Origin of the sequence: Nocardia sp. CA-129566 (genome assembly GCF_050956075.1) — a bacterium.
Lineage (GTDB): Bacteria > Actinomycetota > Actinomycetes > Mycobacteriales > Mycobacteriaceae > Nocardia.
Genome location: NZ_CP192085.1, coordinates 1 through 461,373, shown reverse-complemented (window position 1 = coordinate 461,373; position 461,373 = coordinate 1). Strand labels below are relative to the sequence as shown.

Sequence of the window (461,373 nt, the reverse complement as noted above, 5' to 3'; positions counted from 1 at the left end):
GCATCGGCACCTTGGTGACGCCGGTGAAGTTGGTGCGATGCCAGAAGCCGCGGCCGTCGGGCAGATCGTCACCGGTGAAGATCTCCCGCCACGGATCGTTGGGCCAGCGCGAACCGCGCTCCAGCACGGTATTGGCGATACCGGCCTCGGCCAGGCGCAGCGCGGTGACCGCGGCGCCGAAGCCGGAGCCGATCACGATCGCGGGCGAATGCGCGGGCGGATCGGGAAGTGGCGCAAAGATTTCCGGGACCCACATGCGAAAAAGGGTGTCCCACATGGGATCTACGGCACCGGATGGGCCCGCACCCATTGCAGCACCCGCGGCACCCAACATCGCGGCCGTACCTGCTGCCTTGAAAAAGGCACGTCTGTGCACCCGGCCACCTCCCTCGTCACGCATGGCCGAGCGCAGACTACCGGGATTCCGGTGTGCTGAACAGTGCCGGCAATGATCTTGGTCGACCGAAGGGATGCGCGGGCGGCGGCCGTGGTTTTCGGGGCGAGCACCCCGAAACCGCGCGGCCTGTTCAGTCGACGAAAGGCGCCCTATCCGCCTTGCAGGTCGCACCGGGTGCGGGGAGTTGCAGGTCGACAAGATAATGCTCCTGGAGACGACCGGCGCAGTCGCTGACTACCTCGTGGCCATAGCCGCCCTCTATGACCACAAGCCTGGCGTTGACCAATTCCTGCTGGGCCCGGCGGGCGGCCGTCAGCGGGGTGACCGGATCGAATCGGTTGTTGAACAGCAGGGCCGGCTTATCCGAGCGCAGGATCCACGGACCGGTGATGCGCTGCGGATAGCCCTTGGCGGCTGCGGGCCAGGCCCCACAGGCCTGGCGCAGATACAGCCACATGGCACCGTAATGCGGCGCGGTGTTCGCGAGTTCGGTTGCCAGCGTTGGCCATTGCTCGGGTTCGTGACCGAAGCTGTTGTCCGCGCAGCTGATCGCGGTGAAGGCGTCGAGGAAGTCTTCGGTGAAACCGCCCGCGGCCAGAATCTGTTGTACGACATCGGGATCGCCCGCCGAGCCGCGCTCGAGTTCGGTGAGCAGCTCGGCCAGCGCGGGCCAGCCCTGCTTCGGGTCGTAGAGCATGGTGGCGTGAGCGGGCAGCACCTCGGTCAGGGTCACCGCGCGGGCGCGCTCACCCTGTCCGACCTCGATCGGGCCCTGACGCAGCCGGTCGAGCACGGCATCGTTGCGGGTGCGCAGTGCGGCGGCGTCGGTCTTGGCCGGGCCCGCGAAGGCACACCGCGGCTGCCCCGCTTCGGCACACAGCCGCAGGAATTCCGTGAGCACCTCCTCGGTGCCCGCCGCGGAATCGGCGATCTGGGCGCGCGAATCGTTGGTGTAGGCGTCCGGGTCGATCATCGAACCGAGTTGCAGTGCGCGGACCCGGTCGCCGAAGAGGGCGCCGTAGACCTCGCCCAGATAACTCGCGTAGGACCCGCCCTCGTAGGTCATCGTCGCGTCGCCGACCGCGCGACGCAGCAGATCCAGATCGCGGGCGGCATCGACGGTAGTGAGATGCGGCAGTAGCTCCGGACTGTTCGCCGCGCATGCGGCGGCCAGCTGACGGGCGTTGCGCGCGGCGATGCCCTCCTGTTCGGCATTGGTCGGCGGCAGCAGGAACTCGGACCAGAACCGGTGCTGCTCTTCGGCATTCGGGAAGCAGCGCACCTGCCCGCTGCGGCCGATGCCGCGCTGGTCGAAGGTGATCACATCGAATCGGCGGGCCACCTCACCGGAGAACAGCTCGCCGTGCCCGGCCCATTTGAAGCCCGAACCGCCCGGTCCGCCGACCGCGGTGAACAGGGTGCCGATGCGCCGTTCCTTTTCGGCGGCGGGCTGTTTGATGATCGCGAGGGTCAGCGTCGGGCCGCTGGGCTGGGCATAGTCGATCGGAACCGCCGCGGTGGCGCACTGGTACCTGCTCAACTCGGGGTCGGCGCACTGCGCCCAATCGAGTTTCGGGGTCGGCGCCGCATCGGCCTGTGCGACGAGTTCGGCGATCTGCGATACCGCCTCGCTCTGCCGGGTACACGCGACCAATGACGGCACCAACACGATCAGTGCCAACCCGACGATCTTCCACCCGCGCATACCGATCATCCTGCGTTGCGAACCCGGCCCACGTCGTCCTCCTTTGGGACCAATCCCGCTCCGCCGCAAGTGCGTCCGCACTAGGGGCTGCACATCTCGAGTGCCATGTACTTCCTCCACCTCAGGTCGGATTCGCCGGTCGACAAGACTATTGCCGCTCGGCCCTCGAGCCCACCACCGCGCCGCTCGGTGCTAGGCCATCAGCAATCGGACGACGGCGATGCTGCCGACCACCACGATCACCCCGCGCAGGACATTGGGCGGCATCCGCCTGCCCATCTTCGCGCCCAACTGCCCGCCGATGATCGAGCCGACGGCGATCAGCGCCGCCACCCGCCAGTCGACATGGGCGATCAGCGTGAAGATCACCGCGGAGACCGCGTTGACCAGCAGTCCGAGCACATTCTTCACGCCGTTGAGGCGCTGGATGTCGTCGTGTACGAATACCCCGAGCAGGCCGATCAGCAGCACGCCCTGCGCCGCGCCGAAATAGCCGCCGTAGATGCCGCACGCGAAGACCGCGAGGAACAGGATCAGGCCACCGTGTTCGGGTTGCGGACCGGTATCGGCCTCGCGGCGCTGTTTCACCCAGCGCGCCAGCCGCGGCTGCACCACGACCAGGATCAGCGCCGCGATGATCAGCAGCGGGACGATGGCCTTGAAGGCCGACGCGGGAAGCGTGAGCAGCAGAATCGCGCCGGTGGTGCCGCCGAGCAGGGACGCGGTGCCGAGCCGGACCAGCCTGGCGCGCTGTCCGGCGAGTTCGCGCCGGTAGCCGTGCGCGCCGCTGATTCCGCCCGGGACCAGACCGATGGTGTTCGACACATTCGCCGTGACCGGCGGGATCCCGAAAGCGAGCAGCACCGGGAAGGTAATGAGGGTGCCCGATCCCACAATGGTGTTGATGCCGCCCGCCGCGATACCCGCGCCGAAAACGGCCAGTTGCTCCAGCCAAGTCATCTGCACTACCTCTTACGTCCCGTCGGAGCCTGTGGTTGATGTCACAGGGATCCGTACCGGCGTTCACCAGCCGGTCGGAACGCTAATCGTTACGTCGGATGACCGGACGATGGGGACCGGCCTTTCATCGGCGCATTGCCGCACTGTAAACTCGCCGACATCATGCAGCGGGCACTTCTTCTCGGCCGCCGCGGCGGGGTCTGATCGGACCGGCTTCCCGTCGCGGGGTTCTGCGGCGCCGGTCGACCCCATAACTGGGATCCACCACACCCTGGAGAAATCGCATGTCCCCCGCTGACGCTTTCGTATCCGGCACGCGCACCATCACACCGCCGGCCAAGCCCGCGCCCGCCGACCAGCCCGCCTGGAACCGGCAGCAGAACTCGTCCATGCCGACCTTCCGCTACCGGCCCTTCGCCGAGGAGGTCGAGCCGATCACGCTGCCCGAGCGCACCTGGCCGGACAAGATCATCGACCGCGCCCCCGGCTGGTGCGCCGTCGACCTGCGCGATGGCAACCAGGCGCTGATCGATCCGATGAGCCCCGCCCGCAAGCGCCGCATGTTCGACCTGCTGGTGCGGATGGGCTACAAGGAGATCGAGGTCGGCTTCCCGTCGGCCAGCCAGACCGATTTCGACTTCGTCCGCGAGATCATCGAGGACGGGGCCATTCCCGAGGACGTCAGCATCCAGGTGCTGACGCAGTGTCGCGCCGAGCTGATCGAGCGCACCTTCGAGGCGTGTGCCGGTGCGGCCAATGTGATCGTCCACTTCTACAACTCGACCTCGGTGCTGCAGCGGCGTGTGGTGTTCCGCGCGGACCAGGCGGCGGTGAAGAAGATCGCGACCGATGCCGCGAAGCTGTGCCTGGAGATCGAAAAGAAGTATCCGGACACCAACTGGCGCTACGAGTACAGCCCGGAGTCCTACACCGGCACCGAGCTGTCCTACGCCAAGGAGGTCTGCGACGCGGTCACCGAGATCATCGCGCCGACCCCGGCCAAGCCGATGATCATCAACCTGCCCGCGACCGTCGAGATGGCAACCCCGAATGTGTACGCCGATTCGATCGAATGGATGAGCCGCAATCTGGCCCGCCGCGATTCGATCGTGCTGTCGCTGCACCCGCACAATGACCGCGGCACCGCGGTGGCCGCCGCCGAACTGGGTTACCAGGCCGGCGCCGATCGCATCGAGGGCTGCCTGTTCGGCAACGGTGAGCGCACCGGCAATGTCTGCCTGGTGACGCTGGGGATGAATCTGTTCTCCCGCGGCGTGGATCCGCAGATCAACTTCTCCGATATCGACGAGATCCGCCGCACCGTCGAATACTGCAACCAGCTGCCGGTGCACGAACGCCACCCGTACGGCGGCGATCTGGTCTACACCGCGTTCTCCGGATCGCACCAGGACGCGATCAACAAGGGTCTGGATGCGATGAAGGCGGCGGCCGACGCGGCCGATTCGGATGTCGACGACATCGTCTGGGAGGTGCCCTACCTGCCGATCGACCCGAAGGACGTCGGGCGCACCTACGAGGCCGTCATCCGGGTCAACTCGCAGTCCGGCAAGGGCGGCGTCGCCTACATCATGAAGACCGACCACGGGCTGGTGCTGCCGCGCCGGCTGCAGATCGAGTTCTCCCAGGCGATCCAGAAGATCACTGACGGTGAGGGCGGCGAGGTCTCGCCCAAGGAGATGTGGGACGTCTTCGCCGAGGAGTACCTGAGCCCGATCCGCCCACTGGAGCGGATGCGCCAGAAGGTCACCGCCTCGGAAACCGACGGTGGCGTCGACGCGATCGCCGCGGTGGTGAAGGTCGACGGCGTGGAGCAGGAGATCACCGGCGCGGGCAATGGACCGCTCGCCGCCTTCGTCGACGCGATCGCGACGGTCGGCTTCGATGTGCGGGTGCTGGATTACTCCGAGCACGCGATGTCGGCTGGTGATGACGCACAGGCCGCGGCGTATGTGGAATGCGCGATCGGCGACAAGGTGGTTTGGGGTGTGGGTATCGCCACGTCCATTACGACCGCGTCGCTGCGGGCTGTCGTGTCGGCGGTCAATCGGGCGCACTGAGGCGGGACCTCGCCGCGCTGAAGCGCTGGGCAACGCCGAGAATGCCAGCGGCGGAACCACTTTCCGATTTCGGCCCGGGCCTTTATTCGTAGGGCTCAGGCCGAAATCGCTGCTGGACCTGGCGTCGACAGCCTCGTGGTTACGAGGTGGTCACCACCCCACGGGTCCGAGGCGGTCGACGAAAATCCCGGTCGGCCCGTCCGCGTCGATCATCGCAAGTTCGACGATCGAGTCAGTGCCCTCGGTGACCGTCAGCTGACCGGTGTGATTGTTCATATCGGTGGCGGCGAAGGTGTGGTTGGCGACTTCTCCGGGGGTCGCGACATTGAACTTGATCTGCGGGAGAGCCTGGGCGTAGCGAACGGTGATCATGTTCAGCGCCGCTTTCGACGAGGTGTAGGCGAGTTCGTGCATTTTCGAGACGGGCTGCTCGGGATCGGTCACGACCGCGAAGGAACCGACGGCGCTGGACACCATCACCACTCGCGGATTGTCGGCCTTTTGCAGCAGGGGCAGGAACGCGTGCGTGACCCTGATCGGGCCGTAGACGTTGGTGTCGTAGACGGAATGAATTTCGTCGACCGTCGCGTCCACGGGCGCAATAACCCTCCCGGGCGCGCCTGCGTTGTTGATCAGCACATCCAGCCGGTCGGTGTGCGCGCGAACGAGTCGTACCGCGTCGGCCACCGACTCGTCCGAGGTCACATCCAGCGGCACCAGGACCACGTTCGCGCCGCCGGCGGTCAGCGTCTCGGCCGCCGCCCGTCCGCGGGCTTCGTCACGCGATCCGAGGAAGATCGCCCAACCCCGTTCCCCCAGCCGCCGGGCCGCCTCGAGTCCGAGGCCCTTGTTGGCCCCGGTGATCAGCACCGAGGTCTGTTCTGTGTTCGTCATGTCCACAAGACGCCGGGTTCCGCTCGGCTGTGACGTCATGTGAGCGCCCTCATAACCTCGTTGGGGCGCGGATTCGACGCAGGTACAGCTTGTGTTTTCGGGGGTGCGGATTGACGAGTGACGAGGTACAGCGGCCGGTCTGCCCGGGTGCGGGCGTGCTCGACGTAGCGTTGACGGTCAGCTATCCGCGTCATCCGAGTTGCGGACACTCCGAATACCCGAGAACCGGATATCGGGCATTCGCGCGAAGGCGGCACGTCGAGCCATCATCCGGCCGCCGTGTTCCAACCGCGAGCACGGCGGCCGCCGCTGCGGCGTACCCGCTGTGCCGGTCACGGCGTCAGCGAATCCGGATGCGCTGCCTGCGTATTCGCTGGAACGAGCCAGTGTCGAAACCCCCAGGCGTCTTCACCGCCCCATCCTGGAGTCTTTGCGGGTGTTTCTGCTGCTTTGCGATCGGCCCTGCCTTCCTAGGCGACCACATGCGGCCCACGCTCTGCTCACCTTTCTCGGGCGGTACCGACCGAGCTTGCGCGAGCTGCGCTCATGGAGCTGGGCTTTGTTGGGGCCGTGCTCGTTCGGGCCGGGTCCGAGCGATCCGGCACCTCGGCTGAGACCGGGGAGTACGGTGAGAACAGGATGTCCATTGGTGACGATATGTTGCCGATTCGGGCGTCCGAGTCTCGAATTCGCTGTTGGATCAGCGTTTTCGAGACACCTGCTGGCAGTGGTTAGTGGCGGCGTGTCACTCGGCGCGTCTGCTGTATACACCACGGGGCGGGGGCATGAACCCCGTGCTAGCGTTGATTCGCATTCAAGCGCCGAGCTCTCTGCTCGAATTCCGAGCAGATGGGGGAACAGTGACAACTAACGACCACAACCCGACTTCTCCGCCCTGGCTGCAGAGTCATTCGGTGGATACGGCCGAGGTCACCACCGACTCCTCGGGTCAGCACGCGGCGCAGGACGAGGCGGCCGAATCCGCAACCGTCGACGCGGCACCCGAGCACGCAGGCGACGAACACGAGACCGCCGAGGCCACCGACCAGCACGAGTCCTTGCAGCCCGACGAGCCCGCACAGCCGGAGCCCGGGCAGTTCGCCGCATACCCCGCGGGGCCGATGGATCAGACCACGACCTACCCGCAGGCCGGAATGCCGCAGCAGTACGGACCGCCCGACGGCTTCGCGCCGCCCGGTGCGCCGGAGCCGTACGGGCCTTACAGCACTAGCCAATTCGCGCAGCCGGGTCCTGGACACAGTGGTAGCCACCCGGTGCAGCCCGAGCCGTCCTATGGTGAGTTCCGGCAGGAGATCGGGCCCGACGGGCTGGTCCGGCGGGTGCCGCAGGACGGTCAGGGCGATCCGCATGGTCAGGGTGATCCGCAGAGCGGGCCGATCTACAGTTGGGCGCCGCCACCACCGGTGCAGCAGCCGCCGATGTATCAGCAACCGCATATGGGGCAACCGCATATCGGGCAACCGCCCATGGGGCAACCTCCGATGGGGCAACCACCCATGGGTCAGCCGCACGCCGGGCAGCTGCCCTATGCGGAACAGGGCCCACCGGGCTATGTGGATCAGGGGCCGAATACCGGTCAGATGCCGTATGCCGAGCAGGGACCGCCACCCGGATGGCAAGGCGGACCGCCGAATCCGTATCAGCAGCAGCCGTTCCAGCCGCAGCATGTGCCGCAACCTGGGCAGCCAGGGCATTCGGTCAATGATCTGAACCTGCTCAAGCGGGCCAGGAAGGCGCCGCGCAGTGGCTGGCGCCGGGCCGTGCACAAGGCCTCCGGCGGCATGATCAATCCGGGTGAGTCCGCGGCGGATATCGTCTACCGCGATCTCGTCGACCGGGTGAATCAGCCGGTGCGCGGGGACTATCGGATCGCGATCCTCTCGCTCAAGGGTGGTGTCGGCAAGACCACGACCACGGTCGGGCTCGGATCGACGTTCTCCTCGTTGCGCGGCGACCGGGTCATCGCGATCGACGCCAATCCCGACCTCGGCACACTCGCGCACCGGGTGCCGCGGCAGACCCGCTCCACCGTGCGCAACCTGCTCGAGGACCACCACATCACCAGGTACTCCGATGTCCGGGCGCATACCTCCCAGGCACCGAGCCGCCTGGAAGTGCTTGCCAGTGAACAGGATCCAGCGGTTTCCGAGGCCTTCAGCGAGGCCGACTACCGCCAAGCCATCGGCATCCTGCAGTCGTTCTACAACATCATCCTCACCGACTGCGGCACCGGCCTGATGCACTCGGCAATGGCCGGTGTACTGGATATGGCCAGCTCGCTGGTGCTGGTGACCTCGCCAGCCATCGACGGCGCCCGCAGCGCCTCCGCCACCCTGGACTGGCTCGACCACCACGGCTACGGCAAGTTGGTCGAACGAACCGTTGTGGTGGTCAACGCCTCTCGCCGCGGCGCCTCCACCGTCGACCTGGACCAGCTACGCAAACTCTTCCTCGACCGCACCCGAGCAGTCCAGGTGGTCCCCTTCGACGACCACCTCGCCGAGGGCGCCGAAATCGACCTCGAACTGGTCAGCAAACCGACCCGCCGAGCCCTCCTCGAACTAGCCGCGATGGTCGCCGACGACTTCAGCTACATCGGCTCCCAGCAATACCGCCCAACCCCACCCCGCCACCACTAACCCCTCGAACCACGCCGCTACCCCCTGGTTCCGGCACTGGCGCATAACATTTGGCTACCTCGCATAGAGCGCACACTGTGCGAGATAGTCAGCCGCTGTGCGACAGAGGTTGTTGGCACCGACAGGGCCATGCCGCTGCGGATGGTCGCGAGGCCAGCGTCAGCAGCGAGTGCTCGCTTGATGGGTGGCGATGCCGGAAGGGTCCACGACGATCACTCGGTTGCCAATTGATTTGCGGCAATGGCCTTTTGGCGCCAACCGGGAGGGACAAGAACGTACGAGCGACCGCTCGACCACGGCCACTCGGCTACCACCTACTGCGCGGCAGTAGCCGTTTGCCACCAACTAGAACCATGCCCCCAAGAAACAACCTGGACGGGCGATCTCCATGCGGTGATGCAGGTAAACGTCGAGAGCGATGCTGCTTCAGCGCATCTCGATGGAGTGGGAGGCTTGGGGGTGGGGGGCGGTGGTCGCTATTCGGCTGTTACCTGGTGGGCGGCGGTTTGGAAGGCTTTTAGGACTGTGGCTATGGCGGGGCGGGTGGAGGTGTGGGGGCGGGTGGCCAGTTCGTAGAGGCGGGCGGCGCGGACGCCGGACAGGCGTAGGACTGCGAGGTTGGGGTGGGTTACGGCCCAGCGGGGCATGAGGGCTACGCCGTAGTCGGCGGCGACCAGGGTTTCGATGACGCGGAAGTCGTTGAGGCGCTGGGCGATACGGGGTTGGACGCCGGTCATGGTGGCGATGGAGCGCAGGACGTCGTCGACCGGGAAGCCGCCGCGGACGCTGAGCCAGGTTTCCTCTGCGAGTTCGGCGGGCGTCACCTCGGCGCGGCCCGCGAGCGGATGTTCAAGTGCGACAACGACATCGGTGGGTTCGCGCATGATGGTGGTGGTGCTGACGCGTGGGCCCGCGATACCGGGTGAGCGTTCGTCGCGGTGGGTGAGGACGATGTCGTAGTCGGCGAGCAGGCGCGGCACTTCGCTCGGCGGAACATCTTCGTCGCGGGCGATGACCTCGACGCCACCGTCGGCGAGGGCGGGCAGCACTCGCGGCAGCAGTAGTGCGGCGCCGGAGGGAAACAGCGCGACCCGGACGCGACCGCGGGCAGAGCCGCGATAGTGGGCCATCTCGGCCACGGCGCGGTCCATTGCGGCGAGCACCTCGTCGGCGCGGACGACGAGGGCGTGCCCCGCATCGGTGAGGCGCACCCGCCGACCATCGGGCTCGAGCAAGGCGACACCCGCCTCCTTACCGAGCACCTTGAGCTGCTGCGACACCGCAGACGGCGTCATCGAAAGAGCCTCGGCGACAGCCGCGATCGTCCCGCGATCCGCGAATTCGCGCAGCACACGCAGCCGCTCAACCGCCATCGGCGGCCCAAAACGCACGTTCTCCGACACCGCGGCACGCACCGCTCCTGCGGCCGGAAGTGACGCTGCCGTCTCTGATGTTCCAGCGCGTGATGCCGACGCTCGGCCCGCCGACCCCACACCCAATGGCGGCGACCCTGCACCCGATGCAGACAGCGAAGCAGAAGGTGAAGACGACACCTCGGCTGAGGGCGACGCTGTTCCCGATGGAGGCACTGCACCCGATGCAGACAGCGAAACCGAAGGTGAAGACAACACCTCGGCTGAGGGCGACGCTGTTCCCGATGGAGGCACTGCACCCGATGCAGACAGCGAAACCGAAGGCGAAGACAACACCTCGGCTGATGCCAGCACCGCATCCGATGCCGACGCTATGCACGTAGGCGACGCTGAGGCCGATATCGAAGCGGTTGCAAATGCCGCCGCCACAGCTGGCGGCGACACCGTGACCCGGGGCGCGGTTGCGGCCGATGGCGAGGCGATCGCCGGTGTCGACGCGCTGGTCTGAGACGTAGCTGGGGCCGGTGCCGACATCACACACGACGGCGGCCCTGTGCCCGACGGAGACGCTGCGCGTGAAGACGACCCCGCGTCCGACGGCGACAGCGCCAGAGTGGGGGCGGGCGAGGGCGACCCTATGCCGGACTGCGACACAGCATCTGAGGAGGGCGCCACAATGCCCGAGGGCGACGCAGCAGGCGATGACGCACTGGTCTGGGGCGTGGCTGGGACCGACGCAGCAGCCGATGGAGACACTGCGGCCGTCGGCGCGTCCGATGCCGACGCTATGGCCGACGGCGAGAACGCGACCGATGCTGACGGCGACGCTTTGCCCGATGCTGACCCCGCTGCATCCGACGACGATGTGCGCGACAGCGACACTGCGGCCGAGGGCAATGCGGCGGCGGATGCTGATGCCGTGGCCTGGGGGGTCGCCGGTGGTGCGGCGGTTGTAGGGCCGGTGGTCTCGTGCGCCGGTCGCGGGGTGGGCGGGTGATGCGGGTTAGCGACCATTAAGTGATGCTACATTGATAGTGCATATTTATTCGATTGTTCTTATTTGTTTTATTACTCACGATAAAGAACGTGACGAATCGTGATCGACTGCTCGGGCTTGCTGTTGTGGTGCTCTGGGGGCTGAACTTCATTGCCATTCGGGTGGGGCTGGACCACTTTCCGCCCTTCTTTTTCGCTGCGCTGCGGTTCGTGGTGATCGCGGTGCCGGTGGTGATGTTCGTTCCGCGCCCGGAAGTGCCGCTGCGGTGGTTTCTGCTGTACGGCATCGGATTCGGGATTCTGCAGTTCGCGTTCCTGTTCACGGCGATGCGGGCGGGGATGCCGACCGGGTTGTCCTCGCTGGTGCTGCAATCCTCGGCGCCGTTCACGGTTGTGCTGGGTGCGCTGTTGCTCCGGGAGCGGTTGCGGGGGACGCAGTTGTTCGGCATTGCCGTCGCGGTGGCGGGCATCGTGGTGATCGGGGTCGATCGGGCACAGCACGCCGCACTGCTGCCGGTGGTGCTGACACTGGCGGGCGGGCTCGGGTGGGCCTTCGGCAATATCGGGTCCCGGCTGGCCACCGCATCAGGCGGCGTCAACCCGCTGCACCTCACGCTGTGGATGACGGTCGTGCCGCCGATCCCGCTGTTCGCATTGTCCGCACTCACCGAGGGACCGACCACCGGCCTGCGCGCATTGACCGACGCCACCTCGCCCAGCGGCTGGCACGCACTGCTCGGCCTCGCGTATATCGTCGCGCTCGGCACCATCGCGGGCTCCGGTCTGTGGACCTACCTGATGAGCCGCTACCCGGCCAGCACTGTCGCGCCGATATCCCTGCTCGTCCCGGTGGTCGGCATCCTCGCCGCCTGGGCCGCATTCGGTGAGGACCCGACCCCGCTGTCGCTGCTCGGCGGAGCCATCGTGATCGCTGGCGCGTTCGCGGCAACGAAGGCCGGTCGCCGCGATGAGCCCGCGGCAGCGGAATCGGTTGCAACCGTCCCGGAAGCGGAGTCATCGGATCGCCCCCTCGGTAGGCAGCCCCAATTTGTCGAGGCCTGACCCACCAGCGACAACGGACCCGGCCATCACGCCCGGGTCCGTTCCGCTTGCCGATGCAACCACGGCACCCTCGAGCGGCGCACCGCGATGAGCGCCGTGCAAATGCGATCTGTCGCGGCGGTCTCGCCGAAATAGCCACCGAAGGAACCGAATTCGGACACCGACGCGGCGTCAGCATACGGTGGCGGGATGCGCAACAGCGCGCGATCACCTGGCGACGGGATTGCCGCGCTTCGTCACACCAGGGCGAACCGGTTGCGCCGACCAACACCCGACACAGCCTGCGACAACCTCGCCGCCAAGCGAACTACCTGGCGCTTCTGCCAGACCCGGCAGCCCCGGCCACCGAGAAGGCGTCAGCCTTATCGCGGCGGAGACGCGCAGCAGCGCGCCACCTGGCGACAGGATTGCCCCGCGCTTCGTCACACCAGAGCGAACCGGGTGCGCCGAGCCATCGCCATAGCAGGAGTGGCAGGCAGCGCACACCATTAGCCCCGCAACAGCGTTGCCACATCTCGTCACCACAGGACGAACCGGGTGCACCGAACCGTCGGCATGGTCGCGGCGGCGATGGAGGACGAGACACCGCCATCACCCCGCAACAGCATTGCCACATCTCGTCACCACAGGACGAACCGGGTGCACCGAACCGTCGGCATAGTCGCGGCGGCGATGGAGGACGAGACACCGCCATCACCCCGCAACAGCATTGCCACATCTCGTCACCACAGGACGAACCGGGTGCACCGAACCGTCGCCATGGTCGCGGCGGCGATGGAGGACGAGACACCGCCATCACCCCGCAACAGCGTTGCCGCGTCTCGTCACGCCAGAACGAACCGGCTGCACCCTCGACACAGCCTGCGATAAGCAGGCAGCTTCCGCTGCGAGCGAGCTACCTGGCGCTTCCTCCGAACCACGGCAGCAGCGACCGCCGCAACGCCCCGACCTGCGAAGGTTGCGTACAACCTCGGTTCAAGGAAGTAACTCGGGCCGCTCGCACAGCCCGGTAATGTCTGCCCCGCTGTATTCGCGAGCCGGTTGAAAGTAAGACCGATCGGGGGTTCGGGTGGCGGCGTAAGGGGTGGGTCGGGGTGCCCGCCAGTTGTCGCTTTACAGTGTTTGCGGCGGTAGAGGTCAAGTCCCGAGGCTAGGCACAAAGAAGCGCATGGCAGATCAACAGTGGGCGGTTTCGCGGCGAGCAATGCTGCGCGGGACGGTCGCGATGGGGGTAGCGACGGCGGGGGCACTGACGGCCGGTGCGCTGACACCGGTGCCTGCCGCGGGCAGTCCCGGCGGCAGGCGGGTCGCGGTACTCGGCGGTGGGGTCGCGGGTTTGACCGCGGCGCACGAATTGGCCGAGCGTGGATTCCAGGTCACCGTGTACGAGAGACGTGCGCTCGGCGGCAAGGCGCGCAGCATTCCGGTGCCGGGCACCGGGTCTGGGGGACGGCCGGACTTGCCCGGTGAGCACGGCTTCCGATTCTTTCCCGGCTTCTACCAACACATTCCGGATACGATGCGGCGAATTCCGTTCGCGGGCAATCCGAATGGCGTCTGGAACAATCTGATCGGCGTGCCCGAGGCACGTTTCGCGCGACGCGACGGCGACGATTTCCGGCTGCCGCTCGGCCCGAAGGCCCGCACGAGTTTCACTCCGGAGTCGTTCCGCGAAACCGTGGGCGCGACGATTTCGACGGCGCTGAAAATGCCCGCCGATGAGGGTGCCTACTTCGCCGACCGGCTACTGGTCTTCAACTCCAGTTGCGATGCCCGCCGCTACGGCCAGTGGGAATACACGTCGTGGCGTGATTTTGTCGGCGGGCACGAGCGCTCCCACGAATTCCGCGCACTGCTCTCGCGCACGCTGACCAGCATCATGGTGGCCGCGAAGGAGGATGTCGCCAGCGTCCGGACCATCGGCACTATGGGCGAACAGTTCCTTGGCAACCCCTTCGAAATCGGCAACGACGGCGCATTGGACCGGGTATTGAACGGCCCGACCAATTCGGTCTGGATCGATCCGTGGGTGCAGCGGTTGCGTGAACTCGGCGTGCAATTCGCGCTCGGCACCGAGGTGCGCGGGCTGGACGTGCGCGATCGGCGCATCGCCGCGGCCCGCGTCGTCGACGAGACCGGTACCACACGCGGTGTCGACGCCGACTATTTCGTGGTGGCGCTGCCCGCTGAACAGGCCCGCGCACTGTGGTCGCCCGACGTCCTCGCGGTGCGTCCGGAACTGGCCGCGATGGATCGGCTGTTCGTCGACTGGATGAACGGCATCCAGTTCTATCTGCGCAGGCCGATGGACATTTCGCGCGGTCATACCGCCTATATCGATGCGCCGTGGTCGCTCACCTCGATCACCCAGAATCAGCTCTGGACGCGCAAACTCACCGAATTCGGCGACGGCACCGTGCAGGACTGTCTTTCGGTCGATATCTCCGACTGGAACACCCCCGGAATGCTCTACGGCAAACCCGCCAAGGAATGCACGCACGAGGAGATCGCCCGCGAGGTATGGGCCCAGCTCACCGCGCATCTCAATGATCGCGGTGAGCTGCTGCGCGATAACGATCTGCACTCCTGGTTCCTCGATACGGGCATCAGCTGGCAGGAATCCCAGCGGCGCAATGCCAATGCCGACCCGCTGCTGATCAATACCGCCGGTTCCTGGGATTGCCGACCGGAGCCCCACGGCGCGCTCGAAAACCTGTTCCTGGCAGGCGATTACGTGCGCACCAATGTCGACCTCGCGACCATGGAGGGCGCCAACGAATCCGCGCGCGACGCGGTCAACGCCATTCTCGAGGTATCCGGCTCGAATGCCGAACGCTGCCGCAAGTTCACCCTCTACCGGGTCCCTGAGTTGGAACCACTGCGCCGCATCGATGCAGACCGCTACGCGGCAGGTCAGCCGAACCTGTTCGACGTGCGTCTCTAACCCCTGGACTCGCCGCGCAGATCCCCCTAGAGTGCCAACGTAATCACTGATTTCGTGAGCACATGGGTAACTCGTCGGGTACGCCCAAGAGTCGTTCGGCACACATCCGGCGGCCCGGAACGAGAGTCGCCACGTGGTCGACGACCGGCAAAAGTTCCGGGGAGGCGGGGGAGCATGGGCGAAATCACGGGCACTACTGAGATCACTGATCCGGCCGATCTGCGGCAGCTGCTCGGGGCGGTGATGCCGCGAGCGGCGACCAAGGAGCGCGTCGCACTGCATCCGCGCGACCGCGAGTGGATCGCCGCCACCCCGTTCATCGCCCTGAGCACTAGTGATGCCGCGGGCAACTGCGATACCTCGCCGAAGGGCGATCCGCCCGGATTCGTCAAGGTGCTCGACGACACCACCATCGCCATTCCGGAACGCCCCGGCAACCGCAGGGCCGACGGCTATCTGAATATCCTCAGCAATCCGCACGTCGGCCTGCTGTTCGTGATTCCGGGCCGCCGCGAGACGCTGCGCATCAACGGCCGGGCTCGGCTGGTCCGTGACGCCGCGTACTTCGATGACATGGTGGTGCAGGGCCACCGCCCGATCCTGGCCATCGAGGTCGATATCGAGCAGATCTTCTTCCACTGCGCGAAGGCGTTCATCCGCAGTCACCTGTGGGAACCGGAGCTGTGGCCGCAGGACAACCTGCCCAGTGCGGCATGCCTGGTCAAGGAGGTCCAGACCAATGTGACGGAGTCGGTGGAGGAACTGGAGCGCTACTACTCGCCGGAGAATTACAACGCCAAGCTGTACCGAGAGTGAGCGCCGTCACTACCGGTCGGCGAGCGGCCCGCAGCGAGTGCGTCGGCGAGCAGAACACATAGACTCGCGGCGTGGCAGACATAACGGTGCGCGGGCGGCTCGCCCTGCGGGCAGCGGCGGCGGCGTCGTGGGCCTCGCAGAAGGCGGGACGCGGCAAGGGATCGATGATCGGCGGGCTCATCGCGCTGCAGATCGATAAGACGATCATGGATCAGCTCGGCCGCGGGCGGCGCACCGTGCTGGTGACCGGCACCAATGGCAAGTCGACCACCACCAGGATGACGACCGCCGCACTGAGCACACTCGGCAAGGTCGCCACCCAGGCCGACGGCGCGAATATGGACGCGGGCATCGTGGCCGCGCTGAGCGCACACCGCGGCACGCCGTTGGCCGCGATCGAGGTGGACGAACTGCATCTGCCGCATGTCACCGATTCGCTGAACCCGTCGGTGGTGGTCCTGCTGAACCTCAGCCGCGACCAGCTGGACCGGGTCGGCGAGATCAATATGATCGAGCGCAGGCTGCGCACGGGGCTGGCGCGGCATCCGCAGACCGTGGTGATCGCCAACTGTGACGATGTCCTGGTCACCTCCATTGCCTACGACCATCCGAATGTCGTGTGGGTCGCGGCGGGCAGCGGCTGGTCGATGGATGCGACGAGCTGTCCGCGCAGTGGCGAGCCGATCGTCTGGGAGGGTGCGCACTGGCGTAGCACCGGCACGGATTTCGAACGGCCCGAACCGAATTGGTGGCTCGATGGCGATGAGCTGGTCGGGCCCAACGGTATCCGACTGCCACTGAAGTTGGCGCTGCCCGGGCGGGCCAATAAGGGCAATGCCGCACAGGCGGTCGCCGCGGCGGTCGCACTCGGTGCGGATCCGGCGGCGGCGGCGACCGCGGCGGGTACGGTGCGCGAGATCGCGGGCCGATACCGGACCGTGCAGGTCGGCGAGCATGCCGCCCGGCTGCTGCTGGCGAAGAATCCGGCGGGCTGGCAGGAGGCGCTGTCGATGATCGAGCCCGATTCGGCCGGTCTGGTGATCGCGGTCAACGGGCAGGTGCCCGATGGCGAGGATCTGTCCTGGCTGTGGGATGTCCGGTTCGAGCATTTCGAGGGCGTGCAGGTGGTGGCCGCGGGTGAGCGGGCCACCGATCTCGCGGTGCGCCTCACCTATGCCGGAGTCGAGCACACCACGGTGCCGGATCCGTTGCGCGCCATCGCATCCTGTCCGGCGGGACGGGTCGAGGTGCTGGCGAACTACACCGCGTTCCGCGATCTCAACCGCGATCTGGAGGAGCAAGTATGAGCGCATCGCGCAGCGATTCCGGCCGGGTGACGGGCGGGACCGAATCGACCGTGCGTATCGGCTTGGTGTTGCCCGATGTGATGGGCACCTACGGCGATGGCGGCAATGCGTTGGTCTTGCGGCAGCGGCTGCGCATGCGCGGCCACGACGCGGAGATCGTCGAAATCACCCTCGCCGATCCGGTTCCCGAATCACTGGACATCTACACCCTTGGCGGAGCGGAGGATTCGGCGCAGCGGCTGGCCACCCGGCATCTGCAGCGCCATCCCGGCCTCCAGCGGGCCGCCGCGAAAGGCGCTCCGGTACTTGCCATCTGCGCCGCCATCCAGGTGCTCGGCCACTGGTACGAGACCTCCTCCGGCGAGCGCGTCGACGGCGTCGGCCTCATCGACGTCACCACCTCCCCGCAGGCGAAGCGCGCAATCGGCGAGGTGACCACCACCCCGCTGCTCCCCGGCCTCACCGCCGCCCTCACCGGATTCGAAAACCACCGCGGCGGAACCAAACTCGGCGGTGACGCGACCGGGCTCGCGCACGTCACCCGCGGCGTGGGCAATGGTGTCGGCGACGGCCTCGAAGGTGTGGTCCAGGGCTCCACCATCGGCACCTACATGCACGGTCCAGCCTTGGCCCGCAACCCCGAACTCGCCGATCTGCTTCTGTGTCGCGTACTGGGTGTCGACGAACTCCCGCCCCTGCACCTGCCAGAGGTCGACCAACTGCGCCGCGAACGCCTGCGCGCCTGATCGCCGATGCGGGGCCGATCGTGAGTGATCGCCCGCGCGCGCAGCGGGATAGCCTGCGTGACAGGGTGGTCGCGCGGTGTGCTATGGGTGCAACACAACGCACGTTTCGCCTAGGGCTTCAGCGGATTACCGAGTAATGCGCGATACGCTCCCGCTATGGCGACGATCACATCAGCGAGATCGGATCGGCTCGAGGAGCATTCGGCACCGGAGGACTACCAACCGTCCGTGGTGACCCGACTACGGGCATGGCGGCCGCGTCCGCTACATGCCTCGGCGATAGTCACCGGCATCGTCGCACTGACGTCATTCGAAATGTCGTTTGCCGCATTGCACGACCTATCGGTACGAAACCTGGTGGCTCCGGCGCTCGCCGCGAATGTGCCGATCGCCATCGACGGACTGGTCATCGGTTCGATCATCGCCACCGCCACCTTCCGACGGGGAAGTTCGGCATGGTGGTACGCGACCGGACTGTTCGTTGTCTGGACGCTGGTTTCAGTTGCCGGAAATATCGAGTACGCGCGCGAAATCGGGGGTAGCCCCGTGTCTTTGTCGCTGTACGCGGGCATGCCGCTGACGATGCTGTTCGCGGTGCACCTCACCCTGATGCTGTTCGGGCGAGGACGCGAGCGCATCCGCGCCGCGAATCCCGCCCCAGTGCCGCAGAAGGATCGCGATCCAGCACCGCACGAGGAGTACGCCCGAGCGCCGCAACAGGATCACAACCGAGCGCCGCAACAGAACCACACCCGAGCACCAGAACAGAACCACACCCGAGCACCACAACAGAACCACGCCCAAGCGCCGCAAAAGGATCACGCCCAAGCGCCGCAAAAGGATCACACCCGAGCACCGCAACAGATCCACCCCCAAGCGCCGCTGCCGGATGAAGCCGTAGCGGCGAAAGAGGATTGGGGCCCAGCCGCAAAAGAGGATTGGGACCCAGCGGCGGAGGAAGAGGATTGGGCCTCAGGGGCGGAGGAAGAGGATTGGGCCTCAGCGGCGGAAGAAGATTGGGACACCCAGGACGATTCGGACTCGACACCGCCGCCCGAGCGCGTCGTGCCGACGCGGATTCCCGTGATCCTGGAGAATACCGATCCGCTGCCCGTCGCTCCCAAGATGATGCTGACCAGTGCACTGTCCGGGACCGACTTCTCGGGGGCGCCGCGAATCATTGCGACGTTCGCGACCGCCGGACCGAACGGCCAGACAAAGATCGACCCCTTCTAGAACGGGTGAGAGCGGACCGCTCGTCTGGGCGGTAAGCCGCGCCTGAGGTGCTCACCCTGCTCGAACTGCTTCAGCCACAATCGGACACGTCGATGGAGAAACGATGGCTTTCAACGTTTGGCAAGACCAGGGCATAGATCAGTTCCGGGAGATCGCGGGCCGACTCGCGTCGGTGATCCAGAGCGGTATCGATCGATCGGGCGCCTTGAACCAGTTCGCCGAATCGGTCAACAACGGGGAGGCATTCACCGAACTGATGATCGAATACTCCTCCCGGTGGTTCACCGAAACCGGCGGACGCTCCATCTTGATCGGGCCGGAGCTGTTCTGGCTGCTGTCGGAGCCGAGCCCGCGCCGGGCGTCGGGCACCAGCCTGCGAGCCCAGGAATCCTATTTGGATACCGAATTGACGGCCGGACAGCGGGCCCGGATTCTGCTGCTCGTCTGCGTGTACGAGGCGCTGGCGCAAAACCAGTGGGCACCGGAAGGCATTGCGGAACACATGATCGCGACCAATGGGGTCGGCTAGATAGCGCAGCACGGCATAGCACCGCGCGTACCAACGGGTGCGCGCGGTCAGCGGGGGTCGGCGGTGGCGCACAGGTCGTGCACCAGCCGCATTTTCTCCAGCACCGGGTCGGGCAGGACGAAGGGGTAGAGATCGTCGTGGCCCATGGAGCGGTTGACCATATTGAGCGACCAGGCCAGGGGAAGCCAGAGGTCGATGATGCGGTCGAAACCGGCGCGGCCCACCTGGGGGCGGTCCAGGGTGGCCCCCGCCGGAGCGAAGCCGAAAGCGGCCGCGGTATCGAGGGTGTCGCGGATGTGCAGGTAGTGGGCGAAGGTTTCGGCCCAGTCCTCGGCGGCGTGCATGCTGGCGTAGGACGAGACGTAGTTGGTCTCCCAGCCCGCTGGCGCGCCCTCGGCGTAGTGGCGGTCCAGTGCCGCTTGGTAGTCCGCGTTCGGATCGCCGAACAGGTTCCGGAAGCGTTGCCTGGCATCGTCATCGGCGATCAGCACGTCGAAGTAGTAGTGGCCGATCTCGTGGCGGAAGTGGCCGAGCAGGGTGCGGTAGGGCTCGTCCATTTCGATGCGCAACTGTTCGCGATGGGGGTCGTTGGCCTCGGCCAGATCCACCGTGATCACGCCGTTCTTATGGCCGGTGATGACATGGTCGGTGGCGCTGGAGAGCAGATCGAAGGCCAGACCGGCCTGCGGATTCTTATCGCGACCGACGATCGGCAGACCCAGTTCGACCAGTTCCATGATCAATCGCCGCTTGGCCGCCTCGGCTTCGGCGAAGGCCTGCATGCCCGTGGCGTCGAGATCATTGGGCCGGGTCCGGGTCAGGCGGCAGGACTCGCAGAGCCGCGGTCCGCCGGTGTCATTCGATGCCGGCGTGCCCGTGCTCGGCCGGGCATCGTCTGCCGCGCCGGATTCGGCCGCCCCGGGCGGCGGCACGACAGCACCGGCCGCGATGCCCGACTGTCCCGGTAACGGCACCAGCCAATTGCACTCCGCCACATGCAGGTTGTCGCAGAGGCGGAAGCGCTCGCGGTCGACGACGCCGGCCGACCGGTCCACCGCCGCGTCACCGGGCGGATCGCCGATCACCACCAGCGCACGCTCGGCGAGACTGAAGCCCAGTGGACTGAAACAGGACAGGCATACGGAGTTCTCGAAGGCCAACTGCTGTCCACAGTTCGGGCAGGTGAAATCGCGCATTTCGCTACACCTCCACCGGCGCCACGTCGACGGATACGGTGATGGAGCTCTCCTTGGCGTCGGTATAGATGATGCCACGCAACGGCGGCACGTCGGCGTAATCGCGGCCCCAGGCGACGGTTACGTACCGCTCATCGGCCAACTGGTCATTGGTCGGGTCGAAGCCGATCCAGTGACCGGTCCGGTCGTGCGCGGTATCACCGGGCATCCACACCGCCGACCAGGCGTGCGTCGCATCCGCGCCGATCATGCGCTCCTTGCCGGGCGGCGGATCGGTTGCCAGATAGCCGGAGACATAGCGCGCAGCGAGACCGTGTGAGCGCAGGCAGGCGACACCGATCCTGGCGAAGTCCTGGCAGACGCCCGCGCGGGCCGCGAAGACATCGGCGACCTTGGTGGATACCGTCGTCGAGCCGGACTTGTAGGTGAAGTCCTGGTAGATGCGGGTATTGAGTTCGGTCACCGCCGCCAGCAGCGGCCGACCGGGGGTCAGGGATCGGGCGGCGTACGCGGTGACCTCGGCGGTGATTTCCGGCGGATGCAGGTCGAGGGTGAATTCGACCGCCAATGGGCCGTTCGCGGTGCTCGGACGCGCCTGCTCCCACGGTTGGTCGGTCGCGCTGATCGCGGTCCGGTCCTGCGCCTGCACCTCGACCGTCGAGGCACCGATGACCACCAGCTTCGTATGTTCGGCCGTGACATGGAAATACGAGGTGGTGTTGCCGTACACGTCGGTGCCGATGGACCGGTCCGATGGCATCGGATCGATATGGATCTCATGCGCGAGCAGGCGCTGCCCCGGAAACTCCCGCGGCGTCAGATACGCGCGACCGTAGGAGCTGCTGACCTCATCGGAATATTTGTACGTAGTGCGATGCTCGACCCGATAGCGCCGGGCCGCGTCATTGGGCGCCATCATCCAACAACCCTCGTACTACCCCACAGCGGCTGGATACCAACCGGCAGTGCCAGTTTCGTCGTCTCGAACGATTCGGAGATCTTGCGCAACCGCAAGTGCACACCCTCCAGCAGCTCGGCCAGTTCGGTGCGCCTGCCCTCGGCATCGGTCATATCCAGATCGGCCGGGTCGACGCGGCTCAGCATGCGCTGTGCGTCGGCCAGTAATCGTTGCGGGCGAGCCGATCCCGACGCACCGGGCAGTGCCTGGAAGTCGGCTTCGAGTCGATCGAGTTGATAGGCCAGCGAACGCGGGTTGCTCGCATCGAACAGCAGCAGTCCGGCCATGGCCGATATCCGCACCGAATCCCGGTACCGCCGACGGTAACTCACCGACGATTCGGTCGCCTCCAGCACCGTTTCGGTGACCACGCGCTCGGCCGCCGCCGGATAGGCCTTCGTCAGCGCGGCCGCGAGCAATGCGGTCAGCGACAGTCCCCGTTCGATGCGCTTGCCGATATCCATGACATACCAACCGGTATCGCGCACCAGCGATTCGGCACCGATTCCGGACAGTGACAGCAGCGCCGCCAGTGACAGCGAATGCACCGCCGATAGTGCCGACTCCTGATCGTCGCCGGTGTACCGATATTCGGCCAGCGCACGTTCCATCGCGCCCAGGATCATCCAGGTATCGGCCGACAACTGATCACGCACGGCGCGCGCCGCGGACCCGTACCGATCGATGGCGAAGGCCATCGACCCCGGCATGTACCGATCGACCGTCAACTCCACCAGATAGTCGTGCCCCTCTCGGCCCGCCCCCGGCACCACCTGCTCAGCGGTAGCAGCCTGCTCCGAAGCCGCATCCGCCCCCGCGGCAACGTCATTCGGCGCGGCTGAATCGGACTCATCAGCATCGGGCTCGGGCTCCGGCTCCGCGGTGGATTCCGGCTTCGCGGCGGACTCGGGCTTCACGCTGGACTCCGGCTTCGCGGCGGACTCGGGCTTCGCGGCGGACTCCGGCTTCACGCTGGACTCCGGCTTCGCGGCGGACTCCGGCTTCGCGGCGGACTCCGGCTTCACGCTGGACTCCGGCTTCACACTGGACTCCGGCTTCACACTGGACTCCGGCTTCACACTGGACTCCGGCTTCACACTGGACTCCGGCTTCACACTGGACTCCGGCTTCACACTGGACTCCAGCTTCACACTGGACTCCAGCTCCGCACCGGACCCCGGCTTCACACTGGACTCCGGCTCCGCACCGGACCCCGGCTTCACACCGGACCCCGGCTCCGCACCGGACCCCGGCTCCGCACCGGACCCCGGCTCCGCACCGGACTCGGGCCTGGCGGCGGACTCCGGTTCATCCCCGGACGCCGAAGTAGGTTCCGCACCGGGCGCGCCCGACTCCGCGCTGCTCGGGCCCGGTCCCGCCGCCTGTGACTGCGCCTGTGACTGCGCCGCACCCGAACCAGGCACTCCCACAGCGGAATTCGGCTCGATCTTCGCCACCACGCCCGGCCCGTGCACACCGCCCGGCAGCACACTCAGCGGAGCCAGAGTGCCGGTGGTGCGGGCCAGGGCGGCCATGAGTGCGGGCAGCGCGTCGGCGCCTTCCAGCCACGGCCGGTAACGGTAGTCCTGATAGCGGACGTGGGTCGCGATCAGCAGGCGCACAACGGCTTCGGCGCGTTCGCTGTAGCGGCCCATCCAGAACAGGTCATTGAGTACGCGGGGTGAGCTGACGGGTTCGAGTGCGGGAGCGCGGCGTTCGCGTTCCTCATGCGCGGGTTCGGTGCTGATGGCGGTGACGGCGGTGGGGGCCGCGCGGACCCAAATGTCCTTGGCGCCGACCTTGATGACCACCCGCTCCGGCGACAACCGCTGACGCAGCTGACCCAGACCGCCCTCCATCGCGGTATAGCCGCCGCGCCGGGCCAGCGAGAACAGCCGCATACCGACCGGAGCCGAGGCCAGCCCGCCATAGCCCTGGACGGCCGGCGCGACCGAGAACTGCGCCGGCTCCTGCCCGACCCACTGCCAGCCGCTGTCCTCGATCCGGGCGGCGAGTTCGGCGCGCTCGGTACTGGACAGCTCCGGCCCGAACAGCGTCGCCCCGTCGACCGCCGAACGGATGATCAGCCGATCCAGATTGGCGATCAGATGCGAACGTTCGCTGTCGTGGCCGCCCCAGTAGGTCGGCGCGCTCTCCAGCGCCAACTCCTCGCCGAGCAGGGCCCGCGATATCCGGGGCAGGAATCCCGCCAGCGCCGGATTCTCCAGCAGTCCGCTGCCGAGGGTATTGACCACGGTCACCGCGCCGCGGCGCAACACCTCCACCAAGCCGACCACGCCGAGCCGCGAATCCGGCCGCAGATCCAGCGGATCGGAGAATTCGGCGTCCACCCGGCGCAGCACCACATCGACCCGCTTCAAGGTGCCGAGCGAGCGCATCCACAGCGCGCCATCGCGCACCACCAGATCCGCGCTCTCCACCAGCGGAAAACCCAGTGTCGAGGCCAGATGAGCCTGATCGAAGGCGGTTTCGGAGTGCACACCCGGACTCAGCACCACCACGACCGGATCCTCGTCATCGGCCATCGGCGCGGATTCGATCAGCATCAACCGCATGGCCCTGGCGAACGGAGTCAACGGCCGCGGATTGGAGTGCTCGAAGGCCTCCGGAATCGCCGTCGACACCACCCGGCGGTCGGCCAGCGCGTAGCCGGCCCCCGATGGGGCCTGCGCCCAGTCCGCGATCACCCGGAACTGTCCGTCACTCCACCGGCTCAGATCGCAGGCGTGCAGGAACAGCTGATGTCGTCCGGGAATCGTGATGCCGTGCGCGGCCCGCACGTATCCGCGGTTGCCGAATACCAATTCCGGCGGCAGCAGGCCGGTGGTGATGGTGCGGCGCGCACCGTAGATATCGGTGAGCACCTCGTCGAGCACCCGCGAGCGCTGCACCAGTCCGGCCTCGAGGCGGGTCCAGTCGTCCGCGGAGACCAGCAGCGGAATGGGATCGAGGCGCCAGGCGGTCGGCAGGGCCGATTCACCCGCCGCGCCCACCTCGGTGTAGTAGATGCCGTCGTCATCGATCAGCCTGCGCACCCGGCTGTCCAGCCGCCCGAGTCCGGTCGTGCCCAACTCGACGAAGTCGGCCGAAAGCTCCGACCACATATTCCGCACACCGCCGTCGGCATCGACCAATTCGTCGTAGTAGCCGCCCATCGGCCGACCGCATTCGTCAAAGGCTCCGCTATCGACGCCCTCGGCGCGGTATATGGCGAACTGTTCGGCGATCTGCTGACTCACGCTGAGCCGTCCGGCATTCGGCGGTGTCGCCTCCCCCCGCGCGCCGGATTCCCGGACGTCCGAGCCTCGCGCCTCGTCGCGCATAGTCACCGCGCCGACCTCGCTTCCCCTGTCAGACGTTGTCCCGTGCGCCGCGGACACTTGTCCGACCTCGCCTTACCGATCGCTGACCAGTCCCCACACCGTGCGCGCCCGGCGCAGATCGAGAATGCCCGGCGCTCCGATATCGGTGGACTGTGCTGTCATCTTCGCACGTAGTTCCCCCAGGTCGACCCGGGCCGTGGTGTGCCCGGCCGCCTCGAACCTGCGGTTGCGGCGCGATTGCGCGACCACGGCATTGACCGGCGGCTCGTCGAATGCCATGCCGCCCGGATGGGAGACGTGATAGGTGCAGCCGCCGCGGGACAGCCCGGTCTCGGCATCGACGAGATCGAAGACGAGCGGCGCGTCGACGGTGATCGACGGGTGCAGCGAGTTGGGCGGCTGCCACGCGCGATAGCGCACCCCCGCCACCTGGACATCGGCCTTATCGGTGGCCAGCAGCGGCACCGGCATCCCATTGCAGGTCACCACGAAGCGGTCCCGGTCCGCGCCGACCACCCGCACCTGCAGCCGCTCCACCGAGGAGTCGACATAGCGGGCGGTACCGGTCGCCGCGGTCTGCTCGCCGAGGGTGTTCCACGGCTCGATCGCGCCGCGCAGTTCGAGTTCGACATCGCCGAGCACCACGGTGCCGATGCGCGGGAAGCGGAATTCGGTGAACGGGTCGAGCCAGGAGGTGTCGAACTCGATGCCGTGCGCGCGCAGGTCGGCGGCGACATCGGCGATATCGGTCATCAGGAAATGCGGCAGCAGATAGCGGCCGTGCAGATTCGCGCCGTGTCGAACCAGCTTGGCGCGCAACGGTTCGGACCAGAAACGCGCGACCAGGCCGCGCACCAGCAGCGACTGCACCATGGCCATCTGGAAATGCGGCGGCATCTCGAAACCGCGCAGCTCGACCAATCCCAGCCTGCCCCGCGCCGTGTCCGGGCTGTAGAGCTTGTCGACGCAGAATTCGGCGCGGTGGGTATTGCCGGTGAGATCGGTGAGCAGATGCCGCAGCGCGCGATCGATATGCCATGGCGCGGATCGACCGTCCGAATGCTTGCTCAGCCGTGCGATTTCGGCGAAGGCGATCTCGAGTTCGTACAGTGCGTCCTCGCGGCCCTCGTCCACCCGAGGGGCCTGTGAGGTCGGCCCGACGAACCGACCGGCGAACAGGTAGGACAGCGACGGATGCCGCTGCCAGTAGGTGAGCATCGACACCAGCAGATCGGGACGGCGCAGCAGCGGCGACCGCGCGGGGGTCACCCCGCCGAGGGTGATGTGATTGCCGCCGCCGGTCCCGCCGTGCGTGCCGTCCAGATCGAAGGATTCGGTGCTGAGCCGGGCCAGCCTTGCCTGCTCGTACAGCGTCGAGAGCAGGTCGGACTGTTCGGCGAAGGACGCGCTCGGCTGCACATTGACCTCGATGACGCCGGGGTCCGGCGTCACCGAAAGGGTGCGCAGCCTGGCATCGACCGGCGGGGCGTAGCCCTCGAGTACGACCGGCTGTCCCAGCGCGACCGTCGCGTCCTCGACGCGCCCGATCAGATCGAGGAAGTCGTCGAGTTGCTCCAGCGGCGGCAGGAAGACGTGCAACCTGCCATTGCGCACCTCGCCGACGAGTGCGGTGGTCGGCTCCCAGTCCGCGTCCGCCACCACCGCGGTCGGTTCGGTCCGTTGCACCCGCAGCGGCCCCATGAACAGCGGGTCGCTGTCGGGCCGTGGCCGCGGCGGCTGCCAGGAAATGGCATCCAGCGGCAGCCGCAGTCCGGCCGGAGAATCGCCGTCCGACAATACGATTCGGCCCTCCGGCTGATCGGGCGACTTGCCGCGCCGCATCCGCCAGTCGGCGCTGGCCCATCCGGATCCGTCCTCATGCCGATACAGCGGGAGCACATACGCGATGGGCGCGGTCACCGGATCGTCGAGCCGCGCCAATAGCTCCTTGCGGGCCTGCGCCGAATCGCGGCCCGGTTCCAGATCATCGCTGGGATCCACCGGATCCCCTTGCGGCGCACGGACACTGCCCGCCAGCCGGGCCAGCGGATCTTCGAAGGCGGGGCGCACCTGGGTATCCGGGAGGCCGAGACCCGCGGCGACATGTGCGATCAATGCGCGCGCCGACTCCGCATCGGCGCGCATCGGCCACTGCGTGCGCCGGACCGCCGCACCGTCCGCGGTCACCGCACCGTCCGCAGTCACCGCACCGTCCGCGGTCACCGCACCGTCCGCAGTCACCGCACCGTCCGCAGTCACCGCACCGTCCGCGGTCACCGCGCCTTCTGCGGTCACCGCGCCTTCTGCGGTCACCGCGCCGTTGCCGCCGCTATCCTTTCCGGCCGACGTTGTGGACGAATCCGAACGGCACTGTGCCCCAGTAGAATCCGCGACACCAGCGGCCGAATCGCCGACATCCGATCGTTGCTGGGCCGCGCGTGCCGAATGCTCGGCCATCGGCTCGACGCTGACGCCGTGCCCCACCGGCACCACGGCGACCAGCTCGGGTGGCGTCCACGGATCGGTGAGCAGATCCTGACGCGTCCAGACCGGCTCGCCATCGGCACGCCAGGCAACCGCGATCTCCCAGCGCGGCAGCGGTTCTCCCGGATACCACTTGCCCTGCCGGTATTGGACGATCCCGGTCGGCGCGTAGATGCGGCGCAAGCGATCGGCGAGATCGACGGCTCGCTCCCGTTTGTGCGTACCGTCGGCTTCGGTGGTCCATTCCGGACCGGTCTGGTCATCGATCGAGACGAAGGTCGGCTCACCGCCGATGGTCAGTCCGATATCCATCGCGGCCATGCGCTCGTCCACCACCGCACCGGCCGCGGTGATCCGCTCCCACTGGGATGCGGTATAGGGCAACGTGGTTCGCGGATCCTCGTGCACTCGGCGCACTGTATTGGCGAAATCCATGGTCGCCTCGGTGCGCCCGGTCGCCCCGGTGATCGGGGCCGACGAGCTCGGATGCGGTGTCGCGGCCAACGGTATGTGGCCCTCCCCCGCGAACAGGCCCGAGGTCGGGTCCATCCCGACCCAACCGGCACCGGGCAGATAGACCTCGGTCCAAGCATGCAGATCGGTGAAGTCGGCGGGCGGACCCGATGGCCCGTCGAGCGAGGGCACGTCCTGGGCCAACTGCACCAGATATCCGGAGACGAACCGCGCCGCCAACCCGAATTCCCGCAGGATCGACACCAGCAACCAGGCCGAGTCGCGGCACGACCCGATCGCGGCACGCAGCGTATGGTCCGGCGATTGCACGCCCGGCTCCATCCGAATCGTATAGCCGACGTCATTGCGCAGCGCGTGATCGACCGCGACCAGGAAGTCGATGGTGCGCGGCCGATCGGTCGGCGTATGCGCGCGCACCCAATCGCGAACCAGTGCACCGGGACCGGAACCGGGTTCGGATTCATCCACCGGCCGCAGATACGGCTCCAGATCCGCGACCAGTTCCCGGCCGTAGACGAATGGGAAATGCTCGGCGTAGTCCTCGACGAAGAAGTCGAACGGGTTGATCGCCTCGAGATCCGCGATCAGCCCAACGGTGATCGACAGCTCCCGCGCGGGATTCGGAAAGACCAGCCGGGCAAGGAAATTACCGAATGCGTCCTGCTGCCAATTGCAGAAGTGATCGCCCGGGGTGACCCGCATCGAGTAGGCCTCGATCCTGGTCCGCGAATGCGGCGCCGGTCGCAGTCGCACCACGTGGGGATGGACCTCCACCAGCCGGTCGAAGGTGTAGGTCGTCCGGTGTTCGAGCGACACCTTGATGCCCATGCAGCAAGTTCACCACACCCTGGCCGGGTGTGGTGCGGCATGAGCAGTCGGTTTCCGGACAGCCGCCGTCCCGATGCCGTCGCGCGACACGCGCCCCACCTCCCACCGGCCCGCGCGCATGGGTGCTATGACCGATTCACGAACCGATCTCGTCTGGAGGTCATATGCGTGCGCCGAATTGTCCGTCCTGCGAATCCGCCATCGACCACTGCCACGGCACTCTGATCGTCCACCCCGCCCGGATCGCCGAATGCACCGATGCGGATTGCATCGATGTCGATCACGCCAGGCACGCCTTTGTCATCGATTGCGCCGACGTTGCCGGAGGCTGCGCCTGCACCGCACCAACCCGGGATATCGCAAGCACCGCCTGAACCGCACCCGGCTGCGCCGGACTTGCTGCGATCGCGCCCCCGTAGTCTGGGCTGGTGAGTTACGACCACGTCTTGTTGCCGTCCGGTGTCGCCACGACGATCGCGCAGGTCGACGCGTATCTGGCCACCCAGCAGGGTAGACCCGAGACGGAAGCGGTCGCGGCGATGGCCGCCGAGCTGAACAGACGCAATGCCGAGCTACCCGAACAGGACGGTTTCCTGAGCACGGTTCCGATCGGCGGCGCGGCGACCGGTGCCGTGCTGCCCGTTCCGTGTCCGTACGACGCGATCGGATTCGTCCGGCATCTGCTGTTCGAGATCGCGACGCCGCTGAACTACGCCGTCTACGATCCGCAGCTGGCCTGGTTGATCGATCCGGCCGGACATGTGCCCGCACTGGTCACCCACGGTGGCGCCGGTGAATTCCCCTATGTGACGAAGGCGCTGGCCGATCAGTGGGTCGCCGAACTGGCCCCGCCGAATCCCTATCTGGTCGTCGAGCGCGACGAGCAGATCTACATCCAGACCTACCGCGACAAGTCCGGGACCTTCACCCTCGAATATCGAGATGGCGCCCCGGACAAGCACTTCGGCGTAACCGTCACCGACCCGCAGATCGTGGCGGAGCTGATCTGGGATTGGGCCATCGACGACCGCACCCGCCTGCAAACCCTGCCCTGGAGCCGCATCACCCTGTGACGGTCACTGGTTCTGCACGGCCAGTCGACCGGCGAGGGCGATGAAGGAGGCCCCGAAGATCCGGCGCATCCACGTGACCACCACGGGTCGCGATATCACGTGGTTGCGCACGGCGGCCGCGCACGCGCCGTACACCGCGAACACCACGAAGGTGGCGAGCATGAACAGCCCACTCAGTTCGAGCATGCGCGCCAGTGCATTCGGCGCACCGTTCGGCACGAACTGGGGCAGGAAGGCGAAGAAGAAGATCGTCAGCTTCGGGTTGAGGATATTGAGCAGCACCGCCGAGGTGATCACCTGCCGCGCCGAGGGCGCACCATGCGTTGTGGTCTGCTCCTCCGGTACCGCGAGCGCCCCCTTGTCCCGGAAGGTGTTCCACGCCATGTACAGCAGGTAGGCGACACCGAGGTATTTCAGTGTCTGAAAGGCGACGGCACTCGCGTTGAGCAGTGCGGCCAGTCCGGTCACGGCCGCGATCATGTGCGGAATGATGCCGAGCGTGCAGCCGAAGGCCGCGATCACGCTGGCCCTTGTCCCCCGGGACAGTCCGGCCGCCAGCGTGAACAGCACGCCGGTTCCGGGGGTGGCGACGATGACGAGCGTGGTCAACAAGAACTCGATGCTCATCCCCGACACAGTAACCCGTGTTCCTTCGAGCGCAACCCCCGAATTACAGCGTGCGCCGACCCGATAGCGCGCGGCCGAGGGTGAGCTCGTCGGCGAATTCGAGATCGCCGCCCATCGGCAGCCCGGAAGCCAATCGCGTCACCGAAAGACCCGGAAAATCGCGGAGCATCCGCACCAGATAGGTGGCCGTCGCCTCGCCCTCGGTATTCGGATCGGTCGCGATGATCACCTCGGCGACATCGACGCCGTCCTCCTGATTGCCGATGCGCGCCAACAGTTCTCGAATGCGCAGCTGGTCCGGTCCGATGCCGCTGAGCGGGTCGAGCGCGCCGCCGAGCACGTGATAGCGGCCGCGGAATTCCCGGGTGCGCTCGATGGCCTGCACATCCTTGGGCTCCTCGACCACACAGATCATGGTGCGGTCGCGACGCGGATCCGAACAGATGCGGCACATTTCGTTATCCGAGACCGTGCCGCAGACAATGCAGAACTGCACGCCGTCGCGCACCTTCTGCAAAGCGGCCTGCAGCCGGTCGATTTCGGGCGGCTCCACCTGGAGCAGATGAAATGCGATGCGCTGCGCGCTCTTCGGACCGACGCCGGGCAGTTTTCCCAACTCGTCGATCAGATCCTGGACCGGGCCCTCGTACAAAGACGTCCTCGGATCAGAAGTCGGGCAGACCCGGCAGCGATCCGCCACCGGCCAGCGGACCGAGCCGCTCGGCGGCCAACTGCTGCGCATTGGACATGGCGTCGTTGACCGCGCCGATCACCAGATCCTGCAGGCCCTCGACATCGTCGGGATCGACGATCTTCGGGTCGATGGCCAGCGCGACCACCTCACCGGTCGCCTTGATCGTGACCTTGACCAGGCCGCCACCGGCCTGACCCTCCACTTCGGTCGCCGCGATCTCGGCCTGGGCCTGCATCACCGCCTGCTGCATCTGCTGCGCCTGGGCGAGTAACTGCTGCATATCGAACTGACCACCGGGCTGCACGGCTTGTCCTCTCTGCGGAAAGTGTCGCCGTCCAGCGTAGTGGGCGCGGCCGCGGGCCGTCCGTCCGGAGCCCGGTGCCCAGCGACGACCGGGTAACGATTGGATCTTCAACCAATGCGGCACATGGCGACCGGCATACCATCGATCTGGGTCGGGTGTGGTGATTTCCGGAGACAGCAATGAACGCGAACCGAGTTCTTTTCAAAACGACCCTGGTGCTTTCCTTGGGCTTCCCCAGTGTGTTCCTCGGGGTCGCGAGCCCCGCCGCCGCCGACTCGGGTGTCCCCGATTCCGATGTCGTCGATTCCGATGTCGTCGACGCGGCCCTGGACTACGGCGACGGATGCGTGCTCTACCCCGACAACCCGACGGCCACCATCGATTCACTCCGATTCCGCTGCTCGGCCGTGCAGCAGGACGCGATCTTCCACGACGCCCCGCGCGGCAATGTGCCGAGCGGCGTGACCAACGGCTGGGTGACCCGACCACCGGTCATGCAGGCGATCGCCCCGTCACTGTGGATCGGTAAGACCTTCTTCACCGGCCCCGACGGCGGCTTTCTGGTGAACCGGGTCACCCCCGCGGGCCTGGAGGCCTGGCAGGCCGACGTCTACACCGCCCCCGCGCTCTCCGATGGCGGACCGACCTGGGCGCTGAACTACGACCCCTCACCGACACCACAGGTCTATGACGAGATCCGCGAGATCACGCCCGATGTGTGGTTCGGCTACTCCTGGTGGCGCGGCTATTTCCAGACGACGCTGCTGTTGACCTTCGCGCTGACCTACTAGCGCCATTGCTTGACTCTCCCCTCACTGGAGGGTGTTCGCTGGAGGCATGACAGCGACAGTCTCCATCGGGGAGTTCGCCCGGCTGACCTACCTCAGCGTGAAGACGCTGCGGTACTACCACGAGGTCGAACTGCTCGAACCCGTCGCGATCGACGCCGGATCCGGATATCGGCGCTATTCGATCGATCAGGTCGCGCAGGCCCATCTGATCCGGCGGCTGCGCGGACTGGATATGCCGCTGCCCGACATCAAGGCGGTGCTGGCCGCCTCGGATACCGAATCCCGGGACGCGGCACTGCGCGCACATCTGGCGCGCATGGAAGCGGAGTTGCAGCGCACACAGTCGGTGGTGGCATCGCTGCGGTCGCTGCTGACACCGTCCGCGCCGATCACCGTCGAATACCGATCGATCTCGGCCTTCGCGGCGCTCGCCCGCGTCGAATCGGTCACCAGGGACGCGCTCGGGGACTGGTGCGCGGCCACGTATGCGCTGCTGCACGAGACGTTGGCCGCGACGAATATCGCGCCCACCGGTGTCGACGGCGCAACCTATTCGATGGAATTCTTCGCCGACGACGAGGGGGAGGTCGCCGCCTTCGTCCCGATCCCCGCCGCGGCCGACATCGCGGTGCCGGAGCAACTCTCGATCATCGAACTGCCCGCGCGCCGCTTCGCGGTCACCGTGCACTCGGGCCCCTTCGACGATTTCGACCGCACCTACGGCGCCCTCGGCAGCCACGTCGCCGAACACGACACCGCACTGGCCGAACCCGTCCGGGAGCTCTACGTTCTCGGCCCCGGTGAAATCGACGATCCCACCGCCTACCGCACCGAAGTCTGCTGGCCCATCGGTCGGCTCTGAAAGAGGGAGAACCACAATGACACTCACCATCGGGCACATCACCTTCGACTGCGCCGATGCCGCCACGCTGGCCGGTTTCTGGTCCGAGCTATTGGATCGGCCGCTGGACGCGAACGCGAGCGCCGAGTTCGCCACCGTCGGTATGGCCGAGGGGATTTCGCCGGTGCTGATGTTCATCCAGGTGCCGGACAAGACGCCCGGCAAGAATGTGATCCACCTGGACCTGAAGGCCGACGACCGGCGCACGCAGATCGATCGCGCGATCGGCCTGGGCGCCAAGCACATCGGCGATTTCGACGAGTACGGCGTGCAGTGGACAACGCTGGCCGATCCGGAGGGCAATCTGTTCGATATCGCGGCCAGCTGATCGTCGGATATCGACATCCAGCGGCCGCCCTGGTGTCGTCGGTCCGGATGCCGACTACCGCCCGGAACGAATGATTTCTTCGATATTGCGCTCGGCCAGCGCGCTGATCGTCAGCGATGGGTTCACTGTTCCGGTGCTGCCGGGCACGGCCGCCCCGTCCATCACGTACAGGCCGCGGTGACCGGACACCCGACCGTACCGGTCTGTCGCGCGTCCGATCACCGCGCCGCCCAACGGATGTGGGCTGAACGAGGCATCCGCGTCCCAGGGCGTTCGGGTGATGGGCGTGCCGGGGGAGGCCGCCCGGTCGTTGACTTCGCGCGCCCGCGTGAGGTATTCGGCCGCGCCGTTGTCCGGCCACTGCAGGTTCACGCGCCCGTCGGTCGGGTTGTAGACGAACCGGCCGCGGGTGTCGTCGAGCACCATGCCCAGCGATCCGATAATGCCGATATCGAGGGGCGTCACACCGGGGACGAACCAGTTCTCCAGTGATACGGGTGTGCCCGCCTCGTCCAGAATCCGGCTCGCGGACGCGGCGCCCTGGGTACCCAGCACGGGCGAGCTGGCCGAGCGCGCCAACGCGACGTCGCCGTTGCCGCCCCAGCCTTCGCCGATGTGCTCGTTCAGGTGCGCCAGCGCACCGGTCTCCCGCGCGCGCACCAGCAGCTCGGAGGTGCCGACGGAGCCCGCGGCGAGGAACAGCATGTCGCAGGTCAGCGTTCGGGTGCGCAGCACCTCGCCGGTAGGTGCGAGTTTGGTGACGGTGACGGCGTAGCGACCCGACGCGCCCGGTTCCTCGGCGATGGCATCCACGCGATGGCCGGGATAGATCCGGGCACACCCGGTTTCCTCGGCATAGCGCAGGTAGTTCTGGTTCAGATCGAATTTCGCGCCATTGGAATTGCCGAGGTTCGAACAGCCGATCGTCGCCGACGGCATCGATCGTCCGCCCAGCTCGTCCCGGATGACGTTCCAATTCCAATTGCTGTCGATGCGCTCCGGCGCATACCCGACCGCGCGGACCTGCTCGTCCCAGGCGCGCGAGTGCGCGAACGCCCAAGAATCATAGATGTCGTTGGGTATCGGGCTCAGCCGCAACATCTTTCGAACTTTGGGGTAGTAGACCTCATGCATCTCGCCGTAGTCGACCACACCGCGGAAGACATGGTCGAAGAACCGCTGCTCGGGCTCGATCATCACCCCGGTGAACACCACCGAGCCACCGCCGACGCACGCACCGCGCCACACGTCCATGCCCGGGTAGCTGGAAACGTCGAGGACCCCGCCGAACGCATCGAACTGCACCGGAATCCGGTTCGGACCGGTAAAGGTGGTGCGATGCCAGAAACCGCGGCCATCGGGAATCGTGTCGGCGGTGAAGATGTCGCGCCACGGATCATTCGGCCAACGCGATCCGCGCTCGAGCACCGCGACCTGGACTCCGGACTCCGCCAGCCGCAGCGCAGTGATCGCGCCCCCGAACCCCGATCCGATGACGATCGCGGGCACATGATCGGCCGGATCCGGCAATGGCGCGAAGATCTCCGGCACCAGCATCTGGTACACCGGAGTTCGCGGGCTCGGGCTGAAGTCTTCGGCCGTTGCCGCGGACGCGGCAAGCATGCCTCCACCCGCGAGACCCATTGTCGCAGCCAGGCCGGTGTCCCTGATGAAACTGATGAAACCGCGCCTGTCCATGGTGCCCCTCACCTGATCCGAACGTCGCTCCATCACCTTCGGCGCCCAGAAATCCATCCTCTTCGTGAGCGCTCGAAACCACAGTTACCGGCAGGCGAGTCGTCGAGACACGGCAGCCGGGACGACAAGCAATGACCTTCAACCATAGCGGCTATCTATCATGGGGAACAGGTTCTGACTGGGAGGTGCCAACGTGCTGATCCGCGCATGGATTCGGTGGCTGCTGATGCACGGCCTGCCACGGTTCGTTCTCCTGTTGGCGGCGCACCTGGGCAATCCCCTCGGGCAACTCGCGATCGGTCCCGATCGTCTGCTCGGCTCGTCGCGGTACCTCGAACAGATCCGGCAGCGGGGCCGGATCCCCACGATGTGGGGGGCGCGCGTAACCGTGGACTACGAGCTGTGCCGACTCATCCTGCGGGACCGTCGCTTCGTCGTGGTCACGCCCAGCCATCGAGCCCTTCCGAAGCCGGTCCGATGGGTGATGACCAAGACTGATCCGGGGCTGCCCAACCTCTCGGAACCGCCCTCGATGCTGGTGACCGATCCACCGGAACACACCCGATACCGTCGCCTGGTCGGGCAGGCATTCACTCCGAAGGCGATCGCCGAACTGCGCGAGCGGGTTGTCGAAGTCACCGATGACCTGCTCGACGGCCTGCAATCGAAGCCGCGGCCGGATCTGATCGTCGACTTCTGCCAGCAGTTGCCCGTCGCGATCATCGCCGAGATCCTCGGGTTGCCCGCCGAAATGCATGCGACCCTGCTGAAGTGGGGCGACAGCGGTGCGCCGCTGCTCGAACGCGGTCTGAGCTGGGCCACCTACCGCCACGCCATCGAAGACCTGGCCGAGGTCGAGCGGTACTTCGACCAACACTTCGACCGGCTCACCGCTGCACCGGGCGACGACGTGCTCAGCATGCTGGTGACAGGTGGCGAGCTCACCCGCCGCGAGCAGATGGCCAATGCGGCGCTGCTGCTGGACGCCGGATTCTTGACCACGGTGAATATGCTCGGCAACGGAATCGAACTGCTGACAAGCCATCCGGACCAGCTGGAACTGCTGGCAGCACAGCCCCAGCTGTGGCCGCGCGCGGTCGAGGAAATCCTGCGCTACGACGGTCCGGTGCGGATGACGGGCCGGGTCGCGAGCTGTGACGTCGACATCGCCGATCAGCGCGTCAGATCCGGTTCCCTGGTGCTGCTGTCGTTGGCGGGCGCCAACTACGACCCCACCGTCTTCCCCGATCCCGAACGATTCGACGTGACCAGGGCCAATGCCGCGGATCATCTCTCGTTCGGCAACGGGGTGCACGGCTGCCTGGGGGCGACGCTGGCCCGATTGGAGGGCTCCGTCGGGCTGCGAGCCCTCTTCGAGCGGTACCCGGATCTGCGCCTGGACGGCCCGCCGATCCCGCATCCCCTGCGGAACCTGCACGCCTACCGCTCCATGCCCGCCAAACTAACTGCCGCGTGATCGAAAAAGCCCGGCACGCGTGTGGTGCCGGGCTTTCGGTTGTCTCAGGCGAGTTCGCGCGCCAGATTCGCGAGCACCTCGGCCTGAATCTTCTTCAGCCCCAACGGTGCGAAAATGCCCTCGAAGATGCCGGCGACACCGCCCGCGCCCTTCCACGAGGTGCGCAGGGTGACCTGCGAACCCGAACCGTGCGGCGTCACCGTCCAGGTGTTCACCAGCGTCGAATTCGAATCCCGCTCGGTCACGATGGAATCGGAGACCGAAACGACCGCATGCACATTGCGGGAACGCTTCTCGGTGGCCTGCAGGGTCCATTCGGCGACGGTGCCCGCACCCTTGCCGCCCTCCACCACCTTGTAATCGCGGTAGTGCGAGGAGAGAATGCGCGGACGCACCGCCTCGTAATCCGCGATGGCCTCGAGTGTGCGCTGCGGATCCGCCGCGACGGCGATCGAACTGCTGGCGCTGACCTGTCCCACAATGAGCTCCTTGTCCGGCTGCGTCTTCTGGTCGCTCCGCGGGCTCCCCGCGGTTCGGTCGCTCCGCGGCTCCGCTCCCGCGGTTTCCCCCTTATCCTGCCCTGTCCGCGGCGCTTCGTGGCGTCGAGGTCGGTCCGCGCGGCGCGATGTTGATCACCGCGCGCGGACCGGTGCGCACTGTTAGGCTCCGATCAGATTGCGCCGGAGGGGATCCATGCAATACATCGTGCGAAACGGCTGCTCGACGCGGGAGCGGAGCCCGCGCGACGAGCAGCGGACACAGCCCGGATCACCACTGCGCTGATACGGCGAGTCCTTGATATTCCCGATGCAACGGATCCGTGACATTTATCCCTCGTCTAGGTCATGGCTGTGGCTCGGTGCACCGGTGCGTACTAGCGTCGAGGAGTGGCAGTGAGTCTGTTGGGGAAGGCCGGACCCGCATCGGCCGCACACGAATCGGGTTTCGCCGCGCATCGAGCGGGTGTGGACCGACTGTTGGCGAGCTATCGCGCGATACCCACCGATGCCAACGTCCGGCTGGCGAAGAAGACCTCGAATCTGTTCCGGGCCAGGGCCAAGAACACCGCACCCGGCCTGGACGTCTCCGGACTCGCCAAGGTCATCGCGGTCGATGCCGAGGCCAAGACCGCCGAGGTGGCCGGGATGACCACCTACGAGGATCTGGTCGCCGCCACCCTGCCCTACGGACTGGCCCCGCTGGTGGTGCCGCAGCTCAAGACGATCACCCTCGGCGGCGCGGTCACCGGCCTCGGCATCGAGTCCACCTCGTTCCGCAATGGCCTGCCGCACGAATCGGTGCTGGAGATGGACGTGCTGACCGGCGCGGGCGAGATCATCACCGCGACACCGAATGGCGAGCACGCCGACCTGTTCCGCGGCTTCCCGAACTCATACGGCACCCTCGGCTACTCGGTCCGCCTGAAGATCGAACTGGAGGCCGTGCGGCCCTACGTGGCGCTGCGCCACATCCGCTGCCACGATCTGCGCGAACTCGAATCCACCCTGGCCCAGATCGTTACCGATAGGACCTACGACGGTGAACCCGTCGACTACCTCGACGGCGTGGTCTTCAGCACCGACGAGAGCTACCTGACGCTGGGCCGCCAGACCGACGAGCCCGGCCCGGTCAGCGACTACACCGGTATGGACATCTACTACCGGTCCATTCAGCACGACTCCGCACAACCCAAGCGTGACCGGCTGACCATCCACGACTATCTGTGGCGCTGGGACACCGACTGGTTCTGGTGCTCGCGCGCGTTCGGCACGCAGAATCCGAAGATCCGCCGGTTCTGGCCGAAGCGCTACCGCCGCAGCAGTTTCTACTGGAAGCTCATCGCGCTGGATCACAAGTACCACATCGGCGACAGACTGGAGGCCCGCCAGGGCAACCTGCCGCGCGAGCGGGTGGTGCAGGACATCGAGGTGCCGGTCAAGCGGACCGCGGACTTCGTCGAGTGGTTCCTGCGCGAAATTCCGATCGAACCGCTCTGGCTGTGCCCGCTGCGGCTGCGGGAAACAGCGAGGGCGACCAGCGCACGCCCGTGGCCGCTGTATCCGTTGGCGCCCAACCGGACCTACGTCAATGTCGGATTCTGGTCCGCGGTCCCGACCGTCGCCGGTCAGCAGGAGGGCACGGCCAACCGCGCCATCGAGCGGACGGTGACCGAATTCGACGGTCACAAATCCCTGTACTCGGATTCCTATTACGGCGAAGATGAATTCGCGGCCCTGTACGGCGGCGAGACCTACACCGAATTGAAGAAGCGCTACGACCCGGACCAGCGATTGCTGGATTTGTATTCGAAGGCGGTGCAACGCAAATGACTACATTCAAGGACCGTTCCGATGTCTTCGCGGACCTCGGGACAAAACTCAGCATTGCCGAGATCTTCGAGACCCTGATCGACGGCGATGTCCCGATCCGGCTGACCGCCTACGACGGCAGCACGACCGGACCGGAGGATTCGGAATACAGCCTGGAGATCAAGACCCCGCGCGGCATCAACTACCTGGCGACCGCGCCGGGTGACCTCGGCATGGCCCGCGCCTACATATCCGGTGATCTGAGCGCCACCGGCGTCCATCCCGGCGATCCGTACGACATCCTGAAGGCGATGGACGGGTTGAAGTTCCGTCGTCCCTCGGCGCTGGCGCTGGTCACCATCGCCCGCTCGCTCGGATGGGAGCGGCTCAAGCCGATCGCACCGCCCCCGCAGGAGACGCTGCCACGGTGGCGCCGGATCGCACTGGAAGGCCTGCGGCACTCCAAGACTCGCGACGCCGAGGCCATCCACCACCACTACGACGTCTCGAACACCTTCTACGAATACGTCCTCGGCCCCTCGATGACCTACACCTGCGCGGTCTACGAGGACGAGAACTGGACGCTGGAACAGGCCCAGGAGAACAAGTACCGCCTGGTCTTCGACAAGCTGCGGCTGAAGGAAGGCGACCGCCTGCTCGATATCGGCTGCGGCTGGGGCGGCATGGTGCGCTATGCGGCCAAGCGCGGCGTCAAGGTCATCGGCGCGACACTTTCCGCGGAACAGGCGGAGTGGGCCCAGCAGCGGATCGCCGAACAGGGACTGTCGGAGCTGGCCGAAGTGCGGCACTCCGATTACCGCGATATTCCGGAGGTCGGCTTCGACGCCGTTTCCTCCATCGGGTTGACCGAACACATCGGTGTGCACAACTACCCGTTCTACTTCGACTACATCAAGAGCAAGCTGCGCGAGGGCGGCCTGTTCCTGAACCACTCCATCACCAGGCCGGACAACACCCGGACCACCAAGGCCGGTGACTTCATCGACCGCTATGTCTTCCCGGACGGTGAGCTGATCGGCTCGGGCCGGATCATCTCCGAGATCCAGAATGTCGGCCTCGAGGTGATGCACGAGGAGAACCTGCGCGAGCACTACGCGCTCACCCTGCACGAATGGTGTAAGAATCTGGTCGCCAACTGGGATGCCTGTGTCGAAGAGGTCGGCGAGGGCACCGCGAAGGTGTGGGGCCTGTACATGGCCGGTTGCCGACTCGGCTTCCAGCGCAATGTGGTTCAGCTGCACCAGGTGCTCGGCGTCAAACTCGGCCCGAACGGCGAATCCGGTCTGCCGCTGCGGCCCTGGTGGCAGCCGTAACCATTACCCCGAAACTGCCCGTCCTAGCCGAGGAGTTCATCCAGGAATAGGGCGGGCAGTGTGGTATCTCCGGTTTGTCCCGGTGTGCCGCGCATTTCGGTGCGCAGCACCCCCAGGATGGAGAGCACACCGGGGCCCGCGTCCAGCAGCGGCATGGTCCAACCGTGTTCGGCACAGGTGGCCGCCGCGGGCAGCAGCAGACCGGTGGCCTCGCCGACCCAGCCGGAGGCGGCCAGACATTCGGCCAAGAGCAGTGCGGTATCCAACTCCGCACGGGGACGCTGCTGTTCGACCATCCGGCCGTGCAGCGCGCGCGCCCGGCGCACCGCACGATCATCGGACCGCAGCTGACGTTCGGCCAGCAGCGCCCGGATAGCGGCGATCTCCTCGGCCTCCGCCGCCAGCGCCGCCGCGCCCGTCATTCGATGTGCCTGGTGAATGGTTCCGGAGATATCCGATTCATATCCGGTCGCGGCGTCGGCGACCCGCCGGGCCGCGGTATCGGTCAGCAGACCGAGGCGCAGGCGCTCGGCGCGAATATGCGCGGCGAGCCGAGTCAGCCGGTTATCGGCGGCGATTCGATCGCCCTCGTCGAGCCGGGCGGTGGCCGTGTAGAGATCGCCGAGCGCGGCCTTGACCCGGGCGCCGATCACGAAAGTGGAGATCAGGAAGTCGACCGGACCGACCCGGGTGACCAATTCGTGGCTGTCGTCGAGCAGCCGATCGGCGGTATCGAGTTCGCCTCGGCGGTAATTCATCTCACCGAGCAGCGCGGCGGCCACCCGCACCGCATGCGAACGCGGCCCCGACCGCTCCCGCGCGGTCTCCCAGGCCTGCTGGAAACAGCTTGTGGCGGTGGCGATATCGAGTTGTTCATAGGCCGCGGCACCCTGTCCGCACAGGCCGAATACCGCGCCGAGCGGATCCTTGGACCGGGCGTGATACGGCGCGGCCCATTCCTGGATTTCGCGGGCGCCGTCGAAATCGAATTCGCACAGTCGCACGAACGAGATCAGATTCGCCGCGGTCGATACGGTCCACGCGGGTAATTCTTCGGGCTTTTCCAGGCAGTCGGCCACCCGGTCCAGCACACCCTCGGTGTGATCGCGGGCGATCTGATCCGAGGCCGCGAGCACCGCCGCCTCACAGCGCTGCCGGACCACATCGTCATCGCTGGCGGATCCGCGCGCCAGCACATTGGACAACCGCCCCAAAGCCGTCCGAGCCGCACTGGACTGCTGCAGATTCACATTCGCCCTGGCCACCGCCATCAGCAGTTTGGATCGCGAAGCCACCTGCTGCACCGGCAGTTTCGATACCGTGCCCAGCAGCGTCGCGAGCCGGGACTTGTCGATGAGGTCCATGCCGCCGCTCTCGAGCAGGTCGAGGGCCATCTTCAGATCCGTCGCCGCCAGTGCGTGATCGACCGACTTGCGCAATAGCTGGTGTTCGGCGTACCAGCGGGATGCCTTGCGGTGCAATGCCCGCAGCTCGGCCGGATCGGAACGCTCCAACCGCGCCCGCAGATGTTCGGCGAACAGCGGCTGCACCCGGAACCACTCGGGATCGTGGGCAATGCGCCGCACGAACAACTCTCGCTGTTCGGCCTGCTCCAGCAGCTGTTCACCGTCCGGATCCTCCGATAGCGCCGAGGCCAGCGAACCGCTGACGCGCTCGGTGATCGAGATCGAGGTCAGGAAGTCGAGCATCCTGGGTTCGAGGGTGTCCAGCACGTTCTCGGCCAAATACTCGCGGATGCCGTGACTGCCCTCGGCGAGATTGGCGATCAACCGATCCGGATCGATATTGCCGCGCAATGACAGACTCACCAGCTGAATGGCGGCGGGCCAGCCGTCGGTGGCCGCATGGATCTGCTCCACCTGGTTGTCGGTGAGTGCGAAACCATTGCGCCGCACCAGAATATCCTTGGTCTCCGCCGCGGTCAGGCGCAGCGCCGATGAGCCGATCTCGACCAGTTCATCGTGCACCCGCATCCGGCTGGTCGGCAGGCCCGACTGCTCGCGGCTGGTCACCACGAAGCGCAGATGGTGACATCCATTGTCCAGCAACGTATCCATCGCCCGATGCACGCCGGCATCGCCGACCCGGTGCCAGTCGTCGACGACCACCACGACGGTGGAGCCGCTGGCATGGATCTCGTCGATCAGGGTGGAGATGACGAAGGCGGCCGCATCGGCGGGCCGCTCCTCGAGCACCTGGTCCAAACCCTCGCCGATATCCGGGCGCACCCGGCGGATCGCCTGGATGAGGTGGGCCAGGAACCAGATCTCGTTATCGTCGTCCTGATCCACGCCGAGCCAGGCCACCGCGACCCCGCCCTCGGACAGTTCGGTGCGCCATTGCGCGGCCAGCGTGCTCTTGCCGAATCCGGCCGGTGCGTGGATCACCGCGAGCCTGCGACGACCACCGGCGCGCAGTGTATCCAGCAGGCGCGGGCGCGGCACCGGGTCGCGGGTCGGGGTCGGCGGGCGGAATTTCGTCGTCGCCGTCGGCGGCAGGGTCGGCACGCTCGAGGTCGAGCTGACCGGATGCTGAGATACCGCGGGGCGCAATGTCAATGGCCAACTGCGGCGCGCGGTCACCGCGGGTCGCGTCGACGTGGATTCGCCCACCTCCGCTTGGTCCGCCCCATCCAGAACCACCGCGGTATCCAATAGCGCCATCTCATCGGGCATCTGGTCGTGCGCGCCCTGCACCGCGCGCAGCTGCTCACCGAATTCGAATGCCGAGGCGGGCCGCCCACTCGGATCGGTGTGCATCGCGTGCTGGATGACCTCGGCGACATCATCGGGGATGTCGTGGCCGTGCAGATCCGGCACCGGCTGGGTGGTGATCCGCAGGAATTGCGCGATCACCTTCTCCCCCGACTGCCGCTCGAACGCGGCATGTCCGGTCAGCAATGCGAACAGCGTCGACCCGAGCCCGTACACATCGGACAGGACCGTCGGCTCATCACCCTTGAGCACCTCGGGGGCGGTGAAGGCGGGCGAGCCGGTGATCAATCGGCTCGAGGTGCGGAAGCCCCCCGGAATCCTGGCAATGCCGAAATCGGTCAGCTGTGGTTCGCCGTAGGCGCTGAGCAGCACATTCGCCGGTTTGACATCCCGGTGCAGGATCCCGGCACGATGTGCGCTCTCGATCGCACCCGCCAGCTTCACCCCGGCACGCAGGGAATCCGCCCAGGTGAGCGGCCCCTGTTCGCGAATGACCTGTTCCAGCGAACCACGGGTGCAATAGGGCATGACAATGAACGGCTGGCCGGTCGGGGTGACATCGACCTGGAGAATGTCGACGATATTCGGATGCCCGGACAGCCGACCCATCGCCTGTTCTTCGCGCAGGAATCGTTCGCGGCTCTCGGCGTCGATCTCCTCGGACAGCACCTTCACGGCGACCACCCGGTTCAGTGCGTATTGGATACAGCGGTACACCACCCCGAACCCGCCCCGGCCGATCTCGATGGCACTCGACAGGCCCATGGCATCCAGCTCGTCGGCCATCTCGATGGGCGTCTGTCGCTGAGTGTCCGATTCGGCCGGAGTCGATTCGGGGCTTGCCTTGCCCGAACGCATCTGTGGATTCACGTGACCACCTCGAACTCATATCGAATCGGCGTCACCGGCGATCGAGAAACACACCGACATCGGACATCGCGAAACGATCTCGCGATGCCCGACATGTCTGCGCATACTCCAACGTAGCGCGGTATCAACCGGAGTGCGTGGCTTTCGAAACAGCGTGGCCCAACCGCGCAGGTGATGCCAACCGCTCAGCGCTCCGCGGCGGGCCGCGTCGCCGGGAGGGTGATGGCGCAGGCGGCGAGAATGCGGGAAACGAAGCGGCGGCGGTTGCGTGGCCTGCGCTCTGGGGCATTCGTGACGGTGGCGTTCATGACAGGGTCCTTCTGACGAAACCTGCAGGGGGAGTTCAGCGTTCGGCTGACGGGCGGGCGGCGGGGGTGAACAGGTAGGTGATGCGTTCCATGAGCTTGTTGCGCTTGGTGTTCTGGAAGGCGGCGATCAGCCAGCGGCCGTCGCGGCGGACCAGGGTGTAGGTCTGGGTCTTGGTGAGCTGATCGGCGCGCTTGGGCTTGCCCTTGTAGGTGTCACCATGGCTGTTGACCACGGCGGTGTCCGGTCCGTAGAAGCGGATGTCGACGACGTCGTCGGCGAGCCGGGTGCCCTTCAGGACGCTGCCGAACAGCGCACGGTGCGAGGCGGCGATATCGGCGCGACCGCGGTAGAGCGTGCCGAGAAAGCTTGTGTAGGTGGCGTCTTCGGTGAAGACCGCGCCGTAGGCATCGGCGTCGCCGCGCCCCCATGCCTCGATCAATTCCGTGAGCACGCCCTGGATGGCCTGGGTGTCCACATTGGTGTCGGTGCCGCGCATGATGATCCTCCGTGTTAGATTTCTTCTTGTAAGAGCTTTCTTCATTGAAGAAGTCTCTTCGTTGAAGAAGAGATTAGAAGATGGAGGTATCCGTGTCAACACCACCGATGCGCCCCGACGCGAGCGAGGTCTACCGCCGCTATCTGAGCGCGGTCATGCTGCACGGACAGGCGGGCGCCCGAGCCGTCGACCTGGGCGCGACCGACCTCTACGCGCTCAACATCCTGGAACTCAACGGCGCCATGACCCCCGGCGAACTCGGCGCCCGCAGCGGACTGACCACCGGCCCGACCACCCGTCTCATCGATCGCCTGGAGGACGCGGGCTATGTGCGCCGCGTGCCGGTGCCCGGCGACCGTCGCAAGGTCATCGTCGAATTGATCGACAAGCCAGCCGATCTCGATGAGATCCTGGCCCCCGCGCGCCGCCGCATCGGCGAGATCATCGGCGGTTATTCCGCCGAACAGCGTGAGGTGCTGTTCGACTATTTCACCCGGGCCGCCGACGCGTACTACGAGGCCGCCGAGGATCTGCGCCCCAGCTGAAGCACGAAGCTACCGAAGGGCCAGCGCCACGATCTGGGTGAGCTGTTTGTCGGAGAAGTTGTTATCGCTGACCAGGATCAGGGTTCGCGCACCCGACGACAGGCGCGGACCCCAGGTCATGCCCTCGATATTGTCGATGGGATCGAGGCCGAGATCGGCGAGGTCGACCAGTAGGCGCTTGGCGACCGGACGGGCGCCGTCGAGCGGCGCATCGAGGATATTGGTCGCGCCATCGGTATCGGCCTCGTAGATGCGAATCCTATTGCCGACGCCGACCACGAAAGAGCGTTCCAGGACAAGGAATTTCGTTGGATCGAGCGGATCGGCGGCCAGGATCGAGGCAATGCCGTTCATGCCCTGGCCGGGATCGGGCTGTGACTGCGCGAAGACGGGCTCCATCGGGTACGCGTACTGAGTCAGCAGCGGACCGAAACGGGCTTGAACCGTAATCCGCGAGGTGGCACCGGTTGTCACCGTGGCTACGGGACCGTCCTGCAGCAGCGGGCCTTCGACGGAGGTGACGAACAGCGCGCCGCCCGCCGCGAAGGTCGCGCCTTCCAGGGCGAGATTCTGACGCGGGCCGGTGCTCGGGCGCATTCGCTCGTTCTCCGGGATCGGGAGTTCGGCGACGAAAGTGCCGTCCGGGTGGGTGATTCGCACCGAGGGGTCGGCCAACACGGTATCGGTGCGCTCACCTTCCTGCGTCCAGTAGTAGTCACCGGTCCACGGGTCGACGCGAATCTCCTCGGGATCCAATGACTTCGGCGGATACAGGGAGCCGTCCGAGGTGCGCAGCGGGTGGGTACCCGTGAACGTGACCGGCCCCACGCCGCCCTCGTCCACACCGAATCGCGCGGTGTAGAAGCGTCCCGGATCCCGTTCCGACCTGTCATCGCTGATCAGCACGTATTCACCGGTCTTGGGCTGGAAGTCGATGCCGGACAGGCCACCGATGGTGGTGCCTTGGAAGTCGATGTCGAAGGGAATGATCTGCTGGCCGAGCAGCCGCACCGCAGCGGCATCCGGCGCGACAGGCACGGGCGCGCCAGGTGCGATGGGCTGGGGCGTAATGGGCAGGGGCGTAATGGGCTGGGGCACGGCATTGGCCACCGGGGCAACAGCACACGCGACCGCGAAGCTCGCTACGAGAAGGGATCGGCTAGCTCTGACCACAATCGCCAACGGTATCGACCATCTCGATCACGCGGGTTAACGGCACCCGAAAATCGCTGCCCGAAAACGGCCGAAGCCCGCCACCGCGAAAGGCGGTGGCGGGCTTCGGCGTTGCGAGTTTCCGCGAGACTACTTGCGCAGCGAGGCCGGAACCTCGAAACGCTCGCCGTAGGTCTTGGCGAGGTAGTCGGCACGCTCGACGAAGGCCGCCTGGCCACCCGGGTAGCCGACGATGAACTGGTGCACACCACCGGTCCAGGCCGGGAAGCCGATGCCGAAGATCGAGCCGATGTTGGCGTCGGCGGTGGTGATCAGCACACCCTCGTCGAAGCACTTCTGGGTCTCGATCGCCTCGATGAACAGCATGCGGTCGATCAGATCCTGCAGCGGCACACCGAAACCGGCGGTGGTCTTGAAGTGCTCGCGCAGACCGGCCCACAGACCGAGGCGCTTGCCGTCCTCGTCGTACTCGTAGAAACCGGCCTTGCCCAGGCGACCCGGGCGACCCTGCTCGACCAGGTAGTCGATGACGTTCTGCGCCGGGTGGCGCTTGACGCCCAGGGTGGCGTCGCCCTGCTGCGCGGCCTCGAGGGTCTCCTTGGCGATCTTCTGCATCAGCGTCAGGTTCAGCTCGTCCGACAGCTGCAGCGGCGCGGCCGGGTAGCCCGCCTGCAGACCCGCCTGCTCGATGGTCGCGGGCTCGATGCCCTCGTTGAGCATGGCGATCGCCTCGTTGACGAAGGTGCCGATCACGCGCGAGGTGAAGAAGCCACGGCTGTCGTTGACCACGATCGGGGTCTTCTTGATCGCGAGGGTGTAGTCGAACACCCGGGCCAGCGCCTCGTCGGAGGTCTTCTCACCCTTGATGATCTCCACCAGCGGCATCTTGTCGACCGGCGAGAAGAAGTGGATGCCGATGAAGTCCTCCTGGCGCTTCACGCCGGTCGCGAGACCGGTGATCGGCAGGGTGGAGGTGTTCGAGCCGAGCAGCGCGTCCGGGGTGACGATGTCCTCGATCTCCTGGAACACCTTGTGCTTGAGCTCGGTGTTCTCGAAGACGGCCTCGATGACGAAGTCGACACCGGCGAAGTCGGCCGCATCCGCGGTCGGCGTGATCCGGTCCAGCAGCGCCTTGGACTTCTCCTCGGTGGTCTTACCGCGCGAGAGCGCCTTGGCCTCGATCTTCTCGGAGTAGTTCTTGCCGCGCTCGGCCGCCTCGATGGTGACGTCCTTGAGCACGACCTCGTAGCCCGCCTTGGCCGAGACGTAGGCGATACCCGCGCCCATCATGCCCGCGCCGAGCACGCCGACCTTGCGGATCTCCTTCTTCGGGACATCCTTGGGCCGCGAACCACCGTTGTTGATCGACTGCAGGTCGAAGAAGAACGCCTGGATCATGTTCTTCGCGACCGGGCCGGTCAGCAGCGAGACGAAGTAGCGGGATTCGATCAGCGACGCGTTGTCGATATCGACCTGCGAACCCTCGACCGCGGCCGACATGATGGCGCGCGGTGCGGGCATGTTGGCGCCCTTGAGCTGCTTGCGCAGGTTGGCCGGGAAGGCCGGGAGATTGGCGGCAAATGCGGGCGTAGACGGGGTGCCGCCCGGAATCTTGAAGCCCTTCTTGTCCCAGGGCTGCACGCCGCCCTCGGGGTTGGCCTTGATCCACGCCTTGGCGGCGGGCACCAGCTCCTCGATCGAGCCGACGACCTCGTTGATCAGACCGATCTCCTTGGCCTTGCCCGGGCGGTACTTGTTGCCCTGCAGCAGGAACTGCATCAGCGCACCCTGCAGGCCGAACATGCGCACGGTGCGGATGACACCGCCACCGGCGGGCAGCAGGCCCAGAGTCACCTCGGGCAGACCGAGCTGCACGCCCGGCACGTCGGCCGCGATGCGGTAGTGGGTGGCCAGGGTGATCTCCAGGCCGCCACCGAGGGCCGCGCCGTTGATCGCGGAAACGACCGGCTTGCCGAGGGTCTCCAGCCGACGCAGCGCCGACTTGATGGTGCCCAGCTCTTCCATGAGGGCCTGGCCGTCTTCCGGACCGACCTTCATCATGTTCTTCAGGTCGCCACCGGCGAAGAAGGTCTTCTTGGCCGAGGTCAGCACCACACCGGTGATGTTGTCCTTCTCGGCCTCGAGCCGGTCCACGGTCGCGGTCATGGACGTCTTGTACAGCTCGTTCATCGTGTTGGCGCCCTGGTTCGGGTCGTCCATCGTCAGCACGACGATGCCGTCCGAATCCTGCTCCCAACCGATCATGTTGGTCTCGCTCACAGCTCTGTGTCTCCTGTGTCTAATTGGCGGCGTTCGCGGTCCCTACGTGGTTACGCAAGCTACCGCCTCCGGGCCTGCGCGAACGCCGCCGTGAATTCTGTGCTGTCGGTTGGGGTTAGACGCGCTCGATGATGGTCGCGACGCCCATGCCGCCGCCGATGCACAGGGTGATCAGCGCGTAGCGGCCGTTGCGGCGCTCCAGCTCGTCGACCATGGTGCCGGTGATCATCGCGCCGGTGGCGCCGAGCGGGTGGCCCATCGCGATGGCGCCGCCGTTGACGTTCAGCTTCTCGTCCGGGATCTGCAGGTCCTTCTGGAACTTCAGCACCACCGAGGCGAAGGCCTCGTTGATCTCGAACAGGTCGATGTCATCGAGCGACAGACCGGCCTTGGCCAGCGCCTTCTGCGCGGCCGGGGTCGGGCCGGTGAGCATGATGGTGGAGTCGGCGCCGCTGGTGGCGGTGGCGACGATGCGCGCACGCGGGGTCAGGCCCGAGGCCTTGCCCGCCTCTTCCGAACCGACCAGCACCAGCGCGGCGCCGTCGACGATGCCCGAGCTGTTGCCGCCGTGGTGGACGTGGTTGATCTTCTCGACGAAGTGGAACTTCTGCAGCGCGACCGCGTCGAAGCCGCCCATCTCACCGACCACGGCGAAGGACGGGTTCAGCTTGGCCAGATCCTCGGCGGTGGTGCCGGCGCGGCGGTGCTCGTCGTTGTCGAGCACGATGATGCCGTTCTGGTCCTTGACCGCAACCACGGACTTGGCGAAGTAGCCGCCGGTCCACGCCTTATCGGCGAGGTTCTGCGAGCGCACCGCGTAGGCGTCGACGTCATCGCGGCTGAAGCCCTCGATGGTGGCGATGAGGTCGGCCGAAACACCCTGCGGCACAAAGTAGGTGTCGTAGTTGGTGGCCGGGTCCAGCGCCCAGGCGCCACCGTCGGAGCCCATCGGCACCCGGGACATGGACTCGACGCCACCCGCGATGACCAGGTCGTCGAAGCCCGAGCGGACCTTCTGCGCGGCCAGGTTCACGGCCTCGAGGCCGGAGGCGCAGAAGCGGTTGATCTGGAAGCCGCCGACGGTGTCCGGCAGACCGGCAACGGTGACCGCGGTGCGGGCGATGTCCATGCCCTGGTCGCCCACCGGGCTGACGACGCCGAGGATGATGTCGGAGATCCGGTCCTCGTCGAGGTTGGGGAAGCGAACGCGCAGCTCCTGGATCAGACCAACAGTCAGATCAATCGGCTTCACCGAGTGCAGCGAACCGGTCTTCTTGCCGCGGCCACGTGGAGTGCGGATGGCCTCGTAAATGTAGGCCTCTGTGGTCATATCGGAGTGTTTCCTTCCTTGGGGTGCAGCGGGGGCGAACATGCGTCCATCCACGCTCTATGCAGCGTCCGAACGTCATCAGTTCGAGCGCGTTGTGCAGCGACACCACGTTTGCGGCGTGGCCGCGGGGGACCTCGCCGACCGGGCCGGAACCCGGTCGTCCTAACGCTGTACAAAAGCCGACAAGCAGCGGTGATCACGAGTCCTACCGCCCAGTAGCCCTGGGCATACGATAGAACGTCGCGATACCGCAGTTCGCGGCCACCCGTTCATACTACCGTCGTGTGCGAACTCCGGTTAACTTAACGTCGTGTGAACGCCGGTTGTCAACCATCGAGTCGTGTGGCACCCAGCTCACTTTTGAGCAACTCCAAGGCGACCTCGTCCGGGTCGCGTCGATCCCCCGGCGCCACCGGGGTCTGCGATTCGGCCAGCATCTCCTGCTCCTCCTCCGGTGTGGAGGGCGGTGGGACGCCGTCGATCGGCGGGTAATCCATCGGGCCCGGGTCATCCGGTAGATCGGGGTAGTCGGGCGGCGGAATATCGTCGTCGCCGCGATACTGCCGCGCTTCGCCGCCCGGTGCGGGCCGCTGCGCACCGCCGGTCGCGGTATCGGCGGCCGCGGCCCTGGCCTGACTCGGTCGGGAGAAACGCGGCGGCGCGGGCGCATCCGAACCGCGGGCAGCCGCGTCGCCGGATTCACGTCCCGGCGCACTCCCGGCCTGCTGCCCGGCCTGGCCACGCCCCCGACCAGCCTTCTGCGGCGCGGCGGTGGGCCGCGGCGCGGCGCCACCGGCCTCCCAGCGCACCGGATGATCACTGCCGAGCACGGCCCGCACCGCCGACCGCACCGCCTCCACATTCCGCGGATCCGACAGCCGCTGCGCCAATGGCGCGTGCTGATGCGCGAAAACGATCACATCCCCCTCGATCCGCGCCACCGAGGCCCCCGACAACAACGCCTGCACGGTAGGCCCGAACTCCCGAACCTTCGCCCGAATATCCGCCCAGGCCCCCTCCACTGCCCGCAACAGATCCGCGTCCCCCTGCACACCACCCTGCTGCCCCCCAACATCACTCGCACCAACTTGATCCGCCGCACCCCCTTCCTGCGCCACGCCCCTTTGCTGCGCCACGCCCCTTTGCTGCGCCGCGCCTCCTTGTTGCGCCGCGCCTCCTTGTTGCGCCGCGCCTCCTTGTTGCGCCGCGCCTCCTTGTTGCGCCGCGCCTCCTTGCTGCGCCACGCCCCCTTCCTGCGCCGCGCCCCCTTCCTGCGCCACGCCCTTTTGCTGCGCCGCGCCCCCTTCCTGCGTGACGCCCCTTTGCTGCGCCGCGCCTCCTTGTTGCGCCGCTCCCCCGTGCTGCGGCGCGACACCCTGCTGCACGGGGGCAGCGCCCGCACCGGTCGTAGGCGCGCTCGCTTGCGCCGATGCCCCGGCCGAGGATGCCACCCGATCTGCGGCAGCTCGGTCGGACCGTTGAGCCGACAATGGCGCTGCACCGGCACCTGTGGCCTCTGCGTAGTCGCGCCCTGTCGGAGTGGTTGCCTCGGAGGCCTGCGTCCGTTCGGATTCCGGCAATCCGACAGCGGCCGACGAACCCGCCCTACCAGCAGACTCGCCCCCGGTCGGATCGGTCGCGACAACTCGGTCACCGGACTCGGCCGCCAACGGCGGCGCGGCCACCTCCGGTCCAGCCGTATCGACCGGCACGAAGGCGAACTCCGGTCCGGCATCCCCCCGCTCGGAGTCCGACTGCCGCCCAGCGGCGGCGCGCTGTTCGTCGGCGACAGCTTGCCCAGCGGCCTCCTCAACCGGCTCCGCCACGACAGCGTCCACACCGACGACCTCGTCCGGGACGGCACCGCGCCCGACGCCCGAGTTCCGTTCAACAGCCGCGGCGCGCTCTGCGGGCAGGCTCGGCCCCGGAGCAGCAGCCTGCGTCGGAGCAGCAGCCTGCGTCGGAGCAGCAGCCTGCGTCGGAGCAGCAGCCTGCGTCGGAGCAGCAGCCTGCGTCGGAGCAGCAGCCTGCGTCGGAGCAGCAGCCTGCGTCGGAGCAGCAGCCTGCGTCGGAGCAGCAGCCTGCGTCGGAGCAGCAGCCTGCGTCGGAGCAGCAGCCTGCGTCGGAGCAGCAGCCTGCGTCGGAGCAGCAGCCTGCGTCGGAGCAGCAGCCTGCGGGGCGCTCGCTGGGCTCGCGCCCGCGCGGGTCGCGTCCTTTTCGCGGCGCGCGGCGGCGAGGAGTTCGGCGCCGCGGCGGCGTGGGGGCTCGTTGGCGGCACGCGGCGGTGCCGACTGGGGCGGGGCGGTCTGGGGTGCGGCAGACGATGTGTCGGCGGCTGGGGCCGGGGCGGCGCCGGGGGCGATCGCGCCGGTCGCTATGCCGCGTTCGAGGCGCTCCAGGCGTTGCAAGGTGGCCGATTCGGCGTCGGAGACCGAGGGCAGCAGCATGCGGGCGCTAACGATTTCCAACAGGAGGCGCGGGGCAGTGGCGCCACGCATTTCGCCGAGACCCTCGTGCAGGAGTTCGGCGTGGCGGGCCAAGGTGGCCGGGCCGGTGCGTTCGGCCTGTTCGCGCATGCGGTCCAGAACATCGCCGGGACCGGAGACCAGGCCGCGGTCGGCGGCATCGGGGACGGCCTGCAGCAGGATGAGATCGCGCAGGCGCTCCAGGAGGTCGACGGCGAAGCGGCGTGGATCGTGGCCCGCCTCCATGACGCGATCGATGGTGCCGAAGAGGGCGGCGCCATCGCTGCCGGCGAGCGCGTCGATCGCATCATCGATCAGCGCGACATCGGTGACGCCGAGCAGCGAGACGGCCCGCGCGTAGGTGACTCCCTCGGGGCCCGCGCCCGCGAGCAGCTGGTCGAGCACGCTCAAGCTGTCGCGCGGCGACCCGCCGCCCGCGCGAATCACCAACGGGTACACCGCTTCCTCGACCGGCACATGCTCCTGCTCACAGATCTTGCCGAGGAGTCCGCGCATGGTCGCGGGCGGCAGCAGCCGGAACGGGTAGTGGTGCGTGCGGGAGCGGATGGTGGGCAGCACCTTGTCCGGCTCGGTGGTGGCGAAGATGAAGATCAGGTGGGCCGGCGGCTCCTCGACGATCTTGAGCAACGCATTGAAGCCCGCGGTGGTGACCATATGCGCCTCATCGACGATGAACACCCGATAGCGCGACTCCGCGGGCGCGTAGAAGGCCCGATCACGCAGTTCGCGGGTGTCGTCGACACCACCGTGACTGGCGGCGTCCAGCTCGATCACATCGAGATTGCCCGGACCTCCCGGCCCCAGCGCCACACACGACGGGCAGACGCCACACGGCGTCGAGGTCGGACCCTGCACACAGTTCAACGAGCGCGCGAGGATGCGCGCCGAGGAGGTCTTGCCACAGCCCCGGGGGCCGGAGAACAGATAGGCATGACTGATGCGACCGGTGTCCAGCGCGGTACTCAGCGGGTCGGTGACGTGCTCCTGACCCACCACTTCAGCGACCGTTGCCGGTCGGTACTTCCGGTACAGAGCCACGGCCAGAGGTTACCGGCGCCCACCGACAATGCCCATTCCCGTCGGCCGACAGGCCGGGCGCGGCGTGCTGTCGGGCGTTTCGCAACGGATATGTGACGCAGATCACAAGATGCGCAAACCTTCGTTAGCCCCCACTGATCAGCGCCGAAGGCGGCAACGCCGGAGCTAACGAAGATCAAGAACGGACCAGCACATTAATTTGCCGCCCGCCCAGTGGCATTTACGTCGATTAGTTGAACTCAGGCCCTGGTTCACGGCCGATTTGCAGAGATAACGAATCCGTCAACCGGGATGACATCTACGCAATTGTCTGGCTACCGTGGTTAGCGGCAACTTCGGTAGCCAAACCTTCATCAGGTTGGTGGTCCCGGCCGGTCCCTCATCCCGACCGGGACACAACCTGGCTCCTCATGATCCAGGGCGCTTTCCGCCGAATTCACACCGCTTCCACCGGAGGAAACTTCCACCGTGACGTCGTGTGACGACATCGCCGCCGCCTGGCTTTCGAGCACTGATTTCGCCGACGACCATGCCGCCGTCGACCTGCTCAGCCGGGCGATCAGCCCGCAGGACTTCGCGATCAAGCGCGATTCGCTGCCGGTGGCCGCCGCCGCCGATCCGTCGACCGCCGCGGCCATCCTCGAGCTATTGGAGCGCGGCCAGGTGCCGACCATGGCCGCGATCCGTACCCTCACGGCCCAGAACGAGATGCGCCGCGAGGCCGAGCGCATCGAGCGCCTCGGTCGCCGAGCCCAGCGCAGCATCGACGACTTCGGCCGGGTGCTGGCCCGCCTGGCCGAGGACCATTGGCTCGCGCACGGCACCGGCCCCACCCGCCGCGACGTGCTGCAGTCCGAACCGGTGATGACGCTGATCCGGGAGCGGATCGACGATATCCCGCCGACCGCGGTCAAACACCTCTGGTTGATCGAACGGGCGCAGCGGGCCGGCTGGATCGCCTCCAATGCCAACCCCGGATCCCTGTGTGCCGCAAGGCGTTTCTATTCCGCCAGATACGGCAACCGGGTCTCGCTGCGGCCGGTCAATGCGATCGGCACGATCGTGGCGAGCTACCTCAACGACTACCTGGCCGAATACGGGCGCCCACCGCGCTGGTCCACCCTCGCCCGCGAACTGCGCGACGATCGCGGCCGCCGGATGTTCCACGACACCGCGGACGCGCGCATCCAACAGCGGTGGCTCACCACGGCCGAATGGATGGCCGTGCGCGATGACCTTCCGGTGCCCGGTCGTCGGGGTCTGCGGGCGATTGCCAAGAAGTCGCGGCGCTGAGCTGTCTGGGCCGTATCCCCTAGCGGTGCTCAGGGCCGCTGTGAGCATTCGGTAATTTCTTCGCAACGCATGCACGCGTGGAAGGAGTTACCCCGTGTCCTCAACCATCGATCCCGCGGCCACCGCCTGGCTGCTCATCAGCACGGCCATGGTGCTGCTGATGACGCCTGCGCTGGCGATTTTCTACGGCGGGATGGTGCGCTCGACCGGCGTACTCAACATGCTGATGATGAACTTCATCGCGATTCCACTGGTGACCGTGGTCTGGTTGCTCGCCGGTTACAGCCTCGCGTTCAGCGAGGATGCGGGCGGCGGTCTGATCGGTAATCTCGACCACTTCGGTATGGCCGGCATCGACCCGAATACCGTCCACGGCACGATTCCGGAACTGCTGTTCGCCACCTTCCAGCTGACCTTCGCGATCCTGACCGCGGCACTGGTCAGCGGCGCGATCGCCGATCGCGCGAAATTCTCCGGCTGGATGGTCTTCGTGCCGCTGTGGGCGCTGGTGGTCTACGTGCCGATCGCGCACTGGGTATGGGGTCCGCACGGCTGGCTGGCCTCCTTCGGCGCGCTCGACTACTCGGGCGGCATGGTCGTCGAGATCGCCTCCGGCGCGTCCGCGCTGGCGCTGGCGCTCGTGCTCGGCCCGCGCATCGGCTTCAAGACCGATGCGATGCGTCCGCACAACCTGCCGTTCGTGCTGCTGGGCGCGGGTCTGCTGTGGTTCGGCTGGTTCGGATTCAATGCCGGATCCGCGCTGACCGCGAACGGCGTTGCGGCGGCGGTATTCCTGAACACCTTGGTGGCCGGCTGTCTGGGCATGCTCGGCTGGCTCGCGGTCGAGCAGATCCGCGACGGTCGGCCGACCACCTTCGGTGCGGCCTCCGGCGTGGTGGCCGGACTGGTCGCGATTACGCCGTCATGCGGTTCGGTGAACACCCTCGGCGCGCTCATCGTCGGCCTCGCGGCCGGTGTGGTGTGTTCATTCGCGGTGGGCTGGAAGTTCAAGGCGGGCTATGACGATTCGCTCGACGTGGTCGGCGTGCACTTCGTCGGCGGCATTGTCGGCACGCTGCTGATCGGCCTGCTGGCGAATCAGGTGATGACCGGTGGCGTCGAGGGCCTGTTCTACGGCGGCGGATTCGCACAGCTCGGCAAACAGCTGGTCGGCGTGCTGGTGAGCGCGGCCTACGCGTTCACCGTCACCTTCGCACTCGGCAAGGGCATCGACCGGTTCGTCGGATTCCGGGTCAGCAAGGAAGACGAGACCGCGGGCATCGACTTCGCCCTGCATGCCGAGACCGCGTATGCCGAAGGCGTGCACGGACATTCGCCGCGGCGCTTCGGCGAGGGGCACTTCGGTCACCCGCACGGCGGCGATCACTGATCGACGTAGCAATAGCGCCACGACGCCTGGCTGACGTCACCACTGAATCGGTACGGACCGGCAAGATTCAGTAGGGCGAGAGCCAGGCGTTGCTGTTTCGGTTATCGACCTCCACTCGAAAGTGGTTGCTACGAAACCTCGCCCGAAGGAGCCTTCCAAGTGTTGCACTGGAACGTCCTGTCGTACTTGTGCCCCTGCGTGAACCAGTTGGCCTGGTTCTGCCCGGTGCCGTGATCGCGCGCGTCACCTTGCCGGTCGCCACGCCCGACCTGGTCCTGCGTGGCGCGAGTCAACTGTGCCGCGGTGAAGACGCCGTCGTACGTCGATGTGCCGACGTACATTCCGGAAAAGCAGTCCGCCTCCAGCTCGAAGCGGCGCGACAACTCCAGTCCCTGCGCACTGCGGGTGCCCGCCTCATTGCGCTCGGTATTCATCCGCTGCGATATCCCGGAGAGCGCCTGCACGTGATGACCATATTCGTGGGCGAAAACCGACAGATAGATCACCACGTCGTCGCCATACTTCTCGACCTGGATCTTGTCCAGGGGCATGTAGATCGTGTGGTTCGTCGAACAATAGAACGCCGCGAAACTGCTACTGGCCGTGGTACACGGGGATGTCGCGTCCGACGCTCGAGCGGGCACGCTCAGACCCGGACTGGAGAACGGGAGATTCGCGCCCTGCAAGGTGGGCCGCCACTTTTTGTCCAGGCAGTCGGCTGCGGCCTGGAAGAACCGGGTGGCCGCGGCGGTCGTCGCGGCCCAGGCCGGGTAGTCGCAGTCGACGTTGATCAGCCCACTGTTGTCGTCGCTGAACAGCGGATTCTCGCCGAGCTTGGCAACCGGTTGCGGCCCAGCGGGTTTCGTCGTGGTCGGCGCTGCCGCTCCCGTTGTGGACGGCGACGCGGCGCGCGATGTCGGGCTGGGTGATGAGGTCGTCGCCGACGTCGGCGGCGTGTAGGTGTAGCTGGGCGTCGGCGGGGGGTAGGCCGACGGACGGTGTCTGTTCTTCTCGTTATTCGCCGAAATCGCCGATGCGGCGAACAGTCCGACGACCACGACGATGACCGTCAGCACACCGAGCAGTGCACTGAGTCCCGCACCCGAACTCCGCCGCCGCGGCGGGTACGGACGCGGCGGATAACCGGGCCGCTGGTACGGCATCGGTGGACCGTACGGCGTCGCATTCGGTGCACCATAGGCGAGCGGATAACCAGGTGGCGGGCCATATCCCGGCTGAGGACCCGGCGGTGGCTGGTATCCGGGGGCGGGTTGATATCCGGGCGGCGGCTGATAGCCCGGTGCGGGTTGATATCCGGGCGGCTGAGGTCCGGGCGGCGGACCATAGCCGTAGGGCGGCTGCGTCATCCGCTCACGACACCGAACCGGCCGACGCGGTGAACGTATTGCACTGTGCCGCACGGTCCTTGTCCACGCCGATCTCGAACCAGGCCCCGCCGTTGGCCGCGGTGCCGTGATCACGCATATCGCCGCGCTGATCGCCGCGGCCGTGGGCATCGCGTCGGGCGAGGGTGATCTGCGATGTGGTCAGCGAACCGCCATTGGCCGAGGAGCCGAGGTACATTCCGTCGAAGCAGTTGGCCTGCAACTCGATTCGGCGCGACAACTCCAGACCCCTCTCACTGCGCACACCCGCGTCGACCCGATCACTATTGGCCTTGCGCAGGATTCCGGCCATCGCCTGCACATGATGGCCGTATTCGTGGGCGAAGACCGACAGGTAGACGATCCAGTTGTCCTTGAACAGGTCGGTCTGCAACTGGCTGATCGGCATGTAGATGGTCTTGTTCGCCGGGCAGTAGAACGCGGCGAAATTACTCGTCGAGCCGGTGCACGGCGTGGTGATGCCGTCGGTATTCGCGCTGACATTCAGCGTCGGCGATTGGAACGGCAGGTTCTTTTGCGCCAATATGGGTTTCCACGCCGACTCCAGGCAGTTCGCGGCCGTTTCGAAGAACTTGCGCGCGGTATCCACCTGCGTACCCCACGGCGCATAGGAGCACTTCGCCGGAATCAAGGTGGTGTTCGGATCGGTCAGCAGTGGATTGGTCCCGGTCTCCGATACGCCACCGCCGGAGTCCGGGGTGTAGGTCACGCTGGGGCCGGGACCCGATGCGGTGTTGCTGACCTTGCCGTGTGTGATCGCAATGCGCACCAGTCCGCCCGCCACCACGAAGACGACGATCAACAGCATGGCCACCCAGCCGCCACCGCCCTTGCGGCGCTGGGGTGGGCGTCCCGGCGGACCGTAGGGCGTCGGGGGCGGCATCGGCGCGCGCTGTCCGTATCCGGTCGCCGGATAACCGGGCTGCTGACCATAGCCCGGCGAACCATAGCCCGGCTGCTGGCCGTACCCGGGCGAATACCCTGGCTGCTGGCCATATCCGGGCTGCTGGCCGTAACCCGGCTGACCGGGCGCGGGACGATAGCCCGGCTGAGCATATGGCGAACCCGGCCCTGGACGCGGCGGAAGCGGTTGCCCACCAGGCGGAACCGGTCCATAACCGTACGGCGGTTGTGTCACTCCCCCGTACCCCCTCGTCTCAATCATCGCCGACAGTGTTGGCCTTGCGTCGCTCCCAGGTCCGTTCGTGGGTACGCCGCGCTGCCGCCTGCGGGCTCGTCGCTCGCGCCGGGCTGCTGACGCAGAATAGCAACTTGTCTAGAGTAGGCAGCCATGCTGACTTTTCGGGGGGGCGCCGCGAGCGCGCTACTTCTCGCCGCTGCGGGAATGCTGGCGGCCGCACCGGTTGCCCACACGGAGCCCGCAACCGATGGTGTGAATATCGTCGCCGATCTGAAACTGAGCCGGGACGGCGTGCTCGAGGTCACCGAGAAGGTGGTCGTGCCCGCCGCGGGCGGGTTCAAGATGACGCTGCCGCTGCGGCTGAAGGTGGGCCAGGACGTGGAACGCGTCTTCAAGGTCACCGATGTCGATACCACCGGCGCTGGCACCGCGACCGTGGCGAACGATCTGTTCACCATCGATGCCAAGCCCGGCGAGTCCACCTTCACCTACGCGATCCACAACACCGTCAGTGACGCGCCGGGCAGCCAGGTCTTCCGCTGGCTCGGCACGATCAATGCCGATGTCGCCTCGATCGACGCCTCCCTGATCAGCCCGAGCTACGAAATGGGCGTGGTGGACTGCAAACTCGGCCCGCCCGGAAATCTGCGGAAATGCTCCGATCTGCAGATCGAGGCGGACGGGGTGCTCTACTGGCAGCAGAGCGACCTGCACAAGGGCGACAATATCGACCTGACCCTGCAACTACCGCCCGGCACGGTGCCCGCCAACGCCGATATCCGCGACAACAGCGAAGCGGGTGCCTTCTCCTTCACGACTCCGGTGCTGGTCGCGTTCGGGGTACTGCTGCTCGCGCTGGCCGGACTAGCCGCCTACGTGCTCAAGGCTCGGCGGGAAAACGCCGCCGCCACAGCGGGTTCCGAGACGATCGACCCACTGCTGCGCGCTGGCAACCAGGTCCAGTTCACCTCCCCCGATGGCATTCTGCCCGGCGAGGCGGGCGTATTGCTCGACGAACATGTCGATCCTGGCGATATCGCGGCCACGGTGATCGACCTCGCGGTGCGCCGGTACCTCTGGATCACACCCATCGGCGACAGCGATTGGCGCATCAACCGGGTGAACGCACCCGATGATCAATTGCGCGATTACGAAAAGTCGGTCTACCGAACGCTATTGCCGGAGGGCACCGATTCGGTGACCGTCGGCGAATTGCGCGCGCCCGGCCGCGTGCAGGCCCAACCGGTGCGCGCCGCCATGCTCGCCGACGCGGTCGAGCGCGGCGCCTTCATCGATCGGGCCCGCATCGGTTTGCCGGTCCTGTTGGGTGCGGCGCTGATCGTCGGCGGTATCGCCGCGACCATTGCCCTGGCGCTCCTCTCGGGCAGCGCGCTGGTCGGTATCGCCATCCTGCTCGGTGGCATCGCGACCGCACTGCTGCCGCGATTCCTGCCGGTCCGCACGGCCCAGGGCCGCGAACTCGTCGGCCACGTCCGCGCACTGCAGCGTGGCCTCGATTCGACCAGCCGCGACCAGATCCCGCCCGCCGACCAGGAATTGGTCTTCTCCAGGGCGCTGCCGTTCATGGTGATCGGCGGCCGCGCCGACAACTGGATCCGCGCCTTCCGCGAGCTGAACCCCGCCGCCGACTCCCAACCCGGCCTCTACTGGTTCGGCAGCTTCGAACGCGACCGCAACCTCCAGCGCTTCGCAGGCCACTTCCCGTACTTCATCACCGCACTCGAGGGACTGTTCGCGAGCGGCCGCTGAACATCCAGCGCGCCAAGCCATTTCATCGCCCATCAGCCCAGCGAAGGCGGGCGGCTCGCATTCCGGTGTGATTGCATTGCTCCTGGCCGCCCGTGTACGTGTCCGGATGGGAGAGTGCGATGGAGTCGGAACTGCCGACCGTCGATCTGAACAAGACATTCGCGCAACGGTTTTTCGCTCCGCTCGGCATCGTGCTGGTGACGGTGACCGCCGCCGGGATCGGCTGGCTCGTCGTCGGCGGACTCGACCGCGGCCAGCGCGCGCTGTTCGTCACCGGACCCGCATATGCCCTGTGGCGCATGATGATCGGGATCACCGTCGCGGTCGCGGTCGCCGGAACCGTCTTCATCATGCCCGTGCTGCGTGAACTGCGCGCCCGATATCCGAGTGCGAGCCTATCGGCGCTGACCGCACTGTATCTGATCGCGATCGCGGGCACCGCCGCGGTGCCCCGGCTGTTCTGGGGTCGGATCGAACCGAGCACGGTGCGAATCGGCATCGCGCTGGTGCTGGTCGCCGTCGCGATGTGGCCTGCGGTCGCCGTCATTTGGGTTGTGCGTGCACGGGTTCGGTTCCTCGCGCAGCAGCCGGTGGACTCACTCGTGGCAACGACCGCATACCGGATCGAAGAAATCAGATCGTTGCGCGCTGCCCTGATCACGGCGCTGACGATCCTGGCAATGGTCGTGTCGATCAGCGTGCTCAATACCGGTCAGCTACGCAATGCGCGGATCGCCGCCGGTACAGCAGCGGATATACCACCCACCTATGCACTGCTGTACGGAGCCGTGCTCGCCGGGCTGCTGGCGGTCCTCTTTGTTCCGGTCCATCTGTCATGGCAGGCGGCCGGTACCCGGATACTCGACGCGTCGTATCCCATCGTCCGCACCGATGCCGCGGGTGATCCGCGATTGCCCGATGACGAGTGGAGAGCGGGACGCGATCGACTCACCGAGTTGATGGGCTTGGCCAATACCGCAACAGCACAGTTCCGCGCGGCCTTCACGACATTGGCGCCATTTCTGACAGGTCTTCTCGCCTACTTTCTGAAGTAGGCGAGAAGACCTGATGTGGAACTGTCAGTCGCTCAGTGCGGTACGGCGGATCGCCGCGAGCGGGTCGGCGTAGAGGACGCTGAGCGAGGTGACGACGGCCGCGAATTCCTGGACCTTGCCGCCGAATCCGCTGATGCGGATATCGGTGGGTGGGAGTTGGGAGGACTGGGCGAAGGCGCGGGCCACGTGCGCGACTGCGGGGCGGTAGCCGGTGAAGGCCTGGCCGCCGAGGATTACGCGGTCCGGGTTGAGCATGTCGCGGACCATCGCGACGGTGTGTCCGAGGATGGTCGCGCGCTCGGCGAGCAGTTCCCGCGCACCCTCGGCACCCGACTCGGCGGCGCGATACAGGTCGGCGATGGTGGTGCCGCCGGTGCCCTTGTGCGCCGGAATGATTCCGCGCCCAACGGCTCTGGCGTGCAGCGACCGATCGCCGACGGTCACCTCCAAGCAGCCGCGGCGGCCGCAGGTGCATTCGACATCGGAGCCGGTCGGCAAGTGCGCGACCGAACCGGGACCGCTACTCGGGGTGTGTACCCGGCCATCCAAAGTCACTGCGACACCGGCGGTTTCACGGACATAGAAGTACAGACTGCTACCCGGACCGCCGGTGCGCACACCATTGCGATCCGCATCCTTCGGTTCGCCGGTCGGCAACAGCAGCTCCGAGGCCGCCATGGCCTCGACGTGCGGGGCCACCGAGACCGGCAGTTCCAGCACCTCGCCGAGCACCGAACCGACCTGCGCACCCTGCCAGCCCAGCTTGGGATGGTCGACGACACCGGTCAGCGGATCGACCCGCCCACCGATCGCCACTCCGGCCCACAGTGGTTTGCGCCGATGCCAGCGCTGCAAGAACGCCTTTGCGCTGCGCGCGACGGTCATGGTCGCGAAGTCCTGACCGGTCTGCGGGGTGGCGATCGCCAGGCCGCCGAGAATTCGTCCGCGCAGGTCGGCCGCGACGATCTTGGTGACCGCGGCGCCGATATGGATGCCGAGGGTCAGATAGGCCTCGTGGTCGATTTCGAACGGAACCCGCGGACGTCCGACCGCACCCGACGCGGTCAGGTCGGGGCGCTCGCGTAGCAGACCGGCGGCCAACAGTGCCGACACCTGACGGTTGACCGTCGCGATGCTCAAACCCGTTGTGCGCGCGGCATTGTCACGGGAGATCGGGCCGCCGGTCGCGGTGCGCAGCACGGCCGCCGCCGGATTGTCGGCGATGCGCAGTTCCGGCGCGACGACGGGACGCTGAACACGGACACGACCGGTGACGACCCTGGAGGCGGATCGATCAAGGGTGGGGAGAGACATATGAAGGTTCCTTGCTGAAGTCCCGTATGACGGGACATGCCTACGCGTGCGGCGGCTGGGCAGCGCACGAGCCGAAAGAACGGCTCAGCTGCAGCAGGAACAACACAATTCGCGAGTCAACGGCAGTCGCAGACCCAGTGCGGCGGTCACATAGGTGACCCGCAGTGCGGTCGGACGGCTCGAAGACATGGGATCAAAGTTAACACCGAAATCGCGGTGTACCAAGCCCTGCCAGTGGCACGCGACCTCGCCCAATGCGTGTTTCGCATCGAAATCCTTGCCGCGCATCATGTTCCGATCATACTGTGGCCCAGCGCACCATATGTCCGAAAACGCCGAATGGGGGTCGCCATGTGGCGACCCCCATGGGGTGACTGGCTCGCCCGGTTACGGGCCGTTCGCTCGCTACGATCAGACCGCTTCGGCGACCAACTGACGACGGGCCAGCAGTGCGGTGGCCGAGGCGATCAGTCCGACCAGCGCGACGACGGTGACCAGGTACAGTCCGGGCCGGTACTGCGCGATGCTGGTGGCGGCGCCACCGCTGATCAGACCGGTGACCACGGCCAGCACGACCGCCCCACCGATCTGGCCCGAGGTCTGCACCAGCCCCGAGGCCAATCCCTGCTCGTGGTCGGCGATGCCCTCGGTGGCCTGCACCATCACCGAGGAGAACCCGAGCGCGAAGCCGAGGCCGAGCAGCAGGAATGCGGGCAGGTAGTCCAGCACGTAGTTCGGGTCGGCGCTGCCGCCGAAGGAGATGAACCAGACGTAGCCGATCACGAACGAGGTCATCGAGGCGATGATCATCGGCGTGGTGCCGTAGCGGTCGATCAGCTTGCCCGCGACCGGCGAAAGGATCGCCACGATGATGCCCGTCGGCGCCAGGGCGAGCGCCATTTTCAGCGGCTCCCACCCCAGGGTGTTCTGCAGGTAGAGCGACACGATCGTCTGGAAGCTGATGTAGGAGCCGAAGATGGCCAGCGCGGCCAGGTTGGCCCGGACGATCGACCTGACCTTGAAGATGCTCAGCCGAACCAGCGGGTGGGCGACCTTGTTCTCCACCACGAAGAACGCGCTCAGCAGGGCGATGGCGATAACCGCGGTGGCGACAACGCTTGCGGTCAGGCCCTTTTCGGGTGCGGTGACGATGGTGTAGACGGCGGCCAGCATGCCACCGGTCAGCAGTGCGGCGCCCGCGAAGTCGATGCGGCCCTGCTCCTTCTCGATATTGCGCGGCACCACGAAGTAGGCGGTGAGCACGACGGCCGCGACGACCAGCACCGGGACGTAGAAGGTCAGTCGCCAGTCGATGCCGGTGAGCAGGCCGGAGACGATCAGACCGGAGGCGTATCCGGTGGCGCCGAAGACCGTGAAGATCGACAGCGCGCGGTTGCGGTCGTGGCCTTCCTTGAAGGTGGTGGTGATGATCGAGAGCGCGGCCGGTGCGGTGAACGCGGCGGCGATGCCCTTGATGATGCGGCTGGCGATCAGCAGCGCACCGTCATCGACCAGGCCGCCCGCGAGTGAGGCGAGTCCGAAAACCACCAGGGCGGTGAGGAATACCTGCCGACGACCGAGCAGATCGGCGGCTCGTCCACCCAGCAGCAGCAGGCCGCCGTAGCCGAGGATGTAGCCGTTGACGATCCACTGCAGGCTCTCGGTGTTCAGGCCGAGTTCGGATCCGATGGACGGGAGGGCGACACCGACCATGGAGACGTCGAGTGCGTCGAGGAACATCGCCAGTCCGGCGACGAACAGCACGGCCCACAGCGTCGGGCCCCAACGCCCGGGGGTGTGCTCGGTAGATGCGGCGGTCCGGGTCTCGGATGCGGTAGCTGTCATAGTCACGTCGAGTAATTTAGATGCGTATGCATTAAATGTCAACGCAAGTAATGCGCGCACATAAAAGACCTGGTCATGATCTTGCCGGGAGCACGGCGGAGGCCCCTTACCGCACGGAAAGGCCCCGCCCAGTCGAGAGGTACTGGGCGGGGCCTGTTTCCGTGGCGACGGTGGGAGCCACGGATGCCGTGACCGGCGGATTCGACCTACTTGGCGGGGGCGAACGGCTGGTTGATCGTGGCGAAGTATTGGATCGCCGCACCGATTGCGACCGGAGCCGTGATCAGGATCTGACCGGCCAGGGTGCCCAGCGCACCGACGGCGATGATGCCGCCGAGGCAGCCGATGGCGGCGGCCGGAATGAACGGACCGAACAGGCCGACGATGGTGGCCGAGGCGACCGTCGCACCGGCGATACCACCGAGCACGCAGCCGACCGCACCACCCGCGAGACCACCGACCAGCGTGCCGATCGTGGCGCCCGCCGAGATGGTGCTCGTCAGCCGGGTCCAGGCCGCGACCTCACGGTCGTACGGGGTCTTCCACGGCGCCTGGTCCTCGTAAGGCAGCGCGACCGGCTTGTAGACCGCGTGCTCGCGGTCGATCTGCGGGGTCAATGTCGCGGTGCGATCGGAAATCTGTGCGGCGATCGGGAATTCGAAGTCGTCGATGCTGAACTTCAGCGGGGTCCCCGCGAGTACGGCGCCATTGGCCGCCTTGATTTTGAAGACCCCATCCTCGACAGCCAGCGAACCCGCGTCGGTCTTGATGATCGATGAATCGTTGACCGCCTCGGCGGTGAAATTGATTGCGCCATTGTCGCTTTCGGACGCGTCCGGGGCAGCCCCGGAGGTACCCGCGGCGACTCCGGTCGCCACGGTCACCAGCGCCGCGACGACGGCGAGCTTCCTCATCCTCATGTACTGCATTCCCTCATCTAGGTGTTGCTCTCGAGGGAAAGCATCGATGAGAAATCAATCGGGCACGAGGGAAAAATGCAGGCAGATTCCAATAGGGCAAATCCGGAGCGACCTCAGGACTTCTTGGCGGCGGCCTTCATCTGCTTCTTGAATGCCCGCACTTCCAACAGCGATTCGCCGTCGACGATATCGGCGGCCGAGCGACGAGAACCCTGCTCGGAGTAGGCGCCTGCCGCCGTCTCCCAACCCTTCGGCCGCACGCCGAGCTGCTTGCCGAGCAGGGCGAGGAAGATCCTGGCCTTCTGATCGCCATAGCCGGGAAGGTCCTTCAGTCGGCGCAGCACCTCTTTGCCATCCGGATCGCCCTGCGTCCAGATCTGTTCGGTCTTGCCGTCGTAGTTCTCGACCACGTACCGAGCGAGCTCCTGGGTCCGGCGGGCCATGGACCGGCCGTAGCGGTGGATGGCGGGCGGCGTGGCGCACAGCTCCTCGAACGCCTCGGTATCGGCGTCGGCGATCCGCTGGACATCGAAGCCGTCCATCCGGTCCGCGATCTTCTTCGGCCCGCGGAAGGCGTGTTCGAGCGGGAACTGCTGATCCAGCAGCATGCCCGTCAGCAGCGCGAAGGGATCCTCGGAAAGGAGTTTGTCGGCCTCCGGTTCCTGCGCGAGACACAGCTTGACAGTCGCGGACTTCGCTTTGGCCACGGGACTTCCTTTCGCTGGTGCAGCGCCGGCGACTGCTTGCGGGTCGCTCGAAAAGGTCGGCCTCCCGATCATCTCACTCGACGCCGCTGGCGACTGCTCGCAGGTCGCCGGAAAAAGGTCGGTCATGTGGCCCACCCCACCCGGATGGGTGGTATGACCTAATCGTGATGGAGATCACAGATCTACCGTGCGGGGCGCTCGACCCCCAAGTAGGCTCTGCGCATGCCTCAGACGACGGCAATACCTAGAGACGGAATCGGGCCCATGAATATGCAGGGGTTGCGCCCGGATCGCTTCGACAGCGCGGGCCAGGATCAATTGGTGGACGTGCGCGATCTACAGGCCGCGCTGCCCGGCATTCGGCGGCTGCGCACGTGGGCACATGAAGCATTGGCGCTGCAGCCCGGCGAGAGTGCGGTCGATATCGGATCGGGCACCGGTTCGGAGGTCATGGCGTTCGCGGACGCGGTCGGCCCGACCGGCGCGGCGATCGGTGTCGAACCCGATCCACAACTGCTCGCATCCGCCGAACGCCGGGCCGAACAGGCCGGGTCGACGGCCAAATTCCACTCCGGCGACGCCTACGGGCTGCCCTTCGGCGCGGATACCTTCGACACCGCACTGTGCGAGCGGGTATTCCAGCATCTGACCGCACCCAATCGCGCGGCCAATGAGATCGCGCGGGTGCTCCGGCCCGGCGGTCGGGTTGTGGTGGTGGACAGCGACTGGGGCACCGCGATCGTGCACCCGGGCGACCGCCGGGTGGTTCGCGAGGTCGTCGACACACTGATCGACGCGACCACCAACCCGTTCTCCGGCCGCCGACTGCCCGGACTGCTGACCAAGGCGGGCCTGGTGGTCGACGACATCGGCTCGCACGCTCTGGTACAGGATCGGACGGTCGGCGCCGGCTCGCTGGTCAACCGGATCTCGGCCATGGCGGTGGCGCGCGGATCCATTACCGAGGCGCAGCGCGATCAGCTGATCGCGGATCTGGAGCGGGGCGCCGAAAGCGGCGATATCCACCTATCGGTCACCATGTTCGCCGTGCTGGCCCATAAACCCCGCTGAATCGCGGCCGTCGAACGAGGTAGTCCAGGCGGACCTGATCCGGTTCCGAAATGCGATGGGCGCGTACCGATCCGGTACGCGCCCATCGCATTCTTCGACTAGTTTCCGAGCAGCTTCTCGGTGGCCGCCAAGAGCACACAGGTGGCCAGACCGTCCATCGCCTTCTCCAGTTCCGGCAGCTGCGGGAAGCTGGGGGCGATGCGAATGTTCTTGTCCTCCGGATCATTCCGGTACGGGAAGGCCGAACCCGCCGCGGTGAGCGCGATTCCGGCGTCCTTGGCCAGCGCGATCACCCGGGCCGCGGTGCCTTCCAGCACATCGAGGCTGATGAAGTAGCCGCCCTTCGGCTCGGTCCAGGACGCCACCTTGGATGCGCCGAGCCGGTCCTCCAGGATCTTCAGCACCAGTGCGAATTTCGGCTCCAGGATGGCGCGGTGCTTCTGCATATGCGCGCGCACGCCGTCGGCATTCTCGAAGAAACGCAGGTGGCGCAGTTGGTTGATCTTGTCCGGCCCGATGCTCTTCTTCGCAGCGTGGCCGAGGTACCAGTTCAGGTTCGGCGTGGACGCAGCGAGGAAACTGACGCCCGCGCCAGCGAAGGTGATCTTCGAGGTGGACGCGAAGACTATGGGCCGGTTCGGATTTCCGGCCGCGGCCGCCATGCCCAGCACATCCAGGACCGGCGCGGCGGTATCGGTCAGCGGGTGCACCGCGTAGGCGTTATCCCAGAACAGCCGGAAGTCCGGCGCCGCGGTCGGCATCGAAACCAGTTCCCGGACAACGTCCTCGGAGAAGATGACACCGGTCGGGTTGGAGTAGTTCGGCACCGCCCACAGTCCCTTGATCTGTGGATCGTTCGCCACCAGCTCGGCGATGGCGTGCACATCCGGACCGTCGTGACGGATCGGAATCGGAATCATCTCGAAGCCGAGGGCCTCGGTAATGGCGAAGTGCCGGTCATAGCCCGGACTGGGACACAGGAACTTCAAGGTGGGCTCGGCCACCCAGCGCCGCTCCGAGTCCGGGGTGCCGTACAGCAGTGCGTAGGTGATCACATCGTGCATCAGCTCGAGGCTGGCGTTATTGCCCGCGATCAGGTTCTCGACCGGAATGCCGAGCAGCTCACCGAAGATCGCGCGCAGCTCCGGGAGACCGTGCAGCCCACCGTAGTTGCGGCAGTCGGTGCCGGTGCCGTCCTTGAAGTCGCCCGCACCGGGCAGCGAAAGCAGTTCGGCGGAGAGGTCGAGTTGTTCCGGCGAAGGTTTTCCCCGGGTGAGGTCCAGCGTGAGCTTCTCGGTCTTGAGCCTCGCGTAATTCGCGGTCTGGATCTCGTGTTCGGACACGAGCTCCGGATTGCTCATCAAACCGATCTGCGTTTGCCGGGGCATCCTGGGCAGCCTTTCGAAGGAGCTAAGGGGTGATTGACGTCCGAACCGATGTGCCGCGGTCGGACCGCTGATCCGGCCGAGCGCGTTGGACGTCCGGCGGACCGTGTTCACGTTACCCGGCGGTTGCTCCGAATTGGAGTGAAAATAGGGGACCCCGCGCACCCGGCAGAGCCCGTTGACCCTTGCTGCCTTCCGGCCCTGGGGGAGTTCACAGGATGCGCGCCGCGCGGGATCCGTTAGCAAGTGTAGCGGGCAGATCCGACAACGATCACCACCGGGTGGACCGCACCCGGTCGAAACGGGGCCGAACTGGGACTTCCCCGCCCCGACCAGCCCCAATTTGGTGACCGGCCGGGTGTACCCGGTATGCTGCTGCACGGAGGATTCGCCTAGTGGCCTATGGCGCTCGCCTGGAACGCGGGTTGGGTTAACGCCCTCAGGGGTTCAAATCCCCTATCCTCCGCCACAAACAGCAGGTCAGGACAATTTTCATTGTCCTGACCTGCTGTTTTTCGTTGACGGGCAATGAGATCCTGGCCGCGCTGCCTGCAAACCGTCACCCGTTCTCGGAACCGAGGCCGTGCTGCCGCTCGGCGCAAGACATAGGGCCCCCGGGATTCAGCTCCGACTGCCCGGCAAGTCCGACCGAGTCATGTTCATTCTTGCGGCGTGGCTGGTCGACGGTGGACATGCGCACCCACGATCCAGGGTGCTCAACAGCCCGGAATGTCCTGGTGAGGGCCTTGATTCGGACCTGTCACGGCGTGCTCGGCCATCCAAGACGCCCCGTGATCCGAATGCGAATCAACAAGGTCTCTGCACGGTGAAAGGTAATAGATGGGCACAGCCAAGCACAGGAAAGTCAGTCCGCGGCAACAGAAGGTGGGGTCGATGGTGGTGGCGGGAGCGGTTCCCGTTGTTCTCACTCTGGTGGGTAGCAGCGGAACCGCGAACGCCGAGCCCGGCCGGCACGCACCGGTCAGCCAGACCGAACACGGCGGCCACGTTGCCTTCGTGGCCGACGACACGGATTCCGGCGAGGAGTCCCCCGCCGTGCAGCTAGAGCAGACGGAGCAGTCCCAGGACTGGCCCGACGCCTACGTGCCGAATGTGCGCCCGTACCGGGGAATGCGAATCCCGGACAACACGCGCAGTTCGCTGCAGTGGGCGCGGCCGGTACCGAAATACGAATATCTGTCGCCGGTCGAGTCCCTGCACGGCCCGATCCCGGTCGCGCCGGTGCCGCCGATCGCGCCGCCGCCGGGCATGTTGCGTTTCGGCAACGTGCAGGTCGAGGCGCCGGATTGGCTGCCGCGGGAGCCCGCCATCCAACTCAACGACGCCGCGGCGGTCACCGAGGCCGATCTCGCAACGTTCTTCGACTCGGTCGGTATGGAACGCACTCGCTCCGATCGTGTTGCGAGTCAGACCGTCGGCTCCGCGGCGCTCGGTGCTGCCGCAGGAGCGGTGGTGGCGAGCCCGTTCGCACTGATCGGCGCCGGTGTCGGCGGTGCACTCGGTATGGCGATCGGCTTGCCGTTCGCACCGATCGGGCTCGCCGCGGGGCCCATCGGCGCCGCATACGGTGCGGCCATCATGGCGGCACCGCTCGCCGCCATCGGCGCGGGAATCGGCGGAGGTCTCGGCGCAATGCAGGCCCTCACCGCACCCCCGCGAGCCCTCGGCCCAGCCGATGCCGCCACAGCCGAAGCCGCGACCGATTGACAGACGTTCCACTTTGTCGAACAGGTCGCGACACCGGCTGAAATGCACCGGCAGATATATCGGCTCCGGCACGCGGCCCCTTTGGCCTGTCGATTTGTGACAAGTCAAAGGGGCCGAGGGTGCCGCCGCATCGGCACAGCGACACCGGAGCCATCGACTCGGCGCGGCGGTTCGCGCGCATATCGGGTGGATTCAGGTGTCGGGACGCTGGTGGCGACCGGCGCCACGCGCCTAGGATCAGGTGCGTCGGGGGATGGACAGCTCGACGAATCGGCGAGTCGGACCCGCGCGATGAACTCGCCGGAAGAAGGCACGATGGTTACCACAAAGACCGCCGCCGATACCGGTCGGCGGCTCGCGGCGGTCGCGCTGGTCGGGGCTGCGATGACGATTCCGATGGTGTCGGTTCCGGCCATGGCGGCACCGGCGCCCGCACCCGGTGTAGTGCGCACCGATCACGATGGCTTTGACGACCGCTACGACCTTCGAGACATCGATCGCTGGCAGGGTGATCGGTGGGACAGCGACAAGTGCAAAGGCTGGGACTCGAAACATCTCTTCCCGCCAGGTTGGGGCTTCTTCCCGCCGGGCTGGGGCATCCCTCCGGGCTGGGGCTCGAACAATTTCTTCCCCGGCTGGTTCGGCAGTAGCTGACCGAACGGATCCGCACGTCGCGCTGCCGGAAACGAGTCCACTCGGCGATGTCGACCGAGGCGGCCTCATCGCCGGGTGCATGCCCGGACACTGCCCTCGGGTCCTCGACCTTTGATATGGAAGCCGAGCGCCCGCGTCCGCGACTGCGAGCCGAAGGCGCGCAGCCGGGCTGTCAAGGGGTGAACCAGCGCCGAATTCGGGTGGCGGCGAATTCGGCCTTCTCCCTGGCGAGTTCGACAGAGGGCCCGATGAACGGTGCGACCGGCCTTGGCCCGGAGAGGAAGTCGGCGTCGACCTTGCCGACGAGGCCGCCCCCGAATTCGATATAGCAGGAGCCTTGGCCGAGATACTTTCCGGGCGCGGGCGTTTCGCGCAACTGCGCGACAATGTGCGCCGCGACCGTGCGGGCGGCGTTCTCGGCGAACACCCCGGCCCGCGGCACCGGTGCGTCCGCGCAGTCACCAACGGCATAGACACCCGGATACGGCGTGGCGAGCGTTCGCGGGTCGACGTGGATCCAGCCATCGCTGCCGTCGACGGTCAGCCCGGAGGCCGCGACCACGGGCGGGGCACAGTGCGTCGGGATGCCGATGAACAGGTCATATGCGAGATCGCCCGCGCGAGTGGTCGCGATATGTTTCTCCGGATCGAGGGCGCGGACGCGCCGCCCCGGCGAGTATTCGATCCCCCGTTGCGCGAGGGCCTCGACGAGCGCGGCGGAGGTGTCCGCGGAAACGGGGATCGGTGAGTCCATCGGGGAGAGCACGTGCATGCGGGTGCGGTCGCGGATGCCACGGCGGCTCAGCAGTTCGTGCAGCAGCATCGCGCCCTCGTAGGGTGCGGGCGGGCATTTGAACGGCACGCTCAACACCGCGATCAGAATGGTTCCGCCGTCGAATCGGGCCAGCCGATCGCGCAGTCGGCACGCTCCGTCGATCGAGTAGTACTCGTGACCGTCCTCGACAAAGCCGGGAGTGGCAGCCGGATCGTATGCGGCGCCCAACGCGACCACGAGGAAATCCGGTTCGTAGTCGGCGGCGTCGGTGACGACGTGCCGGGTGCGCGGATCGATCGATACGACCTTTTCCTGCCGGAACTCGACCCCGGGCCGGGCGAGCTCGTCGTAACGGATGCGTACGGATTCCGGCGTCCGGCCGCGAAACAGGATCTCCAGTTTCGCGAAACCGAAGGTGAAACCGTCATTCCGGTCGATGAGCAGCACCCGGACCGCACCGGGCAATGACTCGGACAGGCAGGCGGCCAGCTCCAGCCCGCCGAACCCGGCCCCCAGAATGAGCACCATCGGCGTTCGCATGTTGTTGGCGGTGGACATCGCACGCTCCTCACCGGTTGCGGTCAATGCCTGGTCGAATATTCAGTTGTAGGTTCGTGACCAGCCGCTGGATTCGACGGAATGTCGAGCTGGTTTCGGAGAGTCGCAGCAGGCCCGACCGCGCTTCGGGGCGTGCCGACGGCGAAGCGGTGAACAGGTCATGATCGGGTTCTTTCTCGAACCGTGCTGGCGGCGAGGCTCACCGATAGTCCGTCGTTCAAGAGCGGTATTGGTTGCCCATCCATTGTGCGCGCCGGGGTGGCGGGATGGAACCCGGCTGGTGCCCCGCCAACCTGACCCGGTACCGCCGCTCGGATCCGATCACCGCGCCGAGGCCGACACCACCGCGGCACCGTCGCCGTGCTGGCCGGAGCAGTGCCCAGGGGCCGCGGCGCATGCCGCCACCGAAGGGTCCGTGGACGGTCATGGCCAGCCGGGAGATCGATGCCTTCCCAGGGCGGGCTCAGCCCGATGTCTGTCTCGCACAGTCGAATACCTCGTCCAGCGCGTCACGCAACAGCTCGGTATAGGTATCGATGTCCGGCACGGCGGCAGCGTCGGCATGGACCGAGACGGTGACGGTGTCACCTAGGCCGTGGACACCATGGGTCAGCTGCATCACCGACCCGATCGCCGGAAAACCGCCGGTGAAGCGGACACGAGCGCCACCGAAGGTCAGATCGGCGGGGCCGCGATGAACGCTCGAGACCACGGTGTTTCCGGCTATCGAATCGGGGACGGTATCGATCGGATAGCGATCGACATCGCGACGCAGCAGCGGAGCGGGAGTGACGGCGGTGACGCGGTCCTGCGCGGTCAGCAGTGGATGGTCGGCACGGATGCGGCGAGCGGCGAGCGCGGCGGCGATCTTGTTCGCGCGGACCAATGGGTCCGGCTCATCGATGAACAGGTCGACGCCGAGGCTGCGGTAGTTATTGCGGGCCGCAATCCGATTGCCGGACAATGCCATGGGCACCTGGGCTCCGAGTCGGTCCACTGGTTCGCCCCGCGCCGTCAGGTAGCGATCGAGCGCGATCGAGACGGCGGTCAGCACGACCACGGTCACGGTGTGACCCGCGCCCCGCATCCGCTCGGCATCGCAGACGATCATCCGTACCCGATGGCCGTCGGCATCGCTGTGCAGCGTGCCCGTCCGGTTCACCAAACTCGGCGTGAAACCGGGCCCCGGCTCCGGAATCCTTCCCGCAGTGGTCAATTCGGCCAGCTCCCGCTGCGCCCGGAAAGCCCGATAGCCCAGGACGACCGTGCGAACGAAGCGCAGCGGCATCCGCACCAGCGCCAACGCCGAATGCAGATGTATGGCATCCACCGACGCCAATTCCATTGCCGCAGTACCGATTCCTCGACCACCAAGGCCTGGCGCACCGGCAACCGAATCGCTCGCCGCGGCAACCGGCTCGACCGGATCGGATTCGGCGAACAACGCCCTGGCGATCGCGGCCCCGCGCCGCCCATCGGCCAGCGCATGCGATAGCTGCAGCACGACCACCATCGCCGATCCCGACCCGCCCCACGGCGCACCGTCGATCCCACGGAACACGTGCAGCCGCCACGGCCGCACCGCCGCGTCCACACCGGTACCGAGCAGTTTGCCGAGGGCCGTGCACACACCCGGCCAATTCGCTTCCGAAAGGAAATGTTCCACAAATTGCTCGGCACGGAAATCGCACCGAACCCATGACGGATAGTCCACATCTCCCGGCAGCTCGCGCAGCCGGACGCGCAGATCGGCAATGCGCGCACTGCGGCGCGCCACGAACTCGCGCAGTTCCGCGCTCGGACGCCCGGAATCATCGAAGCAATAGAGCAAGAACAGGTCATTACGAGTGCGACTGGACAGCCAGTACATCGTCGCGTCCTGGGCCGCCAACGTACTCACGACACGACGATATGGCACCCCCTAGCGGGGGCAACGGGCGGCACCGGCAAGAACTGAAAGATCTTGTTCCACATTGCCGTCGCGAAAGCTATCGATTCCGGCCCGAACCCTTGCTACCGTCTGTAGTAGAAGACAATCCACCACTCACCCAGTGCGGGGGTGTCGGCCATGGCTATTGACGTAGGTCGGATGGCAAGCGAACAAGCCAATGCCTTCGACGAGCGATATCGGGCCGCGGCGTTCGTCAAGCGGTCGATCAATAAGGTGTTCCCGACCCACTGGTCGTTCCTACTCGGCGAGATCGCGCTCTACAGCTTCATCATCCTGGTGCTGTCCGGCACCTTTCTGACGCTGTACTTCGATCCATCGATGGCCGAAGTCACCTACAACGGCGCCTACCAGCCGCTGCGCGGTGTAGGTATGACTCGCGCCTACGAGACGGCGCTGAACATCTCCTTCGAGGTCCGCGGCGGACTGTTCGTGCGCCAAGTACACCATTGGGCAGCACTGCTCTTCGCGGCCTCGATCATCGTGCACCTGTTCCGGATCTTCTTCACCGGCGCGTTTCGCAAGCCGCGCGAGGCGAACTGGGTGCTCGGCTCGCTTTTGCTGATCCTGGCCATGTTCGAGGGGTACTTCGGCTACTCGCTGCCCGACGACCTGCTCTCGGGCACCGGCCTGCGGGCGGCGTTCTCCTCCATCACGCTCAGCATTCCGATCATCGGCACCTGGATGCACTGGTTGATGTTCGGCGGCGACTACCCGGGCGAGATCATCATTCCGCGCCTGTTCATCGCGCACGTGCTGCTGTTCCCCGGCATCATGCTCGCGCTGATCGCCGCGCATATCGCGCTGGTCTGGTATCAGAAGCACACTCAGTTCCCGGGCCCCGGCCGCACCGAACGCAATGTGATCGGCACCCGCATCGTGCCGGTGTTCTCCCTGGATCAGGGCGCTTTCTTCGCGTTCACGCTCGCTGTCGTCGCGCTGCTCGGCGGCCTACTGCAGATCAACCCGATCTGGGCCTTCGGCCCCTACAAGGCGTCGCAGGTCTCCGCGGGCACCCAGCCGGACTTCTACATGATGTGGACCGACGGCATGATGCGCCTGATCCCGCCATGGGAGCTCTATCCGGGCCGCTATACCGTGCCCGCACCGTTCTGGGGTGCGGTGATCATGGGTCTGGTGTTCACGGTCCTGATCGCCTATCCGTGGATCGAACGCCGCCTGACCAGGGACACCGTGCACCACAATCTGCTGCAGCGCCCGCGCGACGTACCGGTCCGGACCGCGATCGGCGCAATGGCGATCACTTTCTACGTGGTACTGACGCTGTCCTGCGTGAACGACATCATCGCCTACAAATTCGAGGTCTCGCTGAACGCGACCACCTGGGTCGGCCGGATCGGCATTCTGACCCTGCCGGCGGTGGCCTACTACGCCGCCTATCGCATCTGCCTCGGCCTGCAGCGCAGTGACCGCGCGGTGCTGGAGCACGGCATCGAGACCGGCATCATCAGGCGACTGCCGGACGGGGAATACATCGAGATCCACCAGCCACTGGGTCCGGTCGACGAGCACGGTCACCCGATTCCGTTGGAGTACCAGGGCGCACCGGTACCGAAGAAGATGAACCAGCTCGGTTCGGCGGGTCAGCCGGGCACCGGCGGATTCTTCCGCGCCGATCCATGGCAGGAGTCCCGGCAGCACAGGGAAACCGAGCACGAGGAGGAGCGCAAGCAGCTCGCCGTCCTACGCGCGGTCCAGGACCAGGCCAACGGCGACGGACAGGCCCACTGAAAACAACAGGGCCACAACGGAAAAGGCCCCTGACGGAAAAGACCCCTGATAACCCGCGAAGGCCCCGAGTCCGTGCCGACCCGGGGCCCGTGCTGATTGGTTCAGACGTGACTGTTGATCAGGCGCGTCCGAACTCCCCCTCTGACACCCCGGTTAGGAATGCGTCCCACTCACCTGGCGTGAACGCCAACAACGGACCATAGCCGTTGTCCTTGGTGTCGCGAACCGCCACTTTGCCGTCAACGAGAAAAGCCACTTCCACGCAGTTCCCGTCGGGGCCACTGTATGTGCTCTTGCGCCACACAGCTCCCGTCAAGTCAACCTCCACGGCACTAGCTCCTTTGCTGCGTCGAGAACGAGAATATTCTTCTGACATCGTTCTAACTAGCACCGGCATCCGGCGCGGAACGCCGAATCCCGCGGTGCGCCTTGCCAAAGCGCGCGACTTTCACGGTGCGTCGTGATCGCACTGCACTTCGAGGCGATTTATCCTCGCGGGGTCGCCCCCGCGCGCTAAACCCTAGCAGGTTCAACGGGAATTTGCCGATCTCTTGCCCATTCCATCATCGCATTTGCCAATCTTGCGAAGATGAAGTGTTGCGGAGACATTGCCGGTAGATGACATTCATTCCCATATTTGCTGGGCAGCAAACATTTTGCGGATGTGATTGCTCCGTGATCCGTCAATAAATCCAGGTCGACCCGATCCGTGTGGACGCCTCCGGCAGCGGCCGTGGATGATGGGCCTCATGGTCGAACGCCCCCGCGACGAGGCAGGTCGCGCCCGCAATCCTCGCCCGCGCGACCGATTCGGGCGGCCGCTGCCGGTCGGCAGCGTCGGGGTGCCGCGAATTCCGGATGATCTGAATCTGCCACCCCAGCAAACCCTTTCGTACGCCCAGCAACTGCTGGATGACGGCCTGGCATTCAACGCACACGAGGTATTGGAGGCCGCATGGAAGAACGGACCGTTCGCCGAAAGGATGCTGTGGCAGGGTCTCGCACAATACGCGGTCGGTCTCACCCACATCCAGCGGGACAATCCCAAGGGCGCGCGCACGCTGCTCACCCGTGCGGTGACGCGACTGCGCGCTTACGCGCCGGATTCGAGCACCCCGCTGCCATATGGCATCGATAGCGCCGGTCTGATCGCGCACGCCGAGACACTGCTGGCCGCGCTGGAGCGCGGCACCCCGATCCCCGCGGACCGACTCATGCCGCACCTGCGGATCCGGTGATCCGGCCCGCAGCCCTACCATGGCAAACGTGCCCGCAACCACCCGTACTCCGGCAGGTAGGTACGCGCCGAGCCCATCCGGCGATCTGCACCTCGGAAATCTGCGCACGGCCGTGCTGGCCTGGCTGTTCGCCCGGTCGACCGGACGACGCTTCGTGATCCGGATCGATGATCTGGATCGGGTGCGGCCGGGGGCCGAGCAGCGCCAGTTGGCCGATCTCGCGGCGATCGGATTGGACTGGGACGGTCCGATCGTTCGGCAGAGCGACCGACTGTCCCACTACGCCTCGGCCATCGATCGGCTCACCGCCGCCGGACTCACCTACGAGTGCTATTGCACCCGAAGGGAAATCCAGCAGGCCGCGACCGCACCGCACGGACCGGTCGGCCACTACCCCGGCACCTGCCGCGACCTGACCGAGGCCCAGCGAGCCGCACACCGCACCGACGGCCGTCCGGCCGCGCTGCGCCTGCGTGCGCAGGCAGGCGAATTCGAGTTCGTCGACGAATTGCACGGGCGCTACCACGGTCCGGTCGACGATGTCGTGTTGCGGCGCGGCGATGGAGTTCCGGCATACAACCTGGCCGTCGTCGTCGACGATGCCGAACAGGGCATCGATCAGGTGGTCCGCGGCGACGATCTGCTGCCGTCGACGCCGCGCCAGGCCTACCTCGCCACCCTGCTCGAACTCCCGGTTCCGCGGTACGCGCACGTGCCGCTGGTATTGAACGCGCAGGGCAAGCGACTGGCCAAACGCGACGGCGCGGTAACACTCGGCGACCAACTCGCCCTTGGGAACACACCCGATCAGGTGGCGGCGGCGCTGGCCTGTTCGCTCGGCTATCCCCCGGTGTCGCCCGCCGAGCTGCTCGACGGATTCGACCCGGCCCTTCTGCCCGACGAACCGTGGATACTCGACGAGAATGGGTTGTTGCAACCCGCGCGATGTCCGTAACGTACGCAATCGACCGATCTCCTGATCACTGACGAGGACACACATATGACAAGCGGTGGGTACGACCCCAACCAATATCCACAAGGCGGGCAGCCGTACGGCCAGCAGTACCCGCAGGGCGGCCAGCAGTACCCGGGCGGCCAGCAGTACCCGCAGGGGCAGCCACCCCAATACGGCCAGCAGCCGCCGCAATACGGCCAGCAGCCGCAATACGGACAACAACCCCAATACGGCCAGCAGCCGCAAGATCCCTACGGCCAGCAGCCCTACCCGCAGCAGTACGGTGAGTACGGCCAGCAGGGCTTCGGCGCGGGCCAGCCGGGTGACCTGCTGCCCCGGTTCGGCGCCAGGTTCATCGACGGGCTGATCGTCGGTATCCCGGCGTACATCATCGACCTCATCCTGTCGAAGATCGGCATCATCGGCTCGATCCTCGGCTTCATCGTGATCGTCGCGGCCCCCATCGCCTACTTCGTGCTGATGGAGACCAATATGGGGACCACGCTGGGCAAGAAGATCCTCGGCCTGCGCGTCGTCGCACCCGGTGGCGCCGCCAAGATCACCCCGGAAGTTTCGCTGAAGCGCAACCTCTACCTGGTCGCCAACATCATTCCGTGCCTGGGGAACCTGGTCGCGATCGGCATGGCGATCTACATCGCGGTGACCATCGAGCAGGACCCGAACAAGCAGGGTTGGCACGATAAGTTCGCCGGCGGCACCCAGGTCGTCAAGGCCTGATCCGCCACAACGCGAAAACAGGGGCGCTCCCGGTTCGGGAGCGCCCCTGTTCTATTGCGGCACAGATGTTTTCGACGGCCGTCAGGTCGAGGACAGCGCGATATTGAATACCAGCCAGACGATGCCGAGCACGATGCCGCCGGCACCGATCCAGATACCGGCCAGCGCGAGACCGCGGCCCTCCTGCCCGCGTTCCTTGATCTGATTCAGCGCGATGATGCCGAGCACGATCCCGACGATCGAGCCGATGCAGGTGCACAGCCCGACCAGTGAGGCGACCAGCGAACCGATCGCGAGCCCGTTGGTGCCCTGCCCCTGCTGCGGGTATCCGTACGGCTGATACGCGTTCGGGTAGGCCGGAGTCTGCGGATACGGCTGCTGCGCACCGGCGACCGGCTGCTGCGGGTAGCTCGGATACTGCTGCTGGGGCGGCGGCGTCGGCTGCGGTGCTGGCTGCTGCGGGTACTGCGGCGCGGACGGGTACTGTGGAACCGATCCGGGCGGCGGAGCCGCCGGATACTGCGGTACCGACCCCTGGGCGCCACCCTCCGGCGACACACCTTCGCCACCGTACTGCTTCCACCACTCGTCGGAAGAATCGCCGGGATTCGTCATTGGTACAGCCTATTCCACAACCTGGTTGGATGAAGCGCGTGAGTGAGTCCAAAACAGTTGAAGAACACCCAGGATCTGGGGGCCCCGCGGCGGCCCACGCGGCATTCGCCGTCGCCTCGCGGGGCTATTACACCCCCGTCGTCGCTCTGTTCACCGCGACGCTGATCATCTCGAATATCTGCGCAACCAAGGGCGTCCAGTTCCTCACCGACCATTCGGTGAAGCTCGGGCCCATCGAGATCCTGCCGATCTCCACCGATGGTGCGTGGTTCCTGTTCCCCTTGGCCTACATCATCGGCGATGTGCTCAGTGAGGTGTACGGCTTCAAGGCCGCCCGCCGGGCCATCTACTACGGTTTCGCCATCCTGCTGCTCGCGGTCGTCTGCTTCAAGATCGCCATCGAGCTGCCCCCGGCGACGTTCTACGACAATCAGGAAGCCTTCCGGTCCGTTATCGGCACCACACCGCAGCTGGTTGCCGCCGGATTGTCCGGCTACTTCGTCGGCGAGATGCTCAATTCCGCGACGCTGGTGCTGATCAAGGAGAAGACCAAGGAGAAGCATCTGTGGGCCCGATTGATCGGCTCCACGGTGGTCGGCGAATTCGGTGACACGCTGATCTTCTGCTCGATCGCGGCCACCGCCATCGGCATCGATAGCTGGGGACAGTTCGTCAACTACGTGATCGTCGGATTCATCTGGAAGACGCTGGCCGAGGTCATCGTGCTGCCGATCACCTACCGGGTGATCGCCTTCCTGAAGAAGCACGAGCCGAGCTACGCACCCCGGGAAACCACCGCACTGTTGAGCTGAAAGTTGTTGTGCGCATTCGGATCTACGGGGTCCGAATGCGCCCTTTCCAGCGGCCCAGCGTTTCGGCTTTGTACTCGTCGAAGTAACCGCCCTCGATGCTCTCGCGGATCCGGTCGACGAGCCGAATCGTGTAGCGCTCGTTGTGGATCGTGCACAGCGTGGAGGCGAGCATCTCCTTGGCCTTGAACAGGTGGTGGATATAGGCCCTGGTGTAGTTGGCGCAGGTATAGCAGTCGCAGGTTTCGTCGATCGGGGTGAAGTCGCGGCGGAATCGGGCGGTATTGATATTGAATCTGCCTTCGGCGACATAGATCGCCGCATTGCGGGCGACCCGGGACGGGTTCACGCAGTCGAAGGTGTCGGCACCGTTCTCCACCGCGACAAAGATGTCCTCGGGCTCGCTGATGCCGAGCATATGGCGCGGCTTGTCCTCGGGCAGTTCGTCACAGCACCAGCCGACGATGGTGCCGAGGTTGTGCTTCTCCAGTGCTCCGCCGATGCCGTAGCCGTCGAAACCCGTTCCGGCAGCGCCCCGGATCGATTCCAGTTCCCGGCATGCCTTGCGGCGCAGGTCTTCGTACTGCGCGCCCTGGATCACCGCGAACAGGGCCTGGTACGGGCGGTGCGTGCGCGCGGCGGTCAACTGTTCGTGTTCGTCGATGCAGCGCTGCGCCCATTCGTGCGTGCGCTGTAGTGATTTCTCCTGGTAGGCGCGGGTATTGAGCAGCGTGGTCAGCTCGTCGAAGGCGAATATGATGTCCGCGCCGAGCCGATGCTGGATGCCCATCGAAACCTCGGGCGTGAACCGGTGTTTCGAACCGTCCAGATGCGAGCGGAAGGTGACACCATCGTCGTCGACGACGGCCAGGCGCTCCTTGCCCGCGGCGATCACATCGTCGCTTCGGACATCGACCGCCTCCATGGCCAGCACCTTCTTGAAACCGACGCCGAGCGACATCACCTGGAAGCCGCCGCTATCGGTGAAGGTCGGGCCCGGCCAGTTCATGAACTTGCTCAGCCCACCCGCCTCGTCCACGATGTCCGAACCCGGCTGCAGGTAGAGGTGGTAGGCGTTGGCCAGCAGCGCCTGAGCGCCGAGTTCCCGCATGGTCTCCGGCAGCACCGCCTTCACCGTCGCCTTGGTGCCGACCGGGATGAACGCGGGCGTGGCGATATCGCCGTGCGGTGTGCTGATCACACCCGATCGACCGTGCCGCCCCGCGAGACGGGTACCAACGGCAAACGAGAAGGCTTCGGGATCGGACACCCCGCCATCCTCCCAAAACGACGATCGGCCGGATGCGGCAGGCAGCACCGCGACCGGTCAGGCGTCGGCCGCCGCGGCCGCGAACTGGGCGTTGTAGAGGCGGTAGTACGCGCCGCGCTCCTCCAGCAGCCGCTCGTGCGTGCCGTGCTCGACGATGCGGCCCGCCTCCATGACGACGATCAGATCCGCATCGCGGATGGTGGAGAGTCGGTGCGCGATCACGAAGCTGGTGCGATCGCGGCGCAGGGCCGCGGTGGCGTGCTGGACCAGCGCCTCGGTGCGGGTGTCGACCGAACTGGTCGCCTCGTCGAGGACCAGGATGGACGGCTTGGCCAGGAAGGCGCGGGCAATGGTGATCAGCTGCTTCTCGCCCGCGCTGACGCCCGAACCCTCCTCGTCGATGATCGTGTCGTAACCGTGCGGCAGCGCGTGGACGAAGCGGTCGACGTAGGCGGCGCGAGCGGCGTCGAGAATATCGGCCTCGCTCGCATTCGGATTGCCGTAGGCGATGTTGTCCCGGATGGTGCCCTTGAACAGCCAGGTGTCCTGCAGCACCATGCCGATCCTGGACCGCAGGTGATCGCGGGTGATCTCGGTGATATCGACACCGTCGATGGTGATGGTGCCCGCGTCGAGTTCGTAGAACCGCAGCAGCAGATTCACCAGCGTGGTCTTGCCCGCACCGGTCGGGCCGACAATGGCGACCACATGCCCCGGCTCGGCGACCAGCGCGAGCCGCTCGATGACCGGCGTCTCGGTTTCGTAGCGGAAAGAGACCGCCTCGAATTCGACCCGGCCGCGATCGACCGGACGGGTGTTCTCCATGACCGGATCCGGTGACTGCTCCTCGGCGTCGAGGATCTCGAAGATCCGCTCGGCCGAGGCGACACCGGACTGCAGCAGATTGGCCATGGCGCCGATCTGGGTCAGCGGCTGACTGAACTGCCGGGAGTACTGGATGAAGGCCTGCACCTCGCCCAGTGACAGATTGCCCGTCGCCACCCGCAGGCCGCCGACCAGCGCCACCAGCACGAAGTTCACATTCCCGAGGAACATGATCGCGGGCATGATCAGCCCGGAGATGAACTGCGCCTTGAAGCTCGATTCGTAGAGATCGTTGTTGCGCTTGTCGAATTCCTCGCCGACCTCGCGGTTACGGCCGAATGCGGTGACCACCTCATGTCCGGTGAAGGCCTCCTCGACCTGGGCGTTCACCATGCCCGTGTACTTCCACTGGTTCACGAAGTGCGGTTTGGAGCGCTTGGCGATCTGCGCGGTGACCACGATGGCGGCGGGCACGGTGAGCAGGGCGATCAGCGCCAGCAACGGCGAGATCCAGATCATCATGACCAGGATGCCGATTACCGAGAAGACCGAGAGGAGCAGCTGGCTCATGGTCTGCTGCAGGCTCTGCGAGACATTGTCGACATCGTTGGTGACGCGACTGAGCAGATCACCGCGCGGCGTGGAATCGAAGTAGCGCAGAGGAAGTCGGTGGATCTTGTCCTCGACATCGCTGCGCAGCCGCTTCACCGTGCGGTTGATGACGATATTGAGCAGAAACGACTGCAGCCAGCTGAACACCGATGCGCCGACATAGAGCAGCAATACCAGCATCAGAATCCGGCCGACCGCGCCGAAGTCGACACCGATACCCGGGGTGACGTCCATCGCGCCGAGCATGTCGGCGAAGGTGTTGTTGCCAGCGGTGCGCGCCCGCTCGATCGCCTCCTCCTTGGTGATGCCGCTGTGCAGCTGTTGGCCGACCACGCCGTCGAAGACCAGGTTGGTGGCCTTGCCGAGGATGTAGGGGCCCAGCGTATTCAGCACCACCGAGACGATCGCCAGCCCGACGATCGCACCGACATACATGCGCTCGGGTGCCAGCCTGCGCAACAGCCGCTTCAGCGACGGACCGAAGGACTTCGCCTTCGCATCCGGCGCACCGGGATTGACCGCTCCGGGCCTCATCGGCTCTCCTCCCGCCGAGCCCGATGCCCGTCCCCGCTCGGATCGGGCGGCGATCCGTTGCGCTTGGCGAGGGCGACTGCGGCGACTTCATCGGCGCCGAGCTGCGAGGCGACGATCTCCTGGTACTCCGCGCACTCGCGCATCAACTGGTCATGGGTGCCGATCCCGGCCATCGCACCGTCCTCGAGCACCACGATCTGATCGGCCTCGCGGATGGTGGTAATGCGTTGCGCCACAATGATTACCGAGGCGTCTCTGGTCTCGGGCCGCAGGGCCTCGCGCAGTCGGGCGTCGGTCGCGACGTCGAGTGCGGAGAACGAGTCGTCGAACAGGTAGACCCGCGGCTTCTTCACCAGCGCCCGAGCGATGGCCAACCGCTGGCGCTGCCCACCCGATACGGTGGTGCCGCCCTGCGCGACCGGAGTCTCGAGGCCCTGCGGCATATCGCGCACGAAGTCGGCGGCCTGCGCGATCTCCAGACAGCGCCACAGTTCCTCGTCGGTCGCGTGCGGATTGCCATAGCGCAGATTGCTCGCCACCGTTCCGGAGAACAGGTAAGCCTTCTGCGGCACCAGGCCGATCTGTTCGCGCAGCAGTTCGAGGTCGATATGGCGGACATCGGTGCCGCCGACATAGATCGCCCCATCGGTGACATCGATGAGCCGGGGAATCAGATTGAGCAGCGTCGTCTTGCCCGCACCGGTGGAGCCGACAATAGCCGTGGTTGTGCCCGGCTCGACCTGGAACCGAATGGCCGAGAGCACCGGTTTCTCCGCACCGGGGAAGGCGAATTCGGCGAATTGCAGATCGACCAGCGCCGGATCGCCCTCGAGCGGCTGCGGCAGCCGCGGCGGCAGCACCGATGTCTCGGTGTCGAGCACCTCACCGATCCGGTCGGCCGAGACGGCCGCGCGCGGTGCCATCATGGCCAGGAACGAGGCCATCATGACGGCCATCAGGATCTGCATGATGTAGGACAGCATCGCGGTGAGCGAGCCGATCTGCATCTGGCCGTCGTTGATCAAATGCCCGCCGAACCAGATCACCGCGACGGCGGTGACATTGCTGATCAGCATTACCAGCGGAAACATCAGCGCCATCAACCGGCCGACCCGCAGTGCGGCATCGGTGAGTTCGGAGTTGGCCAGTCCGAAGCGCCAGGTCTCCTGGCGCTCGCGCACGAATGCGCGCACCACCCGGATACCGGTGATCTGTTCGCGCAGTACGCGATTGACCTCATCGATCCGGTACTGCATATCGCGGAAGCCGGGCACCATCTTGGCCACGATGGCACCCATCGAGATGGCCAGTGCGGGCACCGCGATCAACAGCAGCCAGGACAGCCCGAGGTCCTCGCGCAGCGACATGAAGATGCCGCCGATGCACATGATCGGCGCCATCACCAGGATGGTCGCCGACATCACGATGAGCAGCTGAACCTGCTGAATATCGTTGGTATTGCGGGTGATAAGCGATGGCGCGCCGAACATGCCGACCTCGCGCGCGGAAAAGGTGCCGACGCGGTGCAACACCGCCCCCCGCAGATCCCGGCCCGCGCCCATGGCGGCCTGCGCACCGAGGTAGACCGAGCAGGCCGATGCGATGATCTGCACGCCGGTGACCGCGAGCATCCACAGTCCGGTGCTCCAGATGTAGCCGATATCGCCCTTGGTGACGCCTTTATCGATCAGGTGGGCGTTCAAGGTCGGCAGGTACAGCATCGCGATAACGGCGATCAGTTGTAGGCCGACGACCCCCGCCAATTGGGCCCGATAGGGGGCCAGATACGTGCGAAGCAGTCTGATCAGCATGATGAAAAGGAGGCTACCGGGAAACCGACATACACGTCGCGCGGTTTCCTGACCAGCACCGATGCCACGGATTGCGGCCTCTTACCTGCCGCGGGAAACCGCAACTGCCCGCGAACCTTTCGGCGCGCGTGACCCGGTTCGAATTACCGCCGCGCCCAGGCACCGGGATCCTCTGTCAGCGCCTCGATGAATCCAGGGAGCCGATCGCGCGCGATGTCGTCGATGGAGACGTCCTCCAGTACCGCGCGAATATTCACCCGCAGCGCGATCCACACCCGCTGCAATGGTTCGGCCGCGCCCGGATAGCGCACATCCTCCGGACGTTCACCGCGCACCGAGGCCAGTGGACCCTCGATCGCGCGGATCACATCGGCGATGGAGATCTGCGCGGCCGGGCGGGCCAGCCAATAGCCGCCATCCGGGCCGCGCCTACTGGTCACCAGATCCGCTCGGCGCAATTCGGCGAGTACGGTCTCGAGCACCTTGGGCGGGATATGCTGCGCGGTCGAAATCGCCTCGGCCTTCACCACCGGCGCGACCTGCACCGCGGTCGCGCCGACCACGGCATTGTCGGTCTTCGGTGCGCGGGCGATTTCCAACAAGGTCCGCACCGCGTAATCGACCTTCGCGGTGATGTGCACTGCGGCTACTCCCTGGCCTACTAGGTGTCCGAACGAATCTACGCGGTGTGACAGCCGGTCAGCACACAGGTGGCCGCGTCCAGCAGTGTGCGCTCCACCACCGAATCCGCAACGCCCGGCACGAGTTCGGTGGACAGCAGCGCGACGCCGAGCACCTCCAGCGCCGCACTGGCGCGCAGCTTGGCCACCTCGTCGGCATCGGGTCCGGCCAGCCATTCGCGCAGCACCCGACTGGAATCCATCAGATCCGGGTAACGGTCGGCCATCACATTGATGATCGCGACGGTATCGCGGACGCACAGCGCACCGGCGTCGCGATGGCGAATCATGCCGCGCAAATAGGTGCGCAGGACGGCCCGCACCCCTTCGGCATCGTGTGGGACCGCATCGATATCCTCGGTCACCGCGCGCATGTGATCGATGATCGGATCTACGATCGCCAGTAGTAGATCGAGCTTCGAGGCGTAGTGATAGTAGAGCGAAGCCTTTGTGATTCCTACCGCATCCGCGACCTCGCGCAGGCTCGTCTGCTCGAATCCCTTGGCGCCGAAGAGCTTCACCGCGGCATCACGAATTGCCAGTTTAGTGCCGCCACCTGCGACAACAGTGTCGCCCGCGTCACGAACGGTCATGGGATGGTCCTCTCATCACTTCTGCGCTGAGCTAACGTTGCCACCAGAATTGAGGTTGTACCTCCGCTTAGCTCCTAGGTAGTCTACCTACCGCACGGTAGGCAGAAAGCGTCAATTGGAGGCGGGGTACAGCAGGGCAACCCCGCGTGTGCTGTCTACGCGCCGCGAACCAGCACGTACCCAGGCACCGCTAGGAGAACCCCTCGTGTCCGTTTATCTGTATAGGTGGGGAAAGTTCGCTTTCCGAAGAAAATGGATAGTGCTTCCGGTCTGGCTTGTCCTCTTCCTACTGCTCGGCGGCCTCGGCGCGCAGCTGAAGGAGCCGATGACCAACGACTTCAGCATGCCGGAGCTGCCATCCGCGCGTGCCAACGACATTCTGGACAAGCACTTTCCGGGCGCCTCCGACGCCTTCAAATTCGATGCCGTCACCGGCACCTATGTCATTGCCGCGCCCGAAGGGCAGAAGCTGACCGATCCGGCGAACCGTGCGTCGCTCGAGGCGTTCATCACCAAACTCGGCACGCTCGACATCGTCGACCACAGCAAGCCGGTGATGAATCCCATTGAGACCGCGGAGAAGTCGGGTTGCCTAGCCGATCCGGACCCGTCCAAGTGCAGTGGCGCACCGCTGAACGTGCTGAGCAAGACCGATCCGGACTCGGTCGCCTTCTTCAGCGTCCCGTTCACCATCAAGAAGTTCACCGACGTCACCGACGCGCAGCGCGAAGCGGCTTACAACATCGCCAGCGACGCCCGCAACGCCGGGCTCCAGGTGGAGATGAGCGGCTCGATCGCGCAGAAGAACGAGGGGCCCAGCGGTAAGTCCGAGCAGATCGGCATGGGCATCGCGCTGATCGTCATGATCATCGCCTTCGGCGCCATCGTGGCCGCCTTCGTGCCGATCATCACCGCGATCATCGGCCTCGGCGCGGCCACCTCGCTGATCTTCCTCGGTACCTCGATCATCGAGGTGCCCAGCTTCACGACCTTCCTCGCGTCCATGATCGGCATCGCCCTGTCGATCGACTACGCGCTGTTCATCGTGTCGCGCTACAAACATGAACTGGCAGTGCAGGATTCGCCGGAAGAGGCGGCGGGTACCGCACTCGGCACGGCGGGTTCGGCGGTGGTGTTCGCCGGTCTCACCGTCATCATCGCGCTCGGCGGGCTCAGCATCGTCGGCGTGCAGTTCATGACGTTCATGGGCCTGGGTGGCGCGATCGCCGCCGCATTCGCGGTGCTCACCGCCATCACCCTGATGCCGGCGCTGCTCGGCGCGTTCGGGCGGCTCCTGTTCAAGCCGAAGCTGCCGATCGTCGCCCAGCACGATCCCGAGGACGACAAGTCGGTCACCAATGGCATGCGCTTCGCCCGTCTGATCGGCCGGGCGCCCGCGGTGACCCTGCTGCTCAGCGTGGTCGTGCTCGGTCTGCTCGCCGCACCGGCCGCCGGCCTGAACCTGGGTCTGCCCGGTGACGACAGCCAGCCCAAGACCTCCACCGTGCGCAAGGCCTACGAGTTGCGCACCGAGGGCTTCGGCGAGGGCAGCAACGGCGTGCTCAACGTTGCGGTCGACCTCACCAAGGTGCCCGCCGAGCGCCGCGAGGCCGCCGTGAACGCGCTGCGGTCCAAGCTCGCGTCCTACTCGGGCATGGATTACGTGACCGAACCCAAGTGGAGTGGTGAGGACAAGGCGGGTGCGCTGCTCGACGGTGTGCCGAAGTCGGGTCCGAACAACCAGGCCACCAAGGATCTGGTCAGCGACGCCCGCGACGCCGAAGCGCAGATGCAGAGCGAATACGGCATCGAGTACGGCATCACCGGCACCACGGCGATCTTCGCCGATGTCGACCACGTGCTGCTCAGCAAGATCGTGCCGTATCTGGCGATCGTGGCCGGTGCCGCATTCCTGCTGCTGATCCTGGTGTTCCGATCGATCCTGGTGCCGCTCACCGCGGCGCTCGGATTCCTGCTGTCCATGGCGGCCACTTTCGGTGCCACGGTGCTGATCTTCCAGCAGGGCAAACTCGGACTGATCGAGGATCCGCATCCGCTGGTCAGCTTCCTGCCGATCATGCTGATCGGTCTGGTGTTCGGCCTGGCCATGGATTACCAGGTGTTCCTGGTGACCCGGATGCGCGAGGAGTTCGTCAACGGCAAGTCGCCGAAGGATGCGATGGTGTCCGGTTATCACCACGGCGCCCGGGTCGTCACCTCGGCCGCGGTCATCATGATCTCGGTGTTCGGCTCCTTCCTGCTGGAATCCGACGTCACGGCGAAGTCGTTCGGCTTCGCGCTGGCGGCGGGCGTGCTGATCGACGCGTTCATCGTCCGGATGGTCGTGATCCCGTCGCTGCTCGTGCTGATGGGCAAGTGGTCCTGGTGGATTCCGAAGTGGCTGGACCGGATCCTGCCGAATATCGACGTCGAGGGCGCGAAGCTGCGTGAGCTGCAGCAGCGGTCCGCGGAGACGGTGAAGGTGCCGGTCGGCGTCAGCTGATCGGAGCCCACGGCTCGGCCCCGCACCCGGATCGGGTGCGGGGCCGACTGCGTTTCGGGACGCCGCGTCTGTCACCGCCGCCGCGATCATCATGATCTCGATCTTCGGTTCATTCCTGCTCGAACCCGATGTGGACACCACGCCACCGACGAAATTCGGGCCTGGTCCCGAATTCCGTTGGGAGCGGATCTATTTCATCACTGGCTCGGTGCAGGCAGATTGCACTCAGTTATCTTCGGGTTAACGCCCATATAGTTCAGCGGGCCGGCCAGTGCCGTCACCGCGATGGTGCCGAGGCCAGCGCAGTCGATCGGAGGATTGTCGAAGTTGTGACGCTGTCCGGCGGCGATCATGCCGATCACCAGCCAGGCCATGAGCAGCAGTCCGATGAGTCGCGTACCGGTGGGGTGCGCAGGCCTCCGTTGGGTTACACGCTCGCGCATCGTAATCGCTTCCTTTCGTACTCGCGTAGCGGCGGAGTACCCGGTTGCGGAGCGTTAACTCTAGCCTGGTGCCCGAGGCTTGGCTAGGGGGTTTATGGGCTGGGCTGCGGCACGTTGCAGTCGGCGATTTTCGGATTCACGCCCATATAGTTGAGCGGACCTGCGAGGACCGTGAGGGCGATCGTGCCGAATCCGGCGCAATTGATCGGACCGCTGTCGAAGTAATGCCGCTGGCCGGCGGCGACAACGCCGATGACCAACCAGAGCACGATCAGCACGGTGCCAAGTTTCATCGAGGGCTCGCTCATCTGTTCTCCCGCGGATCACGCTCGCGCGGTTGGTGATGCGGCGAATTATCGCATCGCGCCGGGCCCGCACTCAGGCATTCGGTACATACCGGGCGCACGCACGGGCGCGCCCTACCGCACGGCATGTCGCCGCCCGGCAGAGCACGCCCTGAGCGCGCGGGGACGGCCAGATCCTCGGCGCTCAGCCGTGGCCGCTACGGACTGGGTTGCGGCACATTGCAATCCGCGATCTTCGGATTCACCCCCATGTAGTTGAGCGGACCGGCCAGGGTGGTCACCGCGATCGTGCCGAAGCCGGCGCAATTGATCGGACCGCTGTCGAAGTAATGCCGCTGGCCCGCGGCGACCACACCGATCACCAGCCAGATCAGGACCAGCAGACTGCCGAATCGGAAATAGGGCTCTCTCATGTAACTCTCGCGCATCTATCCCGCACGGCTCGTCTCGCGACGCCATCGTCACACCGCATCCTCGCCGTGCTCGCTTAATTGGCGTATACCCGCGAACGGCCTACTTACCCAGGAACTCCCACCACACCGGATTCGTTTGTACGACATGAGGATCCGCTGAGTTGGAGAAACGCATGGAACTCGACCACCGCAATTCGATATCCATGCTCCGCGACGACCAGGACCAAGCGCTCCCCCACACATCGGCATCGACCTGAACCGCAGAGCTGTCATCCTGCGCGCCGAGATCCCGAGCTCCTCTGAACGAATTCGACCACTGCTGGCACCGTAGGGAGTCTGCGCGGACGCAATGACCTGGATCACGGGGGCGCCGGGCGCATGTGGGCACGGTCGCTGATGAACCCGCTGTGACCAAAGAGAAAGCCCCTCACCTGAAGATTCAGGTGAGGGGCTTTGGCGGTGGCGGAGGGATTTGAACCCTCCCGGGGGTGCTGGTCAGGGCCCCGAACCCGGGTCTACCAGCGAAAACACATAACGGTAATTCTCGCTCAATCACGTCGATTCATGGGCAATTGTGGGCAGATTGTGGGCACAAGGGGCGCCCCGCCAAGGGGCGGCGAAGCGGGGTGTCCCTCACGTATCCGAGCGGACTGTCAGTCGTGCTCTTTGGCCGCATCGTCGTCTTCCTCCGGTCCCGGTCCAGCGACCGGCCCTGTCGGTCCGTACATGGCGTTCTCACCCCCTCTCAGCCTCTCGGGGTGCATCTCCCAGTAGTGGGCAATGACACCGTCGATTTCGGCTTGTAGGCGTGGAGGGCCGTCCACCGTTTGCGCTCGCAGTTCGGCGGCCACACGGCCCCAGGTCTCGGGGTCGGCGCGACTCGCCTCCCGCAGGATCGCCTGCACTTCCGCGAAATGGTTGGCGTCCAGCTGTGCCCGTCCTGGCAGCATTCGGCGAAACCGGTCATTCATAGCGGCCCCCCGCACGTGCGGCACGATGCAGCAGCCCGGCCGCTTTCAAAGTGCACAATGCCGCTTCTCGCTGCCTGCACCGCACCGACTCGTTGTGCAGGTGGATCTGAAACAACCTGTGTGCCTGTTCATTTGAGAGCGGCCCGGGATCGAAGGCGCAATGGTCGTAGTACGCGTAGTCGTTCGGATCATCCGAGCCGTTCTCGAAGCGGACTGCCACACGCACCGTCTCGTAGTCGACGTTCACGAGGTCACCCCGAGGATGCTCGGGGCTGTGAAGCCAGACGGAATGGCGAACCCTGGGAACGGGTTCACACTGAGTCGGTACATGACCCGCTCCCCGGTGAACGCCGACCGGCCGTGCAACCAACGGTGGTTGTGCAGCACGTACCCTTGCCCCGGCTCCAGGACGAATGTGGTGGTGTGGCGCTCGATCGCATCACTCAGCGCCGGAAGCCACCGCGCCAGCTCCGGCGAGAACCGCGCCAGCTCATCGCGGCGGTAGCGAACTCGAATCCGGCCGTCCGGAGTGTGCTCGAATATTGAGCCGAGGTGTCCGGCGGCACCACCGAACAGCACCGTTCGTGGCTGCGAAAGTGCTTGTGTCGCTTCTGGATTCGTAAGCATCATCTCGACATAGACGGCATACCCGTCGATTGCGACGCACCCACCACCTGAGCTGCCTTTGCGCCCACATGCCACCAACAGCAGGGCAGGCGGTTCCGGCATGCCGGACCGGTCTGTGTGCGGAGGTAATGCGCCCTTGCCGAAGCCCTCGAAACCGGCTCGTCCGGCGAAACCGCCACGATGCATCAAGGTCGTCACACCATCGGGACCGCTATCCCTGTGCGGGACAATGTGTCCGAGCGAGGCCCCCAAGGTCACCAGTTGCGCCCGGGTGCGGATTCCTTCGATCAGGGCCAGCCCATCCGCAGCCAGCTGCGCGGCTATCCCTGCTGCCCATTTCTGCTGTAAGTCCACGAACATGCCCCCAACCGTGCGCGCCCCGCTATCAGCGCGTCCACTGACAGACTGTCAACCTCCAACCAGCCATCTTGCGTGGTCAGCGGTGCTAGCGTCGCGGATATGACTGCCTCCAGTTACGTGCCGCACATGTACTCGATCTCGGTGAAGGGCGTTGTAGTCCGTGACGGACAGGTGCTCCTGTTGAAGAACGAGCGCGACGAGTGGGAATTGCCCGGCGGCAGAATCGAACCCGACGAGACGCCCGAAGAGTGCGTGGCCCGCGAGATCAGCGAAGAGACGCAGTGGCCCGTAACCACCGGTCCGATTCTCGATTCCTGGATCTACTACATCAATGCCGTTGAACGGCACGTGTTCATCGTGACTTATGGCTGCTACCCGGACACCGACGCCGAGCCCGTGCTCTCGCACGAGCACAAGGAAGTTGGGCTGTTCCGGGAAGACCAGATAGCGGGCTTGAAGATGCCAGAGGGCTACAAGCGGTCCGTGATGACCTGGTTCGCGCAGCTCCGGGCAGCGGAGAACGTCTAGGGGAAGCCGTGAGCGGTAGCAGGTGTCAGGCGTGCGGCGTCATGATCGGCCGCTACGCGAGCGAGCCGGTATGCCCCACCTGCGCCGCCAACAACAGCACTGAACAAGTCCAGGTGCACGCCGCGCCGATAGCCTCCGCAATCTGGCTGTGGGCGACTCCGGAGGCGGCTCCGGCCATTGCGACCCGAGACCTGCCGACGATCCTGCGCGCTTACCGCCGGATCAACGGGCTCAATCAGATAGCGCTTGCCGAACTCCTCGGATACGACAAGTCGTATGTCTCGATGCTCGAGACCGGCCGCCGCGCGATCGCCGATGTTCCCTCGCGTCGGCATATCGCCGCCCGGCTCGGACTGCCCACGCACATCCTCGGCGTTACCGGCACCGACGATGCCGAATACCGGGCAATGCTCCAGTTCGGGGACTCGACTGTTCGCCTGGCTGAGATCGCACGCCAGGCGGGGCACGCAGTTGAAGCAGTCAACGAGTTATGGCCGCTCGTAGCGCGATTGGAGGCGCGCGCAGCCGAAGGGCGCCTGGAGCGAGACAGTCTCGTTCTCCTGGCTCAGGCACGGGTAGCGCTCGGGGTATCGCTGGGGACAGTCCTGCCCGAAGAACGGCTGTCCTCGGCGGCCCGTTGGACAGGGCTCGCCGTCGCCGTGGCGGCTCGACTCGATGATCCAACGTTCTACGCTCACACGCTCCGAATGCACGGCAACGAGCTACGCAAGGCCGGACACGTCGGCGCCGCCGTTGCACGCCTCGAGCAGTCGTTAGAGCTGTCGACTCAGCCAGCCGACCAGGGCGGCACTCTTGCCTTTCTCTGCCGCGCTACAGGTGAACTTGGGGACGCGGAACGATTCGACACCGCCTTGCTGGAGTACCGGCGACTGCTGGACCGAAACACAGGCAGCGGCTTACTGTTTCAGCCGTTCACGCTGCGAGAAATTGAACTGCGCGGACTCCTCGGTACTGGGCGAGTGATAGAAGCGGGCCGACTCGTGAGCGTCACGGTGGGAACACCTTCGGCCCCACAGTGGCGAATCATCGAGCGCGTGACGACGGGCGAAGTGCTGGCAGCGATCAACGAACGAGCCGCCGCAGAAAACGCGTTCGCCGACGCAATTGGGTCGGCCGAGCATCATCGTTTACCGCACCAGATCCAGCGAGCGATCCGCGCCACCGTCAAGACCGATATGGCTGGCCTGACTCTCGAAGCCGAATCGGCTCTGCAACGTATTCGCTCCTTGCTTGCACCGCAGCCAGCCAGTAGCGAGTGAGCAACGTGCCGACAGCGGCGTGTAAACAATTCAAGTGCCCCGGCGCCTGACTCGGCGCGGCAGTCAGGAAATTTCTCTCCCGCACGAGCAGAACCACGGGGGCGATGACCTCTCAGGGCATCGGCTGAATGGTGGTCGGTCCGCTCAGTTTCGGGATCGGTGTAAAAATCCCTGACTCACCCCTGTCGAGTCAGGGACCGGGAGGTTCGAATCTTCTCGGGGGTGGGGGTATGGAAAGCGGTCCAGCACCAGGCGAAGGGGGAGTTGGTGCCGGGCGCAGCGGCGACAGTAGCGCCCGGCTTGAGCCGTTCGACGGGGCCAGGTTTGTCGCCATTGAACCTCCAGGGCTCGCATGCCGCCACCAGGACGGGAGGCAAACAGAACAGCTCGCGGCCCGCGCCGCGACTAGGTCTAAGGTGTCGCGATGGAGGCTGCCGGAAAGTGGCTCGAGTTGAGCGGGACGCTCTTAACCATGTATGGGCTGTGGTTCGCCTGGAATAGGAACTCCAACCGAAGACTTCGCTTGGCTATTTCTCGATGGACAGCCTTCGTCTCCAACAAAACCCGGCATGCTACCGCGACTGTCTTTCCCTGCTTGCGACGTAGCGCCACGGTTATCGTGCCCGCCGCCGACGCCTGGGCTTTCGCCGTATCGGCGACCGTCACTGTTCGGTCCGGAGTTGATCCGGGCCAGGCGCTCACGATCCAAGTCCAAGTATTGGCTGGTCAGATCGAAGCGATGGCCAATGACCTTCAGGCTCTTCGCCAGCGTATCGAGAAGAACGAAGTCGCTCAGAAGACACTGGCGAATAATGCTGACAGAGCAGCGGATTCGGCAGTGACTGCGCTGCGAGAAAGCGGTCGACTCGAAGCTTTTACCGACCTCAGCGTCGCTCTCGCAGGAATATTCATCACCGCTGTAGGTATCGTCCTCGGCATGGTCGCCGACGGCCGGTTCTCCTGGCTCCCTTGGTAGCCGGGCAAAATCCGGGAAGAAGTGCACGCATGCCGTGAAGTGCTATGCCTACCGCCGACCACGAACGGCTGACGGGATACACCCCCCACCGCCCACCCATGGTGCGGCGGTGGGCATAGCGGCTCTGGCTCTGTACGGGATTGGGGATTCACCGAACCGCGTGACGTTCGACGCCGGAACACAACCCACGGAAGCGCAACATCGGCGGGCCCCCCTTATCCGTTGAGTTGAGCGCAGGTGGCTCGAGCCACCGAGGCGTGGTCCGGCAACGGCGTCCATCAGATGGACACCCCCTACCCCCGGTCACGGTTCGCCCCGTTGTTCGCGCCACGCTTTCAGTGCGGCATGGGCGCGGGTGCTGCCCCATCTCAGCCGGTCTTTCACGTCGTCTTTGGAGGTGGGCGGTGGGTCAAGGGTGTCGATCGCGGCGAGATCCTCAGCGAGGCTGTCAGCGTCTCTTCCGTTGATACCGAATGACTTTGGTGGTTTGTCGCCGGGCCGGGGTGCGCGGATGACGGGCTCGAGAATGCCGTCACCGAACGAACTCCTAGGTTCATCCTCACCCAACTAGCCACGCACGTCTTGGGGCGCGAGCCAGATGCCTTGGTGTTCCCGCATCCCGACGACCCAACCAAGTACCTACCCCGACCGAAGACGGTCGACGGCTGGTTTACCGGTGCCGTGAAGCGCGCCAAGGTGCAGCCGATTACGCCTCACGACCTACGCGACACCTGCGCATCGCTGGCGGTATCGGCGGGCGCGAACGTGCTGGCGCTCGCTCGGCTGCTCGGCCACAAGGACGCCAAGGAGACGCTGAACACCTACGCGGACCTGTTCGACGACGATCTCGACAAGCTCGCGAACGCCATGGATAAGGCGTACGCGCCGCCTAAGTGTGGGCAAGATGTGGGCACGGACGCCGATCGCGAGTTCTGTGGGGAAGAAAGAAGCCCCTCACCTGGCATTTCAGGTGAAGGGCTTAAGCGGTGGCGGAGGGATTTGAACCCTCGGAGGGGGGTTACCCCTCACACGCTTTCGAGGCGTGCTCCTTAGGCCGCTCGGACACGCCACCGCCGACAACCATACCGGACGGGGAGCGGATCGCTAAATCGGCTGTAGGGGCGGGCGGAGGGGGTGCTCGGCAGGCGGTCGGGGGGTGGTGCGCGCCTCAGCGCTGGGCCCGGAAGAATTCGTCCAGTAGCGCGACGCATTCGGCTTCCAGTACGCCGCCGCGCACTTCTGGGCGGTGGTTGAGGCGGCGGTCGCGGACCACGTCCCAGAGGGAGCCGACGGCACCGGTTTTCGGTTCCCAGGCACCGAAGACCAGGCGGCCGATGCGGGCGAGCACCAGGGCACCGGCGCACATGGTGCACGGCTCCAGGGTTACCGCGAGCGTGGTGTTCTCCAGGCGCCAGCCATCGCCGACGACCGCGGCGGCACGACGCAGGGCGAGGATCTCCGCGTGGGCGGTCGGATCGCCCAGGGCCTCCCTGGCATTGGCCGCGCGGGCGAGTTCACGTCCGGTGGCATCGAAGACGACGGCACCGACCGGTACGTCGCGAGCACCCGCATCGGCCGCTGCGGCGATCGCGGCGCGGACCATGTCGGTGTCGGAAAGTCCGTCGGCGAGCAGGCCCACGTCAGCGGGGCAGCTTGTCCAGCACCGCCGAGAGTTCATTGGCGAAGCCGAGCCGCTGGGCGATCATGCCGAGCTGCTCATCCGGATACAGGTCGGTTTCGGCGAGGATCACGCTCAGCACCGGTTCGGGCAGGCCGAGATCGGCGAGCACGCCGAGGTCGCCCTCCTCCCACGGCTCGATATCGTCGAGTTCGTCCGGGTCGATATCGGGAATTTCGACATTGAGGGCCTCGAGCACGTCGGCCGCGATGTCGTAATCGATCGCGGCGGTCGCATCCGAGACCAGCATCCGGGTGCCGCTCGGTGCGGGCCGGAGCACGATGAAGAATTCGTCATCGATATCGAGCAATCCGAACACGGCTCCAGAACTACGCAATGCCTTGAGTTCTGTTTCCGCCGCGGCCAAATCGGTGAGCGCGGCCGGACTCAACGGACTACACCGCCACTGTCCTTCTTCGCGGACAACCGCCACTGCGAACCCCTCCACGTCGTCGAAATCATCCGACGCAGCCTTGTTCGTGCCCGAGCGCTGTGCTGCCATGGCCGCAACGGTAGTCGGCTCGAGCCGAAATGTTGAAGTCGTATGCGAATCTGTTCCGATGACTCCTGACCAGAAAGCACCGGTGTGTGTCCTCGGGACGGGCTTGATCGGCGGATCGCTGCTGCGCGCGGCCGTCGGCGCGGGCTACGACGCCTGGGGTTACAACAGGTCAGAGGGGGGTGCGCAGGCCGCGCGCGCCGATGGCTTCGATGTCACGGGCGATCTGCTGGGAACGCTGACACGGGCCGCCGATACCGATGCGCTGATCGTCGTCGCGGTGCCGATGCCCGCGGTGGACCACATCCTCGCCGAGGTGGCGAGCTACGCGCCGCAGTGTCCGCTCACCGATGTGGTGAGCGTCAAGGCGCCGGTGGCCGCGGCGGTGCGCCGGCACGGGCTCGCGGCCCGTTACGTCGGCGGGCATCCGATGGCCGGCACCTCCGAATCGGGTTGGGCGGCTACCCATTCCGGCTTGTTCCAGAATGCGGTGTGGGCCGTCGGGGTGGATGAGGGCACCCACCCCGAGCCGTGGCGGCGGGTGGTGCGGCTGGCGCTGGCCTGTGGCGCGGTGGTCACCCCGGTGGTCGCGGACGAGCACGACCGCGCGGTGGCCCGGATCTCGCATCTGCCGCATGTGCTCGCCGAGGCACTGGCCGTATCCGGCGCGGCGGGCGGCGACCTGGCGCTCGGACTCGCCGCTGGTTCGTTCCGCGACGGCACCCGCGTCGCCGCCACCGCCCCCGACCTGGTCCGCGCCATCTGCGAGCCCAATGCCACGGCCCTGCTGGACGTACTGGAGGAGACGCTCACCATCCTCAGCGCGGCCCGCGACAGCCTGCGCGCGGAAGGCACCCTCGTCGACCTCGTCGAAGCCGGACACGACGCCCGCGAACGCTACGAAACCACGCAGCGCTGGGAGATCACCGACATCAACCCCGGCGACCACAACTGGCTCGAGCAACTGCGCGAGGCAGGCCAGCGTGGCGGGGTGATCACCGAGCTGGACTGATCCCGGCGCACGACACTGGGCGCGACGACGGGATGCTGGCGATCTCACCGAGCTGGCTACGGCGCGGACGATGATCAGTGGCGGTAGTCAGATGCGTTCGGCGAGGCCGGGGTAGTCGAGGAGGAAGCCGTCGGCGTCGACGGTGACGGTGGCACTGGAGACCGGGGACAGGACACTGATGCCGGTGGCGCCGCTGCTGTAGGTGAGGCTGGCTTCCTGGACGAGCAGGTCGGGAAGGCGGACGTAGACGACCGGGACCTGGATGTCGTCGACGGCGTTCTGCAGGCCGAAGCGGCGGATGGGGAGGGTGTTGAAGAACGGGCTGAGCACGACGTCGACATCGAGGGCGCCCGCGAAAGTAGAGCGGACATGGCCGCCGCCCGCGTCGACGAGCCAGTAGTTCTCCTCGTCCCTGGCGATGGAGGCCTGGCGTTCACCGGCGGCGGTGGTGCTGCGCAGGGATAGGCGCTTGGTGACGCCGTTTTCGTCGGTGACCAGGTCATAGGAGGCGCTGAACGCGGGATGTTCGGCGCACGCGCCGCCGATCATGCGACCGGCGGCGCGGATGCGGTTGCCATTGAGGGTCACGCGGACCGACTCCATCCGCGCCCCGTTGTGCGCGCGCCAGGTGAGGACCGCCGGCCACCGGGATGCCGCCGGTTGGCTGTCGGGGCCGAGGGCTGGATTCGTCACGTATCTACCGTAAGCGACGCGGGCAATGCACCGGCATTACACCAGCGACTCGCGCCATGCGGCGTGCAGGCTGGCGAACCGGCCGGCGCCCGCGATGAGCTCGCCCGGCGCGCCGTCCTCGACGATCCGGCCGGATTCCAGCACCAGAACCCGGTCGGCGATCGCGACCGTGGACAGCCGGTGCGCGATGATCACGGCGGTGCGATCGCGCAGCACCGTTTCCAGTGCCCGCTGGATCAGCCGCTCGCTGGGAATGTCCAGACTCGAGGTCGCCTCGTCCAGCACGATCACCGCGGGATCGGCGAGGAACACCCTGGCGAAGGCCACCAGCTGACGCTGACCCGCCGACAAGCGCCCGCCGCGCTTGCGCACATCGGTGTCGAAACCCTCCGGCAGTGCGCTGACGAAGTCGTAGAGGCCGACCGCGCGCGCCGCGGCGAACACCTCCGCATCGCTGGCCTCCGGCCGCCCGAGCCGAATATTGTCGGCCACCGACCCGGAGAACAGATACGACTCCTGGGTAACCATCACGACATTGCGCCGCAGATCCACATCGGAGAGCCGACGCAGGTCGATGCCATCCAAACTCACCGTGCCGCCGGAGGGGTCATAGAACCGCGCCAGCAGCTTGGCCAGCGTGGACTTGCCCGCACCGGTGGCACCGACGAGCGCGATCACCTGCCCCGCTGGAATGTCCAGCGAGAACTCCGGCAACACCGGACGTGCCCGACCACGCTGCTCGGCTTGCGGCACAACGCCTTCGAGCTCCGCCACCGCGGCGTCACCCGGTCCAGCCGCACTCGACTGCACCACACCAGGGCGCGCCGACACCGCTCCCGCAACAGCACGCCCAGCCGAATCCGACAGTTCGAGATCGACCAGCCCTCCGCCACCGGACATCGCCCCAGCCACACCGGGCTCCGCCGCGCCAAGGCTCACCGCAACAGCACGCCCAGCCGAATCCGACTGTTCGAGCACGGCATCGGAATCCGGTGGCGCCTGCGGGCCACCGGCCGGTGATCCGTAGCCGAACCACACGTGGTCCATGCGCACGGCGCCGGTTGCCTTGGTCAGGGTGACCGGCTCGCTCGGTTCCTCGACCGAGGGTTGCTCCTCCAGCACGCCGGAGATCTTTTCCAGGGCCGCGGCCGCGGATTGGTAGGCGTTGAAGACCTGGGCCAGTTCGTCGAGGGGGCCGTAGAAGTCGTTGAGGTACAGCAGGTATGCGGCGAGGACGCCGACGGCGAGGTTGCCCTCGATGACCTGCCAGGCGCCGACCACGATGACGATCAGCGTGGTCAGATTGCCGAGCAGGCGGGTGAGTCCGGCGTAGTCGCCCATACCGCGCATGGCGGCGGTGGTCGCCTGGAAGTATTCGGCGTCCTCGGCGGCCAGCACCGATTCATTGCGGGCCTCGCGCCGGAAGGCCTGCACCGCGCGCATGCCGCCCATCGACTCGACGAACTGCACGACCACCTTGGCGATGGCGCCGCGGGTGCGCCGGTATCCGGCCCGCTGCCGACGCTGGGCCCAGCGAGTGACCAGCGCCAATGGCACGAATCCGAGCAGCACGATGGCGGCGAGGGTCTGATCGAGGTAGATCAGCAGCACCGCGATGGTCAGCACCGAAAGGATGGCGCTCAGCGCCTGATTCAGCGCACTCTCCAGCAGCTGCTGCAGCGTTTCGATATCGCCGGTCAGCCGGGCCACGACCTTGCCGGAGGTGTACTGCTCGTGGAAGGCGACGCTGAGCCGCTGCATATGCGCGAACAACCGGACCCGCAGATCGAAAAGCACACTCTGGCTGAGCTTTCCGGAGATCCGCAGGAATACGAAGGTGGTGCAGACGCCGAGCCCGATCGCACCCAGATATCCGGCGACGGTGAGCGCCAATGGCGCCCAGTTCCCCTCGGCCCCCTTGGCGATGCCGGTGTCGAGCCCGTGCGCGACGAACAGCGGCGCCGAGACCATCGCGGTGTTGTCGAGCACGATCAGCACCATGGCCAGGATCGCGAGCTTGCGATAGGGCCGGACCAGGCTCAGCAGTAGCCGCCGGGATCGACCGGCCAGCACGAGATTTCCGGTCTCGGTCACCTCCTTGTCCTCATTGGCGATACCGCGCCAGTCGGCGACCTCGTCGCGCTGGGCCGAATCGTCGGCGGGGACAGCGGTTTCGGTTGTGGTCATGATTCACCTCCCATCAGTTCGCGGTAGCGACTGCTGGTCTGGAGCAGTTGATCGTGGGCGCCCTCGGCGATGATCCGCCCATCGGCGAGCAGCGCCACCCGGTCGGCGAGTGCGGCGGTCGAGGGCCGGTGCGCCACGAGAAGAGTGGTGGCACCGGCCAGCACCGTGCGCAGGCGTTCCTGCACGCGCTCCTCGGTCTCCACATCGAGTGCGGAGAGCGGGTCGTCGAGCACCATGATGCGAGTCCGCTCGCCCGTACCCGCCCGCGCGAGTACCGCCCGGGCCAGGGCCAGCCGCTGGCGCTGACCGCCGGACAGACTCAGCCCCTGCTCACCGATCCTGGTGTCCAGGCCCCACGGCAGGTCCTGCACGAAATCGGTGGCCTGGGCGACATCGAGCGCGCGCCACACATCGTCGTCACCGGCCTCCGGATCGCCGAGCGCGACGTTTTCCCGCACACTCGCCGAAAAGAGCACCGGTTCCTCGAATGCCACCGAGACCAGCGAGCGCAGATCGGCGACCCGCATCGACGCGATATCGATGCCGTCGATGGTGATAGCGCCGCCGGTCACGTCGTAGAGCCGCGGAATCAGATTGAGCAGTGCCGTCTTTCCGCTGCCGGTCGCACCGACGAGCGCCACCGTCTCACCGGGCCGCACCTTCAGCGAAATATCCCGCAGTACTTCATCTTTCGCTTCAGGAAAGGCGAAACGCACACCGTGCAGCGCCAATTCGCCCACGACTCGCTCGGGCAGCGCGACCGGATCCGCGGGATCGGTGATATCGACCGGGGTGTCGATGATCTCCCAGAACCGGTCGGCCGCGGTGCGTGCGTCGTTCCATTCGGCGAGCAGGAAGCCGGTCCAGATGATCGGCCACTGCAGGAACGTCGCCAGGGTGATGGCGGCGACCAGGGTGCCCAGTGTCATGGTGTGGTGCGCGACGGCATAGCCGCCGTAGCCGAGCGCGAAGGCGATGGCCAACTGCGGCAGGCTCACCATCGCCGACCAGAGCGTGGCGTCCAGCCGCACCTTGAACAGTTCGGTCTGTTGCAGCGCACGCGACTGTGCGGTGAACCGCCCGCCGAAGAACGCACCGCGACCGAACGCCTTGAGCACTCGGACGCCCTGCGCGGACTCCTCGGCGGTGGTGGCCAGATCGCCGGACTGATCTTGGGAGCGCCGCGAGGCCACCGCGTAGCGGCGCTCGAACCGCAGGCAGACATATGTCAGCGGCAGCGCGACGATCGCGAACATCAGCCCGATCTGCCAGCTCAGCGCGAACAGCACGAGCAGACCGACCGGGATGACAATGCAGTGGATGATCAGGAACGGCCCCGCGAACGCGACGAACCGCTTCATGGTGCTCATATCGTCGATCGCGCGCGACAGCAGCTGACCGGACTCCCACGCATCGTGGCGTCCGATCGACAAGGTCTGCAGCTTGCGGAAGATCTTGGCGCGCATGGCGATCTCGAACTGGGCCGCCGGTTTCGCAATGAGCCACCGACGTCCCCACACCCCGAACGCCTCGATCAGACCGAGCAGCAGCACCGCCAGCACCGGCAGCACGACACCCGCGAAATCGCGCCGCTGAATCGGACCGTCGATGATCCGCGCGATGACCAGCGGGATCATGATCGCGGTCAGGGTGGCGGCCACCGCGAGCCCGGTCGCGCCGAGCAGCGCGGCCCGATGCGGGCGCAGATACGGCAGGAACCGGCGTAGCGAATGCGGGCGACCCGACGACGCGGCGGCAGGTCGCTCCGGTCTGTCGACCTCCGTATCGGCCGACCGCGTATCGAGCGTGACGGACAAAGCTCCCCCTCGTAGTCCCGTGGTTTGGCTGGTGTCGCGAACGGATCTCCCGCTGATGTTCGCACCGGGGTCCGACATTTCAGGGTGGCATCAGTCCCGGGATCGGCCAACCGATTTTCCGCCACGCCAACAGCCAACAACCTCGAGTAACCTCGAGGTCAAGACCCCCGGCAACCCCCGATCAGCACCACCCGCAGACGACATCGGCGCCCGGATACCGGGCGCCGATATTCGCTACTTCGATTGCACGAACGGAAGTCACCACGCTCAGACGCTCGCGTGCTCCATCGCGTCGGGGAAGTCCTGCTGCTGATAACCCCCACGCAGCGTGCCCTCCAAGTACGCGGCGCGGCAGGCCCGTCGGGCGATCTTGCCGCTGGAGGTGCGCGGAATCGAACCGGCCGGGACCAGCAGGATATCGCGCACGGTCACGCCGTGGCGCTGCGCGATGGCCCCGCGCACGATATCCACGATCGGCTCCGGATCCAGTTTCGCCGCACCGGTGCCGCGCTCGGCCACGATGACCAACTGCTCCGAGGTGTCATCGGCATCGAAGGTGAGCCCCGAACGACTGCCCTGTTCGAAGACCAACGGGGGCAACTGATTCGCGGGCACCGAGAACGCCGCGACGAATCCGGGCCGCAGCGAGGTGCTGGCTTCCTGGGCCGAGGATTCCAGATCCTGCGGATAGTGGTTGCGTCCGTCGACGATCACCAGATCCTTCACGCGGCCGGTGATGTACAGCTCACCATCGAGGTAGACGCCGAAATCGCCGGTGCGCATCCACTGGGCGTCCGGATCGGTGCCCTGCGCGTGACTGCCCTGCGGCAGTCGCCGGGCGAGGATGTTCTGAAAGGTCGCCGCGGTCTCCTCAGGCCGACCCCAATACCCGATGCCCATATTGTCGCCGTGCAGCCAGATCTCGCCGACCGCACCGTTATCGCGCTCGATACCGGTCTCCGGATCGACGATCACCGCCCACTGCGATAACGCGACAAAGCCGCACGACACCTGCGCGATCGAATTCTCGGTGCCCTTGGGCACTTCGACCATGCGGCCCGCGTTGAGCTCATGGCGATCGACATAGACGACCTTGGCCTGATCCTCGGCCTTGGTCGCCGAGACGAACAGCGTCGCCTCCGCCATGCCGTAGCAGGGCTTCAGCGCGGTCGCGGGCAGACCGTACGGCGCGAACGCCTCATTGAACTTCTGCATCGACGACACCGACACCGGCTCACTGCCGTTGATCAACCCGATCACATTCGAAAGGTCGAGTTCCTCACCGGGTTTCGGCTTACCGCGGGCGGCGGCATGCTCGTATGCGAAATTCGGTGCGGCGGCGAAGGTTCCGGCGCCATCGGAGGCGGCGGCCAATTCCCTGATCCAGCGATAGGGACGCCGTACGAACGCACTCGGCGACATGATGGTGATGAATCCACCGCCGATGGTCGGCAGGATCACCGACAGCAGACCCATATCGTGAAATAGCGGCAGCCAGGTGACACCGCGTGAATTCTCTTGTACACCAATGGCATCGATCATTTGCAAGAGATTGGTGCCGACCGCGCGGTGGGTGATCTCGACACCGGCCGGTGTCCGCGTCGATCCCGAGGTGTACTGCAGGTAAGCGACACTATCGATATTGACCTCCGGCCGCACCCAGCTCGATCCGACACTATCCGGAATGGCGTCGACGGCGATGATGCGCGGCCGCTTTGCCGCCGGGAGATGCCGGAAGAAGTTCCGCACGCCCTTCGCGGCCGAGCCGACGGTCAGAATGGCCGCCGGCGTGCAGTCACCGAGCACCGCGCGCAGTCGATCGGTATGGCCCTGCTCCTCCGGATCGAACAGCGGAACGGCGATATTGCCCGCGTAGACCGCCGCGAAGATCGAGACGACGTAGTCCAGCCCCTGCGGGGCGAGAATGGCCACCCGATCGCCCGGCCGCGTCACCTGCTGCAGCCGGGCCGCGACGGCACGCAAACGAATGCCGAATTCGTGCCAGGTGAGATCGACGTACTCGCCATCGCGTTCCCGCGAGTAGTCGATATAGCGGTAGGCGAGTCCGTCGCCGTTCTCCGCGCTGTGCTTGTCGACGAAGTCGATCAGCGTCTTGTCGCCGCGGATCTTGATATTGCCCTGATCGTCCAAATAGTCGTCGAAGGTCTCGTCGATCATCGCCTTATCCTTTTGTCAACGCAGGCACTCAGGCCATGCGATTACACCGAACACAGGTCGACAACGAAGCGTCGGGAAGGCTAGCAGGTGCGCCGACCCGCGCTGCTCAATACCGTCCGAAGGCAATCGCGACGTTATGCCCGCCGAAACCGAACGAGTTGTTGAGGGCGTAATCGATTCGGCCGGATCGGGCCTGCCCCTTGACCACGTCGAGATCGATTTCCGGGTCCTGGTTGTCCAGATTCAGCGTCGGCGGAACGATGCTGTCGCGCAGGGTGAGCACCGTTAGCACCGATTCGAGCGCCCCGACCGCGCCGATCGAATGGCCGAGTGCGGATTTCGGCGCGTAGACCGATGCGTGGTCGCCGACGGCGGCATTGATGGCCTGCGCCTCGGCGGTATCGCCGATCGGGGTAGCGGTCGCGTGCGCGTTGACATGGGTGACATCGCGTTTGGAGATTCCGGCCTTCTGCATGGCCTTGGTCATCGCCCGGGCGGCACCCCTGCCATCGATATCGGGTGCGACCAGATGGAAAGCGTCAGAGGTGATTCCGGCGCCCAGCAAGCGCGCGTGAATGGTCGCGCCGCGCGCCTTGGCGTGCTCCTCGGTCTCGATGACCATCATCGCGCCCGCCTCGCCGAAGACGAATCCATCGCGGTCCTTGTCGAACGGTCGCGAGGCAGCCCTCGGGTCCTCGTTGCGGGTGCTCATCGCGCGCATCATGGTGAACGCCGCGATCGGCAGCGCCTGAATGGAGCCCTCGACACCGCCGGTGACCACCATGTCGGCGTCGCCCATGACGATCATCTGCCAGGCATTGGCGATCGCCTCCGAACCCGACGAGCAGGCCGAGACCGGGGTGACCACGCCCGCGCGCGCACCGAGTTCCATGCCGACGCAGGCGGCCGAACCGTTCGGCATGATGCGCTGCACCGTCAGCGGCGACACCTTGCGGTAGCCGCCGTTGTGCAGCCGGTCCCGCGCGTCGGTGATGTATTCGCCGCCGCCGAGTCCGGTGCCGATGGCCACCCCGAGCCGGTTCCTGTCCACCTCCGGACTGCCCGCATTGCGCCAGACCTCACGCGCCAGCATCAGCGCCATCTGTTCCACGTAGGACAGGTGCTGCGCCTCCTGCCGGGTGAGGTTTTGCGACGGCTCGACCTTCAGGTGTCCGCCGATGCGCACGGGTAGTTCGAACTGCGCGATGAAGCTGTCCTCGAGCGCATCGATGCCGCTCTCGCCATTGAGCAACCCCTTCCAGGTGGAGTCGACATCACCGGCGATCGAGGTGGTCGCCGCCAGACTGGTCACGACCACGTCGGGATAGTTCCCGTTCTTGGTAGACGGAATCTGCATTTCGCTCACTTTCCTGGCGTCACACTTTGGGATAAACCGGGAACTGCGCGTCGACGCTGGAGCGCCGGAAGGGGTCAGCAGAAGCGGAAGCTCGAAGAATGCCTGCTGCCGTCGAACGGCCCTGCATACGCGATTCGACCGTGAGCATTACCGGGGCAACCGATCGGATCGAGTGCACGACACACTACCGTGGCCGTCGCCAGGTCGTGGCGATGACCGCTCGAGTAACCTGCTCACCGGAGACGCAGCGCTGGTGGTTCCGAGCGATCCGCGAGCAACCGTGAGAAGGGAAGACTGTGACGGGCGGGCGGATGGTCGGGCTGTTCGCCGGTATCGGCGGGCTGGAGCTCGGCCTCGGCAACCATGGCTGGCATACCGAGCTGCTCTGCGAGATCGATCCCGGTGCGCAGGCGGTGCTCGCGGCGCGCTTTCCCGGAATTCCGTTGCACGCCGACATCACTCGGCTGCGCGCCCTGCCCGCGGGTACCGAACTGGTCGCCGCCGGATTTCCGTGCCAGGACCTATCCCAGGCCGGGCGCACCGCTGGCATCACCGGAAAACGCTCCGGACTCGTGGACGAGGTGTTCCGGCTGGTGCGCCGCCAGCGCGGGCCGCGCTGGCTGCTCATCGAGAATGTGCCGTTCATGCTGCAGCTGGGGCGCGGTGCGGCCATGCGGCATATCACCGGCGCGCTGGAGGAACTCGGCTACACCTGGGCGTACCGGGTGGTCGACGCGCGGGCGTTCGGGCTGCCACAGCGCCGCCAGCGGGTGCTGATGCTGGCCTCGCGCACCGAGGATCCGCGCCGGGTGCTGTTCGGTGACGACGCCGGATCGCTCGATCTCGGTGACCCGGAACAGGATCCGTGCGGCTTCTACTGGACCGAGGGCGTGCGCGGACTCGGCTGGGCGGTGAACGCGATCCCGACGCTCAAGGGCGGTTCGGCGCTGGGCATCGCAAGCCCGCCCGCGGTGCGGTTGCCCTCGGGCGAGATCGTCACGCCGGGCATCGTGGACGGTGAGCGGCTGCAGGGCTTCGCCCCCGACTGGACCGAACCGGCGACCTCCGTGCCGGGGATCCGGCACGGACACCGGTGGAAGCTGATCGGCAATGCGGTGAGTGTGCGGATGGCGTCCTGGGTCGGTGCCCGGCTAGCCGCACCGGGCGAGCCGATTCCGGGCGATGAGCCGCTGCCGGCGGGACGGCCGTGGCCGGTCGCCGCGTGGGGCCGGGCGGGCGCCGCCTACCGGGTACCGGTCTCGACCTGGCCGGTGCACGAGCCGTATGAGGATCTGCACCACTTCCTCACCGACACGCGGCTGCTCTCCGCCCGCGCCACCGCCGGATTCCTGCGCCGCACCGGAATGGGCAATCTACGGTTCCCACCCGGATTTCTGGCCGATGTGGAGAGTCATCTCGATCGCATGGGCGGCTGGGCGGCATGAGGTTCGACCCGTCATGACCACGAATCGGCGTCCGCCGACCGATGCCGCGACGAGTGCGCGAATGGCCCGCCAGCGGCGCGCCGGAACCGGACCCGAACTCGCGTTACGCCGGGAACTGCACCGGCGCGGACTGCGCTATTTCGTCGACCGCGCGCCACTGCGCGGGCAGCGACGGCGCGCGGATCTGGTATTCCCCCGGCTCCGGGTCGCGGTCTACGTCGACGGGTGTTTCTGGCATCGCTGTCCGCAGCACGCGACCTATCCGAAGAACAACTCGCAGTGGTGGGCGGACAAGTTGAGCGGCAATGTCGCGCGTGACCGGGCCACCGATGCGGCGCTGGCCGCGGCGGGGTGGCAGGTGGTGCGGATATGGGAACACGAGGACGCGGCCGCGGCGGCGGACCGGGTCCAAGCCGCTGTGGCCGAGCGAGCCAACTGATACCGGCAAGCCGTCGCTAGCGGCGGGGCCGCACCCGAACCAGCGTGCGCGGCGCGTGCGCGGCCAGGTAGCCCGACACCGCCATGACCGCCAGCACCATGAACCCGGCGATGGCCGTTGCGAATCCGATCATAGGAACCTCCTTGGATCTACCCAGCATCGCGGACGAACCTGGCAGAACCCTGTACTCGAGTTGGTAATGAGGTGTGCGAAAGAGCTGTCGGTTAGGACACACTGACCTACTGTTGAACACCGGACCAGCGAGGAGGCGGAGAATGGTCCAGTGATTGATCGCCGGAGGATCGCCGAACGACACGTCCTGGTGGCCTGCGGGCTCATCGCGGCGGCGATCGCAATCGGCGGACTCTGCTATTCGTCCTGGTTGCTCGAGTTCGTACTGAAGATCGATGTCGATCCGGTGAACTCGTTCCTCAGTGAGCTCGATGCCGAGGGCAAACCCCACCGCGAGGTATTCGCCACCGCCGACAAGATCGTCGGTGTGCTGCTGATGCCGGCGGCGATCGCCGGGCTGCTGTTGTTTCCGCGCCGCAGATTCACCACCATCGGCTGGGTCGCGCTGTTCTGCTTCGGCGCCGCGACCATCGGCGACGTACTGCTGCCGCTGCGTGATTGCACCCCGGAGGACAACGCCGAATGCGGCGGCGGTGGCAGCGAACTGTTCCCGCAGTTACATCAGCCGCACGCGCTGACCAGCACCATCGCGGTTACCGCCATCGCCGTCGCGACCTTCGCGTTCAGCCTGGCCGCGTTCCGCTATCACCGCTGGCGAATACTGCGCGAGGCCGGGCTGGTGGTGCTGGTGATCGGGTCGGCGGCGACCATATGGATGCTGGTCGCCGACAACCTGACCGGCAATTACGCGCTCGGGATCGCCCAGCGGATCCAGGTCGGATCGATGTCGCTGTGGCTGATCACGTTGGCGGCGGCGGTGATTCTGGAAGGCCGCGAATGGATCGAAGGTGATCCCGGTTAGCCGACCTTGATCCTGACGGTGTGTGAGTCGACCTTCGCGGGCAGTTTGGTGGTGTCGATCTCGAGGATTTCGCCGGAGTCCTGCAGACCGTTGGGCAGCGTTTTGGGCTTCAGGCCGAAGGGCGGCTGCTCGCCCTTGCTGGCGGCGAGGCCGAAATCGCTGTCATTGGCGATGTAGAGGGTCTTACCGCCGTCCAGGGTGGCGACGCCCTCGATCTTGTCGTGACCGTAGAACTTGCCGTCCGCGTTCAGACCGGTGATCAGCCCGACGAAGTCGAGGTTCGCGGTCTTGGCGACGGGCGTGATCCCCGCCTTCCGCAATGCCGCGACGCCGTCGTTCGTCGAGACGGTGCCGACCAAGGTCTCCAGTGGCTTGCCGTCGATCTGGAGCCCGCCGCGTTCCGGATCGTAGTGCGCGCCCGCGACCTTCGACTCCGGGCCGACATCGGTGGCGCCGGAGATATCGACGGTCCACAGTTTCTTGTCGGCCTTCGGGGGCAGGTTGCCGTCGCGCTCGTCGACCAGGAAGGTGGTGGCGCTGAGCGCGGTGATCTCGGAGTCGGCGACCTTGGTGCTCTTCGGATCCTGCAACGCGAGCACGAATTCCTTGACCGCCTTGGTCAACAGGTCGACGGTCACGATGCGGGTCATCGGCACATCCTTGGCCGAACCGTCCAGATCGGGGGTTTTCAGACCGCTCTGCACCACACCGACGAGCGTGCGGCCGTCCGGGGTGATGGTCAGACCCTCCATACCCTGGTTCGGGGTGCGCAGCGAAAGCTCCTTGGGCAGCCCGGATCCCGGACCGAGGCGCTCGAGCTCGGCGCCCTTGGCGTCGAAATGCACCAGGAACGGACCGTATTCGTCGGAAACCCAGAAGGTGCCGTCGGGCAGGGCGACCAGCCCCTCGGGGTCGAGGCCGTGGTCGGTGGGTGGCAGCACATTTCCGGCGAGATCCTTGATGGTCTCGCCGGTGCTGGCCGCGATATCCACCTGACCGTTGAACGGGGTGCCGTTGGCGGTGTGCAACTCGATCGTCGACTGCAGCACCGCGCGATTGCCGACCAGTTTGAACCGGCCGATCTTGGGCACGAAGCCCGGTGTCGGCGTGAGCTTCTCGTTCTTGCCGGGACCGTCCACATTGGGGCCGCGGTCGGTGAGGCCGTAGAACTCGCCCCGCGCGCCGGGCACCGGCGTCCACGCCGAACCATAGCCGCTGGCCTGCACGGTGGTGCCGCCGAATTCGCCGAGCGGCGCGATATCGGTGGTGTACAGGCGAACCGCGTCGGTGGTGCCGACCTTCAACTCGTCGGTGCCGGTGTAGCCGGGCTTCGGCTGGTAGACCAGCGCGCCGTCGAGGCGGCGGGTCAGCGTGCCGTGTTCCGGATCGGCGATCGTCACGGCGGCGCTGCCACCCGTGGCGGCCAGCAGATCGTCTAGGGAGATCACCAGCGGCTGATCTTTGGCCACGGTGAAATCGGCCTTACCGTCCGAGGACGAGCAGCCTGCGGCCAGCACGCCGATGCAGAGGACGGCGACAGCGGTAATACGGGTGTGCGCTTTCACCGTGTCTGCCTACCTCCTACATCCGACAAAAGCCCTACGGCCGAATGACCAGTTGATGTCATGCTGTCGCCATGGCTGATCGCGTGAATATCGCTTCGGGTTCGGAGTTCGAGGATATCGTCGGCTACTCGCGGGCGGTCCGTGTCGGCAATACGGTCGCCGTCAGCGGCACCACCGCCTCGCTGCCCGGCGGCGATGCGGTCGGCGGCGCCGATATCGGCGAACAGACCAGGGAAACCCTGCGCCGCATCGCATCCGCACTCACCGATGCCGGTGCGAGTCTGGCCGATGTCGTTCGGACCCGGATCTTCGTCACCGATATCTCGCGGTGGCCCAAGGTCGCCAAGGCACACGCGGAAGTATTCGGCGATATCCGTCCGGCCGCGTCGATGTACGAGATCAAGGCGCTGATCACGCCCGCGCTGCTGGTGGAAATCGAGGCGGACGCGATCGTCGGCGAATAGCGCCGTGATGCGGTTTCTCGGGCGGGGCCGGTGGTGACTCGCTAGGGTCGGACGGGTGACCAGCGATGCTGCGGAGACCACGGTTCAGCTCGAGACCGTTGCCGAGGCCACGGCACGGCTGTTCGAAACCGTTCGTGGTCTCGACGACGATGTGAGCGTGCCCTCGCTGCTGCCGGGTTGGAGCCGGGGACATCTGCTGGCGCATCTGGCGCGCAATGCCGACAGTCTGGTCAATCTGTTGCTGTGGGCGCGCACCGGAATCGAAACTCCCCAATACGCAAGCATGTTCCTTCGGGACGCGGATATCGAAGCGGGTGCGCCGCGACCGCTCGCCGAGCAGCTGGCCGATAACGAAGCCGCGGCGAACCGCTGGCTCGCGCTGGCCCAGACCACGCCTGCACAGGCCTGGACGGCGACCGTGCGCACTCGGCAGGGCAGGCCCATTCCGGCGACCGAGGTCATCTGGATGCGGCTGCAGGAGGTGGAGATCCACCATGTCGATCTGGCCGCCGCTTACCGACCTGCCGACTGGCCCAGCGAATTCATCGCCCGTCTGCTGCCGCGGGCCACCGCGGATCTGACCAAAGCCATTGCCGCGGCACCCGACCCGGCACCCGCATTCGAAGTGCACACCACCGATACCGATTTCACGGCCACCATCGGCACGGGGTCCCCTGATCATACGATCACGGGCTCCGCCTCCGGTGTGCTCGCCTGGCTCCTCGGGCGTTCCGAAGGAGCGGATCTGAGTGGAGCGCTCCCGGTACTTCCCTCTTGGAAATGAGCCTGGGCGCTCGCGCGTCGGCGGCGGCACTCCCGACAACACCATCACCGGATCGGCTGTGCCGTGCTCGCTCGGCTCGTCGGGCGGTCCCGATTCTGCCGTCCTGGAAGCGAGCTTGCGGTAGCGCCTTCCTGCGACGGAGTCGACTCCACTGCGATCCATCGCTCTTCGCCCTGCCGCGCAACCAGAGCGCACCGCCTACGGTCCGGTCTTCGTCGCTCGCGCAGTCCGAAGGCCCCTCCTCTGGATGCGGGCATGCCGTCGGCCGGACCGGTTCGCCACGGCGTGGGCAGTGAGGACCAGCGACCACACGAGGAGCAGGGCGACCGTCAGCCCGAGGGGGTAGTCGCGGTCCAGCACGGTCGGATTACTCGACATGGCATTGCTCCGGTCGAGCACCGGTAGAGCGACCAGGACGAGGGCCACCGAGCAGATGGCGCCACAGGCGGTGACCGCCCACCAGGTAGGTGGAAGGAGGCGGCGGGCGGTCAGTCCGAAAGCCGCGCAGACCGGGGCGAAGACCGCGTCGTGGAGCAGGATGCCGCCCGCGAACCAGATCGCGACGGAGGCGAGATCGGTTGGCGGCAGGTCGAATAGGCCGCTGATGCCGTACCAGCCGAGCCAGACGCCGACGACGAGCAGCAGGATGCGGACCGCCGTCATGACAGGACCTCGATGTCGGACAGCCATTTGGTTTGCAGCACGCCGGGCCGGTTGGGGGCGATGAGGCGGCAGGGGTAGCCATGATCGAGGTCCAGGGTTTCGCCGTTGATGGTCAGGGCGACCAAGGTGCTCGCGTCGACGACATGACGTTGCGGGAGAACGGAACTGCCGTAGATGCCGGTCTGCTCCAGGGAGCGGAATCGCACATCGCCGCCGGGATAGTTCCCGACCGCGGCGAGCAGGTCCAGCAGGCGAACGCCGGACCAGTCGGCACCCGCACTCCAGCCCTCGACACAGGCGATCGGCAGGCTGGCCCGGGTCTGCGGCAGGGAAAGCAGTTCATCTCGGGTGAACTGGCGCTGCCGATCGCCCACCGTCACCGTCAGGCGGTATCCGGCATCGCGGGCCCGGTCACCGACGCCCGCCGCCGCGGCCGATCGATTGACCGGAACCCCTTGCGGTCCATGCCCACTGCGTGGGGCGAGCACGGCGGCCCAGCGCAGGAAGGGGACGGTCTGTCCGGCGACGGCCGAGCCCGCGGCAACGGCGGCAAGACTCGCGCCGGTCAGCACCGCGCGCCGCGAGATATGGGGTCCGGTCTCCGGCCGCGCCTGCGGTGGCGTCCCCGTGTCCGCTCGGGCACTGGATTCGGCAGGAGATCTGGCGAACTCGGCCCCGGTCTCGGACGTTGCCCCGGTTTTCGTCTGGGTGCTCGGTCGGCCGAAGCATTCGACTTCGGCCGGTGATCCAACCTGCGATCGAGTCTCGGTCCTGGTCACTGCCTGCTGCTGAATCCCGGTTTTTGCTAGCGCTTCCACGGATTCGGTGCACTCAGTAGAGGATTCGACATCGGGGTCGGTGAGCGGGCGTTGCAGTGCGTCGCGGATAACGGGCAGTTTGACCGCCAAATGCACCGCGAGCGCCCCGACGGCGACATAGGCCATGGCGTAATGCGCCGTGGGAAAGAAGAATTTCCAGGGGTAGTACTGGGCGATATTGAGCAGTCCGGTCGACAGTTGGAAGATCGTCGCGCCGACGAGCAGGGCGATGGAACCGCGTTCGAGCATTCGCAAGGGCGAACCGATGATCGGACGCCGGAACAGCCTGGGGTACACCGCCCACAGCTTCACCAGCAGCAGGGGAATGGCGGCGACACCCGCGATGACATGGGTGCCCTGGGTGACCCGGTACAGCCAGACGGGATGGGCGGGCCACCAGAACCAGCTCGGCGGATGCTGGATCCAGTGACTCGATAGACCGGTCACGAAGCAGACCAGGATCGCGGTGCCAAGGGCGATGCCGACGCGACTCGCGACCTCAGGTCCACGTGCGGATGTCGGGCGCATCGCCGGTCCTCCAGCGCCGGTCGCAGTACCAACGTTCGCGCGAACGCGCAACGACCGCAGCGCAGTCACGACACGATATGCCGGGCGGACCACCACACTGGTTCGGAGCATCATGGCGCGGATATTCGTCGTCATGACGTCCTACTCGCCGTCTGCGAATGCCCGCCCCAACGCAGCCATCCGATGTATCTACCGGACACCTCCATCGCTGCCAGCAGACGAAATCCCGCCGCGACGGCCAGCTCCTCGGCGCGATCCACACCCACGCGCGCCCACGGAAACCATTCCCCCACCCGGGTTCTCGTCTCCAGCCGGATCGGATTCGACACCACACCGGTTCCGGGGCGAGCGAATTCGACCACCGCGATGCCGTCGCGGGCGAGCAGTTCACCCGCGCGGGTCAGTATGCGCACCGGGTCGCCGCCGATGCCGATATTGCCGTCCGCCAGAATCGCGTAGGACCAGCGGCCGGACCCGGGCAGCGGTCCGAACAGGTCGCGCCGCAATGCCGGTGCACCCTGAAATCTGGTGGCCGCGACGGCCATCGGCGAGATGTCGACCCCGAGCGCGACGACACCGCGCCGCAGCAGTGCGGTGACCAGCCGTCCAGGGCCGCATCCCAGGTCCACAGTCGGTCCGTCGCAGCAGCAGGTCAGCGCGGTATCGGCGCGGCTGTCGGCAGCGTCGAAACCCAACCAGCGCCGGGTCCGCAGCCGGTGGCGTCGGCCATCGGTATCGCGTACCCAGCAGTCCTCGCCCGCCAGCGCCAGATCGAAGATATCGATGCCGCTCATCGGGGTGCCAGTACGGAGCGGTGCAGGTGCTGGACCAACCGGGCGAACCGTCCGTCGGATGCGGCGGCCACCTCCAGGGCGTCGGCGAAGGTGTCGACATCGTTGTAGCGCGGCAGCGCACGCACCCGCAGATCGCAGCCCAGCATGGCATCTCGGGTCAGTTCGCCGGTCCGGTCGGTCGACATGGGCACCTCGACCAGCGTGCGAGCCGCCCGCGGCGTCGGCAGCCCGAGCGCCCACCAGCCGCCGTCCTCGGCGGGGCCGAGCAGTGCGTCACCGCGCAGGACCAGCTCGCGAGCGGCCCAGGTCAGTACGTCCGGGCCGATCTGCGGTGTGTCCATGCCGATCTGCAGGACCGGCAGTCCGTATCGCGCGGCATCGGCATGGGCATTGGCCAGGCGCTCGCCGAAGGACGCGCCGCGCTGGGCAATGACCTCGAAATCGGCCAACACCCTGGCCAGCTCATCGGCGCATTCGGCGTCGGCGAGCGCCCCGGTGAACGCGACGACATGGTGCGCGACCGGACTGCGCGACATCGATTCCAAGGTGTCCAGCAGCGATGCCGCGGCGACCCGGGCCGCGTCGCGCGGCGAAAGCGGTGGTGTCAGACGGGTTTTGGCGAGTCCGGGAATCGGGGCCTTGGCCAGCACGAGCAGTGTCGCGGCCACGGGCGAGGGGCGGCGGTAGTTCATCGCAGCACCGCCAGGAAGTCCCGGGTGGCCCGCAGGGTGCCGAGCCATGATCCGGAGACCTTCGAAACACCGCCGGCCCGTGGCCGATACGCGATATCGCGCTCGACCACGCGCCAGCCCGCACCCGCCGCACCGATCAGCAGGTGCAGGGGATAGCCGGAGCGGCTGTGCAGCGGGCCGAGGGACAGCAGCGCCGCACGGCGGGCCACCCGCATGGCACCGATATCGTGCACGGGCAGCCCGTAGCGGCGGCGCAGTCGCCCGGCAATGACGAGATTGCCCAGTCGCGCATGCCACGGCCACACGCCCCGACGCACCGGCTTGCGCCGTCCGACGGCGAGATCCGCACCCGCACGCACCAAGTCGACCAGCGGCGGCAGCTCACCCGGATCCATCGATCCGTCGCCGTCCAGAAAGGCGACCAAATCCGTACCGGCGGAGGCGATTCCGGCCTGCACCGCGGCCCCGTACCCGGGCCGCGCCTCGGATACCACGGCAGCGCCGCACCGGCGCGCCACCTCGGCCGTCGCATCGGTCGAGCCATTGTCCACCACCAGCGCATGGAATCCCGCCGGAATGGCGGCGAGCACGGCTGGCAACGCTTCAGCTTCGTCCCGGCACGGGATGACCACGGTCACGCCGTCCGGGTTGTGGAAGGTCTCGGTCACGGTTTCGACGCTAAGCCAAGCAGGGCCGAATCGATGCGGCGAAACTCCTGACGAAACAGTGACATCAATGCCCGGAACCGCTCGAGCACCGTTTTTTCGGGCGCTGCCGCCCTATCGTGAGGTTCGTGCATGACGTGACGGAGGCTGTGACGCGCCCACGTGGCCGGGTATCGAGCGAACTGGTGGGCGCGGGCATCGCCGCTGCGCTCGTATTGGCAGCATTCATTATTCCGCGAATTGCCAGCGAACACTGGCGCAGCAAGCTCTACGCGGGTGCGGCCCCGCTGTTCGGCGACTGGCTGACCCACGTCGGCTGGGGTTCGATACCGGCCATCGCGGTCGCGATACTGGTCATCCGGTTCGGTCCCGCGCTGGCCGAGCGATTGCCCTGGCGACGCCTGCTGACCCTGTCCTGGCTAACCGCCGTGACCTGGGCATTCGCCTTGGCAATGATCGATGGCTGGCAGCGCGGATTCGCCGGACGGCTCACTACCACGCACGAGTATCTGCACGAGGTGCCCGGTGTCCGCGATATCCCGGCGATGCTGCGCGGATTCTCCGGCCGCATCCTGGATTTCCAACCGGATTCGTGGACCACCCATGTCTCCGGGCATCCGCCCGGCGCACTGCTGTTGTTCGTACTGCTCGATCGCATCGGCCTGGGCGGCGGAGGCTGGGCCGGGCTGGCCTGCCTGCTCATCGGATCGAGCGCGATTGTCGCGGTCGCGGTCACGCTGCGGGCATTCGGCGCCGAGGACCGGGCCCGAAAGTCCCTGCCGTTCTTGACGATAGCGCCCGCCGCGATATGGATCGCGGTCTCCGCAGATGCGGTATTCGCCGGTGTGGCGGCGTGGGCGATCGCACTGCTCGCGATCGCCGTCGGGCGGCCGCGACACCGGTGGATCGCCGTGGCTTCCGGTGTGCTCTTCGGCCTGGGAATCTATCTCAGCTACGGCCTCGTCATCATGGCCGTACCGGCCGTCGCGATCCTGATCGCGGGCCGAACCGCCCGACCGCTGCTGCCCGCGCTACTCGGCGCGCTGCTCGTCGCGGCGGCCTTCACCATGGCCGGCTTCTGGTGGCTCGACGGGTATCACCTGGTGGTCGAGCGTTACTACCAGGGCATCGCCACCGAGCGTCCCTATGCGTACTGGGTGTGGGCGAACCTCGCCGCCACCGTCTGCGCGGTCGGCCTGGCCACCGCCGCCGGGCTGCCGCGCGCGCTATCGCACCCGCGCGAACCAGGCGATCCGACCGCGCTCTTGGTGGCGGCGGGTTTGTGCGCGATATTGGTGGCAGACCTCAGTGGCCTGAGCAAGGCGGAGACCGAGCGCATCTGGCTGCCGTTCGACATCTGGCTCATGGCCGCGACCGCGTTTCTGCCGCGGTCCACCGTCCGAGTCTGGCTGTTCGTCCAAGCGCTCGGCACCCTGGTACTCGCCCACACGATCCTGACGAATTGGTAGCCATGTGCATTCTGATCGCCGATGACGACCCCTTGGTCCGTGATGTGGTGCGGCGCTATCTCGAACGCGACGGGCTGACAGTCGTGGAGACCGCCGACGGTCCATCGACCATGGCCCAACTCACCGCCCCCACCGGCGACCCCGTCGAACTGGCCGTCCTCGATGTCATGATGCCCGCCCCGGACGGCATCGAGATCTGCCGCGCGGTGCGCTCGGGCCCGCGGCCGGACACCCCGATCATCCTGCTCACCGCGCTCGGTGACGAGGACGATCGGGTGCTGGGCCTGGAGGCGGGCGCCGACGACTATGTCACCAAACCGTTCAGCGCCCGCGAACTCGCGCTGCGGGTCGCCTCGGTGCTGCGACGTTCGCAGGCAGTACGGCAGCCGAGTGCGCAGGTGCTGCGCGACGGTGCCGTCGAAGTGCGGCCGGATTCGCAGTCGGCGCTGGTGGACGGCGTGCCGGTGGATCTGACCGCGCGCGAATACGATCTGCTCGTCTTCCTGCTGCGCCATCCACACCAGGTGTTCAGCCGCGAGGAACTGCTGGCCAAGGTGTGGGGCTGGGATTTCGGCGATTTGTCCACCGTCACTGTGCATATCAAGCGGTTGCGCGCGAAACTCGGCGACCGACACCGCATCGAGACGGTGTGGGGTCGCGGCTATATCTGGGGCCGGAATGGAGAATCCAGTGCCTGAAGACACCGTCCAACTGATCGCCTACGCGCTGGCCTGTTCGCTCCCGATCGTCGCACTCGGGGCGGTGATCCTGCGCGCCGCCAGCAACCGTTCCATGACCACCAGCATGGCGGTGCTGGTGCTGATCCCGACCCTGTCCACGCTGGCAGGCGTCATCGGGGTCAGCGGGTTGATGTTCACCGACGAACTGGAGCGCACCGCCGTCGTACTCGCGGTGGTCGCGGCGGTCACCGTACCCGCCGCCCTGCTGCTCGGGCGGGAACAGGCCCGAAAGACCGTCTGGGAGAAACAGATCCGCGAACAGGAACGGATGGCCGAACGCTCGCGCCGCGAACTCGTCGCCTGGGTGAGTCACGATCTGCGGACCCCACTGGCGGGCATTCGCGCGATGGCCGAGGGGCTTGCGGACGGCGTGCTCACCGGCACCGCCGAGGTGGCCCGCTACGCCGAACAGATTGTGCGCGAGACGGATCGGCTCTCGGTCATGGTCGACGATCTGTTCGAGATGTCGAAGATCAATGCCGGCGCATTGCGATTGGAACTGGAGCCGGTCGATCTGCGCGAACTGATCGATGAAGTGCTCGCCGCCAACCGCCCGAACGCCGAACGCGCCAAGGTCGTCTTGCGCGCCGAACAACCCGATTCCGAAATCGTCGTCGCGGCCAGCGACCGCGCCCTCGGCCGGGTACTGACCAACCTCGTCTCCAATGCCATTGCCCACACCCCGCCCGGCGGCCAGGTCGCGATCTCCGCTGGCACCGCAGGCGGCCAGGCGTGGGCGCGGGTCGACGACACCGGACCGGGCATCGCCGAGGCGGACCTGCCGCGCATCTTCGAGGTCGCCTACCGCGGCACCGCCGCCCGCTCCCCCGTCGCCTCCGACGGCGTGTCGTCCGGAAGCGGTATGGGCCTCGCGATCGCCGCCGGACTGGTCGAAGCCCACCACGGCGATATCACCGCCGAGAACCGGGACCAGGGCTGTCGCTTCGAAGTTCGGCTGCCGCTGCCCGGAAACTGAGTCACATCAGCGGCGCACCCGCCCCGGCGACCGCGCGCAGCGGTGCGAAGGCGAATTCGGCCAGGCCGTCGAGTGGATCCACCTGCGCGGTGAATCCCAGAGTGCGTTGCGCCTGTTCGGGACTGGCGACAATATGGCGCACATCGCCGGGTCGATAGCGGCCGGTGATCTCCGGTTCCGGCCCGCCGCGAGCCGCGGCGAGGGCAGTGGCGACCGCGCCGATGGTGATCGGCCGTCCCGAGGCGATATTGAGCGGCAGGAACCCGGTATGCGGATATTCGACCGCGGCGAGATTCGCCGCCGCGATATCGCTGACATGGACGAAATCCCGTGCCTGCCTGCCATCTTCGAATACCTGCGGCCGCCTTCCTGCCTCCAGCGCCGATCGGAATATCGCGGCAACTCCGGAATACGGTGTATCCCTTGGCATATCGGGGCCATAGACATTGTGATAGCGCAGCGCGGTCACCCCGGAATCGGTCACCGCGGCCCACGCGGCCGCATAATGCTCCTGCGCCACCTTCGCCGCCGCATACAGACTGCGCGGCCGCAGCGGCGCGCTCTCGGGCACCGCCTCCCAACTCAGCACCGCATCGGAATCCGGGTCCCGATGCTCGTACATCCCCTTGTCGAGATCTCCTCGCCTGCGCACCCCGACCTCAACCGCCCCGGGCCGCACGCCCCGATACCGTCCCTCCCCATAAACCACCATCGACGACGCCAGCACCAAACGCCGACATCCGGCCCGATCCATCGCCGCCAATAGGACCGCAGTCCCCAAGTCGTTATGACTCGCATAAGCGGGCGCATCCTGCGCACTCACCCCCGCCCCCACCACCGCCGCCTGATGACAAACCACATCGATCCCCCGCAATACCGAATCCAGCGCATCCGCATCCCGCACATCAACCAACCGCACGTTCTCCGGAACAACCGCGCCAACCCCATGCGCCGCAGGCAACATCACATCGATCGCCACCACCTCATGCCCAGCATCGATCAACTCCTGATGCACCCGCGCCCCGATGAACCCAGCCGCCCCGGTCAGTAGCACCCGCATATCACCACCACCCCAGGTTCCGGTGCTCAACCCGCCCGCCACCCACGCCATCGTCTTCCGAGGTCATGTCACCGATTCTGCTGCCTACCCCGCAGCGATCGCCGCAACCCGGCCACGTCGTCAGACTTTCGTCACGATCCCCGAACCGCGCTACCCCCCGGACACGACCCCCCTGCTCTCAGCGGTCCGACTTTCTGGCGGATGGTGGCGGCAGGCGAAACAGACCTTTGATCCTGCGCAGGGCTTGATCGTCTCCGGTCGCGGATGCGACGCCGGTTTCGATCGCCTCGGCGAACGTGTGGCCTTGGCTGGTCGCGCGGAGAAACTCCGGCTCACTGATAGTGATGATCGCGTCTGGGTGTTGAGCGGGTCCGTGCAGTGTCTCGATCGTTTGGTCATCGATGCGGGCGTGGAAGATTTCGTCGTCGATGCGGAACTCGTACACCGCGCGGAGTCCGGCGGCGGCCTCGGCATCGAAGCAGGCTCGTAGGCCGAGGACCGCCCAGCCCGGGTGGAACGTCTCGGTGGGGTGCGGTTCGCTCATCGCCCACTTCAGCCCCCACCGGGCCAGGGCCAGGATCGCGGGCTCGAGCTCCGTGCCGGCCTCGGTGAGCGCGTAAGCGGGGGTACGCGCGGGTGGCGGGAGGGTGATCTTTTCCGCCAGTCCCTCGCGTTCCAGATGTTTCAGGCGTGCGGCGAGCAGACCGGTGCCGAGACCGCGAAGGCTGGCCTGCAGGTCGCTGAAACGTTTGGGTCCGGTCAACAGCTCGCGGATCAGCAGCAGGGTCCAGCGCTCGCCGACGAGATCGAGGGTGCGCGCGGTCGCGCAGTACTGGTTGTACGATCGCTGTTCCACTTCATCACTCTAGACTTCGCGCTTCTCATTTTTGAACAAGCGCGAGGTCAGGAGCATTTCGGTTAGCTCCTGCGGGAACCGGTGTCGAGTGCCGCGATGACCGCGGCGGCATGGTCGTGGAGTCCTTGGTCGCCACCGGTGCAGTGATCCGGAGTGAGCGTGCACGCCCCGTCGGCGCGCAGTACCGGGATAACGCGGTCCCAGACCCAGATCCGTGCCAGGCGCCATGTACAAGAACGAACGTGGTCATTGGTGAATCTCCTTGCGCAACAGGAGCAGAACTCGATCGGCGAATTCCGCCGGGCCGGTGTCGCGCTCCTCGGCGGCCGGTTTCGATACCAGATACTAAACTATTGACTTCCTGTTTTTGAAGTGCGAATGTTCTATTCTGTTACCTACGAAGGGAGTTCAAGGATGACCACTGCGCTGTACACGGCTGAGGCGCACGTCACCGGTGGCCGCAACGGCCATGGGCGCACATCCGATGGGCGATTGGATCTGGACCTGCGCCAGCCCAAGGAACTGGGCGGAGACGGGGAGGGCGCAAATCCTGAGCAGCTCTTCGCGATCGGGTACGCCGCTTGTTTCGGCACGACACTCGGCCTGATCGGGCAGCGAGCCGAGCTCGAGGCGAACGACGCGCGCATCGACTCGGCGGTCTCACTGGTCCCGATCGACGGGGGCCGCTTCAAGCTCGGCGTCGAACTGCGCATCACGCTGCCCTCGGTCACCGAAGAACAGGCGATCGAACTGGTCGAAACCGCCCACCAGGTCTGCCCCTACTCCAACGCCACGCGAGACAACATCGATGTGGCACTGGTGGTCAACGGCACGCTGCTGTGACACCCGGCCTCGCCGGATTTGCACCAGCGCCTTCGTCGTCGACGGCTGGCCCCGGACCCTGCCTCCGCTGACATGGAGCAGATCACGCCGAAGTGGCGGGCAGGGATTCCCCCTTCTCCAGCGATTCAAGCGCGGCGCGAAAGGAAACGCACTGGGGGTGGGGTTCGGTAGCCGAAGGCTTTGATGAAGCGGGCGCCGACTTGGGCTCGGCTGGCCTCGAGGGCTTCGGCACCGACGGTGTTCATTACTCGATTGATGACGTTGAAAAGGGTTGCTACCCAAACGGCTTCGTCGAAGGCATCGGCGGTGACACCGGCCCGGCGGACCTTGTCTGCGTCGCCGGGAGTGAGGCCATCGGGGTTGCGGACCATTTTGCCGACGAATTCGAGCATGGCGCGGGCTTCGCGACGAAGGGGGGAATTATCGCCGTCAGCCAGGGCTTCGTCGACCTGATCGATGGATACATAGGCGCCCGCGATGCCGCGGTGGGCGGACTGGCAGAAGGGGCATTCATTGGACTGGGAGACCCGGGTAGCGAAGATTTCGCGTTCGGCGACGGTCCAGAACGACCGACCGCGCAGGGCGTCCTGGATGAGGTCGGACAGTGGGGTGCCGAAGTAGCGATGGCGGTAAAAGAGGACCTTGAGAACCGCGGGAACCTCGGCTCCGCTGAAGCGCTCCATGCATGCGAACATGGTTCGCGCCGGGCGCCCCTGGCGGGATTCGACTGCGTCGAGCCACATGTCAATGCCCTTCCCAGCAGCGGCGAGCGGCACGGTAACGGCGATCGGCGGCACCGTAGGCCGCGACGATCGCCGCCTCGAAGATCTCGTCGTCGCTGCGACCGGCCTCGGCGAGCGTGGTGATGTTCTTCTCGGTGATCCGATATGAGCGTTCGGCGACCAGATCGACGAAGGCGGCGAGCTCATCGGGGAGCGCGGCATTTCGGATCGCATCGCCTCGCGCTCGCGTGTCTGGACCCGTATCGCCCTGGCCCGCACCGTCTCCGGCCGAACCATCGGCCCGCGCCCGAATCAACCGCCGCACCTCGACCGGCAGCCGACCCGGCGCACTTTCCAAATGCGCGCCGAAGCCATCCCATTTCGAGCCCATAGAGCGCCGTGCCATGGCGTCATTCTTGCCGATCGACGGTGCTACCCGCTGGCAAAACGAAGATCAGATTCCGCCCTCGCCACCGAAATCCCGCCGCACGAAGTTGGGCCGCAGATCCGGCTCGGGTTCGTCGTAATACCGGTGGAAGGTCGGGGTAACACCCGATGAGATCGGCGGATTGACCCAGCTCCAGTCCGTCGGGCATTTCCGGCCCGCGGCCTGCTCACGGTTGACATGGTCGCAGAACTGTTTGGCAACGGTGTGATGGTCGACGATGTACACCCCCGACTTCCGGAAGCTGTGCAGCACTGCACGATTCAGTTCCACCAGCGCTCGATCGCGCCATAGTGAGCGTTCGGTCCTGGTGTCCAGACACATCATTTCGGCGATGAGCGGCAGCATGTTGTAGCGGGTGGTGTCGCTGAGATTGCGTGCGCCGATCTCGGCGCCCAGATACCAGCCGTTGAACGGCGCGAACGGGTAGGTGATGCCGCCGACCTCCAGGTTCATATTCGAAACCGCGGGCAGTGCGTGCCATTTCAGGCCGAGTCCGGCGAACCAGTCGAATTCGGGATGTTCCAACTCGACCTCGCGCGCCAACTCGGGCGGCACATCGAACCAGCGGATCGGCTCGTCCGGGGTGCTGATCAGCACCGGCAGGATGTCGAAGGGGGTGCCCGCGCCGCGCCAGCCGAGTTTCCTGGCGAATTCGGTGATCGCGATATTGGCGGCGTCGCCGGTCACCGTGCCGTCACCATTGCGGTACCCGGCGTAGCGGATGAGTTGTGGACTGACAATGCGGAATTCACGGCCGTCGGCCTGGCGCGGTGGTCCGACGGTGATCATCGATTGGATGGCGCCGCCATTGGTCGCCATGTGCAGGTGCTGCCAGCAGACCTCGGCGAGGTCGCGGGCCGAGCGCACCCGCCGTGCGTCGAGCAATTTCAGTGATCGCCAGTGTTTTCGCCCGACGCAGCGGGCGTGGTTGCGCCACGCGAGCTTGGCGCCGATGAGGATCTCCTCGGCGGTCTGCACGTAGCTGCCGGTTTGTTGGAGTTGTTCCAACGCGGTGCGGCGGCGTTGCGGGGACAGGTGCGCGAGTTCGGGCAATCGGAAGAACTCATCGCATTCCCGCATCCGCCTTTTCAGATCCAGGCCGAAAGGCTTTGTGTCAGCGGTGCGTTCGAGCGACACGACGGGTAACGCTTGGTTCACGGCATTTCTCCGGTCGGACATCAGGTACTGCGGCAACACAGACAGGCATTTGATCGAGCAGAGAATTTCGCGCGGAGCGCAACTGACACCGGGCCGGGCGGGCGGTCCGCGAGTTAGCCTCCACATTGCGGGATGCCCGAAAGCGAAAGGCTGATCATGAATCGGCGCCGAGCAGGCTGTCGGGTTGCCGTCCGCGCACACAGCGGCATGACCTGCCTGCTGATGTTTGCTGTCAACGATCATGCTCGTCCCGATCGACACCCGAAAAGGCCCGTGTAGAAGGGTAGGACCGGTGTGCTGGCCGTGTGCCTGAATTCGACGTATTGCCTGTTCGGAATCTGCCGACACACCGCAGGGCACCGGCAATTGTTTACCGATCCGCCCGAACCCGACCGACCTGTATGTTGCTGGCGCAGTATGGTTATTCGATCGGTCGTCCAGCAGCGAGGTCGGCTCGTGCGCAGCAGTGTCGGTATGTCGGCGACCATGCTGGCATTGCCTGTCATCGGCTGGGAAAGCGCTGATCGTCATCGGCCTGCTGAATCCGACTTCCCTACTGGTCTTTTGGCGGGTCTGCGGCCGCATGCGCCCCGGCGATTTCGACGAGGCGCAACTCGAGCGTGAACCGGACAGCCGTGCGCGGCAGCTGGATCCGGTCCGGCTGTTGGTTCGGGCTCGGCTGCGACACCGTGCCGAGGTCGGCCTGCAGGTGATCGCGAGCGGCGCGGTCGGTGGCACCGCTGATCGCGTGGATCGGGAATGCGGATCCGAGTGATCTCGGTTACATTGTCGCCGAGCCGTTCGTCGTCACCTGGGCAATCGCGGCGGGGGTGGGGCACTTCACCGGAGCAGAACCTCGCTGGCAGCGCAATCTCACCGCAGCGCAACCCGCAGCAGTGGCCCGAATCACATACTGACCGGCCTTTCCATCGCTGGAGCGTCCACCGTCGCACTTCTGGCAGGATGGTCGGCATGCTGTCTCGGCGCGAGGTGCGGCGTTGGGTCTCCAGCGCAATCGTGAGCGTTGCACTGATTGCCGGTGCGGCCGTGTTCGGGACACCGCACGGACTAGCCGCTCCCGGCGATGCCCGGCCCAATACCGGATCGGCGGATGGTCCGGATCCCGCGGCGCCGACCGTCCCCAACGTGCCGCCGCCCTCGATCGATCACATCGTGCCCATCAACGACAGATGGCTGCGGGTATGGGTGAACTCACCCGCGATGAGCCGGGCCGTCGAGGTGCAGGTGCTGCTCCCGCGCGACCAGACGCATCCGCGTCCCACCGTGTACATGCTCGACGGCCGCAGCGCCGAGGCGGAGAGCAATAACTGGACCACACTCGGGCACGCCGACCGGTTCTTCGAGGACAAGAACGTCAATGTGGTGCTGACGGTCGGCGGACCGGCCAGCTTCTACACCGACTGGAAGCGCCCGGATCCGGTGCTCGGCACCAATATGTGGGAGACCTTCCTGACGCGCGAGCTCCCGCCGCTCATCGACGCGAAGTTCAACGGCAACGGGCGCAACGCCATCATGGGCGTCTCGATGGGCGCCGAGGCCGCGATGATGCTGGCCTTCCGGCAGCCGAAGCTGTACACGGCGGTGGCCGGGCACAGTGGCTGCTTCTCCATGGGCACCGATTTCGGACAGGCGCAGGCCCGCGCGGTGGTGGCGACCTATGGCGGCACGCCGGACAATATGTTCGGCGATCAGCCCGATCCCGCCTGGCTCGACCACGACGTGCTGCTGCACGCGGAAGCGTTGCGCGGCAAGGCGATCTATCTGTCGGTCGGCAGCGGCCTGCCCGGCCGATACGACACCCTGGACAACCCGGATCTGGCCAGCACCGTCGGTTTCGGCGGTCCGCTAGAGGCCGCCACCAATCTGTGCACCCGCAGGCTGACCGATCGGCTCACCGCACTCGGGATTCCGGTGACCGCCACCTTCCGGGCGACCGGAACCCACTCATGGCCGTACTGGGCCGACGAGCTGGGCCAGTCGTGGCCGACGATCGCGCGGGCGCTGGGCATCTGAATCGTGCTGGGCATCTGAATCGTGCTGGGCGTCCGAGGCGTGCTGGGCGTCCGAGGCGTTCGGGTTCGAAGCGTCTCGACTAGCCGATGCCGAAGCGCGCCAACACATCCGGATCGGTAGCGAACCGCAGGAACTGCTCGTTCTCATGCGCATCACCGGTGGTCACCCGCACGCCGTCGGTGCCATACGGCCGCACCAGCACCCCCGCCTCCGCGCTCGCCTCGCCGTATTCGGCACTGCGCGCACCCAGCGGCAGCCACAGGAAGTTCGACTCGCTCGGCGGCACCGCATAGCCCGCCGCGAGCAGCGCGTCGCGCACCCGATCGCGTTCGATGACGAGAGTGTCGGTGCGGTCGAGCAGTTCGTGCCGCGCCTCCAGCGAGGCGATCGCGGCGGCCTGCGCGACCCGGTTCACGCTGAACGGGATGTGCACCTTCATCAGCGCCGTGATCACGGCCGGATCGCCGACCGCATAGCCCGCGCGCAGTCCGGCCAGACCGTAGGCCTTGGAGAAGGTCCGCAGCACAACAACATTGGGCCGGTGCCGCCCGAGTTCCACGCCATTCGGAAACTGCTCGGGGGCGAGCCGCATGTACTCGAAATACGCCTCGTCCAACACGATCAGCACCTGCTCCGGAATAGCGTCCAGGAAGCGCACCAGCTCGGCCTCACCGACCGCGGTGCCGGTCGGGTTGTTCGGATTGCAGACGAAGATCAGCTTGGTGCGCTCGGTGACCGCGGCGGCCATCGCATCCAGATCGTGCACATGCTCCGCGGTGAGCGGCACCCGCACGGCCGTCGCATTGCCGACCTGGGTGACGATCGGATACGCCTCGAACGAGCGCCAGGCGAAGAGCACCTCGTCGGTCGGTGCGTCACAGGTGATCTGCACCAATTCCTGACACAGCGCGACACTGCCGCAGCCGACCGCGACGTTCGCCGAAGAGACGCCGAGAAAGTCCGCGATGGCCGCGCGCAGTTCGGTGACCTGATTATCCGGATAGCGGTTCGCCAGTTCGGCGGCCTCGGCGATGGCCTTCGCGGCGGCCGGAAGCGGACCGAAGGTGGTCTCGTTGCTGGCGAGCTTGACCGCGCCTGGATGATTGCGGCCGGGGACGTACGCCGGGATCGAATCGAGGTCCGGCCGGATATGCGCTGTCACGCTTCAACCATATGCCGGGCATCGGAAATTCTGGGCGTCAGGGCCGCTCACGTGCAATTTCTCGCGAAGATCAGCAGATCCACCTACCCTGGTTCCATGTCGGGCATTTACGACGATATTGCGCCGCTACGTAGTCGCGACGAAATCATTTCCGGTTCGCAAGCACAACCATCGACCGAAGACCAGCGCCGGACCGCCGACACCCAGGTGCCCATCATGGTCGCCGAACCGGAGGGCAACGCGCGCGGCGGCATCGTGATGCTGCACGAGTCCCGGGAGTTCACCGGGTCATTGCTGGAACTCATGAAATCCCTGGCGACCGAGGGCTGGACGGTGGTCGCGCCCAATCTGTTCCACCGCGCGAACGGCGAACCCGCGCGCGAGGTATTCGGCGACGAACTCTTCGACGATTTCGACGCCTGTTTCGACTGGCTCACCCGCCGCGGCGTCTTCCCGGACTGCATCGGCGTGCTCGGCTTCGACCACGCGGGCACCGCCGCGTTCCTGGTCGCGACCAACCGCCCCGTCGGGGCCGCGGTCAGCGTCGCCGCCCCCGGCATCATCGAACCGCTCACCGATGAAGCCGACGCCCTCATCCGCGCGGCCCCGAACCTACAGGCGCCCTGGCTCGGCCTCTACGGCACCGACGATCCGGCCACCCCGCCCCAGCAGATCGACCAACTCCGCGATGCCACCGCCCGGGCCGCGGTCGCCAGCCTCGTCGTGACCTACCCCGGCCTGCACCGCCGCGCCGACCGATCCGGCGGCGACGAAGACTACGATCTCACCGATTCCCAGAGCCGGATCTTCGACTGGTTCGATAGCAATCTTCGGTGATTACCTGGCGTTTTGCGATCTGGACGTCGGCTACTGTAACCTTCCTGTTCGGCGGTTCGGAAAGGAACCGGTGCCCTCGAAGAGAAGGCTCCAGGAGGCGTGCCAGAGCGGCCGAATGGGACTCACTGCTAATGAGTTGTCCCTTCACGGGGACCGGAGGTTCAAATCCTCTCGCCTCCGCCACACCCCGGTTCGCCGGGCCACACAACTGAACACAGGCATGCGCCCGTAGCTCAACGGATAGAGCATCTGACTACGGATCAGAAGGTTAGGGGTTCGAATCCCTTCGGGCGCACACAGGTAGAAGGCCCCTTCCGAGGTACTTGGGAGGGGCCTTCTGGCATTTTTGACGACACCATTTGACGACATGGTCCCTCGAAGAGGCTGTCCATGCCGTTGACCGCGTCCTGCTGCACCTCATCGATCACGTCGGTGAGGTGCCCGTGGTCACGGTGATCGAGCTATGGCGCAAGATCCGCTGCACAGTCGATGCATCCACGTCCATCGTGAACAACAGCGTCGCGCACGAGTGCCGGAGGTTCGTGCAGCCGATCGGCCGGACACCCGCTCTCTTCACCAGAGCCTCGAATGCCCGATCGACGTTGCTCGGTTCCAGCGGAGTCCCCAGCGGGAGGTGCCACCAGCTTCGGCAGCAGTGGAACCGAGGACTCCGATGACTCCGACTTCATCTCGTGCACGCCCAGCGTTCCAACGATCCGGTACAGAGCCTGGTTGATGTCGACCTTGCCTTCGACCATGTTGACATCGCTCCAGCGCAGTCCCAGGGCCGCGGGGCGCCTTCAGCTGCACCCCGGTTCTGCAGCATCCAGCACCCTGGCCCTCCGGGTGAACTCAGCGCCAGCCCCGTCCCAAACGCCAAGACGATAAGGCGATCGCTCGACTGTAGTTGTCGACAACCTACGTCTGGTAAGTCGCGATCTGACCATCGGGAAGCACGCCTGATCGGAGCGCAAAGTCGATCACCCGCAGAGGTCGATTCCATACGGTGGGCCGTCAGCGTGTCGACACACGCGTCCTTCGGTACCGAAACACCTTGCGACGCTTTGTAACAGGGGCACGCCGTGGCACCCAGCGGGCCGCCGAAAAAGTGTGTGGCCTCTTCTACTGGGCGCGGGTCAGGCGCAGACGCGATTCAGTTCGTCGGTGTAGGAGGTGAGCTCTGTGACCTCGTCATCGATCAGCGCTCGAGCGTAGGCCGTGATGGCCTCCTTCTCGGCCCCTTGGGTGAAATTGGCCAGACCGGTCAGCCTCTCGGACAGGGCTGTCGCCGTCGCCTGGTCCAGGGTGCCGCCGCTCGTGTCGATTGCGATGTTGATCAGCTCTGTGGCCTTGGCGCAGCTCGGGGACTGGGCGTTCGCGGGCGCGGCTGGAAGGAAGAGCAGAGCGGCAGCAGCCGCGGAGAGCGCGGTGGCGACGGACAACGACTTGGTCATGGTTCCCCTCGGGTATGAGTAAAGAGCGTCGCCCATTATCCACACCTCCTTCCTGGGCGCAGTGTGTGGACCAAGTCCACCGCGCCTCAGCCCGAGGTGCTCCGCCCTACGTGATCCCGCCGACAAGATGCTCTGAACCGCAACATCTTCGGGCAATCCGCCAATCGGCCCCGGGCGACAGCCACGACCGACGGCGATCAGGCCGCTCGACGACACCTATGACGCGCTGTCGATCGTGGATTCCATCTGCACCTCGAACGCGGGGTGACCCGGGCCGCGTGCCGATGGGTTGGTAGCGGGCGGAGCCCGGCGCTCGATTCAGCCACCGAGGTCATCTTCGTGATCGAAACCAACTCGATGAGAACGGTTGTCACCGTGACCAGCGCTGCCAGGGCGCCAGGCGATGCGACGATCTCGACCAGACCTCGATGCAGGCGTGGGACGAGCAATCGACGAAAACTGTTGCGGAGACGGAGGGATTTGAACCCCCGGTCGCTCTCGCGACGCTCGCTTTCAAGGCGAGTGCATTCGGCCGCTCTGCCACGTCTCCAGGCCAACGAGCGTACCCGGCGGGCCGGGGTGCTCGTCGAGGGGTGGTGTGCCGGGTCAGTCGGCGCCGCCGCCGATCTCGTTGTCGACTCGGGCGAATACCTCGCCGACCACGTCGAGCTGCTGGGAATCGAGCAGGTCGATGAAGTTGCGGCGGACGGCCTCGACGTGGCCGGGGGCGGCGGCCTCCAGGCGACGCACGCCTTCGTCGGTGAGTTCGGCGAGTACGCCGCGGCCGTCCTCGAGGCAGGTGTTGCGCCGGACCATCCGCTGTGACTCCAAGCGGCGGATCTGGTGGGTGAGCCGACTGCGCGAGGAAAGCACGCCGTCGGCCAGTTCGCTCATGCGCAGTGAACGGTCGGGAGCCTCGGACAACAGGACGAGGATCCGGTACTCGGCGAGGGTGAGATCGGAATCGCGTTGCAGCTGGCGGTTCAGCGCCGTCGCCAAGCGCTGGTTGCCATCCATATACGCCCGCCAGGCACGTTGCTGCGATGCTGAGAGCCATCGCGGCTCAACGGGCGCGATGCTGCTCGTTTCGGGTTGCACGATACCTATTCTAAGCCCGCCTGAACTGGGAAAACGGATCCCCGAAATCACTTGGACATGTGATCAAACCAACTCGGTGAGCTGCCCCTGGTCGCATTCGCCATGCGACTGGGTGCGAGCACTTGGCGGCTAGCGCCTCAGCGCAATTGTCGCGATCAGCGAGCGAGCTCGGCCGGGCTCGCACATCCGGACAACCCCATGGCGGCATCGAAGTCCGCGAGCAACACCCGCAGCGCGTGCCGCACCCCCTCGCGACCCGCGATGCCGAGAACGTACGCCCACGGCCGCCCGTAGAGCACCGCCTTCGCGCCCAGCACCAGCGCGATGAGCATGTCCGAGCCGGTGCGGATGCCGGAGTCGAACAGCACATCGGCGCGATCGCCGACGGTGGCGACCACGGCGGGCAGGCGTCGAGCGCGCCGTCCCACCTGACGGCCGCCGTGATTGCTGACGACCCCGCGTACGCGCCAGCGTCCAACCACCTGGCGGCGGTCGTCCGGATGCAGGATGCCCCTTCACCGCGATGGGCAGCTCGGTCCATTCCCGCAGGTGGGCCAGGTCGGCGGGGCGCAATGCGTGATTGCCGACAGGCCGAGCCAGGTGCGGATCGCGGCCTCGCTGTGCTGCCGCGGCGTCGCGAGCTTCGCGCGGAATACCCGATCCGACAGGTAGTTGGCTATGCCCTTGCCCTGCAGGAACGGCAGATGCGCCAGCTCGAGATCGCGCGTCCGCGAGCCCAGGCTCAGGGTATCGACGGTGACGACGATCGCCGCCGGGAGCGCTAGTCCCCGACCCTCATTTCCGCAGCGTGCTCGCCGTATTTCCGCCCGGCGAACCGGGTTTGCCGTGGTTCGGGTGCGGGCGCGCGGTGTCCGGGGCAGGATGGGGCGGTGCGCGCTATCAAGCTGAACGGGTTCGGTGGACCCGAGGTGATGGAGTGGGGCGAGGCGGCCGATCCGGTGCCGGGGCACGGCGAGGTGCTGATCGAGGTCGCCGCCGCGGGGGTCAATCGCGCGGACCTCTTGCAGCGGCAGGGGTTCTATCCGCCACCGCCCGGGGCCAGCGAGGTCATGGGGTTGGAGTGCTCGGGTGTCATCGCCGAGGTCGGTGACGGCGTGCGGGAGTGGCAGGTCGGCGAACAGGTGTGCGCGCTGCTGTCCGGCGGCGGATATGCGGAAAAGGTCGTGGTCGCCGCGACCCAAGTGCTCGCGGTGCCCGATGGGCTCGATCTCGCCGCCGCGGCGGCACTGCCCGAGGCGGCCGCGACGGTCTGGTCGAATCTCGCGATGACCGCCGGACTGCATGCCGGGCAGCTGGTGTTGATCCACGGCGGTGGCAGCGGTATCGGCACCCACGCCATTCAGGTCGCGGTGAGCCAGGGCGCGCGCGTCGCGGTGACCGCGGGCTCGACCGAGAAGCTGAAGCAGTGCCGCGAATTGGGCGCGAGCGTGCTGATCAATTACCGCGAGGACGATTTCGTGGCCGCGATCCGCGCCGAGGAGTCCGGCGCCGGCGGTCCGGGCGCGGATATCATTCTCGACATCATGGGCGCCGCCTATCTCGCACGCAATGTCGAGGCGCTGGCCCAGCACGGCCACCTGGTGGTGATCGGCATGCAGGGCGGGGTCACCGCCGAGCTGAATCTCGGTGCGCTGCTGGCCAAATGGGGCACGATTCACGCCAATAACGTTCGCAACCGGCCCACCACCGGCACCGATAGCAAGGCCAGCATCATCGCCGAACTGAACCGCCACGTCTGGCCGCTGATCGCCGACGGCACGATAGTTCCGGTGGTGCATGCCGAACTGCCGATCACCGAAGCCGCCGAGGCCCACCGTCTGCTCGACTCCGCCGAAACCTTCGGCAAGGTGGTCCTGAACGTCAAGGACGTCTAGTCACTCCAGCGCGGCGAGGGCGCGGCCGAGCTGGTCGATTTCGAATTTCGTTGTGTACGGGGCCAAACCGATAGTTACCGCGCCGCCCTCGTCATTGACGCCGAGGGCGTCGAGCAGGCGGCTGCCGCCGTGCACACCGCTGACGGTGCCGATGCGGGCATCGGCGAGTTTGGCGGCGACCTTCTCGGCCTGCATGCCCGCCAAGGTGAAGCTGACGGTCGGAATGCGGGTGGAGGCGCGGCCGATCACGGTCAGGTTGGCGATCTTGTCGAGCACATCCATCAGGTGCTCGAAGAGTTGATCGTGGTAGTCCTGCAGCGAGGTAATGGAGATTTCGAGCCGCTCGCGGCGCGTGCCCTTGGCACGTTCGTCGAGGCCGGCGAGGAAATCGATGGAGGTGGTCAGCCCGGCCAGCAGTGCGTACTGATGGCCGCCGACCTCGAGGCGCTCGGCGCCCTTGGCGTAGGGGTTCAATGACATCGACGGAATCCGGTCCAGGAAGGCAGGATCGCGGAAGACCAGCGCGCCGATCTGGGGACCACCCCATGCGGGCGCGCTCAACGCGACCACATCGGCATTGAGTTCGTCGATATCAATGAGGGCATAGGGGGCGGCGCCGAAGCAGTCGGCCACGAGCAACCCACCCACCTCGTGCACCCGATCCGCCGCGACGCGCACCGCGGGCGCGGAGCCGACGATCGGCGATGCGGCGGTCAGCGCCACCAGCCGGGCGGTCGGACCGATCAGTTCCTCGAACTGCCACGACGGCATCTCACAGGTCTCGATCTCCACCTCGGCCCAGCGCACATGGGCGCCGTAGCGATTCGCGATCCGCAACCACGGCGCGACATTGGCCTCATCGTCCAACCGCGACAGCACGATCCCGGTGCCGAGGCCGAGGCGCGAACTCAGCGACTCCGCCAACCAGGCCAGCAGCACCGCGCGGTCCGGCCCGAGCACGACACCCGCCGGATCACCGCCGACCAGATCCGCGACGGCCTCGCGGGCCGCCTCCAGAATCGCGGCACTGCGCACGGCGGCGCCGTTGCGGCCGATATGAGAAAACGAGGAGGTTCGGAAACCTGTTGATACGGCACGAGATACCGAATCCGGGACCAGCATTCCGGCCTGCGGGTCGAGATGGATCCAACCGTCGCCCAGGGACGGTATCAGGCCCCGCACCCTCGCGACGTCGTATGTCATGTTGGCCACTCTAAGGGCAGCGGGCGAGCCTGGGTAACCGCGTTCCCCCTCACCGGCGGGCGGGGGTGCAGTGAACTGGGACTCAGCATGGCAACCGACTTTCAGCAAAATCCGAACCACACGACCCGAACAGAATAGACGTCGCCTCGCGGCCGCGGCACCGACCCGGCGACCTCATCGAAGGCGACCGACTTAGCGCGTTCGCGGGGAACGCGACATGATGGGGACCATGACGCAATCGGACGGAGCACCGGAATCCATTGTCGTGATCGGACCCGACGGCAGGCCGCTGGCCATCCCGGTGGAGTCCGGCTCGGACACGCCCTTCACCGCGCAGGTCGTGACCGACGGCGACGAGAAATCCGGCAATTCGGACGAAAAGGAAGATGCCGAGGAATCGCTGGCCGATATGGTCGAGCAGCCCGCCAAGGTCATGCGCATCGGCACCATGATCAAGCAGCTGCTGGAGGAGGTGCGCGCGGCTCCGCTGGACGACGCCAGCCGCACCCGGTTGCGCGAGATCCACAAATCCTCGGTGCGCGAGCTCGAACAGGGTCTGGCCCCGGAACTGCGCGAGGAGCTCGAGCGGCTCACGCTGCCGTTCACCGATGACGCCGTCCCCTCCGATGCCGAACTGCGCATCGCCCAGGCCCAGCTCGTGGGCTGGTTGGAGGGCCTGTTCCACGGCATTCAGACGGCGCTGTTCGCGCAGCAGATGGCGGCGCGGGCGCAGTTGGAGCAGATGCGTCAGGGGGCGCTGCCGCCCGGCATCCACGCGACCGACCCGCGCGGGAACCCGGCGACCGGCGGGTCCGGACAATATCTCTGAGCCTCGCCGCGCCCGGCCAGCGTGTGCCAGCCGGATCGGTCGGAATTTACGAGGGTAGTGTCGAGCACCGTGCCGTCCGCTGCCGCTCGCCCCGACTCGGTTACCGATGTGAATACGGCGCATCCCGAAGACAGCCCGGATCGTCCTGAAGAGAGTTCAGTGCGTTCAGATACCAGCCATGCACGTTCCGACGAGAGTCCCGAAGCCGTGCGACCTGACGAGAACACCGCAGCCGCGGATGAGAACCCGGTCGATCAGCCGACCGAACAAGCCGATGACGCGCAGTCCGCGGCGATCGAAACACCGATCGTCTCGGACTCGCAGACCTTCGGGCGCGCGTTCAGCGACTTCCGCGGCGGCTTCGCCCAGCGTGAGCTCTGGCTGTCCCTGGGCTGGCAGGACATCAAACAGCGCTACCGCCGGTCGGTGCTCGGTCCGTTCTGGATCACCATCGCGACCGGTGTGCAGGCCGCCGCGATCGGCATTCTGTACGCGGCGCTGCTCGATCAGTCGATCAAGGACTATCTGCCGTATGTGGCCGTCGGCATCATCGTCTGGAATGTGATCCAGGCCAGCATTCTCGAGGGCTCGGAGGTGTTCATCGCCAATGAGGGGCTGATCAAACAGCTGCCCTCGGCGCTGAGCGTGCACGTCTACCGCCTGGTCTGGCGGCAGCTGCTGTTCTTCGCGCACAACATGCTGATCTATCTGGTGGTGCTGGTCGCCTTCGGCGTCTGGGAAAAACTGCACTGGACCGCGATTTTCGCCATTCCCGCGCTGGGGCTGGTGTTCCTGAACGCGATGTGGGTCTCGATCGTGTTCGGCATCTTCAGCACCCGCTACCGCGATATCGCACCGATCCTCGGCAGCCTCACGCTGATGCTTTTCGTGCTGACCCCGGTCATGTGGAATACGAAAAGTCTGCAGTCGCAGGGCGGTCAGGTGAGCGAACGCGCGAAGCTGGCCGAAATCGTGCCGACCTTCCACTATCTGGAGATCGTCCGCGCGCCGCTGCTCGGTGACGATCAGCATCTGTATCACTGGGTGATCGTCGGCGCCATCACCGTGGTCGGCTGGATCGTGGCGATCTTCGCCATGAAGCAGTACCGTTCGCGCGTGCCGTACTGGGTATAGGAGATCGGGCCCGATGACCGACCATGTGAGTATCGAAACCCGCCAGGCGTGGGTCGAATTCCCGATCTTCGACGCCAAATCGCGGTCACTGAAAAAGGCGTTTCTCGGCAAGGCGGGCGGTGCGATCGGCCGCAATCAGTCCGATGTCGTGGTGGTGGAGGCGCTGCGCGACATCACCCTTTCGCTGAAGGAGGGCGACCGAGTCGGCCTGGTCGGGCACAACGGCGCGGGCAAATCGACACTGCTGCGGCTGCTCTCGGGAATCTATGAACCCTCCCGCGGCAGTGCGCGCATCCGCGGCCGGGTGGCGCCGGTATTCGACCTCGGCGTCGGCATGGATCCGGAGATCTCCGGCTACGAGAACATCATCATCCGCGGGCTTTTCCTCGGGCAGACGCGCAAGCAGATGCTGTCGAAGATCGATGAGATCGCCGATTTCACCGAACTCGGTGAATATCTGTCCATGCCGCTGCGCACCTATTCCACGGGTATGCGGGTGCGGCTCGCGATGGGCGTGGTGACCTCGATCGATCCGGAGATCCTGCTGCTCGACGAGGGTATCGGCGCGGTGGACGCCGAATTCATGAAGAAGGCCCGGCTCCGGTTGCAATCACTGGTGGCCCGCTCGGGCATCCTGGTATTCGCCAGCCATTCCAACGAATTTCTCGCCCAGCTCTGCGATACCGCCATGTGGGTCGACCACGGGCAGATCCGCCTGCGCGGCGGTATCGAAGAAGTGGTGCGTGCCTATGAGGGCCCCGAGGCGGGCAATCATGTGGCCACCGTGCTGCGGGAAATGGAAGCGGAACGGACAATGGGAACCGAGCGAGAATTGGAGCGGAATCAGGCATGAGTGAGCCGACCGGGCAGAACGCCCCGATCGACGCGGGGCGCGAGACCCCGATCGACTCCGTGCCACAAGACTCCGACGCGCCGACCTCGAGCGCCCCCACGTCACACGATGCAGCACCGCGGCCCGCAGCCGATGCGGCAGCGCAATCCACAAATGCCCCGGAGCCTCACCCCGCGAACGACCAGGCGCTGCAAATCCCACACGACCCCGCCGACGACTCCGACGACCCATCACCGGCGCAGATCGAAGCCGCCCGCACCCCCGCCGGCACCGGCCCCGATGCCAAGATCGTCGCCGTCGTCGTCACGCACAAACGCGTTGAACTGCTCGCCGAATCGCTGAAAGTCCTTGCCTCCCAGACCCGCCCGGTGGACCACCTGATCGTGGTCGATAATGCCAACGAACCGGAGGTCGCGGATCTGGTCGCCCAGCAGCCGCTGGAATGCACCTACCTCGGCTCGGCCCATAACCTCGGCGGCGCCGGCGGTTTCGCGCTCGGCATGCTGCACGCGCTGACCCTCGGCGCGGACTGGGTGTGGCTGGCCGACGACGACGGCCGCCCCGACGGTTCGGAAGTCCTTGCCACCCTGCTCGATTGCGCGCAGCGGTACGGCCTGGTCGAGGTGTCGCCGGTGGTCTGCGATATCGACGAACCCGATCGGCTCGCCTTCCCGTTGCGCCGCGGCGTGGTCTGGCGGCGGCTACGTTCCGAGTTGGGCGATGAGGATTTCCTGCCCGGCATCGCCTCGCTGTTCAACGGCGCGCTGATCTCGGCCAGGGCGGTCGATCTGATCGGTGTTCCCGATCTGCGGCTGTTCGTGCGCGGCGATGAGGTCGAGGTGCACCGCAGGCTGGTCCGCTCCGGTCTGCCCTTCGGCACCTGCCTACAGACGGCCTACCTGCATCCCAATGGCGCCGCCGAATTCAAGCCGATCCTCGGCGGCCGCATGCACACGCAATATCCGGACGACCCGGTCAAGCGCTACTTCACCTACCGCAACCGGGGCTATCTGATGTCCCAGCCCGGCATGCGCAAACTGCTCCCCCAGGAATGGATCCGCTTCTCCTGGTTCTTCCTCGTCACCCGCCGCGATCCGGCCGGGCTGCGCGAATGGTTCCACCTGCGCAGCCTGGGCCGCAACGAGCAGTTCGGCAAGCCCGATCCGGACGCGAAGACCTCCGGCGAATAATAGGTTGCGCGGGTTTTCCGCGCTGTGCCAAAGTGGGCGGGCAACGTCGAGAGATGAGTGAGGAGGTGGAGATCGTGACACGCAACGTTGGGTTTGTCGTGCCCGGGTCAGCTGTGCGAACGCACGCTGCCGCACGGACTTCCACCTCAGATACCTCTCGCTGAGTCCCGGTTCGGGCTCGGCGCCCGACGAAGGATTCCTTCCATCATGGTCGAGCACGACCTTCTCGTCCCTTACGGCTGGACCGAAGCCGTTGCCAACGAATACGCCGCGCTCATCGAGGACGGGTGCGTCCCCGCCCGGGTGATCCGGATGGATCGCAGCGAATGCGATGTCGCGACGCCCACCGGATCCGCGCGCGCCCGCTGCCCGCGGTTGAATACGCCCGATTCCGAGATCAGCGGGCTGTGCACCGGTGATTGGGTCAGCATCGATGCCGAACTGAATGTGCGACAACTGCTTCCGCGGCGGGGCGCGATCACGCGCTCGGCCGCGGACCGCCGCGCACAGGGCCAGGTGCTCGCCGCGAATGTCGATACCGTGCTGATCTGCAGTGCGGCCGATGGCGATATCGATCTCGGCCGGATCGAGCGGATGCTCGCACTGGCCTGGGAGAGCAATGCCCAGCCGATCGTGGTGCTCACCAAAGCCGATGCGGCGCTGGATATTCCGCTCGATGCGGTGCAGGCCGTCGCGCCCGGTGCGGTCGCGCTCGCGGTCAGCGCCGACAGCGGGTACGGACTCGATGTGCTCACCGCGATGCTCGACGGCACCGTCGCGCTGATCGGTCCGTCCGGCGTCGGGAAATCGACGCTCGCCAATGCCCTGCTCGGCCAGGAATTCTTCGCCACCAGCGCCGTTCGCGCGGTGGACAAGAAGGGCAGGCACACCACCGTGCATCGGGAGCTGCGGCCGCTGCCCGGCGGCGGCACGTTGATCGATACGCCCGGATTGCGCGGTATCGGAATCTGGGATGCCGCCGAAGGCATCGAGAAAACCTTCAGCGATATCGAATCCCTCGCGGCGCAATGCCGATTCGACGACTGCGCGCACAACGGCGAACCCGGCTGCGCGGTGCAGCAGGCCATCGACAACGGTGCGCTCACCCAGCGCCGCTTCGACAGCTACCGCAAGCTCGAACGGGAAAACGCCTGGAACGCAGCGCGATCGGATAAGCGGCTGGCGGCCGAACGCGCGAAGGTGTGGCGCGGTATCCGCAAGCAGCAGCGGCAGTTCTACCAGGAGCGCGGCGCGCGAGGCTGATTCGACCGAATGCCCGCTGGGGAGCGACAGCCTGCGCTCCCCGGCGGGCCCAGCGAACCCCGCAGCAACACGGTAGGGTCGGCACGCACAATCGCTAAACGGGAGGGTTCCGATGAGTTACCCCGGCGGGTATCCGCCTCAGGGCCAGCCCGGGCAATGGCCCGGGCAGCCCGCGTATGGTCAGCCTGCGCCACCGGGCGCGCCGAATCCCTACGGTGCGCCACCGCAGTATGCGCCGCCCGCCGGGCAGCCACCGGTCAGCCAACCGCAGGTGCCGCAGCCGCCCTACGGCAGCCAGCCGCATATTCCGCAACCGCAGTACGGCAGCCAGCCGCATCTCGCGCAGCCCCAGCCGTACGGTCAACCCGCCCAGCCCTACGGCCAGCAACCGTACGGCCAGCCACCGGCACCCTATGGGCAAGCGGGCCCGCAGCAGGCGGGCTACGGTGCACCGCCGGCCCCGCCCGGAATCACCGTCGAGGCCTCCTATGAGTGGTTCTCGTTCCTGCTGGCGATCACCAAGCCGAAGATTCTGGTGAACGGTCAGCGAGTGCCGAATACGCGGTGGGGGCAGAACCACATACCGGTCGGTCCCGGTCAGTACCACGTGCGGGTGGCCACGCCCTGGCTGTTCGATATGGGTCCGGCGAATGCGACGGCGGTGGTGCAGGAAGGTCAGGGCGCGCGGTTCTACTACAAGCCGCCCGCGATCATCTTCCTCAATGGCGCGATCGGCCCGGTTCCGCAAAAGACGCCCGGTGTCGTCTTCATCTACATCACCTGGGCCTTCGCGGCGCTGATCATCCTGCTGAACATTCTGTTGATCGCTGGAGCCTCCAGCATCTGACAGGTGGATCGGGAAGGGCGTCGGAATTTCCGGCGCCTCTTTTCGAGCAACCTATGCAACTGGTTGCATAGGGGCCTGGGTTACGCTTAACCTGCACAACACCCGCTGGCGACTGCTCGCAGGTCGCCCGCCGGGTCAGCACGGCCGCGGGCGCACCCACCCACGGCACTGACGACAGGAGCAGGTCATGACGGAACCGGCAGCCAAGCCGCTCGCGGGCGCGACGATGATCATGTCCGGCGGCAGCCGCGGCATCGGTCTGGAGATCGCCAAACGGGCCGCGGCCGACGGCGCGAATATCACCCTCATCGCCAAGACCGACCAGCCCCATCCCAAGCTCCCCGGCACCATCCATACCGCGGCGGCGGAGCTCGAGGCGGCGGGCGGCACGGTACTGCCCTTCGTCGGCGATGTGCGCATCGATGAATCCGTCGCCGAGGCCGTGCGGCAGACCGTCGAGCGCTTCGGCGGCATCGATATCGTCGTCAACAACGCCTCGGCGATCGATCTGTCACCCACCGACGCCATCTCCATGAAGAAGTACGACCTCATGCAGGACATCAACTGCCGCGGCAGCTTCCTGCTCTCCAAGCTCAGCATTCCCGCACTGCGCGAATCGGCCGCGGCAGGCCGCAACCCGCACATCCTCACCCTGTCCCCACCGCTCAACCTGGACCCGAAGTGGGCGGGCATGGCACTGGGCTACACCATCGCCAAGTACGGAATGTCGCTCACCACACTGGGTTTGGCCGAGGAACTCAAGGGCGACGGCATCGCCGTCAACTCGCTGTGGCCGCGCACCACCATCGCCACCGCCGCGGTGAAGAATCTGCTGGGCGGCGAGGAGATGATCGCCACCTCGCGCACCCCCGACATCTACGCCGACGCCGCCTACCTGGTGCTCACCTCGCCGTCGAAGGAGACCAGCGGCAACTTCTTCCTCGATGACGAGGTCCTCGCCGCCCACGGCATCACCGACCTCGACAAGTACCGCGTCGTCCCCGGCGATACCGAACTGACGACCGACCTGTTCCTCTGACCGACGGCGGCCACCCTCGCCCGCGCCATCGGCCGAGGGTGGCCTACGCAATGGTCGTCATTGCCGCTACCGTCGATGCCGTGGTCACCATCACCTTGGTCCGGGGCGATATCACGAAGCAGTCGGTGGACGCGATCGTCAACGCGGCCAATTCATCGCTGCTCGGCGGTGGCGGGGTCGACGGCGCGATCCATCGCGCGGGCGGTCCCGAAATTCTGGACGCCTGCCGCGATCTGCGGGCATCGCACTATGGCAAGGGACTCCCGACTGGACAAGCGGTCGCCACCACCGCGGGGCGGCTGTCGGCCCAGTGGGTCATCCACACCGTCGGCCCGGTCTGGTCCACCACCGAAGATCGCTCCGCCCTGCTGGCCTCCTGCTACCGCGAATCACTAAGGGTAGCAGACGAATTGGGCGCGCGCACCATCGCCTTCCCCGCCATCTCCACCGGCATCTACGGCTGGCCGATCGACGACGGCGCACGCATCGCCATCGAAACAGTGCGCAGCACTACAACGAACGTGACCGAAGTCCGCTTCGTCCTCTTCGACGAGCGCGCATACGCCGCCTTCGAAACCGCCCTGTGAACGGTGACCCAAGAGGAATCCCGCACAACCAGTGACTATCGCGCAGACCTCACAGAGCCTGTTGCCGAATTGGCGCGGGTTTTGGCCGTGACGCAGATCACGTGCCTATGTGGACGGCTGAGGCGCAATCATGCCTGCCGCTACGTGATTTGGTCTGTCGCTGTGACGGCGGTGTGACGGCACAATCGCATGTTCGGCGTATTCGGCAACAGGCTCCACACCCTGTGCGCCATGGTCATTGGTTGTGCGGCAGCAGTTCTAGTCCGGCTTGATGCCGTACAGGCGCTCCCAGTTTTCGCGGCTGGTCAGTTCGGGGATGGCGGCGCGGTATTGCTGGGTGAGGGTGGGCAGGTCGCGGCGCAGGCGGCGCAGGACGCGGATGGTGCGGATCAGCAGCGCGCGGGCGCGGGCCTTATCGCGCTGGCGGATTCGGACACCGGACTGTGAGGCATCGGTGACCACGACATGGTCGAAGAGCGCGACGTGCCACCAGTGCGCGTCCTCGCGGGTGACGCCGATCAAACCGCGCTGGGTGCGGCCGGTCCACTGGGTGATGGCCCGCTTGATCAGGACCGCGGTCACCCGGCTCGGTTCGCCACCGGCGCGGCGCATCTGGATGTCGGCCGAGCGGACCGGCGGGGTCGCGGCCGGATGTTTGATCGTCTCCGGGTAGCCCGCGCGGCCGGTGCGGGCGGCGGCCAGGGCCGCGATACCGCCGTCGCGCAGGATCTTCGGGCCCTGCAGGAAATCCTCGATGCCCTGCAGCGTGGTGTGCACCAGGCCGTACTGCATGGCGACCAGGTGTTCGGCCAGACTGCGGAACAGTTGGCGGGTAATGGCCTTGCCGTCGAGATCGGCGTGCAGCGAACCGACGATGAGCGAATTGCGCGTGCTGAAGTAGCGCGCCCAGTCGTCGTAGTCCTTCCAGTAGAAGTCGGCATGCCACACCGCGGCATTGGGCAGCGTGACCGTGACGAATCCGTGCTCGCGGGCCCGGATGCCGTATTCGACATCGTCCCACTGGAAGAAGATCGGCACCGGCAGCCCGATCTTGGCGACCACCTCGGCCGGGATCAGGCAGGTCCACCAGGCGTTGTAGCCCGCGTCGACGCGGCGCTCCTGGTTCTTCTTCAGCATGCTGGTGTTGCGCAACGCCTTCGACACCTTCTGGCCGTGCTTGAGTTCGTGCAGATGCACTTCCTCGGCACCGACATTGAGGTAGTCCGGGTTGAGCAGGAACAGCATCTGCGCGCCGACCAGGGTCGGTTCCGCGGTCATATTGGCGAAGGCATTGAGCCGCAGAACCGTTTCCGGCTCGCAGAGGATGTCATCGTCCATCAGGATGACGTCGGCGTGCTCGTTGACCGCGGACACCTCGTAGAGACCGCGGGTGAACCCGCCCGCCCCACCGAGATTCGGCTGGCGGATGTAGCGCAGCTTGTCACCGAAGACCGGCAGGGTTTCCTGGAAGCGCGGCTGGTTCTCGACCAGGTCGGTGCCCTGATCGACCACGTACACCGCGTCGATGGCCTCGAGGATCGGCGCGTCGGAGGCCAGCGCGGCCACCGTCTCGGCACAGTCCGCGGCCCGGTTGAAGGTGCAGATCGCGATGGCGACGGGGCGCACGTGATCGGGCGCGGTCGAGGTCCAGGCCTGCGCGGAGATGCCGAGTTCGCCGCCGATGGCATCGAATTCGAGCCACAGCGCGCCGCCGTCGACGTACTGGTCCAGCGGTGCGGCCAAGGTCAGGGGGCCACTCGCGGTGACCTCGGCGGTATCGATGATCCGGCGGTGCCCGGCGATATCGGAGGCGACGAGCCGAATCCTGGCCCGCTTGGTCACATCCAGCACCATGGACGCCCACACCTCGGTGACCGTGGTCCAGCGCTGCCAGTAGCTGGCCGCGAACCGCCCGAAATAGGTGTTGGTGTGCGCGGAGGCGCCCTTGTCCAGTCTCAGCTCCAGCCGTTCCCGATGTGCGCGGCCCTTGACGACGGCGTACAGCTCATCGCTCACCTTCGCCGACGGCCCGGTGAAGATGCCGCGCTGCAGCACCAACCGATCGGGCGCCTGATGATCGGCGCGCAGCGAGGCGGGCGCGGTCGAAGGGCGGTCATTCGTCTCGGCAACGGCTTTGGTAGCCGACTGATCCATGAAGGTCCTCGAAATCGTTTCGGTGCCGACGGGACAGACATGCCCCAGGATGGCCGTTCGCGGCGGGGCCGAGAATATCAACCGGACTCGGCAACCGCCTGTCCAGCAACCCGGCCACCGCCATCATCTATGTTGCTCGCTATTAGCTGAAGTGTTCGTAGAACCGACGAATACAAATTTGTCATAAGCCCAGTAGCGGAACACCACCGCGACGATCTGGCCGATGAGCGTGCCGGAGATGTTGTCCGACAGCGGTGACGACAGGTCGAGAACATAGCGGGAGAATCCGAGGCAACCCAGTTGCAGACCGATAGCGACGACATTGAATACGGCATACAACAGATACTCGCGACCGGGATTGTCGGATTTCTTGTGCCCGAAGGTCCACCACTTGTTACCGAAGTAGGTCACCACGGTGGCCACGGCGATCGCGATGATCTTGGCGGGCAGCGGCGCGTGGTACAGCACGCCCTCGCCGCCCCAGAAAACCAGCAGGTTATAGGTGCCCGCGTCGACGAGGAAGCCGATCGCGCCGACCACCAGGAACGCGCCACCGCGCCGCACCGCGGCGAGCACCTTCGCGGTCAGCGAGTCGTCCACCGGCCGCTCTGGTTCGACTGGCGGCGAACCGGACCGCACAGAGAATGACACGGGCTGCTCCGGATAAGGCACTCGGCGACGGTACCCCAGTAGGCTCGGCGAACCGAGTGAGCACCAAGAGGTGCAGCCCTGTACCCTCCCGGTGTTCCCCATTCACCGCCGACATCGAGGATTGACCGGGTGGACTCCGCCGAGCTCCGAATTGCCGCAGTGGTGCCATGCCACAACGAGGAGGCTTCGGTCGCCAAGGTCGTCACCGACCTGCAGGCCGCCGTGCCGGGAATCGTCGTCTACGTCTACGACAACCTCAGCACCGACGCGACCGCCGAGCGGGCCCGCGCGGCCGGGGCGATCGTGCGCCACGAACACACCAAGGGCAAGGGCAATGTGGTGCGCCGCGCCTTCGCCGATATCGAGGCCGATGTCTATCTGATGATCGACGGCGACGACACCTATGAGGCGTCGGCCGCACCGCTGATGATCAAGACACTGCTCGACGGCCCCTATGACCATGTGCTGGGTGTGCGCAAACAGGACGAGGGCGCATCGGCCTACCGCTCCGGTCACGAGACCGGAAACAAGGTGCTCAACGGCGTTGTCGGCAAGGTGTTCGGCGAGAACGTCGACGATATGCTCAGCGGCTTCCGGGTGTTCTCGCGCCGGTTCGTCAAGAGCTTCCCGGCCGTCTCGCGCGAATTCGAGATCGAGACCGAGCTGACCGTGCACTCTCTGCATCTGCGGGTGCCGCAGACCGCGGTTCCGGTCGGCTTCCGTGATCGGCCCGCGGGCAGCGAGAGCAAGCTGCGCACCTATCACGACGGGTTCAAGATCCTGGCGCTGATCATCGGATTGGCAAGGCATGAGCGGCCGGTCGCGTTCTACGGACTGTTCGGCACGCTGAGCTGGCTGGTCTCGATCATCCTGACCATCCCGATCGTGGTCGAGTTCTACAACACCCATGAGGTGCCGCGCTTCCCGACGCTGTTCCTCGGCTTCACCCTGCTGCTGCTCGGCAGCCTGGCCTGGACCGCCGGCCTGATCCTGGATGGCATCCGCCGTTCCAGGCACGAGGCCGCGCGGCTGGTCTACCTGCGGTATTCGGCGGTCGGCGCGGATGACAACGGTGGAGCCGAGCGTTGACCACCTCGGCGGATCGGACCGCAACCGCCGCAACCGAATCGAGTCCGGAACCGCCGCTGCACGCGGATAGCGATGTCGCCGTCGGGAATTCGACGGCACTGCCGGAGACCGCATCCGAATCCGGTGCCACCGATCGGGATTCGAGCAGCACGGACAGCGACGACGACGCGAATAAGCCCACGCGCGATCTCGGACGTCGGATCGTGGCCCGCTTCGGCGCCGCCACCATCGCCTTCACACTCATCGTCACGGTCTTCGGCGCGCTGTTCGCCTGGATCACCCCGCCGTTCTGGGGCCACGACGAGATCACCCAGTTCGGTCGCGCCTATCAGGTCGCGCACGGCGGCTTCCAGCCCGAGCGGATCCCCGACGATCGCGGCATCGCCTATGGCGGTGATGTGCCATCGAGCATCACCGCGCTGATGGGGTACGCGCTGCACGATTACACGACCAATCCGGAAGAGCCGGATTCGATGGTCGCCGATCCCGGCGCCTATGCCCGATTCGAGGGCGCCGCGGTGTCGAAGACCGAGGAATCGGTCTGGTTCACCAATACCGCCGCCTACTCGCCGGTGCCGTATATCCCTGCCGCCATCGGCATTCGGCTCGCCGAGCTGTTCGGACTGAATGTCGGCGCGATGATGCTGCTGACCCGCCTGGCGGGCCTAGCGGTCTATCTCGCCCTCGTCGGATTCGGCCTCTACGCCCTGCGCGCGCATCGGGTGCAGTGGCTGGCGTTCACCGTCGCGGTGCTGCCGATCGCGGTCTTCCAGGCGGGCACCGTCACCGCCGATACCCTGACCAACGCACTGGCCATTCTGGTCTCCGCATTGCTGGTCAAGGCACTGTTCCTCGGCGGCGGCCTCGGTCGCGTCGAGACCGCGGCGCTACTGGCCGCGACCGTCGCGCTGCCGGTCAGCAAGCCGACCTACGTGCTGCTGGCCATGCTGGTGGTGCTGGTGCCGACCAACCGGTTCGCCTTCGGTGGCGATTCCGGCTGGAAGCGTCTGCTCCCATGGGGTTTCGCGGCATTGGGCGCGACGGCCTTCGCGGTCTGGATGAAGATCGCGGCACCCACCACCGACGGTATGGGCCTGATGCGCCCACCGCACCAGTGGAATTCGGTGCGGCCGAGCGACCAGCTGCACGGCATCCTCAGCGACCCGGTGAATTTCGTCAATGTCTTCGGCGAGAGCATCGCACTGCGCGACCAGCGGTGGTTCACCCAGTTCTTCGGTGAACTCGGCTTCGCCTACATCGACGTCCCCGCCCTGACGGTGCTGGCCTGCCTGCTCGCATTCGCGGTCAGCGTCGGCATCGCGGATCGGATGAACACCGCGAGCGCCACCTTCCGGCGCACGCTGATCGTCGCGCTGACCGTGCTCGCGAGCGTCGCGATGATCTACGTGACGCTGTACATGTCGTTCACCCCGGTCGACTACTACATCATCGACGGCGTGCAGGGCCGGTACTTCGTACCGCTGGCGATCCTGGCACTGGTGGTACTGCTGCGCTGGATGCCATTGCGGCTCACCGACGTCCGCGGTCGGACCCCGGCCAAGGGTCCGGCGATCACGATCATCGCGGCCACGCTGGTGGCCCTGATCGCCGCGCTCTGGAAGTACTACTCGATCGTCTGGGGCTGACAAACCCCCGCGCTCTCGGGTCCGCCGCAAGAACATGGCCGGGTACGACCAGAACTCGGGCACACACCGACCCGTCGACCCGGGAGCTGAACTTCAGCGCTCCCGGCGTCCGGCCAAAGGCAAAGGCTCGGCGAGGCGAGGGTTAGGCGTTGATGGTCCGCTCGCCCGCATCGGCGTACGCACGTTCGGTGCTGGCCTTGGCCGGACGCCACCAGCTCTCGTTATCGCGGTACCACCCGATGGTGGCGGCCAACCCGGCACGGAAATCCGAGTACCTCGGCGTCCAACCGAGTTCGGTGCGCAGCAGCGACGCATCGATCGCGTAGCGCTGGTCGTGGCCGGCGCGGTCGGTGACATGGTCGAAGTCGTCGGGATCGCGGTCGAAGGCCTCGAGGATCATCCGCACCACCGACTTGTTGTCGAGTTCGCCGTCGGCACCGATCAGATAGGTCCGGCCGATCCGCCCGCGCTCCAGGACGTCCCATACCGCCCGGTTGTGGTCGTCGACGTGGATCCAGTCGCGCACCTGGTGTCCGGCGCCGTAGAGCCGCGGCCGAACACCATCGATGAGGTTGGTGATCTGGCGCGGGATGAACTTCTCCACATGCTGATACGGCCCATAGTTGTTGCTGCAGTTGGAGATCGTCGCGCGGACGCCGAACGAACGGGTCCAGGCGCGCACCAGCAGATCGCTCGATGCCTTGGTGGCCGAGTAGGGACTGGACGGGTTGTAGGGGGTGTTCTCGTCGAATGCGGGCCCGTCCGGGGTGAGATCGCCGTAGACCTCATCGGTGGAGACATGGTGGTAGCGCACCTCGTGGCGGCGCACCGCTTGCAGCAGCGAGTAGGTGCCGACGATATTGGTCTGCACGAACGGCCACGGTTCGGCGAGGGAGTTGTCGTTATGCGATTCGGCGGCGAAGTGCACCACGGCGTCGACACCGCTGACGAGTTCGTCGACCAGATCCAGATCGGCGATATCACCGTGTACGAAATCGATGCGGTCGGCCACCGGCTCGAGCGAGGCCCGATTTCCCGCGTAGGTCAAAGCGTCAAGGACGGTTACGGTGGCGTCGGGTCGCTCGGCCACCGTCTGTTGGACGAAATTCGCACCGATGAACCCGGCCCCGCCGGTTACGAGCAGTCGCACCCCCCCGACTTTACGTCGCCGCGACGGTGTCCTGACGCTGGATCTCGTTCCCCACGCCCACCTGCGCCGCGAGAGTTCGAATCTGTGAGCTTCGTCACGCTAAGAGACGGTAAGGAAAGGCGATTAGTTCAGATTTCCGCGAAAAACCGTGGTCAACGTCGTGATTTCAAAGAACCTCCCAAGGACCAAGTCGTGATGGTGAACAAAATTTGAATAAACGGTCACAACCGGTTCACCACGCGTTAGCTGGTCTAGATTTCGATCGTCTAGTCCCCTCCGAACGCTTCACATCGAGGTCCAGAACAAAATGCTGATGAGGAAATTCGCCGCGACGTCGGCACTGCTGATCGCCGCCATGGGCATCACCGCAGGTACCGTGAACGCGGCTCCGGCGGAGTCCGCCGACGCCCCGATCAACTTCACCGCCCACGCGACCGACACCCAGTCGATCATCTCGATCGACTCCGGCTCGCTGGTCGTCGAGGACAACGCCCTCAAGATCAAGGCCGCCGACGGCACCACCGTCGCGGGCACCCCGCTCACGGCTCGCATCGATGATTTCGAATTCCCGGTCGCGGCGGAGATCTCCGACCACACCGCCACCCTGACCCCCCAGGTCGACATGGCGCACGCCACCTACAAGCCGGTCGCGCTGCCCTTCGAGGACCAGGCGCCCTTCAAGACCCCGTACGACCGTGAGGTGGCCGCCTTCAACCGCATGAAGGACACCATCGCCATGGGCGCCACCATCGGCACCCTGGTCGGCGGTCTCGGCGGCGGCGCCATCGGCTGCGTCCTCGGCGGTATCGCCGGTGCGACCGTTGCCTCGGCCGCCATCGTCGGTCTGTTCGGTGCGTTCATCCCGGCCGCCGCCATCGGCTGCCTCGGCGGCATCATCGCCGTCGGTGCGCTGGGCACCCTGGCCGGTCAGATCCTGATCACGGCTCCGGTCGCGATCGGTGCGGCGATCCAGTACTTCGCCACCACCAGCGCCCCGTTCACCGCGCCGAAGTAAGTCGAGCGACGGCTCTACACAACTGAAGTGAGCCAGAAACCCCGCCCGGTCCGATCGGGCGGGGTTTCTGCTGTTCGGTCGAGTTACGGAACCGTGATAGCAACGGTTCGACACTGCAGAGTCAGAAAAACTCGACTTGTCCAGAAAATGAACAAAAAGTGAATACGGTCGAACTAGACGGCGGCCGGAATTCGCAGCGCGGGAATTCTCCGGACCACCACCGAAATTCCGCAGCCGCGGCGCAAGCAAAAACCCCCGCCTCCCGACTGCCCTGAAGACAGTCAGGAGGCGGGGTCGACTCGTCCGGCCGATCCAGGTCAGGCCGTCCGAGCCCGCTGCGGCTGGTCGAGTCGGGCGCGGACGAACCGGGATACCCGGGCCAGCGCCATCCTGCTCTCGGGCAGATTGGGGGCAATGGCCATGAAGGCGTGCACCTGACCGCGCCAGATCTCCAGCGCATTCGGCACACCGGCCGCGGTCAGCCTGCGGGCCATCAGCTCGCAGTCGTAGCGCAGCACTTCGTCCTCCGCGGCGATCAGCAGCACCGGCGGCAGACCCGCCAAGGCGCCGTTGACCGGCGACACCATCGGATCGAGCTGGCCGTCCAGCTCGGCGCCGATCCGCACGACCGCCTCCAGCGCGGACAGCGGAAGGTAGGGATCGCGCTCGACATTCACATAATCCCGCTTCGCCGCGTAGTCCAGATCGAGGAGCGGGCTCAGCCCGACCAGCCCGCCGGGGGACGGCAGACCCGCCTCGATGGCGCGCAGTGCGGTGCTGAAGGCCAGGAACCCACCCGCCGAATCGCCCGCGAAGACGATCCGGGACGGGTCCGCGCCGTGCCGCAGCAGCCAGCGGTAGGCGGTCAGACAGTCCTCGATCGCCTCGGCGATACTGCGCACCGGCAGTTGCCGGTAGTCGACATTGACCACGGGCAGTCCGGTGCGCCGGGCCAGGCTGGCCGCGATGGGACGATGGGTGCCGAGTCCGCAGATGGCGAAGCCGCCACCGTGCATGTACAGCACCGCGCCGTGCCGCAGGGCACGGGAACCGCCGGACGGGCGCAGGATCTCCATCCGAAACCCGTTCAGCGCCACCTGTTCCCGATCGACGCCGCGCGGCTGCGGCCGCAATCGGGCCAGGGTGTCGATCGCGACGGCGCCGACCGGGATGGTCGCCCGGCTGACCGGAAACAGGCGCAATACCGGGCGCACCGCGCCGAGGCAGGTCGCCAGCAGCATTCGCGCCGGCGCGCTCGGGCCGTCCGGGTTCATCAGCAAACCGGGCTCACGCGGGTCGAATTCACTCACGCTGGTCGCCGACATCGCGCACCTACCTCACACTGGCGCGCCGAGCCCGACCGAACGGTTACCCAGGTAAGAGTCGACGCTGACATCTCACACGTACCCGGTGTGCGTCACTTCCCCATGGAGGTGACACACCGATGTTTCAGAACATCACGGATACGTGACCTACGCAACATTTATCGCCCGCCGTGCCCGGTTACCAAACGTTCGTGATCAATTTGTAGGCGAGTCGGAACCTCGCCGAAGCCGAGCGCGACGCGCCTGGCAGACTCGGGGACCATGCGCGGAATCATCTTGGCCGGTGGCACCGGATCCCGGTTGCACCCGATCACGCGCGGGGTGAGCAAACAGCTGGTCCCGGTCTACGACAAACCGATGGTCTACTACCCGCTGTCCACCCTCATGCTGGCGGGCATCCGGGACATCCTGGTCATCACCACCCCGGAGGATGCCGATGCGTTCGCCCGTCTACTCGGCGACGGCTCGCAATTCGGCATCGCGATCAGCTATGTGGTGCAGCCGGAACCGGACGGACTCGCCAAGGCCTTCGTGCTCGGCGCCGACCACATCGGCGGCGACAGCGCCGCACTGGTGCTCGGCGACAATATCTTCCACGGACCCGGGCTCGGCACCAGCCTCGCGCGCTTCACCGAAATCGACGGCGGCGCGGTCTTCGCGTACTGGGTCTCCGATCCGACTGCCTACGGCGTCATCGAATTCACCGACGGCCGAGCGGTTTCGATCGAGGAGAAGCCCAAGGTGCCGCGGTCCAATTACGCCATCCCCGGGCTGTACTTCTATGACAACGATGTCGTGGAGATCGCGCGCGAGCTGCGGCCGTCGGCGCGGGGCGAATATGAGATCACCGATATCAACCGCGCCTATCTGGAACAGGATCGACTGCGCGTGGACGTGCTCGCCCGCGGTACCGCATGGTTGGACACCGGCACCTTCGATTCGCTGCTGGACGCCGCCAACTATGTGCGCACCATCGAACAGCGGCAGGGTCTGAAGATCGGTGTGCCCGAAGAGGTCGCGTGGCGGCAGGGCTTCATCGACGATGAGCGGCTGTGCACGCTGGCCGAACCTTTGGTTCGCTCCGGATACGGGAGCTACCTGCTCGATCTGCTCGAGCGCGGACGGGATTGGTGAACGATGGAGTTCCGTGAACTCGCCGTGCCGGGCGCATGGGTGATCACACCGCGCCAATTCGGCGACGACCGTGGCATGTTCTGCGAATCGTTCAAGGCCTCGGAGTTCGAGAAGGTCGCCGGTCGGCCGTTCGATCTGCGCCAGGTCAACTGCTCGGTCTCGGCGGCCGGGGTGCTGCGCGGCATCCACTACACCGAGGATCCGCCGGGGCAGGCGAAGTACGTGACCTGTGTGCGCGGTGCGTTTCTCGATGTGGTCGTCGATCTGCGACCGGGCTCACCGACCTACGGACGCTGGGACAGTGTGGTACTCGACGATGTCGACCGACGCTCGATGTTCCTGTCCGAGGGGCTCGGCCATGCGATCCTGTCACTGGCCGACAACTCGACCGTCACCTATCTGTGTTCGCTCGAGTACACACCCGAATTCGACCGGGATATCGATGCTTTCGATCCGCGCCTCGGCATCGAATGGCCAACGACCGGTCTCGACGGTCGGCCGCTGACCTATATCCGGTCTCCCAAGGACACCGCCGCACCGCCCTTCTCGTAGTACGCCGAACGCCACCGCCCCCGATGAGGGAGGGAAGCGGCGGCGTTCGACTTACTGTCGGCTGGAAGGGGATTCAGCCGACGAGCTCCAACTCCGGCTCCTGCGCCCGCGCCTTGGCACGCTTGGGCAGGTAGGCGGTCATGGCGATGAGCGCGCCGACGATGGCGACACCGGCGGCGAACTGCAGTCCGGGCCGGAAGTTGTCGAGCACCGCGGCCGGGGTGTTCGCACCATGGCTGCCCGAGGAGATGATCGCGGTATTCACCGCGAGCACGATGGCCGCACCGACCTGCATGGAGGTCTGCAGCACACCGGCCGCCAGACCCTGCTCATCGTCATCGATGCCATTGGTCGCCTGAATGTTGATGGCGGGGAAGCCGACCCAGCCGATCCCGATCAGCAGCACCGCGGGCAGGATCATCGTCAGATATGACGGTGTGGTGTCCAGCCGCAGGAACAGCAGGTAGCCGATGGCCATCACGACCATGGTGACGGCGATGATCGGTCCGGTGCCGAACCGGTCGACGAGCTTATCGGAGAAGAACGCCGACGCGACGACCAGCAGACCCACCGGCAGCAGCGCCATGGCCAGTTTCAGCGGCGACCAGCCGAGCGAATCCTGCAGGTACAGCGTCACGATGAACTGCCAGCTGAAGTACGAACCCGCGACCGCGATGATCGCGAGGCTGGCCCGGACCAGTGTCACCTTGCGCAGGATGCCCAGGCGCACCAGCGGGTACTTCACCTTCTTCTCCACCACGACGAATCCGGCCAACAGCACGGCGGCACCCACGAACGAAATGATGGTGCGCGCCGAACCCCAGCCCACCTCGGGTGCGGAGACCACGGTGTAGACCAGCAGCAGCATGCCCGCGGTGGACAGCAGCGCGCCGAGGATGTCGTGCCCGCCCTCCTCGGCGGCCTCGTCCTTGGGCACCAGCACCCAGGCCGCCGCCAGCGCGGCGAGCGCGATCGGAACCGGAAGCAGGAAGGTCCAGCGCCAGCCGATGCCGGTCATCAGACCGCCGAACAGCAGGCCCATGGAGTACCCGCCCGCACCGAACACGGTGTAGATGGACAGCGCCTTATTGCGGGCCGGGCCCTCGGCGAAGTTGGTGGTGATGATGGACAGACCGGTCGGGGCGGTGAACGCCGCGGCCAGGCCCTTGATGAAGCGGGTCAGGATGAGCAGCGGGCCGGAGGTGACCAGACCGCCGGCCAGCGAGGCGATTGCGAAGACGGCGAGCGCGATCAGGAAGACCTTGCGCCGCCCGAGCAGGTCGGCGGTGCGCCCGCCGAGCAGCAGCAGGCCGCCGTAACCGAGCACATAACCGCTGACCAGCCACTGCAGGGTGGAGGTCGACAGCTCGAGTTCGGCGCCGATGGACGGCAGCGCGACACCGATCATCGAGACGTCGAGACCATCGAGGAACAACACAATGCAGAGGGTGATCAGCATGCCCCAAAGACGGGTGGACCATCTGATCGGATCGGACGCCGTGCCGTCCGAAAGGGTTGCTGCAGAAGTCATGGGCGGAACATTACATGCGTCCACATTAAATGCCAACACATTTAATGCGCTTGCATCGTCCGCTCCGGAGCACTAGGATAGGGCCATGTCGAAGCTGTCGACAACAGAATTAGCCGGGCGTGATGTGGCGCCCGCCGGGTTGGTCGTCGAGTGGCGTGAGCTGCTCGACCGGCATGCCGCTGTGAGCTGTGCGCTCGAGAAGGAGCTGCAGGGCAAACACGACATCGGACTCAGCGAGTTCGAGACGCTGGACCGATTGATCGACGCCGATTCCGCCAATTACCGGATGAGCGATCTCGCCAACGACATCTACCTGAGCCAGAGTGCGCTCTCGCGCGCGGTGGCGCGCCTGGAGCGCGACGGACTGGTCTCGCGCAGCATGTGCGAAAACGACCGGCGCGCGATCTTCGTCCATCTCACCGACAAGGGCCGCGAGGTCTACGATTCGGCGCTGCCGACCCATCGCGAGGTGCTCGGGCGCACCTGGAGTAGCCGCCAGAAGTGCTGAGCGGGCCGCAATTGCGGTTGGCCATCCAGCGCGGCCGAAAACACTGCGATCAGATACTCTCGCGGGCTTCTTGGATGCCACGGCGCGCGTCCACCGCGCCCGACTTGATGCTCGCGAAAGCCTTTCGGTACCGCTCGATTTCGGGTTCCTTGTCCAGGTACACCGGACCGGTGAACGCCTCGACATAAACCACCGGCGGCTCCCGCAATTCCCCCTGCGCCTCGGCGAATTCCAACAGCACGAACCGGCCGGAATCCATGCCGTCGTGATAGCCGGAATCCGAGGGCACCAACTGAATTCGCACATTCGGCAGATCACACATGCGCCGCAGGTGGCTCAGCTGCTCGGCGGTCACCTCGGCACCACCGATGCGCCGCCACAGCAGCGCCTCGCTGATCACCACATCCAAGTGCAGTGGCGCATCCTTGCGCGTGACCAGCGCCTGCCTGGCCATGCGCAACTGGACCCGACGATCGATTTCGGTCTCCGATGCCTCCGGGCGCGCGGACCGCAGCAGTGCGCGGGCATAGGCCTCGGTCTGCAACAGTCCGGGGACCAGTTCGTTCTCATAGGTGGACAGCGCGCGAGCGGCCTCCTCCAGCCCGATGTACACCTCGAAGCCCTCGGCGATCACATCGCTGTAGCCGGTCCACCAGCCCCTGGCCTTGGTCTCCCTGGCCAGCGCGGTCAGCGGTTCGACGAGATCGGTTGGCGCACCGTAGATCTTGCACATGGCCTCGACGTCCAGGCTGCGCAGCGAGGTCTGGCCGGTTTCGATGCGCCAGATCTTGGCCTCGGACCATTCGAGCTGCTGGGCCGCCATCCTGGTGGTCATCCTGGCCCGATTGCGCAGATCACGCAGATGCCGTCCGAGCTGCCTGCGAGGCATGGTCGAACCGGTGGTGCCCTGCGGTAAAGCCATGCTTCCCCCTCACGCTGTGCGCCGAAACACCTGGTTGATCTCCCGTGTCCGCCGGTGTGGGCGCCTCTCCAACCGATACCGCAACCGATATGCGGATATCCGAACAGCATTGTTTCACAGTAAAACTGACAGAGGTCACGATGGGTGTCCCAGATACGCCAATGACGCACCAGCGCCGAAGAGGTTCCCGCTGGGAATGTTCCGGCAATTCAGCCTGGTTCTACTTCCGCGCGCCGCGCTTGCGGAAGCGCCAGAACTGCACGGCGCGGACGTCTTCGGAGAGCTGGTTGACCGGCTCGGCGACATCGGAGAGCGCCTGGAACAGATCGTCGGCGAGATCGGCGATGTGTTCGACCCTGGACGCCAGCTTGGAGGCGTTCTCCAGGAATTCGAGCAGCAGGCGCACCACGGCCGCGATGGTCAGGCCGAGCGGTATCGCGAGCAAACCGGTCAGCACCCCGAGAACGGCGGAGACCTGCCACATCAGGACTGTCAGCGCGATCGGGATGCCGATCGCGAAGGCCAGGCCGAGCATGTAGGCGAGGGGCAGCAGGGTCCGGGTCGCGGGACGGTGGAACTGCACGTCGAGCAGGCCGCGCGCCGCGTCGGCGCTCCAGGCCCGCGGACTTTCGAAGGGCTCGGCGGGTTCCGGCTCATCGGTGCCGCGCGCGAATCGCTTCGACGCGTTCTCTTTCCAAGCGATCCAGCGTGATTCGGTTTCCAGCTCGGCCGAATCCGGCACCTCGACCACGTCGGGCTCATCCGGCCCATTCGTCGCCCGCCCCCCGGTCGAATCGCTACGCGATGCACGTCCACCCGTCACCGGACCGCCACCCCCTATCGAATCGCTGCGCAATGCTGACTCATATCCCGATCTTTCCCCCAATTCCAGCCCCCGCCAATAGGTGCCTCGGTGATAGCTATTGCGCACTGGGTGAGACGAATCCGACAGTCAACAAGATCTTTTGTACAACCCGTAACGCTCTGCCCACCTCGCCCCGATACCCACCACGTATGCAGGACCCAGATCTATCGGGGAATGGAGAAAAACAGTGCGCACCACGTTTCCGACTTCCGCATCGGCGGCAGAGATGACTGCCGCGGCGCAGGACTACATCCAGCGCGGGTGGACGATCGCTGAAACGACCAACGGGATCTGCCTGATCACCGACGAGGACGTATCGGGCATCGAGATCAGCGGTGAGCTGGCCGGCGAGGTTCGCCGATACCTGCGCGCGAACGACCTTTCCGGTCCGGTGATCGAGATCCCGGGTGCCGAGCGTCGCGAGATCCACTTGGTCACCGGCCTGCGCAAGGCCGCGATGGCGCTGGAGGCACTGCGCGAGGCGGGCGCCACCGTCTACACCGATGGCGACGGCATCCCGCTGCCCCCCACTCAGCTCACCACCGGCGAGGCTTGCTGGGGCGTCACCCCGGGCGAGGCCCGCTGGATCCCGCCGGTCGTCGCGATCGGCGCGGCCGTTCGCTCGGCGCTTTCGCGTCGCGGCGCATCCGCCGTGACCAGCGTCGCCTGCTGACTTCACGCATCCATCGGGCGGGGTCCGCACTGCCCTGACCGACGTTGACCGGTATCCGCTATCCGCGGATACCGGTCATTCTTGTTTCCGCATGCGCGGATATCCATCGCGCGCGATGATGTGGGTATGGCCCAGATCACTGATGACACCCGGACGCTGTTGCGGACCTGCCCGCTGTGCGAGGCGGTCTGCGGACTCGAGCTCACCCTCGACGCACAGGACCGGGTGACCTCGGTTCGCGGCGATCGGGACGATCCGTTCAGTAAAGGGTTCATCTGCCCCAAGGGAGCGAGCTTCGGACATCTGGATCAGGATCCGGATCGGCTGACCGACCCGATGATTCGCGATCGAGCCACCGATACCTGGCGCACCGCCTCCTGGGACGAGGCATTCGATCTGATCGCCGAGCGGTTCCCGGCGATCGTGGCCGAGCACGGAAATCAGTCGGCGGCGCTGTATCTCGGCAATCCGAACGCGCATACGGTCGCGGGGGCGCTGTATGTGCCCGTGCTGATCCGGACGCTCGGCACCAAGAATCTGTACTCCGCGAGCACCGCCGACCAGATGCCCAAGCAGGTGGCGAGCGGATTGATGTTCGGGGATCCGCTGACCGTGCCGGTGCCGGATCTGGATCGCACCGACTATCTGCTCATGCTCGGCGCGAATCCGCTGGAGTCGAACGGGTCACTGTGTACCGCACCGGATTTCCCGGGCCGGCTCAAGGCGCTGCGCAAGCGCGGTGGCAAATTCGTCGTGGTCGATCCCCGGGTGACCCGTACCGCGAAGCTCGCTGATGAGCATCTGTTCATCCGGCCCGGTAGCGATGCGTATCTGTTGTTCGGGATCGTGCATACGCTGTTCGCGGAGAACCTGACCGATATCGAGGTCGAGGTGGCGGGACTGGACGAGGTACGCGAAGCCGCCGCGGAATTCACTCCGGAGGTGGTCGCTCAGCGAACCGGCGTGCCCGCCGAGACGGTACTGCGACTCGCCCGTGAGCTGTCGGCCGCGCCGACCGCGGCGGTCTACGCGCGCATCGGCACCTGCACAGCCGAATTCGGCACGGTCACGCAGTGGCTTGTCGAAGTGATCAATGTGCTGACCGGCAATTTGGACGCACCAGGTGGCGCCATGTTCGCCAATGCCGCGGCCGGTGGCATCAATCGCACCAAGCCGTTCCGCACCGGGCGCTGGGCCAGTCGGGTGCGCGAGCTGCCCGAGGCGATGGGCGAACTTCCGGTGGCGACGTTGGCCGATGAGATCAACACACCCGGGGCCGGACAGGTGCGCGCGCTCATCACCGTCGCCGGTAATCCGGTGCTGTCCGCGCCCAGTGGGCCGCGGCTGGATGCGGCGTTCGCGGAGCTGGAATTCATGGTGAGCGTGGACCGGTACCTGAACGAGACCACCCGCCACGCCGATGTGATCCTGCCGCCGCCGCGACCGGTGCAATCGCCGCACTACGATTTCGCGCTGCTGCAGTTCGCGGTCCGCAACTACGCGCGGTACTCGCCGCCCTTGGTGCCACTGGGTGAGCGCCCCTCGGAGGCCGCGGTTTTGGCGCGCCTCGGGGCGGCGCTGACCGGCCAGCCGCATTCGGGCGCCAACGGACAGGACCCGTTGACCGCCGTGGACGAGTTGGTCATCGCGGGCACACTGCACACAGCGGGCATATCAGAGCGACGACCCGAACTCATCGGGGCGAACAGTACCGAACAGCGCATCGATATGATGCTGCGGCTCGGGCCATATGGCGAATGGAACGGCGGCACGCTGAATCTGCAAGTACTGCTCGACAATCCGCACGGCGTCGATCTCGGTCCGCTGCAACCGCGACTGCCGGGAGTGCTGCGCACGGCGTCGAAGAAGGTGGAGTTGGCGCCGCAGCCGTTACTGGACGATGTCGCGCGGATGCGGGCCCGACTCGCCGACGCCGCGCCAGAGGTGGTGCTGATCGGGCGGCGTCAATTGCGATCCAACAATAGTTGGATGCACAATATCCCGACGCTGGTCAGCGGGTCGAATACCTGCACGCTGCATATCAATCCGGCGGATGTGGCGCGGTTGGGGCTCGGCGATGCCGCGGTAGTGAAGTCCGCCGCGGGGACACTGACCGTGCCGCTGGAGCCGACCGAGGCCATCATGGCGGGGGTGGTGAGCCTGCCGCACGGATGGGGTCATACCGATAGCGCGCAGACAGTGGCCAGGGCGCACGCCGGGGTGAATGCCAATGTGCTGACCGATGATTCGGTGCTGGACGTGCCGTCCGGGAATGCGGTCTTCAATGGCGTTCCGGTGACGTTGACACCCGCCTGAATTCCTCCGAATCCGACCGGCCGGGCATAAGATCCCGGCCGGTCGGATTTTAGCTAACTCACGGAAACCCTTGCGCTAACTAAACATTCAGTGCATTCTCATCATGGCTTTTGCTGCTTTGCCGGACTAAAATGGACGAGATTTCGGTTTAGTCGGCGGGTTCAGCGCGGAACCTGCTGAGCCGTGCCGGATTCCAGCTACCAGAGGGGGCGCAGATGCCCGGTACAAGTTGTGGCAGTGACGGCGAGCACGAACTACAGGACAGGTACGGCACACAGGACCGGGCCGAACGCTTCTACCAGGACCAAGTGCTCGATCGGCTGAATCCGACGATGATCGAATTCATCGGCAGAATGGATATGGCCTTCATCGCCACCGCCGATAAACACGGCGAATGCGATGCCAGTTTCCGCGCCGGTCTGCCCGGTTTCCTGCACGTGATCGACGAACGCACGATTGCCTACCCCGAATACCGCGGCAACGGCGTCATGGCCAGCCTCGGCAACATCCTGGAGAACCCGCACGTAGGCATCCTGCTAATCGATTTCGTCCAGGACCTGATCGGACTGCACATCAACGGCTCGGCCCGCATCGTCGACGATCCCGCACTGCGCCGCACCGTGCCCGAACTCCCGCACAGCGTCAAAGGACGCGCCGCAGAGCGCTGGGTGGTGGTCGATGTGGAGGAGGCCTACATCCACTGCCGCAAACACATTCCGCATCTGGTACCCGCGGCAGGGGAACAGCGGGAATGGGGCACCGACAGTGTGCGTGCGAAGGGTGGGGACTACTTCGGCGCGAAGGCGCAGGCCAATGGCGAGGTCCTGGTTCCGCGCTGATCCGGCGGGCGCCCTCAGCGGAGCTTGAAGATGACCGCGCGCTGGACGACGAAGTTGATGACCGTGGCCGTGCCCTGGGCAATGACGAAGGCGAGCGGCTGGCGCCACCAGTCGCCGGGGAGGGTGGCGTAGAGCACCTGGTTGATGCCGACCTGAACGGCGAAGGTGACCGCATACAGGAGCACCACCGCGATGAACCGGGCGCGGCTCGGCGGAGCCCGGAAGGTCCAGCGGCGATTGATCAGATAGGCGGTGGTGGTGCCCGCGATGAAACTGATCGACTTGGCGACGCTGACCGGCAGGCCGATCAGATTCAGCAGGAAGCTGTAGATGCCGTAGTCGACGACGGCCGACAGGCCGCCGGTGAGGGTGAAGCGGACGATCTGGGTCTTCAGGTCGACGTCGGTTCCGCCCGGCTCGTCGACCAGCGGCAGTTCGGCCGGGAGCGGCAGGTGGGGTTCGGCATGCACGCCGACGAGCGTAACGGCGTGACGCGCAACACGCGGACCGAGCATCGGTTGGACATTTGTCCGGCGCGATCGAACCCATGTCGGACCTCACATACTGGGGAGTACGGCGACGCCGACCGGATATCGGCTCATGCATGTAGCCTCTATGCCGATGTCCACGAAAGCTCCGACCGCCACCACAACCGGTAACTCCGGCAATGTCACCGACGGCACCTTCACGCTGCCGACGCGGACCAAGGCATTGACCGGGTGGGGTCGCACCGCACCAACATCTTCCGAAGTGCTCTCGACCAGCGATCCCGAACTGATCGCCAAGGCCGTCGCCATGGTCGCCGAGGACAACGACTCCAAGCCGGCCCATCTGCGCCGCGGCATCATCGCGCGCGGATTGGGACGCTCCTATGGCGATCACGCGCAGAACGCGGGCGGCCTCGTCGTCGATATGACGGCGCTGAACAATATCCACCGGATCGACCGGGACACCCGGATCGTCGACGTGGACGGCGGCGTCAGCCTGGACCAGCTCATGAAGGCGGCACTGCCGTTCGGGCTGTGGGTTCCGGTGCTGCCCGGCACCCGCCAGGTGACGATCGGCGGCGCCATCGCCTCCGATATCCACGGCAAGAACCACCACAGCGAGGGCAGCTTCGGCAACCACGTGCGCTCGATCGATCTGCTCACCGCCGACGGGCAGGTGCAGCACATCACCCCCAAGCGCAATGCCAAGCTGTTCTGGGCGACCGTCGGCGGCAACGGACTCACCGGCATCATCCTGCGCGCGACCATCGAGATGGCGCCCACCGAGACGGCGTACTTCCTCAATGACGGCGTGAAGACCACCACGCTCGATGAGACCATCGCCGCGCACAGCGACGGCAGCGAGGCGAACTACACCTACTCGAGCGCGTGGTTCGATGTGATCAGTCCGCTGCCGAAGCTCGGCCGGGCCACCATCACCCGCGGCCGCCTCGCCAAGGTCGACGAACTGCCCAAGCGATTGCAGCGCAAGCCACTGAAATTCGATGCGCCCCAACTCATGACGGTTCCGGATATCTTCCCGAACTGGACCATGAACAAGCTGACGCTGATGTCCATCGGCGAGGCGTACTATCGGATGGGCGGCAACTACACCGGCAAGGTGCAGAATCTGACGCAGTTCTACCACCCGCTCGACATGATCGCGGAGTGGAACCGTGGCTATGGTTCCAATGGCTTCCTGCAGTACCAGTTCGTGGTGCCGACCGAGGCGGTCGAGGAATTCAAGCGGATCATCATCGATATCCAGGCCTCCGGGCACTACTCGGCGCTCAACGTTTTCAAGCTGTTCGGACCGGGTAATCCGGCACCGCTGAGCTTCCCGATGCCGGGCTGGAACATCTGCGTCGACTTCCCGATCAAGCCGGGGCTGAACGAGCTGGTGAGCGAGTTGGACCGCCGCGTCATGGAGTTCGGCGGGCGGCTGTACACCGCGAAGGATTCGCGCACCACCGCGGAGACCTTCCACCAGATGTACCCCCGGATCGACGAGTGGATCAAGATCCGCCGCAGCGTCGATCCCACAGGCGTATTCATGTCCGATATGGCGAGAAGGCTGGAGCTCCAGTGATTAATGCCGTAGGCAACCCGCAGACCATCCTGCTGCTGGGCGGAACCTCGGAGATCGGCTTGGCGATCTGCGCCGAGTACCTGCGCAAGAGTCCGGCGCGCATCATCCTGGCCGCACTGCCGGGTGATCCGCTGCGCGAGGACGCCGTCGCCGAGATGAAGGCGGCGGGCGCGACCCAGGTCGATGTCATCGACTTCGACGCGCTCGATACCGAAAGCCACCCGAAGGTGATCGACGCGGCCTGGGACGGCGGCGACGTGGATGTCGCCGTTGTCGCCTTCGCACTGGACGGCGATCCGGAAGAGCTGTGGCAGAACCAGCGCAAGGCCGTGCAGGTCGCCGGGGTCAACTACACCGCGGCGGTTTCGGTAGGCGTGCTGGTCGGCGAGAAGATGAAGAAGCAGGGCTTCGGGCGGATCATCGCCATGTCCTCGGTGGCCGGTGAGCGGGTGCGCCGCTCGAACTTCGTCTACGGGTCGACCAAGGCCGGACTGGACGGGTTCTACCTCGGCCTCGGCGAGGCGCTGCGCCCGCACGGCCCGCGGGTGCTGGTCATCCGGCCGGGCATGGTGCGGACCAGGTTCTCGGCGCACGTCAAAGAGGCTCCGCTGACCGTCAACAAGGAAGACATCGCGGCCCTGGCGGTTTCGGCATCGCAGCGGGGTAAGGAGCTGGTCTGGGCACCGGGCACCTTCCGCCTGGTCATGATGATCCTGCGCCATATCCCGCGCCCGATCTTCCGCAAGCTGCCCATCTGATCTCCCCGAGCCGCACCTCGTTTCCCGCGCACGCCTTGCGCGGGAAACGAGGTGCGGCTCGTCTGTATCCGCAACACGCGGTTCCGTGGCAGCCCAGAGCCGACGTCGACATGAAGTCCGGTAGCAGCGCACGCCGCGGCGCCATTTCGGTGGATACCATCGTCGCGGTTCGTCGGGACCGGTCGATGCGGCATTCGCCACCCTGCCCGTGCGAGTGGCCGGGCGGCGTGGCAAGTTCGGAGCCGACCTCGAGCCGTCGCATTGTCGAAGGAGCACTCCGTTGAGCACAGTCACGGCAGAACGCGTCGAGCACTCCGCACCGGAGCGCGGACGTGGGGCGCTGCTGGTCCGGCATATCGGCTCCGGGGTGGGTGAAGCGGTGCTGGCCGCCGCGGTCGCGACGGTGGTGGCCGCCATTGGGCTGGTGGCGTTTTCGATGGTGCAGTGGCCAGCGTTCAACTCGTCCAATGTGACCCGTGCGCTGACCACGGTCGGACAGGTCGGGGCCGCGGTGCTGCTGGGGGTGGCGATCTGGCTGGTGCGGGCGCGGCGGTGGCCCTGGGTGGCGAAGGCGCTGTCGTGGGTGGGGATTTCGACGTTCGTCACAGTGACGCTCGGAATGCCGCTGGCGGCGACCAAGCTGTATCTGTTCGGCGTCTCGGTGGATCAGGAGTTCCGCACCGAATATCTGACGCGGCTGACCGATGGCGCGGCACTGCACGATATGACCTACGCCGACCTGCCCCCGTTCTATCCCGCCGGCTGGTTCTGGATCGGCGGTCGGGTGGCGAATGTGCTCGGAATGGACGGCTGGGAGGCGTTCAAGCCGTATGCGATCGGGTCGCTCGCGGTCGTCGCGGTCATCGCATACGTCTTGTGGTCCAAGCTGATTCGCGCCGACTGGGCGATCGGGGTCAGCGCGGCGACGACGGCCGTGACGGTGGCATACGCGTCGCCGGAGGCCTACAGCGCGGTCATCGTGCTGCTGCTGCCGCCCGCGCTCGTGCTCGCATGGGGTGCGCTGTACCGACCGCTCGAGGTGACCAGCGCCCCGGCTTCAGGTATCGAGGGGGCGACCGGCGGTACTGCCGTCTTTGGTCATGCTGCCGCACCGGGTACCGATGACGCCGCAGTATCGGATGGCGCGGCTGCGTCAGGCGACGAAAGCACTAGTGACCGTGCTGCGGATCGCGCCGAAACGGCCGGAGGCTGGGGTGCGGTGCTGGGCGCCGGTCTGTTCCTCGGGATGGCGGCCTCGTTCTACACGCTGTACTTCGTGGTGGCGGCCTTCGCGGTCGGGCTGATGGGTCTGGTCTCGGCGGGGCTCGCGGTGCGGGCGGCGAACCGTTCTCGGCGCGGCGCTGGATCGGGTTCGGTGTGGCGGGCGGCGGTGCCGCCGCTGGCGCGGCTGGTGGTGATCGGAGCGGTCGCGGGTGTGGTGGCGCTGATCGTATGGCTGCCCTTCGTATTGAAGATGCTCGGCGGCACGATGCCGAGTTCGGGGACGGCGTTCCACTATCTGCCGGAGGGTGGGGCGCAGTTGCCGCTGCCGATGGCGGAGTTCTCGCTGCCGGGCGCCTTCTTCCTGCTCGGGACCGCGTGGCTGGTGCTGCGGGCCGGATCGTCGCGGCGGGCGCAGGCGCTCGGTATCGGTGTGGTGGCTATCTACCTGTGGTGTCTGCTGTCGATGACGGCGACCGCGGCGGGTACGACATTGCTCTCGTTCCGGCTGACGCCCGTGCTCGAGGTGCTGCTCGCGGCGGCCGGCGCCTTCGGTTTCGTCGAGGGCGCGCGGGAGGCCTACCGGGCATTGAACGAGCCGGGACGGTTCAAGATCGCCGTGGTTGTGATCGCCGTCGTCGGCGCGCTCGCCTTCACCCAGGACATCCCGCGGGTGCTCGAGCCGGAGATCACCACCGCCTACACCGATACCGACGGCCATGGCGAGCGCGCCGACAAGCGGGCTCCCGGCGCGGCGGCGTACTACCGCGAGATCGATGCGGCACTGCTCGCACAGACCGGCAGGGCGCGCTCGGATTCGGTCGTGCTCACCGCCGATACGAGCTTCCTTTCCTTCTACCCGTACTACGGTTTCCAGGCGCTCACCTCGCACTACGCCAACCCGCTCGCCGATTTCGCCGGCCGCGCCGCGACCATCGAGGCCTGGAGCAAGCTGGAATCCCCCACCGCGCTGGTCGATGCGCTCGCCAAGAGTCCATGGCGCGCACCGGACGCCTTCCTCTTCCGCAGCAGCGGTGACGACTACACCCTGCGCCTGGCCAAGGACGTCTACCCCAACGACCCCAATGTGAAGCGCTACACGGTGAGTTTCCCCAAGCGACTGTTCGCGGACCCGCACTTCACCACCACCGATATCGGCCCGTTCACCTTGGTCGTGGTCAATCGCTGACCCGCTCTGTCCATGAGCGCTATCGCTCCGGACGGTTTCGTCGTCGACGCATGATTACGCGAGGACATGGGTAACTTGCCGGGGACCGGCCAACCGAACAGCCATCGACCGACGGCAGCGTCGCGGCATTCGAGCGCAGCTGTTGCCGGGCGGCACACAGGGTTGTTGGGTACGGTGGACGGCCGATCTGACCAGATACGGGAGAAGTTTGTTTTGCGGATCGAGGCACCACCAGCAGTAGGCGTCGTCACCTGGGGATCGACACCGGCTGGCGGGGCCGGACCTGATCAGCGAACGGCCGAGCCGACCCGCAGACGGATCCGGGTCGGCCGGAGTGATCTGGTGGTCTCGGTGGGCTGTCTGGCGCTGGCCGTCACGGTGCTCTCGGGGCAGTGGCGCAATACCCACAGCGGGTATCTGATCAAGAGTGGTCAGGACCAGACCATGTGGGAGTGGTTCTTCGCGGTCACCGCCCATTCGGTGGCGCATCTGGAGAATCCGCTCGGCACGAATCTGCAGAACTTCCCGGCCGGGGTGAACATGATGGCCAATACCGCCATGTTCGGGGTCGGGGTGCCGTTGACGCCGGTCACGCTGCTGTTCGGGCCGACGGTCACCTTCGTGCTCGTGCTCACGCTCGGGCTCGCCAGCACCGCCATCGCCTGGTACTGGCTGTTCTCGCGGGAGTTGGTGCGGTCCCGGCTCGCCGCCGCGATCGGCGGAGTGTTCTGTGGTTTCGCGCCCGCGATGATCTCGCACGCCAATGCGCACCCGAATTTCGTCCTGCTGGTACTGCTGCCGGTCATCGCCCTGCTGCTGATCCGGATCGCGCGCCGAGCGGCGGCCACCGATCCGGATCCGGATCCGGCCGATGACACCGGCGCGAGCAGCACAAAGACCAAGCCGCGCAGGCGCGTTCGCGATGCGGTCGCACTCGGTCTGCTGGTCGCGACGCAGATCGCACTCGGTGAGGAGCCGCTGCTGATCTTCGCGCTCGCCTTCGGGCTGTTCGCCGTCGTGTACTACCTGCACACACCGCGCACCGGCTGGCGGGTGCTGCGCGCGGTCACGCCGACCGTCGCATTGGCGGCGGTGATCACCCTGATGCTCACCGAGATTCCGCTGTGGTGGCAGTTCTTCGGGCCGCAGAGTTATCGCTCGATCGATCACGGACCGATGGGCAACGATCTCAAGGCGATCGTGCAGTTCCCCTCCGAATCGCTGGGTGGACTGTTCGCGCCGGGACAGTACGTGGCCATCAACGACACCGAGCAGAACGCCTACTTCGGCTGGCCGCTGTTGCTATTGCTGATCGTGACGGTCGCGCTGCTGTGGCGTGACCGGGTGGTCCGGTCCGCGGCCGCGGTGATCGTGGTCTTCGGTGTGCTGTCACTGGGTGCGGTGGCCATGTTGGGCAAGCAGTCGACCGGAATCGAATTGCCATGGCAGTGGGCCGAAAAGATCCCGCTGCTCAATACCGTGCTGGAGACCCGGCTGACCATGGCGGCCATCCCGGCCATCGCGGCGGTGCTGGCGCTGGCGACCCAGCGGGCGCTCACATGGTGGCGGCGGTCACCGGTCGATTGGCGGCCGCTGGCCTGGTTCGCGGCGATGGCCCTTGCGCTGGTTCCGCTCGCCCCGACGATCCTTCCGGTGATCGAGCGCGCGCCCACGCCGGAGTTCTTCGCCGACGGGACCGTGCGGCAGTACGTGAGCCGCGGTTCGGTCGTCCTGGTGCCGCCGCCGCGCCCTCCCGAGGCGCAGGCGCTGCGCTGGCAGGCCGACGCGGATTTCGACTTCCCGCTCGCCGGAGGCTATTTCGTCGGCCCGACCGGCGCGAACAAGAAGGGCATCTACGGACCGGACTTCCGCCCGACCACCGCCCTACTGGTCCGCGCCCAGGACACCGGCGGCGTCCCGACCATCGATGCCGAGACGCGCGCGCAGGCATTGGACGATCTGCGCTTCTGGGAGGCCGACGTGGTCGTCCTGCCCGCGACCAAGAACTCCGAGGTGCTGCGCACCACCATGACCCAACTGCTCGGCTTCGCGCCGCGACAGGTCGATGACGTGTGGCTCTGGGACGTTCGGCCACTGCGCTAGCCAGGGGTGCGGAGCATGGATCATCTCGGTGGCGCGGAGCACCGGCGGGGGTGGTTAGCATGGTCCCTCGTGCGACCGGACCGAACTTCTGCGGCGTTCACCCGCAACCGCTTGATCGCCCTCGTCTCCGGACTTCTCGGATTCGTACTGGCGCTGCTGACACCGTTGCTCCCGGTGAAACAGGACCAGGCCGCGCTCGACTGGCCGCAGGCGGGCAGCGCCAATGTCGAGGCCCCGCTGGTGTCGTATGTGCCGCTACGGCTCGATGCGACGCTGCCGTGCTCGGTGATCACCGCCGCCGGGCCGGGCACGGTGCTGTCGACCATTCCGTTCGCCTCGGGTCAAGCCAGCGCCAAGGGGCTGGTCGTCTCGGTCGCCGATGGGACGCTCTCGGTGCTGCTGCGCGATGTTCCGCTGCTGTCGGCGCCCGTCGCGGAGATCGCCGGATGCGAGGCCGTCACCATCGACTCGACGGCGGCGGCGTCCACGGTCGAATTCGTCGGCGCGAAACGCCAGGACGGTACCCCGTTCCGCAATGCCGTCACCCGTGATATCCGCCCGCAGGTGGTCGGGGTCTTCACCGATCTGGACGCCGGGAAGCTCGATGGCGCGAAGCTGCACGCCGATATCGACTCGCGCTTCTCCTCGACGCCGTCGGTACTGAAGCTCGGAGCCATGATCGCCGCGGCGATCTGCACGATCATCGCGCTGATCGCATTGCATCTGCTCGACAATGCCGATGGACGCCGAGCCCGGCGCTTCCTGCCCGCGCACTGGTGGCGGTTCACCCTGGCCGATGCCGCGGTGCTCGGCATTCTGGTGCTGTGGCACTTCATCGGCGCCAATACCTCCGACGACGGCTACATCCTGAATATGGCCCGTGTCTCCGAGCATTCCGGGTACATGGCCAACTACTACCGGTGGTTCGCGGTGCCCGAGGCGCCGTTCGGCTGGTCCTACGAGGTACTGGCCTGGATGACCAAGATCTCCGACGCCAGCCCGTGGATGCGGCTGCCGACGCTGGCCGCCGGAATCGTGTGCTGGATGGTGATCAGCCGAGAGGTGCTGCCGCGCTTGGGCGCTCGGGTGCGCAGGCACAAGGTCGCGCTGTGGACGGCCGGTCTGGTCTTCCTGGCCTTCTGGCTGCCCTATGACAACGGACTGCGCCCCGAACCGCTGATCGCCGCGGGCGCGCTGCTGACCTGGTGCTCGATCGAACGGGCGATTGCCACCGGGCGGCTGCTGCCCGCCGCGGTCGGTGTGCTGATCGCGGCATTCTCGTTGGCGGCCGGTCCGACCGGGCTCATCTGTGTCGCGGCGCTGATCGCGGGGTCGCGGCCGATGCTGCAGATCATTATCCGGCGGGCACGCGATGCCGCGGGGACCCTGGCCGGTGCCGAGCAGGGGCCCGCTTCGGTTGGGAGCGCGGGCACGTCGAGCTCCGAGCCACGGACTGCCGCCGCGACGGCCGATCACAGTACCTCGCGTCTGGCCTCCGTCTTCCGGTACGCGGCCCTGCTCGCGCCGGGACTCGCGGCCGGAACTCTCGTGCTGGTCGTGGTTTTCGCCGATCAGACGCTGGCGACGGTCATGGAAGCGACCCGGGTGCGCACCCTCGTCGGGCCGAATGTGGCCTGGTTCGACGAACGGACGCGCTGGGATTCGCTGTTGATGCTCTCGCCGGACGGATCGCTGGCCCGGCGCTTCGGTGTGCTGATCATGCTGCTGTGCCTGCTGGTCTGTGTGCTGCAGGTGCTGCGGAAGGGACGGATTCCCGGCACGTCGCGTGGGCCATCGGTGCGGATTCTCGGCATCGTCTTCGCCTCGCTGCTGCTGATGATGTTCACCCCGACCAAGTGGACCCACCACTTCGGCGTGTACGCCGGGCTGGCCGGGTCATTGGCCGCGCTCGCGGCGGTCGCGGTCGGCACCAACGGGATTCGCTCGCCGCGCAACCGGGCACTGTTCGCGGCGGCGGTGCTGTTCCTGTTGGCGATCACCTTCACCGGATCCAACGGCTGGTGGTACGTCTCCAGTTATGGTGTGCCGTGGTGGGACAAGGCGCCGCTGATCGCGGGTAAGGGGCTTTCCACGCTGTTCCTCGGGCTCAGCGCGATTGCGCTGGTGGTCGCGGTGTGGCTGCACTATCGCGAGCCCTACCGCGAGAAGTCCGATGCGCCGGGTCGTTTCGAGCGCTATGCCTCGGCGCCGTTGACCATCGCGGCCGCGCTGCTCGTGCTGTTCGAGGTCGCCTCGCTGGCCAAGGCGGCGGTCACGCAGTATCCGGCGTACTCGATCGCGAAGTCGAATCTCCAATCGCTGAGCGGAAATACCTGCGCGCTCGCCAATGAGGTGCTGGTGGAGACCGATACCGCAGACTCACAGCTGCTCCCCTACACCGGCTCCCCCGCCGATGGACTGTCCGCCGAATCGAAGGGATTCACCGCGAACGGGGTGGCCGCCGACCTCACCGCCGATGCCGAGGAGACGGTGACCGGCGGTGCGAATTCGGTCAATAAGGATTCGAAGAACAAGACCACCAACACTACCGGTGCGGGCACCGGCGGCGGCACCAGTCGGCAGGCCGGTGTCAACGGCAGCACCGTGGCCTTGCCCTTCGGACTGGATCCGGCGCGCACCCCGATCATGGGTAGCTATCAGGAGAACGAGCAGCAGCAGGCCAAGCTGACCTCACAGTGGTACCGGCTCGATCTGACCGACAGCATGCGCAACGACCCGGCCTATCGGGTGCTCGCCATTACCGCGGCGGGCCGGATCCGCTCGATCGATGCCGACGGTGTGCTCACCTACGGGCAGGAATTGCACCTGGAGTACGGCGTGCGCGGGCCGGACGGTGAGGTGAAGACGCTCGGTTCGGTCGATCCGCTCGATATCGGGCCCGCCCCGTCCTGGCGCAATCTCCGCGTGCCACTGGACAAGTTGCCCACCGAGGTCAATGCGGTGCGGCTGGTCGCGGTCGACAACGACATCACCAAGAAGCAGTGGCTGGCCGTCACCCCGCCCCGGCTGCCCAAGCTGGCCACCCTGAATTCCGTTGTCGGCCGGACCGATCCGGTCCTGCTCGACTGGCATGTCGGCCTCGCCTTCCCCTGTCAGCGCCCGTTCGACCACCACGACGGCGTCGCCGAGGTCCCGAACTGGCGCATCCTGCCCGACCGCGTCGGCTCCGACGCCTCCAATGCCTGGCAGGACGATATCGGCGGCGGCCCCCTCGGCTGGACCGGTCTACTCCTGAAATCCCAAACCATCCCCACCTACCTCGACCACGACTGGTCCCGAGACTGGGGCTCCCTCGAACACTTCACCCCCTACGCCCCCACCGCCGAACCTGCGACCATCGCGACCACCGTCGCAACGGTCAACGGCTGGAAGAAATCGGACCCGATCCGAGCCCGATAGCCCACTGCGCGGTGGGCACCGGCACTGATCGGCATTTCACACCAGCGGGTGAGTCAACTTCTTTCGGCCTGAATACAATTCGATGGGCTAAGGGATGTCCCCGAGCCCATAACGTCGACCCTAGTAGGTGAGTGCCTGCTGGATGCGGCCCGCGACGGAGCGCTCAGTCGACCAGGTCGCTGGGATCGGTATTGGCTCCACACAGCACGACACCGATTCGTTCACCGTCGCGTGGCTGGTACGCCCGGGTAGCCAGCGCCGCCAAGCCGGTCGCCGAGCCGTGTTCGACGACGAGTCGATGCCGCTCCCACAGCTGTCGGCGGGCCCGTATGATCGCTGCGTCGTCGACGACCACCGAGCGCACGTCCGTGGCCTTGGCCCAGGCCAGCGCGGCAGCGGAAACCCTTGGCGCGCCGAGAGAATCGGCCGCGATGGAATCCACGTCCACGTCGAGCACCGCGCCGGCAGCCAATGCGGCATTGAGCGCCCGGCTGCCATCGGGTTCCGTCCCGACCACGCGAATGCCGAAATGGTCGGCGACCGCGGCGATTCCGGAGAACATGCCGCCCGCGCCGACCGCGAGGACGATTGTGTCCAACCCAGCCACCGCGTCGACGAATTCGAGCAGGATGGTGCCCGCACCGGCCGAGGTCAGGTTGTCGTCGTAGGTGTAGGCGTCGATCGCGCCGGTGCTCGCCATGAACTCGTGGGCGGATTCCCTCGCATGGTCCTGCGTCTCGCCTGCCAACCGAACCTCGGCGCCCAACGCACGCAGCCGCGCTATCTTGGCCCGAGGCGTTGCACCCGCCAGGAACACCGTCGCCCGCACGTCGAACACCCTTGCCGCCCAAGCGAATCCGATATCGGCATTGGCGCCGGTAGCGGACACGATACCGGCATCGGGCATGGTCGCGGTTTCGATCAGTTCCGCCATCAGGTTGGCCGCGCCGCGGGCCTTGAAAGAACCGGTGTGCTGCAGGAATTCGAGTCCCAGGAAGATTTCGGCGCCGCCCGTCTCGGTCGACGGCCGGAGGGAACCGGCCGCCTGCTCGTCCTCCGATTGCCTGCCCATGGGCGCGATGGTCAGGGGCCGGACTACACCGGCAATACGTGCGGCGGCCGCCTCGACCTCGCCATAGGTGGGAGTGCGCATCCGACGGTTCTCCTCATCGATCACAGGTTTCCGTCGACGCTGCCGGGTCCCGGCAAGACCCGGCATGATCGCACATGCCCTCATCTCAATACCGTCCGGTACTTTAATCGCAGCTCGCCGAGTCGGCACTGTGAGCGGCGAACCGCCGACGCACGCCGCCCTCGGCCCGAATACCCGGGCGAGGGCGGTGTGCGGCCTTCACGAAGTCGCCGTGCCCGCACGCCACCGATCGAGCGCGGCATACGCGGGCTGCCACTGATCGCGGTACGCGGCACGCACCGGCTCCGGCAGCGGGGCCAGCAGCACTTGGACCGTCTGCTCGTCGGCGCCGTCCAGCAGCCACGGAATCAGTTGCGGAGCAGCGGGACCGATGCGACTGCCGTGCACCTGACCGAACGCCTGCCACTGCTCCGGTGTCACGACCGCCTGAATCAGCGGCAATGCCTCGCCCTCCTCGTGCTTCAGGTGCCCGGTCAACCCGGTCACCAAGGCATCGAGCAGACCGCCGAGGCGTTGCGGACCACTGTCGGGATCGGCGAAGGTCGCGTCGATCTGCTCGAGCAGCGGATCGATGACGGCGTGCTCGGCCTCCATGGCGTCCAGTAGTGCCAACTCGTCGGGTCTTTCGGCGAGCGTCTGCCGCATCACCGGCCACAGCGCGTCATCCTCGGCGGTGTGGTGCACCAGAAGGGATTTGGTGAACATTTGCCAACCGGCAGCGGTGGCGAGGATCTTGCGCGGATCGTCGTCGATCCGATCGGCGATCTTGGCGATGTATTCGAGTTCGCGCCGCAGCGCGTTGTGCATGGCGTACATCGTCGTCATGTCGAGGGTCACGGGTTGCTCCTGGTGCAATGGTCTGGATCGGTTCCGCCGATCGAGTCGGCGCTCACGGACGCGCCGCTTCCGGCGGCGGTGCGGAGATCAGGGCGTGCAAGATGCCCCGCCCGATCCGCAAGGTCGCCCGGATCGGATCGGGACTCGGATCGCGGCGCGCTGTCGGCCGCAGCGCCCACGAAGCGGCCGCGAACCCGGCGAGAACCGTTGCGGGCATGGCGAATTTGCGTGGATTGCCGTTCGCCAGGTGCGAGGCCGCGCCGCCCAGATAGACGGCGAGGGATCCGGCGTAGACCCACTCCTTGAGCCGCGGCGTTCCCGGGGCCAGCAGCACTGCGGCCATGGGCAGTTTGCAGATGCCTTGGATCGTCAAGAAATACCTGGGGTAACCCAACTGATCGAAGGTTTCGACCGCGAACGGCTCCCGGGTCAGGTCCCACATGCCGCCTTTGAACATCTCGGCGGCGACCGGCAGGGTCGTCGCCCAGTACGCGGCGGTCCGGATCCGGGACAGTGCGTCTGATCTCGAGTTCTGTGAAGTCATCGTCATCCTCCGCTCAGGCCCAGCTGGCGCCCGCGGGCTCCTTGATGCTGGTGTTGAGGCGGTTGAAGAAGTTGGTCAGCGCAATCATGAGAATGACTGCGGAGAGCTGGTTTTCGTCGTAGTGATCGGCAATCTCGTCCCACACGGCGTCCGGCACGGCATCGTCGGACTTGTCGGCGATCCGGGTGGCGACCTCTGCCAGTAGCAGCGCCGCGCGCTCGCCCGCACTGAACTCGGCGGATTCTCGCCACGCGGCGACGGCGAACAGCTTCTCGTCGCCGACCCCCGCCTTACGACCGCCCGCCAGGTGGGAGTGCACACAGGCGCTGCACCCGTTGATCTGGCTGACCCGCAGTGCAACCAATTCCAGCAGTTCGGCGGAAACTCCGCCCTGATAAGTGGCCTTGTAGAGGGTGTTGATTCCCTTCATCGCGTCCGGCAGGACCATGGCGGGGTTCTTCATGCGAGCGTTCATGTCGGGTGTTCCTTCTGGGGAGTTGATAATTCGAAATCAGTGGTGGACGCGAGCCTGCTGGTCGAGCCAGTCGGCGAAGCTCGGACCGGACAGGACGGCATCCGCCCCGGGGAGTAGAGCGCCGCTCTCGTACAGGTCGCGGTCGGGGTTGGCCGGATCGCTGACCTCCTCGATCGCCCGGTCGTCCCCGCGTCGCGCGATCACCAGCCGGGCCATCTCGGCCAGATATTCGGCACGCGGTCCGGCAATCTCCGGGAACGGGCCGCCTTGGTGCGCCGACCACGCGCCGGTCGCGAATTCGGCCAGCTGTTCGGCGACCGCGCGTGCCGAGACCAGTTGGGTACGCATCTTCGGGATGTAGATCACCGAACCTCGCGCGCCCCACTGCATCATCTGTTCGACGAGCTCGTGGAACTGCGCGGCCCGCAGAATTCGGGTCGGCACCGGGCCCGCCAGCAGTGTCTGCTCGTGCACCAGCTTGGCGGCGTTGTATCCAGCGGTGGAGCCGTCGATGCCGATGATGGACACGGCCACGATCCGCTGCACTCCGGCCGCCTGCGCGGCCGCGTGCAGGTTGCGGGCCGAGGCGGTGAAGAAATCGGTGGCCGCCTGCTGTTCGAACGACGGCGTGCTCGACGCGTCGATCACCGCGGTCGCGCCGTGCAACGCTTCGGCGAGTCCGGCACCGGTGACCACATCCACTCCGGTCGATCGCGATATCGCCACGACCTTGTGCCCTGCTTCGGTGAGCACCTCGACGACGTGACGGCCGAGCCGTCCGGTGGCGCCCGCTACCGCGATCGTGCTGTCCTGCATAGTCATTTCGCTTCCTTCGTGTCGTGCGCATCGTCCGTATGCCGGACCAATGGCCAGTCGATGTCCACTCGTCCGGCCAGGACGAGGTAGTTGTCGAAGATCGCCAGCGCCACGTGCGCGATGACGTCGACGAGTTCGGTAGACGTCAGCTCTGCCTGGGCCGTGGAGAGTTCGTCGTCGGTGATGGCGCCGCGGCGGCGGATCAGTGCCGCCGCGAAGGCCAGGATCGCCGCATATTTCGGATCGTCGGCCGAGCCGAATCGGGCGTCGCTGAGCTCGTCCTCGGTCATCCCCGCGAGGCGGCTGCCGAGGAAGCTGTGCGCCGAAAGGCAGTAGTCACACCCGTGTTCCTGGGCGACCAGCAGCCCGACAGCGGAACGTGCGAACGCCGGCATCTCGCTGCCGCCCAGCGCTTCGGTGAGGGCGACATACCCCCGCAGGGCGGCCGGGCTTTGCGCCATCACCTTGACGTTGTTAGGTGTGACGCCGAACAGCTGCTGGCTGACAGTGAAGAGGTGTCCGGCAGCGTCACCCGCGTTCTCCGGGTCTATCGGGGGCATTTGCGGCATGGGAACAGCGTGTTACGGCCCGTTGATACTTTTGCGATGCCTTCACGATGGGTGTTGTATGGAGCCGAGATGGGTGTGCGTTTTACGGTCCTCGGACCAATGAAAATCGTGGTCGACGGCCGTGAGGCGGCCGCGGCACCGAGACATCGGGCAGTGTTCGCCTATCTCCTGGTCAATGTCGGAAGAGTGTGCAGCGCAGACCGAATCATCGAGGCCATGTGGGGCACCGATCCCCCGGACACCGCGCGCTCGCAGATCCACGCCGCGGTGACGGCGATCCGCAAGATATTGCGCGAAGCGGACGCGGCGCAGGTACTGCAGACCAGATCTGCCGGATACGTTGCGCTGCCGGAGCCGGGGCAGTTCGATCTCGAGGAATTCACCAGCCGGGTCGGTGCCGGCCGATCGCTGGCCGGCACCGACCCCGAGGCCGCGGTGGCGGAACTGCGTGCGACGCTGGCGCTGTGGCACGGCGAGGCGCTCGCCGATCTGAACGCCGACTACGTCGCACCCGCGCGACGCCACCTGCAGGAGAAGCAGTTGGCGGCGTTCGAGCAGTTGACCGAGGTGGAACTCGGGTTGGGCCGGCACGAGGCGGTGCTCGACGAGTTGGCAGCGATGGTCACCGCAAACCCGCTGCGGGAGAAGCTGGCCGGTCAACTGATACTCGCACTGCATCGAGTGGGACGGCAGGTCGATGCGCTCGCCGCCGCACGGTCGTTCCGGACGGCACTCGCGCAGGCGCAGGGTCTGGATCCGGGACGCGCATTCGTCGCGCTGGAGCAGGCAGTGTTGCGTGATGACGGCGAACCGCCCACACCCGTAACGGCACTGGCCGCACGCACCGAACCCGTGCCACGTTGTGCGAACTTCTTGCCGTACGACATACCGGATTTCGCGGGCCGAGGCGCCGAACTCGAACATCTGCTCGCACCACCGGCCGGCACCGGGGCGATCATCTCCACGATCGACGGCATGGCGGGCATCGGCAAGACCGCGCTCGCGGTACACACCGCGCACCGAGTAGCCGACCGATTCCCCGACGGTCAGCTGTTCATCGACCTCCAAGCGCATACGATCGACCGGCAACCGGTCGCGACGGATGCGGCGCTGGAAATCCTGTTGCGCCAAATGGGAATTCCCGCCGAACGCATTCCGCAGACCACCGCCGATCGCGGTGCGCTGTGGCGGTCGGAACTGGCCGGGCGGCGAGTGGTCGCGGTGCTGGACAACGCTGTGGATGCCGATCAGGTCCGGCCGCTGCTGCCCGGTGGGTCGGACAGTCTCATCTTGATAACCAGCAGGCGGCGGCTGGTCAACCTGGATGGCGCTCGGGCATTGTCGGTCGATCCACTGCCCGCGCGCGATGCTGTCGACCTCTTCGACCGGATCGTCGGCGAACGCGCAACCGCCGAACCGCTCGCGGTGCTGGACGTGCTGCACCTGTGCGGGTTCCTGCCATTGGCGGTGCGGATCGCCGCCGCTCGACTGCTGCACCGCCCGCAGTGGACCGTCGGCTATCTGGCGGGGCGGCTGCGTGGGGAGCGGCGCAGGCTGGCCGAATTGTCCACGGCCGAACGGGGTGTCGTTGCCGCGTTCAACCTGTCGTATCGGCAGCTTCGCGCGGACGGGCAGCGGATGTTCCGGCTGCTCGGCCTGCACCCCGGGCGCGACATCGATCCCGGCGCCGCGGCGGCGCTGGCCGATATCTCGGTGGACGACGCCGAAATGCTGTTGGAAGACCTCCTAGACGTTCATGTGATAGCTCAATACGAGCCCGGCCGCTACACCTTCCACGACCTGCTGCGCCAGCATGCCCGCGCCATGGTGTCGGTGGACGAATCCGACGATGCCCGAACCGCCGCGCTGTCACGACTTTTCGACCACTACCTGCACACCGCGCGGGCAGCGGTGGATCTGCTGTTCCCCTACAGCGCCGATCACCGCCAACCGCTGCCGCCCTCCGCGGCCCGGGTGACGCCGCTGGACCACGTCGAGGACGCCGCCGAGTGGCTCGATGCCGAACGTGAGAACCTCGTCACCACTGCCGCTTACGCGTCCGACCACGGTACGCCCGCACACGCCAGAGACACGGCCGAAACCCTACGTCCCTATCTCGACGGCAACTCCCGCCACTCCGACGCCGCACGCTTGCACCAGGTGGCACTGCTGGCGAGCAGGCAGCTGGCCGACTCGATCGGCGAGGCCAGAGCGTTGACCGACCTGGGCTGGGCCTGCTGGCGACGAGGCGATTACGAGTGGGCGACCACGCATTCGCAAGCGGCACTGCGGATTGCCCGCGCCTCCGGGGATCGCTATCAGGAGGCCAGAGCGCTGAACACGCTCGGCAATGTGGCGTGGCGTAAACGCGACTACGACGAGGCCAGGCGCTACCTGCGCGACGCGCTCGATCTCGCCAATCGTCTGGGCAACCGAGTCGGCGAGGCGCATGTGCTCGGCAACCTCGGCATGCTGCTCGGCGCCGACAACAACCAGTACCGCGACGCCCGCGAACATCTCGACCGCGCGCTGGCACTGCACTGCGAGGTGGGCAATCAGCGCGGCCAGGCGTTGGTGCTGAACTATCTGGGATCGCTGTGTCGCCGCAACGACCTGCTGGACCAGGCCAGAGACAACCACTCCCGGGCCCGTGACCTGTATCGGATGCTGGGCAGTCGGGGCGACGAAGCGTCCGCGCTCAACGGCCTCGGCGAGACGGCCTGCACCGCAGGCGATCCTGGCTCAGCCGCCGAGAAGCACAGCACCGCGCTGGCGTTGGCCGACGAGGCATTGAACCTCCCCGAGCGAGCGCGCGCCAACGACGGGCTGGCCCGCGCGTACCGAGATCTCGGCGACGTCGATCGAGCGCGCGAATACGCCGGTATCGCGATGAGCCTGTATGCGGATCTCGGCGTCCCGGAGGCCGACGATATGCGCGCTTTCCTGGATATGCTCGCAGACTCCGATTAGCCCCGATCTCCACGGCGGTCAGAGTCGGCCGGTGTCGTATCGACGATATGTGACGTCACGATCTGCGCGGCCTGTGACCAGAACCACACTGGGTTGTGGCACGCGTTGGGCCACAGCGTGCAGCCTGTGATGCGCGCCATACAATGTGGGCCGAGGAGCGCACGGACGAAGTGTTTGTGGCACGAGCACGTTACGACGGTGAACCAGCGTGACCATGTCGTAAATGTTGGTTGCGAATACCTTCCCACCGGTGAAGCTGGCCGTAACCTTTATTCATGACCGCGGCCTTCGATGATATGGATCTGCGCGACCTCGTCGGACTGCTCACCGATGATGAACAACGGGAGCTTCGACCGGCGGTGTTGCGCCTGTTATCCCGCCAAACCCCGCAAGAGCTACTCCGTCGTGAACTCGGCCTGCGTATGGCAAAAGTCTGAGCCTGCCGTTCAACAACCAACCGACCACCTGGCCGTCGCAATGGCGCGAATCGCCGATGCGGCGGCCTTTTGCTGTCAAGAGCACGAAAACGCAGGCCAGACGCGTGTTCGGCACCACACCCGGGCAATAGCGTGGGTGCGCTCACGAATGGACAGCGACGAACAACGCCGCACTATGAGAAACATTCCGTGCGGTCGCATTTAGATATAGAACAGGCCCGCCGAATCGGTGTTGTGCCGATTCGACGGGCCTGTGTCGGTAAGAGTTAGAACACCCGCAGCTGTCCGGGCGACCAGAATCCGGAACGGTCGACCTTACCGGTATCCAACTTGGCCGCAACCGCATTCGGGTAGTACTGGTCGTACCGCTCCAGCGAACCCCAGTCCCGCGCCCAGTCGTTCTTCATATACGTCGGAATGGTGCTCGACTTCGCCAGCATCTGGGAGAAGCCCAAGAGCCCACCGAACTCCTCGGCCTGCCAGGTATTGGTCGAGCTGATGGCCAGCGGCCGGTCCGGCAGGATCCGGTAGCCCGGCACCTCGGCCACCCCGTTCTTGTGGTCCAGCGGCCGCTGGCACGGGAACTGCAGTCCGACCGCCCAGTCCAGCAGCACCGGCTGCTCGGAGCCGATAAAGCTATTGAGCGAGGCCAACTTCGGCATCCGCGGCGGGGTGAACGCCAGCCACTGATCACCGATCAGAATCGGGTCATTGGCGACGATGCGCACCGCGTCGGCATCGGGCGCGATCTCATCGAGCGGGATGCGCAGATTGCGCCACGACGGGAACGGGCCGATATCGCGCGGCAGGTAGGTGCCGAGCATCTGCACGCTGCCGTCGGGCAGGTGCTTGCCGTAGTCGACGGTCAGCGACTGGCCGTACTTGGTATCGCCGGTGTCGTCGACGGACAGAATGCGGCCCGCGGCCGAAATGACCACCAGCGGACGATCATCCGAGCGCGGCGCCAGCTGGTACCAGCTGGACACAAGATGCGCGGGCTGCTGCACGCCCTGCTGATAGCTGCCCATGACCGGCGTGGTGGCCGGATCGAGGCCGAAGGGCAGGGTGGCCCGGCTGCCATTGACACCGGTCGCGCCGTAGCCGCCGTCGGTGCCAGCGTTCTGCCCGTCCGCACCCACCGGGCCCACAGACTGAGTGGAGGTGTTGCCGGTACCCGGCTTCACCTCGATGGTGTCGGCGCTGAGCTTTTCGGGCACACCGTTCGGGTCGAAGCCGACCGGATCGGCCCCGGCCAGCGGATCACCGTTCTTCGGCGCATTCGCCGGATCGATGATCGGGGTCAGCATGCCATTGCCCTTGTTCACATCCGGTTCCACCAGGATGTCATTGGCCAGACCGCACGAATTCCCGCTCAGCGCATCGAAGTTCGAGCGGGCCAGCGAATACGCCGGATACTGCGACACCGCGCCCTTCACCAGCGAGAACACCTCGAGCAACACCATCAGCGCGGCGACCACGGTCAGCGGGATGGCGGCGAACTTGCGAATCCGCTTGCCGCGCACCGACTTCGCCGATGGCTGCGGTTTGGCGTAGTCCTCGCGCAGCGCCGACCACGCGACCAGCGCCAGCGCCAGCCCGAACAGCACGAGCATCAGCGTGTTCGACTGGTGGCCGTGCAGCGAGATCCGCTTGTCGAACCACGGCACACCGAAGCTGGACACGTACCAGTAGCCATTGATGCCCGAGAACGCGATGGCCAGCACGAACAGCAATCCGGCGAGGAAGATCGCCCGGTTCTTCCTGGCCCGCAGCGCACTCGCCGAGACCGCGACCGCGGTGACCGCGGCCAGTGATCCGGCGATGCCCGCGTACGCGCCGAAGTGGTGGGTCCACTTCGTCGGGTTGAACATCATGAAGAAGATGGTGCCGAACACCACGCCCATCAGCCGCCAGCTCGGACCGCTGGCGATACCGGGCACCTGCCTGCGCCGCAGCAGCACCAACATGGTGGTGAACAGGCACAGCAGCATGATCAGGAAGGCGAACCGGCGCGACAGCGAACCGTCGACGGTCTCCACGAACAGGTAGTAGTAGCGCAGGTAGTCCTCGTACCAGGCCAGGTTCGGCCCGGTCACCTGACGGACCCGATTGGCCTCCTGGATACCGGCGAAGGTCTGGTCGGTGTAGACCACGATCAGCACCAGCAGACCCGCCGCCGCGATCGGCGCGAGCAGCGGCAGCGTCGAACCCCACTTGCCGACACCCTGCGCGGCGAACTGTCGGTGCCGTCGCACCACGATCCGCACCAGCGGCCGGATACCGGCCAGCAGCGCCGCCACACACATCAGACCGGTCGGGGCCGCCGCCAAGGTGAACGCGGCGACCAGGATCGCGACCGCGGCGGGCAACAGCCGACCGGTAGCGATGGCCCGCTCGATCGAAACCCAGGTCAGCAGCGCGCCCAGCGCGACGATCGGCTCCGAGCGCAGGCCGTTGTCGAACGGCAGCCAGAACGCCAGGAAGACCAGTCCACCGGTCCACAGCGCCACCTTGCTCTGGCGCACCCCGCGCCCGAGCCGGGGCGCCACCTCGCGGCTGATCACCAGCCAGCACAGGATCGCGCAGAACAGCGCGGGCAACCGGACCCACGGGCTCGCGGTGGAGATCTCCGAGAAGGCCTGGATGACGTAGTAGTACCAGCCGAACGGCGCCTCGGGGACCCCGTACCAGCGGAAGTAGTTGGCCATATAACCCGCGTGCGGCGCCACCCGGACCATGCTCAGGATGTAGCCGTCGTCGGAGGTGTTGGCACCGACGAAATGCCACACCAGCAGCGTGCCGATGACCGCGCCGTCGGCCCAGGTCGGCTTCAGCCAGTGCGCGGGCAGGAACCGGCGGTGCCCGCGCCCGTCACTGCTGTCCAGTTTGGCCAGCGCGCCGAGCGCGATCAGGGTGCACAGCACCGCCGCGATCATCGCGATCAACTTGACCGGGGTCGGGCTGGAGGAGAACCGGGTATCCACCGTCATATGCATCGACAGCCCGGTGGGCGCCGCGCCCTTCATATCGGTGAAGACGCCGACCACCTGCGGCCGCAGATCACCGTTCAGCTGCCCCGCTACCGGCACCGCGACCTTCTCCGTGGCCCCGGGCGCCCCACCCTCGACCGGCCGCTCGATCGTCGTGGTGAGGCCCTCGAACGACGCCTTGGTCCGATTGCTGTCGGAACTGATGGTGATCGAGCTGCACCCGCCCAACTGTGCCCGCTCGGCCGAGGCCACCACGGCATTGCGGTCGATCACATCCACGGATGTGTCGGAGACCCGCACGAACATCGCCTCGAGCGATGCCCGGTCGCCCTGTGGCGGCGCCGTGGCCAGCAGCATCCCGCCGTAGCTCGGCAGCTGATCGACCGCCGAGCACGGAATGCTGGCCGCCAGGTCGACCGGCACCTGCGACATCAGCGGCGCCTGCACGCTATTGATGGTGCCGCCCTGCGGCCAATTCAGCGTCGCGGTGGTCTGGCTGACCGGCAAGAACGGAGCTGCCAGCGCGAACAGCGCGCCGAGCACACCGGCGATCAGCGCGACCATGCGCGCGGTGCGGAAGTCGCTCGGTGCGACTTCCGGCGCGGCGGGAGGTTTCGTCAAGACAGCGGTAGCGGCGTCGGGCACGGTTGGCAATGGTATCCGGCCGCGTGTCGCCACGGGCGCTGGCTGCGCACAACTTGCGTGCCACTCCCAGCAACTTCTGAGACGACTCCCAGTCGCGCGGCCCGAATCCCCTGTAAAAAGCGGGGAATCACGACTCGGAAACGGATTCGTCGGACGATGCGCGCCACGGCGTGGCTAATGGGACGGGACCGAAAAGGTGACCCGAAATGCTGACCGGTATCGGACACGATGGAAAGGTAGGGGGTATGACAAAGGCGAATCTCGAAACCAACTTCGGAACGATCGTGCTCGAGCTCGACGATGCGAAGGCACCTGGCACCGTCGCGAACTTCGTGGATTACGTGAACGCGGGCCACTACAACGGCACCATCTTCCACCGCGTCATCCCCGGCTTCATGATCCAGGGCGGCGGTTTCACCCCCGATATGAAGCAGAAGGGCACCCAGGCCCCGATTCAGAACGAGGCCAACAACGGCCTGAAGAACAACAAGTACACCGTCGCGATGGCCCGCACCAACGACCCGCATTCGGCCACCGCGCAGTTCTTCATCAACGTCTCCGATAACGACTTCCTGAACCACTCCGCGCCGACCCCGCAGGGCTGGGGCTACACGGTCTTCGGCAAGGTCACCGAGGGCTCCGAGGTGGTCGACAAGATCGCCGCGGTCTCCACCGGCTCCGCGGGCATGCACCAGGATGTGCCGAACGACGCCGTCATCATCGAGTCGGCTGCCATCGCCTGACTTCCGCTGCCACGCACCGGAATCGGGCCCGCAACCCTCGCGGTTGCGGGCTCGATTCCGTATTCGGAGTCGCGGCTTCGTCAGAGTGGCAGAAGGTGGTGTTTGCGCGGGTTGCGAGGCAGCTTCTTATCGCGCAGCAGGCATAGGGCACGCCGTAGCTCGAGGCGGGTGGCCGACGGTTCGATGACGGCGTCGATATAGCCGCGCTCGGCGGCGACCCACGGGGTCGCCATGGTCGCGTTGTAGAAGTCGATCATCTGCTGGCGCACCGCGGCGCGCTGGTCCTCCGGCGCCGCCTCGATCTGCTTGCGGCCGATCAGACTGACCGCGCTCTCCGCGCCCATGACCGCGATCCGCGCGGTCGGCCAGGCCAGATTCACATCCGCGCCGAGCTGTTTGGAGCCCATTACCGCGTACCCACCGCCGTAGGACTTGCGGATCACCACCGTCACCTTGGGCACGGTGGCCTCGACATAGGAGAACAGGAAGCGGCCGCCGCGCTTGATGACGCCGATCTTCTCCTGTTCTACGCCGGGTAGGAATCCCGGTGTGTCCACCACGAATACGAGCGGAATCTCGAACGCGTCGCACATACGCACGAAGTGCGCCGCCTTATCCGAAGCCCTGGCGTCGAGCGCACCGGCGTAGACCATCGGCTGATTCGCGACAACGCCGACGCTGCGCCCGTCGACCCGTGCGAATCCGGTGATGACATTTCGCCCGGCCGAGGCGCCGACCTCGTGGAAATCACCGTCGTCGAAGATGCGCAGCAGGATGTCGTTCATGTCGTACCCGGCGTTATCCGAGTCCGGCACAATCGAATTCAGTTCCAGATCCGATTCGGTGATCTCCGGCTCCAGACCGGGATTCACAATCGGCGGTCGTTCCTGGCAGCTCGTCGGCAAGAAGCTCAGGTAGTTGCGCACCCATTCGAATGCGGTCTTCTCATCCTTGGCGACGTGGTGGATATTGCCGTACTGCGCTTGGCTGTGTGCGCCACCGAGCTCCTCGAGGCTGACATCCTCACCGGTGACCTCACGAATCACAGCAGGGCCGGTGACGAACATGTAGGCCTCTTCGGTGGCCACCACCACGTCGGTATTGATCGGGGCGTACACCGCGCCGCCCGCGCACTTGCCGAGAATCAACGAAACCTGCGGCACCATGCCCGAGAGCGGCTCCACCCGAGAACCCAGCTCGGCGTACCAGGCCAGCGAGGTCACCGCCTCCTGCACGCGTGCACCGCCAGAATCGTTGATACCGACCACCGGGCAGCCGACTTTGGCCGCATACTCCAGGATGCGAGCGACCTTGCGGCCGAACATCTCACCGACCGAACCGCCGTAGACGGTCTGATCGTGCGAGAACACCGCCACCGGCCTGCCGTCGACCATGCCGTGCCCGGTGACCACACCGTCGCCGTACAGCGCCGCCGGATCACCCGGCTTACGCACCAGTGCACCGATTTCCACGAAGGTACCCGGATCGAACAGCATATCGATCCGATCACGGGCGCTGGGGATTCCCTTTTTGGCCCGCTTCGCCACCCCCGCTTCGCCCGCCGGTTCCTGCGCTAATTCCAGTCTCTTGCGCAGCTCGGCGAGCTTCTCGGCAGTAGTGCTCACTTGGCCCCTCTCATCAGGCGCCCCTACGGGGCAATTACAGCAAGTTTCGCGGTGAGGTCGGCTCCGATCTTTCCGATCCGCGGCTCGTCAACGATCTGGAGGTGGTCACCCGGGATATGAATAACCTCTAGGTTCGGAATGTATGCATCCCAGCCACCATTGGGTCGACGATCGGCGTAGCGGGGCTCCAGCTCGATCATGCCGTCGTGATAGCGATCCGCGAGGTAGAGCACCACATCGCCGTCGTAGTGCGTCGGCGTGGTCTTGGCCAGGTGCCGCCCCTCGATCCACGAGGTGCGCTGGTGTTCGAGCACACCACCCGGAATCTTGGTTCCGCTGATCTTGATCAGATCGCTGATCATCTTGAACTGTTCCTCATCGGATGCCGCGGCCAGCGTCTCCAACTGTTCGCGATCCAGCGCGCCTTCCACGCCGTAGGTCTTCTTCGCGAAAACCTGATAGCGCTCGACGCGACGCAGCCGCTCCTCGGGGCTGTTGTCCTCACCCTCGGTCGGAATGGCCAGGTCGATCAGGCCGACGATGCGCACATCGGCGCCCTCGGCCCGCAGCAGCTGGGCGACCTGCAGCGCGAACACCGCACCGAGCGACCAGCCGTAGAGCACGTAGGGACCGTTGCCCTGGATCTTGCGGAGTTCGGGCAGGTACTGGCGCGCCCGCTCGACGATATCGCCCTCGACGCGCTCGAAACCGTACATCGGGGTATCGGCCGGAAGCCGCTTCAGCAGCGGTTCGTAGACCAGCGTATTGCCACCTGATGGGTGGAATACGAAGACCGGCACGGCATTCGAGCCGTCCGGCCGCGGCCGCAGCGGACGCACGAACCCGTCCACATCGGCTCCGCTGTCCTGCAGCTCACGCACGATATCGGCGAGCTGCTCGATGGTCTCGCAGTCGAGCACGTCATCGACGGTGACCTCGGCCTTGACCCGGTCGGTGAGTCGGGTCGCCAACTTCTCGGCGACCTCCTCCTCCAGGATCGGCAGGGTATTGAAGATGCCACCCGCCGACTTTCCGGTGACGATCGCCCAGGTGGCGAAGGTCAAACGCTCGGCGGCATCGCGCGGCGGCACATCGTCCTCGTCGGCACCGGCGGGCTGACCACCGAAAATCGTGGCGGCGTCGGCAGCGGCCACGACCTCGGCCCCGCCGACCGCAGTGGTGTCCTGCGCGTCCAGCGCCCGTTCGACCGCGGCCTCGTTCGCCTCGACCGCGGCGACCTGCTCCGGTGCGGCCGGGGCGGGTGCGGCGGTGCCGGCGGCGGCACCGGTAATGCCCGCGGCGGTCTCTGCCGCCGCGACCACGGCCTCGGCCTCCGCCGCCACCGTGGTGTTCTCGGCGCCGAGCGAAACCCCTTCGGCGGCAGCCGCATTCGCCACCACAGCCGTCGGATCCGCGCCGGCCGCGACAGCCGCGCGCGCCGCCGCGATGAATCCGCCGTCGACCGCGATCTCCTCGCCGGCGGCCTGCTTATCGGCCATCGCCTGCACCTCGTCGCGGTGTTCGATGGCGTAGTGCAGCACCTTGCCGACCTCGTTCAGGTTGGCATCGCGCACGGCCTGGACCTGCAGCTGCGGAATATCGAATTCGTATTCGACCCGGTTCTTGATGCGCATCGCCATCAGCGAATCGAGGCCGAGTTCCATCAGCGGGATCTCCATCGGCAGATCCTCGACCGCATACCCCATCGACTCGGCGACGATCAGCGCCAGCCGCTCCTCCAGGGTCTGGGTGCCCGCCGGATCCCAACGCTCGCCGAAGGTTTCGACGATCTCCAGATCGGCGTCCGCGGTGGTCGCGACCGCGGCAGCGGGAAGCGCCTCGGCGACAACGGGTTCGGGCAGCGGCGCACTCGACGCCACGACCGCCTCGAACAGCAGCTGGAAGTTCGCACCCGCACGGGCGTGCACCTGTACCGACGCGCCGCCGAGATGCGGCGTCAGCGTGGTGGTCAGCGTTCCGGCCGTCGGCAGCACCGCATGGGGGACCGACGCACCGAGCGAGACATCGCTGAGCACCTGTGCCGCAGCGGATTTCACCAGTGCCGCGAGCTCGGTGACGGCCGAGGCCTGCACCTCCCATACGTGCCGACCGTCGGGCAGCGCGACATGCGCACCCGGCACCCGGGCGTTACCGCTGCCGCTGGCCATCTTCGCCTTGGGCCAGTACTGCTTGCGCAGGAATGCGGTACGCGGAATATCGGCGTACTCGCCAGCGGGCAGCAGCGACGACAGATCGACCCGATGCCCGTGCACATAGAGCTGGGCCAGCGCGGCGATTACGCCCGCCGATTCGTCTTCCTTGCGCTTGAGCGTCGGGATGAGCTGCGCATCGTGCACACCGGCCGCGAACGTCGTCCCCAGCACCTGCATCAGCGCAACGGAGTTCGGCGCCAGCTCCACGAAGGTGGTATGGCCGGTGTCCACCGCGAGCTTCACCGCATTGGTGAAGTACACCGCGTGGCGCATGTTCTTGACCCAGTAGTCCTCATCGTGCACCGGATCGCTGCCGGGACGGTAGAACTCTTCCTTATTGACGGTCGAGTACAGACCCGTCTGCAACTTGGTCGGCTCGATACCGGCCAGCTCGGCCGCCAACTCGCCCAGCAGCGGATCCATCTGCGAGGTGTGCCCGGCACCGCGGGTCTGCAGCACGCGGGCGAATTTGCCCGCCTCCTCGACCTTCGCCACGATCGCCGCGACCTGATCCTGCGGTCCGCCGATCACGGTATTGGTCGGTGCCGCGTACACCGCGCACTCCACGTCCGGATAGTCGACCAGCATCGCCTCGATATCGGCGGCACTCAGCTCGACCAGCGCCATATTGCGCACGTCGTCATCGGTGATCATCGCCTCGCCCTCGCCCATGAGGCGCGAGCGAGCGCAGATCACGCGCACCGCATCTTCGAGCACCAGACCGCCGCAGATATAGGCCCCGGCGACCTCACCCATCGAATGACCGACCACCGCATCGGGTTGCGCGCCGTGCGCGCGCAACAGTGCGGCCAGACCGATCTGAATGGTGAAGATGCCGACCTGCGAGGTGCCGACGCTGTAATCCTGGGCGTCGTCCAGGATCATCTCGCGTACCGAATACCCGGCCTCGTCCTGCACCAGCTCATCGACCTCGTCGACGGCCTTGCGGAAGATCGAATTCTCCAGGTAGAGCTGCTTACCCATCTTGCGGTGCTGAGCACCGAATCCGGACAGCACCCAGATCGGGCCATTGGCGGCGGGGGCGTCCGCGGTGAACACACCGGGACCCGGCTTACCCGCCGCGATGGCGCGCAGACCGGCGACGGCCTCCTCGTGGGTCTTGGCCAGCACGACACCGCGCGAACGCGCGTGACTGCGCTTGGCCGTCGACCGGGCCACATCCGCCAGCGGAACATCGCGACCGGCATCGGATTCCAACCAGTCGGCCAGGTCCGCGGCGGCGCGGCGACGCCGCGAGGGCAGGTAGGCGGAGACCGCGATGACCACCGGCAGCGGCTCGGTCCGCTCGGTCGACCATTCGGGCTCGGCCGCAATGACTTCGGCGGCCTCGACGATCTCGGTGGCTTCCTCGATCACATCCGTCGACTCTTCGTCGACCTGCGCGGCCACCGGCTCGATGGCGGCAACGGGCGCCGCGGCGACCGGCACGTACTCCTGAAGCACCAGGTGTGCGTTGGCACCACCGAAACCGAAGCCGGAAACACCGACCGTCGCGGTGCCGCTGTAGCGCGGGAATTCCGTCGGCTCGGTTACGACCTTCAGATGCGCCTGGTCGAACGGGATATACGCATTGGGACCGGCATAGTTGATGCTCGGCGGCAGCACGTTGTGCTGGAAGGCCATGATCACCTTGGCCAGGCTGGCCGCACCCGCGCCGGACTCCAGGTGACCGAAGTTGGACTTGGCCGAACCGAGTAGCGCGGGCTTGTCGTCATCGCGACCACGGCCCACCACCCGGCCGAGCGCATCGGCCTCGATCGGATCACCGATCGGGGTGCCGGTGCCGTGCGCCTCGATGTAGTCGACCGTCGACGGCACGATGCCCGCATCCCGGTAGGCCCGGCGCAGCACATCGGCCTGCGCGTCCGGGTTGGGCGCGAGCAGACCGTTGGACCGGCCGTCATTGTTGATCGCGGAACCCTTGATCACCGCGTAGATCTTGTCGCCGTCGCGCTCGGCATCGGCGAGCCGCTTGAGCACGACCAAGCCGCCACCCTCGGAGCGGACCATACCGTCGGCATCGGACGAGAACGCCTTGATCCGGCCGTTCTTGGCGACACCGCCATTGCGATCGAAGCCGAGCGTCGCCATCGGCGACAGCAGCATATTCACGCCACCGGCGAGGGCCAGATTCGAATCACCGTCGCGCAGCGAGCGCACCGCCTGGTGCACGGCGACCATCGTGGACGAGCAGGCGGTGTCGATCGAGACCGACGGGCCGCGGAAGTCGAAGAAGTAGGACACCCGGTTGGGGATGATGGCGGAGACGCTGCCCATGATCGCGTACCCCTCGGCCGAGGCGGGCACATTCGGATCCGAGGTGCCGAGTCCGAGCGCGGCGATCAACTGGAATTCATTGCTGGTCGAGCCGATGAACACGCCGACCGGCTCACCCTTGAGCTCACTCGCCGGAATCCTGGCGTGCTCCAACGCTTCCCAGGTCAACTCCATGGCCAGGCGCTGCTGCGGATCGACCCGCTCGACCTCGATCGGCGACATCGCGAAGAACTCCGCGTCGAAGCCCTTGACGACCTCTTGGTCGAGGTAGCCGCCCAGGGTATTGCCTTCGGCGACCGCCGCGGCGACCGCGGGCTCACTGGTGAACTCGTCCCACCGACCCTCGGGCCGCTCCCGGATCGCGTCACCGCGGTTGATCAGGAATTCCCAGGTCGACTCGGGGGTATCGCCCGCACCGGGCAGTCGCGTCGACAAGCCGACGATCGCGATATCGTGCGCCTGGCCCGGCTGGTATCCGGCGGTGTAGAACGAGTCGTCACCCAACTCCTCCGGCGCCTCCGGCTCACCATTGATGACGACCTCGGCCAGCGACGCGATGGTCGGATGCTGGTAGACGATGGTCGCGGTCAGCACGACCCCGGTCAGCTCTTCGATATCACCGCCGAGGGCGATGGCATCGCGGGAGGCCAGCCCGAACTCCTCCATCGGCCGGTCCACCGTGATCTGCTCGATCGGTTGACCGGTCGCGTCAGAGACCCAGCGCCGCAGCCACTCCCGCAGCTCCGCGACCGACATATCGGTCGTCGCGGCGCCGGACTTCGCAGCGGACTGCGAAGCCTCAGCGGTATCGATCGCGTCCGCCGCGGCGGGCACGGTTTCGGTCGTCTGGGTGGGCGTGCCCTCGTTGTCAGCCATCAATTCCTCAAGCTACCTGTCTGGGTACCGGGCGCGCCGTGGATCGACGCCTGGGGGGAAGGGCCCGCCGTGCGTCGACGATCGGGCCGATCCTTGCGAATCGACCTGCGAGCAGCCGCTACGGCGCCACCCTCGGGCAATTACTCTTCCGGTGCATCGGGGAAAGCCTGCTGGGTGTAACCACCCCGCAGCGTTCCCTCCAGATAAGCAGTCTTGCAGGCGCGTCGCGCGATCTTGCCGCTGGAGGTCCGTGGAATCGACCCGGCGGGTACCAGGAGCACGTCGCGCACGGTCACACCGTGGCGCTGGGATACCGCGGCGCGGACCGCGTCGGCGATCGGCAGCGGATCGGCCTTACCGGCGCCCGGCCCGCGCTCGCCGACGATGACGAGCTGTTCGGAGGCGTCGTCGGCGTCGAAGCTCAGGCCCGAATGGCTGCCCTGTTCGAACACCTCGGCGGGTAGCTGGTTCGCGGGCACCGAGAACGCCGCGACGAAACCGGGCCGCAGCGCCTTCGAGGCCTCCTGCGCGGAGAACTCGAGATCCTGCGGGTAGTGGTTGCGACCGTCGACGATCACGAGGTCCTTCACCCGCCCCGTGATGTACAGCTCGCCCTCGAAGTAGACGCCGTAGTCGCCGGTGCGCATCCAGTTCGCGTCGGCCGCGGTGCCGTCGGTGTGGCTGCCCTCGGCGAGGCGGTCGGTGACCTTGTTGTGGAAGGTCGCCGCGGTCTCGTCCGGGCGACCCCAGTAGCCGATGCCCATATTGTTGCCGTGCAACCAGATCTCGCCGACCCGGCCGTCGGCCAGCTCGTGTCCGCCGCCGTCGGAGTCGACGGTTTCCGGATCGACAATGGCCGCCCACTGCGACAGCGCCACATAACCGCAGGAGACCTGCGCGATGGCGTTCTCGGCGCCCTGCTCGACCCTGATCATCCGACCCGCGTTGAGTTCGTTGCGGTCGACATAGACGACCTTGGCCTCGTCCTCGGCCTTGGTGGCGGAGACGAACAGCGTCGCCTCGGCCATGCCGTAGCAGGGCTTGATCGCGGTCTTGGGCAGGCCGTACGGGGCGAACGCCTCGTTGAACTTCTTCATCGACGAGGTGGTGACCGGCTCGCTGCCGTTGATCAGACCGATGACATTCGACAGATCCAGTGACTCGCCGTTCTTCGGCAGACCGCGCGCGGCGGCGTGCTCGAACGCGAAGTTCGGTGCGGCGGCGAAGGTTCCGGCACCGTCGTTGTGTGCGGCCAGTTCCTTGATCCAGCGGTACGGACGGCGCACGAACGCGCTCGGCGACATGATGGTGATGTACTTGCCGCCGACCGCGGGCAGGATCACCGTCAGCAGGCCCATATCGTGGAACAGCGGCAGCCAGGTGACACCGCGCGAGTTCCAGTCCAGGTTGATCGCCTCGACCATCTGCAGCAGGTTGGTGCCGACCGCCCGGTGGGTGATCTCGACACCGGCCGGGACGCGAGTGGAGCCCGAGGTGTACTGCAGGTAGGCGATATCGTCGACGGCGACATCGGGGCGCACCCAGCTCTCGCCGACACTGTCCGGGATCGCGTCGACCGCGATGATGCGCGGACGCTGTGCGGCGGGCAGCGAGCGGAAGAACTGACGCACACCGGCCGCGGAGGAGCTCGCGGTCAGAATGGCCGAGGGTTCGCAGTCGCCGAGCACCGCGTGCAGGCGGTCGGTGTGGCCCGGCTCGTCCGGATCGAACAGCGGTACCGAGATGGTGCCCGCGTAGATCGCGGCGAAGAAGGAGATGACGTAATCCAGGCCCTGCGGGGCGAGGATCGCGACCCGGTCGCCCGGGTTGGTCACCTGCTGCAGTCGAGCGGCCACCGCGCGCAGCCGAACACCGAACTCACGCCACGTCAGCTCCTGCGCCTCACCGTCACGCTCACGCGAGTAGTCGATGTAGCGGTACGCGAGGGTGTTCGCGTCGTTGCGGGTGTGCTTCTCGACGTGGTCTACCAGGGTGTGGTCATCGGGAATACGGATGTTCCCGGTCTCATCCAGGTAATCGTCGAAAGTCTCTTCCATTCCTTCATCTCCTCCGAGGCACACGCAGCAAGACGGCGATATCGCCGCTGTTACCTGTGAGGCCCCGACTCGCTATCGCAGCGGGTGCTCTACATGCGAGAGCCAGCCTGCAGATTTTATTGCGGTCTGCGCGGTAGACCGCTATCGGCTAGATGTTCTCAAACCAGAGTCATGTTACAGAGAAGACCGGGTCACTCTCCCCGCAGCAGCGGAATAACGGGCGCGAACGCGTCCATCTGGGTCGGGAACACACCGACATAGGACATCGATGTGAGTTGCCGCACCCGACGGATCTGCTCGGCGATCTCCTCGAATGTGCCGATCGCCACATACGGGGAGGCGAGAATGTCCTCGACCGACAGCTTGACGTCCACCTCGAGGTCGGGGTGCAGGCCGCGATCGATCGCGGACAGCGCCATCTCGGCGGTCTTCTCCCGATCGTCGGTAATGACGATCGCGGTTATGGCCCAGTTCAGCTCGATATCGGCGAACCGGTCACCCGCCGCTTCCTTGATCAGGTTCACCTTCTCGATGGTCTTGTCCAAGGTGATGCCGGAGAGCAGACCCTTGCCGTTCTTGGTGGTGACCGGAACGACCGAGATGATGTCGGCGTGCTTGGCGGCCAGGCGCAGCATCTTCGGGCCGCCGCCGCCGGTACAGATCGGCGGGCGCGGACCCTGGCGCGGCCGTGGCGTGCCCTTGACACCGTGCACCTGGTAGTACTTGCCCTCGAAGGTGCACTCCTGGCCACGCAGCAGCACATCGAGGATGCTCAGCGTCTCGTCCAGCTTCGCCAGCCGCACGCCCGGCGCCTCGTAGGGCAGCCCGGCGGCGAGGAATTCGTCCTGCTTCCAGCCGGCGCCGATGCCGACCTCGAGGCGGCCCTTGGACAGCACATCGATGGTGGCCAGGTCCTTGGCCAGCACCACGGGGTGCCGGAAACCATTGGCCAGCACCGAGGTTCCCAGCCGGATCCGCTCGGTGGCCTGGGTCAGCGCGCCGAGCGCGGCGATCGGGCCGATCTGGTCACCCAGGTGATCCGGCACGACGAAGGTGTCGAAGCCGTACTCCTCGGCCTGCTGCGCCGTCTGGATGAACTTGCGGGCCCCGCCCTCTTGCTTATTTCCCTCGCCCGCCGCCGCGAAGCGGAAGGATCGCAGAGGAGTGCCCAATGCGGTCAACTCAGCATCCGCTTCACGGCTCGCCGTGGTGGCCGGTGCGGCGGCTTCTGTCATGAACTCCTGCTCCTGGCTGTAAGGAAATGTGGGCGCGACGCGGGGCCACACGTGCCCACGCTTTTGGGGGCAGCTGCCTGCGTCGCGATCATCAGGCGCACTTTACAGCGTGCGACGGAACTCCAGTGCGGTTGTCGCAGCACCGCGCGTGCGAACACAGGTCCGAGCGCGCATTTGCTGTGCGATCTCACGAATGCGCCGGATGTGGCGCCCCCTCGATCAACCCATTGGCCCAGTTCGCCGTCCACTGGGTCGCGGTGGTGCCATTACCGTCGACCACGTAGCCGTTGTACATACTGTGCACCGGGTTGCCCATCGCGCGCACCAGGGTCAGCACACTGCCCACGATGTTCAGGGGGCTCAACGCGTCTCGGGGTGAATCGCAGATCATGTCGCCCGGCGCGCAGATGGTGTAGGTGCGGTCGGCGAGCGAACCGAACCCACCCGAGCGCGCACCGGTCATCGTGATGCCGGGCACCTTGAATCCGTTGAGGGCGACTTCCGCGCCGACACCCGCCGGCGCGGTGCCGATCTGGATGGCCTGGCCGGATCCGTTGTCACCGGTGCGGCGGCCGTCGGCGATCAGCGTCACGCCGAGCACCTTATCCGCGGGCACCGGTCCATTGCCCGCGCCGATCTGATTGGCGATATCGCCCGCGATCACCGCACCCTGGGAGAACCCGGCGATCACGTACGTGGTCAGCGGGCAGTCGCGATACCGACTCGCCATCATGTCGAGCGTGCGTTGCCAACCCTCGGAGCGGCTGTTGTTGTACGACTGCTGGCCGTCCGGCGGGATCGCGATCGGATTGGAGAACTGCGCGACGTACGGCGTGGTGTAGACGTCCGCGCGCGCCTGTGGGAACTGCTGCGCTACCGGCCCTGAAACATTGAGCATCAGCGAGATCGGATTCGCCGTCGGATTGTGCGGATCGTCATTGCTGTTCGATTCCCAGGTCCCGGGCACCGAGATCATCTGCACATCGGGGCACCAGGCCGGTTGCGAGGTCGGTGGTGTCGGCGGCGGCTTCGGGCCCGGCTTCGGCGGGCGCAGTCGACCGGCCAGCACGAACCACAGCACCACCGCGATGATGACGACGAGCACGACGAGCCCGATGAAGAGCAGGCACCCCACCGGTTTCCCGGACCGGCGGGACGCCGAACCACGCGCACTCACTGGCAGTACGTCGCCTTAGCCGTATCGATGTAGATCCTTCCGGCCTTCTCGACCGGCATCTTCGCCGGATCGAAGGACGGATCCGACCCGGCCATCGCCGAGACGAAGGTCATCAGATCCTGGTCGGACGCATTCGCCGCGATGCCCTGGCAGACGTAGGCGCCGATGCTCAGCGCGATATCCGGCGACGCGGTGGTGACACCGGCGGCCTTCAGCGCGTCCAGGAACTTCTTGTCCTTGTCGGTGAGCTTGGAACCGTCCTCGGTCGGGACGGCATTGGTCGGGACCGGCTGCGGGCGCTCGGGCGTCGCCGTCTCGGCGGGCGTCTGCGCGGGCTCGGAGGCCTGCGGCTGTCCGGTAGCACCGGTGCTGGTCGGGGCGGCGGTCGGCGACGCTGCCGTTGTGGTGTGCGTCAGCGTCGGCGTACTCGTCGCCGTCGAATCGTTATTGCCGCAGGCAGCGAGCAAGCCGGTAGCGGCGATCCCCACGACTACGCCGATAACCTTTCCACGGGTCCGATGCATGAATTCGTGTCCTCGATCTGTTCGCTAAGGGGTTGGGTCGCCACCCAGGCTAGAGGAAAGCCAGCAATGGCGACTGCTCGCAGGTCGCTCGAGGGGTCTACCGGTGCAATTGATCAGAAAACAGACTGATCGGAATTAGATGCCGTGAACTTCGGGTTTGCCATCGCGCACGGTGATGTATCCGGTCTGGAAATTCTGCTGATAGCCGCCCGGAATGCCGAACTCGTCACTGGTCGGATAACCGAGCCTGCCGTTCTCGTAGCCGAGCACCGACCACATATCCATGATCGGGCCCGAACGCACCGGCCACGCGCCCGAGAGCGGACTCCAGTAGATATTTCCGCCCTCGAACTTGCTGTAGCGACCGAAATCCTTCGACGGGGTCTCCTCCGTGGCCGGGAAGCCGAGTTGGCTGTTCTCATAACCCAATTCGGCGTATTTGCCCAGGATCATCCCCTGCACCCGGTGCGCACCGGTCCTGGCGCTGTAGAAGAACGGACCGTTCTCGAAGGACTGGACCACGCCGTCCTTGGTGGGGGTCCTGACCTCCGGTGCGATGGGGTATCCGGCCGGGCCGGTCTCGAAGCCCTGCCTACCCCATTCGTCGAGGATCGCGCCGCGCACCACCTGGGCGCCGGTCCGCGGGGTCCAGTAGAGCATTCCGTTCTGGAAGGGCTGCATGCGTCCGCGGCCGTCGGGCAGCCCGCGCTCATCGCCGGTCGGCAGCCCGAGCGGACCGCCCGGTCCCAGCGCCGCCTGATAGCCGCCGCCGATCATGCCCGCGACCGGATGCGCGCCCTCGGACGGCGAGTAGAAGACCCGGCCACCCTTGAAGTCCTGTGCGGTACCGCCCGCCACCTGGTACTCCCCGGTGAGGCAGTCGCCGAGCCAGCCGCTGCTGCCCACCAGTGCGCCGATCGCACCGACGGCCTGGCACGGCAGTTTGTTCGGATCGACACCGAGCGCCGCGGCGGCCTGTGGCCAGGACTGACGCATTTCGAAGTCCCAGTACGGCCACGTATGCGTGCCGGAGGGACGGTAGTTCACCTGGGCCGGGATGGATAGCTTGCTCAGTTTGGCCACGAAATTCTGCGAGGTCAGCCGGGACAGGATCTCCAACCCCATGCCCGCATAGTTGGTGCTGACCCCCGGAATACCGCTGGCCTGGTCGAACGGACCGGTCGAGCCATTGCCGCTGGAGATGTAGAGGCTGACACCCTTGAGCTTGTCGGCCAGCGCGTAGGGGTCGTGCCCTTCCCATTCCGGGCCGCCCGGCGGACCCCACATGGCGGCCGAGTCGAATCCGCCCGCATCGCGCAGAGCGAACTGGATCGCCTGCGGCATGCCGAGCGTCGTCGTGGTCAGCACACCAGAGTAGGAACCCGCGTATTTGGCGAAGTTCGGATTGCGCCCGGCCAGGAACATCGCGGCCGTGCCGCCCATCGAAATGCCCTCGATGCCACGGATATCCGAGGCTCGCCACTGACTCTCGAGCAGCGGCGGAAGTTCCTTGGTCAGAAACGTTTCCCACTTGTAGTTGTGGCCGTTATCCGGCTGTAGCCAGTCGGAGTAGAAGCTGGCCTGACCGCCGACCGGCAACACCACCGTGACGTTCTTATCGGCGAAGAAATCCACCGCACCCGCCTCATGGGTCCAGCCGCTCTCGTCATCGGTGGCACGCAGACCATCGAGCATGAACAAGGCCGGGAACCTGGCGTCGGGGTGGGTGTTCCAGTCCCGCGCCAGCAATAGCTGCACCTGGACGGGCGTGGCCATCGAGGGTGAATCGACCCACAGCGCAACCCGCCGATCGGTGAGCCAGACCACCTTCTGCACCGTCGGGACCGCGACCGGCGCGACCGCGGGCTGCGCGTTTGCGGGTGCGGTGATCGGGGAAAGCCCTGAGGCGAGCGGAATCACCACGGCGATGGCGAGCAGCGCGGCCCGGCGGGCCACGCGTCCGTTGCGCCACCCGCGCGGCCCCCTGCTGCCGAATGCAACTCCTGCCACAAGAGTTTCCTACCCCCGCTACCTCCCGGTTTCCGGTAGGACACGCGGATACCGGAGCGCACTGTCCGATTCAGCGATCCGACGAACACCGTGGGGAGCCCCGAAAAGCGAACGGCGCCGCCGCTTCCGAGTCGGAAGCAGACGGCGCCGTTCGGCGTCTTACCTCTGGATCACCAACCGCCGGTGGCGTCGAGGATGCCGTTGTGGGAGTTCCACAGCTCGGCCTCCCAGTACTTCCACGAGTGCGTACCCGCGGCCGGGAAGTCGAACTGCGCCGGGATCCCGAGCGAGGCCAGGCGGGCCTGGAACGCACGGGTGTTCACCAGCGAGAGCGCTTCCAGCGCCATACCGTTGGCCGTGTTGAAGTAGCCGACGGCGGAGTTCGGCCGGTCGTACTGACCCGGCAGACCGCTGGCCGCCGAGATGTACATCGGCAGACCCTTCAGCTGCGGGGCGAAGACGAACGGGTCCATCCGCAGCCACTGCGAGCTCCACGGCGCGGCCATCGAGTCGACGTTGTAGCGGCCCGCGTCCAGCATCGCGATGCGGATCGCCTCACGCATGCCCGGCGCGGAGATGTTCAGGTAGCCGGAGTAGGAGGCGGCGTACTTGAACTGGTCGCGGTGGTAGGCGGCCAGCGCCAGCGCGGCGGAGCCACCCATGGACAGACCGACAACCGCGTTGTTCGTGCGCGACACACCGTAGCCCTCGAGGAAGGCGGGGAGCTCCTTGGTCAGGAAGGTCTCCCACTTGTAGGTGGTCTTCTGGCCGTTGGTGTTGCTGGGCGCGTACCAGTCGGCGTAGAAGCTCGACTGACCGCCGACCGGCATGATCAGCGAGATGTTGTCGTTCTTGAACTGATCGAGGGCGTTGGTCTCGAACGACCACGCATTGCGGTCGTCGCGAGCACGCAGACCGTCCAGCAGGTAGACCGCCGCGTTACCGCCGCGCGCTGCCCACTGCACCTGGACCTTGATCGGGCCCATCACCGACGGGACCATCAGGTCCTCGAAGCCGCCCGACGGCGTCCGCAATGCGGGGCCGTGGACCGGTGCGGCCATGGCGACGGTCGGGCCCGTCACGCCTGCGGCGATCGGCAGCGCCAACGCAGCGGCACCGACACCCAGAATTCGACTACGCCAACCACGAGGGTTGCCTCGCCGTCCCGACTTGGTTCTCTTCGGCGCGGCCGCCCTGCCGAAACGCATGAATCCTGCTCTCTTTCTCCTGTTGTGGTGCCGCCCGTAGCCCACGAGGGGCCGGGCAGCACCCGTGCTGCCAACGAGACGCGCGTCACATGCCAACCGGTACCCGACATTCCGGCACAAGAGACGGCGCTACAACGATCTGGTCACACTTGCGCTCGCTGGAGGTTATTCGACGTGCGAAGTCTTAGCAAGACCGGGGTAATCGAGTGGCCGAATTCCGCCCGTTCACAAGCTGTGATCGTGCGGTGACCCTATCGCGTTCGCCCGGAGATGTCGTGTCGGAACGGGAATTTCGGACAAAGATTAGGGGGTACTAGGGAGTCCGGAATCGCTCACCCCAGGTTCCCGCTCGGATCCGGCGGCATCCCTAGCGCTCGACCGGGCCAGTAGTGGCCAGGTGTGCGCGCCGCCCGCCGGGTTATCGAAGACCGCGTTCGTGGGGCCCAGCCAGTCGGGCCGGACCAGCCATAGCCCTCGTGCATACCGGGCGCGGAGATATTCGGATAGCTCGAATACGCACCGGCATAGCGGAATTGCTCCAGGTATCAGGCACCCAGCGCCATGACCACGTCGATATTCCGCGATCACGAACGGCAGCGCCAACACTGGGGCCGTCCCAGCACCCGAATGTCGCAGCCACCCACCGCCGCAACCGCCGGCAACCATTCCGCGCACTCCGCCGGATCACATCGATTCGACCTTTTGCCCGTGCGATCACCGTTGATCGCCACTGTTGTACATGGCGGATCGACACTCGACGCAACGCTTCCCGCAAGCAGAAGATATCGATGTTTACCGTTTGCACATAGGCATATTGGAACCACAGCCGAGCGAAAAGCCGCTGCGATACCGAACCGTGATGGAGTCCAGAGAATTACCAGCGCAGACTCCTACTACGGACCCACGCCGGGCATGCGCACCGAAACTTTCCGCCGATGTTCTCATTAGCAACATTTGGGCAAACAATAGGTTGGCACAAAAGAGACGGACCGCCCGGTACTTCGGGCGGTCCGTCTCTCGGGTTGGGACTAACCGATATTGGCCGAGAGGTCCGGGATCATGCGATAGGCCTCGTCCTGCCAGTTCGTCCATGCATGCAGACCGGCGGGCGGGAACGAATACACCACGTTCTGCGCCCCCAATGTCATCATGCGGACCTGGAATGCCCTGGTATTCGCCAAGGCGAGCGCCTCGAGCGGCGCACCCCTGAGGAGGCGGTCCGTGGCCGCCAGGAACGGGATGGTCAGATCCTCGGACATCGGCAACCCACTACCGGCGGCCACCCATACTCGAGTGCCGTTCTGGATCAGGCGCGGCGCGAAGACGAACGGATCCATCCGCAGCCACTGCGGGCCCCACGGTGGCGCCATCGAATCCACGTTATAGCCGCCCGCGTCGATCATCGACGTCCGAATCGCCTCCCGCATACCTGGCGCCGAAATATTGAGATAACCCGAGAACGAACCGGCGAAGCTGAACTGATCCGGGTGATAGGCCGCCAGCGTCAGCGCGGCACTGCCGCCCATCGACAGACCGAATACACCGTTGCGATTCGGATTGAATCCCAAGCGATCTCGCAGCGCGGACCGCAATTGCTGGGTCAGAAAGGTTTCCCAGTCGTAGCGGTAGCTCTTGCCCGGCCCCGCCATGAAGGCTTCCGTCGCACCGGATCCGGTGGACGAACCCGCCGATCCCGGCGCGATGCCGAAAAAGTTGCTCGGCGCATTCCAGTCGGCGTAGAAGCTCGACATGCCCCCTACCGGCAGGACCACATTGATATTCCAGCTCGCCAGGACCTCGGGGACATTGGTCTCGATCTCCCAGCCGTTGAGGCTTTCCGGCGCCCGCTGGCCGTCGAGCACGTAGGCCACACGGTTGGTGTTGCCGTCCGCCGCGCGTAGCACCCGAGTCTTGATCGGGCCCATCACCGGGGAGTCGACCCAGAAGTCGAAGGCCGCCGGGTTGAAGCCCGCCGATGCGGTGGCGCCACTGCCCGCGATGGCGATCCCGACCGGCAAGAGCATCGCCGTCGCCATGCCGAGCGCCCATTTCTTCGCCCAGGAACCACCGGTCGCCCGGGTCGAGGAACCGACAGAGCTTCCGGGCCAACGCTTCCAGCGCACACTTCGCATTCGACTCGACCTTTCGTCCGGACGGCCAGTCAGCAAACTATACGCAACTTCGACCGACCCCCTCATCGGACATGCAGACGGATCATCCCTCATAAAACGGACATTCCACCTGTAGGCATGCCCTCCGTGCATCAATCAAACAATGAACGCCTCTATGTTGCTGGAAAGTGATCCAACTCACAACTATCGGTAGACATCTCGCAGCTGATTTGTTGTCAACCACGGTTACGGACTGACACCTGGCAAACGAAGAACCGCCCGATGTGCGAACACACCGGGCGGTCAGTTCACCGCATTACTCGACCCCACGGAGCGAGTCTTACGAGCGACGTTCGCGGCCCGTCTCGCGTCCGAGTCGTCGAAGCGCATGCGACGAAGTCGCAAGTCTCGACGGCTCGGACGCGAGACACCAGGGGGCCGCGAACACGCAGCGCCGCAGGCGCTGCAAATTAGACAGAGCTCAACCGATATTCGCGGAGAGGTCCGGAATCATGCGGTAGACCTCGGACTCCCAGTTGTGCCAGTTGTGGATACCGACCGACGGAAAGCTGTAGGTGACATTCTGGGCACCCAGCGTCGCCATCCGGACCTGGAAGGCCCGGGTGTTGACCAGCGCGAGCGCCTCGAGCGGCGTGCCCTGGATGATGTCGATCGGCGACGACGCATCGCTGGGACCCGGCAGCGCGCTACCCGCGGCGACCCACAGCCTGGTGTTGTTCTGGATCAGTCGCGGCGCGAAGACGAACGGGTCCATGCGCAGCCACTGCGGGCCCCACGGCGGCGCCATCGCGTCGATGTTGTAGCCGCCCGCGCTGATCATGGCGACGCGCAGCGCCTCGCGCATACCCGGCGCGGAGATGTTCAGGTAGCCGGAATACGAACCGGCATAGACGAACTGATCCGGGTGGTAGGCCGAGAGCGTGAGCGCGGCGCTGCCGCCCATGGACAGACCGAAGACACCGTTGCGGGTCGGGCTGAAGCCGAGACGGTCACGCAGCGCATTGCGCAGATCGCTGGTGAGGAAGGTCTCCCACTTGTAGGTGTTCGACTTGCCCAGCGTCTCGTTCCATCCCGAGGAGCCCGTCATCGCGGAACCGGAGGAGGAACCATTGGCCGAACCCGACGAACCGGTGCTCAGACCGAGGAAGTTACCGGGCGCGTTCCAGTCCGCGTAGAAGCTGGACGGGCCGCCGACCGGCATGACGACATTGATATTCCACTTGGTCAGCTCGCGGGCGACCTCGGTCTCGGCCTCCCAGCCGTTGAGGTCACCGCGGGCCCGCATGCCGTCCAGCGCGTACACCACGCGCCCGGTGTTGCCGTCCGCGGCGCGGAAGATCCGCGACTTGATCGGCCCCATGCTGGAGTCGACCCAGAAGTCGAAGGCGTCCGGATTGAACGCCGCCGACGCGGAACCCGCCGGACCTGCTACTGACACCCCGAGCGGCAGCAAGATAGCCAGCGACATCAGCACCGACCGCTTGAACCACGCACCGGCTCTACGGGTTTTCAGACGTCCATTCTGCGCGTTTCGCCCGATCACGCCTCGCATCTAGTTTCGGCCTTTCGTTATGCGGCCGTATCTCGACCGCTTTCTCTACGTTGACCGCTGAGGTTTGCCCACGTCGAAGGGAACGCCCCCAGCGGGCGTACTCACGTACCCTATCGCTACATCGATGTGGTGGCGTTATCAAAAAGAGATAAAGCGATATGCGCCACGTTTATTGTCGCAGGTCATCGATACAACTGGGCCCAGGGAGGTCCCTGAGCCCAGTGTGACTGGAGAGGCGAGCACCAGCCACTGGGAGAGCAGTCACTTCAGCGTTGCGGCTGCGGGTACGGGTCGACCAGTCCGCACCGCTCGATTTCGTACTTCGGCACGCGATCGATCCGGTACTTCGCGAAGTGCAATGCGTGGAGCAGGTTGTGCTTGAAGCGGCCCCAGGTGAGCGGATCCCGGTAGGAGATATCCAGCGCCACGGTGTCCGGGCAGGTCATCGCGGTGCGGGCCTGGGTGACCCACTTTTCGTCCATGTACCAGGGCATCCACGGATGCCGATCGACCATGCCGGTATCCACCACGACCCAGTCCGGATACAGGCTCTTGTCGTGCCCGATCCGGCCGTCGGTGAGCCGGTCGCTATGCGCGGCAAGCGGATAGGCCAGGCCCATCTGATCGATGACGCGCACGTCCAGCGGGACGTTCATGCTGGTCATACCGAGGTTCAGGAAGTAGACGGTATGCCCGGCGCCGCCGTCGGGAATCGGCTGCGGCGGGGGCGCGACGTACCAGAACATGAACGACGGCGAGTTCAGCAGCAGACCACCATGGGGGGTTTCGGCGATGTTGTTCACCATGGCCCGGATGCGCGGGTAGTCCATGTAGTCCTCGGCCAGGATGGGGTGGTCGTGGCCGGTATTGAGCACGTAGTAGACGCGCTCGTCGACGATGCCCGACGCGCTGATCTTGGTGCCGGTCTTGATGGCGGTGGTGTTGGCCGCGAACAGCGCCCAGCCCGCGGTGCCGAGCAGCGCGCACAGGATCACCGCGAAGGACCAGTCTCCGGCCGTCGTCGCGCGCAGGCCGCCCTCGGGCACCCGCACCGGCACCACGGCGACCGGCAGCAGCAGGCAGAACAGCTGCGGCAACAGCATCCGACCGTGCATGAAGTCGCCGCCGACGCGCAGGGCGTAGACGGTGAGCACGAATCCGCTGCCGAGCATGAGTGTGACAACCGCGCTGGGCGAGTGCAGCCATTCGCGCACCCGGCGCACCGTCCAGCGGCGCTGCTCATCCGACGCTGATGCGTCCGCGGTCTCGGTGCGGGCCGAACGGGCCGCGAGCACTCCCATGAGCAGCAGCACGAGCAGCGGCACCCACAGGTAGTACGGACCGACCAGATCCCAGAGGTATTTGAAGCCCTGCCCCCACTTGGCGCCGCCCGCGTCCTTGGCGACCGCGGTATTCGGATAGGGCAGGCCGTAGTAGCCCATCCGCCAGACCTGGTAGCCCATCGGCACCAGTCCGGCGACGACAACGATCAAGCCGCGCAATACGATCGGGCGCAACCGGGACTCCGGCATCGGAGCCAGGAAGATCATCAGCAGCGCCAGCGCGCCGACCAGGGTCATCTCCGGACGGATCAGCGGAGCGAGTCCGGCCAGGAACACCAGACCCGACAGTGCGGGCAGTTTCACCCGCTCGGTCTGGCTCCAACGCATCAGCTGCCACCAGAGCAGGCCGAGCCAGCAGATGACCAGACCGCTCTCCAGTCCGGAGGTCGCGTAGTCGCGGGCGGGGGGCACCGCGATGTAGACGAGCACGCCCGCTGGCAGCAGCAGCGCCGATTTGGTGCCGCCCCACAGCCGCGCCGTGCCGAGCATGGCGAATACGATCGCCAGCATCGAGACGGTCAGCGCGACGCCGAGCACGACGTACTCGAGCCGGGCCCTGGTGAGCCAGCTGAAGAACCACACCAGATAGGTCCATGCGGTACTGGTGTTCGTTTCGACGCGCTCCCCCGCGTTGAAGACCGGCCCGTTGCCCGCCAACAGGTTTCGCACCGTGCGCAGCACGATGAGGCCGTCGTCGGCGATCCAGCGCCGTTGCCAGGCGCCGACCGAGAAGAGCACGACGGTGAGCGCGATCCCACCGACGAAGGTGGCTCGGGATAGCCGCGCGGACCGCAAGCCGGAACGAGCCGACCTCTCGGTCGGCTCCTCCGTTGCTTGTGCTGTTCGCTCCACTCCCTCTACCAACAGTTCGTCAGGTGAGATAGACAGCGACACCTACCGCTCCGATCCAGGCGATTGCGAGGAACTGGAGAATGCGATCCCCCAGTGCGATCTCTTCGGGTTCACCGGCCTCGCCGCCATCGACGTCGACCGCGTAACGCAGGATTGCGATGGTAAACGGAATCATCGAAATCGCGAACCAATTGGTGTGTTTCAGATTGTCCTGTTGGAACGCCCACAGGCCGTAGAACACCACCACTGCCGTCGCGGCGAGGGTCCAGATGAAGCGCAGGTAGGTCGGCGTGTAGTACTCGAGCGACTTGCGGATCTTGGCGCCGGTGCTCAGCGCGATCTGCAGTTCCGCATAGCGCTTGCCCGCGGCCATGAACAGCGAGCCGAACGCCATGATCAGCAGGAACCATTGCGACAGGTCGATATTCGCGGCGGCGCCACCGGCCACGGCGCGCAGCAGGAAGCCCGAGGACACGATGCAGATGTCCAGCACGGCCTGGTGCTTGAGGCCGATGCAATAGGCCAGCTGGATGCCGATGTAGACGGTCATCACCACGGCCAGATGCCACGAGGCGAGGAACGATCCCGCGATCGATCCGAGCAGCAGCACCACCGAGAGCAGGTAGGCCAGATTGACCGGGACGACGCCCGCGGCAATCGGGCGGAACCGCTTGGTCGGGTGCGCCCGGTCGGCCTCCACATCGAGCGCGTCGTTGACCAGATAGATGCCCGAGGCCGCCATGCAGAAGACCACGAAGGCGAGGCCGACGTGCGCGAGCACCGTCAAGTCGGTTGCCGTATCGGGACCTGCCGCCAGTGGTGCGGCGAGTACCAGCACGTTCTTGACCCACTGGCGCGGCCGGACCGCCTTGAACAACCCACCTGCCAGCGTCTTGGGTGGGCCCTTGACGACCGCTTCGGCTAGGTCGGTGCTGGTCGGCTCTTCACTCATGTCAACCAAGGTCTCTTCTTGTGCGGTCACTATCGAGTCTCTTTTCGGCGGCAAGCACAACAGCGGCGGACGCGGCGCCGAGCGCGGAACCGGCGAGCACGTCGGAGGGATAGTGCACCCCGAGCACAACCCGGGAGAGCAACATCGGTGGGACGAGCACCGCAGGCAAGGGTAGCCCGGTCAATCTTCCGAGCAACACCGCAGCCGCCGTGGTGGAGGTGGCGTGTGAGGACGGGAAGCTCAGCTTGCTCGGCGTCGAGACGTTGACCTGCACCGATGGATCGTTCGGGCGGGGCCGCCGGACAATGCGCTTGATCACGATGGATGCGGCGTGCGCGCCGACCGCGCCGAGCGCGACCCCGGCCCACTGCCGCCGCCGCGGCTTGTCGACGAGCCAGCCCGCCGCGGCGATGCCGACCCAGCCGAGCGCGTGCTCACCGAAGTGCGACATGCCGCGGGCCGCCTTGACCACCTCGGGCTTACCACCGATGGCGGCCTGGACCGCGTTGATGATCTTGACCTCGGGTGGCTGTCCCGACGGGATCGCGGACACCGGACCGCCGTGGCCGTTCGCACTCGGCGGGTGCACCGCGGTGTTGTCGTCCGCGGCCGGGGCTTCCAAACTCACTGCTGCTCATCTCTCGTGTCGATACCGAAGACGTTCTCCCACGCCGCCGTGCTGGTCAGCATCGGGTGGGCGGCGCGATAGCGCTGCTGCATCTCCGGGAAGCGGGCGGCCAGCTCCTTGCGCAACCGCATGGCCTCCTTGAACAGTCCGAGCGCCTGGCGCGGATCGCGCTTGCGGTAGACAACGCCGCGACCGTCCGCCGTGGTGACAGTGACGCCGTCGACCTGTGAGAGCAGGAACCAGCGGGCGTCCAGCGTCGGCACATTCAGCTGCGGACGCTCATGGTGTTCGGCATGCGCCGGGCGGAAGTTGTGCACAACCCCCTTGGCCAGGCGGACCACCTTGGCGATCGGATTCGCCGGTTCACCGACCGCGCCGACACCGATATGGCTGGCCAGCGGCAGTTCGGTGGAAGACGGCAGGATGACCGCGTCCGGGAACTGCTTGCGCATTTCGTGCACCGCGCCGAGCGCGCTCGGCAGCAGTTGGAACAATCGCTCCGGGCCGGCGAGGAAGTCCTTGATCGCCAGGTTCTGAATGGCGACCGTCGAATACTCCAGGCAGAGTAGGTGTTTCAGGGTCGCCTTGACCGTGTTGACGACCATGCCGCGCCCATTGCCAGGCATATGCAGAGATGCGACCACCAGCCGGTTGCGCAGGTGGAAATACGCCTGCCAGTCGATCGCGTCGTCCTTATCGCTCCACGCCATATGCCAGACCGCGGCACCGGGCAGGGTGACGGTCGAGTAGCCGTGATCGCGTGCGCGCAAACCGTATTCGACATCGTCCCACTTCAGGAACAGCGGCAGCGGCTGACCGATCTCCTCGGCGACCTGACGGGGGATCACACAGGTCCACCAGCCGTTGAAGTCGACGTCGATGCGTCGGTGCAGCAGCTTGGAGTTGTCGCGGTCCTTGAGCGGGTACTTGGAGAAGTCGTGGTCGTATTCGACATTCGGCGCGGAGGTCCACATGAAGATGCCGCGATCCACGACCTCACCCATGCTGTGCAGGTGCGAGCGCTCCTGCAGATTGAGCATCTGGCCGCCGACCAGCATGGGCGATTTGGCGAAGCGGGCAAAGGCCAGTGCGCGCAGGATCGAATCGGGCTCGATCTCGATATCGTCGTCCATGTAGACGATGTACTGGGCGTCGGTGGTCTTCAGCGCCTCGTACATGACCCGGCTGTAGCCACCCGAGCCGCCGAGGTTGGGCTGGTTGCGGATGGCGAGCCGATCGCCGAGCACCGCGGCGGCCTCGGTGAAGCCGGGTTCGTCGACCACCTTGCGGTTGCCCTGATCGGCGACGATGACCGCGGCGATCTTCTCCAGCACCAGCGGATCCGAACCGAGCGCGGCCAGGGTCTTCACCAGATCGGTCGGCCGGTTGAAGGTCGGCATGCCGACCGCGATGGTGCCCGCACCGGGCGCCTCGACCGGTGCGTACCAGCCGCCAGCCAGCAGGGTGACCGCGGTATCGGTGGTGATGTCGAACCAGATCCAGCCGCCGTCTTCGAACGGGCCGAGGTCGGTCTCGAATTCGACGTGCACCGATTCGGTGCCTGTGTCGGATTTGCGGCGCTCCCCGGTCCCTCCGTGGTCACGCTCCGCTGCCTCCTCCGGGCCCTGAGCTCGCGCCGCGAGCGCGACCGCGAACTCCTTGCCCTGCACGTGGATTCGCGAACCGTCGGCCTTGGACCGGTAGACGTCGACGCGGCCGTGTCCGGCCAACTCGAGCCGCAGCACCACCGAGGACAGGATGCTCCAGCGCCGCCAGTAACTCGCGGGCAACGCGTTGAAGTAGGTGCAGAACGACACCTCCGACTCCGCGCCGATCGACAGCGAGGTGCGGGTGGTGGCGTGCGCGCGCCGCGCGTTGGTCGGCGACTCCTCGACATAGAGGGTGCGCACGTCCAGCGGTTCACCCGGCCGGGGCAGGATGATGCGCTGCAGCAGCGACTTCGCGCGAGTTCCGGTGGTCATGTCTTCCAAAATCGATTGGGAGGTCATTCGTTGCTTTCATCCGAAAGAGGCTCGCCCGACTCCAGGTGCGGCCGCAGGACATTGTCGAACATGCTGAGCGCGCTGCCGATGGCCATATGCATATCCAGGTACTGGTAGGTGCCGAGACGACCACCGAAAAGCACCTTCGCCGTCGCGGTTTCCTGCTTGGCCAGGCTGCGGTAGGCCTGCAGCTTGGCACGGTCCTCCGGCGTGTTGATCGGATAGTACGGCTCGTCACCGGTCTGCGCGAAGCGTGAGTACTCGCGCATGATGACGGTCTTGTCGTTCGGGTAGCTGTCGCGCTCCGGGTGGAAGTGGCGCGGTTCGATGATGCGGGTGTAGGGCACGTCCGAGTCGTTGTAGTTCATCACCGAGGTGCCCTGGTAGTCACCGGTATCGAGCACCTCGGTCTCGAAATCGATGGTGCGCCAGCCGAGTTCGCCCTCGCTGTAGTCGAAGTAGCGGTCCACCGGGCCGGTGTAGACGACCGGTGCGTCCGGGTTCTCGGCGCGGATCTGCTCGCGCACGTCGAACCAGTCGGTGTTCAGCCGGACCTCGATCAGCTCCGAGGCGGCCATATTCTCGAGCCACTTCGTGTAGCCCTCTGTGGGCAGACCCTCATAGGTGTCGTTGAAGTAGCGGTTGTCGAAGGTGTAGCGCACCGGCAGGCGGGTGATATTGCCCGCGGGCAGTTCTTTCGGATCGGTCTGCCACTGCTTGGCGGTGTAGTCGCGGACGAACGCCTCGTACAGCGGGCGGCCGATCAGCGAGATCGCCTTCTCCTCGAGGTTCTGCGCGTCCTTGGTCTCGACCTCCGATGCCTGTTCGGCGATCAGCTTGCGCGCCTCGTCCGGGGTGAAGTAGCGGCCGAAGAACTGGGAGATCAAACCGAGGCCCATCGGGAACTGGTAGGCCTGCCCCTTGTGCATCGCGAAGACCCGGTGCTGGTAGCCGGTGAATTCGGTGAACTGGGTCACGTAATCCCACACCCGCTTGTTCGAGGTGTGGAACAGGTGCGCCCCGTACTTGTGCACCTCGATCCCGGTTTGCGGCTCCGGCTCCGAATAGGCGTTGCCGCCGAGGTGGTAGCGACGATCGATTACCAGCACCCGTTTGCCGAGCAGACTGGCGGCGCGCTCGGCGACGGTCAGCCCGAAGAATCCGGAGCCGACGACGATCAGATCGAACTGTGAGGCGGAGTTTGCGGAGTTACCCGGGGACGATGCGACGGTCACGGGAGCCCAGCGTATCGGAAGTCCGCGCGAGGTCCGGGTGGAGTCGCGAGGTAGGGGCGAGCGGAGCCGATGCCATCCGAATTTCTCCTGAAGTTTGCCGAAACGAATACGCGGCGGCAACTGAGCGGCTATTACATATCCACGCGAATTGATCAGACGTCCAGTTCGCGGCCCTCGCGTTGGTTCGTCGACTGCACCAACGCTGACCTTTTCGAGCGACCTGCAAGCAATCGCAAGCGGCCTGACCCGGAAGACCTGATGATGCGTAACTCTCCTGCCCGGCTCGTGGGCGCTGCCTCGCGCACCGGCGCGGCCCTATTCATATGCCTGCTCGCCCTGGTCGCAGTGCTCGGCGGCTCGATAGTCGTCCCGGCTCCCGCGCGAGCGGCCGAATTCGATGCCCTGGCGTCGACGCCGGTCGAGGACGCGGGCGGGCTATGCGTCACCGGCGCGCCGACCTTCGACGACATTGTCACCGCCGCCGCGACAGCGCTGCGCACGGCGGTTCCGGCCGCGCAGATCGCCGCCTTCGACCGTCAGGTCGCCGATTTCCGCAACACCATCGCCGCGGTGCGGGTGCACCGGGACGGACTGCCGGTCGCGCCGTCGACAGTGAACGAGCGCACCGAATTCCTGGACGATCCGATCGTCACCTACCTGGTCAACGGGCTGGATGCGGTCCGGACCGGGCGACTGGACACCACCATGTCGGTATCGCGACTGACGGTCAACGACGTCATCGAGGTCTTCATCCTCGCGACCCGGATCGTGAAGATTCCGGCGCAGTTCGCGGCCAGTCTGGTGCCCACCGTCGGGTTCTTTCTAAAGCCGATCGTCGGCGCGGTGTTCAGCGGTGTGAAATCGCTGGCGCGCACGGTGCAGGACTTCCTGGCCGCCAACTGCACCGCGCCGAACGCCTATCCGAAGCTGGTCCTCGACGAATCCCTGTACACCGAACACGTCGAATTGCCGACGCCGCTGGTCGATCTCGCCAACACGCTGGTGCGGGCGAACGGAACGTGCACGCCCGTCGCCGAATTGACCACGCGGATGCTGGTCGAACGCACCAGGGCCTTCCTCGAACAGGCCGATCTGCCGCTGGACCGGGCCGGATTGAATGCGGGAGCCGAATCGCTGCAGGGTTTTCTGCGCGATAACCGGGTCACCAAGCTGGCGCTGATGCGCCGCACCGAGGAGTTGGGGCCACTCGTCGACGCACTCGACTACGGTCCGGTGACCTTCCTGACCAACCTCGGCTTCGATCTGTACGAAGGCAAGGCGCTCGACACCGTCGCGTTGGCGGATATGAAGGTGGAGAACGCCTTCGACCTGGCCACCCTGACCTTGGATGTGACCAGCCTGCTGCTCACCGTCGCCAATCTGGCGGCCGGATGGACCGGCGTCAGCGACGCCGTCCTGACACCGCTGTCGATGGTGCAGACGCTAGCATTCGCGCCGACCACATACGGCGCACCGATTCTGAAGGGTGTCATGCAGTCGATGTGCGCGGTGTAGCCCGCAGGTGGGCAGCCCGAATCCCGCGGATGGGCGACGGCTCGGCCGTTGATACAGCATGTCCCGGTGTCGGCCCGGCAGTCGTATCGCAGCGCGATACGACTGCCGGGCCGGATCCGATCGAAACTCATTCGGGGAACCCGATATCCGATTCGACGGTGTCGCGGGCGGTGTACATGCGCCAATAGTGGTCGCCCAGTTCGTCATTGCTCATGCGGACGATCTCCACGCCCGCCGGGATGACTTCGGGGTGCTCGTCGACGATGCGCTCGGCCTTGCTGTTGCCGATCAAGACGCCGATATTGAGCAGGCCCACGTAGACGCCGGTGCCCTGGAGTTCGATGGCGAGTTGGCGGACGTAGTTGCGTTGGGCGCCGAGGGCGACACCGACGTTGGAAAGGTACGGGAGCGGGTTCTTATCGGAGACTCCGGAGGAGAACAGCAGCGCTCCTTCGCCGCGCTCGAGCATTGCGGGGGCAACGGCACGGGTCATCCAGATCGGTGAGTAGACCTTCACCTCCAGCGGGACCCGCAGGTTGTCGGCATCGACGTCCCGGGTCGATGGGATGCGGTCGGTCATATCCATGGCGGCACCGTGCATCGCGACGTCGATCCGGCCGAACTTGTTCGCGATGTCGTCGACCGCACTGCGCAGCTGCTTCTCGTCGGTGAGATCCGCGGGGAAGGCCGCAGCCTCGATGCCCTCGGCGGTCAAATCCTCGACGTGCTGGTGCGCCTTATCCGGATTCCGGCCGATGACCGCCACCCGGAACCCCTCTCGACCGAACCGCCGCCCGGTCCCCATGCCGAGTCCGGGCCCGAATCCGAATATCGCGATCGTCTTGGTCATACTTCCTCGCTAAGTTGAGCAGTGGTTCAAGTTAGCTTCGACGGTAGCATTAACTTGAACCCATGCTCAAGATAAATCCGTACTCGGATTTGTAGGATCGGCGAATGCCCGTGGACAAGCCGTTACGCAGCGACGCCCAACGCAACCGGGACGCGCTCGTATCAGCCGCCCGCGAGGTCTTCGAGGAACGCGGCCTCGATGCACCGCTCAAGGAAATCGCCGCCCGCGCCGGGGTCGCGATCGGCACGCTCTACAACCGCTTTCCCACCCGCGACGATCTCATCGCCGCCGCCGTCGAGGACCGCATCGAATCCGGTGCCCGCATCGCCCGGGAAGCACTCGAAATCCAGGACCCCTGGGACTCTTTCGTCTATCTGGTCGAAAAGGTCTGCGAACTCCAGGCGGCCGACCGCCTGCTCAGCGACCTCGCGCTACGCGGCGCCCCGAGCCCCGCCATTGCCCGCGCCCAGGAATACGGCCACGGCCTGATGCGCCGAATCGTCACCCGCGCACAGGAATCCGGCGCCCTGCGCCCCGACTGGGTCCTGGAAGACATCGCCTTCATCACCTGGTCGCATACCCGCATCATCGAAGCCACCGCCAGCATCGCCCCCGAAGCCTGGCGCCGCCACCTCGCATTACTCCTCGACGGCCTCCGCGCCAGCGCCGCCCACCCGCTCCCCGTACCCCCCATCACCGAAGACCAACTGATGCAAGCGCTTCGGGGCTAGCCGATAGCCGCACCCGGCCCGCAAACAGTTGCGGCCTCGTCATCAGTTGCGGCCGTATACGGCGTGCATCTTCGGTAGGGCGCGCAACTGGCTTCAGAGCGACTGGACCGGCCGCCTAGCGAGGCCCGGGGACCTGCGGCGAGGTCACTGGTACGGATAGGGCGGCTGACCGACAGGAGGCTGCTGCGGATAGTGCCCGGGCTGAAAGCCGGGCTGCTGATAGGGATCCGGTACCGGCTGTCCATATGCATGCCCGAAGGGCGCAGGCTGCACATAAGGCGCGGCATACGGTTGGACCGGCTGACCGTAGGGGTGGTGCATGCGGGCCGCGGCTATCCAGCGGCCGGTGGAACTGACGGAAGCGCAGATGAGGATGGTCAGCGGGATGACGCCCACGATGACACTGACGAGAGTGCCGGTGACAATGCCCAGGGCGGAGCCGATCAGGCTGAGCGAGGACATGATGATCAGAATTACCCGGCCCGCCGTTCTCCGCCGGAACAGGAGCGCCGCACCGAGCAGCCAGAGAAATGCGATGAGTCCGCCGAGTGCGATCAGGGCGTAGACGTAGCCGGGCACCGGCGGTGCGGCCGGAGCGTGGCTGCCGTAGTCGTGCGACTTGTTGCTCTCATCGATCGCGACGAACAATCCGATGACCACGCCGCCGAGTCCGAGCAGACCGACGATCACCGCGATGACCGCGGCAGTGATCGCGGTGCCACCACTCGCTCGCTGCTGATAGCCGTATGCGGGTTGCGGATAGCCATAGCCCGGGTGGCCATACGGGTAACCCATCGAGATCTCCCTCCCACTTCGATCGCGAAACTGTACCGCGCCATGGCGGTTTCGCTCGATGCGAGCGCGATCAGTAGGTCAGGACAGGGTGGGGCGGACGGGTGCGGCGGGCGGCGGTCCAGCGGGCGGCGTATCCATTGGCGGCCAAGAGGAGAACGAGCAGTGGTAGGGCGAGCCCTATTGCGCCGCGGAGCAGGTTTTCCTGGATCAGGGCGCTCATCTGGCCGACGAGGCCGAACAGCGGTGGCACCCAGGCGGGATGGTCGGCGGTGGACCACCAGAAGATGCCGAGGCCGAATTCGTAGTTGGTGAGCGAAAAGGCCAGTCCGACAATGCCGATGGCGATCGAGACGCCCGACGCGACGATCAGCGTGTATCGACCGGTCTCGTCCTGACGCCAGAGCTGGACGCCGCCGAAGATCAGGGCGAAGGCCATCAGTGCCGCGCCGAGTGTGGTGAAGATGACGAGGGAGTTGTCGAAGCGGCCGCGATCGCCGATGAAGTCGTTCAGCAACGCGGTACCACCGATCAGCTCGGTCAGTCCGCCGAGCACCGCCAGCACCGCGGCGGTCTGCGCGACCGCACCACTCGGGGCCCGATCCCCACTCTTGTACAGCATCGTCGACGCTCCTCCCCGCTCGTTGCGGACCACCCGATCCTACGGCTGCCGCGCTCGGCTCAGTAGCGTCGCGATCCCGGCCGGTCTACGGCGGCCGCGATCGGCCCCGGTTCGGCTGCTCGTCGAGACATCGCCGGTGAGCCCACCCGGCCTGGGCCCGCGTCCCGACTGCGCGGAACCGAATCGCTGCGGGAGATATCGCAAAGCGGGGCGTCCGCACGCAAATGCGGACGCCCCGCTACTCGATCCCCCAGAGCACGCGAGCTTTCGGACTACCGGAGGTTGGCCTCGGCGTACGCCTTCATCGCGTCGCGCACGAATTCGGTTGTCCCTTCACCGTGTACGTCGTAGTTGGCCGCGAATCGCGGGTCGGCGACGTACATTTCGCCGAGTCCGGTGAAGTGCTCGAAGGACGGGCGGCGCTGGGAACCGCCGCTCACCCAGTCGTAGTGCCGCGCGACAATGGCCTGGACCTCGTCGCTATCGGGGGCGAGACCGGCCGCGTGCGCCCGGCCGTAGTCGGCGGCGATATCCAGGTGGGCCTGGAAGTGCGCCTTCTTATCCGCCTCGCTGAGCGAACGCCACCAGCGGTCGCTGCGCTCATAGGCGTCCTTGCCCCAGCGTTCGATCACCTCATCCTTGTACCGAGTGTGGTCGAAACCGTCGAAAACCTCTGCTGCCATGAGTTGTTCACCTCGTTCCGTCTTGTGCAGCGTGTTGGTCACCGACTCGATCTGGCGCCGGATCCGATCCTGTTCGTGCCGCAGCAGTTCCAGGTGCGTGCGCAGCGCGGCGGCGGTGTCCTGTTCGCCCGCGAGAACTTCGGCGATGACCGGAAGGCCGAGGCCGAGTTCGCGCAGTAGCAGGATGCGTTGCAGCCGAACCAGGGAGTCCTGGTCGTAGAAGCGGTAGCCGTTGGCGCCGATCCGGCTCGGCGGCAGCAGCCCGAGCTGGCCGTAGTGGCGCAGTGCGCGGCTGGTGGTACCGGCCGCCTTGGCCAGATCCTGGATGGACCATTCGGTGCCCGATTTCATCACCTGTTCTCCCTTCTTTCTCGTCGGTACAATCAGCTTGCAAGTTGACGTTACGTCAAGGTCAACCCATTTCGACCTGGACTTTCTAACGGACTCTCACCGACGCGCGACGCTCGGTCACCGCGGGCGCCACCCGTGGCTTGGCGACAACCTGGCCGAGCAGGGTGCCGCCGAGGGCGATGACGAGTCCGAGCACCTGCAGCGGGCTCAGCGCCTGGCCCAGTGCGATCCACCCGATCAGCGCCGCCGAGACCGGGCTGAGCAGTCCGAGGAACGCGACCGAGGTGGCGGGCGCCCGGGAGATGCCGCGGAACCAGAGGAAGTACGCCAGCGCCGTGCCGATCACGCCGAGGTACAGGTAGCCGCCGATGGCCGAACCGTCGAGCGCGGGCGGCGCACCCTCGATCAGGAAGGCGAGCGGTGCGATGAACAGGCCGCCCGCGGTGAGCTGCCATCCGGTGATCGCGAGCGGTCCGACGCCTTCGGGCCGACCCCAACGCTGGGTGAGCACGGTGCCCATCGCCATGGACGCCGCGCCCGCGAGTCCGGCGATGACGCCAACGGTGTCGAGTTGGGCATTGGCCCGCAGCACGACGAGCGCGACACCGAAGACACCGATCAGACCGGCGATCACCTTGCGCCCATTGGGCTTTTCGGCGAGTACGACGGTCGCGAAGGCCAGCGAGAACATCGGGGCGACCGCGCCGAGTACTCCGGCCACACCGCCGGGCAGCCGGTACGCGGCCAAGAACAGCAGCGGGAAGAACGCGCCGATATTGAGGACGCCGAGTGCGGCGGCGCGCCCGATCCAGATGCCGCGCGGCAGGACGCGGGTGATGGCGAGCAGCGCGAGCCCGGCGGGCAGTGCGCGCATCAGCGCGGTGAAGAGCGGACGGTCCGGTGGCAGGAATTCGGTGGTGACGGCGTAGGTGGAGCCCCAGGTGATCGGGGCGAGTGCGGCGAGCGCCAGGGTGCCCGCGTACGAGCTACGCGCGGCGGTGGTTGTTGTCATGTCGGTCGCTCCTCATTGATAATCTCAACGTTGAAATATCTACTCGATGCGATAGCTCGACGTCAAGTAGATGAATGTTGAGATAATCACTATCGAGAGGAATGCCGTGGCCGATGCGATCGATCTGTTCACCGCGCACTGGAACCGGGAACGGCCGGACGTCGACGTATCACCGATGGCGGTGATCGGGCGCATCCAGCGACTGTCCCGACTGCTGGAACAGGAGCTGAAGAAGTTCTTCGCCGGACACGGACTCGAGTTCTGGGAGTTCGACATGCTCGCGACGCTGCGGCGCTCCGGCGGCGCGAAGGGACTCACCGCGGGCGCGCTGAACCAGGTCGCCATGCTCACCTCGGGCGCCATCACCAATCGCATAGACCGACTGGCCGCCAAGGGCCTGGTCGAGCGCATCCCATGCGCGGAGGACCGCAGAGCGATCCTCGTCCAGCTCACCCCGACCGGCCGGACCCTGATCGACGAACTGCTGCCCCTGCACATGGCAAACGAACAGCGCCTACTCGCCGTCCTCGATCAACAAAGCCGAGGCCAGCTGGCAGACCAACTCCGCACCCTGGCCGAATCACTCGGCGACATCCCCACATCCTGACCCGGCAAGCAACCGAACCAGGGCCTACCCCGCGACCCCCTTCCACAGTTCCTCGCTCGTCGGCGCAACAGAGACAGCCGGTGGCGGGGTCGACGCGGTCCTCGGTGCGACGGTATTCCCGGGCGCAACCGTGGTATACGGCGCAACATCACTGCCCAGCACTACGAAACCCCCTGGCGCTGTAGCACTCTCGAGTCCGCGGCACCTCCGGGCACCGCTCCGTCGGGCGAGGCACTGCCGCCGGGCAGCGCGGCACTCTGTTGTCCGAGCACACCGCCGAGCACTCCCCCCTCGGGCGAGACACTGCCGCCGGGCAGCGCGGCACCCTGCGGTCCCAGCACACCCGCGGGCACCGGACTTTCAGAGCCGAGGACACCTCCGGGCATCGCCCCATCGGGCAAGGCACTGTCGCCGGGCGGCACCGCACCCTGCGGTGCCAGCACACCCGCGGGCACCGGACTTTCAGAGCCGAGGACACCTCCGGGCATCGCCCCATCGGGCAAGGCACTGTCGCCGGGCGGCGGCACCGCACCCTGCGGTGCCAGCACACCTGCGGGCACCGGACTTTCGGGACCAAGGACACCTCCAGGCATCGCCCCATCGGGCAAGGCACTGTCGCCGGGCAACACGGCACCCTGCGGTGCCAGCACACCTGCGGGCACCGGACTTTCGGGGCCAAAGGCGCCTCCCGGCATCGCCCCGGGCGAGACACTACTGCCGGGCGGCGCGACACCCTGCGGTCCCAGCACACCCGCGGGCACCGGACTTTCGGGACCGAGGACACCTCCGGGCATCGCCCTCTCAGGCGAGACACTACCGCCGGGCAACGCGGCACCCTGCGATCCGAGCACACCTGCGGGCACCGGACTTTCAGAGCCGAGGACACCTCCGGGCATCGCCCCGGGCGAGACACTGCCGCCAGGAAGCGGTGCGGTCCCGGGTGCGCCGTTGGTGCTCGGTCGCACTGCACTTCCCTGGGGCACCGTGCCCGCGGGCGGCACCTTGCCGCCCGGCTTACCCTCGTGGTTTGTGGTCCCGTGGGGATCCGGCATCAGTTGCATGAGGGTGGTGAAGTCGACGACCCTGGCGCCGAGTGTGGGGGTCGCGATGATGACGCCGTTGGCGAAAAGGCGGTAGGTGCCAACGTTTTCGGAGAGGGCCATCTCGGGGCCGAGGGGTTGGCCCAGCGCGCTGTTCGCGCCGCCGATCCGGCGGTATTCGGCGTCGATCGGCGATTCGACTACGAGGGTCTGCTTGCGCGGGTCGATGGGCGGTATGGCCGCGCCGACCACCGGGGTGCCGAGTTCGGCCGGTGTGGGGCCGACATCGAAGGCGTAGATATCGGCGGGTTCCCCGCCGTCGGGGGCGGCGGAGTACTCCGCACGCAGAATTCGCCCGTCCCGTAGCAGCACCGTTCCCGCGGTCGCCGCGATGGCCTGGGTCGCGCGCGGATCCTCCTTTGCGGTACCCGGATAGACCTGGCAGTCGGTGGTGTCGCAGGTCTGCGCATAGGGGTAGCGGTGTTCGGCGAGCGCGTACGAGCGCGCCGCGATCGCCTGTGCGCGAAGGCCTTCCGTCGCACCTTTATCCGCCCAATTGGCCTGCACCTCGGCCGGGACGAGGCCCACCAGATAGTCCTCGATATCGACGCGATTCACCGTGCGTGCCTCGCCGTTGTCCATCGCAACGCCGAGCGAGCCGCGATAGGCCGAACCGCCGCACAGGGTCAGATGTTCGGCGGCGGGACGGTTGGGCCGCGGGTTGAGCGGGTAGATCCACGGATCGGCGACCGTCCTTTGCCACAGCACGCCACCGTCACAGCCCATCGTGACCACCACATTCGCGCCGCCGTCGGGTAGCGCGGTGAGGTGGGCGACCTGACCGGGCGAGAGCAATTGGCCAGCGACCCGCAGCCCGGCGTCAGCGTAGGCGTCAAGTGAGGAATCGTCCTGTTCCACTAGTCGCACCCCGACGGTGGTTGCTGGAATCTTGCCCAGCGTCGCGCCCGGGTAGTAATGATCGAGAATGCGCTCGGCGGCCCAGCCCTCCCGTGCGCTGTCGAACGCGCCGACCTGACTCATCCCGCGCCCGTGACCCGGTCCGGCGAGCGGCCGATACGACGGCGTGTCGGTCGGCCAGACCCAGCACGCGATCACAGTTGCGGCCAGCACGGCCGCACCGCCCGTGAACAGCGCCGGACGGATGGATATCGGGGTTCGCGGTATCCATCTACGGCCAATTCGCCTACGTGCCACTGTCGTTTTCATCCGCATTTTCCGCTCCCCCGCGGTCGCCCATATCGCTGCTGTTCGCGTCGCATCCGTTCACTCCCACGGTTTTTCGGGACCTGATCGGTTCGATACCGCCCGGCATGTCGTGCCATCCGCTGGCAATCCGAGAGCTACATTCGAGCAATCGTATAATCCTCAACCAGAGGTTTAGATTTGTGACAGTTGTGAACTAGTGTGGTCGTTGAGGCATCAGGAAGCAACCCTGACATTCGTGCAGATGATCGCTCGGTTCGACCTGAATGGAGACGCTCGTGCCGTACCGCAAACCGAAACGTTCCTACGTGCTCCCGGTTGTCACCACTGTTGCGGTAGCGGCCCCGCTCGCGACTTTCACGCTGGGCGACTCGACCGATTACCGTTCGACCACCAGCAGCGAGCTCGCCGCAATACCCGCACAGATGGCCGAAGTGGTCCTCACCACGGTGCCCGACATCACCCTTCCGCTACGCGAACTCACCGGTCTCGACCTACCTGATCTGCATCTTTCGGATCTCCGCATGCTGCCGCTTCCGGATTCCGTCCCGATTCCGCAGGACCTGCCGCTGCCGCCCGGCATACAGCTACCGAAGGAAATCCCGATCCCCAAGCTTCTCGGACAGGGCGCCCCGGGCCAGTCGGTTCCGGGCCAGTCCCTTCCGGGCCAGCCAGTTCCCGGCCAGTCGGTTCCGGGCCAGTCGGTTCCAGGCCAGTCGGTTCCAGGCCAATGGGTTCCAGGCCAGTCCCTTCCGAGCCAAACCTTCCCCGGCCAAGCGACTCCGGGGCAATCCACCACTGGCCAGGCCATTCCCGGCCAAACCGCGCCGGGCCAGAGCCCCCACACAGGTCAGGGCACCACCCCCGGACAGAACACCACCCCCGGCCAATCCCATCCAGCCCAATCGGTTCCAGGCCAATCCCATCCGGGGCAATCGCTTCCAGGCCGATCAGTTCCAGGCCAATTGACTCCCGATCAAACCTTCCCTGGCCAAGCGACTCCGGGGCAATCCACTCCTGGCCAGGCCATTCCCGGCCAAACCGCGCCGAGCCAGAGCCCCAACACAGGTCAGGGCACTACCCCCGGACAAACCCTTCCAGGCCAATCGGTTCTTCCGGGCGATTTGGCTCCCGGTCAAACCTTCCCCGGCCAAACGACTCCGGGGCAATCCACTCCTGGCCAGACCACCCCCGGCCAAACCGCGCCAGGCCAAAGCCCCCAAACAAGTCAGGGCACCACCCCCGGCCAAACCGCGCCTGGCCAAAGCCCCGACTCAGGTCATGGCACCACTTCTGGCCAGGGCACTACCTCCGGCCAATCGGCGCCAGGCCAGAACCCACAAACAGGCCAGGGCACTACCCTCGAACAGGACACCATCCCCAGCCAAACCACTCCCGCTCAGCCCGGCCAACGTCATCTCTCGGCCGCCACTTTCATCGCCGACCCCGGCCAGCTGGAATCCGGAATCACCCCGGACACACCCGCACTGGCACCCGGGGCCGTCCCGCCGGAGCTGCTCAGCCAGGTCGGTGCGCAGGTCAAGGAAGTCAGTCAGGATACACCGTTCAGCGTCGTCGCATTGACCGCGCATGATCTGGCGAACGCCAAGGCGATGGTTCGGGCCCGGCAGCCCGATGACACCTGGGGTCCCTGGTACGACACCGAAGCCGTCGATACTCGCCGCAACGATCGGGCGGCGGCGGGCGGCACCACCGGCACCGAACCGATCTACGTGGGCAATACCAAGTCGGTGCAGATCCTGGTGACGCGCAAGCCGACCCCGGCCACCTCGGCATATCCGCCGATCGCGGGCGATGCGGAGGGCGCCGTGCCGATGCGGCGCACCCAGGCCGCCCCCCGCTCGGACGATCCGGCCCAGACCGCTGACGCACTGACGGCCGTGCTGATCGATCCTGGCCGTGCGGCCATCGACGGCACGCTCACCGATGTCGCGGCGGCGCTGCCCAGCGGCGGGCCCAATGTCATCACCCGATCCCAGTGGGGCGCCGACGAATCCATTCGCTGCGAAGACCCCACCTACGACGACCAGGTCGGCGGCATCACGGTGCACCACACCGCGGGCCGCAACGACTACACCAAGGCCGAATCCGCGGGCATCGTCCGCGCGATCTACACGTATCACGCAAAGACGCTGGGCTGGTGCGATATCGGCTACAACGCGCTGGTCGACAAGTACGGCCAGATCTTCGAGGGCCGCTTCGGCGGACTGGACCGTCCGGTGCAGGGCGCGCACGCGGGCGGGTTCAACGAGAACACCTCGGGTGTGGCATTGATGGGCAACTACGAGTCCGAGGAGCCCTCGGCGGAGGCGCTCGACGCGGTCGGCCGGTTCATCGGCTGGCGGTCCAAGATCGCGGGCCTCGACCCCAAGGGCTACACCACGATGTACTCCGAAGGCACCGAATTCACCTTCTATCCGGAGGGCGAGGCGGTCCAGTTGCCGATCGTGTTCGCGCACCGCGACGTCGGCAATACCAGCTGCCCCGGTGACGCGGCCTATGCCGATATGGATCGCATCCGCGATATCGCCGCGGGTATCGCCGCCGGCACGTCGAGCAAACCGCAACGACAGGTGCAGGCACCCCAGCAGCAGGCGCAGGCACCGCAGTCGCAGACCGCCCCGCGCCCCCAGCTGGATATCGCGACGCTGGCCGCACTGACCGCGAAACTGCTCGGCCTGGTGAATCAGAACCCGATCGCCAAACATTGGGCCGATAAGGGCGGTCCGGACGGCCCGCTCGGCGCGGCCGCATCGGAGCCGCTGCCCGCCGCGCAGGGCCAGCAGTACGCGAAATTCGTCAACGGGTACGTCTACACCAACGCGAATGGCCAGGTGTACGAGGTGATGGGCGCGATCCTGGACCGCTTCCTCGCCCTCGGCGCCGACGCTGGCGTCCTCGGCCTCCCGCTGAGCAATACCTACCCGGTGCCGAACGGACTGCGCACCGACTTCCAGTACGGCTCACTGGTTCTCAACGAGCTGACCGGCATCATCACCACCGTCTGGAAGGCCTACAACGAAACCAACCAACAGCAGATCAACCGCAGTCCGATCGGTCAGGCCAGCGCACCGGCCGGCTGACCGACGCACCCACGCCGAGCCCAGCTGCGACGATCGCGTCGACCAGTTGGGCTCGGCGCATTTCTGCGCCTGAAACCCACTGGGCCGCTTCGATATCCGCGATCAGTCGGCCGAACTCCGCTCCAGTTCATTGGGATTCGGTCAGCTCAGACCCACCAGCGCTCGAGTACTTGCGCGACACCGTCTTCGGAATTCGCGCCGGTGACTTCATTTGCGGCGGCGAGCGCTTCCGGGTGCGCGTTGGCCATCGCGACGCCGTGGCCGACCATGGTCAGCATCGGAACGTCATTGGGCATATCGCCGAACGCGATGATGGCCGAATGTTCCACACCGAGGCGCTGGGCCACTATCGCCAGGCCGGAGGCCTTGGTGACGCCGGGGGCGGACAGTTCGATCAGGCCGTGGTCGGTCGAGTAGGTGATATCGGCGCGGTCGCCGATCAGCGGTGCGAGGACCGCACGCATATCGGCGCTGCGGGTGCCGCGTAGTCGCACCAGCATCTTGATCGCGGGCGCATCGATGACTTCCATGCGCGAGACCTCGGTGTCATCCGGATTCAGCCATGCGTGCTCGTATTCCGGCGAGCTGACGAATTGCGGCGTCACCGCATCGTGGGCGCTGGCGCCGACGCGTTCGGCGGCGAGGCCACAGCCGGGCAGCGCGCGTTCGGCCAGGTCGGCGATCCAGGACAGTGTCTCCACATCGAGCGTGCGACTGGCGAGCACCCGATCGGCGGCGCTGTCGTAGATCACCGCACCATTGCCGCAGACACACAGCGGCGCGTAGCCGAGTCCTTCGACCACCGGATCGATCCAGCGTGGTGGCCTGCCGGTGGCAAGGACGAATGGCACACCGTCGGTGATCAGGGCGGCCACCGCCGCCTTGGTTCGCGCGGTAACCCGCTCGTCGTGATCGATGAGGGTGCCGTCCACATCGGTGGCAACCATCTTCGGCTTGGGCAGGTGCAGGCGCGTCACCTATTCCATCCTGCCGGAAGACCATCTCGGCGAGGTCGCGGCTATCACCGCGGCCTCGATCTGCGCCACGACGATCGGCGCGAACAGTTGGCGGCTGTCACTCGGAACTCGGTCGCCGCCACACGGAGTCGTCGGCCTGCACTGTCGGGTCGGGCTGCGGTCTGGCCTGGTCAGGCTGCGGTTTCGCCGGATCGGGCCGCGGATGTTCAGGGGCTGCCGCGGGATTCGCCGACCTGCCCGGGGGTCCGCCCGCCGGGGATGGAGCCTGGGGCCCCGCTTGACCCGGCGGCGGATATGCAGATGCTTCCGACGGATTCGCCGACCTGCCCGTGGGCGTACCCGCCGAAGACGCAACCTGCGACCCGGCCTGACCAGGCGGCGGATATGAAGGAGCCGACGGAGGATTCACCGACCCGTCCGAGGGCATGCCCGCCGGAGACGCAACCTGCGACCCAGCCTGACCAGGCGGCGGATATGAAGGAGCCGACGGAGGATTCGCCGACCCGTCCGAGGGCGTGGCCGCCGGAGATGCCCAATCGGTTCCCGAATTGACGGAACCCGCCTGGGGATACGGTCCACCCGGGCCGTACTGCGGATAGCCGGGCGGGGGCGAGTAGGGCGTCGCGCCCGATCCGAACGAATACGCCGCTGGTCCGGGCGGAGGTGCGGCGGGTCCGTACGGATACCCCGCCACCGGCGGTGCGTAGGCGCTCGCCGGGTCGTAGTTCAACCAGCGCGTCGTCGGGGCGATGAGGGCGAGGACCGCGGTGGCGATCGGGAAGACCAACCCGATCAGACCGCCGACGCCGCCGCTGATCGCTGCCGCGCCACCGCCCGAGGTGGTGTAGCGCAGCGTCACCGTGTACTCCGCGATTCCGGCGATCACGACCACCGCACACCCCGCGACGACCAGCACCCGGCCGAGTGGCTTCCTGGTGAACATCATGACCGCGCCGACGCCGAGCAAGATCGCCGATATCAGCGCAATAACGCCTGTCACCAGTGCATATGTGGTGAACCAATGCTGCGCGAACAGGCCGGTCGAGTCATAGTCGGCAAGATCGGTCCCGAGGTCCGTGACCCCCAGCACGATATTCATACCGCCGCCGAGCAATTGGCCCGCACTGCCGATACTCGCCAGCACCCCGGCGCTGATCGCGGTGCCGCCGCCGGGCACGGGCGCCGGAGCCGGTGGATAAGGCTCATATTGCGGATAACTCATTACGGTCCCCCTTAGAGCACCGAGAAAAGCCTGGACGCACCTGCGACGACAGAATAAGGGACATGCCGATCTCACACGTGTCACGCACGGTCGCACCCACGTCCTTATGATCAGGGACTAATACTCGATGCTGGCCCGACCAGCCGTAGGACCAGAGGACTGATGACCGGCTTCCTGCTACGACGCGCGTTCAATTATGTCGTGCTGTTGCTGCTGGCTTCGTTCCTGACGTTCAGTCTGGCGTCGCTGACGTTCACGCCGCTGGACAGTCTCGAACAGCGCAATCCACGTCCGCCGCAGGCGGTGATCGATGCCAAGGCCGAACAGCTGCATCTCAACGAGCCGATCCCACAGCGCTATATCAGCTGGCTGAAGGGCATCCCGAAGGGTGACTTCGGCGAGACGCTGGCCGGACAGCCGGTCAGCGAGGAACTGCCGCGACGGGTGCTGGTGAGTCTGCGGCTGCTGATCATCGGTTCGATCGTGGGCACGGTGCTCGGGGTGTTGATCGGTGCGGCCGGGGCGATCCGGCAATACAAATTCAGTGACTACTTCACTACGGTCGTCTCGCTGCTGGTGCTGAGCACGCCGGTGTTCCTGCTCGCCACCCTGTTGAAATACGGTGCGCTGGAAGTGAATACGCTGACCGGATCGCAGATCTTCCTCTATACCGGTGAGACCTCGGCGAACAAGATCAACGGCTTCTTCCCGCAATTGCTCGACCGCCTCCAGCATCTGGTGCTGCCGACCGCCGGTCTGGCCCTCGGCGCGATGGCCGGTTACAGCCGCTATCAGCGCAATGCCATGCTCGACGTATTGCAGAGCGATTTCATCCGCACCGCCCGCGCCAAGGGTCTGACCCGGAATAAGGCCCTGTACAAGCATGGTCTGCGCACCGCGCTGATCCCGATGGCGACACTGTTCGCCTACAGCCTCGGCGGTCTGATCACTGGCGCGACATTCACCGAGAAGATCTTCGGCTGGCACGGCGTCGGGGAATGGCTGGTCAACTCCATCAATGCCCAGGACCTCTACGTTGTCGTCACGGTGACGGCATTCGCCGGTCTGGTGGTGCTGGTATCGGGCCTGCTGTCCGATGTGGTGTACGCGATTCTCGACCCCAGGGTGCGTGTGTCGTGAGTGAGCGCAGCGAACGAACCATCAACACAGCACCGTCGGGCGCGACGGAGCCGAGCGCTAGCGAGGCGCAGTCGTGACCGAAGCCGAGATCATCGTCCAAGGGGCGCCGGAGGCCGCCGCCACCGGTCGACGCAAACTCGTCCTGCGCCGCTTCCTGCGCAATAAGGCCGCCGTCGCCGGTGTGATCGTGCTGCTGATCCTGGTGCTGGTCGCCTATGTGCTGCCCTACTTCTGGACCTGGGACTATCAGGAACTCGATGGCACGGCGCTGCGCAAACCGCCGAGCGCGAAACATCCCTTCGGCACCGACGCCATCGGCCACGACGTACTCGCGCAGACCCTGCGCGGGATGCAGAAGTCGCTGATCATCGGCTTCTGCGTCGCCATTATCAGCACCACCATCGCGGCGCTGACCGGTTCGATCGCCGGGCTCATCGGTGGTTTCACCGACCGGGCCATCATGTGGCTGGTCGACCTGCTGCTGGTGGTGCCGAGCTTCATCATCGTCGCGCTGTTCGCACCGAAGACGAAGGGCAGCGGCTCGATCCTGCTGCTGATCCTGCTGCTGAGTGTGTTCGGTTGGATGATCAGCGCGCGCATCGTGCGCGGTCTGACGATGAGTCTGCGCGAACGCGAATTCGTCAAGGCCGCACGGTATATGGGCGCGCCGACCAGGACGGTGATCCTGAGCCATATCCTGCCGAATATCGCCTCGATCCTGATCATCGACACCACGCTGTCGGTGGGTGCGTCGATCATGGCCGAAACCGGTTTGAGCTACCTCGGATTCGGCGTGCAGTCGCCGGATGTTTCGCTCGGCACGCTCATCGCGTCGGGCACCGCATCGGCACTCACCTTCCCCTGGCTGTTCATGTTCGCCGGTGGACTGCTGATCGTCATCGTGCTTTCGGCGAATCTGGTCGGTGACGGATTGCGTGACGCGTTCGATCCCAGCGCGAAACGGGCTCGTTCGCGGAAGAAGGCCGCATCGGAAAAGAAGGTCGGGGCATGACGGGCGATAAGGCCGCCATCGAAAAGAACTCCACCGCACCGCTGTTGGAGGTCACCGATCTGCGGGTCTCCTTCCCCAGTGAGGAGGGCCGCATCGACGCGGTGCGCGGGGTGAACTACACCGTCTCCGATGGTGAAGTGCTCGCCATTGTCGGCGAATCCGGTTCGGGTAAATCGGTTTCCTCGCTCGCGGTGATCGGACTGCTGCCGGAGCAGGCGCGGATCAATGGCTCCATCCGGTTGCGCGGACGCGAACTGCTCGGACTCGGCGATCGCCAATTGTCCAAGCTGCGTGGACGTTCCATCAGCATGGTGTTCCAGGACCCGCTCTCGGCGCTGACCCCGGTCTACCGGGTCGGCGATCAGGTCGCCGAAGCCCTACTCGCGCATACCGATATGACCAGCCGCGAGGCGTCGGCGCGGGCGGTGGAGCTGCTGGATCTGGTGGGAATTCCCGATCCCGCGGTGCGCGCCAAGGCATTTCCGCACGAATTCTCCGGCGGTATGCGCCAGCGGGTGGTCATCGCGATGGCCATCGCGAACGATCCGGCACTGATCATCTGTGATGAACCGACCACCGCACTCGATGTGACGGTGCAGAAGCAGATCCTGAATCTGCTGCGCAAGGCGCGCGATATCACCGGCGCGGGCGTCGTCATGATCACCCACGATATGGGTATCGCGGCCACCCTCGCCGACCGCGTCGCGGTGATGTACGCCGGAAAGATCGTCGAAACTGCGCCAGCGGCAGAGCTTTTCGCCGCACCGCGGATGCCGTACACGGTCGGCCTGCTCGGCTCCATTCCGCGCATGGACGGACCCGCGCGCAGCCCGCTGATCCCGATCGTCGGTGCGCCACCGGCCATGCACGCGCTGCCGCCGGGTTGCTCCTTCGCACCGCGCTGCCCGATCGCGATCGATGACTGCCGCGCCGCCGAGCCGCCACTGGAGAAGACCGGCCTCGGCCATTCGGCCGCCTGCATCCGCACCGCGGAGGTCACCTCCGCCGATCTGTTCGCGGCCTACCGCCAGGAGATCGCGGAGCCGAGCGCGGAGGCAGAGACCGATGAGCGGGTGGTGCTGCGGGTTTCGGACCTGGTCAAGACCTATCCGATCACCTCCGGCGTGGTGTTCAAGCGCCGCAAGGGCGAGGTCCGCGCGGTCGACGGCATCAGCTTCGAGGTACACGCCGGACGGACATTGGCGCTGGTCGGCGAATCGGGTTCCGGGAAATCCACCACGCTCACCCAGATTCTGGACCTGGTGAAGCCGCAAGCGGGCAGCATCGAGATCATGGGCAGCGATATCGCGACCCTGACCAAGGCGCGCAAACGCGAGATCCGCCGGAAGATGCAGATCGTCTTCCAAGATCCGACGGCCGCGCTGGATCCGCGGTTGCCGATCTTCGATGTGCTCGCCGAACCGATGCGCATCGACGGCCGCCCGCGCGCCGAAATCGCCAAGCGGGTACCGGCACTGCTCGAACAGGTCGGTCTGCGGCCCGAGCACGCCGATCGCTATCCCGCCGATTTCTCCGGCGGCCAGAAACAGCGCATCAGCATCGCCCGCGCGCTGGCCCTGGATCCGGAGATTCTGGTACTCGACGAACCGGTGTCGTCGCTGGACGTGTCGATCCAGGCGGGTGTGCTGAATCTGCTGCGCAACCTGCAGACCGAACACGGTCTGTCCTACCTGTTCGTCTCGCACGACCTTTCGGTGGTCCGCAATCTGGCCCACGATATCGCGGTGATGTATCGCGGGAAGATCGTCGAGGCCGGGCCCGCCGAACAGATCTTCGACCATCCGAGCAACGAGTACACCCGGGCGTTGATCGATGCGGTCCCGGTGCCGATCGTCAGCCGATAGAGGGAGAGCGCGATGCCATCGAGAACCCGAGCCAGCCGGATGCGGTGGGCGGTACCGGTGGTCGCGCTCGGCCTGATCGTGGCGGGCTGTGGTTCGGGCGGCGATTCGACAACGGGGCTGTCGGACACGCTCGGCACCACCAATGACATCAATCCCAAGAGCGTCGACGAGGTGCGCGACGGTGGCAATCTGCGCCTCGCGACCACGTCGTACCCGGCCAACTGGAACACCCTGTCCAATGACGGGAACGACAGCGAGATAGCCGATATCGAACGACCGATGATGCCGCGATCGTTCGACACCAACGCCGCTGGCGAATTGTCGATCAATCGGGACTATTTCACCGATATCGCGCTGACCGGCACCGACCCACAGCAGGTCACCTACACGATCAACCCGAAGGCGGTCTGGTCCGACGGTAATCCGATCACCTGGGAAGACATCAAATCCGTGGCGAACGCACTCAGCGGCCGCGATAAGCGCTTCCTGATCGCCATTACCAACGGCTTCGAATTCGTGGACAAGGTGGAGCGCGGCGTCGACGACCGTCAGGCCGTGCTGACCTTCGGCCATCCCTACGCCGAATGGCGCGGTCAGTTCGCGGGCAATGCCTCGCTGTTCCCGAAATCCGTGACCGCCGACCCGGATTCGTTCAACAACAGCCTCGCCAATGCGATGGGGCCCAGTGCGGGACCGTTCCAGGTCGTGTCCACCGACCGCTCGCAGGGCCGAATCGTCTTGGGCCACAATCCGAAATGGTGGGGTGCCGAACCCAAACTCGACACCATCACCTACAGCGTGCTCGATCGCTCCGCCTGGACGACGGCGCTGCAGAACAACGAACTCGACCTGGTGCAGCTGGCCACCGTCGACGACGTCCAGACCGTACGCAATACCGGTGGCCTGGTAGTTCGGCGCGCGCCGGGTAATCGCTGGCGCCACATCACCTTCAATGGCGCACCGGGGTCCATCCTTTCCGATCCCAGGGTGCGCGTGGCCATTTCGAAGGCCATCGATCGGCAATCGATCGTCAACGCGATCCAGAACGGGCTCGTCGAGAATCCCAAGCCGCTGAATAATCACATCTTCCTGCAGGGACAGACGGGCTACCAGGACAACAGCCTCGGCTTCGACCCGACGGCGGCCGCCCGCGAACTCGACGCGGCGGGATGGAAACTCAACGGGAACGCGCGGGAGAAGGACGGACACAAGCTCGTCATCCGCGATGTCATGTACAACGACCCGACCTGGGTGCAGATCGCCCAGATCATTCAGCGCAACCTCGCCGACATCGGCGTGGGGCTGACCATCGACACCAAGCCCGGTGCCGGGTATTTCACCGATGTCATCCAGCCGGGTGATTTCGACGCCGCCCAGTTCGTCTGGGTGGGCGATGCGTTCGCGTTCAGCAGTATTCGACAGGCGTACTACTACGACCCGAACGACCTGCAGGGCAATTACGCCCGCGTGGGCTCACCGGAGCTCAATGCCCTGATAGATCGCGCCCTCTCGGAACTGGATCCGAAGAAGGCCATCGAACTGGCCAATGAGGTGGACCGCAAGGTCTTCGAGGAGGGCCATTCGCTGCCGCTCATGCAGAGCGACGGCAGCTTCGGCGTGCGCGCCGATCTCGCCAATATCGGTTCCCCCGGCCTCGCGTCCTACGACTACACCAAGATCGGATTCGTGAAATGACAACAGCACGTATCGCCCGGCAGCGCCGGGTAGGAATTCGGATCGTGGCACCCGCCGTCGCCATTGCGCTGATTCTGTCCGGGTGTGGAGCGGGCGAGGATGTGGCGGCGGGATCCAGCTCGATCGGCACGGCCAACGACATCAATCCGATGGATCCGAGCGAACTGCGCGACGGCGGTAATCTGCGGCTGGCGCTGACGAATTTCCCGGCGACCTTCAATGCATCGCATGTCGACTCCGACGGCGAGGTGTCCGATCTGGTCAGCTGGGCGCTGCCGGGATCGGTCAAATCCGATGCGGCGGGCGAGATCACCACCGACACCAACTATTTCACCGAGATCAAACTCACCAATACCAATCCGCAGACGATCGTCTACACCATCAATCCCAAAGCCGTTTGGACCGACGGGACGCCCATCACCTGGGAAGATCTGAAATCCCAGGCCGAAGCGCTCAGCGGGCGCAACCCGGCCTTCCAGGTGGCGGCAACGCAGGGCTACGCCCAGATCGGCACGATCGAGCGCGGCGTCGACGACCGGCAGGCGATCGTCACCATGGCCCAGCACTATGCGGAATGGCAGGGCATCTTCAGCACGTTGTACCCGAAGGCATCCACCGCGACGCCGCAGTCCTTCGACGAGGTCAACCGCAATGGGCTGCCGGTGTCGGCGGGTCCGTTCATGATCACTTCGATCGATAAGGCGCAGCAGCGCATCGTGCTGAGCCGCAATCCGAAGTGGTGGGGCGACACCCCGAAGTTGGATACCGTCACCTACAGCGTGCTCGACTACTCGGCCCGGCTGAACGCGCTGCAGAACAATGAACTGGATTCGGCGTCGGTATCGGGCATCGACGAGGTCAAGACCGCCTCGAACGCACCCGGCATCAAGGTGCGCCGCGCACCGGCGCCGCGGTTCTCGCATTTCACCTTCAATGGCGCACCCGGTTCGATCCTCGCGGATCCGAAACTGCGCGTCGCTATTGCGAAGGGTATCGACCGGCAGGCCATCGCGACCTCGGCCCAGCAGGGTGTGGTGGTCGATCCAAAACCGCTCAATAACCACATCTTCATGGTCGGGCAGAAGGGTTACCAGGACAATGCGGCCGCGGTAGCCTATAACCCCGAACAGGCCGCCAAGGAACTCGACGATCTCGGTTGGAAGCTCAACGGCGATGTCCGCGAGAAGGACGGCCGCAAGCTGGAGATCCGTGATGTGATGTACCAGCAGGAGAGCTGGGTGCAGATGGCCCAGATCGCGCAGCAGAACCTGGCGAAGATCGGCGTCAAGCTGGTCATCCAGACTTATCCGGGCAATGGGCTCTTCACCGATGTGGTCGATCCGGGCAACTTCGATATCGTCCAATTCACCTGGAGCGGCGGCATTCTCCCGCTGGGCGCGCTGCCGCAGATCTACGCCTTCGACCCGGCCAATACACTGAGCAATAAGGGCAAGATCGGGTCACCCGAGCTGAACGCCCTGATCGAGCGCACGATTGCCGAACTGGATCCGGACAAGGCCATCGAGCTGGCGAACGAATGCGACAAGATGATCTTCGAGGAAGGTTTCTCGCTGCCCATCGTGCAGTCCGCGGGCACCGTCGCGGTGCGTGATGGGCTGGCCAACTACGGTGCGTTCGGTCTGGCCTCGGCGGATTACACCAAGGTGGGTTTTACTAAATGAGATTCGCAATAACGATCGCCGTTCCCGTTATCGCGCTCGGCCTGATCGCGACGGGTTGCTCCGATAACAGCATCACTCCCGGCACGGTCGATATCGGCAGTACGAACGACATCAACCCGAAGGATCGCAGCGAGCTGCGCGACGGCGGGAATCTGCGCCTGGCCATCACCAACTTGCCGGAGAACTTCAACTTTCTGCATATCGACGGCACCACCGACACCACGTCCTCGGTGATCAGTCCGACGATGCCGTCCCCTTGGGTGAGCAATGCGGCGGGAGAACTCACCGTCGATCACAATTACTTCACCGACATCAAGCTGACGAATACCCGCCCCCAGCAGGTCACCTACACGATCAACCCGAAGGCCGTATGGTCCGATGGCAGCCCGATCACGTGGGAGGACCTGCGATCGGAGGCGGCTGCGCTGAGCACCAGGGACCCCGGCTTCCTCATCTCCTCACCCAGCGGCTTCGACCGGGTCGAGAAGGTCGAACGAGGCGAGGACGACCGGCAGGCGATCGTCACCTTCAATAAGCCGTATGCCGAGTGGCAGGGTCAATTCAGTCCGCTGTATCCGAAGTCCGTCACCGCCACCCCGGATGCGTTCAGCAACGCCGACCACGACACGCTCCCGGTCAGCTCGGGTCCGTTCATGCTCACCGGCATCGATCGCGCGCAGAACCGGATCACGCTGGGCCGCAATCCGAAATGGTGGGGCGATACCCCGAAGCTGGACACGATCACGCTCAGCGTGCTCGACAATTCCGCGGTGCTGCCCGGAATCCAGAACAACGAGATCGACTACGCCTATATGTCCGGCATCGAGAATGTGACCGGCGCGAGGAATTCGAAGAATGTGGTGGTGCGGCGCACGCCCGAGCCCAGTTGGTCGCATCTGACCTTCAATGGTGGCAAGGGCGCCCTGCTAGAGGATCCGCAACTGCGCATTGCCATTTCGAAGGCAATCGATCGGCAGGCCCTGGTGACCGCCGCCCAGAACGGTGTCGTCGATAATCCGACGCCACTGAACAACCACATCTACATGAAGGGCCAGAAGGGCTACCAGGACAATTCGGCGCCGATCACTTACGACCCCGACGAGGCGGCGCGGATGCTCGACGCGCTCGGCTGGAAGCTCAACGGCGATGTCCGCGAAAAGGATGGCCGAAAGCTGGAACTGCGCGATGTGATGTACCAGCAGGAGGCCTGGGTGCAGACTGCGCAGATCGTGCAGCAGAACCTGGCGAAGGTCGGGGTGAAGCTGACCATCCAAACCGTGCCCGGCCAAGGGTTGTTCAAGGACGTGATCGATCCGGGGAACTTCGACATCGCCCAATTCAGCTGGGGCGGTAGCGTGCTACCGCTGGGGGTGCTGCCGCAGGTCTACAAGTATGATCCGAACAACCCGAACAGTCAGTTGAGCAATAAGGCCCGCATCGGATCGCCGGAACTGAATGCGCTGATCGAGCAGACGATTGCCGAACTGGATCCGGCGAAGGCCATCGAACTGGCGAACAAATGCGATCAGATGATCTTCGCCGAGGGCTACTCGGTGCCACTGCACCAGGCCTCGGGCACCTACGCCGTCCGCGACAACCTCGCCAACTACGGGGCCTTCGGCCTCGCCAGCCCCGACTACACCAAAGTCGGCTTCCTGAAGTGAAATTCGGACCGGGCCACCCCCTGGCCTATCCGTGCTACGTGACGATCGGCGCCCTGGTTGTTTGCCTGACTTGGGCGCCGTTCGCCGATATGGACCAATTCGCGGCCCTGGCGACGGTGGCGCTCGGCATCCTGGGCTACACGGGGTTGCAACTGGCCAGGGCGCTGGGGCGCCTGCCGCACGGATTGGCGGACGGCAACCGCGCGGGTACCAGTGGCGCCGGTGGAGACAATGTCCGCACCGTCGAGATCAAGCGGTTGCGACAACAGCACCGGCTCGTCAGCCGCAGCTGGCTCGAGATCACCGAGAACTACCGAACCCGCTGGCTGCCGGTGTTTTTCGATCCTGCTCTACTCGGTATGACCGAGACCGAGGCCGAGGTGTCGGATCGGTCCATCGACACCGCCAGCCTCCACTTCTATCCCTCCGGAAAAGCGCGCGCCTCCGAACCGCCCGGTCGCCTGATCGATAATCCGTCCCGCCCGGACCCCGACGCACCGGACCTCGCAACCGACTCCGCGCGGGTCCGCCGCCGCCTGCTGCTCGACGCCCAATCCACGGTTGCCGCGCCGTTCGTGGGTCTGATGTGGGTCTACGTGGCCAACGGCGGGTTCACCGCGTTCCTCGCCGCCACCTCGGTAGGCGCGGCCACCGCCATCTGGCTGGCCGTCATCCGGGGCTCTGACCCCAGCTGACCTGGCAAGCGTCGGGCGAATCGAGCGCCGCGGGTGCGTGAGGACGAGTCCCCGGCTCAACCATGTACTGCTTCGACCAGGAGTGATTCGGCCGCGAGCCGATTGGTCTGACCACTTGACCTCCTGACCTTTGTGGCGCAGAGTAGGGATATGGCGTTGCAACCTGTGGTCAAGCGGTCGGTGTCGGGGGACGTATTCGAGCAGATCGCGGCGGATGTGCTCAGCGGGGAGTTGGCCCCGGGGGCGACTCTGCCGAGCGAGCGGCAGTTGGCGGAGGCATTGGGGGTTTCACGGCCTGCGGTGCGCGAGGCGCTGCAGCGGTTGGCGGCGGCCGGGCTGGTGGCGGTGCGGCAGGGGGATGCGACCACCGTGCTGGACTATCGGCGCGGCGCCGGGCTCGAGGTGTTGCCGCGGTTGCTGGTTCAGGCCGGGGAATTGGACCCGAAGGTCGCGCGCAGCATTCTGGAAGCGCGCCTGCACAACGGGCCCAAGGTGGCCGAACTCGCGGCGATCCGGCTCGGCAGGACCGACTCCGCCACCGTGCGCGCCGCCTTGGATCGCAGCGTCGAAGCGCTTGCCGCCGAACAGGATCCGATCGCACAGCAGCGGCATGCGATGGAGTTCTGGGATCACATCGTCGACGCCGCCGACTCCATCGTGTTCCGCCTGATGTTCAACATGTTGCGCGGCGCCTATGAACCCGCGCTCGCGGCGCTGGCCCCGATCATGTCCGCCGAGGTGGGCAATGTCGAGGCCTATCGAAACCTGGCCGCCGCCATCGAGGCGGGTGAGCCGGAACAGGCCTCGAGCATCGCTCGGGCACTGCTCGAACCGGCGACCACGGCCCTGATCGAAGTATTGGAGGGCACTGAAAGCACCCATCGCTGACGGCGTTGTAGGCGATCCGGCGATCCGGATCACCGCAGCGGTTCGGAATATCGCTCGGTGCGCCACCGAATGGACGGCACCGACTGGCTCCACCAAGGAAAGACCATGACGAAACCCCAATCATCCAGCAAGGATTCGACCACGGCGCGCGAGCGTGTGCGTCAAGACGAGCGGACCCTGCGCCGCGGCCTCAGCCTCGGCGCCGCATTCCGCGAATTCATTCGGCATCCCTCGCCCTGGCTGATCGGCAGTACCCTGGCGGCGGCGCTGGTCGCCCGAATCATCGTGGGCGACTGGCAATTGACCGATGCGCTGGTGCCCGCTGTCATGCTCGCGCTCTTCCCGCTCTTCGAGTGGATCGTGCACGTGACGGTATTGCACTGGCGGCCCAGGCAGCTCGGCCCGATCCCGATCGACAGCGAACTGGCACGCAAACACCGTGAGCACCACGTCGATCCGCGCAATATCCCGCTGATCTTCATACCGACCAAGACGCTGTCGGTACTGGTCGTCATCCTGATCGCCCTCGCCACCCTGGCCTTCCCGCGCCTCGGTCTCGGCCTGACCTTCCTGCTGATGATCACCCTGCTCGGCTTCGGCTACGAGTGGACCCACTACCTCATCCACACCGACTACAAACCGAAAGGCTCGCTCTACCGGGCAGTTTGGCGCAACCACCGCCACCACCACTACAAGAACGAGCACTACTGGTTCACCGTCACCACCTCCGGCACCGCCGACCGCCTCCTGGGCACCTATCCCGACCCCGCGACCACCGAAACCTCCCCCACCGCCCGCCACCTCCACTCGGCCTGACGGTCGGGGCAGGCGGAGCGCCGAGTAGTCAATTCGGAGCCGAGCAGCGGCGCGGTCGCGCGCCGCATCGGCATCCGATACCCGGCTCAGACGAACCCGATGGGCTGGCCCGACGGGTCACAGACCATCGCGACATTCGCTACAGACCATCGCGACATTCGCTTCGAATCAGTTGTCAGCGGCGCGAATTCGGTGCGCAGTTCCGGCTCGCCCGCGCAGCGCAGCGCAGATAGCCCAGTCCCACAGCGGGATTCGAAATGTTGCGCGCACAGCAGTAGGTTGCGACGCAACGCAAGGCCACACCCGTCGGAACCAAATCGCCTGACCTCCACGCATCCTTCGACCGCAGCGGGACCGCGTCAGGCTGTCGCGAGCAGACGACCTGCGATGGTGCGGGCGCGGTCGGCGGCGGCGGGGGAGCTCTCGCGGACGGCGGTGACTATCGCGCCGTCGACGAGCAGGGCGAATTCGGCGCCCAGTTCCTCGGCGTCGGATCGCCCTGCCGCGGTGAGGAGTTCGGTGAGATAGCCGATGACCCGGCGCTTGTGCTGATCAGCCGCGTGATGGGCGGCCGAATCCGGGTCCGCCACTTCCACCATGGTGTTGATGAACGCACAGCCGCGGAAATCCTTGCGGGCAAAGCGTTCCGAGAGTGCGTCGAATACCGCGAGCGGCCGGTCCGCCGGATCACTCGCCTTGGCTTCGACGGATTCCCGCAGCCAGGCCAGCCAGCGGCGATCGCGATCCTCGAGCACCGCGACGACCAGGTCGTCCTTACTCGCGAAGTGGCGGTAGAAGGAGGCCCGGCCGACGCCGGACTCCTGGAGCAGGCGGTCCACGCCGACCGCTCTGATGCCTTCGGCGTAGAAGAGTTCCTCGGCGGTGGTGAGTAATCGCTGCTTGGCCTGTGTTGCCATGTCCACACACTACCAGAACGGCACCGATCAGTACCGTCCGACTTGACTTATTCGGTACCGATCAGTACCGTATCAATTCGGCACCGATCGGTACCATTACGTTCGAGTTTGGAGTCACAATGTCTCGGCTACCGCTTGTGTCCATCGAAACCGCCGACGCCGAGCAGGCCGCTCTGCTCACCGAGGTGCAGCGTCAGCTGGGCCGGGTTCCCAATCTCTACGCCGCCATGGCGAACAGCCCCGCGACGCTGCGCGGATACCTGACCATGCGCGATGCACTGACCCGTGGCAAACTCTCCGCCCGCGTCCGCGAGCAACTGGCCCTGCTGGTCGCGAGCGAAAACGGTTGCGATTACTGCATTGCCGCACACAGCATGCGCGCGGGCCGGATGGGGTTCACCGAGGAGGCGATCGCGGCCACCCGCGCGGCGCACGCCGAAGATCCACACGCGGACGCGGTGCTGCGGATCGCCCGCGAAGTGCTGCGGTCCCGCGGTCGCGTCGACGATGACATCATCGCCTCGGCCCGCGAGTACGGCGTCAGCGATGCCGAGCTGAGCGAAATCGTCGGCCATATCGCGCTGAATATTCTGTCCAACTACTTCAACCACGTCGCAAAGCCGGAACTGGACTTCCCACCGGCCGCACCATCGGAAGGCAAGCAAATGACCGCGAAATGGCGCAACGCCACCAAAGTCGCTCTGGTAGAGGGCTATTCACTGCTCGACCGGGACGGAGCGCAGGTGCGCACGATCGACGATGTCGCGGTGTCGATCGAAGGCGGATTCCTGCACATCAAGGTCTCGGATACGGCCGAGGTGCAGGTGGTTTCGGCACCGGCGGTGGCATTGGTCAGCTACCGCCCCGAATCCTGAGCATCCATAACGACCGTCCTGAAGCCCGGCCCGGTGATCACTCGATCGCCGAGCCGGGCTTTTCGCGTCTCGGAGCGGCCTGTCGGCCATACCCTCACCGGGTAGCCCTACCGTCTTGACAAAGTACCCTAGGGGGGTATGGTAGACCGCAGTTGAACGGCGCCGCCGTCATCGGAGAAGGAGAGCAGATGAGCACCGCAGCCACCACCGTTACTGTCACCGTCACGGGCATGACCTGCGGCTGCTGCGCCAACTCGGTCAGCAAAGAGGTCGGCGGCGTCACCGGCGTCGATATCGACCTCGCCAGCGGGCGGGTGAGCGTCGACAGCAGCACGGCGGTCGAACTCGGCGCCATCGCCGCCGCCGTCGACAAGGCCGGATACCGGCTCGCCGAGTAACGACACCAGAACGGAGCATCCCGATGAACGCGTCCAGCAAGTTCGCCGGTTACGCCCTCGGTCTCGCGGCGGTCTTCGGTATCGCGCTGGCCGTCGGCGCCACATTGGGGCCGGAGCCCACCGAGTCCGCGCACGATTCGAAGGCACACGCCGCCATGGGCGAATCGAACTCCGGTGCGGTGCCCGCAGGACTCATGGCCAGCGAGAACGGATACACCCTGCGCCTGGACACCCCGCAGACCACCGCCGCGGCGAACGTACCCGTGCGCTTGCGCATCCTGAATCGCGCGGGCGCACCCGTCACCGACTACGTCCGCAGCCACGATAAGGATCTGCACCTCATCGTGGTCCGCCGCGATATGACCGCCTTCCAGCACGTGCACCCGACGCTCGATCAGGCGGGCACCTGGAGTGTCCCGCTGGATCTGAGCCGGGCCGGGGACTACCGGGTATTCGCCGACTTCACTCCCGCAGGCGGCGAGAACCTGACCCTCGGCGCCGACCTGCGGGTCGCGGGCAACTACGACGTCCAGGCGCTGCCCGCACCGTCGACCACCGCCAAGGTCGGCGAGTACACCGTCACACTGGACGGCACGGTCACCCCGGGCCAGCCGTCGAAGGTCGTGCTCACGGTCGGCCGCAATGGCAAGCCGGTCACCGATCTGCAGCCCTATCTGGCGGCCTACGGTCACCTCGTGGCCCTGCGCGCCGCTGACCTCGGCTATCTACACGTCCACCCGGAGGGCAGCCCAGGCGACGGTGTGACCCCGGCCGGGCCTGGCATAACCTTCTACGTCGACGCCCCGAGCGCCGGTGACTACCGACTCTTCCTCGATTTCCAGCACGACGGCGTGGTCCGCACCGCCGAATTCACCCTCTCGGTCACCGACACGGGAGCCCCGGCGTCGGGATCCGCCGCCGAGCCTGCCGGACACGGCCACTGATCACTACCCTGAGTCGCACAGAACGGAGCACACGATGACCACCGCGACACAACCATCCGCCCGACAGGTCGAATTGGTGATCGGTGGCATGACCTGCGCATCCTGCGCCAATCGCATCGAGAAGAAGCTGAACCGGCTCGACGGCGTCACCGCCACGGTCAACTACGCGACGGAGAAGGCGCGCGTCGATTTCAGTGGTGATATCTCACCCGAACAGCTGATCGCCACCGTCGAACAGGCCGGATACACCGCCGCGCTGCCCGCGCCGAAGATCGAGCAACCCGAGCAGACCGCTGCCGAAGAACCGGATCCGACGGCGGCATTACGGTCCCGACTGCTGGTCTCGCTGGTGCTGACCGTGCCGGTCATCGCGATGGCGATGGTGCCGGCATTGCAGTTCACCAACTGGCAGTGGCTGTCGCTGACGCTGGCCGCACCGGTCGTCGTATGGGGCGCGCTGCCGTTCCACAGGGCTGCGTGGACCAATCTGCGTCATGGCACCGCGACCATGGACACCTTGGTGTCGATGGGCACCCTCGCCGCTCTGGGCTGGTCGCTGTACGCGCTGTTCTGGGGCACGGCCGCAACGCCGGGCATGAAGCATCCGTTCGAACTCACCATCTCGCGGATGGACGGCACCGGCAGCATCTATCTGGAAGCGGCCGCGGGGGTCACCACATTCATCCTGGCCGGACGCTTCTTCGAGGCTCGCTCGAAGCGGCGGGCGGGTGCGGCGCTGCGGGCGCTGCTCGAGCTCGGCGCGAAGGAGGTCTCGGTGCTGCGCGGCCCAGGGGGACGGCAGCCGACGGAGTCGGCGGGGTGGGCAAGCACAGCTGAGCGGCGCATCCCGGTCGAGCAGTTGGTCGTCGGCGACTTCTTCGTGGTTCGACCCGGTGAGAAGATCGCCACCGACGGTGTGGTCGTCGAGGGTGCCTCGGCGGTCGACGCCTCGATGCTGACCGGTGAATCGGTGCCGGTCGAGGTCGGTCCCGAGGACGCGGTGGTCGGTGCGACGGTCAATGTCGGCGGACGGATCGTGGTGCGCGCCGATCGCATCGGCTCCGATACCCAGCTGGCACAGATGGCGAAGCTGGTCGAGGACGCGCAGACCGGCAAGGCGCAGGCCCAGCGGTTGGCCGACCGGATCTCCGGGATCTTCGTGCCCATCGTGATCGCGCTCTCGGTCGCGACGCTCGGATTCTGGCTCGGCACCGGCGGTTCGGTCGCCGCGGCCTTCACCGCCGCGGTCGCGGTGCTGATCATCGCCTGCCCGTGCGCGCTCGGGCTGGCCACGCCGACCGCACTGCTGGTCGGCACCGGTCGCGGTGCGCAGCTCGGCATTCTGATCAAGGGTCCGGAGGTGCTGGAGTCGACCCGTCGGGTGGACACCGTGGTGCTCGATAAGACGGGCACCGTCACCACCGGCAAGATGACCCTGCTCGATGTCATCGCCGCCGCGGGCGAGGACACCGCCGAGGTGCTGGCGCTGGCCGGGGCGCTGGAGGATTCGTCGGAGCATCCGATCGCCCAAGCGATCGCCAAGGGTGCGCGCGATAAGGTCGGCGCATTGCTGCCGGTCGAGGGCTTCGCCAATATCGAGGGCCTCGGTGTGCAGGGCGTGGTGGACGGACATGCGGTGCTCGTCGGGCGGCCACGGCTGCTCGCCGACTGGGCCCAGCACCTCGACACCGACCTGGAGCGGGCCATGTCCGCGGCCGAAGCCGATGGCAAGACCGCCGTGGCGGTGGGCTGGGACGGTAGGGCCCGCGGCGTGCTCGTTGTCGCCGATGCGGTGAAACCCACCTCGGCCCAGGCGATCTCGCAGCTGAAGGCGCTCGGGCTCACCCCGATCATGCTGACCGGAGATAACACGGCCGCGGCGAAAGCCATTGCGGCGCAGGTCGGTATCGACGAGGTGATCGCGGAGGTGCTGCCCGCCGATAAGGTCGACGCGGTCAAGCGGTTGCAGGGCGAGGGCAAGGTGGTCGCAATGGTCGGCGACGGCGTCAATGACGCCGCGGCCCTGGCCCAAGCCGATCTGGGCCTGGCAATGGGCACCGGCACCGATGTCGCCATCGAGGCCAGCGATCTGACCCTGGTCCGCGGTGACCTGCGGGCGGCCGCCGATGCGATCCGGCTGTCCCGCAGGACCCTGGGCACCATCAAGGGCAATCTGTTCTGGGCCTTCGCCTACAACGTGGCGGCGATCCCGCTCGCCATGGCCGGGCTGCTGAACCCGATGCTGGCCGGTGCCGCGATGGCCTTCTCCTCGGTCTTCGTGGTCAGCAACAGTCTGCGCCTGCGGAGTTTCCGCTCCACCGCTCAGTAGAGACTGATCGGGCGGGACGATATCGTCCCGCCCGATTTCGGCCTGTGGTCCGACCGACTATGGCCTTACTGCAGAGCGCCGCTATTTCCCAGGGCCATGGCAGCACTGCCGGTGGCCCATGCGGCGGCGGCGCTTCCGGTGGCGGCCAAAAGGGAGAGAAGAATCATCGGTCGACCTTTCGTAGAACAACGATCAGCAACCGAAAGCTACTGCCGCCCAATGACGTCCGCAATCAGCGGACAAAGACTCTCGGCAATCTCTCGCAACATTGCCAGCCAATTCCCAGCAAGACTTTCGCGCACCCCGTCGTTGGCAGAGATGCCGCAACACGACCCTCGGCTCCGCTGTCAGCGCTCGCGATGTGCGCCGCGAAGGTGACCTCCCCAGCGGCAGTATCCTCGCGGCAGGCAGGGATGGACGCGAGCAGTGTTCTGCATCAGCACGGTTGAACGGTCGGGGATCGACGATCAGGGCGCAGTACCCTTCGGTCGCCTGAAACGGGACCAGACCGGCGTCGCCACACCAGGTCGAGCGCTACCACTGCTGATCTCATCGAGGACTCTCATCGGCGATCAGTCGTGCGGCACCGGTGCCGGTGAGCAGATCTCGCCCGGCACGGCGACCAGCGACGAGCAGCAACAGCGCGGCGACCGGCCCTTCGATAGCGAGCCCGGCACCCGCGATCCAGTCCGCGTTGGTCGCCACCAGGCGATACCCGGCCAACTTCGTACGGCACCCGGACATATCGGTTGTCCATACTCGTTCGAGAGCCAATCGTGCCGCGTCGAGAGGCATTTCGCGGGTGATGCCCAGTGGAGTCGCGATGTCCTGGCCGTGTACGAGCAGGTCCATCAGTCGGTCGGCAGCGGTGGTACCGACCGGCGTCACGCGTAGTCCGATGCCGTCACGTAGCTCAGTAAGCAGCTGTGCCGTTGTCGTGTTGTCGGCGTGGCGGATTGCGGTATCGCGGATCGCTCGGTGCAGGTTGCCGCGGGCGCGAATCAGATTGACCAGAATCCAGCCGATGCCGGCATTCGTGGACAACACAATGTGTGCGACCACGTCACGAACTCGCCAGCCCGCACAGAGCGAGCCATGATCCCATTCGTCCTCGGACAATGTCTCCAGCAGTTCGATCAGGCTCATCCGCTCGGCGGCGACTGCCCGCCAAATCTGTTCGGTCGTCATCGTTTCGGTGTCGGCCATGCGCTCGCTCCGTCTTCCGTGGGTGTTCCAGTACCGTAGGAACTCCACCGGGGTGGAGGTTCCAGCGATCGTGACGGACAACACACACAACGGCAGCTTGATCAGCATCGGGGAACTGTCGCGACGGACCGGCATTCCGGTCCGCACCATCCGCTTCTATTGCGACGAAGCGATTCTGGCATCTCGACGCACGTCGGGCGGGCACCGGATGTTCGACCCGACCACCGCCATCGATCAACTCCTGCAGGTGCGCCGACTCCGCGCACTCGGTCTCGGCCTCGGTCCGATCGTGGACATCCTCGCCGGTACCGTGCCGCTCGCACAGGCAGTCACCGCCGAACGAAGTACCCTCGACACCGAACTGGCCGCATTGACATGGCGACGGGCCGCGCTGCTCGCCATCGAACACGCACCACCCGCCGAACGGGCCACCCGCGTGCAGTTGCTCGCCACGGTCCAGGACCGACACCGCACGCACGACTCCGTCGTGACGTTCTGGCGGCGCATGCTCACTCCCTTACCGCCGGACATATTCGACGGATTCATCGAAATGAACGTGCCCGACCCGGACCCCCACCACATAGTGGCCTACGCCGAACTCGCCACGCTGATCACCGATCCCGCGCTGCGCGTCGTCATGTCACGCCAGCTCTGGCGATCGGACCGCACGCGGATCCGCCACAAGCAGGCACTGCTCACCGGAGTCGCCCGGGCCTGCGAATCCGCCGCTCACCTGCTCCGCACGAACCAGCGGCCGCGGCCCGGCCCCGAACTCGACCAGTTCGTCGACGCCCACGCGAGCGCGCGCGGCGAACGCGACACACCACGGTTCCGACGGCAACTGCTCACCGGCGCAACCGATTCCGATCACCGCATCCACCGATACTGGAGCCTGACCAGCGAAGTCACCGGCACCATCACGGTTGGCACCGCCCTGCACTGGCTTTACAACGCGCTCACACAATCGGTCCACCCGGACGATATTCCCTTGGTCACGAATCCGTTCCCCTGCCCCAACTGGGATGCTGCGCAACCTGTTTCGGATCGGTGAGACGGCGCGGGCTGCCGCCGTCGCTATCCATCACCCAGACCTCGGCTCCGGCCTTGGATGATGGATCCCGAGTGAAGCGGGCGAAGAGGATCTTAGTGCCGTCGGGGGAGAATGACGGGTGCCCCGTCGAGTCGTCGGTGAGTGGTCGGACGTGATCCCCGTGGACGTCCATCACATAGATCTCGGACCGGTTCTTCCCACCCCGGTTACTGGTGAACACGATCCCGGCGCCGTCCGGGGTGAAGACCGGTTCGGAATTGAAATACGGATCCTCCAGCAGCTTCCGTGCGCCGGTTCCGTCGGCTGCTATCTCCCAGACGGTGTCGGCCCTGGTGAACGCGATCTTCGAACCGTCCGGCGAGAATGCGGGGTGCTGCGACGAGGTCAGGTCGGGGCCAACCGTATTGGGGGCGCCGGTGAGCTGCCTCAGCTCGCCACCATCGGTATTCATCAGATAGATGATGCCGCCGCGAGTGAAGGCGATCCGGCTACCGTCGGGCGAGAACGTCGGGTGGAACCCGCCGTCGGCGAGCTTCACGACATTGCTGCCATCCGGATCCATAGTTGATATCGAACGACCACCAACCACAATCTTCGAACCATCGGGAGCAAAGCTCGGATCAGTACCATCGGCAATCCGAGCAACTCCCGTGCCATCGGGATTCATCGAGAAAACCGACTGCCAGTCGTCAGTGAATACGATCTTCGCCGGCCGCGGCGGCTGCCCATGGTCCGTCCCACAGCCAACGATCAACCCCGACAACACAACACCGACGGCCACCACCGGCAGCACCCGTCCTTTTGCCCGAATCCTCGACATGTCGAGCATCGTCCCGGAACTCCCCTCCCACACCTCACTGGTCCTGGGAATGCGGAACTTATCGGCCTCGCAATAGCCGGGTTGTTCCTTCGGGTCGAAGTTCGGCGCGTACCGCCCCATCACTCACTCATCGAACCGGATGGTCTGGCGCAGCCGATCGATCAACTCGTAGCCTTGCGCTGGTGCAGCCCCGAGCCCGAGGCCGCCCGCTCGAAGAGCAGGCATGCCCGCATCCGCTGCAGCGGGCCGATCACGGCGGGCACGGACATGCTGGCCGTATCCACCACATTGCCGACCACGACCACCGAGCCGCCGCGTTATTGCTTCGGGTCGAAGTTCGGCGCGTACCGCCCCATCGCCCACTCATCGACGCGGATGGTCGGGCGCCCGCTGGTCGATCAACTCATAGCCGTGCGCAGTGCAGCGTGCCCGCATCCGCTGTACCGGTTTTCCTACCTTGCGGATTCGACGCGACCCCGGGCTTCCGCGATTCGAGGCCCAGTGTGATGGTCGCTTCTCGGCGCGGCACGATATCGACCAGGTATCCGGGTGCCGCCTGCGCACCAGCTGGCTCAGCAGGTACGCACTGCTCTAGCCGAGCGGCACGGTCACGCCGGGGGAAGACGGGGCGCCGTGCAGGACCAGCTGGCTCGGGACATCAACCTTCTTATCGTTCTTCTTGTTCTTGTCCTTGCCGGGGAGATCGAAGGCCAGCCGGATCGTGTGGGTGCTGTTGGGAGCGAGCTGGTCGACCCCGGCGCGGGACGGGCTGAATGCGGTGGTTGCGGCCGCGTCGGGGACGAGGGCGCGTCCGGCGGCGGTGATCAGGCGCTGATCGGCGATGCGGAAGACTTGCTCGCCTCGGGAGACATTGGTGACGGTCAGCGTCACGATGGTGTAGGAACCGCCCGGGGCGCCGGTGGCGCTCACATTGGACACCACCTCCGTCACGGTGAACGCAAGGTTCCCGTCGCGCACCGCACCAGCCGGAGGCTGCCCACCCGTCGAGGGCGGCGGGGCACCGGTCGAGGCAGCAGCGGAGGACGCTTGCGTCGTCGTGCCCGGAACGGAATCGGACTCGAGCACACCGCTCAGCAACCACAGTGCCGCCGCAGCGACGAGCGCCAGCCCGGCGGCGACCGGTATCCATCGGCGCATCAGACGCTTTCGCCGGAGGCCCGGATGCACGACCGGGTGTATCCGGGGCTCGGGCGGTTGCGGCTGCGGCCGGGTTTCCGGCCTTTGTGGCACCGGCCGGGTTTCCGGCGTTCGTGGCTCCAGCCGGGGCTCAGGCGGTCGCGGCTGCGGCCGGGTTTCCGGCGTTTGCGGCATCGGCCGGGTCTCGGCCAAGTGCTGGGGCGAGTCGATCGCGGTCATGACGCGGGTGCGCGGGTGCGGACCCGATGTCGCAGGGGCCGCGACCGGCGAGGTCGAGTGCGCCGATGCGGGCCAGCCCAACGCCGCACGTGCCGCCGCGGCGAATTCGCCCGCGCTGGTGTAGCGGTCCCCCGGTTCCTTGGCCATACCGCGGGCGATAACCGCGTCCAGCGCTGGCGGCACACCTCGGGCAGCCTGCGAGGCCCGCGGAGGTTCGGACATCAAATGCGCGTGCATCTGCTGTGCCGGGTCGCCGTCACCATAGGGCAGGTTCCCGGTGAGGGTTTCATACAGCACACAGGCCAGCGAATAGACATCCGAGCGGGCCTCGGCCGTGCCGGTGAACCGCTCCGGCGCCATATAGCCCAAGGTGCCCACCACCAGTCCGGTGGCCGTGAGGGCGGTTCCGGCGGCGGCGCGGGCGATACCGAAGTCGATCAGATATACGAAACCGTTGGCGTCCTCGAGAATATTGCCCGGCTTCACATCCCGATGAACAAGCCCCGCCGCATGAGCGGCATCCAGCGCCTCGGCAGCCTGAACAATGACCTCGACCGCCCGACCCGGAACCAGCGCGCCCGACCGCAGCCGCGTGGCCAGATCCACGCCCTCGATATAGGCCATCTCCAGAAAAAGATGGCCGTCGACCTCGCCGAATGCATGAATCGGCACGATGTGGGGGTTGTGCACCTGGGTGCCGAGCCAGGCCTCCCGCTCGAAACGGCGCCGATACCCCGGATCGGCGGAATACGCCGCAGACAACACCTTCAACGCGACGGCGCTACCAGTGCGGTCGCGCGCCAACCACACCTCACCCATACCGCCACGACCCACCAAACTTTCGAGGTGGTAATTCCCGAACGAGCCGCGGGCGCTCAGCACCGACACACCCTGACCGTATCCCCCGGGATCAACGCCCGCGACACCACCACTCACTCACCACTTGCATCCGCCCAGCCAGCTGATCGACCGATGGTGTGAGGATGCGTCGTCCTCCACGCCCTGGGAACCAAATGCGACCGCTGGGTGACATACATCCCGCTCCAGGCTGGCTCGATGCCACTGACCCGAGGATTCAGAGAGCGGATGACGGGACTCGAACTCTCCTGCGGCGCTTCACAAAAAGCCTGGTCAGCAGCCTGAGCCGACTCAAAGATCGGGCCCCAAAAGACATTTCATAACTTTTCAGTACGTTTCGAGACTGGAACTACCACCTTCCTGGTGACTCGGTCATCAGGTCCGGCATGGGCCATCTCATGATCAAATCGGCCCGGTTGGGGAACTCCGCCCGACACCTTGCCACTACTGGCATCGGATGGACGAGACCTGGACCCTTGTTCATCCCAGCCCTTCGGCGATCGGCCCGACCTCGCCCGAGCAGACACCCTCGCTTCTGCACGGCCTCGTGTCACCGGCAGGCCGCTGACCAATCACGAATTCGGCGGGGTGGTCGACCGTGCAGCGAAGTTCACCGAGGAGGAGCCGGACTGCCGCCGTCGGCGCAAGCCGGGCGGGAAGTAGAGGCCGTTCGCTGACCGACCACGGCCGCGGAATGGACTGCTGGCGCGATTCAGTCCGTTCCGGCCGAGGGCAGGCGCGACGGCCGTGTCGAGGTAATCACTTGGCGCGGGTCCGGCCGGATGAAGTCGAAGGATCGGACGACGCGCCCGCTCGCATCGGTGCCCGTTCGCCGCAAGCCCCTGCTGCTGTGGCGGATAGTGCGCTTTCGGCCAGCATGTTGGGCCGAGTCCAGTTGGTCACGGCCTTGGGTCCGCTGCGTCAACGCTCGTTCGTCGCACCCTGTTTCGATCTTCGACACCGGTTCCCTCCGCCACGGAGTACGCGGGCAACGGTGGGGAATGTGGCGGGCATTATAGATTGGTCAAAGCGGCGACTTCTGGAGTTCGGTGAAACCGCGTAGAATTCGAGCCGGTCGGGACAGTATTTGGAGCCCTATCATGACCGAGAGAAAGAATTCACACACAAAGTTCGCCCGGTTGGCGGCGGCCGCCGGTATAGCCGCAGCTGCCGCGATTCCGGTCGTCGCAACCGCGACGCAAGCGCCTAGCGCGCAGGCAGCGACACCCACGTCTGCAACCCAACTCGCCGACAGCCCTGGTTGGGGTCACGGCGGCGGGTGGGGCGGCGGCGGTTGGGGTCACGGCGGCGGTTGGGGCGGCGGTGGCTGGGGTCACGGCGGTGGCTGGGGTCACGGCGGCGGTTGGGGTTGGGGCGGCGGCTGGGGTTGGGGCGGCGGCGGCTGGGGATGGAATCCCGGCTGGTGGAATTGGTGGAACCCACCCGGCTTTGGTGGCTGGGGCAGCTTCTAGCGCCGGTGAGCGAGCCCGGACACGCACAGCGTGCCGGGCTCGGTCGCATCGAATACCGATCATGGGAAGCCAGGTTCGACCAACCGGGCTGGAGCTGGTGACGAGATGAAGATTGTGTGTATCGGTGGCGGGCCGGCCGGGTTGTACTTCGCTATTTCGATCAAGCGGCGCGACCCAGCCCATGACATCACGGTGATCGACCGCGATCCCCCAGGGTCCACCTATGGCTGGGGCGTCGTGTACTGGGACGATCTGCTCGACATTCTGTATCGGAATGACCCCGACAGCGCCCAAGCGGTGCGTGCCGGGTCGGTCCTATGGCGTGAACAGGCAATTCATGTGCGCGACAACCAGACCGCGCATTTCGGGGGCTACGGGTTCAGCATGGGGCGCGCGGCATTGCTCGACGTACTTTCCAGGCGGGCAAGCGATCTGGGCGTCGAGGTCCAGCACGGGCGAGAGGTCCACGATCTGTCCGGCTTCGACGACACCGATCTCATCGTCGCCTCCGACGGCGCGAACAGCCGGGTACGGCAGCTGGGTAATCATCATTTCGGCACGTCCGTCACACTCGGCGAGAATCGATATATCTGGCTCGGTACGGACAAGGTGTTCACCCGATTTACCTTCGACTTCGAACACACCCCGGCCGGTTGGATCTGGTTTCACGCCTACCCGTCGGTTGCCGAGAAGATCAGCACCTGCATCGTCGAGTGCCAACCGCAGACTTGGCATGGACTGGGATTCGGCTCCCTGGACAACCTGGAGAACTTGCGCGTTCTGGAGAGCATATTCACGCGCCTGCTCGATGGTCACTCGTTGATCAGCAAGACACAAGGCGAGTTCGCAAGGTGGAGCCGCTTTCCCGAGGTAACCAACAAGACCTGGTATCACGACAACGTGGTGCTGCTCGGCGATGCAGCACACACCACGCACTTCACCATCGGTTCGGGCACCCGGTTGGCAATCATCGACGCCGTCGTGCTCGCACAGAACCTGTACGAGCATGCCGAGGTCGCCGACGCACTGGAGAACTACGATGCGCAGCGGCGCGCAGCGCTGCGCCCGATCCAGGCCGCCGCCCGTACCAGCATGATCTGGTTCGAACACGCCGACCGGTATCTCGACCGCAGCGCCGTGCAGTTCTCCTATGCGATGGCGGCTCGCCACGGGCTACAAATGCCCTGGCGATATCAGCTACACCTGCTCACACAGGTACCCACGGTGCGAAAGATCCGGCGTGCCATCAACTCCGGACAACGGTGGTGGCGGGCTGCCCGACGGGGGGAACTCGCGGCACTGCCCTCGCCACGACGCCCACCCGAACCGATCCCGACCGATCAGTCGATCTCCTGATCCCCGCACCGGCACAGTGCGGCAACTATTCGACTACTCGACCGGTCTGCCGCCGTGCGCGACATGGAAATACAGGCAAACTGTAATTGTTTGCAGCACAACGTATCCAGTCCTCGGCCGCAGTGTCGTCGCCGCGGTCGGCCAGAATCCTCGCCAAACCAGGCCATCCCGGCCGGGTCACCCTTCTCGGCGGCCGACCGAAACGTATCTGCGGCCAAGCGCCGCTGCCATAGGTATTTGCTGCGCAACAGCAGATGACCGACAGTCACCAAGCCTCGGGATCACCGGCCAGCTGGCCGCGGAGCATCCGGAAATAGGCGCGTATCTCTCGGAACTTCTTCTGCACCCGGCTTTTCGACATGTCCCCACCGCTTCTTCCGGGACCCGATGCCAGGAAAGCCCGGGCGTGCCGAATGTGTACCCGTTCGGCAACCCCGCAACACTCACCCTGGCAGTGTCCGGATGTTCTCAACACTCGCTGGCTGATCCAGCTAGCGATTCGGTGTAGGTGGCGGTGTTCGGCGCTGAGCGTCATCGGGTGGGTTCGCGATTTGGACGAACCGGGCCAGTTGCCATTCGTAGCTCTGCGATGAACCACGGATAGTGAGTCCGATGTCCTTCCGCACGACCTCATAGAAGCTGCGGCGTGCTCGACTTGCCACCTCGACTGCTTGCACCCATGGCACATCGGAGACCCTGCCAGTCGCTATCAACTGGAGGCGGAAGCTGCTCTCGTGCCATCTGCGAGCGGCGTCGACTGCCTCTTCGCTTCCCAACATCAGGACCGACTCCCATTTCATTGTTCGTTCTTCCTCTGCCGAGGCGAGAGCGAGCAGTCCTTCGTCGAGAGGGAGTTTGTCGATGTCGGGGTGTATCCCCTGGTGTGCTGCGATCCGAACCGCGATACCGATCACCTTCTTCACCGCGCGGGCGTACTCGGTGTAAGCGGTGAGTCTCTTCTCGTCCCATCGGATCGCCTGAGCTCGACGCCATCGTGCTCGTTCGGCGGCCGAGGTCGACCAGTATGTTGCGGCAGCTCCGAGCAGCACCCCGATCAGGGCGGGGAGTTGCTGCACTAACGAAGTCATCTCAAACCATCCCGACAGCCACGATGCGTGAACGATGACTCATGTCTTTCCCCCTACGCGGCAGTTACCAGCCTGTCAGACGAATTCTCCCCGCAGGCACCACCTTTGGATACAGCCGACGTGGGAACTGGAATCGCACCACCGTCTACGACTGGGCGTAGCCGACGTCTCGGCCCACCGACACTGGGGCGGGTCGAGCAGGTCGGGCAGGGCTGGGTCGCGGAGGAGTGTCTCGCCATCGCCGTCTACTGCGCGCTGTACGCGTTCCGGACCGGCGACGTGCGTGGCGCTGCTGCTGTCGGTGAACCGTTCCGGCGACTCCGATTCCACCGGTGCGGTAGCCGGCAACCTTATCGGTGCGTCCACGGATTGTCCGGCCCTACCGCCCGAATGGGTGTCCGTGTCGCAGGCCGCGACGAATTGGTCCAGATCGCCGACGATCTCGTCCTGAACTTCTTCTACCGAGACCGTTCCCGACTCGAAACCCGCTATCCGCTCGACACTTCGGTGAACTGAACTGAGCACCAAGCGGCTTCGAGGCCGTCGCGTCACGTGTACATCCAGCATCTCCTCGACCAGCCGAGGATCGGCCTGCCCGGTCATCTCGAACGTCCGCATCACGCGCCGTCCACCAGCCCCACAGCCCCTGTGCCGCAGGCGGGCACGTTCACCTTCGATCGTGCGTAGCCCAACCCCCACGGCCTCGGCCCGCTGCCACTCCGCCGCGTTGGCCCAGAACGGCTGCGCCGCAACACCGATCACACCGGAATCGAAGTCCAGCAGCATCAACCGATCTCATTCCAACCACGACTCGTACCCGACGAGGTTTCCGGTCGTGGCCGTCGACCAACGGCCCCCATAATTGCGCTGACCCTTGTAGGCGGGAAACCGCTCACCGGCAAGCAATCCTCGAACGGAACCGACCACGCATCGGGCAGGCTTCGGCGGAACACGCACGACCCGTTCATCGGCAGCGATCAAGTCGCCCTCGAGTCTGCGAGTCATGTTGCGGCAATCCTCGATCGCTCATAGCCGATCCGGATCGGGGTTGTGCCCGTGCCCATTTCAGCAGTGTCAAGTGATCGGTGCTGGTTGTGCCGGCCGTTTTTGTTGCGAGCTTGCGACCGAGTTCGTCGGTGGCGACGGCGGTGTGGGTGCGCTTGTGCGCGTCGAGCCCGATGACCATCATTGGTGCGTGTCAGCCCTTTTCGAGTGCGGGTGTGGCACGGACCGGTCCGGCAGGCAATTCCCAGTAGGGGCGATGCCACGCTCCTCTTAGGCCATGTCGGCCCGATCCCGAACGTCGACCGGCCGCAAAACTTACAACAGCCACAAAGGCGGGAAAACAACGGCGGAGCGAACCGGTCGACCACAAGATCGTGACACTGGGATACAACGGCTCTGTCCCACATTCGGTCGTGGCTGGTTTGTCCCAGCATGATCCGTGCCGGAGCAGAGGAAACCCTGCGCGGCTGTCCCGTTTGCCGTCTGATCAGCTTGGTTTGGTGCGAATGTCGATGCCAACAGCGCCGCTGTCAGGCAGTCAGTGCATCGTAGGCAGCGATCAAGATGCTCAGCGCTCGCATATTGTCGTCGGTCCACAGCACCTGGTTCATCACATACGACACCGTCATCCGGTGCTCGAAATCGACCAGAACCAGGGAGCCGCCCCATCCGCCCCACGAGCAGGTGCGGCCCTCGAGGCGATAGCCCATTCCCCAGCGGATCGGCCGTTGCAGCACACGGTCTCGGCCTTGGAATTGTTCTTCGAATACGCGGTCACAGCCGGGCTGCGACAGCAGGCGAACGCCGCCGACGCTGCCACCGCAAGCGAGTACCGACTGGACCGCGGCGACCGAGCGTGCGTTGCCGTGACCGTTGATGGCCGGGATCTCCGCGCGCCGCCACGCCGCAGTGTTGGCGTCGGACACTCCGACCGAGAACCCCTCGGGACGGTCGCCCTCGGGCGCGGGGATGAGCGTGGCGACGCGGTGGTCGTGTTCGGGGGCGAGTCCTATGTGAAAGTCCGCGCCCACTGGCGCGGCCACTTCCTCGGCGAAGAATGTGCCCACGCTGCGTCCGGTCACCCGCGCGATAACCTCGCCGACGAGGAAGCCGAAGGTGATCGAGTGATAACCCCCTTCGGTGCCCGGTTCCCACTGGGGAGACTGTCCGGCCAGAAGCGCGGTGACGTTCGGCCAGGAGTACAGGTCGGCGGCCACGACGGGGTCGTCCCATACCGGTAGGCCCGCGGTGTGACCGAGCAGGTGCCGTACCAGCACACCGTGTTTGCCCGCCGCCGCGAACTCCGGCCAGTACCTGGCGACCGGCGCATTCAGATCGAGTTCGCCACGGTCGGCCAGTATGAGCGCGCACAAAGCCACCATTGTCTTGGTCGTCGACCAGACGTTGACGATGGTGTCCGCCTCCCACATCACAGTGCGTTCCGCGTCGACATATCCGCCCCAGATGTCGACCACGGGTTCGCCGTCCACGTACACCGCCGCCGACGCGCCGACATCGTCGGTGTCCAGCGATGCTGCGAGCGCCTCGGCGACACCGACGAACCGCGCGTCGTAGGAACCCCGTACATCGGTAGTCACAGGCGCACCCTAGATCGCGTGCACCCTGTGGCACCAACGATTTTCATGCACTGCTCACGAAACATGCCTGCGGTCGTGGCCGTCCACCAACGACCCACATGATTGCGCTACCCCTTGTAGGCGGGAAACCCCCACACCGGCAAGCAATCCTCGAACAGCACAGAACACGCATCAGCCACCGCGAACCGCTGCTCACCGGATTCAACATCGACACAAGCGATCCCGAACTCCACGACCGGCGGCGACGGTGCGCCGCTGGTGACCACACTCAGGCTCAGCACGGCCACGCAGTCTGCCCACAACAGCGCCCGATGTCCTCAGAACCGCAACCTATGTCCGAACTCCCCAACTACCCCCGCAAACTACCCCCGGACACCTCAACTATCTCCGGACAGAAAAATATTGTCCGTTCCGATCGAACGTTGCGGACGGCAAGTCGCTGACCTGCGGCCCGAAGGGTTGTGCGGATGGTTCACGTTGCCGCAGTGTTCGGACCTACTTTGCGGATTCTCGGCCCCGATGCCACGGAACACTAAAACCACGACTGTTTCCTGCCAGCGCCGATGGATCGCCGAGCGCAGCATTGACGTCATGACCACACGCGAGGACTTGACCTTCGTATCGGGCACGGACCGGTGCGCCGCCTGGTGGTACCCGGCCAGCGGCCTGACAACGCCCCGACCTGTGATCGTGATGGCCCACGGCCTCACCGGAACCCGACGCGACCGGCTCGGCGCGTTCGCCGAACGATTCGCCGCCGCTGGATTCGCCGCGCTGGTGTTCGACCATCGCGGGTTCGGCGACAGCACAGGCGAACCGGATCTGTTCATTCCGGCCCGCCAGCTCGAGGACTGGCGGGCCGCGATCGCCTACGCACGCACTCGACCCGAAGTCGACGCCGACAAAGTCGTCACCTTCGGCTCCTCGATGGGCGGGGGAAACGCACTGGCCGCAGCCGCCGAGGACGCCCGGATCGCGGCCGCGATCAGCCAGGTGCCCTTTCTCGACATACTCTCCCAAGCCCATCGCGGATCGATCAGGGTATTGCTCCGGATGCTACTGACCGCCGCGCGCGGAGGTTTCCTCCCTGCCGTCGGACAGCCACACGAGGCGGCATTCATCAACGCGCCCGACAGTGAGCGCGGCTGGCGACATGTCGTCGCCATCGGCGAAGACTCCCAGTGGCGCAATCGTGTCAGTGCCCGCTGGCTGCTCGGTCGACCGTTCCGGCCCAGCCGCGCCGCGCGGAGGCTGCACTGTCCATGGCTGGTCTGCGTCGGCGAGCAGGACCAGGTCGCCGCACCCGGGCCCGCCATCCGGGCCGCCCGGCGCGCGCCGCACGCGATATTGCGAACCTATCCCGGCGTCGACCATTTCGACATCTACGACGGCCCCGAACACGAAGCCATCATCGCCGACCAGATCGACTTCCTCCACAGCCACTTCGGCACACGCGAGTCGGTCACTGCCAGCCGCAACTCACACGAGTCGCCGTCGGCATAGACACCGCACCGCGCTCAGGCTCGGCACAAGCATGCAGTCAGCCGCCAGAGCGCTCCGATGTCCGGGGGTGGTTGCGGGGTTCGGCATCGGGGCCGTCATCGCCGAAGCCACCGCCGCCACCTTCACCACCGCCCACAATCGGATCACCCTGACCTGCGCCATCACCGCGACAATCACGACCTGGACCGGCACGCGATACACCGCACCCCCGGCACCTCGAGGAAAGCCACCACCGGTTGATCCGAAACTCCCCCTGGGGCTCGGCTTCGGCTCGGCCAGCGCCTTCAGCACAGCCTTCCGGCATCGCTTCAACGCCGGTCCCCTCGACAGCCGTCAAGGCTGAGCGGGAACCATTGCCCCTGCTCGTTGTGTGTGAGGGCGAAGGTGTGATCGCTTGCGGCAGTGGCCCACTCGCCGGGTGCAGCGGCCGGTCGGTCGATGCATACTGGCGGCCGTGCAGTTCGGGATCCTGGGGCAGGTGGAGGTACGGAGAACCGATGGGACTCCGGTCGCGGTGGGCGGGCCGCAAGTACGGTCGCTGCTGGCGGTTCTGGTGTCGGAGGCCGGGCGGGTGGTGTCTCGGGATCGGTTGATCGGCGACCTCTATGGGCAGGAGCCGCCGGGCGATGCCGGGCATGCGCTGCAGTCCCAGGTGTCGCGGTTGCGGCGTGCGCTGCGCGCCGCGGGTGCCGATGGTCTCGTGGAGTCCTCGGCGGCGGGCTACCGGCTCGCGGTCGATCCGGAGACGGCGGATATGCATCGGTTCCTTCGGCTCGCCGAGGAGGGGCGAACCGCGTTGCGCCACAAGGATTCCCTTGCCGCTGTCGCACTGCTGGACCAGGCCGCCGGGGTGTGGCGCGGCGCGGCGCTGGCTGACGTGCGCGACGCGCCGTTCGCCGCCGCTATGGTCGCCCGCCTCACCGAGACGTGGCTGGCGGCCCAAGAGGATCGCGCGGAGGCCGCGCTGGCGCTGGGTGATCACCGGGCGGTGGTCGCTACGCTGCCGGAACTCGTTGCCGTACATCCGCTTCGGGAGCGGGCCAGGGCGCTGCTGATGCGCGGGCTCTACGCCGGCGGGCAGCAGGCGGAGGCGCTGAAGCTGTTCGAGCAGGGGCGGCAACTGCTCGCCGACGAACTGGGCGCCGACCCCTCCGCCGAGCTGACGCAGGCGCACTTGACGATCCTACGGGCGGACACCGTCGTCGCTGCCGCGGTGCGCCGCCTACCCGCCCAGCTCACCAGTTTCGTCGGCCGAGACGACGAGCTGGCGCAGGTCGCGTCGTTGCTTGCCCGGGCTCGCCTGGTGACGCTCACCGGTCCGGGCGGTACCGGTAAGACCCGGTTGGCGATGGAAGCCGGCGCTCGGGTTCGGGGCGAGGTTTGTTTCGTGGATTTGTCGCCGTTGGTGGACGGCGCACAGGTGGCGCCGGAGATTGCGGTGACGCTCGGTGGCCGCGCGACCGGCGACCACGAGGATGCCGAAGCCCGGGTGCGTGCCATGCTCGCCGACCGCTCGCAGTTGATCATTCTCGACAACTGCGAGCATCTGGTGCTCGATGCAGCCCGGCTGGTGCACCGGCTGTTGCGTGACTGTCCGGGCTTGCGGGTGCTGGCGACGAGCCGGGAAGCCTTGCGTATCACCGGCGAAACCGTGCTCGCGGTCGGGCAGCTACCGGTCGCGGCCGCCGAGGCGGCACTGGCCGACCAACTCGGCTGCACCGCGGTCCGCCTGTTCGCCGATCGCGCCGTTGCCGCGCGGCCTGGATTCGCCGTCGACGCGGGCACGATCGCGGCCGTGCGGCGCATTTGCGAGCGGCTGGATGGGCTGCCGTTGGCACTGGAACTCGCCGCCGCCCGGCTGCGCACTCTCGACGTCGGCGAGATCGACGCGCGACTCGCCGATCGGTTCCGGCTGTTGGCGCGCGGGGATCGCACCGCCGAACCACGACACCGGACCCTGCAGGCGGTGGTCGAATGGAGCTGGGAACTGCTGGAACCGTCCGAACGCCTCCTGGCGCGACGCTTCGCTGTCTTCGCGGGCGGGGCCACCGCCGCCATGGTCGCATCCGTTTGCGAGCTCGACGACGCCGACGAACTGTTGGACAGCCTGGCCGACAAATCGCTGGTGGAAGTGCACAACGGCCGGTACCGGATGCTGGAGACCATCCGAGCCTACGGCTTCGCACGGTTGACCGAGGCCGGCGAGCGTGAACGGTTGCAACGTGCCCTCGCCGGTTTCTCGACCGAGCTGGCCGAGCGGGCTGATCCGCTGCTGCGCGGTCCCGAGCAGCTCGACTGGCTGGCGCGGCTGACGGCCGAGCACGACAACGTGCAGGCGGCGCTGCGCTGGGCGGTGAGCATGGATCCCGCACTGGCACAGCGTCTTATCGCCGCCCATGCGTGGCACTGGTGGCTGCGCGGTTACTCGGGCGAGGCCGCCGAACTGGCCGGCAAACTGCTGCTCGCACTCGACCCGGCGGCGGACGTCGAGGAATACGCCTTCTGCGTGGCGGTCGCCGCGCGTGCCAGAACCGGGCCGCCGGTGCCGGTCACTCAGGCCACCTCGGCCCTTTCCGGCATCGAAAGACCTTTGCGGCGACCACATCTGGTGTTCCTGCTGGCAACTGTCGGCGGGCTGCTCGACCTGCCGCCGGAACGGCAGCGTGTGCTTTTCGGTCCTGATCGCTGGTCGCAGTCATTCCTGAGGCTCGGTACCGGACTGCGACATCTCATGTCCGGTGAGCCGCTGCTTGCCGAGCCCGAATTGCACAGTGCCCTTGCGGATTTCCGCGCTACTGGCGACCGGTGGGCAATCGCAACCACGCTCGACAAACTCGCCGCAGTCGCCGACTGGCGTGGTGAACGGAAGGCCGCCCTGGACCTCATCGACGAGGCCATCATCCTGCAGACCGAGCTGGGCGCCGGCGACGACGCCGCTGACCTGCTCAACCGGCGCGGTGACATTCTCGCCCGCGGGTCCGCCGCGTGTCGTGATGATGCGGGTGCCGCCTACCACCGCGCCGCGCAACTGGCCCGTGCGACAGGCGCAACGGACATGTACGCGAACGCACTACGCGGGCTCGGCGATCTGGCACGGGTAACGGGCGACCTGTCCGTCGCCCGGGAGTACTACGACACCGCCATCGCGGTGCCCGGCAACGACACGTTCGGCGCGGCCGAGGCCCGGGGCCACAGCCTCATCGGATCGGGCTGGATCTGGCTCGCCGAGGCGAATATCGAGCGTGCACTGGCGGCGCACCGCGAGGCGTTCGAACTGGCGCGCGACCGATCTCGGCCGGTGGCCGCGGCAGCGGTGGAGGGCATGGCGGGGATCGCGGTGGCACTCGGTGCGACGGCGCGGGGCGCACTGTTGCTCGGTGCTGCCGACTCGCTGCGCGGCATGCCCGGGGTGTGTGACGGTGCGGCGGCCGACACCGCCGCAAGATGCCGAGCCGAACTCGGTGAAACGGAGTTCCGTGCCGCCCTCGAGCGTGGCGCCCGATGCTCAGCCGAGGAGGTCACCGAGTTGCTCGGTGAGCGGTGGTGAGCCGATGGTGAGGGCACGGTGATTGCCGTCCCCGACGCTGTGTGCATGACAACGAGACAGCAGTTCACCAGCAAGACCGTCCTCATCTCCGGCGCCAGCGTCGCCGGGCCGACGCTGGCCTACTGGCTGGCCCGCTACGGGTTCACCGTCACCGTCGTCGAACAGGCGCCCACTCTGCGCGAGGGCGGCTACAAGGTCGACATCCGTGGTGTGGCAATGGAAGTCGTCGACCGGATGGGTCTGATGCCGCAAGTCCGCGAAGCGTCTACGGCGATGCGGGGCGGGGCCTGGGTAGACGATGCGGGCAAGGCACTGGCAACGCTCGGCCCCGAACTCATCGGCCTGCGCTCACCCGGCGATGACGAGGTCTTGCGCGGCGATCTCGCCCACATCCTGTTCGACGCCACCAAGGGCGAGGTCGAGTACCTGTTCGGCGACTCGATCACCGGCCTGGTGCAGCAGGCCGATGGTGTGACGGTGCGGTTCCGCAACTCCGCGCCACGCGTATTCGACCTGGTGATCGGGGCCGACGGCATGCACTCGGCGGTGCGCAGGCTGACATTCGGGCCGACCGAGCAGTTCGCCCGGCACACCGGCATGGCCGCCTGTGTGATCTCGGTGCCCAACTACCTGAACCTCGACCACTGGGAACTGGTGCATCCCACACCCGGGCGCGTGGTGCAGGTGTACAGCACCCAGCGGACCACGGCCAAGGCCCAGTTCATCTTCCAGGCGCCGGAACAACTGCCGGACAGGCGCGACCGCGCCGCCCAGCAACAGCTGGTGACCGACGCGTACGCCGATGCCGGTTGGGAGACACCGAATCTGGTCCGCGCCATACCGGAATCCCCGGACTTCTACTTCGATTCGGTCAGCCAGATCCATCTCGACCGCTGGTCCGACGGCCGCGTCGCGGTCGTCGGCGACGCCGCCTACTGCCCGTCACCGCTGTCCGGGCAGGGCACGAGCATGGCGCTGGTCGGCGCGTATGTCCTTGCCGGCGAACTGAAAGCGGCCGCCGGTGATCACCGCGTCGCGTTCGATCGCTACCAGCGCGCCATGCAGGACTACGTCACCGAGAACCTGACACTGGGCTGGAACAATGCCACCCAGATGGTGGCGGCCGACCGGCGTGCGATCCGGACCCAGACCACCATGTTGCGCATGCTGCGGCACATGCCGTGGAAGGGCCTGGCCCTGCGTCCGATCATCAAGCCGCTCGAGCGCGCGGCCAATGCCATCCAGCTCGCGGATTACTGAACCCGTCGTCACCTGCGCTGTTCCCGACTGCGGGACTGCATCTCAACTGATGTGTGAGGAGTACCGAAATGAGTATCGCTTCCGGCCCGATTTTCCAGGTGGCGTGGGTTGTTCACGACCTCGACGCGGCCGAACAGGAATTTACCGACAGCTATGGCGTCGACAGGTGGGTCCGCATGCCCCGCATGCATTTCGGCCCGGAGTCGTGCAGTTATCGCGGTGCGCCCGCCGACTACACGATCGACACCTCGCTCGGCTATGCCGGCGGACAGCAACTGGAATTGATCGCGCCGGTCTCGGGTACGAACCTATATACCGAAACGCTCGCGCGGTCCGGCCCTGGACTGCACCATATCGCCTGGGTACCAGATGATTTCGATGCCGCACTGGCAGCGGCGCGGGCATGCGGCACCGAGATCGCGCAACATTGCACCATGGCCGAGCTCGGCATGGAATTCGTTTATCTCGACGGAGGCCCGCTCGGCTCGTACATCGAGTTGCTGCGGCTGCCTGCGGACGCACGCGCAATGTTCGACAGCATGATTCCGTCGGGATACCGGAACCCGTGGTCGCACGGATAACAGCCTGCGTCGACGGCGAACCCTGCCGCCGATGCTGGTGGCGCCGTGCTCGATTCGCACACAACATCGGCAGTCTGAAGCCGTATCTGGATTTATATACGGTCGTACGTGTGTTCAGGTGAGCCGGATCGTCTCGGATCCGGCTCACCAACATCGAAGTACGCACGGCGCTCCATGGCGGCATGTCGAACACGTATGTGGCCGGGGTGTCGGCGCCGGAGACCTGTTCCTGGGCGATGCCGTTGCGGCCGGTGCCGCCCGGGCCGAGTTATCGGCGGCGAAATCGCCGCGCCACCCGCTGGTGTCACCCACGGTATCCCCACCCACATCGCCGCAGCCTGGCACCGCCACGCACTATCCATCTACAGCGACGCACAACCCGAAGACCTCAAAACCACCGCAACCGCACTCTTCACATGACTCAACCAGACCAAAACACGTGCAGAAGCGCGCGGTAGGCACCACAGACGCTGGAGAGGATGAGGACCACTTCGAATACCGGCAGAACGACCGTGAAGTTCGCGCCACCATCGTCCGCGTCATCGCCGATTACCTGAAAGGTTGCCGCCGAGTTCAGGGCTGTAAGGCAGTCGGAGGTATCCGCAGAGGACGTCGATGCATTGCTGGCGGCGTAGTCCGTCGGATTCGTCGGCGACACCCGCCATGGCGTAGACCCCGGCGATGCGGACCGCGACATCGGTCGCGCCGAGTTGGGCGGCCGCGACGCCGAAGCGTTCGACGAACCGGCTCTGCTCCAGGTCGCGTTGGCGCCGGTAGGCGATCACCAATGCGACGACGCCGCCGACTCCGGCGACGACGGTCAATGCGACGCGGGTGACGTCGATCTCGGCGGCGGCCTTGGTCGTGTCGACGGGGGTGATCCATCGCAGGAATCCGTAAGCGGCGAAGGCCACGACGAATCCGGTGGCGAGTGCGAGTCCGACCGCGGGGAACAACCGGATCCGGCTCGCGGCGGCTGACTGCCGCACGAGAGTCCTTATTCACAAGCGCGCGCAACGCGGTCGTCTTCCTACGTGCTTGGGCGCCAACGGCGCTCACCCACCCGAGCATCGCTCGATTCTGATCGAAGCCACCCCAACCCCGCGCTGCATCGGCCGAATCTCGCCACTGAGAACGCCTGCGGGTGTTGGGAATTGATCGTTTTCTCAACACCTGCGCCTAGACGAGTGAGTCCGAAGTCCCGGTGATGTCCGGACATGGACGGAGGGCGCCGAAGATCACTGTGTGACGAACGATCTGGACGCCCTCGTAACCGCACTGTACGTGAAAATCGATGACGAGTTGCCTGGTTCCCGCTGGACTGGACGTCCGCCGGTGCTGACCGACTCGGAACTGGTGAGCCTGGCGGTGGCCCAGTCGCTGCTGGGGTTCACTTCCGAGGCACACTGGCTGCGGTATGCCCGCACGCATCTGGGTGCGATGTTCCCGTACCTGCCGCAGCAGTCCGGCTACAACAAACGCCTGCGGGCCGCGCTGGGGCTGGTGAAGCAGGTGATCCGGATGCTGGCCCGTTCCACCGATTTCTGGCTGCCCACCGGTCACCCGGTCGTTGATCGCCTACGACCATTGACTCGGACCGCCCGCGTGTACTTCAGGTGCCGAGTGGTTCGACGTCGACGACGACCAGTTTGTCCTGTTGGTAGCTATCCAGGTCGGGGGTGTTCCAGCTCTCGCCGCTGCGGATTCGATGAAACCGGAACGTGGCGTTGGTCTCGTTCGCGCCGACGATGAAGCGCACCGCAGTAGGCGGGTCGAGTTCGTAGACCAGGCGGCTCATCACCCGCGCCAACGTGACGCCGTGCATCAGCAAAATCCGCTGATCGCCCTCGTCGATCAGTGGCTGGTCATCAACAACAGCTACGCCAACCGAGACGAAGTCCTCGAGATGAAACGAACTGTCGCTGGCCTCCCAGCCGGACAAGTCGGGGAAGAACGACGGCGCGTTGCCAACATCGGCAGTGGAGTCGGCCCACGTCACCACCCCACCACGGCGGACGATTCCGTGCCCAGCCTGCTCACACAAACCGGCAGCCAATCCTCCCGAAGGCTCCATGCCTCCGAATCCCGACAGCACAGCCAGCGTCGTGGCCGCCAGATCGTTCATCTTCACCGTGAGCACGGCGGCAAGTATTCCAGGTCCGGCTGCCGACCAAGCGATCACAGCATGAGCCCGGCGACCTTCGATTTACTCGCACCAGCAACTCACTGCCCTACACCTATGCCTGACGGCCCAATCGCGTTTGCGGTCGCAGGCATGGGGGCCGCCTGTCGATGTTCGAAGTCGACTGCACGGCGTCCTCTGCGCACATGAGTGCAGGCGCAAGGCCATATCCGTTGGTTTTTCGGCGATAACTACTTCCGCCGTCAATTGCATCGAATGCGAACTCACGACAGTATGCGCATCGGCGTGACCGAGGTCGGCAATTGTTGTGTCTGCCAGTGGAATTCGGTTGTGTCGGCACCGATGAGGATAGACGGCTGAGGGTGCCGGAACGATCAGTCCGACTCAACTGCCTGCTGATTCCTCTACGACCCGCATACGATGCGACTTTCTCGCATCTGATGCGACTGATGGAGGTGGGCGGATTTGGTCGGGTTCGGTGGTTCGGTCCCAGGTGCGGCACGGCTGCATCTGGTCGACGGGGTGTCGCTGCGCCGAACGCGGCGCGCGGGCGCGCCTGGCTACCCCGCGGCGTTCGCGAGCTGCCGATAGAGCCGCGCCAGCTTCGCGGCGGCTTTGCGATCGAATCCGATCCCCTCGTCGATCTCGCGGGACAGGAACTCGAGCCAGTCCGCGATCGCGGCGTGCTGTGCGGGGCGCAGGCCGCGCAGGGTCGTCTCGTCGTCGCGTCGCGCACTGCCGAGAAAGCTGCTGAGATGGATCCAGAGTTCGAAGTCGTAGGGTTGGATCAGCATCAGCTTCAGCACCGCCGGGAGGTAGTACTCGACGGCCTGCGCGGTCATGTACGTGAAGTCTTCCATGTGCAGGCCGGGCAGAAAGCTCGAGCGGTTGATGTCCGCGCTCGAGCGGCCGTGAAAATGCGCGATGACGTACGGCGCGTCGATGCTCGGCGGTGCAAGTTCGTCCTCGGTGCGCGGCGGCGAGCCCGCGAACACCTGATCGATTCGGTGGGTGACCTCATCGCGACTCCTCATGGCCGCCACAACCTAGCTCACCATGGCCTTCGCTGCTCCGCATGGGCGTGCCCGGATCGGGTGCGGCAGCGATCCTGTCTGCCTCGGCTCTGCTTCAGCCACAGGAATTGTCCCAACCGGCGACGGCCGTGTGCGGACCGGTCTTGGCGCGCTGCTCGGTGCCCAGCCCTTTCGACATGGCGTAGCGCCTGCTGACGGGTGATACGCCGGGCTCAACTTTCGTGGTGGACGGTAACGGTGTTGTTCCGATCCCACGCCGCGACAAGCAGCTGGTCGGTGGGCTTGTCAGCGCCGATTGCGAAGTCGAGTGCGAGAACACGTTCCGTTGCCGCGGGGCTGATCGCGATGCCGACGAGGAGTAGATGGTCGAGGAAGACCTTGTCGGTAACAGCCTCACAGGTGTCCACGTCGAACAAGGAGCCAGCGACTTGTGCTAAAGGCCTTCGTCGGCCACTCGACGCATTGCCGCGACATAGTCGTCGATATGCCTCGAGATGTACTCATCGCCGGTCTTCCGCAACAGCATCGCGGGGTCGATCGTCGGTGTGGCGAACCCGAGAGGGACGCCCTGCGTACGGACGAGTTCACCGCACGCATAGGCGTAGCCGACCAGCCGGAGCCAGAAGAGCGGGTTCTCGCCCATGTGTCGGCTGCACTGGCTCAGAATCGCTGCGAGCGCCTCCAGCTCAGGGTCTCGAGCGGGATCGGGTACCTCCTCGAGAAAGCGGTCGTAGCTGATCACGATCGGCCGGTCGTGATCGTCGTCGATGAGGCGCGCCGCGGCCGCGCGAAGATTGTCTCGAAACAGATGTTGGGTCTGCCGCGCCCAATCGACATCCGGGTGGTCCAACACGACGTTGTCACTGGACAGCATGCGTTCCGATGTCGCCCCGAATCGCAGCAGGCCCAGAGCCCCCGCATCGACGCTGAAGTCCGCGGCACCCACTGCGCGCTCGATCAGCTGTGCGACCGCGAGCGGACACAGAAGCCGATAGATGGTGCTTCGTCCGTAATCCGCGGAGGGATCCATGTTCCAATCCATCCCCGCCCGCACATGCCCGACGATTCGGTGGATCGCATCGCGCGCACTGTAGAGCAACTGCATGCGCAAAGGTCCGATCGCCTCGTAGAGGCGCTGTCGAGCCATCGACTCGTACGCGATGCGAGCTTGGCGGTCCATAGCGTCGGCATCGAGCTGTGCCTTCCGCACAAGCAGATATCGCTGGGTAAAGAAGCTGCTCACAGCACCGACGATGGCGGCGACCACCGCAGAGGAGACAACCGCGGTCGTGACATCGGCAGCCGCAAGCATCATTCTCAGATCTTCTCGCACTCACGGGTGAGACCGGGATGATTTGTGTGCGCGTGCTGTGCGGTCCAGCGGTTCCACCCGTCTGACCCCCGATAAGACTCCCATCGCAGCGGTTCTCGGCGGTCAGAGCCGATGGACTTGAACCCAGTTACTACCGGAACCCCTACCAGTCGGGCGAATCTGGGCCGGGTCCGGGGCGACTCGTCGTCCCGGTCGGCGTGACGCGAGCGAACTTTGCCCGCCTCGTTGCAGTGAGCGCCCGCAGCTGACTGGCGATGTTGTCCCTGTTGCCCGATATGCCGAGGTCCACGCGCAAGGCGGTCAGGAGGAGATGAATGCCGTCGTTGAGTGGGCCTTTCACCCAGACCAGCAGGCTCTCAGCGGTGAAGGCATCGGTACGGCCGGCGTCGAGGGCGCACAGCGCGTCGTAAGTGCGATCCAGGCAGTTGCTCACCTCCGACGCGACAGTCAGTACAGAGTCGGGCAGCGATATCTGCGCCATGGCGTACAAATCGCGGTAGTCGGCCCGCTTCGACCTGACCACCTCGAGAGTTCGCCCCGGATTTTCGAGGTAATCCAGCGCTGCGGTCCGGTACCCCCGGGCTGCGCGGTTGTATTCGGCGTACATCGCCAGCCGAGCTTCTTCGACCTCTCTGCGACGCTGATTTTGCGCGTCCAGTTGCTTGCCGCGGATCGCGTACCGCTGCGTAACTACGATGCCGCCGAGCGACCCAGCGACGCCTGCGAGCGCGCTGATCATGGACACCAATTCCACACTCACACAGACGATTATCTGCAGCACACCAACTCGGGGCGCTTTGCGGTTCACCCTCCCAGCTGGCCCGTGGTGCTGCTGGCGCTGATCTCGGGTGCGTACTTGTAGATCGTGGAGCGAGAGACTCCGGGCATGCGGGCGATCGAGGACACCGATTCGTCGGGCTGGGTGAGCATCGCGCGGGCTTGGCGGATCTGCTCGGCACTCACGGCCGGCGGGCGGCCCAGGCGTTGCCCGCCGGCGCGTGCGGCGGGCAGGCCCTCGTTGGTGCCGTCCACGATGAGCTCGCGAATGAATTCGGCCAGGGCAGCGAAGACGTGGAAGACCAGGCGCCCGCCGGGGGTGGTGGTGCCGAGGGCTTCGTGCAGGGACCGGAATCCGATGCCGCGGCGGCGAAGTCCGGCCACGATCGCGATGAGGTCCTGCAGGGAGCGGCCGAGCCGATCCAGTGACGGCACTACCAGGGTGTCGCCCGGGCGGAGGTAGTCGAGGCGCTTGGCGAGTTCCTCGTGCTCGACACTCTTGCCGGACTTCTTGTCGGAGAAGATCTTCTGGCATCCGGCCTCGCGCAGGGCGAGTAGCTGGCGGTCGAGGTTCTGGCCCTTGGTGGAGACGTGGCCGTTGCCGACGAGCGCGCCGCCTCCGCCGATCGCATTCGGTGTGTCTCTCGCCCTGGCAAGCCGTTCCACTTCCAAGGAAGCGGAACGACCACGCTGGACGAATCCCGGTGAATCGAAGCTACTTTGCACTTCCTGACAGCTTCAGGATTCCGGGGCCCAACAGCAGTGTGTCTAGGACAAACTGCCTCGAACGAGTGCTTGAGTTGTCTCATGCAGTCGTTGATCGCTGTAGTGGGCACGCTTCTTGGTGCAGTGGTGGGGGTTTTGGGTTCATACACCACGCAGAGTCTCAGCTATCGAAGGGAATCATCAGAGCGGCTGGCAACGGTCCGGCGGCAGGCCTACGTTGAATTCCTCGTCGCTGTGCACGACATGTATGTACAGATCCTTGCGATACACCGAACGCAACGTGCTGGAACGATGACGCCAGTGGAAGCAACCCAGAGCCTCCACGAAATACCCTCCCGAAATGCGCAAGCCGCCCTCGAAAACCTACGGCTTTTGGCAGGTGACGTGGTGGCTGGGGACGCAGCCTTCCTCTGGGCGAGGATGCGGCGCGACGCAGAGCCTCTCGGTCGTGACCTTGATGCTCAACGCTTCGCTGCATGGCGAGAACGGTATTGGGACTCGCGTCGAAAGTTCATCGACGCGGCGAGACGTGATATCGGCTTCCGTTCCCTCGACTGGTCAACCGCTGGCGTTGGACCAGGTCGACAGCACAACGACATCTCGATCGACTCCGCGACCAGCTGACGCACCGTCTTCACCATCCACGTCCGACTGGGCGAGGCCGTGGCCTCTGGGCAGGTTCACTTATCGGCGATCAGAACCTTGCAACGATGGATATGACCCGGACGGAGCCGCGCGGATACCACCATGCCGTGGCGTCGTAGTTCACGGCGTGAAGGCGAAACGCTCGCGCTCGGTCCATCTTCAGACTTCGGCAGACGGCGGGATGTTGGGACTGTCAGATGAACTATCTGACAGTCCGCTGATGTTGTGGGACGACCGAGTCGGCAGCGGCCGTGCTCTGTTCGACCTGGCGATCGGTGTGCATCGGACTGATCTGCCCGCGGTATGTCCGCAGGATCTCGCTGACTTGGTCGCGGTGTTCGCGGGCGGCGCGGTGGGCCATGGCGTGGGCGGCGGTGATCGCTCGGGAGTACTCCATATCGCGTTGTTCGAGCTGATGTCGGTGTTCGGTGGCCTGGTCCTCGAGTCGCTGTCGTAGGGTCGCGTTCGCCTGAGCTGAAGTTTTGGCGTTGGTGACCGCGGCGTCTCGTTCGCCTTCGGCGTGGGCCTGTGCTGCGCGGGCAGCGTCGAGGTGTCCGCGCATTTCCTTCAATACAGCTTCGGCCTCCTCGTATACCCGGTCGCGATCAGCCTCTACCTCGGCAATGCGCTCTTGTGCATCGGTAGCAGCTTGTGCGGCAAGGTCTTTGACCTGCTGTGCTTCCTCGGCGGCTTCATCGGCGGCGGCCAGGGCCAGCTCCTCGAGTTCGACCGGGCGTTCGAGCCGACGCGCCATGGCCGTGGCCGCTTTCTCCGCGTCGGCGCGAGCCTGTTCGGCGGCGGCGATGCGGACAGTCGCGTCGCGTCGAATCTCGGCGATCTCGCGGTCGATGACCGCGGGGTCGGTGATCTCGGCGATCAGTTCACCGGCGTCGACCAGCATGGCTACCAGTTCCGCGCGCGTTCGCTCGATGCGGTCGACCAGATCGGCGAGGGCATTCATGCCGTCGGTGACCGGACGCGACGGGCGCTGCACCATGCCCGGGTCGCGGGCGTGGTGTGAGTATGAAGCCTCCAGAGCCGGTGGGTGCCCTGAGAAGCCGTTGTGACCGCAAGTGGTGACATGCACACCTACACCAGGGCGGCTCACGCCATTGACCTGGTGCTTTCGTGGAGCGGATGACGGGATTCGAACCTGCTGCGGCGCTTCACGAAAGCCGTGGTCAATCGCCTGAGCCAACCCAAATGTTGGGCCTCAATAGACCTTTCAGAACTTTTCAGTACGTTGCGGGTCACCAAGCTACCACCTGTCTGGTGACATAGACACCACCTCTTTTGCCCGCTGCGATCTTCGGGGTGGTGACTATGTCCCCACCCCTCACCGGGTGACGGGATGTCTGCACCGGATCACGGGACTGGCTTGGTCACTGCATCATTGAACCTGATGTGCCACATAGTGTTCGGGGGTGACCGGTCACCGACCGGCAGTGGCATGACCATGGCTATCCTCGCCGGGATGTTGGACACAAATGGACGGGAATGTCGATGACTGTGGCGGGACGTTGGCGCATCGTGGCGATGGACTTGTGGGATCGCGAAGCCATCGATCTTGTCGAGCCTGGATTCATGGAGTTCCACTCTGGTGGGACGGGTGAGTTCGGATTCATCGCCGTGCACGGGTGGATGGATTGCTGTATCGGGATCCGTGATGGTCGTGAGTGCGTGGAGTTCAGTTGGGAAGGTGATGACGAGGGGGAGCCGGTCAACGGTCGCGGCTGGGCTGTCCTGACCGAATCTGCCACGCTGCGCGGACACCTGTTCTTCCATCTCGGCGATGACTCCGCTTTCACCGCAGAGCCGTTCGAGGTGCCGTCGTGAGTGAGTACCAGTACTACGAGTTCGTCGCCCTCGACCGCCCGCTGGACGACCGTCAGCAGGCGGAGGTGCGAGCCTTGTCCACCCGGGCGCGCATCACCGCCACGAGCTTCATCAACGAATACCACTGGGGCAGTTTCCGGGGTGATATACGTCGGATGGTCGAGCGCTACTACGACGCGCACCTATATCTGGCGAATTGGGGGACTCGCCAGCTGATGTTCCGACTGCCGCGCACACTGCTCGGTCCCGAGGTGGCAGAACAGTACTGTCTCGGCGACTGTGTCACCGCCGAAACATCCGGCAGGAACATCATTCTCGGCTTCTCGAGTGAGGACGAGTCCGGTGACTGGGTGGAGGACGCGCAGACTTCGTTGTCGGCCATCGTCGGAGTACGCGCCGATCTTGCCGCCGGAGATCTGCGACCACTGTATTTGGCTTGGTTGGCCGGGTACGGCATGTGGGAACGCGATGAGTGGGCCTTCGGCCGCGATCATGATGACCAACTCGAGCCGCCGGTGCCGCCGGGACTGCGTACACTCACCGCCGCTCAGCGGGCGATGGCCGACTTCCTGCGGCTGGACCGCGATCTGCTGCACGTCGCGGCGTCGGCGAGCCCCGATCTCGACGCGGTGGCCGATGATCCGCGTGCGCTCGCCGCATGGATCGCCGATCTCGATGTGGCAGAGAAAGATCGGCTGTTGCTGGATGTCGCCGGTGACGACGCGGCGAGTGTTCATATGGAACTTCTGCGCCGATTCCGCGAGTCCACGACGGCCGCACCCGACCAGGCGCCACGGCGTACCGTCGCTGACCTGCTCGACGGTACGGCCCGACACCGGAGCGAGCGGGAACGCCGTGAGGCGGCTGTCCGGGCGGAACAGCACGCTCGGCTCGAGGCCCGGCGGGCACGTCAACGCGAACGGCGGTTGAACGAACTCGCCCGCGACCAGGACGGTGCCTGGCAACGAATTGAAGTAATGGTCGCGACCAAGAAGTCCGGCCAGTACGACGCCGCGATCGAGCTGCTCACCGACCTGCGCGATCTCGCCGAACGGGACGGCCGCACCGATGTCTTCGCGCGGCAGGCGAGAGCATTGCGTGAACGGCACACCAGCAAGCCGGCCTTCATCAGACGTCTGGTCACCGTCGACATCGAGGCGAGTCGGGGCTGATAGGCGGAGCGCGATCGACTTCGGTGCCGCAGACGGGTGAACGGCATTGAGGCGACACGGGCGGCGACTCGCCATGGGCAGAGCGTGACCTCGCCGGGGTCCGGTCGCAACTGCGGTTCGGGAGGTTGGCTTGATCGGGTGTCGGGGTGATGCGGTGCGATGGGAGAATTTGTGCGATGAACGCTTCCCGCCACCGCGAGACGCTACGACCGTGAGAAGCCCGACCATCGCGAAATGATCCTACGGTGTACGAGGAAACTCTTGGCGGTCATCGGCGCCCAGCGGCTCACCAAGCCGACGCCCGAGCCCGATCCCGATGACTGGTACGCCAACCTGCTGTGGTTCAACAACGGTCAGGTGGATATCGCGGCCAGCACCGGCGAGACCATCAAGGACCTCGCCGGAAATGTGCTGCCGCCCACCGACCACGGCCCTCGACACCCTCTTCCTCGCGTCCCCTATCTCGTTCAAAGGACGCCTCGTCCAATACGTCGGGCGCATCACCCGACCACATCCCAACAAGACCACCGCCACCGTCCACGACTACCACGACATCCGTACCCCGGTGCTCGCATCATCACTACACAAACGCGCACCCGGCTACGTCACCCTCGGATTCCCCGACCCGCGCAAACCCCACAACTGGAATGCCGTCACACCGCCGCCGCCGACAACAACAACTACATGAGCCATACGCACCCAAGCCGGGCAACCGAACTCGCTGAATGGCAGCGGTGAGATCTCTCAGCAGGCCGAGGTCAGTTCATGCAGCGACACGAGCAAGACACGGTCACGATTGAAGCCGCGTTCGGTGATCAAACGGACGGCGCTCTCAGCCTGCGCGATGTCCTCCTGGGAAGCCGCCGCCAGCAGGCCATGCAGATCTGCGAGATCCTGTGGGCGGGAAACATCGTCTCGGGCCAACAGTTCGAGCACGATGAGGTGGCCAGTAGTCGCGACCGGCCGCGTCAACCCGGGCACGATCTCCAGGTTCTCTGCGGCCTGCACGATCTCGGACTCAATTCCCGAACTGGCGAACAGGATGTCGACCAGGACCGATACGCTATCGATGGCGCGCTTCAGCCGACGGTAGCCAGCCTGCCGTTATCGTGCTCCACCGAAGCATAGAACCCGTAGCCCTCGGCGATGAGTAGACGAACCAATTCCTCAGCGCCGCGGTCATCTGCAACCGCCACCGCTACGTCAATGTCATGAGTAAACCGTGGCGCCGACCGTGCCAACACCGCAAAGCCACCGGCGAGCGCCCAGGCGTAACCATGCCGACGAAGATCCGACGCCGCACGACGCAGCGCCGCCTCGAGTTGGTTCATGCGAACCGAGACGACGCATGGCCAGCCGCATCACCGAGTGGCGCGCCAGGACGTGAAAGCAGCCAGTCCTGAACAACCTCGTCCACCTCCACCTCGGTGGCCTCCGGTCGCATCCGACGTATTCGGGCACGCTGCATACGCACACCGAACTCATACATCTCCAACGCGAGACGCAGTCGCTGGCCCGGCGATTCCTCTGCCGCGATACCCAGCCTACGTCCGAAACAGCTCAAGCCCCGGATCCCTGAAGACCTCCTTCCCGCGCAGGATCACGGGATTGGTCCCGGACTTGGGTTATGGAGTAAATACGGAGTGTCGCATGGTCATTGCCGCAACCGCGCGAGGCGCCGTGAAGCCCCTGGGCAGTAGCCGAAGCCCGATCTAGGTAGGCTCTCGGGGAGCGCCACTCGACGGGGGAACAGCGATGAATAACGATGAGCGAATGCTCGAGATCGAGTGGATCAATGAGCGGCTCGCGGCGGTGCGTGGCTCCGCGCGTTCCAGAGACGGCAGCGTGAGCATCGAGACAGATGCTGGTGGTCGGATCACCGACCTCTACATCGCCGACTATGCGATGGACAACGGCCCTCAGCACCTGGCCAACCTCATTATCGACCGTCACCGTGTCGCACTGGGCAACGCCGAAGCCGCAGCCGTGCAACTGTTCGAGGAGTCCAGGTGAACGTCGACCCCGCGAAGATGCGCGCCCTCGCCACATACGTACGCATGAACGCGGGCAGGATCACGACGAAGACGCCGATCGCGAAGGTGAGCCGTGATCTGGCTCGGGAGCGGATGGCGGGTTCGAACCTCGCTGTCAAAGTCGAGGAATCACTGAAGGCGATGGACACCGTGCTGGCATACCACAATCGCCGCCTGAGCAGCTTTTGTGACAGCGTGGAGACTGCCGCGGGTGTCTATGAGCAAACAGATGCCGACTGGGCTGCCCAACTCAAGCAGCTCGGGGGCTGATGATGGCGGATGACAATTCGCTGACCATATCCAAGGTGCTCGGCTGGGATCTGCGCTATCTCGGTCAGGTCGTCGACATGATGAACGAGACCTACAAGTTCATCGAGACCGAGGCCACCGCGGCGGGAAATGCGATAGAGCAGTCCAGCGACTACTTCGACAGTTCGGCGGGTGATGCCGCACGGCGACGTGGCCAGGACGATCGCAGCGACACTGTTCAGACCTCGGACGTCATCGAACAGATGGCGTCGAAGCTCAGCTCCCTGGTCTCGACCCTGGAAACCAATATTTCGACGATCCGAACCCGCAAAGCCGAAGCCGAGGAGTCGAGATGGGATCTGTTCGTCACCGAGGACGGCCACGTCAAGTCCCGCACATCGAACGCCGAAACCTACCGCGACCACATCCCGTTTGGTGATGTCGCAGTCGTTGCGAAGGAAATCGTCACCCGGCGTCTGGACAACTTCATCTCGGCCGCCTTCACGCTCGTACAAAGAGCCGATCAGGAAGGCGCGGAGATCTACATCAAGGAAATCGAGAAGCTGTCCGACCGGGTGAAGCAGGGTCTAGTCGTCAAGCCGGACGATCCGGAACTCTCACGAATCCTCGAGGACTATCAAACCGATGTCTCCACCGGGCTGCCGAGACTCTGGCCGGTCGGGTGGCCAGCCGACATCCTCAAGGATCACGGCATAAACGTGAGCCCTTCGCTGATGACCTCCGAAGAGATCTCGGCCATGGAGAATCTGCTGCAGAACCAGGGCGTCGACGCGGTCGCAAAAGCCCTCACCCTCCCCGACCTGGCCAGGAATGCCGCCTTGGCGGAGTATCCGGACTCGGTGGCCGATGGTCAAGGTGATGCCTATCGGCACATGTACTGGAACGCTCTCATGTCGCAACAATTCGGTGAGGACTGGGCGCAAACTTACGCCACGGCCCACGAGAAGACCGGCGGCAATACGCCGCAGCGTGAAGCAATGGACCTCTACAACAATGAAATCGGGCGCGCGATCGGGGCAGCCAACCCAAAAGCCACTCCGGAGGAATTGGCCGCGCTGGTCGGACAGCAGATCAAAGACGGCAAAGCAGTAGTCATCCAGACTTCGAATGCCGATGGCAGTCAACTGCCCGCCCCGCAGATCACCTGGAGCAATCGGGTGACCGAGGCGATGACCGGATCGCCCGCAGGCGTCGGCATTCCGCTACCCGGGAGCAAGTGATCATCTGATGAGAGTCGCAGCCCTGGCCCTCGCCGCCGGTTTGGTACCGGTGCTGCTCGCTGCCGGATGCGGGCCGGACCGGTCCGCTGATAACCGGGAGACCGCGAGCAGCGACTGTCGTGCTTCGTTCGACGTGCGGTCGGGCGGATCATCGCCAAGTGGCGGTTTCACTCTGCTGACCGCCGCGAGGCATGCGGCTTCCGGTGACGTGCCGGTCAAGATGGTGGAGATCACCCGAGCCGCCGGTCTCCAGGACGAGTGGGACACCATGGTGGTCGTTACGCCGGGCATGAAAGCCGAAAAGCTGAACGAACTCGCGAATACCCCCGGAATGTGCTGGCAGAACATGCCCGGCCCATACAACGATGACAAGCCGACGACGGCCTACTACCTGTTCATTCGTGGTGGGTACCCCTTGCGGGTTGCGACCTGGTGGTTCCCCACCGATGACGAACTGGACTTCCGCTGGACGAGTACGAAAGTCGTGTACCCGGATACCGTGCTCACCCCGCTGCACTCACCCGGCGCCGATCCCAAACTCCGCGTGGCTCCCGCGAATTGAGCCGAATCCGCGGATCGCGGGATAGCGTCCGCGGCACCGGAAAGGTTCCCCCGCGACCATGCGAGGTTGACCGTCATGCGGAACGACCAGGTCCGCCGAAAGCGCACGACAGGGGGTCGCGAACGCATTTCAGCTGGTAGATAACGGTTTGCGAGTTGGACGGGGCTCGAACCCACTGGGACGCTTCACAAAAGCCGTGGTCAATCGGCTGAGCTAATCCAAATGTCGGGCCTCAACAGACCTTTCAGAACTCTTCAGTACGTTGCGATGCACCAAGCTACCACCTGTCTGGTGACATAGTCACCAGCCCTTTGCCCGCTGCGAAATTCGGGGTGAGGGAATCGCGTCCGGTATTGCGGTTACGTTCTGCGGTTTCGTTTTCGGAGCGGTCATGCTGTGGCCGCGCCGGATTCCGAAGGGCCACAGCGTCGACGAGATCGCACAACGCATAGCCCGCGAACGCAAGGCGAGATCTCACCTGAAACCGGCTTCTAAGGGGCCTGATTCGGCTAACACCGGTCGGTTCGAGCGGGTTCGCCCAAGCGCACGGGCGACTCCTTGGGCAGAGGTGGTGTTCATCGATGAATGTGGATGAGGGTCGGCCGCCTGCCGTAGGTGTGATCGGGACGGATCTCGCAGGGACGCGCCGCGACCGCTACGAGCTGAATATGCACGGGCTGGCTCGGCGCCACAATTTCGAACTGCCCGAAATTTTGCCCCTCACCGACGAAACCGCGTGCCCCACAGCAGATCTCGTTCTGCCGATGCCCCGGAGTCCCGAAACACCGAACGCGCCCGTTTCCGGTTCGGGAGGCGGGGCGCGTTGCCTACCCGGATCGAGTCGATGGCAGGTGACCTGTACTCGGCGTTGAAGATCGGGTGGTTGCCCCCGACCACGAGACCCCATCGACGATTCGTCGCACCGCTCGACACGATATTGCTAGCGTCGGTCCACGTCAGGAATCACGCGGCGTTGCCGTACAGGGTGAAATATTACCCACCCTGCGGAATTCGATCAGATCCGTTGCCGCGATGTTGGTAGCGATACGGTGCCCCGTTGCCGACACCGGATCGGTGTACCGCAGTCCACCTACGTCGGTGGATCGATGCCCGATTCAGTCGAGGCATCGCTGGGGCGAACAGTCTCACCGAGGTTTGTTGGCGGCGAAGCACGGCTGGGTTCGGATGGCTGGCCCGGCCAGCCGTGTGTCGGCCACGATGTCGGCGTGGAGCTGCTCTTTCGCAGCCGCCTTCATGCCGAGTGCCGGATGCTTTGTCTTTCAAAGGCGCCTCGTCCAATACGTCGGACGCATCACCCGACCCACCCCGGCAAGACCGCCGCCACCATGCACGACTACCACGACGTACTGACCCGGTCACCGCATCCTCGCTACCGAACGCGCACTCGGATACACCTCCGTAGGGTTCCCGACCCCCGACGCAAACGCCGCTACTCACATCGGCAAGGACAGCCGCCGAACACGGCTGATAATGTAGATTGTATCTACATAGATCGTGTCTATATAGATTTGGATTACCTTAGGGGCTCCGGTGGCAGCATCAGGTTTCGTCGGCCGAAAAACCGAGCTAGGACTTCTGAGGACTCGCTTGCAGCGTGTCGCGGAATCCCGCCGAGGTGTGGCCGTTGCGATCAGAGGGCGGCGACAGGTCGGAAAATCGCGACTGGTTCAGGAGTTCTGCGACGCGGAGCAAGTCCCGTATCTGTACTTCACCGCCACGAAAGGTATGCCGGTATCCGAATCGCTGGCGACGTTTCTCGCGGAATTGAAAAGATCGGGGATCGCAGCGAATCCCGAGACCCTCCCCGAGACAATCGGCGGCTGGCCCGACGCCTTCCGGCTCCTGGCCACCACGCTCGGTGATACGCCGACAACCGTCGTAATCGACGAACTACCTTGGCTGGCAGAACAAGACACGGTCTTCGACGGCGCGTTGCAAACGGCGTGGGACCGGTTGCTGCAGCAACGCCCGATTTTGCTGCTACTCCTGGGTAGCGACATCCATATGATGGAACGCCTCACCGCCTACGACCGCCCGTTCTACGGGCGAGCAGACAACCTCATCCTCGATCCGCTCAACCCAGCCGAAGTCGGCCACGCTCTCGGCCTCAACGCCGCTGAGAGCATCGACGCACATTTGATCACCGGCGGGCTGCCAGGCATCTTGCGTAGCTGGCCGCATGGGCTGTCGCCGCTCGAATTCGTGCGACGCGAATGCGACGATCCTGCTGCGCCGCTGTTCGGAGTACCCGAGGCCACTCTCCTCGCCGAGTTCCCCGCACCCGACCAAGCACGACGCGTACTCGAAGCGATCGGAAGCGGGGAACGCACCCACGCCACCATCGCGGCTTCGGCGGGCAGCCGCAGTGGCGCATTGCCTTCCGGGACGTTATCGCCTCTACTTCATCGACTCTCAGTAGAAAAGCAGGTGCTCTCGGTAGACCAGCCACTGTCGATCAAACCCGGGAAACCAGCACTCTACCGAGTCGCCGACAGCAACCTGCGGCTCTACCTCGCAACCCTGCGCTCGGTTCAGGACCTGGTTCGGCGAGGGCGAGTCGACGCAGCCTACGAGTTGTTCGCTCGACGCTGGACCTCATGGCGCGGCAAAGCCGTCGAACCCCTCGTGCGAGAAGCGCTCGAACTGACCGCGCTCGCGGGAGCACTGCCCTGGAAAGACATCACCGCAGTCGGCGGCTGGTGGAACCGCGCCTTCAACCCAGAGATAGACCTCATCGGCACCGACCGCTCCCCCGTTGCTAATCGGGTGATCTTCGCCGGATCGATCAAATGGCTCGCCACCCCATTCGACCACCACGATCTAGCCGAACTCACTCGCGGGGTCGCCAGCGTTCCAGGCTTCGTCCCACACGAAACAGCATTGGTCGCAGTGTCCTTAGCCGATATCGAGCGCACCCTCGCCGACACCATCGACCTGGTATGGAACGCCGCCGACGTGCTCTCCGCATGGAGTTGAGGAAGCCGCCACAACGTTTGCCAGCAACCTGTCGACCAGATCATTCAGCTGTCGCCAAGTCCTATCATCAACATTCGGGCTACGTTTCATCCGACAAAGGCTGTGCCGCAACGAACCGGAACTTCTTTAGGCCCGGTCCAGACCTGGAGAACCACCATGAAATCCCGGCATAGACGCCGTCCGGAGGCGCGGGGGTGGGCCGGCGAACCAGGTGGTGATCGCCGTGGTGACGCGGCACAAAGTCGAGGCTGCCTGAATGGTCGATGACCAGGACTTATGCAGGCGGACCTAGGAGGACTTGAACCCTGGTCCGGCGCTTCACGATTCGGCTGGTCAATAGCCTGAGGCAACCCAAATGTTGGGCCTCAACAGACCTTTCAGAACTTTTCAGTACGGTACGAGACACCAAGCTACCACCTGCCTGGTGACATAGTCACCACGCCTTTTGCCCGCCGTGATCTTCGGGGTGGTGACGCCGTCACCACCTCACCGGGTGACGGGATGTCTCCCGCACCGGGTCACGGGACTGGTCCCGCACCGAGTCTGTCACGAGACTTTGCGTGGTCACTGCATTCGATGGATACCGAGAGACCCCCGCTCGACATCGATGGCCGACAAGTCAGCTCGTCCCCGGTGAGTTGCCCATGCGCTCGCCAGATCTGTTGTCGTATTGAGCGGCAACGCGTCTGAGGGCTCCGCCCTGCGATGTACTGTTCGGGTTCGTGAGTGCTCGGGTATCGGTCTCGGGTCCGAAGCGGTGGTATCGACTGGTGGGATCTGGAGGTGCTGTGGTGCGGCGGCGCGATGGCTTACCGATGAACGCGCGGCAGGAACAGTTCAGCGTGGCGTTCGTGCGGATGGTCGCGGCTGCGGCGGGCTGCTCGATCAAGGGTCATGAGACGGACTACGACGGAGTCGATATAACGATCGCTTCATCTGGACCGTTCCCGGTTCGGTGGACACGGGGGTCGATGTCGCCCGGTAGTACGGGAGTTTGGTGTTGGGTTCGACGCGGCGTAGTTTCACCGAGGAGTACAAGGCTCAGGCGGTAGCGTTCGTTCTGGGTGAGGGGCGGCCGGTGGCCGAGGTGGCACGCAATATCGGCTGTCACGAGATGACGTTGAGGAAATGGGTGAAGAGGGCGAAGGAGTCCGGAGCCGAGGATGGTTCCGGGGATAAGTCGCTGACCGACTCGGAGCGGGCCGAGTTGGAGCGGTTGCGTGCGGAGAACGCGGAGTTGAAGATGCAGGTCGCGTTCGCAAAAAAAGTTGCGACCTGGTTCGCGAAAGACCAGCGGTGAAATTCGCCGCGATTGCGGACTGGGCGGCTTCGGGTGAATTCGATGTGGCGTTCATGTGCCAAGAGCTGGCGGTGTCACGGTCGGGCTATTACGCCTGGTGTGGGCGCGGTCCCAGCGACCGCGACACCACCGACGCCGGGCTTATCCGGCTGATCCGCGCGATCCACGTCAAGCTGCGCGGCAACCCGGGCGTGCGCCGGGTGCACGCCGCGCTGCGCGTTGCCGGGCACCGGGTCTCACGCAAGCGGGTGTGGCGGCTGATGCGTGCGACAGGGCTGCGGGGCAGGTATCCGAAACCGTTCCGGCGCACCACGATTCGTGGTTGCAAACCGGTCGATGCACCGGATCTGCTGGGGCGTGACTTCACCGCGGCGGCAGCGAATCAGCGCTGGTGCGGCGACATCACGTACGTGAAAACCTGGGCCGGGTGGGCATATCTGGCCACCGTGATCGACCTGCACAACCGGGCGGTCATCGGCTGGGCGATCGCCGACCACATGCGCACCGGCCTGGTCACCGATGCTCTCGATATGGCCATGGCGCGGCGGCGGCCGCCGGCGGGAGTGATATTTCACAGCGACCGCGGCAGCCAGTACACGTCAAGGGAATTCGCTGATTTCTGCCGGAAGAATGGTGTCCGGCGTTCACTCGGCCGCACGGGTTCATGCTTTGACAATGCAGTCGCGGAATCGTTCTTCGCGACCTACAAGAAGGAGCTGGTACATACCCGTCCGTGGCCGACCCTGGCGTCGTTGAGGAGGGAGACATTCGACTGGATCGAGTCGTACTACAACACGCAACGAAGGCACTCGACGCTCAATTATTTGACGCCACAAGAATATTCGTTAGGGTACAGGGAAATCAGTCAGATCGCGGCATGATCCCGTGTCTACGAAACCGGGAACACTCCAATCGGTGGAGTACCAGAGGATGTACTGCCCACAGATCGAGATGCAGCTCAAATGCACCACTCAGCGCTCCCGGCTGGGCGCGCGCCATCTGTCTTGGACTCTCGAGCGAGGTCCTTTCCTGAAACTGGTGAACCCCAAGCGATTCGCGCCCGCCCTGTTGGGTGTACTGCTCATTCCAGCGGATCCCAATCAGATGCTCGACCTGTCAGAGAAGAGGTTGATCTCCGAGAGTCGCATGTACTGGCAGTTCGCCACGAAACTGGGAACCATCGAGGAGGGGAAGGCGAGCAAGACGGTACATCTACCGCGCACGAATCTGTTCGATGTCGAGGGGCTGCTCAAGATCATGAGAACGGTTGATAATTGGACTCGATGAGGAACGATTCTCTGGGGGACGCATTCGATGACCTCGCCGCGACGCTCACCCCGGCGAAGGTGTCGCAGTATCTGGCCGCACACGACTGGGTACTTGAAACCCGGCAGCCTGGCATCAGCGAAGTGTGGTCGTTACCAGGGGACGAGGGGCCGGAAGGTCGAGTCATGGTGCCGATGGCAACCGACTACATCGATTTTCCCCGGCGCTTCCGGGACTCGATTCGTACACTGGCGGCGGTTTACGGCCTGCACCCTTCTCTGTTGGCCGGAAGGTTCGCCGCACTGCGGTCCGACATCGTGTTCGTGCGTTTGGATCAAGAAACCACACAAGGCGAGATTCCGTTGGGACAGGCGGAATCAACGTTGAGGGCGCTGGTCAAGATGATCAGCTTGGCGAGCGGGGGCAGTGGGCGGGGCCGTCGCTCGGCGTCGGTGAGAAGGCTCATCGAACAACATTTTCGCTTCGGGCACACCAAACCGGGCAGTTTCGTATTCAGCATCGTCTCGCCTGTGGCTGAAGCCGGGAGCTCGGATATCGGATTGAGCGTTCTCGGCCGCACGGTGGTTTCCAGATTGGCCGGGAGCGTATCCCTGGCGAGTCGCTTGGCCGCAGACTGGGACGAAGACGCTCGTTACACTGCGATTGAACAGGGGCTCAGCTCCGCCTTCCTGGGTTCTATCCATGACCTGATCAAGCCGCACCAGGTGCGCGCGTTGGCGTTCACCTTCGATTGGGCGGTCACCGTGGCGCGCCCCCCGGAAGCCGTTTCCCACGTGAGATTTGGCGGCCACATGAAGCAGGCTGTCGCGCACATGCAGGCGGACATGCGTCAATCCGAGCAGTTGCCTGCGGACTTCTTGCCCGGCATGCGTGAAGTCACGGCACCGGGTCACGGTGTGGTTGCTCCCGGACGGGCGCTGCCACGAGGCACCGTGGACTTGGTCGGGGACGTCCGAGCGCTCGATCGTGCAACGCCCGCGGGGAACCCAAGCGCCGCAGGAAGTATCGAACTGCTGGCAGATGTGGAGGGAGAGCGGCATGTCGTGCACGCCCCTCTGGAGCGCGCCGACTACCTGCTCGCCATCGAGGCGCATCGACAAGAATTCCCGATCGCGGTGACCGGCATCCTCGAATACAGGGCCGGCGCCCTCTGGTTGACCGGGGAGATCACTCTGCGGCGAAGTCTGCCCGGTGCAGATCCGATTGACTGAACCATCCCTCGGGGAAGCGTCGTTGATCAACGCGGATGCTCGTCCACCTCCCCGCAGACGTCTCATCGAGCAACGGCCGCGCCCGCTCCCAGAGCCGGGACAGGTTGTGGGTTCGCATGAGTTTGCCGTCAAGCTCGACATGATGCAGCTGGCCCGCCAGGGACAGCACCTCTTTGAGTTGAAGCTCGATGGGCACGATCGCGCAACGCTTGGGTGACTGCGCTCGCCGAAGTTAGCGCCGTCACTTTCGAGGAAGACGCTGGTTCGGACTGATTGATCGGCGAGGTGTCCGGCGATCCCAGGGTGGTCACCGGCAGGCACTGGTCGCGACCCGCTAATCTGCTCATGAACATTGATGTCGCGATCGAAGGTTCAGGGGAGGGCATGGCATCGGCACAGCCAGAGTGGGGGAGTTCAGACCCATCAGCCCGCACGTTACGGCTAGCGATTCTGTGCCCTGATGCGGTTTTCCTCGATCTGATCGACGTCGACTCGTCGAAGGAAAAGTCCTACTCGCAATCGTGTTGTGACTGGCCGGAGTCGAAGCCGCACCTCGCTATCATCGTTGCCCCCCACAACCAGCCAGGCACGAATTCCGGCGAGCGGATTTGGGGACTGGGTATCGTCCGCCCCGCACATAAGACGGACATGGACCGGAAGGTTTTGGTCTCTCATGGACGGCAGTTCCGAGAGCATGTGGCTATCCCAGGAGACTGGTTCAGCGCTGGCAGCTCTGACCGTTTGCCGAAGAGCGGCCCCGTCACGCAAAATGTGAGTGCCGTATTGGCCGATCTTCGGGGGCTCTCACCTTATGTTGCAACAGAAGTGGAGAAGCTGACGCCTCTCCTCGATGATGAGGCGGATTGGGGCGAACGTGAGCTCCGCTGGCGAGACGAGCGCGATGCTCTGTTGCTCTTCGCAAAGATCGCTGGCGTTGCCCCGAAGGACTTCGTTCAGGTCCAACACTGGAACAGGGCTCTAGCTGGGGCGAGCTTCATCAGCGGGCTTCCTGACGCCGCAGCTCAGCTGGAACTCGACGATCCCCATGGGCGTATCGTAGGTAGGCTCGACACAGCTGGCGAGACAGTGGTGCGAAGGTTTGTCGACCCTACGCGTCAGAGGAAGAATTACGACCTTCAGGTGACTTCCGTAGTCGCTCGGCGTGAAATCACGTCAGAGAACGGTTCGATCGATGCCTATTACTATCATGCGGCTACCGAGACACTCGTCATGTTCCGCTACGTCGGGCCCGGACTGGATGTTCTCTCGTCACCTAGCGTCCGGCGCAGCTTAGCTGCGCTCCATGCGCGTTCCCGTGGCCGGATGCGACGTATTCGGCGGAGACCCAACGATTTCGGATTGTTGGAGGACCCAATTTTTGTCCGCGTTCACGCAGACGTACCATTTACGTCGGTGCTGCCGCGCACGATTCCGGGCGCGATCTACCCCGTTGACCAAGTCGAAGCAGCGATTTCGGTCTGGGGGAATAGGAGTTCGCCACGTCCGTTTGCCGTGTTTTGCCGGCATCTTGTACCGACCGATTTCGTCCGACTAGCGCGTGACGGTTGGTTCGGGGCGCGCGAGGTCCCCCTAGACGCGGTCCTCGACTTGGCCGAGATGTCTGCGGATGACCTCGGATGTGCCCTGCTGGTCGTCGACTTCAGTACTCGGCCACGCGGCAACGGGTCGTAACCCGGCGCTGAGGCTTCGATCACGTCAAGACGCTAACGATGGGGGACAACAATCCATGGCCACGCTGGGAGCGGATACGCCTCGCCAAGTCACGCAGGTCCGCGAACAGCTTCACGAGACCTTCGACGGGGTGATCGATGACGGTGACATCGCTCATTTCCAAGGAGGCAACTACGAGCAGCGCTTCCTCTCCCGCGCTCTAGCCGCGCTCGCCGTGCGATGTGTTGCAAAATGCAGTTCGGCCGAAGCGGCTGGATTCGTCACCGACGGCATCGCTGACCAGGGTCTGGACGCAATCGCTCCGCTGCCCGAAAGCGGACAGGTCCTGCTGGTCCAGGCGAAATGGAGCGACAAGGGCACGGCGACCTTTGATGTGGATGCCGCGAAGGCAATGGTCGACGGTCTGAACCGAATCGAGAACGAGCTTTACGAGCAGTTCAATCAGCGTGCCGCGGCTCTTGCTCAAGAGGCGAGGCCGCTGCTCATCACGGGCAGGACGACTCTGGTAATTGCCCTGATGGGTACGGTGGAACCTTCTCCCCCGGCACGTCAGGTCCTGGATAACGCGCTCAACGAGTTCAACAAGTACGGCGCCCGCGTGAACGTCCAAGTCCTGTTCGCTGCTGATTTCCACGAGCAGGTACACGCAGATCTTCGACCGGAATCAATCTGCTTGGACATACGGCTAGACGACTGGTACAAGCAGAAAGGACCGCTTGAGGCATACCAGGGCACAGTCGCCGCTGAAAGCGTCGCCGAGTGGTTTGAAGCGCACGGAACTGCCCTGTTCGAGCACAATCTTCGGGCACCTCTTGGAACCACCGTGACGAACGCGGCGATCGGCCAGACCCTCACATCCAAACCCACCACCTTCTGGCACCTGAACAACGGGATCACCATGATCTGTGATGGTCTGGACGCCAAGCATGACAGCGCAAGGGCTCCACAGAGCAGGCCGACGACGCTATCAGTGACGGGCGCGAGCATCGTCAACGGAGCACAAACCGTACGGGCCATCGCCAGAGCCATGCTCGACGAAGGCGACGCTGCTGCCCACGCAACGCTGAGTATCAAGGTCATCAACACACAGGGCGACAAACAATTCGCGGTTGACGTATCTCAGGCGGCGAACCGGCAAAACGCCATCGAGCCACGCGATCACATTGCGCTTGAACCCGTGCACCAGGCGATCAAGGCAAACCTACGTGCAGAGCTCCGCAAGCACTATGTGATCAAGCGGGGTGAACCCGCCCCCGCTCCGGCCACCGGCTGTTCGCTGGACGAACTCGCGCTTGCCTTGGCCTGCCTGCACCCCGATGCTGAACAGACCGCCCGCGCTAGTAGCTCCACCGAGAATCTCTGGGAGCAGGGACCCAACGGCAGTCATACATTGTTGTTTCATCGAGAACCCTCCCCCCAAAAAGTCTGGCGTTCAGTACTGACACTGCGCGCCACTCGCAGCGCGGTGTATGAGCGGGGCAATGAACTCGACGGCCGCGAGGCCGCAGTTGCCGAACACGGCGGACTTCTCGTTACACACCTGGTGTTCCAGCACCTCGGTGCGACAAGCATCGACGACCCTGACTTCGACTGGGACAGCGAGGTCCTCGAAAAGGTTCCAACCATTGTGGCGGAACTGGTGCGTCGACTGGCGCACCAGATCACTCTTGATGAGCACCGCCCCCAGATCAGAGCCACTTTTCAATCTGCAAAGCGGTGCCAAGAGCTGGCCAAGCAGGTCCTCGACCAATTGGCGGACGGCATAGCCGTTCCCGAACCACCCGCGAAGCAACGTAAGCCGCGCCGCCAGAACACGGTACCGCTCTTGGTTGACCGTCGCGTCATCAAAGAGGGATCGGCGCTTCACTACGTCGCGCAGACTGAGCCAGAACGCAAGGCCCTGGAAAACTGGCTCGTCGAAGATGAAAGACGACGACAGGCGACGTGGGTCAACCACCGCACCAAATCGATCCTGTGGGCATACGACGAACAGCAGTACTCTCCATCTGGGCTCGTGTCGAAAATGTGGTGGGACGCAGGATGGGACGAGCGGCCGGTCGCGAACCAAGGAACGATGCGCTGGTTGCTTCCAGATGGGCGGAGTCTATGGGATCTGGCGCAGCTCATTCACAGTGAAGAAGATGAACCGGGCGATGATGAGAGCTGAGCATGTTGGACGGCCCAGCACCCCGCCCGGGCAGCCGGGGGCGGCGGTTCTGCACTCGGCGACGTACTTAAGGGCTGGGCGTCGAACCTTGTTTCGGCGCTTCATGATTTGCCTGGTCAATAGCCTGAGCTAGCCCAAATGTTGGGCCTCAAGAGACCTTTCAGAACTTTTCACTACGTTGCGAGATCCAATGCTACGGACGGGACCCCGTGAATCGGTCCGGACCGAACCTACGGGGTCAGGTCACACGCAAACCGTTCCGACATGCCCATCACCTGTTTGAGCATGTCAACAGCCCGCCGCTTGCTGGCCGGGCCTAAAATTTTCCCTTCGCGATCTCCCGCAGAGCGCCCTTCTCCAGCTCCGCGTCCGCCAGCAGCCGCTTCAACCTGGCGTTCTGCTCGCGCAGTTCCTTGAGTTCCTTCGCGGCGTCGGTGTCCACCCCGCCGTACTGGCGACGCCAGTTGTACAACGTTGCCGCCGAAACACCCAGATCAGCAGCGCGATCTGCTCACCCGTCTGCCCAGCAGCGGCGAGTTCGTCGGGACGGCGCAGCTTCCGCACGATGTCTTTCGCGGAATACCGCTTGCGTCCTGCCATGTCCCTCAGTATCCCTTCCAGCCCTCACCAGGGCCAACAGGACTCTAATACCGGGTGGTCTCATTCAATGGGAACGGGCCAGTGGGAGAGCTGGCGGCTGATGCGCGTTTTCGAACGCGGTCAGGTGGCGGTCGGTGCCGCCGATGTCGGCGAGCTTGGCGCGGATCGCCGCCAGTTCGGCCCGATTTGCGTCATGCCCGGCGTGGTGCTGGCGTGGGCGTCGGTGACGCGGCGCCGATAAGAGTGTGTTGATCGCGGTAGAAGCCAGCCGGCCAACGCGTCGAGGATGGCGGTTTCGAGGGTGTCGGCGATGGTTCGGCGGGCTCTTGCATGTCACCGTGACCGTCGCGAACCAGGACCTTCAAGGTTGCGTAGCTACAGGGCACCGTCGATCGCTTCCAGGGAGTCGGCGATGGCAAGAAACTCCGCAGCCGCCAGTCCAAGGTCCTCCGCAATCTCGCGGGCGATCTGGGCAGGCTGTCGGATATCGATGCCGACCTTCTCGCCGACCTGCCATCTAATGTCTAGATTGAATTGGCGCTCAGCCAATTTTGAGTACCTAAAACGGCGAAATCGATCGGTCTCCTGCCTGTAACTGCGGTCTCCGGCCTTAAACCGAGCGATGAAATCGGTGAGATCCTGATACGTCATCGGACTGTTCTTGTTCGAGAACTGCTTTCCGGTTCGGAAGTCGTATACCCACATTTCTGTCGTCAGAGGTGCTCCGTCGGCCCGTGGACTCTTCTTGTCGAAAAAGAGCACGCTCGTCTTGACACCACCTTTGAAGAAAATCCCTGTCGGCAGTCTGAGCAGTGTGTGCATGTCGGTGGTTGCCAAGAGCTTCGTGCGGATCCTATCGGCTGCACCGCTGCCGAAGAGCACATTATCTGGCACAACCACGGCAGCACGGCCACCGATTGCGAGCAGCGACAGCGTGTGTTGCAGGAAGTTGAGGTGTGTGCTCGTGGTTTTGATGAAGTCGTCGCGTTCGTAAGACTTGCCTTCACCGCTGTCAATATCGTCGACACCTGGCTTGCGCGACACCGTGCCGAAGGGCGGATTGACGAACACCATCGATGCGTGGGCATCCGGCTTCGCTTCCAGGATGTCACCGACCGATATCAACCCCTCGCCGTCGATCGCGCCGAGGCCGTGCAAAAGCATATTCATGCTCGCTATGCATCCCCGCGAAGCCTTGATCTCCGCGCCACGGATAGCACCAGCCCCCAAGCGCGCGATCTGCTCCTTGCTGGCGTCGGCGGTATAGTTGTCCAAGATGTGCCGGTATGCGGCGATGAGAAAACCTGCGCTCCCGCACGCCGGGTCCACGATCACATCGTCAGGCCGTGGGTCCATCACCTCGACTACGGTGCGGACTAGTGCCCGTGGGGTGAGGAAATTGCCCGCTTCGGTATTCTCCCCCAGACTTTGCGCCAAGAAGTCCTCGTACAAGGCACCCAGTACGTCGGCCCCCATCAGCAACCATTGTCGTGGGGCTATGAGCTCGGTGACCAGTTGCTCAAGTATAGCGGGGTCGCTGATTCGATTCTCCGCCGACCGGTAGATGGTCGCCGCCGTTGTACCCGTCGCTTTGGGCAATTCCTTGAGAGCGTATCGATACTGCGTCTCGAGCTCGGCGCCCCGCTTGTTCTTGAGGGCATCCCACATCCGGGCCGCATGGGGCTCCGCGTCTCCCGAAAGATCGGCGGCGTACTGCTCAGCGGCCAGCTTCATGACCAGCAGGTAGGAGAATTGTTCGAGAAATTCAAGCGTGGAGAGTCCTCGGTCGGCGAGCATCTTGCGATATACCAGGACGGTGTCGCGCAGTTCGGCGAATTGAATCGCGGTGCTGTTCACGACTGCTTGATCTCACTTTCGATGATCGACGCAATGGCTCGGGCGATCCAGTTCACCGATTCAATCGCGTTGAGCGTGGATGCGTGATCAATCGGTCGCCGAACACCATTGTCGAGGTCAGCCGAATGGGAGATGTGGTTGCGGCGGTCTATGATCTTGCCGAGAGTTTCGGCGACCGACTGCGAGTGCCACGGGCCCCCATTGTGACCCTGAGCTCGAAATTCTTTGGCCACATTGCCCCAGAGATCGCCCCCAGCGTAAACATACTTCAGAGTTTCGGCGATCCTCTTCGGATTCTGCAAAGACTGGTATTTTAGCAATTGCTGGACTCTGTCGAGCAACGCATCCCGGTAGTGCAGGCCGCCGAGCTGGATCTTGTCGATGACCGACAGTGGCAATTCAACCTTGCTCAGCACTGGAGGCTTGGCACCGGTGCGATCGGCGAGGACGTACACCGCCGCGTAGATCTCCAGGTGTAGCCAATGGTCGAGCGCCGACACCGTCTGCGTCCAGGCCGAGCGGTAGAGGTCACCCACGTCGAAGGCACCCACGCGCAGCCCGGCAAGATTGACGCCCGCAGCTACCAGATCTCGCGCGTACTGAAGGTTGGTCTCGAAAGCTGCGAACTGCCTGCTCGTCGGCCCGACACTGCTACTCACCCTGATTCCCCTGCTCCCGGTCAACCGACACCGTGCTGACCCGCATGTTCACTTGTATCAGCGGAGTGACTACTGATCAAGTACGGCAACAGTTTTCAGGCTTCAGCCTCGCCCAGCGCCTCGGCGATCGCGGTGAACTCGGTCAGCGCCGCCTGCAGCTCCTCGATGATCTCGGCGGCGATCACCGACGGCGGCAAGAGGGCGTCATCATCGCTGTCGGTGGCCTCCTTGAGCCAGGTGATATCGAGGTTCACCTTGTCACGGGCGATCAGTTCGGTATAGCTGAACGGGCGGAACCGATCTGATTCGGTGCGCTGGGACCGATCGTCGGCCGCGAACGACGCCACGAAGTCGTCCAGGTCTGCTCGGCGAAGCGGTTTCGCCTTCTGGGTAAAGTGCTGGCCGACGCGGAAGTCGTAGACCCACAGCGTCTGGGTGAGCGGTTGCCCGTCGGCGCGCTGGCTTAGCTTGTCAAAAAACAGCACGTTCGCCTTGACACCGTTGGCATAGAAGATGCCAGTCGGCAGCCGCAGCAGTGTGTGCACGTCGAACTCCTGCAGCAGACGGCGCCGGATCTTCTCACCCGCACCGCCCTCGAAAAGCACATTATCAGGGAGTACGACGGCAGCGCGGCCAGGGTTGGCCAGTGCCGACATAATGTGCTGCACGAAGTTGAGTTGCTTGTTCGTCGTGGTGGCGCGGAAATCCTCACGGGTGTAGGAGATATCCCTGCCGCCGACTTTGTCATCCTCGCCATATACCGTGATCGACGACTTCTTACCGAACGGTGGGTTCGCCAGCACCACCGAAGCATGCTCGATCGGCGGATTGCGCAGCGCATCATCGACGGTGATCAACGAGTCGCCGTCGGAGCGGCCGATCCCGTGCAGCAACATGTTCATCGCCGCCAACCGAGCGGTGCCCGGGACCAGCTCCACGCCGCGGATCGCGCCGGCGACATGGTCGACTTGGGCGCGACTCATGCCCTGCAGGTGGTTGTTCCGAATGTATTCGTGAGCCGCGATCAAGAATCCACCGGTGCCGCAGGCGGGGTCGAGCACAGTATCTTCGGGCGTCGGCCGAATTACGTCAACAATGGCATGGATCAGCGCACGCGGCGTAAAGTATTGCCCCGCGCCGGTTTTGATATCCTCGGCCCCCTTGGCCAGCAGACCTTCATAGGCGTCGCCTTTGATATCGACACCCTGCGCCTGCCAAGCCTGCTTGTCGATAAGATCCACGATCAACCGCCGGAGCTTGGCCGGATCGGCGATCTTGTTCTGCGCCTTGGCGAAAATGGTGCCGAGCATGGTGAAGGGGCGTGCACCAAGCTCAGTTAGCACCACTCGATAATGCCGCTCCAGCTCATCCCCCTGCTTGGCTACGAGAGAATCCCAGTCCAGCCGCTCTGGCACGATCGGCATGGGGTCATCGCTGAGATCCGCCTCGTAGGCCTCTTTGGCTATCTTCAGGAACAGCAAAAACGAAAGCTGCTCGACATAATCGATCGTTGACAGGCCATCGTCACGAAGGACGTTGCAGTAGTTCCATAGCCTGGCCACCAGCGAATTGGCCGAAATAGCGGTACGGGAAGTGCGCACAGGTTCGATGTCTACAACGGTCACGGCAGCAGCTCCTGTTGTGTGGGTCGGCGGGGGCGGCGCCCACTAGCACGGCCAGGGCGCAAGTTCCGAATCCTGGCCAGAAGTTCGGTTGCAGGTTCGTCAGCGGGGTCTTGTGGGACAAGTCGGCCAGAGAAAGCGTGGTTCAACAGCGTACGTCTAAGGTTCAGGGCTCGAACCTCCGCGACCTGTACAGTCGATCTGTTGGCGTCGATGAGCGAGGTCCAGCGTGCCAGGTCACCGAGGATCGTTTCCTGAACATCGGCAGAGGGCAGCGGTATTCGTATGGCACGCACCTTTCCCAGATTTAGGTTTGGTTGGACGCCTCCGGCAGCCATCCTGCGCAACTCATCATATTTGGTCTGGAGTACGAATTTTATCCATGGCCGACGCCACTTATGTTCATCATGTAAAACAATCGCGGCGCAGGCTTGGTTTGTGGCGGCAGGAAACATCAGCTCAGATGTCTTGCCTCGAGTTTTCCCCTCACCGTACATAGCCATAAGTAACGTACCGGCGGGATACAATTTGACCGAGGTTTCCCGGAGGGCACGTTCGGTTATAAACTGATCAGCGCGCGTTATATTGGATTGATTAAGGTGCCCGCTCGTTATCCAAGGAATCGATCCGCCTACATAATATTCGGACCGCGACCGTAGTGGAGTCGCGCCCGTCCCGATGGCCGCAATCTCCCCCAGTCGGGCAGATCCGTGGGCACTGAATAGATTGGGTGCGGTCAACCTGGCGTGAATAACCTGTTCCAGGGCACTTGTCAGAGACGCCGCGTTCGACATCGACTCGCCAGCGGCATCCAACCTTGACAGATGGTCTTCAAGGGCCTCAACTATTCGCAGCTGTTCCAGTAGAGGAGGGAGTCGCAGCACCGTTTCCGCAAATTTCTTCGCGGAAATCTCCTTGAAGGTGGTCCCGCTCGCCCGGGCAGCTATCTCGGGCGTCGCCCAACGGAGGTACCAGTACAGATATCGCGAATCGATTTCCGGAGGAGGAACTGCAGTCTTGCAGCCTTGGTTGGTGCAGAGTTCCTTACCAGCGATAGCGACGAAGCCGATAGGCGCTCTCGAGCTAAAAATTACCGAACCAACCGGAATAAGTTGTGCAGAGCATGAATTGTACCCAGCGGCCGTAAGGCTTCGCCGACCCTGCAAAATTGTTTGGGACCGATCACGCGACATATCATCTGGAGTTACCCACGCGATGTCGCCATTCCAGTTAGCTGCCACTGCCGTTTTCGGCGTGGCACCCGAAACAATCGCGCAAACCGACCCAAGCGGCGTCTCTACCCAGCCCGACGGCAATGCATCGCTCACGCGAGTTCTCGATCCAACTGCGCGATGAGCGCCCGCGCTTTCTCACGTCCGCCGAAGGCTCGGACCAACCCCACGGCCCCCCCTCGTTCCGCGAAGGTGACGTCGTCGCGGATGTCTTGCACACTCACCCCTACTCCTCGTGCGACCGTGTCGCGAATTCGTTCGAGCCACCAGATCTGGTCGTCGGTGAAGGTTACGCCCGCCTGCTCGCAGGTCCGGCGCCAGGCTGTGAAGCGGTTGTCGACAGCAGCTCGGTAGGGGCGCAGGTCTGGGTCGAGACCTAGTTCGTAGCGGGCGAGGGGAACCAAGTCAGGGATGTCGGCCTGGTGGTCGATGGTTTTGCCGAGGTCACGGTAAGCGTTCCAGAGTACGGCGGGGGTGAACGAGTATGGGGCGTGACGAATCTTGCCTGCGATCTCTTTGAGGGTGGGCCAAGCGATGGCGCGGTCGGCGCCGCGCTTGCCGACGATGATGTCGATCGCGGCGATCTTGTCGTCGTGCTCGGTAAGAAACCCGTGCCATGCCAGGATACGGGCCGCGGCTTGTTCGGCCGGGCTTGAGATGGTGATCCGCCTGATCTCGTCCTGGGTGGTTTCGTCGTAGGTGATGTCGTACTCGCGCCGGATAGTCATGATCCGCTCGCGATACTCAGGGTTGGCGGTGAGCTTGGCGATGGCGGCGTCGAGCTTGTCGCGTGCCCGCGCAGGGCCGAGCGCTTCGCTAGTGTCAGGGTCGGTCGACTCGACGATGCCGCGGGCGAGTGACGCGAGCGTGGTGCCACCGAGAGCGGCCAATTCGTCGCGGTCCTCGTCGCTGATGCGGCGGTCGAGGCGGGCAAGCCGACCGGCCAGCTCGCGCGCCTCGTCCGCGGTGATGGCTCCCACTCCGGTTTTGTCCATAAGCTTTTGCATCGACAACCGCTTCTCGCTGTCGCCGATAACCGGCGCGGACAACGGATCGGCCTCGACCAGCGGCGAATCCGTGACGCCGACCGCGTCGATGAGTAGGAACTGGTCTTTGCGGGTGTGACTGTCGGCCTCTGGAGTGACCTGTGCCAGCTCGACCGGGTCGAGTGTTCGGGCGCCGCGCCCCTTCATCTGTTCGAACAACACGGCCGAGCGCACTTGGCGCAGGAAGATCAGGCATTCCAGTGCGCGGACATCGGTGCCGGTGGCGATCATGTCGACCGTAACAGCGATTCGCAGGCCGACGCCGTTACGCAGTTCGTTGATCAGGTCTTCCGGGTCGAGGTTGGCTTGGCGCACCTTGTAGGTGATCTTCTGCACGAACTGATCACCTGCCTCCGGGAACACTTCCTTGGTGATCCGGACAATGTCTTCGGCGTGGTTGTCGTCGGTGGCGAATATCAGCGTCTTCGGTACCGCGACACGGCCGGGGAACCAGGTTCGCCAATTGTCGCGCCAGACGGTCAGCACGGTGCGTATGTGGTCATTGGCGATAACACTGCGGCCCAGTTGGGTTGGCGCATAGACGAAGTCGTCATCCAGCTGTTCGAGGCGTTGGGCTCGGGTACGGCGGTCGCGGCGCACCACCGTGGTGCCCTCGTCGATGACCGACCCCTCCTCGCCGATCTTGGTCGACAAACGCACCATTTGGAAATCGACGTTGACGCCATCGGCGACGGCCAGCGAGTAAGGATACTCGGACACGATGTTGCGGCCGAAGAATCCCACGGTCTGCTTGGTTGGGGTAGCGGTAAGCCCAACCAACGGGGCATCGAAATACTCGAGCACCCCACGCCACAGCCCATAAATGGACCGATGGCACTCGTCAATGATGATCAGGTCGAAGGATTCCGGTGGCACGCTAGCGTTGTAGGCCACTTCTTTGGGCGTCCGCACGTCGTAGCGGCCATCGTCGGTGTCCTGTTGGTCGTCAGCCGCGTCGTTGATCACGACGGTTTCGCCCTGGAGCAGGGCGTACATCTTCTGGATCGTGCTGATCACCACGGCCGAGGATGCATTGATGCCGCGGCCTGACAGTCTCTCTGCGTTGTAGAGCTCGGTGAATTTGCGACCATCGTCGGGAGTGGTATAGGTCTGAAATTCCTTGAGCGCCTGTCGCCCCAGATTATTGCGGTCCACTAGGAAGAGGACGCGGGCGGCTTTGGCGTGTTTGAGTAGCCGATAGGTTTCGGTGACCGCCGTGAAGGTTTTGCCTGCCCCCGTCGCCATCTGGATTAGTGCGCGAGCCCGATCTTTGGCCAGCGAGTCCTCCAAACCGGTGATCGCCTCACTCTGCGGAAGCCGTAGCCGTCGCTTGTCCAGCGTAGGAAGCGTCCGCAGGCGCGCGCGGTAGGTCGGCGCTCCTGGATTTTCCTTCGCCTGGTCCATCCACCGCTCGATGGTTTCCGGTCGATGGAAAGAGAACACCGGTCGACTGCTCGGCACCGGGTCGAGCTGGTTGGAGAAGGTGGTCTCGGCCCCTGAGCTGGCGTAGCGGAAGGGGAAGGGATTGTCGGGGTGCCACAATGCCGACTGGTGGTCGGCGGTGACGCCGGCCGCATAGCGGGCATTCTGCGCCTGCGCGGCCGCGAGCGTATCACCGGCTCGTTTGGCCTCGATGACACCGACGATTGAGCCCTCGACGAACAAGACGTAGTCGGCGCGGCCGGTCGCCAGCGGGAATTCCCGCACCACAACGCCTTTGGCTGCGAGCGGGTTTAACATTCGGAGATCCTGGATCAGCCAGCCCGCGTCGGTGAGCATCTGGTCGATAACCCGGCGTGACTCGACCTCATTGAGCGGCGCGGGGCGCTGCGCGCGCCGGATCAGCTCATCGCGGGCAGCCGCCGAGACCGTTGCCGGTGTCTGCTGGGCCGCGGCCGCAACCGCTCGTTCGTGATCGGCCTTCAGCCGGGCCAGCTCGGCATTCAGTGCGTCGTTACGTGAACGCAACTCCTCTTGGGCAACACGTGCTTTCGCGATCTCTGACTCGGCCTCGACCTGCGCGCGTTCCCAGGCGAGCGCGACGTCCTTTTGCTCGGTTAGCCGTAGGTGCGCCTCGGTCAAGGCTTGCTTGTGGTCGGCAAGGGCCTTCCGCAACGCCTCGTGCTCGGCGCCCTCAAGTGCTTGGTTTTCCACCGGCGGAACGAACTCGATCACCGCGGTGTCCGCAGTCAGTACCCGGTAATACCAGGCGCCCAGTGCAAAGGCCGCACGCAGCGAGTTCAGTGCACGTTCGCGGTCGAAGAGATGGTTGTGCGCGGCGTCGTTACCCGCCTTGCGGAGCACCGTGAACGCGTCTTCTACCCGTCCAGTAAGCAGCCCCGCCTTACGCAACCGATCCAGCCGCGCGACCTGCGAAATCCCCGCGTTCAGTTGCAGTCCCGCCTTGCCAGCCAGCAATTCGGCCAGCACTTCACCGAACTGACGGGTATGGACCAGCGCGCCGTTCGCGTCAGTGAAAACGTGAGCCTCAGCCTGGGCGCCGTAGACCGCCAGCAGTTCGCTGTGCATCACCAGCCGGCCGAAATTCGGAGACGACTCAGCCAGCTTCATCAGATGCGCGTCCACAGATCCCCTACCACTGCCTTACGTCAGATTCGGCCATTCTATCGGCGATCTTGCCTGCCGGTAGGTTGTGGCGCGCCAAAAGCATCTGGTGGCACGTCGCGGCGGAGGCCATGTCCGCCCGACGTTGCCGCGCGCCGGAAAGTCCTGCCGCCGTGCCGATTGCGGTGCCGATCAGTGGCGCAGCCCAGCCAGCGGTTGCGACTCCGATACCGAGGCCGAGCGCACCGGCCATCACTACTCGCCCCCAACGGACGTTCTTCCGGCGGAACCGACGGATAAGCGCCTTCTGCTCGGTGAGCCTCGCGTCGAGGTCTGATTCCTTCGCATCAGGGAACCCGACAGTCAATGCCCGCAGTACCTCCTGACACCTCCTGACCCGCCGATGCATGCCACTGCCGCATTGCGGGCCAGGGGTCGAAGAGCACAAGGTAGACCAACAACAGCAACGACCGGCCGCGGGAACCGACACTTCGCGGTGCCCGCCGACCGAGATCGGCTACTCGCTACGCAACTGGAGCGATATCATCCGACTCGATCACACCGACAAGGTCCGATACGAATTGTGTCCGGGCGGTGATCTTTCGGCGGACGCCAACTCCGTGCACAACCGCGCTACCGCTGAACTCTGGCTAGGGTTGTGGCGTAAGCGGATCCGGCGGTTCAGGTCTGGGTTCTGACACGATACTCTGCGCCGGGAACGTCGGCGATACAACGCTGACAACACCTACAAGCACCGGTTAAGGACGGACTTCGCGTACGGGGAGGGTTGGCGGTGGGTATACCACTACCTGAGCAGCGCAAACTGTTTCAACGGTCCGGCAACATGTGCGCCTTTCCAGGCTGCCGCGTGGCCCTGACCGCCGAAGCTACACCAGTGGATCCGCTAGTGGTGCTCGGTGAGATCGCGCATATCGTCGCCGCCAGTGTCCGGGGACCACGAGGTGACTCGCCGTTGACCCGCGCCGCCCGTGACCGCTACGAAAACCTGATCCTGTTGTGCAATCAACACCATCAGCTTATCGATTCCCAACCCAACCGCTGGAGTGTGGACGAACTTCACAACATCAAAGCCACGCACGAGAACTGGGTAGCCCATCGCCTCGGTAGTGTCGAGGGTCCGGCCGGCCCGCAGCTTCAGGATCCGACGCCAATACCCGACAACCTACTACCGAGCACGGACGAACACTCTGCCATCGCTCTGATCACCAACTGCGACAGTACGATTCAATCAGAACAGTCGAAGCCTTCGCCGGCACCCGGGATCGAGACCATGGTGGAGACACTCGCCGACCGCGGGTTGCGCATTGTCGCGTCTCTGGATCCCTACAGTCTCGGCGCCACGCCATCCCGGTTCGGCAACCACGACGACTATGGTCTCCGCGATCCCTACGTGCCGAGGACCTGCAACGGGGTCGACGCCCGCGTGTTCCGTGCGCTGCGCGATCCGCGTATGGTGATCGTGATCGGTCCTTCGAAAGCCGGGAAGACCCGCACCGCATTCGAGGCCATCCGCACTGGGTGCCCCACCGCGGCCCTGGTCGCGCCCGCTCCGAGCACGCTCCACATCCTCGTGTCGCATTCTCGGATCTCGGCAACTAGCGATCCGATAGTGGTGTGGCTCGACGATTTGGACCGGTTCTTGACCCACACCAATGCGCTCACCCCGGCCCTGCTTGCACAACTGTTCGCGCGTAACGGTCCGACGACGGTGATAGCGACCTTACGCTCGGAGGCCCGTGATCGTTTACGCGGCAACCTTGGCGAATTCCACCGCGACACGCGTCTTCTGCTGGAACGGGCCGTGGTGATAGACCTCGCCGCAACCAGCGACGATCCCGCAGAACAAGACGCCGCGGCGCAGATCTATCCCGATCACGACTTCAGCGTGTACGGGCTCGGTGAACTCCTCGCCGGAGCCCCGGAGATGCTGGCACGCTATGACGATTCCCGCCATACCGACCCTCTGCAGCACGCAGTGATCGACATCGTGATCGACTGGGCCCGCGTCGGCCGCAGAGAGCCGATCCCCCAGCCGATGTTGATCGATCTTGCCGCTCAGGCAATCCGTTCGACACGGCCTGATATCGAGTTCACCCATGAGTGCGTGCACCGTGCACTCGTCGCGGCGCGCAAGCCACCGTCCGGTGCCGGCCGGGTCGCTGCGCTGATTTCCAGCCACATCGACGACAGCACGCGAGGATACCGACCCTTCGATTATCTACTGGCTGCCGCCGACGGCCAGGGACGTGCTCCACGACCTATTCCGGATACATTCTGGCAGAAGGTGATTGCGCAGACGGCATACGAAGTCCTGCTCACGATCGGATTCACTGCCCTGGAGCGGAAAAACTGGCAGGTGGCTTTCCCGATCATCGTACAGGCCGCTTCGGATGGTGAACCCGAAGCGATGTACGCGTGGGGCGTACTGGCACTGCTCGCCAACGAACTCGACCTCGCCGAGTGGTGGCTGCGTGAGAGCATCACCGCCTGCACCACCCACGCCAGGGCGATGTTTCACCTCGGGGTTGTTCTTGATCGACGTGGTAGCCGTCCAGAGGCCGAGAGCTGGTACCGCAATGCCGCCGAACTCGGATATGCCGAGGCGATGTGCCGGTTAGCGATTCGCCTCGACGGGCGCAGCCAGAACACCGAGGCCAAAGCCTGGTATCTCAAGGCAGCGCGGGCAGGCGATTCGGTCGCCATGTTCAACCTCGGGGCGGGCTGCCTGCAGCGCGGTGAAACCTCCGCCGCCGACGCGTGGTTCCTCGAGGCCGCGGAGGCCGGTCAGCCGCGCGCGATGTCCAACGTCGCTATCGCACTGGAGAAACGCGGCGACATCATCGAGGCCGAGCGCTGGTACCAAAAGGCCGTCGCCGCAGACAATCTCCCCGCTATGAACAACCTTGCCCTGATCCTCGCACGCCGCGGCGAACTCGACACTGCCGAAATCCTGTTCCGTCGAGCATCCGACGCTGGCCATCCCTCTGCCATGATCAACCTCGCCCAGATGCTGGCTGGTCGTGGTGAACTGGCCGAATCAGAAACACTGCTACGTCGTGCGGCCGAAACCGGGAACCTCGTGGCGATTAGAAATCTGGCACACCACCTCGCAGAGCAAGGTCACCATGACGAAGCAGCCACCTGGCTCGACCGGGCCAACGTCGACAAACCGGTAATCGCTGGCCCCGTGTCGAATTAGAGCACAAACATCGACAGGACGACCGTGGCGGAACCTCAGTCACCTCGTCCGGCACGAACCCCAGCCGGCAGCGTGCACAGCGACAATTCCGCGCACAACCGTGCTACCGCATCGTCACGAACCACCCTTTTCGCCGCGATCTCGTCTTCGTCCCGGGTTGCCGCCAGATCCGCCTGCATCATCGCGATCTGCATCGTCGCCAGCGCAACAGACTCCGCCCACCCCAACACGAACTGGCCGTTGTCGGGCTCGTCGTCCGTCTTCAACACACCCCAAGCATTTCGGTCTGGCCAGTATCACAGAACCCAGAGACGAGTCCTGGCGATCGGGCGATTTCGACCGAACGAACCGTCGCGGCTCACGTGGTGCCGACGCAGTCATCGAGTCGTACTGGATCCGCTGGGCGGCAACGTGGAACGCCCCGCCCATGCAGCCGGATTCCGGCGCAACCTCACAATCGGAGCGCCGCCTTCGACCTGCCGCGCTGGCTCTGATCGTGATCGCTGCAATCGTGCTCGTGATCCTGAGCAAAGACGCCGCCTCCGCCCTCGCTACCGCCGGCGCAACCATCGCACTCTGCTACCGGACCTGGCGCGGGCACACAACCGGAAACCGACAATGACCAAACCTCCAGGCGCAGAATATATTCCGACTAGCCTGCGTCAAAACTATGTCAGGGCAACCATATTCGGTATTGCATGCGGTAATCGCTACTGGACAGGCCCCGTTCTGCCAGCCGGTTCCTACGCGTTGACGCGCGTCGCTACCTGGTCACGATGACAACTTCTCCAGGGCACGCTGGGCCTGTTTGCGCACCGCGGGAGCCCGGTCATGGACGAGCGGTTCGACCAGGTGCCGCACACCAGTGGCTTTCATCTGAACCAATGCCTTGATCGCTTTTCCGCGGGCGGGGCTGTCGAGGTATTTCAACGCGATATCGCGGGATTCGGGTGTCTTTACCTTGCCGAGGTACTCGACCAGCGGGATCATGGCGGTCCCCTCCGGCAATTCCTGAAGCAGTTCGGCAATCTGGGTGAAGTTTTTCGGCCCCGCGATCAGGCGCAAGGCATCACACGCCCAGGTCTGCATCCGCTCCGGAATCGGTGGCCTGCGACGGACCTGAGCGATCAGCAGATCGATGGCCTCCTGGTTGCCGCGGGCGGCGGGGTCGATCAGATTGCGGATGAGCCCGGACCGAATCGAGGAGCGGTGCTCGGTTTCGGGCCCCGGGATCCGCGTCTCGAGATTGGCCAGCCAGTCGATGAAGATCGGGATGCCCTGTGGGATCGTGCGGGGGCCATTGGATAAATCATCCAGCGTGTAGCAGGGAACACCGACGGCGGCGAGATCCTGCATGATCCGCCGGTCGAATCCCCGCTCCCCGTCCTTGTAGCGGACCGGAAGGTCGTTCATCCACTCGGTGCCGCCGTTCTCGCTCCCATACGGCATGCGGGCGTACTTGATGATCATGAGGGTGGTCCGTTGTCTAGTTCCATCCGAATCAGTTCGATCTGTCCGGTATCGATCATGCCCTGGATGTCGGGATCGTTGATCTGCGTCCGGTGATCCACGATCAGCGTCATGGTGTAGCCGTTGTCCCTGGCCCACTGCTCCTGAATAAGGATCTGCTGCTTTGCGCCCGCGATCTCATTGGTGTTCTTGACCTCGGTGACCTGGCGATTCGTGTCATCGATGCGGTCCGGGAACGACGTATGCTCGGTGCCGTCGCGGTCGATGATCGTGATCTGCCGTTTTTTCACCGTCGGGTCGATGCCCGCGCGCCGCTCCCCTTCGTCTCCTGCCGCGTCATTTTGACGTATGTCACGGTTCCCGATGTATTTGGTGCTACGCGGAGTTCGGCCCAAAATCGCCTTCAGGTCGGCGGTCTCGGTGGTCGCCATCGTATAAATTCCGGTGTTCGACCGCACGGCGTCGGCGACCTTGGTCTCGATATCCCCGAGCCGATCAGATATAGCCTTGGCGTACTCGGTCTTGTTCGAGGTGATCAAGGCATCGATTGCTGCTTGCGCTCCGTCGCTGGCCGGCAGTCTCTCGGCGGCGAGTTTGTCTGCTTCGTAGGAGGCGATGATGACGGCCAGCAATCCGAGTGAGGTGCGGCAATCATCCTTGGCCGATTTGGCGGTCGCAGCGACTTGGGTGCACGCGATGCCCAAGTAACTAGCAGCATCCGAGTGAGCCTGGATTGCTCGGCTCACCGCAGCGGTGTCCTGAACGTACTCGGTCAGAATCGGGTCCTCGCGCTGCGCGTCCTCCGGGAAGAGCGCTTTGACGCTGAGGTACAGCTGGGTGGCGAAATCCGCTGTTCTGGTGCCGTACCACGACAAAAGCGTTCCCGCAGCTCCGATCCGGGTGTCATCGCAGTCGGCCCATTTCCTGGTCACCTGAGACTCGACCAGCTCCCAATGGTCGGGATTTGCCTCGGTTCCACCGACCGACAGCTGTGTCGGGTGCAGGTTGATGGTCAGAGTGGTGCCCTTCGGCGTCTCCGGGACGGGATCGGGCGTACCAGGGTGCGAGGCGTTCTCGCCTCGCGCGAGGTTCTGTCCCGCCGTATGGATCTGGATGCCGAGAGCGTTGCATGCCATCGCGGCGGTCGACCCGGCCTCGAACAGGTCCGCCGCAGACTGGTCGAAGCTGCGCCCCGAACTCGGTCCGCCGTATGGATACAGCCCCGCTGAGCGCGAGATGTCCAGACCTTTGTCGAGCGCGCGAAGGTGGCCTTCCAGGACAGTACTCACCTTGGTCAACGCCTCGCCGACGCGATAGTAGGTGTCGGTATCAACCGTCGTCATCGAGGGCCCCGATGCTCACGAGCGCATTTCCCGATTGGCCTGTTCGGCCTGAAGGTAGTTGCTGTGTGCGAGCGCGATCTTGTCCCGCACCGCGCGCAGTTCGTCGACGAGTGCCGTTGTGCTGGAGAGCCATTCGCGCTGGCTGTCGGAGAAGGCCTGGGCGGCAGCGCCACTGAACTGGGCCAGGACGCCGTCGGCGATGTTCTTCGTCTTCTCACCGTGATCGCCGACGGCGTCGATCGCCTGGTCGACCAAATCGATGAAGGTCTGCATGGCATCCAGGTCGTAGCGACGAGCAGTCAAGGAAGGTCCAGACTCGACGTCTTCGCCGTGACCTGGCTCGAGAACCGCTCATCCTGAGCGACAAGGGCATCGGCGGCGTTGGTCAAGCTTGTGGCCTGTCGATTCAGCTCGTTGATATGGGTACCGATCCGCGGGACCAAGCCATCCCACAGCGCGGTCACGTAGTCCGCCGACCGACCCGACCACACCTCTTGTAGGCGGGAGTACTCGAAACGGATGCCGGCCAAGACATCGTCGAGAAGACCTCGCTGGACCAGCAATTCGGATGCGCCTTGACGGAGAACCGCTGGATCGACTTGTAAGCTCATGGCCACCCCCGTACAACGGGAAAAGTTTATCGATCCGTAGTTCGCTCGAGCAAGGTGTATCCGCATGGACTGGCGAACCCAAGCGCCGCCGCACGTGCAGGACGACTATGACACTCTCCTGCGCGACGGGGTCGACGCCGCAGCCCATATCCTCGCTGAATCCGAGTCCTTCGCGCCGTTCATGCTGGTCATCGATCGAGCGGGACGGAAAAGCATGCGTAGGTATACCCGGCAACGCGGCAACGGTGGCGAGCAAACAGCCACCAGCGCAATGGAAATCGGCGCTGACCGAACCACCCTGCGCGCCCGAGCGACTGTGTTCGATGTCACTGTGTCCGCACCGTTCACCGGCAGCGCCATCAAGGCCGTCCTCGAACATCGCGACGGGCCCGCTGTAGACGTGCTGGTGCCGTATACGGCAACACCCGACCAACTACTCATCGACTTCAACGCCGCCGATGGTGCGGTCGGCACCGCCAGATTGTGGACCTGACAGGGCCCCTGCGAGTTCACGCGGGCCCTGGAGGTCACGCCACGATCTGGACGTCGTTGAGGATGGTGGTCAGGTCGGCACCGAGTCTGTCCAGGTCCGCCACCGTTGTCCGGCCGACCAATAGGACCGGGTGGATTGCGCCGTTGCATGCGCACACGACGAGGCGGTAGTCCTGCCACCATTCGACCTGGGCGAGCGAGAAGGCGCCGGTGACTTTGCCGCCGTCCTGGCCACACACTGTGATCTTTTGATCGTCCTGTGTCCGCCAACCTGGTGTCGTCTGCGCCATCCGGCGCATCGCTTCCACGGCCTGCTCCACCGTAGCTGTGGGGCCGAGCGGGTTGACGGTGATCGTGGCGGTGGGGCTATGGAACTGCTCCGGAAGCTGATCTCTGCGTTGAATGGTCAGTCCCCTGGTGTCGACTCCCGGGACCGCGGTGCGCTTCCATCCCGCAAGCTCGGGAACCATCAGGGTGAACGGCTGCTCGGGCGCACGGTCGCTTGTGAAGACTCGGCCCGTAGCGGCGTTGGCGTCACACGAGTAGGTCACTGCCGGTGTGGGTATCGCTGCGGTCGATGTCGACGGTCGGTCGGATCCGGGTGCGCTACACGCGGCAACCACCGACAGTGCTACCAGGACCATGGGCGCCGACCGAAACCGGTCGCCTAGAACAAGATCCATAACCGAATTCAAACACGACCAGATGGTCACGCAGAACAACCCGGTTCGGCGATAGCAACTGGCCGGTTCTCGGATCCGAATGCAACACATCTGTCCGTTCCAGGTTCGGTTCGCGCGGATGCGGCTCGGTTACTTGCGGTGCGCCATCTCGGTTTTGACGCGACCGGATCGTGGCGTCCAAGTTGAGGTGGCGGCCCGAGTCCTCGAGACACTCAAGCTGTGGACAGCGACGGTGAACTCGGCGTGCAACTGGTCGTTTTGCGTGGAGACTCAGGGGCGGGCAAGTCTTCCGTCGCCAGAGAAGTGCAGCGTAGCTTCGCAAAGGGCAGCTGCGCCGTTGTCAGCCAGGACGTTATCCGGCCGCCGGACGATCCTGCGTGAACGCGACGAACCCGGCGCATTCAATGTGACCGTGATCGAGACGATCGCCACCGCCTGCCTGGACCATTGCGCGGTCGTTGTCATCGAGGGCATCCTCGACGCCGACCGATACGGACAGATGCTCGAGCGGCTTCGGCATCGTGCGTGCCGATCGCACTTCTACGCGGGGGACCTGGCCTTCGAAGAAACAGCACGGCGTCACCACACACGACCACAAGCAACCGAGTTCACCGTCGCCGACATGCGCTCGTGGTACCGCGGCTGGCAACCACTGCCCTTCGCGGACGAGATGTGCCTGGGAGCCGACTGGAGCTTGCAAGCGACTGCCCGAAGAATCCGCTCGGATCTTCTCGGCAAGCCGCGACCGGAGGCGTAGGGCCGCCGGTGATGTCGGCAGCCGACCGAGCCGCTAGCCGTGTCCGGCGACAGCGGTATCGGCACATCCGCGTACAACAGGCGGTGCCACAGAAGGTGAAACGACACCGGCAACACCGCAATGGGGTCACCCACCGACACGGCCTCGGCCATCAACCCGCCACCGACTTTGAATCCCGCGAGCAAGGCAGCAACGATCTCGGGCACGCCATGACGCGGACGCCGATAGCCGCCAACCAGCGAACGTTCGCCGACACCACCGGATTCACCGCTCCGGCGAGACCTCATACCGCCAGCCGAGCGCATTGCATGCGGCACGAGTCGCGGTGAACGCGTCAGCGTCCCGTGGTTTGATCCGGTCGGCGGGTCGGCAGTCCATCACCAACGCTCCACCGCCCACACAGCGGGCGAACTAGTTCGGGGCGTGTGAGCGACGCTTGCCTTCCGGCGTTGGCCCAGGCTGCGCTGCAACATCGATCACACCGGGATCGAAATCCAGCAGCATCAATCGATCCCGTTCCAACCACGACTCATACCCGACGGTCTCCGGTCGTGGCCGTCGACCAACGGGCCACATGATTGCGCTGGCCCTTGTAGGAGGAAACCCCTCACCGGCAAGCAATCCTCGAACAGAACCGACCACGCATCGGTCAACGCGAACCGGTGCTGGCCGGATTCGGTATCGACACAGGCGATCTCGAACTCCTCGACCGGCGACGACGCGCCGCTTGGGACAACGCTTCAGTCACGGGCACGGGCAGGGCTCTCCCCCGCCACAGCGGCCCTACATCCACCGCACCCACCACCTATATCCCAACTCCACAACCCTCCCACCGGACACCGCAACCAATCCCTAAACAGAACACACATATCTACACACCCTCAAATTCCCTCTCCACACCCAATTACAACAGGCAGACCTTTTGCATCGAGGATAACGATTAGATAACGACCAGGGCTTTTGGTGAGTTTGCCACTAAATAGGCGAACTACAAGCCTAGCTTTTATAGCAGACGTCGTGCTTCCTGGAGGTATGACCGCGACACTTCATAAGATTGTCGCTGGAAACGGCTACCTCTACTACCTCCGCAATGTCGCCGCGAATGACGCATCGGCTCGCGGCCGGTCCAGCCTGGCAGACTACTACTCGACACGTGGTGAGTCACCGGGGCGCTGGCACGGTGCAGGCTTGGCCGCGTTGGGGATTCAGCCCGGTGACGAAGTAACCGAAGAACAGATGAAAGCCCTGTACGGGTTGGGTCGTCACCCGAACGCCGACCAGATCGAAGATCGCGTGTTCAACGAGGAGATGGACAAAGGCGCCAAGATCAAAGACGCCGAGCGGGCAGCCGATAATGCGTCACGGTTGGGTCATCCTTTCCGCGTCTATTCCGATGTCAATGAATTCCGGAAACGATGCGCGGACGCCTACGAAGCACACAATATCGCCAACGGTTCGGATCACGGTGGCGCTATTTCCGATGACGAACGCGCGCGGATTCGCAGCACAATCGCGACGAAAATGTTCACCGAACACTACGGTCGCGCACCCATGGATGCACGCGAATTGTCGGGGTGGGTGGCACGCAACTCGCGACCACAGACGACAGCTGTCGCCGGTTTCGACATCACCTTCAGTCCGGTCAAGAGCGTCTCGGCGCTATGGGCGATCGCCCCACGAGAGGTCGCGGAGAAGGTCGAAGCCGCCCACCATGCCGCCGCCGATGACGCGCTGCACTGGTTGGAGCACAACGCAACGTACACGCGGCTGGGCCGCAACGGCGTCCGCCAAGTGGATGTCGACGGTCTGGTCGCGGCCCGGTTCGCACATCGGGAAAGCCGTGCCGGTGACCCTGACCTGCACACGCATGTGCTGATCGCCAACCGTGTCCGCACCACCGATGGGCGATGGCGGACCCTGGACGGTGCGATGGTGTACCAGGCGATCGTCACCGTTTCCGAGATCTACAACACCCGTTTGGAGATGCATCTCGAGGACATGGTCGGTGTCGAGTTCGCAGAGCGTCCCGGTGTGGATCCGTCGAAACGTCCGATCCGTGAAATTGTCGGCGTGCCTGAACGGTTGAACCAGTGCTGGTCCCAGCGCGACGCGGAGATCACCCAGCGGCTCGGGCAACTCACCACAGCCTTCCAACGCAAGTGGGGACGCGAACCCATACCCACGGAGTTGTTCGGATTGATGGACCGCGCAACGCTGGAAACACGCCCCGACAAGCAGCAACTACGCACACTCTCCGAACAACGCGCCGATTGGCGAACCCAGGCCGCCACCCTGCTGGGCAGTCGGGAAGCGTTGGCACGCATGGTCTCCACAGTGCTGCACCCACCGCACCACGCGCGCCCTGTGGCCGATGCCGCATGGATCGCACGCACCGCCGACTACGTCCTCGAGACGATCTCAGCACAGCGATCGACCTGGCAACGCCACCACATCCGCAGCGAAACCGAACGCCAACTCCGCGGCCGGATACGCCTCGCGGACTGCGAACGCGTCGCTGAAGCGGTAGTGGCGCAGGCATTGTCACCGACATCGGCCATCGCTCGCGGTGATCCCGACACCACCGATCAACCACGACTACGCGCGGTGCCGATGATGTTCGCCCGTCGCGACGGCTCCAGCGTGTACACCACCGCAGGCTCCCAGATCTACACCGCAGCACAAGAGTTGAGCGCCGAACAGCAGTTGATCGACCTGGCGGTGCAGCCCGGTGGCCGCCAATTGCCGAATCCTATCGTCACGCAAGCGGTCCGTGCTTATAACAGCGCGAACCCAGACAGGCCACTCAACGCTGGTCAGATCGCGGTCGTCGAGGGCTTCGCCACCTCAGATCTGCGCGTACGCACCGTCGACGCACCCGCCGGTTCCGGGAAGACAACAGCCATGCGCGTGCTCACCGACGCATGGCACGCCAGCGGCGGCACTGTCCTCGGCCTCGCACCCACGGCCGCGGCCGCCTCGGTGTTGGGTGAGTCGATCGGCGCACGCGTCGAGACCATCGACAAGCTCCTCGACGTCCTCACCCGCCACACCTCCACCCCCGAAACCTCAGACGTTGACGTGAATCGGTTACCGCCGTCGCTGCCTCAATGGGTATTGCAGATCGACCAGCACACGTTGGTGATCATCGACGAACACGTCAAAGTCGGGAACCTCAAACGCCTACGCCTGCTGCAGTTCCTAGCTTCTCGGAACGCGACGATCCGCTGCCTCGGTGACCCGAAGCAGCTGCCCTCGATCGAAGCCGGCGGCGCCCATACCGACATGAACGACGCCGCCAACACCCACAACCTCACCCTCGACCACGTCGTCCGTTTCACCTCCCCAGCCGAAGCATCCGCCAGTCTGCTTCTGCGCGAAGGCGATCCCGCCGCACTCGGCTTCTATCTCGACCACCGCCGCATCCACTCCGGCAGCCACGCCACCACCCACTACGACGCCTACATCGGATGGATCGCCGACCACTCGAGCGGCTGCGACACCATCATGCTCGCCCCCAGCCACGACATTGTGCGCGAACTCAACCAACGCGCCCGCGCCGATCGAATCGCCCGCACCGATACACCAGTCGGGCCGGAATGCACACTCGCCGACGGCCTATGCGCATCGGTCGGTGACACGATCGCCACCCGCCGCAACGATCCACGACTGCGTCTTGCCGACGGTGATTGGGTCCGCAACGGATACCGCTGGATCGTTTCCCGCGTTCACGACGACGGAAGTCTGACCGTCACGCGCCTGCGTTCGCGTCGCGAACTCGGCAATACGGTGACACTTCCGCCGCAATATGTGACCGCACATGTGCGCCTCGGGTACGCGACAACGATCGATTCCGCGCAGGGCGTCACCGCCGATACGTGTCACGTCGCGCTCACCGGATACCAAACCCGCGCACAGTTCTACGTCGCGATGACCCGCGGCGCGCACGCAAACCACTGCTACCTGCCAACCACATTGGACGCCAGCGAAGGATCTTTCTTCACCGAACCAGCAGTTTTTCCGCGCACCGCGGTGGAGGTATTGCTGCGAATCCTCGGCCGCGACGATGCACAGAAATCCGCGCACACCGAACTTCGAGACGCACTCGATCCCTACCGACGGATCGGCCGCGCGGTCGATATCTATCTCGACGCGATCGGCCTCGGCGCCGAAGATGCCCTCGGCCCAGACGGACTTACTCAGCTCGACGTCGCTGCGGAAGCATTGCACACCGGGCTCACCGACAACCCCGCCTACCCGATACTGCGCCAGCACCTGGCGACAATCGCACTGACCGGTCGCGATCCGATCGCAGCGCTGCACACCGCCGCCGCGAGCCGGGAACTCGATACCGCCGATGATGCTGCCGCAGTTCTGGATTGGCGACTGGATCCAACGGGCACACATTCGTGTGGTGTCGGACCGCTGCCGTGGACTCGCGGACTACCCCACGAACTCGACGACATCGACGTCGGTCACCTGTCCGCCCGAGCGCGAATCGTGACCGACCTCGCCAAACAGATCCGCACCGACACCGCGACCTGGTCCTCGACAACCGCACCGCATTGGGCGCGCCCACTCATCGGTTGCGACCGCCAGCTACTCGCCGAGCTCGCAGTCTGGCGGGCGTCCCTACACATCGACGACCGCGACCTGCGCCCGACCGGACCGCCACGCTATCCCGTGCTCGAACGCGAACACCAGCAGCTGTTCGATGCCCGCGTCATCGACGCTATCGGCGACATCCATCTGCCCGTCAACCGATGGTCATCACTGGCCAAACAACTCGACGAACGCATCACCAGCGACCCGTACTGGCCGACCTTCGCCGACAAAATCGACCACGCCGACCGCGTCGGAATCGACATCGAAACACTCCTCAGCGATGCCGCGGCCCTACGACCACTCCCCGATGAAATGCCAGCCGCTGCACTCTGGTCACGCCTGGAACTCCAAACCCCCGACACCCACGACCGGGATAGACTAACTCGGACCGCCGACGAGCACGCAGTTCTCGACGAATACACCACCGAACAGGCCAGCACCGATCCGCCCCAGCCTCACGTTGCCGCAGGCGTCGACCACACCCCCGACGATGTCGAACCGGCCACCGAACCCACACTCGACGCGCTGCGAATGCTCACCGATGCCGAACTCGAACAACACATCGACGAACTCCACCTAAACATCGCCCTCGCCGAAACCGAGGCATTCATCTACAGCCCATACACCCCACCCCCCGACGACGATGAACGCGACGCCGAAGCGGCCGCACGCCATCAGCAGGCAGCTAAACAAGCCATCCGCGACGCGCAGACCAGCATCGACGAACTCCGCGCGGCCGAAAAATCACTCCAAACCATCACCACCGAACTCGACCACGCCCGAACCACACTCAGCTCCACACCGGCCTACCGACGTGGTCAACGCCGCGCACTCCACACCCAGATCACAATCCTCCAAACCGAACAACAGCACCGCACCCACACCCGAAACTCCGCGCACACCACCGCACGCAACGCCCAACGAGACACGCTCCTACTTGCCGGCCCCGCCGAGGACTGGGAACACATCCTGACCCAACCCATCACCGAGCCGAGAACCCAGCCAACACCCACCACACCATCCGAGCCGACCTATGCCGACACACTGACAGCCCACTATCAGCAAGAACTCGACCAACTGCAATCCGAACAACACCGACGCACCCAACTCACCCCCACCCAAACCGCCGCCGAACAACAACTACGCCAACAACACAACGCCCCCGAGGACGACGCCTTCAACTACTTCGACAGCCCCGTCGAACCTCACTATCCCCAGCCTGACCACGATCTCGGTCTGTAACCGAGCTGTATCAACCACCTCCTGCGCCTGCACCCAAGCGAGATCGCGCATCAAATGCCACCGCGTCCAAAACGTTGGCGCAAGCCCATGACCCCAGTACGGCGACCCAAAAGGCGAGCTCACAGCCTCAGGACTAGCGAAGTCGCCGCCGATCAGCTTTCATGGTCATAGGGAGAATCGCAGACAGGGCACAGCCAAGGCGATAACTCCATGCACACAAGCGGTTTCCAGACGCACGGATCACCGATCCGCGTCCACCCCAGCTTCCATCCCGTCACATCGAACGCAATGGTGCCCGCACCGGTCGCCGATATCTGCGTGCACCCGACGACACCCGTTCCATACACCCATCGTGTGGCGAATCAGGTTGCCGCACATGGATAGTCACTCACGCGAACAGTCGACCAACACCAGCGCCGAGGTGTCCCCGCCACACGAACCCACCTACCCAGTCGAGGTAGGAGCACAGGCTCTCGGTAAATCACGACGGTGGTACCTCACACAACTCAGAGCAGGCAACCTGCCCGGTCACAAGGCAGGCCGGACATGGTTCCTCACCGCCTCCGACATCGCCGCCGCGATCGAGCAAACCAGCAAACCAATCACGCCAATCCCCCGACCACCCCACAGACCGTCACCAGAAGAAGCGACAGGCCAGCCACGCCGCCCCAACCACCGGCGACGACCTCGACGACGAATCCCTCCCCAGCAACACACCTGATGAACACCCTGCAGCGCCGAAATCGACAGCGCCACAGGGAAACGGCACGGCCTGGAGGAGACCGCCAGGTGTTGCCCTGCACCTGCCCCCAGGCCGTGCTCCACCACCCGAAACCCAGCACAGGACGCCGAACTCCAACCATCCGCAATGAAATTGCGCTGGTTTCGTACGACTCAGTCGTCACACGCTATTCGGGACGAACTGACAGGTGCTCGAAAGCGGAGACCACCTGCCGATGACCCGAGAACCCATCGAGGAATACGCTCGCCGAGCCGGTGTCGGCCTCACAGGCATCCGCGTACAGGCGACATGCCCACAGACCTGCGGTCGAGACGAAGTGGTCGACCTCCTCCGACCGCAAGGGTCAGCCATCATCGTTTGGATGCACGAACGCTACTGAGCATCCTTCGGGCGGGGAATCACATACGCTCGCGCGAACCAGGTGCCGACGTGCGCCTCGTGCACATGGCCAGCAATCGCCCTGTCGCCTTGTACCGCCATGGTCGCGTGAATGTGGACCTTGCCGTCCCGGATCTCGCCGGATCCGTGCATCTCGGCAGGCAGTGCGTAGGTGCTGATGATGTCTTTCGTCGCGTCGTCGGCAGGCATGGTCGAGATGGTGAATCGATCGACACCACCAATCAGGCTCACGATTGCCGCGTCATTGACGTCTGCCGCCTCCGCTTGCGCGGTAAGGGATTTCATCATCTCGCCATCGTTGACCTCGAACACCAACATGGTCTTACCTCCCTAGCAATGGGCTCAGACGAGCCAGCATCGTAGCCGAGCACCATCGAGCGCCGACGTCGTTCGGATTGATCGCCTCAGCCGCGAGTCGTTGTGCGGCAAGGTGTACGGCTGGTAACGCATATGGATCGGACACGTACTCGGCGGCAGTCGCATGATCGATACCGAGTACTCGAGCAACAACAGCGGTGAGGTAGCGAGCCTGGACGTCGGCGTCGTGCTGCAGGACCGCCGCGACATGATCGGCGGCAGGTTGTCCTGGTGCCTTGGCGAGGATCCCGGCTGCATTGACCCTGACGATGTCGCTGTCTTCGGTTTCCATCCACCGCTGGAGCCGGCGCAGAACCGGTTTGTCGATGACCGTGGCGATGGCACGGTCTACGACGTGCGAGGTCTGGACCGTGCCAAGCGGTCCGACATCCCCTCCAGCCAGGCTTGCACCAAGGTCGTTGACCAGCACGGCATTTGCTGTGGCAACCGCGGCCATGGTCATGAAGTCGCGCCGGTTCATCTCATCATCATGCAGGCCAACGCCGAGCACGCGCGCGTACTCGGTGACGACCGTCTCGGTTACCGGCCGCTTCCCGGTTTCGACGTGGCCGAGGTATGGCTTGGAGAGGTAGCAGCGGCGCGCCATTTCATCGAGGCCGAGCCCGGCGGCCCGCCTCAGAGCGCGAAGTTCGTTCCCGCTGATCAACTGCCCCTGCCCAGTTTGAAGACCCGAGAAGACTTCCGGCCTGGCCGGATGTGGGCAACGGTACTACTCAATCCCAGCGGGTGCGTTCGATCGCGGAGGGGTGCGGTGGCGATAGATGGAAGTGTGATCCAATCCGCGAGAAAAGCACGCGGGTGGTCGCAGACACGCTTGATCAGCGCATTGCGGACGCAAGCCATCCGTGATCGCGTCACTTTGATGAGTCCGGAAAGCCTTCGAGTCGCGCTGTCCCGGTGGGAGAACAACCACACCACGCCGGATGATCTCCATACCGCCCTGCTGTGCCGAGTGTTGGAATTGGAGCGCAACAACGAGGCGCCGACAGCAACCGTTTTCGATGGCCCTGAAAACGACACGCTGTACGACGTACTAGCGCACCACACCAACAGCCTGCGACTGCTTGACCGGCGACTCGGCGCTCCAGCTGTCCGCAGCCAGACCGCAAGCCACGTCACAGCGCTGGAAAAGCTGTGGCACAGCGCTGCTGGAGCTGACCGGCGCAGTATCGCTCGCGCCCAGGCTGACACCGCGGCGCTCGCAGCGTGGCAAGACTTTGATGTAGGCGATTGTGAAATGGCTGCCAAGCACTATGCCCAGGCTCGACAAGCCGCTTCACGTGCGGGCGATCCCGTCCTACTTGCGCATGCGATAGGCGAACACGCGGTGATGCTCGCCGAGACCGGACGGCCATCGGTCGCGCTTCGGCAGGTTACCCAAGCTGAGGCAATTCCCAGGTTGCCGCCGTTGCTGCGCTCCTGGCTGGCTGCCACGCACGCCCAAGTCTCCACATTCTGTCCGGGAGAAGCGTCATCGGCGCGCAGTGCGCTAGCGATGGCCGAAACCGATCTCGCGCTCGTGCAGCCCGGTGACGAGAAGGCGCTGCCGTTTCTCTCGCTCAACACAGTGCACCTGCAGCGATGGCAGGGACATGTACTGGTTCGGCTCGGGGATCCTGCGGGAACACACATCTCACAGGATGCGCTACGTGAGTTGCCCGGCGAGTTCGTTCGGGCTCAGTCCGGGCAAGTTCTGGACTTGGCGGAGGGCGCCTTACGGGCCAGGAACGTCGACGAAGCCAACAGCCTTCTCACGACGGCGGCCATGCGGATAGGTGCGGTCGGCTCAGCTCGCTTGCGGCGGCGTCACGACCTGTTGGCCCGGCGAGTCCGCCAGCTGGAGCCCAGCGTATAGAGCCGCTGCGGATAGCATCCCAACCGCTGTCCCGGTGCCGAGAAGCTGGCCCTTGGTCAGCAGATCCGACGTGCCCCCAAGCGGTACCCATATTAGTTGGCCAGCCTCCTCAGCGTCAACCGGTGGGCCGAGTTGACGCGGATCGCGCCCGACAAATACGAAATGGCGAGTCTCGACCAACCCTGGCATCGGTTCAAGATCGGCGACCAATGTGAGGTGTCCGGCCTCGAACCCTGTCTCCTCCAAGAGTTCTCGCCGCGCGCAGGCTTCGGGATCCTCACTTGGCTCCATTATGCCGCCAGGTGACTCGAACCCGACTTGCTGCACGATCCATCGGTGCCGGCGCAGGAGCAGCGCGCGCCCGTGCTCGTCGACGAGGGTCACCGTGGCCACCGAGTTCAATCGCACTGCGTGATGGACCCGATCGACGCCGTCGGGTGTGGTGATCTCGCTCCGCGTCACCGTCAGCCAGGGCTCGCCGTCATACACGGTTCGCTCATTGTGCACTTCCGTGTGCGGCGGATCGATCATGAGCCCACGTTACCGGGGCCCGTGCTACGGGTTGCTACGTTCCGCGAGCGACGCGAACGGCCGATGCTGAGAGCATGACCTGGAAGCTCGCCGAACTGCGATCGACAACCGATTGGGGAATGGCCTATCGCCACTGCGGGTTGCCCGCACGCGAGCGAGAGGGTTTTGTCGAGTTACTTACCGACGAATGGACTAGCGCACTCATTCTGCCTGAGCGGTTGGCGCGCAACGTGTTCGAGGTGTCACCAACCTCAGGACCCGTGCTTGTCCGGCGCAGACATCGGCAACTGCCGAGCCGATGGCGTTTCTTCACGTGGCTCGATCAGATACCGAGCGCCCAAGCCTTAACCGATATCGGACGAGCCGGGGCCTTTTGCCTGGCCACGGCACACCGATTCTGTTGCCGACCAGTGCTGAGCGCAAAACCATCGAAGGCCGATGGGCTCGGTTGCCCGGGAAGGACTTGCCCTCGCTTTCCGACCTGATGAGTACGACCCGGGCCGTGATGGCCCGCAGTGACCATCTGGGGTGAACCGACATGCTGGATCATCACGAACGGCCCGAGCTTCCGAATTGGCATGAACTGTTTGCCGCCTTCTGCGGACATGTAGGCGATCGCCCCACCGATCATCCGATCACGCGCTGCGCGCGCAATCTCGCCGATCAACATCAGCAGCTTCGGGCGCACCCTGACCGAGCCGCGGAAATCAAAGCATGTCGTGCAGCCCTGACCATTGCGATCGACAGCTGGGTCTCCGCACACGCCCCGCGACTGCGGGACATATCGCTCGGAGACGCGGTCGACACCATGGCCGCGGCCCAGATCGAAGCCAACGACCTGCTGCTCAACGCGGCTGATGTCCGCGATGAGACTGTGCATACGGCATGGTTCCACCTTGGCACTCTCGCGGACGAGTGGTCCGATCTGACCAGCTCAGCCAGCAGGTGACCTCATGCTGGGCCCCTCTTTGCTGATTGTCATGTTCCCGATCGCGATGGTCGGGCTCATTTTCGGGCTCGTCTGGCTCCTCCTCCAGGTTCCCCGTGCGCGGTCGAGCCTCACGGTCTGGGATCTGCAGGACCGCATGTCACACGACCGCCCTGCTCAGCCTCTCACCGTTGAGGAAGCACAGAACCAGCTCCCAAAACACCGCCGATGCGGCAGTAAACACTGCGCCCGCAAACGGGCGATCTTGCGAACGCTACAAGCGTCCGGGCCCCAACTTTCCGACAATCCGCCGCGCACCCCAGATGTTCACCCGATTGAAAGACACCGATATGTCCGACCAAAGTCCGGCCACAGACCGACGACACGCTAGCCGCGTGTTGTCGCTCCTTACCGAGGCACAACAGGCCGAGCTACGTGGCGCCAAGTGGTCGAGTCCTGGGATCTCCCCGCCGAGGTCGTTCACGGCCAGTCCCACTGCCCAGACAACCCTTCAGCAAAGGAGCGATCGAGGTCAGCGTCGTCATGAAATCAGTTGTTATTCAACAAATTCCGAACGGATTGAACAATGGAGAATGTACTGGTCACTGGTGGCGCGGGATTCATCGGATCCCGGTTCGTCAAGCGGCTACTGGCCTCGGATGACATCGCGCGGGTTACCGTCCTCGATGCGCTCACCTATGCCGGCCATCGCAGCAATCTCGGTGCGGCCATGTTGTCCGATCGCCTGAATCTGGTGGTGGGCAACATCCTCGACGAAAACCTGGTTGACGATCTTGTCGCGGCGCACACCGCGATCGTGCACTTGGCAGCCGAGTCACACGTCGATCGCTCCTTCCTCCAGGGTGGTCATTTCTTGAGCACCAATGTGCTGGGAACACACATCCTGCTCGACGCGGCTCGGCGTTGGGACATCACCAAATTCGTGCACGTGTCTACCGACGAGGTATACGGCCCGCTGCTGTCGGGATCAGCATCAGAGGACGCGCCGCTACGGCCGACGGTTCCCTACGCATCATCGAAAGCGGCTTCAGATCTGGTGGCGCTGTCGTTCTCGCGCACTTACGGCGTCCCGGTGTGTATCACGCGGAGCAGCAACAACTTCGGTCCCGCCCAACATCCGGAGAAGATCATTCCCGCGTTCATCACCGCCCTACTCAAAGGCGAGCGCGTCGACCTGCACGGCGATGGTGGCCACGTCCGCAACTGGTTGTGGGTCGAGGACAACTGCCAGGGCCTGGAGCTGGTGCTGCGACACGGAATGCCCGGCGAGATCTACAACATCGGCGGCGGCACCGATCTGACGAACAAACAACTCACTGACCTGATCCTCGGCCAACTCGGTGCCGACTGGGACCAGGTGCGGCACGTGGAGGACCGGCCATCAAACGACCGCCGGTACTCGATGACCTGGGACAAGATCGCGGGCCTCGGCTATAGCCCCATCCAGGACTTCGAGGAAGGGCTGGCGAAGACGGTGTGCTGGTACCGCGACCATCCCGACCGGTGGGCACCTCAACTCCGCAACCCGACCGCACCCGTGGCAGCGATCAAACTCGACACCGCATCGGGGGAATGATGATGTCCGCCAACGGATCACACACGCGTCGGATACTCGTGACCGGGGTCGGTGGGCAGCCGGGATTCGACCTGGCCCGACGTCTCCTCCAGCTCGGTTGCGAAGTAATCGGCACAGACGCCGACGCGAACGCCAACGGGCTCATATTGCCCGGAATTACTGCCCACCAGTCCATTCCATCCGCCGACCCGCGCTACGCCACCGACCTGTTGGGTTTATGCCGAGACCTCGCACCCGATGCGGTGCTGTCAGGAGTGGAGTCCGAGCTGCCGCAACTGCTCGCAATGCGGCCCGAACTCAATGAGCTGGGAGTGCGGACATGGCTGCCGCCCCAGCACGCGATCCGCGCCAGCCTGGACAAGGCCCGGTTCGCTGCGGTGCTGACGGAATACCACATCCCGACACCGCGTACCTGGCTACCCGACCAGCTCGCCACGATTCCCGACGACTGCCCGCTGGTCGTCAAGCCGCGCCACGGGCAGGGCTCCCAAAACATTTTGTTCTGCCGTACCCGGCGGCAGGCCCGCACATTGTGCGAGGTCGTGGCCGAGCCGGTCGTGCAAGAATACGTCGACGGTCGCGAATTCACCGCGGACTGCCTGGTCGACCGGAACGGGCGCGCGTCCGTGATCCTGCGGTACCGGCTGCTCACCAAAGGCGGCTTGTCGATGGTGTCGCGCACCTTCCACGACCAAGAGGTGACTGACATCGTCGCAGCGGCGCTCGCGGCGGTCGGCGCGGTCGGGTTGTGCTGTGTGCAGGGCTTCGTTCGCGACAAAACTGCTGGTCCGCGTGTGGTCCTTACCGAGATGAACGCTCGCGCCGCGGGTGGTTTCTTGCTCGCTGAAGCGGCTGGCGCCGACCTGATCGGGCAAACACTTGCGGGGCTGTGGCAGTTCCCGATCGACCACGACCAGTTGCGCTATCGACCCGACATTTCGTTGACCAAATACGTCGACACGCTCGCCGTTGATGAACCGCCACACGGCGGTGTCAACGCATCCACCGTAAGGCACGACCGCTCGGTTCCTTGTGGAAGGACTCGCCGATGACCGCCCATGACCCACACTCGGTCGGTAGAAACGCCAAACCGTTCCTGCATGGCCCGGAATACGCGGCAGTGACCGAGGCGCTGCGGATCGGCCAATGGGGCCACAACACCGCGACCGATGCTTTCGAGACCGAATTGGCCGATTTCCTCGGCGTACCCGATGTGGTGGCAGTGTCCTCATGCACCGCTGCCCTGCACCTGAGCCTGCTGCTCGCCGGTGTTGGTCCCGGTCATGAGGTGATCGTGCCGTCGCAGACGTTCTGCGCGACGATCCAGGCGATCCTGATGAGCGGCGCGGAGCCGCGCTTCATCGATATCAATGCCGACACTCTCTGCGTCGACAGCGCCGCAGTGCTCGCAGCGATTACGCCACAAACCCGTGCGGTGATGCCGGTGCTCTACGGCGGCCGCCCAATAAGCCTCGCCGATATCCACGCCACACTGGATCGGCGGGGAATCGCGGTCATCGAGGACGCCGCCCACGCCTTCGGCTCCCGGCTCGATTCCCGAAAGGTCGGTGCCACAGGGGAGTTGACCTGTTTCTCGTTCGGGCCGATCAAAGCACTGACCTGTGGTGAAGGCGGCGCATTGATTCCCCGCACCGCCGACGAAGCAGACCGCGCCCGAACCCTACGCCTGCTCGGTGTGCCCCAGTCACAGGCCGCGCGCATTCGGACAACCTCCTACGCGGTCGACACCCAGGGGTGGCGTTATCACCTCAGTGCGGTGCACGCAGCAATCGGTCGTGTCCAGCTTGCACGCTTCGCCACCGTTGAAACCACACGACGGAACTTATGGCGCACCTACGTGCAGCAGCTGGCGGGCATAGATCGAGTCGCGCTGGTCGACGTCGATGTTGAGCGCAGTGTGCCGTTCAACTGCGTCGTTCGTATTCCCGTTGGCCGCGATCGCGTCTTCGAGAACCTGCGCGATAAGGGCATCGGGGTGGGCGTGCACTACCCACCGAATCACCTTCAACCCGCGTTCGCTCGGTGGTCCCGGCCGCTGCCGGTCACCGAAACCACCGCCCGCCAAGTCATGAGCCTGCCGTTCCACCCGGACATGACCGAGGACGACGTGGCCCACGTGGTGTCGATGCTGGCACGCGCCGTCACGTCTTCCAGAGCCGATGGTGATCGCTAATCAGCAACGGACAGAAGTACATTCGCCAACTGCTCGGCAGCATCCGGTCGACCGCAAACCCGTGCCTGCGCCGCGACGGCGGCACGGCGTTGGGGGTCGGCGAGCAGCGGAGCAACGGCCTCACGCAGGGTTTCCGCCGAAACCTCATCGAGCAGCGCGACCGCCGCCCCTGCTTCGTCGAGAGCACGCGCGTTGTGGGCCTGCTCGTTGCCTGCCGCCGAGGCCAGCGGCACCAGCACCGCGGCCTTGCCCAACGCGGTCAGTTCGGCGATCGTGCCCGCACCACTGCGGGAGATCGCCACATCGGCCAACGCGAGCACATCTGGTAACTCAGCACCCACGAACTCCGTCAGCAGATATCGAGCCGCAAGATCACGATCCAGGGTGGCGGATTGCCGCCGCAGCTCCGCGATCCCGGAGCTGCCGCACTGATGGATCACGTTGGCGCGCATCAACAACCACGGAAGGATCTCGTGCACAACCAAATTGATCTGCGCCGCACCTTGTGCACCACCTGTGATGTAGACGGTAGGCAAGGAGCGGTCGAACCCCAGCAAGCCGAGCGCTGTGATCGCCTTATCCGCGTGGCCGCCCTCGAGGATTTCCGACCGCACCGGATTGCCGGTCACTACCGCCCTCGCGCGCACCGAACGTGGCAGGTGCCTCAGGCTCGATTCCGACGACACCGCTACGCGAGTCGCGACCCGAGCCAGCACACGATTGGCCAACCCCAACCGAACGGTCTGCTCGTGGATGACAAGGCGACGACGACACAACCAGGACGCCACGCCCACCGGTACCGCCACATAGCCACCGGTAGCCAGCACCGCATCCGGCCCGAACCTCGCTACCGCCCGGCATGCCTGGGCGACACCGACCGGAACACGGCACATATCTGCGATATTGGCCTTGGAGACCATCTTCAGAACGTTCCGATCCCTGCGGATCTTCCCGGTAGCGACCGCGACAAATGGGATGCCATCAGCCTGAGCAACCCTCGACTCCAACCCCCCGGCCTGTCCAACCCACAACACCTCGAGTTCGGTATCCGAGTCGCTCAGTTGGGACCGCAGCGTGCGGATGGTGGTGAGGGCAGGGAAGACATGACCACCGGTCCCGCCGCCAGCGACGGTCAAACGGACGACCGCCCGCGCCGAGCCGGACGAGGTTGCGTCTGTCATGCCGGGCAGCCTAACGCCCACGACTCCCATGTGAGACATCACCGGCCGTGCCAGGGAACCGTCATCCACACGGATGTTGTCGATCACCGGAGATACGACACGGGGAACCCTGACAACCGAATGTCCAGCAACGTTCTTCAAGTATCCGGACACAAAGGACTTCGCAATGCTGGTGCGCGACGCCAAGCGAGATCGAACTTCTACTGGCGCAAGAAATGCGGCTTCTGTGTACGGCTACCGCCGAGATGCGTCGCATGAGCCAGAGAACCACCCGGGGTCGGTATCGAGCTGAAACCTGCCCGACTCGCCTCAACGAGCGATCGTCAGCGTTCTGAATCTACTTCAATCACAAAGGATTTCGATGAATACGTCTATCGGCGACACCTTGGCCATCGACGTGGTCTGCCACGGGACCCTCCCGCACCGGGTGACCCAAGGGGTTAGGGCGTGAACTGGCGTCGTTGGCTCTATCCGTCTTGGCAGGAGACGTCAACGGTGGCGGGCACGATGACACCTCGCTTCCACCCGATGCCCTTCGGGCTCGATATGGCGCGCAGTGAGCAGGTGAGGCTGCATGCCGATTGCGGGCGCGCGGTGTTCGACTGCGAAAACCGATTGATCAGCGTGACGTGCCCCGCCGTGTTCTGCGGTTCGGTTCCGGTATCCGACAACCGGATCGGCGCACACCACAGTTGGAACGCACAGCAGTGCCGGTGGGTCGGAGCGCTGATCATCGACGACACTGCCTCGACGGCACGGGCGGTGTCATGAACGCCTTGACACCACCCGATCTTGACGATGGCGCGTACCTCCAAGACTGCCGCACAGACCCAGGTGCGCTCGCCCAGGTCGACGCGATACGCGCCATGAGCACCCACCACAGCTGCCCACCTCAGTGTCTAGTTCTCGGCCGTGCGCTGGACACCCTCAGCAAGGAATACACGTCAAACGCCGTACCGCATCGCCACTCCCGCGCCGCCGAAGCTGCACAACAATCCGCGACCGAACCTTTGCGATCGGAGGAAATCAACGAGCTGGATCACCTTCTCGCAGTATGACTCCAAGAACTACACAGGCTCCAATCATGCATCGAGGAAACGTGAGGACCCGCCAATGACCTTCGGGTGTTGAGGGTCATTGAGCGGTTACCGATCCCCTGGGCGGCGCTGACCTACCCACAACGCTCAGCGCGATCGAGAAGCACTTCGGCGGGGCACAGACCAATCAGCTCGACGGCCTCACCATGCAACTCGACGACCGGGCTTGGTTCAACACGAAGGATGATTCGAATCCGCGACATCCTGACGCTGGTCCGACGCTACTGCGGATGCAGGAAGTGAACAGGCCATCGGTATAATCGACGACCCACGAAACCTTCACCGCACTGCCGTCCACCGTCTCGAGAAGGCAGCATGGTCTGTCGGGTGCACTCGTTTCGAGTGGCAGCTACCCGCCAGGTGCTCGCCTTACGCCGGGTGGCCGGAGCGATCACCTACGCCGACCTCACCAGCAATGACGCCCTCGACGACCGCAGCACGAGCTCGCTTTGTCGCTTCTAGCGCGAGCTGGTACGCCGCGATCTGCTCATCGTATGCACGCAGCGCTGATCCGATCGCTTGTTGCTCGGACGTGGGCGGGATTATCACTTCCAGCTGCCCCACCTTCTCAGCGGTGATCGAGTGAACCACGTTGCCGCTGGACCGTTCTCGCATCCACTGCGTGATTTGTGGGCGAGACAGGAAGGATAGTAGATAGTGTGGGTCGACCTGGTCCGGATGGTGTACACGCAGCCTGATCAGGTTCGGTCCGAAAAGTCGGCCCTCGTGTTCCTGCGTAACGATGACCGGGTCGCTGACGGCCCCCGTTCGAACGATCATGATGTCGTCGGTGCGCAGCAGGAATCGATCCATCCCGCGCACCGAATCCCAACGTAGACAGTTGAATTCGTCGAGGACGATGCGCCGGTCCCGAAGGTGTTTATTGACCACGATCGGGATTCCATTCGGGTCGTAAAGCTCCTTTCCGACACTGGCCGGCGTAGGGCCCGACTGGATTTCGCACACGTCCGCGAGCCGGCGTGCTTGCCGGCCGGACGGCAGCCAGGGCAGCAGCTCGATTCGGTCGACGTGTTCGCTGGCATCGCGCACCGCTCTCGCCGATGTCTGGGCGGACCGCCAGGCTTGTCTCGCAAGGTGGAGCAGCTCACCCTGCCGCTGCTGCACTGCAGGGCGCAGGTAGTTCGACGGATCGAGGGTGTAATCGGTATCGCGTATGCGGTCCGGGGCAACCAGAATGACGTGGCAGCCGGGAGTCGGCGAACTAGTGCGTCCCGCTGCCAGATCGTTCACCGTGTTGAGCTGCCGGACCACCGCAGTGACCACGTCACGGGGCAAGCGATGTCGGCCACCGCTGGTCTGCACACCCGTCTGCCTAGCATCAACGAACGTCACTGCGGCGGCTGAGCCCAGTGGATGCTGCAGGACCCAGATTGTTGCGGCCGCGTCTGTCGCGCGAAACAGCTTCTCCGGCAACGCGATAATCGCCCGCACTACACCGGTCTCCACCATCCGCTGCCGGATCTCCTTCTCCCGGCGGTTGTTCGACAGACCCGCTTTGGCCGGCAGCAGTACAGCCGCCCGACCGCTGGGACGCAGCGTAGCGACAGCGTGCTGCAGCCACGCATAGTTGCTGCTATGTGGCGGTGGTTCACCGAAAAGCCATGTGTTATCCGAGTTTTCGTCGGGCGGCTCGAATCTGGCGTTGAACGGCGGGTTGGTGATGACCACGTCGGCGAACTGCGCCGAGCTCTCGCCGTTGCGCCAAGGCGCCGCAGTCGTAGAACGAAGGGTCGCTGAACAACCAGTGGTCGCCAGACTCAACCTTGCCAGGCGTACAAGCTCGAGCCGCGGGCCGCTGCCATATGTTTTTACGAGGCATTCGGGCCGGTATCGGGCGACGGCGGACCGCAATAGCTCCCCACCACGGATATTGGGATCATAGAGAACCACACTTTCGGCGGTCGGGTCGACGACGCAGCCGGCCATCAGATCGGCTAGGTCGACCGGAGTGAAGTACTCGGTGCTGCCAAGCTCCGCCACCGCATCGAATCGCCGGAGCAGCATGTCGAAAGCCCGTGGCCCGAGCATGTCGACGATGCCGATCAAACGCCCCGCGTCGGTGGCGGGAAGCGGTCGCAGGTGCTCGAGGGCCGCCGACATCCGCGCCGCGACCCCGTGCCGCTGAACAGCGGCGTCGAGGAGTCGGCCAAGTTCGCTGAGCACCGGCGGCTGAGGCGACCGGGTCTGCGCTGGCGTCGTCAAAGCCTTCCATGATTCGGGTTCGCAGATCCGGAGGAAGATCACGCACAGTGCGGTGGTCAGATGATCGAGCTCCGACGACGGGCCACCGCGACCCCACCAGCGCAGCAGCTCCAAGACGGCATCCACCAGGGCGGACAGCTGAGGGTCGTCGGGCTCTCCGATCTCCGCCATGCGACGGTGGTGCTGTACAGCCACATTTCGACGCGCCCGCATGCCGTATGTGGTGCCTTCGGGCTCGGTGCCCCGCCGTCGCGAGCCCGGTGGAATAAGGCGTCGATCCAACCACTCGAGAACCTCGGCGAGATCGTAGTACTGCCAACCCCGGTCGTCGATGTCCGCGGGACCGGGAAAGTCGTCGTGCCGGTTATTCCAGACCTTCAATGTCGCCTTGTCGACTCCCACGAGTTCGGCCAGCGTCGACCGGCTGACCAAGGACGGTGAGATCTTCGGATCGTTCACGACTAGTTGGTCCCCCGTCGAAACCAACCGCGGAAACTTTCCCTCAGGAGGACGAGGAGGTCGCGGGCCTCCCGTCGCCGTTTGGGATCCGGGTGCAACAGGGCAACTGCGACCGCCAGCAAGAACACCAGACTGGTGATCAGCGCCCACCACATGAGTACACAGGTCATGGCCGCCTTGCCGCTGGCCATCAGGTCGGACATCATCGATCTCCTCTCGGTTCGGATCGACGATGAAACTAAAACCTTAATCTCAGGTCAGCAATACCAGCCTTGACAGCTACTCTGGGTAATCAGCACGGCCACAGCAGAGATGATCCATGTTCGAACATCAAGCATTCGCACTTCAACGTCATTAAACCAACCGAATGTATAAGCCCGGGCTACCCAAGCGGCCACTCAGGTCTCATCTGCGCACTGTCAGTGCGCGAACTACCTCAACCCCGCAAGCACTCGGAACACGGTGACTGTAGAGACCATGGCCGCAGCCGACTCGGTCGGCGGCTATCGCGCCGGACGCTATTGGCGGAAGCGATGCTCAAGGCAGGTTCGAGAGGGAGCAGCGGAATGTATGTGGGTGCCCGTTCAACCCCGCGCGCCGGGCGTCATACCCGGTGGCCGTTGGAACCCTGGCGGCGTGCTGAAGGGTATGAATGGCCCAGCGGAGAGCCATGACTCCACATCCTCGAACACAGCGGCGCGAGATTGAGACCACAGCCAGTCCCTTCAGGTGGCGGCCGATTCGCGCTCTTGCTGCGGGCTGCAACCGGATAAGAACACCGAATTGTTCACGCTCGCAACTGAATCGCGGACTAGGTCGGTCTGATCTGGGATCATCGGGGTATGACAGCGGGGGATCGGCGTGGAAGTTTGTGGTCCGGCAAGGACTACCAGGAGTTCGTCACGGCATTGCGGACGTCGATGAGCGAGCAGGAGATCGCCGATCACCTCGGACGGACCGTTGACGGTATCCGTTCGCGGGCGAAGCTGCTACTCCTGGGCAGCTATACCGGCGCGGTGGCGCTGCGCAAACTGCGTGAGATCATTGTTGCCGACCCGGACTACGACTGGGAAGCGATGGCACGCCAGGCCCACGCGCACGCGCGGATACCGTACTGGGATACGGCCGCCGACGAACGCCTGATCCTGACCTGGGCGCGGAATCCCGCGCCCAGCATGTTCCAGTTGACCGGAGAATTCGGTGTCGCCGAACGAGATATCGCACGCCGGTGCATTGTGCTGGGCTTGGCGACGAGCTATATCGAGGTCGCTGACCAATTCGCCCCGGTCGCCGGCAGCCAGTTCGATACACAAGTCCGCTTGGCCCGCGCCGCGGCTGAGACCGCCGTGGGGATATTGACCATAACCTCCGGAGACGGTGCTGTCCTTCACCAGTCGCTGCACGCCGATATCGCGGCCGCCGCCAGCGCGTGCACTGAACTCGATCCAGCGGAGCTGCCAGCGCAACCACGAATCTGGACGGTCACCTCCCGCGTCGTTGGTGAAGGCCCAGAACGTCAAACCCTCACCGGCGCTTGGACCGAACGCCACACCATCGACGTGCCCCCTGCGGATGACGCCCCCGAACGAACGACGTGGTGGCACCGACTTCTTCGCTCTCGGATCCGCTGACCAGGCCAGCCACTACCCGGCGTGCACTTCGGCGGCATTCACGCGCGCCACGAAGACCTCCGAACATCAGCCCAACCGGGATCGTCATCGGCGAAAGGCGGGTCGAGAACACCATTTTGCCCCGCAATCCTCGCGGATCCGGGGCCATCTGCACTGTCGGAGGGCTACCTGGCCCCGGAATCCTGAAGCCGTCAGGAAGCTCAAAGCAGGCTCGGCGGCAGCAGGTTTCGTCTTGCGTGACCGAGCGGTGAGCCCGTACGGGCGCTGCCCACTAAGCGCTGGTAGCGATATCGGGATCGTCCCGGAGCAGATACGAAGTCTCCTCAGCGATGCTCAGCAACTCACCGGCCAGCAAATAGGTCTGCGCTACGCAGGTTCGCGCTTCGTCGAAGGAAGGATCGGCATGTACTCCTTTGCTGGCCAGGCCATCGATCGCCGTCAGCCGTGACCCGATATCGGTGAGCACCGCCTGAAGGACCGGCCCATTCTTATGCTTGCCGACCCGATCGCGGACGTACTGCACAAGACGGTTCCGGTATGCCTCATCCGACATCTTGCGCTCGACATTGTCGAGACCAGTGATCTTTTCATCCGTTGCCGGATACAGCGCGTCAGCAATGGACTTGATCATGCGGCGGCACGAGGTCAACGCGTGTGAGATGTCTTCCGAACCGCCGGCGGCGATGCGTTCCTGTGCTGCCACGAAATTCCGTGCCGCTTCCGGCGCATACCTCATCAACAGCTCATTGATGCGGGCCTGGACGTGATCGAAGAAACTGGACTCAGTCCTGCCCGCCTCAAGTTCTGACTCCGTCGCGGTCAGATAGATGTGAACGGACTGCTTCACCCGGGCGATGATTGTCTGCTGGTCGCCGAGAAGCGGAATCAGCTTGGCTCGTGCACGGTCCTGATCCGCCGCTACAAAATACGTGTCGATCGGCGTCAAATTGGCAGGGACAGCACCGTACTCCCCGTATACCGATTCGAGCTGTGCGAGATTCGACTCAAGCTGTTCTATCGAGACACCGATGGTGTGCTTGCCATCGCTCATACGGCGCGTCGCGAAGTAACGTTCCGCGCGTCGAACGTACTCTTGAGAACCTGCCTCTTCTCCCAGGAGCGTCTCCAGCTTATTCCGAAGGTCGAGGAAATCGGCGCGATCCGCTCCTGCGGCAACGTCGGTCAGTTGCAGCAGAAGCTCCGCTTGTGCACTGTAGTCGTGGCGGCGCACCGCTATGCGGTGTGCTTGGCGCACTAGCGCAGCCACGCTCTTGCCCGGATCGTCGAATGAGTCCAGCGCTCTGCGCGTCAATTCCAGGATCTGATCCGCCTCGGTCACCGGCGAAGTATAGGAAGCCCCACCGACACCCAGCACACGGTTCTCCTGGGGAAGATCGCGGGCATGCAGCTGCCCGCGATCTGCCGACCGAATACGCCTCGGAGAGCGAGGCCGTCCTGCGGCTGTGGTGGGCAGACGAGGCGGTCCTGAACGACGTCGGCCCCTTGGAGTACCTGCTGCGAGCCTCCACCCTGGGGACACTGATGCCCTCAGGCCAGCGCATCGCGCGGCCGACCCTGCGCTGGATGGCGCGCGACCCGAACACCTGGGCAAGGGTGTACCGCTCAAACCGATTGTTCACGGCCCCCTCAAGGTCTGGGAACTCAGCGCCAACCACCTACTGCCACTGCCGGTGGCGATGGCCAACCGGTACGGCGAGATCGATATGCGACCACAGGTACGGTATCTGCCGGTCGCCCAGGCAAAGTCGCACAGCATGCTGCCACAGCCATACACGCCGAGCCGAACCTGGAACGCGAAGCCATACACGGTTCAGCCGTCGGTCCAGACGCCTGATGGTGTAGGCCTACCCGTTCGTATTCCGAGTCGTCCGTCGTCAGAGATCGGTGTCGACCAGGCTCGGTTCGCCGTCACGACTGACACCAGCAACGCCGATCTGCCCGCTACACGTGCGCAGGATTTCGGTGACATGTTCGCGGTGCTCGCGCGCTGCGCGGTCGGCCATCGCGTGGGCGGCGGTGATCGCTCGCGAGTACTCCATATCGCGGTGCTCGAGCTGATGGTGGTGTTCGCTGGCCTGGTCGTCGAGCCGCTGTCGCAGGGTCGCGTTCTCCTCAGCTGAAGTCTTGGCGTTGGTGAGCGCGGCATCTCGTTCGCCTTCGGCGTGGGCCTGTGCTGCGCGGGCTGCGTCGAGGTGTCCACGCATTTCCTTCAGGACCGCTTCGGCCTCCTCGTAGACTCGGTCGCGATCGGCTTCTACCTCGGCAATGCGCTCTTGTGCGTCGGTAGCAGCTTGTGCTGCACGGTCTTTGGCCTGCTGCGTCTCCTCGACGGCTTCGTCGGCGGCGGCCAGGGCCAGCTCCTCGAGCTCGACCGCGCGTTCGAGCCGGCGCGCCATGAGCGTCGCCGCTTTCTCCGCGTCGGCGCGAGCCTGTTCGGCGGCGGCGATGCGGACGGTCGCGTCCCGTCGAATCTCGGCGATCTCGCGGTCGATGAGCGCAGGGTCGGTGACCTCCGCGATCAGTTCACCCGCGTCGACCAGCATGGCTGCCAGTTCCGCGCGCGTCAGCTCGATACGGTCGACAAGATCGGCGAGGGCATTCATGCCGTCGGTGACCGGACGCAACGGGCGCTGCTGCATGCGTTTGACGCCTTTGTCGTCGGCTTTACGCTTGCGGCGCAGCGCTTTCTGCGCGGTGTGGTCGGGGTTGTCGCAGTATTTGCGCGGTGCGCCCCGTCTGCCGCTGGTCGCGACGGCGGTGTCGCATGTGCCCCCGTTGTCCAAGGGGAACTGGCATCCCGTCGGAGTGTCGGTGGTGGTGTGTGGGTTGACGGCTTTCAGCATCATGGAATTCCGTTTCATTCCATTTCATTTCATTCCGACACTGCGGTCATGAAATGAATCCTGGTGGGCAGGTGGAGTAGTCGGAGCAGCTGGTTCAGGCGACAGTGCGCAGCATCGCGGCGCGGGCGCGGGGGAGCCGGTTGGCGATGACTTGAGCGGCTGCGGCGCTGGCGCGGCGGTCGTTGTGGCCGTAGCGGGCGTCGGTGGTGTTGACCGACTTGTGTCCGGCGTCGCGGGATACGACGAACAGGGGCACGCCGTCCTGGAGCTTCCAAGAGATGCCGGTGTGGCGCAGCGTGTACGGGGTGAGGCGCTTGCCGCGCATCGAGGCGATCGCGTCGGCGAAACGCTCGAGCAGATAGTCCGGATCCGCGCCTTTCCACTGCGCGTTGCCGAACGGGTCGAGGTTGCCATCGGCGAGAGCACGCAAGCGCCGGATTGCGGGCACCCAGGCTTTGGCGTAGAAGTAGCCCGCGCTGATCGGGGTGTCGTTGCTGGTGTGGACCAACAGCTCATCCCCCGGGCGATCGAGGTCGAAGCGCTCGAGAGTTTCCAGCGGAACCGTGACGGTACGAATACCGCGCGAGGACTTCGGCTTTCCCAGCTTCATCTCACCGCCGAGGTACTTCCACGCCTTGTTGATGCGCACATCGCCGGTCCGCTTGTCGATGTCGCGGATCTGGATGGCGGTGACCTCGCTGGGCCGGGCCATCGAGACGAGGTTGAACTCGGCGTGCGGGCGCCACCGCGGTGGCATCAGTTGCTCGAAGAGTTCCCATTCGTCGTTGTCGAAGATGTCGAGCTCCGGTGCTTCGTGGCGTGGCAGCCGGATGCCCAGGCACGGGTTGTAGGGGATCAGCGGGGACGGTCGTTCGGCCACAGCGGCGTTCAGACCGGCGGAGAGGAATCCGTGTTTGTTGTGAATGGTTTTCGCGCCGTTGCCCTTGTCCTGCTCGAGGTGCACGATCCAGGCCGCGTCCAGATCCTGGTTGAACGCGGTGATCGGCAGCGAGGAGCCCATGAACGGTTCGATATCGACGTCGATGTAGCGGAGGTAGTCGTGCCGCGTGCGTTCCTCGATACCGGTCAGGCGCTTGGTGTACTTGCGCAACCACTGCACCAGTGTCATGGAGCCGACCGCAGTGCCGAGCTGGATCTCGCGGATCCGGCGCGCCTCGGCGACCCCGACCACCTCGGCCAGCTCACACCAGCGCGCCGCGGCCTCGAAATCGTCGAAAGTCTCCGACGTCGACCGTCGACGACCGGTCTCGTCGTAGTAATGGAACGGAACCTGCCAGGCGATCGACCCGTTACGGCGGGGTCGCGGGCGTGGTGTGAGCATGAAGCCTCCAGAGCCGGTGGGTGCCCTGAGAAGCTGTCGTGACCGCGTGGTGACGTGGTGACACAGGTGGTGACATACACGTCTACACCAGGCTAGCTCACGCTACTGACCTGGCGTTTTCCTGGAGCGGATGACGGGATTCGAACCCGCGACCCTCACCTTGGCAAGGTGATGCGCTACCAGCTGCGCTACATCCGCATGCGCTCGGATGTGGTCCGGAAGTTGGGCCGCATCGGCGTGCGTCCAAAACTGTAGTCCGACACTGGCCCCAAACAAAAATCGGACATTGCTGGCGGGTGCTTCGGGTGCCGCGGATGCTGGCGCGGTTCGGTCAGCTGATGCGCTGGTCGGCGGGGGTGAAGGCGGCGGCGTGGTCGGCGGCCCATTCGGCGTAGGTGCGGGGTGAGCGGCCGAGGATTCGGCGGACATCGTCGGTGCGGACGGTATTGCCGCCGGCGCGCACATAGGCCTGGCCCGCCAGTGCGCCCTCGACGAATTCCGGGGACAGGCCTGCCGCGATCATGTGTTCGCGCGCAATGTCTTCCGGCACATCGACCACCTCGAGCGGATGGCCGAGGACGGTTGCCAGTGCGGCCGCCTGGTCCGCGGTGGTGAGCAGGTCGGGGCCGGTCAGGGTGTAGACGTGGCCCGCATGGCCGGTGGTCGTCAGCGCCTCGACGGCGACCGCGGCGACATCGCGTGGGTCGATGACGCCCTGGCTGCCGGTACCGGTCAGATTCGGCACGGGCTGACCGGCCCGGATGGCATCGGCCCAGCTCAATGTGTTGGAGGCGTAGCTGGACGGCCGCAGGATGGTCCACTCCAAACCGCTCACCCTGGTCGCTTGCTCGCCGGGAAGATGCCAGGTGCCGACCCGGCCGAGTCCGGGTTCGCCGGTGCCGATAGCGGAAAGTTTGACGATGCGGCGCACGCCGACCTCGCGGGCCACGGCGACCAGCGCGCGGTCGGTCTCGGCGTATTCCGGGCCGAGGACACCCACGATGAAGGCCGCCGCCGCACCGGACATCGCGGCGGCCATCGAGTCGAGGTCGTGATAGTCGCCCCGAACCAGCTCCACTCCGGCGGGCACCTGTGCCCGGTTCGGATCGCGGGTAACCGCACGTACCCGTGCACCGCGCGCTGCCAGCTGACGGATGATTTCAGTGCCGATGGTGCCCGTGGCACCGGTGATCACGATCATGCGGCCAGCCTGCCGCCCGGACCACCTGGGTCTATAGGAAATTTCGGCACGGTTTCGGGCGCTGTATCCGGCTGTGAGCTGCTTACAGTGGGTCCGGTGACCATGCTCACCGCCGATCTCGTCGAGTCAAAGGTGCCCGCACCAGCATCACTGCGTCCGTGGATCACCGAATTCGGCAGCATCCCGACCGGCACGGATAAGTCCGTGCCGTACACGCATGTACCGCATGCCGGGACAACGATCGTGCTGCGCGACCGCCGCGACACACTCGTCGTCGGGCCGCAGACCCGCGCCGCGTACTCGGCCGCGGACAAGCCCGCCGGATGCATCCGGCTGCGCCTCGCGCCCGGCGCCACTCGGCAACTGCTCGGCGTACCCGCCGCCGACCTCGCCGATCGTGTCGTCCGCCTCGCCGACCTCCCCGGCGTCGCCGCCGATCTGGCACACGAACTCGCCGCGCTGCCAACCGAGGACGTCCTGCCGTTCCTGGAAGCGATTCTCCCGCAACGCATCTCCGAAGATCCGACGCAGCGCGCGCACCGCGAACTACTCCGCGACGCCGTCGAGGCCATTGCCACGGCCCCGACGGTCCACGGACTCGCCGCCGACCTCGCGGTCAGCGAACGCCAACTCCGCAACCTCTTCGCCAGCGGAATCGGCGTCTCCCCCAAGCATTTCGCCCGTATCGACCGAGTTCGCCGCATCATCGCCAGCGCGGGCGATACCCCGTGGTCCCAATTGGCCACCGCCACCGGCTATTACGACCAATCCCATATGACCGCCGACTTCCGCACCCTCATGGGCGTCCCCCCGACGTCCTTCCTGCGCGGCGATCTGCCCTCCCCCAGCCGTTGCAAAGTCACCTGGTCCTGAGGCTCAGTGGGTTCGGCGTTGGGCGGCGCGGCGGGCCAACTCCTCCCGCTCGAGCGCGGCGGCTTCGGCGAGAGTGGGGGCGGTGCCGCCGACGCGGGCGGGTACCCACGGTTGGCCCGCTGGCATCGGGTAGTTCGCCTGAGCGTCCGCCAGCAGTTCGCCCATCCGAGCGCGCAGTTCGACGGTCAGCTCGTCGGTCGGGTCGACGGGCGGGAGTGGGTCACCGATGCGGATATTGATCGGAAAACGATGGCGGCCGAGTTGTTTCGGGTAACCCTTGGTCCAGATGCGGTGGGCACCCCAGATGACGATGGGAATGATGGGGACGTCCGCGTCGATCGCCATGCGCGCCGCACCGGACTTGAATTCCTTCAGTTCGAAGCTGCGGCTGATGGTCGCCTCCGGGTAGACCACGACCAGCTCACCGTCACGCAGCGCCGCGACCGCGCGACGATATGAACCCGCGCCCGCGCTGCGATCGACGCCGATTGCCTTGCAGTGCTTCATGAGAAAACCGACGATGCCGTGTTCGAGTTCGGCCTTCATCATGAAACGAACATTGCGCCGCGAATTGCGCCCGACCAGCCCGACCTCCATGAAGTCCAGGTAGGCGGTGTGATTCACGGCGAGTACGGCGCCGCCGGTGCGCGGCATCCGGTCCTGTCCGACGATATCCACGCGCAGCCCCTGCACGACGAAAAGCGTGCGGACCAAGCCCGTCAGAATGTCGTAGACCGGTTCCCGCGACATCGCTTCCCCTACGGCGAACCCTTGGCCGCCCGACGCGCCGCCTTCTCCTCGGCCTCGGCGGCGTCCATGGCATTGGCTGCCTCGAGGGTGGGCGCGCTGCCACCCAAACGCGCTGGCACCCAATAGGCGCCGGGTTCGTGCACATAGTCCTGCTGCAGATCCAGCAGCATCGCCTGCATGGTGCTGCGCAGCTGCGCGGTCAGCTCGGCGGCGGGCTCATGGGGCTGGATCGGCTCGCCGACCGCGATGGAGATCGGCGTATTGGTGCGGCCCAGACGCTTCGGGAAGCCCTTGGTCCACACCCGCTGAGCGCCCCAGATGACGATCGGAATGATCGGCACGTCCGCCTCGATCGCCATGCGCGCGGCACCGGACTTGAAGTCCTTGATCTCGAAGCTGCGGCTGATGGTGGCCTCGGGGTAGACGCCGACCAACTCGCCTCTGCGCAGGTATTCGACCGCCGCCTTGTACGAGTCGGCACCCGCCGCACGATCCACCGGAATGTGCTTGAGCGCCCGCATGATCGGGCCGGAGATGTTGTTGTCGAACACCTCCTTCTTGGCCATGAAGCGGACGTACCGCTTGGGGGTGCGCGCCGGCAGACCCGCGTAGGTGAAATCCATGTAGCCGGTGTGGTTGACCGCGATAACGGCACCACCACGCGCGGGGATACGTTCAGCGCCCTTGACGGTGAACTTCAGACCTTCGACGAAGAAGACGGTACGGGCCAAGCCGACGATCGTCCGGTAGACGGGTTCCACAATTCCGCTAGCGTAGTCGCTGACTGTCCCATCCGGCAGAGCCGCCGCATCCGCGCGCGTGCCGGGACCCGTCGCTCATACCCTCAACGCCTACGAAAGAGGACCCTCGAAGTGGAACGCGCCCGCCCGATACCGCGTGAACACGACCCGAAGGACCCGCGGACACGAAGGGCGCTCCTCGCCATCACGACCGGCCTGGCACTGACCAGCGCTGTTCTGCTCACTGGGTGCGACTCCGTCTCCGGCATACCCGGTGACGAGCCGCCCCACGCATCGGCGAAGACCACGACACCCTCGGCCGCGGCTCCGACCACAACCACGGAGGTACACACGCAGGCGTTCAGCGTGCTGGTCGGCGAGGTCCCCGGCCTGCCCGGCGCGGCGGAGGTCGTATCGCGCTTCGGCGCGGCACTGGATCGGTCCACGCCCGCTCAATTGCAGTCCAAGTGCTGGATGATGGCCCCCGGCAATGTCAGCGATATGTCCACCGACAAGAAGGCGATTCTGACCGCCATCACCCAGTCCGCGACTGTCACGAAGAGCAGCGTCACCTGGCAGAACGCGGGCACCACGATCAGCTTCGACCGCGCCGCGATCGAGTCGGGCATCAAGAACTCGAACCAGACCGTCTGCCCATGGGTGGCGCAGGACGGCGCCGAGCCCGGGCCCAACGAGGCCGATGCCAGGCATACCGTGCGTCGCTACCTGGCCCGTTTCGTCGGCACCCCGCTCGATCCCGCCGATAAGGAGGGCACCTATCCGCTGGTCTGCAAGGCGAGCCCCGCGAACTGGGATCCCACCGGATCCGGCAGCGCGACGTCCGCGCCGCTGGCCAACAACCCGGGCAGGCTGACCGGCATCACGAAATTCGCCGATCAGGAGATCCGTTCGGAACGGCTGCGCGCGGGTTACCTCACGGTCGAGGTTCCGGTCACCAACTCCTCGGGTGTGACCCAGACCCGCACCTTCACCCTGAACGAGGGTTCCGAGGGCTACTGCATCGGCGACGTTTCCGCCTAACCACTACCCTGGGTGGCTGGTAACGGTCAGGAGGAGCAGCTCGTGCAGATCACCAGCGTCGGACACGCCGGATTCCACATCCGCACCGCGGCCGGGTCGATCCTTTGCGATCCCTGGGTCAATCCCGCGTACTTCGCTTCGTGGTTCCCGTTTCCGGACAACACCCAGTTGGACTGGGATGAGCTGGGCAATTGCGATTTCCTGTACGTCTCGCATCTGCACCGCGACCACTTCGACGCGGCGCACCTGGCGCAGTATGTCAACAAGGACGCGACCGTACTGCTGCCCGACTATCCGGTGCCGGACCTGCGGCGCGAACTGGAGAAGCTGGGCTTCCACAAGTTCTTCGAGACCCAGGATTCGGTCAAGCACCGGGTGAGCGGTCTCGGCGGCGAGATCGACATCATGATCATCGCGTTGCGCGCGCCCGCCGACGGCCCGATCGGTGACTCCGGGCTGGTGGTCTCCGACGGTGAGACCACCTGCTTCAACATGAACGATGCCCGTCCGGTGGATATGGATGTGCTGCACGACGCGTTCGGGCAGGTCGATATCCATCTGCTGCAGTACTCGGGCGCGATCTGGTACCCGATGGTCTACGACATTCCGAACCGCACCAAGTCGAACTTCGGTAAGCAGAAGCGTCAGCGTGGCATGGATCGCGCCCGCAGCTATATCGAACAGGTCGGTGCCACCTGGGTCGTCCCCTCGGCAGGTCCGCCGGTCTTCCTCGACGAGCAGCTGCGCTACCTCAATGACGATCGCGGCGACGAGGGCAATATCTTCCCGGATCAGATGGTGTTCCTGGAGCAGATGAAGATCCACGGCAACGAGGGCGGGATCCTGATGATCCCGGGTTCGGTCGCCGATGTGCGCGGTGCGGAACTGTCGCTGACCCATCCGTTCGAGCCCGGCCTGATCTACGACAACAAGGCCGAGTACATCGAACTGATGGCACAGCGTCTCGCGCCGGTGCTGGCGGCCGAAAAGGCCTCCTGGGCAACAACCGGTGACGAACCGCTGCTGGACCAGTTGCAGGCGCTGTTCGAGCCGATCATGAAGCAGAGCGATCTGATCTGCGACGGCATCGGATATCCGGTCGGCCTGGTCATCGGCGCCGAAACCGTTGTGCTGGACTTTCCCAACCGGGTGGTGCGCGGGCCGATCGAGGGCGAAGGCAAGTACCGCTATGGTTTCCGGATCGCGCCGGAACTGGTGCGTACTGTGCTGCGCGACGATGAGCCGGACTGGGTGAACACCATCTTCTTGTCCACTCGATTCCAGGCCTGGCGCATCGGCGGCTACAACGAATTCCTGTACACCTTCTTCAAATGCCTCACCGATGAGCGGATCGCCTACGCGGACGGTTGGTTCGCCGAGGCGCACGACGATTCCGCCTCAACGGAGTTGGCCGGGTGGGAGGTCCAGCGCCGCTGCCCCCATCTGAAGGCGGATCTGTCGAAATTCGGCGTGGTCGAAGGAAATATCCTGACCTGCAATTTGCACGGGTGGCAGTGGGACCTGGAATCCGGGCGGTGCAGAACCTCAAGGGGGCATGAGCTGCGCTCGCGCAAGCTCGGCTGAATCCCGCCTCGGGGGCATTGTGTCGACCGCCGGTTGTATTCGAAATTCGAGGCAGTTCGGGCGCTGACGTGCTGGTGGCGCCTACCGTGCGCTCCTAGAATCAGGTGCGTCGGGGAATTCGAACAATTCGACGATCGGCGAGTCAGATCCGCGCGACGACTCGCCGGAAGAAGGCACCGTGAGCACCAACAAAGCGCGCGGCAACGCCCCGCGCCGACTATTCGCGAAGACCGCTCTCATTGGAGCGGCGATGACGGTTCCGATGATGCCAGTGGCAGCTCCCGCCATGGCCGCGCCGACGCCTGGACCCGGTGTAGTACAGACTGATTGCGACTTCGACTTCGACCTCGACTTCGACTCCGGCTTCGTCGACGACAACCAATGGACCGGCGTAGGCAAACCGTGGGGCGGCCACGGCAACCCATGGGGCGGCCATGGCAAGCCTTGGGGTGGCTGGGGCCACGGCAAACCGTGGGGTGGCTGGGGGTGCGGCTGGGGCGGCCCGTGGTTGTTCCCTCCGGGCTGGTTCGGCAGCAGCTGACCAAACGAATCCGAGCGCCGCGACCTGGATCTCTCGGCGATATCGCCTTGCGGTGACGTCGCTGGGTGTCTCCTGTCCGGGCGCGGGTAGTCCGGCAAGGGCGCGCCCACCGCGAGCCGCAGTGCGACAAACGAACTGATCGTCGTGCCGGAAGACCAGCGCCGAACACAAGAGACCGACACGATACTGGGATCGACCTCGCAGGCGCTTGGCACGGCTCATATCACCACGTCGACGACCGGGTAGGCCGGAACTGGATCGCAGGACTCGAGTCAGCCTCGCGAACATTGGCGGCGGCCCGTGTTAAAGACGCATCGATGCTTCACTCGCCAGGCTCAAGGTCGCGATCGCGTGGCGACCAAGACCGCGACAAAGGTGAGGGCGCAGCCGATTACTGCGGTCAGGGATAGTCCCGCACCGGTTGGGGTGAGAATGTCCAGGGTGATCGAGGTGAGGAGTTGCCCTGCTACCGACGTGAGGCCGAGGAGGAGGACACCGATCCAGCGGACGGTGAGGGCGGCCAAGGCGATGAAGGCGACGCCGATGAGTCCGCCGAGGTAGAGCCATAGCTCGCTGGGGAATTCCGTGGGCCAGCCGGTGCCCACGCGGATATAGGCTTCGATGGCGAATAGGGCCGCGGTGCCGATGCCGAAGTTCACCAGAGTCGCCGAGAATGGCCCGCCGACTACGCCGACACGGCCGTTGACCGCTTGTTGCCAGGCCAGACCGATACCGGCAAGCGCGGGCAGGATCACCAAGAGTGCGGTGGGTCCGGTGCGCAGCCATTCCGGCACCGCGGCGGACCCGACCGGAGCGCCGGAGCGGCCCGCCGCCGCCAGGACCACCGCGAGCATGGCCAACGTCGCGCCACCAACGCGCACCACCGTCACCGGAGTGCGGCCGCTCGGCGCCAGTCCAAGCCGATCCACCACCAGACTGCTCAGCAGTTGGCCGCCGACCGCGGCGACAGAAAAGGCGGTGACACCGATCGCAGCCACCGTAAGCCCTTGGCACGCAACGAAAAACGCACCGCACAGCCCGCCGAGCAACTGCCATGGACGCAGCTCGCCGCTCGACAGCGCCCCCCGAACCCGCCCCAGCCCGGCACGCAACCGCCGACTGGCCGAAAACGCGATCACCAACCCCACCAACCCGAGGCCGAAACTGATGCACGCAGCCGCGATCCCATCCTGCAACCGCACCCCCAGCGCACCATTGATCCGGCCCTGCACCGCCACCCCGGCCCCGATACAGAACCCGAAGGCCAACCCCACCTTCGCCCGCACCATCACCCCCGCACCGTACCGCCACCCACCCCCACCACCGCTCATGCTGCATCCGCCTGAGTATCGAACGTGCACAACACCTGCACGCTCACGACCACGCAGGCGTTGAAGCCCACCTCACCGCCCGAACCGGCCTGGCTGCCCTCCAGCGCCCGCAGTCGTCGCAACTCGCACCCGCGCAATTGCCCTCTGAAACCTCCCCAATCCAGAGCTACACAACGCAGGTTGGCGGGGGGTGGCCGCGCGCATCATGTTCGGTATCTATTTGGTGGTGAGCGGCTTTGCGCGGTTGCTGGCCGCGTTCAGCACCTGCCAGTACGGAATTCGGTTGCTGGCGTTCATCAGTGGCGTGCTGTCGGTCGGCCGCGCCCTGCCCACAGCAACACTCAGCGGTCGCCACCCGTTTCCTGAGCGCCAGCCCCAACAGCTTGCGCACACCGTGTGATTGCCTCACACAAGTTGCAACGTATGCGAGGCCACCACACGGTGTGCGTGACCAGGCATGGGCGCACTCGCGGCACACGTCGCACGCGGCGGCTGGGTTTGGCGGCCGTACGAGCCGCGACCAGGCGAGCTGGCCACGCGATCGTCGCTGACTAGCCCGCACGCAACGCGGGGCGGGGACCGGCGAAAGTGTCGTGGCGGGCGTAGGTGCGATCACCGCCGTTGCGGGCGATGGAGCCGTTGACCAGGCGGGCGCGCAGGCGGGCGCCGAGCTTTTCCTGGAGACGGGTGGCGCCGGGAATGAGTTGGCGCGAGACCTCGAGGGCGCCGTTGACCACTGCGGTGGCCATGACGGCGCTCTGGAAGAACTTGCTGTTGTCCAGGCCGAGGAAGTCGGAGTTGGTCGGGCCGAGCACGATTCGGCTGTAAGCCACCATATAGCTGGTGATCACCCGGCGGATGACGCGCTTGGCGACGGTGTCGGTGCCGATGAACAGCCCGCCCGCCGCGGGAACCAGGGCCTGGGCCAGGCGGCGGGAGTCCTCGTCGGGGATGAATTCGGTATCGGCGAGGATCCAGAAGGCGCGCCAGGTATCGGTTTCATTGGTCGGCAGGATTTCGGCGTCGATGCCGAGCAGGAAGCCGACGTAGCGCCAGAGCTGGAATACCGCGTCCTTCTCCTCGGCCGAGAAGCGCAGGCCGAGCGCCTGTGCGCCAACCAGATTCGCCATCGAGAACAGCCCGAGCGTGCCGACGGTGAGCACCTGGTTCACCGGATGGTCCCAGGCCGTGTAGTCCCAATCGGGTCGTCGATTCATGCCAGCGCGAACCAGTGCGTGCATCAGCCGCACCCGCAGCACACTCTTGTAGCCGACCTGATTGCGTCCCAGCCCACCGGGAGTCGTCACATCCAGCCACCACTGGGTGGTTTCGGCGAGGCGGCGCGGCGCCATCGCGTCGAGATCACCGGTGCCGACCAGGGTCTTGTCCGCGCGGGACGCGAGGTACCCGCCCATCAGCGCGAACATCCCCATCGCGATTCCGCCCCATACGCTGGTGCGTTCCACGACCCGGGCGCCCCGGTCGATCTTGGTGCGGTCCAGCCAGTACGGATCCGCCTCGACCTGCCCGAAGAACGCCGCCAACTCCGCGGGCGCATCGGGCACCGCGTCGATACCGCGCTCGACGGCGATCTCGAACATCCGCCGTCCCTCGCCGACCGGCAACCGCTTGAACATCGCGACCACGGCATCCGCCAGCGGATCCCCGACCTGCGCGAACCGACGGAACGAATCCCGCTGCGCCGCCGTGCAGCGCAGATCGCCCGGCGCCATGAGGGGCACCGCGTACCGGAACGGAAACTCCGTGAACAGCGGCGGAGTCGGCAGTAGCTGGTTGTCATGCGTCATTGCATCGCACCCATCGCAAAGAGGTTCGCGCTCGACTGCGACGTCGAGCACATTCTGACAAGACCATCCCACAAATTCGAAAATCTGGCAATGCTCTATGCCAGAATGGAGCACGATGGCTACTACCTCGCGGTCCTATGGCGGCATACCGATCGAACAGCGCCGCGCCCGTCGCCGCGCCGCGCTGCTGGACGCCGCGCTGGAGATCATCGGAACATCGGGATTCGCAAAGCTCACCGTCACCGGCCTGTGCACCCAGGCCAAGCTCTCCGAGCGCTACTACTACGAGAGCTTCAGCGACCTCGATACCGTGTTCAGCGAATTGTTCGACCGCATCGTCGACGAGATCGGCCGAGCCGTCGTCACCGCATTCATGGCGCCTGCCCCGGACATCCGTGCGAAAACCCGAGCCGCCATCGCCGCCGCCATCGACCTGATCGCGGACGACCCACGCAAGGCCCGCATCGCCACCGTCGAAGCACAGCTACACCCCGCCCTGCTCACCCGCCGCGCCGAGGTGATGCGCTCGTTCGCGAACATCATGATGGCGGTCTGCGCCGAGGAAATCGGCGCCGATATCGTCGAAACCGCAGGCACCCAAGCCGAATTCGCCGCCACCCACCTACTCGGCGGCCTCTGGGAAACCACCAACAGCTGGCTGTCCGGCACCCTCCCCATATCCCGAGAAACCCTCATCACCAACTCCACCACCCAATTCCTCCTGACCGCCACCCACCGAACCGGCATCCCCCTCCCCTGACCCCCACCTGGACGAACGATCACCATGCGCTCATACAGGCAAACACCGAGAGCGACCTGCACCAGCGCATTCTCGCCGTTTAGTTGAGGGAGCGGTGGGAGGGGAGCCAGGAGGGGGTTAGGAGGGCTATGGCTAGGAGGAGGGTGCCCAGTAGGGCCACTGTGGTGGACATTGACAAGCAGGTGGTGGCTAGGGCGGCGAAGCCGAAGACTGCTAGGGCTATTACCTCGGTAGCTAGGCCTGATACCGAGGTTACGGTGGCGCGGGCGGGGCCTTCGATTGCGTCTTGGAGGCGGGCGCCGGCCACGACGGTTGCGTTGTAGACGATGCCGTAGGACGCGCCGATCGCGGTGAAGCCGATGACCGCGAGTACGTACAGCGCGGCGGGCCAGCGGACGGCGAGGCCCGAGACCAGGGCGCCGCCGACGAACAGCACGCCGGCGATGCCGACCGCGAGGGCCATGGTCCGCGCCGATATCGCTTCCGTGCGGCCGGCGAGCACGGAGCCGATCAGTGAGCCGAGCACCGTGATCCCAACAAGTAGCGGCACGATGGCGGTGGCGACACCCACTTCCGCGGCCAGCAGGGCGAAGTATTCGTCGAATGCGGTGATTCCGAACAACATCGCGCCGAGCATGACGCCATTGCGCACGACACGCACCCGGATCGCCTCTCCGACACCGGTTCGCAGCATGCTGAGGTATGTCACGAATGGTCTGGTTACCGTCGCAGCCTCGTCGCAGTCCGATGTGGCAGTTCCACCAGTTGCCCCTTGCGCACGATCGGCGCGGCCTTCGTGCTCCGTGGGAGCCAATCGAGGCAAAGTCGACTTCCGACCGATCGCCGTAACCGCAGGGTCCACTAGTTGATGTGATGAGCTGATCGGGCCGTCCTCGTCCAACTGCCCAGCGGGGCCGAGCACCCTCGCCCGTCGCACAGCCGAGGTCATATCGGCCGCTACCCGAGTACCACCAGCTGGCCGCTGCTCCGATGACGAATCACCCTCGACCGCATCATCTTCCAACTCCTCGATATCGGCCGCCGAAACCGCCTTCGGCGCACTCGGCAGCGATAACGCGATCAGCGTGTGCACCGCCGCGAACAGCACGCTGGACCAACCCAGCAGCGGATAGCCACCCCAAATGTAGAGCGGAGTCGCGGCAACGATCGCGATCACGATCGCCGCTTCCGATGCGGCCCTGGCATATCCGATGATCTGCGGATACGCATGCCGCGCACCGTGCGCCACGAGTTCGTCGTAGAGCAAAGCCTCGAAGGTTCCCGAAACGAGCGCACCCGAAGTGCCCCAGAGCAGGAACCCGAGCGCGAAGCCCAGATAGGTAGGCAACACGGTCCACAAGGTGAAACCGGCGGTCAGCAGCACACCGCTCAAAACCAGCAAGCCCCGCCGCGACACCGTATCGGCCCAGGCGCCGGAGGGCACCTCGAGCAGGAACGCCGTCGCCGACCAGATCGCCAGCAGTGACGAGATCTGCCCGGTGCTCAATCCGTGATCAGCGAACAGCACCGCATACAGCGCATAGAGCGGAATCAGCTCGCCGATACCCTTGAACAGGACCGCTCGTACCGTGAGCCCGCGAATACCGTATTCGTCGGCGCGCCCTGTCAACCGGGCGCGCAGCGACTCACCGGTTCAACTTCCGTAAAAGACCAAACGCATGTTGTGATGCTCGACCACCCCACAGCATCCCGTCAAGCGATTTTCCCCGCGCCAACCTGCTTGCGCCGCGGTTCGACGCGACCAATATCCCGGGGGGCAGCTGATCATCAGCAGCTTGATGAGCCTGGCCCCATCGAGCATCCCCACAGCGCCCTGAGACGGGCAGTCACCGTATGGCGGTTTGCAACTCACCGTCGCTGAGTTCCCGCTTCCCGAAGCTCGGCAATCAGTTCCGAAATCGGAAGTCCTCACCCACCGCAAAACCCCAACTCAACCGAGCGGCAGCCACCCGTTCGCGGATTGCAAATCCCCATCACCGAGTTCTCGATCGCTCAGCCCGGGCCCGACCCGCCCCTGATGCTCATTCAGATCCGTGATCAGTTCCGAAACCGGATGCGAATCGCTGTAGTGGTACCCCTGCGCCAGCGCGAAACCGAGTTCGGTGAGCACGGCCGCCTGGTATTCGGTCTCCACCCCCTCCGCGATCACCTGCAGATCCAGCGCGCTGCTGAGCGCGGCGATCACGCCGAGCAGCGGCGGTGCCGGCGAATCCGAGCGGATCGCGGCGACGAAGGACTGGTCGACCTTGAGGATGTCACTGGGCAGCGTCGCCAGGCGACTGAGCGAGGAGTACCCGGTGCCGAAGTCATCGATGGCAATGCGCACACCACGCTCACGCAGGGTGTGCAGATTGCTGATGGCCGTTTGGGATTCGGCGGCCAACTCGCTCTCGGTCACCTCGAGCACCAGTTGGTCGGCGGGCCACCCGGTACTCGCCAGAATCCCCGCGACGCGATCCGCGTAACCGGTTTCGGCCAGCTCCAGCCCGCTGACGTTCACATTCAGCGTCAGATCCAGTTGCGCGAAGGTTTCCTGCAGCCGGGCCGCATCCGCGCAGGCCCGGCGCAAGACCAACTCGTCCAGATCGGAGATGAGGTCGTACTCCTCGGCGACCCGGATCAGCCCCTCGGTGGTGACATCCGGCTGCGCACTCGACGACCAGCGCAGCAGCGCCTCCACACCGACCGCCTTGCCGCCGCCCTCGGTGAGGCTGACGATCGGCTGATAGTGCACATCGAGTGCGCCGCGGTCGATCGCCTCGCGCAGTTCGACCGCCAAGGGCAGCTGCCGCGACGACTCCAGCACCGTGCGATTGCGCCCCGCCTGCTTGGCCCGATACAGACCGACATCGGCCCGGCTCACCAGCAGCGATCCCGACTCCCCCGGCTGCCACGAGGTGACACCGGCCGAACATCCGGTGGTCACCGACGCCCGCAACTGCTCGGTCAGCAGAATCGCCGCCTGCTCGGTGGTATTCGGCAATAACAGCGCGAAGGCGTCACCACCGTAGCGAGCCAATCGCTGATCCGACGCGAGCAACTTCGACCAGGTATCGGCGACCCGCTGCAGCACCGCATCGCCCGCGCGATGGCCGAGGTGATCGTTGATCTTCTGGAAGCGGTCGAGGTCGACGAGCACCAGCGACAGCCCCTGCCCACTGCGGGTGGCTGTTGCGATCGCACCGTTCAACGCCCGGTCGAAACCGCGCCGGTTTAGCAATCCGGTGAGCACATCGATATCGGCCTCGGAGGCCATGCGGGTCAGAATGCCGACCACGACGCCGACCCCGAAGGTCACACCCGCCGGAATCATCCCGGACCACCAGGGCAATGCGGGATGGATCGGCCGTGACGGCATTACCCACAGACACAGGGCCATTGCGAAGGCTATATGTGCGAACGCCTGCGGCCATGCGAAGAACAGCGCGGCGTCACAGGCCACGAATACATAGAACGAGGCGAGGCTGATCGCGCCGACGGTATTCGGGAATGCGTAGACCGCGATCGTCACCAATACCGTCGCGATCGCGACATAGCCATGGTGAATCCCATGCGGCAGCCGCGGACCCCAGCCGAGCAGGCTGAGTCCGAGCAGCAGCGCCACCGCGGCGGCGGTACCCACCAGCGCTCGATTGCCTTCGCTGCCCGGGGCGATTCCCGTGATCAGCAGGCCGAGCGCACCCCCCATGACATAGAAGGCTCCGGTGGTCCGGGACATGACCATAGCCGTCGCCAGCGCAGACGCGGCCCGCACCCGGGTTCGGGTATCGCCGCGAGACCCGATTCCTCGCACGGTGAATAGCCTAGACATAACAATTCCTGCCGGTTGCCACATCACGCGAATCCGGCATGGCGAACCACCAGCTATTTACCTGTGAGCAATGTGGGGCGGGCATATTCGACCCGGCTACTTCGACGGTCTCAGCACCTCGGTGCCGACAAATGGCACCAACGCGGCGGGCACCCGCACCGAACCGTCGGCCTGCTGATGGTTCTCCAGGATCGCCACGATCCAGCGCGTGGTCGCGAGCGTACCGTTCAAAGTGGCTGCGATCTGCGGTTTTCCGTTTTCGTCGCGATAGCGCACGGCTAGGCGGCGGGCCTGGAAGGTGGTGCAGTTCGAGGTCGAGGTGAGCTCGCGGTAGGTCTGCTGGGTGGGCACCCAAGCCTCGCAGTCGAATTTGCGCGCGGCCGAGCTGCCCAGGTCACCGGCGGCCACATCGATGATCCGATAAGGCACCTCGACGGCGGCGAGCATGTCCTGCTCCCAGGCCAGTAGGCGCTTGTGTTCGGCAGCGGCCTCATCCGGCGTGGTGAACACGAACATCTCGACCTTGTCGAACTGGTGCACGCGGATGATGCCGCGGGTGTCCTTGCCGTAGCTGCCCGCCTCGCGCCGGAAACACGACGACCAACCCGCATAGCGCTTCGGCCCGTCGCTGAGGTCGAGGATCTCGTCCGAGTGGTAGCCCGCCAGCGGCACCTCCGAGGTGCCGACCAGGTACAGCTCGTCCTCCTCGAGGTGGTAGACCTCGGCCGAGTGCTGGCCGAGGAAGCCGGTACCGGCCATGATCTCCGGGCGCACCAGCACCGGCGGAATCATCATGGTGAACCCGTTGGCCACCGCCTTCTGCGCCGCCAGCTGCAACAGACCGAGCTGCAGCAGCGCGCCGTAACCGGTCATGAAGTAGAAGCGCGCGCCCGACACCTTCGCGCCGCGTTCCATATCGAACAGGCCGAGCGATTCGCCGAGCTCCACATGGTCCTTGGGCTCGAAATCGAATTCCCTTGGCGTGCCGATGGTCTCGAGCACGATGTAGTCGTCCTCGCCGCCCGCGGGCGCACCCTCCTGGACCACATTCGAGATGGCCCGGTGCGCGGCGTCCATATCGGCGTCGGCGGCATGCTGGGCGACCTCGGCCTCCTTGACCTTCGCCGACATCTCCTGCGCCTGTTCGAGCAGGACGGAGCGCTCCTCCGGTTTCGCCTTGCCGATCAACTTGCCCATCGCCTTGTGCTCGGCGCGCAGGTTATCGGCGGTGGCCACCGCCGCACGACGCGCCGCGTCCGCCTCGAGCAGGGCGTCGACGAGGGCGGGGTCTTCGCCGCGGGCGCGCTGCGAGGCGCGGACCGCGTCGGGGTTGTCCCGCAGGAATCGGAGGTCGATCATGGGTGACCAGCCTAATGGTCGCGATATTGCTGTTTCACGCCGATATCCCAGGATGCGGACCGTGCGGGGCTGTACGCGCGCATAGTTGGTTCGTGGGCACAACTTTCGACGAAACCGCTATTGATAACGCAGTGGCCGATCTGGTCGCCGGTGAGAAAACGTGGGCGCACACCCCGCTGCGTCGCCGCCGCGAACTTCTCGACGATATCCACACCCGCACCGGCCGCTTCTCGCACGAGTGGGTGCGGGCCGCGCGCACCATCAAGGGGCTGGATCCGGACTCGCCGCTGGTCGGCGAGGAGTGGATGTCGGGTCCGATGACGCTGCTGCAGGCCACCGCAGCGCTATCGGCGACGCTCTCGGCGCTGGAGCAGGGGCACAGTCCGCTCGACGGGGTCGCGCTGGCCGAGGCGCCCGGCGAACGGGTCGCGGTGCCGATTCTGCCGCTCGATCTCTACGACCGGCTGCTTCTCAGCGGTTTTCACGGCGAAGTATGGCTGCGCCCCGGCGTCGACGCCGATACCGCGCGCAACCGCGCCGGACTCGCCCAGCTCGATCCGACCGCGACCGGGGGTGTCGGCGCGGTCCTCGGCGCGGGCAATATCACCTCCATACCGCCCCTGGACGTGCTCTACGAGCTCTACGCCCACAACCGGGTGGTGGCGCTCAAGCTGAATCCGATCACCGACCCGCTGTTCACGGTGTACGAAATGGTCTTCGCGCCGCTGCTCGAGCTCGGTGTGCTGCGCATACTGACCGGCGGCGCCGAGGCGGGCGGGTACCTGGTGCACCACCCCGATATCGGGCATATCCATATGACCGGCAGCATGCGCACCCACGACGCGATCGTCTGGGGCCCGGACGGCAAGGCCGAGGGACGGCCGCTGCTCGACAAGCCGATCACCAGCGAACTCGGCGGGGTATCGCCGACGATCGTGGTGCCGGGCGAATGGGACGACGCCGACCTGCGCTTCCAGGCCGAACACGTCGCGACCCAGCGGCTGCACAATGGCGGCTACAACTGCGTCGCCACCCAGGCGGTGGTGGTCAGTTCGGATTGGCCGCAGAAGGACAGGTTCCTCGCGGAGTTGCGGGATGCGATCGCGCGGGCGCCGCAGCGCCGGGCCTACTACCCGGGCAGTGCCGATCGGGTCGCCGCGGCGCTGGACTCGTATCCGGAGGCCGAGCGGCTCGGACCGGATCACGGACGCGTTCTCGTCGAGAATCTGCCGTCGACCGAAACGCCGCTGCTCCGCACCGAGTACTTCTCACCGGTCCTGGGTGTCGTCGAACTGCCGCATACCGGCGGCGAATTCCTGCAGCATGCGGTCGATTTCGCGAATGACGAGGTGATCGGGACACTCGGCGTCAATGTGATCGCGCACCCGAGCACCATCAAACGGCTCGGCATCGCCTTCGACCGCGCCATCGAGCGGCTGCGCTACGGGGCCATCGCGGTCAATGCCTGGACCGCGCTGGCCTTTTTGGCCCCGCGCGCGTCTTGGGGCGCCTATCCCGGCCACACGCTCGATGACGTGCAGAGCGGAATCGGCGTGGTGCACAACGCTTTTCTGCTCGACGATGTGGAGCGCACGGTGGTGCGCGGACCGTTCCGGCCGTCGCCGCGGTCACTGCTGCGCGGGGAAATGGCGCTGTCGCCGAAGCCGCCGTGGTTCGTCACCAATGCCACCGCGGCCGCGACGGGCCGCAAGCTGACCGAGTTCTACGCGACCGCCAATCCGGCGCGGCTGCCGGGTCTGTTCCTGTCCGCATTCCGCGGATGACGCACCTCGCATAGGCCCTACCGGGGCGCTTCGGATCGATCCGACCAGGTCGTGGCACCGGAGATCAGACGCTGACATGATGGATCGCGATGTCTGCTGATGATGTGCCCCAGGACCCGCGTGAACTCGAGCCGCGCTCGGGCGAGTGGTCGCGCGCGGAATCGTTCCCGCAGTCGGTGATCATCGACCGCGACGTGGTCGCCGACGGCAAACTGCATCTGTCCGCGCCGAAGCTGCGCTGGGTGCTGCTCGCCGCGGCGGCGGGTGCCGTCCTCATCTCGCTGGTCGGCCTGTTCATCACCGGCTACGACAATGAGAAGCGCCTGGAGGCGCACACCCCGGGTTCGCCCGGCGAGACGGCGCTGGACCGGGAGTTCGGCACCGCGGCGAAGGGCGATTGCCTCAGCTGGAGCAAACAGGATCGCAGCGATCTGGTGAAGGTCGCCTGTTCGAACAAGCATCTGTTCGAGGTCGCGGCCGATGTCGATATGGCCAAATATCCAGGCGTGGAATTCGGTCCCGGCTCGCGCTTCCCGGACTCGCTGCGGCTGACCGAACTCAAGGAAGAGCACTGCACCCCGGCGGTGGCGCAGTATCTGAGCGGCAGGTTCGATCCGCGCGGCCGCTATGTCGTCGGCCTGATGTACCCCAGCCCCGACGGCTGGAAGCACGGCGACCGGACGCTGCGCTGCGGGCTCCAGTTCTCCGGCAGCACCGGCACCCCGCTGCCGAACACCGGCAACGCCGCCGAACACGACCAGTCGAAGGTCTTCGAGCCGGGGACCTGCCTGGGCATCAACCAGAACCTGCCCACCGATCCGGTGGACTGCGCGCAGGCGCATGCCGTCGAAATCGTCTCCACTGTCGACCTCGCCCAGCGCTTTCCCGGCGGCCCGCCCGCCAAGGACGACCAGGACAAGTTCATGGAGGACGAATGTGGGCGCGCGGCAAACGATTACCTCGGCTCCCCCGACGCGGTGCGCAATAAGACGCTGACGCTGTTCTTCGATTACCTCGACGCCCGCAGCTGGCTGTCGGGCAGCCGCAAGCTGGACTGCATGATCGGCAAGGGCACCGACCGGGAGGGCTTCGCACCGATCACCGGCTCGGCGAAGGGCGAGATCCTGATCAATGGCCAGGCGCCGGTGCCGCCGCCGAACTCCGGGCGCTCGACCCCGGCACCGCTGCCCGGCGCCGCGCCGCTGCCACCGCAGCCGCAGCCCCGCTGATGTCGGTCACCATGTCCGCGGACCGGTTCGAGGAGCTGGTCGGCGATGCGCTCGATCTCATCCCACCGGAGCTGACCCGTGCCATCGACAATGTGGTCGTGCTGATCGAACCGCGCAATCCGGAGGATCCACATCTGCTGGGCCTGTATCACGGGATCGCGCTGACCGAGCGGGACAGTCACTACGGCGGATCGCTACCGGACACCGTAACCATCTATCGCGAGGCGATTTTGGACATCTGCGGCGACGAGCGTGAGGTCGTCGAGGAGGTCGCGATCACTGTGATCCATGAGATTGCACACTATTTCGGCATTGACGAAGACCGGTTGCATGAGCTGGGATGGGGCTAGTCTTTACCCAGCTGTTTGGGACCGGAAACAGCTGCGACAGACCGGGATAGAAATTTGGGGACTCGATGGAACCGATCGCGTGGCTGTCGCGTCCTATCACTCGTAGGGGGAATTCTCGTGGTTCCGCCCAGTAGTTGCCACTAGAAGGAGTCGAGTCATGGTTGGCCTTGTAAACATCTCACCCGAAGCCGTCCTCCTCGCAGCGGGGGAGCTGGATCTGCTCGCCGAGCGGCTCGCCGCCGCGTCCGCGCTGAGCGCTCCGGCAACCCATGTGGTCCCCTCCGGTGTCGATGAGGTGTCGCTGCTGGCGGCGCAGCACTTCAACAAGGCGGCGATCACCCACGACCAGTCGGTGAGCCAGCTCGTGCTCGAACTGCATCACGCCGCCGCGACGCTGCGCAGTCAGCTCGCGACCCACATCGGCGAAGACATCGTGAAGGCGGGCGTCATGAACGTCCAGGCCTCGACCATCATCTGATCTGCGATCACGAATTAAGGGGAGTTACTGACATGACCGCAGGTGTTACCGGGGTGTTCTGGCTGCCCCGCATGGCAGAAGCAAATTCCATCGCCCTCAACGCGGGTGCGCACGGCATTCCGATCTCGGCCGCCGCTACCGCGTGGGGCGCGCTCACCGGTGCGTGGGTGGACGCTACCGCGACCGTCACCCGGGTGATGGCCGAACTCGGCGTCGGCATGCAGGGTGTCACCGGCCTCGCCGTGCTGAGCCGACTCGGCGGCATCACCGCATGGGCCGAACAGCAGAGCGTCATGGCAGCCACGATGGGTGCCAAGGCGGCAGCGAACGCGACCGCGTACACCGTCGCCTCGATCGCCATGCCGAGCCTGCCGGAGATCGCGGCCGTGGACGCCGCGCGGGTCGCCGCGCACTCCACCGGCGGCGTGCTCAACGGCTCTTCAGAAGTCGCCGAGGCCGCCAAGGCGGCGCTCGATCTGCGGGCCGCGCTGACCATGGAGACCTACGAGGCCGCGACCAGCACAATGGTCGCGACGCCCGGCGAGTTCATCAACCCGCCGCCGATCGCCAACGGTGCCGGTACCGCGGACGCGGGCCAATCGTCGGATGCGGCTTTCGGGGGCGACCCGGTGCAGGGCGCGCTCGCCGCGGCGAGCGCATTCGTGCAGAACCCGGCCGTGGTGAGCGCAGCGACCCAGGCGGCGAATGTGGCGGGCGGTGTGCTCTCCGGCGGTGTCACCACGGCCGGAAATATTGGCGCAAGCGCGATCTCGGCCGTCACCAGTGCGGCGGCGCCGTCCGCGGCCACCACGGTCGCGCCGATGGCTGCCATGGGCATCGGCGGTGTGGCCAGCGCCGCCACCGCGACCCGTTCCGCATCGTCGGTGCCGGGCGCCACGCTCAACAATGGCTCGCTCAAGATCCCCGCGGGCTGGGGTGCAGGCGCGACCAGCGGTGGTACGCCTGCCGCGGCGGCGGCGACCGAGAACGTCTCGGTTCGACTCGATAGTGCTCCGGTGCGCAGCGCGTCGACGTCCGGCAGCCCGCTGATGGGTCACGGCACTCACTCGGATGAGGACGATGAGTCCGAGCACAAGACCCCGGATTACCTGGTCGCCGATCACTTCGCCGACGGCCGGTACGCCACTGACGGGGTCATCGGTGTCGATGCCTCCGGGACGGCTAAGTGACGGTGCTGGGTGCGGGCCGCGGCCCGTCGATGCTCGCGTCGGTCGTGCTGTCACTCGACGAGATGCAGTATGTCCTGGAGACACTGGAGATCGACGAGCTCCCCGTCGTGCTGCAAGCGATGGGGAGCTACGACAATGTGACCGATCACGATGCCGCGATGGCCGTGGCCGCCCAGTCGCTCACCGATCGGGAACTCCTGATCGATGGCGCCGTCCACCGGGAACTCGAAGACCGGCTGCGCGCGCTGTACCGCCCCCACTGGGTGGTCGCGGTGCGGCTGATCGTCGAAGGTCAAGTGAGCCGCATGTGCTTGGCGAAGGGCGATGACCTGGTGGCCGTCGCCCTTCGCGGGCCACACTCCTACGTGATCGACCAGGTCGAAGAGGATCTGCCCGCGCCGATCCTCGCGGCACTCGGCCCCGCCGAAGCGCTCGAGCTGACCGGTATGAACGCTCCGACCGAACACCTCGTCCCGATCTTCGACGATGCGGGCGATGCCACGGCAACCGCGGCCCGACTGACCAAGATCGGCAATCCGCCACGAGACGCACAGGTCCTGGCCTCCGCGATGGTGCAGATCCACTCACACACCGAAATCGTCGGCATCATCTACGGCGACGGCACCAAGGACTACGCCGACAACCACATCGCCGTATTCAACACGCGCGCTGGACGATTCATCGCGACCGCGAGTGTGTCCGATGACGGGACCAAGTGGACATCACTGAGCAGTGGGACGCCCGCTCGGCTGCGGACGGCGCTATTGGATTTGATCAATTCGCTGCCGGAGCGTGAAGAGTTTCCTAGGAATCCGAAGTTGGCTTAGGTGGGGCCGGGTCGTTCGGGTGAGGCCGGGTCATCCCGATGAGACCGGGTCGTCCGGGTAGGCGATGTGCCGAAACCCGGTCGGTTCGGCTACGAACTTTGTGCTGCTGCCGGATGGGCGGGTCGGTGGTGTTTGGTCAGCTCTAGTCGGCCGCGCCGTCTGATGCATTGACGGTCACCATTTCCGCGTGTACGCCATCGAGCCCGACGACCCGGTCCACCCACTCACCCTCGAGTCGCATCGGGCTACTTCGTTCGAAGCCGAGGTCGACGAAGAATGCCGTCACGAGCTCGAGATCGTCGACGACGACATGATCGAATCGCGGCACACCGCTCATCCGACGCCTACTGTCTGCTGCTCGGGTTCGATGAGCGCAACCACGCGCTCTTCGCCTCGCGAGTACGGCTGACCGATGTATTTGGTGGCCAGCTCGTCGACGATCGTCCACGCGGCGTCGCCTTCGAGCCATTCGATAACGCGGCCGCGAATGATGATCGGCTGGAACGGGTTGTCGGCTGGAGTCAGGGAGAGCGCGACTCGAGGGTCGCGGCGCAGGTTGCGGGCTTTGCGCGAGTGCGGGCCGGTGATGATCGCGATGTTGTCGCCGTGCGTGCCGATCCAGACGGGGACGGTGTGTGGAGCGCCGTCGGGCAGGACGCTGGCGAGGTGGGCGAGCGAAGTTCCGTCGAGCACGCGGCGCACAGTGGGGTCGAGCATGGTGGTCATCTCCTGGCGTGGGTTCTTGGTCGGCTGGCAGTGCTGGGCGAGCGAGGCAATCTTGCCGGTGACGAGAGTCATCGCTCGACCTCGTAGCGCAGGTGGGTGACGCCGGGCGCCGGGACGGCTTCGACGAGGCGGAGGCGCACGTGCTCGGGCAGCGATTGGAAGAACGGTCGGCCGCCACCGAGCAGGACCGGTACCTGGTGCAGGACCACCTCGTCGACGAGCCCCGCCTTCAGCGCCTCGGTCACGACACCGCCGCCCATGAGGCCGACATCCTTGCCGCCCGCGCTCTCGCGGGCCGCCGCGACCGCGTCCCGGATGCCGGTGGTGATGAGGGTCTGCCGCTCGGTGATCTCCGGCGCTTGCCGGTGGCTGAGGACGAACAGTCGGGCCGTCGGGTGCGGGCTGTCGCCGCCGAAGTGGTCGGAGTCCTCGTAGGTGTTGCGTCCTGCGACGACGGCGCCCACGCGTGCGGCGAGGGCATCGAAGACCCGAGCGCTGGGCTCGCTCAGCCCGAACCCGTCGAACACCTGGCTGGGGGTGTCGCCGTTGAAGTACCAGTCGAACAGCATCGTCGCGTCGCCGAGTCCGCGCCCGGCACCGGGATCGCGGCCGGTGATGTACCCGTCGACCGACACCGCGTGGGCGCTGAAGACCTTGCTCATCTCTCTGATCCTCTCCTGGGGTTCCTTCAAGAGACTCCATGACCGTAGCATTCAAAGTTCCCTTAGGGAACCCCAATTGCTATGCTGATTCCATGCAACGCACGAACTTCAGTGAGATGGCGTGCTCGATCGCACGCACGCTCGACGTCATCGGCGAGCCGTGGTCGCCGCTGATCCTGCGTGACGTGTTCGCCGGATTCACCCGGTTCGAGCAGATCCAGGCAGACCTCGGCATCTCACGCAAGGTGCTGACCGAGCGGCTGAACCACCTCGTCGAGCATGGAGTGCTCGAGCGCCGCCCCTATGACCGGCGACCGCGCTACGAATACGTCCTGACCGAGAAGGGCACTGAACTCGTCGACCTACTCATGGTCATGGTCGGCTGGGGCGACAAGTGGCTCGCAGGCGAAGCCGGCCCGCCAGTCCTCTACCGCCATCACGCATGCGATCAGATCAGCACCGCGGAACTACGCTGCGCCCACTGCGGCGAGCCGATGCACGCAAACAACGTCGACCTCCTACCCGGCCCCGGCGCAGCCACCTGACCGACACCTTCCCGGGCAGCCTCGAGGACGTCCGCGACGGCAAGTCCAGCACCCGTCGAACAGCGCTTCCGCGAACCGGTGCAGCGTTCGCCCCCGGTGCCACACCCTGACCGCCGAACTCCCAAAACCACCCGCCAACAAGCCCTTCGGGCGGTTTTCGGCCGCGACGTCGCCGCTGACGTGATCGACAGCCTGGTCCACCATGCCGACGTCATCTCCCTCGAAGGCGACTACAACAGACTCGAGGATCGCGATCTCGGCCACGTTCCCGTGGCCAAGTCCTGCCCGAATGAGCGGCTACCGCATTCAGCGCATGACGCGAGGAACGGCGGATGGCAGTGGATGGTCAGGGTCGAGCGCCGGCAACCCGTCGACGCTGTGGCCGTTGTCGCCGCCGATCCGCCGCGCGAACTTCTCGTCGGATTGCTCGGCATGGTGCGCATCCAACACAGACCGCTCACCAACCAGCTCGTAGTAGGGCACCGAGTATCCGCACGCATCAGCGATGCGCTCGACATCGATAACGATCACCGCTCGAATGCCCGGGTGTTCAAGTCCGAAATGCGTTCGGAGGTCGATGAACTCGGGATCATCGGGTCGAACTACCCGCCCGGAACCGAACAACCGCAGAATCCTGGAGTTCCGGGTAAACGAGCAGAACATGATCGTGATCCGCCCGTTGTCCCGCAGGTGAGAGATGGTCTCGACGCCACTGCCGAACAGGTCGAGATACGCCACCGTGTGATCATCGAGTATCGCAAACGTGTCACGATAACCCTTGGGCGACAGGTTCACCCGCCCGCCATCAGAGGGCGCAGTGGCGACAAAAAACATTGCCTGCGCTCGAATGAACCGCCGCAACGCCTCATCCAGGCAAGAGAACTCTCTAGCCATGGACTGCCCTCCCCATCGGTCCACCCTCGATCAACGCCATCAGCTTAGCGATGCCCCTCCCGAACCCACCACCAAATTTCCCCCACCACCCGCTCAACCCCCACCCCCCAAACCGCGCATCCGTCGAGAATGCGCTGATGCAGGGCGCTCTCGACGTTTGCCTGCATGAGCGCATGGTGATCATCCGTCCAAGGCCAGTCAGGGGCGGGTGAGCCTGCTGGGGGTGGTTTCCAGATGCGCCGAGCAGTGAGCGGCAGCGAATTCAGCTTGGTTGCCCACACTTTCAACAAATCCGAACTGATCTCATCGACACAGCCCTCAACCAGTAAGTACCGCTACCACACCCACCCCCAAACCGCGCATCCGTCGAGAATGCGCTGATGCGGGGCGCTCTCGGCGTTTGCCTGCATGAGCGCATGGTGATCGGCTGTCCAGGAGAGGGGCAGGTGGTGGTTCCTGGAGGCGCTGAGTGGGTGGTGGCGAATTCGGCTTGGTTGTCTGCGTTTTCGAAGTCTGTGCGGATCGAGGGGAATGGTTGCCGCCAATGGCACCTACTCAGCGACTCGGGAGGGGTCAGCCCATGGGGTCGTCGGCGGTGGGGGCTACTTCGTAGCCGAAGGGTGGGGTGAAGCGGCCCCAGCGGGTGCATTCCCAGCCGCCTATGGCGCGGGGGACCAGTTCGATGGTTTCGGTGTTGTCGAGGTGGTTGTTGGTGGTGAAGGGGGGAGCTACGCCGCTGAGGGTGCGGGAGACGAGGCGCATGGCGGCGCCATGGCTGACCAGCATGATGTCGCCATCGCTGCCGTCGGTCAGGTATGTGGTGCGGAGGTCTTCGATGATGGGGAGGAAGCGGGCGAGGACGTCGTATCCGGACTCGCCGCCGGGGACTCGTTCGGCCAGATCGCCCTCGTGCCAGGCACGGTAGATTCGTTGGAATTGTGCGTGGGCTTCACCGGTGTGCTGGCCTTCCAGTTCGCCGACCTGCACTTCGTGGACATTGTCGAGGACCTCGACGGGGACACCGGTCGCTGCCTCGATATATCCGGCGGTCTGTCTGGCACGCAGCGCGGCCGAGCAGAACAGCGCCTTGGGCGGTCTCGAGAGGCTCGAACCGAATGTCTTCGCTTGGGCCGCACCACGTTCGGTCAGCGGCAAGCCGGGAACCCGGGTGTCCAGGATTTTCGCGACATTGCCTTCGGTTTCGCCATGGCGGACGAGAATCAGCTTGCCTGTCATAGGTCGGTCACCCCCTTGCGCAGCTGGGTGAGCCACTCCGCGGCCTGCTCGTCGGAGGGCGGCGGGGTTCCGGTCGCCGAGGTCGCGGGCCAGGAGCCCAGGAAACGGATCCGCGCCGTGCGATGCAGTGCCTTGAGCGCCTCGGCGACGGCGGTGTCGTCGATGTGCCCGACACAGTCCAGATAGAAGCGATAGGTGCCCAAACCCGTTCGGGTGGGCCGGGATTCGATTCTGGTCAGATCGATGCCTCGGGTGGCGAATTCGGCGAACGCGCGCATCAGTGAGCCCGGCTCGTTGGGTAGTTCGAGCACAATCGACGTGCGGTCCGCACCGGTCGCGGGCGGTGCCACCCTAGGGCGGGTGACCAGTACGAAACGGGTGATCGCCTGCTCGTGGTCGGCGACGCCGGACACCAATGCCGTCAGACCGCGACGCTCACCGGCGAGCGCGGTGGAGACCGCGGCGTCGGCACGACCGGCCGCGACATCCTCGGCCGCGGCCGCATTCGACGCCGAGGTGTACGTCTCGACATTCGGCAGCGTGTGCGTCACCCACTCCCGCACCTGCGCTGCGGCCACCGGGTAGGCGGCCAGGGTGCGGACGTCGGCGAGCGTGGTACCCGGCCTGGCCACGATCGTGAAACTCACCTCGAGCTCGGTTTCGGCGATGATCTGCAGCCGCGGGCCGATGGCGAGCGAATCCAGGGTCGCCGAGATGGAGCCCTCGACCGAACTCTCGATCGGCACGACGGCGGCCGCGACATCGCCGGACCTGATCAGGTCGAGCGCCGCCCCTTGACTGGGCGCGGCAATCCGCTCGACCGGTCCGTCGAAGGCTTGCGAGGACTCGAGTTTGGCGAGGGCCATCTCGGTGAAGGTTCCGGACGGCCCGAAGTACGCGATACGCGGCACGGTTACGAGATTACTTGCGTGTGCTGAGGATGCTGAGAGTTCGAGCCAGATCGTCGGGCGCAGCGGATTCGATCGCCAGCAATACGCCCCGCGCCGCCTCGACCGCGGGCGGCTTCAACGAGGTCAGAAAGGCGATATCCGGCTGGGCCAGCGCCGCCCGAATATCCTCACCGCATAGGGCGGCAACCGTTCCCGCGACGATAGCTAGGGCGCGCTGCCCATCGACGGTGCGTGCGATGAACCCGCCATCGGCGTGGGCGATCTCGGCTAGAAAATCGGCGACTTCGGCATCGGGCGCATCCGCGTCGAGAATTCGAACGCCGGTCTCCCCGGCCCCGATCCCCCGCACCAACCCTTCGTCCAGACTGCGCCGCGCGGGCGTCGGCGCCGACAACGAAAGCAGCACGGGCTCCCCCGCCACTCCGTGCGCCGCCTGCACTCCATCCGCCATACCCCCACCGTAACCACGACGGGTCACCGAGCTGCTGGCACGGGTCCGCCCCGCACCTCGGTCAGCCCGACCACCACATCCACCGAACGCCCCGAGAATCCATACCACGCCTGGTCGCCGAACCAATTGGCACGGATCCGCCCAGCCACCGACCACTGGCTCGGGTCTGTTTGGCCCAAAGGCGCGGTCCTGCTCGAGTGGAACGGTCAGCGCCAGCTGACGCGCTGATCGCCAAGGGACTGAACCCGTTTCCGGGGTCGAGGTTGTCTGTGCGAAAACCCGGGCGCAGTATCCGCGGATAGCGGCGCGCGACCGAATGCGGCGTCGCAACCGGCGGCCCCTCGGTCACCACGAGTTGGTCGCCTGGTCGGTCGCCGGAAGGCAGTTCGACGAAGCACGCCCGTCGTGATGGTCACGGGATGCTCCGGACCGGCCGCGGCGAGCGTGGTACCGGCATCCACGGCGTTTGCTCATCGCTTCCGGCAGTCGCACCGCAGTCAGCAGTACATGCGATCGGTCGACGGTACGCATCCACGCGGAGGAGCGATTGTTCAGCAGGCGCCGCAGTCGGCGGGACGCATGCGCATCCCTGGAACGGAGCGAAATCCCCTCGCGGTGAGCGGGCCTAGGCGCATGTGGCTGGACCGATGCGGCCGAATGGTGCGGGAATTCTCAGGATCCCGGCGATGGGAACGGTTGCGGACAAATCGAGCGTGACTTAGCTTAGGATAACCTAATTGAGACGCCCGTCCTGGAGGAATGCATGCCGAACCCGACCGTCGCACCGTCTACCGCCGAGCGGGTTCGGAGTGCGTGCGCCCATGCGGAGCAGGCGGTGCTGGCAATGCCGGGCACCGATCCGACGCCGATCTCGGTGCATCATCTGCGGCAGTGCGGTGATGCCGTGATCGCGGTGCCGACCGCCTCCATGGCCGCGGTGCTGGCCGGGAATTCGGGTGCGAGCGGCGCGCCTGCGGTGCTCGAGCTCACCGATCACGCGCCGCTGCCGCTGCGGGAACCGGTCCGGGCGCTGGTGTGGCTGCGCGGCTGGGTGCGGGCGGTGCCGACGCAGGCGCAGCGGGCGCTGGCCACCGAGGTCGCCAAGGATCACCCGCATCCCGACCTGCTGGATGTCGGGTACACCTCGACCCTGCTGCGGGTGGTGATCAATTCCGCGGTGGTGGCGGACTCCACCGGTGCCGAATCCGTCTGCGTCGAGGAACTCCGGTTGGCCCAACCGGATCCGTTCTGCGCCCTGGAATCCGCCTGGCTGCAGCATATGGACGCCGACCACGCCGATATCGTCGCCCAACTCGCCCGCCACCTGCCGCCCCGCCTGCAGCGTGGCACCGTCCACCCACTGGCCATCGACCGCTACGGACTCACCCTTCGCGTCGAAGGCCACGACGGCGACCACGACTTCCGCCTCCCCTTCAACACCCCCACCGATGACATCGAATCCCTGAGCCGCGCCGTCCGCACCCTCGCAGGCTGCCCCTTCCTCAACGGCCTGCGCCGCATCTGACCCGACCGGCGCGCCCTGCCAGTCCATGTCGACTGGCACCCACGAGCAAATCGATCACCCGCCGGCCAGCCGCGCAATCACGTCCCCGACCAGCGCCACCCGCATCCTCGCGCGCGACCCCTTCCCAATGTCCGCGCCACATCTGGCCCGTACCAGCGCAGCATGGCCAGAGCACGTCGACGGGTCCCCGAGCACAGCGATCAGCTGCCCGCGCGCGCAATCACCTCCCCAGCCCGCGCCCGTCCACACCCGCGCAGACTGCCCCTTCCTCGACGGTCTGCGCTGCACGCCGCCCGCACCCGCGCCGTTGAAATCGCCGCAAGGATGCGAACAGCAGAGCGTCGACTGCCCTTCCGCGGGCTCACTCCTGTGTGACTCGACCCAGTCGACCGGCACAACCAGCAATGCCGTCGACAACCATCAACAGCACTCCGGCCGGCCCGGCACAGCTCGCCACCATGGCCGTCCGGCAAGCACGGCCAGCAGCGCGACGCGACATGTGCATCACCCGTGCGGGAGGTATGGGCAATACATTCGGACGCATGCGTGGTGAGACCGGTCCCGATCGGGACGAGCCGGAGCTGAGCGATCGGGAGCGGCTGGGGATACGGCTCGAGATCCTGGTTGTCCTGGTCGTGACCTTTGGGTTGAGCGGGCTCAATGCGGCGTTGTCGCTGCTGGACAGTGCGTTGTCGCCGGGTGGTGTCGGCGGGCGGACCGTTGCGCTGAATCCCACGCGGGCGGCGCAGTCGACCATCGATCTGCTGTTTCAGCTGCTCAGCGCGTTGCGTTTGGGCGGATGGGCCGCGCTGGGGCTGTATCTGCTGTGGCGTAGCGGGCTCGGGCCGCGAATGATCGGGTTGGCCCGCGTTCATTGGCGTTCCGATGTGGTGCCGGGACTGGTGTTGGCGGCCGTGATCGGGTTGCCGGGGCTCGGGTTGTATCTGACCGCGCATGCGCTGGGGTTCAGCGTGACGATCGTGCCGAGTTCGCTCGGTGACCATTGGTGGCGGTTGCCGGCGCTGATTCTGTCCGCATGTGCGAATGCGGCGGCCGAGGAGATCGTGGTGGTGGCCTATCTCATCACCCAGCTGGGCAGGCTGGGGTGGTCGGAGAACCGCTCATTGCTGGCGTCGGCGCTGCTGCGTGGCAGTTATCACCTGTATCAGGGCCTGGGCGGCGGGCTCGGGAACCTGGTGATGGGGTTGATCTTCGGCCGGTTCTGGCAGCGCACCAACCGGCTGTGGCCGCTGGTGCTGGCCCACGCCACCATTGATGCGGTCGCCTATATCGGCTATACATTGCTGCGCGGTCACGTTTCCTGGTTGCCGTAACATACGCGGGTCCGGGCGGCGAATTATCGACGAGCGCTCATTCGAGCGAGCGAACCTTCGGCCGCTCGTCAAGCCCCCCGACGGCCCACGATCAGTAAAGTCAGAATGATGAACGGCGACGACCCCCACCGCTACGAGCGGACGCGGCGGGTGCCGCAACCCTTCGCAAACCCGGGTGCGCCGTCCAAGCCACCGCAGCGACGCGAACCGCACAACCCGGCTCCGGGCCGCGATCCGCACCACCAGCCCCCGGGTCGTCGCGAACCGCACCAACCCGGACACGACCCCGGGCGCGTCGAACGCACCAAGGTGATCCGACGCGACGGCTCGACCCACGCCCCACCACTGGCATATTCCCAGGTGCCGCCGGAGCCCGCCGCGACGCGGATGCCACCGCCGACCCGCAGGCCAGGGCCTACGCACGCGCCAACTCAGCAGCCGCAGCCGTTCCGCGACCCCCACCCCCGTGGTGTGCCCGGGTACGCACCGCCGCAGCAGCCGCAGCCGTATCGGGATCCGCAGCAGTTGCGCTCGCGCCGCGAGGTACCACCGCCGCCCCCGCCCTCATTGCCACCGTCGCGCCGGGAGCGCGAACCGCGTCCGCCCCGCCGCCGCCGCAAGCTGCACCTGTTCCGCTGGTTCCTCGTGCTGTTGGTGGTGTTGGTGCTCGCGGTGGTCGGCGCGATCGTCAAACTCGACGGTTCACTGAATCGGATCGACGCGCTCGCGAATTACACCGGCCGCATCGGCGATACTCCCGGCACCAACTGGCTGCTCGTCGGCTCCGACGGCCGGGCCGGGCTGACCTCCGAAGAGGAGCAGGCGCTGGCCACCGGCGGTGAGGTCGGGCCGGAGCGCACCGACACGATCATGCTGGTGCACATCCCGAAATCGGGTGCGACCACTCTGGTCAGCCTGCCTCGCGATTCCTACGTCAGCATTCCGGGCCACGGCAAGGACAAGCTCAACGCCGCCTTCGCCTTTGGCGGTGCGCCGCTGCTGGTGCAGACCGTCGAGACCGCCACCGGAGTGCGAATCGATCACTACGCGCAGATCGGCTTCGGCGGATTCGCTGGCATCGTCGACACGCTCGGCGGCATCGATATCTGCGTGCCGAAGGCCATCGACGATCCGCTCGCCGGCATCAATCTGCAGGCCGGGTGTCAGACGCTGGACGGCCCGCAGGCACTGGGTTTCGTGCGCAGTCGCGCGACCGCCCTCGCCGATATCGACCGGATGAACCACCAGCGCCTGTTCATGGCCGCCCTGCTGAAGAAGGTGACGAGCGCTGGCACGCTGGCCAACCCGTTCACACTGTGGCCGCTGGCCCGCGATACCGCGAAATCACTGAAGGTCGACAAGGGCGATCACATCTGGAATCTCGGCCAGCTCGGCTGGGCAATGCGCGGCGATACGGTGGCGACCACCGTTCCGATCGGCGGGTTCACCGATACCGACAGCGGAAACGTGCTGCTGTGGGATAAGCAGAAGGCGGGCCAATTCTTCGACGACATCGCCAAGGACCAAGCGATTCCGGAAGATCTGCTGACGAGGTAGCGTCGGGTCCATGCCCGACATCGACACCGACGCAGACCAGCCCTTCCCCGCGATGCTGCGCGACCAGGTCCGTCGTGGCTTGACCGCCGCGCAGCAGTATCTGGCCGCGGCCGTCTACTTCGATTCGAATCGCCTGCCGCAGTTGGCAAAACACAGCTACGGCAAGTCCGACGAGCACCGCTCGCACGCGCTGCGCATGGTGCAGCACCTGTTGGATCGCGATCTGGAGGTGCAGGTGGGCGGCCTCGATAACGTGCAACCCACCTTCGAATCGCCGCGTGGGGCCATCGTGTTCCTGTTGGAATCCGAGCGCGCCCGCAACGCGCAGATCTCCGAATTGGCCCGGACCGCCCGCGCCGCGGGCGACTATCTCGGCGAGCAGTTCATCCAGTGGTTCCTCAGGGAACAGGTGGAGGATGTCGCCGGGATGACCACGTTGCTGACGGTGATCGACCGTGCGGCGGGCGATCTGTTCGATGTCGAGGACTTCATCTCGCGCGAGCTGCGCACCACACCGCGCGCCGACATGACCGCACCAAAAATGGCGGGCGCGCGCCGAAATTAATTAGGCAACACTAGCCTCAATAAGGCTGCACTTGGATGACACGCGGACTGACCAGCGCTAATGTCGCAACTATGTCCAGCCATCCGGAGTCCCCCCGCAGCAAATTCCACGGCCTGCTCCACGACCAGATCCGGCATGAATTCAATGCCGAACATCAATACATCGCGATCGCGGTGTGGTTCGACAATGCGGATCTGCCACAGCTGGCCAAGCGTTTCTATGCGCAGGCGGTCGAAGAGCGCAATCACGCAATGATGATCGTGCAGTACTTTCTCGATCGGGATATCAGCGTCGAACTTTCCGGTATCGACCCCGCGAAATCCCATTTCGAGAACGCCCGCGAACCGATCGCGCTGGCCCTCGCGCAGGAAAAGAATGTCACCGATCAGATCATCCAATTGGCGAGCACGGCCCGCGAAGAGGGCGATTACCTCGGTGAACAGTTCATGCAGTGGTTCCTGAAGGAGCAGGTGGAAGAGGTCGCCAATATGACAACCCTGCTCACCATCGCCGATCGCGCCGGGTCGAACCTGTTCGACCTGGAGGATTTCATTGCCCGCGAAATGAGCGGTCCGAGCGATACTTCCGGTGCTCCGTCCGCGGCGGGTGGCAGCATTTAGTCCGCGATTTTCGAAAGCGAAATCAGGGTCGGCCCGTCGCGACGAGCCGACCCTGTCGCTGTTATTGGAACGCGGGGCACGCAACCCCTGCTATCAGCAATACGCCTTACTTGGCACTCATGGTGCTGAGCAGTGTCTTGAGCAGCGTGAGAATGGCGTCCATGGTGTTCCCTACTTTCCTCATCATTCGGTGAGGCTGTCCCTCACCACCACCAGCTTTCGGTGATGCAGTGAACCTAACCGAGCTTGATTAGAAATGAGGGTGTTTCACAAAATTCTCTGTGATTTTTTCGAATCACCGAAGGGTGACCTGACGAGACCGCAGTCCGTCGCGGGAGCGACGCTCGTCCGCCGAGAGCGCAGCGGTATCGGCCAGCGCCGCCGCGAGTCGCTCACCGAACTCGATGGCCGGTTTGGTCCACTCGCTGGCATGCGATTCGGGGTCCAGATCGAAAACCGGCACCAGCAGGCCGTGCGTGCGGAACGAACCCGCGAAACGTGAACCTTCGCCGAGATGCAATCCGCCCGCGGCGTGCAGTCGGGCCAGCGCCAGCATCAGATCGTCCTCGTGCTCCGGACGAACCCAGCGCACATGCGCCTTCTCACCGGCGTCGACCCACCAGGCGGCGCCGATGGCATCCGGACCGAGATCCAGTCGCGCCGAGGGCATGATCGCCTGTTTGGCCTGTTCGATGCTCGCGGCGACCTGCGGATCGGGCTCTACGCCCTCGGGCACCCACCAGTCGAAGTCCTGGTGCACGGTCAGCTCCAGTGCCGCGTCGGCGTCGATCACATCGGCCAATCGCGGTCCGCCCGCGACACTTTCGGCCGCGGTCAGCGATTCGCCCGGTTCGGCGGACTGCGTCCACAGGATGGCGGCCGCGAGATCGGCGGCCGGATCCGCACCCTGGAACTGCATCTGCGCGGCGACGTACCCGGTCGGCGGCTCGCCCGCCCGCACCAGTCCGGCGACCGCACCCGGCAGCACCGTGGCCAGTACGACGGAACGCTCCGCCGCGATATCGGCCGATAGCTTCAGCGTCGCGGTCGCCGACGGCACGAACTCGCGCAGCGCCACGAGATCGCATTCGGCGGCCAGCCCCTGGAACGGGCGCGTGACGGCCTGCGCTGCCTGCTGTTCCTGGGCGGCCCGCCGCTCGGCGAGACGCTGGGCCCGGTTCCCTCCGGGCTTCGGACTATTGCGCTTGCTTTTACCCACGGCAGGTCAAACTACATGGTGCGGCTCGATATGTGCCGCGCGCCGCTCTGAGTCATTTGCAGCGCTACGCGCTGGGTGTTCGTGGCACCCGATCCCTCGACGACTCGGCTGCCATAGCTGGCCGTGACTTCGCGCGACAGAATCGATGGCCGTATCGTCGCCCGGCCGCGAACGATCGCTCGTAACAGTCGCCCCGCGGTGGCCGGGTTGCGACGAAAGACTATGCGGCCGAACCAATTCGACTCAGGCGGCCGCCAGCAGCGCCTTGGTGCGGGCCGGGTGGTTGGTGGCGACCCAGCTGACGCCGAGATCGGCGCACAGGCGCACATCGTCGGGATCGTCGACGGTCCAGCAGTAGGTGGCGCGGCCCGCCGCGGCGGCCTTGTCGACCAGGTCCGGATGCTCGCGCAGAGTTTTCACCGAGGGGCCGACAGCGGTGGCGCCGACCGTGGTCGCCGCACCGCCGCCCAGGTAGCGCGATGATTCGCCGAGTAGCACCGTCGGCAGCAGCGGGGCGGAACGGCGGATCCGCCAGACCGCGGTCGCCGCGAAGGACATGACGACCGCGCGGGAGTGATCGGCGGAGGCGGGAGTGGCGATGCCGAAGCGCTGGAGTTCGGCGAGCAGCTTGTTCTCCACCAGCGCGCCATAGCGCACCGGATGTTTGGTCTCGATGAACAGCTTGGTCGGCCTGCTGCGCCAATCGAGGACCAGCTCGATCAATTCGCTGAGGGTGAGCACCGAAGCCGGTTCGCCCGCCGCACCGAAGTCGAGGCCCTTGAGCTCGTCGAGGGTCAACTCGCTGACCAGTCCGGTGCCCGATGAGGTCCGGTCGACGGTGCGGTCGTGCACGCAGACCAGGTGCCCGTCCCTGGTCAACCGGACATCACACTCCACGCCATCGGCGCCCTCCTGTAGGGCCAGCTCGTAAGCGGCGAGCGTATGTTCCGGGCGCGCCGCCGAGGCTCCCCGGTGCGCGACGACGAACGGTGCGCGACTGCCCTGGCTCACTTGGCCAAAACCTCCTCGTGCTCACGGTGCGGTGTAGTTGTCTCGGGCGCGTCCACCGGCTCGCCGGCTGGCTCTTTCACGGCGCCCCCCGGCTGCACGGGTTCGATCACCGGCACCACAGGGTCGACCGCCATCACCCACCGGCGCGCGATCCTGGTGCGGCCGAACAGATCACGACCGGTGATCGACCGCTGCACCCAGAGGGTGAGCACCGCGACCCCCGCGGCGACGAGATCGGTGAACGCGGTGAACAGCACACCATCCGCCTTGGCCTGCAGGGAATCCGCGGTCCGCCACAGCAGCGCCGCCACCGTACACACCGCGCCGAGCAGCCATCCGAGCCACCAGATGCGCACGGCCCGCAGCGCACGAGGGTCGGCGCGCACGGTGACCAGCTCGGTGAGAAAAACGCCGGGCCACAACAGATTCACCACCGGAATCAGACAGCCGAGCGCGAGCATTCGGACCGACCGCGGGTCACGCCGTCCGGCCTCGGCAAAGGCGGTTCGACGCGTCTCGATCAACCAGCCGAGCATGGCGAGCGCGCAGACCAATCCGAGTACCAGGCCGACCAGTGCGGACAGCCACACCATCACATCGGAGAAGTGCAGCAGTAGCGACGGGATCAAGCGGGTGCGATTGCGCAGCAGAATCAGGTAGCGTCCGAGTTCCGCGCAGGCGGCGATCGCGAATACCGCCGCGGTGGCGATGAGTAGCGCACCGGACCGCTTCGTCAACCGGTCCAACGGCCGCTGGACCTCGTCGGCGGTTTCGACCGGCGGATCCAGCAGACCCCAGCGCGGAATCTGCTGATAGCGCGGAGTTTCCAAAGACGGCCGCGGTCTGCTCGAGCTCGGCCTGCGGGTGCGCTGATCGGGGCGGCGCGCCACCCACCGGTAATTACGCCGCTCGGCGGGGGCATCGATGGGCGCCGGTGACAACAGCACGCCGCGGCAGCGCGGGCACCAGTGCATCGGGGTCGTCTGCACGGCCCAGCGCGCGCCACAGCGCGCACAAGGTTGTACCACCGTACTCATGGCGCCCCTTACTCTCTCGCCTCAGTAGATCTTCGCCTGGTGATCGCCGTCCGCGATCAGCGGACGGCCCGCCCGCTGCCAAGCCACCATGCCACCGCTGACGTTGATCGCCTCATATCCGATGTACGTCAAGTACTTGACCACCTCGAAGGACCGACCGCCCTGGCGGCAGACCACATACAGCTGGGCGTCGTAATCCAGCTCGTCCACCCGTGCGGGCACATCGACCATCGGGATGTGGATCGCTCCCGGTGCGTGTCCCAGGTCCCATTCGTCGTCTTCGCGCACATCGAGCAGAATCAGCCGCGGCGCGTCCGCGGCGACACGCTCGGTCTGATCGAATTCGCCCGGCACGGCTTCCACCGGCACCGACGACACTTCGGGGCTCGTCACGCTTCGATCCTGCCATGGGTGGCGCACCGCGGGGGAGTTCCGGGCCCGCTGCGCGGGGGATGGGTTGGTACTTCACGGCCTCGACATCGGCACGTTACCTCAGGTATGTTCTGTGCTTCCGGATCCGGTCCACCGCCCCGCTCCGGGGTCGCTTGTGCATATCTCGGTCGAAGTTATCCACATAATCCACAACTTGATCCACAGGCCCCAGCTATCGAACAGCACACGATTCACAGCCTTTGGCTATCAAGGAAATGCCTGGAGAATTCGATCTACGACGGATGATGCGATCTGTCATCGGATCGTTGACGTCATCGACCCAGGTTGCTGACAATCCGTCGACGAATCTTCCGAGCGACTCGATGGCCAGCGCCGGCGGTACGAACGACCGATCCGAGACTCCCCTCCTTGCCATCCCGGAGCGGTCATTCGCCGCAGCTTCGGGAACTGAGGCCGTGCAGGTCCCGATACCTACTTGGACGCCGCTCATCGCCGATCGGTTCCGTAGAAACGAGAACACCGGCGAAAGACTGAAATACCGGGTTCCCGTAGGTGATGTCGGTAGCCTGGATGCATGGACGTGAGCAGGGGGCTTCTCGACGGAATGGATACGACCGAACTCAACACCGCACTCTCCGAGGCCGCATGCCTAGGCCTGCAGGTCGATACCGAAAACGCGGAGCTGAGTCTGGATCTGGAGGTTTTGACGCTGCCGGTCGAGGGACCCGCACCGCAGGACTATCGCGTGACGTTGACGTTTACCGGGGTCAGCCGGGTCGCGGCGTCGCTGCGCACCCAGCATTGGGACGATCTGGCCCCCACGGTGCTGCCGCTGCAACTGGACGGCCTGGACAAGGCGATCCGCAGCTTCGGCGGCGGACGGCTGCACGGCTGGGAATTCATTGATCTGGACGACAGCGGCTGGGTGCACTGGAGTGAACTGCTCAGCTTCGACACCAAGATCGACTCGCACGCCTCCGCGCACGTGCTGGAGTTCTCCCAGGAGGAAGGCATCGATCCGCGCGAACTCGACGTACGAGTCTGGTTCGACGGCATGACGATTCACGACGCGAACGGCACCGAGATTGCGCTGCCGAAATTCATCGCGGGTGGGGTGCGCTGGTGGCAGGCGCATGACGCGGGCGATCCGCGGACCATGCGCCCCGGAATCGTGCCGCAGCTATAAGCATCGTCGAAATCGCCTACCGCACACCCGGTCACCGGGTGTGCGGTCTTATTTCAGGCCCCCGAACCGACCGGACAGCTGACACCGGTGGCATGCACCGGGCAATAGCCGCCCGGATTCTTCGCGAGGTACTGCTGGTGGTAGCTCTCGGCGTAGTAGAACCCGGGCAGCGCATGCCGCGGATCCGTCGCGCCCTGTCCGGGCAGATCGGTGATCTCGGTGGTGATTTCGCCGTAGCCCACTGCCGCGAGCCGCTCGCCGTAGACCTGCGCGGTGCTGTGCGCGAGCTGTGCCTGCGCCGGATCGACGGTGAAGATCGCCGAGCGGTATTGGGTGCCGCGGTCGTTGCCCTGTCGCATGCCCTGAGTCGGGTCGTGGTTCTCCCAGAATTGCCGCAGTACGGCGCCGTAGTCGATGACGGCCGGATCGAAGACGATCAGCACGGATTCGGTGTGGCCGGTTCGTCCGCTGCACACCTGTTTGTAGGTCGGGTTCGGCGTGTACCCGCCGACGTAGCCGACCGCGGTCGTGTACACCCCGTCGAGTCGCCAGAATTGCTGCTCCGCGCCCCAGAAGCAGCCCATCGCCAGCACCGCGACCTGCAGGTCTTCTGAAAATGGCGGATGGATCGGGTGACCGTTCACATAATGGGTAACTGGCACCGGGATTGGGTCGGGGCGTCCGGGCAAGGCCTGCTCCGGCGTAACCATGACCGGCTCGGGCAGACGGAAGCGTCCGACCAGTTCGTCGTACCACGACATGGTTCGATGCTAGTCCGCCTTCCCGAATCTTTTGGCCGACGAGTTTGGTACCCCATCACGTCGATACCGGACCGCCGGTGGGGTAGATGGCAGAGTTAGCCCATTCCCGACGAGTTACCCGGGTGCTCACGAAAATCGGTTGTTGCGAAGGCAACCGGAATGAGGGGGCACAGGGTGAGGTTGGAACCGTTCGGGTGTACGAATGATGGTTGGATGTGCTCGACGACGAGGGCGCACCCAGCCCGACATTAGGAAGGGACATCGTGGCTGAGTACACGTTGCCAGATCTGGATTACGACTACAGCGCCCTGGAGCCCCATATCTCCGGGCAGATCAACGAGATTCATCATTCCAAGCACCACGCTGCCTACGTCGCGGGCGTCAACGCGGCACTGGAGAAGCTCGAGGCCGCTCGCGAGGCGAGCGACCACGCCGCCATCTTCCTGAACGAGAAGAACCTGGCCTTCCACCTGGGCGGCCACGTCAACCACTCGATCTGGTGGAAGAACCTGTCCCCCAACGGTGGCGATAAGCCGGTCGGCGAGCTGGCCGCCGCGATCGACGACCAGTTCGGTTCGTTCGACAAGTTCCGCGCGCAGTTCACCGCCGCGGCCAACGGCCTGCAGGGCTCCGGCTGGGCGGTGCTCGGCTATGACACCCTCGGCCAGAAGCTGCTGACCTTCCAGCTCTACGACCAGCAGGCCAATGTGCCGCTCGGCATCATCCCGCTGCTGCAGGTCGACATGTGGGAGCACGCCTTCTACCTGCAGTACAAGAACGTCAAGGCGGACTACGTCACCGCGTTCTGGAACGTCGTCAACTGGGAAGACGTGCAGGAGCGCTTCGCCCGCGCCATCGGCCAGGCCAAGGGCCTCATCTTCGGCTGAATCAGCTCGCCTTCGGGCCCGCGAACCCCGCCAACCCGGCGGCGGTTCGCGGGCCCGATGTGTTTTCGGAGCTCTGGCACTCTTTGGTACTTGTGTGCCAGGTGAGTTCTGGCGCATTCTCGGGAATCCACAGTTCGAGGACGGGCAACGCCGCCCCCGGTTCCATGACGGGAGGCATCATGCATACGAATGGACCCATCGGCATCACGCCGTTCCATGCCCGCGGATCGCTGCGGGGGTTCGTCATATCCGGCCGGTGGCCCGATACCACCAAGGAATGGGCACAGGTTCTGGTGCTCGCCGTGCGAGTGGCGTCGTTTCCCGGATTGCTGACCACCTCGACCGTTTTCGGCGTGCGCGAGGAGCTACCGGATGATCCGGCGCCCGGCACTGTCGGCCTGGTCCTCGCCGAGGGGCCGGTGCTCGGTGAGCAGGCGCTGGCACCCGGCCGTTTCGCCGACCATGTGCCGGCAGCCCTGCTGATGCTGCATCCGCCCTCGGAGACCAGGCCGTCACTGCCGGAATGCGTGGGCGCGGCATCGGGCTGTGTGCTGCTGCCCGGCGTCCCCCACCTGGGACTCGAGCATCGCGCCGCATGGGCCGAGGCGGAATCCGACGGCACTGTCACCTCCCTGGTCAGCCGGGTCGGCTTGGACCCGATCAGCGATCCCGATACCGCGGTGCTGGCCATGCTGCTCGCCGCATAGGCGGCATCGGCTCCACTTGTGGAGATCCTGTGGCGGATCTGTCGAGATGTGGTGGGCTGCCGGGGATTACCGGTCCGTGGCCAGCCCCCGTCGGCATCATGGCAGCATGGATGTGCTCGATCGGGTTCGCCTCAACAGTTGGGAACCGGTGGTCCAGCCACGCGGCACCTTCGAACGCATGATGCTCGCACTGACCTGGTCCTGGGCGCCGATCCTCATTGCGGTCGTCTTCGTCGTCACCGCCATCGGGCATTTCGTGACCAAGGCGATCGCCGAAGCGGCGGTGGCGCATGCGCGCATCGGAATGCGCTGGATTCGCGGCGTCGCGGCGAGCGGAGCGTGATAAGGCCAACATCTCGCAACGCGATCCATTGAGCGCAATGAACAGTGTGCAGAAAGTGAACGGGCCGGTGATCCGGGCCGCCCGTGCCGATGACTATGACGCTATCGCAACCGTCATCGATGACTGGTGGGGGCGCTCGGTGTTATCGCACCTGCCGAGGTTGTTCCTCGATCATTTCCATCGAACCAGCCTGGTCGCGGAGATTCCGGTGACGCGGATGCGGGAACCGACCGATTGGCTGGCCGGATTCCTGATCGGCTTCCTCTCGCCGTCCGAACCCGATGAGGCCTACATCCATTTCGTCGGCGTCGATCCGCAGTCGCGCAAGAGCGGCCTGGCGCGCGAACTGTACGAGCGGTTCTTCGCGATCGCCCGGGCGAATGACCGGCGCATCGTGAAGGCGATCACCTCGCCCGGCAATGACGCGTCGATCGGCTTCCATCGGCACCTCGGATTCACCGTCACCGGCCCGGTGCGCGACTACAACGGACCGGGCCATCACCTGATCACCTTCGAACGCAAGATCTGATCCGCTTCGCGCGCAGCGAGATCCGCCCGTGTCGGTGGGTCTGCGGGGTGCGGCACGGTTAGCCTTGGACAGTCGAAAGGATCGTCAGCAGATGTCTGGAAACCCGCTTGCCGCCGCCGAACCCTGGGATCTCGTCGCCGACGGATACGCCGACTTCGGCCCCGCCATCATGGCGCCGTTCTCCGCGCACGCACTCGAACTCGCGGGGCTGTCGGCGGATTCGCATGTGGTGGATGTCGCGGCCGGGCCGGGCACACTGAGCCTGCCCGCCGCCGAACGGGTGGCTCGGGTGAGCGCCATCGACTTCTCCGAGCCGATGCTCCAGCGACTCGCCGAGGACGCGCGGGCTGCGGGGCTGACCAATATCGAGGTGAGCGTCGGCGATGGACAGGCGCTGCCCTTCGACGATGACCGATTCGACGCGGGCTTCTCGATGTTCGGGCTGATGTTCTTCCCGGATCGGGCCAAGGGGTTCGCCGAGTTGTTCCGGGTGCTGCGTCCCGGCGCCACCGCCGTGGTGTCGAGTTGGGCGCCGGTGGCCGAGTCGCCGCTCATGCGACTGATGTTCAGGGCATTCGCCGCCGCCGACCCATCCATCCAGGAACCCCAGCCCAACTTCCTCAACCTGGAGAATCCGGAGGTCTTCGCCACCGAGATGCAGAGCGCGGGCTTCGCCGGGGTGAGCATCCAACGGCACACCAGCGCACTCGCTTTCGCCAGCTCCGACGAGATGTGGGAGACCATGATGCGCAGCAGCGCGCCGCTGGTGCTGATGCGGCGCACGGTCGGGGAGCAGGTGTGGGCCGAACGAGCCGAGCTGATGCGCGCATACCTCGCCGAGAACTACCGCCCGAATGTGCCCCTGTCCACCACGGCATTCCTGGGCATCGGCCACAAACCGACGCCGTGACATGACGAACGCCCCGCCATCCAGTGACGGGGCGTTCGTCTTGCGGCGCAGGCGAATTAGCGGGGGGCCATGCGGAGGGCGCCGTCCATGCGGATGGTCTCGCCGTTGAGGTAGTCGTGCTCGACGATGTACTGCGAGAGCTGGGCGTACTCGTCGGGGCGGCCGAGGCGGGACGGGAAGGGCACACCGGCCTCGAGGCCCTTGCGGTACTCCTCGGTGACACCGGCGAGCATCGGGGTGTCGATGATGCCCGGAGCGATGGTGTTCACGCGGATGCCGAACTGCGCCAGGTCACGCGCGGCCGGGACGGTCATGCCGTGGACGCCGCCCTTGGAGGCCGAGTACGCGATCTGCCCGATCTGGCCCTCGAACGCGGCGACCGAGGCGGTGTTGATGATGACGCCACGCTGGCCGTATTCGTCGACGGTGTCGGTCTTGGCGATCGCGTCGGCGGCCAGGCGCATGACATTGAAGGTGCCGAGCAGGTTGACGGTGATGACGGTGCGGAACAGCTCCAGATCGTGCGGGCCGTTCTTGGACAAGATGCGCCCGGCCCAGCCGACACCAGCGCAGTTCACCACGATGCGCAGCGGCACACCGGATTCCACGACCTTCGCGATCGCGGCGGAAACCTCGTCGTTGCTGGTGACGTCGGCCGGGATCAGGGTGACGCCGTCGGGCACATTGTCCCCGGCGCGCTCGATGGATTGCGGTACGTCGAGTCCGAAGACGGTTGCGCCGAGATCGGCGAAACGCTTGGCAGTGGCGGCGCCGAGGCCGGATGCGCCTCCGGTGATGATGGCGGCGGAACCCGAAATCTCCACGATGGTCCTCTCGTTCGTGACAGCCAGTTGGCCCTTCGTCAATTGCACCCTAACGGGTCCCGGGTGAGAGCCCGGTCACGGCTCCCTGACACCCGGAGACCACCGCGCACAACGTGGTCGAGTGAACAGAAAATTATTTGCGAACATATATGTTCACCGGTGGTATCGTCGCTGGTATGAAGCTGTTTTCCGCCGCGTCCGTGGCCGGGCGCCGGATCTTGATCACCGGAGCGGCGCGCGGTATCGGTGCCGCATTGGCGCGCCAGTTGCACGCGAAAGGGGCCAAGGTCGCCCTACTCGGCCTGGAGGCCGACCTGCTCGCCGAAGTGGCGCGCGAATGCGGGGACGCGCCCTGGCGGTATTGCGATATCGCCGATCATCTGCAGGTCGAGCGCGTGGTGAGCACGCTGGTCAATGAGCTCGGCGGACTGGATGTGGTGGTGGCCAATGCCGGGGTGGCCAAGCAATTGGCGCTGCTCGGCGGGGATCCGGAGGTCATGGAGGAGACGCTTGCGGTCAATGTGCTCGGTGTCTACTACACGCTGCGCGCGGCGGGACCGCACATCTGCCATCCGAATGGCTACGCCCTGGTCGTCTCGTCGCTGGCGGCCGCGGTGAACCTGCCGCTGGTCGGGGCGTACAGCGCGTCGAAGGCCGGAGTGGAGGCGCTCGGCAATACGTTGCGCCATGAGATCAGGCACACCGGGGCCAAGGTCGGGGTCGCGTATTTCGCCGAACTCGATACCGATATGACCTCGCGCGGTTTCGGCACTGCCGCCGCGCGGGCCATCCTCGGCCGATCGACGGTCTCGGGGGTGGCGCCGCTCGGTCCCGCGATCGATGCGGTCGAGCGTGCCATCGCGCGACGCAAACGTCAGGTCGTTTCGCCGTGGTGGGTGGCGGTGGCGCTGCCGTTCCGGCCGATCGCCCAGCGCGTCATCGATATCGCGCTGCGCCGCGGGGTGGCGCGGGCATTGGAAATCGCGCTGACCGAGGAGGCGCCCTTCACCACCGACCAACCGGCCCGCCCCCGCAAAATGGACCGACCGGCGTAGCCGGACACCGTACGACCGACTATCGGAGCCACCGCATGACCCAATCCGCCAGCAGCGCCCGCCAACTCCCCCGGGGCCGACACGGCCTGCCGAGGGAGGAGGTGATCGCTTCACAGCGCGAGCGGATCCTGAGCGCGATGGCCGAGGCCATGGTTGAGAACGGATACGTCGGGACCTCGGTCGCGGCCATCCTCAAGCGAGCCGGGGTGTCGCGGGAGACCTTCTACGAGCAGTTCCGTTCCAAGGAGGATTGTTTCGAGGCCGCCTACGAGCGAGCCGTCGAGCTGCTGATCGCCAATATCGCCGATGCCATCGGCGGGCCGGAAGCCGATGCGGAGACCGCGGACCCGGCCGATCCAGATCGGTTGGGCCGGATCATGCAGGCGTATTTCGACGGGTTGATCGCCGAACCCGCGTACGCCCGGCTCTATCTCGTCGAGGTGTACGCGGTGGGTTCGAAGGCCGTCGCCCGGCGCGCTCAACTGCAGGAATCCTTTGTCGCCATGATCGCCGATGTCCTCGACGCCCGCACCGACCAGCAGCGCTTCGCCTGCCAGACCCTGGCCGCAGCGGTCAGCGCGATGGTCACCGCACGCATCGCCGTCGACGATCTGGCCGGACTTCGAGCTCTCCGGGAACCACTGTTGGACCTGGTGCGCCGCAGCGGTGATCTGTACGGCGAGGCGATGTTGCGGCACTCCGGGGTGCGCGCCTGAGCGCTCGGTGCGCAGCGCAGCGGCGAGCTGGCGCCGCTGATGGCGGGATCGGATGTGCGCCCGGAGCGCATCACGGTCGGTGGGTTGCTGGACAGCGCGATCGATGTGCGCGTCAGGGCGTGCGCAGCGCATCGCCGGGTCAGCGCGCGGGCACCGAACAGCGCGATCGGAGGTGTCCGCCTCGGCGATGCACGCCCAAATGCATCGCCCAGCCCGCCCGGGTCACCGAACAGCGCGCAGTACGTCGGCCTTGCGACTCGACGGCTAGGGGTGGGGCAAATGCGGCTGCGGTACCGGATGGCCGGGCGGCCGCAGACGGGGACGACCGGTCAGTGCATCTCCTCCGCGGGCTCCAGCGCTGGCTGGTCCGGGACGAGATCGGTGCGGCGCGCACGCCGTTCTCGGATCAGCAGGGCGACGCCCGCGGCGGCCGGGGTGAGGATGGCCAAGGCGCCACCGGTGAGCACGCCGATGCCGGGGATGGCCGCGGCGAGCAGGCTCGCGGTGCCGAAGTAGAGGAACAGCAGACCGGAGCCGATGCCGATGACATGTTCGGGAAGATGTTTGCCAACCAGGATGCCGACGGCGATGGCGAGGGCGTCGGCGGCGACCATGCCGATGGTCGAGCCGATCCAGACACCGATCCAGCTGTTGTCGGTGGCCAGTGCCGCCGTGGCGAACATGGTTCGGTCGCCGAGTTCGGCGAGCAGGAATGCGGAGAGCACCACGAAGTACGGGGCGGTGTTCGTGCGCGACGGCTTCGGGTCCACGTCTGGAGCGTCATCGCCGCCGAAATGCTCGCGCAGGGTCCACAGGCCCACGGCCAGGAAGGTGATGGCGGCCACCAGTGCGATGGCCCGGGTCGGCAATGCCGCACCGAGGAAGTATCCGACGCCGACCGAGATCAGATGCACCGCGGCGGTCGCGGTCGCGATACCGCCGAGCACCACCCACCAGCGGTAGCGCAGCGCGAACGTCAACGCCATGAGCTGGGACTTATCACCCAACTCGGCGAGAAAGACGATTCCGACGCTCAGCAGAATCGTGGTGATCATGTGGTGTGCACTCCCGGGTCTCCGGCCTGTCGGCCAGGAGATCGGGTACGCCTCCGGCCGACAACGAAATGGTTGTCTCGGCCGAAGGTCTCGCCCACCGGATCTACGCCGGTTCACGCTGCCGGATCCGCACCCTCGTGAGGTGACGGACCAGTATGTCGACAGCGCAATTGCGGGCTACTCCCCTTCGCTGTCACCGACTCTACCCTCGCGACCGAGCCAGCGGCAAACCGTTGTAATCGAAATCGCAATGCGCACAATAAGTTTGGCGCTCCAACGGTTGAGTTTCGGGTGCCCTTATAGATCCGACAGGAGGTGCTGATCCGAAAATGAGCTAGCCCTTGGCAATCGCATCGGCACGGCAGCACCAGTTGTCGCATACGCAAATGGCCGCCTCACACAGGGTGTGAGGCGGCCATTGTTGGAATCGCTCAGAGCGTGCGGGTGAGCCGCTCGGTGAGGATCTGCGCGAACCGAGCCGGATCCTTCAGCTCCCCACCTTCGGCGAGAACCGCTGTGCCGTAGAGCAATTCGGCGGTTTCGGTGAGCTCGGGGACCTTACCGGCGTCGGCGTCCTCCTTGCGCGTGTCGTAGGCGTCGCGCAGACCGGTGACCAGCGGATGCGTCGGGTTGAGCTCGAGGATCCGCTTGGTCTCGGGTACCAACTGCCCGGACGCGCGGTACATGCGCTCCAGCATCGGGGTGAAGTCGAAGACGTCACCGACGAGGCAGGCGGGCGAGGTGGTGAGCCGGTTGGTCAGGCGCACCTCCTTGACGCTGTCCAGCGTCTTACCGAGCCAGGTCAGCACCTCGGCGAAATCCTTGTCCTGCTGTTCGCGCAGCGACTCGGTGGCCTTCTTCTCCTCCTCGGTCTCCAGGTCGACCTCGCCCTTGGCAATGGACTGGAAGGGCTTGCCGTCGAATTCGGTGACCGAGCCGACCCACATCTCGTCGACCGGATCGATCAGGATCAGCACCTCGCGGCCCTTGGCCTTGAAAGCCTCCATATGCGGGGAGCTTTCGATCTGCTGACGGGTCTCGCCGGTCATGTAGTAGATGGCGTCCTGGCCGTCCTTCATGCGCTCGACGTACTGTGCCAGCGTCGTCGGCTCCTCGTCGGAATTGGTCGAGGCGAACGACGAAACCTGCAGCAGCGTCTCGCGATTGTCGAAGTCCGAGAGCAGCCCCTCCTTGAGGACGCGGCCGAACTCCTTCCAGAACGTCTGGTACTTCTCCTGGTCCTCGGCACCCTGCAGATCCTTGACCGTGGACAGCACCTTCTTCACCAGACGCTTGCGGATCATCTGGATCTGCCGGTCCTGCTGCAGGATTTCCCGCGACACATTGAGCGACAGGTCCTGCGCATCCACCACACCCTTGACGAAGCGCAGGTACTCCGGCATCAGCTCCTCGCAGTTGTCCATGATGAACACCCGCTTGACGTAGAGCTGCACACCGCGCTTGTGCTCGCGGGTGAACAGATCGAACGGTGCGTGCGACGGAATGAACAGCAGCGCCTGATATTCGAAGGTGCCCTCGGCCTTCATCGGGATGATCTCCAGCGGATCGTCCCAGCCGTGGCTGACGTGCTTGTAGAACTCCTTGTACTCTTCGTCGCTGACCTCGCTCTTGGGGCGGGTCCACAGCGCCTTCATGGAGTTGAGGGTCTGCTCCTCGAGAATCGTCTTCTCGGTCTTCTCCTCGCCCTCACCCTCGGTGACGGTCCGCTCCACCTGCATGCGGATCGGCCAGGCGATGAAGTCGGAGTACTTCTTGACGATTTCGCGGAGCTTCCATTCCAGCGTGTAGTCGAAGAGATGGTCGTCCTCATCGGCGGGCATGAGGTGCAGCGATACCGAGGTGCCCTGCGGGCCGTCGTCGACGGTTTCGATGGTGTAGGTCGACTGGCCCTCGGACTCCCAGCGGGTGCCCTCGGTCTCCCCCGCCTTGCGGGTGGTCAAGGTGACCTTGTCGGCGACCATGAAGGTCGAGTAGAAGCCGATGCCGAACTGGCCGATCAGTTCCTCGGCGGCCGCCTCGGACTTGGCCTCGTTCAACTTCTTGCGCAGCTCCGCGGTGCCGGATTTGGCCAGCGTGCCGATCAGATCGACCACCTCGGCGCGGGACATGCCGATGCCGTTATCCCGGACCGTCAGGATCCGGTTGTCCTTGTCGACCTCCAGCTCGATGTGCAGATCGGAGGTGTCGACGTGCAGATCCTTATCGCGGAAGGACTCCAGCCGCAGCTTGTCCAGCGCGTCGGAGGAGTTCGAGATGAGCTCCCGCAGGAACGTGTCCTTATTGGAGTAGACCGAATGGATCATCAGCTCGAGCAGCTGATGGGTCTCTGCCTGAAACTCGAGTTGTTCGACGTGCTCAGTCACGTCGCGATAGTACGACTCTTGAAATCGGCTAGGCCAGGAACCTCGCGATCGGCGCAGTGCGGCGTCGGCTGGCGCGGCCTCATCCATTCGCGTAGCACCATGGTGGCGCGGACATCGTCCTCGTTGTATTCGAGCAGCCGGGTGCGCTGACTCAGGTCGGGTTCGCCCTCGTAGCCGACGGCCAGCCGATACCAGCTCATCGACGCCTCGCCGCCCGCCTCGGGATCGCGCCAGGAGAATCCGGCCACCGGCGCGATCTTCTTGAGCCCCTTGCCATTCGGGCAGATGAACTGATCGGTGACGGCCTGGAACATATCCACCCACTGCGGACCGTCGACGAACGCGCGCACCTGGTCGACCGTCGGCACCCCCGGCCGACCCGCGAACCGGCGCGCCGATTCGTAGAGCCATTTGTCCTCGGCGGTGCGCGAATAGCAGTAGGCGGCAAAGGTTTTCCCGGCCGCGATGGCCTCGGCGCGCACGGTCATCAGCCAGGTCCAGAATTCGCCGAAGGACCGGCCCTCGTCCTCGGTCGGCAGCGGATCCCAGGTGACGAACGGGCGGTACACGCCGTCGAGCAGCGTGCCCCACAGGTAGGCGCCGTATTCCTGGAAGCTCTCCAGATCGACGTCCACCTCGACATCGGCCCGGCGCACCCAGACCCGCTCGGCCCGGCGCACCAGCGGCGCCCCCGCGAGCCAGGCCCGCGCGGTGACGACCGCCTCGTCGAACGGGCCGTGCTGCCAGTCCTCCGGATCGTCGCCGCCCCAGGCGGCCAGATCGTCGATGGTTTCGACCCCGTGCCCGCGCAGCACCTCCGCGCGCGAACCGGGTGCGACCAGGCTGACGTCTCGATGTTCGGTCAGCCAACCCTCGCAGCTCTGCCCGGCGACCTGCGCCTCATCAGCGGGCGCCTGGCGCGTCCACCACGGGCATTGGCGGCATTCGGGCACCTTCGAGGGAACGGTCGGCAATTCTCCGCGCACCACCGCGATGCGATCGGCGTAGCGCCGGTCGTAATCGTCGAGCAGCGCGCCGAGGTCGTGTACCAGGATGCGGTCGAAGTGGTAGCCGATCACCCCGCCGACCAGCGCCGGGCTGGCCAGACCGTGCCGCTGCAGCATGCGGTACAGATGTGCGAGGCGCTGTTGGTCGCGCGGCTGCTGGCGCAGTTTGCGATGCGGATCCGGTTGCGGATCCCAGTGATACGGGTCCGAGGTGGTCGGGTGGAAGTCGGCCGGTTCGGGCTGGCGCGGGTCGGTCACCTTGTGGTTGACCACGATGACCGGGATATAGCCGCCACGATCGAGATCGCGCAGCAGGATCTCCGAACCGCCCCGACGTCCGGTATCGGCTTCCTGTGGCAGCAATCCACCCCAGATGTGGTGCGCGCCTTCGGCACACGCGCGCATCGTGGCGGCGGCCCGCTCGCCCGCGCGCAGTGTCGGATCGATCACCACCCAGTTGTCCGGATCGGCGGCGATGAGCGCCTCGCGGACCCGTGTGCGGTGCGCCATCGCGGCCTCGCGGCGCTGGCGGACCCCGGCATCCTCGCTCACCCCCGTCAGCAATTCGGGGTGGTCCGCGTTCAGATGCAATCGGTGACGGCAGCCGATCAACGCCCTGGCATCGACGAATGCGGTCGGCGCCGCGGGTGTCGGCACCGCATTCACCTCGGCCTGCCGCTCGTCGGCTCCGCCTTCGTGATTGCGACCGTCGCGGTCACCGATACCCGAATACACATACGCAGTATGGTCCAGACCCCCGACAACTCCGCGAACCGCATGACATGAGGGTGCGTAGCGGGCTTCTCTGGTAGACAAGCATCGACCGACAAACGATTCGACGCCGACTCGATCACGCTCGGAGCCAGTCCTACGAGCGAGGAGTTCGCGGCCCGTCTCGGGTCCGGGTCGTCGAAGCGCATGCGACGAAGTCGCGAGTCTCGACGGCTTGGACGCGAGACAAGTGGGGGCCGCGAACACGCCGTGCCGTAGGCCCGGCAAAATGACACAGTGAACCAGCATGACGGAGGGCCTTCGATGGGTTTGTTCACGAAGCGCAAGCGGCGGCCGAGCCGCAGGGCAGAGGCGAAAGCCCTCAAGCACAAGGCTGCCATGGAGGCAAGACTCGGCGCCAGGAACGACCGCAAGGCCCGGCGCGCCGAGGCACGCACCCAGAGCAAGGTCGCCAAGGCCCAGATCGCCACCCTGCAGGCGGAGGAGAAGGCCGCACTCAAGGTGGCGGCCAAGGCCGAGCGGGATCCGTTCAGTGCGAGCCAGGTCCGCAAATACCTCGGAGTCGCCCGGGTGCTCGTGCCCGTACTCGCGCCGCTGGCCTACCGAGCCGCGACCTTCATCCGCGGCCAGATAGATACCCGGCGGGCGCATCAGCTCGGCATCGGCGTCGAGCAGCTCGGTGATTTCAGCGGCCACGGCGGTCGCCTGCAGGCCAGGATCACCAATACCGAAGCCGCCCTTGACAAGATCGGCGCACAGTCCGGCGAAAAGACGAGCAAGGGCGAGACCCAGAAGTTCGTCGCCGCCACCCAGGACCGGCTCGGCAATCTGACCGCCGCGATTCGGACCGCCGAGCAGATGCCCGCACCGCGCCGCCGCGCCGTGCACGCGTCGATCTCGAACGAGTTGTCGGGTATCGAAGCCGACGTGCTGGCGCGCCTCGGCGTGAGCTGAGCCAGCGATGCGTCCCGGTCCGTCCACGGGCAGCCTGCGCGGCTGCCTGGTCGGCGGCACGGTCGGGGCGCTCGCCATCGCGGCACACGGTGTGGCGGGTGGCGGATTTCCGGATTCGGCCGAGTCTGCACTGCTGCTGGTTGTTTCGGCGCTGACCGGCTGGGCCGCGGCCTACGGTGCGGGGTCATGGCGCGGTAGTCGCGCACCTTCGGCCCCGAACGCTGTGGCCGTGCTCGGTCCGCTCGCGATCGGGCAGCTCGCCGGGCATGCGGTGCTGACCGGGCTGATCGATCACTCCCACACCCACGATCCGAGCTCGACCGATCTGCCTCGGTCGTATCTGCCCACCGGCTGGATGCTGGTGGCGCACCTGATCGCGACACTCGGCTGTGTCGCGCTGATCCTGCTGGCCGAGCGGCTGTATGCCTTGGCATCCAGCGTCATTCGCGCGGTGTCGACCGCTGGATCACCGCCCGAGATCACCGACCCGATCCGCTGGCCGGATCCCGGTCTCGGGCAGTACAGCTTTCCGCCGAAGGGCGCGATAGGTCCGCGCGCGCCGCCGGTGCCGGCTTGACCCGCCGCACCCAAACCCCTTCGGACAGAAAGCACTTCACACATGCGCACGCAGATCTCGCGCGCCTGCACGGCCGCAACCGCCGCGGGCCTGGTCCTCCTCGCGGGCGGTACCGCCTCCGCACACGTCACCGCCGACGCACCGGGCGCCACCCAGGGCCAGTATTCGGTGGTCACCTTCAAGGTCCCGACGGAATCGGAGACCGCGAACACCACCGCACTGACCGTCACGCTGCCCAACCTCAAGAGCGCACGCACCGAACCCATCCCCGGCTGGACCTCCAAGGTCAGCCGCAATGACAAGGCCGAGGCCACCTCGGTCACCTGGACCGCCGATCCCGGTGCACCCGGTGTCGGCCCCGGTCAGTTCCAGCGCTTCGTGCTCTCGGTCGGCCCGCTGCCGACCCAGGACACGCTCAGCTTCCCGGCCACCCAGACCTATAGCGACGGCAAGGTCGTCAAATGGGATCAGCCGATGGGCGCCGACGGCTCCGAACCCGAGCATCCGGCGCCGACGCTCACCCTCGCCGCATCCAAGGGCGGCGACGGCCACGATGGCCACCACGTCGACAGCGAAGCCGCCACCGAGAAGTCGAACGACACCGACGACACCGCGCGCTGGCTGGGCGGCATCGGCCTCGCGCTCGGCCTGCTCGGCGTCGCGCTCGGTCTCGGCAATGTGATTCGCGGACGACGGGCATGAGCGGCATCGCAACCAGGGCCACGCGCCGTCTGATCGCCGGGTTCGTCGCCGGTCTGCTCCTCGTGGGCGCTGGCGCGCTCGCCGCCGGAACCGCTGCGGCGCATTCGTCTCCGGTCAGTAGCGTGCCCGCCGATGGGGCGAGTATCGAAACCGGTCCGGAACGGGTGAGCATCACCTTCAACGAACCATTGCAGACGAGCTTTCCGGCGCTGACCGTGGTCGGCCCGGACGGCAATCTGTGGTCCAAGGCCGACCCGACGGTGGACGGCCCCACCGTCAGCGTCGCGGTCGGCGAACTCGGCCCCACCGGCGTGTACAAGATCGGGTACCGGGTCACCTCCGCCGACGGACATCCGGTCAAGGGCGAGCTGACCTTCACCCTCACCAAGGCGGGCAATGGCACGCCGGGCCCGAAGGCCAACAGCCAGAACAGTTCCGGCGATAAGGGCGACTCCGACGGAATTCCGTTGTGGGTCTTCATCGTCGGCGCCGTCGTCCTGTTCGGCGGTGGTCTGGCGTTCGCCCTGTTCGGCGGTAGGGGCCGGAAACCGCAGCGGTGAGAAGAGCACACGGGTGAACAAGGCGCAGGGCACGACCGGCGGGCACGCGCAGGCGTTGCTGCTGGTCGTCCCGGCCGGGGTGCTCGGGGTGGCGCTCGCCCTGATCCTGGCCACCCCGGCTCCCGCCCAAAGCGCGAGCATCGTGCGGGTGCTCGCGGACTGTGCCGGGGCGAGCGTGCTCGGACTGGCCGCGCTGCCCAGGCTGCACGATCGGCTGCGGCCGCCATGGCGGATGCTCGCGATCCTGGCCGGGATCTGGTGTGTCACCGAATTCGCGGTGCTGGTCTTCGAGGCGGCCGCGGTCGTCGGCGTCCCGGTGGGCGAGCTCACCGGCGCACAGTTCGGCAACTTCTTGGTCGAAATCAGCGGCGGCCAGGTCGGCATCGCGGTGCTGATCGGCAGCGGTGCGGTCGCCTGCTACGCGGCGCTGGCGTTTCGGCGACCCGAGACCGCCTCGGCCGATCTGGTGCTGGTCTTCGCCGCGGTAGCGCTGGCGCTGCGGCCGATCACCGGGCATATGTCGCAGCAACCCTTCGGTTCGGTGCTCGCGGCGGTGCACGCGCTGGCAGCGGCGGCCTGGTTCGGGCTGCTGGTCGCACTCACGCTGGTGGTGCGCACCCGCGGTGAATGGGCGGTGACGCTGCCGCGGTATTCGGCGGTGGCATTGCCGCTGGTCGGCATCGTCGCGGTGACCGGCATCGTGAACGGACTGGTGCGCGTCGGCGGGATCACCCCGTTCGTGACGACCGGCTATGGCCGCATTCTGCTGGCGAAAACCCTTGTGCTGGTTGGTTTGCTGGCGCTGGGCTGGTGGTGGCGGCGCACCTGGGTGCCGCTCGCGACCAACCACCGGATGCGCGCCGAATCCTCGCTGCGGCGGGCGGTCATCGAGGTCGTGGTGATGTCGGTGGCATTCGGTCTGGCCGCAACACTGGCGGTCACCGCCTGACGCTTGCAAATGCAAGCACGTGCTGCCGCACAGTTAGCAACTGTGCTGCCGCACAGTTAGCAACCCGTTACAGTTGGGGCCATGACCGAAGTGAAGATCGTCGAGGACTGTGCGGCGTCTGCCGAAACCGCATTCGCGTATGTCAACGACTACCGGAATCTGTCGCGTTTCATCACCGAGGTCCAGGACTTCACCCCGCGCACCGAACAGGTCGAGGGCGTCGGCGCGACCTTCGACGGCGTCATCAAACTCGGTCCCGCCTCGCTGCATTCGCGGCTCGAGGTGGTGCGCTGGGAGGAGAATTTCGCGATCGCGGTGAAGTCGATCAAGGGCTTCGAGATCGAGTCGACCTTCCTGTTCCACGACAAGGGCCCCGATCTGTGCACCGTCGACGCGATCGTCGACTATCGCGTACCCGGCGGCATTGCCGGAAAGGTGCTCGGCAAGACCATCGAGCCGTTCGTGAAGATCGCGGTCAAGCACTCCACGCACAACCTGACCACCCAGATCGCCGAATTCCACACCAGCAGGCAGGGCTGACCGACCGTTTCGAGCCTGCGAGCATGTGCCGGGTCGCGGCGGCGGGTGGGCGAACTTGTCCGGTTGACCCCGGGCGGAGGATGCTGAGCACCATGGCGCAACGCACGACACCGACGCTGCCACAGCGCATCGGCTATATCTGCGGGCGCACGCTGCCGGAGTCGATGTCGGCGTGGGTGCTCGAGGATCTGACCGGACCGGGGGCGGCACGGCGCTATCTGATGCGGTTCCTCATTCCGATGATTCCGGTACTGAGCCTGTTCCTGCTGGTACCGGGTCCGAAATGGATGGGCCTGGCGATGATGGCGCTGCTGTATCTGCCGCTGATCTACTTCACCGCGGCATTGATGTACGTGTACCGCAGGGCGCGTCTGGTCAAGCACGGCCTCGATCCGGCGCTGGCCGATGCCACCTCGCGCAGGCGCGCGGAGTCCGAGCGTCTGGCCTACGAGCGCCGTCACGGCCGCGCCTGAGTCCAGCTGCGGAATATTTGCCGAATCTGGCCGTGACGCGCACCACAGGCATAGCCTGAACATATGAAACGCCCCACGATTGGCCAGCGGATCGCCTACGATCTGGGCCGCCAGCTCCCCGAGGAGCTGCACGAGTGGGTTATCCACGACCTCGTCGGGCACGGGGCCATGGAACGCTATCTCGTCCGCTTCCTCGTACCGTTCATCCCGTTCTTCGCGCTGTGGATGCTGTTCCCCGGCCCAATGGGGTTGAAGATCGGCATGATCGTGATGATGATCGTGCCGCTGATCGTGTTCACGGTATCGCTCAGTTATGTCTGGCGTCGGTTCCGGCTGAGCCAGCACGGCATCGACCAAGAGTGGATCAACCACAACAAGATGCGCGAAACCGAGCGGATCAAGTACCAGATGCACTACGGGCACCGCTAGCAGCTGCTTACCGGTCGCTCAGCAGGGTCGCCTGGCAGCGGGACGGGCAGACCGAGTGGTCCGTTCGGAGTTCACCGCGGCCCGAACTCTAAGCTGACACCCGTGACCGAATCGCAGAACACCATTGCCACCGCGGATCTCGCCGATGAGATCGGCCCGGAGATCCGCAGCTGCGACACGCAGTTCATTCAGTTCGGCGGGCGCGCGGCGTTCTCCGGGCGCATCACCACCATCCGCTGCTTCCAGGACAACCTGCTGGTCAAGCAAACGCTGAGTGAACCGGGCAATGGCGGCGTGCTCGTGGTGGACGGCGGCGCGAGCGTGCACACCGCACTGGTCGGCGACATCATCGCCGGACGCGGCGTCGCCAACGGGTGGTCCGGCGTCATCGTCAACGGCGCGGTGCGGGATTCGGCGATCCTGCGCACGCTCGATATCGGCGTCAAGGCGCTGGGCACCAACCCGCGCAAGAGCACCCAGACCGGCTCCGGCGACCGCGATATCCCGATCGAATTCGGCGGGGTCACCTTCGTACCCGGCGATATGCTCTACAGCGACCACGATGGCATCGTGGTCCGCGCCGAGGACTGACCTAGATCGCCGCGACCCTGGCCTTGTGACCGGCGATGGCCACAATGTCGCCGACGTGCAGCTGCCGTCCGCGACGTAGTTCTACCTCCTCGTTCACCCGGACCAGCCCCGCGGCTATCACGGTCTTGGCCTCCGACCCGGAATCGATCAGATTGGCCAGCTTGAGAAACTGACCGAGTCGAATGACGTCGTCATCGATCGGCACATCGACTGCTTCGGACATGGAATACATCCTTACTCTGTGCGGGTGCGCGGCGAAACGCCAACCCCCGCCCCGACGACTGACACGCATGAATGAAACGCCGATGACCGACATGCCCGGGTCTTCGAGCACCACTACCGCGGCACCGTACACACTGGTCCTGTGACAACCACGCACGCCGGGCAACGCATCGACATCGGACCTCCCTCGGACAGACCGGCACCACCGGTTCCGCATCGCGGACACGGACGGCTGCGCGAGGTCCCGCACATCGCGGGTCTGATGCTCGGTGTGTTCGCTGTGCTCTGCTTCCTGTGGAGCCTCTCGCCCGGCCTGCGGTACCTCACGCATGTGCCGCGGCGCTACATCGACCTGTACTACTTCGACGCACCGGACACCAGCCTCGTGTGGGCGCTGGTGGTCGGCCTGCTCGCGGGGGCGACGGCCAGCCGCAAGCGGATCGCCTGGTGGTTGCTGCTCGGCTATATCGCGCTCTACGCGCTGGCCAACGTGCTGGAGTTCGCCGACGAGGCCAATATGAACTCGCTGGTGGCCGCGGTGGTGCAGATCGTCGCGATCGGTGTGCTGCTCGCGTCCTGGCGCGAGTTCTATACCAAGGTGCGCCGCGGTGCGGGCTGGAAGGCGCTCGGCGTGCTGGCCGGTGGCCTCGCAGTCGGCTGTCTGCTCGGCTGGGGATTGGTCGAGCTGTTCCCCGGCTCGCTGCCGCAGGGCGTGCAGCGGCCGCTGTGGTCGGTCTATCGGGTGACCGCCGCGGTGCTGGTGGACAACGAACACTTCGACGGCCATCCGCGCCCGTTCGTCAACTTCCTGCTCGGCCTCTTCGGCGCCATCGCCCTGTTGGCCGCGGTGGTCATCCTGCTGCGCTCGCAACGGGCGGGCAATGCGATGACCGGCACCGACGAATCGGCGATCCGCGGTCTGCTGGAACGCTCCGATGTCGAGGACTCACTGGGCTACTTCGCGACTCGGCGCGATAAGGCGGTGGTCTTCGCACCGAGCGGTAAGGCGGCGCTGACCTATCGCGTCGAATTGGGTGTCTGCCTCGCCAGCGGTGATCCGATCGGCATCCGCGAGGCCTGGCCGCAGGCGATCGATGCCTGGTTGCAACTGGCCGACCAATTCGGCTGGGCACCGGCGGTCATGGGTGCGAGCGAACTCGGTGCGACCGCGTACCGGCGGGCCGGACTCTCGGCCCTGCGCCTCGGCGATGAGGCCATTCTCGACACCAGGACCTTCTCGCTGGCCGGTCCGGAGATGAAGCAGGTCCGGCAGGCGGCGAACCGATTGCGCAAGCACGGGATCACCGTTCGGATCCGCCGCCATCGCGATATCCCGGCCGAGGAATTCCGGCAGGTTATCTCCCGCGCGGACGCCTGGCGCGATACCGAAGCCGAACGCGGTTTCTCCATGGCGTTGGGGCGGTTGGGCGATACGCTCGACGGCGACTGCCTATTGGTGGAGGCGGTCAACCCGCAGGACCGCGTCCTCGGTATGTTGTCGCTGGTCCCGTGGGGTCGCACGGGTGCCTCGCTCGAGCTGATGCGCCGCGATCCGCACGGCCCCAATGGCGTGATGGAGCTGATGATCTCCCAGCTCGCGCTGACCTCCGAACAGCATGGCATCACCAAGGTTTCGCTGAACTTCGCGGTATTCCGCTCGGTCTTCGAGGAGGGCGGGCGAATCGGCGCGGGTCCGGTGCTGCGCCTGTGGCGCGGTGTGCTGCTGTTCTTTTCGCGCTGGTGGCAGCTGGAAGCGCTGTACCGGTCGAATGTGAAGTATCAGCCGTACTGGGTGCCCCGGTTCTTCCTGTTCGAGGAGCGCAGGCAACTACCCCGGGTCGCCATGGCCAGTGCGCTCGCCGAGGGCTTCCTACCGCGCTTCGGCAAGGAACCCGAAACCATCACCCACACCGGTCTGCACAGCGCCGTGCCCGCGGGCATTACCGGACTGCACGCCGACGGCAGCCCGCCGGATCTGCCGGATACCGTTGGTGTGGAACAGCTGCCGCGCCGCCCGGAGCAGGTGCGAGTGCGCATGGACAAGCTGGACCGGCTCGCCGCCGCGGGTATCGACGCCTATCCGGTCGCCTATCCCCCGACGCATACCGTTGCGGCGGCACGCCGTTCACCGCGCGGCACCACGGTCCGGGTCTGCGGTCGGCTGCTGCGCATCCGCGACTACGGCGGCGTGATCTTCGCGGTGCTGCGGGACTGGACCGACGATATCCAGCTGGTCATCGATCGCGATCGGGTCGGTGCCGAGCGCAGCGCCGAATTCGGCGAATTCTTCGATCTCGGTGACCTCATCGAGGTCAGCGGCCAGATCGGCCACAGTCGCCGCGGCGAACTCTCGCTGCTCGCCGCGGACTGGCGGATGATCGGCAAATGCCTGCACCCCCTGCCGGACAAGTGGAAGGGCCTGTCCGATCCCGAGGCCAGGGTCCGCCAGCGCTACGTCGATATGGCGATCAATCCCGAGGTCCGCGAGGTGCTGACCAAACGCACCGCGGTGGTGCGCTCGCTGCGAGACTCGTTGAACACCTGGGGCTATCTCGAGGTGGAGACCCCGATCCTGCAGAAGGTGCACGGCGGCGCCAACGCGACCCCGTTCCAGACCCATATCAATGCCTACGACCTGGATCTGTATCTGCGCATCGCACCCGAGCTGTACCTCAAGCGACTGTGTGTCGGCGGTATGGAGAAGGTCTTCGAGATCGGCCGCAACTTCCGCAACGAGGGTGTGGACTTCAGTCACAATCCGGAGTTCACCAGCCTCGAAGCCTATGAGGCGCATGCCGATTACGAGCGGATGATGCACCTGGCCCGTCAGCTCATTCAGAACGCCGCGCTGGCGGCCAATGGTGCGATGGTGGCACTGCGACCCGATTCGGACGGATCATCCTTCGAGCAGGTGGACATCTCTGGCGAGTGGCCGGTGAAGACGGTGCACGGCGCGGTATCCGAAGCACTCGGCACCGATATCACCGCGCAGACCACGCTCGAGGAGTTGCGCGAACTCTGCGATAAGGCACATGTGTCCTATCAGCACGGCTGGGACTCCGGACAGATCGTGCTGGAAATGTACGAGCATCTGGTCGAATCCCAAACGCAGGAGCCGACTTTCTACATCGACTTCCCCACCTCGGTCTCTCCGCTGACCCGCGCGCACCGCAGCACCTCGGGCGTGACCGAGCGCTGGGATCTGGTTGCCTGGGGCGTCGAATTGGGTACGGCCTACAGCGAACTCACCGATCCGATCGAACAGCGGCGTCGGCTCACCGAACAATCGATGCTGGCGGCCAATGGCGATCCGGAGGCGATGGAGCTCGACGAGGATTTCCTGCAGGCGCTCGAACATGCGATGCCACCGACCGGCGGATTGGGCATGGGCGTGGACCGCATCGTCATGCTGATCACCGGCCGCAGCATTCGCGAGACGCTGCCGTTCCCATTGGTGAAGCCGCGCTGAGGATTTCATCGTTGCGGATCGTCAGCGCCGAATATCTCACTATGAAAGATTGCATGCCGGAAAAGTTTCCTTTGCCGTAATCGCCCGCTAACCTTGGTGATTCGGCCCCGGGAGGAGGCCGATACCTTCAACCATGGGGATGGATATGTACATTGACCTGCTGACCAACACCGCTCTGCTGGACCCGCAGGTGTGGGCGAGCGCGGACACCTGGACCAACTCGGACACCATGGCCTCGGCAGTGGAGTTCGCCGCCAAGAAAAAGAAGAAGAGCAGCAGCGGCCTGATCATCGGCGGCATCTGCTGCCTGGTCGTCATCGGCCTGATCGTCGGCGGCATCTACCTGCTGACCCAGCGCAAGAAGCAGCAGTAGGCGAAACCAGACGAAACGGCCCGGCTCGCACTCGCGAACCGGGCCGTTTCGGTATCTGCGGCCGACGCTAGATGGCGGTGCGTTCGGACGCGACTTCGGCCTCGAGCAGCAGTTCGTCGTCGAGGTCGTCCTGCGGCCCGTGCGGCTGCGCCGGTACCGACTTCAGCACCACCAGCGCCGCCGCCAATGCGGCCACCACCAATGCGGCGCCGATCCAGAACGCCAGGTGGAATCCGCTGGTGAGCGCCTCCTTCGGCACCACACCGTCCTTCAGCAGGTGTTCGGTCCTGCTCGCCGACAGCGTGGCGAGCACGGCGAGGCCGAGCGCACCACCGACCTGCATGGTGGTATTCGCCAGACCCGAGGCCAGACCGGCCTCCTGCGGCTCGACACCCGACATCGCCAGGTTCATCAGTGACGGGAATGCCAGACCGGCGCCGGTGCCGAACAGCACCATCGGTCCGAAGATATTGAGCCAGTAGTTGCCGTCCACCGGCGCCTGGGTCAGCCAGAGCAGCGCGATGAGGATCAGTGTCAGACCGGGAATCAGCACCTTGCGGGCACCGAAGCGCATCACCAGATGTTCGGAGTAGCGCACCGAGAGCAGACCCATGATCGCCGCGACCGGGAAGAAGGCCGTGCCGAGCTGGATCGGCGAGTAGCCGAGGACCTGCTTCAGGTACAGCGAACCCATGAAGAACATGCCGAACATGCCCGCCACGGTCAGCACCTGGATCACGTTGGCACCGGACAGATTCCGCGAGCGGAAGATCTTCAGCGGCATCAGCGGAGTGCTCGCCGTCGCCTCCCTGGCGATGAATCCGGCCAGCAGTACCAGCGCGGCCGCGCCGAGTCCCAGCGTGACCGGATCGGTCCAGCCGAATTCGGCCGCTGGCTTGACGATCGTGTACACACCGAGCATCAGCGCCGCCGTGATCAGCACGGCGCCGGGCACATCCGCGCCGTTCTTCAGTCCGGCGCCCTTGTCCTTGTCCAGGATCTTCAGCGCGCCGAGGCCGACCGTAATGCCGATCGGCACATTGACCAGGAAGATCAGCCGCCAGTCCAGGGCGGTCAGAAATCCGCCGAGCAGCAGGCCGATGGCGCCACCGGCCGAGGCCACGAACGCATAGCGGCCGATCGCCTTGGCCTGCTCCCGCGGATCCGGGAACATCGCGAAGATCATGCCGAGGATGACCGCCGAGGTCATGGCGCCACCGATGCCCTGCAGGAATCGGGCCGCGATGAGGGTCACCTCGTTGACGGCCGCACCGCACAGCGCCGAGGCCAGGGTGAACACCACCAGGCCGGACAGGAACATGGTGCGGCGGCCGATGAGGTCACCGAGTCGACCGGCCAGCATGAGCAGGCCGCCGAAGGAGATCAGGTATCCGTTCACCACCCAGGCCAGACCCGAGGCGGTGAAGCCGAGGTCGGTCTGGATATCCGCGAGCGCGACATTCACGATCGTCGCGTCGAGCACGATCATCAGCATGCCGCCGCACAGCACGTAGAGGGCGAGCCAGCGCTTGCTGTCCGGACCGGACGCGGCGTCCCCCGCCTGTCTATGTCGTTGTTTTGCTTCCGTCACCACATACGCCTTCCAGCCGAAGATCGCTACCGTGGCACGCTATCAGCGGTTAGTCCTAAAAGACAACTAATTAATTCAGTTGAAGTATCGGCTGATATGATGTAGTTCATGACTGTTGCCCCGGAGCATCGCGCGAAGCGCAGCTACCACGACGCCTGTGGTGCCGCCCGCGCACTCGACCTGGTCGGCGAGCGATGGACGCTGCTGGTGGTGCGCGAACTACTCCTGGGTCCCAAGCGCTTCACCGATCTGCGCGCCGGGCTGCCCGGCATCAGCCCCAATGTGCTCTCGCAGCGCCTCGAAGAACTCGTCCAGATCGGCGTCGTACACAAGCGCAAGCTGCCGCCTCCGGTCAGCGCCGCCGTCTACGACCTCACCGATTGGGGTCGCGAACTCGATGAGGTGATCGTCGCGCTCAATCGCTGGGGCGCCCGCACTCCCAACATCTACAGCTGTTCCGATATGTCGACCGATTCGCTGGTGGTCACCCTGCGCACGTTCTTCCAACCCGGGCGGGCCGCGGGCATACACGCCGACTACGACCTGTACTTCACCGGATCCGATTCCGGCACCGATGAATTCCACGCCGTGGTGTCCGACGGCGCTCTCACCATCAGCCGCGGCGCCTCCGGCACCGGCACCACCATCCACACCACCGTCCCGGCCTTCATCGCCATCACCTTCCACGGCCGACCCCTGACCGACAGCCTGACCTGCGGCGAAACCAAGATCAGCGGACCCCCAGCTACCGTCGAACAATTCGTCAGCTTCTTCGAGCTGCCCCCCGAGTGCACCGCGAATCCCCCGAAGTAATCAGCGGCGAATCACAACCGATCGATATCGGTCAGATCGATGTCGATGTCGAACGGGACGCTCAACTTCAGCCGGTCGTGATGGATACCGGTGAGTGCGTATGCCGTTGTGGCGGGATCGAGTTCGTAGACGTAGATCACCGGGCGCTCGTCGACATTCTCGACACGCCAAAAATGCGTGATGCCTGCCCGGGCATACAGTTGCGGCTTACGTTCCCGATCGCGGGTGCGCGATTCAGCTGACACAACCTCCACGGCTAAGACAACATCCTCCGCACGATAAGTCGTCGTAGCCGGACCCTTGATGGCGGCCGCCCGGAGTACGAGAACATCGGGCTCGGGGCGTTGGTCACGGCCGAGCGTTACCGTCATCTCGCGACGCACCCGCATGTCAGCGGGCGCTAGTTGGCGGAGCCTTCCCTCGAGCAGCGAGATGACGAGCATGTGGAACTCGGCCTGCGGGCTCACGAAGACAAGGCTCCCGTCGATCAGTTCGGTGTGCGGGGGCAGGTCGGGCAGGCGGTCCAGATCCTCGGCGACGAACCCACCCGGCGGCGGGCGCAGCCACTGCGGAAACGGTTCGACACTCATGGCTTCGAGTATGGCACCCATACGTCGCATATCCCCCTCGCGCGAGTGAATGCTCATCATACGGCAGAGTGGGCTAGGTGCAGTTGATTCTCGTTCGTCATGCTCAGCCGGTTCGGGTGCAGACCTCGAGTGGGCCCGCCGATCCCGAATTGGCGCCAGTGGGCGTCGAGCAGGCCGAGCGGGTGCCAGCGGCGTTGAGTCAGCATCGGATCAGTCGGATCGTGAGCAGTCCGCAGCGACGGGCGCGGGAGACGGCCGAGCCGACGGCGGCCAAACTCGGGCTCGCGGTGGACGTGCTCGACGACCTGGCGGAATATGATCGGGACCTGCCCGCCTACATTCCGATCGAAGACGCCAAGGTCGAATTCCAGGCCGTCTACGAACGGATCAAGGCCGGGCATCTGCCCGAGCAGATCGACGGCCCGGCCTTCATCACCCGGGTGCGCGAAGCGGTCACCTCGATCGCCGCGCACACCGATCCCGCCGATACCGTGGTCGTCTTCGCACACGGCGGAGTGATCAATGTGATCCTGCAGGATGTGCTCGGCCTGGCACGGCCGCTGACCTTCCCGATCGACTACTGCTCGATCACCCGAATCCTGTTCTCCCGCAGCGGCCGCCGCACCGCGGCCACCGTCAATGAGAACGGTCACGTCTGGGATCTGTTGCCGCGCAATATCTCACAGCAACCCTGACGGTTGTTCACAGACTCGGGTGTTCACAGCCGACTGCCAGGCACGTCGCATCCCGATCCCAGTCACGCGGCCTTGTATGGGACCGGTGAGCCGACGCAGCGACCATGCCAGGTCGCTCGGAACAACCAGCGACTCACAGTCCGAGGAAAGGAACCCGCTTTGCTCCCCAAGACATCGACCTCCTTCAGGCGTGGCTTCGCTCGCGTTGCGATCGCAGGCGCCCTGGCGGTGGTTCCGCTCAGTGCCCTCGCGGTGACCGCATCCGCGGCCACGGCCGATTCGTCCGTGCCAGCGGTTCAGGACGTATCGGACCAGATTCCGCTGCAAGGCACCGATATCGACGGCCCGCACGGCGATTGGGACGGCCGCGCTCACCACCACCATCACCGTGGCCCCGACGATCAGCACGATGGCCCGTGGCAGCCCTGGCAGCCACCGGCCCTGCCGCCGACCGGCTCGGCGGGCTGACCAGTCGAGGTCGTTCGACAAAAGCGCAGGCCACCCCCTCCATTCGGAAGGGGTGGCCTGCGCTTTTGCCTTGGGACTACCGCCTCGGAATCAGGCCATGCCCGCAATCCAGTTGTGCATCCAGGAGATTGCGGTCTGCCCGCCGCCCACCGGGTAGCTGGCGTAGAGCGTATGCGCCTGCGACTTGTAGAACCGCTCCAGATCCTTGGCCCGCTGCTGATTCGCCGAATCGGTCAGCTGCGACTGCAGGGTCGGAATGCCACCGCGTGACATCAGGTCGTTCATGATGGCGCCCGCCTCGAGCTGGTAGCGCCAGATGTTCGCCGGGTTCGCCTCCGAGGACTGCGCGAGGAATCCGGCGAACCGGGTCACGAAATCGTCGGTCGCGGTGGCGCAGTAGAGATCGTCGACCGCGCAGATGGTGCGGGTGCGATCGCTGAGCCAGCCGAAGCCGCCGACCCGAGGGCCACCGGCGCCCGCGCCCTGTGCGATCGGACCGACCTGAATGTCGGTGGGGGAACGGCGCGGATCGGAGATCAGGCCGACGCCCGCGATCCGGTCCGCCGGAATCGGACTCAGGCCGGTGCCGATCTCGGCGGCGAGATCACCCGCGGCGTCCGCACCCTGGCTGTAGCCGACCAGCGCGATCTTGGTGCCGCCGCAGCGCTGCGCCATCGAGGTCGCCAGATCGCGGGCCCGGTCGGTCGCTTCCTTCTTCGACGCGCCGTAAACGTCGCCCTCCCAGGGGAATGCGGTCGCGGCGTAGGTCACATAGTCGACATCCACCGACCCGGGCAGACCGTTGGTGACGCCGGCCAACATGCCGGGCTGCGGCGTCCTATCCTTTCCGGTCTCCCAGGTGCCGGGCACCGCCACCACATAGAGGCTCGGGCACCCCGGATCGGCCGTTACCGAACCGCTACCGAGGACCAGGCCCGATGTAACAGCCGCGCACGCACCGAGTACGGCGGCAACTTTCTTCAACCGCATATTGCTCCAGTTCGAAACCGTTGCCCCTTGCGAGAGCAAGCGCCGACAGTCGTTCGCCAACATGCTGACCTCGGCGGATGTCGGTCCAGTGCACGTCGGGTGAACGCGAATCACCCGCCGGTATGACGTGCACGGTGCGACCACATCCCAAGATCACGCACCACGCCGAAGATCACAATAAGGCAACACCCCACCCGACGCCATTCAAACCCGCGGCCGTGTCCGATTCCCGTCACCGGCAACAAGACTGGGGGCGCATACGGAAGGGCGCCTGTGGACTCGAGTCCACAGGCGCCCTTATCCGCTCCGGTAAGAGAGGTTCTAGCGCTGGGCGACTGCCGTCGGGGCGATCGGCGCGGGGAGCGCGGTCTCGCCTTCGAGGAACTTGTCGACCGCGGAGGCCGCGGCGCGGCCCTCGGCGATGGCCCAGACGATCAGCGACTGGCCGCGGCCCATATCACCCGCGACGAAGACGCCGGGAACGTTGGTCGCCCAGTTCTTATCGCGCTGGACATTGCCGCGCTGGTCGTAGCCGACACCCAAACCTTCGAGCAGGCCCGGCTTTTCGGGTCCGGTGAAGCCCATGGCCAGCAGCACCAGATCGGCCTCGAGGGTGAAGTCGGTGCCCTCGACCTTCTCGAAACGGCCGTTGACCATCTTGACCTCGTGCGCCTCCAGCGCGGTGACCTTGCCGTCGGCGCCGACGAAACGCTCGGTGTTGACGGAGAATACGCGCTCGCCGCCCTCCTCGTGCGCCGAGGAGACCCGGTACATGAGCGGGTAGGTCGGCCACGGGGTGGAGGAGGCACGCTCCTCCGGCGGCCGCGGCATGATCTCGAACTGGTGGATGCTGGCCGCACCCTGCCGGTGCGAGGTGCCAAGGCAGTCGGCTCCGGTGTCACCGCCACCGATGATGACGACCTTCTTGTCCTTCGCGTGAATCGGCGGCAGGCCGTTCTCATCGGTGACATCGTCGCCGAGCTGCACCCGGTTGGACCAGGGCAGGAACTCCATCGCCTGGTGGATGCCATCCAGATCACGGCCGGGGATCGGCAGGTCACGGGCCAGCGTGGCGCCACCGGCGAGCACGACCGCGTCGAACCGCGCGCGCAGCTCGTCGGCGGTGATGTCGACACCGACGTTCACACCGGTCTTGAAAATGGTGCCCTCGGCCTCCATCTGCGCCAGGCGGCGATCGATGAAGCGCTTCTCCATCTTGAATTCCGGGATGCCGTAGCGCAGCAGACCGCCGATGCGGTCGGCGCGCTCGAAGACGGTCACGGTGTGACCGGCGCGGGTCAGCTGCTGTGCGGCAGCGAGACCGGCCGGACCGGAACCGACGACGGCGACCTTCTTGCCGGTGAGGCGGGTCGGGTAGACCGGGGTCACCCAGCCCTCGTCGAAGGCGTTCTCGATGAGTTCGACCTCGACCTGCTTGATCGTCACCGGATCCTGGTTGATGCCGAGGACACAGGACGCCTCGCACGGCGCCGGGCACAGCCGCCCGGTGAACTCCGGGAAGTTGTTGGTCGCGTGCAGCCGGTCGATGCCCTCACGCCACTGGCCCTTGAAGACCAGGTCGTTCCACTCGGGGATGAGATTGCCCAGCGGACAGCCGTTGTGACAGAACGGAATACCGCAGTCCATGCACCGGCTGGCCTGGGTCTGCAGGGTCTTGTGCGAGAAATCCTCCTCGTAGACCTCTTTCCAGTCCATCAGGCGCAGCGGAACCGGACGACGCGTCGGCAGTTCCCGTTTGGTGTGCTTCAGAAATCCTTGCGGGTCAGCCACGTGCCGCCCCCGAATGGTCACAGCGCCTCGTCCACATCTTGAAAACTCCTTGGTCAGCCACGTGCCGCCCCCGAATGGTCACAGCGCCTCGTCCACATCTTGAAACTCGTTGGTCAGCCACGTGCCGCCTCCATGATCGCCTCGTCCACATCCGTGCCGTTCTTCTCGGCTTCGGAGATCGCGAGCAAAACTTTCTTGTATTCGCGCGGCATAACCTTCACGAAGTGGTTCACCTGCTGGGACCAGTCGCTCAGAATGCGTTCGGCGACAGCCGAACCCGTCTGGTCGCGGTGCTGGGTGACGATGTCGTGCAGCCAGGTGAAGTCGTCACCGGCGAGCTGCTCGACGGCATCGGCCTGCTCCGGGTTGAGCTTGGCCTCGAAGGTGCCGTTCGGGTCGTAGACGAACGCGACACCACCGGACATACCGGCGCCGAAGTTGCGGCCGGTCTCACCGAGGATGACCACCCGGCCACCGGTCATGTACTCGCAGCCGTGGTCACCGACGCCCTCGACCACCGCGGTGGCACCCGAGTTGCGCACCGCGAACCGCTCGCCGACCACACCATTGATGAACGCCTGACCGCTGGTGGCGCCGAACAGGATCACGTTGCCCGCGATGATGTTCTGCTCCGCGACGAAGTCGGCCGGTGCGTTCAGCGACGGACGCACGATCAGGTGGCCGCCGGAAAGGCCCTTGCCCACATAGTCGTTCGCGTCACCCTGCACCCGCAGCGTGATACCTGCGGGCACGAAGGCACCGAAGCTGTTGCCCGCGGAACCGGTGAAGGTGATGTCGATGGTGTCATCGGGCAGGCCCGCGCCACCGTAGAGCTTGGTCACCTCGTGGCCGAGCATGGTGCCGACGGTGCGGTTCACGTTCGTGATCTTGGTTTCGAACTTCACCGCCTGGCCACGCTCGAGCGCATCGGCGCTCTGCGCGATCAGCTGCACGTCCAGCGCCCGGTCCAGGCCGTGGTCCTGGGTCTTGGTGCGGTACCGGTCCTGGCGCATGAAGGCCGTCTCGACATCGTCGAGGATCGGCGACAGGTCCAGCTTGCTGGCCTTCCAATGTTCCTTGGCCTTGGAGGTATCGAGCATATCGACCCGGCCGATGGCCTCGTCCAGGGTGCGGAAGCCCAGTTCCGCCAGCAGTTCCCGAACCTCTTCGGCGACGAACAGCATGAAGTTCTCGACGAATTCCGGCTTACCGGTGAAGCGTTCACGCAGCACCGGATTCTGCGTCGCGACACCCACGGGGCAGGTGTCGAGGTGGCAGACCCGCATCATGATGCAGCCCGAGACCACCAACGGTGCGGTGGCGAAACCGAATTCCTCGGCGCCGAGCAGCGCGGCGATCATCACGTCGCGGCCGGTCTTCATCTGGCCGTCGACCTGCACGACGATGCGGTCGCGAAGTCCATTGAGCAGCAATGTCTGCTGGGTCTCGGCCAAGCCGAGTTCCCACGGACCACCCGCATGCTTCAGCGAGGTCAGCGGCGAGGCACCGGTGCCACCGTCGTGGCCGGAGATCAGCACCACGTCCGCATGTGCCTTCGACACACCGGCCGCGACGGTGCCGACGCCGGGCTCCGCGACAAGTTTCACGTGAATCCGCGCCTGCGGGTTCGCATTCTTCAGATCGTGGATCAGCTGCGCCAGATCCTCGATCGAGTAGATGTCGTGGTGCGGCGGCGGCGAGATCAGGCCGACGCCGGGCGTGGAGTGCCGCACCTCGGCGACCCACGGGTACACCTTGTGCGCCGGGAGCTGGCCGCCCTCACCGGGCTTGGCGCCCTGCGCCATCTTGATCTGGATATCGGTGCAGTTGGTCAGGTAGTGCGCGGTGACACCGAAGCGACCCGAGGCGACCTGCTTGATCGCCGAACGCCGCCAGTCGCCGTTCTCCTCGACCTCGAAGCGCGCCGGATGTTCGCCGCCCTCACCGGAGTTCGAACGACCACCGAGCCGGTTCATCGCGATCGCCAGGGTCTCGTGCGCCTCGGCGGAGATGGAGCCGTAGCTCATCGCACCGGTGGAGAACCGCTTGACGATGGCACTGGCGGGCTCGACCTCATCGATCGAAATCGGCTTGCGCTCACCGGTCTTGAACTTGAACAGACCGCGCAGCGAGGCCAGCTGCTCGGACTGGTCGTCGACCAGCTTGGTGTACTCCTTGAAGATCGAGTACTGACCGCTTCGGGTGGCGTGCTGCAGCTTGAAGACGGTGTCCGGGTTGAACAGGTGGTATTCGCCCTCGCGCCGCCACTGGTATTCGCCGCCCACCTCGAGCTCGCGATGCGCGCGCTCGTTGCGGTTCTCCAGGAATGCCACGGTGTGCCGGGCTGCGACATCGGCGGCGATCTCGTCGAGACCGATGCCGTCCAGATGCGAGCGCAGGCCGGTGAAGTACTCGTTCACCAGTTCCTGCGACAGGCCGATGACCTGGAACAGCTGCGCGCCGGTGTAGGAGGCGATGGTGGAGATGCCCATCTTGGACATCACCTTCAGCACGCCCTTGCTCGCGGCCTTGTTGTAGTTCGCGACGGCCTTGCGGTAGTCGGCGGCCAGATCGCCGGTACTGCCCGGCATCTGGAGCCCACCGCGCTCGAGCAGATCCTCGATGGTCTCGAAGGCCATGTACGGGTTGATCGCGGCCGCGCCGAAGCCGACCAGCATGGCCATGTGGTGCACCTCGCGGGCGTCACCGGCCTCGACGACAAGGCCGACCATCGTCCGGGTACGTTCCCGCACCAGGTGGTGGTGCACCGACGAGGTCAGCAGCAGCGACGGGATCGGCGCCAGCTTCTCGTTGGACTCGCGGTCGGACAGCACGATGATCCGCGCGCCGCCCTCGATCGCCGCGGAGACCTGGGTGTTGATGGCCTCGAGCGCCTTGCGCAGGCCCTTGCCACCCTTCTTCACCGGGTACAGACCGTGCACGACCACCGAGCGCAGCTCGGGATTCGAACCGTCGTCGTTGATGTGGATGAGCTTGGCCAGCTCGTCGTTGTCCAGGATCGGCTGCGGGATGGTGATCTGGTGGCAGGACTCCGGTCCCGGATGCAGCAGATCGGCCTCCGGGCCGAGGGCCCGGCGCAGGCTGGTGACCACTTCCTCGCGGATCGCGTCCAGCGGCGGGTTGGTCACCTGCGCGAACAGCTGGGAGAAGTAGTCGAAGAGCAGGCGCGGGCGCGCGGAAAGGACCGCGATCGGGGTATCGGTGCCCATCGAGCCGAGCGCCTCGCCGCCGGTCTTGGCCATCGGCGAGATCAGCAGGTTCAGCTCTTCATTGGTGTATCCGAAGATCTGCTGACGGATCAGTACGCGATCGTGCGACATGTGCACGTGCGGGCGGTCGGGCAGATCGGCCAGCTTGGTGACACCGGCGTCGAGCCACTCCTGGTACGGGTGCTCGGCGGCGAGCTGGCTCTTGAGCTCCTCGTCGCCGACGATGCGGCCCTGCGAGGTATCGACCAGGAACATGCGGCCCGGCTGCAGTCGGACCTTCTTGACCACCTTGGCCGGGTCGATATCGAGGACACCGACCTCGGAGGCCATGACGACCAGACCGTCATCGGTGACCCAGATGCGGCTGGGCCGCAGGCCGTTGCGGTCGAGCACGGCGCCGACCACGGTGCCGTCGGTGAAGCACACCGATGCCGGGCCGTCCCACGGCTCCATCAGCATCGAGTGATAGCGGTAGAAGGCCCGCCGCTGCGGGTCCATGTTCTCGTTGCGTTCCCAGGCCTCGGGAATCATCATCAGCACCGCGTGGGGCAAGCTGCGGCCGCCGAGATGCAGCAGTTCCAGCACCTCGTCGAAGCGCGCGGTATCGCTCGCCCCCGGGGTACAGACGGGGAAGATCTTCTGCAGGCGGTTGTTGCCCGCCTCGTCGATGCCGAAGATATCCGAGCGCAGCAGCGCCTCGCGGGCGCGCATCCAGTTCTCGTTACCGGTGACGGTATTGATCTCGCCGTTGTGCGCGACGCGGCGGAACGGATGGGCCAGCGGCCAGGACGGGAAGGTGTTGGTGGAGAAGCGCGAGTGCACGATGCCGAGTGCGGACTCCACCCGATCGTCCTGCAGGTCCAGGTAGAACGCGCGCAGCTGCGGCGTGGTGAACATGCCCTTGTAGACGAAGGTCTGACCGGACAGGCTCGGGAAGTACACCGACTCCTTGCCGACCGCGCCCTCACCCGCGCCCGCCTTGCCGAGCTCGTGCTCGACCCGCTTGCGCACGACGTATGCGCGGCGCTCGAGGTCCATGCCCGACAGCTGTTCGGCCGAACCCTTCGGCGAGCCGATGAAGATCTGCCGGAAGGTCGGCATGGCATCCCGGGCCAGCGCACCGAGGGTGGACTCGTCGGTGGGCACGTCTCGCCAGCCGAGGACGGCGAGGCCCTCGGATTCGACAATGCGCTCCAGACCGTAGGCGGCCTTGGTCGCCTCGCGGCGGGCCTGCGGCAGGAAGGCGATACCGGTGGCGTAGGAGCCCTCCGGCGGCAACTCGAAATCGACCACGGCGCGGAAGAACCGGTCCGGGACCTGGATCAGGATGCCCGCGCCGTCACCACTATTGGGTTCGGCGCCCGCGGCACCGCGGTGCTCCAGATTCAACAGAGCCGTAATAGCCTTGTCGACGATGTCGCGGCTGCGGCGGCCGTACATGTCGACGACGAATGCGACACCGCAGGCGTCGTGCTCGTTCGCCGGGTCATAGAGCCCGATGGGTCCGGGGGACCTGTGGCCAGGAAGTTGCGTCATGCCTCTGCCTTCAAGAAAGTCGGCGTCGATGAAATCGGCCTATGGGAAAGGGGCCCTTTCGTCGATTGCCTCCGTCAAGACTGCGCCTGTACGTTGCGAAACCAGCCGCGCTGATGGTTTTCTTCGTGCAGTCACGTCTCCAGTTGTCCACCCGCTGCTGTGACGTAGGGGTGCTCGTCGGTAACGGAACGCTTACGTGTTCCTTACCTCCGCGCGGGTGCTCGCCCGCTACGCTTGGGCACCGGATTCACCGAGCCCGAGCAGGCGATAGTGCCGAACGTTCTGTGTTCGGCGTAAGAGCAAACGATAAGTCAGGTCCGGGACCCAACCAACTTAGGTTGTACTAATAACCGGGTTTAGCTGGGCTTCTTCAATCGGTCCTCCACGTGTGCGCGTTGTCCAGTGTAAAGCAGCGAACACGCTGGTATCGATCCCCTTGACACCCGGTGCCAACCAGCGACAACGGGCGCACGGGAACCGCGGCGCGGCGCACAGCGCACACGAGAACCTGCGCTCACCTGCACCGAAGTGGATTTCCCCTGCTCCACACGGCGCAAACCCGATCCGCGGTGGCTAACTGGTCAACAGGCTGGATGAGAGATTTCCGACAGGGGTGTGACAAGCGCACAACCCGATCCGACCGTCCGGACTCTTTTGCTTTCTGTGGAATTCAGCACATTTCCAGCAATCGAATTCGAGTGGGATACAACACATTTCCGAACGCCGACACATTCGTGCCGAAAAACATGTGGCCTTCGCCACATCGGACTAAGGGCCGCACAGTGCGGCGGCCGCCCGGACCAGCGCGGCCTGATGCAATGCGTCGGCACGTCCCGAGGTCAGCACCCCGAAAACCGACGGTGCCAGCCGCTCGGCACAGTCCGGTCCGGTGAGCTCGGCGCGGCGCAGGGCGAGTTGGTCGACGATTTCCACGTTGACCCGGTCGATCACCGGGCGCACTGCGGCCAGATCCGGCGGCGTGCTCGGCACCTCGGCCGGATCGAAGCGCCAGCGGGTGACCAGGCCGCGCTGGACGATCTTATTGGCCTCGATCTGTCCGAAGAACACCTGGCGGATCCAGGCTTCCGGCAGTCCGCGCTCGGTTCCCAGGCGCGCCATCGCGTCATATACCTGCGCTTCGCGTACCGGATCGTCGATCGAGGGCTCGCCGCCGTTCTGCGCGGCCGTCGCCCATTTGGCCGCGGCGACGGCGTCGGCGGTATCGAGGCGTTCGGTCACCAGTGCGACTATGCGGTCCAGTGACGGGTCGTCGTCGAGTGGTTGCGCGCGGGTATCGGGCACGGCCACCAGCAGGGCCGCCGCCACACACACCAAAACCCTTGCCGAGCCTCGGAAAAACATGCACAACCCCTCGTCCGCCGGCCCGGTCCGATCCGGTCGCCTACGCCAGATTAAGGGTGAGCGCGCACACAAGTCCGGGTGGCGGACCAATTTCTGTGAGCCTGACCACATCCCCGGCGCCTCATTCGGTGTGTCGCCGCCGGGCCTGTCACGCTGTGACAACGAATCTGTGACAGTTTCGCTGATCGTTTCGAGCGACCTGCAAACAGTCGCTAGCTGTGCAGCCACCATGACTGGGATATAGAGGATGTGGGGTCCCATGACAGTCACCGGCTTGTTCACCTGGCTCGGCGGAGGTCTCGGGCGCGAACAGGATGGGACACAACTCGACTACCCGCATGAGCGGGCCGGATATGCCGTAACCGGGGCGGTCGTACTGCTGTTCGCGACGGTGGCCGGGGTGGTCACCACGCTCGCACTGGCCGCGGCCGATGCCATGCCTCTATTCGCGATCGTCCTGGTCGCGCTCGTCGTCGCGCTGCTGACCGGTGCGCTGGCCCGTGCGCTGGCGACCGCACGCCCCGCCAGCGGGGCGGACCGTCGCGGTCTGGCCGGCCGGATCGCGGTCGCGGTCCTGGCCGGTGTGCTGATCGCCGAACTCGCCGCCACGGTGCTCTTCGGCGGCACCATCGACCGGCTGCTGGATGAAAAGGCCCAGCGTGCGGTCGATTCCGCCCCCGCGGTGGTCACGGCGCGCACCGAACTCGGGCGCAGTACGGCCGATCGCGCCGCGCTGGACCAGACGATCGGCAAGGCACAGGCCGATATCGACCACGCACTGGTGATCGCCCGCTGCGAATACAACCCGTCACCGGAATGCCCGCAGACCAGGATCACCGGTGTGCCGGGCCGCGGACCCGAATCGCAGACCGCCAATGACATGCTCGACGACGCACGCAAACAGCTGGCCGCGGCGCAGGGCCGGGTCGCCGGGCTGGATCAGCGGGTCGCCGATGACCAGAAGGCCGTCACCGCCGCGGGTTCGGCCGCCTTCGCCGAGGCCGATCGCGGCCTCGGCGCGCGCTGGCTGGCGATGAACGACTACACGACCGGCGCGGCGGGTGCCTTCCTGCTGCGGGTGCTGACCATCATCACCTTCGTCCTGCTCGCGCTGCTGCCGCTGATCCTGCGGTGGTGGCGCGGCGAGACCTCGTTCGATCGGCGACTGGCCTTCCACACCGTGCAGGACCGTGCCGAACGCAGCGCCGACGCCGCCATCGCGGTCAAGCGCGCCGAGGTGCGGGTCGAGGCCGAAAATCTGCGTGCCGAACAACAACTGACCGCCGCCCGACTCGCCGTCGAGGCCGATGCCGCCATCGACCGGGAGCACCAGCGCACCCGGATCATCGCCGCCATCGGCGGACTGGAGATCGGCATTTCCGAGCCCGGACGTCGTGGCGAACTACCAGCCGCAACGGCTGGCGACCGAGAGGAAAGCCCCGTGTCTCAGGAGGGCATCGTGACAAACCTACCGGCCACCGTCAGCGCAGGGGCGCTGGCGCCGACCAGCGGAGCTGGCGCGGTGGTGCCGCATGTCGCCTCGACGGCACCCGCCGCACCCAAGGGCGGCGGACTGGAGCTCCCGCTGATCGGCACCGTGCCGTTCACCGATACCGCGGCCCGCTGGATCCGGCCGCTGGTCCCCGCGTTCGTGGCGAACGCGATCGATACCGCCACCCACCCGCTGCGCACCGCCCGGCAGGCCTTCGAAGAGGTCGAGGAGATCACCTTCACCCTGCGCCGCACCCGCAAGGTGACCGTGGACAGCCAGGATTCGTATGCACCGGCCGTGGGTCACACCGCTGCGGCGGGCTACCAGTTGCCGCCGGGCACACCCGATTCCTGGCATGCCCAGCGCGTGGCCGCCACCGTCGTCGACGCGGACTACCCGCACGATCCGCGCTACTCGGCCCTGCCCCCAGCCGCCGCACCGCAGGGCTACGGGCTCCCCCCAACCGAGCACCGCGACGAACTCCCGGCTCGGGAACACAACGAACTCCCCGGCCGCCGGGGCCCGCGAGAACTCCCGCCCGCCAACTGACCTGCCACCGAGACGGTCCGCCGGGGACTCATCTGTCCGGGTGGTCCTCGATCGGCTCCAGCAGAGACGCGGCACCATCAACGCCACCCGGTGACAACCCACGATCGCGGTGACCGTCGACGGCGGGACGCTTAGTCTGCACGCATGCCCGACAGTGATGTGTGCGTGCCGGATGCGGCGGCGGCCCCGTGGGGGTCGCGGCTGCTCGGATCTGCGGCGGAATCGGCTGGTATGCGGCGGGTCCGGGTGCAGTTGCTGTTGACGGTGCCGTCGCTGATCGCGAATATCACCGGGATCTTCGTTTCGATCGCATTGGTCGGGTTCGTACTGCCGGGCCCGACGGTATTCACCCGGCGGCTGGTGCTGCTCAATTTCGTGGCCACGCCGCTCTATGGGGCGCTGGCGCTGCTGTTCGGGCTCTGGTGGGCAACGGCGCGCGGGCTTCGGGGGCTGCGCTGGGCCATCGACCCGGATCAGGTGCCGACCGAGGCGGAACAGGTCGCGGCAACGCGGGTGCCGATGCTGCTGATGCTGTGCCAGGCGGTGCTGTGGCTCGGCGGTATGGCGATATTGACCACGCTGTACGGCCTTTCCGATCCGGCGCTCATTCCGAAATTCATCTTCGGCATCGCCTTCAGCGCGATCGTGGTGTGCGCCAATAACTATCTGATCATCGAGTTCGCACTGCGACCGGTGACCGCCCGGGTGCTGGAGGCCGCGGCCTCACGACGGCGGCGCGGCATCGGTGTATTCGGCCGGTCGATTCTGGCCTGGACGCTCGGCTCCGCGGTCCCGGTGGCCGCGTCCATGGTCGTCGCCATCCTGGCGCTGACCATGGACGACGTGAGCAAGGCGCGGCTGGCGGTCTGCGTATTGGCATTCGGCGGCGCCGGACTCTGCTTCGGTCTGCTGCTGATGACGCAAACGCTGACGGCGACCGTCGCGCCGATCCGTGGCGTGCGACGCGCACTGCGTCAGGTGGAGGACGGCGATCTCGATGCGGCGGTCACGGTCTACGACGGCACCGAATTGGGCTAGCTGCAAAGCGGATTCAACCGCATGGTCGCGGGTCTGCGCGAGCGCGAACAGATCAGGGATCTGTTCGGCAGACACGTCGGCCATGATGTCGCCGAGGCGGCGCTGGAGGGTGAGCCGAACCTCGGCGGCGTGGAATGCGAAGCGGCCGTGCTGTTCATCGACATCATCGGCTCGACGAGCATGACCGCCACCCGCCCCGCCACCGAAATCGTCGCCATCCTGAACAGCTTCTTCGACATCGTGGTCGATGAGGTCGAGCGGTGCGGCGGCCTGCTCAACAAGTTCGAGGGCGATGCCGCGCTCGCCATTTTCGGCACACCGGCACCACTGGCGGACGCACCCGGCGCGGCGCTGTGCTGCGCCCGTGCGATCCGAAACCGCCTGACCGCGCGGTCGCACGACTTCACCGCCGCCATCGGCGTGGCCGCGGGCCGCGTCGTCGCGGGCAATGTCGGCGCGCACCAGCGCTACGAATTCACTGTCATCGGCGACGCGGTCAATGAGGCCGCCCGCCTCTGCGAACTCGCGAAGAACGATCCGCAGCGCCTGCTCACTTCGGCAACCACCATCGCCACCGCCGATCCGGCCGAAGCGCGACATTGGCAACTCGGCGAGTCCGTCATGCTGCGCGGCCGCGTCACATCGACCCGATTGGGACGGCCGGAGCCGGATCAGCTCGTCGGTACTGCATAACCGGATCCGCACTTGTTATCCGATACTGGACACACGCATGGAACCGGACAGCTGTTCCGAACCGGACAGCAATACCGGATACCGGTGTAGCCGCTGGTCAGCACTATTGTTCAGGAAGCGAGTCGACACCTTGCCGTACTTGCGTCGAGCCAGAAATTCAGACCAGTCGGCTTGCTATATGCCTTCGCCCCCGCTCCCGAATACGGAATAGGGGCGAAATCTCCACCACGGCGCACGAGACGTCCGGAGCCGGAAAGCGATCACCGCAACGACCAGGTTCATCGCGGCCATACCAATCGCGGCGATATCGACGCCCGCGAACAAAGGCCCGTGCACCGATTCAGTTGCCCCGAACTCACGAGCCGTGCGCAGCCGGAACGCGACCACCGCCGCGATCAACACCACCACAGCCATACCGATCGCAGCGACAAGGACCGCAAACGAAGGCCGGTGCACCGATTCAGTCGACCCGAACTACTCACGAGCCGTGCGCAGCCGGAACGCAACCACCGCCGCGATCAACACCACCACCGCCATACCGATCGCAGCGACAAGAACCGCGAACGAAGGCCGGTGCACCGATTCAGTCGACCCGAACTACTCACGAGCCGTGCGCAGCCGGAACGCGACCACCGCCGCGATCAACAGCACCACGGCCATGCCGATCGCAGCGACGTGGACACCCGAGACGAAGGCCTCGCGTGCCGAGGCCAGGAATCCATCCGTCACCGATTCTGGTAGCTGACGAGCGAATTCCATGGCGCCGCCGAGGGATTCCGAGGCCGCGCCGATCTGGTCGCTCGGTATCTGGGACACATCGAGTCCGCCGCGGAACACCGCCATTGTCACGCTGCCGAGCACCGCGACACCGAGCGCGATCCCGGTCTCGTAGGCGGTCTCCGATACCGCGGCGGCCGCACCGGCCCGCTCCACCGGAGCCGAGCTGACGACCAGATCCGACGAAACCGTCAGCGCCACACCGACACCCGCACCGATGCACAGAAACCCGAGGACGAACGGCACCGTACTGGTCGCCGACTCCGGGCTCAGCCACAGCAACAGCACCGAACCGATCGCGGCGAGCACCAGCGCACCGCCGAGCACCGCGCCGGGACGCAGCACCCGAACCAACCACGCCGCGGCCAGTGAGGTGAACACGCTGGCCGCGAGTCCGGGCAGCAGGAGCAGTCCGGCCCGCATGGGTGAATGGCCCAGTACCAATTGCAGGTACTGCGAACCGGAGAAGAGCACACCGGCCAGTGCGAATACCGCCAGCAGGTTGGTGAGGACCGCGGTGCGGAACCCGGGCAGTGCGAACAGCTTCAGATCGATCATCGGATGTGCGAGACCGCGCTGCCTGCGCACGAACAGCACACCGGCGAGCACACCGCCCGCACCGATCACCAATAGCCGCACACTGATTCCGTGCGCCGCGGCTTCCTTGACCGCGTACACCACCGGCACCAGCGCCAGCATGGACAGCGCCGCGCTCGGCAGATCGAAGCGGCCCGGCCGCGGGTCGCGGGATTCCGGAACGAGCGCCGGACCGACCGCGAGCAGCACCAGCATGACCGGCAGGTTCACCAGAAATACCGAACCCCACCAGTAGTGCTCGAGCAGCCAGCCGCCGAGCAGCGGACCCGCCGCCGCGCCACCACCGGCCATCGCGGCCCAGACCGAAATGGCGACGGTGCGCTGCCGCGGATCCAGGAACATCGACCGGATCAGACCCAGTGTCGCGGGCATCAGGGTCGCACCCGCCACACCTTGCAGCACGCGCGCGGCGATGAGCATTTCCGGATTCACCGACCAGGCGGCCAGCGCAGAGGCGAGTCCGAATCCGACGGCGCCGAGCAGCAGCAGCCTGCGCCGTCCGATCCGGTCGCCCAGATTGCCCATGACGACCAGCAGTCCGGCCAGGACGAAGGAGTACACGTCGATGATCCACAGCAGCTGCGGTGTGGTCGGCGCCAACTCCGCGCTGATGGCGGGCACCGCGAGGTCGAGCACGGTCGCGTCGACGGCGAGCAGCAGCAGAGCGAGCGCGAGGACGACCAGGCCCGCCCAATCACGCACGGTGGCGCGCGGCGGGACGAGCCCGGCATCGGTGTCCTTCTCGATCTGTGTGGTCATCGCCTTCTCGATTTCCGTCGCAGGAGCTTCTTACCGTCCAGACGGTACAGTAGATCGACCTTACCGTCCAGCCGGTATAGTCACGGACGTGACGACAACCACTCGCGACCGGATCCTGGACGCGCTCGAAAACCTGCTGCTGGACAAGGGGATGTCCCAGGTGACCCTGGAGAATGTCGCCGCGTCCGCCGGGGTCTCCAAGGGCGGGCTGCTGTACCACTTCAAGAGCAAGGACGCCCTGCTCGCGGGCCTGGTCCGCCGACTGAGCCAACGCGCGGAACACCAACTCGACGCCGCCGTCGCCAAGGGCACACCGGTCGCCGAGTGGTATCTGCAGACCCCGAATCCGGGCAATGCCGCGGACGCGCTGGAACTGGCGCTCTTCCGATCGATGGTGGCGGCCATGCGCACCATCGATGCCAAATCCGGGCCGGAGACCGATGAGGTGCAGCAGGCGCTGTCCGACATGATGGACAGCTGGTCGGAGGGGCTGGACAAGGACATCGACGATCCGGTGCGGGCCGACATCATCCGGTTGGTCGGCGACGGCGTCTACTTGCGGGCTCTGCTCGGCCTGCCGCAGGTCGCCCCGCCGCGCTATCGGAAAGTTGTGGACCGATTGCTCGAGCGTTGACCCGACGCATGATCGGTATGTTGCGGCCCCGCCTGGCAGGGCTCCGACGGCTAGACTCGGCCGCGTGTTACCAGCCGCCGAGTCGGCCGGTGCCGTCGGGGCGGGGAACGATCCGGTGCCAGGGTCCCCTGGAACGACGGTGCCGATCCGCCCATTGAGCTTCCGCGAACTCCTCGACGAGCCGTTCGCACTGATCCAGGCGAATATCGTCGTGCTGGCCTGCACCACCGCCAGCGGGCTGGTCCTCGCCGAACTCGTGATCGTCGGAATCACCGGGGGGATTTCCCACCTGACCGAGGGCTCCGACGTGGGCACCGCGTGGGCGGCGATCCTGGCCACGGCGGCATGTGCCTGGTTACTGCGGTTCCTGCTGCGCGGCATGACGGTCGCCGTCGGACTGGCGACGGTCGCCAGGTCCCCGATCGGCTGGCGCACCGCGCTCGGCCGGGTGGGCGCGGTCGCGGGTCCGCTGCTGGCCTTCCAGGTGATGTACACCCTGGTTGGCTCGGGTGTGCTGGTCGGCGGCAGCATTCTGATCATCACCTATCCGCTCGCGCTGATCTGGCTCGGCTATCTGCGGGCCGGACGTTTCGTCGCGGTGCCGGTCATCTTCGTCGAACGGACCACCCACGCCGGGGCGGTCGCACGCTCGAAACTGCTGGTCGAGGGTGCGCAGTCATCGATTACGGGGCTGTGGCTCTCCTGGCGCGCGCTGCTGGTCCTGATTGCCGTGCCGCTGTTGGGCATTCCGTGGTATCTCGCAGATTTCACCGGCACCCATCGCTGGCAGGTCATCGTGCTGGTCACCTCGGCGGCGCTGTTGATCATCGCCTTCGGTGAGGTCGTCGAGTCGGCGATGCGGGTGGTCTCGTATGTGGATCGCCGGTGCCGTCGCGAGGGACTGGATATTCGGGTTCCCGGGACGGAAAAGCGATGAACGAAACATCGCGCGGCGATTCCGTGCGCGGTGGCGGCCGGGCGCCGGACCTCACCGAACGCACGGCACCGCCACCGCCACGACTCGGGCCCGCCGACGACCACCGCGACGCCGCCGAGAACGCCGCACTGCACCGCGATTTCGACACCGCGCTGCGCGAACGTTTCCGTGCGGTGCTGCGTGGGCTCGAACAGCGCGGCATGCTCGAGGTGCGCCGCTCGCGGACCGCACGGGAAACCGCGGACGATGCGACAACCGCGCTGTCGCTCGAGGCCGCGAGCGAATTACATCCGGCCGCACACAGTTTCGACGAGGTCGTCTATGGCGGTCGCCGCGCGACCGAGGACGAATACCGCCGACTCGAATACGCCGACCGCTACTCTCGCAGCGCACCACCGCCGGCCCCGGAACCCGCCGAGGCGACGATCCTTGAAAAGGCCAAGACCCGCCGACAACTTCCGCCGCTGCCCGATCTGCTGCGCAATCCGAAATTCTGGGCCGCGCTGCTCGCCGCCGTCGCGCTTGTCGTGCTGCTGTACGCCGTGTTGAATTCGTGCGCCGCACCCGCCCCACACAAGCCGACGCCGCCGGATCTGCCGCCGCCCAAACATCCCGACCACTACCCGGACGATAACCGCGACGATTCGGGCTTCGGCGCTGGCAAGGACTCCATATTCGGAAGACTGCCCGCACCGCTGGCCTTCGGCGGACTCCAATTCCTCATCGCCGCAGCGCTCGTGGTGTGGTGGCGGGCCCGTCGCCGCGGCGCGCTGGTCGGTGAACCGCGGCCGGTCGAGGTGGCGGCGAATGAACTGCTCGGCGGCCAGGCCGCGCTGTATCGCCGGTCGAAGGACCATGAACACGTCGCCGCCCGGCTGCGTGCCGCGACGCTGCGCCGCATTCGTCCGATGCTCGGCGTCGGCACCGATGTCACACCGGATCGACTGATCGCGACCATCGCCGCGCGCACCGGATCCGATCCGGCCATGGTCGGCGCCGCACTGTACGGACCGGTGCCCGATGCGCGCACCCTGCAACTCGTTGCCACACAACTCGAATGGATAGAGGCGGAGGTCGGATGACCAGCACGGACACCAACCACATCCCCACCGCCGAGGAGGCGGGCACCGCATTCTCCGCGCTGCGTGCCGAAATCGGTAAAGCGGTGATCGGCAACGACAACGCGATCATGTACCTGGTGCTCGCACTGCTCTGTCGCGGCCATGTGCTGCTGGAAGGCGTACCGGGCGTGGCGAAGACGCTGCTGGTGCGGGCACTGGCGACGGCCCTCGATCTGGAACACGCCAGGGTCCAGTTCACCCCCGACCTGATGCCGGGTGATGTGACCGGTTCGCAGATATACGATCCGCATACCACCGAATTCACCTTCCGGCAGGGTCCGGTCTTCACCAATCTGCTGCTCGCCGACGAGATCAACCGCACGCCGCCGAAAACCCAATCGGCGCTGCTGGAATCCATGGAGGAGCGTCAGGTTTCGGTGGACGGCAAGCCGCGGCCACTGCCGGATCCATTCGTGGTGGTGGCCACCCAGAACCCGATCGAACAGGAGGGCACCTACCCGCTGCCGGAGGCGCAGCTGGACCGCTTCCTGTTCAAGGTCGATATCCAATTGCCCGGTCGCGATGACGAATTCCGCATTCTGCAGCGGCATGCGGGTGGTTTCGATCCGCGTGATCTGGCCGCCGCCGGTCTGCGCCCGGTGGCGGGGCCGTCGCATATCGCCGCGGCGCGTGCGGCGATCACCCGGGTCACCATCAGCCCCGAGGTGCTCGCCTACACCGTGGATATCTGCCGGGCCACCCGTAACTCCCCCGCGGTACAGCACGGCGCGTCCACCCGAGGGGCGACCGCGTTGATGGCGGCCGCGCGCGCCTTCGCCTGGCTGAACGGTCGCGGCTATGTCACCCCGGATGATGTGAAATCGGTTGCGGTGGCGGTTCTTCGGCACCGCCTGCACTTGCGGCCCGAGGCGGAATTGGACGGTGTGACGACCCAAGGTGTCATGTCGTCGCTGCTGCTGTCGGTTCCGGTTCCGGTGTAGCTCGTGGTCGTCACCGGTCGGCTCGCCGCGACGGCGGCGGTGCTCGCACTGTTCGTCGGCTTCGTCATGCCATCCTGGCTCGGCGTTGTCCTCATGACGAGTCTGCTTGCCGCCCTGGTCCTTTTCGATCTGGGCACGGTGGCCAGAGCGCGTGACCTCACGCTGACCAGGGAGCCGCTGACGGTGATCCGGCTCGGCCGCACCGCCGAGGTGGAACTCGCCGTGGTGAACAACGGCACCCGCACCGTGCGCGGGCGGCTGTGGGACGACTGGCCGGGCAGCGCCCGCGCCGAAGCCCGCGCGCACCGACTGGATCTGGCGCCGAATACCCGCCTGCGCGTGCACACCACGCTGACGCCGACCTACCGCGGTGATCGGGTGGCCGGTCCGGTGACGGTGCGGCTGTTCGGCCTGCTGGGTATGGCCGGATGGCAGAGTCGCCACACCGTCCCCGCTCGGGTGCGCGCGCTGCCCGAATTCCGCAGTGAACGCCTGCTGCGCTCGAAAGTGAAGCGGCTGCAACATCTCGAGGGCCGCAATGTCGCGAATCTGCGGGGCCAGGGCACCGAATTCGATTCGTTCCGTGAGTATGTCGCCGGTGATGACGTCCGGGCCATCGACTGGCGCGCCACCGCCCGCGCCACCGACGTGTTGGTGCGCACCTGGCGTCCGGAGCGCAACCGGCACATGTTGATGGTGCTCGACACCGGTCGTATCAGTGCGGGCCGCGTCGGGGCGGGTACCCGCCTGGACGCGAGCATCGAGGCGGCCCTGCTACTGGGCGGACTCGCGGCCGCCGCTGGCGATTCGGTGGATCTGCTCGCCTTCGACCGCCGCGCCCGTGCCGAGGTGCGCGGTGTCGGCGGTCGCCGCCTGCAACTGAAACTCATGCACGCCATGGCGGGTGTGACCCCTGCCCTCGTCGACACCGATAGCGCCGGCCTGGTCCGTGCGGCCATTCAGCGCACCCGCCGGCGCAGCCTGGTGGTCTGGTTCACCAGTCTCGACGGGGCCGCGGTGGAAGAGAATCTGCTCCCGGTCCTGCCGACCCTGGCCCAACGCCACCGCGTCCTGATCGTCTCGGTCACCGACCCCGATGTCGCCGCGGCCGCCGCCAACCGCGCCACCCTCACCGATCTCTACTCCGCGGCCGCCGCCGAATCCCTGCTCGCCGAACGCGCCCTCGTCCAGGAATCCCTGCGCCGCATGGGCATAGCCGTCGTCGCGGCATCCCCGGAACGCCTGCCCGAGGCCCTGGCCGACGAATACCTCGAACTCAAGCAGTCCGGCACTATGTGACCCCGTCATCGTCGGGTGGTTGCCGCGATGCCTTGGCCTCGATTGTCGATTCTGGGCCAGGGCATCATACGAATCCGGATCGCTATCTCGCGCTCTGGTCCACACCTTCGCCAGCAGCACAATGGCCACGAACCCGGCCCATGCGAAGGCCATCACGATCAGCATCACCACGAGCCACGGTGCGGTGCCGAACAAGGAAGCCACGAACTACGCTCCTGGACCGCCAGCGAGTCGACATCCCCCCAGCGCGGCGGTCCTGCGCCGATATCGGCCCAACTCGGGTCACGGCCGAATGCCCCTGTCGCAGTGGTGAACTCGACGATGCCTAGCTCGCGCGGTCGATCGGCATCGGGCGCGGTCCCGCCATCACCATCGGGGTGATGATCGGGGCGAGGGTGCGGCGCTGGCGTTCGGCGATGACCGCGCCCAGGATCTGGACCGGCGGATAGCCGGTGGGTACCGGAATCTGCAGGCGGTCGCAGACCGCGACGAGCAGGGTATGGCCGAGGTTCGCCTGTGCGGCGGGGGTGAGGGTGTTGACGCGAGACAGGTACTGACGCACCGCGAGTGCGAGATCTTCCTGGATACCGGACAGGTCCAGCTGACCGGACCAGGCGACGAGCCAGGGCGGCGCGACGGCCAGCAGCGGGAAGGGCACGCGGCGCTGGCTGTGTACGACAACGGTGTCCGCGAGCACATCGCCGACCCGGCGCGCATTCGGTGAGCACATCGAGGTGACCACCCCGACCGCACCGAACGCGCCCAACATCCAGAAGTCGACGATCACGCCGGCCAGACCACGGGTCAGGGCATGGCGGAAATCGATCGGCCCGCCGTCGCCGCGCACCACCCGCAGTCCGAGCGCCAGCTTCCCGATGGTCCGTCCGCGCATGAGGGTTTCGCAGATCACCGGATAGCCGACCAGCGTCGCGACGATCGTGGTGATCATCGCCGCACTGAACCACGCGGTGTCGGCGCTGGTGAAGGCGAGTACCAGGCCGAGACCGAACAACAGCATGCTGCCCAGCACGATCTGCACCAGCACGTCCAGGAGGAACGCGGTGGCCCTGGTCGGGATCCGCGCGATCGGCAGCTCGAGTGCGACCGCTTCGCCGGTGGTGAATTCAGCCATGTCGATAGCATTCTTCCGACCGGCGGTATGGGAGGCAACCAATGGACGTGGACGCGTACAGCTACGCACAGCGGGGGGCGTGGGATCGCCTGGACTACCTGGCCGGGCGCCGCAAGCTGACCGGTGCCGAGGCCGACGAGCTGGTCGCGCTGTACCGGCGCACCTCACAGCAGCTGGCGCGCCTGCAATCGCACTCTCCGGATCCCGAACTCATCGCCGGACTCAGTGCACTGCTGACCAAGGCGCGCGGCCGGGTGCTCGGCACCAAGGCCGATGCCCGGCGCGAGGTCGGCCGGTTCTTCACGCACCGGTTTCCCGCGACGCTGTACCGGTCGTGGCCGTGGTGGGTGGCGGTGGCCGCGATCTTCATCATGGTGTCCACCGTTTTGGCCGTCTGGATATCCGGATCCGGGACGGCGCGGCGTGTGTTCGGCGTCACCGATAACAACGACTGGCTCACCGCACCCGGCGGGGAGTTCGAGACCTACTACTCCGAACATCCGCACGCCGCGTTCGCCGCGCAGGTCTGGACCAACAATGCGTGGGTGACGGCCATCGTGCTGTTCACCGGCGTGCTGATCCTGCCGGCGGTGTATCTGCTGTTCGGGAACGCGCTGAATACGGCGGTGACCGGCGGCCTGATGGCCGATGCCGGTCGGCTCGACTCGTTCTTCGGGTTCATCCTGCCGCACGGCACGCTGGAACTGACCGCGATCTTCGTGGCGGGCGGTGTCGGACTGAAACTGGGCTGGACGCTGATCGATCCGGGTCGGTCGAGTCGGTTGGAAGCGGTGGCGCGCCAGGGCCGGGCGACCGCGACGGTGGCACTGGGTCTGGTTGCGGTGCTGCTGGTCTGCGGTCTGCTCGAGGGTTTCGTGACGCCGAGTTCGCTACCCGTGCCGATGAAGGTCGGCATCGGATTCCTCGCGGAGGCACTGTTTTTGGGCTACGTCTTCGTGGTCGGTCGCCGGGCCGCGCTCGAACAGGACATCCGGGCCGCGGCCGAATTGGGGCTGCCCGGTGCAGATGTCGCGGGGCGCTGGCAGACAACGCCGAGCACACGATGAGTGGAATGGGTCCGGGCAATCGGTAGCAACGCTTTGTTGCGGATGAGTTTCGAAGTCCCCCAATTGAGTTCCGCTGGCCGCAGCGAGTCCAGCTCAGCTGCGGCCAGCGTTACCGTCAACTCTACACAATCGTTATCCCGATGCAACCCTCCCCGCCGAGGTCAAGCGTATAAAGCAGCACCCCAGCAAACCCATGTGGGCACATGGTTTTTCATACATCCAGCAAACTTATGGCAGTGATCCGGATCACCCATACCGGGCCTCGCGTAGAGCGTTCGGGACGACATACCAGATCACGATAAGGAAACCTACGGTTAGCGACAAACATTCTTCGAACGATTAGCTGGATAGCAAACATAGACCACCCAATGTTCAGTGAACACGGCCGCGACCTGCTGATTCTTTGGTCGATAATTGAGTTAGCTGACCATTGGATGAACTAAAAGCGACTTCAGGTTTGTTTACCGGGTAATTAACGTGATCAACACCTGGTCGCAACGCTTCAAGATGGACTTACATCCGGTCAAGATCATGATTAACCAGCTGCGGTGATGTGGTTGCTCGACCACCGGATCGAGCCGCGGTCAGCACCTCGACCGCAACCAAATTGGGTTCTGTGATGTCCGCCACCCTAGCCGTCGTACCTTGCCGAATCGGACGAAAACGACGTTGCGGCAGGCGATCACCCACGCATGCAGCGGCCCCGCATTTCCCATGCGGGGCCGCCTCGCGCACCGAACTCAGGCTTCGGCCAAGCCGATCCGGTGGTGCACCAATCGCAATGGCTTCGGCGCGTACCAGGCCGCCCGGCCGAGCAGTCGCATCGCCACCGGGACCAGCACGCCGCGCACCAGCGTCGCATCGATCAGAATCGCCAAACCCGCACCGAGCCCGAAGAATTGGATGAACCGGACATCGCTGCTGGTGAAGGCGAGGAAGCTGATCGAAATCAGCGCCGCGGCGGTGGTCACCAGGCGTCCGGTCCGGGCCAGCCCCTCGATGACCGCTTCCTTTGTGGACGCCCCGCGATCGTGCAATTCCTTGATCCGGCTGATCACGAAGACCTCGTAGTCCATCGACAGGCCGAAGGTGATGCAGAACAACAGCAGCAGCATCGAGACATCCAGCGGCGCCGGGGTGAAACCGATCACTCCGGACAGGTGGCCCTGCTGGAAGATGAACACCATCAGCCCGAGCGTGGCGGCCAGGCTCAGCACATTCGACAGCAGCGCACGCAGCGGCTGCACGACGCTGCCGGTGAACAGGAACAACAGCGCGAAGGTGGTCACCACGATCCACCCGATCGCGATCGGCAGTTTCGCGCCGATCGAGGCCAGGCTGTCGCGCAGTTCGGCAACCTGACCGCCGACCAAGGCGCTCGCACCGCCCGGGCCGGGCACTGCGCGCACCCGATCGACCAGATCCCGGGCGGCCGAGGAGTTGCGGTCCAGATCGGTGAGCACCGTCAGCCGCTGCGCATCCGGGCGGGCGAATCGGGCATCGGCGGGTGTGCTGACCGCCAGCTCACCGCGCACGAAAGTGCCTGCGCTCGAATCGACCTGGGTGACGTGCTCGACCCGCGACAGTCCGCGCGCGTAGTCGGCGAGCGGGCCAGCGGCGACGCCGGTCTCGGTGATGACCGACAGCGCGTTGACATCGCCGCCGCCGAAGTCCGCACGCATCGCGTCACCGACCTGACGCACCTCGGTGCTCGTCGGCAGTACCCGGTCGTCGGGCGTGCCGAACTGCACATTCAGCAGCGGTGCGGCCGCGAGCAGCAGCACCGCCACCACCGGCACACCGGCCAGCAGCGGCCTGCGCATCGCGAATCCCGCGACGCCGGCCCAGAACGGGGTGGCGTCACCGCGGATCCCGCGGACACCGGGCACCCGCCACGCGTCGGTCCGCACACCGAGCACGGTGAGCAGTGCGGGCAATACCACCACCGCCGCCGTGGCCGCGATGGCGACAACACCGATGCCGCCGTAGGCGAACGAGCGCAGGAAGTACTGCGGGAAGATCACCAGCGCCGACAGCGCGGCGACGACCGTGGCCGCGCTGAAGACGATGGTCCGTCCGGCCGTGGATACCGCCGAGATCACCGCATCAGCCGGTTCGGCCCCGGCCGCACGGCGCTCGCGGAATCGGCTCACCATCAGCAGCCCGTAGTCCACCGCGAGCCCGAGCCCGAGCCCGGTGGTCAGATTCACCGCATAGATCGACACATCGGTGATGGAACCGAGAATCGAGAGTTCGGTGAAGGTGCCGAGAATGGCGATTCCGCCCACGACCTGGGTGAGCAACGCCGCGACCACATTGCCGAAGGCCAGCACCAGCAGCCCCAGAATCAATGGCACCGCAACGGCTTCCGCGAGGCCGAGATCCTTGCCGATCTGGTGGGTGATCGAGTGGAAGATCGCGGTGCCGCCGCCGACCTTGATCTGCGCGATGGGACCATCAGCGCGGTAGGCGTCGACGATCGCGGCGGCGGACTTCTCCTTATCGGTGGCGCTCTTATCGGCATTGCCCGCCAGCACCACGGCGGCGGTGCCATCCGATGAGCGCATGGCCGGGGATCCGGTATCCCAGTACGAGACGACATTGATGAGCCGCTGATCGGCCGCGAGCCGCCCGGCCAGCTCACGGCCAACGGTGACGACCGCATCGCCGTCGACCGTCCCCTGCTTCGCCTGGACCAGGAAAACGTAGTCGGTGTCGGCACCGAACTTATCGGTCAATCGCGTTACCGCGGCACTGGACTGGGAATTGGGATCCTCCTGGCCACCGGGCTGCATCTTGCTGAAGGCGGTCGCGCCGACCACACCGCCCGCGACGAGGGCGAGCGCGCCGACGACCAGAATCCAGCGCGCGTGGTCGACGACGAATCTGCCGAGTCTTTCGAACATATCGAGTCTCCGATCGTGCATGTTGGCATGCGTAAACTTTATGGGTGTTAACTTGCCACGAGATGTGTACACATGTCAACATCGATGCGATGACAGATTCGGAAGTAGCGACGAAGCGCTCCGCCCGTACCGGCCCTTACCACCACGGCGACCTGCGCAATGCCCTCGTGCTCGCCGCCGCCGAACTCGCGGAAACCGGCGGACCCGAGGCGGTGACCGTGCGCGCCGCCGCCCGCCACGTCGGCGTCACCCCGACCGCGGCCTATCGACACTTCACCAATCACGAGGAATTGCTCAATGCGGCGCAGGAACAGGCTCAGCGGACCCTGTTCGGCGCAATGGCCGAGACGATGGCCGGTCTCGGGCCGCAAGCGCATCCGATCACCCGACTGGGAGCGGTCGGTCGGGGCTACATCACCTTCGCATTGCGCGAGCCGGGCCTGTTCCGCACCGCCTTCTGCGCCGACCAGCAGAGACCGTCGCCGGCCTTCGAACTGCTCGCCAGCGTCCTCGACGAACTCGTCGCCGTCGGATTCCTCGATTCCGCCGACCGGCCGGACGCCGAATACGCCGCCTGGTCATCGGTGCACGGCATGGCCTCCCTCATTATCGATGGCGTACTCGACGACCTCGACGACGCGGGCAAGGACCAGGCGATACAGCGCATGCTCGCGGTCATCGAGCGGGGTTTGGCCACCGGCCCGAAGGCCGGTGACCGGCGTGTCAGCTGATGCGCAGGATTCCCGTGACCGTGCCCTGCAGAATCTTGCGGTCGTGGGTGATCAACGGTGAGGTCTGCAGCGGGTCGTCGACGATCGTGCCGGCCAGCGGCCGGTTCGACAGCACCGCGCCGGTATCCGGATTCACGACGGTGAAGGCGTAGCCGTCGAGCGGGGTGGTGATGTGGAGACCGACGCGCGTCACGGTGTAGAGCAAGCCGTCGGCGGTGGACAGATGTGGGACGGCCGCGCTGCGAACGGTGTTGTCCCACACCGTGGTGCAGCCGCTGTCGTCGACATCGACCCTGGTCATCCCCCCGACGAACGGTGCAGAGGCCGGAACGGCCGGACCCGCGCCCTCGGGGACGGCCGGGTACGGATAGCCGTAGGTGCTCGCGACGAACACGGAGCGCCCGATACCGACAGGCGAATTCTCGCTGCCCGCGCCGCCCCGGGTGAGCACCGGTTGCGAGCACACCAATTGCCCACTGCCGGAACGGAAGACCAAGGCGTGGACCTGTCCGTCGGCATTGTCGACGATGGTCAGATAGTCCGCGCCGGAATTCGGCCCGAAGTAGGTCGGCGTGGAGCCGGTGCCCCAGCTGAGCTGTCCCGGTTTGCGCGCCGACCCGCGATCGTAGGCGGCCCGCCACAGGATCTCCGGCCCTCCGGCCGCATCCGCATGCAGCTCGTAGAGCGCGTGCGTGGTGGCGACCGCGACCCGGCCACTCGGCGCCGATGAAATGCTGTTGGCCACCGACTCACCCGCGGGCAGTGCGATGGTGGCCGCCGCGCCCGCGGGCGTCACCAGCCCGACGACACTCTTGCCGGTGGCGAACCAGACATTGCCGGACCAGTCCGGCACCAATCCGGTCACGTTGTCGCCCTCCGGAATCACCGAGCCGAGATCGGTGGACGAGGCGATCGACAACCGCCACTTGCCCGCCGCGTCGCGCGCGTGGCCGACGCGCAGCAGGGTGCGGTTGCCGTCCACGATGACCAGGCGGTCGGCATTGTCGAGGTAGGCGTAGACGCCGCCGAGCAGGCTGCCCTTGGCGATCTCCAGCGAGGCCAGTGGCGTGCCGACCGGACCGCCGAAGGACGGATCGAGCAGATGGATGGTCGGGGTCTGGCCGATGACGGGTGTGCACAGTGCGACAACCAGGTTGTCCGAACCCTGCAGCAGCGTCGGACATGCCGATGCCAATGGGTATCCGGCCACCGAAATCCCGCCCGTACCGGGCCCGGCCAAGGGCGTCGCATCCGAGGATCCGGCATCACCGTGCATGGTCGCGGTCCCGAGTGGGCCGAGATACGGATTGGGCGGCGCCAGCGGACCCCAGGATCCCGCCGCGTCGGCCGTGCCTGTCGGCGCGAGTGCCAGAACTGCGGCGGCGAGAAGCCCCAAAAACGAGTTACCCAGGTTCATCAATCAGCGGTCCATTCGGTCTGTCTTGCCATGTCCGATGCGCCGATGCCGGTCGATACGATGACCGGCATGAGTATTCGGGACCGGGTCCTGTCCACGATCGCGGGTCAACTCGGCAACCCACACGGGACGCTCGGCAAGGGCTTCGCCTTTATTCTCAATCGCGGTAACCATCGCGCCATCGCGGGTGCGGTCGCGGCGGCCGGAGTCGCCTCCGGTGCGACGGTCGCCGATATCGGATTCGGCGGCGGCGCAGGTCTTTCCATGTTGCTCGAGCGCGTCGGCGCCAATGGCACGGTGCACGGTTGCGAGATATCCCCGGACATGCTGGCCCGGGCGCGGACCAAGTTCGCGAGCGAAATCGATTCGGGCCGAATGCGACTCGCGGACGGACCGATGACCGCACTGCCGCTGGCCGATAACGCACTCGATGCCGCCATCACCGTCAACACCATCTACTTCGTGCCGGACCTGGATGCCGCCTGTCAGGAACTCGTGCGCGTCATCGGTCCCGGCGGCTGCCTCGTCGTCGGCATCGGCGATCCGGACGCGATGGCGAAAATGCCGTTCACCGCATACGGTTTCACGCTGCGGCCGGTGGCCGAGGTGATCGCCGCACTGGAACGCGCTGGCTGCACCGTCGACCATCAGCGGCTGGCCCATCCGCCGATTCCGCATCACCTGCTCGTCGCTCGACCCGCCTGACCACCGCACGGCCCGACTACATCAGAGCGCCGCCGTCGATGCGGATCTCGGTACCGGTCATGTACCGGCCGTCATCGGAGGCGACCATCGCGACCACACCCGCGATATCTTCCGGATTGCCCAGCGCACCGCCGTTGAGCCAGCCGGTCAACCGGGAGAACAACGTCGGATCGAAGCCCTCCGGCTGATCGAGAATCGATTTGGTGGTGATCCCACTGGTGATGCCCGCCGGCACGATATTCACCGCGCGCAGGCCCTGCTTGGCGTATTCCAGCGCGATGGCGTGGGTGAAGGCGTTGACCCCGCCCTTCGAGGCCGCATAGGCCGCAAGATAGGGGGCGGCGCTCAGGGCCGCGGTCGAGGACAGGTTCACCACGACGCCGTGTCCGGACTCCAACAGCGCGGGCAGCGCACTCTGGGTCATCAGGAAGGTGCCGGTGAGGTTGACCGTGATCACCTGGTTCCACGCTTCGAGCGGCATATCCTCGGTGCGCGCCGGACGCAGGATGCCCGCCGCGTTGACCAGCACATCCAGGCCGCCGAGGAATTCGACCGCCTCGCCCGTGGCGGCGCGCACCGATTCGATATCGGCGATATTCACCTCGACGGTCCGCAGCCGATCGGCCGCGTCACCCGCCTTCGCCGCGGTGGTCTCCAGCCCCGCCGCATCGATATCGGCGGCGACCAATGTCGCCCCCTCGTCGAGTAGCCGCAGGGCGATGCCCTGCCCGATGCCCGATCCCGCTCCGGTGACCAATACCCGGCGACCCTCATATCTGCGCATGCCAAAAATTAGAACAGGTTCTCGTTGGGAGTCAACAGGTTCGCCGAGTCATCGGGACGGCCACCCCATGGTGACGCCGCTCGAGCCGCGATCAGGACGTGGCGTTTTCCCTGACCGTCTCGAGGTATTCGGCGATGGCGTCGCGGTTGCGGGACAGGCAGCGGATGCGCTCGGACATGCGATCACGCTCGCGTTCCAGGGTGGCCAGCATTTCCGGAGTCGCGTCCGGGAAGTAGATGGTGCGGGGCTTGTCCAGGCAGGGCAGGATCTGTTTGATGATGCGGGTCGGCAGGCCGGCGTCGAGCAGGCCGCGGATCTGCAGCACCCGGTCGACGAATCGGTCGTCATAGGTGCGATAGCCGTTGGCGCAGCGGTCGGCGACGATCAGGCCCTGTTCCTCGTAGTAACGCAGCAGCCGCCGCGAGGTGCCGGTGCGCTTCGACAGCTCTCCGATTCGCATGGGTTCCACCTCGCAGTTGACCTTCACATGTATGTGAGGGTTCCAGCATAGGCGGCATGGACAGCGCACTCTTCGACTACAGCCCGATCGTCGACCGCACACCCATCCACTGGCCAGGCGCTGCCCGCGTCGCGTTCTACGTGGGGCTCAATATCGAGCATTATCAGGTCGACCGGCCCTCGACCAGCATCTTCCCCGGCACCTCGGCCCTCGCTCCGGATCCGCTGAACTACGGCTGGCGTGACTACGGTCCCCGGGTGGGCGTCTGGCGGGTGATACAGGCGCTGGACAAGTACGGCATCCGCGCCAGCGCCCTGCTCAACTCCGATGTCGCCCAACACAATCCGCAGATCATCGCGGCCGGGCGGGAACGGAACTGGACCTGGTTGGCGCACGGTAAGAACAACTCGATCTTCCAAGCCGATATGCCGATCGATGACGAGCGCGCCTACCTGACCGAGATCGTCGAAACCATCGAACGCGCGACCGGGCGCCGCCCCCGTGGCTGGATGGGCCCCGCACTTACCGAAACCTTCAACACGCCGGCGCTGCTCGCCGAACTCGGCCTCGACTACGTGCTGGACTGGACCAATGACGACCAGCCGTATCGGCTCAATGTTCCCGGCGTGCTGAGCGTTCCGTACTCGGTCGAACTCAATGACAACAGCCTGTTCCTCGGAACCGGTTTGCGCGGCCCGGATTTCGTCCAGATCGTCAAGGACCAACTGGAGCGGCTCTACGAGGAGTCCGCCGACAGCGGCCGCGTCATGGCCTTGGCCCTGCATCCCTTCGTCATCGGCCAGGCCTTCCGCATCAAATATCTGGAGCAGGCACTGGACTATGTAGCGAACCATCCGGGTGTATGGCTCACCACCAGTGATGAGATAGCCGAGCACTACGCAACGAACTCGACATCCTGACCCATCACCGAATCCCGCTGCCGCTACACCGATGAAACAGAAATCGAAACGGCCTGCGCGGCATCGGCACCCGTATCTTCGTCCACGTGATGTTCCGCCGCTGGCGGCAACGCGCCAGCGGCGGTATCGAGTTCGGAGTGAAGGACCGCCAGCCGAAGCATCTACACCGGCTCGCCGTTTCGCGGCTGAAAACTGGTGTGCACCAGTGCCGCGGTCAGGAACGCCGCGCCTGCCAACCCGGTCGGCGTCAGCCGTTCACCGAGTATCACCGCGGCCAATACCGTGCCGGTCAGCGGCTCGAGCAGGGCCAATACCGCGGCCGTGCCCGCACCGGCCTGGGAAAGCCCGCGCAAGTACAGGGTGTATGCCAACGCGGTGGGTAACCCGAGCGCAGCGATCAGGGCAATGCTGCGCGGAGTCGGAGCGAATGTGATCCCGATATTGCCGCGGCCGGTATCAGCAGCAGCGCACCGCCGGTGATGCCGAAACCCGTTGTGGTCATTACGTCGAGCCCGGGCACCGGTCGGGCACTGATCACCGTGATCGTCGCGAAGGCACAGGCGGATATCAATGCCATTGCCGCACCGGCGAATATCCCGCCCGCATCCGCGTGGTCCGGCGGCACGCCGACCAGCAGTATCAACCCGAACAGTGCGATCACGATGGTCGCGGCACGCCGACGATCCAGGACGCGCCTGCCGGTCACCTGTTCCAGCAGTGCGACGACCACCGGTGACATCCCGATGGTGATCAGGGTCGCCAGACTCACCGACGATGCCGCGACGGCACCGAAGAAACTCGCCTGGACGGTCGCGGCAAGCACCGCGATCACACCGATCCTTCGCCACGCCGCGATGTCTCGCGGCCAGGGCCGTCGGGTCACGGTGAGTACCGCGATCAGCAAGAGCCCGCCGACGGTGAGCCGACAGGTGGCGACGGCGACCGGCGAAAGGCCGGTCGCGCGATGAAGGAGGCTGCCGAGCAGCCCGCCGGTGCCCGCTAAGAGCCCGGCGCCGACAAGGCAGGCGAGCCCAGAGCGACCGGCAGTAGAGACAGATGTGGACATGAAGAGTTCGCGCTCCTGCGACAGAAGGGATTGAGGTCGCGGAAGCGAGGTGCACAACCAATGCCCGAGCGGCGCACTCACTTACGAGGCGGTACGCGCGGTCCTACACCCCGCTCAGGCGGCGGCCGGCGGGGTGATCGGTACGCATCGGTACATAGGCCGAATATTAAGGAGCGCGGAATGCGGCTGTCATCCGGTTTTCCGGGCGGCGGTGCGCACCGTCTCCGCACGGAGGCGAATCAGCGGGCCGCGGCGGGTGCGCGGTGTAGTTCCTTGCGGTCGTAGTAGCGGGTGACGATCGCGCCCAGCGACAGTCCGATGGCGAGTCCGAGCAGGGTCATCCAGCTCGCCCGGCTGAGTCCGGCGGCGCCGTCGGCATTGAAATACAGGATGGCGCGGATGCCGAGGTACACCTGGTGCATCGGTTCGAAATCGGCGAGCCGGGCAACGGATTTCGGCAGCGCTTCGACCGGAATGGTGCCTCCGGAGGAAGGCAGGCCGAGCACGATGAACAGGATGAGGTTGATCAGCATGCCAGCGGTGCCGAGCGCGGACACGATGGATAGTGCGGTCACGCCGACGGCGATGATCGCGAAGGTGCTGTAGAGGAACAGGATCAGCGGCCGGTCGATGGGCATCCCCAGCCAACGCGCGATGCCCATGAAGATGGCCGCGACCACCGGCGCGGTGCCGGTGATGATGCCCCACTTCAGCAGGAGAGTGTGCAGCCGGGAAATCGGTGTCGGTGGATAGTGCACGTACCAGGGGCCGAATTCGGTGGGCGCGAAGCCGAGCGAGGAATCGACCATGCCATTGATCACCATGGCGCCGGTGAACCCGGCCAGCAGCACCATCATGGTGTAGAAGAAAGCGGTGAGCCCGCCGCCGGTGCCCGCGGGCAGCGGATGGAACGGCGTGACGACCACATCGATCGGTTTGGCCAACATCAACCGGCTCAGGCCGACCAGTTCGGGTGCCTGCCCGCCCCCGGAGGATTGCAGTTGGGTCCGCACGGTGTCGGTCAGCTGTTTGCCGACCGTTTGATTGGCTCGAGCCAGTGCGCTCCCGGCGACGGTCTGCACGACCTGCGGTGAGAACGACCCGGTCCGTGGATTGGTGTACACGGTGATGATCGGCTGGCTGACGTCTCCGGGGACCACGCTGGCGGTCGCGAAGATCCCCAGCCGCTTGGTGAAATCGCTCGGAATCACGATCGCCCCGTACACATTCCCCGAATTCAATTCGTGCTGAGCCTCGTTGATACCGAGTACCCGCAGGTCGATCTTGTCGGTGGGAATCTGCTGTACGAGTGCGTCGCTGATCTGTTTGCCCACATTGGTCGGCTGCCCGCCGAGCACATCCCCGGAGTCCTGATCGACCAGGGCGATCGGGAAGCCGTGCAGATGCTTCGACGGGTCGACCACATAGGCCAGGTACATGGTGGCCAGCAGGGTCATGAGCAGCGAAACCACCACGGCGGGCACAAGCCACACCCGTACATGCGAACGCCGACCGGTCGTGTGATCGCCCTCTTCCGGGTTCGTCATGACAGCACCGTAATTGCTGGGCCATGACCGATGGGGGTGATTGCTCGAGTGTCGGACCGTCTCGGGGGCGTCCGGGCTCAGCGGCGCAGTGCCGTCTCGCGCCACATGTGCGACAACTTCTGAGGGTTACGCACGGCATAGAGTCCGGTGATGACGCCGTCGTCGATCCGCACGGCGATAACGGTGTCGATCTCGCCGTCCATCCGGACGATCAGCGCCGGATAGCCATTGACCTGTGCCCCCTGCAGCGATGCGGCAGCGGCGATGCGGCCGAGCACTTGGACCACGCTGTCGGCCCCTACGACCGGGGACAGCGCGGCCTGTTTGACTCCGCCGCCATCTCCCAGGAGAACGACATCGGGCGCGAGGATATCGAACAGGGTTTGCAGATCGCCGGTTTCGATCGCCCATTGGAATGCCTCGAGGGCGTTTCGGGTTTGGGCCGGGGATACGGGTCCGCGTGGGCGCCGGGCGGCGACGTGGGTGCGTGCGCGGTGGGCGATCTGGCGGACCGCGGCGGGGGTTTTGTCGACGGCTTCGGCGATTTCGTCGTAGGCGATGTCGAAGACCTCGCGGAGTACGAATACCGCGCGCTCGGTGGGGGTGAGTGTTTCCAGTACGAGCAGCATGGCCATGGAGACGCTGTCGGCCAGTTCGATGTCCTCGGCGACATCGGGCGCGGTGAGCAGCGGTGCGGGCAACCACGGGCCGATGTAGGACTCTCGGCGGCGGCCGAGGGTGCGCAGCCGGATCAGTGCTTGGCGGGTGGTGATCCGGACCAGGTAGGCCCGTTGGTCTCGCACCGTGGCGAGGTCGACGTTCACCCAGCGCAGCCAGGTCTCCTGCAGGGCGTCCTCGGCGTCGGCGGCCGAGCCGAGCATCTCGTAGGCGACGGTGAACAGCAGGTTGCGGTGGGCGAGGAAGGCCTCGGTGGCGGGGTCCGGGCGGTCGTCGCGCGACGTATCGGCCATGGGGGTCCTCTTCACTCTCGACTGTGTCCCCACCAGACACCGGTCGCCACCGTTCTGTGACGCCGAGATGTTGTGCCGCACGTCACATTTTCGCCGCGTCACAGGGCTCGGGGCGTCGGCATCTTGTGTGCGTTCAGTCATCCGAAGCAGGAGGCCACCCATCATGGAAGCCCGTATCAATCTGTCCGCAAACGAGATCGGCGCCAAGTTTTTCAAGCGGTTCGGTAATGCCAGCCTGGTAATCCTCCAGTCGACGCTGCCCAAGACCACCCAGGATCTGATGATGCTGCGCGTCAGTCAGATCAACGGCTGCGGATGGTGCAGCGACGTGCACAGCAAGGACCTCGCACACGCCGGGGAATCCGCGGTGCGCATCAACCTGGTCGCGGCCTGGCACGAGTCCAGCGTGTTCACCGAGGCCGAGCGGGCGGCGCTCGCGCTGGCCGAGGAGGGCACCCGCCTCGCCGACGCCCATCGCGGCGTCTCCGACGAGACCTGGGCCGACGTGCGCAAGCACTACGACGACGATCAGATCGCCGCAATGGTCGCACTGATCGCCCAGATCAATGCGGCCAACCGGCTCGGCGTGATCGTGCGCCAGCAGGGCGGCTCCTACGAGCCCGGCATGTTCGCCGACACCTCGAACTGATCGGCACGCGAAGCTCGGCCCGGATCATTCGATCCGGGCCGAGCTCGCAGGTCACATCGGTTCGTTGTCCTGGCTGCGGCAACTGTGACCGGACCGGCAGCCGGTCGGCCTGGCTCAGAGCTCCGCTAACTGCGGTTCGTGATCGAAATCGATGCGATTGCGGGTCGGATCCGCCGGGTCGTAGAGCACGCGGACGCGCCCGCGCGAGCGCACGAGTTCACTCGGATCCGCGCGCAACATATCGCTGTCCGCGTGCATGGTGCGCCGCGATATCGGGTCGACCCAGGTGGCCCGCAGAACGAAAACCAACGGCCGGTGGCTGTGGCAGTCATGGTGGGTCACCCGCACCCGGGTGTGTTCGGCCGGGACCCAGATTTCCCGACCGCGCTGATCGAGCCATTCCCGCAGTTTCATCTTTCGTCGCCCGCAGACGTACCCGGCGGTGCCAGCGGCGACGACCAGGACGCCGAATCCACCCGCGAACAGCGGTCCGCCGTAGGTCGAGTGCAGATCCGCCACCTCCGCGTGGGCGGGATCCTTCGGGTTGTAGGCGACGGGCACCCGCTCACCGGTCGAGTAGGTGTGCAGCACGCTGTATGCCGAGGTGCTGGTCGTATACCGCGTTCCGTCGACGGCGAATTCGACCACCCGGCCATCGCCCGAACTAGCCAACATCACGGTTCCGTCGGTACGCGCGGTGCCCTCGAGCGTCCACATGCTCAGCACACCCCACACCACGGCCGCCAACGCGATGGCGATCCCGATCGCGCCGGCAATGAGCGCACCTCGCGTCGCATGAAACGTCATGGGGGTGGTGGTTCCAAGATCTGTCATGTCTTCGAGTCCGATCGCCGTCGTTCACCTAGACGGTTATCGACTCAGACCCGCCCGGCGTAGCACGGCGGCGAATCCGCCGCCCGATCGTGCCTGATCCGCGCCGTGCTCATCGGGCGGCCAATAGCGCCAAAACCACTGCCGGAGAAGAGGAACCACTTGTGTAAGGCGACCGTAAAGCCATCCCCCAGGGATCATGCGGTCAACGCACGCCCACAGACGTCAACAAGTCCCGTCGACGAAAAAACCGCAGGCCAGAGGAAAACCCTCTGACCTGCGGCCCTACCATCTCTGTGGGCGAAGGGGGACTTGAACCCCCACGTCCCGAAGGACACTGGCACCTGAAGCCAGCGCGTCTGCCATTCCGCCACTCGCCCGAGCGACTGGGAGACAGTATCACGCGGGTCGGCGCGACACGAAATCGCCTGTTGGCGGCCCTGCGGCGCTGGCTCGACAGCCGCGGGAACCCGCCGGACTTTCCAGGAGTTACAGGTGTGGACGATCGTGGATATCATGCAATGAACGTGGTCGATACGCGACACGCCATATACGTGTGTCGTTGTTATGAATCAGTACAGACGCTCACCGAAGGGAGGCCGAGATGGGCATCGTTTCGCGATTCGAGCGTCGCCTGCAAGGCGCCGTCGGTGACGTGTTCGCCAGGGCTTTCGGGGGCAGCGTCGTACCCCAGGAGGTGGAGGCGGCACTCAAGCAGGAAGCCGCCGACAACATCCAGGATCTGGGCGGCGGACATCTGTTGGCGCCCAACAGCTATGTGATCACCATAAACAGCTCTGATCACCAACAACTCGACGCCGACCACGACCTCACTACCCGCGCATTCGCCAAACACCTACAGGACTACATCCGCGAACAAGGCTGGCAGACCTACGGCGAAGTACACGTGGCATTCGAGGCATCACCTACGCTGCACACCGGACAGTTCAGGGCCAGCGGTCGGGTCGATCCCGACATCGGCCGCAGAGCCACCCCGGCTCGCAGCCCCGAACCCCTGCCACAACGACCTGCAAACCCGCAACCAGGAGCTGGCCCCATGACGCAGAACTCAGGCTACGACCCAAGCCGTGAGCCCGCGGAGTCCGATCCACGCAACCGCGGGTACGCACCGCCGCCGACGGGGCGGCCCGGGCCGCCGAACGGTGCGTACCGCGATGACTACGGCCGGGGCGGCGCGCCCTATGGCGGTGGCTCCGACTACCAAGCACCGGACTCGCAGCAGGGTTACGGCGACTACCAGAACGGCTACGACTACCAGCAGGGTGGCCAGGGCTACGGTCAGCAGGGCTACCAGGAGCCGGGCTACGGCGGCGGCCAGCAGGGCTACGGCGAGCGCGGCGGCTACGGCCAGCAGCAGGGTGGCTACGCCGATCAGGACTACGGCCAGCAGGGCTACCAGGAGCCGGGCTACGGCCAGCAGGGCTACGGCGAACAAGGCTATGGGCAGCAGGGCTACGGCCAGTCCGGCTACGGCGAGCAGGGCTATGCCGACCAGGGTGGTTACGGTCAGCAGCCGGGCTACGGACAGCAGGGCTACGCGCAGTCCGGCTACGGCGAGCAGGGCTACGCGGAACCGGGTTACAGCGAGCCGGGCTACGGCGCGCAGGACGAGCAGGGCGGCTACGGCCAGGCCTATTCGCAACAGCCCGGCTACGGCGGGCAGGGCGGCGGCTATGCGGCCCCCGCGTATGGCGGTGGCGCACAAGCCGGTTCGGGCTACTCCGCGACGCTGCAGCTCGACGACGGCAGCGGCCGCACCTACCAGCTCCGCGAGGGCAGCAACATCATCGGCCGCGGTCAGGACGCGCACTTCCGACTGCCGGATACCGGAGTTTCGCGCCGCCACATCGAGGTTCGCTGGGACGGACAGACCGCGATGCTCTCCGATCTCGGTTCGACCAACGGCACCCTCGTCAACGGCTCACCCGTTCAGGACTGGCAGCTCGCCGACGGTGACGTGATCCGCGCCGGGCATTCCGAGATCCTGATCCGTATCGTCTGATCCCGTAAGCTCGCGGTGCAGGTCACGACATGGCGTACAGGGATTCTGCGGCCGTATCGTGATCGAACTCGACCCACGGCCCTATGATGCTGCCAACACACGCGCGTCGCCAGGACCGGGGCTCGCGAAACCAGCAAGCCGGTGGGGGCGAACTCGCACCTACGGGCACCGACGTACACGGTCGAACAGGAGGTGGAGCGCCGTGCAGGGACTGATCCTGCAACTGACCCGTGCGGGGTTCCTGCTGCTGTTGTGGTTATTCGTGTGGGCGGTGTTGCGCACCCTGCGCAGCGACATCTACGCGGCATCCGGCATCCGGATCCAGCCCAGGGCCGCTCGCGGTTCCGCGGTGCTGCCGTCTTTCAGCCGAGGCCAGAAGGGCGCCAAATTTCTTGTGGTGACTCAAGGTTCACTCGCCGGCACTCGCATAACGCTCGGCACCCAACCGGTGCTGATCGGACGTGCGGACGACTCAACGCTGGTACTCACCGATGATTACGCCTCTACCAGGCATGCGCGGCTCTCACCGCGCGGTGACGACTGGTACGTCGAAGACCTCGGCTCGACGAACGGCACCTACCTCGACCGCGCGAAAGTCACCACCGCAGTCCGAGTTCCACTCGGCACCCCCGTCCGTGTCGGCAAAACAGTGATCGAGCTGCGATCGTGACACTTGTTCTCCGCTACGCAGCGCGCAGCGACCGCGGTCTTGTCCGAGGCAACAACGAGGACTCCGTCTATGCGGGCGCACGGCTGCTCGCACTAGCCGACGGTATGGGCGGCCACGCCGCTGGCGAGGTGGCATCGCAGTTGATGATCGCCGCCCTGGCCCATCTCGATGACGACGAACCCGGTGACGATCTGCTCGGCAAGCTCAATACCGCGACTCATGAGGGCAATGCCGCCATTGCCGATCACGTCGAGGAAGAGCCCGAACTCGACGGCATGGGCACCACGCTCACCGCAATCCTGTTCGCGGGCAAGAAGCTCGGCCTGGTCCATATCGGCGACTCCCGCGCCTATCTGCTGCGCGGCGGCGAGCTGGCCCAGATCACCCGCGACGACACCTTCGTCCAGTCGCTGGTCGACGAGGGCCGGATCACTCCCGAGCAGGCGCATACCCATCCGCAGCGTTCGCTGATCATGCGCGCACTCACCGGTAACGAGATCGAGCCGACGCTGATCATGCGCGAGGCCCGCGCGGGCGATCGCTATCTGCTGTGCTCCGACGGACTCTCCGATGTGGTCAGCGATGAGACCATCGCCAACACCATGCGCGAGGGCGGCACCGACGAATGCGCCGACCGGCTCATCGAGCTCGCGCTGCGCAGCGGCGGCCCGGACAACGTCACCGTGGTCGTCGCCGATGTCATCGATCTGGACTACGGGCAGAGCCATCCGATCGTCGCGGGTGCGGCCTCCGGTCAGGACGAGGACACCCCGCCGCCGAATACCGCCGCCGGTCGCGCCGCCGCGATGCGCCCGCCGCGGGCGGAGCCGCGCCGCTCCGCCGCCGCACCCGAGACGCCCCCGCCGAGTAAATCCCATAGGCTGCGCTGGATCCTGCTCGCGGTCGCCCTGGTGGTGGCCGCGGCTGTCGGATTGCTGGTCGGCTACAAGATGATTCGCAGCAACTACTACGTCGGTGCGGATAACGGCCAGGTCGTCATCCTGCGCGGACTCCCGGGTTCGGTGCTCGGATATTCGATCCATGAGGTCGAATCCGTCGGCTGTGTCGACGCCACCGGAGCCCTCACGCTGAAGCAGCCCAATGAGGGTCTGCCGGCGAAATGCAAGCCGCTCAAGGTGTCCGATCTCAAGCAGACCGGGCGTGATCAGGTGGACAAGGGTCTGCCGCCGGGTTCGCTGGACGACGCCCGCAAGCAGATGCAGACACTGGCGCAGAAGGAACTGCTGCCCGTCTGCCCGCCCAAGGAGGCGGTGCCGCAGCCCGGCGTCGTTCCATCCGCCGAACCGCCGGCGGCGCCCGGTGCGCCCGCGCCCACGACTGTCGCGCCGACCAGCGAGAACCATCAGCCGCCTGCACCGCAGCAGCCGGGTGAGACCAAGATCCCCGACGTCAAGACCCCGACGACGACGGCGTCGTCGAACCCCCAGACGGCGGGGGAGCCTTGCCGGGTGACGGACTGATGTCCGCTCCGGCACCGCCGTCCGCTGGGGCCTTTCCCAGTCCCCCTGGCGGATTCGCGCCCGCGCCGCCGCCGTCGACCAGACGCAACGCCGAACTCTTACTGCTCGCCGGTGCGACAGTGATCGTCACCGTGTCACTGTTCCTGGTGGAGGCGAGCCAGGAACAGTCGGTCACCTTGGACATAGCCAAGTACGGACTCGCCTTTCTCGCCCTGTTCGCCGTGGCACATCTGGCGGTGCGGCGCTTCGCTCCATTCGCCGATCCACTCCTACTTCCGATCGCGGCGCTCCTCAACGGGCTCGGCCTGGTACTCATCCATCGGCTCGATCTCGCCGATGCGCAGACCGCCGTGTACAACTCGTGGCCGATCCCCTCCCCCGATGCCAATCAACAGATCCTGTGGACCGGCCTGGGGATGATCATCTTCATCGCGATCCTGGTCGTGCTGCGCGATTACCGCACGCTGGCGCGCTACAGCTACACCCTAGGCCTCATCGGCCTTGTCGCGCTGGCGATTCCGGCATTGCTGCCGGGCGCGTATTCGGAGACCAACGGCTCCAAGATCTGGATCCGGCTGCCCGGATTGAGTGTGCAGCCGGGTGAATTCGCGAAGATCCTGCTGATCATCTTCTTCGCCTCGGTACTGGTCGCCAAGCGCGATCTGTTCACCGCGGCCGGGCGGCACTTCCTCGGCATGGAGTTCCCGCGCGCCCGCGACCTCGGGCCGATCCTGGTGGTCTGGATCGTCTGCATCGGCGTGCTGGTCTTCGAAAAGGACCTCGGCACTTCGCTATTGATCTTCAGCACGGTGCTGGTGATGCTCTACATCGCGACCGAACGGGTCGGCTGGCTCGTCATCGGCGGCGTGCTGCTGACCATCGGATTCTTCTTCGCCTACCAGGCCTTCAGCCATGTGCGGGTGCGCACGCAGACCTGGCTGCACCCGTTCGCCGATTACAACAACACCGGCTACCAGATCTCGCAGTCGCTGTTCGGCCTGGCCACCGGCGGACTCGCGGGCACCGGCCTGGGTAGCGGGCGGCCCTCGCAGGTGCCGTTCGCCAAGACCGACTTCATCATCACCACCATCGGCGAGGAACTCGGCCTGTTCGGACTCGCCGCGGTGCTGCTGCTGTTCCTGGTGTTTGTGGTGCGCGGACTGCGGACCGCGCTGGCCGTGCGCGACAGCTTCGGCAAGCTGCTGGCGGCGGGGCTGGCCTTCACCATCGCGATCCAGCTGTTCGTGGTGGTCGGCGGTGTCACCAAACTGATTCCGCTGACCGGTCTCACCACCCCGTTCATGTCCTACGGTGGTTCGTCACTGCTGGCCAACTACGCACTGCTGGCCCTGCTGATCAAGGTGTCCGACGCGGCTCGTGCCCCGGCGCCGGTGCGCAAGAAGGATCCGGTGGCCCCGATCGCGGAGGCGTCGACCGAACTCCTGCGCAAACCGGAAGCGAGGGCGCAGGAATGAACACACCGCTACGACGGGTCGCGGTCGCGGTGATGCTCATGATCGTCGCGCTCCTGATCAACGCCACCTACGTGCAGGTGATCAAGGCCGACGACTACCGCACCGATCCACGCAACTCCCGCGTACTGCTCGACGAGTACGCGCGCCAGCGCGGGCAGATCTCCGCGGGCGGCACCGTATTGGCCAGTTCGGTCGCCACCGAGGACCGCTACAAGTACCTGCGCACCTATCCCACAGATCCGCAGGCCTACGCGCCGGTCACCGGCTTCTACTCGATGCAGTACGGCAGCACCGGTTTGGAGCGCGCCGAGGATACGGTGCTCAACGGCTCGGACAACTCGCTGTTCGGGCGCCGCCTGATCGATATGATCTCCGGTCGGGATCCGCGCGGCGGCAATGTGCTCACCACGCTGGATCCGATGATGCAGCAGGTCGCCTACGAGCAGTTGACCGCCAAGGGCTTCACCGGTTCCGTGGTGGCGATCGAGCCGAGCACCGGCAAGATTCTCACCATGGTCTCCACCCCCAGCTACGATCCCAACCTGCTGTCCGGCCACGATGGCGCCCAGGGCACCAAGTCTTGGGAAGAGCTCAGTGCGGACCAGCGCCAACCCATGTTGAATCGTGCTGTGTCGCAGACCTATCCGCCGGGTTCCACCTTCAAGGTGGTCGTCACCGCCGCCGCGTTGGCCAACGGCACCGCCACCCCGGATGACCAATTCACCGCCGCACCCAACATCACCCTGCCCGGCACCAGCACGACGCTGGAGAATTACAACGGCGCCACCTGCGGTAACGGCCCGACCGCGACGCTCACCGAGGCCTTCCGCAGATCCTGCAATACCGCCTTCGTCGAACTCGGCCTCAAGGTCGGCGCCTCGAATCTGAAGGATGAGGCCGCCGCATTCGGCATCGGCGCGCATCGCGGCATCCCGATTCCGGTGGCCGAGAGCACCGTCGGCCCGATTCCGGACAACGCCGCACTGGCCCAGAGCAGCATCGGCCAGCGCGACGTCGCGCTCACCCCACTGGACAATGCGGTCATCGCCGCGACCGTCGCGAACGGCGGCGTCCGCATGGAGCCGTACCTGGTCGACCAGCTGCAGGGGCCCGATCTGAGCGAGCTCTCGAAAAATAAACCCGTCTCAGTCGGACAAGCCGTGAGCGCCCAGGTAGCGTCGACCCTGACCAACCTGATGATCGCGTCGGAGGACAACACCGTCGGACACGGCCAAACCCGGTACCAAATTGCCTCTAAGACCGGAACCGCCGAGCACGGCAGCAATCCGCGCAATACGCCACCGCATGCCTGGTACATCGCCTTCGCCCCCGCACAGAACCCCAAGATCGCCATCGCGGTGATCGTGGAGAACGGCGGCGATCGGGCGCTGGCCGCTACCGGTGGCTCGGTGGCCGCGCCGATCGCCCGCGCGGTGCTCGATGCCGGTTTGCGAGGGCGCTGAGAGATATGAACGTGCGAGTGGATGTACGGGGGCCGGGATGCTGAACAACGGCGCGATGATCGCCGACCGATATCGCCTGCAACGCCTGATCGCCACGGGCGGTATGGGCCAGGTCTGGGAGGCGCTCGACACGCGGCTGGACCGCCGGGTCGCGGTGAAGGTGCTCAAGTCGGAGTTCTCGGCCGACCCCACGTTCCGGCACCGGTTCCGCAGCGAGGCCAAGACCACGGCCCAGCTGAATCACCCCGGCATCGCCGGCATCTACGACTACGGTGAGACCCTCGATCCGAGCGGTGGCGAAACCGCCTACCTGGTCATGGAACTGGTCCAGGGCGAACCGCTGAATACCGTGCTGAACCGGCTCGGCCGACTCTCGGTGGTCCAGGGGCTGGACATGCTGGAGCAGACCGGCCGCGCGCTCGAGGTCGCACACGCCGCCGGCGTCGTGCACCGTGACGTGAAACCGGGCAATATCCTGGTCACCCCGACCGGTCAGGTGAAGATCACCGACTTCGGCATCGCCAAGGCGGTCGACGCTTCCCCCGTGACCAAGACCGGCATGGTGATGGGCACCGCCCAGTACATCGCGCCGGAGCAGGCGGTCGGCGAGGACGCGACCGCGGCCAGCGATGTTTACGCACTGGGTGTAGTCGGGTATGAGGCGCTGGCCGGACAACGGCCGTTCACCGGCGATGGTGCGATCACCGTCGCGATGAAACATGTGCGCGAGGCCCCGCCGCCGATGCCGTCCGATCTGCCGCCCAATGTGCGCGAGCTCATCGAGATCACCATGGGCAAGGATCCGGCCCTGCGCTATGCCAGCGGCGGCGAATTCGCCGACGCGGTCGCCGCCGTGCGTGCCGGACGCCGCCCACCACCGCCGGTCGCCACCGGCGCACCGATGGCGACCGGTGCGACCCGGGTGCTGCCGCCCGGTCCGACGGTGATTCTGCCGTCGCAGGACCACGACGGCCCGACGATCCGGTACAACACCCCGCCCACCCCGATGGGTGTGGCGGGCACCGGTTCGACCAGACAAACGCCAGCCGGCGCCCCCAGGACCGTGATGGGTTCCGGCGCCACACGCGCCAACCCGGCGCCCGGTCCGGAGACTTCGAGGTTCACCACCGGCCAGAAGGTCGGTGCGGGAGTCGCCGTCGGCGCGGTGCTGCTCGTCGGTCTGGTGCTCTGGCTGCTCTTCGGTGGCGATACCAATCCGGATACCGTGCGCCCGACCACCACCACGAAGGTTGTGCCGCCGCCGGTCGTCGCGCCGCCGACCACGACAACCACCGAGCCGCCCACGACCATCGTCACCACGACAAGACCGGCCCCGCCCCCGCCGACGACGACGGAAGCGCCGCCGACGACAACACAGCCGCCGACGACGATACCGAGCACCACGGCGCCGACTACGACGAAATCGTCGAGAACAACGAATCCGTCCACCACCACCAGAGGCTCGTGGTTCCCTACGCTCGACTTACCATTTCCGGATAGTCCCGGTGCCCGAGGACCCTCGGCCACCCCCGGCGCTGCTACTCCGCAAGGACAACCATGACGACCCCGAAGAATCTCTCCTCCCGCTACGAGCTGGGTGAGATCATCGGGTTCGGCGGCATGTCCGAAGTGCACAAGGCACGTGATCTGCGACTCAGCCGCGACGTGGCGATCAAGGTGCTGCGCGCCGACCTCGCCCGCGACCCAACGTTCTATCTGCGCTTCAAGCGCGAGGCACAGAACGCCGCCGCACTGAACCATCCGGCCATCGTCGCGGTCTACGACACCGGTGAGGCGGAGGTGGACGGCGGCCCGCTGCCGTACATCGTGATGGAGTACGTCGACGGTGAGACGCTGCGCGACATCGTGCGCGGTAAGGGGCCGATACCGCCGCGCCGGGCCATGGAGGTCGTCGCCGACGTCTGCGCCGCACTGGATTTCAGCCATAAGGCCGGGATCGTGCACCGCGATATGAAGCCGGCCAACATCATGATCAACCGGGCCGGTGCGGTGAAGGTGATGGACTTCGGCATCGCGCGGGCGATCGCCGACAGCTCCAATCCGATGACCCAGACCGCGGCCGTGATCGGTACCGCGCAATATCTTTCGCCCGAGCAGGCGCGCGGTGAGACCGTCGACGCCCGCTCGGATGTCTATTCCGTCGGCTGTGTGCTGTTCGAAATCCTGACCGGCGAGCCGCCTTTCACCGGTGACTCCCCGATCGCCGTGGCCTACCAGCACGTCCGGGAGGACCCCCGGCTGCCCTCGCATGTCCATAACGGGGTGCCGCGCGAGCTGGACTCCGTCGTGCTCAAAGCGATGAGCAAGAATCCGGCCAATCGGTACCAGTCCGCGGCCGAGATGCGCGCCGATCTGATCCGGGTGCTCGGCGGGCAGAAGCCGAGCGCGCCCATGGTGATGACCGACGAGGACCGCACCACCATCCTCGGCTCGAACGAACCGCCGCCGCGCAACTTCCGGACCGTCGAACGCAATGACGACACCGCCGAGCAGGAACGCGCCGAACCGGCGAATCCGCGCCGCAATCTCTACATCGCACTCGGTGCCGCGGCCACGGTCATCGTGGCATTCGCCCTGTTCTGGGTATTGATCGGGCCGGGTGCGCGCCCGGATCAGGTTGCCGTGCCAGACCTTTCGAACAGGACGGCGCAGCAGGCTCAGGATGCATTGCAGAAGGCCGGCTTCACGGTGGCCATCCAGCAGAAGCCGGATGGCAAGGTGGCCACCGGCAATGTCATCTCGACCCAGCCGCTCGGCGGTTCCCGGGTCGATAAGGGCAGCACCATCACCGTGCAGGTCTCCAGCGGACCGGCGCAGGTCCCGGTGCCTCGACTGGACGGCATGACCCAGCAGCAGGCCGAGCAGCAGCTCAACGCCAGCGGCCTGCGAATGGATCCGACCGTGCAGCGCAAACCGTCGAGTGCGCAGGAAACCGACAAGGTGATCGGCACCGAGCCGTCGGCGGGCAACCGGGTCGATGTCGACCGGGCCGTGGTCGTGATCCTCGGCTCCGGACCGGAACAGATCCGGGTGCCGAATGTGGTCGGGCAGGACATCAGCGTGGCGCAGCCGAATTTGGTGGACAGCGCCGGATTCAAGATCACCGTCCAGGAGGTGCCCTCCTCCAAGCCCAAGGGCGAGGTGATCGCGACGAATCCGGCCGGCGGCACCACCGCCGACAAGGGGTCGACGGTGACCGTGCAGGTCTCCACCGGTGACCAGATCACCATGCCGTCACTGATCGGGCTGACCACGGCGCAGGCTGTGGACAAACTGCGTCAGGCCGGGTGGACCGGCTCGACGGCACAGATCAGTCAGTCGGCCCAGGGCACCTTCGATACCAATAGCGTCGGGCGGGTCGTCAGCCAGCAGCCCGCGGCGGGGTCGTCGATCGCGAAGAACGGAACGGTATCGGTCACCATCTACGTCCTCGGTCCGCCGTGATATCGGCGCCCAGGTCAAGCGCCTAAATGCGCGGAGAGACGGACCGCACGGTCTGATCGGCGCGAGAATGGGGCTGCCCATCCCCAACCCACCGTGGAACAGGAGGCAGCCCCATGACCACCGCCAGGGACATCATGAAGCCAGGGGCCGAGTGGATTTCCAAGGACGAGAGTGTCGGCAAGGCCGCGCGGGTAATGGCCGAACGCGGCGTCGGCGCACTGGTCATCGCCGATGAGAACGAACGGATGTGCGGGATCATCACCGACCGCGACATCGTGGTCAAATGCGTCGCCCAGGGCCGGGCGCCATCGACCACCCGCGCCGAGGAGCTCTGTGCGGCGACCCCGCGGTGGGTCGACGCCGACGCCGATGTCAACGAGGTGCTGGATCAGATAGAAAGTCATCGGATCAAGCGGATGCCGGTGATCGAAGCCAAGCGGCTGGTCGGGATGATCAGCGAGGCCGACCTCGCACGCCACCTCGACGACAACCAGCTCAGCGAGTTCGTCACGGCGATCTACGGCAGGCCGTAGCTCGGGTCACGACGGATTCGGCACCCGTCACGAAAGATCCAGGTGGCGATTCATCGACATCGCCTCCTCGGCCAGCTCCGCGAGTTCGACAACCTCCACGCCGTGCTGGCGCAGCTTCTCCACGCCGACGCAATTGGTCACGAAGGTGGCCGGTTCGCGCCAGGCGATGACCACTCGCGCGATCCCGGCCCGCAGGATCCGGTCGGTGCACGGCAGCCGTGTCGCGGTGGCGCGCTGTGAACACGGTTCCAGGGTGGAGTAGATCGTCGCTTCGGCGAGCCGCGGATCGTTCGCGTCGAGTTTGTTCAGCGCGGACTCCTCGGCGTGGACCTTCGCATCGGTCTCCCGCGAGTAGCCCGTCGAGATTTCCACGCCGTCGGCCACAATGACCGCACCGACCGAGAATGCCGTCGGACTGGTCGGGCACAGCCACGCCAGCTCGATTGCCCGGCGCATGAATTGGACATCAGCCGACATCGAAAGACCTCCGCGGTTGGGGACACTCAGCGCTCATGCGCGTCGGACTCTCGCGGCAGATAGCGCAGCAGCGCGATATCACCGATCTGCGTGACATCGGCCAAGTGCATTCTGCGCGCCGGGTAGGCGGCCGGGCCGAGGAAGCGCGGTGCCGCCGCGTGTCCCACGACGATCGGCGCGACCGCCATCTGCAATTCGTCGGCCAGGTCCCGCGAGAGGAATTCCGTGTGGACGCGCGTGCCGCCTTCGACCATCAGCCGGGCGATGCCGCGGCGACCGAGATCATCGAGCAATGCGCCGAGCTGGATTTCGGCACCGAGACAGACCACCTCGGCGAGACCGGCCAGCCGAGTGCCGAGCTTCGCCGCACCGGCGGTGGTGGTGTAGACGAGTTTGCCGCCGCCGTGATGCCAGAACCGCAGTTCGGGATCCAGATCACCGCGCGCGCTGACGGCGATCTTCAGCGGGTACTCCGGCTTACCCGCCGCGATGCGCGCCGCCCGCCGTTGCGCGCTGTTGACCAGCAATCGGGGATTGTCGCGACGTAGCGTCTCCGCGCCGATCAAGATCGCGTCGGAATCCGCGCGGACCTGATCGACCCGATCGAAATCCGCCGCATTCGACAGCTTCAGCCGGTGCGGACTCGCGTCGTCGATATACCCGTCGACGCTGACCGCGACCGACAGCAGGACATAGGGCCGGACCCCATGCGTCACTGGGTCACCAGTGCCGCAACCTCCGCCTCCAGCATCTCCACCAACCCCTCCGACGGACGCTCGCCGCATACCTCGAGCCAGTTCGCCAACATCCGGTGCCCGCCCTGGGTCAGCACCGATTCGGGATGGAACTGCACACCGTGGATCGGCAGCGCGCGGTGCCGCATGGCCATGACGATTCCGGTCTCGGTGCGGCCGATCACCTCGATATCGGCGGGCAAGGTGTCCTCGAGGACGGTGAGCGAGTGGTATCGGGTCGCGGTGAACGGGTCGGGCAGACCCGAGAGCACGCCAGTACCCAGGTGGAATACCGAACTGGTCTTGCCGTGCAGCAGTTCCGGCGCGCGGGTGACGGTGCCGCCGAACGCCTCGCCGATGGCCTGATGACCGAGACACACCCCGAGTAGCGGAATGCTGTGCCGGGCGCAGGCGTGTACGAGGTCGATGCTCGCGCCGGCCCGATCCGGGGTGCCCGGGCCGGGGCTGATCAGGATGCCGTCGTATTCGGTGACAACGGCATCGAGGTCGGCCAGCTTCGGATCGTCATTGCGCCAGACCACGGCCTCGGCACCCAACTGGCCGAGGTACTGCACCAGGTTGAACACGAAACTGTCGTAGTTGTCGACGACCAGAACACGCATGCTGTCGAGATTACGTGGCGACCCGGCGGACCGTCGCATCCATTACCTGTTGGGATAGCCTAGAGGCAGACCGGAGGGGACCTGAGCCCTCGCCCGGCCCCTTCGGCGTATTCGCCGGATCGGGGACCGCCGTGAGCGAGCCGGGCACCATAATTCAACCGAATGCCGCCCGCCGGTACCCGACCTGAACGCCGAATACGAGGACGACATGCCCAAGTCGAAGGTCCGTAAGAAGACCGACTACACGATCAATCCCGCCAGCCGCACGCCGGTGAAGGTGAAGGTAGGACCGTCCCCGGTCTGGTACGTCGTGATCATGCTCGGCTTCATGCTGGCCGGGCTGCTCTGGCTGCTCGTCTACTACCTCGCCAATGACCACATCACCTGGATGGCGGATCTGGGCGCGTGGAACTTCCTGATCGGCTTCGGCTTGATGGTCATCGGCCTGATCATGACCATGCGGTGGCGCTGACCAGCCACAGCCGACCCTTTCGAGCGATCTACAAGCAATCGCTACGGCTGGGATTACAGACGTGTCATTCATGCACACCTGTGGATAACCGTGTGGACAACTCGAGGAACGATTGGGGAAAGTGACGCGTGGATCCCGAATCCGATTCGCCTGATCCGCTGCCGCCCGAACCACGCACGACCTGGACTACACCGATGGCCGCACTCATCGCGGTCACCATCGGCGGCGTGGTGCTGGCCGGTGCCGCGATCCTCGCCAAGGATGGACCGAGCCGTCTGCTCATCGGGTTGGCCGCGGTCGGCCTGCTGGCGTTGGCCGGACTCGGGTTCCGGCAGCGCCCGCGACTGAGCATCGCTTCCGGACCCGAGCCGCGTCTGGTGGTTCGCGCCCTGACCGGGTCGACCGAATACCGGCGCGATCAGATTCTGCGCGCGCGGGTCGTCGGCTACCGTCGCCTGGGCCGCAAGAATCCCATGCTCGAAATCGATGTCGAGCACGACGGCGATGAACGGCTGCTCATCTTCGGTCGCTGGGATCTCGGCACCAGTCCGGACGAAGTCTTCGAAACCCTTGTCGCGCATGGCCTGGCGCAGTAGCCGACGCTGAATCCGGGCGGCGACAACGTTTCACGTGAAGCATTTACCGCAGTGACATCGCCGCGGCAACGATGACCGCAAGCGCCGCGACCGCGACCACGGCAACCGCCGCCCAGCCGATCATTCGTGCGTTCTCTTGGGATTTCGCGCGCAACAACTCGGGCAGGAACAGAATGCCGAGCGCGGCGAGCGTCCCGGCGGCCAGTCCGCCCAGGTGTCCGGCCAGCGAGATGCCGGGCAGCGAGAAACTGATGAAGACATTGATGCCGATGAGGATCAACATCTGATTCGGATTCTGCCGCACCCGGATCAGCACCACCGTGATCGCGCCGAACAGGCCGTACACCGCGCATGACGCACCGGCGGTGAGACTGTCCTTGGCGAAGACCATGACGGCGGCCGAACCGCCGAGCAGTGACACCAGATAGACCACCAGATAGCGCGCCCGCCCGAGTACCGGCTCCATACTTCGGCCCACCACGTAGAGCGCGAACATATTGAGCAGTAGGTGGATCGGACCGTAGTGCAGGAAGCCGGATCCGATCAGCCGCACATACTGACCGTGCGCCACCGCGGGCGGGTACAGCACCCAGTCGACGTACAGCGCGGAATGAGAGGTGTTCTCGACCAGGCTGCGCGATTGGCCAGCGGTGACCGTGAACACGATCGTGTTCAGCGCGATCAGCGCGTAGGTGACATACGGAATCGGGGTCCGCGCGGTCTGCGCACCGGCCACGGTACGCACCGGGCGGACCGCACGCTGACCTTCGCGGATGCAGTCGACACAATGCTGACCCACTGCGGCGGGTCGCAGGCAGTCCGGACAAGCGGGCCGCCCGCAACGCGTGCAGGCCAGGCCCGTCGGTCGATTGGGGTGGCGGACGCACGTCGGTGCGGGCGGCTGAGCGTTCATCGGATTATTCGATAGTGATCGAGGAGATGGTCACAGCTTCCTTGGGACGGTCGTTGCGATCGGTGGCCGTGGTCGCGATGGCATCGACGACCTTGCGCGAATCGGGGTCGACGACCTCCCCGAAGATGGTGTGCTTGCGGTTCAGGTGCGGCTGCGGGCCGACGGTGATGAAGAACTGCGAACCATTGGTTGCCGGTCCCACATTCGCCATCGCCAGCAGGTAGCCGCGGTCGAAGCGCAGCTCCGGATGGAATTCGTCGCCGAATTCGTAACCCGGTCCACCACGTCCGGTGCCGGTCGGGTCACCGCCTTGAATCATGAACCCGTCCATCACCCGGTGGAAGACCCCGCCGTCGTAGAACGGCCCGGAGTTTCCTCCGCTCGCGTTCTCCGTCGTGTACGGCGCCGATCCATCGGCCAGGCCGACGAAGTTCCGCACCGTCTTCGGGGCGTGGTTACCGAAGAGCGAGATCTTGATATCGCCGTAGTTGGTGCGCACCGTCGCCACGGCGGTCTGATTCGGTGAGGTCACGCCGCCCATCGTGCCACGATCGCCGGATTCTTCGCCGAACCGGGCCGGATACGGCTGTGAACTGGTACTACTGCACGATACGCGGGTATATGCCACAGTTGTCGAATGACCTTGGGGCGACTGTTTGTATCCGCACGTTCTCGTAACCGACTGATCGCCGCGGTCGTTGTCGCGCTGGCCGGTGGCGTGGCCTGGCTGGTACGCAGTAAGCGCCCGCAACCGCCGGCGCCCGCACCGGCGCCGCCGCGAATCGGGTATTCCCGCAATGGTTCCGCGCCGACGCCCCTGGCGGGCGCCAGCGCGGACAACGGTCGCTGACGGACGGTCATGAGGACCGGGTCCCGGCCCGGTCACCGGCTGACGGTGCGCTTGTACTGCCGCAGCGCGAGCGGGATGAACACCAGCAGGATGATCACCACCCACGCCAGCGTGGTCACCACCGGATGCTGCATGGACCAGGCTTCCGATTTCGGCGCCAGCGGGCTGGTATTACCGAACAGGTCGCGGGTGGCCTGGGTAACCGCGGACACCGGATTCCATTCGGCGAATATCCGCAGCGCCGTCGGCAGATTCTCCAGCGGAACGAAGGTATTGGCCAGGAAGGTCAGCGGGAAGATCACCATGAAGCTGGCGTTGTTGAACACCTCGGGCGCGCGGACCAGCAGCCCGACCACGGCCATGATCCACGAGATCGCGTAGGCGAACAGCAGCAGCAGCACAAAGGCGAGCGCCGCGTCGAGCAACGATCCGCGAATGCGCCAGCCGACGACATATCCGGTCAGTGACATCACCACCAGGCTGACCACATTGATCACCACATCGCTGATGGTGCGCCCGACCAGTACCGCCGATGGCGCCATCGGCAGCGAGCGGAACCGGTCGATAATGCCCTTCTGCATATCCTCGGCGAGGCCCAATCCGGTGAACGTCGCGCCGAATACCACCGACTGCGCGAAAATGCCCGCGATCAGGAATTCCCGGTAGCCGCCCGACATGCCGGGCACCTCGATCGCCGAGCCGAAGATATAGGCGAACAGCAGCACGAACATGATCGGCGACAGTGTCGAGAAGATCAGCACATCGGGCACTCGCTTGATCTTGATGACATTCCGCTTCGCGATCGTCACGCTGTCGCTGCCGATGATGGACAGTCGCTCACCGAGTGACATGGTGGTTCTGGTCTCCAGGGTGGCCGCGGTCATCGCCGGTGTCCTTCCGTTGCCTCGAGCCGATCCCCGGCCTTGCCGCCATTGCGACCGTCGCCGTTGATGAGCTCCTCGGCCTCGTGTCCGGTGAGGCTGAGGAAGACGTCGTCCAACGACGGGCGACGCAGGCCGACATCGTGGATCTGTACGTTGTGCGTGCTCAGCCTGCCGATGGCCTCGACGAGCGCCTGCGAGCCATCGCTGACCGGAACGGTGATCCGGCGCAGCCCCGGCTCCAGGTGGATCTCCCCGTCCGCCAAGCCCCGCAGCGCCTCCTCGGCGGTCGCGAGATTGTCGGCGTGGTCGACGGTCAGTTCTATGCGGTCGCCGCCGACCAGCGTCTTGAGCTCGTCCGCGGTACCGCGGGCGATCACCCTGCCGTGGTCGATCACCGCGATGGAATCGGCCAGCCGGTCGGCCTCCTCCATGTACTGCGTGGTGAGCAGCAGGGTGGTGCCGCCCGCTACGAGTTCCTCGATGACATCCCAGAGGTCGAGGCGCGCACGCGGATCGAGTCCGGTGGTCGGCTCGTCGAGGAAGAGCACCGGCGGATTCGCCACCAGCGCACCGGCCAGGTCGAGGCGGCGTCGCATACCTCCGGAATAGCCCTTGACCGGTCGGTCGGCGGCGTCGCTGAGCCGGAAACGCTCCAGCAATTCCCTGGCGCGCTCCTTACTTCGCTGCACGCCCATGTGATAGAGCCGCCCCACCATTTCCAGGTTTTCGAATCCGGTGAGATATTCGTCGACGGCGGCGTACTGTCCCGATGCGCCGATGCGCGAGCGCAGTGCCTGTGGATTGCGGAGCACATCTATACCCGCGACCGTCGCGTGGCCCGCGTCCGGAATCAGCAGGGTGGTGAGCACCCGGACGGTGGTGGTCTTGCCCGCACCATTGGGTCCGAGCAGTGCGGTGACGGTACCCTCCGGCACCGACAGGTCGAGTCCATCGAGGGCGACCAACTGGCCGTATCGTTTGACCAGACCCTCGGCGACTATTGCGTCGGGCATGATTCTCCTGGGGTTCGAGGCCGTTACTCGAGCCAGTATTGCCCTGGGTACCGACAATTTCCTGTGATTATTCGCCCACCAGGGCTTATCACCTGCTGACGCGGTGCCGGACATAGAACGGTCGCATCCCGTTCCGGGCGGTGCTCGGGGGTGCCGGATCGGGATGCGACCGGTTTCGATCATCCCGCCCCGGTACTCGGCCATCGCGCGTAGCGCACTACCCGATTCGGGCCCGGCCGATACTCGGCGTCCGCGTACACGACATGCCCGCCCCCGAACGACACGCGGCAAATCCGGCCAAATCCGCAGCCGGGGAGACGAAACCGCGGCGCGATTCCGGACCGACAGCAATCGGTCAGCATGGTTTTCACACTTCCCTCGGCCGGTAGCCGGATCTCGATCACTCCGTAAAACCCTGCGCGACAACATTTTTGACAACAGTCACGGATCTACCGAGCGAACCGGCTACCGACCGGTCCGGCCATCTGGGCGACAGCAGAACACCTAGCAGGTAAGCCGACCCAAAAAATCTTGGAAAGTGGCGATCCCCACGCACACACAATCCAGGATCATCGCGTAGGATCATTCACGTCGGCCCCTCCCCCCCGGGCCGACCTTACGCGGGCCTCGGCTAACTCCCCCCCTTCGCCGAGGCCCGCTCCCCATTTCTGGGGCAAGTCGAAATCCGGCTCAGCTATCCGTCGGCAGCGCAGGAATCTCCTCGATGCCCACCGATTGCCAGGCCGCCGTCAACCGTTGCGCCCGTACCTTTCCCGCCGTCGCCAGTAGCCGACGGTCCCGATCCCACCGCTCGCGAGTGACCGGATCGGCCCGAGCCCAGAGCGGCTCCAGCTCCGCCAGCACCGACTCGAAGAATTCGTACGCCCCGCCCAGGGCGATATGTCCGCCTGGTGCGGTCGGGCGCTCCATATCCAGTCCCCGCACGAAGGCCACCGCCGCGACCAGCCGCTGCAGCACCGCCCGCGGCCAGTCGGACTCACGCCCGACCCGCACCAGCCAGCCGAGCGTTGCCGCGAGCACATGCACGTCCTCGATGGTGCGGAATGGCTTGAGGTAGTCCGAATACCCGTCCCCGGGCAGCACCTGGGCCACGGCATCGGCGAATGTCACCGTGGCATGTGGGATTTCGGGTGCGAACGGTATCGCGGGCAGATTCGTCACGTACACACCGGGCGCTCCCGCGTCGACGAGTACGGCGCGCAGCCGATTGCGCCCGTCCGCCGCCACGCCGGCGCTGGCGATCACCAACAGCCGCCGCGCCAGGATCCCCAATGTGGTGAAGGTCTTCGTCCCGTCCACCCGCCAGCCACCGTCGGTTTCGGTCACCCTGGTCTGGATCGCGGACGGATGCGCGCCGCCCGCCTCGGTCGCGGAGACCGCGACCAGTTCATCGGCCGCGAGATCGGGCAGTAGGGCGCGCAGCGCCTCCTGATATCCGGACAGGAATGCGAAACCCAGTCGGTCCGCACCGAATCCACCGGCGATCGCGAGATCCACCGTCGTATCGAATCGCCCGGCGGCCGCCCGATGCCGGATCCAGGCATCGGCAATCGTCTCGAGCGGTGCCGGATCGAGCACCTCGGTCAGCAGATAGTCGAACACAGAGTCCACCCGTGCACGCTAACCGAGAATCGGCCATGTGATCGCGCCGGAACCCCGGCATCCGTTCCGCGATCATCCGGCAATCCTTATCCAACACCTCGGCGATGCGTCAGCGGAATCTCAGAAACACCGGGTATCACTGAGTCGTCATCCGCCAAGAGGAGCCCGACCAGTGACAAAACCGGATCTAGAGCGCCGAAAGAAGCTGTTCGACGCCGAGGCACGGCTGTCGTGGGTACTCGCGGCCCTGGCCGGTCTTATCGGAGCCGCGGCGTTCATGCATACCGCTGGCTATTTCGTCACCTTCATGACCGGCAATACCGATCGCGCCATCCTCGGCTACTTCCACGACGAACCCGACCTGGCCGTCGCAGCGGCCCTGCTGCTGGTGTCGTTCCTCGCCGGGGTGGTGGTCGCCTCCTTGTGCCGCAGGCATTTCTGGTCCGGACATCCGCACGGCCCGACCCTGCTCACCACCCTCAGCCTGGCCGCGGCATCGCTACTGGACGGGATCCTCTACGCGATAACGAGCGTCACCAATATCGACCTCATTCCCATCCTGCTGGTGGCCTTCGGCGTCGGCGCTCTCAACACCTCCTTTGTCAAGGACGGCGAGGTCTCGGTGCCCCTCAGCTACGTCACCGGAACTCTCGTCAAATTGGCCCAGGGCATCGAACGTCATATCAGCGGCGGCGATTACGCCGACTGGCTCGGCTATTTCCTGCTCTACGCCGCCTTCTGCAGCGGTGCCCTGCTCGGTGGTCTGTTGAGCCTGCTGGTGGCGGGCTGGGCCATGCTCATCACCGCCACCGTGGTTTGCCTGCTCACCACCTGCTACACCTACCTGCACCTGGACCGCCACGGCCCACCAGCGACCAGCTGACCCCCGTGCGCGCCGTCGAGTCGACGGATACGGTTGTCCGGTGGGGAGTTTCGATGACCTGACACCGGATCACTTTGCGACACTTGTGCTGCGGCATCTCGCCGATGTCGGCATGGAGGTCGCGGGGTACGACGCCGAGGCGTTCCGCGTCGATCTCAGCGACGGATCCGAGATCGGACTCGGCAATGCTTACCACGATGCTGTTCGCTTGTCCGGGCCGCGACGCGCGGCGCGTATCGCACGGTTTCTGGCGATGGTGAGCGAGGACGAACGACATCTGCCCACCTGGGAGGAAGCCCGTCCGCTACTGCGCCCGATTCTGCGTTCGGCCACCTACAAGCAGGCGGCGTGGGACGACGTGCTGCAACGCAGGCCCGGGTTGGCTACCTACGATGAAGCGCGGGGCATCAGCCGCCCGGCCTTGCCATTCGTCGACGAGCTGGTGGCGATCGACAATCCGAACTCCCGAACCATCGTCAACAACTTGGCGCTGGCACGTTGGCAGGTCGGTGCCGACGAGGTCTTCACGACGGCCCGCAAAAACCTGGAAACCATTGCACAGCCCCATAATCCACGCGGCAATGCGATCCTCAGCCTGAACGATGATGAGGGCAGCGGCTACATCACCTCATGGCCACTGGCACCCGGCTGGCTGGCGAGTTTCAGTCAGCGCTACAGCGGCCGCCGCCCGGTGGCCTTCATGCCCGATATCAACAACCTCATCGTGGTCCCCGACATCCCACACCTGCTGGCGCGCATCTATCGCCAGGTCGAGGAACAGTACGTCAACGCACGCCACCGGCTCTCACCGCAGGGCTACACCCTGGACGAAGATGGCACCGTGGTGCCCTTCGACCGGGCGGGCCCGCACGAGCAGCACCAGGCCGCCGTACGCGCCGGATACCACTTGGCAGTCTGGGAATACGCCGCCCAGGCCGACTGGCTCAATAGGGCACTGGAGCGCGATTTCGAATTCGCCTGCTACGGCCTGGAGATGGCCATTGTCGGCGATATCAAGATCGCGGGCACCGACACCTGGCCCTACACCTACACCGTGTGGGGCAAAGGCGTCGACTACCTGCTGCCTGCCGCCGACTACATCACGTTCGCCAGCACCGACGCCGATAACAACGCCGTCCCGGTCTGCACCGTCCCATTCACGGCAGCCCTCGAAATAACCGGTCTCACACCAATTCCGGCGATGTCCCCCATCCGCTTTGAAGCTCGGTTCTGGCCCGACGAAGAAATGCTCACCCAGTTGAAGCAGGCCTCGGTCGCCCTGTGAACCGAGCCGGAACGCCGATGATCGGACGGAAGCACGACTATCCCGTGGGTGCCCGACAACCTTGACGAGTCACACTTCTCGAAGATCTAGCGACCACCACCCCTGCCCTGCGCGCCAACACGAACAGTGGTCCTCCGGGAGGCGAAACTTCAGGGTCCACCAACGGAGCCATTTGCACGTACCCATCCCGACCGGGGCCGGTATCGCAGAAGCGTGACCGGCCCCGTTGTCGTTTCGGGATCGGGGGTGCGGAAGGTGGCATCGACCGGTCGACGGACAGTCCGTAACGGACGGTAAGTATCCGTCGATCTAACCCGAGTAATCCGCGCTTGCGGACCGAAATCCTCTGAGGCTGAGCAGGTTTGAATTGAATCGAGTTATCCGCAGTGCCGTTGCCGGCGTACTGCTGACGGGTGCCATGCTGATCCCCTTCGCCCCGGCGCAGGCCGAGTCGGGACCAACGCTCGCGGCTGAAACCCCGTCCGTGTCCCAGGTGGACGACACTGGTTCGTCCTCCGGTTCGGCTGGCGAAGCGCTCAAATCCTTGGCCGCGCAGATCTTGTGCGCCATCATGACGGGGCATTGCGCTACGGGACCGGGCTAAGCCTGCCCAACCCGCGCTACGGCCGGGTGCCGACTTCGTGGATCACGATGTCCGGGCCGTCGGCCAGACCGTGCGGTTCGTATGATGGCCCGTCAAGGCCACTCGATGCCAGGCTCATGCTCACGGAGAGCGTGAGCCTTGTCTCGTTTCGCGTGTTTTTTGGCGAAGCCCCGAGCTCGGTCAGAGGATTGTCGACCGACATGCGTGCGCCATTTCGTTCGGCGCCGAATCCCCTCAGATTCGATATGTGGACCGCAAGTGTGGCCCCAGGCCGGCCTAGATCATAGATCTAGGCCGTGACCTGCATGGTTCCTTGTGGAGCCTAGGGGAATCGAACCCCTAACCCCTGCCTTGCAAAGGCAGTGCTCTGCCAATTGAGCTAAGGCCCCGAATCCCTGCTGTCCGAGGACAGAATCAGCGGGTGGTGACTTCGTGCCACAGGTCTGCGTCGTCGCGCTTGCGTAGCTTGGTGATTCCGATGAGAACCGCGACCACGACACCGACCGTGAGAAGAATTTTCATGATTCCCACCCTACTGTGATGTTCGGGAGTGGGCCTAGGAGGACTTGAACCTCCGACCTCTTCGTTATCAGCGAAGCGCTCTAACCGCCTGAGCTATAGGCCCTCATCTCGTTCGGATACCCGCCGAAGCTGCTAACCGAACCGAGGCACGAGATTACCTTACCCGCCCGCCGATGACCAAAACGGCCGGTCACCGCCCTGCGCGAGGGCAGCGACCGGCCGTTCGGCAACCGTTCTAATCGGGGTCGGCCAGGGTGATCTGAATGCCGCCGACAAGGTCACAGCACTGGTTGTAGATGAAGACGCCGACGGTCGCCAAGGCTGTGAAAAGCACCACATTGATCAGCCCGATGACGCCCGCGTACCCGAAGACCGAACCGGCGTCGACCAGTCCGACCGCTCCGCTGTCCGAGGAGACCATATCGGTGAAGGTGCTGTTGAGCCGCTCCCAGACACCCATGCCCTCGAGCACGATGTAGAGCAGACCGACCGCGAGCATCCACACGAAGAACATGGCCACGCTGATCACCAGCGAGATCTTCAGGGTCGACCATGGGTCGATCCGGCGGATCTGCACCGTCGCCCGCAACGGCTCACCCGTGGCGACCGCCGCCGCGACGGCGACCGGAACCGCGGGCGAGATCGGGGTGGCCTGTGGGCCCGGGATTTCGACCGGCAGCGGATGCCGGATCTCCGAGAGGTCCGGCATGTCCTTGATCAGTTCCGGGCGCGCGATGCTCCGGGTCGGTCCGTCGATACCGACGGACTTCACCATCGCCGCTTCCTTGCGCGCCGCCTTGGCCGCCAGATCCGCGGTGGTGCGGGCATTGCCACCACCGAGGCCGCCACCACCACCGAGGCCGCCGCCACCACCGAGGCCGCCGCCACCGCTGTTGAGCCCGCCGCCGGTGGAATTCGGCCGACCGGTCACCGGCGACTGCCCGGGCCGATACAGGTTCGACTGCGGCTCCCGCTGCGGCAACTGCGACCAACCCTCCTGGAAGGGAGAATGGCCGTTGCCCGCGGAATCACCGGCATCCTTTTTCGATTCGGACCCGTCGGCAGCGGCCGGTTCCGGCGCCTTGAACGCGACTTCGCCTGGCGGGTTGTGGTTTTCATGCGGCTGGGCACCTCCCGGCGCGCCAACCGGCTGACCGTGCTCGGCCGAGGCGACGGGTCGTGAGATCGGCCGAGGCGGAATCGGTGACGGTGCGATACGTTCGGTTACACCGTTCGTCTGGTGCCGCTCGTCGTTCGGCTGATTCGGAGTGGTCAATGGGAATCCTTAGATCCGTTCGTTGCCGCCGCTGTGGGGTTACTGTTCAGAGGAACCGGTGTCGCCGTCTCCGCCGACGATCGCATCAGGATCGGGTTCGTCGGCATTGCGCGCGATAGCAAGCAAGGTATCGCCATCGGCCAGGTTCATCAATCGCACGCCCTTGGTCTGCCGTCCAGCCTTACGAACCTGCTTCGCCGCCGTCCGGATAACGCCACCGCCCGACGTGATCGCATACAACTCATCCTCGTCGTCGACGATGAGCGCACCGACCAGGGTGCCACGCTTGGTGTCGTATTGGATAGTCAATACGCCTTTACCGCCGCGACCCTGCGGGGTGTACTCCTCGATCGCGGTCCGCTTGGCATAGCCGCCGGAGGTCGCGACGAGGAGGTAGGTATCGGCACGAACCACATTGAGCGACAACAGTTCATCGTCGGCGTTGAATCGCATGCCCTGCACACCGGAGGTGGCGCGACCCATCGGACGCAGCGCCTCATCGGTGGCCGAGAAGCGGATCGACTGGCCCTGCGCCGACACCAGCAGCAGATCGTCGTCGGCCGAGCACAGCACGGCGCCGACCAGTTCGTCCTCGTCGCGCAGGTTCACCGCGACGATGCCGCCGCTGCGGTTGGAGTCGAAATCGGAGAGCTTCGACTTCTTCACCAGGCCGTTCCTGGTGGCGAGCACCAGATACGGGGCGTCCTCGTAGCCCTTGATCTGAATGATCTGGGCGATCTTCTCGTCCGGCTGGAACGCCAGCAGGTTCGCCACATGCTGACCGCGCGCGGTCCGGCTGGCCTCGGGCAGTTCGTAGGCCTTGGCGCGGTACACCCGGCCCTTATTGGTGAAGAACAGCAGCCAGTCGTGCGTGGAGCTGACGAAGAAGTGCTTGACGATGTCGTCCTGCTTGAGACCCGCACCCTGCACGCCCTTACCGCCGCGCTTCTGGCTGCGGTACAGGTCGGTCTTGGTGCGCTTGGCGTAGCCGGTCTCGGTGACGGTGACGACCACATCCTCGCGGGCGATGAGATCCTCATCGGCCATATCGCCGTCATTGGCCACGATCTTGGTGCGCCGCTCATCGCCGTACTTCTCGACGATCTCGGCCAGTTCGTCGCGCACGATGGCGCGCTGGCGCTCGGGCTTTTCGAGAATGTCCTTGAGGTCGGCGATTTCGGCCTCGATCTTGGCCAGATCGTCGATGATCTTCTGCCGTTCCAGGGCGGACAGCCTGCGCAGCTGCATATCGAGGATGGCGGTGGCCTGGATCTCGTCGATATCCAGCAACTGCATCAGGCCGGTGCGCGCGGTGTCGGTATTGGCCGAACGCCGGATCAGCGCGATGACCTCGTCGAGTGCGTCGAGTGCCTTCACCAAGCCACGCAGGATGTGGGCCCGCTCCTCGGCCTTGCGCAACAGGTAGCGGGTGCGCCGCACGATGACATCCAACTGGTGTTCGACGTAGAGCCGGATCATCTGATCCAGGCGCAGCGTGCGCGGCACGCCGTCCACGATCGAGAGCATGTTGGCGCCGAAACTGGTTTGCAGCTGGGTGTGCTTGTAGAGGTTGTTCAGCACGACCTTGGCCACCGCATCGCGCTTGATGGTGACCACGATCCGCATACCGGCACGGTCGGAGGACTCGTCGTGGATATCGGAGATGCCCGCGATCTTGCCGTCCTTCACCTGCTCCGCGATGGAGTTGATGAAGTTGTCGGTATTGACCTGGTACGGCAGCTCGGTGATGACGATGGTGGTGCGACCGCGGTTGTCCTCTTCGATCTCGACGACACCGCGCATGCGGATCGAGCCGCGGCCGGTGGTGTAGGCGTCGTGGATGCCCTGACCACCGACGATGAGGCCGTAGGTCGGGAAGTCCGGCCCCTTGACCCGCTCCATACAGGCGGCGAGGGTGGTCTCCTCATCGGCCTCGTAGTTCTCCAGCGCCCAGTAGACCGCCTCGGCCAACTCGTTGAGGTTGTGCGGCGGGATATTGGTCGCCATACCGACCGCGATGCCGTTGCTGCCGTTCATCAACAGGTTGGGCACACGGCTGGGGAGAACCGTCGGCTCCTGTGAGCGGCCGTCGTAGTTCGGCGTGAAATCGACCGTCTCGTGGTCGATTTCCCGCAGCAGCTCCATGGCCAGCGGAGTCAGGCGGCATTCGGTGTACCGCATGGCGGCCGCGCCGTCATTGCCGCGGGAGCCGAAGTTGCCCTGGCCGTCGACCAACGGATAGCGCAGCGACCAAGGCTGGGCCATGCGGACCAGGGTGTCGTAGATCGAGGCGTCACCGTGCGGGTGGTAGTTACCCATGGTCTCGGCGACCGGACGGGCGGACTTCACATAGCCGCGGTCGGGACGGTAGCCGTTGTCGTACATCGCGTAGAGCACCCGGCGATGCACCGGCTTGAGGCCGTCGCGGACGTCGGGCAACGCGCGGCCGACGATCACACTCATCGCGTAATCGATGTAGCTGCTCTGCATTTCGTTCTGGATGTCGACCGGCTCGATCCGGTCACCCGCTCCGCCGTTGGGTGGCAGGGTGGTTTCAGTCATCTAAAAGTCTCCTTTGGCACCGGACGTGGAATTACGCGTCACGCCGGTTACACGTCGAGGAAGCGAACGTCCTTGGCATTGCGGGTGATGAAGCTGCGGCGGGCCTCGACGTCCTCACCCATCAGGATGGAGAACAGCTCGTCGGCCGCGGCGGCATCGTCGAGGGTGACCTGACGCAGTACCCGCACCGCGGGATCCATGGTGGTCTCCCAGAGCTCCTTGGCGTTCATCTCGCCGAGACCCTTGTAGCGCTGGACACCGTCGTCCTTGTTGATCTTCTTGCCCGCGGCGAGACCCGCCTCGAGCAGACCGTCGCGCTCGCGATCGGAGTAGGCGAACTCCGGATCGGACCGCTGCCACTTGAGCTTGTACAGCGGCGGCTGCGCGAGATACACGTGCCCATGCTCGACCAACGGCCGCATGAAGCGGAACAGCAGGGTGAGCAGCAGGGTCGAGATGTGCTGGCCGTCCACATCGGCGTCGGCCATCAGCACGATCTTGTGATAGCGCAGCTTGGCGATATCGAATTCGTCGTGGATGCCGGTGCCGAAGGCGGTGATGATCGACTGCACCTCGTTGTTCTTGAGGACGCGGTCGATGCGGGCCTTCTCGACGTTGATGATCTTGCCGCGCAGCGGCAGGATCGCCTGGTACATCGAATCGCGGCCGGATTTGGCCGAGCCACCGGCGGAGTCACCCTCCACGATGTAGATCTCGGACTTGCTCGGATCCTTGGATCGGCAGTCGGCCAGCTTGCCGGGCAGGCCACCGAGGTCGGTGGCGCTCTTGCGGCGCACCAACTCACGCGCCTTACGCGCCGCGACCCGGGCCTGCGCCGAGGAAACCGCCTTGTTCACAATGGTCTTCGCATCGGCCGGATTGGCCTCGAACCAGTGCGAGAGGTGCTCGTTGCAGGTGCGCTGCACGAACGACTTGACCTCGGTATTGCCGAGCTTGGTCTTGGTCTGGCCCTCGAACTGCGGCTCGCCGACCTTCACGCTGACGATCGCGGCCAAGCCCTCGCGGATGTCGTCACCGGTGAGGTTGCCGTCCTTGTCCTTGAGCAGCTTCTTGTCTTTGGCGTACTTGTTGACCACCGTGGTTAGCGCCGCGCGGAAACCCTCCTCGTGAGTACCGCCCTCGTGGGTGTTGATGGTATTCGCGAAGGTGTGCACCGACTCGGAGTAACCCGAGTTCCACTGCATGGCGACCTCGAGCTCGTGGCCGGTGCCCTTGCCGGTGAAGCTCACCACCGAGTTGTGGATGGGCTGCTTGGTCCGGTTAATGTGCTTGACGAAGTCCTCGAGCCCACCGGGGTAGTGGTAGGTGCGGGTCTTCACCTTGTGCGCGGGCGCGGGCGCGTCCTCGTCGGCATGCTTCGGCGCTTCGGCCGTCTCGCTGACCACTTCGTCGGTGATGTCGGTATCGCTCACCCGCTCATCGGTGAGGACGATGGTGAGGCCCTTGTTCAGGAACGCCATCTCCTGCAGTCGGCGGGCCACCGTCTCGAAGTTGTAGGTCGTGGTTTCGAAGATTTCCGGATCCGCCCAGAAGCGGATGGTCGTACCGGTCCGCTTCGTCGGCTCACCCTGCACGAGCTTGCCGGGCTTGGCGTCCTTGTAGGTCTGGCTCCAGTGGTAACCGTCGTGGTCGATCTCGGCTTCGAGCCGGTGCGACAGCGCGTTGACCACGGAAATGCCGACACCGTGCAGACCACCGGACACCGCATAGGAGTCGGAGTCGAACTTGCCACCCGCGTGCAGCTGGGTCATGACCACCTCGACGGTGGGGATGCCCTGGGCGTGCATGCCGGTCGGAATGCCACGGCCGTCGTCGACGACCTCGACGCCCCCGTCGGAGAGTAGCGTGACCTCGACCTTCGTGGCGTAGCCCGCCATCGCCTCGTCGACGGAGTTGTCGACGACTTCCCAGATCAGGTGATGCAGGCCACGCTCGCCAGTGGAGCCGATGTACATGCCCGGGCGTTTGCGGACCGCCTCCAGGCCTTCCAGAACCGTGATGGAGGAGGCACCGTAGTCCTGCTTGCCCGATGTCGCGTTGGTCGAGCCCGATGCGTTGGAGTCCATGGCAGCCACTGGTCGGTAGCTCTCCTTACTTGCTGATCCTTGGCGCAGCGGTCGGACAGCACACGTGGGGCCCCGGTTCAGATTTCTGGTCGTGAAATACGGGTCCACGCGCGGGCTGTGCGGAACGCGCCGAAGGTTCGCCGCTAGTTACCCCACCATCCTACTGGTAGACCCAAGCCACAGTGCACCTACGACACCCCTAACGGCTCCGTGGATGCGAGAAATCGGTCGACGATGGGTCGGTTCCGCCTTCAACCGCTTTGCGTCCGCCATTCCGCCTCCCCGAGCCCTTTCCCGAGCGGTGGGCCGATCGCCGGTTTCCACACGGACCGATCATCGAACATATGTCCGAATCCCAGGGTTTCACGTGGAACGACCTCGCGCAATGCTATCCGTAGGTGTCACGAGGGCCGCGCCCCTTGATATGGCGTTCGCCCTTGCGCCAGCTCGGGGCCGCCGGACCGGTGATCTTCAGCGAGGTGACCACGCCCTGCCCGACCGCCGCGTTGATCTTCGCCAGCAGCTGCCCCTGCAGCATGCGCAGCTGGGTGGCCCATGCCGTCGACTCGGCGGTGATGCTCAGCACGCCGTCCTTCAGCGTCACCGGAGTCGCGTGCGAGGCGATGTCCTCGCCGACCACACCAGCCCATCGGCCGAAGACCATGCCCTCGGCGACCTTGGCCGACCAGCCCCGATTCTTCGCGATGGCGCCAGCCAGGCTCGAAAGCAGCTGCGGGTCACGGTCATCGGGCCGTGCGCCGGACCAACCGGTGCGGCGCCGGGCCCCGGTACGCAGCCGACGCGGCGAGGCCCGACCCTGTCCCACCGATTTACCGCTGGCCTTGGCGGCGGCCCGGGCCTCCTCCAGCGCGCGGCGCGCCAGATCGATGCCGCGCAGTTCCGGTTCCGGCTCCGATGGAGATGCGTTCGATGCTGCTCGATCGCTCACGGGTCCGCCTCTCCCTCCACGAACCTCTCGCCGGTCGTCGAACCCTGATCGCCGGACCGGCGGTCGGATGCGCGACAGTTCTGGACGTACCCGGCGGATTACGAAATCAGTTGGTGCGTTGGTAGCTATGGCTTTGCAACGCATTCGCGGGTGATCTTACCGATGAACCACGCGGGCAGATGTCCTGGCGTCGGTACGAATTGACGTCACGGATCAGGCGGTGGGGGTTTCGACATCGGCGATTCGGGAGATCCGGCCGTCCGCGCCGCCGTTGGTCTCTACCCACAGCGGTACCGCGGACAATTCGGCTGGCACGTCCTCGGGCACCGCTGCGGTGATCAGCACCTGCTCGGCCCCCGCCGCGACCTGCGCGAGTGCCGCGCGTCGGCGGCGGTCGAGTTCGGCGAAGACATCGTCGAGCAACAGCACGGGTTCGGCGCCGGTGGCACGCAGCAGTTCGAAGGCCGCGAGCCGCAGCGCCAGCGCGAACGACCACGATTCGCCGTGACTGGCAAAGCCTTTCGCGGGCGCGGTGCCGAGCATCAGATCCAGGTCGTCACGGTGCGGGCCGACCAGGCAGACGCCGCGCTCCAACTCCTTCGGGCGCGCCGCCGCCAATTCCCGCAGCATGATCGCCTCCAGCGCCTCGGTGTCATCGGGCAGCGGTGCGCGCGCCGGATCCAGGAACTCCGCTGGCAGGCTCGCGCTGCGATAGCCGATTGCGGCCGGACGGGACTCGGGTGCGATCGATGAGTACGCCTGTGCGAGATATGGATACAGATCGTGCACCAACCGCAGCCGCTGGGCGAGCAGTACGGCGGCATGGGTCGCCAGATGTCCGTCCCATACGTCGAGGGTGCTCAGTTCCGCCTTCGAACGGGCCTGTCGTCCAGCGGATTTCAAGAGGGCCGAACGCTGCCGCAGCACCCGGTCGTAGTCGGATCGAACCGCGGCCAATCGCGGTAACCGGGCTGTGCACAACTCGTCGAGGAAGCGCCGACGTTCGCCCGGATCGCCCCTGACCAAGGCCAGATCCTCCGGCGCGAACAGCACTGTCTGCAGAATGCCGAGGATCTCCCGTGGTCTGCGCACCGGCGATCGGTTGATCTGCGCGCGATTCGCGGTGCCCTGGTTCAGTTCGATATCGACGCGCAGCTCGCGACCCGTGTTCACCACGGTTGCCCCGATCCTGGCGCGATCCGCGCCGATGCGGATCAGCGGTGCGTCGGCGGCGACCCGATGCGAGCCCAAGGTGGCGAGGTAGCCGACCGCTTCGAGCAGGTTCGTCTTACCGTTGCCATTCGAGCCGAGGAAAACCGTTCGGCCTGGGGATAATTCGAGCTCGGCATGCTCCCAGGAGCGGAAGTCGCGCAGTGACAGCGTCCGGATGAACACCCGTCTACTCCGCTCCGGCCGTCGTCATCGCCGTTTTTCGCCGCTGCTCGGTACGAATCGGCCGCAGACCACAACATCTTGTGGTCCATCCACTGTCTGTGGACGAACTGTGGATAAATCGCATCGCCGCCGATGCTCAGCCCGGCAGCCGGACCGGCATCAACAGGTAGATGTAGGGGCTTTCCAATGCGGCGAAGGCACCCGACTCCGTCACCTTCGGCTCCTCGTCACTGGCGGGCAGCAGCACCGCGGGACGACTCGGTGTGGTGAAGCCGAAGGTGACCCGCTCGGCATGCAAAGCGGAGAGCCCGTCGATCAGATAGCCCGGGTTGAAAGCGATGGTCAGCGCCTCACCGCGGAATTCGGCCTCGAGCCATTCCTCGGCGCGTCCGGCGTCGTCACCACCCGCCGAGAGCAGCAGGCCCTCATCGGTGAACTCCAGGCGCACCTGGGCGCCGCGCTCGGCGACCAAGGCGACGCGCTTGATGGCATCGGTCAATGTCGAGACCTGCAGGGTGGCGATCGAGGTGTGCTCCTTGGGGAGCAACTGGCGGAACTTGGGGAATTCCGCGTCGAGCAGTCGGGTGGTGGTCCGGCGGCCCGCGTTCACGATGCCGAGCAGACCATCGGAGCCAGCACCGCTTCCGGTGCCGAGCGACAACTGCACGGGAGCATCCGACGGGCCGAGCGTCTTCGCGGCCTCCGACAGCGTGCGGGCCGGAATCAGCACCGAGGTCTCGATATCGGTGCGGGTCGGCTGCCATTCGATGTGCCGGACCGCCAACCGGAATCGGTCGGTGGCCGCGAGCACGACCTGCGGCCCCTCGATCTCGACCCGAATACCGGTGAGCATCGGCAGGGTGTCGTCGCGTCCGGCGGCGACCGCGACCTGACCGACCGCTTCGGCGAAGACATCGACGCTCAGCGCACCGGTCTGCTCGGGCACCTCGGGCAACTGGGGATAGTCCTCGACCGGCATGGTCGGCAGCGAGAATTTCGCACTGCCACAGGTGATCAGCACCCGGGTGCCGTCGATAGCGACATCGACGGGCTTATTGGACAGCGCCTTGGTGATATCGGCGAGCAGTCGACCGGAGACGAGCACCTCACCGGGACCGGCGACCTCGGCCGCGACGCGCATCTGCGCGGAGACCTCGTAGTCGAAGCCGGAGACGGTCAGTCCGTCCTCGCCCGCCACGAGTAGCACGCCGCCGAGTACGGGAACCGGAGGCCGTGACGGGAGGCTGCGTGCCACCCATGCAACGGACTCGGCGAAATCCTCCCGGGCGACCCGAAACTTCATACTCGCCAGCTCCATCGCCCGATCTGTCCTCTCCCGGTTCCGTGATCTGTGTCGGCTCTCAGCGTTGATTCTCGAAAAAGGGGTGCTGTTTCGGCCACCCAGAAGTGTGGCATAGGCGACCGACATCAAACCGTACCCGCGCGGACCATATGAACCTAGCCCGACCCTCCGGTCACTGTTCGTAGCGATCCCGGCACTCGTATCGATGAGAAGTCACGGCGAAGGAGTTCGGGCGATCGGTGGATAGGTCGTCCCCGCCCTTTCCTTGCTCGGGTGCGGTGACCGATTCGGATGCCGATGCGCATCGACCGACTTTCCACACACCCTGTTTTGAAGAGAGATTTCTAAGAAGAAGAACTGAAGTAGTAGTAGGCACTGTGGAATCTGTGGACTGCAGCCGAATCCGCAGGTCCGTGGGTGTGGTGCCGTGGGGATGGCCGCAGGGTGACTCGAGGATGAACATGAGGAGTCTGTGGAGGTTCGCCAGTTGTCCCCCATTCATCCTCGAGCGCTCCTCGAGTTGTTCCACCACATACCCGTAGTTGTTCACAGATGTGCATCGAATCGTGGACAACTCGAGGAATCCTCGAGGACTCCACACGGACTCCTCGAGGATTCCACAGCCCTGTGACCGAACCCTGTGCTGGTCAAGGGGTGTGGGCGGGCCAGCCTGTGGAACCTGTTGAATCCACCCCTGTTAGCCGAATCGCCGAACCCGTGCCGCGAGCCTGTGGACAAACCGGTGTACAACTTGGAGTTTCCTCGAGGACTCCACAAGAATTCCTCGAGGACTCCACAGGGCACAAAAAAGCACCGCCCCAGGTCAGGGGCGGTGCACAGGGTGTGAGGGTTGGTCAGCGCGAACGCTGTTTAATCCGGGCTGTTAGTTCTTGCACCTGGTCGTAGACCCGTCGTCGTTCGGTCATCTCCTTGCGAACCTTCTTCTCCGCGTACATCACCGTGGTGTGGTCGCGACCGAAGGCCTGACCGATCTTGGGCAGTGATAGATCGGTCAGTTCGCGGCATAGGTACATCGCGATCTGCCGGGCCTGGGCCAACGGCCGGGCCTTACCCGGTCCGGTCAGCTCCTCCAGGGTGGTGTTGAAGTATTCGGCGGTGACGGCCATGATCGTCGCCGCGTTGATCTCCAGCGTCGCGGTATCGGGCATGAGATCGCGCAGGACGACCTCGGCCAGCGGCAGATCCAGCGGCTGACCGTTCAGTGACGCGAAGGCCGTCACCCGGATCAGCGCACCCTCCAACTCGCGGATATTGCGTTCGACCCGGCTGGCGATCAGCTCGAGCACGTCGTGCGGTACGTCGAGCCGGTCCATCCGCGCCTTCTTGCGCAGAATCGCGATGCGGGTCTCCAGTTCCGGCGGCTGCACATCGGTGATCAGCCCCCATTCGAACCGGGTCCGCAGCCGCTCCTCCAGGGTGGCCAGTTGCTTGGGCGGCCGGTCCGAGGACACCACGATCTGCTTATTCGCGTTGTGCAGGGTGTTGAAGGTGTGGAAGAACTCCTCCTGGATGCCTTCCTTACCCTCGATGAACTGAATGTCGTCGACCAGCAGGATGTCGGTTTCGCGGTAGCGGCGCTTGAACGCCACCTTCCGGTCGTCGCGCAGGCTGTTGATGAAGTCGTTGGTGAACTCTTCGGTCGAGACGTACTTCACCCGCATGCCGGGGAACAGCCGCTGGGCATAGTGGCCCGCCGCGTGCAGCAGGTGGGTCTTGCCCAAACCCGAAGCGCCCCAGACGAACAGCGGATTGTAGGCGCGTGCTGGCGCCTCCGCGATGGCCACGGCCGCCGCGTGCGCGAAGCGGTTGGATGCGCCGATGACGAACGTCTCGAAGGTGTACTTCGCGTTCAAGCTCGCCGAGGAGTTGGACGGCGCGGGGTTCTCCTGCGACTTGGTGAAGTAGGTGGGCCATGAGTTGCGGACGTTGACAACCGGTTCGTCATCGTGGGAGTTGTTCGAGATCGGCTCGCGAACCGATTCGTGCGCGGCCGCGATCGCCGAATCGCCATTCGGCCGCGCTTCCCGCACGGGAGCTGCTTCCCGCATCGGCGCGCGCCCCTGGCCACGTCCCGGCTCGGGTGCTGGTTCCGGGTTGAACAGCGATTCCTGTCCGGGCGGCACGGAATCACGCCGGGGCGGCAATCCGGATTCCCGGCGGGGCACGGGCGGCACGTCCGGTCGTTCGCCATTGACCGGGCCCGAGTAGTCGCCGCGGGGCGAGTATTCGTCGGTCGGGAACTCACCGGCGGTTTCGTATCCGGGCACCGGCAGATATTCCGGCGCGCCCGCGTACTCGGATGTGGACTCGTAGTCCGGCGCGGCCGAGTATTCGGGCCCGCCCGAGTATTCCGGCGCTGGCGGGTAGTCGTTGGCCTGTGCATAACGCGGCGGCGAATAGTCGGAGCGTCCCGGATAGTCCGGGGCGGGATATCCGGCCGGGCCGCGGCCGCTGTCTCGGCCGCGCTCCGGCCGACTCGTCATTCTGGCGTGGCGCGGATTATTGCCGGGGCGTTCGGTCGGCTGGGTGGCCGGTGCGGCGATCCGCACCCCGAGGCCCTCGACCTGGGGACCGAGGCGACGGCCGAGGGAGCGCAGAATGGGTTCGCGCAGATCGCGTTCGATGGCCTCTTGGGCCAATGAGGACGGCACCGAGAGCAAGGCGAAGCCCTGCGCCACGGTCAGCGGCTTGACCAGTTTGAGCCAGGCCTGCTGCGCCCGTGAAACCGGCGGGATGGCACCATCGGGCGAGCCGGTGGTGAGCTCGGCGACCACCTCCGGCCACACTGTGGCCAACACGTTCTGCTCGTCGTCCAT

Annotated in this window: 393 protein-coding genes, 9 tRNA genes, 1 other RNA gene and 9 pseudogenes (1 of these 412 only partly in view); 200 read left to right on the top strand and 212 right to left on the bottom strand. The window is 65.6% G+C overall.

All coding sequences use genetic code 11. The features are described from left to right. From ACQP0C_RS02060 to ACQP0C_RS02050, 3 genes are all read right to left on the bottom strand, one after another. Window positions 1-400, bottom strand: partial view of a GMC oxidoreductase gene (locus ACQP0C_RS02060; protein WP_433730012.1) — the start only. It extends 1,247 nt beyond the left edge of the window; the window shows 400 of its 1,647 coding nt (coding positions 1-400); the start codon lies at window positions 398-400; its stop codon lies beyond the left edge, outside the window. A gap of 127 nt (window positions 401-527) precedes the next feature. After that, window positions 528-2,102, bottom strand: a complete 1,575-nt coding sequence (locus ACQP0C_RS02055) for an alpha/beta hydrolase (RefSeq protein ID WP_433730010.1) — start codon at window positions 2,100-2,102, stop codon at window positions 528-530. Between the two features lie 192 nt (window positions 2,103-2,294). Next, the gene (locus ACQP0C_RS02050) at window positions 2,295-3,062 is read right to left on the bottom strand and encodes a sulfite exporter TauE/SafE family protein (RefSeq protein WP_433730008.1); all 768 of its coding nucleotides are present in this window, start codon (window positions 3,060-3,062) and stop codon (window positions 2,295-2,297) included. A 284-nt stretch (window positions 3,063-3,346) separates the two neighbouring features. Between ACQP0C_RS02050 and leuA the strand changes: the two genes are divergently transcribed. Beyond that, window positions 3,347-5,140 carry a 2-isopropylmalate synthase gene (leuA, locus tag ACQP0C_RS02045; protein ID WP_433730006.1) on the top strand — a complete coding sequence of 598 codons (1,794 nt, stop codon included), beginning with the start codon at window positions 3,347-3,349 and terminating at the stop codon, window positions 5,138-5,140. Window positions 5,141-5,290: 150 nt separating this feature from the next. Here the strand turns inward: leuA and ACQP0C_RS02040 are convergent, their stop codons facing one another. Beyond that, window positions 5,291-6,034, bottom strand: coding sequence for an SDR family NAD(P)-dependent oxidoreductase (locus ACQP0C_RS02040; protein ID WP_433730004.1), 744 nt, complete (start codon window positions 6,032-6,034; stop codon window positions 5,291-5,293). A 1,154-nt stretch (window positions 6,035-7,188) separates the two neighbouring features. Between ACQP0C_RS02040 and ACQP0C_RS02035 the strand changes: the two genes are divergently transcribed. Beyond that, a complete protein-coding gene (locus ACQP0C_RS02035) occupies window positions 7,189-8,694 on the top strand; it encodes an AAA family ATPase (RefSeq protein WP_433734394.1) in 1,506 nt (501 codons plus the stop codon). Between the two features lie 476 nt (window positions 8,695-9,170). Here ACQP0C_RS02035 and ACQP0C_RS02030 read toward each other — a convergent pair whose 3' ends face one another. After that, entirely contained in the window at window positions 9,171-10,067 is an 897-nt protein-coding gene (locus ACQP0C_RS02030; protein WP_433734393.1) for a LysR family transcriptional regulator, read from the bottom strand. Here ACQP0C_RS02030 and ACQP0C_RS02025 point away from each other — a divergent pair. From ACQP0C_RS02025 to ACQP0C_RS01985, 9 genes are all read left to right on the top strand, one after another. Then, window positions 9,958-10,575, top strand: coding sequence for a hypothetical protein (locus tag ACQP0C_RS02025; RefSeq protein WP_433734841.1), 618 nt, complete (start codon window positions 9,958-9,960; stop codon window positions 10,573-10,575). The genes ACQP0C_RS02030 and ACQP0C_RS02025 overlap by 110 nt on opposite strands. A gap of 168 nt (window positions 10,576-10,743) precedes the next feature. Next, a complete protein-coding gene (locus ACQP0C_RS02020) occupies window positions 10,744-11,064 on the top strand; it encodes a hypothetical protein (RefSeq protein WP_433730002.1) in 321 nt (106 codons plus the stop codon). Window positions 11,065-11,153: 89 nt separating this feature from the next. Then, window positions 11,154-12,125, top strand: coding sequence for an EamA family transporter (locus ACQP0C_RS02015; RefSeq protein ID WP_433730000.1), 972 nt, complete (start codon window positions 11,154-11,156; stop codon window positions 12,123-12,125). 1,168 nt (window positions 12,126-13,293) lie between these two features. Further along, entirely contained in the window at window positions 13,294-15,069 is a 1,776-nt protein-coding gene (locus tag ACQP0C_RS02010; RefSeq protein WP_433729998.1) for a hydroxysqualene dehydroxylase, read from the top strand. A gap of 174 nt (window positions 15,070-15,243) precedes the next feature. Then, on the top strand, window positions 15,244-15,885 hold the full coding sequence (locus ACQP0C_RS02005) for a pyridoxamine 5'-phosphate oxidase family protein (protein WP_433729996.1): 642 nt from the start codon (window positions 15,244-15,246) through the stop codon (window positions 15,883-15,885). A gap of 71 nt (window positions 15,886-15,956) precedes the next feature. Further along, window positions 15,957-17,192, top strand: a complete 1,236-nt coding sequence (locus tag ACQP0C_RS02000; protein ID WP_433729994.1) for a MurT ligase domain-containing protein — start codon at window positions 15,957-15,959, stop codon at window positions 17,190-17,192. Then, on the top strand, window positions 17,189-17,938 hold the full coding sequence (locus ACQP0C_RS01995) for a type 1 glutamine amidotransferase (RefSeq protein ID WP_433729992.1): 750 nt from the start codon (window positions 17,189-17,191) through the stop codon (window positions 17,936-17,938). Before ACQP0C_RS02000 ends, ACQP0C_RS01995 begins: the two co-directional genes overlap by 4 nt. Window positions 17,939-18,094: 156 nt before the next feature. Further along, a complete protein-coding gene (locus tag ACQP0C_RS01990; RefSeq protein WP_433729990.1) occupies window positions 18,095-19,174 on the top strand; it encodes a DUF2637 domain-containing protein in 1,080 nt (359 codons plus the stop codon). A 103-nt stretch (window positions 19,175-19,277) separates the two neighbouring features. Beyond that, the gene (locus tag ACQP0C_RS01985; RefSeq protein WP_433729988.1) at window positions 19,278-19,703 is read left to right on the top strand and encodes a hypothetical protein; all 426 of its coding nucleotides are present in this window, start codon (window positions 19,278-19,280) and stop codon (window positions 19,701-19,703) included. Between the two features lie 47 nt (window positions 19,704-19,750). Here the strand turns inward: ACQP0C_RS01985 and ACQP0C_RS01980 are convergent, their stop codons facing one another. The 5 genes and pseudogenes from ACQP0C_RS01980 to ACQP0C_RS01960 all read right to left on the bottom strand — a co-directional run. Beyond that, window positions 19,751-20,899 carry a zinc-binding metallopeptidase family protein gene (locus ACQP0C_RS01980; RefSeq protein ID WP_433729986.1) on the bottom strand — a complete coding sequence of 383 codons (1,149 nt, stop codon included), beginning with the start codon at window positions 20,897-20,899 and terminating at the stop codon, window positions 19,751-19,753. A 4-nt stretch (window positions 20,900-20,903) separates the two neighbouring features. After that, window positions 20,904-21,818: a transglutaminase family protein gene (locus ACQP0C_RS01975; protein ID WP_433729984.1), complete on the bottom strand. Its 915-nt coding sequence runs from the start codon at window positions 21,816-21,818 to the stop codon at window positions 20,904-20,906. Continuing rightward, a complete protein-coding gene (locus ACQP0C_RS01970) occupies window positions 21,815-25,201 on the bottom strand; it encodes a circularly permuted type 2 ATP-grasp protein (RefSeq protein WP_433734392.1) in 3,387 nt (1,128 codons plus the stop codon). The genes ACQP0C_RS01975 and ACQP0C_RS01970 overlap by 4 nt, the downstream gene beginning before the upstream one ends. A 72-nt stretch (window positions 25,202-25,273) precedes the next feature. Next, window positions 25,274-27,379 (bottom strand): annotated as a pseudogene (locus ACQP0C_RS01965) (transglutaminase family protein); the annotation flags it as partial. A gap of 336 nt (window positions 27,380-27,715) precedes the next feature. After that, a pseudogene (locus ACQP0C_RS01960) lies at window positions 27,716-28,987 on the bottom strand (transglutaminase family protein); the annotation flags it as partial. A 164-nt stretch (window positions 28,988-29,151) separates the two neighbouring features. Here ACQP0C_RS01960 and ACQP0C_RS01955 point away from each other — a divergent pair. Together ACQP0C_RS01955 and ACQP0C_RS01950 are read left to right on the top strand one after the other, a co-directional pair. Then, on the top strand, window positions 29,152-29,361 hold the full coding sequence (locus ACQP0C_RS01955; protein ID WP_433729982.1) for a hypothetical protein: 210 nt from the start codon (window positions 29,152-29,154) through the stop codon (window positions 29,359-29,361). 54 nt (window positions 29,362-29,415) lie between these two features. Beyond that, a complete protein-coding gene (locus tag ACQP0C_RS01950) occupies window positions 29,416-30,060 on the top strand; it encodes a hypothetical protein (protein WP_433729980.1) in 645 nt (214 codons plus the stop codon). A 3-nt stretch (window positions 30,061-30,063) separates the two neighbouring features. Here the strand turns inward: ACQP0C_RS01950 and ACQP0C_RS01945 are convergent, their stop codons facing one another. The 3 genes from ACQP0C_RS01945 to ACQP0C_RS01935 are packed head-to-tail and all read right to left on the bottom strand — an operon-like array spanning window position 30,064 to window position 31,685. Continuing rightward, the gene (locus ACQP0C_RS01945) at window positions 30,064-30,687 is read right to left on the bottom strand and encodes a LysE family translocator (protein ID WP_433729978.1); all 624 of its coding nucleotides are present in this window, start codon (window positions 30,685-30,687) and stop codon (window positions 30,064-30,066) included. A 43-nt stretch (window positions 30,688-30,730) separates the two neighbouring features. After that, a complete protein-coding gene (gene recR, locus ACQP0C_RS01940; protein ID WP_354954554.1) occupies window positions 30,731-31,339 on the bottom strand; it encodes a recombination mediator RecR in 609 nt (202 codons plus the stop codon). 13 nt (window positions 31,340-31,352) lie between these two features. Beyond that, window positions 31,353-31,685, bottom strand: coding sequence for a YbaB/EbfC family nucleoid-associated protein (locus ACQP0C_RS01935; RefSeq protein ID WP_433729976.1), 333 nt, complete (start codon window positions 31,683-31,685; stop codon window positions 31,353-31,355). A gap of 179 nt (window positions 31,686-31,864) precedes the next feature. Here ACQP0C_RS01935 and ACQP0C_RS01930 point away from each other — a divergent pair, with 179 nt between their 5' ends. The 3 genes from ACQP0C_RS01930 to ACQP0C_RS01920 are packed head-to-tail and all read left to right on the top strand — an operon-like array spanning window position 31,865 to window position 33,705. Next, window positions 31,865-32,476: a hypothetical protein gene (locus ACQP0C_RS01930; RefSeq protein WP_433729974.1), complete on the top strand. Its 612-nt coding sequence runs from the start codon at window positions 31,865-31,867 to the stop codon at window positions 32,474-32,476. Window positions 32,477-32,522: 46 nt separating this feature from the next. After that, window positions 32,523-33,338 (top strand): MerR family transcriptional regulator, encoded by an 816-nt coding sequence (locus ACQP0C_RS01925; RefSeq protein ID WP_433729972.1) that lies wholly within the window; start codon window positions 32,523-32,525, stop codon window positions 33,336-33,338. 16 nt (window positions 33,339-33,354) lie between these two features. Continuing rightward, the gene (locus ACQP0C_RS01920; protein ID WP_433729970.1) at window positions 33,355-33,705 is read left to right on the top strand and encodes a VOC family protein; all 351 of its coding nucleotides are present in this window, start codon (window positions 33,355-33,357) and stop codon (window positions 33,703-33,705) included. A 54-nt stretch (window positions 33,706-33,759) separates the two neighbouring features. Here ACQP0C_RS01920 and ACQP0C_RS01915 read toward each other — a convergent pair whose 3' ends face one another. Further along, complete coding sequence (locus tag ACQP0C_RS01915; protein WP_433729968.1) at window positions 33,760-35,403, bottom strand: GMC oxidoreductase; 1,644 nt, start codon at window positions 35,401-35,403, stop codon at window positions 33,760-33,762. Window positions 35,404-35,629: 226 nt separating this feature from the next. On the opposite strand from ACQP0C_RS01915, the gene ACQP0C_RS01910 reads away from it, so the two are divergent. Further along, the gene (locus ACQP0C_RS01910) at window positions 35,630-36,880 is read left to right on the top strand and encodes a cytochrome P450 (protein ID WP_433734391.1); all 1,251 of its coding nucleotides are present in this window, start codon (window positions 35,630-35,632) and stop codon (window positions 36,878-36,880) included. A gap of 44 nt (window positions 36,881-36,924) precedes the next feature. Here the strand turns inward: ACQP0C_RS01910 and ACQP0C_RS01905 are convergent, their stop codons facing one another. Next, a complete protein-coding gene (locus tag ACQP0C_RS01905; protein WP_433729966.1) occupies window positions 36,925-37,359 on the bottom strand; it encodes an SRPBCC family protein in 435 nt (144 codons plus the stop codon). A gap of 414 nt (window positions 37,360-37,773) precedes the next feature. Between ACQP0C_RS01905 and ACQP0C_RS01900 the strand changes: the two genes are divergently transcribed. Together ACQP0C_RS01900 and ACQP0C_RS01895 are read left to right on the top strand one after the other, a co-directional pair. After that, window positions 37,774-39,210 (top strand): FAD-binding protein, encoded by a 1,437-nt coding sequence (locus ACQP0C_RS01900; RefSeq protein ID WP_433729964.1) that lies wholly within the window; start codon window positions 37,774-37,776, stop codon window positions 39,208-39,210. Continuing rightward, a complete protein-coding gene (locus ACQP0C_RS01895; RefSeq protein WP_433729962.1) occupies window positions 39,207-40,523 on the top strand; it encodes a class I SAM-dependent methyltransferase in 1,317 nt (438 codons plus the stop codon). The genes ACQP0C_RS01900 and ACQP0C_RS01895 overlap by 4 nt, the downstream gene beginning before the upstream one ends. 23 nt (window positions 40,524-40,546) lie before the next feature. Here ACQP0C_RS01895 and ACQP0C_RS01890 read toward each other — a convergent pair whose 3' ends face one another. The 3 genes from ACQP0C_RS01890 to ACQP0C_RS01880 form a co-directional block, all read right to left on the bottom strand. Next, on the bottom strand, window positions 40,547-44,116 hold the full coding sequence (locus ACQP0C_RS01890) for a protein kinase domain-containing protein (RefSeq protein ID WP_433734390.1): 3,570 nt from the start codon (window positions 44,114-44,116) through the stop codon (window positions 40,547-40,549). Window positions 44,117-44,313: 197 nt separating this feature from the next. Further along, window positions 44,314-44,436 carry a hypothetical protein gene (locus ACQP0C_RS01885; RefSeq protein WP_433729960.1) on the bottom strand — a complete coding sequence of 41 codons (123 nt, stop codon included), beginning with the start codon at window positions 44,434-44,436 and terminating at the stop codon, window positions 44,314-44,316. Window positions 44,437-44,471: 35 nt separating this feature from the next. Next, window positions 44,472-44,933, bottom strand: coding sequence for an SgcJ/EcaC family oxidoreductase (locus ACQP0C_RS01880; RefSeq protein WP_433729958.1), 462 nt, complete (start codon window positions 44,931-44,933; stop codon window positions 44,472-44,474). Window positions 44,934-45,025: 92 nt separating this feature from the next. On the opposite strand from ACQP0C_RS01880, the gene ACQP0C_RS01875 reads away from it, so the two are divergent. Further along, window positions 45,026-45,478 carry a MarR family winged helix-turn-helix transcriptional regulator gene (locus tag ACQP0C_RS01875; RefSeq protein ID WP_433729956.1) on the top strand — a complete coding sequence of 151 codons (453 nt, stop codon included), beginning with the start codon at window positions 45,026-45,028 and terminating at the stop codon, window positions 45,476-45,478. A gap of 9 nt (window positions 45,479-45,487) precedes the next feature. Here the strand turns inward: ACQP0C_RS01875 and ACQP0C_RS01870 are convergent, their stop codons facing one another. The 4 genes and pseudogenes from ACQP0C_RS01870 to ACQP0C_RS01855 all read right to left on the bottom strand — a co-directional run. After that, complete coding sequence (locus ACQP0C_RS01870; RefSeq protein WP_433729954.1) at window positions 45,488-46,588, bottom strand: esterase-like activity of phytase family protein; 1,101 nt, start codon at window positions 46,586-46,588, stop codon at window positions 45,488-45,490. A gap of 192 nt (window positions 46,589-46,780) precedes the next feature. Further along, window positions 46,781-48,931, bottom strand: a complete 2,151-nt coding sequence (locus ACQP0C_RS01865; protein ID WP_433729952.1) for a 3-hydroxyacyl-CoA dehydrogenase NAD-binding domain-containing protein — start codon at window positions 48,929-48,931, stop codon at window positions 46,781-46,783. 115 nt (window positions 48,932-49,046) lie between these two features. Then, entirely contained in the window at window positions 49,047-50,261 is a 1,215-nt protein-coding gene (locus tag ACQP0C_RS01860) for an acetyl-CoA C-acetyltransferase (RefSeq protein ID WP_433729950.1), read from the bottom strand. A gap of 1,901 nt (window positions 50,262-52,162) precedes the next feature. Next, window positions 52,163-53,785: pseudogene (locus ACQP0C_RS01855) on the bottom strand (DNA polymerase III subunit gamma and tau); the annotation flags it as partial. 468 nt (window positions 53,786-54,253) lie between these two features. Between ACQP0C_RS01855 and ACQP0C_RS01850 the strand changes: the two are divergent. Beyond that, the gene (locus ACQP0C_RS01850; RefSeq protein ID WP_433729948.1) at window positions 54,254-55,078 is read left to right on the top strand and encodes a hypothetical protein; all 825 of its coding nucleotides are present in this window, start codon (window positions 54,254-54,256) and stop codon (window positions 55,076-55,078) included. 94 nt (window positions 55,079-55,172) lie between these two features. Continuing rightward, window positions 55,173-56,468 carry an ammonium transporter gene (locus ACQP0C_RS01845; protein ID WP_433729946.1) on the top strand — a complete coding sequence of 432 codons (1,296 nt, stop codon included), beginning with the start codon at window positions 55,173-55,175 and terminating at the stop codon, window positions 56,466-56,468. A 128-nt stretch (window positions 56,469-56,596) separates the two neighbouring features. On the opposite strand, the gene ACQP0C_RS01840 is transcribed toward ACQP0C_RS01845, so the two are convergent. Together ACQP0C_RS01840 and ACQP0C_RS01835 are read right to left on the bottom strand one after the other, a co-directional pair. Beyond that, window positions 56,597-57,631: a neutral zinc metallopeptidase gene (locus ACQP0C_RS01840; RefSeq protein ID WP_433729944.1), complete on the bottom strand. Its 1,035-nt coding sequence runs from the start codon at window positions 57,629-57,631 to the stop codon at window positions 56,597-56,599. Between the two features lie 208 nt (window positions 57,632-57,839). After that, window positions 57,840-59,039, bottom strand: coding sequence for a neutral zinc metallopeptidase (locus tag ACQP0C_RS01835; protein ID WP_433729942.1), 1,200 nt, complete (start codon window positions 59,037-59,039; stop codon window positions 57,840-57,842). A 126-nt stretch (window positions 59,040-59,165) separates the two neighbouring features. On the opposite strand from ACQP0C_RS01835, the gene ACQP0C_RS01830 reads away from it, so the two are divergent. Together ACQP0C_RS01830 and ACQP0C_RS01825 are read left to right on the top strand one after the other, a co-directional pair. Next, window positions 59,166-60,785 (top strand): DUF2207 family protein, encoded by a 1,620-nt coding sequence (locus tag ACQP0C_RS01830; protein WP_433729940.1) that lies wholly within the window; start codon window positions 59,166-59,168, stop codon window positions 60,783-60,785. A gap of 119 nt (window positions 60,786-60,904) precedes the next feature. Continuing rightward, entirely contained in the window at window positions 60,905-61,840 is a 936-nt protein-coding gene (locus ACQP0C_RS01825; protein WP_433729939.1) for a hypothetical protein, read from the top strand. Window positions 61,841-61,864: 24 nt separating this feature from the next. Here ACQP0C_RS01825 and ACQP0C_RS01820 read toward each other — a convergent pair whose 3' ends face one another. The 5 genes from ACQP0C_RS01820 to ACQP0C_RS01800 all read right to left on the bottom strand — a co-directional run bounded on the left by ACQP0C_RS01820 (window position 61,865) and on the right by ACQP0C_RS01800 (window position 66,626). Next, a complete protein-coding gene (locus tag ACQP0C_RS01820) occupies window positions 61,865-63,154 on the bottom strand; it encodes an ROK family protein (protein WP_433729937.1) in 1,290 nt (429 codons plus the stop codon). An 84-nt stretch (window positions 63,155-63,238) separates the two neighbouring features. After that, complete coding sequence (locus tag ACQP0C_RS01815) at window positions 63,239-63,445, bottom strand: hypothetical protein (protein ID WP_433729935.1); 207 nt, start codon at window positions 63,443-63,445, stop codon at window positions 63,239-63,241. A 120-nt stretch (window positions 63,446-63,565) separates the two neighbouring features. Next, window positions 63,566-64,999, bottom strand: a complete 1,434-nt coding sequence (locus ACQP0C_RS01810; protein WP_433734389.1) for an MFS transporter — start codon at window positions 64,997-64,999, stop codon at window positions 63,566-63,568. A gap of 206 nt (window positions 65,000-65,205) precedes the next feature. Continuing rightward, window positions 65,206-65,919 carry a hypothetical protein gene (locus tag ACQP0C_RS01805; RefSeq protein ID WP_433729933.1) on the bottom strand — a complete coding sequence of 238 codons (714 nt, stop codon included), beginning with the start codon at window positions 65,917-65,919 and terminating at the stop codon, window positions 65,206-65,208. Window positions 65,920-66,032: 113 nt separating this feature from the next. Further along, on the bottom strand, window positions 66,033-66,626 hold the full coding sequence (locus tag ACQP0C_RS01800) for an HhH-GPD-type base excision DNA repair protein (RefSeq protein WP_433729931.1): 594 nt from the start codon (window positions 66,624-66,626) through the stop codon (window positions 66,033-66,035). Between the two features lie 222 nt (window positions 66,627-66,848). Between ACQP0C_RS01800 and ACQP0C_RS01795 the strand changes: the two genes are divergently transcribed. Continuing rightward, window positions 66,849-67,697 (top strand): methyltransferase domain-containing protein, encoded by an 849-nt coding sequence (locus ACQP0C_RS01795; protein ID WP_433729929.1) that lies wholly within the window; start codon window positions 66,849-66,851, stop codon window positions 67,695-67,697. Between the two features lie 98 nt (window positions 67,698-67,795). On the opposite strand, the gene ACQP0C_RS01790 is transcribed toward ACQP0C_RS01795, so the two are convergent. Together ACQP0C_RS01790 and ffs are read right to left on the bottom strand one after the other, a co-directional pair. Further along, on the bottom strand, window positions 67,796-69,085 hold the full coding sequence (locus tag ACQP0C_RS01790; protein WP_433729927.1) for an aminotransferase class I/II-fold pyridoxal phosphate-dependent enzyme: 1,290 nt from the start codon (window positions 69,083-69,085) through the stop codon (window positions 67,796-67,798). Between the two features lie 143 nt (window positions 69,086-69,228). Further along, window positions 69,229-69,323: signal recognition particle sRNA small type (gene ffs, locus ACQP0C_RS01785), an RNA gene on the bottom strand. Window positions 69,324-69,463: 140 nt separating this feature from the next. Here ffs and ACQP0C_RS01780 point away from each other — a divergent pair. The 3 genes from ACQP0C_RS01780 (at window position 69,464) to ACQP0C_RS01770 (ending at window position 71,464) form a co-directional block, all read left to right on the top strand. After that, a tRNA-Ser gene (locus ACQP0C_RS01780) sits at window positions 69,464-69,551 on the top strand. 425 nt (window positions 69,552-69,976) lie between these two features. Next, complete coding sequence (locus tag ACQP0C_RS01775) at window positions 69,977-70,810, top strand: hypothetical protein (protein ID WP_433729925.1); 834 nt, start codon at window positions 69,977-69,979, stop codon at window positions 70,808-70,810. 315 nt (window positions 70,811-71,125) lie between these two features. Continuing rightward, on the top strand, window positions 71,126-71,464 hold the full coding sequence (locus ACQP0C_RS01770) for a hypothetical protein (protein ID WP_433729923.1): 339 nt from the start codon (window positions 71,126-71,128) through the stop codon (window positions 71,462-71,464). A 172-nt stretch (window positions 71,465-71,636) separates the two neighbouring features. Here the strand turns inward: ACQP0C_RS01770 and ACQP0C_RS01765 are convergent, their stop codons facing one another. Both ACQP0C_RS01765 and ACQP0C_RS01760 read right to left on the bottom strand, forming a co-directional pair. Further along, window positions 71,637-72,797, bottom strand: coding sequence for an NAD(P)/FAD-dependent oxidoreductase (locus tag ACQP0C_RS01765; RefSeq protein WP_433729921.1), 1,161 nt, complete (start codon window positions 72,795-72,797; stop codon window positions 71,637-71,639). Window positions 72,798-73,260: 463 nt separating this feature from the next. After that, window positions 73,261-74,697 (bottom strand): WS/DGAT domain-containing protein, encoded by a 1,437-nt coding sequence (locus ACQP0C_RS01760; RefSeq protein ID WP_433729919.1) that lies wholly within the window; start codon window positions 74,695-74,697, stop codon window positions 73,261-73,263. 168 nt (window positions 74,698-74,865) lie between these two features. On the opposite strand from ACQP0C_RS01760, the gene qcrB reads away from it, so the two are divergent. After that, entirely contained in the window at window positions 74,866-76,497 is a 1,632-nt protein-coding gene (gene qcrB, locus ACQP0C_RS01755; RefSeq protein ID WP_433729917.1) for a cytochrome bc1 complex cytochrome b subunit, read from the top strand. Window positions 76,498-76,615: 118 nt separating this feature from the next. On the opposite strand, the gene ACQP0C_RS01750 is transcribed toward qcrB, so the two are convergent. Beyond that, the gene (locus tag ACQP0C_RS01750; protein ID WP_433729915.1) at window positions 76,616-76,825 is read right to left on the bottom strand and encodes a DUF397 domain-containing protein; all 210 of its coding nucleotides are present in this window, start codon (window positions 76,823-76,825) and stop codon (window positions 76,616-76,618) included. Between the two features lie 421 nt (window positions 76,826-77,246). Between ACQP0C_RS01750 and ACQP0C_RS01745 the strand changes: the two genes are divergently transcribed. The 3 genes from ACQP0C_RS01745 to ACQP0C_RS01735 are packed head-to-tail and all read left to right on the top strand — an operon-like array spanning window position 77,247 to window position 79,428. Continuing rightward, window positions 77,247-77,735, top strand: coding sequence for a DUF309 domain-containing protein (locus ACQP0C_RS01745; protein ID WP_433729913.1), 489 nt, complete (start codon window positions 77,247-77,249; stop codon window positions 77,733-77,735). 19 nt (window positions 77,736-77,754) lie between these two features. After that, the gene (gene gluQRS, locus ACQP0C_RS01740; protein WP_433729911.1) at window positions 77,755-78,690 is read left to right on the top strand and encodes a tRNA glutamyl-Q(34) synthetase GluQRS; all 936 of its coding nucleotides are present in this window, start codon (window positions 77,755-77,757) and stop codon (window positions 78,688-78,690) included. Between the two features lie 45 nt (window positions 78,691-78,735). Then, the gene (locus tag ACQP0C_RS01735) at window positions 78,736-79,428 is read left to right on the top strand and encodes an RDD family protein (RefSeq protein WP_433729909.1); all 693 of its coding nucleotides are present in this window, start codon (window positions 78,736-78,738) and stop codon (window positions 79,426-79,428) included. Window positions 79,429-79,509: 81 nt separating this feature from the next. On the opposite strand, the gene ACQP0C_RS01730 is transcribed toward ACQP0C_RS01735, so the two are convergent. Further along, entirely contained in the window at window positions 79,510-80,043 is a 534-nt protein-coding gene (locus ACQP0C_RS01730) for a DUF4190 domain-containing protein (protein WP_354955335.1), read from the bottom strand. A 29-nt stretch (window positions 80,044-80,072) separates the two neighbouring features. On the opposite strand from ACQP0C_RS01730, the gene ACQP0C_RS01725 reads away from it, so the two are divergent. Further along, window positions 80,073-80,855 carry a queuosine precursor transporter gene (locus ACQP0C_RS01725; protein WP_433729907.1) on the top strand — a complete coding sequence of 261 codons (783 nt, stop codon included), beginning with the start codon at window positions 80,073-80,075 and terminating at the stop codon, window positions 80,853-80,855. Window positions 80,856-80,877: 22 nt separating this feature from the next. Here the strand turns inward: ACQP0C_RS01725 and tgt are convergent, their stop codons facing one another. The 5 genes and pseudogenes from tgt to ACQP0C_RS01700 all read right to left on the bottom strand — a co-directional run bounded on the left by tgt (window position 80,878) and on the right by ACQP0C_RS01700 (window position 87,177). Continuing rightward, window positions 80,878-82,122 carry a tRNA guanosine(34) transglycosylase Tgt gene (gene tgt / locus ACQP0C_RS01720; protein WP_433729905.1) on the bottom strand — a complete coding sequence of 415 codons (1,245 nt, stop codon included), beginning with the start codon at window positions 82,120-82,122 and terminating at the stop codon, window positions 80,878-80,880. A 57-nt stretch (window positions 82,123-82,179) separates the two neighbouring features. Then, a complete protein-coding gene (locus tag ACQP0C_RS01715) occupies window positions 82,180-84,093 on the bottom strand; it encodes an ABC transporter ATP-binding protein (RefSeq protein ID WP_433729903.1) in 1,914 nt (637 codons plus the stop codon). Window positions 84,094-84,179: 86 nt separating this feature from the next. Continuing rightward, window positions 84,180-85,904: pseudogene (locus ACQP0C_RS01710) on the bottom strand (ABC transporter ATP-binding protein); the annotation flags it as partial. Window positions 85,905-86,047: 143 nt separating this feature from the next. Further along, a complete protein-coding gene (locus ACQP0C_RS01705) occupies window positions 86,048-86,545 on the bottom strand; it encodes an RrF2 family transcriptional regulator (protein ID WP_433729901.1) in 498 nt (165 codons plus the stop codon). Between the two features lie 38 nt (window positions 86,546-86,583). Then, a complete protein-coding gene (locus ACQP0C_RS01700; protein ID WP_433729899.1) occupies window positions 86,584-87,177 on the bottom strand; it encodes a TetR/AcrR family transcriptional regulator in 594 nt (197 codons plus the stop codon). Window positions 87,178-87,382: 205 nt separating this feature from the next. Here ACQP0C_RS01700 and ACQP0C_RS01695 point away from each other — a divergent pair, with 205 nt between their 5' ends. Beyond that, window positions 87,383-89,680 (top strand): MMPL family transporter, encoded by a 2,298-nt coding sequence (locus ACQP0C_RS01695; RefSeq protein WP_433729897.1) that lies wholly within the window; start codon window positions 87,383-87,385, stop codon window positions 89,678-89,680. Window positions 89,681-89,877: 197 nt separating this feature from the next. Here the strand turns inward: ACQP0C_RS01695 and ACQP0C_RS01690 are convergent, their stop codons facing one another. The 6 genes from ACQP0C_RS01690 to ACQP0C_RS01665 form a co-directional block, all read right to left on the bottom strand. Continuing rightward, window positions 89,878-90,054: a hypothetical protein gene (locus ACQP0C_RS01690; protein WP_433729895.1), complete on the bottom strand. Its 177-nt coding sequence runs from the start codon at window positions 90,052-90,054 to the stop codon at window positions 89,878-89,880. A 161-nt stretch (window positions 90,055-90,215) separates the two neighbouring features. Beyond that, entirely contained in the window at window positions 90,216-90,431 is a 216-nt protein-coding gene (locus tag ACQP0C_RS01685) for a hypothetical protein (protein ID WP_433729893.1), read from the bottom strand. A gap of 194 nt (window positions 90,432-90,625) precedes the next feature. After that, window positions 90,626-90,841 carry a hypothetical protein gene (locus ACQP0C_RS01680; RefSeq protein WP_354955351.1) on the bottom strand — a complete coding sequence of 72 codons (216 nt, stop codon included), beginning with the start codon at window positions 90,839-90,841 and terminating at the stop codon, window positions 90,626-90,628. 653 nt (window positions 90,842-91,494) lie between these two features. Then, complete coding sequence (locus ACQP0C_RS01675; RefSeq protein ID WP_433729891.1) at window positions 91,495-91,812, bottom strand: hypothetical protein; 318 nt, start codon at window positions 91,810-91,812, stop codon at window positions 91,495-91,497. Further along, entirely contained in the window at window positions 91,805-92,059 is a 255-nt protein-coding gene (locus ACQP0C_RS01670; RefSeq protein ID WP_433729889.1) for a hypothetical protein, read from the bottom strand. Before ACQP0C_RS01670 ends, ACQP0C_RS01675 begins: the two co-directional genes overlap by 8 nt. Continuing rightward, the gene (locus ACQP0C_RS01665) at window positions 92,056-92,799 is read right to left on the bottom strand and encodes a TauD/TfdA family dioxygenase (protein WP_433729887.1); all 744 of its coding nucleotides are present in this window, start codon (window positions 92,797-92,799) and stop codon (window positions 92,056-92,058) included. The genes ACQP0C_RS01670 and ACQP0C_RS01665 overlap by 4 nt, the downstream gene beginning before the upstream one ends. Before the next feature lie 99 nt (window positions 92,800-92,898). Between ACQP0C_RS01665 and ACQP0C_RS01660 the strand changes: the two genes are divergently transcribed. From ACQP0C_RS01660 to ACQP0C_RS01645, 4 genes and pseudogenes are all read left to right on the top strand, one after another. Further along, on the top strand, window positions 92,899-93,327 hold the full coding sequence (locus tag ACQP0C_RS01660) for an NUDIX hydrolase (protein ID WP_433729885.1): 429 nt from the start codon (window positions 92,899-92,901) through the stop codon (window positions 93,325-93,327). Between the two features lie 41 nt (window positions 93,328-93,368). Beyond that, window positions 93,369-94,607 carry a helix-turn-helix domain-containing protein gene (locus ACQP0C_RS01655; RefSeq protein WP_433729883.1) on the top strand — a complete coding sequence of 413 codons (1,239 nt, stop codon included), beginning with the start codon at window positions 93,369-93,371 and terminating at the stop codon, window positions 94,605-94,607. 424 nt (window positions 94,608-95,031) lie between these two features. Then, the gene (locus ACQP0C_RS01650) at window positions 95,032-95,583 is read left to right on the top strand and encodes a hypothetical protein (RefSeq protein ID WP_433729881.1); all 552 of its coding nucleotides are present in this window, start codon (window positions 95,032-95,034) and stop codon (window positions 95,581-95,583) included. A gap of 606 nt (window positions 95,584-96,189) precedes the next feature. Then, window positions 96,190-96,360: pseudogene (locus ACQP0C_RS01645) on the top strand (site-specific integrase); the annotation flags it as partial. Window positions 96,361-96,567: 207 nt separating this feature from the next. On the opposite strand, the gene ACQP0C_RS01640 reads toward ACQP0C_RS01645, so the two are convergent. The 3 genes from ACQP0C_RS01640 to ACQP0C_RS01630 form a co-directional block, all read right to left on the bottom strand. Next, window positions 96,568-96,655 (bottom strand) — tRNA-Ser (locus ACQP0C_RS01640). A 96-nt stretch (window positions 96,656-96,751) separates the two neighbouring features. Continuing rightward, window positions 96,752-97,186: a nucleoside deaminase gene (locus ACQP0C_RS01635; RefSeq protein ID WP_433734830.1), complete on the bottom strand. Its 435-nt coding sequence runs from the start codon at window positions 97,184-97,186 to the stop codon at window positions 96,752-96,754. Window positions 97,187-97,223: 37 nt separating this feature from the next. Then, window positions 97,224-97,763: a tRNA adenosine deaminase-associated protein gene (locus ACQP0C_RS01630; protein WP_433729879.1), complete on the bottom strand. Its 540-nt coding sequence runs from the start codon at window positions 97,761-97,763 to the stop codon at window positions 97,224-97,226. Between the two features lie 58 nt (window positions 97,764-97,821). On the opposite strand from ACQP0C_RS01630, the gene ACQP0C_RS01625 reads away from it, so the two are divergent. Continuing rightward, window positions 97,822-98,772, top strand: a complete 951-nt coding sequence (locus ACQP0C_RS01625) for a prephenate dehydrogenase (protein WP_433729877.1) — start codon at window positions 97,822-97,824, stop codon at window positions 98,770-98,772. An 87-nt stretch (window positions 98,773-98,859) separates the two neighbouring features. On the opposite strand, the gene ACQP0C_RS01620 is transcribed toward ACQP0C_RS01625, so the two are convergent. The 5 genes from ACQP0C_RS01620 to ACQP0C_RS01600 form a co-directional block, all read right to left on the bottom strand. After that, the gene (locus ACQP0C_RS01620; protein WP_433729875.1) at window positions 98,860-99,465 is read right to left on the bottom strand and encodes a putative glycolipid-binding domain-containing protein; all 606 of its coding nucleotides are present in this window, start codon (window positions 99,463-99,465) and stop codon (window positions 98,860-98,862) included. A 36-nt stretch (window positions 99,466-99,501) separates the two neighbouring features. Continuing rightward, window positions 99,502-101,652: an ABC transporter transmembrane domain-containing protein gene (locus ACQP0C_RS01615; RefSeq protein WP_433729873.1), complete on the bottom strand. Its 2,151-nt coding sequence runs from the start codon at window positions 101,650-101,652 to the stop codon at window positions 99,502-99,504. Beyond that, the gene (locus tag ACQP0C_RS01610; RefSeq protein WP_433729871.1) at window positions 101,649-103,469 is read right to left on the bottom strand and encodes an ABC transporter ATP-binding protein; all 1,821 of its coding nucleotides are present in this window, start codon (window positions 103,467-103,469) and stop codon (window positions 101,649-101,651) included. Before ACQP0C_RS01610 ends, ACQP0C_RS01615 begins: the two co-directional genes overlap by 4 nt. A 267-nt stretch (window positions 103,470-103,736) precedes the next feature. Further along, window positions 103,737-105,647: a long-chain-fatty-acid--AMP ligase FadD32 gene (fadD32, locus tag ACQP0C_RS01605; RefSeq protein ID WP_433729869.1), complete on the bottom strand. Its 1,911-nt coding sequence runs from the start codon at window positions 105,645-105,647 to the stop codon at window positions 103,737-103,739. A gap of 106 nt (window positions 105,648-105,753) precedes the next feature. After that, the gene (locus ACQP0C_RS01600; protein WP_433729867.1) at window positions 105,754-107,004 is read right to left on the bottom strand and encodes a KasA/KasB family beta-ketoacyl-ACP synthase; all 1,251 of its coding nucleotides are present in this window, start codon (window positions 107,002-107,004) and stop codon (window positions 105,754-105,756) included. Between the two features lie 311 nt (window positions 107,005-107,315). Here ACQP0C_RS01600 and ACQP0C_RS01595 point away from each other — a divergent pair, with 311 nt between their 5' ends. From ACQP0C_RS01595 to ACQP0C_RS01585, 3 genes are all read left to right on the top strand, one after another. Beyond that, complete coding sequence (locus ACQP0C_RS01595; protein WP_433734829.1) at window positions 107,316-108,449, top strand: DNA cytosine methyltransferase; 1,134 nt, start codon at window positions 107,316-107,318, stop codon at window positions 108,447-108,449. A 13-nt stretch (window positions 108,450-108,462) separates the two neighbouring features. Next, entirely contained in the window at window positions 108,463-108,888 is a 426-nt protein-coding gene (locus tag ACQP0C_RS01590; protein WP_433729865.1) for a very short patch repair endonuclease, read from the top strand. Window positions 108,889-109,171: 283 nt separating this feature from the next. Continuing rightward, entirely contained in the window at window positions 109,172-109,882 is a 711-nt protein-coding gene (locus ACQP0C_RS01585) for a DUF998 domain-containing protein (protein WP_433729863.1), read from the top strand. Here the strand turns inward: ACQP0C_RS01585 and ACQP0C_RS01580 are convergent. Then, on the bottom strand, window positions 109,879-111,447 hold the full coding sequence (locus ACQP0C_RS01580; protein ID WP_433729861.1) for an esterase-like activity of phytase family protein: 1,569 nt from the start codon (window positions 111,445-111,447) through the stop codon (window positions 109,879-109,881). The genes ACQP0C_RS01585 and ACQP0C_RS01580 overlap by 4 nt on opposite strands. Before the next feature lie 71 nt (window positions 111,448-111,518). Here ACQP0C_RS01580 and ACQP0C_RS01575 point away from each other — a divergent pair, with 71 nt between their 5' ends. Both ACQP0C_RS01575 and ACQP0C_RS01570 read left to right on the top strand, forming a co-directional pair. Next, window positions 111,519-111,911 carry a RidA family protein gene (locus ACQP0C_RS01575; protein ID WP_433729859.1) on the top strand — a complete coding sequence of 131 codons (393 nt, stop codon included), beginning with the start codon at window positions 111,519-111,521 and terminating at the stop codon, window positions 111,909-111,911. Between the two features lie 55 nt (window positions 111,912-111,966). Further along, entirely contained in the window at window positions 111,967-112,695 is a 729-nt protein-coding gene (locus ACQP0C_RS01570; protein WP_433729857.1) for a maleylpyruvate isomerase family mycothiol-dependent enzyme, read from the top strand. 198 nt (window positions 112,696-112,893) lie between these two features. Here the strand turns inward: ACQP0C_RS01570 and ACQP0C_RS01565 are convergent, their stop codons facing one another. The 5 genes from ACQP0C_RS01565 to ACQP0C_RS01545 form a co-directional block, all read right to left on the bottom strand. After that, window positions 112,894-113,358, bottom strand: coding sequence for a hypothetical protein (locus tag ACQP0C_RS01565; protein ID WP_433729855.1), 465 nt, complete (start codon window positions 113,356-113,358; stop codon window positions 112,894-112,896). After that, window positions 113,355-114,704, bottom strand: coding sequence for a molybdopterin-dependent oxidoreductase (locus tag ACQP0C_RS01560; protein ID WP_433729853.1), 1,350 nt, complete (start codon window positions 114,702-114,704; stop codon window positions 113,355-113,357). Before ACQP0C_RS01560 ends, ACQP0C_RS01565 begins: the two co-directional genes overlap by 4 nt. 131 nt (window positions 114,705-114,835) lie before the next feature. After that, the gene (locus tag ACQP0C_RS01555) at window positions 114,836-115,498 is read right to left on the bottom strand and encodes an SAM-dependent methyltransferase (RefSeq protein WP_433729852.1); all 663 of its coding nucleotides are present in this window, start codon (window positions 115,496-115,498) and stop codon (window positions 114,836-114,838) included. Further along, window positions 115,495-116,190 carry a TIGR04282 family arsenosugar biosynthesis glycosyltransferase gene (locus tag ACQP0C_RS01550; protein ID WP_433729850.1) on the bottom strand — a complete coding sequence of 232 codons (696 nt, stop codon included), beginning with the start codon at window positions 116,188-116,190 and terminating at the stop codon, window positions 115,495-115,497. Before ACQP0C_RS01550 ends, ACQP0C_RS01555 begins: the two co-directional genes overlap by 4 nt. Continuing rightward, a complete protein-coding gene (locus tag ACQP0C_RS01545; protein ID WP_433729848.1) occupies window positions 116,187-116,858 on the bottom strand; it encodes a glycosyltransferase family 2 protein in 672 nt (223 codons plus the stop codon). Before ACQP0C_RS01545 ends, ACQP0C_RS01550 begins: the two co-directional genes overlap by 4 nt. Before the next feature lie 125 nt (window positions 116,859-116,983). On the opposite strand from ACQP0C_RS01545, the gene ACQP0C_RS01540 reads away from it, so the two are divergent. The 3 genes from ACQP0C_RS01540 to ACQP0C_RS01530 are packed head-to-tail and all read left to right on the top strand — an operon-like array spanning window position 116,984 to window position 120,040. Beyond that, window positions 116,984-118,324 carry a hypothetical protein gene (locus ACQP0C_RS01540; protein ID WP_433729846.1) on the top strand — a complete coding sequence of 447 codons (1,341 nt, stop codon included), beginning with the start codon at window positions 116,984-116,986 and terminating at the stop codon, window positions 118,322-118,324. A gap of 2 nt (window positions 118,325-118,326) precedes the next feature. Next, window positions 118,327-119,022 (top strand): response regulator transcription factor, encoded by a 696-nt coding sequence (locus ACQP0C_RS01535; RefSeq protein ID WP_433729844.1) that lies wholly within the window; start codon window positions 118,327-118,329, stop codon window positions 119,020-119,022. Next, entirely contained in the window at window positions 119,015-120,040 is a 1,026-nt protein-coding gene (locus tag ACQP0C_RS01530; RefSeq protein WP_433729842.1) for a sensor histidine kinase, read from the top strand. The genes ACQP0C_RS01535 and ACQP0C_RS01530 overlap by 8 nt, the downstream gene beginning before the upstream one ends. A gap of 1 nt (window position 120,041) precedes the next feature. On the opposite strand, the gene ACQP0C_RS01525 is transcribed toward ACQP0C_RS01530, so the two are convergent. Together ACQP0C_RS01525 and ACQP0C_RS01520 are read right to left on the bottom strand one after the other, a co-directional pair. Beyond that, window positions 120,042-121,100: an NAD-dependent epimerase/dehydratase family protein gene (locus ACQP0C_RS01525; RefSeq protein WP_433734828.1), complete on the bottom strand. Its 1,059-nt coding sequence runs from the start codon at window positions 121,098-121,100 to the stop codon at window positions 120,042-120,044. Window positions 121,101-121,278: 178 nt separating this feature from the next. Further along, complete coding sequence (locus ACQP0C_RS01520) at window positions 121,279-121,956, bottom strand: winged helix-turn-helix transcriptional regulator (RefSeq protein WP_433729840.1); 678 nt, start codon at window positions 121,954-121,956, stop codon at window positions 121,279-121,281. 414 nt (window positions 121,957-122,370) lie between these two features. Here ACQP0C_RS01520 and ACQP0C_RS01515 point away from each other — a divergent pair, with 414 nt between their 5' ends. Further along, window positions 122,371-122,799 (top strand): organic hydroperoxide resistance protein, encoded by a 429-nt coding sequence (locus ACQP0C_RS01515; protein ID WP_433729838.1) that lies wholly within the window; start codon window positions 122,371-122,373, stop codon window positions 122,797-122,799. Between the two features lie 125 nt (window positions 122,800-122,924). Here the strand turns inward: ACQP0C_RS01515 and ACQP0C_RS01510 are convergent, their stop codons facing one another. The 3 genes from ACQP0C_RS01510 to ACQP0C_RS01500 are packed head-to-tail and all read right to left on the bottom strand — an operon-like array spanning window position 122,925 to window position 125,049. Continuing rightward, the gene (locus ACQP0C_RS01510) at window positions 122,925-123,575 is read right to left on the bottom strand and encodes a carboxymuconolactone decarboxylase family protein (protein ID WP_433729836.1); all 651 of its coding nucleotides are present in this window, start codon (window positions 123,573-123,575) and stop codon (window positions 122,925-122,927) included. Then, complete coding sequence (locus tag ACQP0C_RS01505) at window positions 123,544-123,927, bottom strand: hypothetical protein (RefSeq protein WP_433729834.1); 384 nt, start codon at window positions 123,925-123,927, stop codon at window positions 123,544-123,546. Before ACQP0C_RS01505 ends, ACQP0C_RS01510 begins: the two co-directional genes overlap by 32 nt. A 48-nt stretch (window positions 123,928-123,975) precedes the next feature. Then, window positions 123,976-125,049 carry a nitric oxide synthase oxygenase gene (locus tag ACQP0C_RS01500; RefSeq protein ID WP_433734827.1) on the bottom strand — a complete coding sequence of 358 codons (1,074 nt, stop codon included), beginning with the start codon at window positions 125,047-125,049 and terminating at the stop codon, window positions 123,976-123,978. 661 nt (window positions 125,050-125,710) lie between these two features. Between ACQP0C_RS01500 and ACQP0C_RS01495 the strand changes: the two genes are divergently transcribed. Continuing rightward, window positions 125,711-125,902 (top strand): hypothetical protein, encoded by a 192-nt coding sequence (locus tag ACQP0C_RS01495; protein ID WP_433729832.1) that lies wholly within the window; start codon window positions 125,711-125,713, stop codon window positions 125,900-125,902. A 242-nt stretch (window positions 125,903-126,144) separates the two neighbouring features. Further along, window positions 126,145-127,161: an alpha/beta hydrolase gene (locus tag ACQP0C_RS01490; protein ID WP_433729830.1), complete on the top strand. Its 1,017-nt coding sequence runs from the start codon at window positions 126,145-126,147 to the stop codon at window positions 127,159-127,161. A gap of 79 nt (window positions 127,162-127,240) precedes the next feature. Here ACQP0C_RS01490 and hisC read toward each other — a convergent pair whose 3' ends face one another. Next, window positions 127,241-128,323 carry a histidinol-phosphate transaminase gene (gene hisC, locus ACQP0C_RS01485; RefSeq protein ID WP_433729828.1) on the bottom strand — a complete coding sequence of 361 codons (1,083 nt, stop codon included), beginning with the start codon at window positions 128,321-128,323 and terminating at the stop codon, window positions 127,241-127,243. 96 nt (window positions 128,324-128,419) lie between these two features. Here hisC and ACQP0C_RS01480 point away from each other — a divergent pair, with 96 nt between their 5' ends. From ACQP0C_RS01480 to ACQP0C_RS01470, 3 genes are all read left to right on the top strand, one after another. After that, a complete protein-coding gene (locus ACQP0C_RS01480; protein ID WP_433729826.1) occupies window positions 128,420-129,160 on the top strand; it encodes a dienelactone hydrolase family protein in 741 nt (246 codons plus the stop codon). 93 nt (window positions 129,161-129,253) lie between these two features. Then, window positions 129,254-129,343: transfer RNA gene (locus tag ACQP0C_RS01475), tRNA-Ser, on the top strand. 39 nt (window positions 129,344-129,382) lie between these two features. Further along, window positions 129,383-129,455, top strand: a tRNA-Arg gene (locus ACQP0C_RS01470). Between the two features lie 129 nt (window positions 129,456-129,584). Here ACQP0C_RS01470 and ACQP0C_RS01465 read toward each other — a convergent pair. The 5 genes from ACQP0C_RS01465 to ACQP0C_RS01445 form a co-directional block, all read right to left on the bottom strand. Further along, a complete protein-coding gene (locus tag ACQP0C_RS01465; RefSeq protein WP_433734826.1) occupies window positions 129,585-129,776 on the bottom strand; it encodes a tyrosine-type recombinase/integrase in 192 nt (63 codons plus the stop codon). A 520-nt stretch (window positions 129,777-130,296) separates the two neighbouring features. Further along, window positions 130,297-130,614, bottom strand: coding sequence for a hypothetical protein (locus tag ACQP0C_RS01460; RefSeq protein WP_433729824.1), 318 nt, complete (start codon window positions 130,612-130,614; stop codon window positions 130,297-130,299). Between the two features lie 465 nt (window positions 130,615-131,079). Beyond that, a tRNA-Ser gene (locus tag ACQP0C_RS01455) sits at window positions 131,080-131,164 on the bottom strand. Window positions 131,165-131,220: 56 nt separating this feature from the next. Beyond that, window positions 131,221-131,712, bottom strand: coding sequence for a MarR family winged helix-turn-helix transcriptional regulator (locus ACQP0C_RS01450; RefSeq protein WP_433729822.1), 492 nt, complete (start codon window positions 131,710-131,712; stop codon window positions 131,221-131,223). A 155-nt stretch (window positions 131,713-131,867) separates the two neighbouring features. After that, a complete protein-coding gene (locus ACQP0C_RS01445) occupies window positions 131,868-132,218 on the bottom strand; it encodes an alpha-hydroxy-acid oxidizing protein (protein ID WP_433734825.1) in 351 nt (116 codons plus the stop codon). A 384-nt stretch (window positions 132,219-132,602) separates the two neighbouring features. On the opposite strand from ACQP0C_RS01445, the gene ACQP0C_RS01440 reads away from it, so the two are divergent. Further along, window positions 132,603-133,607: an NAD(P)H-quinone oxidoreductase gene (locus ACQP0C_RS01440; RefSeq protein ID WP_433729820.1), complete on the top strand. Its 1,005-nt coding sequence runs from the start codon at window positions 132,603-132,605 to the stop codon at window positions 133,605-133,607. Here ACQP0C_RS01440 and ACQP0C_RS01435 read toward each other — a convergent pair whose 3' ends face one another. Next, a complete protein-coding gene (locus tag ACQP0C_RS01435) occupies window positions 133,608-134,810 on the bottom strand; it encodes a cysteine desulfurase-like protein (protein ID WP_433729818.1) in 1,203 nt (400 codons plus the stop codon). It lies immediately after the preceding gene. 229 nt (window positions 134,811-135,039) lie between these two features. On the opposite strand from ACQP0C_RS01435, the gene ACQP0C_RS01430 reads away from it, so the two are divergent. From ACQP0C_RS01430 to ACQP0C_RS01395, 8 genes are all read left to right on the top strand, one after another. Next, window positions 135,040-135,639 carry a bacterial proteasome activator family protein gene (locus tag ACQP0C_RS01430; RefSeq protein WP_433729816.1) on the top strand — a complete coding sequence of 200 codons (600 nt, stop codon included), beginning with the start codon at window positions 135,040-135,042 and terminating at the stop codon, window positions 135,637-135,639. A gap of 294 nt (window positions 135,640-135,933) precedes the next feature. Then, entirely contained in the window at window positions 135,934-136,773 is an 840-nt protein-coding gene (wzm, locus tag ACQP0C_RS01425; RefSeq protein WP_433685969.1) for a galactan export ABC transporter permease subunit Wzm/RfbD, read from the top strand. A gap of 13 nt (window positions 136,774-136,786) precedes the next feature. Continuing rightward, window positions 136,787-137,626, top strand: a complete 840-nt coding sequence (gene wzt / locus ACQP0C_RS01420) for a galactan export ABC transporter ATP-binding subunit Wzt/RfbE (protein WP_433681890.1) — start codon at window positions 136,787-136,789, stop codon at window positions 137,624-137,626. A gap of 242 nt (window positions 137,627-137,868) precedes the next feature. Then, window positions 137,869-138,816, top strand: coding sequence for a galactofuranosyltransferase GlfT1 (glfT1, locus tag ACQP0C_RS01415; protein ID WP_433734824.1), 948 nt, complete (start codon window positions 137,869-137,871; stop codon window positions 138,814-138,816). A 207-nt stretch (window positions 138,817-139,023) separates the two neighbouring features. Further along, window positions 139,024-140,079 carry a ribosome small subunit-dependent GTPase A gene (gene rsgA / locus ACQP0C_RS01410; RefSeq protein WP_433729814.1) on the top strand — a complete coding sequence of 352 codons (1,056 nt, stop codon included), beginning with the start codon at window positions 139,024-139,026 and terminating at the stop codon, window positions 140,077-140,079. A gap of 112 nt (window positions 140,080-140,191) precedes the next feature. Continuing rightward, entirely contained in the window at window positions 140,192-140,926 is a 735-nt protein-coding gene (locus ACQP0C_RS01405) for a hypothetical protein (RefSeq protein ID WP_433729812.1), read from the top strand. Between the two features lie 187 nt (window positions 140,927-141,113). After that, window positions 141,114-141,965, top strand: a complete 852-nt coding sequence (locus tag ACQP0C_RS01400; RefSeq protein WP_433729810.1) for an SDR family oxidoreductase — start codon at window positions 141,114-141,116, stop codon at window positions 141,963-141,965. A gap of 80 nt (window positions 141,966-142,045) precedes the next feature. Further along, window positions 142,046-142,552 (top strand): O-acetyl-ADP-ribose deacetylase, encoded by a 507-nt coding sequence (locus ACQP0C_RS01395; RefSeq protein ID WP_433734823.1) that lies wholly within the window; start codon window positions 142,046-142,048, stop codon window positions 142,550-142,552. 258 nt (window positions 142,553-142,810) lie between these two features. On the opposite strand, the gene ACQP0C_RS01390 is transcribed toward ACQP0C_RS01395, so the two are convergent. Continuing rightward, on the bottom strand, window positions 142,811-144,706 hold the full coding sequence (locus tag ACQP0C_RS01390) for a glycosyltransferase (RefSeq protein WP_433729808.1): 1,896 nt from the start codon (window positions 144,704-144,706) through the stop codon (window positions 142,811-142,813). A gap of 123 nt (window positions 144,707-144,829) precedes the next feature. Then, a complete protein-coding gene (locus tag ACQP0C_RS01385) occupies window positions 144,830-145,306 on the bottom strand; it encodes a GtrA family protein (RefSeq protein ID WP_433729806.1) in 477 nt (158 codons plus the stop codon). Between the two features lie 180 nt (window positions 145,307-145,486). Here ACQP0C_RS01385 and ACQP0C_RS01380 point away from each other — a divergent pair, with 180 nt between their 5' ends. Both ACQP0C_RS01380 and ACQP0C_RS01375 read left to right on the top strand, forming a co-directional pair. Next, window positions 145,487-146,446 carry a glycosyltransferase gene (locus ACQP0C_RS01380; protein ID WP_433729804.1) on the top strand — a complete coding sequence of 320 codons (960 nt, stop codon included), beginning with the start codon at window positions 145,487-145,489 and terminating at the stop codon, window positions 146,444-146,446. Beyond that, window positions 146,443-148,092 (top strand): DUF2142 domain-containing protein, encoded by a 1,650-nt coding sequence (locus tag ACQP0C_RS01375; RefSeq protein WP_433729802.1) that lies wholly within the window; start codon window positions 146,443-146,445, stop codon window positions 148,090-148,092. The genes ACQP0C_RS01380 and ACQP0C_RS01375 overlap by 4 nt, the downstream gene beginning before the upstream one ends. A gap of 142 nt (window positions 148,093-148,234) precedes the next feature. Here ACQP0C_RS01375 and rfbB (ACQP0C_RS01370) read toward each other — a convergent pair whose 3' ends face one another. Further along, on the bottom strand, window positions 148,235-149,242 hold the full coding sequence (gene rfbB, locus ACQP0C_RS01370) for a dTDP-glucose 4,6-dehydratase (RefSeq protein WP_433729800.1): 1,008 nt from the start codon (window positions 149,240-149,242) through the stop codon (window positions 148,235-148,237). Between the two features lie 307 nt (window positions 149,243-149,549). Here rfbB (ACQP0C_RS01370) and ACQP0C_RS01365 point away from each other — a divergent pair, with 307 nt between their 5' ends. Continuing rightward, window positions 149,550-150,257 (top strand): hypothetical protein, encoded by a 708-nt coding sequence (locus ACQP0C_RS01365; RefSeq protein WP_433729798.1) that lies wholly within the window; start codon window positions 149,550-149,552, stop codon window positions 150,255-150,257. Between the two features lie 317 nt (window positions 150,258-150,574). Here the strand turns inward: ACQP0C_RS01365 and ACQP0C_RS01360 are convergent, their stop codons facing one another. Continuing rightward, a complete protein-coding gene (locus ACQP0C_RS01360; RefSeq protein WP_433729796.1) occupies window positions 150,575-151,582 on the bottom strand; it encodes an alpha/beta hydrolase in 1,008 nt (335 codons plus the stop codon). A gap of 261 nt (window positions 151,583-151,843) precedes the next feature. Here ACQP0C_RS01360 and rfbA point away from each other — a divergent pair, with 261 nt between their 5' ends. Together rfbA and ACQP0C_RS01350 are read left to right on the top strand one after the other, a co-directional pair. Beyond that, the gene (gene rfbA / locus ACQP0C_RS01355; RefSeq protein ID WP_433729794.1) at window positions 151,844-152,716 is read left to right on the top strand and encodes a glucose-1-phosphate thymidylyltransferase RfbA; all 873 of its coding nucleotides are present in this window, start codon (window positions 151,844-151,846) and stop codon (window positions 152,714-152,716) included. A 3-nt stretch (window positions 152,717-152,719) separates the two neighbouring features. Next, the gene (locus tag ACQP0C_RS01350; protein WP_433729792.1) at window positions 152,720-153,268 is read left to right on the top strand and encodes a dTDP-4-dehydrorhamnose 3,5-epimerase family protein; all 549 of its coding nucleotides are present in this window, start codon (window positions 152,720-152,722) and stop codon (window positions 153,266-153,268) included. Between the two features lie 73 nt (window positions 153,269-153,341). Here the strand turns inward: ACQP0C_RS01350 and ACQP0C_RS01345 are convergent, their stop codons facing one another. Next, window positions 153,342-154,799 carry an MFS transporter gene (locus ACQP0C_RS01345; RefSeq protein ID WP_433729790.1) on the bottom strand — a complete coding sequence of 486 codons (1,458 nt, stop codon included), beginning with the start codon at window positions 154,797-154,799 and terminating at the stop codon, window positions 153,342-153,344. Between the two features lie 85 nt (window positions 154,800-154,884). Here ACQP0C_RS01345 and ACQP0C_RS01340 point away from each other — a divergent pair, with 85 nt between their 5' ends. Continuing rightward, window positions 154,885-155,307 carry a MarR family transcriptional regulator gene (locus ACQP0C_RS01340; protein ID WP_433729788.1) on the top strand — a complete coding sequence of 141 codons (423 nt, stop codon included), beginning with the start codon at window positions 154,885-154,887 and terminating at the stop codon, window positions 155,305-155,307. Window positions 155,308-155,356: 49 nt separating this feature from the next. Here ACQP0C_RS01340 and ACQP0C_RS01335 read toward each other — a convergent pair whose 3' ends face one another. Together ACQP0C_RS01335 and ACQP0C_RS01330 are read right to left on the bottom strand one after the other, a co-directional pair. After that, window positions 155,357-156,229, bottom strand: a complete 873-nt coding sequence (locus ACQP0C_RS01335) for a helix-turn-helix domain-containing protein (RefSeq protein ID WP_433729786.1) — start codon at window positions 156,227-156,229, stop codon at window positions 155,357-155,359. A 220-nt stretch (window positions 156,230-156,449) separates the two neighbouring features. Next, on the bottom strand, window positions 156,450-157,052 hold the full coding sequence (locus ACQP0C_RS01330; RefSeq protein WP_433729784.1) for a DUF4282 domain-containing protein: 603 nt from the start codon (window positions 157,050-157,052) through the stop codon (window positions 156,450-156,452). A 229-nt stretch (window positions 157,053-157,281) separates the two neighbouring features. Between ACQP0C_RS01330 and ACQP0C_RS01325 the strand changes: the two genes are divergently transcribed. The 3 genes from ACQP0C_RS01325 to ACQP0C_RS01315 all read left to right on the top strand — a co-directional run bounded on the left by ACQP0C_RS01325 (window position 157,282) and on the right by ACQP0C_RS01315 (window position 160,922). Next, on the top strand, window positions 157,282-157,767 hold the full coding sequence (locus ACQP0C_RS01325; RefSeq protein ID WP_433729782.1) for a hypothetical protein: 486 nt from the start codon (window positions 157,282-157,284) through the stop codon (window positions 157,765-157,767). Between the two features lie 126 nt (window positions 157,768-157,893). Beyond that, entirely contained in the window at window positions 157,894-160,083 is a 2,190-nt protein-coding gene (locus ACQP0C_RS01320; protein WP_433729780.1) for a molybdopterin-dependent oxidoreductase, read from the top strand. Between the two features lie 215 nt (window positions 160,084-160,298). Beyond that, window positions 160,299-160,922 carry a pyridoxamine 5'-phosphate oxidase family protein gene (locus ACQP0C_RS01315; protein ID WP_433729778.1) on the top strand — a complete coding sequence of 208 codons (624 nt, stop codon included), beginning with the start codon at window positions 160,299-160,301 and terminating at the stop codon, window positions 160,920-160,922. 14 nt (window positions 160,923-160,936) lie between these two features. On the opposite strand, the gene ACQP0C_RS01310 is transcribed toward ACQP0C_RS01315, so the two are convergent. Further along, on the bottom strand, window positions 160,937-161,437 hold the full coding sequence (locus ACQP0C_RS01310) for a GtrA family protein (RefSeq protein ID WP_433729776.1): 501 nt from the start codon (window positions 161,435-161,437) through the stop codon (window positions 160,937-160,939). A gap of 106 nt (window positions 161,438-161,543) precedes the next feature. Between ACQP0C_RS01310 and ACQP0C_RS01305 the strand changes: the two genes are divergently transcribed. The 5 genes from ACQP0C_RS01305 to ACQP0C_RS01285 all read left to right on the top strand — a co-directional run bounded on the left by ACQP0C_RS01305 (window position 161,544) and on the right by ACQP0C_RS01285 (window position 171,689). Continuing rightward, window positions 161,544-162,998, top strand: a complete 1,455-nt coding sequence (locus ACQP0C_RS01305) for an FAD-binding protein (protein ID WP_433729774.1) — start codon at window positions 161,544-161,546, stop codon at window positions 162,996-162,998. Next, on the top strand, window positions 162,995-163,756 hold the full coding sequence (locus tag ACQP0C_RS01300; RefSeq protein ID WP_433729772.1) for a decaprenylphospho-beta-D-erythro-pentofuranosid-2-ulose 2-reductase: 762 nt from the start codon (window positions 162,995-162,997) through the stop codon (window positions 163,754-163,756). The genes ACQP0C_RS01305 and ACQP0C_RS01300 overlap by 4 nt, the downstream gene beginning before the upstream one ends. Before the next feature lie 340 nt (window positions 163,757-164,096). Next, a complete protein-coding gene (locus tag ACQP0C_RS01295) occupies window positions 164,097-166,166 on the top strand; it encodes a galactan 5-O-arabinofuranosyltransferase (protein ID WP_433734822.1) in 2,070 nt (689 codons plus the stop codon). 219 nt (window positions 166,167-166,385) lie between these two features. Then, window positions 166,386-168,269, top strand: a complete 1,884-nt coding sequence (locus ACQP0C_RS01290; protein ID WP_433734821.1) for a glycosyl transferase — start codon at window positions 166,386-166,388, stop codon at window positions 168,267-168,269. A gap of 69 nt (window positions 168,270-168,338) precedes the next feature. Further along, window positions 168,339-171,689, top strand: a complete 3,351-nt coding sequence (locus ACQP0C_RS01285; RefSeq protein ID WP_433729770.1) for an arabinosyltransferase domain-containing protein — start codon at window positions 168,339-168,341, stop codon at window positions 171,687-171,689. 163 nt (window positions 171,690-171,852) lie between these two features. Here the strand turns inward: ACQP0C_RS01285 and ACQP0C_RS01280 are convergent, their stop codons facing one another. The 6 genes from ACQP0C_RS01280 to ACQP0C_RS01255 all read right to left on the bottom strand — a co-directional run bounded on the left by ACQP0C_RS01280 (window position 171,853) and on the right by ACQP0C_RS01255 (window position 176,083). After that, entirely contained in the window at window positions 171,853-172,842 is a 990-nt protein-coding gene (locus ACQP0C_RS01280) for a pyridoxal-phosphate dependent enzyme (protein ID WP_433729768.1), read from the bottom strand. 198 nt (window positions 172,843-173,040) lie between these two features. Beyond that, window positions 173,041-173,679 carry a hemerythrin domain-containing protein gene (locus ACQP0C_RS01275; RefSeq protein WP_433729766.1) on the bottom strand — a complete coding sequence of 213 codons (639 nt, stop codon included), beginning with the start codon at window positions 173,677-173,679 and terminating at the stop codon, window positions 173,041-173,043. 52 nt (window positions 173,680-173,731) lie between these two features. Continuing rightward, window positions 173,732-174,223, bottom strand: coding sequence for a DoxX family protein (locus ACQP0C_RS01270; RefSeq protein WP_433729764.1), 492 nt, complete (start codon window positions 174,221-174,223; stop codon window positions 173,732-173,734). 13 nt (window positions 174,224-174,236) lie between these two features. After that, on the bottom strand, window positions 174,237-174,698 hold the full coding sequence (locus ACQP0C_RS01265) for a carboxymuconolactone decarboxylase family protein (RefSeq protein ID WP_433729762.1): 462 nt from the start codon (window positions 174,696-174,698) through the stop codon (window positions 174,237-174,239). 36 nt (window positions 174,699-174,734) lie between these two features. Further along, window positions 174,735-175,520 (bottom strand): SDR family oxidoreductase, encoded by a 786-nt coding sequence (locus ACQP0C_RS01260; protein WP_433729760.1) that lies wholly within the window; start codon window positions 175,518-175,520, stop codon window positions 174,735-174,737. Beyond that, entirely contained in the window at window positions 175,517-176,083 is a 567-nt protein-coding gene (locus ACQP0C_RS01255) for a carboxymuconolactone decarboxylase family protein (protein ID WP_433729758.1), read from the bottom strand. Before ACQP0C_RS01255 ends, ACQP0C_RS01260 begins: the two co-directional genes overlap by 4 nt. A gap of 99 nt (window positions 176,084-176,182) precedes the next feature. Between ACQP0C_RS01255 and ACQP0C_RS01250 the strand changes: the two genes are divergently transcribed. Both ACQP0C_RS01250 and ACQP0C_RS01245 read left to right on the top strand, forming a co-directional pair. Continuing rightward, entirely contained in the window at window positions 176,183-179,053 is a 2,871-nt protein-coding gene (locus tag ACQP0C_RS01250; protein ID WP_433729756.1) for a BTAD domain-containing putative transcriptional regulator, read from the top strand. A gap of 275 nt (window positions 179,054-179,328) precedes the next feature. Beyond that, window positions 179,329-179,490 carry a hypothetical protein gene (locus ACQP0C_RS01245; RefSeq protein ID WP_433729754.1) on the top strand — a complete coding sequence of 54 codons (162 nt, stop codon included), beginning with the start codon at window positions 179,329-179,331 and terminating at the stop codon, window positions 179,488-179,490. Between the two features lie 266 nt (window positions 179,491-179,756). On the opposite strand, the gene ACQP0C_RS01240 is transcribed toward ACQP0C_RS01245, so the two are convergent. Beyond that, complete coding sequence (locus tag ACQP0C_RS01240) at window positions 179,757-183,125, bottom strand: arabinosyltransferase domain-containing protein (protein WP_433729752.1); 3,369 nt, start codon at window positions 183,123-183,125, stop codon at window positions 179,757-179,759. A gap of 245 nt (window positions 183,126-183,370) precedes the next feature. Here ACQP0C_RS01240 and ACQP0C_RS01235 point away from each other — a divergent pair, with 245 nt between their 5' ends. Then, window positions 183,371-183,868 (top strand): peptidylprolyl isomerase, encoded by a 498-nt coding sequence (locus ACQP0C_RS01235; protein ID WP_433729750.1) that lies wholly within the window; start codon window positions 183,371-183,373, stop codon window positions 183,866-183,868. Between the two features lie 80 nt (window positions 183,869-183,948). Here the strand turns inward: ACQP0C_RS01235 and ACQP0C_RS01230 are convergent, their stop codons facing one another. The 15 genes from ACQP0C_RS01230 to glf all read right to left on the bottom strand — a co-directional run bounded on the left by ACQP0C_RS01230 (window position 183,949) and on the right by glf (window position 209,788). Beyond that, the gene (locus ACQP0C_RS01230) at window positions 183,949-185,493 is read right to left on the bottom strand and encodes an acyl-CoA carboxylase subunit beta (RefSeq protein ID WP_433729748.1); all 1,545 of its coding nucleotides are present in this window, start codon (window positions 185,491-185,493) and stop codon (window positions 183,949-183,951) included. A gap of 23 nt (window positions 185,494-185,516) precedes the next feature. After that, a complete protein-coding gene (gene pks13 / locus ACQP0C_RS01225; protein ID WP_433729746.1) occupies window positions 185,517-190,880 on the bottom strand; it encodes a polyketide synthase Pks13 in 5,364 nt (1,787 codons plus the stop codon). Between the two features lie 140 nt (window positions 190,881-191,020). After that, on the bottom strand, window positions 191,021-192,937 hold the full coding sequence (gene fadD32, locus ACQP0C_RS01220) for a long-chain-fatty-acid--AMP ligase FadD32 (protein WP_433729744.1): 1,917 nt from the start codon (window positions 192,935-192,937) through the stop codon (window positions 191,021-191,023). A gap of 191 nt (window positions 192,938-193,128) precedes the next feature. Continuing rightward, window positions 193,129-194,172 (bottom strand): LLM class F420-dependent oxidoreductase, encoded by a 1,044-nt coding sequence (locus tag ACQP0C_RS01215; protein ID WP_433729742.1) that lies wholly within the window; start codon window positions 194,170-194,172, stop codon window positions 193,129-193,131. A 187-nt stretch (window positions 194,173-194,359) separates the two neighbouring features. Continuing rightward, a complete protein-coding gene (locus tag ACQP0C_RS01210; protein WP_433734820.1) occupies window positions 194,360-195,355 on the bottom strand; it encodes a cutinase family protein in 996 nt (331 codons plus the stop codon). After that, window positions 195,346-195,873 (bottom strand): DUF732 domain-containing protein, encoded by a 528-nt coding sequence (locus tag ACQP0C_RS01205; RefSeq protein ID WP_433729740.1) that lies wholly within the window; start codon window positions 195,871-195,873, stop codon window positions 195,346-195,348. The genes ACQP0C_RS01210 and ACQP0C_RS01205 overlap by 10 nt, the downstream gene beginning before the upstream one ends. A gap of 135 nt (window positions 195,874-196,008) precedes the next feature. Then, window positions 196,009-197,883, bottom strand: a complete 1,875-nt coding sequence (locus tag ACQP0C_RS01200) for an alpha/beta hydrolase-fold protein (protein WP_433729738.1) — start codon at window positions 197,881-197,883, stop codon at window positions 196,009-196,011. Between the two features lie 170 nt (window positions 197,884-198,053). After that, window positions 198,054-199,091, bottom strand: a complete 1,038-nt coding sequence (locus ACQP0C_RS01195; RefSeq protein ID WP_433729736.1) for an alpha/beta hydrolase — start codon at window positions 199,089-199,091, stop codon at window positions 198,054-198,056. A gap of 1,028 nt (window positions 199,092-200,119) precedes the next feature. Next, window positions 200,120-201,223, bottom strand: a complete 1,104-nt coding sequence (locus ACQP0C_RS01190) for an alpha/beta hydrolase (protein WP_433729734.1) — start codon at window positions 201,221-201,223, stop codon at window positions 200,120-200,122. Window positions 201,224-201,683: 460 nt separating this feature from the next. Then, the gene (locus ACQP0C_RS01185) at window positions 201,684-202,691 is read right to left on the bottom strand and encodes an alpha/beta hydrolase (RefSeq protein WP_433729732.1); all 1,008 of its coding nucleotides are present in this window, start codon (window positions 202,689-202,691) and stop codon (window positions 201,684-201,686) included. A gap of 350 nt (window positions 202,692-203,041) precedes the next feature. Next, complete coding sequence (gene zomB / locus ACQP0C_RS01180; RefSeq protein ID WP_433734819.1) at window positions 203,042-204,982, bottom strand: flagellar motor control protein ZomB; 1,941 nt, start codon at window positions 204,980-204,982, stop codon at window positions 203,042-203,044. A 7-nt stretch (window positions 204,983-204,989) separates the two neighbouring features. Continuing rightward, on the bottom strand, window positions 204,990-205,922 hold the full coding sequence (locus ACQP0C_RS01175; protein WP_433681846.1) for a decaprenyl-phosphate phosphoribosyltransferase: 933 nt from the start codon (window positions 205,920-205,922) through the stop codon (window positions 204,990-204,992). Window position 205,923: 1 nt separating this feature from the next. Next, window positions 205,924-206,475 (bottom strand): phosphatase PAP2 family protein, encoded by a 552-nt coding sequence (locus tag ACQP0C_RS01170; RefSeq protein WP_433734818.1) that lies wholly within the window; start codon window positions 206,473-206,475, stop codon window positions 205,924-205,926. Between the two features lie 71 nt (window positions 206,476-206,546). After that, window positions 206,547-208,559 (bottom strand): glycosyltransferase, encoded by a 2,013-nt coding sequence (locus ACQP0C_RS01165; protein WP_433729730.1) that lies wholly within the window; start codon window positions 208,557-208,559, stop codon window positions 206,547-206,549. Next, window positions 208,556-209,788, bottom strand: a complete 1,233-nt coding sequence (gene glf, locus ACQP0C_RS01160; RefSeq protein ID WP_433729728.1) for a UDP-galactopyranose mutase — start codon at window positions 209,786-209,788, stop codon at window positions 208,556-208,558. Before glf ends, ACQP0C_RS01165 begins: the two co-directional genes overlap by 4 nt. A gap of 258 nt (window positions 209,789-210,046) precedes the next feature. Here glf and ACQP0C_RS01155 point away from each other — a divergent pair, with 258 nt between their 5' ends. Then, window positions 210,047-211,303, top strand: a complete 1,257-nt coding sequence (locus tag ACQP0C_RS01155; RefSeq protein ID WP_433729726.1) for a hypothetical protein — start codon at window positions 210,047-210,049, stop codon at window positions 211,301-211,303. A gap of 127 nt (window positions 211,304-211,430) precedes the next feature. On the opposite strand, the gene ACQP0C_RS01150 is transcribed toward ACQP0C_RS01155, so the two are convergent. Beyond that, window positions 211,431-212,153, bottom strand: a complete 723-nt coding sequence (locus ACQP0C_RS01150; RefSeq protein ID WP_433729724.1) for an SDR family NAD(P)-dependent oxidoreductase — start codon at window positions 212,151-212,153, stop codon at window positions 211,431-211,433. A gap of 104 nt (window positions 212,154-212,257) precedes the next feature. Here ACQP0C_RS01150 and ACQP0C_RS01145 point away from each other — a divergent pair, with 104 nt between their 5' ends. After that, complete coding sequence (locus ACQP0C_RS01145) at window positions 212,258-212,884, top strand: TetR/AcrR family transcriptional regulator (RefSeq protein WP_433729722.1); 627 nt, start codon at window positions 212,258-212,260, stop codon at window positions 212,882-212,884. 144 nt (window positions 212,885-213,028) lie between these two features. Here ACQP0C_RS01145 and ACQP0C_RS01140 read toward each other — a convergent pair whose 3' ends face one another. The 4 genes from ACQP0C_RS01140 to ACQP0C_RS01125 form a co-directional block, all read right to left on the bottom strand. After that, window positions 213,029-213,679: a hypothetical protein gene (locus ACQP0C_RS01140; protein WP_433729720.1), complete on the bottom strand. Its 651-nt coding sequence runs from the start codon at window positions 213,677-213,679 to the stop codon at window positions 213,029-213,031. A gap of 70 nt (window positions 213,680-213,749) precedes the next feature. After that, the gene (locus tag ACQP0C_RS01135) at window positions 213,750-214,298 is read right to left on the bottom strand and encodes a hypothetical protein (RefSeq protein ID WP_433729718.1); all 549 of its coding nucleotides are present in this window, start codon (window positions 214,296-214,298) and stop codon (window positions 213,750-213,752) included. Between the two features lie 272 nt (window positions 214,299-214,570). Further along, window positions 214,571-215,332 (bottom strand): MerR family transcriptional regulator, encoded by a 762-nt coding sequence (locus tag ACQP0C_RS01130; RefSeq protein WP_433729716.1) that lies wholly within the window; start codon window positions 215,330-215,332, stop codon window positions 214,571-214,573. Between the two features lie 85 nt (window positions 215,333-215,417). Beyond that, complete coding sequence (locus ACQP0C_RS01125; protein WP_433729714.1) at window positions 215,418-216,344, bottom strand: EamA family transporter; 927 nt, start codon at window positions 216,342-216,344, stop codon at window positions 215,418-215,420. Between the two features lie 106 nt (window positions 216,345-216,450). On the opposite strand from ACQP0C_RS01125, the gene ACQP0C_RS01120 reads away from it, so the two are divergent. After that, entirely contained in the window at window positions 216,451-216,951 is a 501-nt protein-coding gene (locus tag ACQP0C_RS01120; protein WP_433729712.1) for a MarR family winged helix-turn-helix transcriptional regulator, read from the top strand. A gap of 161 nt (window positions 216,952-217,112) precedes the next feature. Here ACQP0C_RS01120 and ACQP0C_RS01115 read toward each other — a convergent pair whose 3' ends face one another. Next, the gene (locus tag ACQP0C_RS01115) at window positions 217,113-219,122 is read right to left on the bottom strand and encodes a SpoIID/LytB domain-containing protein (RefSeq protein WP_433729710.1); all 2,010 of its coding nucleotides are present in this window, start codon (window positions 219,120-219,122) and stop codon (window positions 217,113-217,115) included. Window positions 219,123-220,795: 1,673 nt separating this feature from the next. On the opposite strand from ACQP0C_RS01115, the gene ACQP0C_RS01110 reads away from it, so the two are divergent. Further along, on the top strand, window positions 220,796-222,319 hold the full coding sequence (locus ACQP0C_RS01110; protein ID WP_433729708.1) for an N-acetylmuramoyl-L-alanine amidase: 1,524 nt from the start codon (window positions 220,796-220,798) through the stop codon (window positions 222,317-222,319). Between the two features lie 146 nt (window positions 222,320-222,465). On the opposite strand, the gene ACQP0C_RS01105 is transcribed toward ACQP0C_RS01110, so the two are convergent. Both ACQP0C_RS01105 and ACQP0C_RS01100 read right to left on the bottom strand, forming a co-directional pair. Further along, window positions 222,466-223,266 carry an HAD family hydrolase gene (locus tag ACQP0C_RS01105; protein WP_433734817.1) on the bottom strand — a complete coding sequence of 267 codons (801 nt, stop codon included), beginning with the start codon at window positions 223,264-223,266 and terminating at the stop codon, window positions 222,466-222,468. Between the two features lie 127 nt (window positions 223,267-223,393). Continuing rightward, window positions 223,394-224,518 carry a hypothetical protein gene (locus ACQP0C_RS01100; RefSeq protein ID WP_433729706.1) on the bottom strand — a complete coding sequence of 375 codons (1,125 nt, stop codon included), beginning with the start codon at window positions 224,516-224,518 and terminating at the stop codon, window positions 223,394-223,396. 162 nt (window positions 224,519-224,680) lie between these two features. Here ACQP0C_RS01100 and ACQP0C_RS01095 point away from each other — a divergent pair, with 162 nt between their 5' ends. The 9 genes from ACQP0C_RS01095 (at window position 224,681) to ACQP0C_RS01055 (ending at window position 235,975) form a co-directional block, all read left to right on the top strand. Further along, window positions 224,681-225,658, top strand: a complete 978-nt coding sequence (locus ACQP0C_RS01095; protein ID WP_433729704.1) for an ABC transporter permease — start codon at window positions 224,681-224,683, stop codon at window positions 225,656-225,658. Between the two features lie 73 nt (window positions 225,659-225,731). Continuing rightward, a complete protein-coding gene (locus ACQP0C_RS01090; RefSeq protein WP_433729702.1) occupies window positions 225,732-226,670 on the top strand; it encodes an ABC transporter permease in 939 nt (312 codons plus the stop codon). Continuing rightward, window positions 226,667-228,535 carry an ABC transporter ATP-binding protein gene (locus ACQP0C_RS01085; protein WP_433729700.1) on the top strand — a complete coding sequence of 623 codons (1,869 nt, stop codon included), beginning with the start codon at window positions 226,667-226,669 and terminating at the stop codon, window positions 228,533-228,535. Before ACQP0C_RS01090 ends, ACQP0C_RS01085 begins: the two co-directional genes overlap by 4 nt. Window positions 228,536-228,547: 12 nt before the next feature. After that, window positions 228,548-230,230: an ABC transporter family substrate-binding protein gene (locus ACQP0C_RS01080; protein ID WP_433729698.1), complete on the top strand. Its 1,683-nt coding sequence runs from the start codon at window positions 228,548-228,550 to the stop codon at window positions 230,228-230,230. Next, on the top strand, window positions 230,227-231,912 hold the full coding sequence (locus ACQP0C_RS01075) for an ABC transporter family substrate-binding protein (RefSeq protein WP_433729696.1): 1,686 nt from the start codon (window positions 230,227-230,229) through the stop codon (window positions 231,910-231,912). The genes ACQP0C_RS01080 and ACQP0C_RS01075 overlap by 4 nt, the downstream gene beginning before the upstream one ends. Then, a complete protein-coding gene (locus ACQP0C_RS01070; RefSeq protein WP_433729694.1) occupies window positions 231,909-233,576 on the top strand; it encodes an ABC transporter family substrate-binding protein in 1,668 nt (555 codons plus the stop codon). The genes ACQP0C_RS01075 and ACQP0C_RS01070 overlap by 4 nt, the downstream gene beginning before the upstream one ends. Beyond that, window positions 233,573-234,271, top strand: a complete 699-nt coding sequence (locus ACQP0C_RS01065; RefSeq protein ID WP_433729692.1) for a hypothetical protein — start codon at window positions 233,573-233,575, stop codon at window positions 234,269-234,271. Before ACQP0C_RS01070 ends, ACQP0C_RS01065 begins: the two co-directional genes overlap by 4 nt. A gap of 150 nt (window positions 234,272-234,421) precedes the next feature. After that, window positions 234,422-235,159: a FadR/GntR family transcriptional regulator gene (locus ACQP0C_RS01060; protein ID WP_433729690.1), complete on the top strand. Its 738-nt coding sequence runs from the start codon at window positions 234,422-234,424 to the stop codon at window positions 235,157-235,159. Between the two features lie 105 nt (window positions 235,160-235,264). Then, window positions 235,265-235,975 (top strand): sterol desaturase family protein, encoded by a 711-nt coding sequence (locus ACQP0C_RS01055; protein ID WP_433729688.1) that lies wholly within the window; start codon window positions 235,265-235,267, stop codon window positions 235,973-235,975. Between the two features lie 359 nt (window positions 235,976-236,334). Here the strand turns inward: ACQP0C_RS01055 and ACQP0C_RS01050 are convergent, their stop codons facing one another. Further along, window positions 236,335-236,892, bottom strand: a complete 558-nt coding sequence (locus tag ACQP0C_RS01050; protein ID WP_433729686.1) for a TetR/AcrR family transcriptional regulator — start codon at window positions 236,890-236,892, stop codon at window positions 236,335-236,337. Window positions 236,893-237,029: 137 nt separating this feature from the next. Here ACQP0C_RS01050 and ACQP0C_RS01045 point away from each other — a divergent pair, with 137 nt between their 5' ends. The 4 genes from ACQP0C_RS01045 to ACQP0C_RS01030 all read left to right on the top strand — a co-directional run bounded on the left by ACQP0C_RS01045 (window position 237,030) and on the right by ACQP0C_RS01030 (window position 241,438). Beyond that, the gene (locus ACQP0C_RS01045) at window positions 237,030-237,767 is read left to right on the top strand and encodes a carboxymuconolactone decarboxylase family protein (protein ID WP_433729684.1); all 738 of its coding nucleotides are present in this window, start codon (window positions 237,030-237,032) and stop codon (window positions 237,765-237,767) included. Window positions 237,768-237,955: 188 nt separating this feature from the next. After that, a complete protein-coding gene (locus tag ACQP0C_RS01040; protein WP_433729682.1) occupies window positions 237,956-238,165 on the top strand; it encodes a heavy-metal-associated domain-containing protein in 210 nt (69 codons plus the stop codon). Between the two features lie 23 nt (window positions 238,166-238,188). Next, window positions 238,189-239,109: a hypothetical protein gene (locus tag ACQP0C_RS01035; protein ID WP_433729680.1), complete on the top strand. Its 921-nt coding sequence runs from the start codon at window positions 238,189-238,191 to the stop codon at window positions 239,107-239,109. A 34-nt stretch (window positions 239,110-239,143) separates the two neighbouring features. Continuing rightward, on the top strand, window positions 239,144-241,438 hold the full coding sequence (locus ACQP0C_RS01030) for a heavy metal translocating P-type ATPase (protein ID WP_433729678.1): 2,295 nt from the start codon (window positions 239,144-239,146) through the stop codon (window positions 241,436-241,438). A gap of 549 nt (window positions 241,439-241,987) precedes the next feature. Here the strand turns inward: ACQP0C_RS01030 and ACQP0C_RS01025 are convergent. Then, window positions 241,988-242,644, bottom strand: coding sequence for a maleylpyruvate isomerase family mycothiol-dependent enzyme (locus ACQP0C_RS01025; RefSeq protein ID WP_433729676.1), 657 nt, complete (start codon window positions 242,642-242,644; stop codon window positions 241,988-241,990). Window positions 242,645-242,714: 70 nt separating this feature from the next. Here ACQP0C_RS01025 and ACQP0C_RS01020 point away from each other — a divergent pair, with 70 nt between their 5' ends. Next, window positions 242,715-243,695 (top strand): MerR family transcriptional regulator, encoded by a 981-nt coding sequence (locus ACQP0C_RS01020; RefSeq protein ID WP_433729674.1) that lies wholly within the window; start codon window positions 242,715-242,717, stop codon window positions 243,693-243,695. Here the strand turns inward: ACQP0C_RS01020 and ACQP0C_RS01015 are convergent. Then, window positions 243,637-244,524, bottom strand: a complete 888-nt coding sequence (locus tag ACQP0C_RS01015; RefSeq protein WP_433729672.1) for a hypothetical protein — start codon at window positions 244,522-244,524, stop codon at window positions 243,637-243,639. The two genes, ACQP0C_RS01020 and ACQP0C_RS01015, sit on opposite strands and share 59 nt — an antisense overlap. A gap of 582 nt (window positions 244,525-245,106) precedes the next feature. Next, on the bottom strand, window positions 245,107-246,780 hold the full coding sequence (locus tag ACQP0C_RS01010; protein ID WP_433729670.1) for a serine/threonine-protein kinase: 1,674 nt from the start codon (window positions 246,778-246,780) through the stop codon (window positions 245,107-245,109). Window positions 246,781-247,850: 1,070 nt separating this feature from the next. Between ACQP0C_RS01010 and ACQP0C_RS01005 the strand changes: the two genes are divergently transcribed. Next, entirely contained in the window at window positions 247,851-248,222 is a 372-nt protein-coding gene (locus ACQP0C_RS01005; protein WP_433729668.1) for a hypothetical protein, read from the top strand. A gap of 105 nt (window positions 248,223-248,327) precedes the next feature. Beyond that, complete coding sequence (locus tag ACQP0C_RS01000) at window positions 248,328-249,578, top strand: FAD-dependent monooxygenase (RefSeq protein ID WP_433729666.1); 1,251 nt, start codon at window positions 248,328-248,330, stop codon at window positions 249,576-249,578. A gap of 491 nt (window positions 249,579-250,069) precedes the next feature. Here ACQP0C_RS01000 and ACQP0C_RS00995 read toward each other — a convergent pair whose 3' ends face one another. Beyond that, window positions 250,070-250,666, bottom strand: a complete 597-nt coding sequence (locus ACQP0C_RS00995) for a hypothetical protein (RefSeq protein WP_433729664.1) — start codon at window positions 250,664-250,666, stop codon at window positions 250,070-250,072. 34 nt (window positions 250,667-250,700) lie between these two features. Between ACQP0C_RS00995 and ACQP0C_RS00990 the strand changes: the two are divergent. Then, window positions 250,701-251,006 (top strand): annotated as a pseudogene (locus ACQP0C_RS00990) (hypothetical protein); the annotation flags it as partial. Window positions 251,007-251,056: 50 nt separating this feature from the next. Next, a complete protein-coding gene (locus ACQP0C_RS00985; protein ID WP_433734840.1) occupies window positions 251,057-251,182 on the top strand; it encodes a hypothetical protein in 126 nt (41 codons plus the stop codon). A 1,019-nt stretch (window positions 251,183-252,201) separates the two neighbouring features. Here the strand turns inward: ACQP0C_RS00985 and ACQP0C_RS00980 are convergent. Next, complete coding sequence (locus ACQP0C_RS00980; protein WP_433729662.1) at window positions 252,202-253,269, bottom strand: serine hydrolase domain-containing protein; 1,068 nt, start codon at window positions 253,267-253,269, stop codon at window positions 252,202-252,204. Between the two features lie 107 nt (window positions 253,270-253,376). Continuing rightward, window positions 253,377-253,556: a hypothetical protein gene (locus ACQP0C_RS00975; RefSeq protein WP_433729660.1), complete on the bottom strand. Its 180-nt coding sequence runs from the start codon at window positions 253,554-253,556 to the stop codon at window positions 253,377-253,379. 304 nt (window positions 253,557-253,860) lie between these two features. Between ACQP0C_RS00975 and ACQP0C_RS00970 the strand changes: the two genes are divergently transcribed. The 5 genes from ACQP0C_RS00970 to ACQP0C_RS00950 all read left to right on the top strand — a co-directional run bounded on the left by ACQP0C_RS00970 (window position 253,861) and on the right by ACQP0C_RS00950 (window position 260,160). Further along, on the top strand, window positions 253,861-254,772 hold the full coding sequence (locus ACQP0C_RS00970) for an alpha/beta hydrolase (RefSeq protein ID WP_433729658.1): 912 nt from the start codon (window positions 253,861-253,863) through the stop codon (window positions 254,770-254,772). A 67-nt stretch (window positions 254,773-254,839) separates the two neighbouring features. Continuing rightward, window positions 254,840-255,115, top strand: a complete 276-nt coding sequence (locus ACQP0C_RS00965; RefSeq protein WP_433729656.1) for a hypothetical protein — start codon at window positions 254,840-254,842, stop codon at window positions 255,113-255,115. 111 nt (window positions 255,116-255,226) lie between these two features. After that, window positions 255,227-258,319: a BTAD domain-containing putative transcriptional regulator gene (locus tag ACQP0C_RS00960; RefSeq protein WP_433729654.1), complete on the top strand. Its 3,093-nt coding sequence runs from the start codon at window positions 255,227-255,229 to the stop codon at window positions 258,317-258,319. Window positions 258,320-258,364: 45 nt separating this feature from the next. Next, the gene (locus ACQP0C_RS00955; RefSeq protein WP_433729652.1) at window positions 258,365-259,579 is read left to right on the top strand and encodes an FAD-dependent monooxygenase; all 1,215 of its coding nucleotides are present in this window, start codon (window positions 258,365-258,367) and stop codon (window positions 259,577-259,579) included. 68 nt (window positions 259,580-259,647) lie between these two features. Then, window positions 259,648-260,160: a VOC family protein gene (locus tag ACQP0C_RS00950; RefSeq protein ID WP_433729650.1), complete on the top strand. Its 513-nt coding sequence runs from the start codon at window positions 259,648-259,650 to the stop codon at window positions 260,158-260,160. 539 nt (window positions 260,161-260,699) lie between these two features. Here ACQP0C_RS00950 and ACQP0C_RS00945 read toward each other — a convergent pair. After that, a complete protein-coding gene (locus tag ACQP0C_RS00945; RefSeq protein WP_433729649.1) occupies window positions 260,700-261,149 on the bottom strand; it encodes a hypothetical protein in 450 nt (149 codons plus the stop codon). Window positions 261,150-261,405: 256 nt separating this feature from the next. Between ACQP0C_RS00945 and ACQP0C_RS00940 the strand changes: the two are divergent. After that, window positions 261,406-261,708: pseudogene (locus ACQP0C_RS00940) on the top strand (IS982 family transposase); the annotation flags it as partial. 64 nt (window positions 261,709-261,772) lie between these two features. On the opposite strand, the gene ACQP0C_RS00935 reads toward ACQP0C_RS00940, so the two are convergent. From ACQP0C_RS00935 to ACQP0C_RS00910, 6 genes are all read right to left on the bottom strand, one after another. Then, complete coding sequence (locus ACQP0C_RS00935) at window positions 261,773-262,300, bottom strand: hypothetical protein (protein WP_433729647.1); 528 nt, start codon at window positions 262,298-262,300, stop codon at window positions 261,773-261,775. A 563-nt stretch (window positions 262,301-262,863) separates the two neighbouring features. Further along, the gene (locus ACQP0C_RS00930; RefSeq protein ID WP_433729645.1) at window positions 262,864-263,337 is read right to left on the bottom strand and encodes a hypothetical protein; all 474 of its coding nucleotides are present in this window, start codon (window positions 263,335-263,337) and stop codon (window positions 262,864-262,866) included. A 212-nt stretch (window positions 263,338-263,549) separates the two neighbouring features. Continuing rightward, a complete protein-coding gene (locus ACQP0C_RS00925) occupies window positions 263,550-263,744 on the bottom strand; it encodes a hypothetical protein (protein WP_433729643.1) in 195 nt (64 codons plus the stop codon). 26 nt (window positions 263,745-263,770) lie between these two features. Continuing rightward, window positions 263,771-264,652 (bottom strand): hypothetical protein, encoded by an 882-nt coding sequence (locus tag ACQP0C_RS00920; RefSeq protein ID WP_433729641.1) that lies wholly within the window; start codon window positions 264,650-264,652, stop codon window positions 263,771-263,773. 160 nt (window positions 264,653-264,812) lie between these two features. Further along, window positions 264,813-265,430, bottom strand: coding sequence for a hypothetical protein (locus ACQP0C_RS00915; protein ID WP_433729639.1), 618 nt, complete (start codon window positions 265,428-265,430; stop codon window positions 264,813-264,815). Between the two features lie 44 nt (window positions 265,431-265,474). Continuing rightward, the gene (locus ACQP0C_RS00910) at window positions 265,475-266,113 is read right to left on the bottom strand and encodes a recombinase family protein (protein ID WP_433734816.1); all 639 of its coding nucleotides are present in this window, start codon (window positions 266,111-266,113) and stop codon (window positions 265,475-265,477) included. 141 nt (window positions 266,114-266,254) lie between these two features. Between ACQP0C_RS00910 and ACQP0C_RS00905 the strand changes: the two genes are divergently transcribed. The 6 genes from ACQP0C_RS00905 to ACQP0C_RS00880 all read left to right on the top strand — a co-directional run bounded on the left by ACQP0C_RS00905 (window position 266,255) and on the right by ACQP0C_RS00880 (window position 270,514). Then, entirely contained in the window at window positions 266,255-266,797 is a 543-nt protein-coding gene (locus tag ACQP0C_RS00905) for a hypothetical protein (protein WP_433729637.1), read from the top strand. 241 nt (window positions 266,798-267,038) lie between these two features. After that, window positions 267,039-267,275 carry a hypothetical protein gene (locus ACQP0C_RS00900; RefSeq protein ID WP_433729635.1) on the top strand — a complete coding sequence of 79 codons (237 nt, stop codon included), beginning with the start codon at window positions 267,039-267,041 and terminating at the stop codon, window positions 267,273-267,275. Window positions 267,276-267,368: 93 nt separating this feature from the next. Then, window positions 267,369-267,839 carry a hypothetical protein gene (locus ACQP0C_RS00895; RefSeq protein WP_433729633.1) on the top strand — a complete coding sequence of 157 codons (471 nt, stop codon included), beginning with the start codon at window positions 267,369-267,371 and terminating at the stop codon, window positions 267,837-267,839. 482 nt (window positions 267,840-268,321) lie between these two features. Continuing rightward, window positions 268,322-268,654 (top strand): hypothetical protein, encoded by a 333-nt coding sequence (locus ACQP0C_RS00890; RefSeq protein ID WP_433729631.1) that lies wholly within the window; start codon window positions 268,322-268,324, stop codon window positions 268,652-268,654. Continuing rightward, window positions 268,651-269,826 (top strand): hypothetical protein, encoded by a 1,176-nt coding sequence (locus ACQP0C_RS00885; protein ID WP_433729629.1) that lies wholly within the window; start codon window positions 268,651-268,653, stop codon window positions 269,824-269,826. Before ACQP0C_RS00890 ends, ACQP0C_RS00885 begins: the two co-directional genes overlap by 4 nt. A 406-nt stretch (window positions 269,827-270,232) precedes the next feature. Beyond that, entirely contained in the window at window positions 270,233-270,514 is a 282-nt protein-coding gene (locus ACQP0C_RS00880; RefSeq protein ID WP_433729627.1) for a hypothetical protein, read from the top strand. Between the two features lie 56 nt (window positions 270,515-270,570). On the opposite strand, the pseudogene ACQP0C_RS00875 reads toward ACQP0C_RS00880, so the two are convergent. Further along, window positions 270,571-271,157, bottom strand: a pseudogene (locus ACQP0C_RS00875) (nucleotidyl transferase AbiEii/AbiGii toxin family protein). Next, a complete protein-coding gene (locus ACQP0C_RS00870; RefSeq protein WP_433729625.1) occupies window positions 271,154-271,390 on the bottom strand; it encodes a hypothetical protein in 237 nt (78 codons plus the stop codon). Before ACQP0C_RS00870 ends, ACQP0C_RS00875 begins: the two are co-directional and overlap by 4 nt. Window positions 271,391-271,599: 209 nt before the next feature. Here ACQP0C_RS00870 and ACQP0C_RS00865 point away from each other — a divergent pair, with 209 nt between their 5' ends. The 11 genes from ACQP0C_RS00865 (at window position 271,600) to ACQP0C_RS00815 (ending at window position 284,565) form a co-directional block, all read left to right on the top strand. Beyond that, the gene (locus ACQP0C_RS00865) at window positions 271,600-271,839 is read left to right on the top strand and encodes a YbaB/EbfC family nucleoid-associated protein (protein WP_433729623.1); all 240 of its coding nucleotides are present in this window, start codon (window positions 271,600-271,602) and stop codon (window positions 271,837-271,839) included. Continuing rightward, window positions 271,836-272,129, top strand: a complete 294-nt coding sequence (locus tag ACQP0C_RS00860) for a type VII secretion target (protein WP_433729621.1) — start codon at window positions 271,836-271,838, stop codon at window positions 272,127-272,129. Before ACQP0C_RS00865 ends, ACQP0C_RS00860 begins: the two co-directional genes overlap by 4 nt. Next, window positions 272,129-273,349, top strand: coding sequence for a DUF6973 domain-containing protein (locus ACQP0C_RS00855; RefSeq protein WP_433729619.1), 1,221 nt, complete (start codon window positions 272,129-272,131; stop codon window positions 273,347-273,349). The genes ACQP0C_RS00860 and ACQP0C_RS00855 overlap by 1 nt, the downstream gene beginning before the upstream one ends. A 7-nt stretch (window positions 273,350-273,356) precedes the next feature. After that, window positions 273,357-273,911: a hypothetical protein gene (locus ACQP0C_RS00850; RefSeq protein ID WP_433729617.1), complete on the top strand. Its 555-nt coding sequence runs from the start codon at window positions 273,357-273,359 to the stop codon at window positions 273,909-273,911. A 1,551-nt stretch (window positions 273,912-275,462) separates the two neighbouring features. Further along, on the top strand, window positions 275,463-276,908 hold the full coding sequence (locus ACQP0C_RS00845) for an ATP-binding protein (protein WP_433729615.1): 1,446 nt from the start codon (window positions 275,463-275,465) through the stop codon (window positions 276,906-276,908). 997 nt (window positions 276,909-277,905) lie between these two features. Beyond that, on the top strand, window positions 277,906-278,208 hold the full coding sequence (locus tag ACQP0C_RS00840) for a transposase (RefSeq protein WP_433722624.1): 303 nt from the start codon (window positions 277,906-277,908) through the stop codon (window positions 278,206-278,208). Beyond that, window positions 278,205-279,089 (top strand): IS3 family transposase, encoded by an 885-nt coding sequence (locus ACQP0C_RS00835; protein WP_433722626.1) that lies wholly within the window; start codon window positions 278,205-278,207, stop codon window positions 279,087-279,089. Before ACQP0C_RS00840 ends, ACQP0C_RS00835 begins: the two co-directional genes overlap by 4 nt. A gap of 34 nt (window positions 279,090-279,123) precedes the next feature. After that, complete coding sequence (locus tag ACQP0C_RS00830; RefSeq protein WP_433729613.1) at window positions 279,124-279,495, top strand: DUF4365 domain-containing protein; 372 nt, start codon at window positions 279,124-279,126, stop codon at window positions 279,493-279,495. Beyond that, window positions 279,492-280,706: a hypothetical protein gene (locus tag ACQP0C_RS00825; protein WP_433729611.1), complete on the top strand. Its 1,215-nt coding sequence runs from the start codon at window positions 279,492-279,494 to the stop codon at window positions 280,704-280,706. Before ACQP0C_RS00830 ends, ACQP0C_RS00825 begins: the two co-directional genes overlap by 4 nt. A 345-nt stretch (window positions 280,707-281,051) precedes the next feature. Continuing rightward, window positions 281,052-282,398 (top strand): hypothetical protein, encoded by a 1,347-nt coding sequence (locus tag ACQP0C_RS00820; protein ID WP_433729609.1) that lies wholly within the window; start codon window positions 281,052-281,054, stop codon window positions 282,396-282,398. A gap of 55 nt (window positions 282,399-282,453) precedes the next feature. After that, complete coding sequence (locus ACQP0C_RS00815; RefSeq protein WP_433729607.1) at window positions 282,454-284,565, top strand: AIPR family protein; 2,112 nt, start codon at window positions 282,454-282,456, stop codon at window positions 284,563-284,565. Between the two features lie 316 nt (window positions 284,566-284,881). Here ACQP0C_RS00815 and ACQP0C_RS00810 read toward each other — a convergent pair whose 3' ends face one another. After that, a complete protein-coding gene (locus ACQP0C_RS00810; protein WP_433729605.1) occupies window positions 284,882-285,007 on the bottom strand; it encodes a hypothetical protein in 126 nt (41 codons plus the stop codon). A 225-nt stretch (window positions 285,008-285,232) separates the two neighbouring features. Between ACQP0C_RS00810 and ACQP0C_RS00805 the strand changes: the two genes are divergently transcribed. Beyond that, window positions 285,233-285,406, top strand: coding sequence for a hypothetical protein (locus tag ACQP0C_RS00805; protein ID WP_433729603.1), 174 nt, complete (start codon window positions 285,233-285,235; stop codon window positions 285,404-285,406). A gap of 134 nt (window positions 285,407-285,540) precedes the next feature. Here ACQP0C_RS00805 and ACQP0C_RS00800 read toward each other — a convergent pair whose 3' ends face one another. The 5 genes from ACQP0C_RS00800 to ACQP0C_RS00780 form a co-directional block, all read right to left on the bottom strand. Then, a complete protein-coding gene (locus ACQP0C_RS00800; protein ID WP_433729601.1) occupies window positions 285,541-287,022 on the bottom strand; it encodes an HsdM family class I SAM-dependent methyltransferase in 1,482 nt (493 codons plus the stop codon). Next, window positions 287,019-287,681 carry a hypothetical protein gene (locus tag ACQP0C_RS00795; RefSeq protein WP_433729599.1) on the bottom strand — a complete coding sequence of 221 codons (663 nt, stop codon included), beginning with the start codon at window positions 287,679-287,681 and terminating at the stop codon, window positions 287,019-287,021. Before ACQP0C_RS00795 ends, ACQP0C_RS00800 begins: the two co-directional genes overlap by 4 nt. 95 nt (window positions 287,682-287,776) lie before the next feature. After that, complete coding sequence (locus ACQP0C_RS00790) at window positions 287,777-289,306, bottom strand: N-6 DNA methylase (protein WP_433729597.1); 1,530 nt, start codon at window positions 289,304-289,306, stop codon at window positions 287,777-287,779. Continuing rightward, complete coding sequence (locus tag ACQP0C_RS00785; protein WP_433729595.1) at window positions 289,303-290,631, bottom strand: restriction endonuclease subunit S; 1,329 nt, start codon at window positions 290,629-290,631, stop codon at window positions 289,303-289,305. The genes ACQP0C_RS00790 and ACQP0C_RS00785 overlap by 4 nt, the downstream gene beginning before the upstream one ends. Further along, window positions 290,628-294,167 (bottom strand): DEAD/DEAH box helicase family protein, encoded by a 3,540-nt coding sequence (locus ACQP0C_RS00780; protein WP_433729593.1) that lies wholly within the window; start codon window positions 294,165-294,167, stop codon window positions 290,628-290,630. The genes ACQP0C_RS00785 and ACQP0C_RS00780 overlap by 4 nt, the downstream gene beginning before the upstream one ends. 847 nt (window positions 294,168-295,014) lie before the next feature. Between ACQP0C_RS00780 and ACQP0C_RS00775 the strand changes: the two genes are divergently transcribed. Beyond that, window positions 295,015-297,366: a tetratricopeptide repeat protein gene (locus ACQP0C_RS00775; RefSeq protein WP_433729591.1), complete on the top strand. Its 2,352-nt coding sequence runs from the start codon at window positions 295,015-295,017 to the stop codon at window positions 297,364-297,366. Window positions 297,367-297,401: 35 nt separating this feature from the next. Here ACQP0C_RS00775 and ACQP0C_RS00770 read toward each other — a convergent pair whose 3' ends face one another. The 5 genes from ACQP0C_RS00770 to ACQP0C_RS00750 form a co-directional block, all read right to left on the bottom strand. After that, window positions 297,402-297,635, bottom strand: a complete 234-nt coding sequence (locus tag ACQP0C_RS00770; RefSeq protein WP_433729589.1) for a hypothetical protein — start codon at window positions 297,633-297,635, stop codon at window positions 297,402-297,404. Between the two features lie 502 nt (window positions 297,636-298,137). Beyond that, window positions 298,138-298,836 carry a HEAT repeat domain-containing protein gene (locus ACQP0C_RS00765; protein WP_433729587.1) on the bottom strand — a complete coding sequence of 233 codons (699 nt, stop codon included), beginning with the start codon at window positions 298,834-298,836 and terminating at the stop codon, window positions 298,138-298,140. Continuing rightward, complete coding sequence (locus ACQP0C_RS00760) at window positions 298,833-300,179, bottom strand: putative toxin (RefSeq protein ID WP_433729585.1); 1,347 nt, start codon at window positions 300,177-300,179, stop codon at window positions 298,833-298,835. Before ACQP0C_RS00760 ends, ACQP0C_RS00765 begins: the two co-directional genes overlap by 4 nt. Window positions 300,180-300,194: 15 nt before the next feature. Further along, the gene (locus tag ACQP0C_RS00755; protein WP_433729583.1) at window positions 300,195-300,482 is read right to left on the bottom strand and encodes a WXG100 family type VII secretion target; all 288 of its coding nucleotides are present in this window, start codon (window positions 300,480-300,482) and stop codon (window positions 300,195-300,197) included. After that, window positions 300,479-300,790: a WXG100 family type VII secretion target gene (locus ACQP0C_RS00750; RefSeq protein ID WP_433729581.1), complete on the bottom strand. Its 312-nt coding sequence runs from the start codon at window positions 300,788-300,790 to the stop codon at window positions 300,479-300,481. The genes ACQP0C_RS00755 and ACQP0C_RS00750 overlap by 4 nt, the downstream gene beginning before the upstream one ends. A gap of 64 nt (window positions 300,791-300,854) precedes the next feature. On the opposite strand from ACQP0C_RS00750, the gene ACQP0C_RS00745 reads away from it, so the two are divergent. Then, a complete protein-coding gene (locus ACQP0C_RS00745) occupies window positions 300,855-301,283 on the top strand; it encodes a hypothetical protein (protein ID WP_433729579.1) in 429 nt (142 codons plus the stop codon). A gap of 34 nt (window positions 301,284-301,317) precedes the next feature. Here ACQP0C_RS00745 and ACQP0C_RS00740 read toward each other — a convergent pair whose 3' ends face one another. Further along, window positions 301,318-301,833, bottom strand: a complete 516-nt coding sequence (locus ACQP0C_RS00740; RefSeq protein WP_433729577.1) for a hypothetical protein — start codon at window positions 301,831-301,833, stop codon at window positions 301,318-301,320. A gap of 351 nt (window positions 301,834-302,184) precedes the next feature. Between ACQP0C_RS00740 and ACQP0C_RS00735 the strand changes: the two genes are divergently transcribed. The 3 genes from ACQP0C_RS00735 to mobF all read left to right on the top strand — a co-directional run bounded on the left by ACQP0C_RS00735 (window position 302,185) and on the right by mobF (window position 308,566). Beyond that, window positions 302,185-302,346 carry a zeta toxin family protein gene (locus tag ACQP0C_RS00735; RefSeq protein ID WP_433729575.1) on the top strand — a complete coding sequence of 54 codons (162 nt, stop codon included), beginning with the start codon at window positions 302,185-302,187 and terminating at the stop codon, window positions 302,344-302,346. Between the two features lie 31 nt (window positions 302,347-302,377). Next, the gene (locus ACQP0C_RS00730) at window positions 302,378-302,722 is read left to right on the top strand and encodes a hypothetical protein (RefSeq protein ID WP_433729573.1); all 345 of its coding nucleotides are present in this window, start codon (window positions 302,378-302,380) and stop codon (window positions 302,720-302,722) included. 963 nt (window positions 302,723-303,685) lie between these two features. Then, on the top strand, window positions 303,686-308,566 hold the full coding sequence (gene mobF, locus ACQP0C_RS00725) for a MobF family relaxase (RefSeq protein WP_433729571.1): 4,881 nt from the start codon (window positions 303,686-303,688) through the stop codon (window positions 308,564-308,566). 1,114 nt (window positions 308,567-309,680) lie between these two features. Here mobF and ACQP0C_RS00720 read toward each other — a convergent pair. After that, a complete protein-coding gene (locus ACQP0C_RS00720; RefSeq protein ID WP_433729569.1) occupies window positions 309,681-310,025 on the bottom strand; it encodes a PCC domain-containing protein in 345 nt (114 codons plus the stop codon). A 4-nt stretch (window positions 310,026-310,029) separates the two neighbouring features. After that, window positions 310,030-310,671, bottom strand: coding sequence for a twin-arginine translocation signal domain-containing protein (locus tag ACQP0C_RS00715; protein WP_433734815.1), 642 nt, complete (start codon window positions 310,669-310,671; stop codon window positions 310,030-310,032). Between the two features lie 228 nt (window positions 310,672-310,899). Here ACQP0C_RS00715 and ACQP0C_RS00710 point away from each other — a divergent pair, with 228 nt between their 5' ends. Further along, complete coding sequence (locus ACQP0C_RS00710) at window positions 310,900-311,940, top strand: hypothetical protein (RefSeq protein WP_433729567.1); 1,041 nt, start codon at window positions 310,900-310,902, stop codon at window positions 311,938-311,940. Here the strand turns inward: ACQP0C_RS00710 and ACQP0C_RS00705 are convergent. Next, window positions 311,872-312,471 (bottom strand): NUDIX hydrolase, encoded by a 600-nt coding sequence (locus ACQP0C_RS00705; RefSeq protein WP_433729565.1) that lies wholly within the window; start codon window positions 312,469-312,471, stop codon window positions 311,872-311,874. The genes ACQP0C_RS00710 and ACQP0C_RS00705 overlap by 69 nt on opposite strands. 322 nt (window positions 312,472-312,793) lie before the next feature. Next, window positions 312,794-313,351 carry a hypothetical protein gene (locus ACQP0C_RS00700; RefSeq protein ID WP_433729563.1) on the bottom strand — a complete coding sequence of 186 codons (558 nt, stop codon included), beginning with the start codon at window positions 313,349-313,351 and terminating at the stop codon, window positions 312,794-312,796. A gap of 634 nt (window positions 313,352-313,985) precedes the next feature. Between ACQP0C_RS00700 and rfbB (ACQP0C_RS00695) the strand changes: the two genes are divergently transcribed. Genes rfbB (ACQP0C_RS00695) through ACQP0C_RS00685 form a run of 3 tightly spaced genes read left to right on the top strand, consistent with a single transcriptional unit; the run spans window position 313,986 to window position 317,190 of the window. Then, window positions 313,986-314,996: a dTDP-glucose 4,6-dehydratase gene (gene rfbB, locus ACQP0C_RS00695; protein ID WP_433729561.1), complete on the top strand. Its 1,011-nt coding sequence runs from the start codon at window positions 313,986-313,988 to the stop codon at window positions 314,994-314,996. A gap of 38 nt (window positions 314,997-315,034) precedes the next feature. After that, entirely contained in the window at window positions 315,035-316,048 is a 1,014-nt protein-coding gene (locus ACQP0C_RS00690) for an ATP-grasp domain-containing protein (RefSeq protein ID WP_433729559.1), read from the top strand. Then, window positions 316,045-317,190, top strand: a complete 1,146-nt coding sequence (locus tag ACQP0C_RS00685; RefSeq protein WP_433729557.1) for a DegT/DnrJ/EryC1/StrS family aminotransferase — start codon at window positions 316,045-316,047, stop codon at window positions 317,188-317,190. Before ACQP0C_RS00690 ends, ACQP0C_RS00685 begins: the two co-directional genes overlap by 4 nt. On the opposite strand, the gene ACQP0C_RS00680 is transcribed toward ACQP0C_RS00685, so the two are convergent. From ACQP0C_RS00680 to ACQP0C_RS00665, 4 genes are all read right to left on the bottom strand, one after another. After that, window positions 317,187-318,371, bottom strand: coding sequence for a UDP-N-acetylglucosamine--N-acetylmuramyl-(pentapeptide) pyrophosphoryl-undecaprenol N-acetylglucosamine transferase (locus tag ACQP0C_RS00680; protein WP_433729555.1), 1,185 nt, complete (start codon window positions 318,369-318,371; stop codon window positions 317,187-317,189). The genes ACQP0C_RS00685 and ACQP0C_RS00680 overlap by 4 nt on opposite strands. A 467-nt stretch (window positions 318,372-318,838) precedes the next feature. Continuing rightward, window positions 318,839-319,252: a hypothetical protein gene (locus ACQP0C_RS00675; RefSeq protein ID WP_433729553.1), complete on the bottom strand. Its 414-nt coding sequence runs from the start codon at window positions 319,250-319,252 to the stop codon at window positions 318,839-318,841. Between the two features lie 585 nt (window positions 319,253-319,837). Further along, a complete protein-coding gene (locus ACQP0C_RS00670) occupies window positions 319,838-321,862 on the bottom strand; it encodes an N-6 DNA methylase (RefSeq protein ID WP_433729551.1) in 2,025 nt (674 codons plus the stop codon). A 290-nt stretch (window positions 321,863-322,152) separates the two neighbouring features. Beyond that, entirely contained in the window at window positions 322,153-322,356 is a 204-nt protein-coding gene (locus ACQP0C_RS00665; RefSeq protein ID WP_433729549.1) for a hypothetical protein, read from the bottom strand. Window positions 322,357-322,992: 636 nt separating this feature from the next. Between ACQP0C_RS00665 and ACQP0C_RS00660 the strand changes: the two genes are divergently transcribed. After that, window positions 322,993-323,781 carry a hypothetical protein gene (locus ACQP0C_RS00660; RefSeq protein ID WP_433729547.1) on the top strand — a complete coding sequence of 263 codons (789 nt, stop codon included), beginning with the start codon at window positions 322,993-322,995 and terminating at the stop codon, window positions 323,779-323,781. 271 nt (window positions 323,782-324,052) lie between these two features. On the opposite strand, the gene ACQP0C_RS00655 is transcribed toward ACQP0C_RS00660, so the two are convergent. The 5 genes from ACQP0C_RS00655 to ACQP0C_RS00635 form a co-directional block, all read right to left on the bottom strand. Then, window positions 324,053-325,120, bottom strand: coding sequence for a hypothetical protein (locus ACQP0C_RS00655; RefSeq protein ID WP_433729545.1), 1,068 nt, complete (start codon window positions 325,118-325,120; stop codon window positions 324,053-324,055). A gap of 556 nt (window positions 325,121-325,676) precedes the next feature. Further along, window positions 325,677-326,663, bottom strand: a complete 987-nt coding sequence (locus ACQP0C_RS00650; RefSeq protein ID WP_433729543.1) for a hypothetical protein — start codon at window positions 326,661-326,663, stop codon at window positions 325,677-325,679. A 76-nt stretch (window positions 326,664-326,739) separates the two neighbouring features. After that, window positions 326,740-327,987 (bottom strand): tyrosine-type recombinase/integrase, encoded by a 1,248-nt coding sequence (locus ACQP0C_RS00645; RefSeq protein ID WP_433729541.1) that lies wholly within the window; start codon window positions 327,985-327,987, stop codon window positions 326,740-326,742. A gap of 122 nt (window positions 327,988-328,109) precedes the next feature. Then, window positions 328,110-328,185 (bottom strand) — tRNA-Gly (locus ACQP0C_RS00640). A 133-nt stretch (window positions 328,186-328,318) separates the two neighbouring features. Further along, the gene (locus ACQP0C_RS00635; RefSeq protein WP_433729539.1) at window positions 328,319-329,188 is read right to left on the bottom strand and encodes an NAD(P)H-binding protein; all 870 of its coding nucleotides are present in this window, start codon (window positions 329,186-329,188) and stop codon (window positions 328,319-328,321) included. A gap of 102 nt (window positions 329,189-329,290) precedes the next feature. Here ACQP0C_RS00635 and ACQP0C_RS00630 point away from each other — a divergent pair, with 102 nt between their 5' ends. Then, window positions 329,291-330,061, top strand: coding sequence for a helix-turn-helix domain-containing protein (locus ACQP0C_RS00630; RefSeq protein WP_433734814.1), 771 nt, complete (start codon window positions 329,291-329,293; stop codon window positions 330,059-330,061). A gap of 3 nt (window positions 330,062-330,064) precedes the next feature. Here the strand turns inward: ACQP0C_RS00630 and ACQP0C_RS00625 are convergent, their stop codons facing one another. Then, a complete protein-coding gene (locus ACQP0C_RS00625) occupies window positions 330,065-330,811 on the bottom strand; it encodes a lysophospholipid acyltransferase family protein (protein ID WP_433729537.1) in 747 nt (248 codons plus the stop codon). Between the two features lie 8 nt (window positions 330,812-330,819). Continuing rightward, window positions 330,820-331,572: a lysophospholipid acyltransferase family protein gene (locus ACQP0C_RS00620; RefSeq protein ID WP_433729535.1), complete on the bottom strand. Its 753-nt coding sequence runs from the start codon at window positions 331,570-331,572 to the stop codon at window positions 330,820-330,822. Between the two features lie 111 nt (window positions 331,573-331,683). Between ACQP0C_RS00620 and ACQP0C_RS00615 the strand changes: the two genes are divergently transcribed. The 3 genes from ACQP0C_RS00615 (at window position 331,684) to ACQP0C_RS00605 (ending at window position 334,717) form a co-directional block, all read left to right on the top strand. Continuing rightward, entirely contained in the window at window positions 331,684-332,592 is a 909-nt protein-coding gene (locus tag ACQP0C_RS00615) for a hypothetical protein (RefSeq protein WP_433729533.1), read from the top strand. Window positions 332,593-332,634: 42 nt separating this feature from the next. Continuing rightward, a complete protein-coding gene (locus tag ACQP0C_RS00610; protein ID WP_433729531.1) occupies window positions 332,635-334,176 on the top strand; it encodes a Rieske 2Fe-2S domain-containing protein in 1,542 nt (513 codons plus the stop codon). Window positions 334,177-334,354: 178 nt separating this feature from the next. Further along, window positions 334,355-334,717, top strand: coding sequence for a hypothetical protein (locus tag ACQP0C_RS00605; RefSeq protein WP_433729529.1), 363 nt, complete (start codon window positions 334,355-334,357; stop codon window positions 334,715-334,717). A gap of 335 nt (window positions 334,718-335,052) precedes the next feature. Here the strand turns inward: ACQP0C_RS00605 and ACQP0C_RS00600 are convergent, their stop codons facing one another. Beyond that, on the bottom strand, window positions 335,053-336,048 hold the full coding sequence (locus tag ACQP0C_RS00600; RefSeq protein WP_433729527.1) for a DMT family transporter: 996 nt from the start codon (window positions 336,046-336,048) through the stop codon (window positions 335,053-335,055). Between the two features lie 190 nt (window positions 336,049-336,238). On the opposite strand from ACQP0C_RS00600, the gene ACQP0C_RS00595 reads away from it, so the two are divergent. Further along, window positions 336,239-336,448, top strand: a complete 210-nt coding sequence (locus ACQP0C_RS00595) for a hypothetical protein (RefSeq protein WP_433729525.1) — start codon at window positions 336,239-336,241, stop codon at window positions 336,446-336,448. A 151-nt stretch (window positions 336,449-336,599) separates the two neighbouring features. Here ACQP0C_RS00595 and ACQP0C_RS00590 read toward each other — a convergent pair whose 3' ends face one another. Then, window positions 336,600-337,856 (bottom strand): oxygenase MpaB family protein, encoded by a 1,257-nt coding sequence (locus ACQP0C_RS00590; RefSeq protein ID WP_433729523.1) that lies wholly within the window; start codon window positions 337,854-337,856, stop codon window positions 336,600-336,602. 115 nt (window positions 337,857-337,971) lie between these two features. Here ACQP0C_RS00590 and ACQP0C_RS00585 point away from each other — a divergent pair, with 115 nt between their 5' ends. Beyond that, window positions 337,972-338,616 carry a TetR/AcrR family transcriptional regulator gene (locus ACQP0C_RS00585; protein ID WP_433729521.1) on the top strand — a complete coding sequence of 215 codons (645 nt, stop codon included), beginning with the start codon at window positions 337,972-337,974 and terminating at the stop codon, window positions 338,614-338,616. A gap of 79 nt (window positions 338,617-338,695) precedes the next feature. Here the strand turns inward: ACQP0C_RS00585 and ACQP0C_RS00580 are convergent, their stop codons facing one another. The 3 genes from ACQP0C_RS00580 to serS all read right to left on the bottom strand — a co-directional run bounded on the left by ACQP0C_RS00580 (window position 338,696) and on the right by serS (window position 343,807). Next, window positions 338,696-340,246, bottom strand: coding sequence for an MFS transporter (locus tag ACQP0C_RS00580; RefSeq protein WP_433729519.1), 1,551 nt, complete (start codon window positions 340,244-340,246; stop codon window positions 338,696-338,698). A gap of 321 nt (window positions 340,247-340,567) precedes the next feature. Next, window positions 340,568-342,430 (bottom strand): putative bifunctional diguanylate cyclase/phosphodiesterase, encoded by a 1,863-nt coding sequence (locus tag ACQP0C_RS00575; protein ID WP_433729517.1) that lies wholly within the window; start codon window positions 342,428-342,430, stop codon window positions 340,568-340,570. A gap of 114 nt (window positions 342,431-342,544) precedes the next feature. After that, window positions 342,545-343,807 carry a serine--tRNA ligase gene (gene serS, locus ACQP0C_RS00570; RefSeq protein ID WP_433729515.1) on the bottom strand — a complete coding sequence of 421 codons (1,263 nt, stop codon included), beginning with the start codon at window positions 343,805-343,807 and terminating at the stop codon, window positions 342,545-342,547. Window positions 343,808-343,899: 92 nt separating this feature from the next. Here serS and ACQP0C_RS00565 point away from each other — a divergent pair, with 92 nt between their 5' ends. The 6 genes from ACQP0C_RS00565 (at window position 343,900) to ACQP0C_RS00540 (ending at window position 349,665) form a co-directional block, all read left to right on the top strand. Further along, window positions 343,900-345,591 carry an aldehyde dehydrogenase family protein gene (locus ACQP0C_RS00565; RefSeq protein ID WP_433729513.1) on the top strand — a complete coding sequence of 564 codons (1,692 nt, stop codon included), beginning with the start codon at window positions 343,900-343,902 and terminating at the stop codon, window positions 345,589-345,591. 89 nt (window positions 345,592-345,680) lie between these two features. Continuing rightward, entirely contained in the window at window positions 345,681-346,820 is a 1,140-nt protein-coding gene (locus ACQP0C_RS00560) for a septum formation family protein (protein ID WP_433729511.1), read from the top strand. Then, window positions 346,820-347,170 carry a metallopeptidase family protein gene (locus ACQP0C_RS00555; protein ID WP_433681778.1) on the top strand — a complete coding sequence of 117 codons (351 nt, stop codon included), beginning with the start codon at window positions 346,820-346,822 and terminating at the stop codon, window positions 347,168-347,170. The genes ACQP0C_RS00560 and ACQP0C_RS00555 overlap by 1 nt, the downstream gene beginning before the upstream one ends. Before the next feature lie 157 nt (window positions 347,171-347,327). Further along, window positions 347,328-347,648 (top strand): PE family protein, encoded by a 321-nt coding sequence (locus tag ACQP0C_RS00550; RefSeq protein ID WP_433729509.1) that lies wholly within the window; start codon window positions 347,328-347,330, stop codon window positions 347,646-347,648. Window positions 347,649-347,680: 32 nt separating this feature from the next. After that, window positions 347,681-348,838, top strand: coding sequence for a PPE domain-containing protein (locus ACQP0C_RS00545; RefSeq protein WP_433729507.1), 1,158 nt, complete (start codon window positions 347,681-347,683; stop codon window positions 348,836-348,838). Continuing rightward, window positions 348,835-349,665, top strand: a complete 831-nt coding sequence (locus ACQP0C_RS00540) for an ESX secretion-associated protein EspG (protein ID WP_433729505.1) — start codon at window positions 348,835-348,837, stop codon at window positions 349,663-349,665. Before ACQP0C_RS00545 ends, ACQP0C_RS00540 begins: the two co-directional genes overlap by 4 nt. 142 nt (window positions 349,666-349,807) lie before the next feature. Here the strand turns inward: ACQP0C_RS00540 and ACQP0C_RS00535 are convergent, their stop codons facing one another. The 3 genes from ACQP0C_RS00535 to ACQP0C_RS00525 are packed head-to-tail and all read right to left on the bottom strand — an operon-like array spanning window position 349,808 to window position 351,053. Then, window positions 349,808-350,002, bottom strand: a complete 195-nt coding sequence (locus ACQP0C_RS00535) for a hypothetical protein (RefSeq protein ID WP_433729503.1) — start codon at window positions 350,000-350,002, stop codon at window positions 349,808-349,810. Beyond that, a complete protein-coding gene (locus ACQP0C_RS00530) occupies window positions 349,999-350,463 on the bottom strand; it encodes a PPOX class F420-dependent oxidoreductase (RefSeq protein WP_433729501.1) in 465 nt (154 codons plus the stop codon). The genes ACQP0C_RS00535 and ACQP0C_RS00530 overlap by 4 nt, the downstream gene beginning before the upstream one ends. Continuing rightward, complete coding sequence (locus tag ACQP0C_RS00525; RefSeq protein WP_433729499.1) at window positions 350,460-351,053, bottom strand: dihydrofolate reductase family protein; 594 nt, start codon at window positions 351,051-351,053, stop codon at window positions 350,460-350,462. The genes ACQP0C_RS00530 and ACQP0C_RS00525 overlap by 4 nt, the downstream gene beginning before the upstream one ends. Window positions 351,054-351,145: 92 nt before the next feature. Between ACQP0C_RS00525 and ACQP0C_RS00520 the strand changes: the two genes are divergently transcribed. Continuing rightward, window positions 351,146-351,598, top strand: coding sequence for a winged helix-turn-helix transcriptional regulator (locus ACQP0C_RS00520; protein ID WP_433729497.1), 453 nt, complete (start codon window positions 351,146-351,148; stop codon window positions 351,596-351,598). Window positions 351,599-351,904: 306 nt separating this feature from the next. Here ACQP0C_RS00520 and ACQP0C_RS00515 read toward each other — a convergent pair whose 3' ends face one another. The 4 genes from ACQP0C_RS00515 to ACQP0C_RS00500 all read right to left on the bottom strand — a co-directional run bounded on the left by ACQP0C_RS00515 (window position 351,905) and on the right by ACQP0C_RS00500 (window position 355,090). Beyond that, window positions 351,905-352,492, bottom strand: a complete 588-nt coding sequence (locus ACQP0C_RS00515) for a pyridoxamine 5'-phosphate oxidase family protein (protein ID WP_433734813.1) — start codon at window positions 352,490-352,492, stop codon at window positions 351,905-351,907. Between the two features lie 573 nt (window positions 352,493-353,065). Further along, entirely contained in the window at window positions 353,066-353,728 is a 663-nt protein-coding gene (locus ACQP0C_RS00510) for a histidine phosphatase family protein (RefSeq protein WP_433729495.1), read from the bottom strand. Next, window positions 353,725-354,639, bottom strand: a complete 915-nt coding sequence (pheA, locus tag ACQP0C_RS00505) for a prephenate dehydratase (RefSeq protein ID WP_433729493.1) — start codon at window positions 354,637-354,639, stop codon at window positions 353,725-353,727. Before pheA ends, ACQP0C_RS00510 begins: the two co-directional genes overlap by 4 nt. Before the next feature lie 10 nt (window positions 354,640-354,649). Continuing rightward, window positions 354,650-355,090, bottom strand: coding sequence for a hypothetical protein (locus ACQP0C_RS00500; RefSeq protein WP_433729491.1), 441 nt, complete (start codon window positions 355,088-355,090; stop codon window positions 354,650-354,652). Window positions 355,091-355,853: 763 nt separating this feature from the next. On the opposite strand from ACQP0C_RS00500, the gene ACQP0C_RS00495 reads away from it, so the two are divergent. The 5 genes from ACQP0C_RS00495 to ACQP0C_RS00475 all read left to right on the top strand — a co-directional run bounded on the left by ACQP0C_RS00495 (window position 355,854) and on the right by ACQP0C_RS00475 (window position 360,691). Continuing rightward, on the top strand, window positions 355,854-356,615 hold the full coding sequence (locus tag ACQP0C_RS00495; RefSeq protein ID WP_433729489.1) for a DUF2470 domain-containing protein: 762 nt from the start codon (window positions 355,854-355,856) through the stop codon (window positions 356,613-356,615). A gap of 542 nt (window positions 356,616-357,157) precedes the next feature. Further along, window positions 357,158-357,949: a CPBP family intramembrane glutamic endopeptidase gene (locus tag ACQP0C_RS00490; RefSeq protein ID WP_433729487.1), complete on the top strand. Its 792-nt coding sequence runs from the start codon at window positions 357,158-357,160 to the stop codon at window positions 357,947-357,949. A gap of 108 nt (window positions 357,950-358,057) precedes the next feature. Further along, window positions 358,058-359,506 (top strand): LCP family protein, encoded by a 1,449-nt coding sequence (locus ACQP0C_RS00485; protein WP_433729485.1) that lies wholly within the window; start codon window positions 358,058-358,060, stop codon window positions 359,504-359,506. A gap of 10 nt (window positions 359,507-359,516) precedes the next feature. After that, a complete protein-coding gene (locus ACQP0C_RS00480) occupies window positions 359,517-360,071 on the top strand; it encodes a ferritin (RefSeq protein ID WP_433729483.1) in 555 nt (184 codons plus the stop codon). A 71-nt stretch (window positions 360,072-360,142) separates the two neighbouring features. Next, entirely contained in the window at window positions 360,143-360,691 is a 549-nt protein-coding gene (locus ACQP0C_RS00475; RefSeq protein WP_354958657.1) for a ferritin, read from the top strand. Window positions 360,692-360,986: 295 nt separating this feature from the next. Here the strand turns inward: ACQP0C_RS00475 and ACQP0C_RS00470 are convergent, their stop codons facing one another. The 4 genes from ACQP0C_RS00470 to ACQP0C_RS00455 form a co-directional block, all read right to left on the bottom strand. Next, complete coding sequence (locus ACQP0C_RS00470; protein WP_433729481.1) at window positions 360,987-361,910, bottom strand: DUF5926 family protein; 924 nt, start codon at window positions 361,908-361,910, stop codon at window positions 360,987-360,989. 243 nt (window positions 361,911-362,153) lie between these two features. Further along, on the bottom strand, window positions 362,154-362,921 hold the full coding sequence (locus ACQP0C_RS00465; protein WP_354958655.1) for a glycerophosphodiester phosphodiesterase: 768 nt from the start codon (window positions 362,919-362,921) through the stop codon (window positions 362,154-362,156). Further along, window positions 362,918-363,958, bottom strand: a complete 1,041-nt coding sequence (locus ACQP0C_RS00460; protein WP_433729478.1) for a DUF4328 domain-containing protein — start codon at window positions 363,956-363,958, stop codon at window positions 362,918-362,920. Before ACQP0C_RS00460 ends, ACQP0C_RS00465 begins: the two co-directional genes overlap by 4 nt. A gap of 21 nt (window positions 363,959-363,979) precedes the next feature. Then, window positions 363,980-364,351, bottom strand: coding sequence for a rhodanese-like domain-containing protein (locus ACQP0C_RS00455; RefSeq protein ID WP_433729476.1), 372 nt, complete (start codon window positions 364,349-364,351; stop codon window positions 363,980-363,982). Between the two features lie 574 nt (window positions 364,352-364,925). On the opposite strand from ACQP0C_RS00455, the gene ACQP0C_RS00450 reads away from it, so the two are divergent. Beyond that, the gene (locus ACQP0C_RS00450) at window positions 364,926-365,537 is read left to right on the top strand and encodes a hypothetical protein (protein ID WP_433729474.1); all 612 of its coding nucleotides are present in this window, start codon (window positions 364,926-364,928) and stop codon (window positions 365,535-365,537) included. 53 nt (window positions 365,538-365,590) lie between these two features. Here the strand turns inward: ACQP0C_RS00450 and msrA are convergent, their stop codons facing one another. Further along, window positions 365,591-366,298, bottom strand: a complete 708-nt coding sequence (msrA, locus tag ACQP0C_RS00445; protein ID WP_433729472.1) for a peptide-methionine (S)-S-oxide reductase MsrA — start codon at window positions 366,296-366,298, stop codon at window positions 365,591-365,593. Window positions 366,299-366,561: 263 nt separating this feature from the next. Between msrA and ACQP0C_RS00440 the strand changes: the two genes are divergently transcribed. The 5 genes from ACQP0C_RS00440 to ACQP0C_RS00420 all read left to right on the top strand — a co-directional run bounded on the left by ACQP0C_RS00440 (window position 366,562) and on the right by ACQP0C_RS00420 (window position 369,674). After that, on the top strand, window positions 366,562-367,185 hold the full coding sequence (locus tag ACQP0C_RS00440) for a superoxide dismutase (RefSeq protein WP_433734812.1): 624 nt from the start codon (window positions 366,562-366,564) through the stop codon (window positions 367,183-367,185). 179 nt (window positions 367,186-367,364) lie between these two features. Next, window positions 367,365-367,892, top strand: a complete 528-nt coding sequence (locus ACQP0C_RS00435; RefSeq protein ID WP_354958651.1) for a peptidase — start codon at window positions 367,365-367,367, stop codon at window positions 367,890-367,892. Window positions 367,893-367,998: 106 nt separating this feature from the next. Next, window positions 367,999-368,235, top strand: a complete 237-nt coding sequence (locus ACQP0C_RS00430) for a hypothetical protein (RefSeq protein WP_433729470.1) — start codon at window positions 367,999-368,001, stop codon at window positions 368,233-368,235. A 37-nt stretch (window positions 368,236-368,272) separates the two neighbouring features. Continuing rightward, on the top strand, window positions 368,273-368,764 hold the full coding sequence (locus ACQP0C_RS00425; RefSeq protein WP_433729468.1) for an N-acetyltransferase family protein: 492 nt from the start codon (window positions 368,273-368,275) through the stop codon (window positions 368,762-368,764). Between the two features lie 91 nt (window positions 368,765-368,855). Then, complete coding sequence (locus tag ACQP0C_RS00420) at window positions 368,856-369,674, top strand: methyltransferase domain-containing protein (RefSeq protein WP_433729466.1); 819 nt, start codon at window positions 368,856-368,858, stop codon at window positions 369,672-369,674. A gap of 56 nt (window positions 369,675-369,730) precedes the next feature. Here ACQP0C_RS00420 and ACQP0C_RS00415 read toward each other — a convergent pair whose 3' ends face one another. Continuing rightward, the gene (locus tag ACQP0C_RS00415) at window positions 369,731-370,498 is read right to left on the bottom strand and encodes an SDR family NAD(P)-dependent oxidoreductase (RefSeq protein WP_433681753.1); all 768 of its coding nucleotides are present in this window, start codon (window positions 370,496-370,498) and stop codon (window positions 369,731-369,733) included. 176 nt (window positions 370,499-370,674) lie between these two features. Between ACQP0C_RS00415 and ACQP0C_RS00410 the strand changes: the two genes are divergently transcribed. Then, window positions 370,675-371,553, top strand: coding sequence for an SDR family NAD(P)-dependent oxidoreductase (locus ACQP0C_RS00410; RefSeq protein ID WP_433729464.1), 879 nt, complete (start codon window positions 370,675-370,677; stop codon window positions 371,551-371,553). A 35-nt stretch (window positions 371,554-371,588) separates the two neighbouring features. After that, window positions 371,589-372,269 (top strand): TetR/AcrR family transcriptional regulator, encoded by a 681-nt coding sequence (locus tag ACQP0C_RS00405; protein WP_433729462.1) that lies wholly within the window; start codon window positions 371,589-371,591, stop codon window positions 372,267-372,269. Window positions 372,270-372,598: 329 nt separating this feature from the next. Here ACQP0C_RS00405 and ACQP0C_RS00400 read toward each other — a convergent pair whose 3' ends face one another. The 3 genes from ACQP0C_RS00400 to ACQP0C_RS00390 form a co-directional block, all read right to left on the bottom strand. Beyond that, window positions 372,599-373,324, bottom strand: coding sequence for a TMEM165/GDT1 family protein (locus ACQP0C_RS00400; protein ID WP_433729460.1), 726 nt, complete (start codon window positions 373,322-373,324; stop codon window positions 372,599-372,601). Between the two features lie 431 nt (window positions 373,325-373,755). Further along, on the bottom strand, window positions 373,756-375,708 hold the full coding sequence (gene htpG / locus ACQP0C_RS00395; RefSeq protein ID WP_433729458.1) for a molecular chaperone HtpG: 1,953 nt from the start codon (window positions 375,706-375,708) through the stop codon (window positions 373,756-373,758). After that, on the bottom strand, window positions 375,705-377,450 hold the full coding sequence (locus tag ACQP0C_RS00390) for a TM0106 family RecB-like putative nuclease (protein ID WP_433729456.1): 1,746 nt from the start codon (window positions 377,448-377,450) through the stop codon (window positions 375,705-375,707). Before ACQP0C_RS00390 ends, htpG begins: the two co-directional genes overlap by 4 nt. Window positions 377,451-377,750: 300 nt before the next feature. Here ACQP0C_RS00390 and ACQP0C_RS00385 point away from each other — a divergent pair, with 300 nt between their 5' ends. The 9 genes from ACQP0C_RS00385 (at window position 377,751) to rraA (ending at window position 383,222) form a co-directional block, all read left to right on the top strand. Next, window positions 377,751-378,401 carry a DUF6474 family protein gene (locus tag ACQP0C_RS00385; protein WP_433729454.1) on the top strand — a complete coding sequence of 217 codons (651 nt, stop codon included), beginning with the start codon at window positions 377,751-377,753 and terminating at the stop codon, window positions 378,399-378,401. Between the two features lie 7 nt (window positions 378,402-378,408). Next, window positions 378,409-378,978, top strand: coding sequence for a hypothetical protein (locus ACQP0C_RS00380; protein WP_433729452.1), 570 nt, complete (start codon window positions 378,409-378,411; stop codon window positions 378,976-378,978). A 42-nt stretch (window positions 378,979-379,020) separates the two neighbouring features. Further along, entirely contained in the window at window positions 379,021-379,680 is a 660-nt protein-coding gene (locus ACQP0C_RS00375; protein WP_433729450.1) for a YcnI family copper-binding membrane protein, read from the top strand. Continuing rightward, entirely contained in the window at window positions 379,677-380,240 is a 564-nt protein-coding gene (locus ACQP0C_RS00370; RefSeq protein WP_433729448.1) for a copper resistance CopC family protein, read from the top strand. Before ACQP0C_RS00375 ends, ACQP0C_RS00370 begins: the two co-directional genes overlap by 4 nt. A gap of 13 nt (window positions 380,241-380,253) precedes the next feature. Continuing rightward, window positions 380,254-381,189: a CopD family protein gene (locus ACQP0C_RS00365; protein ID WP_433729446.1), complete on the top strand. Its 936-nt coding sequence runs from the start codon at window positions 380,254-380,256 to the stop codon at window positions 381,187-381,189. Window positions 381,190-381,270: 81 nt separating this feature from the next. Further along, entirely contained in the window at window positions 381,271-381,729 is a 459-nt protein-coding gene (locus ACQP0C_RS00360) for an SRPBCC family protein (RefSeq protein ID WP_433681742.1), read from the top strand. A 92-nt stretch (window positions 381,730-381,821) separates the two neighbouring features. Further along, entirely contained in the window at window positions 381,822-382,202 is a 381-nt protein-coding gene (locus ACQP0C_RS00355; RefSeq protein WP_433729444.1) for a DUF5313 family protein, read from the top strand. A gap of 63 nt (window positions 382,203-382,265) precedes the next feature. After that, window positions 382,266-382,631 carry a DUF5313 family protein gene (locus tag ACQP0C_RS00350; protein ID WP_433729442.1) on the top strand — a complete coding sequence of 122 codons (366 nt, stop codon included), beginning with the start codon at window positions 382,266-382,268 and terminating at the stop codon, window positions 382,629-382,631. A gap of 102 nt (window positions 382,632-382,733) precedes the next feature. Next, window positions 382,734-383,222, top strand: coding sequence for a ribonuclease E activity regulator RraA (rraA, locus tag ACQP0C_RS00345; protein ID WP_433729440.1), 489 nt, complete (start codon window positions 382,734-382,736; stop codon window positions 383,220-383,222). 1 nt (window position 383,223) lies between these two features. On the opposite strand, the gene ACQP0C_RS00340 is transcribed toward rraA, so the two are convergent. Next, window positions 383,224-383,445 (bottom strand): RNA-binding S4 domain-containing protein, encoded by a 222-nt coding sequence (locus ACQP0C_RS00340; protein WP_354958631.1) that lies wholly within the window; start codon window positions 383,443-383,445, stop codon window positions 383,224-383,226. A 141-nt stretch (window positions 383,446-383,586) separates the two neighbouring features. On the opposite strand from ACQP0C_RS00340, the gene lysX reads away from it, so the two are divergent. Then, window positions 383,587-386,913 carry a bifunctional lysylphosphatidylglycerol synthetase/lysine--tRNA ligase LysX gene (gene lysX, locus ACQP0C_RS00335; protein ID WP_433729438.1) on the top strand — a complete coding sequence of 1,109 codons (3,327 nt, stop codon included), beginning with the start codon at window positions 383,587-383,589 and terminating at the stop codon, window positions 386,911-386,913. Window positions 386,914-387,058: 145 nt separating this feature from the next. Further along, entirely contained in the window at window positions 387,059-387,286 is a 228-nt protein-coding gene (locus ACQP0C_RS00330) for a hypothetical protein (protein WP_433729436.1), read from the top strand. 67 nt (window positions 387,287-387,353) lie between these two features. Here the strand turns inward: ACQP0C_RS00330 and ACQP0C_RS00325 are convergent, their stop codons facing one another. Further along, entirely contained in the window at window positions 387,354-388,877 is a 1,524-nt protein-coding gene (locus ACQP0C_RS00325; RefSeq protein ID WP_433729434.1) for an MFS transporter, read from the bottom strand. Window positions 388,878-388,985: 108 nt separating this feature from the next. Here ACQP0C_RS00325 and ACQP0C_RS00320 point away from each other — a divergent pair, with 108 nt between their 5' ends. Continuing rightward, window positions 388,986-389,690 (top strand): winged helix-turn-helix transcriptional regulator, encoded by a 705-nt coding sequence (locus tag ACQP0C_RS00320; protein WP_433729432.1) that lies wholly within the window; start codon window positions 388,986-388,988, stop codon window positions 389,688-389,690. A gap of 11 nt (window positions 389,691-389,701) precedes the next feature. Here ACQP0C_RS00320 and ACQP0C_RS00315 read toward each other — a convergent pair whose 3' ends face one another. Beyond that, the gene (locus ACQP0C_RS00315; RefSeq protein WP_433729430.1) at window positions 389,702-390,280 is read right to left on the bottom strand and encodes a Uma2 family endonuclease; all 579 of its coding nucleotides are present in this window, start codon (window positions 390,278-390,280) and stop codon (window positions 389,702-389,704) included. A 77-nt stretch (window positions 390,281-390,357) separates the two neighbouring features. On the opposite strand from ACQP0C_RS00315, the gene ACQP0C_RS00310 reads away from it, so the two are divergent. Then, window positions 390,358-390,975 (top strand): histidine phosphatase family protein, encoded by a 618-nt coding sequence (locus ACQP0C_RS00310; protein ID WP_433729428.1) that lies wholly within the window; start codon window positions 390,358-390,360, stop codon window positions 390,973-390,975. A gap of 228 nt (window positions 390,976-391,203) precedes the next feature. Then, entirely contained in the window at window positions 391,204-391,443 is a 240-nt protein-coding gene (locus ACQP0C_RS00305; RefSeq protein ID WP_433729426.1) for a hypothetical protein, read from the top strand. A gap of 90 nt (window positions 391,444-391,533) precedes the next feature. Here ACQP0C_RS00305 and ACQP0C_RS00300 read toward each other — a convergent pair whose 3' ends face one another. The 4 genes from ACQP0C_RS00300 to aroQ form a co-directional block, all read right to left on the bottom strand. Next, window positions 391,534-392,433, bottom strand: coding sequence for a cutinase family protein (locus ACQP0C_RS00300; RefSeq protein ID WP_433729424.1), 900 nt, complete (start codon window positions 392,431-392,433; stop codon window positions 391,534-391,536). Window positions 392,434-392,754: 321 nt separating this feature from the next. Further along, window positions 392,755-394,224 (bottom strand): glutamate synthase subunit beta, encoded by a 1,470-nt coding sequence (locus ACQP0C_RS00295; RefSeq protein WP_433729422.1) that lies wholly within the window; start codon window positions 394,222-394,224, stop codon window positions 392,755-392,757. A gap of 113 nt (window positions 394,225-394,337) precedes the next feature. Next, window positions 394,338-398,990, bottom strand: a complete 4,653-nt coding sequence (gene gltB, locus ACQP0C_RS00290) for a glutamate synthase large subunit (RefSeq protein ID WP_433729420.1) — start codon at window positions 398,988-398,990, stop codon at window positions 394,338-394,340. 768 nt (window positions 398,991-399,758) lie between these two features. Next, window positions 399,759-400,352 carry a gamma subclass chorismate mutase AroQ gene (aroQ, locus tag ACQP0C_RS00285; RefSeq protein WP_433729418.1) on the bottom strand — a complete coding sequence of 198 codons (594 nt, stop codon included), beginning with the start codon at window positions 400,350-400,352 and terminating at the stop codon, window positions 399,759-399,761. A gap of 259 nt (window positions 400,353-400,611) precedes the next feature. Between aroQ and ACQP0C_RS00280 the strand changes: the two genes are divergently transcribed. Both ACQP0C_RS00280 and ACQP0C_RS00275 read left to right on the top strand, forming a co-directional pair. Then, window positions 400,612-402,393 (top strand): DUF4407 domain-containing protein, encoded by a 1,782-nt coding sequence (locus ACQP0C_RS00280; RefSeq protein ID WP_433729416.1) that lies wholly within the window; start codon window positions 400,612-400,614, stop codon window positions 402,391-402,393. Window positions 402,394-402,537: 144 nt separating this feature from the next. After that, window positions 402,538-404,124, top strand: a pseudogene (locus tag ACQP0C_RS00275) (adenylate/guanylate cyclase domain-containing protein). 174 nt (window positions 404,125-404,298) lie between these two features. Here the strand turns inward: ACQP0C_RS00275 and ACQP0C_RS00270 are convergent. Continuing rightward, window positions 404,299-404,538 (bottom strand): hypothetical protein, encoded by a 240-nt coding sequence (locus ACQP0C_RS00270; protein WP_433729414.1) that lies wholly within the window; start codon window positions 404,536-404,538, stop codon window positions 404,299-404,301. Between the two features lie 183 nt (window positions 404,539-404,721). Further along, the gene (locus ACQP0C_RS00265) at window positions 404,722-406,257 is read right to left on the bottom strand and encodes an MFS transporter (RefSeq protein ID WP_433729412.1); all 1,536 of its coding nucleotides are present in this window, start codon (window positions 406,255-406,257) and stop codon (window positions 404,722-404,724) included. Between the two features lie 88 nt (window positions 406,258-406,345). Here ACQP0C_RS00265 and ACQP0C_RS00260 point away from each other — a divergent pair, with 88 nt between their 5' ends. From ACQP0C_RS00260 to ACQP0C_RS00240, 5 genes are all read left to right on the top strand, one after another. Next, on the top strand, window positions 406,346-406,891 hold the full coding sequence (locus ACQP0C_RS00260; RefSeq protein WP_433729410.1) for a TetR/AcrR family transcriptional regulator: 546 nt from the start codon (window positions 406,346-406,348) through the stop codon (window positions 406,889-406,891). Window positions 406,892-407,030: 139 nt separating this feature from the next. Continuing rightward, entirely contained in the window at window positions 407,031-407,828 is a 798-nt protein-coding gene (locus ACQP0C_RS00255; protein ID WP_433729408.1) for a hypothetical protein, read from the top strand. Further along, entirely contained in the window at window positions 407,825-408,910 is a 1,086-nt protein-coding gene (locus ACQP0C_RS00250; protein WP_433729406.1) for a DUF4129 domain-containing protein, read from the top strand. The genes ACQP0C_RS00255 and ACQP0C_RS00250 overlap by 4 nt, the downstream gene beginning before the upstream one ends. Beyond that, window positions 408,886-409,890: an AAA family ATPase gene (locus ACQP0C_RS00245; RefSeq protein WP_433729404.1), complete on the top strand. Its 1,005-nt coding sequence runs from the start codon at window positions 408,886-408,888 to the stop codon at window positions 409,888-409,890. The genes ACQP0C_RS00250 and ACQP0C_RS00245 overlap by 25 nt, the downstream gene beginning before the upstream one ends. A 3-nt stretch (window positions 409,891-409,893) precedes the next feature. Next, window positions 409,894-411,189, top strand: coding sequence for a DUF58 domain-containing protein (locus tag ACQP0C_RS00240; RefSeq protein WP_433729402.1), 1,296 nt, complete (start codon window positions 409,894-409,896; stop codon window positions 411,187-411,189). A 325-nt stretch (window positions 411,190-411,514) separates the two neighbouring features. On the opposite strand, the gene ACQP0C_RS00235 is transcribed toward ACQP0C_RS00240, so the two are convergent. Beyond that, window positions 411,515-412,321 (bottom strand): RDD family protein, encoded by an 807-nt coding sequence (locus tag ACQP0C_RS00235; RefSeq protein ID WP_433729400.1) that lies wholly within the window; start codon window positions 412,319-412,321, stop codon window positions 411,515-411,517. 41 nt (window positions 412,322-412,362) lie between these two features. Here ACQP0C_RS00235 and ACQP0C_RS00230 point away from each other — a divergent pair, with 41 nt between their 5' ends. Further along, window positions 412,363-413,388, top strand: a complete 1,026-nt coding sequence (locus ACQP0C_RS00230; protein ID WP_433729398.1) for a stage II sporulation protein M — start codon at window positions 412,363-412,365, stop codon at window positions 413,386-413,388. 740 nt (window positions 413,389-414,128) lie between these two features. On the opposite strand, the gene ACQP0C_RS00225 is transcribed toward ACQP0C_RS00230, so the two are convergent. After that, window positions 414,129-416,294 carry an MMPL family transporter gene (locus ACQP0C_RS00225; protein ID WP_433729396.1) on the bottom strand — a complete coding sequence of 722 codons (2,166 nt, stop codon included), beginning with the start codon at window positions 416,292-416,294 and terminating at the stop codon, window positions 414,129-414,131. 89 nt (window positions 416,295-416,383) lie between these two features. Here ACQP0C_RS00225 and ACQP0C_RS00220 point away from each other — a divergent pair, with 89 nt between their 5' ends. Next, complete coding sequence (locus tag ACQP0C_RS00220; protein WP_433729394.1) at window positions 416,384-417,025, top strand: TetR/AcrR family transcriptional regulator; 642 nt, start codon at window positions 416,384-416,386, stop codon at window positions 417,023-417,025. Here the strand turns inward: ACQP0C_RS00220 and ACQP0C_RS00215 are convergent. Further along, window positions 417,018-418,442, bottom strand: a complete 1,425-nt coding sequence (locus ACQP0C_RS00215; protein ID WP_433729392.1) for a hypothetical protein — start codon at window positions 418,440-418,442, stop codon at window positions 417,018-417,020. The two genes, ACQP0C_RS00220 and ACQP0C_RS00215, sit on opposite strands and share 8 nt — an antisense overlap. Before the next feature lie 69 nt (window positions 418,443-418,511). Here ACQP0C_RS00215 and ACQP0C_RS00210 point away from each other — a divergent pair, with 69 nt between their 5' ends. Beyond that, window positions 418,512-419,147, top strand: coding sequence for a class I SAM-dependent methyltransferase (locus tag ACQP0C_RS00210; protein ID WP_433729390.1), 636 nt, complete (start codon window positions 418,512-418,514; stop codon window positions 419,145-419,147). Window positions 419,148-419,163: 16 nt separating this feature from the next. On the opposite strand, the gene ACQP0C_RS00205 is transcribed toward ACQP0C_RS00210, so the two are convergent. Together ACQP0C_RS00205 and ACQP0C_RS00200 are read right to left on the bottom strand one after the other, a co-directional pair. After that, window positions 419,164-419,931: an SDR family NAD(P)-dependent oxidoreductase gene (locus ACQP0C_RS00205; RefSeq protein WP_433729388.1), complete on the bottom strand. Its 768-nt coding sequence runs from the start codon at window positions 419,929-419,931 to the stop codon at window positions 419,164-419,166. Window positions 419,932-420,022: 91 nt separating this feature from the next. Further along, the gene (locus ACQP0C_RS00200; RefSeq protein ID WP_433729386.1) at window positions 420,023-420,391 is read right to left on the bottom strand and encodes a MerR family transcriptional regulator; all 369 of its coding nucleotides are present in this window, start codon (window positions 420,389-420,391) and stop codon (window positions 420,023-420,025) included. A 56-nt stretch (window positions 420,392-420,447) separates the two neighbouring features. Between ACQP0C_RS00200 and ACQP0C_RS00195 the strand changes: the two genes are divergently transcribed. Then, window positions 420,448-421,311: a polysaccharide deacetylase family protein gene (locus tag ACQP0C_RS00195; protein WP_433729384.1), complete on the top strand. Its 864-nt coding sequence runs from the start codon at window positions 420,448-420,450 to the stop codon at window positions 421,309-421,311. Window positions 421,312-421,472: 161 nt separating this feature from the next. Here ACQP0C_RS00195 and ACQP0C_RS00190 read toward each other — a convergent pair whose 3' ends face one another. From ACQP0C_RS00190 to ACQP0C_RS00175, 4 genes are all read right to left on the bottom strand, one after another. Then, on the bottom strand, window positions 421,473-421,682 hold the full coding sequence (locus ACQP0C_RS00190) for an EamA family transporter (protein WP_433729382.1): 210 nt from the start codon (window positions 421,680-421,682) through the stop codon (window positions 421,473-421,475). Window positions 421,683-421,708: 26 nt separating this feature from the next. After that, complete coding sequence (locus ACQP0C_RS00185; RefSeq protein WP_433729380.1) at window positions 421,709-422,377, bottom strand: EamA family transporter; 669 nt, start codon at window positions 422,375-422,377, stop codon at window positions 421,709-421,711. Window positions 422,378-422,616: 239 nt separating this feature from the next. Beyond that, the gene (locus ACQP0C_RS00180; RefSeq protein WP_433729378.1) at window positions 422,617-423,924 is read right to left on the bottom strand and encodes a YhgE/Pip domain-containing protein; all 1,308 of its coding nucleotides are present in this window, start codon (window positions 423,922-423,924) and stop codon (window positions 422,617-422,619) included. Window positions 423,925-424,001: 77 nt separating this feature from the next. After that, window positions 424,002-424,895, bottom strand: a complete 894-nt coding sequence (locus tag ACQP0C_RS00175; RefSeq protein ID WP_433729376.1) for an RNA polymerase sigma-70 factor — start codon at window positions 424,893-424,895, stop codon at window positions 424,002-424,004. Between the two features lie 163 nt (window positions 424,896-425,058). On the opposite strand from ACQP0C_RS00175, the gene ACQP0C_RS00170 reads away from it, so the two are divergent. Next, the gene (locus ACQP0C_RS00170; protein WP_433729374.1) at window positions 425,059-425,544 is read left to right on the top strand and encodes a carboxymuconolactone decarboxylase family protein; all 486 of its coding nucleotides are present in this window, start codon (window positions 425,059-425,061) and stop codon (window positions 425,542-425,544) included. Window positions 425,545-425,658: 114 nt separating this feature from the next. Here ACQP0C_RS00170 and ACQP0C_RS00165 read toward each other — a convergent pair whose 3' ends face one another. Further along, window positions 425,659-426,378 carry a DUF3592 domain-containing protein gene (locus ACQP0C_RS00165; protein ID WP_433729372.1) on the bottom strand — a complete coding sequence of 240 codons (720 nt, stop codon included), beginning with the start codon at window positions 426,376-426,378 and terminating at the stop codon, window positions 425,659-425,661. A gap of 294 nt (window positions 426,379-426,672) precedes the next feature. Then, a tRNA-Leu gene (locus ACQP0C_RS00160) sits at window positions 426,673-426,755 on the bottom strand. Between the two features lie 224 nt (window positions 426,756-426,979). Between ACQP0C_RS00160 and ACQP0C_RS00155 the strand changes: the two genes are divergently transcribed. From ACQP0C_RS00155 to ACQP0C_RS00120, 8 genes are all read left to right on the top strand, one after another. Next, entirely contained in the window at window positions 426,980-428,398 is a 1,419-nt protein-coding gene (locus ACQP0C_RS00155) for a DUF3662 and FHA domain-containing protein (RefSeq protein ID WP_433729370.1), read from the top strand. A gap of 202 nt (window positions 428,399-428,600) precedes the next feature. Then, window positions 428,601-429,068, top strand: coding sequence for an FHA domain-containing protein FhaB/FipA (locus ACQP0C_RS00150; RefSeq protein ID WP_069165345.1), 468 nt, complete (start codon window positions 428,601-428,603; stop codon window positions 429,066-429,068). Beyond that, a complete protein-coding gene (locus tag ACQP0C_RS00145) occupies window positions 429,065-430,549 on the top strand; it encodes a PP2C family protein-serine/threonine phosphatase (protein ID WP_433729368.1) in 1,485 nt (494 codons plus the stop codon). The genes ACQP0C_RS00150 and ACQP0C_RS00145 overlap by 4 nt, the downstream gene beginning before the upstream one ends. Further along, window positions 430,549-432,024, top strand: coding sequence for an FtsW/RodA/SpoVE family cell cycle protein (locus tag ACQP0C_RS00140; protein ID WP_433729366.1), 1,476 nt, complete (start codon window positions 430,549-430,551; stop codon window positions 432,022-432,024). Before ACQP0C_RS00145 ends, ACQP0C_RS00140 begins: the two co-directional genes overlap by 1 nt. After that, complete coding sequence (locus ACQP0C_RS00135) at window positions 432,021-433,487, top strand: peptidoglycan D,D-transpeptidase FtsI family protein (RefSeq protein WP_433729364.1); 1,467 nt, start codon at window positions 432,021-432,023, stop codon at window positions 433,485-433,487. Before ACQP0C_RS00140 ends, ACQP0C_RS00135 begins: the two co-directional genes overlap by 4 nt. 37 nt (window positions 433,488-433,524) lie before the next feature. Further along, on the top strand, window positions 433,525-435,048 hold the full coding sequence (locus ACQP0C_RS00130) for a protein kinase domain-containing protein (RefSeq protein ID WP_433729362.1): 1,524 nt from the start codon (window positions 433,525-433,527) through the stop codon (window positions 435,046-435,048). Beyond that, the gene (gene pknB / locus ACQP0C_RS00125) at window positions 435,045-436,952 is read left to right on the top strand and encodes a Stk1 family PASTA domain-containing Ser/Thr kinase (RefSeq protein WP_433729360.1); all 1,908 of its coding nucleotides are present in this window, start codon (window positions 435,045-435,047) and stop codon (window positions 436,950-436,952) included. Before ACQP0C_RS00130 ends, pknB begins: the two co-directional genes overlap by 4 nt. A gap of 113 nt (window positions 436,953-437,065) precedes the next feature. Then, window positions 437,066-437,485, top strand: coding sequence for a CBS domain-containing protein (locus tag ACQP0C_RS00120; protein ID WP_433729358.1), 420 nt, complete (start codon window positions 437,066-437,068; stop codon window positions 437,483-437,485). A gap of 27 nt (window positions 437,486-437,512) precedes the next feature. On the opposite strand, the gene ACQP0C_RS00115 is transcribed toward ACQP0C_RS00120, so the two are convergent. Genes ACQP0C_RS00115 through ACQP0C_RS00105 form a run of 3 tightly spaced genes read right to left on the bottom strand, consistent with a single transcriptional unit; the run spans window position 437,513 to window position 439,319 of the window. Then, window positions 437,513-437,962: a deaminase gene (locus tag ACQP0C_RS00115; protein WP_433729356.1), complete on the bottom strand. Its 450-nt coding sequence runs from the start codon at window positions 437,960-437,962 to the stop codon at window positions 437,513-437,515. 26 nt (window positions 437,963-437,988) lie between these two features. Further along, on the bottom strand, window positions 437,989-438,678 hold the full coding sequence (locus ACQP0C_RS00110; RefSeq protein WP_433729354.1) for a RibD family protein: 690 nt from the start codon (window positions 438,676-438,678) through the stop codon (window positions 437,989-437,991). Beyond that, window positions 438,675-439,319 (bottom strand): aminodeoxychorismate/anthranilate synthase component II, encoded by a 645-nt coding sequence (locus ACQP0C_RS00105; protein WP_433729352.1) that lies wholly within the window; start codon window positions 439,317-439,319, stop codon window positions 438,675-438,677. Before ACQP0C_RS00105 ends, ACQP0C_RS00110 begins: the two co-directional genes overlap by 4 nt. Window positions 439,320-439,527: 208 nt before the next feature. On the opposite strand from ACQP0C_RS00105, the gene crgA reads away from it, so the two are divergent. Both crgA and ACQP0C_RS00095 read left to right on the top strand, forming a co-directional pair. After that, window positions 439,528-439,791, top strand: coding sequence for a cell division protein CrgA (gene crgA / locus ACQP0C_RS00100; RefSeq protein ID WP_433729350.1), 264 nt, complete (start codon window positions 439,528-439,530; stop codon window positions 439,789-439,791). A 194-nt stretch (window positions 439,792-439,985) separates the two neighbouring features. Continuing rightward, the gene (locus ACQP0C_RS00095; RefSeq protein WP_433734811.1) at window positions 439,986-440,387 is read left to right on the top strand and encodes a PH domain-containing protein; all 402 of its coding nucleotides are present in this window, start codon (window positions 439,986-439,988) and stop codon (window positions 440,385-440,387) included. Between the two features lie 43 nt (window positions 440,388-440,430). Here ACQP0C_RS00095 and ACQP0C_RS00090 read toward each other — a convergent pair whose 3' ends face one another. Next, on the bottom strand, window positions 440,431-441,300 hold the full coding sequence (locus tag ACQP0C_RS00090) for a rhomboid family intramembrane serine protease (RefSeq protein WP_433729348.1): 870 nt from the start codon (window positions 441,298-441,300) through the stop codon (window positions 440,431-440,433). 4 nt (window positions 441,301-441,304) lie between these two features. Beyond that, window positions 441,305-441,832, bottom strand: a complete 528-nt coding sequence (locus ACQP0C_RS00085; protein WP_433729346.1) for a peptidylprolyl isomerase — start codon at window positions 441,830-441,832, stop codon at window positions 441,305-441,307. A gap of 105 nt (window positions 441,833-441,937) precedes the next feature. Here ACQP0C_RS00085 and ACQP0C_RS00080 point away from each other — a divergent pair, with 105 nt between their 5' ends. Then, entirely contained in the window at window positions 441,938-442,150 is a 213-nt protein-coding gene (locus ACQP0C_RS00080; RefSeq protein ID WP_433729344.1) for a hypothetical protein, read from the top strand. A gap of 32 nt (window positions 442,151-442,182) precedes the next feature. Here ACQP0C_RS00080 and ACQP0C_RS00075 read toward each other — a convergent pair whose 3' ends face one another. From ACQP0C_RS00075 to ACQP0C_RS00065, 3 genes are all read right to left on the bottom strand, one after another. Beyond that, window positions 442,183-443,001 carry an ABC transporter permease gene (locus ACQP0C_RS00075; protein WP_433734810.1) on the bottom strand — a complete coding sequence of 273 codons (819 nt, stop codon included), beginning with the start codon at window positions 442,999-443,001 and terminating at the stop codon, window positions 442,183-442,185. Window positions 443,002-443,030: 29 nt separating this feature from the next. Continuing rightward, window positions 443,031-444,047, bottom strand: coding sequence for an ATP-binding cassette domain-containing protein (locus tag ACQP0C_RS00070; protein WP_433729342.1), 1,017 nt, complete (start codon window positions 444,045-444,047; stop codon window positions 443,031-443,033). Window positions 444,048-444,737: 690 nt separating this feature from the next. Continuing rightward, the gene (locus ACQP0C_RS00065; RefSeq protein ID WP_433729340.1) at window positions 444,738-445,679 is read right to left on the bottom strand and encodes an acyl-CoA dehydrogenase family protein; all 942 of its coding nucleotides are present in this window, start codon (window positions 445,677-445,679) and stop codon (window positions 444,738-444,740) included. Window positions 445,680-445,842: 163 nt separating this feature from the next. Between ACQP0C_RS00065 and ACQP0C_RS00060 the strand changes: the two genes are divergently transcribed. Then, entirely contained in the window at window positions 445,843-446,553 is a 711-nt protein-coding gene (locus ACQP0C_RS00060; protein ID WP_433729339.1) for a YoaK family protein, read from the top strand. Between the two features lie 40 nt (window positions 446,554-446,593). Then, on the top strand, window positions 446,594-447,838 hold the full coding sequence (locus tag ACQP0C_RS00055) for a hypothetical protein (protein WP_433729337.1): 1,245 nt from the start codon (window positions 446,594-446,596) through the stop codon (window positions 447,836-447,838). 920 nt (window positions 447,839-448,758) lie between these two features. Here the strand turns inward: ACQP0C_RS00055 and ACQP0C_RS00050 are convergent. From ACQP0C_RS00050 to dnaA, 10 genes are all read right to left on the bottom strand, one after another. Then, window positions 448,759-448,831: transfer RNA gene (locus ACQP0C_RS00050), tRNA-Ala, on the bottom strand. A 25-nt stretch (window positions 448,832-448,856) separates the two neighbouring features. Then, window positions 448,857-448,964: a DLW-39 family protein gene (locus ACQP0C_RS00045; RefSeq protein WP_218007666.1), complete on the bottom strand. Its 108-nt coding sequence runs from the start codon at window positions 448,962-448,964 to the stop codon at window positions 448,857-448,859. A 29-nt stretch (window positions 448,965-448,993) separates the two neighbouring features. Next, a tRNA-Ile gene (locus ACQP0C_RS00040) sits at window positions 448,994-449,067 on the bottom strand. Between the two features lie 132 nt (window positions 449,068-449,199). Next, the gene (locus tag ACQP0C_RS00035) at window positions 449,200-450,240 is read right to left on the bottom strand and encodes a DUF3566 domain-containing protein (protein ID WP_433729335.1); all 1,041 of its coding nucleotides are present in this window, start codon (window positions 450,238-450,240) and stop codon (window positions 449,200-449,202) included. 39 nt (window positions 450,241-450,279) lie between these two features. Next, window positions 450,280-452,802 (bottom strand): DNA gyrase subunit A, encoded by a 2,523-nt coding sequence (gyrA, locus tag ACQP0C_RS00030; RefSeq protein WP_433729333.1) that lies wholly within the window; start codon window positions 452,800-452,802, stop codon window positions 450,280-450,282. Between the two features lie 47 nt (window positions 452,803-452,849). After that, window positions 452,850-454,889, bottom strand: coding sequence for a DNA topoisomerase (ATP-hydrolyzing) subunit B (gene gyrB, locus ACQP0C_RS00025; RefSeq protein ID WP_433729331.1), 2,040 nt, complete (start codon window positions 454,887-454,889; stop codon window positions 452,850-452,852). A 388-nt stretch (window positions 454,890-455,277) separates the two neighbouring features. Further along, window positions 455,278-455,838, bottom strand: coding sequence for a DUF721 family protein (locus ACQP0C_RS00020; RefSeq protein WP_433729329.1), 561 nt, complete (start codon window positions 455,836-455,838; stop codon window positions 455,278-455,280). Between the two features lie 213 nt (window positions 455,839-456,051). Continuing rightward, complete coding sequence (recF, locus tag ACQP0C_RS00015; RefSeq protein ID WP_433729327.1) at window positions 456,052-457,233, bottom strand: DNA replication/repair protein RecF; 1,182 nt, start codon at window positions 457,231-457,233, stop codon at window positions 456,052-456,054. Between the two features lie 136 nt (window positions 457,234-457,369). Continuing rightward, a complete protein-coding gene (gene dnaN, locus ACQP0C_RS00010) occupies window positions 457,370-458,551 on the bottom strand; it encodes a DNA polymerase III subunit beta (RefSeq protein ID WP_433729325.1) in 1,182 nt (393 codons plus the stop codon). A gap of 839 nt (window positions 458,552-459,390) precedes the next feature. Further along, window positions 459,391-461,373: a chromosomal replication initiator protein DnaA gene (gene dnaA, locus ACQP0C_RS00005; RefSeq protein WP_433729323.1), complete on the bottom strand. Its 1,983-nt coding sequence runs from the start codon at window positions 461,371-461,373 to the stop codon at window positions 459,391-459,393.

What these genes read in the sequence shown, in the direction of transcription:
- ACQP0C_RS01335 (WP_433729786.1), bottom strand. Translation starts at nt 156,229, where the DNA reads ATGGCTTTACCGCAGGGCACCACCGGTTCGACCATGCCTCGCAGGCAG.
- ACQP0C_RS00245 (WP_433729404.1), top strand. Translation starts at nt 408,886, where the DNA reads ATGGATAGAGGCGGAGGTCGGATGACCAGCACGGACACCAACCACATC.
- ACQP0C_RS01995 (WP_433729992.1), top strand. Translation starts at nt 17,189, where the DNA reads ATGAGCGCATCGCGCAGCGATTCCGGCCGGGTGACGGGCGGGACCGAA.
- pknB (WP_433729360.1), top strand. Translation starts at nt 435,045, where the DNA reads ATGACGACCCCGAAGAATCTCTCCTCCCGCTACGAGCTGGGTGAGATC.
- ACQP0C_RS01770 (WP_433729923.1), top strand. Translation starts at nt 71,126, where the DNA reads ATGGTTACCACAAAGACCGCCGCCGATACCGGTCGGCGGCTCGCGGCG.
- ACQP0C_RS00385 (WP_433729454.1), top strand. Translation starts at nt 377,751, where the DNA reads ATGGGTTTGTTCACGAAGCGCAAGCGGCGGCCGAGCCGCAGGGCAGAG.
- qcrB (WP_433729917.1), top strand. Translation starts at nt 74,866, where the DNA reads ATGGCTATTGACGTAGGTCGGATGGCAAGCGAACAAGCCAATGCCTTC.
- ACQP0C_RS01005 (WP_433729668.1), top strand. Translation starts at nt 247,851, where the DNA reads ATGACCGAGAGAAAGAATTCACACACAAAGTTCGCCCGGTTGGCGGCG.
- ACQP0C_RS01630 (WP_433729879.1), bottom strand. Translation starts at nt 97,763, where the DNA reads ATGGCAGCACAGCGCTCGGGCACGAACAAGGCTGCGTCGGATGATTTC.
- ACQP0C_RS01480 (WP_433729826.1), top strand. Translation starts at nt 128,420, where the DNA reads ATGTCGGGCATTTACGACGATATTGCGCCGCTACGTAGTCGCGACGAA.
- ACQP0C_RS01270 (WP_433729764.1), bottom strand. Translation starts at nt 174,223, where the DNA reads ATGACTTCACAGAACTCGAGATCAGACGCACTGTCCCGGATCCGGACC.
- ACQP0C_RS01365 (WP_433729798.1), top strand. Translation starts at nt 149,550, where the DNA reads ATGCTGATGAGGAAATTCGCCGCGACGTCGGCACTGCTGATCGCCGCC.
- ACQP0C_RS01050 (WP_433729686.1), bottom strand. Translation starts at nt 236,892, where the DNA reads ATGGCAACACAGGCCAAGCAGCGATTACTCACCACCGCCGAGGAACTC.
- ACQP0C_RS01075 (WP_433729696.1), top strand. Translation starts at nt 230,227, where the DNA reads ATGACAACAGCACGTATCGCCCGGCAGCGCCGGGTAGGAATTCGGATC.
- ACQP0C_RS00170 (WP_433729374.1), top strand. Translation starts at nt 425,059, where the DNA reads ATGGAAGCCCGTATCAATCTGTCCGCAAACGAGATCGGCGCCAAGTTT.
- ACQP0C_RS01055 (WP_433729688.1), top strand. Translation starts at nt 235,265, where the DNA reads ATGACGAAACCCCAATCATCCAGCAAGGATTCGACCACGGCGCGCGAG.
- ACQP0C_RS01500 (WP_433734827.1), bottom strand. Translation starts at nt 125,049, where the DNA reads ATGCGGGAATGCGATGAGTTCTTCCGATTGCCCGAACTCGCGCACCTG.
- ACQP0C_RS01795 (WP_433729929.1), top strand. Translation starts at nt 66,849, where the DNA reads ATGCCTCAGACGACGGCAATACCTAGAGACGGAATCGGGCCCATGAAT.
- ACQP0C_RS01360 (WP_433729796.1), bottom strand. Translation starts at nt 151,582, where the DNA reads ATGTCGGCGACCAGCGTGAGTGAATTCGACCCGCGTGAGCCCGGTTTG.
- wzt (WP_433681890.1), top strand. Translation starts at nt 136,787, where the DNA reads ATGACCGACCATGTGAGTATCGAAACCCGCCAGGCGTGGGTCGAATTC.
- ACQP0C_RS01550 (WP_433729850.1), bottom strand. Translation starts at nt 116,190, where the DNA reads ATGAACTACCGCCGCCCCTCGCCCGTGGCCGCGACACTGCTCGTGCTG.
- ACQP0C_RS01765 (WP_433729921.1), bottom strand. Translation starts at nt 72,797, where the DNA reads ATGTCCACCGCCAACAACATGCGAACGCCGATGGTGCTCATTCTGGGG.
- ACQP0C_RS00530 (WP_433729501.1), bottom strand. Translation starts at nt 350,463, where the DNA reads ATGACTCTCGTCACCGGCAAGATTGCCTCGCTCGCCCAGCACTGCCAG.
- ACQP0C_RS02030 (WP_433734393.1), bottom strand. Translation starts at nt 10,067, where the DNA reads ATGGCGGTTGAGCGGCTGCGTGTGCTGCGCGAATTCGCGGATCGCGGG.
- ACQP0C_RS00480 (WP_433729483.1), top strand. Translation starts at nt 359,517, where the DNA reads ATGCCCGACATCGACACCGACGCAGACCAGCCCTTCCCCGCGATGCTG.
- ACQP0C_RS00590 (WP_433729523.1), bottom strand. Translation starts at nt 337,856, where the DNA reads ATGACGCATGACAACCAGCTACTGCCGACTCCGCCGCTGTTCACGGAG.
- ACQP0C_RS01505 (WP_433729834.1), bottom strand. Translation starts at nt 123,927, where the DNA reads ATGGCACGGCGCTCTATGGGCTCGAAATGGGATGGCTTCGGCGCGCAT.
- ACQP0C_RS00715 (WP_433734815.1), bottom strand. Translation starts at nt 310,671, where the DNA reads ATGGCGCGCCGCTGCTACCTCTCCAAGCCATACCTCGGCCACGTCGAA.
- gyrB (WP_433729331.1), bottom strand. Translation starts at nt 454,889, where the DNA reads ATGGACTCCAACGCATCGGGCTCGACCAACGCGACATCGGGCAAGCAG.
- ACQP0C_RS01810 (WP_433734389.1), bottom strand. Translation starts at nt 64,999, where the DNA reads ATGACAGCTACCGCATCCGAGACCCGGACCGCCGCATCTACCGAGCAC.
- ACQP0C_RS00510 (WP_433729495.1), bottom strand. Translation starts at nt 353,728, where the DNA reads ATGACAGGCAAGCTGATTCTCGTCCGCCATGGCGAAACCGAAGGCAAT.
- ACQP0C_RS01725 (WP_433729907.1), top strand. Translation starts at nt 80,073, where the DNA reads ATGAAGCGCGTGAGTGAGTCCAAAACAGTTGAAGAACACCCAGGATCT.
- ACQP0C_RS01835 (WP_433729942.1), bottom strand. Translation starts at nt 59,039, where the DNA reads ATGATTGAGACGAGGGGGTACGGGGGAGTGACACAACCGCCGTACGGT.
- ACQP0C_RS00995 (WP_433729664.1), bottom strand. Translation starts at nt 250,666, where the DNA reads ATGACTTCGTTAGTGCAGCAACTCCCCGCCCTGATCGGGGTGCTGCTC.
- ACQP0C_RS00760 (WP_433729585.1), bottom strand. Translation starts at nt 300,179, where the DNA reads ATGACGACGGTTGATACCGACACCTACTATCGCGTCGGCGAGGCGTTG.
- ACQP0C_RS01985 (WP_433729988.1), top strand. Translation starts at nt 19,278, where the DNA reads ATGGCTTTCAACGTTTGGCAAGACCAGGGCATAGATCAGTTCCGGGAG.
- ACQP0C_RS01345 (WP_433729790.1), bottom strand. Translation starts at nt 154,799, where the DNA reads ATGACTTCTGCAGCAACCCTTTCGGACGGCACGGCGTCCGATCCGATC.
- ACQP0C_RS01315 (WP_433729778.1), top strand. Translation starts at nt 160,299, where the DNA reads ATGCCCGGTACAAGTTGTGGCAGTGACGGCGAGCACGAACTACAGGAC.
- ACQP0C_RS00680 (WP_433729555.1), bottom strand. Translation starts at nt 318,371, where the DNA reads ATGACAGACGCAACCTCGTCCGGCTCGGCGCGGGCGGTCGTCCGTTTG.
- ACQP0C_RS01195 (WP_433729736.1), bottom strand. Translation starts at nt 199,091, where the DNA reads ATGCGTTTCGGCAGGGCGGCCGCGCCGAAGAGAACCAAGTCGGGACGG.
- ACQP0C_RS00105 (WP_433729352.1), bottom strand. Translation starts at nt 439,319, where the DNA reads ATGCGTGTTCTGGTCGTCGACAACTACGACAGTTTCGTGTTCAACCTG.
- ACQP0C_RS01675 (WP_433729891.1), bottom strand. Translation starts at nt 91,812, where the DNA reads ATGAATGACCGGTTTCGCCGAATGCTGCCAGGACGGGCACAGCTGGAC.
- ACQP0C_RS00670 (WP_433729551.1), bottom strand. Translation starts at nt 321,862, where the DNA reads ATGGCGGAGATCGGAGAGCCCGACGACCCTCAGCTGTCCGCCCTGGTG.
- ACQP0C_RS01245 (WP_433729754.1), top strand. Translation starts at nt 179,329, where the DNA reads ATGACCGCGGCCTTCGATGATATGGATCTGCGCGACCTCGTCGGACTG.
- gluQRS (WP_433729911.1), top strand. Translation starts at nt 77,755, where the DNA reads ATGGCAAACGTGCCCGCAACCACCCGTACTCCGGCAGGTAGGTACGCG.
- fadD32 (WP_433729744.1), bottom strand. Translation starts at nt 192,937, where the DNA reads ATGGAAGAGACTTTCGACGATTACCTGGATGAGACCGGGAACATCCGT.
- ACQP0C_RS00045 (WP_218007666.1), bottom strand. Translation starts at nt 448,964, where the DNA reads ATGAAAATTCTTCTCACGGTCGGTGTCGTGGTCGCGGTTCTCATCGGA.
- ACQP0C_RS01165 (WP_433729730.1), bottom strand. Translation starts at nt 208,559, where the DNA reads ATGACCTCCCAATCGATTTTGGAAGACATGACCACCGGAACTCGCGCG.
- ACQP0C_RS01070 (WP_433729694.1), top strand. Translation starts at nt 231,909, where the DNA reads ATGAGATTCGCAATAACGATCGCCGTTCCCGTTATCGCGCTCGGCCTG.
- ACQP0C_RS00550 (WP_433729509.1), top strand. Translation starts at nt 347,328, where the DNA reads ATGGTTGGCCTTGTAAACATCTCACCCGAAGCCGTCCTCCTCGCAGCG.
- ACQP0C_RS00600 (WP_433729527.1), bottom strand. Translation starts at nt 336,048, where the DNA reads ATGAGCGGTGGTGGGGGTGGGTGGCGGTACGGTGCGGGGGTGATGGTG.
- ACQP0C_RS00220 (WP_433729394.1), top strand. Translation starts at nt 416,384, where the DNA reads ATGACAGATTCGGAAGTAGCGACGAAGCGCTCCGCCCGTACCGGCCCT.
- ACQP0C_RS00890 (WP_433729631.1), top strand. Translation starts at nt 268,322, where the DNA reads ATGACTGTGGCGGGACGTTGGCGCATCGTGGCGATGGACTTGTGGGAT.
- ACQP0C_RS00200 (WP_433729386.1), bottom strand. Translation starts at nt 420,391, where the DNA reads ATGCGAATCGGAGAGCTGTCGAAGCGCACCGGCACCTCGCGGCGGCTG.
- ACQP0C_RS00855 (WP_433729619.1), top strand. Translation starts at nt 272,129, where the DNA reads ATGATGGCGGATGACAATTCGCTGACCATATCCAAGGTGCTCGGCTGG.
- ACQP0C_RS00535 (WP_433729503.1), bottom strand. Translation starts at nt 350,002, where the DNA reads ATGAGCGGTGTGCCGCGATTCGATCATGTCGTCGTCGACGATCTCGAG.
- serS (WP_433729515.1), bottom strand. Translation starts at nt 343,807, where the DNA reads ATGATCGACCTCCGATTCCTGCGGGACAACCCCGACGCGGTCCGCGCC.
- ACQP0C_RS01175 (WP_433681846.1), bottom strand. Translation starts at nt 205,922, where the DNA reads ATGAGTGAAGAGCCGACCAGCACCGACCTAGCCGAAGCGGTCGTCAAG.
- ACQP0C_RS00825 (WP_433729611.1), top strand. Translation starts at nt 279,492, where the DNA reads ATGAGGAACGATTCTCTGGGGGACGCATTCGATGACCTCGCCGCGACG.
- ACQP0C_RS01805 (WP_433729933.1), bottom strand. Translation starts at nt 65,919, where the DNA reads ATGAGGATGAGGAAGCTCGCCGTCGTCGCGGCGCTGGTGACCGTGGCG.
- ACQP0C_RS01140 (WP_433729720.1), bottom strand. Translation starts at nt 213,679, where the DNA reads ATGGGTTACCCGTATGGCCACCCGGGCTATGGCTATCCGCAACCCGCA.
- ACQP0C_RS02040 (WP_433730004.1), bottom strand. Translation starts at nt 6,034, where the DNA reads ATGACGAACACAGAACAGACCTCGGTGCTGATCACCGGGGCCAACAAG.
- ACQP0C_RS00215 (WP_433729392.1), bottom strand. Translation starts at nt 418,442, where the DNA reads ATGAACCTGGGTAACTCGTTTTTGGGGCTTCTCGCCGCCGCAGTTCTG.
- ACQP0C_RS01085 (WP_433729700.1), top strand. Translation starts at nt 226,667, where the DNA reads ATGACGGGCGATAAGGCCGCCATCGAAAAGAACTCCACCGCACCGCTG.
- ACQP0C_RS00650 (WP_433729543.1), bottom strand. Translation starts at nt 326,663, where the DNA reads ATGAAACGGAATTCCATGATGCTGAAAGCCGTCAACCCACACACCACC.
- ACQP0C_RS00315 (WP_433729430.1), bottom strand. Translation starts at nt 390,280, where the DNA reads ATGAGTGTCGAACCGTTTCCGCAGTGGCTGCGCCCGCCGCCGGGTGGG.
- ACQP0C_RS01815 (WP_433729935.1), bottom strand. Translation starts at nt 63,445, where the DNA reads ATGATGCGCGGCAAGGATTTCGATGCGAAACACGCATTGGGCGAGGTC.
- ACQP0C_RS01685 (WP_433729893.1), bottom strand. Translation starts at nt 90,431, where the DNA reads ATGAGCGAGCCCTCGATGAAACTTGGCACCGTGCTGATCGTGCTCTGG.
- ACQP0C_RS01790 (WP_433729927.1), bottom strand. Translation starts at nt 69,085, where the DNA reads ATGCCCCGGCAAACGCAGATCGGTTTGATGAGCAATCCGGAGCTCGTG.
- ACQP0C_RS00225 (WP_433729396.1), bottom strand. Translation starts at nt 416,294, where the DNA reads ATGTTCGAAAGACTCGGCAGATTCGTCGTCGACCACGCGCGCTGGATT.
- ACQP0C_RS00805 (WP_433729603.1), top strand. Translation starts at nt 285,233, where the DNA reads ATGGGAACGGGCCAGTGGGAGAGCTGGCGGCTGATGCGCGTTTTCGAA.
- ACQP0C_RS00120 (WP_433729358.1), top strand. Translation starts at nt 437,066, where the DNA reads ATGACCACCGCCAGGGACATCATGAAGCCAGGGGCCGAGTGGATTTCC.
- ACQP0C_RS01535 (WP_433729844.1), top strand. Translation starts at nt 118,327, where the DNA reads ATGTGCATTCTGATCGCCGATGACGACCCCTTGGTCCGTGATGTGGTG.
- ACQP0C_RS01660 (WP_433729885.1), top strand. Translation starts at nt 92,899, where the DNA reads ATGACTGCCTCCAGTTACGTGCCGCACATGTACTCGATCTCGGTGAAG.
- ACQP0C_RS00095 (WP_433734811.1), top strand. Translation starts at nt 439,986, where the DNA reads ATGGCCGCACTCATCGCGGTCACCATCGGCGGCGTGGTGCTGGCCGGT.
- ACQP0C_RS00230 (WP_433729398.1), top strand. Translation starts at nt 412,363, where the DNA reads ATGGACGTGGACGCGTACAGCTACGCACAGCGGGGGGCGTGGGATCGC.
- ACQP0C_RS01555 (WP_433729852.1), bottom strand. Translation starts at nt 115,498, where the DNA reads ATGAGCGGCATCGATATCTTCGATCTGGCGCTGGCGGGCGAGGACTGC.
- ACQP0C_RS01250 (WP_433729756.1), top strand. Translation starts at nt 176,183, where the DNA reads ATGAAAATCGTGGTCGACGGCCGTGAGGCGGCCGCGGCACCGAGACAT.
- ACQP0C_RS00625 (WP_433729537.1), bottom strand. Translation starts at nt 330,811, where the DNA reads ATGTCGCGGGAACCGGTCTACGACATTCTGACGGGCTTGGTCCGCACG.
- rfbA (WP_433729794.1), top strand. Translation starts at nt 151,844, where the DNA reads ATGCGCGGAATCATCTTGGCCGGTGGCACCGGATCCCGGTTGCACCCG.
- dnaA (WP_433729323.1), bottom strand. Translation starts at nt 461,373, where the DNA reads ATGGACGACGAGCAGAACGTGTTGGCCACAGTGTGGCCGGAGGTGGTC.
- ACQP0C_RS00955 (WP_433729652.1), top strand. Translation starts at nt 258,365, where the DNA reads ATGACAACGAGACAGCAGTTCACCAGCAAGACCGTCCTCATCTCCGGC.
- ACQP0C_RS00700 (WP_433729563.1), bottom strand. Translation starts at nt 313,351, where the DNA reads ATGCACAGTCTCATCGCGGACATCAGCCGCGTTGAGCAGCAGGTCGTT.
- ACQP0C_RS00460 (WP_433729478.1), bottom strand. Translation starts at nt 363,958, where the DNA reads ATGAGTACGGTGGTACAACCTTGTGCGCGCTGTGGCGCGCGCTGGGCC.
- ACQP0C_RS01125 (WP_433729714.1), bottom strand. Translation starts at nt 216,344, where the DNA reads ATGACAACAACCACCGCCGCGCGTAGCTCGTACGCGGGCACCCTGGCG.
- ACQP0C_RS01975 (WP_433729984.1), bottom strand. Translation starts at nt 21,818, where the DNA reads ATGATGGCGCCCAATGACGCGGCCCGGCGCTATCGGGTCGAGCATCGC.
- ACQP0C_RS00820 (WP_433729609.1), top strand. Translation starts at nt 281,052, where the DNA reads ATGAACATTGATGTCGCGATCGAAGGTTCAGGGGAGGGCATGGCATCG.
- ACQP0C_RS01970 (WP_433734392.1), bottom strand. Translation starts at nt 25,201, where the DNA reads ATGCGCGACGAGGCGCGAGGCTCGGACGTCCGGGAATCCGGCGCGCGG.
- ACQP0C_RS01565 (WP_433729855.1), bottom strand. Translation starts at nt 113,358, where the DNA reads ATGACGGCGGTCCGCATCCTGCTGCTCGTCGTCGGCGTCTGGCTCGGC.
- ACQP0C_RS01590 (WP_433729865.1), top strand. Translation starts at nt 108,463, where the DNA reads ATGACCACGAATCGGCGTCCGCCGACCGATGCCGCGACGAGTGCGCGA.
- ACQP0C_RS01525 (WP_433734828.1), bottom strand. Translation starts at nt 121,100, where the DNA reads ATGCGGGTGCTACTGACCGGGGCGGCTGGGTTCATCGGGGCGCGGGTG.
- ACQP0C_RS00585 (WP_433729521.1), top strand. Translation starts at nt 337,972, where the DNA reads ATGGCTACTACCTCGCGGTCCTATGGCGGCATACCGATCGAACAGCGC.
- ACQP0C_RS01715 (WP_433729903.1), bottom strand. Translation starts at nt 84,093, where the DNA reads ATGAGGCCCGGAGCGGTCAATCCCGGTGCGCCGGATGCGAAGGCGAAG.
- ACQP0C_RS00930 (WP_433729645.1), bottom strand. Translation starts at nt 263,337, where the DNA reads ATGAGGAGTCGCGATGAGGTCACCCACCGAATCGATCAGGTGTTCGCG.
- ACQP0C_RS00765 (WP_433729587.1), bottom strand. Translation starts at nt 298,836, where the DNA reads ATGATCATCAAGTACGCCCGCATGCCGTATGGGAGCGAGAACGGCGGC.
- ACQP0C_RS01920 (WP_433729970.1), top strand. Translation starts at nt 33,355, where the DNA reads ATGACACTCACCATCGGGCACATCACCTTCGACTGCGCCGATGCCGCC.
- ACQP0C_RS00375 (WP_433729450.1), top strand. Translation starts at nt 379,021, where the DNA reads ATGCGCACGCAGATCTCGCGCGCCTGCACGGCCGCAACCGCCGCGGGC.
- ACQP0C_RS01030 (WP_433729678.1), top strand. Translation starts at nt 239,144, where the DNA reads ATGACCACCGCGACACAACCATCCGCCCGACAGGTCGAATTGGTGATC.
- ACQP0C_RS00750 (WP_433729581.1), bottom strand. Translation starts at nt 300,790, where the DNA reads ATGAGCTTACAAGTCGATCCAGCGGTTCTCCGTCAAGGCGCATCCGAA.
- ACQP0C_RS00090 (WP_433729348.1), bottom strand. Translation starts at nt 441,300, where the DNA reads ATGAACGCTCAGCCGCCCGCACCGACGTGCGTCCGCCACCCCAATCGA.
- ACQP0C_RS00355 (WP_433729444.1), top strand. Translation starts at nt 381,822, where the DNA reads ATGGCGCAACGCACGACACCGACGCTGCCACAGCGCATCGGCTATATC.
- ACQP0C_RS00130 (WP_433729362.1), top strand. Translation starts at nt 433,525, where the DNA reads ATGCTGAACAACGGCGCGATGATCGCCGACCGATATCGCCTGCAACGC.
- ACQP0C_RS00475 (WP_354958657.1), top strand. Translation starts at nt 360,143, where the DNA reads ATGTCCAGCCATCCGGAGTCCCCCCGCAGCAAATTCCACGGCCTGCTC.
- ACQP0C_RS00490 (WP_433729487.1), top strand. Translation starts at nt 357,158, where the DNA reads ATGCGTGGTGAGACCGGTCCCGATCGGGACGAGCCGGAGCTGAGCGAT.
- ACQP0C_RS01820 (WP_433729937.1), bottom strand. Translation starts at nt 63,154, where the DNA reads ATGTCTCTCCCCACCCTTGATCGATCCGCCTCCAGGGTCGTCACCGGT.
- ACQP0C_RS01680 (WP_354955351.1), bottom strand. Translation starts at nt 90,841, where the DNA reads ATGAGAGAGCCCTATTTCCGATTCGGCAGTCTGCTGGTCCTGATCTGG.
- ACQP0C_RS00330 (WP_433729436.1), top strand. Translation starts at nt 387,059, where the DNA reads ATGTACATTGACCTGCTGACCAACACCGCTCTGCTGGACCCGCAGGTG.
- ACQP0C_RS01840 (WP_433729944.1), bottom strand. Translation starts at nt 57,631, where the DNA reads ATGCCGTACCAGCGGCCCGGTTATCCGCCGCGTCCGTACCCGCCGCGG.
- ACQP0C_RS01350 (WP_433729792.1), top strand. Translation starts at nt 152,720, where the DNA reads ATGGAGTTCCGTGAACTCGCCGTGCCGGGCGCATGGGTGATCACACCG.
- ACQP0C_RS01700 (WP_433729899.1), bottom strand. Translation starts at nt 87,177, where the DNA reads ATGACCGTTCGTGACGCGGGCGACACTGTTGTCGCAGGTGGCGGCACT.
- ACQP0C_RS01405 (WP_433729812.1), top strand. Translation starts at nt 140,192, where the DNA reads ATGAGTTACCCCGGCGGGTATCCGCCTCAGGGCCAGCCCGGGCAATGG.
- ACQP0C_RS01305 (WP_433729774.1), top strand. Translation starts at nt 161,544, where the DNA reads ATGTCCACGAAAGCTCCGACCGCCACCACAACCGGTAACTCCGGCAAT.
- ACQP0C_RS01060 (WP_433729690.1), top strand. Translation starts at nt 234,422, where the DNA reads ATGGCGTTGCAACCTGTGGTCAAGCGGTCGGTGTCGGGGGACGTATTC.
- ACQP0C_RS01205 (WP_433729740.1), bottom strand. Translation starts at nt 195,873, where the DNA reads ATGCATCGGACCCGTGGAAAGGTTATCGGCGTAGTCGTGGGGATCGCC.
- ACQP0C_RS00340 (WP_354958631.1), bottom strand. Translation starts at nt 383,445, where the DNA reads ATGTCCGAAGCAGTCGATGTGCCGATCGATGACGACGTCATTCGACTC.
- ACQP0C_RS01155 (WP_433729726.1), top strand. Translation starts at nt 210,047, where the DNA reads ATGATGCGTAACTCTCCTGCCCGGCTCGTGGGCGCTGCCTCGCGCACC.
- ACQP0C_RS02035 (WP_433734394.1), top strand. Translation starts at nt 7,189, where the DNA reads ATGCCGCAGCAGTACGGACCGCCCGACGGCTTCGCGCCGCCCGGTGCG.
- ACQP0C_RS00180 (WP_433729378.1), bottom strand. Translation starts at nt 423,924, where the DNA reads ATGACGAACCCGGAAGAGGGCGATCACACGACCGGTCGGCGTTCGCAT.
- ACQP0C_RS01260 (WP_433729760.1), bottom strand. Translation starts at nt 175,520, where the DNA reads ATGACTATGCAGGACAGCACGATCGCGGTAGCGGGCGCCACCGGACGG.
- ACQP0C_RS01990 (WP_433729990.1), top strand. Translation starts at nt 18,095, where the DNA reads ATGGCGACGATCACATCAGCGAGATCGGATCGGCTCGAGGAGCATTCG.
- ACQP0C_RS01665 (WP_433729887.1), bottom strand. Translation starts at nt 92,799, where the DNA reads ATGTTCGTGGACTTACAGCAGAAATGGGCAGCAGGGATAGCCGCGCAG.
- ACQP0C_RS00865 (WP_433729623.1), top strand. Translation starts at nt 271,600, where the DNA reads ATGCTCGAGATCGAGTGGATCAATGAGCGGCTCGCGGCGGTGCGTGGC.
- ACQP0C_RS00420 (WP_433729466.1), top strand. Translation starts at nt 368,856, where the DNA reads ATGTCTGGAAACCCGCTTGCCGCCGCCGAACCCTGGGATCTCGTCGCC.
- ACQP0C_RS00205 (WP_433729388.1), bottom strand. Translation starts at nt 419,931, where the DNA reads ATGCGCAGATATGAGGGTCGCCGGGTATTGGTCACCGGAGCGGGATCG.
- dnaN (WP_433729325.1), bottom strand. Translation starts at nt 458,551, where the DNA reads ATGGAGCTGGCGAGTATGAAGTTTCGGGTCGCCCGGGAGGATTTCGCC.
- ACQP0C_RS00880 (WP_433729627.1), top strand. Translation starts at nt 270,233, where the DNA reads ATGTGCTGCCGCCCACCGACCACGGCCCTCGACACCCTCTTCCTCGCG.
- ACQP0C_RS01745 (WP_433729913.1), top strand. Translation starts at nt 77,247, where the DNA reads ATGGTCGAACGCCCCCGCGACGAGGCAGGTCGCGCCCGCAATCCTCGC.
- ACQP0C_RS01575 (WP_433729859.1), top strand. Translation starts at nt 111,519, where the DNA reads ATGGCTGATCGCGTGAATATCGCTTCGGGTTCGGAGTTCGAGGATATC.
- ACQP0C_RS01560 (WP_433729853.1), bottom strand. Translation starts at nt 114,704, where the DNA reads ATGCGCCCGACATCCGCACGTGGACCTGAGGTCGCGAGTCGCGTCGGC.
- ACQP0C_RS00075 (WP_433734810.1), bottom strand. Translation starts at nt 443,001, where the DNA reads ATGTCACTCGGTGAGCGACTGTCCATCATCGGCAGCGACAGCGTGACG.
- ACQP0C_RS00705 (WP_433729565.1), bottom strand. Translation starts at nt 312,471, where the DNA reads ATGATCGATCCGCCGCACACGGAAGTGCACAATGAGCGAACCGTGTAT.
- msrA (WP_433729472.1), bottom strand. Translation starts at nt 366,298, where the DNA reads ATGTCGTGGTACGACGAACTGGTCGGACGCTTCCGTCTGCCCGAGCCG.
- ACQP0C_RS01730 (WP_354955335.1), bottom strand. Translation starts at nt 80,043, where the DNA reads ATGACGAATCCCGGCGATTCTTCCGACGAGTGGTGGAAGCAGTACGGT.
- ACQP0C_RS02010 (WP_433729998.1), top strand. Translation starts at nt 13,294, where the DNA reads ATGGCAGATCAACAGTGGGCGGTTTCGCGGCGAGCAATGCTGCGCGGG.
- ACQP0C_RS00560 (WP_433729511.1), top strand. Translation starts at nt 345,681, where the DNA reads ATGTCTGCTGATGATGTGCCCCAGGACCCGCGTGAACTCGAGCCGCGC.
- ACQP0C_RS00450 (WP_433729474.1), top strand. Translation starts at nt 364,926, where the DNA reads ATGGACGTGAGCAGGGGGCTTCTCGACGGAATGGATACGACCGAACTC.
- ACQP0C_RS01435 (WP_433729818.1), bottom strand. Translation starts at nt 134,810, where the DNA reads ATGACATACGACGTCGCGAGGGTGCGGGGCCTGATACCGTCCCTGGGC.
- ACQP0C_RS01035 (WP_433729680.1), top strand. Translation starts at nt 238,189, where the DNA reads ATGAACGCGTCCAGCAAGTTCGCCGGTTACGCCCTCGGTCTCGCGGCG.
- ACQP0C_RS00495 (WP_433729489.1), top strand. Translation starts at nt 355,854, where the DNA reads ATGCCGAACCCGACCGTCGCACCGTCTACCGCCGAGCGGGTTCGGAGT.
- ACQP0C_RS01000 (WP_433729666.1), top strand. Translation starts at nt 248,328, where the DNA reads ATGAAGATTGTGTGTATCGGTGGCGGGCCGGCCGGGTTGTACTTCGCT.
- gltB (WP_433729420.1), bottom strand. Translation starts at nt 398,990, where the DNA reads ATGACGCAACTTCCTGGCCACAGGTCCCCCGGACCCATCGGGCTCTAT.
- ACQP0C_RS00175 (WP_433729376.1), bottom strand. Translation starts at nt 424,895, where the DNA reads ATGGCCGATACGTCGCGCGACGACCGCCCGGACCCCGCCACCGAGGCC.
- ACQP0C_RS00115 (WP_433729356.1), bottom strand. Translation starts at nt 437,962, where the DNA reads ATGTCGGCTGATGTCCAATTCATGCGCCGGGCAATCGAGCTGGCGTGG.
- ACQP0C_RS00185 (WP_433729380.1), bottom strand. Translation starts at nt 422,377, where the DNA reads ATGTCCACATCTGTCTCTACTGCCGGTCGCTCTGGGCTCGCCTGCCTT.
- ACQP0C_RS01280 (WP_433729768.1), bottom strand. Translation starts at nt 172,842, where the DNA reads ATGCGCACTCCCACCTATGGCGAGGTCGAGGCGGCCGCCGCACGTATT.
- ACQP0C_RS01390 (WP_433729808.1), bottom strand. Translation starts at nt 144,706, where the DNA reads ATGGATCAGTCGGCTACCAAAGCCGTTGCCGAGACGAATGACCGCCCT.
- ACQP0C_RS00250 (WP_433729406.1), top strand. Translation starts at nt 407,825, where the DNA reads ATGAACGAAACATCGCGCGGCGATTCCGTGCGCGGTGGCGGCCGGGCG.
- ACQP0C_RS00970 (WP_433729658.1), top strand. Translation starts at nt 253,861, where the DNA reads ATGACCACACGCGAGGACTTGACCTTCGTATCGGGCACGGACCGGTGC.
- ACQP0C_RS01830 (WP_433729940.1), top strand. Translation starts at nt 59,166, where the DNA reads ATGCTGACTTTTCGGGGGGGCGCCGCGAGCGCGCTACTTCTCGCCGCT.
- ACQP0C_RS00370 (WP_433729448.1), top strand. Translation starts at nt 379,677, where the DNA reads ATGAGCGGCATCGCAACCAGGGCCACGCGCCGTCTGATCGCCGGGTTC.
- ACQP0C_RS00135 (WP_433729364.1), top strand. Translation starts at nt 432,021, where the DNA reads ATGAACACACCGCTACGACGGGTCGCGGTCGCGGTGATGCTCATGATC.
- ACQP0C_RS01515 (WP_433729838.1), top strand. Translation starts at nt 122,371, where the DNA reads ATGACCACTGCGCTGTACACGGCTGAGGCGCACGTCACCGGTGGCCGC.
- ACQP0C_RS00425 (WP_433729468.1), top strand. Translation starts at nt 368,273, where the DNA reads ATGAACAGTGTGCAGAAAGTGAACGGGCCGGTGATCCGGGCCGCCCGT.
- ACQP0C_RS00165 (WP_433729372.1), bottom strand. Translation starts at nt 426,378, where the DNA reads ATGACAGATCTTGGAACCACCACCCCCATGACGTTTCATGCGACGCGA.
- ACQP0C_RS01100 (WP_433729706.1), bottom strand. Translation starts at nt 224,518, where the DNA reads ATGAGTTATCCGCAATATGAGCCTTATCCACCGGCTCCGGCGCCCGTG.
- rfbB (WP_433729561.1), top strand. Translation starts at nt 313,986, where the DNA reads ATGGAGAATGTACTGGTCACTGGTGGCGCGGGATTCATCGGATCCCGG.
- ACQP0C_RS00350 (WP_433729442.1), top strand. Translation starts at nt 382,266, where the DNA reads ATGAAACGCCCCACGATTGGCCAGCGGATCGCCTACGATCTGGGCCGC.
- leuA (WP_433730006.1), top strand. Translation starts at nt 3,347, where the DNA reads ATGTCCCCCGCTGACGCTTTCGTATCCGGCACGCGCACCATCACACCG.
- ACQP0C_RS00380 (WP_433729452.1), top strand. Translation starts at nt 378,409, where the DNA reads ATGCGTCCCGGTCCGTCCACGGGCAGCCTGCGCGGCTGCCTGGTCGGC.
- ACQP0C_RS01135 (WP_433729718.1), bottom strand. Translation starts at nt 214,298, where the DNA reads ATGCTGTACAAGAGTGGGGATCGGGCCCCGAGTGGTGCGGTCGCGCAG.
- ACQP0C_RS00630 (WP_433734814.1), top strand. Translation starts at nt 329,291, where the DNA reads ATGCTCACCGCCGATCTCGTCGAGTCAAAGGTGCCCGCACCAGCATCA.
- ACQP0C_RS00900 (WP_433729635.1), top strand. Translation starts at nt 267,039, where the DNA reads ATGTTGTGGGACGACCGAGTCGGCAGCGGCCGTGCTCTGTTCGACCTG.
- ACQP0C_RS00210 (WP_433729390.1), top strand. Translation starts at nt 418,512, where the DNA reads ATGAGTATTCGGGACCGGGTCCTGTCCACGATCGCGGGTCAACTCGGC.
- ACQP0C_RS00545 (WP_433729507.1), top strand. Translation starts at nt 347,681, where the DNA reads ATGACCGCAGGTGTTACCGGGGTGTTCTGGCTGCCCCGCATGGCAGAA.
- ACQP0C_RS00300 (WP_433729424.1), bottom strand. Translation starts at nt 392,433, where the DNA reads ATGCGGTTGAAGAAAGTTGCCGCCGTACTCGGTGCGTGCGCGGCTGTT.
- ACQP0C_RS01980 (WP_433729986.1), bottom strand. Translation starts at nt 20,899, where the DNA reads ATGCGCGATTTCACCTGCCCGAACTGTGGACAGCAGTTGGCCTTCGAG.
- ACQP0C_RS01915 (WP_433729968.1), bottom strand. Translation starts at nt 35,403, where the DNA reads ATGGACAGGCGCGGTTTCATCAGTTTCATCAGGGACACCGGCCTGGCT.
- ACQP0C_RS00720 (WP_433729569.1), bottom strand. Translation starts at nt 310,025, where the DNA reads ATGTTGGTGTTCGAGGTCAACGATGGCGAGATGATGAAATCCCTTACC.
- ACQP0C_RS00265 (WP_433729412.1), bottom strand. Translation starts at nt 406,257, where the DNA reads ATGACCACACAGATCGAGAAGGACACCGATGCCGGGCTCGTCCCGCCG.
- ACQP0C_RS00500 (WP_433729491.1), bottom strand. Translation starts at nt 355,090, where the DNA reads ATGGCGGATGGAGTGCAGGCGGCGCACGGAGTGGCGGGGGAGCCCGTG.
- ACQP0C_RS01310 (WP_433729776.1), bottom strand. Translation starts at nt 161,437, where the DNA reads ATGCTCGGTCCGCGTGTTGCGCGTCACGCCGTTACGCTCGTCGGCGTG.
- ACQP0C_RS01925 (WP_433729972.1), top strand. Translation starts at nt 32,523, where the DNA reads ATGACAGCGACAGTCTCCATCGGGGAGTTCGCCCGGCTGACCTACCTC.
- ACQP0C_RS01600 (WP_433729867.1), bottom strand. Translation starts at nt 107,004, where the DNA reads ATGCAGATTCCGTCTACCAAGAACGGGAACTATCCCGACGTGGTCGTG.
- ACQP0C_RS00435 (WP_354958651.1), top strand. Translation starts at nt 367,365, where the DNA reads ATGCATACGAATGGACCCATCGGCATCACGCCGTTCCATGCCCGCGGA.
- ACQP0C_RS01735 (WP_433729909.1), top strand. Translation starts at nt 78,736, where the DNA reads ATGACAAGCGGTGGGTACGACCCCAACCAATATCCACAAGGCGGGCAG.
- ACQP0C_RS01495 (WP_433729832.1), top strand. Translation starts at nt 125,711, where the DNA reads ATGCGCCCCGGCGATTTCGACGAGGCGCAACTCGAGCGTGAACCGGAC.
- ACQP0C_RS01825 (WP_433729939.1), top strand. Translation starts at nt 60,905, where the DNA reads ATGGAGTCGGAACTGCCGACCGTCGATCTGAACAAGACATTCGCGCAA.
- ACQP0C_RS00815 (WP_433729607.1), top strand. Translation starts at nt 282,454, where the DNA reads ATGGCCACGCTGGGAGCGGATACGCCTCGCCAAGTCACGCAGGTCCGC.
- ACQP0C_RS00660 (WP_433729547.1), top strand. Translation starts at nt 322,993, where the DNA reads ATGACAGCGGGGGATCGGCGTGGAAGTTTGTGGTCCGGCAAGGACTAC.
- ACQP0C_RS01025 (WP_433729676.1), bottom strand. Translation starts at nt 242,644, where the DNA reads ATGGCCGACACCGAAACGATGACGACCGAACAGATTTGGCGGGCAGTC.
- ACQP0C_RS01150 (WP_433729724.1), bottom strand. Translation starts at nt 212,153, where the DNA reads ATGACCAAGACGATCGCGATATTCGGATTCGGGCCCGGACTCGGCATG.
- ACQP0C_RS01930 (WP_433729974.1), top strand. Translation starts at nt 31,865, where the DNA reads ATGAACGCGAACCGAGTTCTTTTCAAAACGACCCTGGTGCTTTCCTTG.
- fadD32 (WP_433729869.1), bottom strand. Translation starts at nt 105,647, where the DNA reads ATGATCGACGAGACCTTCGACGACTATTTGGACGATCAGGGCAATATC.
- ACQP0C_RS00155 (WP_433729370.1), top strand. Translation starts at nt 426,980, where the DNA reads ATGGGCATCGTTTCGCGATTCGAGCGTCGCCTGCAAGGCGCCGTCGGT.
- ACQP0C_RS02020 (WP_433730002.1), top strand. Translation starts at nt 10,744, where the DNA reads ATGCCCGAGGGCGACGCAGCAGGCGATGACGCACTGGTCTGGGGCGTG.
- ACQP0C_RS00645 (WP_433729541.1), bottom strand. Translation starts at nt 327,987, where the DNA reads ATGCTCACACCACGCCCGCGACCCCGCCGTAACGGGTCGATCGCCTGG.
- ACQP0C_RS00400 (WP_433729460.1), bottom strand. Translation starts at nt 373,324, where the DNA reads ATGATCACCACGATTCTGCTGAGCGTCGGAATCGTCTTTCTCGCCGAG.
- ACQP0C_RS01015 (WP_433729672.1), bottom strand. Translation starts at nt 244,524, where the DNA reads ATGCTCGACATGTCGAGGATTCGGGCAAAAGGACGGGTGCTGCCGGTG.
- ACQP0C_RS01595 (WP_433734829.1), top strand. Translation starts at nt 107,316, where the DNA reads ATGGTCGGGCTGTTCGCCGGTATCGGCGGGCTGGAGCTCGGCCTCGGC.
- ACQP0C_RS01895 (WP_433729962.1), top strand. Translation starts at nt 39,207, where the DNA reads ATGACTACATTCAAGGACCGTTCCGATGTCTTCGCGGACCTCGGGACA.
- ACQP0C_RS01885 (WP_433729960.1), bottom strand. Translation starts at nt 44,436, where the DNA reads ATGAACGCCACCGTCACGAATGCCCCAGAGCGCAGGCCACGCAACCGC.
- ACQP0C_RS00140 (WP_433729366.1), top strand. Translation starts at nt 430,549, where the DNA reads ATGTCCGCTCCGGCACCGCCGTCCGCTGGGGCCTTTCCCAGTCCCCCT.
- ACQP0C_RS00555 (WP_433681778.1), top strand. Translation starts at nt 346,820, where the DNA reads ATGTCGGTCACCATGTCCGCGGACCGGTTCGAGGAGCTGGTCGGCGAT.
- ACQP0C_RS01880 (WP_433729958.1), bottom strand. Translation starts at nt 44,933, where the DNA reads ATGCGCGGCACCGACACCAATGTGGACACCCAGGCCATCCAGGGCGTG.
- ACQP0C_RS01910 (WP_433734391.1), top strand. Translation starts at nt 35,630, where the DNA reads ATGCACGGCCTGCCACGGTTCGTTCTCCTGTTGGCGGCGCACCTGGGC.
- ACQP0C_RS02050 (WP_433730008.1), bottom strand. Translation starts at nt 3,062, where the DNA reads ATGACTTGGCTGGAGCAACTGGCCGTTTTCGGCGCGGGTATCGCGGCG.
- ACQP0C_RS01400 (WP_433729810.1), top strand. Translation starts at nt 141,114, where the DNA reads ATGACGGAACCGGCAGCCAAGCCGCTCGCGGGCGCGACGATGATCATG.
- ACQP0C_RS01860 (WP_433729950.1), bottom strand. Translation starts at nt 50,261, where the DNA reads ATGACCACAGAGGCCTACATTTACGAGGCCATCCGCACTCCACGTGGC.
- ACQP0C_RS00745 (WP_433729579.1), top strand. Translation starts at nt 300,855, where the DNA reads ATGGACTGGCGAACCCAAGCGCCGCCGCACGTGCAGGACGACTATGAC.
- ACQP0C_RS01320 (WP_433729780.1), top strand. Translation starts at nt 157,894, where the DNA reads ATGGCCCAGATCACTGATGACACCCGGACGCTGTTGCGGACCTGCCCG.
- crgA (WP_433729350.1), top strand. Translation starts at nt 439,528, where the DNA reads ATGCCCAAGTCGAAGGTCCGTAAGAAGACCGACTACACGATCAATCCC.
- rsgA (WP_433729814.1), top strand. Translation starts at nt 139,024, where the DNA reads ATGGTCGAGCACGACCTTCTCGTCCCTTACGGCTGGACCGAAGCCGTT.
- ACQP0C_RS01105 (WP_433734817.1), bottom strand. Translation starts at nt 223,266, where the DNA reads ATGGTTGCCACCGATGTGGACGGCACCCTCATCGATCACGACGAGCGG.
- ACQP0C_RS00515 (WP_433734813.1), bottom strand. Translation starts at nt 352,492, where the DNA reads ATGGCTAGAGAGTTCTCTTGCCTGGATGAGGCGTTGCGGCGGTTCATT.
- ACQP0C_RS01430 (WP_433729816.1), top strand. Translation starts at nt 135,040, where the DNA reads ATGACGCAATCGGACGGAGCACCGGAATCCATTGTCGTGATCGGACCC.
- ACQP0C_RS01080 (WP_433729698.1), top strand. Translation starts at nt 228,548, where the DNA reads ATGCCATCGAGAACCCGAGCCAGCCGGATGCGGTGGGCGGTACCGGTG.
- ACQP0C_RS01040 (WP_433729682.1), top strand. Translation starts at nt 237,956, where the DNA reads ATGAGCACCGCAGCCACCACCGTTACTGTCACCGTCACGGGCATGACC.
- ACQP0C_RS00950 (WP_433729650.1), top strand. Translation starts at nt 259,648, where the DNA reads ATGAGTATCGCTTCCGGCCCGATTTTCCAGGTGGCGTGGGTTGTTCAC.
- ACQP0C_RS00195 (WP_433729384.1), top strand. Translation starts at nt 420,448, where the DNA reads ATGGACAGCGCACTCTTCGACTACAGCCCGATCGTCGACCGCACACCC.
- ACQP0C_RS02055 (WP_433730010.1), bottom strand. Translation starts at nt 2,102, where the DNA reads ATGCGCGGGTGGAAGATCGTCGGGTTGGCACTGATCGTGTTGGTGCCG.
- ACQP0C_RS01265 (WP_433729762.1), bottom strand. Translation starts at nt 174,698, where the DNA reads ATGAACGCTCGCATGAAGAACCCCGCCATGGTCCTGCCGGACGCGATG.
- ACQP0C_RS00520 (WP_433729497.1), top strand. Translation starts at nt 351,146, where the DNA reads ATGCAACGCACGAACTTCAGTGAGATGGCGTGCTCGATCGCACGCACG.
- ACQP0C_RS00665 (WP_433729549.1), bottom strand. Translation starts at nt 322,356, where the DNA reads ATGATGTCCGACCTGATGGCCAGCGGCAAGGCGGCCATGACCTGTGTA.
- ACQP0C_RS00525 (WP_433729499.1), bottom strand. Translation starts at nt 351,053, where the DNA reads ATGAGCAAGGTCTTCAGCGCCCACGCGGTGTCGGTCGACGGGTACATC.
- ACQP0C_RS01235 (WP_433729750.1), top strand. Translation starts at nt 183,371, where the DNA reads ATGACAAAGGCGAATCTCGAAACCAACTTCGGAACGATCGTGCTCGAG.
- ACQP0C_RS01145 (WP_433729722.1), top strand. Translation starts at nt 212,258, where the DNA reads ATGCCCGTGGACAAGCCGTTACGCAGCGACGCCCAACGCAACCGGGAC.
- ACQP0C_RS01185 (WP_433729732.1), bottom strand. Translation starts at nt 202,691, where the DNA reads ATGTCGCTGGCTATCTTGCTGCCGCTCGGGGTGTCAGTAGCAGGTCCG.
- ACQP0C_RS01340 (WP_433729788.1), top strand. Translation starts at nt 154,885, where the DNA reads ATGTCGAAGCTGTCGACAACAGAATTAGCCGGGCGTGATGTGGCGCCC.
- ACQP0C_RS00360 (WP_433681742.1), top strand. Translation starts at nt 381,271, where the DNA reads ATGACCGAAGTGAAGATCGTCGAGGACTGTGCGGCGTCTGCCGAAACC.
- ACQP0C_RS01615 (WP_433729873.1), bottom strand. Translation starts at nt 101,652, where the DNA reads ATGACCACAACCGAAACCGCTGTCCCCGCCGACGATTCGGCCCAGCGC.
- ACQP0C_RS00485 (WP_433729485.1), top strand. Translation starts at nt 358,058, where the DNA reads ATGAACGGCGACGACCCCCACCGCTACGAGCGGACGCGGCGGGTGCCG.
- ACQP0C_RS01095 (WP_433729704.1), top strand. Translation starts at nt 224,681, where the DNA reads ATGACCGGCTTCCTGCTACGACGCGCGTTCAATTATGTCGTGCTGTTG.
- ACQP0C_RS00405 (WP_433729462.1), top strand. Translation starts at nt 371,589, where the DNA reads ATGACCCAATCCGCCAGCAGCGCCCGCCAACTCCCCCGGGGCCGACAC.
- ACQP0C_RS00410 (WP_433729464.1), top strand. Translation starts at nt 370,675, where the DNA reads ATGAAGCTGTTTTCCGCCGCGTCCGTGGCCGGGCGCCGGATCTTGATC.
- ACQP0C_RS00070 (WP_433729342.1), bottom strand. Translation starts at nt 444,047, where the DNA reads ATGCCCGACGCAATAGTCGCCGAGGGTCTGGTCAAACGATACGGCCAG.
- ACQP0C_RS01655 (WP_433729883.1), top strand. Translation starts at nt 93,369, where the DNA reads ATGATCGGCCGCTACGCGAGCGAGCCGGTATGCCCCACCTGCGCCGCC.
- ACQP0C_RS00685 (WP_433729557.1), top strand. Translation starts at nt 316,045, where the DNA reads ATGACCGCCCATGACCCACACTCGGTCGGTAGAAACGCCAAACCGTTC.
- ACQP0C_RS00235 (WP_433729400.1), bottom strand. Translation starts at nt 412,321, where the DNA reads ATGGCTGAATTCACCACCGGCGAAGCGGTCGCACTCGAGCTGCCGATC.
- ACQP0C_RS01945 (WP_433729978.1), bottom strand. Translation starts at nt 30,687, where the DNA reads ATGAGCATCGAGTTCTTGTTGACCACGCTCGTCATCGTCGCCACCCCC.
- ACQP0C_RS01690 (WP_433729895.1), bottom strand. Translation starts at nt 90,054, where the DNA reads ATGGCCTGGCTGGTGATCGGCATGATCGCCGCCGGACAGCGTCACAAC.
- ACQP0C_RS01890 (WP_433734390.1), bottom strand. Translation starts at nt 44,116, where the DNA reads ATGCGTTCGGGCAAGGCAAGCCCCGAATCGACTCCGGCCGAATCGGAC.
- ACQP0C_RS01955 (WP_433729982.1), top strand. Translation starts at nt 29,152, where the DNA reads ATGCGTGCGCCGAATTGTCCGTCCTGCGAATCCGCCATCGACCACTGC.
- ACQP0C_RS00430 (WP_433729470.1), top strand. Translation starts at nt 367,999, where the DNA reads ATGGATGTGCTCGATCGGGTTCGCCTCAACAGTTGGGAACCGGTGGTC.
- ACQP0C_RS02005 (WP_433729996.1), top strand. Translation starts at nt 15,244, where the DNA reads ATGGGCGAAATCACGGGCACTACTGAGATCACTGATCCGGCCGATCTG.
- gyrA (WP_433729333.1), bottom strand. Translation starts at nt 452,802, where the DNA reads ATGACTGAAACCACCCTGCCACCCAACGGCGGAGCGGGTGACCGGATC.
- ACQP0C_RS00270 (WP_433729414.1), bottom strand. Translation starts at nt 404,538, where the DNA reads ATGGCTGTGGTGGTGTTGATCGCGGCGGTGGTCGCGTTCCGGCTGCGC.
- ACQP0C_RS01635 (WP_433734830.1), bottom strand. Translation starts at nt 97,186, where the DNA reads ATGGTCCGCGCCGCGATCGCCGCAGCGGCCGATGCGGGTGCTCGCGAC.
- ACQP0C_RS00635 (WP_433729539.1), bottom strand. Translation starts at nt 329,188, where the DNA reads ATGATCGTGATCACCGGTGCCACGGGCACCATCGGCACTGAAATCATC.
- ACQP0C_RS00920 (WP_433729641.1), bottom strand. Translation starts at nt 264,652, where the DNA reads ATGATGCTTGCGGCTGCCGATGTCACGACCGCGGTTGTCTCCTCTGCG.
- ACQP0C_RS01625 (WP_433729877.1), top strand. Translation starts at nt 97,822, where the DNA reads ATGACTCCTGACCAGAAAGCACCGGTGTGTGTCCTCGGGACGGGCTTG.
- ACQP0C_RS00850 (WP_433729617.1), top strand. Translation starts at nt 273,357, where the DNA reads ATGAGAGTCGCAGCCCTGGCCCTCGCCGCCGGTTTGGTACCGGTGCTG.
- ACQP0C_RS00320 (WP_433729432.1), top strand. Translation starts at nt 388,986, where the DNA reads ATGACTGTTGCCCCGGAGCATCGCGCGAAGCGCAGCTACCACGACGCC.
- ACQP0C_RS01215 (WP_433729742.1), bottom strand. Translation starts at nt 194,172, where the DNA reads ATGACAGAAGCCGCCGCACCGGCCACCACGGCGAGCCGTGAAGCGGAT.
- ACQP0C_RS00905 (WP_433729637.1), top strand. Translation starts at nt 266,255, where the DNA reads ATGCAGTCGTTGATCGCTGTAGTGGGCACGCTTCTTGGTGCAGTGGTG.
- pks13 (WP_433729746.1), bottom strand. Translation starts at nt 190,880, where the DNA reads ATGGCTGACAACGAGGGCACGCCCACCCAGACGACCGAAACCGTGCCC.
- ACQP0C_RS00280 (WP_433729416.1), top strand. Translation starts at nt 400,612, where the DNA reads ATGACAGTCACCGGCTTGTTCACCTGGCTCGGCGGAGGTCTCGGGCGC.
- ACQP0C_RS00080 (WP_433729344.1), top strand. Translation starts at nt 441,938, where the DNA reads ATGACCTTGGGGCGACTGTTTGTATCCGCACGTTCTCGTAACCGACTG.
- ACQP0C_RS01775 (WP_433729925.1), top strand. Translation starts at nt 69,977, where the DNA reads ATGGTGGTGGCGGGAGCGGTTCCCGTTGTTCTCACTCTGGTGGGTAGC.
- ACQP0C_RS01190 (WP_433729734.1), bottom strand. Translation starts at nt 201,223, where the DNA reads ATGCGAAGTGTGCGCTGGAAGCGTTGGCCCGGAAGCTCTGTCGGTTCC.
- ACQP0C_RS00985 (WP_433734840.1), top strand. Translation starts at nt 251,057, where the DNA reads ATGGGTGTCCGTGTCGCAGGCCGCGACGAATTGGTCCAGATCGCCGAC.
- ACQP0C_RS01650 (WP_433729881.1), top strand. Translation starts at nt 95,032, where the DNA reads ATGGAGGCTGCCGGAAAGTGGCTCGAGTTGAGCGGGACGCTCTTAACC.
- ACQP0C_RS01130 (WP_433729716.1), bottom strand. Translation starts at nt 215,332, where the DNA reads ATGAAATCGGGCACCGAATGGTCCATCCAGGATCTGGCCAAGGCGGCC.
- aroQ (WP_433729418.1), bottom strand. Translation starts at nt 400,352, where the DNA reads ATGTTTTTCCGAGGCTCGGCAAGGGTTTTGGTGTGTGTGGCGGCGGCC.
- ACQP0C_RS01460 (WP_433729824.1), bottom strand. Translation starts at nt 130,614, where the DNA reads ATGACCAAGTCGTTGTCCGTCGCCACCGCGCTCTCCGCGGCTGCTGCC.
- ACQP0C_RS01255 (WP_433729758.1), bottom strand. Translation starts at nt 176,083, where the DNA reads ATGCCGCAAATGCCCCCGATAGACCCGGAGAACGCGGGTGACGCTGCC.